Below are 456,708 nucleotides of genomic sequence, written 5' to 3'. Positions count from 1 at the left end.
CGGAGGGAATGGTGCGGAACACCGCACCGGCACCGCGGTTCTGGTTGAACGCGTTGACACGGAAGCGCGCCAGCGAGGGAATCTCGAAGGAGAAGTCGACCTCGAGGAATTCCTCGTAATCGCGGCGCTGCTTGTCCGACATGATGTCGTACACCAGGGCATGGACCTGCTTGTGGTCCAGTGCCGGGATGTTGATGCGGCGCACGTCGCCGTCGACGCGGATCATCGGCGGCAGGCCGGCGGACAGGTGCAGGTCCGAGGCCTTGTTCTTGACCGAGAACGCCAGAAGTTCAGCGATGTCCATACGCTGTGTTTCCCCGAGGTTGCGGATGGCTGGAAGGTGTTTCCCCTGCCGCGCAGTATAGCCCTCCGGCGTAAGAGGTCGATCCACCGCTGCCGATTGCAGGCAACGCGTCACAGCGGCTGCCGCGCCGGCCGCGCGACGACCGCCGTTGCCGGCGCGGCCGGTGCCCTGGCACCCCCGGGCCGCGGGTCTGGCTACACTGTCCGGCCGGGCGGCGCCTTGTGGCCGACGCCCGGGACACGCCACCCGATCGCTACGAGGCCTGCATGAGCGGCAATCACCCGACGTCTTCCCTTCCCGCCGGCATCGCCTTCGTCGGCGGCGGCAACATGGCCCGCAGCCTGATCGCGGGGGTGACCCGGGCCGGCATGCCGGCCGCCGCGATCGAGGTCGTGGAACCCCAGGACGCCCTGCGCCAGGCCCTGCAGCACGAGCACGGGGTGCGCACCGCCGCCGCCATCGCCTCGGCGGCACTGGACGCACAGGTGCTGGTGCTGGCGGTCAAGCCGCAGGTGATGGCCGCGGTCTGCGCCGAACTGGCGCCGCGGCTGCGCGCCGGCACCCTGGTCGTGTCGATCGCCGCCGGCGTCACCCTTGCCGCCCTGCGCGGCTGGCTGGGGGACGCCGCGGTACTGGTCCGCGCCATGCCCAATACCCCGGCGCTGCTGGGCGCCGGCATGACCGGGCTGTACGCCGGTGCCGAGGTCGGCAACGCCGAGCGCCAGCTCGCCCAGTCCATCCTCGCCGGTGCCGGGCAGATCCGCTGGATCGAACGCGAAGCCCTGATGGACGCGGTCACCGCGGTTTCCGGCAGCGGCCCGGCCTATGTCTTCGCCCTCGCCGAGGCGATGGAGGACGCCGCCCGCGCGCAGGGGCTGGCCGATGACGCCGCGCGGCAGATGGTGGTGCAGACCATCCTCGGCGCGGCACGCATGCTCGCCGAGGGCGGGCAGAGTCCCGGCGCCCTGCGCCAGGCCGTCACCTCGCCCAACGGCACCACCCAGGCCGCGCTGGAAACCCTGGCCGGCGGCGGTTTCCACGCCCTGGTGGGCGACGCGGTGGCCGCGGCGGCACGGCGCGGGCAGGAGCTGGCCGGCGCCGGCTGACACCAGCCGTCCACTGGCGGCACGGCCGCCGCGCATCACCGTGGACCGCTCGACCCACCAACACCGAAGCCCACCGGCGCGGATCCGCTCAGCGGTGGTCGGCGCCGTCGTGCATGCGCAGGTCCTGGCGCAGGATGCGGCGTACCTCGAGCACCGCTTCCGGGGTTTCCTGCACGCTGTGCCCGGACAGGATCACCTTCTCCGACAACGCCCCGTCCAGATGCGCGCTCCAGTACGGCACCAGGCCATCGTCGGACGCCTCCAGCGGCATGTCCGCCTTGCGCCGGGCAATGACCGAGTGGTACTTGAGCCCGGGCGCCATCGGCAGCGCGGACGAGGCGCTGATGAACGGATCGGTCGCCTTGAGGTTGTCGATGCTGTTGCCAATGCGCGGCGGCTTGGACGTGTCCGCGGACGGCTCGACGTCCTGCATGGCCAGGAACACGTCCTCGAACTTGCCCAGGATGGTCAGCGGCAGCCGCACCAGCTTGCCGATCAGGCGCCCCAGCCGGTTGCCGGCGATATCGGTGCCGCGATGCGGCGAGGCGATGAAGATCGCGCGCCCGACATCGGGCTGCGGCGAGAAGCGCGCCAGCGGGCCGAGCCGGGCCTCGACCCGGCGCAGGCGCTCGCCGCGCAGGTTGAAGCGCTCCACCGCGCCGTTCCACAGGGTGTCGCCCGATTCGCTGAGCATCAGCCGCGCGATCACCCCGCCCATGCTGTGGCCGATGAACACCATGTCGTGCGTCGCCGCCGCGGTGCGCCCCGGGTCGAAGTGGTCCAGGGTCCGGTTGAACGCGTTGCTGACGGTGTAGCGGTTCAGCGCGATCGGCGCGTTGGTCGGGTAGTACACCGACCAGATCTGGTAGTGCCGGCGCATTTCCGGATCGCCCATGATCTCGTTGGCGAGGTTGACCCAGGCCTCCGGGCTGCTGGCCAGGCCGTGCAGCATGAAGATGATGCGCCGGTCCGGGTCGTACGGCTGCATCAGGTAGATATGCGGCTCACGGATGCCCTCGCCGCGGCCGAACAGGGTGCGCAGCGACTCGGTGGCGAACCCCGACTGCGCCATCCACAGGCCGTAGGCGGCGGTGAAGTTGGCCGCCAGCGGCACCTCCTGGCCTTCCAGCCGGAGACTGGTGGTGGTGTCCGGCGACCATGCCTCCAGGCGGATCTCGCGCGTGGCCAGCACCTCGTCCAGGGTGCCGCCGCCAAAGCGCAGCAGCGCGGTGGCGTTGATCGCCGGCATCTCGCTGAACACCGGCGCCGCGACCGGGCCGGCGCCGTCCACCGGAACCGCCAGCGGCGGCGCTTCCATCACCACCACCAGCTCGGCGCCGAACCCATCGCGGCGATAGGTGCTGCGCAGGCCGGCAAAGCTCACCGAGGCGGCCGACACCAGCTGCCGCGGAACGCCATCGAGCTGCAGCCGGTCGAAATCGGAGCGGATCGTCCAGCGGTCCACCTGTACCGGGCTGCGGTAGTCGGCGCCCTCCAGCACGCGGGCGCGGGTGTGCTGGAACACCACGGCCGCGGTCTGCTCGGCGGCGTAGTTGTAGTAGTCGCGCACCTGCGTGAGCCGGTCCTCCAGGGCGCGCTCGGCCGGCGTACGCCCGCTGAAGAACAGGTAGGCATAGGCGTAACGCGCGGTCTCCAGCCAGGCATCGAGCGCGGCATCGGACAACGGATTCGCCTCACCCACCCGGGCCCGCGGCGTCAGCGCGAGCGCCTGCTGCATCCACAGTTCGGCCAGCGTGGACAGGCGCTGCTCGGCCTGCAGCCCGTCGGTGGTGGCCACGGTCTGCCGGCATGCGGGCAGGTCCCTGGCGCATTGCGCGGCGGTCAGCCCGATCACGCTCAGCGACTCCTGCGACAGCGCGCTCAGGCGTCCGCTGCTGAGGATGTCCTCGCGCTTGAGCATCGCGTAATCGGCCGGCGTGACCTGCTTGACCTTCACCATCGCGCAGCCGCTGGACAGCAGCAGCGCCGCGGCGAACAACGGAGCCAGCCAGTGGCGCATGCGCGCCTGCAGCCCATGCGTCATGGAACATGTTCCTCGGCAATGCCGGGGACGCCTTGGCGGATCCGGCGGGAAAAATCGGCCACGTCGCCCGCCTCGCGGGCGCGCTGGGTGATGCGGCCGCGCTCGCGCAGCGTGGCAAAGGGCACCCCCGGAACCAGCCCACCGACATCGTCGGCGTACTCGGCCAGGTAGCCGGAAAGCAGCAGCCGGTAGTCCAGCGGCAGCGTCGGCACGATCCGGCGCATCAGTTCGTACACGACGGTGGTGCAGTTGCTGGTCAGCGTGTTGTAGAACGCAGGCGCCCGCTCCAGCGCCTGCGCCTGCGCGACGTAGTCGCGCAGCAGCGCGCGCATCCCGTCCTGGTCCAGGCCGTGCAACCGGTAGAGATAGACCTCCTCGCCGCGCACGCTGGTGCGCACCTGCACGATGTCGCGTTCGTCGGCGGCCACCAGCACCGCCTCGAACCTGCGGAAGAAGCCGCCCAGCGCCGAGAACGATTCGCCGCGCTCCTTGCGGATCTCCAGCGAGAACACCACCTGCCGGCCGTCGGCGAAACCGAAGGAGACCAGCGTGTGCGCGATCGCCGGTCCCATCCAGTAGGACAGGATCAGGTCGACCGAACGCACCTGCGCCAGGTCGTACTCGCGCCGCTCCCAGTGGACGTCGTAGTCGTCCTCGCCGCGCCAGTGGAAATCGCGCACGTTGTCCAGCAGCAGGCGCCCGCCCTCGATGCGGGCATGCAGCGGCTGGGCGACGTCATCGGCCCATTGCCGGTCCTGGCGCGGCTGGATCGTCGCCCACCAGCCCAGCAGCAGCGCCAGTGCCGCGGCGAACACCGCGAGCGAACGCCAGCGCCGCCGGCACGCAAAGCACGCGCGCAGCGCCCACACCCCGGCAATGCACCAGGGCAGGATGACCACCCCGCGGGCCACGGTACCGCCGGGGAACTGGAACCACAGCGCCAGTGCGCCCCACGCGCCCACCGCCAGGCAGGCGAGCACCAGCCCGGACCGGCCCAATCCACGCAGAACCCGGCCCCGGGTCACCGCCCTAGCTGTCGCCAAGCACGCCCCCACGACCGTCCACCAGGCCTGTACGGCCGTCCCGCCTTCCACACCACCTGGCCGTACCTTCGCCCGCCGCCACGATCGCTCCATCCTGTTCCGTCCTCCGGCGGCGCAACGATAGCGTGCAGTCGGCGGAAAGCCGAGTGAAACCTGTACCTGCCAGGCGGGCCGCAAGCCGGTGCGCAGTGTGCCCGGGCCTGCGCAACATGGGCGGCCAGCGGTGGGCGGCACCGCGCCGGCACCGGCCCGGCGGCACACCGCCTGCGAGCATGGCAGGCCCCTGCCCAAGCACACCCGGGCAGTGCGGCCATGGCCGGCTGTAACCGGACTGCAACCGTGGCCGCGGCATGATCCCGCCCTTGCGTGCCGGGGGACGGTGCCGGGGAAGATCGCGTGTCGCTTTCAATTGAAGAGACGGGGGCAACGGATGCCCTGCTCGACGACAGCGGAAGGACGCGCTGGTTCGTACGCCACATCCTGCCGCACGAACCGGCGCTGCGTGCCTGGCTCGGGCGCCGGCACGGCGCCGGCTTCGACGTGGACGACATCATCCAGGAAAGCTACGCCCTGCTGGCCGAGCGCACGCGCCTGGACGACATCCTCAATCCGCGTGCCTATCTGTTCCAGGTCGCGCAGTCGCTGGTGATACGCAACCTGCGCCGCGCGCGGATCGTGCCGATCCAGGCGATGGAGGATTTCGGCCACGTCGAGTTCGCCGACGCCGCCGCGACCCCGGAAGAAAGCGCCATCGACCGCGATGAGCTGCGGCAGCTGGCGCAGGCCATCGCCGCCATGCCCGAGCAGACCCGCGAGGCGTTCGTGCTGCGCCGCGTGCACGACCTGCCGCAGCGGGAAATCGCCAGGCGCATGCGGCTGTCCGAAAGCACGGTTGAAAAGCACATCTCGCGTGGCATCCGCTGGCTGGGCGAATGGATCACCGCCAGCCTGGCCCGCACGCCCTCCCCCTCCACGCTGCAAACGGAAACGAGATCGACCCATGGACGGACGCGAAAGCAGCAGTGAGATCGCACGGGCCGCCGCGGCCTGGGTGGCACGGATGGATCGGGCACCGCTGTGCGCCGCCGATCAGGCACGGCTGCGCCACTGGCTGGCCGCCGACATCCGCCGCCGCGGTGCGTTGGTGCGGGCGCAGGCACTGTGGCTGAAGGCCGCCGCGGCCGGCAATGCGCTGCCACCGACACGGCTGCCGGAGCGAGCCAACGCCACCGTGCAGACCGCGCCACGCGCCCGCCACGGCAGCGCCCGCCGGCGCACGCTGCTGCGCTGGTCCGGTGCGGCAGCGGCCTCGTTGATGCTGGCGGCGCTGCTGTTCATCAGCGTTCCCGTGCCCACCGCCTACGCCACCGCCAAGGGCGAAATGCGCCGGGTGCCGCTGGTCGACGGCTCGACGCTCACGCTCAACACCCAGAGCCGGGTGCGCATCCACCAGGACGATGGCCACCTGCGGGTACAGGTGGTGCGCGGCGAAGTGTTCTTCGAGGCCGCGACCAATGCCACGCCATTACGGGTGGAAGTCGATGGCCGCCGCTTCGACGCGAACGCCGCCGCGTTCGCAGTGCGCCGGCTCGACGGCCAGCCCGCGCAGATCGTGGTGCAGAACGGCAGGCTCGATGCCGTGGACGGCAACGCGGGCGGCGCCGGCATCGGCGCCAACATGCGCCTGTCGATACCATCCGGGCGCGGCAGGGTCGCGCCCACCCCACTGTCCGCCACCGACCTGCAGCAGGAACTGGCATGGCGCGACGGCAAGATCGCCTTTCGCGGCGAGTCGCTCGCGCACGCGGCGCGCAGCTTCTCCCGCTACAGCGACATCCGGATCGTCATCGCCGACCCGGAGCTGGCCAGCGAACCCATCACCGGCCTGTTCGCCGCCAGCAACCCGGTCGGATTCGCGCGTGCCGCGGCCGCGGTGTTCGGCGCCCATGCAAGCCAGGGCGACGGCGTGGTCGTCGTCAGCCGGCAGCACTGAACCACGTCGGCGCGGCACGCCGTCCACGCACATGAATTTTTCGTGACAGATGGAGGAAGCACCCGGTGCCGCAGCTCTATGGAGGGACCCCGTCGGGCACCCCCACACCAAGAGCAGCGAGATGATCCAACCGAAGAAGCTCCTACTGGCCAGCGCCGTGGTATTCGCACTGGCCTCCGCATCGCAGGCGATGGCGCAGCAACGCAACTTCAACGTACCGGCGCAGCCGGCAGCGCACGCGATTCCCGAGTTCGCCAGCCAGGCCGGCGTGCAGATCGTGGCGCCCGCCGGTTCGCTGCAGGATGTCAGCACGCCGGCCATCCGTGGCGAGATGGATGCCCGCGACGCGCTGCGCAAACTGCTGCAGGGCACCGGGCTCGAGATCGGCTCGGACGACGGCAGCATCATCACCCTGCGCAGGAAGCAGGCCGCCGGTGGCATGCCGGCGCAGGGCACCGGCTACATCACCGGCAGCGTGTTCGACCCGGCCACCGGTGGCTTCCTGCGCAATGCTGCGGTGCGCATCGCCACCGCCGCCGGCAGCCGCACCGTGTACTCCGGCGAGCGCGGCGAATTCGCCCTGGCCGAGGTACCGGCCGGCGAGGTCACGATCAGCGTCAGCTATGCCGGCTTCGGCGACGCCGAGAAGACCGTGCGGCTGGACGGCGATGGCCGCCAACGGGTGGACATCGAGCTCTACAGCACGCTTGCCGGGCGTGGCGCGGACACCACCCTGGACACGCTGCAGGTGGTGGGCGCACGCGAAGGCGATGCACGCGCGATCATGGAACAGCGCGCGTCGATGAACATCACCAACACGCTGTCGGCCGACAGCTACGGCGAGATCATCGACGGCAACCCGGGTGAATTCCTGAAGAACATGCCGGGCGTGGATTTCGACGTCACCGCCGACGACGTGCCGCGCAACATCTCGCTGCACGGCCTGCCGCAGCAGTACACCGGAGTGACCATCAACGGCGTCAAGCTGGCTGGCGTCGATGCCAACGACGGCGCCGCGGCCTCGCGTACCTTCAGCTTCGAGCAGTCGGCCCTGACCGGCGTCGATTCGATCACCGTCTACACCACCAGCGGCGCCGACATGGACGCCAACGCCCCGGCCGGCACCATCGACATCCGCACCCGCAAGGCCTTCGACGGCAAGGGCCGGCGCATCACCGTCGACGTCAACGGCGCCACCCATTCGGCGCTGTGGGACGGATACCGCAGCGGCCCGCGCGAAGGCGGCTACGACCAGAAGTTCCTGCCCGGCTTCAAGGCCAGCTACGCCGATGTATTCCTCGATGGACGCCTCGGCGTGGCCGCGGGCATCAGCAACAGCACCAGCCTGGTCGAGCACGTGCAGACCACCGCCAACCGCAATTACGTTCCCACCGCGGCCAGCCCCGAACCTTACGCGGTCACTTCGATCGTCGGCACCAACTACGAACGCGAGTACAACCGCCGGGCCGCGTCGCTGGGCGTGGACTTCAAGGCCACCGACCAGTTGATCCTGTCGCTGATGGCGTCGGCCAGCCGCGGCGACATCGAGGCCGCGCAGCCCGCACCCACGTTCACCACCAACGCCCGCTCGCGCGGCGTGCAGGGCGACCCGGTGCTGGATTTCGTCACCCGCTCGGCCGCCACCGCCACCACCCTGAGCACGGCCAGCACCTACAACTACAAGTTCGGCCACAGCCGCAACGTGATCCCCAGCTTCGAGTGGAGCACCGAGAAGTTCCGGCTGGCCGGCAACCTGTTCTACTCCAACTCCGACAGCCAGTACGATTCGACCCGCAAGGGCCAGGTGCAGACCTTCAACCCGGTCACCTCGACCGGCAACTTCAGCGCATCGCGCAGCAGCCAGTACGAGCAGGACTGGAACATCGTCCAGACCAGCGGCCCGGACTGGAGTCTGCCGTCGAGCTATACCTTCAGCGGCCCGGCGACGGTCACCACCCGCAGCGGCAAGACCGCCGAGGCACGCAACACCGGCGGCAGCCTGGACCTGAGCATCTACCAGGACATCGGCCGCGTGCCGGTGACCTGGAAGACCGGCCTGAAGCTGTCCACCACCCGCTACGCCTACGAGAACACCTCGGCCGCGCACAAGTGGGTCTACACCGGGCCGATGGGCAAGGCCGAACTGCTCGAGTACATCCGCAGCGACAACGCGTTCACCTTCGGCCGCGGCGGCATGACCGTCACCACCTTGAATGGCGGCAGCCTGTACATGCCCAGCCTGACCCGGCTGTACCAGATGATGCAGGCCAACCCCGAGCAGTGGACCAACACGCTGACCGCGGCGAACTGGTACGACGCCCATGTCGCCAACTCACGCCGCCTGGACGAGCAGATCGGTTCGGCCTACCTCATGGCGACGGCCGACTTCAGCCAGCGCCTGAAGGGCCAGTTCGGCGTGCGCTGGGAACAGACCCGCAACACCGGCTACGAGTTCGATCCGCTCAGCGCGCAGGAGCTGGCGGCCGCAGGCCATGCGGTCGATCCCGCCAGCGGCCGCGCCACCACCATCGACGGGCTGAAGTACCAGTACCTCACCCGCGACCGGATCGAACGCCGCAGCCGCTACGACGACTTTTTCCCCAGCGTCTCGCTGAAGTACTCCTTCGACAATGGCCTGGACCTGATCGCCGGCTACAACCGCGCCATCCAGCGGCCCGACGTGGGCATGATCGCCGGCGTGTGGTCGGTGGCCGAGACCGAGGACGGGACCGTGGTGACGGCGCCGAACACCAGCCTGAAGCCCGAGTATTCGGACAACTTCGCGCTGCGCGCGGTGAAGTACTGGGAACCGGTCGGGCTGGTCGCGCTGAACTACTACCACAACCGCATCAGCAACGGCATCGTCGCCCGCAACCTGTCGGCCCAGGAATTCGGCTACACCGGCGACCTGTATGCCGACGCGATCTTCAGCACGTCGGCCAATCAGTCCGACCAGGCCATCAGCGTCGATGCCTGGCAGCTGGAATTCAACCATGCCATGGACTACCTGCCCGGCGTCCTGCGCGGCCTGACCGTGCGTGGCGCGTACATGTACGCCAACCCGTCCGAGCCGCTGCCGCGGGTGGCCTCGCAGGTCGCCCAGTTCGGCGTGGGCTGGAAGCACGGCCGGGTGCGGCTGAGCCTCAACAGCGTCTATTCCAACGAGAAAGACCGCGGCCAGACCGGCAACATCACCACGCCGGGCGGGACCATCACCCAGTCGCAGCCGTTCATTCCCTATGCCGAAGTCAACCTGTCGGGCAGCTACACCGTCATCCGCAAGACCCGCGACAACGTCATGGGGCTGGAGGCGTATTTCTCGGTGAACAACCTGCTCAGGCGCCACCGCGGCACCTGGTATCCGAACGACGAGATCTGGCCCGGCAGCGCCGGGCATCACAGCCAGATCGACATCTACAGCGGCCAGAAGGCATCGATCGGCATCCGCGCCCGCTTCTGAGCAGGCCGTCCACATCCATCCGGCGCGCGCACCGCAGGGTGCGCCGCCTCCTGCATATCGAGGATGACCATGCGCACGTTTCCCGAACTGAGCCGCCGCAGGTTCCTGCTCGGTGCCAGCTCGCTGGCCCTGTTCGCCGGGCTTGCCCCGGCACGCGGCGTACACGCCGCGCCGAAGCTCGACGGCTACCCCTTCACCCTCGGCGTCGCCTCGGGCGACCCGTGGCCCGATGGTTTCGTCATCTGGACCCGACTCGCGCCCAGGCCGCTGCACGAGCACGGCGGCATGCCGATGGTCGCGGTACCGGTGAAGTGGCAGGTGGCCGAGGACGCGCACTTCGCGCGCGTCGTACAGAGCGGCGAGTACCTGGCACGGCCCGAACTCGGCCACAGCGTGCACGTGGAAGTGGCCGGGCTGCAGCCCGCGCGGCCGTACTGGTACCGCTTCATGGTCGACGGCAGCGATGCCAGCACGACCGGCACCGCGCGCACCGCGCCGCGCGCCGGCGATGTCCCGGAACGCCTGCGCATCGCCGTGGCTGGTTGCCAGGCCTACTTCCATGGCTGGTTCGATGCCTACCGCCATCTCAGCGGGGAGCACGACCTCGACGCGCTGTTCCATTACGGCGACTACATCTACGAAGGCAGCGAGGCGGCATCGCGCAAGGCCGGGTACGCGATCCACGACGCGGCCGGCAACCCGGTCGAGCGCCTGCACCATGGCGACGAGCTGTACACGCTGGACGACTACCGGCGCCGCTACGCGCAGTACAAGAGCGACGCCGACCTGCAGGCCGCGCATGCCGCCGTTGCCTTCATCTGCTCGTTCGACGACCACGAGGTGGACAACGACTGGAACGGCATCTGGGACCAGGACCGCACCCCGCCGGAACTGTTCGCACTGCGCAGGCTGCACGCGATGCAGGCCTGGTACGAGAACTCGCCGGTGCGCCGCGCCCAGCTGCCGCGCGCGGACGGCGGCACCCGCTATTTCCGGCGCCTGGATTACGGCAACCTGCTGCGCATGCACGTGCTGGACACGCGCAGCCACCGCGGCAACCAGATCTGCCCCAACCCCAGGGCGCTGGCCAAATGCCGCTTCGAGCAGGGCCAGGACTCGAGCATCCTCGGCGCGGAACAGGAAGCCTGGCTGCATGCAGGCCTGGGCGGCGGCAGCCGCTGGAACCTCATCGCGCAGCAGGTATGGGTGATGCCGCTGCAGGGGCGCGACCCCGACGGCCGCCTGCACGGCGCGTATGAGGACAAGTGGGATGGCTTCCCGGATTCGCGGCGACGCCTGGTCCAGGGCATCCACGACCGCAGACTCGGCAACGTGGTCATCGCCACCGGCGATGCGCACATGAATGCCGTGGCCGAAGTGCCGCTGCGCGACGACGAACGCGACGGCCCCGCGGTGGCGACCGAGTTCCTCGCCACCTCGATCTCGTCCAATGGCGACGGCGCGGTCGATTCGCCGAGCGTGCGCCGCTTCGGCCAGGCCGACAACCCGTTCCTGAAGCTGATCGACAACCTGCGCGGTTACCACCTCCACGAGATCAGCGCCACGCAATGGCGCACCGACATCAAGGTGATGGACCAGGTCCAGCGCAAGGGAGGGCGGCTTTCCACCCGGGCCAGCTTCATCGTCGAACCGCACGTGCCGAAGCTGCACCGAGCATGACGGCCACGCCGGCATTTCCACGTCCATGTCCACATCGGCATTCCCGCGGCTGCCGATCGGCCGCGATGCACCCCACGAGCCCATGAACACACGCCTCCTGCTCCTCGCCTTGCCGGTGCTGGCCACCAGCGCCTTCGCACAGCCGCCGGAAATCGGCCAGCCGCTGCCGTCCTGGCGCGAAGGCGAACTGGACATCCACCACATCAACACCGGGCGCGGCGACGCCCTGTTCTTCATCCTTCCCGACGGCACCACCCTGCTGGAAGACGCCAGCGGCAAGACGCTGGAGGCTGCGCCGTTCTCGTTGCCGAGCCGCCCCGATGCCTCGCGCCCGCCGGGCGAATGGGTCGCGCGCTACGTACAGCGGGTGATGCCGCCCGGCCATGGCGGCATCGACTACGCGCTGCTCTCGCATTTCCATGGCGACCACATGGGCGCGATCACCGCCGACTCCCCGCTCGCCGCCAACGGCGCCTACCGGCTCAGCGGCATCACCCAGGTCATGGAGTCCGTGCCGATCGCCACGATCCTGGACCGCGGCTGGCCGCATTACGATTTCCCCACGCCGATCCGCAACGCCACGGTCGACAACTACCGCCGGTTCCTCGACTGGCAGATCCGGCACCGTGGCCTGAAGGTGGAGCGCTTCGCACCGGGCCGCAACGACCAGATCGCCCTGCTGCATGCGGCCGGCAACTACCCGGGCTTCGAGATCCGCAACCTGTACGGCAACGGCCAGGTCTGGACCGGCAAGGGCAACGGCACGCGCGAACTGTTCCCGCCGCTGCACACCCTGGGCAAGGACCAGCAGCCGATCGAGAACATCCTCAGCAACGCCTTCGTCATCCGCTATGGCAGGTTCGATTACTTCAGCGGCGGCGACCTCAGCGACGAGCGCGTCGCCCTGCCCGATGGCGACGGCGCCTGGCAACAGGTGGAACGGCCGGTGGCCGAAGCCGCCGGCCCGGTCGATGCGATGAAGGCCAACCACCACGGCAGCTGGGATGCCAACAGCGCCGCGTTCCTGGCGGCGCTGCGGCCACGCGTGATCGTGGTGACCGCGCGCGCCGAAGGCCACCCGGCGGTGAACACCTGGCACCGGCTCACCTCGAAGGCACTGTGGCCCGGCGAGCGCGACATCTTCGTCACCCACGTATCCGAGGCCACCGCGCGCACCACCTACGGCATCGAGCGGCAGGCGCGCAGCACCCAGGGCCACGTGGTGATCCGCACCGCCCCGGGCGGCGACAGCTACCGCGTATTCGTGCTCGATGACGGCGACGAGCGGATGCGGGTCAAGGCGGTGTCCGGCCCCTACGCGGCGCAGTGACGGCAACCGGTCGCATCGCGCAACCCGCGGCGCGTACCGGACGGCGGGCGGTCCAGACCGCAGGAGGCAAAACGCAAAAGACCGGCCTGGGGCCGGTCTTCATGCGTTGCAACGGTGTCTTGGTGGGCGGTGCAGGGTTCGAACCTGCGACCCTTGCCGTGTGAAGGCAATGCTCTACCGCTGAGCTAACCGCCCGTGTTGCGAGCCGCTCATTATAGGGGGAATCGCGAAGACGTCAACGGATCGATGCAACTTTTTTGCGGGCCCGGTCCGGCACCGCGACGGGCCCGCCAAGGGGCCCGCCTGCACGCGCATCCTGCGCCCTTTGGGGAGCCGGAGGCGCCCACGCCGCCTACATGGTGTGGGTCGGCTTGTCCGAACCGGCGGTGCCGGCCAGCAGGGTCTCGATGCGGCCGCGGATGGCCTCGCCATCGGCACCGTCGGCCAACTGCACGCCGATCCCGGCCTGGCGGTTGCCCTGCGCGCCCAGCGGCGTGACCCAGACCACCTTGCCGGCCACCGGCAGGCGCTCGCTGGAATCGGGCAGGGTCAGCAGCACGAACACTTCGTCGCCCACGAAATAGCGCTTGGGCGTGGGCACGAACACGCCGCCGTTCTTCACGAACGGCATGTAGGCGCTGTACAGCGCGGCCTTGTCCTTGACCGCCAGGGAAAGAATGCCCTGGCGCGCGTTCGTCGCACTCATCGATTGTTTCCTTTGGATGGCGGCGGGTTGGCCGCAGCCCAGCCCAGCAGCAGCTCCACCATCGCCAGATCGGCGCGCACCGTGGTGCGCAGCAGGTCGCGGGTGCGGTTGGCGGCATCGAACCAGGCGGCCAGCTTGTGCAATCGGCCCGGATCGGTCAAGCCGTCGGTGGCCCGGCGCAGGGCCAGGTCGGCGGCATGCCGCAGGCGCAGGTCGGCATGCTCGTCGCCGCTCCAGCGCTGGGCCAGCTCCACCGCGCCGACGCGTCCGCCGGCGAGCCTGTCCAGTTCCTCGGCCACCTGCCGGCGCAGCGCCATGCCCTCGCCCTGCAGCCAGCGGTCGGCCAGCCCGGGATGGCCGCGTGCGGCGTCGAGCGCTTCGCGCGCGGCGCCTTCGGCATGTCCCTGGCGCTGCAGCCAGGCCAGCGCCTCCTCGCGCGCCGGCAGCCGGAACTCCAGCCGCTGGCAACGGCTGCGGATGGTCTGCGGCAATCGCGCCGGGTCGGCGCTGACCAGCCACAGGTAGCGGCCCGGCGCGGGTTCCTCCAGCGTCTTGAGCAGCGCGTTGCAGGCGGCACGGTTGATCGCATCGGCCGGGTCGACGATCACCACCTGGGCCGCGCCGTACTGCGGCGTCAGCGCCAGCTTCTGCGAGATCTCGCGCACCTGTTCGATCACGATCTCGGTACGCAGCTTGTCGCCGGTCTTGTTGGGGATGAATGACACCACCTGCAGGTCCGGGTGGGTGCCGGCGGCGATCAGCTGCGCGTTGCGCGTGCGCCCGGCCGCATCCATGCCGGTATCCAGCACGTGGCGGGCCAGCGCCATCGCCACCGCGCGCTTGCCCATGCCGGCCGGCCCGCACAGCAGCAGGCCATGGCCGAGGCGGCCGGCATCCAGCGCCGCCACGGTCTGGTCATGGGCGCGCTGCTGCCAGGGGGCGAAAACGTCGCTCACTGCTGCGCCTCCGCCGCGCGGTTCCCGCGCAGCTGGCGCAGGTAGCGCGCCACGGCCGCGTTGTGTTCGGCGTAGGTCGCCGAGAACACGTGCGCACCGCTGCCGTCGCCGACCGCCACGAAGTACAGCGCGTCGCCCGGCGCCGGGCGCGCAGCCGCGGCCAGCGCATCCTTGCCGGGCATGGCGATCGGCGTGGGCGGCAGGCCGGCCCGGGTATAGGTGTTGTACGGCGTGTCGGTGGTCAGGTGGACCTTGCGGATGTTGCCGTCGTAGGCGCTGCCGATGCCGTAGATCACGGTCGGGTCGGTCTGCAGGCGCATGCCCATTTTCAGGCGGCGCGCGAACACCCCGGCGATCTGCGGCCGCTCGGCGGCCAGGCCGGTTTCCTTCTCCACGATCGAGGCCAGGATCAACAGTTCGTAGGGCGAAGCCAGCGGCAGGTCGTCGCTGCGCGCGGCCCAGGCCGCGGCCAGTTCCTTTTCCATCGCCGCATGGGCGCGCCCGAGCACGTCCAGGTCGCTGTCGCCGCGCTGGTAGACATAGGTTTCCGGCAGGAAACGGCCTTCCGGATGCTGGTCGGGGAAACCCAGGCGGCGCATCAGCTCGGCATCGTCCAGCGCATCGGTTTCGTGCAGCAGCGGCTCGGCCCGCCGCAGCGCGGCGCGCAGCTGGCGGATGTTCCAGCCCTCGACGATGGTCACGCGGTGCTGCAGCACCTTGCCCTGGCGCATGCGCAGCAGCAGTTCGCGCGGGGTGATCGCGTCATCCAGCGCGTACTCGCCCACCTTGAGCTTGCCGGCGGCGTCGAGCTGGCGTGCCAGCAGTTGCCACTGGTAATCGCGGCCTTCGCCGATGCCGGCCTGGCGCAGCTTGCCGAGCACGGCATTGAGTCCGTCGCCGCGGGCGACCACCACGCTGTCCTGGCTCGGCGTGAGCCGCACCTCGGCGAACTGCACCTGCCGGTAGTAGAACCAGCCGCCGATGCCGACGACGATGCCGGCCAGCGTCAGCAGCAGCAACAGCACCGTCAGCAGACAGCCGCGTTTGCCAAGCCCCATGGATTACCTCAAAGTCCGATCCTGCCGCGCAGGATACCGCGCGCCGCGTCACGGCCGCCAAGCAATCGCCCGGCGCGGCTGCCGGCGTTGATGGCCCGGCAGGCTGACCGCCATGGCGACGGCCGCGGCGCTACAGCGCGCGCAGCAGGCCGCGGGCCTTGGCGCGGGTCTCGTCCAGTTCGCGCGACGGGTCGGAATCGACCACGATGCCGGCGCCGGTGCGGAAACACACGGTATCGCCCTGCACCTCGGCGGTGCGGATCAGGATGTTCAGGTCCATGTCGCCATCGCGGTTGAGCCAGCCGAACGCGCCGGTGTAGGCGCCCCGCGCGGTCTGCTCCAGCTCGGCGATGATTTCCATGCAGCGCACCTTGGGGCAGCCGGTGATGGTGCCGCCAGGGAAGGTTGCGGCGATCACCTGCCCCGGGGTCACCTCGGGGCGCAGCCGCGCGCGCACGTTGCTGACGATGTGGTGCACGTGGGCGTAGCTTTCGACCGTCATCAGCTCGTCCACCTCGACGCTGCCCGGCGCCGCGATGCGGCCCAGGTCGTTGCGCTCCAGGTCGATCAGCATCACGTGCTCGGCGCGCTCCTTGGGGTGGCCGACCAGTTCGCGGATGCGCGCGGCATCGTCGTCGCCGTCGAAGCGCGGGCGGGTGCCGGCGATCGGCCGGGTCTGCACCACGTCGCCTTCGACCGACACCAGCCGCTCCGGCGAAGAACTGACCACCGCGCGCCCGGCCGCATCGAACAGCCCGGCGAATGGCGCCGGATTGGCCTGGCGCAGGCGCGCGTACAGCGCCGCCGGCGCCAGCGGTCGCGCGAAGCGCGCCTGCCAGCGGCGCGAGAGATTGACCTGGAACACATCGCCGGCATGCAGGTAGTCGATCACCCGGCGGACACCGTCGATGAACTGCGCGTCGGCGTCCTCGTCCAGCGCCAGCGGCGGCTGCCAGGCCGGCAGGTCCGGTAGTTGCCGCGCCGCGTGCAGGTCCTGCCGCAGCTGCTCGAACACGGCGTCGCGGCCGTCCTCGGCCAGCGCCATGCAGCGCCCGCTGTCGCGGTCGCGCAGCACCGCCGCCGGGCAGCGCAGGGCCAGCGCCGGGGGCAGTCCGTCGCTGCGCTGCGGCAGGCGCAGCACCGGCTCGACCTGCCCGGCCAGCTCGTAATCGAGCAGCAGCGCCCAGCCACCGCGGAACGGAACCCCCGCGGCAGCCGGGTCGCGCGCGGTGCGCAGCGCCTGCCAGTCGCGGTCCAGTGCGTCCAGGAAGCCGCCTTCGACCGGCGTACCGTCTTCGCGCCGCACCGTGCCATCGGCATCAAGCCGCAGTTGGCCGCCATCGGCGACCAGCAGCAGGTCCCAGCGCCCCTGGCGGCCGGCGGCGGTGGATTCGAGCAGCAGCGGGTAGCGCTGCGGGGCGAGCCGATGCAGCGCCAGCAGGTCGGTGTCGGCGTGCAGGGGGAAAAGATGCATCGATGGCCCGGAGATCAGGAGGGCGGTGCCTTCCGCCGACGGGAGAGGATTCCCTGCGGGGCGGGTGGACGCGGCCATGACCCCGTGCGCCCGCGTGCCGCCCCTCTCCCGGCGGGGAGAGGGTACAGCCGCTGGATCAGACGCGCTTGAACACCAGCGTGCCGTTGGTGCCGCCGAAGCCGAAGCCGTTGGACATCACCACGTCGACCTTGGCCTGGCGCGCGACGTTGGGCACGTAGTCCAGGTCGCAGCCTTCGCCCGGCTGGTCCAGGTTGATGGTCGGCGGGATCACGTTGTCGCGCAGCGCCAGCACCGAGAAGATGGCTTCCACGCCGCCGGCGGCGCCGAGCAGGTGGCCGGTCATCGACTTGGTGGAGCTGACCATCATCCGGTAGGCGTGGTCGCCGAAGGCGGTCTTCATCGCCATGGTCTCGCCCACGTCGCCCAGCGGCGTCGAGGTGCCGTGCGCGTTGAGGTAACCGACCTGCTCCGGGGTGACGCCGGCGTCCTTCATCGCCGCGACCATGCAGCGCGCGGCGCCTTCGCCGTTCTCGCTCGGTGCGGTCATGTGGTACGCGTCGGAGCTGGCGCCGAAACCGGCCAGCTCGCAGTAGATCTTCGCGCCGCGCGCCTTGGCGTGCTCGTATTCCTCGAGGATCAGGATGCCGGCGCCGTCGCCCAGCACGAAGCCGTCGCGGTCCTTGTCCCACGGCCGCGAGGCGCGGGTCGGGTCGTCGTTGCGGGTGGACATGGCCTTCATCGCGCAGAAGCCGCCCACGGCGGTCGGCGAGGAGCCGCGCTCGGCGCCGCCGACCACCATCACGTCCGCGTCGCCGTACTGGATCATGCGCATGGCGGTGCCGATGGAATGATTGGACGTGGCGCAGGCCGAAACCGCCGAGAACGACGGCCCCTTCAGGCCGGCGATGATGCTCAGCTGCCCCGGCAGCATGTTGATGATGGTCTTGGGCACGTAGAAGGGCGAGATCTTCCTGCCCTCGTGGAACTCGATGGTCTGTTCCTCGATGCCCAGCAGGCCGCCGATGCCGGCGCCGACGATGGCACCGACCCGCTCGGCGTTGGCTTCGGTGATCTCCAGGCCCGAATCGTGCAGGGCCATGAACGAGGCACCGAGGCCGTAATGGATGAACGGGTCCATCTTCTTGGCATCCTTGCCACTGACCCGGTATTTGCCGAACTGTTCGTTGTCGGCGGTGATGTCGAAATCCTTGACCTCACCTGCGATCTTGGTGGTGAAGCGTTCCAGGTAGGCGTCGGCGATATGGGTCAGCGGACCGATGCCGGAACGGCCTTCGATGATGCCCTGCCAGCTGCTGGCCAGATCATTGCCCAGGGGCGAGACCATGCCCAGGCCGGTAACGACGACACGACGCTTCATTGCGGTTTCTCCTGACCCGGTGCTCGATGCGGGTATGACGCGGGGGACGCGGATGCACATGGCCGTTCACGGCCGGATTACGGACTGCGTGGACCTGCCGCTGGCGCGGCTTCCACACCAACCGGACGGGGCCGCTGCGCGGCCGGCGCCCGAATGGGATGGGGCCGCTGTCGCGGCCCCATGGGCTTGCCGTGCGCGGCGTGCGGAACTGCCGCCGCGCATCAGCCGCCGGTCATCAGGCCTTGACGTGGGCCTTGATGTAATCGATGGCGGCCTGCACGGTGCTGATCTTCTCGGCTTCTTCGTCCGGGATCTCGCACTCGAACTCTTCTTCCAGCGCCATCACCAGTTCGACGGTGTCCAGCGAGTCAGCGCCCAGGTCATCGACGAACGATGCGCTGTTGGTGACTTCCTCTTCCTTGACGCCAAGCTGTTCGACGACGATTTTCTTGACGCGTTCTTCGATGGTGCTCATTGGATATCGCTCCAGATGGAGTAGTGGTTCAAAAGGCGCCATCGGAAGCGATGGCCGTGGGATAGTGTAGTGGAAAGCGCCGGGGCCTTGCATTCTGGGAAAATGCCCCGGCGATCAACCACTTGGGCGCGTTCCCTGCGCCTCACGCTTACGGCATGTACATGCCGCCGTTCACGTGGAGGGTTTCGCCGGTGATGTAGCTGGCCGACGGGCCGGCCAGGAATGCCACCGCGCGCGCGATGTCCGCCGGCTCGCCGAGGCGGCCGAGCGCGATCTGGCCGAGCATCGCGGTCTTGGCGTCCTCGGGCAGATCCTTGGTCATGTCGGTGTCGATGAAGCCCGGTGCCACGACATTCACGGTCACTCCGCGGCTGCCGATTTCCTTGGCCAGCGACTTGGAGAACGCGATGATGCCGGCCTTGGCCGCGGCGTAGTTGGCCTGGCCCGCGTTGCCGGTCACGCCGATCACCGAGGCGATGTTGATGATGCGGCCCTTGCGTGCCTTCATCATGCCGCGCATCACCGCCTTGGAAGTGCGGTACACGCTGGTCAGGTTGGTGTCGAGGATCGCCTGCCAGTCCTCGTCCTTCATGCGCATCAGCAGGTTGTCGCGGGTGATGCCGGCGTTGTTGACCAGGATGGTGATGGCACCGAATTCCTTGCCCACCGCGTCGATCAGCGCGTCGACCGCGCCGGGCTCGGTGACGTTCAGCGCGCGGCCGTGGCCGCCCTGCGCGGCCAGGCGTGCGCCGATGGCGGCGGCGCCGGATTCGGTGGTGGCGGTACCGATGACGGTCGCGCCCTGCGCGGCCAGTTCGTCGGCGATGGCCGCGCCGATGCCACGGCTGGCGCCGGTGACGAGCGCGATTTCACCCTGCAATGGCTTGCTCATGCGGTTTCCTCTTGGTGCGCCGCAGGCTGCGGCTGCAGGTCGGGGCCGGGCGCGGACGCCGGCGGCCGTATCGTAGGGGTCAGGCGGCCCACTCTTCCAGCGCGCCGGCGAAATCGGCCGGGGTGGCGAGCGAACGGCCATCGATGCTCTTGTCGATGCGCTTGACCAGGCCGGTCAGCACCTTGCCCGGGCCGCATTCGGCCACGCGGGTCACGCCGCGCGCGGCCAGCGCCTGCACGCAACCGGTCCACTGCACCGGCAGGTACAGCTGGCGCACCAGCGCGTCGCGGATGGCGTCCACGCCCTCATGGACCTGGGCGTCGACGTTCTGCACCACCGGCAGCGACGGCATGCGCCAGTCCAGCCCGGCCATGGCCGCGGCCAGCCGGTTGGCGGCCTCGCGCATCAGCGGCGTATGCGAAGGCACGCTCACGGCCAGCTTGACCGCCTTGCGCACGCCCTTGTCCGCCAGCAGCGCCAGCGCGCGGTCGACCGCCGCGGCGTCGCCGCCGATCACGATCTGGCCCGGGGAGTTGAAATTGGCCGGCACCACCACCTGGCTGCCGCTGGCCTGTTCGCAGATTTCCTGCACCAGCGCATCCTCGGCGCCGAGCACCGCGGCCATGGCGCCAACGCCTGTCGGCGCGGCCTCCTGCATCAGCTGGCCGCGCAGCCGCACCAGGTGTGCGCCATCGCGCAGCGACAGCGCGCCGGCCGCGACCAGCGCGGTGTACTCGCCCAGGCTGTGCCCGGCCAGCACGGCCGGCATGGCGCCGTTGTTCGCACCCCACAGCCGCCACACCGCGATGCCCGCGGCCAGCAGCGCCGGCTGGGTGTATTCGGTGCGGTTGAGCTGCTCTTCCGGGCCACCCTGCGACAGTGCCCACAGATCCACGCCGGCGCCCTCGGAGGCTTCGGCGAAGGTATCGCGGACCTGCGGGTGCAGTTCGGCCAGTTCGGCAAGCATGCCCAGCGACTGGGAACCCTGGCCGGGGAATACGAAAGCGAGTCGGGAGTCAGTCACGCGGTCATCTGCTGCATGAATCGAGGCGGCGCATCATAAGCGTGAATGCCCCCGCCCGTCTGTACTGGCGCGTATGCACGCCGGCACCGCCCGGCTCAGGTGAGCAGCGCCAGCAGGTCCAGTTCGCCGTCGGCAAGCCAGTCCAGACACAGCACCACCAGCGCGGCGCAGGCGAAGCTGGTGGCCGCATGCACGACGAGGATGGCATGGGCCAGCGCCCGCCCGGACCTGCCCGCGCGCCGCAGCACGCGGGCCAGCCGCCGCAGCCGGCCGGTGACTTCGTGGGCATGCTCGACCACCGGCCGGTCCGCCACCTGCATCGCGCCGGCCAGCATCGCCTTGAGCGCCTGCGGGCGGTCCTCGTAGTACCGGGCCACGCCGTAGCCGAACATCAACCAGTCGCGCGCCTGCGCCTGCTCCAGGTCCATGACCTCCAGCGGGTCTTCCTCGAAATCGATGAAGCCCACGCGGCTGCCGTCCCAGGTCATGTTGCGCGGCAGCGGCTGGCCGAAATAGGCGCCACCACGGTGGGCCTCGGCAATGGCATCGATGGCGGCCGCCACCAGGCGGTCGCGCGTGGCCGCGTCGGCTTCGCGCAGGCAGGAATTGAACGAGGCGCCGGTGTGCTCGAGCACCAGCGCGGCCTTGCCATGCCCGATCACCTCGGGAACATTGACGCCCTGCGCCTTGAGCTCGACCAGGCGGCGCGCCTCGACCTCGCGCGCCTGCGCGCCGCCGCGGTGCGGCGGCGGACGCAGCGCGTCGAGCCGGAAACGCCGGGCAACGAAATTCAGCAGCCCCAGGGCCAGCGCCCGGCTGCTTTCACCATAATGCTTGAGCCATGCGCGCTGCCCTTCGATGAGAATGGGTTCAGCCATGACGACACCTCCCGGAAACAGCGGCCCGTCGGGCCGCACCGGGAGCGTCGTGCTCCCGGCCAATCCGGCATATCAATAGCGCAGCAGCGCCGAACCCCAGGTGAAGCCGCCGCCGAAGGCTTCCAGCAGCAGCAGCTGGCCACGCTCGACCTTGCCGGAACGGATCGCGTGATCCAGCGCCAGCGGCACCGAGCCGGCCGAGGTGTTGCCATGCTTGTCCACGGTCACCACCACCTGGTCCATCGACATCTCCAGGCGCTTGGCCGTGGCTTCGATGATGCGCAGGTTGGCCTGGTGCGGGATCAGCCAGTCCAGGTCGGACTTGTCCAGGCCGTTGGCCTGCAGGGTTTCGTCAACCACCGAGTCCAGCGCCTTGACGGCGTACTTGAACACGTCGTTGCCCTTCATCGTCAGCTTGCCGGGCTTATCCAGGCCGGTCGACACGCCGGCCGGATGCCACAGCAGTTCCTTCTTGCTGCCATCGGCATGCAGGTGGGTGCTGAGGATGCCGGTTTCCTCGTCGGCCTTGAGCACGACGGCGCCGGCACCGTCGCCGAACAGCACGCAGGTGGTGCGGTCGTTCCAGTCGACGATGCGGGTCAGGGTTTCCGCGCCGATCACCAGCACATGCCGGGCATCGCCACTGCGGATGAATTTGTCGGCCACGCTCAGGGCGAACAGGAAGCCCGAACATGCCGCATTGACGTCGAACGCCGCCGCGCCGGCCGCGCCGAGGCGCGCCTGGATCAGGCAGGCGGTGGACGGGAAGATCAGGTCCGGCGTGGTGGTGCCCACGACGATCATGTCAAGCTGCGACGGCTCGATGCCGGCCGCTTCCAGCGCGCGCAGCGCGGCGTTGTAGCCGAGGTCGCCGGTGGTCTGTCCGTCGGCGGCGACGTGCCGCTCGCGGATACCGGTTCGCGACTGGATCCACTCGTCACTGGTGTCGACGATCTTAGTCAGATCCTCATTGGTCAACACCTTCTCGGGCAAATAACTACCGGTGCCCGCGATCCTCGAGTAGATCCGCTTGCTCATGCTGGTTCCTGTTGCGCGGGTCCGCCGTGCGGCGGGCCCGGAAGAAATCGGTGCGGGGGCCGCCACCTCGCGGTGGCGGCCCGACGCGGATCAATCTTCTTCGACGACCGAGGTCTTGGTCGTGATCACCTTCTTGCCGCGGTAGAAACCATCGGCGGTGATGTGGTGACGCAGGTGCACTTCGCCGGTGGTCGGGTCGGTGGACAGCTGCTTGGCGCTCAGCGAGTCGTGCGAACGGCGCTGGCCGCGGCGGGACGGGGTAACACGGGATTTCTGCACAGCCATGGGATTGCTCCAAACTCGGTTCGTTCGTTTCGTCGTTGCAGTGCGCGTGATGCAGGCATCCGGCACTGGTTTTGCTTTCGCCGCAGCCGCCGACGACAACCGGCTGCTATTGTTTCTTCAGCGCCGCCAATGCCGCGAACGGATTGGCCTTGCCCAGTTCCTCGCTGGTCGCGGAGAAGTCGCGTTCGACCGCCTCGCTTCCCGGCGCCACCGGTACCACCGGCACCGCCATCACCAGCTCGTCCTCCACCAGGTCCAGCGGCCGCAGGTTGCCGTCTTCCGGCACCAGCAGCGCTTCGTAATCCGGCGGAAGCGCCTGTTCCTCGTCCTCGTCGCGTACCAGGCCCAGCCGCTGCACCAGGTGCACCGGCAACAGGAAACGCTGCATGCTGCGCTGGCACACCAGCGGCAGCGCGGCATCGATGGTCAGTTCGACATAGGCGACCCGCAGGATCTCGTCGCGACCGAATTCCAGCGCATAACTGCACTCTCCTTCGGCATCGGCGACCAGTCCCTGCAGGCGTGCCAGTGCGGACAACGGCACCCGGCCTTCGAAGCGCCTGCGCGCTACGACCATCCGCCAAGCATCCAGCAATTCGGGCACGTTCGCGGACATAAGCTGCAGAATGTTAAGGACAGGCCTGCCGGCTGTCAAATCCATCGTGCCGGCATTGCCAGCGCGCCAGCCGCGCCGCAGACTCGGCGCCGCTTCCACGCCGGTATTGTCGCATGCCTGCCCTGATCCTCGCCTCCACTTCCCGCTACCGGGCCGAACTGCTGTCGCGGCTGCGGCTCCCGTTCAGCTGTGTCGCGCCGGCGGTGGACGAGACGCCGCTGCCGGCCGAACCGCCCCTGCAGCTGGCCACCCGGCTCGCGCGGGCGAAAGCCACCGCGGTGGCCGCCACCCACCCCGGCGCGTGGGTCATCGGCTCGGACCAGGTCGCGGAACTGGACGGTGCGCCCCTCGGCAAGCCGGGCACCCGCGAAGCCGCCCGGACGCAGCTGGCCGCGATGTCCGGCCGCCAGGTGCTGTTCCATACCGCGGTCTGCGTGAGTGATGGCGAACGCCACCTGCAGGCGGTCGACCTGACCCGGGTCGGCTTCCGCACCCTGCACGCGGACGAGATCGAACGCTATGTCGACGCGGAACAGCCGCTGGACTGCGCCGGCAGCTTCAAGTGCGAGGGGCTGGGCATCACCCTGTTCGAGGCCATCCACACCCAGGACCCGACCGCACTGGTCGGCCTGCCACTGATCGGCCTGTCAAGGCTGCTGCGCGAAGCCGGCCTGGCGCTGCCCTGAACCCGTTTCAGCGCGCCAGCCCGACCCGGCACCACTGGTACGGGTAACGGCCCTGGCCGATGCGGCTGTCCAGGGTCACGCACGATCCTTCGTCCAGGACCAGGCCGTAGCCGGCCAGCTGCTGCCGTGCCAGTTCACGCAACTGCGCCGAAGCCTCCGCCGGTTCGGGCGCCGTCCCGCGACGGGGTCCGAGGCGGCATTGCCCCGCATCCACCATTTCGACCTCCGCGCGCAACCCCCTCACCCTCCTGGCCAGCCAGTGCAGGCGGTCGCAGCCACGCCCCCGGGAAAGACCCAATACCCTCACCCAATGGTTCATGCGCGCCCAGCGTGCGTCGTCCTCGCCCATCGCGGCGGGAATCATCGCAAAACGCTGCTCGCGCTCCTCCACGATCGCGGCCAGGTACGCGCGGTAGCCGGGAGACTCGGGAAAGCTGGTTGCAACGCCTGCATAGCGGGCCTGACCCGGCAACCATGGCAGGCGCCATGCCTGTGGATCGCCACCGACCAGCAGCACCACGCTGCGCTCTGGCGCCGGCATCGGCGGCGCTTCCACCACGAAGCCCTGCCGCGCCCAGCGCTCGTGCCCCCATGTGTTCCAGCCCAGCAGCGAGGCCACCGCCACGATTCCGAGGACCCAGCCGCCCACCTTGGCCGCGCGTCCACCCGGCAGCAGGCGCTGGCACAGGAACCACAGCACCAGGGGCGCCAGCAGTTCCAGCACGACGAGGTAGCGATGGATGCTGAACAGGCCTTGCCAGAGCACGTAACCGATGCCGAAGAACACCAGGACCACCCGCATCGCCGGTGCGAATGCAGGCACCGCCACCGTCCTGCGCACGCTTTGGCGCAGCAGCAGCGCCAGCGCCGCCACATACAGCAATGGCCAGACCAGCTGCACCAGCCGGACCTCGCTGACACGCCGCGGGGCGGCCGCGAACTGCAGCGGCCAGGTCATGTGCTCCCACGCGTCGCGCGGCAGCCAGCGGACATCGGCCACCGATATCGGCGCGGCCAGCGGCCCCTGGAACAGCGCGTTGAACTGCGGGAACAGCGGGTTGCCGAATGCCTGCCAGACCCGCAGGTACCACCCGCCGGCCAGTGCCGCGGCCACCACGAGCGCAGCCAGGGTCAGCACGCCCACGCCGGCCAGCCGGCGCCACCATGGGCCGCCCGCGCACACAGCAGCCACCCCCAGCGCCACGGCGTAGATGGCGTTGGTCAGCTTGAGCGCCACGGCGATGCCGAGCAGCGTGCCCGCCACCGTCCAGGCCAGCAGTTCGGCACGGCGCACGCCCTCGGCCTGGCGTCGTTGCGCCAGCAGCACCATGTACAGCGCCGCGACCACGAACAACGCCGTGGTGTTGTCGGCCATGCTGCTGCCGAACTCGGACAGGAAGGCGCTCGTGCACAGGCCCGCCAGGGCCAGCAGCGGCGCCAGCCGGGCCCGTCGCGGCTGCCCGTGCAGCGCCAGCCAGGCGATGCCGGCCAGCGGCAGGAACACCAGCGCATGCAGCGCGCCAAGCGCGAACCCCGCAAGCGGCGCCGGCAACCGCGCCATCAGCAGGTAATGGAACACATCCAGCAACGGGCTGAAGTAGCTCTGCATCTGCGCCGGCGCCAGGTCCTGCAGCAGCCGGCCATGCAGCAACGCATAACCGTTGTAGAGGTGGTAGTTGCGCAGGTCCCAGTTGGCATCCTGTCCCAGCAGCAGCGAGACGATGCCGCCGACCAGCATGATCGCCGCGGTGGCGCGGAACACGTTGCCGGGCGTATCGAAGGCGAACCCGCGCTCCAGCAGCGCGGCGATGCGGCGCATGCGGGTGGTGGCCGGCACCGGGCTGGCCGCAAGGGCGGAACTCATGGGCCGCTCCCGCACGCCGGCGCCGAGGCCGGTACCGCCAGGTAGGCCATGTGCTTGGCTTCGATGCGACCACGGGTCACCGTGTCCAGGATCAGCCCGCAGGCCAGCAGCAGCAAACCCATCAGTGCCAGCGCCGCGCACAGGACAGCGGTCGGGAAGCGCGGCACCAGCCCGGTCTCCAGGTACGTCATCAACAGCGGCACCGCCAGCACCACCGAGAGCAGCATGCTGGCGATGCAGCCGATGGAGAAGAACAGCAGCGGCCGTTCGCTCTTGAACAGCTTGGCGATGGTGCCCAGGATCCGCCAGCCGTCGCGCCAGGTGCTCAGCTTGCTCTCCGAGCCGTGCGGACGCACGCCATAGGCGGTATCCATTTCGGCCACCGGCATCCGCAACTGCAGCGCATGCACGGCCAGTTCGGTCTCGATCTCGAAACCACGGGCATGGGCCGCGAACGAACGCACGTAGCGCCGCGAAAACACCCGGTAGCCGGACAGCATGTCGTCGAAGCTGTTGCCGAACAGCATGCCCGCGCAGCGGGTCAGCAGCACGTTGCCGAGGCGGTGGCCCGGGCGATACGCCGCCTTCTGCTGGTCGCGGCGCGCGCCCACCACCATGTCCAGGCCGTCGTCGAGCAGCCGCTGCACCAGCCGCGGCGCCGCCGCCGCTTCATAGGTATCGTCACCATCGACCAGCACGTAGATGTCGGCATCGATGTCAGCGAATCCCCGCCGCACCACGTTGCCCTTGCCCTGCAGCGGCACCTCGAGCACACGCGCTCCCGCCGCCCTGGCCGCCGCCGCGGTGCCATCGCGGGAGTTGTTGTCCAGCACGACGATGTCCGCCCCGGGCAGATGCCTGGCGAAATCACCGACCACTTTGGCGACGGTGGCCGCCTCGTTGTAACAGGGCACGAGGACGGCAATGCGGGTTCTATCCATGAATGTCGGTACCGGCGCCAGGCGGTGATCAGGCGGAATGCGGGAACGCGGCCGGGGAGGATACGTCAGTGCGCGACCTGGAATGGCTGCTCCCACCAGTCCTCGACGCTGCCGTCGGTACCGTGCAGGCGCAAGCCGAGCCAGTGGCGGCCGGGCGACAGCGCGCTGACGTCCAGGCGCGCGCGGAAACCGACGCGGGGATGATGGGGATCGGTGGATATCTCCCAGAAGCCGGTGACGTCGTTTTCCAGCCCGTAGTCGGCCCGTGCCGCGACCTGGCCATCGACCAGTATCTCCACCGCCGCCAGACCGACGCCATCCTTGAAGGCCCAGCCCGATACATCCACCCCATCGCGCAGCTGCGCGTCGGGCAGCGGCGCGTCGACCCACGCCATCGCCGGGGTGACGCAGGCACCGGACTGCCTTTCGGCGGGCAGCCGGAACAGCAGGAAGCGCTGGTAGCCGTGGTCGGTGGACACGACCCGCGGCGGCGGCAACGGCCCCACCAGGGCGCATACCTGGTGGTAGCGCGCCAGCAGGTCGCGGTAGCGCTGGTCGCCCGGCGCCAGCACCAGCAGCCGCGGGCCGCTGCGGGGTTCCTCCCCGATCAGCTTCCACAACGCCAGCTGCGCGGTACGCCCATGCTTGTCGTTAAGCGGATGCGGCAGCACGTGGATGGAGGGGTCGTTGCGCAGGAATCCCAGCTCCGCGCCGACCTTGAAGCTGCCGGCCACCACCCGGGTACCTTCCGGCATGGCTGCCAGTTCCTCGCGTACGGCCTCGGCCAGCGGCTCCCAGCCGGCGAAATTGCGCGGGTAGAACTTGTTGCCGGCAAGCTGCGCGCGCAGCGTGGGCGAAGCCGCCGTCAGGTAGTAACCGAATGCGCCGGCGGCCCCCAGCACCAGCAGCACCCACGCAAGCCGGCGCCAGAGACGCGGCCAGCGGCCGAGGACCAGCGGCACCACCACCAGCAGGGCGAAGTAACCCGGCAGCGGCCAGTGGAAACTGATGCGCTCGATGTCGGTGAAGAAGCCGAGCAGGAAGATGGCGAGCGTGGACACCCCGCCCAGGAGCGCGAAGTAGCGCCACTGCACGCGATGCGGACAGGTCGGCAGCGGACGGATGCCGGCCACGCACGCCTGCCATATCGCGATGCACAGCAACGGCGTCACCAGCAGCGGCTGGATCACCAGGAACCACAGTCCGCCGGCCTGGAACGACCAGGGGTGGCGCTCGACCAACTGGAACTTCAGGCCCGCGTCCTGGTTGTCCATGTTCCAGGACAGCAACGGCAACCAGGCGACGATACCGACCGTGAGCGCCATCCATACCCGCGCGTCACGCAGCGTGCGCCGGCCCTCCGGCAGCAGCAGGAGGGCGGCGAAGCCGACCGCGATCACGCCGATGAAGCGGTAGTGGCTCAACGCACCCAGCATCAGCCCCGAGGCCAGCATCAGCGCGCTGCCGGCGTCGACCTGGCGCAGCAGCCGGGCGCCGGCATCGAGGCACAGCAGGGCGGCGAAGGCCATGGGCACGTCCGGCACGGCGAGGATGCCCAGGGTTGCCGAGAGCGGCATCAGCAGCGTGAGCGAGCCGGCCTGCCAACCCACCCGTGCGCCGAACCAGCGCGTGGATATCCGCGCCACCATCCACGGCAGCAGCGCCCCCATCACCAGGAACGGCAGGCGTATGCCGAACGCGTGGTGGCCGGCCAGCTCCGCGCCGAGCCGGGTCATCCAGGCGGTCAGTCCCGGCAGATCCGAATACGCGGCCGCCAGGTGCCGGCCCTCCTGCCAGTAGAACGCCTCGTCGACGAACAATGGCAGGCGCGCCGCCACGATCGCCTTCAGCACCGTGACCGTCACCCAAAGTACGACGAACGCATTGCGCGCACGCTGACCCACCTGCATTGGCGCTTAAACTCCCTTCGACCCCTGATCCGAGACGACCATGGCTCCGATGCCGTCACCAAGAATGCTAACCGATGTCGCCTTCAAGGCCCTGCAGCAGGCGCAGGAGCAGGTCAACGCCCTGGTGCTAGGCAAGACCGCCGAGGTCAGGCTGGCGTTCGTGGCGCTGCTGTCCGGCGGCCATCTGCTGATCGAGGACCTGCCCGGGCTGGGCAAGACCACACTCGCCCATGCCATGGCATCCACGCTGGGGCTGCAGTTCCAGCGCGTGCAGTTCACCTCGGACCTGCTGCCCGCCGACGTGCTGGGCGTTTCCATCTACGAGGCGGAGAGCCGCGGCTTCCGTTTCCATCCGGGGCCGGTGTTCAGCAACGTGCTGCTGGCCGACGAGATCAACCGCGCGCCGCCGCGCACGCAGAGCGCGCTGCTGGAGGCCATGGCCGAGCAGCAGGTGACCATCGACGGCACCACGCATGCGCTGCCCGACCCGTTTTTCGTGATCGCCACGCAGAACCCGGTGGACATGTCCGGCACCTTCCCGCTGCCGGACTCGCAGCTGGATCGCTTCCTGCTGCGGCTCACCCTCGGCTACCCCGATGCCGGGGCCGAGCGCGCGCTGCTGGCCGGCGCCAGCCGCCGCGAGATGATCGCGCAGACGCTGCCGAGCCTTGCCGAACAGGACATCCGCGACCTGCGCGTGGCGGTCGAGCAGGTCCACGCCAGCGACGCGCTGGTCGACTACGTGCAGCGCCTGCTGGCACGCAGCCGACAGCAGCCCGGGGTGCGGGTGGGGCTGTCCCCGCGCGCCGGCATCGCCCTGCTGCGCGCGGCCCGGGCGCACGCACTGCTGGCCGGCAGGCAGCACGTACTGCCCGACGACGTGCAGGCGCTGTTCGTGGCCGTGGCCGGGCACCGGCTCGTCGCCGAGGCGGAAGCCTCCTCGGGCACGGCGCTGGCCGGCACCATCCTGCACGGCGTGCAGGTCGACTGAGATGCGTGCCTGGCTGCATGCCCGCCTGCAGGTGCTGCAGCGGCTCGCGCGCCCGCGCCGGCCCGAGCCGCTGCCGGTCACGCTCGACCGCCACCGCATCTATGTGCTGCCCACCGGCTTCGGCCTGTTCCTGGCCGCGCTGCTGGCGGTGATGCTGCTGGGCGCGCTGAACTACAACAACAATCCGGCATTGCTGCTGGCCCTGCTGCTCGCGGCCACGGCGCTGGCCAGCGCACTGCAGGCGCACCTGCAACTGGCCGGGCTGCGCATGGACGCGGTGTCGGCCGAGCCGGTGGCGGCCGGGCAGCCGCTACGGCTGCGCCTGGCGCTGGCCCGCGACGACCGCCGCCCGCGCCGCGGACTGCGGGTATCCAGTGGCGCCGCCTTCGCCTTCGCGGACCTTGCCGGCAGCGACCGCACGGAAGTCGACCTGTGCCTGCCCACCACCCGTCGTGGCTGGCTGGAGCTGCAGCGGATCCAGGTAGCCACTACCCAGCCGCTGGGACTGGTGCGCGCCTGGAGCTGGGTCTGGCCTGCACCGCCGGTGCTGGTCTACCCCGCTCCGGAACACCCTGCCGTGCCGCTGCCGGACACCGGCAGCGCCTCGACCCGCACCCGCCAGCACCCGCTCGGCGACGAGCTGCAGCAACTGCGCCCGTATCGCCAGGGCGATGCCCGCCGCAGCATCGCCTGGAAGCACTCCGCCCGCCGCGACACGCTGCTGGTACGCGAGTACGAGCGTCCGGCCGGCACCGAGCTGCTGCTGGACTGGCATGCGCTGGGGCCGCTGCCCTACGAACGCCGCATCGCCCGCCTGGCGCGCTGGGTGGACGACGCCGAGCGCGAAGGCCGCCGCTACCGCCTGCTGTTGCCAGGCCAGCCGCCGCTGGGGCCGGCCAGCGGCGACACCCACCGCCACCACTGCCTGCGGGCGCTGGCGCTGATGCCCGCACCATGAAAATACGACCGGACAGCCGCTTTTCACGGCGAAGCCGCCCGGAGGGTGGCGCACAGGGATGTGCGCCATGAGCGACCGCGCCCGTCTTCCGCCATTGAATCCGACCGCGCGCAACTGGGCGCTGCTGACGACCGCGCTGGCCTTGTTGCCGCTGCTGCTGCAGCTACCCGGCATGCTGGCCGCGGTCTTCGCCGCCACCGCGCTGCTGGTGGCGCTGCTGGCCTGGCGGCGCCCGGTACCGCTGCCGCTGCGTCTGCTGCTGGTCGCGACCATGCTGCTCGCGATCTACTGGCAGATGGGCGCGTCGCCAGGGCGCGATACCGGCTGCGCATTGCTGGCGGCAATGCTGGCGATCAAGTCCAGCGAGCTGCGCAGCCTGCGTGATGCGCGCAGCCTGCTCGGCTTCGCGCTGTTCGCGCCGTTCGCCGCCTTCCTGCTCGACCAGGGGCCCGGCACCCTGCTGTTGTCGCTGGCCGCGGTCATCTGCGCCCTGCTCGGCCTGCAGCACCTGGCCGACGCCGAGACCGGCGCCGCACCACAAACGGTCGCGCTGCAGCTGCGCACCATCGGCCGGCTGCTGCTGGTCGCGCTGCCGCTGGCGCTGTCCGCCTTCTGGCTGCTGCCGCGATTGCCGACACCGCTGTGGGGCATCCCCGAGCGCGCGATCGGCAAGCCCGGGCTGTCGGACACGATGGCGCCGGGGCAGTGGCTGGACCTGATGGCCGACGACAGCCCCGCACTGCGCGCGCAGTTCGCCGGTGCCGCGCCGCCGCCCGAACAGCGCTACTGGCGCGGCCCGGTGCTCACCCGCTTCGACGGGCGCACCTGGACGCGTCTGGAAAGCCAGCGCCGCCGCCCGCCGCCCGCGGTGACCGCCGGCCCGGTGCAGTGGGACTACCAGATCGAGTACGAGGCCACCGAGCGGCGCGAACTGGTGGCGCTGGACCTGCCGCTGGCCGCACCGGACCAAACCGGGCTGGATGCCGACTACACGCTGGTCAGCGCGCGCCCGCTGGCCACGCTCACCCGCTGGCGGCTCCGTTCCGCGCCACCGGCGCGCTTCCAGCCGGCGCTGCCGCCGGACCTGCGCGAAGCCACACTGCAACTACCGCGCGGCTTCAATCCGCGCACGCTGGCACTGGCCCGGCAGTGGCGCCGGGACGCCGGCGATGACGACGCGGCCATCGTCCGCCGCGCGATGCAATGGATCAGCCGCGACTTCAGCTACACCCTGAGCACGCCGCTGCCGGGCCGGCACGGCGCCGACGAGTTCCTGTTCGACTGGAAGGCCGGTTTCTGCGAGCACTTCAGCTCCGCCTTCGTGGTGCTGATGCGCGGCGCCGGCATCCCCGCACGGGTCGTCACCGGCTACGCCGGCGGCACCCGCAACCGCTACGGCGACTATTGGCTGGTACGGCGGATGGACGCCCACGCCTGGGCCGAGGTGTGGCTGCCGCAACGCGGCTGGACCCGCGTCGACCCGACCGCGGCGGTCGCACCGGAACGGATCCGCGACACCCTCGAAGACCGCCTGGCGCGGGGCGACAGCGCCGGCGGCGGGCTGGACATGGGCGCGCGCTGGCTGCAGCTCGCGCAGGCCGGCGACTGGTTGCGCCGCAACTGGAACGGCCTGGTCCTGTCCTTCGATGCACGCCGCCAGCAGCGGCTGCTCAGTCCGTTCGGCATCGAGCGCCTGGAACCGGCGCAACTGGTCGGGCTGCTCGCCGCCTTCGCACTCGTTGCCGTCATCGCCATGGCCTGGCTGCTGGCGCGCGGCGAGCGCGAGCGTGATCCGCTGCTGCGCGCCTGGCGCCGGCTCGACCGTCGCTACGCCCGCCTAGGCCTCGGCCGGCAGGCGCACGAAACCGCCGGCGACTGGGCCGCGCGCGTGGAGGCCCTCCGGCCCGGCAGCGGACTGGTACTGCTCAGCCAGCGTTTCAGCGATGCGCGCTACGCTGGCGCCTCGTCGGACCTCGCTTCATTATTGCGTGACCTGCACAGGCACCGTCCTCAACCCGGAGTACCCACCGGAGCACGAACATGAAGACCCGCATCCTCCTTGCCCTCGCCGCCAGCCTGACGCTGGCCGCCTGTGCCACCGCCCCCAAGCCGCTGCAGGGACAGTTCAGCACGGTGTCCCCGCGTGACAGCATCGCGCAGAAGCAGACCGGCACGCCGGTACGCTGGGGGGGCCGCATCATCGAGACCATTCCCGGCCAGGGCGAGACCTGCTTCCAGATGATCGCGCGCCCGCTCAACGGCAATGGCCGCCCGAGCACCACCTCCGCCGACGCCAGCGACGGCCGCTTCCTCGCCTGCCGCGCCGGCTTCTACGACCCGGCGGTGTTCGAGCCCGGCCGCGACGTGACCTTCATCGGCCGCATCGACGGCTACCAGACCACCAAGATCGGCGAATACGACTACCCACTGCCGAAGATCGCCGCCGACGTGGTGTACCTGTGGCCGGTGCAGCGCGAAGTCGAAGTGGTGCCGGCCTACCCGTACGGTCCGTGGGGACCGGCCTGGGGCCCCGGCTGGGGCTGGGGTTGGCGCGGCGGCTGGTGGTAAGCCCGGCGTCCGCAGCACACCGGAAACGCCGCCTTCGGGCGGCGTTTTCCGTTGCGGCCGCAGGACTCACTCCTGCCTGCGGAGCGTCCAGTCGCCCTGGCGGGCACCGGGCTGCAGCATCCAGCCCGGCGCCAGGTTCAGGACCCAGCCATCGCCCTCCCAGCCTGCGGTCGTCTGCCGCGCCCCGGTGTGGGCCACCGACAGCCGTTTCCAGTCGGTGGACAACAGCCCATCGCCGCGTACCTCCAGCACGCCCCAGGCGGCAGCGGCACGGATCACGCCGTACACCGAACCCTGCGGCGGCAACGGCGTCACCCGGTTCGGATCGAAACTGAAACTGGCACCGTTGACCGGCACGACCAGCACCGGGCCGTCGACCAGCCGCGTGCGCAGGGCAGCCACCACGCCGGCCTGGTGCCGGGCGCGGGCGCCCTCCCCGGCCTCCACCTCGGCCAGGCCATGACGTGCGCCCGCGCGCTGGAAGGCGGCATCGCCGGCTTCGGCCTGCACGCCCAGCGCGGCGGCAAGCAGCTGCGGCAGGCCGTCCTTCCGGTTCCAGCCGCTGCGCCAGCCCGGTGCGGCGCGATCCAGCAGGACACCGTAGGCCGGCCCGGTGTAGTAGGCGAAGGAGCGGGCATAGGCCGTCACCGCGTCGCCGCGGCGCAGGTGCGCGGCGAGCCGGGTTTCCAGCGCGTCGTCCTGCGCGAGGATGCGGCCGGTGTACTCGGCGATGCCTTCATGCCGCTCCATCGCATCCTCGGCGGCAGCCGCCTCCGGGTACCGCGCCTGCCGCCAGGCACGGAAGGTCATCGCGTCGGCGCTGGCCTGTCGCCGCTGCTCCGCGCTGGTTGCCTCCATCGCCGCCGCCAGGGCACGCAGCTCCAGCCGCAACGCGGTGCGTCCCTGCTCGGTCTCCAGCTGGTCCTGGTCGGCATGGGCCGCCGCCAGCCCGATCCCCGCCTGGATGCGGTGCCAGGCCTCGTGCATGAGCAGGATCGAGCGGGCCACCGGGTCTTCCGGCAGCGGCAGCATCAACATGGTCCAGGTGCGCCCGTTCCAGCCCACGGCGGTATTGGCGACCGGCACGCTGTCGGGCAAGCGGCCGCGGAACACCGGGCCGTCGCGTTCCAGTGCGGTATCGGTCCCGTCCATGCTGGCAACGAACTGGCGGCTGGCCGGATCGACCAGCAGCACCGGCCCGCACAGGCTCACCCCCCAGGCCCTGCCGTCATCGGCCGCGCACAACTGCTGCATGCGCTGGAAGACCGCGCCCGCCGCCGATGTATCCGGCAGCGCCTGCGCGAACGCCACCGATGGCAGCGCCAGCAGCAACAGGCCGATGCGGTTGCGGAGGCGACCGGACCCGGCCCGCATCGCCGGGCTCCGCGAATGCCGGCTCATGGCGCGCCGAAATGCCCCAGCGGCGCGCCGGCCAGCAGGTGCAGGTGGATATGGAACACCGTCTGCCCGGCGTTCTCGCGGCAGTTCATCACGATGCGGTAGCCATCCTGCGCGAACCCCTCGCGGCGCGCGTATGCGGCGGCGGCCAGCGCCAGCTTGCCGATCAGGTGCGCCTGCGCCGGCTGCAGGTCGTCCAGGGTGGGGATGACCTCGTTCTTGGGAATGAACAGCACATGCACCGGCGCCTGCGGGGCGATGTCCTTGAAGCCCAGCACGTCGTCATCTTCGTAGACGATGCTGGCGGGGATTTCGCGGCGGATGATCTTGCCGAAAATGGTATCGGTCATGCGACGGCTCACTGGCGTTGAACGGCCTACAGCTTACCGTCCCGCAGCGGCCTATTCGCTGATTTCGCTGCGGCTGCCGAAGGCGTGCGAGAGCGTGCCGCGGTCCACGTATTCCAGCTCGCCACCCAGCGGCAGGCCCTGCGCCAGCCGGCTCGGCCGCACCTTGTGGCGGCGCGCCAGCTGCGCCAGGTAATGCGCGGTGGCTTCGCCCTCGACGGTGGAATTGGTGGCGATGATCAGCTCGACCACTTCGCCCTGCGCCAGCCGTGCTTCCAGCTGGTCCAGCCCGAGTTCGCGCGGGCCGATGCCGTCCAGCGGCGACAGCCGGCCCTGCAGCACGTAGTACAGGCCGCGGTAGCTGGTGGCGTGCTCGATGGCCAGGCGGTCGGCCGGCGACTCCACCACGCACAGCATCTCCCGCTCGCGGCTGGCGCTGGCGCACAGCGGGCACACCTCGGTTTCGCTGAAATCGCGGCACTGCGCACAGTGCCCGATCCGCTCGATCGCATCGGCCAGCACCTGCGACAACCGCAGGCCGCCGTCGCGCGCGCGCTCGAGCACGTGGTAGGCCATGCGCTGGGCACTCTTCTGGCCGACGCCGGGCAGCACCCGGAAGGCCTCGATCAGTTGTTCCAGCAGCGGCAGGCTCATCGCATCGGGCTCATGGTCGAAACAAACGCGCGAAGCCCATGGGCTTCGCGACGTGGGGTTACGGGCAGCCGGGCGGAACCGGCGCACCGCGATCAGAACGGCATTTTCATGCCCGGCGGCAGCTTCATGCCGGCGGTGGCCGAGCCCATGCGGGCCTGCGATTCGGCATCGATCTTGTTGGAGGCGTCATTGAACGCCGCGGCGATCAGGTCCTCGACCATTTCCTGGTCGGACAGCACCGACGGATCGATGCGCACCTTGCGGCACTCCTTGGTGCCGGTGAGCGTCACGCTGACCATGCCGCCACCCGCACTGCCGGTGACTTCCAGCTTGGCCAGTTCTTCCTGGGCCTTCTGCAGGTTCTCCTGCATCTTCTGGGCCTGTTGCATCAGTTGGGCGATGTTGCCGCGCATGGTTTCCTACTCTTCAAAGGGACGGATGGAATCGGGCACGACCCGGGCACCCTGCGCAAGCAGGTGCTGCACCTGGGGGTCGGCCATGAAAACGGCTTCGGCCGCATTCTGTCGCTCGCCGCGCTGGCGGTCGGCGCGCTCGTGCAGGGTTTCGGCCTGGGCGTTGCCGGTCTCGATCACGATCTTCGGCGCACTGCCCAGCGCCTGCGCCAGGGTCTGCGCCAGCGCACCCAGCGAGCGCTCGGACTGCAGGTATTCGAAACCCGGCAGCAGCGCCAGCCGCAGCACGCCGTTGCGGTAACCGACGAAAGCGGCGTTGGCGGCCAGCTCGCGCGACGGCCCGGACAGGCCGCTGTCGGCAACCAGGTCCAGCCACTGTTCGGCGTTCTCCAGCGCACGCGGCGCGGCGCCGGCCGTGGTCGTGGCTGGCGGCGGCGGTGCAATGGCGATGCCTTCGGCGCGGAACGGCGATGGCGGCGCCTGGCGCGGTACCTGCGGCATGGCGTCGGCCGCCTCGTGGTGCGCCTGCGCCGCAGCGGTCTCCTCCATCCATGGCGGCAGGTCGTCGTCCTCGCGCGCCTGCACGGGTTCTGCTGCCGGCGCCGGGGAAAGCGGCGGCGCACCGGCCTGCGGCGCGCGCGCCGCCAGCGGCACGACGTCTTCGCGCTTCGGGGTCGCGTGGGCGGAAACGGGGTCGGCTACCGGCACAGCCGCCACCGGCTGCGCCGCCGGTGCAGCGACGGCAGCCGCGGTCACGGCAGGCGTGGAACCGCCAGCCGACGACGATACCGCGCCCGTTCCCGGACCTTCGCCTTCCGGCACCGCCGGCACCGCGCCCGCCGGGCGGAACGCCAGCATGCGCAGCACGGTCATCTCGAAACCGGCGCGCGGGCTGGGCGCCAGGTGCAGGTCGCGACGGCCGCCCAGCGCCATCTGGTACCACAGCTGCACCACTTCCGGGCGCAGGCGCGAGGCGAACGCCATCGCGTCGACACCGTCGCCGGGCGCCGCCGCGCCCGGCACCAGCTGCTGCACCTGGATGCGGTGCAGGGCCTCGGCCAGCGCGTCGAGCACGCCGCTCCAGTCGGGCGAGAAATCGGCCAGGGTGGCCACGACCTGCAGCAGGCGCGCGCCATCGCCCGACGCCAGCGCGTCGAGCATCGCCGTCACCTGGGTCCGGTCGACGGTGCCGAGCATGGCCCGCACCACGTCGTCGCGCAGCGCGCCGCCGGCATAGGCGATGGCCTGGTCCAGCAGCGACAGGCCATCGCGCAGCGAACCATCGGCGCCGCGCGCCAGCTGCGTGATCGCCCCGTCCTCGAACTCGATCTGCTCGGCGCCGAGGATGCGCGTCATCTGCCCGCGGATCTGCTCCTCGTCCAGCCGCTTGAGGTTGAACTGCAGGCAGCGCGACAGCACGGTGACCGGCAGCTTCTGCGGGTCGGTGGTGGCCAGCAGGAACTTCACGTGCTCCGGCGGTTCCTCCAGCGTCTTCAGCAGCGCGTTGAACGCCGCCTTGGACAGCATGTGCACTTCGTCGATCAGGTAGACCTTGTACTTGCCGCGCGACGGCATGTACTGCGCGTTCTCGATCACCTCGCGCACGTCGTCCACGCCGGTGTTGGAGGCGGCGTCGATCTCCAGCAGGTCGATGTAGCGGCCGGCGTCGATGTCCAGGCATGCCGGGCACTGGCCGCAGGGGTCGGCGCTGGTGCCATGCTCGCAGTTCAGCGACTTGGCGAAGATGCGGGCGATCGTGGTCTTGCCGACACCGCGGGTACCGGTGAACAGGAAGGCATGGTGGACGCGGCCGCTGTCCAGCGCATTGCTCAACGCGCGGACCACGTGTTCCTGGCCCACCAGCTCGGCGAAACGCTTCGGGCGCCACTTGCGGGCGAGGACGAGATAGGACATCAGGCAACCGTCTTCATCTGAACCCACATTGTGCCATGCCCCTGCCCCGCCGGCCCGCCCCGGGCAGGGAGGTGGCGGCAGCTCCTGGGTGGACGGCCCATGCCCCGGACCATGGCCTGCGACGCGCCGCCATCCATCACCTGCGCGGACCGGCAAGGACCGCGCGCCCGCGCGCGCCGGCGCCGGCAATCGAGCGCGGCCAGCCCCCGGCCCCCGGCAGCGACGCGCGCCGCCGGGCGGCACCGGGCAGAGGCGGCGGCGCGGCCGGCCACCGCGCGGATGCCCCATCGCATCGACGCAGGCACATTCGACTTGTGGCCACAGCGCCGGCCCTATAGAATCTGCGCCCCTGCAGCGCCTTCGGGAAGCGGCAGGTCACGGAGAGGTGTCCGAGTGGTTGAAGGAGCACGCCTGGAAAGTGTGTAAGCGTCTAAACCGCGCTTCGGGGGTTCGAATCCCCCTCTCTCCGCCAGTTATCCAATAGGTAGTGGCTCCGGCCAAGCAGTTCCGGAACTACCCTACTAAAATACCTACTACGCTCGATGTGCTGGGCTAAGTAAGCGAGAAGGCCACCCGAAGGGGTGGCCTTTTTGCTTATACGAGTGCGAGGTAACGTGCGGCTAAAGGTCCAGAAGCAGCGGGGTCAAAGTGATAGTTACCCATGTGCTCGGCAATTGCCCGGGGTGCGGATACGAACGCTTCGGGAACGTCATGGTGCTCCCGCAATTCGTCCTCCGTGGGTGTGGTCGGTGTGACTACTCGGTTCGCGTTCCTCTCCCAGTGACGCGGAAGCGAGTCGTGTACCTAGATCAGCCCTTTTTTAGCGGGGCTTTCCGCGGTGGAGATCCTCGCTTTGTCGAGTTGGCGGCAAAGATCCAAAGGCTTTCCGCCTATCAGCTTCTTACTTCACCAAGATCATTTGCGCACGAAGCCGAGGCCGTTCAGTGGGCGCGGGGCGCGGAACTTGTCGATTTCATAAAGCGAACGAGCAGGGGTCACCGGTTCAATACGGGCTATGAGGTCGAACAAACACAAATAATGCGAGGTTTCAAAGCATGGCTCGAAGGGGCGGGACCGGACTACGTTCCCGAGCAAAATGAAGCATTGCCTGCGGAAGTCCACAACTGGGACAACTACCTGTTCGTGGACATTCGCCGGTCACTCGGCGACGGCAACGAACTAAGGGAAAAGAAGGAACAATCAACCCGCGCTTTAGTTGCCATATTTGATGACTGGCGCCAATCGCAATCCATCTTTGAACAAGACGTGGCCGCGGAGTTGGCATCCATCGCCAAGGTCTATCGGGACTCTTATGCGAACTATGTAGCGCGGGTCGGTAGTGGAGACATCGAGGCCATGTTCACGGCTCCGATATTCTCGATGGTCATAGAGAGAATGCGTCACTATCTCCCAGAAAACATGGACGTTATGGAGCAACTCAGGAGATGTGCCGAATTCTTCACTACTCCAAACTTTGCTTCGTTACCGTATCAATACATCCATTCGCGAGCTTGCGCGCTCCTCAAACACAACGTCAAAAATGGAGCCTACGCAAATAGCGACCGGGCCACGGAGGCGGTCGGCGGATTTTTCTATGATCTAGACCATATCGCGCACTATGCGCCGTACTGCGACGCAATAGCGATGGATAGGCCAATGGCTGGAATGATGAGTGATCCGCGCATTGGCCTAGAGGATAGATTCGGGGTCAAAGTGTTCAGCCTATCGAATCTGGAGGAATTCCATACGTGGTTGAATGAGATCGAGGCCAGCATGACCGACGAACATCGGGAAGCCGTACACGCCGCATACCCTTAGCCCCCAAAAGGGGCTCCGCCTTTCGCAATATGCTTGCCAAGCCTACCGTTGATGATAGTAAATAGCGCATCGAACTTGGCAACACTATCGACTGGTAGAACCTTATCCGGCTCGGAGGCCATCTTCTTGAGGAACAGACGCGCTGGTCGCGTTTTGTGAAAAGGAATACCCAATTCCTCAAACGCCAACTCAACGCGCTTCGCGATACGTGGAATGCTCGGATTGAGCTTGAGCGTCTTACCTTTCAATTCGGCCCTATACGCCTCTCGCACGAGCCCCTCGAAGACGCCGGGATCAAGTAGGTCCTCAATGTCTGCCTCGCTCGGAGCCGGATCGAAAGCTTCCGCGACAAAGACCACGTTTTGCTCACGAACGAGCTTCGTCTTGAGCAAATCGTTCTTGGTCGCTTCGGATTCCTTTTCCAGGTCGAGCAGGACCAAGACGTTCAGCGATTCTGACGTGAGCAAGGCCACCATGTAGGAAACCTTTTGCGCGCCACCGGCAGGGGTCAGGGTCAGGTCCGGGCTAAGGGCCGTCTTCCCTATATCGGATAGATAGCTGCTGATCGCCGATAGGATCCAGAAATCGGTGACCCCCTCAACGACAAGATTGTTCGGCCCAACAAAGAGGCTTTGCGAGAGGTCATAGCCGAGCGCAGCCTGAAGCGGGAATAGCGTCTTCGCGTCTCCCGTCGGGTTATTGGTGACAGTCGTTCCGACTTTGTCCGCGATATTCACCGTGCGAACAGAGTCAAGGCGATGCGTCGGGACCATGAATGGCGAATGGGTCGAGTAGAGGATTTGGTTGTCGAAGTCATCCTCAAAATGCTTCAGCAGGTCGCCTTGCGACTTGGCATGGAGATATAGGCCCGGTTCGTCCAGAAGCAGAATCGCGTTCTCCACCTTGCCGCCATCGGTGTCCGCAGCAAAGGTGACATAGAAGGCGAAAAACCACTGGAACCCACGACTCCTGTCGTTGAGATTGACTTCAACGTCATACGTCGCTGTCGGATCAGAAATCAGGGTATCAAAGTGATTTCCATCGAGATTGAAGCGAATCTTCAGTTCGCGATCTTTCCAAAGTCGCTTAACCTCACCCGTGACGACGGCGCTGGCACGGTTCGCTAGTTGGTTTCGCTGTTCGGCGTCTCCTTTCTGCTGCAATTCCTGGAGCTTCTCTGGCTTGAGCCCAGCGACCTTGCAGAGCTTCTCAAAATTGCGGTCCGCGTCTGTAAGTTGGTTATGAGACTTGCGATGCAAGTAGGCACTCACTTCTTGATGACCGTCTAGCTCCGGGTAGTCATCCAAGTAGAAAAACTTTGGCATGGCCTTTACGGCCCAGTTCCGCGCCTTCTTCTGCGCTTCGTCGTCTTGAGTTATCGATTCAGCTAGTTCTTCCAGTTCGGTCAGATGCCCGTCCTGCGTGTCGCTAAGCTCAACATCGGCCGCAGCCAAGGCTTTCCGAGCAGCTTTCGCAGCTGCTACAAACTCCGCCGCCCACGAATCGCCATCCGCCGTTGCGGTTGCCTTCGCTTCAAAAGCATCTGCAGCAGCCTCAAGGCTATTCCCTTCCGCGCCTTTCGCGCGAATCGCAGCAGCCACCTTCTTTGCCTTGCTCTTGGTTGCCGCCGCATCAAATGCAATGGCACCTAGACCGGGGAACCTGACCCACCTGTTCTCACCCTTGTACCAACGACCGATTACAACCTTGGACACGCGAGTCGCGCGAGGGAGGATTTCAAGCAATTCCCCCTTTTCGTTGTCATCCAGCTCCCAAGTTGCCGTGACTACCTGCGTGTGGTCGTTACATTCCTCAAGACGCCTATCTCGTGGAAAGTTCTTGATGGGATCGAGCGCAGAAAACCCCTCAAGTGGATTCAGGCTATGGAGGCCTCGGAGCAAATTGGACTTTCCGCTTTCGTTCCGCCCCAAGAGAGCTGTGATGCGCGAAACATCGATATCACCGCTGTCCTTGATGGAGCGGAAATTCGTGACCCGAAAAGACTTGAGCTGCATGTACCCCCCCATCGGTGCCGTATCAATCAATAGTGGGGGCCTTCGTTCAGGTACACAAGACTAGGGGAAGATCCACCGCGGCTCCCCGCCCAGCAGGGACCGCGGCGCAAGCCGCCAGCCCTGCGAGGTCTGGATGCGCCCGGCCACGAGGCTATTCAGCGAATCGGGCTTCAAGCCGTACTCATCGCGCATTTCGAGCTTGGTCTGGGAGACGATCCGCCCGGACTCGATGTGCTGCCAGCGGTAGGTCCGTTCGTCTCGATGAAAGCCCCGGGCTCGGTCCCGGTAGGCGGGGTCCGCCCACCTGGCCTTCATCTGCGCGGATATGCACGCGCGGTGGTCGGGATCGGCCCATAAGCGGGCCATCGCCTCCCGCGTCGCGGTCGCCTGTCGCGAGGCAGCTTCCCCCGGCGCGGTCGCCCCGTCACCGTCGCCTACGGCGTCATTCCCGTCCGCACCGGGGGTCGCTGGATGGTCAGGGTGGCCCGGCGGCACGAGGCGGGCGCGATACGTCACCGCCGGGACACCCCGATTCGATCAGCGTCCGCGGCGAGTGGTCGCCGCGCGCTTCTTCATCTTGTTGGCCGTGGCGTTGCGCTCGGCCTGCTTCTTCTCGTGGATGGCCTTCGCCTTCCGGACGTTGGGGACCGCGCCTTTCATGCTTCGTCCTCCTCGCCCGACGCCTCGGCGATGGCCCGGGCGGCGAGCTGGTTGCTCAGGTTGGCGATGGGGTCGGCCTTGCCGCGGACGAACTCGTCATTGGCCGCGCGCGCGGTGCGCTCGGCCAGCAGGACGCCCTTGAGCTTGGCCGTGACCTCGGCGTGCTGCGCGCCCCACACCCTCTCGGCAAACGCCGCCACCGAGAACGGGCGGCGATCCGAAGGGCGGCGGTCTACCACGGTCGCGACCGCGGCGGCCAGAGGCATGTCCCCGGTGGCAATCGCGGTGATCGCGGCGGTTTCCAGCTCGACCGGGCCTGCGCCTTCGAGCTGGGTCTGGTACTGCGTGCGCCGGGCATCGCCCAAGGCGACGCGCCCGAGCATCTGCGCGGGCGACTGGCACAGGGTCAGGAGGAACGCGGCATCGGCGGCGACCTTCGCCAGCGGGCGCAGGAGTTCCTCGCGCTGCCCGCGGCTCGATTCCACGATGGTCAGGCGGAACTTGGCGATGCGCGAGGCGAGCTGCCGGCGCGCGAATTGCTTGGCGACGGCGCGATTGGCGGCGTCCGTCTCCCGGACAAGGTCGTCACCGTCGCGGCTGAAGCGGTCGCGGGCGTCGGTGACCTGCTGCTGGATGTTGGCGATGCGCGCACCGAAGGCGGTGGCGAGTTCGGCAGCGCGATTCGCGAGCCGGTCGATGTTTTCCACGGTCAGCGGAACATCGGTGGGGATGGTCTTGAAGTTGACGTTCGGCATGGGGGCTATTCCTCAGCGTGCGGCCCAGCCAGTGGGGCCGCTCGCTCCCGACCATATGGACCGGATTTGCCCCGCGCGAGTGTTATTTCTTGGGTCGGTTTACTTCTTCGGCTGGAAACGGCACGCAGCGCATGGAATTCGTGGACTCGTCCAATTTGCAGTCCATCCGCTCGAATTGTTGTTGAATCCGGCGGTTTCCGTGGCCGTTCGCGCGGAACCGCGCGGACTCCTCCACCTCGACCCGCACCGGCGGCTGCGCGCGCGGCGAGTAGGTTCCGACCTTCGCCCGCTCCAACGTCTCGCGAGCATTGAACAACTCGCGCTGCGCCGCCTGCGCGTTGCCGATCACGAGCGCCAGCATCAGGTACTTGTAAGAACGCTTCATCGCCATTTCTCCCATCAAACCCAAACAATCCGTTCCTCGCGGGGCATCCGCGGCTCGGGCGTGAACGCGCGCTGCGTCACGCGCCCGCTTGCCTCGCCTGCGATGCCGTAGCTGGTCGCGTCGAGCATGTGGTCATTTGCCGCGCTGTCGCAGTCGTCGGGCACGCGCGAATCGCGCGGCAGGCTCGGGACCGTCGCCAGCCACATGCGGCACCGCGAGGCAACAAAGAACTCGCCGTTCACCATGAGCTGCTTTAGATGCTCGAAACGTGGGACGCGCGCGCCCTTCTTGGCGGGCGAGACGCGGACCCCGGCCTCACGGAACAGGTCGGCGATAGACGCCTCCGCCCGGCCCATCTGCCGCGCTTCGGCGGCGGAGTCGATCACGCCCCGCGCGCGGACGCCGTTGCGCGCGGCCATCGCATGGAGCTGCGGTGCGAGTTGGCCCGGGGTCTGTCCGGTTCCGCGCGCGATGTTGCGCGAGTCGCAGGCGAACACCTCATCGAACACCACCCACGCGCCCCGCGGCATCACGCGATCATCCGGCAGGCGCACGGCATAGGCGAGCTGCCCAACAAGGACCGTTGCGCATGGCGCGGCGCTGCCCCAGTCGATGGAGAGCTTGAGCGAGGCGAAGCAATCCAGCGGCACGTCGTGATGGTCGATGACCATCTTGTCCGCGTTCCATATTCCTTGGAAGAAATCGCCGACCAGTGCGGACCAGTCGCCCAAGCGCATCGCGCGGTACAGGGCCGGGTCGGTGCGGGCCAAGACCTCAAAGTTCCGGCGGTATGCCTCGGGCAAGTACGGATTGTCATCCAGCCGCGACGGCGCATAGACCCACGTATTGCCCTCGAACTCGAACGGCACCCACGGCTCGCGACCCGTCACGTACCGCTCGGCCAGTGCACCGTGATTTTGGCCTCCAGGATTTCCGGCGAGCACGAGCCGGAGTGGCGTGCCGTTACCGCGAAGGCTCATGCCGAGCTGGTCGATGACCTCGATGGAGGGGCCTTCGCCTGCCTCATCGCACGCGATCAACGTGTAGGACATGCCCTGCGCCACGTCGGACAACGCCGATGCAGACTCAACGTGCGTGAGCTGGATCGTCGCCCCGTTCGGCAACCGGAACATCGCATCGTTCTGGTTGTACGCAATGTCGCGCCCGTAGGCAGAGCGCAGAAGCTGGCGCAGCTCCTCGGCAAACTGGCCCAAGGACTTCAACCGGCGGCGCGTCACGAGGACACGGGCGCGGTTCTTGTACTGGTCGCAGTGGCGCAGGATCAGGAACTGTACGGCCATCGACTTGCCGCCGCCGCGACCACCACCCAAGAACATGAAGTGATCTTCGGGCACGGTCAGGACCTGCGATTGAAACGGCGTCGGGCGAATCTCAACGCTCATGGGTCAGGACTCCCGGCTGCTGCTGGACCGCGATCACGCGCGCGTACTCATCGGGCGACATGGCAGCTTGGATGAAGATCGCGACCCGCGGCACGTCGGCGTTGCCGTCGCCGCGGCCAAGCTGGAACACCCGGTCGGCGAGGAACTCGGCGGCGCGCTCGCTGCCTTCGCCCATGCGCTGCTTCATGAAGGCGATGATGTCCCCGGCACCTTCGGCGCGGCCTTCCTCCAAGGCCAGCGCGAGCGGCGACAGCTCGCCCGCCTCGGTGTCCTCCTTGAGGGCCTTCCACTGCGGCACGGTCAGGCCCAGGGCGCGGCGGATGGTGTGTTCCCGGCATCCCTCCTGCGCGAGGAGGCGCGCGGCGTCGAGGGCCTTGGTCGTGAGGTCGGGAAAGGTCAGGCGCGACATGCTTCCAGCTCCCGCTTGATGCGATAGACGGCGGCGTTCCCCACGCAGGTCATGCGGGCGACGCGGTTGGCGGGTGTCCCTGCCTCTAGGAGTGCCGCTATGCGGTGTTCGACCCCGGGCGGTACCTTCGGCCTGCCGAGCTTCTTCCCTTGCCGCCGGGCACGTTCTAGGCCCAGTAGCGTGCGCTCCCGAATCAGCTCCCGCTCGAACTCGGCGAGCGAGCCCATCACGTTGAACATCAGCCGCCCGGCGGGCGTGGAGGTATCCATCGCGAGGTTGCGAACGAACAGCCCGACCCGCAGGGCTTCCAGCTCGGCGACCAGCGACACGAGGTGCGGCAGGCTACGGCCCAGCCTGTCCAGCGCCGTCACCGCGACCATGTCCACCTCGCGGCGCGTGGCGGCCTTGAGCATCGCGTCCAGCGCCGGGCGCTTGTCGCGACCCTTCGCGCCGCTGATGCCTTCGTCGGCAAACTCGGCGGCGATGGTGTGGCCGCTGGCCCGGGCCCACTCCCGCAGCGCGATCAACTGGTTTTCAACGGTCTGGTCCTTGTGGGTGGACACCCGGACGTACAGGGCTACACGCGCCATTCTCAATCTCCTGTGAGACGGCGAGACCATAGCTGGCCGGCACGCATCCGAAAAGGGCCGCGAACGGATAAAAATCCGGTGGGATCAGTGAGTTGGAAAATCGTGGGGTGCCGGAACTGGGTTTTCCGACCCGATTTCAGATTGGATGGATCTTGTATGTGAGCGACGGTGCGCTACTCGTCAGGCAGACGTTCGATGTTCGTGACCTCCACGAACCCATGTCCAAGAGGGACACGATGCCCAACAGTTAGTACGCCAATCTGAAGCGGCGAAGCACGCCGATACTCCGGCGGGTACTCCCGAGTTCGTGTCCAACCGGCCTTCGGTGTTTCCCTTGGCGGGTAGTTCTCAATCTCGATGACCTCGTCGTCCCGGTAGTTGCGGACAGTTCCATCGGCGAACGTCACTCGGATCATTACGGCTCTCCCGTATCAGTTGCCCGCATTCTGCCCGCCCAGGCAGTCGCGCGGGCAGCGGTCGCGGACACATCGAAGGGGAGGTCCGGGTTGGGGTCCGGGTTAGGTCCGGGTCGAAAACGTGGCCGAAACCCACGATTTACAGGGGAGGTCCGGGCGGTCTGGGTATTCGTAGAAAATTAACGCGGATACGAAGAAATCAGATAGCTCGGGGTACGTACTACGCGCGTAAAGAGAGTTTTTCGCGAAAACCCGGACCGCCCGGACCTACCCGCCGGAGCCCCACCCGTTGATGGGCAGAAGGGTCCGGGAAAGCTCAGACCCAACCCGGACCCCAACCGGGACCCCCTGCACGAAAGTAGCGGAGCGGTTCAGAACGGTGGTTTTTCGTCCGGCCTCGGCGAAGGCTTCTCCGCAGCTTCTTTCAGGCGCAGCCCGGCGAACACCATCAGGCGGTCGTCGCCGCGGCGGCTCTTTTTGCTACGAACCCGGGCGCTGGTTGCGCCGTAGAGCTGCGCAGAGAACGAGTTGAGCGCACCGGGCAAGGAGCCATTGCGAATGCACCAGTCTTTCCAGCGCTCGAACAACTCCGTTTTCGGCACTTCCGCATCAATGTCCAGCTCGCACTCCTCGCGCAGGAACGTCGCGACCGGCGCAGCCAATTCGATCAACTGCTGGATTGCGTCGCGAGAGGACGGTGGCAGCGCGAAGCGTCCGCGCTCGTGTAGCCGCCGCCAACCTTCGACAGCCCAGTTCAAGATGCCGGGCAGCTCGGCCAGCAGCTTGCCAGTCAGGTCCGGGTCCTCCTTGCCCAAGAAGCTCTGATCCATCAGCAGCGGCACGAAGCGATTGGCAAGCGCCGGGCTCGCATCCGAGAACCGCGGCATCAGGTTCGACAGCAGGAGGAAGCGGACAGCCAGCCGCCCATCCCACGCCGTCCGGTGTTTGCGCTTGACGGTCACGGTGTCCTCGCCACTGATACGCAGCAGGGATTCCGCGATGGCGGCGTGGTTTGCCTTACCGTCAAGGCGAACATCGCTCAGGATCGCGAGCTGCTTGCCCAAAAGGGATTCAAGGCCGAAGGTTTCGCCGAAGTCCGACAGGGACGGCGCGCAAATGTTCGGCGGTCCGACCAGCTCCGTTAGGACGCGCGCGATGGTGCCCTTGCCCGAGCGCGTCGGCCCGACCATCAGAAAAATCTTCTGCTGCGACGTGTCGGGGATCAGGACATAGCCAAACACCTCCTGCAGGAGCGCGACGGCTTCCGGTTCCTCCGGCCACAGGGTTTCGAGGAACCCCAGCCAGCGGTCCGGAGCCGGGGCGGCGACGTCATAGTCGAAGGCCAGCGCGTTCCGGGTGAAGAACCGCGGCGTGTGCTCCAGTAGCTCTCCGCTCGGCAGGTGCAGCAGGCCGTTGCGGCAGGCGACCAGCTCATGAGCGGGCGGTCCCTCGCCAACCAGCCAGCACGGCGGGTTGAACGAGTCCCGCGGGCGATGCGAGACGGCGCGCAGGGCATCGAGAACGTGGTTGACGGAGGTTGTGTCGGGCTGAAAATCCCCACCGAAAGCCAGCCCGGCCTCCTGCTGCTTCTCGCTAGGCGGCAACTTGGCCTGTTCGAGGAAGTGGTACACGTCGCGCCGGACCGTCCCATCTTCAAGTTCGGCGTAGGCCGCAGCAGCGTAGGCAAGCCAATCGCCGTTGTAGTGCAGGAAATATGGCTTCTCGCGCGCGATGAACTCACGCGCCGAGCGCAGCGGCGTTTTGGGGTGCAGCACCGGCGGCTCTTTGGCTACGTCCTCGTGCGCCCGCTCGATCTGACGCACCGCGTATCCCTTCCAATCCGGCTTCTCCCTGACACTCTTTGCAATCTCGTTCGGCCCAGTGATGACGCCAAAAATCATGTCGTCGGACACGTCGGCGCGCACCAGGTCGCAGCAGACCCGGAACAGGGCTTCAGACCGGGAGGTGTATTTGGTCGGGTCGATGGGGTCCGTCCCGGTCGCGATCAGGGCCAGCGTCGATTCCTTGATGGTCTTGCCGTTCGCCGTCGCCCACGCCGTAAGCTCATCGACGCCGACCCCTGTACCTTCGGCCACCGGCGGGGACACCCGTTGCCTACGCGCTGCGCGCGGTGGCGTAGCGGTCGCCTTCGCTGCCGGGGTGAACTGGTCGATGGAATAGATGGCGTCATCGTCCCACTCGACCAGCGTTGCCAGTGCAGGCACGCGACCCTGTTTGCGCTTCTTGGCGTTCGGGAGGTTGACGGTCCCGGGCAGGCGCATGATCCGGTCGCAGTTGTGGCAGTGATCCGCCTGAAAGACCTTCTCCAACTGGACGTTGTATGCCTCCAGTTCCTGCGCCTTCGCAACGTTGCCGTCGATGACCAGCCGGTCATCCGGCACGAGCTTGAAGAACCCCTGAAGCCCGCCGCCGCTCGAAATGATCACCGTTGGTTTTGGAGAGTAGTCCCGTAGAAGCCGCAGGATGCGGTCCTGTTCCTCGGCAATGTCCTCGCCTGCACGCGGGTCGATGTCCACGTGAAGCCAAGCGAGTGTGGCCACGTCCTCCTTGGACGCCTTGTTGTTCAGCGCGCGGCGGACTGGGTTTACATGGAAGTACTGGTTGGCGACGCCTTGCCGCTCCTCGATCCACTGGGCCGCTTCGACCCACTGCGTAGGCTCGAAAGATTCCGTCTCGATCTTGCCGTCAGGGACGATAGCGGTCAGGACCCAGACCTGTTCAGAACTCCACTTTTTCAAGAACTCGATGGCAGCGCGTGTGTCGTGTTCGATCTTTGGCTTCATCCGCGCGCCGCCTCCCTGCGGAGGTGGGCCTTATGGCTCAGGTAGCGGCCACGTCCGTACTGCTGGGCCATCTGCGGCCACATCGACAGCGGCGGCGCGGCCAGCTTCCCGGTCATCACGTCCGCGCACATCAGCACGCGGCGGCGATAGGCGGCGAACTCCTCACCACCGTCATCCTCATCGTTCAGGCGCGCGGCCAGCGCATCGACCTTCGAGGTCACATCAAAGACGAGGTGATCGTTACCTTCCGGAGTCGTTTCAGGCCCATAAGGGAACATATCAAACGGCGAGTAGCACAGCATGTGCGCTACATATGCAGCGTCATGGCGGCAGGGCTCGCGGGGCGCAGCCTTTAGCGCCTTCGGCATCTTGGTCATGGCGTTGCCCTCAGTTCTTGGTGATCTGAGAGTCACGCCAAGCCAGCAGCTCCATTTGATCGAACACGGTACAACGTGGTCCGATCTTGCGTGAGCGCGGGAAGTCAGGCCGCTCCTTATGGAAACGCCAGAGTGTGGAAACGGCGATGCCAAGGAACTCGGCAGCTTGGGTCGGGCGAAGGGATTTGCTTGGGTGAACGTGCATGGCAACGATCCGAGAAGTCGGGTAACTGGACCGGCACGTGGGCAGGAACGCCTACGCATCGGAGTCGAGTTGTTCTCCTTTTCTCAGATCAGCCGACTACCGCATTGCACGGCGTCTAGACAGTCCCTTGGACGCTTGTAGCGCGCCCGTCCTGCGATATCCGCCGCCGGGTTACCCGTAGCTGCGGATCGGTTGAAATCGTACTACCGGAGACGAATCAGGTCTAGCTATTCTTCTTTTAGATCAGTCGCTTACCTTACTTTTTAGGGGCGCAGAACCTGGCCCACTCCGCCATAAGTACCCGCCGCTTCTCGAAAAGATCACCACGCCGGTAAGCGGCTTCCACGGCGGATGCGATTCGGTGGGCCAAGGCCATCTCAACAACTTCATGCGCCGCATGAGTCTCCTCTGATGCCCAGTCACGGAAGGTCGAGCGGAACCCGTGCGCGGTGATGACCTTGCCCTGCTTCGGGTCGATGTAGCCCGCACCGCCACGCTTCACGCTGGCATCGTGCATATCGCCCAGCAGCTTCGTCAGTGTGTTGTCGGACAGCGGATTCCTGCCACGCTGCGGCGTGAACACGAGGTCCGTCCCCTCGATCCGCGGCAACGCCTTGAGCATCTTGATTGCCGCATCTGAGAGAGGCACCCGGTGTTCTTTCTTGCTGGACTTCATCCGCTCGGAAGGGACCGTCCAGACCTTCGCCTCCAGGTCGATTTCGTCCCAGCGCGCGCCACGCGCTTCGCCCGACCGGGCCGCGGTCAGGATCGCGAACTCAAGCGCCCGCGCACCCATGCCATTGCGCGAGCGAAGGTCCAGCATGAACGGCTGCATCTGGGCATAGGGCAGTGCCGGATGGTGCTGCACGTCCCGCACCTTCCCGGGCGCGGGCAGGACCTTGTCCAGATAGCCCTTCCAGCGCGCCGGGTTGTCGCCCTCGCGGAAGCCGCGGACCTTCGCCCAGTCCAGCACCGACTCCATGCGCTGGCGCACCCGGTTCGCCGTTTCGTTCTTCTCGGTCCAGATGGGCTCAAGGACGCGCAGGACGTGCGCCCGGTCGATATCGGCAACGCGGAGCGAGCCCAGCACCGGGAAGGCATAGGCTTCGAGCGAGCTGGTCCACTGGTCGGCGCTCTTGCCGCCCGACTTCCATTCCGCGGACTTGGACTCGATGAACTGGTGCGCGGCCTTCTCGAAGGTGATCTCAGCGAGCCGCGCCGCGAGCATGGCGCTCCGGGCCTCCCGCTTGGCGCTGATCGGGTCGATGTTCTTTGACAGCAATTCGCGCGCCTCGGCTGCTTTGCGCCGTGCTTCGGACAGCGACACGTCCGGATAGCCGCCCAGCCCAAGGTCGCGCCGCCACGGCTTGCCGGTTCCGGGTTTCACACCGGCGGTGTAGCGAAGCACCCAGCTCCGGGCTCCGGTCGCGGTGACTTGCAGCAGGAGGCCCGAGACAGACCCACCCACAGCGTAGTATCCGGGCTTCTTCAGGTTCCGCACCGCTACGTCTGTCAGCTCTTTTGCCCTGCGAGGCATGGCGCGCCCATCGACTATTAACCTACCACCTACCCTACTATGAATGAGCGATGTAGCGATAGGGGGCGAAACCACCCGAGACGAAAACTTCTTGCCGGATCATGCAGGTACAGCGACAATAGAGACGTAGCGACATGGAGCGAGACCACCCAAGCGCGGTCCCTCTCTCCGCCAGATTCATGCGTCCGGTCTTGATCCGGAACAGTGAACCCGGGCCGCGCGATGCGCGGCCCGCGTCTATGGTGGCCCCGTCGGCCCCTCGCGACGCTAGGTCGAAAATCCCGCCAGGGCCGGAAGGCAGCAACGGTATCGATCGACGCGGGCGCCGAGGTCAGCCGGCGGGGCCACCACCTTTTTGGGCGCCCGGCGCGCCCTTGCTCACGCCTGTGCATGTCTGAGCCCGCGCATGCCGCGCGGAGCAGGATTTCCATGCTGCCCGATGGCGGTTCATGCGAGCATGCGGCCGCCGGCGATGCCGGCAGGCAACCCGGTTCAGTCCTGGAACGGCAGCGCCCGCGGCGCGGTGGGTTCGGCCAGCGCCACGCATTGCCCCGGATCGGCCACGCGGTGGCCGCGCGCGCGCAGCGCCTGTCCATCGGCCGCACTGGCGTAGTGGTACAGCACCATGCGCGCCTGCAGCTCCTCCGGATACTCGCGCTCCAGGTCGTCCACGCCGGTATGCGAGGGGTTGCCGTGCAGGCCGCAGTCGTGGGCGACCAGTTCGCCGTCGTCCGCATGGCGGGCCAGCATCTCCGGGATCGGCCGGGTATCGCCGGTCCAGACCAGCGCGCCCTGCAGGCGCAGGCCCCAGGCCGTCTCCGGCCAATGGTGGCGCACCGGGAACGCTTCCAGGCGCATGCCCTCATGCCAGAACGCCTCGCCGACCACGACCAGCTGGAACGCGTCCCAGAAATTGGCGCCGCCTTCGGCCAGCACGTTCGGGTAATCGCCGACGCGCCGGTGCAGCAGCGGCACCACCGGCGCAGGCACGTACAGCCGCACCCGCCCGCGCCGTCCCGGATTGAAGTACGCATCGACGAACAGCCGTTCGAAACCGGCCACGTGGTCCAGGTGCACGTGGGTGACGAACAGCGCATCGGGCATCGCGCCATAGCGGGCCTGGTAGGCGGTCAGCCCTTCGCCGCCGCAGTCGATGGTCAGCCACGGCCGGCCATCGCGCTCGATCACCGCCATCGGCGAACCCAGTTCCACCGCCGAGGCGTTGCCGACGCCGAGGAAGCGCAGTGCCCACTCCATCACACGCCCCGGTTCCAGGCCAGGTCGTAGGCGCGGCGCAGGCGCGCGAAATCCTTCTCCACGTCTTCACGGCTGCGCTCGCCGCGCAGCTTCAGCAGCGACCGCAACAGGCGCTTGAGGTTGCGCTCGCGCCAGCGCGTGGCGGGAATGCGCAGCACGCCGCGGTCGAAGTCGATCAGCCAGCCATGGCCGCCGGCGTCGAACAGGATGTTGTGCGCGTTGAGGTCGGCGTGGTCCAGCCCCGCGCGGTGGAAGCGCGCGATCAGGCGTCCGGCTTCCTCCCATGGCGCGCCGCGCCCGGCCACCAGCGCGCGGTCGGCCAGCGAACGCACGCCATCGAGCCGCTCCATCAGGATCGCGGCGCGGTAGGTTGCGCCCTGGCGCATGTAGAACGCGGCCAGCGGCCGCGGCACCGGCAGCTTCAGTGCGATCAGCTTCCGCATCAGGCGGAACTCGGCGAAGCTGCGGGTACGGTCGGCGCCCTGCCACAGGTAACGATCGCGGCTGAGCCGGGCGGCGACTCCGCCGCGCAGGTAGTGGCGCAGCACGCAATGGCCGAACGGCGCATCCACGAACCACGCCCCGCCGCGCCCGCCCTCGCCCACCGGCCGCGCCCGGCCGCCCCAGTGCGCAGGCGAAAACAAGGTGGTTTCGGCTTGCCGCAGATGTTGGCGGTCGAACAGAATGGCGCCATAGCCGCGGCCTTCGCGGCAAGGCGTCAGCGCTTCAGTGGCGTCGAAAGCGACCATTCACCGCGAGTCTAACAACACCATGCCTTCAGCGTCCTCCCCAATGTGCCTCCTGCGCCTGTCCGCACTCGGGGATGTGACCCACGTGGTCCCGCTGGTGCGCACGCTGCAGCAGGCCCGGCCGGGCGTCGAGCTGCACTGGGTGATCGACAAGGCCGGGTACCGCCTGCTCGAGGGGCTGCCCGGCGTGGTGTTCCACGTCTACGACAAGAAGTCCGGGCTGGCCGGCATGCGCGCGCTGCGGCGCGAACTGCCCGCGGCCGGCTTCGCCGCGCTGCTGCAGATGCAGGTCGCCTTCCGCGCCAACGTGCTGTCGGCCTTCATCCCCGCCCGGCGCCGCATCGGCTACGACCGCTCGCGCTCCAAGGATCTGCATGGGCTGTTCATCAACGAGCGCATCCCCGACCGCCCCGGCATCCACGTGCTCGACGCCATCGGCAGCTTCTGCGAGCCGCTGGGACTGAAGCAGACCACGGTGAGCTGGGACCTGGCCACGCCGGCCGAGGCCCACGACTGGGCGCGCGCGCAATGGGACGACGACGGCCGCCCGGTGCTGATGATCTCGCCCTGCTCCAGCCACGCACGCCGCAACTGGCATGCCGACCGCTACGCGGCGGTTGCCGACCATGCCGCCGCCCGTGGCTGGAGGGTGGTGCTGTGCGGCGGCCGCAGCGAGCTGGAACGGCACACCACCGACGCGATCCTGGCCGCGATGCATGCGCCGGCACTGGACCTGGTCGGCCGCGACACGCTCAAGCAGCTGCCGGCCCTGCTGGCCCGCGCCAACCTGCTGATGACGCCCGATTCGGGGCCCATGCACATCGCCAACGCGGTCGGCACCAAGGTGCTGGGCCTGCATGCGGCCAGCAACCCCGAGCGCAGCGGCCCGTATTCGGACCGCCGTTACTGCGTGGACCGCTACGACGCCGCGGCGCGCCGCTTCCTGCGCAGGCCCGCCGCCGAATTGAAGTGGGGTACGAAGATCGAGTTCGACGGGGTGATGGAGCTGGTCACCGTGGACGACGCCATCGCCGCGTTCGAGCGCTACGTGGCCGACCACGCCGCCTGAGCCGGCCGGACCCGCAGCGGTTCAGCGCGCGCGGTAGTCCGCGTAGGACTTCTCTTCCACGTAGCCCGACCCCAGCGCCAGGTTGATCGCCTTCTTGATCCGCGCGCGCTCGTCATTCTGGAAGTACACGCTGCGCGCCAGCTCGACGAACCCCGCGTCGAACGCCTGCGCCTTGTCCTTGAGGCGGATGTCGTCCTCGATGTCCCACAGCCGCTCGTTGACCGCCTTCAGTTCCGCGCGCAGGCCATCGATCTCCCGGCTCGCCGCCGGATGCGCGTTCCAGGTGCGCTCCAGCGCGGCCAGTTCGTTGCGCACGTTCGCCAGCTTGGCCGCATCGCTCATGCGCTCGGACTTGATCTGCAGGATCGAGATCTTGTCGAGCAGTTCGCCGAAGGACACGGGCACCAGGATTTCGGACATGACGGACACCAGGGAAACGAGGCGATCAGTGTAGCGGCCGGCACGGCCGCACGTGGTGCCGGCCCGCGGTCCGGAAACGAAAACGGCCCCGTCGGGGGCCGTTTCCAGATCTGGCGGGAAGGGGGGGATTCGAACCCCCGATACGCTATTAACGTATGCCTGATTTCGAGTCAGGTACATTCAACCACTCTGCCACCTTCCCGGTGGTTCCCGGCGTACCGGGCTGCGAATGATACGAGGCCTTGGCAGCGCGGACAAGCGCTTTTTTCGCCGTGCAGCCGCCCGTGCCCCATCGCAGCCCGTCCCGCGCGCCGGCCTGCCGCCCGGCAGCCACGCCGCCGGCTCTTGCCGCGCACCGGCACGGACGCGATCATGAAACGCCTTTCCACCGGAAATGGCCCACCACGGGCGCCCATGATCGAATTCGGACACCTCAGCCACGTCGGCCTGCGCCGCCAGCTCAACGAGGACACCTATTACGGTGATGGCGAGCTGGGGCTATGGCTGGTCGCCGACGGCATGGGCGGCCATGCCTGCGGCGAAGTCGCCAGCGCGCTGGCGCGCGAGACCATCGTGCGCGAGGTACGCGGCGGCACCGCGCTGCCGCAGGCCATCCGCATCGCCGACGAGGAGATCATCCGCGCCTCGCGCCGACGCAACGACAGCCTGCCCATGGGCACCACCGTGGTCGCCGCGCGGGTGCAGGGCAACCGCTTCGAGGTGGCCTGGGTCGGCGACAGCCGCGCCTACCTGTGGCGCGACGGCAAGCTGGCCCAGCTGAGCCAGGACCACAGTTACGTGCAGGAACTGATCGCCCAGGGCTCGCTGACCGTCGAGCAGGCCCGCGCCCACCCGCACCGCAACGTCGTCACCCAGGCACTGGGCGTCACCGATCCGGCCCACCTCAACGTCGCCACCATGACCGGCGAACTGCGCCCGGGCATGCAGCTGCTGCTGTGCAGCGACGGGCTGACCGAGGAGGTGGACGACCGCAACCTGGCGCAGACCCTGGCCCAGGCCGACTGCAGCGCCCAGGAATGCGTGGACACGCTGGTGGCCGCCGCGCTGGACGGCGGCGGTTCGGACAACATCACCGCGCTGCTGGTGCGCTGCCACTGAGCACGGCCCGACGGGCGGCAGTCGTTGCCGCCGTCGGTTACGCGCCGGCCACTTCCTCCGGCCTGGCGCCATCCCACCAGGCATGGCCGGCCTTCTTGCGCAGGCGCTCCAGGCGCGCCTGGTGGGCCTGCAGTTCCGAGGCCGTGGCCACTACCCGCGGACGCGGCAGCAGGACCGCGGCATCGAAAGCCTGCACCGCGCCCGCCGCACCCATGACCTCGGACTCCGGCAGGCCGAAGCCGATCTCCTCCTGCCCCGAGGTCAGCGCGATGTAGACGTCGGCCAGGATCTGCGCATCGAGCAGGCCGCCGTGCAGGTGGCGGTGCGAATTGTCCACGCCCAGGCGCTTGCACAATGCGTCCAACGAGTTGCGCTGGCCGGGGAAGCGCTCGCGCGCCATCGCCAGGGTATCGGTCACCCGCACCCGCTCGGCAAGCGGCCCCCTGCCCAGCAACGCCATCTCGTTCTCGAGGAAGCCCATGTCGAACGCGGCGTTGTGGATGATCAGCTCGGCGCCATCGACGTAGGCCAGGAATTCGTCGACGACCTCCTCGAAGCGCGGCTTGTCCGCCAGGAATTCCAGGCTCAGGCCGGTCACCTCCTGGGCACCGGCCTCGAACTCGCAGTCGGGCTTGAGGTAACGATGGAAGTTGTTGCCGCTGGGCCGGCGCTCGAGCAGTTCGACGCAGCCGATTTCGACCACGCGGTTGCCTTTCTTCCACTCCAGGCCGGTGGTTTCGGTATCAAGGACGATCTGGCGCATGCTCAACCTCGGTTGCCGGCGGCGCCATCGCGCACGCGGATTGCTGCATCGCGGGCCAGCTGGTCCACGCGTTCATTGTCCGGGTCGCCGTTGTGGCCCTTCACCCAGCGCCACTCGATCTGGTGCCGCTGGGTGGCCGCGTGCAGGCGCTCCCACAGGTCGCGGTTCTTCACCGGGTCGCCGCCCGCGGTCTTCCAGTGGCGCCGCACCCAGCCGGGCATCCACTCGGTGATGCCCTGCCGCACGTACTGCGAATCGGTCTGCAGCATGATGGTGCACGGCTCGTTGAGCGCCTCCAACCCGGCGATGGCCGCCATCAGCTCCATGCGGTTGTTGGTGGTATGGGCCTCGCCACCGGACAGTTCGCGCTCGTGCGCCTTGTAGCGCAGCAGCGCTGCCCAGCCGCCCGGCCCCGGGTTGCCGAGGCAGGCGCCGTCGGTATGTATCTCGATTGATTTCATGTTGTTCCGTTGTATGGAGCGTCAGGTCGCCACCTGTCCGCCCCAGCCCACGGGGCGGGCGGCTTCGGGGCCGATGAAGGCCGCCGCACGCTTCTCGAATTCCAGTACGCAGACCGCGCGCAATGCCGGCAACGCCTTGCCGCCGGCAGGGCCGGCATCGCTCCACAGCGGCCCGAAATGACGCACCGAGCGTACCCGCAGCCCCTCGCGCTGCAGCCGCAACTGGCACCGCGTGGCCGATGGCGGCCGCGGCCCCTGCCATTGCCAGCGGGCACGGTAGGGACTGTAGCGGTTGAGCAGGGTCATCCACAGCCGGCCCCCGGGCATCAGTACCCGCGCGCACTCGGACAACAGCGGCTCCAGGTCCAGCGCGGCGACGTGCTGCAGGATGATCGCGTTGACCGCCTCCGAGGGCAGCGGCAGCGGCAGGGCACAGCACACGTCCCCGTCCCAGCCGCGTCCATCGGCCGCCCGGTGCAGCCGCACTCCGCGCCCGGCAGGCGCCTCGGCGGGCAGCCAGGTCGCGCAGGGAGACAGCCACAGCCAGGGCTGCGCGGGAAACCCGCCGACCTGATCGAGCAGGTGGCGCTGCTCCGCGGCCCGCATCGCCGCCGCTCCAGTCTTCTCAAACCAGGCCGAGACTGCAGCTTGACGGGGGAACGGGGCGGCAGGCATGGTCCAATTCTATGCGACTGACCGCCCTGCCTGCATTCCAGGACAACTACATCTGGGCGCTGCAGGCGCCGGATGGAAGCACCATGTTCGTCGATCCGGGCCAGGCGCAACCGGTGCTGGACGCGGCCACGCAGGGCATGCGGCCGGCCGCCGTGCTGCTTACCCACCACCACGACGACCACGTCGGCGGAGTCGCGGAACTGCGCGCACGCTGGCCCGACCTGGCGGTCTTCGCACCGGAAGATGAACGAATTCACCTGGAATGTGAAAGAGTGGGCGAAGGTGACCGGGTAGAATCGTCCGGTTTCACGTTCTCGGTGCTGTCCGTCCCCGGCCACACCCGGAGCCATATCGCCTTCCATGGCCACGGTCATCTGTTCTGTGGCGACACGTTGTTCAGCCTGGGCTGTGGACGCATGTTCGAAGGTACGCCCGCCCAGATGCTGGCCTCGCTACGGCGACTGGCGGCACTGCCGGCGCAGACGCGGGTCTGCTGCGGGCATGAATACACGCTGGGCAATGCCGTGTTCGCGCGGCATGTCGATCCCACCAACGCGGCATTGCATCGCCGCCAACAGGAAGCCATGGACATGCGCAGCCGCTCCCGCCCTACCGTTCCCTCGCTGCTGGCCAGCGAACTGGAATGCAATCCCTTCCTGCGCACGCATGCCGAACCCGTGCGCCAGGCCATTGCCGCGCGGCTGGGCCGCGCGCCACTGGACGAAGTGGAAGTGTTCGCCGAATTACGGCGCTGGAAAGACGGTTTCCGCGCGTGAGGCGGCGTGGCCTGTCCCTGGCGCTGGGGCTGCTGCTCGGCGCCGGTGCCGGCGTCACCGCCGGCGCGCAGTCGCTGCCGGCCAGTGCCGGCCTGACCCAGAACATCGCCTCGCTCGCGGCCCTGCCCGCCGACCCCGCGGCCCTGCCGGCGCCGCTCACCCGCAATGGCCACCAGATATTCGCCAGCTTCCGCGAGGGCCTGGCGATGGCGCAATGCGATGCGGACGCCACCAGCCCGCGCTGGCGCAGGCAGTTCGCGCACGCACCGTCACGGCTGGGCAATGTCGAGGATGACGCCCTGCCACTGTTCGGTTATGTGGTGGACGAACTGCGTGCGGCCGGCCTGCCCACCGAGTTCGCGTTGATTCCCTTCGTGGAAAGCGGCTACCGCCCGGGCGCGCGCAATGCCAGCGGCCCGGCCGGGCTGTGGCAGTTCATCGCCACCACCGCGCGCAATCACCGGGTACCGATGGAGAGCGGATATGACGGCCGGCTGTCGGCGGTCGATTCCACCCGCGCCGCGGTGCGCTACCTGAAAACGCTCTACGGCATGTTCGGCGGCGACTGGCAGTTGGCCGTCATGGCCTACAACGCGGGCGAGTACCGCATCCTGCAGGCGCTGCGCCGCGGTGGCATGAACGCGCAGAACGCGCGTCCGGCCGAGCTGCCGGGCCTGTCGCCGATCACCCATGCCTATGTCGAGAAGCTGCATGCCCTGGCATGCGTGCTCGAACAGGCGGAGAAGGAGCCGGAGCTGATGGCCGCCCTCGACCGCCCGGTACCGGTCCTGCGTGGTCATGCGCTGCCGGCCGGCACCACCCTGGCCGAGTGGTCGGCGCGCAATGCGCTGGACCCGGCGCGCGTGGCCCGGCTCAACCCCGCCGTCAACGGCAAGCGCGCCGGTGTCCGGGTGCTGGCACCGGCACTGCCGGACATGCTCCTGGGCAGCGAAAGCCAGATAGCGGCATCCACCACGCCAGCGGTGTCGCTGCCCGCCCCGGCCCGCGTCGATGTCGCGGGCACCGCCGTGGCCACCGCGAGCACCACCGGCACGGGACGTGGCCGCCATACGGTCCGCAGCGGCGAATCGGCCTGGACGATCGCACGCCGCTACGGCATTCCGGTCAAGACCCTGCTTTCCCGCAACAACCTTGACGCCAACGCGATCCTCAAGCCCGGCATGGTGCTGCGTTTCGAGGAAAGCCGCTGACCCTTCGGTGCGGTGGCGCGCCAGCGATGGCAAAAACGCGAAAGCCCGGCTGCGTGCCGGGCTTTCTGCTTCATGGGGCGTGCGGGACGTTCGCTGCAACGCCCCGGCCGCGCCCCGGGGTCAGAGCTGCGATTCCTGCACCTGCACCTTGAAGCGCTTGCGCAGGCCATCGACGAACGCCTTGGCCGCCGCCGCACCGTCGATCTGGCTCAGCTGCTGCTTCAGCATCGCCAGCTGCGGCTCCGGCACTTCCTTCAGGTCGCCCGGGGTGACCTTGGTCACCGCGAACACCGCATAGCGGCCGTCATCCATCTCCACCTTGCCGTAGCTCGGCTTGCCGTCGGTCGGCGGCACCACGCTGAACACCGCCCGATTGGCGGCGGCCGTCGGCACCGGCGCCGAACGCGGCAGGCCCGGCATCGGCAACAGCTGCAGCTTCTCGCCCTCGGCCAGCGCCTGCAGCGTCTGCCCGACCTGCAGCTTGGCCAGCAGCGCATCGGCCGCCTTCTTCGCTGCTTCCTCGGTACGGTGCGCACGCACCGCGGCGATCACCTGCTCGCGCGCCTGCGCCAGCGGGATGGCCTGTTCCGGCGTATGCGCGGTCACGCGGATCATCACGTTGTGGTTCGGGCCCAGTTCGATCGGGTCGCTGACCGTGCCGTCCTCCTTCAGCGCGTCGGAGAACGCCGCACGCAGCACCGCCGGGTTGGCGGCGATGCCGCTGGCGGTGGCGCGGGTGAACGGCCCCAGCGTCTGCACCGGCAGGCCCACTTCCTTGGCCGCCGAATCGAGCACGGTCGGATTCTTGTAGACCAGGTCCACCAGGCGCCCGCCCAGTTCGTTGAAGGCGCGCTCGGTATCGGCCTGCAGCTGCTCGGCCGCCAGCTGGTCGCGGACCTCCTCGAACGGACGTCCCTCGCCACCCTTGACCTCGCGCAGCTTCAGCACGTGGTAGCCGAACTCGGTCTTCACCGGGCCACTGATCTCGCCCGGCTGCATGGCGAACAGCGCGTCCTCGAACGGCTTCACCATCACCCCGTGCTCGACCCAGCCCAGGTCGCCGCCTTCGGCCTTGGAGCCCGGATCATCGGAATTGGCCTTGGCCAGCGCGGCGAAGTCGGCACCCGGCTGCCTCGCGTCGGCGGCCAGCTTGGCGGCCTTGGCTTCGGCGGCCTTCTGCGCGGCGGCGTCGCTGCCGGCGCTGATCAGGATGTGCGAGGCAAGGCGCTGCTCCGGCTTGACGAAGCGTGCCTTCTCTTCTTCATAGCGGCGGCGCAGGGCCGCCTCGTCCGCCGGCGTGGCCGCCGGCATGCGCGCCGCATCCAGCTCGACGTACTCGATGGACACGCTTTCCGGCTGCATGAAGTCGCGGGTATGGGTGTCGTACCACTGCTTGATCTGCGCGTCGTCCACCGCGGCGGTGTCGGCCTCCGGCGCCGGCAGCATGGCGAACTCCACGTCGCGCGTCTCGCCCAGCAGCTTCAGCAGGCGCTCGCTTTCGCCCTTGGTGGCAAAGCCCGACTGCGCCAGCGCGGTCGGGATGATCGACTGCTGCAGGCTGGTGCGGACCACCTGGTCGAACATCGCCGGGGTGCGCGGCGGCTGGCTCTGCGCCAGCACCAGGCGGTACTGCTCGGCATCGAACTTGCCGTCGCGCTGGAACGCCGGGATCGCGGCGATGTAATTGCGCACCGCTTCGTCGCCGATCACGATCCGCGCGTCCTCGGCGGCCAGCCGCACTACCTGCTCGTCGATCAGCTGGTCGAGCACGACCCGCTTGTTCTCGGTGGTCTCGAACTCGCGCGGATCGAAGCTGTCGCCCTGCTGCTGGCGGGCATCCATGCGCGCCTGTTCGAAGCGCGTGCGGAAATCCTCGACACTGATCTCATGGTGGTTCCACAGGAACGACATCGGCCACCACGACGGCGCCGAGCGCCACCACGACGGCGGTGCGGATACCTTGGCGACGTTCTGCGCACCGACACCACCCAGGTAGCTGTTGTCGATCACGAACAGGAACGGAATCATCAGCAGCCCCAGGATCACGGTCACGATCCAGCCCGAGGTCTTGTCGCGGAGTTTCTGCAGCATGGGAAAATCAAGGCCTGATTGGCGAGCCGGACAGTGTAACCCGCTTCCCGCCTGACTCCCAACCGGCGCCGGCTGCGCGTGCGCTCCCCGTCCACGCACGACGTCGTTGCCGTGGCGGCGGCCAGGGCAAGGGCAGATGGCGAAAAAAAAGCCCCGGGCTTTTGCCCGGGGCTTCGAATCAATGGCGGAGCGGACGGGACTCGAACCCGCGACCTCCGGCGTGACAGGCCAGCATTCTAACCAGCTGAACTACCGCTCCGCATATTGCAACCGCTACCGGTCGACTTCGCGACCGGGGTGCCACTGCATGCAGTGGCGGGTGGAACTGGCGGAGCGGACGGGACTCGAACCCGCGACCTCCGGCGTGACAGGCCAGCATTCTAACCAGCTGAACTACCGCTCCGCACTTGATTGTTTGCTTCCAGCACCACTCCAGGAAGAGTGGAGAGAAAGCAAGGCCCCCGATTGCTCAGGGGCCTTCTTGAAACTGGCGGAGCGGACGGGACTCGAACCCGCGACCTCCGGCGTGACAGGCCAGCATTCTAACCAGCTGAACTACCGCTCCACTTTCAATACTGCTCGACGGTGCTTCTTCGTGGTGGGTGCTGAGGGTTTCGAACCCCCGACCCTCTCCTTGTAAGGGAGACGCTCTACCACTGAGCTAAGCACCCCCGGTGAGCCGCTTAGTTTACAGCGTCCTTCAGGGCTTTACCAGCCTTGAAAGCGGGATTTTTCGAAGCGGCGATCTTGATGGTGTCGCCGGTCTTCGGGTTGCGACCGGTGCGCTCGGCACGCTCGCGGACCTGGAAGGTACCGAAACCCACCAGCGTCACGGCGTCGCCCTTCTTCAGCGCCTTGGTGATCTCGGCGACGACGGCATCGACCGCACGGCCGGCTTCGGCCTTGGAGAGGTCAGCAGCAGCGGCAACGCCGTCGATCAATTCGGTCTTGTTCATTATGTAATAACTCCCTATGCGGCAATCCGCGGAATAGATTGGATTGGTCGTCGCCATCACAGCGGCGGCGGCGGCCGTAAGATCCTGCAAACACGTCGCCCGCTCATCGAGCGGGCGCGTGAGTCGCACTTTTATACCAGCGCCCCCCTACCCACGCAAGCCGAAAAGCCAATAACGACGCGGGTTTCAAGGGATTTTGCGTTCATCATCAGTGCTTGACGCGCGCGGCCGGAGCTGCCTTTGCCCGCCCCCGCACCGCCACCCGCTGGCCGTTCTTGCGCACCTTCTTCGGCGCCAGCGGCGTCTCCAGCGCGATGTCCAGCACCTCATCGATCCACTTCACCGGAATGATGTCCAGGTCGCGGGTCACGTTGGCCGGGATGTCGGCCAGGTCCTTGCGGTTCTCCTCCGGGATGACCACCGTGCGGATGCCGCCGCGCAGCGCAGCCAGCAGCTTCTCCTTCAGGCCGCCGATGGCGGTGACGCGGCCGCGCAGGGTGATCTCGCCGGTCATGGCGACATCGGCCTTGACCGGGACCCGGGTCAGCGTCGACACCAGCGAGGTGACCATGGCGATGCCGGCACTGGGGCCATCCTTGGGGGTGGCGCCATCGGGCACGTGCAGGTGCACGTCATGCTTCTGCAGGAAGTCCACGTCGATGCCCAGCGCCTGGGCGCGTGCGCGCACCACCGACAGCGCCGCCGTCGCCGATTCCTTCATCACGTTGCCGAGCTGGCCGGTCAGCGTCACCGCGCCCTTGCCCGGGATCAGCGTCGATTCGATCTGCAGCAGGTCGCCGCCGACCTCGGTCCAGGCCAAGCCGGTGACCAGGCCGACTTCGTTCTCTTCCTCGGCACGGCCGAAGTCGAAGCGGCGCACGCCCAGGTACTTGTCCAGGTTGGCGGCGTCGACCACCACCAGCGCCCTGGGCTTCTTGGCGGACTTCCGGGCAGTCTTCCTGGCCGGCTGCGGGCCGGCGAGCGCGATCTCCTTGACCACCTTGCGGCAGATCTTGGCGATCTCGCGCTCGAGGTTGCGCACGCCGGACTCGCGCGTGTAGTAGCGCACGATGTCGCGGATCGCGTCCTCGTCGATGGCCAGTTCCTCCGGCTGCAGGCCGTTGGCCTTGAGCTGCTTGGGCACCAGGTAGCGGGTGGCGATGTTGAGCTTCTCGTCCTCGGTGTAGCCCGGGATGCGGATCACCTCCATGCGGTCCAGCAGCGGGCCAGGGATGTTGAGCGAGTTGGAGGTCGCCACGAACATCACTTCGGACAGGTCCAGGTCCACTTCCAGGTAGTGGTCGTTGAAGGCGTTGTTCTGCTCGGGGTCGAGCACTTCCAGCAGCGCCGACGACGGGTCGCCACGGAAATCCATCGACATCTTGTCGATCTCGTCGAGCACGAACAGCGGGTTCTTGCTGCCCACCTTGTTGAGGTTCTGCACGATGCGCCCGGGCATGGAGCCGACGTAGGTACGGCGGTGGCCGCGGATCTCGGCCTCGTCGCGCACGCCACCCAGGCTCATGCGCACGAACTTGCGGTTGGTGGCCTTGGCGATGGACTGGCCCAGCGAGGTCTTGCCCACGCCCGGCGGCCCGACCAGGCACAGGATCGGGCCCTTCATCTGCTTGACCCGCGACTGCACGGCCAGGTACTCGAGGATGCGGTCCTTGACCTTGTCCAGCCCGTAATGATCGGCGTCGAGCGTGTCCTGGGCGACCTTCAGGTCCTTGCGCACCTTGGTGCGCTTCTTCCACGGCACGCCCAGCAGCCACTCCAGGTAGTTGCGCACGACCGCGGCTTCGGCCGACATCGGCGACATCTGCTTGAGCTTGTTGAGTTCGTTCCTGGCCTTGGCCTCGACTGCCTTGGGCATGCCGGCCTCTGCGATCTTGCGCGCCAGCTCGTCCAGTTCGCCCGGCGCGTCGTCCAGATCGCCCAGCTCCTTCTGGATGGCCTTCATCTGCTCGTTGAGGTAGTACTCGCGCTGGCTCTTCTCCATCTGCGACTTGACCCGGCCGCGGATGCGCTTTTCCAGCTGCTGCACGTCGATCTCGCCATCGACCAGGCCCACCAGCATCTCCAGCCGGTCGCCGACCTGCAGCGTTTCCAGCAGCTTCTGCTTGTCGGCCAGGCGCACGCCGATATGCGCGGCGATGGTATCGGCCAGCCGCGACGGCTCCTCGATGCCGTTCAGGGTCTGCAGCAGCTCCGGCGGCAGCTTGCGGTTGGTCTTGACGTACTGCTCGAACAGCGACATCAGCGAACGCGCGATCGCATCGATCTCGCGCGACTCGCGCGATTCGTCCGATCCCAGTTCGGTGCCGGCGCCCTGCAGCGCGCCGTCCTGCTCGCGGATCCTGTCCACGGCCACGCGCGCCAGGCCCTCGACCAGCACCTTGATGGTGCCATCAGGCAGCTTCAGCAGCTGCAGCACCTGCGCCAGGGTACCGACGGTGTACAGGTCGGCGGCGGCCGGGTCGTCGGTCTCGGCCGACTTCTGCGCGACCAGCAGGATGCGCTTGTCCGCTTCCATCGCCCGTTCCAGCGCCTGCATGGACTTGTCGCGCCCGACGAACAGCGGGATGACCATGTGCGGGAACACCACCACGTCGCGCAGCGGCAGGACCGGCAGGTCGAGGACTTCGGTTTGGGTCTGGGCCATGGGGGGCTCCACTTGGATTCGGGGGTGGCCATGAAAAAAGCCGATGGCCCCGTTATGGGGCCATCGGCGGGGTGATGCAAGTGGCGTAGGAGGAGCACCTGAACCGGGCTTCATCCCACCCGGGCAGGATGTCCGAACTGCCTATTCAGTCACCGGATGCAGCCTTGGCCGGCGGCGTCTGGTAGATCACGTACGGCTCGGACTTGTGCTCGATGACCGACTCGTCCACCACCACCTTGCTCACGTTTTCCTGCGACGGCAGGTCGTACATGGTGTCCAGCAGCACCGACTCGACGATGGTGCGCAGGCCGCGCGCGCCGGTCTTGCGCTTGAGCGCCTTCTTGGCGATGGCCGACAGCGCGTCCGGACGGAACTCGAGCTCGACGTTCTCCATCTCGAACAGCTTCTTGAACTGCTTGGTGATGGCGTTCTTCGGTTCGGTCAGGATCCTGACCAGCGCCGTCTCGTCCAGCTCCTCCAGGGTCGCCACCACCGGCAGGCGGCCGACGAACTCCGGGATCAGGCCGAATTTGATCAGGTCCTCGGGCTCGACCTCGGCCAGCACCTTGCCCACTTCCTGCTTGCGCTCGCTGCTCTTGACCTTGGCACCGAAACCGATGCCGCCGGCCTCGCTGGAGCGCTGCTGGATGACCTTGTCCAGGCCGGCGAACGCACCGCCGCAGATGAACAGGATGTTCTTGGTGTCCACCTGCAGGAATTCCTGCTGCGGATGCTTGCGCCCGCCCTGCGGCGGCACGCTGGCCACGGTGCCTTCGATCAGCTTCAGCAGGGCCTGCTGCACGCCTTCGCCGGACACGTCGCGGGTGATCGACGGGTTCTCGCTCTTGCGCGAGATCTTGTCGATCTCGTCGATGTAGACGATGCCCTGCTGCGCCTTCTCGACGTCGTAGTCGCACTTCTGCAGCAGCTTCTGGATGATGTTCTCCACGTCCTCGCCGACATAGCCGGCTTCGGTCAGCGTGGTCGCATCGGCCATGGTGAACGGCACGTTGAGCAGCCGCGCCAGCGTCTCGGCCAGCAGCGTCTTGCCCGAACCGGTCGGGCCGACCAGCAGGATGTTGGACTTGGACAGCTCGACGTCGTCGCTCTTCTGACGGCTCTCGATGCGCTTGTAATGGTTGTACACGGCCACCGCCAGCGTGCGCTTGGCGCGGTTCTGGCCGATCACGTACTGGTCCAGGACCTCGAGGATCTCGCGCGGCTTGGGCAGCGAACTGCGTGCCGACTGCGCCTTTTCCTCAAGTTCCTCGCGGATGATGTCGTTGCACAGCTCCACGCATTCATCGCAGATGAACACGCTCGGACCCGCGATCAGCTTGCGTACTTCATGCTGACTCTTGCCGCAGAACGAGCAGTAAAGGATCTTGCCGCTGTCTCCGGAACGACCTTGCCGGTCTTCGCTCATGCTTCGCTTACCCAGTTGCTCCCCCCGTGAACAGGGGGTTCGATTTCGAGAATAGCACAGGGCCGGATGGACGCCAGTCCACTTCCGACCCTGCAGAAAACGCCGTGTTTTCGGCTACTTAGGCCGGTCACGCCGGCTGGATCGACTCGTCGGGACGCCGCTCCAGGACCTGGTCCACCAGGCCATAGGCCTGGGCATCGGCGGCGCTCTTGAAGTTGTCGCGCTCGGTGTCGCGCGCGATGGTCTCCAACGACTGGCCGGTGTGCTTGGCCAGCACCTCGTTCAGGCGCGCGCGCAGGGTCAGGATCTCGCGGGCGTGGATGTCGATGTCGGTGGCCTGGCCCTGGAAGCCACCCAGCGGCTGGTGGATCATCACCCGCGAATTGGGCAGCGCGAAGCGCTTGCCGGCCGCGCCCGCCGCCAGCAGCAGCGCGCCCATCGAGGCGGCCTGGCCGACGCAGATGGTGCTCACGTCCGGCTTGATGTACTGCATGGTGTCGTAGATCGCCATGCCGGCGGTGACCACGCCACCGGGCGAGTTGATGTAGATGCTGATGTCCTTTTCCGGGTTTTCCGCTTCCAGGAACAGCAGCTGCGCCACCACCAGGTTCGCCATGTGGTCGTCGATCGGGCCGACCAGGAAAATCAGGCGCTCCTTCAGCAGGCGCGAGTAGATGTCATAGGCGCGCTCGCCGCGGCTGGTCTGTTCGACCACCATTGGAACCAGGTTCAGGGCTTTGGCTCGGTTGTCCATTACGTGGGGCACCTAATCTTGACGGGGAAACATCACCCCGCGCCAGGGCGCGGGGCGGGTGGAGCGACCGCCTTACGGGCGGATCGCTTCCTGGAACGTCAGCACCTGCTCGGTGTGCTGGGCACGCTCGGCGATCCAGTCGATGACCTGCTCTTCCATCACGCGGTTCTGCAGGCCACTCATCAGCTGGGGATCGTTGCGGTACATCTCAATGACCTGCTCGGGCTCTTCGTAGGTCGAGGCGATCAGGCGCATGGTTTCGTTCAGGCGCTTGGGATCCAGGCGCAGGTCGTTGCGGCGTGCGACTTCGCCGACCAGCAGGCCGACCAGCACGCGCTTGGAGGCGGCGTCCTTGAAGCCCTCGTGGGCGTCGGCCGGCACCTGGCCCGGGTTGCCGCCCTGGCGGCGGATCGCGTCGACCTGCTGCGCCAGCATGGCACGGGCTTCGTTCTCGACCAGGCGCGGCGGCAGCTCGACCGAAGCATAGGCGGCGATCAGCTGCTCGCCCACTTCACGGCGCAGGCGGTTCATCAGCGCGCCCTTGAGCTCGCGCTCCAGGTTGGCGCGGATGTCGGCGCGGAACTGCGCCAGCTCGCCGTTCTTCACGCCGAAGCTCTTGATGAAGGCCGCATCGACCTCCGGCACCACCGGCTCGGACACCTCGGTGGCCTTGACCGTCACCTTGACGTTCTTGCCGGCCAGGGCCGGCACGCGCCAGTCGGCCGGGAACTCGACGTCCAGCGTCTTCTCTTCGCCCTTGGCCAGGCCGACCAGGCCCTGCTCGATCTGCTCGAACATCATGCCCTGGCCGATGATGATGGTGCCCTGCTCGGCGCCTTCGGCCGGCAGCCGCTCGTCACCGGCCTGCGACCAGGTTTCCAGCGCGACCAGGTCGCCTTCCTGCGCGCCACGCGCGACCGCCTTCCAGCTGCGGCGCTGCTGGCGCAGGTTCTCGATCATCTGGTCGATGTCGGCGTCGGTGACTTCGGCGCTGTGGCGCACCACGGTCAGCTTGGTCACGTCGACATCGCCGAAATCCGGCACCAGCTCGACGGTGGCGACGAAATCGAATTCGCCTTCGCCGGCCTTGTCGATGCGCGGATTGCCGGCGATGCGCAGCTCATGCTGGCGCAGCGCGGCGTCGAAGGTCTCGCGCAGCAGGCCGTCCATCGCCTCGGCGCGCACCTGCTGGCCGAAACGCTGCTCGACCACCTTGGCCGGCACCTTGCCCGGACGGAAGCCCTTGATGCGCACGGTGCGCGCGATCTCGCCGAGCCGGCCGTTGATGTGGCTCTGCAGGCGCTCCTCCGGCAGGGAGAAGGTCAGGCGGCGTTCCAGGTTGCCGGTGGATTCGATCGAAGCTTGCATGTGGACTCCTGCCACCGGTGGCGCCCTGGCCCCCGGCACGATGTGGAAGATGAACGGTTTCCGACGGACATGATTCCGCCGCAGCCCTGTAGTTTCGCCGATTCCGGCTGGCGCTTCCAGCCTGCCCCCGGACAGGTGCGCCCGGGGAACATCCGGCAGACACACGGATGGTGCGAAAGGGGGGACTCGAACCCCCACGCCTTGCGGCACTGGAACCTAAATCCAGGGCGTCTACCAATTCCGCCACTTTCGCGTCCGGCCGGCATTGTTGCAGACCTGTGGGCAAAAAAGCTGCCGGATGCGCCTTTTGCACCTGCAGGCGATCGCCCCCAGGGAGCGCCGACCGCGGGGACGGCAAGGCCACGGCATCGGGATGCACCGGCCACGCCCGGAAGCAGGCAAAGAAAAGGGCATCCGCCGTAGCGGATGCCCTTGTCTGGTGGGCTGTCAAGGATTCGAACCTTGGACCTATTGATTAAGAGTCAACTGCTCTACCAACTGAGCTAACAGCCCTGAAACATGGGTGCGCACTGCTGCCTGCGACACCGGATTCCTGCAGGAAAACGCAGGACCCTCACTCTAGAGGAAAACAGCCACCCGGCGTGCCAGGTGGCTGTCTTTGTTGGTGGGCCGTCAAGGATTCGAACCTTGGACCAATTGATTAAGAGTCAACTGCTCTACCAACTGAGCTAACGGCCCTGAAAATCAGGGGGCAAATGATACCTGCACCCTTCAGTTCCTTCAACCCCGGAATGCACATTCCGGCGTCTTTCTGTTCAATGGGGTGGCTGAGGGGATTCGAACCCCCGACCACTGGAATCACAATCCAGTACTCTAACCAACTGAGCTACAGCCACCACTGAAAACTACAACCCACCGCTTGCGCCGATTGGCGCGCCCGACAGGAATCGAACCTGTAACCGCCGGCTTAGAAGGCCGGTGCTCTATCCAGTTGAGCTACGGGCGCTCTGACCGGATCGTCGCACTCCAACACGCGCTGGTCGCATCGGATGGTCGGGGTAGAGGGATTCGAACCCCCGACATCCTGCTCCCAAAGCAGGCGCGCTACCAGACTGCGCTATACCCCGGCGGTGAATCTCCCGAGGTTCCCCCCGAAAGGTCGGCTATTGTCGGAACTGTGGAGCAGTCTGTCAACGGCGGATTTCATCGCGACGGCGGTTGGTTATGCCGCCGGCATCCACATCCGACCCGGGCGCCTCACGTGCGCAGCGGCAATCCAGCCCTATCCGACTCCACCTTCCTCGATCCCGGCAGCGGTGCGGTGGTCTCGCGCGGCGCCGGGGCAATGACCCTCAACGGCACCGTCAACAAGACCGGCCTGCTGTTGCTGCTGGCGGTACTCACCGCGGCCTTCGCCTGGAACCAGGCGCTGACCGATACCGGCGAGCGTGCCAGCGGCGCGCGCCTGTACCTGTGGGGCGGACTGATCGGCGGCTTCGTGCTGGCCATGGTCACCCTCTTCAAGAAGCGCTGGGCGCCGGTCAGCGCACCGCTCCATGCGCTGCTCGAAGGCCTGTTCCTGGGCACGATCCCGGCGCTCTACGAGGCGCATTTCGACGGCATCGTGTTCCAGGCGGTGCTGCTGACCTTCGGCACCCTGTCCGCACTGCTGTTCGCCTACCGCAGCGGGCTGATCAAGGCCACCGGGAACTTCAGGCTCGGCGTGGTGGCGGCGACCGGCGGCATCGCCCTGGTGTACCTGGCGACCCTGTTGCTGGGGCTGTTCAACATCAACATTCCCTTCATCCACGATTCGGGCCTGATCGGCATCGGCTTCAGCCTGTTCGTGGTGGTGATCGCCGCGCTGAACCTGGTGCTGGATTTCGACTTCATCGAGAGTGGCGTGGAAGCCGGGGCACCGAAGTACATGGAATGGTATGGAGCGTTCGGGCTGATGGTGACGCTGGTATGGCTGTACATCGAGTTCCTGCGCCGGCTGTCCAAGCTGCAGTCGCGCAACTGACCACAGGCCGGCGCCGGGCGGCACGCCGCCGCGCAGGCCTGGCCCGTCACCAGCGCGAACCGGAACCAGAAAGGGCGCCATCGGCGCCCTTTCTGCTTTCCTCGATGCCGCGCCGCGGTTACAGGCGGCTGGCGATGGCCCGGGCGAAGTCCATGGTGCCGCCGGTACCGCCGAGGTCGCCGGTCAGCGAATCCTTGGCTTCCATGGTGGCGACGATGGCCTTGCGCAGGCGCTCGGCGTTCTGCGGCTGGCCGACGTGGTCCAGCATCTGCGCGGCGCCCAGCAGCAGCGCGCACGGGTTGGCGATGCCCTTGCCGGCAATGTCCGGCGCGGTGCCGTGGACGGCTTCGAAAATAGCCGCGCTCTCGCCGATGTTGGCGCCCGGGGCCAGGCCCAGGCCGCCGACCAGGCCGGCGCACAGATCGGAGATGATGTCGCCGAACAGGTTGGTGGTGACGATCACGTCGAACTGCTCGGGGCGCATCACCAGCTGCATGCAGGCGTTGTCCACGATCATTTCCTGGAACTCGATTTCCGGGTACTTCGCGGCCACTTCGCGGGCGACGTTCAGGAACAGGCCCGAGGTCGACTTGATGATGTTGGCCTTGTGCACGGCGGTGACCTTCTTGCGGCCGGTGCTGCGGGCCAGCTCGAAGGCATAGCGCACGATGCGCTCGGAACCCTTGCGGGTGATGCGGGTGCCGGAGAACGCCGTCTCGCCGTCAGCCGAGACTTCCTGGCCTTCGGACAGGTAGGCGCCTTCGGTGTTCTCGCGCACGGTGATCAGGTCGACGTTCTCGTAGCGCGACTTGGTGTTCGGGAACGAGATCGCCGGACGCACGTTGGCGTACAGGTCGAACTGGCGGCGCAGGGCCACGTTGATCGAACTGAAGCCACCGCCGACCGGGGTGGTCAGCGGGCTCTTCAGCGCGACCTTGTTCTTCTTGATCGATTCCAGCGTGCTGGCCGGAATCAGCTCACCGTGCTTTTCCAGCGCGGCCAGGCCGGCATCGGCGAACTCGTAGGACAGCCCGGTGCCGAGCTTGTCGAGCACGAACAGGGTCGCGTCCATGATTTCCGGGCCGATGCCATCGCCGCGGATGACGGTGATTGTCTGCGTCATGATTTGGGTTCCGAACTGGGAGGGGGAGCGTGCGCCGGCCGGCTGCCCGGGATCAGGCGCATCCAAAAGTTTCAACTGTCAATTATGCCTGATCCGCCCGCCCCGCCCCAACTGGACCAAGGTCGCAGGTTCAGCCGTGGTCGTGCCCGGCCGGCGCCTCGGCGGCCCCGGACTCCAGCTGGTCCAGGAAGTCCACCGCGCGCCGCAGGTGCGGGATCACGATCGAGCCGCCGACCACCAGGCCCACCGAGAAGGTCTCGAAGAACTCCTCGCGGCTGACCCCGGCGTCCTTGCACTGGGCCACGTGGTAACTGATGCAGTCGTCGCAGCGCAGCACCAGCGAGGCCACCAGGCCCAGCAGCTCCTTGGTCTTCACGTCCAGCGCGCCGGCCTGGTAGGTCTGCGTGTCCAGCGCGAAGAAGCGCCGCACGACCTGGTTGGGTTCGGCCAGGATGCGCTGGTTCATGCGCTGGCGGAATTCGGTGAATTCGGCCACGCGGTCCTTGTCGGCGCCGCTCATGCGCCCTGCCCCGCGAACAGCGGCTCCAGCTTGCCGGCACGGTGCAGCGCCATCATGTCGTCGTAACCGCCCACATGGACCTCGCCGACGAAGATCTGCGGCACGCTGGTACGGCGGGTCAGCGCCATCATCTTTTCGCGCTCGGCCGGGTCCAGGTCGATGCGCACCTCGTTCCAGGTGCGGCCCTTGCTCTTGAGGAAATTCTTGGCCGCCACGCAGTAAGGACACACGGCGGTGGAGTAGATGGTGATCTCGGGGGTCTGGGTGCTCACGGGAAACTCCGCGCGGGGAATGGTGTCCCTATATGGTAGCGGTGCGCCGGATCACACCGCCCAACGCTGGAACACTGCGGGTTAACCTGTGCTTCACACCTGCGGCCCGCTTCCCCGTCATTCTCCGCCCAGCCTCACCGGAGCCCCACGCTTGCGAACCCTGCTGCTCGCCACCGCCGTCGCCCTGGCCCTGGCCCTGGCCACTCCCCTGTCCCGGGCCCAGGACAGCAAGCTGCCGGACATCGGCTCATCCGCCGGTGAACTGCTCACCCCGGCGCGGCAGGCCGAGTATGGCGGCATGATGCTGCGCGAACTGCGCAACTACGGCTACCTGGTGGACGATCCGCTGGTCGACGACTGGCTGCAGTCCATGGGTACCCGGCTCGGCTCCAACAGCGCCCAGCCGCAGCAGAAGTTCACCTTCTTCATGCTCAAGGACCGGCAGATCAACGCCTTCGCCACCCTCGGCGGCTACATCGGCATGAATGCCGGCCTGGTGCTGACCGCCGAGCGCGAGGACGAGGTCGCGGCGGTGCTGTCGCACGAAATCTCGCACGTCACCCAGCAGCACGTGCTGCGCAGCGTCGAGAAGGCGCAGCGCGACCAGATACCGATCCTGCTGGGCATGCTCGCGGCGGTGATCGCGGCGCAGCAGGCCGGTGGCAACTCCTCCGGCGACGCCACCATGGCGGCAATCAGCTCGGGCATGGGCCTGATGCAGCAGCTGCAGATCAACTTCACCCGTTCCAACGAATCGGAGGCCGACCGGCTCGGCATCCGTACGCTGGCGCGCAGCGGCTACGACGTCGATGCGATGGCCGGCTTCTTCGAGCGGATGTCGGCGGCCATGCGCGGCAACGAGGGCGGCTACTCGACGCCCGACTTCCTGCGCACCCATCCGGTGAACATCACCCGCATCAGCGAGGCCAAGGCCCGCGCCGAGCAGATCAAGAAGGACACGGTGCTGCTGACCACCACCACCCCCGGCGGCGTGCGCCAGGAGCGGGTGAACCCGGCCGACCCCATTCCCGATCCGGCCAGGGCCAGCGGCAACCCGCTGCTGCCCGGCTCGCTGCAGCTGTCGCTGCCGTCGATCGGCCTGCCGCGCGGCGCCAGCGGCCAGTTCGACTGGGCCCGCGAACGCCTGCGCGTGCTCAGCGCCCCGACGCCGTCCGAACTGGTGCGCGAATACGAGGACCTGCGCCGCAGCCAGAAGGATGGCCTGAGCGATCCGCAGCGCTATGGCGTGGCCATCGCCCAACTGCGCGACGGCACCGGCGCGCTGCAGCAGGCATTGCAGGAGCTGCAGCAACTGCAGTCCAAGCACCCCGACAACCTGTGGGTGAACCTGGCGCTGGGCGAAGCCGAGTCGCGCAACGGCCGCCACGCCGACGCCAACCGCCGCTTCGAGGCATTGCTGCAGAAGCTGCCGCAGAGCCGCCCGGTGGCGCTGACCTACGCCCAGGTACTCAACGAGCAGGGCGGCAGGGAGGCCGGCAAGCGCGCCCAGGCCATGTTGCGCCCGCTGCTGGCCCGCGCCGGCGACGACCCGGTGTTCCAGCGCACCTTCGCCCGCGCCTGCGAGCTGGCCGGCGACAACGCGCGCGCCAGCGAGGCCTATGCCGAGGCCGCCTACCTGAACGGGCGTCCGGAACAGGCCCTGCTGCAGTTCCAGGCGCTGCTCAAGCAGCCCGGCCTGGACTACGTGAGCCGCGCCCGGGTGGACGCGCGGATCGAGGCGATCATGCCGACCGTGCTGGAAATGCGCCGGCTGGGCATGCGCGACCCGGACATGCAGCGCCGCTGACCCCACGCGCTGCCGGCGGGAAGCCGGGGGGACGGCGCCGCCGGCGATGTCACAAACCGGTCATCAAACCGTAGTCTACTGGGCACATCCGGTCCGATGGGCTTCATGGTAGGCAAGACGTGCAGAAACGCATTCTTATCGTCGATGACGAACCGGCGATCCGCGACATGGTCGCGTTCGCACTGCGCAAGGGAGAATACGAGCCGGTGCACGCCGGCGACGCGCTGGAGGCACAGACCGCCATCGCCGACCGCGTGCCGGACATGATCCTGCTGGACTGGATGCTGCCGGGCACCAGCGGGCTGGAGCTGGCCCGCCGCTGGCGCAAGGAAGCGCTGACCCGCGACGTGCCGATCATCATGCTCACCGCACGGGGCGAGGAAAACGACCGCGTCGGCGGGCTCGAGGCCGGCGTGGACGACTACGTGGTCAAGCCGTTCTCGGCACGCGAACTGCTGGCGCGCATCCGCGCGGTCATGCGCCGCACCCGCGACGACGACGAGGACGGCAGCGTGGCGATCGGCCCGATCCGCATCGACGGCGCCGCGCACCGGGTATTCGCCGGCGATGCGCCGGTCTCGATCGGCCCCACCGAGTACCGCCTGCTGCATTTCTTCATGACCCATCCCGAGCGCGTCTACACCCGCTCGCAGTTGCTGGACCATGTGTGGGGCGGCAGCGTCTACGTGGAGGAGCGCACCATCGACGTGCACATCCGCCGCCTGCGCAAGACCCTGGAACCGTTCGGCGCCGAGAACATGGTGCAGACCGTGCGCGGCGCCGGCTACCGCTTCTCGGCCTCGGTCTGAGCACGGCGCCGCGGCCGGCGCCCGTGCTTCCTGCTATAACCGGTCACGGTTCCCAAGGTTCCACCCGCACCACCCGAGAGCGCAATGCCCCGCCAATTCCGATCCGCCTGGTTGAAGACGCTGGCCACCCTGGCCGCGCTGCTGTTGTCGGCCCTGCTGATCGGTGCCCTGCTCGGCCATCCGGCGCTGGTGCTGGCGCTGGCCGCGCTCGGGATCCTGGCCTGGCACTACTGGCGGCTGCGCCAGGTGCTGCTGCGCCTGACCGCGCGCCAGCGCTGGGAGACCGCCCGCGGCACCGGCGTGTGGAACGAGCTTGACCGCCTGCTGTACCGCAACCAGCAGGAAATGCGGGTGCGCAAGCGGCGCCTGATCGACATGCTGCGCAGCTACCGCGCCGCCGCCGCGGCGCTGCCCGACGCGGTGGTGGTGGTGGACCGCAACACCCAGCGCGTGCAGTGGTTCAACGAGGCCGCCACCGCGCTGCTGGGCCTGCAGCACCCGGCCGACATGGATGCGCCGCTGGTCGAGCGCCTGCAGCCGCTGCCGCTGGCGCACTGGCTGGCCGGCGGCCGCAACGCCGAGCCGATCCTCGATGCCAATTCGCCGGTCGATCCGGGCATCCGCCTGCACCTGCGCCTGATTCCGTATTCGGACCACCACTGGCTGCTGGTGGCGCGCGACGTGACCAAGCTGCTGCACCTGGAACAGGTGCGCCGCGACTTCGTCGCCAACGTCTCGCACGAACTGCGCACGCCGCTGACGGTGGTGCATGGCTACCTGGACATGATGGACCCGGAGGATTTCCCGGACACCGGGCCGATGCTGGCGGAGATGCGCAAGCAGTCCCAGCGCATGGCGCAGCTGGTCGAGGACCTGCTCACCCTGTCGCGGCTGGAATCGCAGCAGCAGACCGAGCTGGAAACCGTGGCGATGACCTCGATGCTCGCCTCGCTGCGGCGCGAAGCCGAGGCCCACAGCCAGGGCCGCCACACGATCACCATCGAGGACAGCGCCGGCGTCGACCTGGCCGGCTCCAACAAGGAGCTGCACAGCGCCTTCTCCAACCTGGTCACCAACGCGGTGCGCTACACCCCGGCCGGCGGCCGCATCACCCTGACGTTCGCCCGCGAGGGCGACGGCGCGGTGCTGGCGGTGACCGACACCGGCTACGGCATCCCGGCCAGCCACCTGCCGCGCCTGACCGAACGCTTCTACCGCGTGTCCAGCAGCCGTTCGCGCGAGAGCGGCGGCACCGGCCTGGGCCTGTCCATCGTCAAGCACATCCTCGGCCTGCACCAGGCGCGCCTGGACATCCGCAGCGAAGTCGGCCAGGGCAGCACCTTCGCCTGCCATTTCGACGCCGAACACGTCCGCCCGCGCACCGCCCTCCCCTCGCCACCGTCCACGGAAGACTCCCCGGCATGAACGCTCCCGTCCCGTCCCCCGTTGCCACGGCCCCCGGCAACGACCCGCTGCGCGACCCGGCGCTGTACATCAACCGCGAGCTGTCGCAGCTGGATTTCAATTTCCGCGTGCTGGCGCAGGCGATGGACGAGCAGGTGCCGCTGCTGGAGCGGCTGCGCTTCCTGTGCATCTCCTGCACCAACCTGGACGAGTTCTTCGAGATCCGCGCCGCGGCGGTGCGCCACGCGCAGGAATTCGGCCTGCCGCCGGCGCCGGACGGCATGAGCCCGCAGGAAATCCTGACCGCCATCCACGACCGCGCCGCCGAACTGGTGGAACAGCAGTACCGCTGCTGGAACGAAGTACTGCGCCCGGCGCTGCAGGACGCGGGCATCGGCATCCTCTCGCCGTCGACCTGGACCCCGCGCCAGCGGCGCTGGCTGCGCGCCTACTTCCGCAACGAGATCATGCCGGTGCTCTCGCCGCTGGGGCTGGACCCGTCGCATCCGTTCCCGAAGATCCTCAACAAGTCGCTGAACATCGTGGTCGTGCTCAAGGGCACCGACGCCTTCGGCCGCGCCGGCCACCTGGCGCTGGTGCGCGCGCCGCGTTCGCTGCCGCGCATCATCCAGTTGCCCAAGTCGCTGGGCGGCACCCAGAACTTCGTGCTGCTCTCGGCGGTGCTGTCCACCTTCGTCAACGAACTGTTCCCGGGCATGGACGTGCGCGGCGCCTACCAGTTCCGGGTCACCCGCAACTCCGAGCTGGTGGTGGACGAGGAGGAAGTGGAGAACCTGGCGCTGGCGCTGCGCGACGAACTGGTCGACCGCGGCTACCGCCCGGCGGTAAGGCTGGAGATCGCCCACGACTGCCCGCGCGCGATCGTGCAGACCCTGCTGCAGAACTTCGGCCTGTCCGAGAACGCGGCCTACCGCATCGACGGCTCGGTCAACCTCAACCGCGTCATCCAGGTCTACGACCTGGTGCAGCGGCCGGAGCTGAAGTACCCGCCGATGACGCCGCGCGTGCTCAAGACGTCCGAAGGCATCTTCGAGGCGGTGGCGCGCGGGGACGTGCTGCTGCACCACCCGTTCGACTCGTTCAGCACCGTGCTGGAGCTGATCCGCGAAGCGGCGGTGGACCCGAACGTGCTGGCGATCAAGCAGACGCTGTACCGCACCGGCAAGGATTCGGGGATCGTCGAGGCGCTGATCCTGGCCGCGCGCAACGGCAAGGACGTGACCGTGGTGGTCGAACTGCGCGCGCGCTTCGACGAAGAGGCCAACCTCGGCCTGGCAGATCGCCTGCAGGATGCCGGCGTGCAGGTGGTCTACGGCGTGGTCGGCTACAAGACCCACGCCAAGATGCTGCTGATCGTGCGCCGCGAGGGCCGCAAGCTGCGCCGCTACGTGCACCTGGGCACGGGCAATTACCACAGCGGCACCGCGCGCGCCTACACCGACCTGAGCCTGATCACCGCCGATCCGGACATCGGCAACGACGTGCACCAGCTGTTCCAGCAGTTGTCCGGGCTGGCCTCGAAGATGAAGATGGAATACCTGCTGCAGTCGCCGTTCACCCTGCATGCCGGCCTGCTGCAGCGGATCGAGCGCGAGACCCGGCTGGCGCTGGACGGCAAGCCGGGGCGGATCGTCGCCAAGATGAACGCGCTCAACGAACCGCAGGTGATCCGTACCCTGTACGCGGCGTCGCAGGCCGGCGTGCAGATCGACCTGATCGTGCGTGGTGCCTGCACCCTGCGCCCCGGGGTGGAGGGGGTCTCGGACAACATCCGGGTGCGCTCGATCGTCGGCCGCTTCCTGGAGCACAGCCGCGTCTACTGGTTCGGCAACAACGGCGCGCCGGAGCTGTACTGCGCCAGCGCCGACTGGCTGGAGCGCAACCTGCTGCGGCGCGTGGAGACCTGCTTCCCGATCCTGGACAGCGACCTGGCCCGGCGGATCTACCGCGAGGTGCTGCAGAACTACCTGGACGACAACCTCAACGCCTGGGAACTGCAGGCCGACGGCCGCTACCGCAAGTGCACGCCGCAGCCCGGGCAGCCGCCGCATTCGGCGCAGCAGGCGCTGCTGGAAGCGCTGTAACCGCGCGCCGCGGCCGCCGGAAGGGGCGGCGCCTGCAGGCCCGGACGCGCGTGCGCACGCGCACCGGGCCATGGCGCCGGCTTCCGGATCCGCGCCCAGGGTGACACGCGCCCCCGGCCATCCACTACCATTCCGCCATGCCCCAGTCCTCCCCGACCTTTCCCCCACTGCAGGACGGCGACCTGCTGGCCGCCATCGACCTGGGCTCCAACAGCTTCCACATGGTCATCGCCCGCTACCTGCTCGGCCAGCTGCGGGTGGTCGACCGCCTGCGCGAGACCGTGCGCATGGCCGACGGCCTGGACGGCAAGGGCGGGCTGTCGGCCGAGGCGCGGCAGCGCGCGCTCGAATGCCTGGCCCGTTTCGGCCAGCGCATCCGCAACATCCCGCCGTACCGGGTACGCGCGCTGGCCACCAACACCGTGCGCCAGCTGCGCTCGCCGCTGTCGTTCCTGATGCCCGCCGAAACCGCGCTGGGCCATGCCATCGAAGTGGTCAACGGCCGCGAGGAGGCGCGCCTGATCTACCTGGGCGTGGCCCATGCGCAGCCGCCCAGGTCGGGCCAGCGGCGGCTGGTGATCGACATCGGCGGCGGCTCCACCGAATTCATCATCGGCAGCGGCATGCAGCCGCTGGAGCGCGAGAGCCTGCAGGCCGGCTGCATCGCCAGCACCCGCCGCTTCTTTCCCGGCGGCAAGCTGAGCAAGAAGCGCTGGAAGGACGCGCTGACCGAGATCGGCGCCGAGTTCCAGCCATTTGCCGCCAAGTACCGGGCGCTGGGCTGGGACGAGGCGCTGGGCTCGTCCGGCACCCACAAGGCGATCAGCGAGATCTGCGCGGCGATGAAGCTGAGCAAGGGCGCGATCACCGCCCAGGCATTGCCGCAGCTGCGCGACGAGCTGCTGCGCGCCCGCCACATCAACGACATCAACCTGCCCACCCTGTCCAGCGAGCGGCGCCCGATCATCGCCGGCGGCGTGCTGGTGCTCGAGGCCGCGTTCCAGTCGCTGGGCCTGCAGAAACTGCTGGTCAGCAAGGCGGCGATGCGCGAGGGCATCCTGTACGACATCATGGGCCGCGCCAGCGACAACGACCCGCGCGACGAATCGGTGGCGGCGCTGACCCGCCGCTACGACATCGACGCCGCCCAGGCGCTGCGCGTGGAGGCGACCGCCCAGCGCCTGTTCGAGCAGGTCGCCGAGAGCTGGAAGCTGGACTCCGACGACGCGCGCATGCTCGGCTGGGCCGCGCGCCTGCACGAACTCGGGCTGATGATCGCCCACAGCGGCTACCACACCCACGGCAGCTACGTGATCGAGCACTCGGACATCGCCGGCTTCTCGCGCCAGGAGCAGCAGATGCTGGCGGCGCTGATCCGCACCCATCGCCGCGGCGTGCCCAGGACCGCCTTCGACGCCCTGCCCGACCGCCTGCTGCTGCCGGCCCGGCGTACCGCCGCGCTGCTGCGGCTGGCGGTGCTGCTGCACCGTTCGCACGAGGACGATCCGATCCCGACCCTGGACCTGAGCGTGGACGGCAACACCCTGTCGCTGGTGCTGGACAAGGTCTTCATCGACGCCCGTCCGCTGCTGCGTGCCGACCTGGTCGGCGAGGCCGAAGGCATGGCCGGGCTGGGCATCTCGTTCCGGCCGTTCGTCGCCTGACCCCCGGGGGCGCGCGGAGCCGCCCCCTTCCACGCTGTCGGGCTGTCACATCACTGGCACGCCGCTGACACCCGGCTGCCACGGCGCCAGGCGACCCTTTGCGACAAAAGGGAGGCCGCATGCGCTACGCCATCGTCACCGAGACCTATCCGCCGGAGGTCAACGGCGTCGCCCTCACCGTGCAGGGCCTGGAACGCGGCCTGCGCGCGCGCGGCAACGAGGTGGACGTGGTGCGTCCACACCAGCCGCAGGAACTGGCACAACCGCATGAGCTGCTGGTACGCGGGCTGGCGCTGCCACGTTATCCCGGCCTGCGCTTCGGGCTTCCGGCCCCGCGCCGGCTGGCGCGGCGCTGGCGCCTGCAGCGCCCCGATGCGGTCTACATCGCCACCGAGGGTCCATTGGGCTGGTCGGCGCTGCGCACCGCGCGCCGGCTCGGCATCCCGGTCGCCACCGGCCTGCATACCCGCTTCGACACCTATCTGCCCGACTACGGCGCAGCCTGGCTGCAGCCCGTGGCCCTGGGCTGGATGCGCCGCTTCCACAACCAGGGCGATGCCACGCTGGTACCCACCCGCGAGCTGCAGGACTTCCTGGAAGGCAACGGCTTCCACCACCCGCGGCTGCTGGCGCGTGCGGTGGACGCGTCGCAGTTCTCGCCGCGGGAGCGCGACCTGGCGCTGCGCCAGGAATGGGGGCTGGACGCGCGCGGGCTGGCGGTGATCCACGTCGGCCGCATCGCCGCGGAGAAGAACCTCGGGCTGGCGATCCGGGCATTCCGGCGGATCCAGCAGCTGCGCCCGGACGCACGCTTCGTCTGGGTCGGCGACGGGCCATTGCGCGAGCGCATCGCGCAGGACAACCCCGACTTCATCTTCTGCGGCATCCAGCGCGGCCAGGCGCTTGCCCGCCACTTCGCCAGCGGCGACGTGTTCCTGTTCCCGAGCCGCAGCGAGACCTTCGGCAACGTGACCCTGGAGGCCATGGCCAGCGGCGTGGCCACGGTCGCCTTCGACTACGGCGCCGCACGCGAACATCTGCAGAGCGGGTACAGCGGCGTGGCCGTGGACAACGACGAGAGCTTCATCAGCGCCGCGCTGAACCTGGCCGGCGACCCGGCCCTGCGCGCATCGCTCGGCGGCAACGCCAGCCTGGCGATGCAGCGGCTGCATCCGGACCACGTGGTCGCCGAATTCGAGGCACTGCTGCACGAACTGTCGCAACGGAGACGTGCCCATGCCCTTGCTGCCGCCTGACGGCCTGCTGGCCCGCGAAACCCGCTGGTGCCGGCGCGCCAACCACTACTGCCGCCGGCGCCGCATCCGCACCCTGTTCGCGGTCATCAGCCGCCTCGGCGATGGCGTGTTCTGGTACCTGCTGATGGCCGCGCTGGTACTGGTCGACGGCATGGACGGCCTGCGCGCGTCGGCGCACATGGCCGCCACCGGGGTGGTCGCGCTCACCCTCTACAAGGTCCTCAAGCGCTGGACCCGGCGCCCGCGCCCGTTCGCCGCCGACCTGCGCATCCGCGCCTGGGTGGCGCCGCTGGACGAGTACAGCTTCCCCTCCGGGCATACCCTGCACGCGGTGTCGTTCAGCGTGGTCGCGCTGGCCTACTACCCGTGGCTGGCGCCGGTGCTGCTGCCGTTCACCGCCGGGGTGGCGCTGTCGCGCGTCGTGCTCGGCCTGCACTACCCCAGCGACGTACTGGCCGCCACCGGCATCGCCCTGCTGCTGGGCAGCGCTTCGCTGCAGCTGATGCCGCTGCCGTTCTGAACGGCGGCGGCCAGCCAGCCGCCGTGCCCGCACGCAGCGGCGCCCACGTCGCCTCCGCGCGGCCAGCGGGAGCGCGCCGGCGTTGCCCTACAATGGCGGCCATGACCACGCTGTTCATTTCCGACCTGCACCTGGACCCCAGCCGTCCGGCCATCACCGCACTGTTCCTGGAATTCCTGCGCGGCCAGGCGCGGCAGGCCGAGGCGCTGTACATCCTCGGCGACCTGTTCGAGGCCTGGATCGGCGACGACACCCCATCGACCGCCGCCGATGCGGTCGCCGCCGCACTGCACGAACTGGCCGATGCCGGGGTGCCGGTGTTCTTCATCCGCGGCAACCGCGACTTCCTGGTCGGCGAGGACTACGCCCGGCGTGCCGGCATGCGCATCCTGCCCGACCCGTGCGTGGTGCCGCTGTACGGCAGGCCGGTGCTGCTGCAGCACGGCGACCTGCTGTGTACCGACGACACCGCCTACCAGGCATTCCGCGCGCAGACCCGCGACCCGACGTTCATCGCCCAGTTCCTGGCGCAGCCGCTGGAAGCACGCATCGCCTTCGCGCAGAAGGCACGCGCCGCCAGCCAGGCACGCCAGTCGGAGATGAAGCAAGGCGACCGCGCGCAGTTCGAGACCGTCACCGACGTGGCGCCGGACGAAGTCGCCGCCACGTTCCGCCGCTATGGCGTGGACACGATGATCCATGGCCACACCCATCGTCCGGCCGTGCACAGCGTGCAGGTGGACGATGCCACCTGTACCCGCATCGTGCTTGGCGACTGGTACGAGCAGGGCTCGGTGCTGCAGGTGGATGCCAGCGGCTACCGGCTGCAGGCACTGACCCCGTAGGTCCAGGCCAGGGCCGGCGGGCGCCGGAAAGCACTACCATCGACGCACCAATCTGATCAGGAGAGTGAGGATGGCACGCGCGGCAGTGTGGGCATGCACGATGATGGCGGCGGTTGCCGCGGCGGGAATGGGAACTGCGCACGCCGGCAATGCCGAGCAGCCGGTTCCGTTCAAGACCACCGCGACGGTGTGGCTGGACACGCAGGGCGTTCCGCAGAAGGTTGAAACCCCGGACCGGCTTCCCGCCGCGATCCGCGAAGCCATCGGCGCAAGGGTCAGGGAGTGGCGCTTCGAGCCCGCCATCCTCAATGGCGAAGCAAAGAGCGGCGTCACCCACCTGATGCTCGACGCCTGTGCCGCCGCGGGCGCATCGGGCGAGTTGAATCTGGCGGTGGGCTACGTCTATGGCGGCCCGGTCAACAACCAGGATCCCGCCGGCCTGGTGCCTCCACCCCGCTATCCCGTCGACGCGATCCGCGCGGACGTCCAGGGCACGTGGCTGGTGACCTACGAAGTACTGCCCGACGGCACCACCCAATGGGTGTCCGTCGATCCGCAGGGCGACACCCCGCTGAAGCGACTCGGCTATTTCGAACCGACGTTGCGCCAGTGGGTAAACCAGTTGCGCTACACGCCCGAAGAAGTGGATGGCCAGCCGATAAGCACGGTGGTCCGGGTCCCGGTCGACTTCAGCCTCCACTCCAGTACCCGACCCACGTCCCGGAAGGAAGCCGCCCGTACCACCATGGAATGCGTGGCGGCGACGCGGGCCGAGCCATCCAGGCGGACCGTCACCGATACGCGGTTCAAGCTGGTCAGCGGCGGCAGCTGAGCGGGCGCTGCAACGGCGCTGGCGGCTGCTGGCAGCCGGCGCCGTCGCTGCGGGCCCGCGTCATCGTCGAGGTGCCGCCGACGATGCGGCCGGCTTCGATTCTCCATCGAGCCTGCCCAGAGCCCCGGCAGCCCGCCTACCGGGGCGACGGAGGCGACGCCGGATCGAACGCGCATCCTTTGGCGGTCGTTTCCCCCAGCCGCCACGACACGCTGAACGGATACGCCATGTCAGACATGCCATCCGAACAGGGCGCGCGGCGCACGTCCAGGCGGAACGGCACGCCGCCGTCCTCGCCCGCCAGGTGCAGGCCATCGGCATCGATGCGGCGCGTGGCCTGCAGCCGGCGCGGCGCGTCCATCGTTTCCGGCGTGGTGTAGGCCAACGCCTCGCCCTCCACCTTCACGCTCCAGAACGGCTCGACGCCCGCGGCCTGCAGGCTGGCCGGGAACGCTGCCGGGTCCGTGTCTCCCCGCGTGGTGGCCGCTTCGTGCGCGGGCGCACCGGCGTCGGGGGCGGCCGGGCTGCAGGCCAGCAACAGGGTCATCGGCAACGCCAGCGACAGGGGGCGGAAGACAGGCATGCGCGGCTCCATGGGGGTGCGACAGGTAACCGGCATCGTCGCATGCGCCAGGTAAACGCAATGCGATCCGCGCGGCCGCGGAAGCCGGCCACGCGGTTGCGTCATCCCGCCCGCTCGACCAGGTCCGCAAGCTCGTCGGCGTCGAAACCGGCCAGCAGGCGCGCTTCGAGATTGAACGGCCCGTGCAGGTAACCGCCGGCGTATTCGTGCAGCAGCTGCTTGAACCGCGCGCGCGGTTCCACCCCGGCACGCTCGCAGTACCAGCGGTACCAGCGCGAGCCGGCGGCGACATGCGCCACTTCCTCGCGCAGGATCACTTCCAGCACGTCGGCGGTGGCGTCGTCGCCGAGCGAGCGCAGCCGGGTGATCATCGCCGGGGTCACGTCCAGCCCGCGCGCTTCCAGTACGCGCGGCACCAGCGCCATGCGCGCCAGCCCGTCATGCGCGGTTCTTTCGCACATTTCCCACAGGCCGTTGTGCGCGGGGAAGTCCGCGTAGTCGTGGCCGTGCGCCAACAGCCGCTCGCGCAGCAGCAGGAAGTGGCGCGCCTCGTCGTCGGCGCAGCTCACCCAGTCGGCATGGAAACTGCCCGGCAGGCCGCGGAAGCGGTAGACCGCATCCCATGCCAGGTCGATGGCGTTCAGTTCGATATGGGCGATGGCGTGAATGAAGGCGGCACGGCCTTCCACGCTGCCAAGGCCACGCCGCGGCAGGTCGCGCGGGTGCACCAGCACCAGGCGCGCGGGGCGGCCGGGCATGCGGATCGGCGCCGGCTCGGGTGCGTGCGCCGGCAGCTTCAGCGTGCCGGCGCGGAACACGCTGGCGCAGTGCCGGGTCAGCGCCACCTTGCGCAGCGGATCGGCCTCGGCCAGGCACAGCTGCGCGGCGTGCAGCAGGTCATCCACCGCCGGCATGCCGCCGGCTTGCGCGGCCCCCGCCTGCATGGCTCAGGCGCGGCGCTTGTTCTTGGCTTCGTCCGAGCGCAGCTGCTGGATGCGCTCGAAGTAACCCGGCTCGATGCCGGTGACGTAGTGGCCGTTGAAGCAGGACGAATCGAACGCCTTCAGCTCCGGATTGCCCTCGCGCACCGCCGCCTCCAGGTCCTCGAGGTCCTGGTACACCAGCCAGTCGCAGCCCAGGTGCTTCTCGATGTCCTCGACACTGCGCTCGTGCGCCACCAGTTCCTCGGCGGCCGGCATGTCGATGCCGTAGATGTTGGGGTGGCGCACCGGCGGCGCGGCGCTGGCCAGGTACACCTTGCGCGCGCCGGCGTCGCGCGCCATCTGCACGATCTGCTGGCTGGTGGTGCCGCGCACGATAGAGTCGTCCACCAGCAGCACCACGCGGTTGCGGAACTCCAGGTGGATCGGGTTGAGCTTGCGGCGCACCGACTTCACCCGCTCGCCCTGCCCCGGCATGATGAAGGTGCGGCCGACGTAGCGGTTCTTGACGAAGCCTTCGCGGTACTTCACGCCGAGCACGTTGGAAATTTCCAGCGCCGCGTCGCGCGAGGTGTCCGGGATCGGGATGATGGTGTCGATGTCGTGGTCGGGCCGCAGGCGCAGGATCTTCTCGCCCAGCTTCTGGCCCATGCGCATGCGCGCCTTGTGCACCGAGACGTTGTCGATCATCGAATCCGGGCGCGCGAAGTACACGTATTCGAAGATGCAGGGCGTCTGCTGGGTGGTGGTGGCGCAGACCTCGGCGAACAGTTCGCCGCGCTCGGTGATGACCACCGCCTCGCCCGGGGCGACGTCGCGCACGCGCTCGAACCCGAGCACGTCCAGCGCCACCGATTCGGAGGCCACGATGTACTCCTCGCCTTCGGCATGGCTGCGCTTGCCCAGCACCAGCGGGCGGATGCCGTGCGGGTCGCGGAAGGCCACCAGGCCCAGGCCCAGCACCACGCTGACCACCGCATAGCCGCCCTTGCAGCGGCGGTGCACGCCGGCCACGGCGCGGATCGCCGCCTCCGGGGTGAGCATGCGCTGCGCGTCCAGTTCGTAGGCGAACACGTTCAGCAGCACTTCGCTGTCCGAGTCGGTGTTGATGTTGCGGCGGTCGGCCTCGAACACCTGCTGGCGCAGCGCCTCGGTGTTGATCAGGTTGCCGTTGTGCGCCAGGGCGATGCCGTACGGCGAGTTGACGTAGAACGGCTGCGCCTCGTCGGTGCCTTCCGAGCCGGCGGTCGGGTAGCGCACGTGGGCGATGCCGATGCGGCCCCGCAGCAGTGCCATGCGCCGCTCGTCGAACACGTCGCGCACCAGCCCGTTGCCCTTTTCCACCCGCAACCGGGTGCCGTGCGCGGTGGCGATGCCGGCGGCATCCTGGCCGCGGTGCTGGAGGACGGTCAGGCCGTCATAGAGCTGCCCGGCGACGTTCTGGTTGCCGACGATTCCGACGATGCCACACATGTTGCGCGATCTCCGCTGGGCCGTGGCCCGGTTAACGTGAAGGGGGCCGTGCCTGGCCCGATGGCCCGGTCCGCGCCGGACCGGGGTGATCCGGGCGCACCTGCGCCGGATCGATATTGGAAGGCCACGCCTTCGCCGGGTCCTGGCGGCTGCCTCCGGTCGCGGCCGGCCGGGCGTCTTCCGCCCGTTCCGGCATCGCTTGCGGCAGTCCGCTGCCCGCTTCATGTTCGCTGAGTCCGGCATTATCGCCTGCCAGCACCGCCTTGCCCAAGTCCAGCAGCGGGTGCTCCGGCACGGCCGGCAGTTCCGGCAGCCGCGCGCGCAGCCAATCGGCCGGTGGGCGCAGCCACGACGCCACCTGAGAATGCCGCCACGGCTCGCCGTCGGCCACCGGGGTGAAGCCCAGCACCAGCACTGCCAGCACCGCCAGCAGCACGCCGCGCACGATGCCCAGGCCGAAACCGAACAGGCGGTCCGGTCCCTTCAGCAGCACGGTGGAATCGACCACCCCGCGCAGCAGCAGGCCGATGGCCGAAACGACCAGCAGTACGCCGAAGAAGGCAATGGCGTGGCCGGCGGCATATTGGCCCAGGGTCGGCGTCGCGCCGCCACTGAGCATCACGCTGGCGTCATGGCCGAATCGGAACGCGGCCCAGCCGGCCAGCAGCCAGCCGAGCACGCCGAACACGGTGGCCAGCAGGCCGCGCATCAGCCCGAACAGGGCCGATACCACGATCACCCCCAGCAGCAGCAGGTCGATCACCGGTTGGATCGCCCGCGCATCAGGCTGCTTGCCGCATCAGGGGTGCGGCCGGACCATGCCGGCGATGCCGACCTTGGCCGCGACCTGTGCCTTGAGCTGCTCGGCCTCGGCCCGATTGGCCACCGGGCCGACGCGGACGCGGTTGAGCACGCCGTTGTCGGTGCGCACCTGTTCGACGAAGGCGCTGAAGCCGGCCGCGCGCACCTTGTCGCGCAGCGCATTGGCGTCGGCCGGCTTGCCGAACGCCCCCAGCTGCACGGCGAAGCCGACGCTGCTGGCCGCCGGCGCGGGGGCGACCGCGGCCGGTGCAGGCTTGGACGCGACAGGCTTGGCGGGCTCCGGCTTCTGTGCGGCCGGCTTGGACGCGTCGCGGACGTCCTGGCGGGCCGCGGCCACCGGCCTGGCGGGCTCGGCGGGCAGTGCTTCGGTGCGCACCGCCGGGGCGGCCGCGGCCGCAGCCGGGGGCGTAGCCGGGGTGGCCGGGGCGGCGGCCTGCGCCGCGGGCTCCTTGTCGGCGTCGAGCACCACCACCTGCGCGTTCACGTCGCCGCGGACCTTGCCGGCCTCCAGCCGGACCAGCTCGGCCTGCGCGCGGTCGGCATACGGGCCGATGCGCACCCGCCAGGCCGGGCGTCCGTTGATGGTGTCCTGCTGGCGGAAGCCCGGCAGGTTGGATTTCTTCAGGTGGGCGATCACCGCATCGGCATCGGCTTCGGTGGCGTAGGCGCCGAAGTTCACCGCGTAGTTGCCGGCCGCCGCGCTCGGCGGCAGCGCACCGCTGCCGGCATCCGCCGCTGGCGAGGCGGCGTCGGCCACGGGCTGCACGGCCGGCATGCCGGTGGCGCTGCCGGAGGCCGGCGCGCTGGGCGCGACCAGCGGCAGCTCGCGGGTTTCGAACTGGCCGTCGGCAGGCGCGTCGGGCGCGCGCAGCGGGACGTCCTGCACGCCACTGTCCGGCGCTGGGCCTTTGACCAGCATGGGCAGGAAGATCACGGCCAGGGCCACCAGCACGATGGCGCCAATCAATCGCTGTTTCAGGGGAGTATCCACGGCAAGGCGTATGGGCGGCAGGGCGGAATGTCCGGCGATTATATGCGCGGCCGCCGCCGGCCACGGCCGCGCCAGCTGAACGGTGCTCGGCGCAGGTCAGCGCGCGGGTTGCGGCTTGCGCGCGGGCGCTGCTGCCGGATCCTGCAGCAGCGGCAATGCCTCGGCCACCGTGTGGAACGAGCCGAACACCAGCACCCGGTCGCCGCGGCGTGCCTGCTCCAGTGCCGCGGCCAGCGCCTGGCCGACGTCCGCGCAGGTCACGGCGCCAGCAGCGGCGGTACCGGCCAGCCGCTCGCGCAGCTGCCCGGCGTTCTGGCCGCGCGCGCCGTCGAGCCCGGCCAGGTACCAGCGGTCGATGCGCGCCTGCAGGGCCGCGACCACGCCGGCCGCGTCCTTGTCGGCCAGGGCCGCATACACCGCCAGCGTGCGTCCGCTGGCCGGACGTGCCTGCAGCGCGGCGCCGAGGGCGGCGGCGGCCTGCGGGTTGTGGCCGACATCGACCAGCACTTCCACGCCGTCGCGATCGAACCGCTGCAGGCGCCCGGCGACCTGCGCCGCGGCCACGCCGCGCGCCCAGGCCGTACGCGGCAGCGGACGGTCCAGCGCGCGCAGCGCGGCAATGGCGGCGGCCGCGTTCGCCCGCTGCACCGGCGCCCACAGCGCAGGCTGCGGCAACTCGATGCGGAAGGAGACGTCACGCCAGCGCCAGGTCTCGGCGTCGATCGGCTCGGCGAAGAAATCGCTGCCGAAGCGGATCGCGTTGGCGCCCAGCACGTAGGCGCGGCGCAGCACGCTGGACGGCGGGTCGATCTCGCCCAGGATCAGCGGCTTCCAGCCGCGGATGATGCCGGCCTTCTCGGTGCCGATGGCCTCGCGGTCGCTGCCCAGCCAATCGGCATGGTCGATGTCCACGGTGGTGATCACCGCCACGTCGGCATCGACGATGTTGACCGCATCCAGGCGCCCGCCCAGCCCCACTTCCAGCACCGCCAGGTCCAGGCCGGCGCGCGCGAACGCCCACAACGCACACAACGTGCCGTATTCGAAGTAGGTCAGCGCGGTGTCGCCACGAGCATCCTCCACGGCGTTGAAGCCCGCCACCAGGGTGGCGTCGTCGACGTCGGTGCCGTCGATGCGCACGCGCTCGTTGTAGGCCAGCAGGTGCGGCGAGGTATAGGCGCCCACCGCCCAGCCGGCGGCACGGGCGATGGCCTCGATGAAGGCCACCGTCGAGCCCTTGCCGTTGGTGCCGCCGACCACGATGCAGCGCTGCGCCGGACGCTCCAGGCCCATCCGCGCGGCCACCTCGCGCACCCGCTCCAGGCCCATGGCGATGGGCTGCGGGTGCTGTCGGTCGATATGGGCGAGCCACTGTTCGAGCGTGGCGGGACGTGCGGAGGACATGCGGGATTCTCGGTGGCACGCGCCGGCGCACGGCGCGGCGGCGCGGATGGGGCGCACATGATACAGCCGTGCCGCCCCGCGCCCGGACGCCGCGCCTAGGGCGTGGCCACTGCGACCACCTGTGGTCGCTGCCTGCCACGGCTGGCGCGCAGCGTGGCCAGCGACTGGCGGCAGGCATCGAGGTCGTTGCCACACAGCACGCTGGTGACCACGAACCGGTGGCGGCCATCGCTGACCCGCCGGTTGCGCACCATCATCGGGCCCTCGAGCTGGAACAGGCTCAGGCCTTCTTCGTCGTGCAGCCAGAAATCCGCCTGCGCGCCATAGCGGCGGAACAGCGCCAGCGGACCGATCGTGGCGACCGCCTCGGGAATCGACAGGAAGCCGATCGGGTACGGATCGGGGATGTAGCCCGGCAGCGTGCCGTCGGCATCCAGCACCGGCATCGGCACGTGTCCGCTGCGGCGCTCGTCGAAGAACGGGTCGCGCAGGCGCTGGCCGGCCTGCGCCGGGATCTCCTCGGGCAGCGGTTCGAACGCGAACGGCAGGCGGTAGCGCGGCTGGCCCCGGTATTCCGGCGGCACGGTCCAGGCACGGGCCGCCGCCAGCGCCGCCGCGTCCAGTACCGCCACGCCGGAGCCCTGCTCGACCCGTGCGGCCTCTACCCGTCCGCAGGCATCGGTGTCGATGATCACGTTGATCACATAGCCGAGCAGGCGCCACAGTTCCGCCGGCGGGTAGTGCGGCGCGCGGTTGGCCGCCGCTGAAAACGGCGGGCAGCCCCCGGCGGGCTGCGCCAGTGCCGGCAACGACCACAGCGTCAGCAGGGCCGCAGGCAGCCAGCGCGGCGGTAGCCGCAGGCGCGCCATTACAACGCCCGGTGCTTGGCCTCGCCGAAGAACGGGGTGTGGTGCGCGCAATCGTTCAGGCGCACCACTTCCAGGTGCTCCACGTCCGGCCCTTCGAGCAGGTTCAGCGTGGTCGGCGCCTGGCGGAAGGTCCACAGCTTGCCGATCGGCAGGCCCAGCACCTTGCACAGGATCACGCGGTTGACCGCGTCGTGCGCGACCACCAGCAGGGTGTCGTCCGCGCCCAGCCCCTCGGCCGCGCGCGCCAGCCCACGCCAGCTGCGGTCCAGCACCTGGCGCAGCGATTCGCCGCCGGGCATCAGCACCGTATCGGGTTCCTCGCGCCAGGCGCGCAGGCGCGCGGGATCCTTGTCGTTGATCTCGCTGGCCAGCAGGCCTTCCCATTCGCCGTGGGCGATTTCCTGCAGGTCCGCATCGGTCTGCAGCATCGAGGCGCGGGCACTGCCCAGCGCGGCACGCGCGGTGCTCTGCGCGCGCGAAAGCGGCGACGCCACCGCGCGGGCGATCTCGATCGACTGCAGGCGCTCGCCCAGTGCCCTGGCCTGTGCCTCGCCTACCGGCGACAGCGGGATGTCGATCTGGCCCTGGTAGCGGCCTTCGGCGTTCCACGGCGTTTCGCCGTGGCGGGCAAGCAGGATGCGCATGCAGTTGGGAGTCCGTGGCGGGGGGCAGGCATCATAGCCTGTCGCCGCCGTGCCGCAGGCGTCGGTTGCCCGCGTTACGAATCCCCGGCGAGCGCACGGCCGCGGCCCGGGCAGACGCCGGCCGGCGCGTTGCCGGCCATCGACAGGCGTTACCATGACGGCCCCGATCCGCTGCACGGTGTGACTCCCACATGAGGGCCAGCAGCTCCAACGCCCGCAAGGTGGCATGAGCAGCGCTTCGCTTTCCCCGCCGTCCGCTCCTCCGCGCTGGACCGAACGCCTGCAACCGTGGGCGGCCGCTTTGGTCAGCGCGCTGCTGCACCTGCTGGTGCTGCTGCTCCTGCTGCACTCCACGCCACCGGTGGTGACCACGCCGCAGGGTACCGCCGGCGGCGGCCGGGTCAAGGTCGATTTCGTCGGCGAGGCGCCGCCCTCCCCGACCCCTGCCCGCCAGCCGCCGGGACCGAAGCAGGAGGACGCGCGCAAGAAGCCCGCCAGGCCCACCGCCCGCCGCCAGGCCGACGCCCGCAAGCCGGTGCCGGAAGCCCGCTACATCGAACCCCCGGCCGAACCGGAACAACGGCAGGCCCGCAGCGAGGAGCCGCCCGCCCCCGAGCCGACGCAGGCCGCGGCCACCCAGCCGCCGGAAAGCGTGCAGCGCCGGCCGCAGACCTGGACCGGGCGCCCGCCGGGCTGGCAGCCGCGTGATACCGCCCCCGACGACGGACGCAGTTCCGGGCCGGTCAACCGCAACGGCTACCGCAACGACATGGCCGCCGGCGAGCCGGCCATGGAAGTGGGCGGTTACCAGATCGTCTACGACCTGCTGGGCGAAGCCCGGCTGCGCAGCTGGATGGAGCAGGGCGTGAAGGAGCTGTCCATTCCGCTGCCCGGGACTACCTACCTGATGGTCTGCCCGGCCGAAGTCGCGCTCAGGCGCGGCTCCAGCAAGTGCCGCCTGCTGCCTCCCGACGCGCCCGAACTGCAGTCCATCGGCGATGCGCGCCAGGTTGTCACGGTGATGTACGTGTACCGGCGCGGCGAACTGGTCTGGCGCGGGCCGGGTCCGTACCGCTGAGACAACCGCGTCCCGGCGCCACCGCACCGCAGCCCTCCCCACGTGGCGAACGCCGTGCACGCGCAGGGACCACCGCGGCGGCCGGGGAGCGTCCGGGTGGGTCGGCCGCAGCGCGCGGTGCGGATCATGCGCATGGCCGCGGCCGGCGCCACCGGCAACAACCCTGCGCTCCCCAGGCCTCGCCGCATGGGCGCGCCGCCAGCCGCGGGGACCATGAAAAAACCCCGGACGGTTTCCCGTCCGGGGTTTTCAGCGAAACCGGGCGCGGCTTACTTCGAGGCCGCTTCCAGTTCCTTCAGCAGCTGCGGCGCCGGCGCCACTTCCTGCATGATCCAGCGCATGTAGCGCTGGTCCACCGAGATCATGCGGGTCATCACCGGGTCGAACACCCAGTTGCTGGCCACCGATTCCCAGATGCCATCGAACGCCAGGCCGACCAGGCGGCCATGCGCGTCCAGCACCGGCGAGCCGGAGTTGCCGCCGGTGATGTCCAGGTCGGACAGGAAGTCCACCGGCACGCTGCCCAGGCGCTTGTCTTCCAGGCCGCCGTAGCGCTTGGCCTTGACCGCATCGAGCAGCGCCTTCGGCGAATCGAACGGATCGACGCCGGTTTCCTTGGCGGCGACGCCTTCGATGGTGGTGAACGGCTGCTGCACCTTGCCGTCCAGGCCGGTGTAGCCCTTCACGTTGCCGAAGGTGATGCGCAGGGACAGGTTGGCATCCGGATAGACGAACTCGCCCTTGCTCTTCTTGTAGTCGGCGATGGCCTGCAGGAACAGCGGACGCGCCACCAGTTCCTCGCCGCGCTTGACCTTGTTCTGGTGCTCGATCTGCAGCAGCGCCGGCATCACCGCCACCGCGTACTGGATGGCCGGGTCGGTGCTGGCCTCGAACGCGGCCTTGTCGGCGCTGAACCACTTCATGCGCTCGGCCAGGTCGCCCAGGCGCGAGCCGTCCAGCCGCGCCAGCGCGGCGTCCACGGCCGCCGCGTCGGTGCCGCCCAGCCAGCGGTCGAAGGCCGGCACGCGCTGGCCGGCGGGCAGGGCCACGTAGCGCTGCAGCCAGTACTGCTGGAACTGCCGGTCCATGGCCGGCACGTAGCGGCGGTCCATCTGCTTCAGGCCGCCCTCGATGGCCGGCAGGTCGCGTTCCTGGTAACCGTCCTCGCGCTGCGCATCGGGCTTGGCCTTCTCGATCGCCAGGCGGTACAGGCGCACCGCGGTGCCCAGGGTGCCGGTGCGGTTGAACATGCCCAGGGTGATGTCACGCTGCTGGGTGCTGCGCGCCTGGGTGCCGAGCGCCTGCAGCTGCGCGTAGGCATCGAGCGCCGGCTTGCCGGCGGCACCCTGCCCGCGCAGCCATTCCAGCACCGCGGCTTCTTCCTTCTGCTTGTGCGCCAGCACGTTGTTGCGCTTGAAGCCGTCCAGCTGGCCGTCGTAGTTCTTGCTGGTGTTGTTCCAGCCGGCCATGCTGGCGGCGTACTTCACCGCGATGTCCTTGTTGTCCTTGCTGGCGGCCTCGACCAGCGCGATCTGGTCCTTGTACGCCTTGGCGATGGTCGGGTAGGTCCAGTTGGCGGTGTTCTCGAACTCGCTGACCAGCGCATAGCGGTCGGTACGGCCCGGGTAGCCGGCCACCATCACGAAATCGCCCTCGCCCAGCGGCTGGTCGGCCAGCTTGAGCCAGTGCTTGGGCTGGTACGGCACGTTGTCGGCCGAGAACGCGGCCGGCTTGCCGTCCTTGCCCACATAGGCGCGGTAGAACGAGAAATCGCCGGTGTGGCGCGGCCACATCCAGTTGTCGACGTCGCCGCCGAACTTGCCGACGCTGCCCGGGGGCGCGTACGCCAGGCGCACGTCCTTGATCTCCAGGTTCTTGAACAGCCGGTAGGTGTTGCCGCCGGAGAAGCTGTACAGCGTGCAGCTGTAGCTGTCGTCGGCCTCGCAGTCGGCCACCAGCTTCTTCTCCAGCGCCTCCAGCGCCTCGGTGCGCTTGAGCGGGTCGTTGCCGGCGCCGGCGATGGCGGCCCTGGCCTGGGCGGTGACGTCGGTGATGTCGTCCAGCACGTAGATGCGCGCGTTGGGGCCGGCACTCAGCTCATCCTTGAAGGCGGCCGCGCTGAAGCCGTCCTTGATCAGGTTCTTCTCGGCGGTGGAGTTGAGCTGGATGGCGCCGTAGGCGCAGTGGTGGTTGGTCGCCACCAGGCCCTGCGGCGAGACGAAGCTGGCGGTGCAACCGCCCAGCGCCACCACCGCACCCATCGGGTCGCCGGTCAGGTTGCTCAGCTGCAGCGGGTCCAGCTTCAACCCGGCCTTCATCAGCGGCCCGGCGATCTGCGGCAGCTGCTGCGGCACCCACATGCCTTCGGCGGCGCTGGCCGCCTGCACCAGGCCGAGCCCGGCCACCACGGAAAAAGCGAGAAGATTCAGACGCATGAAGCGGACCCCGAAGATTGGAAACCCCGATTGTAGCGGGTGAAACCGTCGCCGTAGCGCCGCTTCCCGGTACGGGGGGCCACGCCCGCACGCATATAATCGGCACTCTTTCCCACTGCGGTTTCCCGGCAATGACACAGAACACGATGCGCGCGCTGGTCAAGCGCGAGGCCACCAAGGGCATCTGGATGGAAGAGGTGCCGGTGCCGGTGCCCGGCCCCAACGAAGTGCTGATCAAGCTCGAGAAGACCGCCATCTGCGGTACCGACCTGCACATCTACCTGTGGGACGAGTGGAGCCAGCGCACCATCAAGCCGGGCCTGACCATCGGCCACGAGTTCGTCGGCCGCATCGCCTCGATCGGCCCCGGCGTGACCGGCTACGAAATCGGCCAGCGCGTGTCGGCCGAAGGCCACATCGTCTGCGGCCACTGCCGCAACTGCCGCGGCGGCCGCCCGCACCTGTGCCCCAATACCGTGGGCATCGGGGTCAACGTCAATGGCGCCTTCGCCGAGTACATGGTGATGCCGGCCAGCAACCTGTGGCCGATCCCGGACCAGATCCCGTCCGAACTGGCCGCGTTCTTCGACCCCTACGGCAACGCCGCCCACTGCGCGCTGGAGTTCGACGTGATCGGCGAGGACGTGCTGATCACCGGCGCCGGCCCGATCGGCATCATCGCCGCCGGCATCTGCAAGCACATCGGCGCGCGCAACGTGGTGGTCACCGACGTCAACGACTTCCGCCTGAAACTGGCCGCCGACATGGGCGCCACCCGCGTGGTCAACGTCGCCAACCAGTCGCTGAAGGACGTGATGGCCGACCTGCACATGGAAGGCTTCGACGTGGGCCTGGAGATGAGCGGCAACCCGCGCGCGTTCAACGACATGCTCGACTGCATGTACCACGGTGGCAAGATCGCCATGCTCGGCATCATGCCCAAGGGCGCCGGCTGCGACTGGGACAAGATCATCTTCAAGGGCCTGACCGTGCAGGGCATCTACGGCCGCAAGATGTACGAGACCTGGTACAAGATGACCCAGCTGGTGCTGTCCGGCTTTCCGCTGGGCAAGGTGCTCACCCACCAGCTGCCGGTGGAGCGTTTCCAGGAAGGCTTCGAGCTGATGGAACAGGGCAAGGCCGGCAAGGTCGTGCTGAGCTGGAACTGAGGCCCGGCTGCCGGGCCCACCCGGTGTCCGCATGGGAAAGGCGCCGCAAGGCGCCTTTTTCATGCGGCGACAGGCGATGCGCCGGTGCAGAAACGTCGTGAACTTCGGCGCCAGGGTGCGGTCACACGACCGTTCCCGCACATGGAGCTATCGCATATGGACACGCTGTTCCTGTTGGCCGCCCTGCTCGTTTCTCCGGCACCGGATGCTTCCGGCGCGTGCCCGCCGGTTCCCTCGCTCCCTTCCCTCGTCTGCGAGGCCACTCCGCACGGCTGGTTTTACGCGGACTCCGCACAGGCGGCCAGGGAGGCCGCCGACGAGGGCGCCGCCACGGCCGCCGCCTTCCAGCGTTACCTGGGGCGCGCTGCTCCCGCCGGCGCCACCGTACTGAGCGCGCGCTTCCCGATGGAGCGGCAGGAGGTCTTCGCTTCGCAACATGCATTGCCCTACCTGCGTGCCTGGATTCCGGCCGAAGCCAAGGCGGCGATGATCGAAGAAAGCCTGCGCAGGAGCATGCCCCATCTGTCCGACGAACAGGTCGGCGCGATCGTGCAGCGTGCCCGCCAGAGCAGCGGCGACATTCTGCGCCATGAACTGGGTCACTCCGTGTACCGGGCCGTGTTCTGGCCACGGCACAATCCGGACGACGGCCACTATGCGACGCCCGCGCCCGACTGGCTGGACGAAGCCAGCGCCATCCTGATGGAGCCCGAAACCATGCTGGCCGACCGTCGTGCCCAGTTCCGCCAGTGGCTGCACGAAACGCCGGAGCAGGTCAGCCCGCCCAGCGTGTTCCTATCCCGCCTGCATCCTTTCGCCACCGCGGAACAACGTGCCCTGCTTGCCGAACGGAGCGGAGGCCAGGCCGCCAACGGCACCGTGGCGGCGGTTGTCTCCGGCGATGGCGCCAAGGCCCAGGCGGCCTTCTATCTGCAGAGCCTGGCGATGGCCGATTTCCTCATCGAATGCAGCGGCCGACAGGACCTGCTGGGTGAGATCAGCCAGGCCCTGGCCGACGGGATGGGTTTCGATGCCTGGCTTACGGCAAATGGTCTGCGCCACCAGTTGGGTGCCAACGTCAAGGAACTGGACAGGAACTGGTCGGCCTGGGTGAACGCACAGCGTGAAGCACCGACGCAATGAGAGGCAGCATCCCGAAATGATGAAGGCGCCCTGCGGCGCCTTCATCATTCCGGCATCGTGAGCGGCGCTCAGCGCGCGATCTTGACCGCCAGCACCACGCGGTTGTCGGCCAGCTTGCCGAAGTTGTCGCGGCCCTTGCCGTCGGTGCCGTAGTAGCCCAGGGAGACGTTGGCGATGCCGAAGCTGCGGCCTACGCCCACGCTCCAGTCGGTGTAGTCCTGGGCCACGTCGCTGTCGTTGAACACGCTGCGGCCGACGTTGGCGTTGAGGCTGAAGTCGTTCGGCAGGGCCCACTCGCCGCCGACGCCGTAGTACCAGCCGGTGGTGCTGCTGCCCCACACGTCGTTGGTGTAGCTGACGTTGACCTTCCAGTGTTCGGCGATGGTGGTGGTGGTGACCAGCTCGTTGTAGGCCATCTCGCTGGCACCCGGGTAGGTGTAGCGGTTGAGCATCAGGTCGACGTTGACCGCTTCGTTGACGTCGAAGCCGTAGCCGACGAAATAGTCCACCTCGACGTCGGGGCTGCCTTCGCCGAAGTCCACGCCCGAGGCGAAGCTGCCGACATACAGGCCGCTTGCCGTGGTCCAGGTGACGGTGCCCTGCACCGTCGGCTTCTCGTCGGTCTGCGAGGCGCCGCGGAACAGATAGTCGGAAACCGCGCCGACTTCCCAGCTCAGGGGCGCCGCGTCTTCGGCGCAGGCAGCGAAGGGAATGGACAGCAGGGCAGCACAGGCAACGGCTGCAAGGCGCTTGCAGGGAATCATGCAGGTCTCCGGGAGGTGGGGGTGGGCGCCGCCGCGGCGCGCGGTTCACGAATTTTTAACCAAAATGATCCGGCGCGCCAGCACTTCGTGGCGTCACCGTCCAAGCCGGCTCCCCGCTGCCCCCCCTAGCCCGTGGCAGCGGCGGCGAACACCCCATGGCGCCGCGCCGCCAGCGCAACGACCTGCCCGGCGACATAGGCCGGCGCGTCCGGCGGCAGCTCGACCTCCACGTCCACCGCGGCCCCGCGCAGCCGCGCCCGCAACCGCGCCCTGGCCCCGCTGCGCTGCACCGCCAGGACGGTCCCCGTCCAGTCGCCGGCATCGTCCACGCGCATGTCTTCCGGGCGCACATAGACGTCCAGCGGGACTTGGTCCGGCAGGCCCTCCGGCCGCGGCCAGCGGGCGCCCGCCACCTCCAGCACCTCGCCATCGGTCCGCGCCGGCAGGCGGTTGGCCTCGCCGACGAAGCCGTAGACGAAGGGCGACACCGGCCGGTCGTAGACCTCGCCCGGGCTGCCGACCTGTTCGATGCGGCCGCGGTTGAGGATCGCCACGCGGTCCGCCAGCTCCAGCGCTTCTTCCTGGTCGTGGGTGACGAATACCGTGGTCAGGCCGGTGCGGTCGTGCAGTTCGCGCAGCCAGCGGCGCAGGTCGCGGCGCACCTGCGCATCCAGCGCCCCGAACGGCTCGTCCAGCAGCAGCACGCGCGGCTCGATGGCCAGCGCGCGGGCCAGCGCCACGCGCTGGCGCTGGCCGCCGGACAGCTGCGTCGGATAGCGCCCGCCCAGGCCGTCGAGCTGCACCAGCGCCAGCAGCTCCTCGACGCGCGCGGCGATGCGCGCCCTCGGCCAGCGCCGCTCGCCGCGCCGCACCTCCAGGCCGAAGGCGATGTTGGCGCGCACGTCCATGTGCCGGAACAGCGCATAGTGCTGGAACACGAAGCCGGCGCGACGCGCCTGCACGCTCAGGCCGGTGGCGTCCTCGCCGTCGAACAGGATCCGGCCCTGTTCGGGATGTTCCAGCCCGGCCAGCGCGCGCAGCAGGGTGGTCTTGCCCGAGCCGGAAGGCCCGAGCAGCGCCAGCAGTTCGCCGCTGCGGATGTCCAGGCTGACGCCGTCGAGCGCGGGAAACGCGCCGAAGCGCTTGCCCAGTTGTTGGATGCGGATGTTCATGTCACCTCGGCCGATGCGCGGCGGCCAGCGATTGGCCGTGGCGCCATTCCAGGAAAGTCTTCAGCACCAGGGTCAGCAGCGCGGTGCCGGCCAGCAGCGACGCGCAGGCGAAGGCGGCGCTGTAGGCGTATTCGTTGTAGAGGATCTCCACGTGCAGCGGCAGCGTGTTGGTGCGCCCGCGGATATGCCCGGACACCACCGACACCGCGCCGAACTCGCCCATCGCCCGCGCACTGCACAGCAACACGCCATACAGCAGCCCCCAGCGGATGTTGGGCAGCGTCACCTTCCAGAACATCTGCCAGGCATTGGCGCCCAGGGTGAGCGCGGCCAGTTCCTCGTCGCTGCCCTGCTGCTCCATCAGCGGCATCAGTTCGCGGGCGATGAACGGGAAGGTGACGAAGGTGGTCGCCAGCACGATGCCCGGGATCGCGAACACGATGCGCGGCAACTGCAGCAGCACCTCGCCCGCCACCGGCAGGTGCAGGCGCACGCCGTCCTCGATCAACGGCCACAGCCAGCCATCGCGGCCGAACAACAGGATGAACACCAGCCCGGCGACCACCGGCGACACCGAGAACGGCAGGTCGATCAGCGTCACCAGCCAGCGCTTGCCGGGGAACCGGTGCTTGCTCACCACCCAGGCCGCGGCAACGCCGAACACCAGGTTGAGCGGAATCACGATGGCGGTGACCAGCAGGGTCAGGCGCACGGCCGACAGCGCATCCGCATCGCTCACCGCGCTCCACAGCGCCTGCACGCCGCCGCGCAGTGCCTCGGCGAACACCAGCAGCAGCGGCAACAGCAGGAACGACAGCAGGAACCCCAGTGCACCGAGCACCAGCAACGCCTGCACCCAGCCCGGTTCGGTGGTGACGCCACGCCGCGTCCTGGTACCGGCAGCGCGCACGGCCGGCACCGGCAGTTCCGACACCATCCCGTTCATCGCCGCTCCCTGCGCTGCAGGCGGGCCTGCAGCGTGTTGACCAGCAACAGTACCGCGAAGGACAGCAGCAGCATCGCCGCGGCGATGGCGGTGGCACCGGCGTAGTCGAACTCCTCCAGGCGGATGGTGATCAGCAGCGGCGCGATCTCGGTCGCGCCAGGCAGGTTGCCGGCGATGAAGATCACCGAGCCGTACTCGCCCACGCCGCGCGCGAACGCCAGCGCGAAGCCGGTCAGCATCGCCGGCCACAGCGCCGGCACGACCACCCGTGCGATGGCCTGGAAACGGCTGGCGCCCAGCGTCGCCGCCGCCTCCTCGAGTTCGCGCTCGGCTTCGGCCAGCACCGGCTGCACGATGCGCACCACGAACGGCAGGCCGACGAACACCAGCGCGACCACGATGCCCAGCGGCGTGTAGGCGACCTTCAGGCCGAGCGGCTCCAGCCAGCGCCCGACCCAGCCCTGGCCGCCATACAGCGCGGTGAGGGCGATGCCGGCCACCGCGGTGGGCAGCGCGAATGGCAGGTCGATCAATGCATCGAACAGGCGCCGGCCCGGGAAGCGGTAGCGCACGAACACCCACGCCACCCACGTGCCCATCAGCGTGTTGAACGCGGCCGCGGCGAAGGCGGTGCCGAAGCTCAGGCGCAGCGCGGCCAGCACGCGCGGTTCGCTCCATATCCGCCAGATGCCTTCCACGCCCAACCCGGCCGCGCGCAGGAACACGCCGGCCAGCGGGATCAGCACGATCAGGCCCAGCCAGAACAGGGTCACGCCCATGCCCAGGCCAAACCCGGGCAGGACCCGCGGATGGCGCCGCAGCGGCGGCAGTGCGGCAGCGTTCGCGGCCACCGCTTACTTGCCCGCCTGGATCTGGTCGAACAGGCCACCGTCGGCGAAGTGCTCGGCCTGTGCCTTTTCCCAGGAACCGAACGCCTGGCGGAGGGTGACGAGCTGCACCGGCGGGAACCGCGCGATGTCGGCCGGGTCGGCGTACTGCGGATTGCGCGGGCGATAGTAGTGGCGGGCGGCGATGCGCTGCCCTTCGGGCGAGTACAGGTACTGCAGGTAGGCCTGCGCCACTTCGCGGGTGCCATGCCGGTCGACATTGCGGTCCACAAGCGCCACCGACGGCTCGGCCAGGATCGACTGGCGCGGCACCACGATCTCGAACTTGTCCGGGCCCAGCTCTTCCTGCGCCAGGAACGCCTCGTTCTCCCAGGCCAGCAGCACGTCGCCGATGCCGCGCTGGACGAAGGTGGTGGTGGCGCCGCGCGCACCGGTATCCAGCACCGGCACGTTGCGGAACAGCGCGCGCATGTAGTTGAGGATGCGCGCGCGGTCGCCCTTGAAGATGTGCTCGGCGTAGGCCCAGGCGGCCAGGTAGTTCCAGCGCGCGCCGCCGGAGGTCTTGGGATTGGGTGTCACCACCGAGATGCCGGCGCGCAGCAGGTCCGGCCAGTCGCGGATCCCCTTGGGGTTGCCCTTGCGCACCAGGAACACGATGGTCGAGGTGTACGGCGCGCTGCTGTCGGGCAGGCGCGACTCCCAGTTGGCCGGCAGCAGCCGCGACTTCTGCGCGATCGCGTCAACGTCATAGGCCAGCGCCAGCGTCACCACGTCGGCCTCGATGCCATCGATCACCGCGCGCGCCTGCTTGCCCGAACCGCCATGCGAGGTCTCGATGCTGACGGTCTCGCCCCGGGTCTGCTTCCAGTGCCTTGCGAACGCGGCGTTGTATTCGCGGTAAAGCTCGCGGGTGGGGTCGTAGGAAACATTGAGCAGCTGCAGGTCGCGGGCGAAGGCCGTGCCGGCGCCCAGGGCCAGCACGAAGGCCAGCGTGGCCACGCCGATGCGCGGAAGGAAGAAGTGCTTCACGAAGGCTCTCCGTCAGAAGGAAACTTGCAGGCGCGAGAAAACGGCCTTTTCATCCGCCAGCCTGGTGCTGCCGGCAAAGGCGCCGAAGCGGCTCTGCAGGTAGTTGGTGGCCAGCTTCAGGTTCGGCGTCAGGTACCAGTTCGCGCCGACCGTCCACGAGCGGATGCGCGTGGCCGATGTGTCGGGATCGGCGTAGAACGGGAATGCCGCCGCGTCGACATCCAGCCCGCCATAGCGCGCGGTGAGTTCGAACGCGCCCAGCCCGCCATTGACGCCGAACGGGCGCGACGGCGTCACCCCGCGGTAGCCGGCGTCCTCGCCCGTCAGTACGTAGCTGGCCGTTGCCTGCCAGGCACTGTGCTGCAGTTGCCGGCGGCGTGCGTCGCGGGCCACCGCCTGGCGCGAGACGATGTACTCGGCCTGCAAGCCGAAGCCGTTGCGGTAGAACCACCCCTGCGGCGACCAGCGCAGGGTGTCGCCCGCAGCCAGCACCGGGCCGCGGTAATTGAAGAACGTCGCCTGCCCGGGCGAGCGGTAGCGCGGCAGGAAGTTGTTGCCGCTGCCATGCTTCCGGCCGGCGCTGGCCCCCAGGCCGATGCCCAGCCCTGCCCACGCGCCGTCACTGCCCTTGAACGGCTCCAGGAACACGCGGCCGGCGTACTCGAAATCGCCGTCCGGGTTGCCGGCCACCGCATCGCGGCCATCGACCGTGCCGTTGAACACGCCCACCGCGTAGCTGAAGCGGCCACTGGCCGCCTCGCCCTGCAGCTGTACGCCGAGGTCACGGTTGGGCGCAAGCTCGCTGGCCAGCGCCCGCTCGACATCCACCAGCGCCGCGGAGGACTGCAGGCGTTCCAGGCCGACCGGCGAGGTGAACTTGCCCACCCGCAGCGCATGGCCCGGGGAGACGCGCAGGTCGGCATAGGCATCGACGATGGTCGCGCCGTCGCCGGCGAACTCCGGGGTGAAGCGATAGGCGACCCGCTTGCCCAGCGAGCCCTCCAGCGTCGGCCGGGCGGTGCGCAGCAGAAAGCCGTCATTCGCGCTGCCGTCGCCGATGAACACGCGGGCATCGCCCTGCAGCAGGCCGCGCAGCTTCAGCTCGTAGTCGCCATCGCCGGACTTGAACGAAGCGCCTTTCTGGTCGATCGCGATCCTGGGTGCGAGCCTTGCGGCGGCCACGCGCTCGTCTTCCTGCAGTTCCAGGCGACGCTCGAGGATGCGCAGGCGCTGGTCCAGATCGGCCAGCCCGCCGCCTTGGGCCGGTGTTGCGTCCGCCACGCCGGCCAGCCGCTCCAGCCGCTCCAGGCGCTGCCGCAGCTGTTCCACGTCCGGTTGCTGCGCCTGCGCCGGCAGCGCCGCCGCACACGCCAGCACGGCCAGGCACAGCGGCGGCAGCCGGCGGCTCGGCAGGGTCGGCATGGGGCGTGGCGCGGGCATCGACGGCTCCTGGCGGGTGGTAGGCAGGCTGCCGATGCTGCGGGCGCACACGTCCACGGAGAAATGACTTCCAGCGCGGCGCATATAGCCATCGCACATGACGCCCGCCGCGCCCACCCCGCTGCCGCTAAAATCGGACTTCCTTCCCGCCGCAAGACCCTGCCATGACCGCTACCGCGAACACTTCCCCGCTCACCCGGCACTACGCCGAGGAACTGGACGCCATCCGCGCGCAGGGCCTGTTCAAGTCCGAACGCATCATCACCAGCCCGCAGTCGGCGCAGATCACCCTGGACGATGGCCGCAGCGTGCTGAATTTCTGCGCCAACAACTACCTGGGCCTGGCCGATCACCCGGAGCTGATCCAGGCCGCCAAGGACGCGCTGGACAGCCATGGCTTCGGCATGGCCTCGGTGCGTTTCATCTGCGGCACCCAGGACCTGCACAAGCAGCTGGAAAAGCAGATCGCCGATTTCTTCGGCAAGGACGACACCATCCTCTACGCCGCCTGCTTCGACGCCAACGGCGGGCTGTTCGAGCCGCTGCTGGGCGAGAACGACGCGATCATCTCCGACGCGCTCAACCACGCCTCGATCATCGACGGCGTGCGCCTGTGCAAGGCCAGGCGCTTCCGTTACGCCAACTGCGACATGGCCGACCTGGAGGCCCAGCTGCAGGCGGCCGATGCCGCCGGCTGCCGGACCAAGCTGATCACCACCGACGGCGTGTTCTCGATGGACGGCTTCATCGCCCCGCTGGACGAGATCACCGCGCTGGCGAAGAAGTACAACGCACTGGTGCACATCGACGAATGCCACGCCACCGGCTTCCTCGGTGCCACCGGCCGCGGCTCGGCCGAGGTCAAGGGCGTGCTGGACAGGATCGACATCATCACCGGCACCCTGGGCAAGGCCATGGGCGGCGCACTGGGCGGCTTCACCTGCGCCAGCGCCGAAGTGATCGAACTGCTGCGCCAGCGCTCGCGCCCGTACCTGTTCTCCAACTCGCTGCCGCCGCACGTGGTCGCCGCCGGCATCAAGGCCTTCGACATGCTCGACAAGGCCGACGACCTGCGCCGCAAGCTGGCCGAGAACACCGCCTACTTCCGCGAGAAGATGACCGCCGCCGGCTTCGACGTGAAGCCCGGCGTGCACCCGATCAGCCCGGTGATGCTGTACGACGCGCCGCTGGCGCAGAAGTTCGCCGAGCGCCTGCTGGAAGAAGGCATCTACGCGATCGGCTTCTTCTTCCCGGTGGTGCCCAAGGGCCAGGCGCGCATCCGCACGCAGATGAGCGCCGCGCACAGCCGCGAGCACCTGGACCGCGCCATCGACGCCTTCACCCGCATCGGCCGGGAACTGGGCGTCATCAAGGGCTGACCTCCGCCCGCAACGAAACGGGCGCCGCAAGGCGCCTGTTCTTGTTCATGCCCGCGGCCGCCAATGGCCGCACCCCGCCCTGCGGGACCCGCAGCTTTAGCGCTTGGGCTTGGGCTTGGGCGTGGACGCCGCCGATGCCTCGGGCTTGGCCGACGCCGTACCGCCACGGGCGACGCGGATGCCGTTGGCCTTCATCCATGCGTCGAACTGGTCGGCACTCATGTTCTTGCCTGCCTGCTGCATCAGGAAACGGTAGTTGCCCAGTGCGTCCTTCTCCGCCATCGGCGCTTCGACCGTCACCGTGACCGGCTTTTCGGCGGTCGCCGCCACCGGCTTGCCGGACGACGCACAACCGGCCAGGACCACGGCTGCCGCCGCACCCAATGACGACACCGCGATGCGGAAGAAAGCTGACATGGTGGCCCGACCTCACTGAGAACAGACGCACAGCCTAACGCTGCACTTCATGAAATCAAGCTATTCCCATGAAATACATGAAGAATTTCATGGATTTTCGGATGATTCGACTGAATGGGCGACCAGCCGTGCCAGTTCATCCTCGCCCAGCATGCGCCACTGCCCCTTGGCCAGTTCGCCGAGCTGGACCGGCCCGATCGCCACCCGCACCAGGCGCAGCACCTCGAATCCCACTACCTGCAGCAGGCGCCGGATGTGCCGGTTGCGGCCCTCGTCCAGCACGATCTCCAGCCATGCGGTGCGCTCGCTCTGGCGCAGCACCGCGACCGAATGCGCGGCCAGGTGTTCGCCGGCGTCCTCGACCCCGTCATGCATGCGCGCCAGCTGCGCCGCGTCGGGCACGCCGTCGATCTGCACGCGATAGGTCTTCAATGGCCCGGTCGCCGGGTCGGTCAGCCGCGCCGCCCACTCCGGGTCGTTGCTGAAGAACAGCAGGCCCTCGCTGGCCTTGTCCAGCCGCCCGACCGGCGCCAGCCACGGCATGCCCGCGCCTTCGAAACACCGGTAGACGGTATCCCGGCCCTGCTCGTCGCGGACGCTGGTGACCAGGCCCCGCGGCTTGTTCAGGGCCAGGTAGAGGCGTTGCGCCGCCACGAGGGGCTGGCCGTCCATGGTCACCCGCTGGCGCCCGGGGACCACCGGAAATTCCGGATCGCGCACCACGCGGCCGTCCACGCCGACCCGGCCGGCGAGCACGCGGCGCGCGGCCTCGGCGCGCGAGCACACGCCCGCCTTCGACAGCACGCGTGCCAGGCCATGCCGCGGCGCCGCCTGCGTCGCGCCGGCGCGCTTGGCACGGGGACCGGGGGACGCAGCAAAATGCCCGCCCTGTCTGGCAGGGCGGGCATCAGGGTAATTCCTGCGCGACATCCGGGCGGCTTGCGTTACTTGACCTCGGCCGCCGCCTTGGCTTCGGCCGCGCCCTCGGCAGCCGGCGTTGCCGCCGCCTTCACCACGCGCACGCCACGGGCCTTCATCCAGGCATCGAACTCGTCGGCGGTCATGCGCTTGCCGTTCTGGCTCATGTCGAACCGCCACGGCGTGTTGTCGTACTGCGTCTGCGGCTTGTAGGCCGCCGGGTCATTGGGATTGATCGCCGGGCGCGCCGGCATGGCGCTGGCGACGTTGTTGCAGCTTTCCACGCGCAGGCGCATCAGCACGCGCTCCAGCGACTGCTCGCCGCTGGCGTTGGGCGCCAGCACGCCCGACGGCATGCCCAGCTGGCCCGGACGGGAATACAGCTCCATGGCGACCGGCTCGATCACCGTGGCCGGCAACGGCGGCGGCACGATGCTGCTGGCCGAGCAATCGACGGCTGCGTGGGCGGCGGGAACGAGGACCAGGGCCATGGCGCCGGCCAGTGCGATACGCAGCATCGGTATTTCCATTCGTACAGGGAACGCCGCGAGTGTAGGCATGCCCCGCAGGGCTTTCAACCACCACGACCGGGTTCACGGAATGCGTGTTGCCGGGTTTTGCCGGTGAACGACGCGGCAGGTGCAGGCGTCTGCCTGGCGATTCGATGCTGCGCAAAAAACAAGGCCCGGCTTTCGCCGGGCCCTGTTTCGAATCAACCGATACGTCCGATCAGTTCTGGACGTTCAGCTCGGTGCGACGGTTCTTGGCGCGACCTTCCGGGTTGTCCGAACCATCCGGGTTGGTGTTCGGAGCAATCGGGCGGCTCTCGCCGTAGCCGATCGGGCCCACCAGACGCGAGGCGGCAACACCGTGGCCGGTCAGGTAGTCGTACACGGCCTTGGCGCGACGCTCGGACAGCTTCTGGTTGTAGGCGTCGGTACCCTTCGAGTCGGTGTGACCGGCGACTTCAACGCGCAGTTCCGGGTAACGCTTCAGGATCTCGCTGGCCTCGCTCAGGATCGCGACGGCATCCGGACGCAGGGTCGACTTGTCGAAGTCGAAGTTCACGCCCTTCAGGTCGATCGACACCGGCACCGGGCAGCCGTCCGGACCAACGATCTGGCCGGCCTGCGAGTTCGGGCACTTGTCGTCGCAGTTGTTGACGCCGTCACCGTCGTCGTCCAGGTCGGCGCAGCTCGGCGCAACCGGAGCCGGCGGCGGCGGAGCCACGGCGGCAACCGGGGCCGGACCCAGCGGGATCACGACGCCGACCGAAGCCAGCACGTCGCCGAACCAGTCATTGTCATGGCCGGCCAGGCGCGGGTTCACGCTCTGGTCGTCGAAATCGGCACGGTAGGCGACTTCGGCACGCACGGCGACGCGCTTGTCGAAGGTGGTCTGCAGACCGGCGCCGATCTTGGCGGCCAGGTTGCCGTCCTTGCGCTGGGCCGGCGAGTTCGTCGAGTTGATGACGTACTCTTCCTCGGCCTTCTGGTAGCCCAGGCCGAACAGCAGGTACGGGTTCCAGCCGCGACCGTCCTGGATGAAGTGGCGACGCAGGTCCAGCGAGGCGCCGTACTGCGACCAGTTCAGGTCCTGGTTCTTGTCGAAATTCGGGTTCTGGTAGTTCAGCTCACCGTCCAGCGACCAGTTCGGGCTGATGAACTTGCCCAGGCCCAGAGTGACGAACGGAGCGTCGTTGGTACCGCGGTCGTTGTCCTGGAAGTTGAAGCCGGCCGACCCGGTCAGATACCAGCGGTCGTCGAATTCCTGGGCCGACGCAGCCTGGGCAAATGCCAGACCGCCCAGCAGTGCGGCGGTAAGGATCTTCTTGTTCATGAATACAACTCCTTGTTTCGGGGGTATGAAACCGGTAATGGCATGTCCAGCACAGCGATTTCGTTCGTCGCGTCCGAAAGATGGCCGTTTCCGCACGCCAACGGAGTGCACATTATGCGCTGGGCCGTGAAGACCACGTTAACAGCTGCGTAACAAATGGCGGGTCCCCTGGACGTGGGCGACCGCTGGAACGCCACCCTATACAGCTTGATCAAGACGCACAAGATCCCCGCCCTGACTGACGTTCCGGGCCATGCCGGGCCCTGCGCCGGGAGCCGGCCGCGGGCGCCGGCTGGAGCGGCCCTGCCGTCCGATACCCCGACCCTTGCCTGAACAGTGGCTGGGTATCATGGCCGTCCACCCCTCACCGAACGGAACTTCTGCCATGAAAGCTGTGGGCCTGAGCCACTCCCTGCCGATCGAGGATCCCCGCGCGCTGGAAGACGTCGAACTGCCCCCGCCCGCCGCCCCGCAGGGGCAGGACCTGCTGGTGGGCGTGCAGGCCGTGTCGGTCAACCCGGTCGATACCAAGCTGCGGCGTTCGGGCAAGGGCGAACACACGCCGCCCCGCATCCTCGGTTTCGACGCCGCGGGCACCGTCCTGGCCGTCGGCCCCGAGGTGACCGCGTTCGAGGTGGGGGACGAGGTGTACTACGCCGGCGATGTCACCCGGCCGGGCTGCAACGCACAGATGCACCTGGTGGATGAACGACTGGCGGCGCGCAAGCCGAGCACGCTGGATTTCGCCGAAGCCGCGGCCCTGCCGCTGACCACGCTCACCGCCTGGGAGCTGCTGTTCCAGCGCATGCCCTACCAGCTCGATGGCCGCCGCAACAGCGGCCGGACCCTGCTGGTCATCGGCGGCGCGGGCGGCGTCGGCTCGATGGCGATCCAGCTCGGCCGCCATGCCGGATTCACCGTAGTGGCGACCGCATCGCGCGAGGAAAGCCGCGCCTGGTGCCGGCAACTGGGTGCCGCGCACGTCATCGACCATCGCCAGCCGCTGGCACCGCAACTGCAGGCGCTCGGCATCGACCAGGTGGACGCCGCGCTGAACCTGGCCGACACCGACCGCTACTGGCAGGTGCTGGGTGAACTGCTGGCGCCGCAGGGCCATGTCGGCCTGATCGTGGAGCCTGCCGGCGAGCTGCGCATCGGCGACCCGTACAAGGCCAAGTGCATCGGCATCCACTGGGAATTCATGTTCGCGCGGGCGCGCTTCCGCACCGCCGACATGATCGAACAGCACCGCATCCTCACCCGTGCCGCCAGCCTGATCGATGCCGGCGAACTGCGCACCACGGTGAGCGCGCGGCTGGGTCCGATCAACGCGGCCAACCTGCGCCAGGCGCACCGGCTGCTGGAATCGGGCAGCACCCTGGGCAAGCTGGTGCTCGAAGGCTGGGACTGAGACGGCAGGCGACCGGGGCACGGAACGTGACAGGCGCGCATCCCGGCCCTGCGCCCTCCGCAGGCGACCGGCAGACCGCCCGCCACACCGCCCCCTGACGCACCCGCTGGCGGCAGCACCTGCCAGGGCGGCGCCCAGCCCGTGGCCAACCTTCGGACGACCGGCCTGCAGCGACGGCGACACCGGCCCCGCCGGTGTGCCCGCACAGGGGATGGATCACCGCGCGGCCCCATGACACTGGCCCGCGGTCGCCGCGGGCCGCGGCCCTTGCCGCCGACCCGGTTTCGGGGCAGGCTGACATGCTCCGTACGCAAGCGTATCCATCATGACGCCAGCCACCGACACCGCCTACCCCCATCTGTTCGCACCGCTGGACCTGGGCTTCACCCGGCTCCGCAATCGCATCCTGATGGGCTCGATGCATACCGGCCTCGAGGACCACGTCCGCGACTTCCCGAAGCTGGCAGCCTATTTCGGCGAGCGCGCCGCCGGCGGTGCCGCACTGCTGGTCACCGGCGGCTTCTCGCCGAACATCGCCGGCTGGCTGGCGCCGTTCGGCAGCAAGCTGTCCTGGCCATGGGAAGTGGGCCGGCACCGGCAGGTCACCGCCGTCGTGCACAGCCACGGCGCCCACATCTGCCTGCAGCTGCTGCATGCCGGCCGCTACGCCTACCACCCCCTGCAGGTGGCGCCCTCCCGGCTCAAGGCGCCGATCAACCCGTTCACCCCGCGCGCACTGTCGGCACGGGGCGTGGAACGCCAGATCGGCAGCTACGCCCGTGCCGCGCGGCTGGCACGCGATGCCGGCTACGACGGCGTCGAGGTGATGGGTTCGGAAGGCTATCTGATCAACGAGTTCATCGCCCCGCGCACCAACACGCGTACCGATGCCTGGGGCGGCGACCCTGCCAGGCGCATGCGTTTCGCCGTGGAGATCGTGCGCCGCATCCGCGAGGCCTGCGGACCGGACTTCATCATCATCTACCGGCTGTCGCTGCTGGACCTGGTGGAGGACGGCAGCAACTGGGAAGAAATCCTGCAGCAGGCGCGGGCCATCGAAGCGGCCGGGGCGACCCTGATCAACTCCGGCATCGGCTGGCACGAGGCACGCGTGCCGACCATCGCCACCTCGGTGCCGCGTGCGGCCTTCACCGCGGTCACCGCCAAGCTGCGCCCGCACGTGGGGGTGCCGGTGATCGCGGTCAACCGGATCAACATGCCCGACGTCGCCGAGCGGGTGCTGGCCGACGGCCAGGCCGACATGGTCTCGCTGGCGCGGCCGCTGCTGGCCGACCCGCAGTGGCCGGCCAAGGCCCGCGCCGGCAGGCCCGAGACCATCAACACCTGCATCGCCTGCAACCAGGCCTGCCTGGACCACATTTTCGTCAACAAGCGCGCCAGTTGTCTGGTCAACCCGCGTGCCGCACACGAGACCGAGCTGGTCTACCGCCCCACGAGCGCGCCCAGGCGGGTGGCGGTGGTCGGTGCCGGCCCGGCCGGGCTGGCCTGCGCGACGGTCGCGGCCGAACGCGGCCACCACGTCACCCTGTTCGACGCGGCCAGCGAGATCGGCGGCCAGTTCAACGTCGCCAAGCGCATTCCCGGCAAGGAGGAGTTCCACGAGACCCTGCGCTACTTCCGCCACCGCCTGGCCGATACCGGCGTGGAACTGCGCCTGGGCGTGCGCGCCGATGCGCCGATGCTGGCCGGCTTCGACGACGTGGTGGTGGCCACCGGCATCTCGCCACGCAAGGTGGACTTCCCCGGGGCCGACCACCCGATGGTGGTCAGCTACCTGGACGTGCTGCAGGGCCGGGTCCGGGCCGCGGACAAGGTGGCCATCATCGGCGCCGGCGGCATCGGCTTCGACGTCGGCGAGTTCCTGGTGCAGGACGGCCCGTCGCCGTCGCTGGACCCGGCGCGCTGGATGGCCGAATGGGGCGTGGACCCGAGTTTCGAAAGCCGTGGTGCGCTGTCCGCGCCGCAGCCCGAGGCACCGGCGCGCGAGGTCTGGCTGCTGCAGCGCAGCCCCGGCAAGCCGGGCGCCCGCCTGGGCAAGACCACCGGCTGGATCCACCGCGCCACGCTCAAGGCCAAGGGAGTGCGGATGCTGGGTGGCGTGGAGTATCTGGGCGTGGACGACCGCGGACTTCGCATCCGCGTCGATGGCACCGAGCAGTTGCTGGAAGTCGGCACCGTGGTGGTCTGCGCCGGCCAGGAGCCGATGCGCGCCCTGGCCGATGCGCTGGCGGCGACGGGCGTGAACGCCCATGTCATCGGTGGTGCCGACGTAGCCGCCGAACTGGATGCCAAGCGCGCCATCGACCAGGGCAGCCGCCTGGCCGCCGCGCTCTAGGCATCCGCGTCGGCCCCGCCCCCCGGGCAGCAGGATTACAGTGTTCGCCCGGGGTGGAAACGTGCGCCGGCAGACACCTTGCCGGTCCGCTGCCCGCCGTTTTTCGTGACCGGCGACACATCCCATCCGATCGCCGGGCGACGCGCCGCAGCCACATCCACGTCGGATCCTGGACCTGCAACGAAGCTGAATGTCAAGAATGCGCATTCAGGATGAGTTTGGGATTGCCCCCCTACCTTGCGCCAACTTTCCGCTCACCCCCCAGTTCTGGTGAGCACGGCGCAGCCCCCACGATCGGTTGATCGGGGTCTGCCCACGGGGCGGCCCCGATGCCATGGCCGCCTCCCCATGACGCCAAGCCGCTGCCGTCCTGTCCCCTGCTGCACCGGGAACAGGCAGGTTGCCGCCCATACGGAGCAAGGAGACCTATGAAACTGGCCTGGATTCTCTGGCTGTCGCAGTTGTTGCCGCAGCCGGCCGCCGATTCGCTGTGCCTGAGTACCACCGTCTATCTGGAAGCCCGCGACCAGACCCTGCGCGGCCAGCAGGCCGTGGCCGAAGTCGCGCTGCGCCGCCTCGACAGCGGCCTGTGGGGCGACTCGATGTGCCAGGTGGTGACCGCACGCAAGCAGTTCGCGCCCACCCTGGTGGCGCCGGACACCCAGCTGCGCAACAACGATGCCTGGGCCGAGGCCGTGGACGTGGCCTTCGCCGCCGAACGCAACTGGGCCCTGCCGGCCGGCCAGCGCAAGGAGATCGTGCCTGGCGCCAGCCACTTCGCCGCGCATGCGATCGCCAGCCCGAGCTGGCGCAATGCCTACCAGGTCGCCACCATCGGCGGGCACACCTTCTACAAGGTGCAGTCGCTCAAGCCGCGCACGTCCTGACGCGGCGGCATCGCATGCCGGTCACGCCAGCGAACGCGCCGGCGACGATAATGCGGGGGTCCTTCCACCCCCGAGGTATCCGATGAAGCTCTACACCAAGCCCGGCGCCTGTTCGCTGGCCGACCATATCGCGCTGATCTGGTCCGGCCTGCCGTTCGAGGTCCAGATCGTCGACCATGCCACCATGAAGTCGCCGGCGTACATGGCCATGAACCCGGCCGGTGCGGTGCCGGTGCTCGAGGACGACGGCTGGGTCCTGACCCAGAACGCGGCCATCCTCCACTACATCTGCGACAAGGCGCCGGGTGCCCGCCTGGACGGCGGCAGCGACCCGCGCACCCGTGCCGAGGTCAACCGCTGGCTGTCTTTCGTCAACGCCGACCTGCACCCGCAGTACTACCCGATCTTCGGTTCGACCCGATACCTGGAGGACGAGGCGGTCATCGCCCGCACCCAGCAGAATTCGCGCGACAAACTCAAGGGCCTGTACCAGCGCCTCAACGACCGCCTGGCGCAGGTCGACTGGCTGGGGGGCACGCCGCGCCCGTCCATCGCCGATGCCTACACCTACGTGACCCTGCGCTGGGCACGTGGCCTCAAGATCGATCTGGCCGGCATGGACGCGCTGGACCGCTTCGAGCAGCGCATGCAGGCCGACCCGGCGGTACAGGCCGCGCTCAAGGCCGAAGGCCTGGGCTGAGTCCGCGCTCCAACGCCTGGAAACCGAAGGGCCGCCGGTGGCATGGCCGGCGGCCCTTCGCGTTCTGGTGCCGCTACGCGGCCCCCGGCTTCAACGCACCGACACCGGCATCACCAGCCGCGGCGCGTCGCGATAGAGCGCCGGGTACTGGCGCTTGAGCGCCTCGATCTTGGGCAGGTCGTAGAACCGGATGTACGCCGCGTCCGGATGCAGCGCGAGGTAATTCTGGTGGTAGTCCTCCGCCGGGTAGAAACGCCTGCCGCCCTCGACCCGCGTCACCACCGGCGCGGCGAACACGCCGCTGCGCTGCAGCTGGTCGATATAGGCCAGCGTGGCCGCGCGCTGCGCCGCGTCGTCGGCATGGACCGCCGACCGGTACTGGCTGCCGCGGTCCGGGCCCTGCCGGTCGCGCTGGGTGGGGTCGTGCACCACCGAGAAGAACACCTGCAGCAGCTGCGCAAGGCTGACCCGTGACGGGTCGTAGGTCACCTGCACGGCTTCGGCATGGCCGGTGCCGCCGCTGCTGACGCGCGGATAACGGGCATCGGCAGCGCTACCGCCGATGTAGCCGGACACGGCGCTGTCCACGCCCTTCACGTGCTGGAACACGCCCTGCACGCCCCAGAAACAGCCGCCGGCAAACACCACCTGCGCGCGGTGCACGCCGGGCTGGCGCAGGTCGGCCGCGCCCGTCGGCACGGGCACATCCACCGATGCCGGCGCCGCATGCACCGGGCGGCCGAGGCCGGACCCGGCCAGTACCAGCAGCCCGGCGACCAGGGCGGCGATGCCGCCGGCCACCCATTTTTCCATGCTCATCGTCATCGCCGGCCTCCGCGGCTCAACCAAAGGTGAAGGCATAGGCGCGCACGCCCGGGTCGAGGAACTCGATCTCGAAACTGCGTTCGCCGACTTCGCCGTCCTGGCGGATCAACTGGTAGAGCCGGTTCTCGTCCACCTGGCCATCGCCGCCGGCGCTCACGTCGTCGCCGGCCATCGCGCCTGGCGCATGCCCATCGATACGCACCCGGAAACGCACCGGCTGGCCGCTGGCCTGCGGCGCCAGCACCAGGTGCAGGTCGCGCGCATGGAAACGGAAGGCGATGCGGCCGCCGGCCTGCTGCAGCCGCGCGTCCTCCTCGCCCACCACCCAGCGCCCTGCCAGCGCCCACTGGTTGAGCCGCAGCACGGGCGGAACCGCATAGTCGAAGACGCTGCCCGCGCGCTGCCCGCCCGGCGATGCGAAGTTCTCCGCCCGCGCATGGCCGATGTAGGTTTCCGGCGAGCGCAGATTGCCCATGTCCGGCGCACGCTCGACGGCACCGCGCGCGATGGCCGCCGCCGATGTGTCGCCCGGCAACACGTTGCCCGCCTCGCGCAGCAGCCGGCGGATGATCCGCTCGGATTCCTCGTAATCGCCCTCGCCGAAATGATGGGCGCGGATGCGCCCCTGCGCGTCGATGAAGTAATGCGCGGGCCAGTAGCGGTTGTCGAAGCCGCGCCATATCGCGAAATCGTTGTCGAGCGCGACCGGCCAGCTGACGCCCAGGTCCTCAACCGCCCGCTGCACGTTGCGCACGTCGCGCTCGAACGCGAACTCCGGCGCGTGCACGCCGACAACCACCAGCCCGTGCCCGCGATAGCGCTCGTACCATTGGCGCACATGCGGCAGCGCGCGCAGGCAGTTGATGCACGAGTAGGTCCAGAAATCGACCAGCACCACCTTGCCGCGCAGCGCCTGCGCATCCAGTGGCGGACTGTTGAGCCAGCCGCTGGCGCCGGCCAGCGACGGCAGTTCGCCCTCGACCGGCAGCCCCGGCATCGCGGCCGGGTTGGCGGCCATCATCATCGAGCCGCGCGCCGCCGCGGGGTGCGCGGGCAGCGCGTCCAGCAGCCCCTGCTCGAGCCGCGCGGTGCTCACCGTCGACAGCCGCGTCAGCACGCCGGTATCCCAGCCCATGGCGATGGCCAGCACCGCCAACAGCGCGGCGATGCCCACGCCACGCCGGATCCACTCGCCCGCGCCCAGATGCCGTTTCAGCGCGGCCAGTACCCGGCCACCGACCCACAGTGCCAGCGCCAGCGACGTTGCCGCGCCCAGCGCGTAGGCCAACAGCAGGCCGCTGGTACCGGCATTGGCGCCCTGCAGCGCCGCACCGGTGAGGATCAAGCCCAGGATCGGCCCGGCGCAGGGCGCCCACAGCAACCCCGTCGCGATACCGATCAGCAGCGAACTGCCCATGCCCTGCCCTGCGCCGGCCGCCGCATCCAGCCGTCCTCCCAGGCGCTGCAGCGGCGACAGCAGGCGGTTGGCCAGTGCCGGCCACAACAGCGCCAGGGCGAACACCGCCATCACCCCGAGCGCGATCCAGCGTCCGGCCTGGTTGGCCTGCGCCACCCAGTGGCTGCCGACCGCCGCCAGGCTGGCGACCACCGCGAACATCAGCGCCATGCCGGCCAGCAGCGGCAGGCCGCTGCGCAGGAACGGCCGGTCCGAACGCGCGAACACGAACGGCAGCACCGGCAGGATGCACGGGCTGGCAATGGTGAGCGCGCCGCCGAGGTAGGCCAGCAGGAGCAGGAACATGCAGGAGTCCTTTATGCGGTCGATGAGGGGCGGCGCTCACGCCGCGATGAAATCCAGGGCCACGCCGTTGATGCAGTAGCGCAACCCGGTCGGGCGCGGGCCGTCGTCGAACACGTGGCCGAGGTGGCCACCGCAGCGGCGGCAATGCACTTCCACCCGCAACATGCCCAGGGTGCTGTCGCGCATCTCGCCGACCGCGCCGTGCAGCGGTGCCCAGAAGCTCGGCCAGCCGGTGCCGCTGTCGAACTTGGCGGCCGACGAAAACAGCGCCAGCGCACAGCCCGCGCAATGGAAAGTGCCGCGCCGGTGCTCGCCGTTGAGCGGGCTGCTGAAGGCGCGTTCGGTCCCGTGCCCGCGCAACACGTTGTACTGCGCCGGAGCCAGCAGCCGGCGCCACTGGTCGTCGTCGTGCTCGACCTCGAAGGTACCGCGCCTGGCCACGGGCGCCGGTGCGGCGCGACCGCAGGCACCCACCCCGGACAGGCCGGCCGCCGCCAATGCGCCGCCCAGGCCCAGCAGGGTGCGACGGGATAGGGGCATGGCCGGTCTCCGGGCAGGAACGATGGGGCCATGCTGCGCCCGCCGCGGTCAACGAATCCTCACGCGCAGTTAAATTTTCCGTGACACATCGGCGCCGGCTTCCACCGACAATGGGCGCCACCTCCCAGCCGGCGTACGTACCGATGAACCGCGCCAAGCGCGTCCTGATCGTCGAGGACGATGTCCACATCGCCAACCTGCTGCGCATGCACCTGCGCGACGAAGGCTACGACGTGACCCATGCGGCCACCGGCGACGACGGCCTGCGCCTGCTGGAAAGCGACGACTGGAGCGCGCTGGTGCTCGACCTGATGCTGCCCGGCGTCGACGGGCTGGAGATCTGCCGGCGCGCGCGCGCGATGACGCGCTACACGCCCATCATCATCACCAGCGCGCGCGCCAGTGAGGTGCATCGCATCCTCGGCCTGGAGCTGGGTGCGGACGACTACCTGGCCAAGCCGTTCTCGATGCTGGAACTGGTCGCGCGGATCAAGGCGCTGCTGCGCCGGGTCGAGGCGATGGCGCAGAACGCGCGCATCGACGCCGGCGCGATCGACGTGGCCGGCATCCGCATCGACCCGGTCGCGCGCACGGCCCAGGTCGATGGCGATGCCCTGGAGCTGACCCCGCGCGAGTTCGACCTGCTGCACTTCTTCGCCCGCCACCCGGACCAGGTGTACTCGCGCATGGAACTGCTCAACCAGGTGTGGGGCCACCGCCACGAGGGCTACGAACACACCGTCAACACCCACATCAACCGGCTGCGCAACAAGATCGAACGCGACCCGGCCACGCCACGGCGCATCCTCACCGTGTGGGGCCGTGGCTACAAGCTGGCGGGCGGCGGCAACGCGCCATGAACCGGCTGGCGCTATGGCAACGGCTGTCGCTGGTGTTCTGCGCGCTGCTGCTGGTGTGCTGCGGCGCGCTGGCGTGGATCCAGATGCGCAGCACGCGCCTGCACGAACAGGAAACCGTGCAGCGCCTGTCGCGCGGGCTGGCCGAACACATCGCGCGCAGCGGCGAGCTGATGGACGCGCGCGGCATGCGCGACGGCGAGGTGCGCGCGCTGTTCGGCAAGTTGATGGCGGTCAATCCCAGTGTCGAGGTCTACCTGCTCGACGACCAGGGCCGGATCCTCGGCCACGATGCGCCGGACGGCCATCTCAGGCGCGACCGCGTCGACCTGGCGCCGGTGCATGCGCTGCTGGGCGGCGCGCCGCTGCCCATCCTCGGCGACGACCCGCGCAGCAGCACCGGGCGCAAGGTGTTCAACGCCGCACCGCTGCGCGTGCAGGGGCGCCAGGTGGGCTACATCTACGTGGTCCTGGCCGGCGAGCAGCGCGAGGCATTGGCAGCGGACGTGGCGGCCAGCGCCAGCGTGCGCACCACGCTGTGGGCGCTGGCCATCGTCGCCGTCGTCGGCCTGCTCGCCGGGGTCATCGCCTTCCGCTGGATCACCCGGCCGCTGCGGCGGCTGGCCCGCGACATCCAGGCGTTCGACGTCGATGCCGCCCCTCCTGCGCTGCCGGCGCCAGCGATGCCACCGCGGCCCGGCGAACGCGACGAGCTGGCCATCCTGCAGCACAGCTTCGCGCACATGGCGCAGCGCATCGGCGAGCAATGGCAGCAGCTGCGCCAGCAGGACCTGCAGCGCCGCGAACTGGTGGCCAACATTTCCCACGACCTGCGTACGCCGCTGTCGTCGCTGCACGGTTACCTGGAAACCCTGGCGCTGAAGGACGCCACGCTCGACCCCGCCGAACGCCAGCGCTACCTGTCCATCGCCCTGGCACAGAGCACCAAGGTCGGCCGCCTGGCGCAGGCGCTGTTCGAACTGGCGCGGCTGGAACACGGCGGCGTGGTACTGCAGCCGGAAGCGTTCTCGTTGCCGGACCTGGTACAGGACGTGTTCCAGAAATTCGAACTGGCCGCGCAGGCGCGCCGGCAGGTGCTGGCCGCGGATATCCCGTCGGGCCTGCCGGCGGTCCACGCAGACCTCGGCCTGGTCGAGCGGGTGCTGACCAACCTGCTCGACAACGCCATCCGCCATACGCCCGAGGGCGGCCGGATCACGGTCACGCTGCGCGCGGTCGGCGACGATGTGCAGGTACGCGTCGCCGACAGCGGTCCGGGCATCGCCCCGGAGCAGCGCGCGCATCTGTTCAACGCACCATCCGCGCTCGCCAGCCGGCGCCCGGACAGCGGCGGGCTCGGGCTGTTGATCGTGCAGCGCATCCTGCAGCTTCACCAGCGCCGGATCGAACTGGCCGACAGTGCGTCCGGCGCGGTGTTCGTGTTCTCGCTGGCGGCGGCCGGCCGCCGCCCGCCACCGCTCCAGGACGGCGGCTGAATCCCGCCACGCCGGCGGATACGCTCAGCCGATCTCGCCGATCACGTTGCCGCGGCCGTCGCGCAGTTGGGTGGGCACCACTTCGACCTGCAGCTTGCCGCCGGGCAACCGGTACACGCCACGCTCGGCGCGGATGCCCGCGAGCATCGCCGCGATGCTCGCGTCGCACAGCACGCAGCGCGCGCTGTCCTCGTCCAGTTGCAGGTCGTCCGCCACGCCCGGCTCGAACCGCCATTGCCGTTCCCTGCCCAGCACCACCAGCGGCCGGTCGTGGTGCAGCCGCAACGGCAGCAGTTCCAGCACGCTCTCCACCTGTCCCGCACCCAGCACCAGGGTGGTGACCACGCCCTCGTCGGACCAGTCCAGCGTCTCCACGAACAACATGCCGGTACTGGAGCCTTCGCGGCGGCTGCCCGCCTCCACCTGTCCGGCCAGTGCCGCATCGGCCAGCAGCGAATCGCGTGCGAGCTCGGTGATCCACGACGGCATCGCCGGTGCCAGCGCCTCCAGCACGCCGGCCGTCGACCAGCGCCTGACCGCCGCCATCTCGTCGTCGGTCAGGCCCACCATCTGCAGGAAATCCAGGCGCCCGTTGGGGGTTTGGATCGCCGGCAACTGCGGATCGGCGACGAACGCCAGGTGGCGCAGCCGGGTACCGCTGTCCAGCGCGATCGGGCCGTTGGCATCGAGATGGTGCCCGGCCTCGAAAACGTTGCCGCTGCCGAACACGTAGCGGGCCACGTTCTGCAGCAGGTTCAACGGCCACGTCGGTGGCGTGCCGCTGCCATCCTCGCCGGCTTCGGCGGCGAGACGGAAGGTCAGCTCGAAGCCGAAGCCGCTCGCCTCCGGATCGTCGCTGTGCTTGTCGTACAGCTCGGAGAAACCATAGGTGACGTAATGCCAGTGGGGGCGCGGCAGCGGGCTCCAGTACACGCTGATGCCGTCCAGCGGATCGTCGCCGCCCAGCGTGTACGAGGCTGCCGTGCCGAAGTGCCGTGGCTCCTGCCCCGCGTGCACCGGGCGCAACGCCGCGTTGATGGCGTCCCAGCCCGCGGTGCCCGCCCCGCCACCGTTGTATTGATCCATGCCTGCCGCTCCCTCGGATACCAACCGCGCATGATAGTGCCGGCTACCGGACGGCCGCCGTGATGCCCCGGGGTGGCCGGGGCACCACGCCGGCAGGCGGGGCCGTCACGCCAGCACCAGGGCCCGGGTTTCCTCCAGCCAGCGGCTGGCGAATGCCGGGCTCTTGGCCTTGCCCAGCGCCGCGGCCACTTCCGGCCACAACTGTTCCAGCCCCACCGCGTTGCGGCTGCGCTCGATCTTGAGCTGGATCAGGTACCCCTTCAGGCCGAGGTGCCGGCGTACCGACTCGGCCATCCAGTCGCGCAGTTGCTGGTAGCGCAGCGGATCGTCGCCCAGCTGCATGGTGACCGGCACCGGCGGCGCGCGCTCCGCGTTGCCTCCCACCACCTCGATGAGTTCCAGCGCCAGCAACTGCTCCAGGACATCCTCCGGCGCCCGCAGCCCCTGCGCCATCTGCTGCAGTTCGCGGCTGTCGCGCTGCCCGTCCACCAGCAGCAGCACCGAGCGCAGCGCCGGCGCCAGGCGCAGGCCCCGGTCCTCGATTTCGCGACGGCCAGCCGCCGTCTTGGCATGGATCAACGCCATTCCCCCTCCCGCATTTGTGCATCGCAACCACGATGCGCGCGACCGGCACCCGGGGCCCCCGCCCCATCCTGCATGCCTGCACCCGCACCGCCCCCTGCGATCGCCGCGCCAGCGGCCTGCGCTATGTCCCCAGCACGCGGCGGATTTCCTCCAGTGCGCCCGGGTCGTCCAGCGTCGACAGGTCACCCGGGTCGCGCCGCTCCGCCAGGGCCTGCAGCGAACGCCGGAGCAGCTTACCCGAACGGGTCTTGGGAAGCGCGTTGACGATATGCACGTGCGCCGGGCGCGCCACCGCCCCGAGCGAGCCGGTGACCTGCTGCATCATCTCCGCCGCAAGTGCCGCGATCTCGTCGGAGGCGGCCGCCTGCTTGAGGGTGACGAACACCAGCGGCACCTGCCCCTTCAGCTCGTCGTGCATGCCGACCACCGCCGCCTCGGCCACGCGCGGGTGGCTGCTGACGGCCTCCTCGATCTCGCGCGTACCCAGCCGGTGGCCAGCCACGTTGATCACGTCATCGGTGCGGCCGAGGATGAAGGTGTAGCCGTCGGCGTCGCGGATGGCCCAGTCCAGCGAGCTGTACAGCAGCTCCTTGAAGTGGCCGAAATAGCTCTTCAGGAAACGCTCGTCGTCGTTCCACACCGTGCTCATGCAGCCCGGCGGCAGCGGCGGCTGGATCACCAGCACGCCCTTCTGCCCGGGCGCGACTTCCGCCCCGGTGCGCTCGTCGATGACCTTCATCCGGTAGCCGAGGTTGGGGAAGCCCGGCGAGCCGAACTTCACCGGCTTCATCTCCAGCCCCGGCAGCAGGGTCAACGCCGGCCAGCCGGTCTCGGTCTGCCAGTAGTTGTCGATCACCGGCTTGCGCAGCGCATCGCCGATCCACTGCGCGGTGGGCTCGTCCAGCGGCTCGCCGGCCAGGAACAGGTACTTCAGTCCGGACAGGTCGTGGCGATGGATGAAATCAACGTCGTGCTTCTTCAGCACGCGGATCGCGGTGGGCGAGGAGAACATCGTGCGCACCCCGTACTGCTCGCACAGCGCCCACCAGATGCCCGGATCCGGATTCGTCGGCAGGCCTTCGTAAAGCAGCGACGTGCAGCCGCCGATCAGCGGCCCGTACACGTTGTAGGAATGCCCCACCGCCCAGCCGACATCCGAGGTGGAGAACATCACCTGGCCCGGCGCGCAATCGAACACGGTGCGCATCGACTGCGCCATCGCCACCGCGTAGCCGCCGACATCGCGCTGCACGCCCTTCGGTTTTCCCGTGGTGCCCGAGGTATACAGCAGGTAGCTGGGCTCGTTGGACTCCAGCCATTCCACCGGCACCTGCGCATCGCCCACCTGTGCGCGCAGCGCGGCGTAATCCTCGTCGCGGCCGTCGATCCGGGGCATGGCCGCATCCAGGCCGCGCGAGACGATCAGCACCTTCGGCGGCGGCGAAGCGGCCTCGGCGCACGCCGCGTCGACCATGGGCTTGTAGGGGATCACCTTGCCGCCACGCATGCCCGCATCGGCGGCGATCAGCAGCTTCGGCCTGGCATCGTCGATGCGCAGCGCCAGGTTGTGCGCGGCGAAACCACCGAACACCACCGAATGCACCGCGCCGATGCGCGCGCACGCCAGCATCGCGAACACCGCCTCGGCCATGTTCGGCATGTAGATCACCACGCGATCACCGCGAGCGACGTCCAGCGCCTTGAGCACCGCGGCAAAAGCGTTCACCTCCCGATGCAGTTCGCGGTAGGTGATCTCGCGGGTGACCTGGGTCTCGGTGGAAATGGCGACCAGCGCGAGCTGGTCGGCACGTTCGGCCAGGTGCCGGTCCACCGCGTTGTAGCAGAGGTTGGTTTCGCCGCCGACGAACCAGCGCCGGAACGGCGGATTGGAGTAGTCCAGGATCTGCCGCGGCGGCGTGTGCCAATGGATCGCCCTGGCCTCCTCGGCCCAGAATGCCTCCGGCGCGTCGATGGAACGGCGGTAGGTCTGCTCGTACTGCATGTCACCCTCCGGAACCTGCTGGCCTGCGCCGAGCATAGTCCGGACCGGCGCGCCGCCTCCCTGCGACGATGGTCGTACGACCATCGTTGCAGGGCCGGCGCCGTGCTCAGAACGGGCTGGGTGAAACGAACGTCATCGTTTCCCCTCTCAGCGGGTGCACGAAGTCCAGCCGGCACGCATGCAGCTGTACGCGCGGCGCGGGCCGCGCGCCGTACAGACCGTCGCCGACGATCGGATGGCCGGCACTGGCCATGTGCAGCCGCAGCTGGTGGCTGCGCCCGGTCACCGGTTCCAGTTCCACCCGGGTCCACGCCTGCCCCGCATCGCGCGCCAGCACCCGCCAGCGGGTCAGCGCCGGCTTGCCCCGTTCAAGGTCCACCATCTGCCTGGGCCGGTTCGGCCAGTCGCAGATCAACGGCAACGCGATCTCGCCCGCCTCGCCCGCGACCTGCCCCTCCACCACCGCTTCGTAGCGCTTGTGCACCCGCCGCTGCTCGAACTGCATCGACAGGGCCGCCTGCACCTGCTTGCCGCGCGCGTACAGCATCAGCCCCGACGTCACCTGGTCCAGCCGGTGCACGGTCAGCACGTCCGGATACGACGCCTGCAGGCGTGCCACCAGGCAGTCCTGGTTCTCCGGCAGGCGCCCGGGTACCGAGAGCAGGCCGGCGGGCTTCTCCGCCACCAGCAGCGCCTCGTCGATGTAGTGCAGTCCGATCACCGTTTCCGCCTTTGCACGTCGCCACGGGGAAGGCGCCGGCCGCCCCGCGGGACACCGCGCCGCAGCGCTTCCAACAAAAAGGGGGAAGCCGAAGCTTCCCCCCGTCGACCCGGTCGCCCGGCCGCTGCGATCAGAGCAGGTCGGCCACGCCGGCGCGCTCTTCCTCGAGCTCGCCCAGGGTGATGTCGATGTACTTCTTGGAGAAGTCGTCGATCGGCAGGTCCTTGACGATGGTGTACTTGCCGTTCTCGGTGATCACCGGGAAGCCGAACACCACGCCCTCGGGAATGCCGTAGGAGCCGTCGGACGGCACGCCCATCGTCACCCACTTGCCGTTGCTGCCCAGCACCCAGTCATGCACGTGGTCGATGGCGGCATTGGCGGCCGAGGCCGCCGAGGACAGGCCACGTGCGGCGATGATGGCCGCGCCGCGCTTGCCGACGGTCGGGATGAAGGTGTTGGCGTTCCATTCCTGGTCGTTGATCAGCTCGGCCACCGAGGCGCCGCCGGTGGTGGCGAAGCGGTAGTCCGGGTACATGGTCGGGCTGTGGTTGCCCCACACCGTGAACTTCTCGAAGCTGTCCACGGCCTTGCCGGTCTTGGCCGACAGCTGGCTCAGGGCGCGGTTGTGGTCCAGGCGCAGCATGGCGGTGAAGTTCTTCGGATCCAGGTCCGGGGCCGACTTCATGGCGATGTAGGCGTTGGTGTTGGCCGGGTTGCCGACCACCAGCACCTTCACGTCGCGCTTGGCCACGGCATTGAGCGCCTTGCCCTGCACGGTGAAGATCTTGGCGTTCTCCAGCAGCAGATCCTTGCGCTCCATGCCCGGGCCGCGCGGGCGGGCGCCGACCAGCAGGGCCACGTCGACGTCCTTGAACGCCACCAGCGGGTCGGCAGTGGTGACCACGCCGGCCAGCAGCGGGAACGCGCAGTCCTCCAGTTCCATGACCACGCCCTTCAGCGCGGCCTGGGCCTTTTCATTGTCGATCTCGAGCAGCTGCAGGATGACCGGCTGGTCCTTGCCCAGCATTTCGCCGGAGGCGATGCGGAACAGCAGGGCGTAGCCGATATTGCCGGCAGCGCCGGTCACGGCGACACGTACGGGTGCTTTCATGGGGGTTTCCTCTGCTAAGAAAGGTGTCTCGGGACGGCCCCGGCCTCCGCGGCCGCGAAAGCGGGGCTGCAATCGGTGCACATCACGCGAACGGCCACCGTTGCCGGTGGCCGTGGACGGGGATCAGGCGGCGAGGATCTTGTTCCACTCGGCCACGCGCCCGGCCTGGGAGGCCAGCACGGCGTCGGCATCGCCCTCGATGGTGATCTTGTTGATCAGGTCGCCCTGCTTGACCGCGTCGACCACGTCCAGGCCTTCGACCACCTTGCCGAACACGGTGTGCTTGCCGTCCAGCCAGTCGGTCTTGATGTGGGTGATGAAGAACTGGCTGCCGTTGGTGTTGGGGCCGGCATTGGCCATGGACAGCACGCCGCGCTCGTGGCGCACGCCGTTGTTGGTCTCGTCCTCGAAGCGGTAGCCCGGGCCGCCGCGGCCGGAGCCTTCCGGGCAGCCGCCCTGGATCATGAAATCGGCGATCACGCGGTGGAAATTCAGGCCGTCGTAGAACCCGCGCTGGGCCAGGTTGACGAAATTGGCCACGGTCAGCGGTGCCTTGTCGGCGAACAGCTCGACCTTGATCAGGCCGCGGGAGGTGTCGAAATGGGCGGTCAGGGACATGGGAATCCTTGTGGGAGAAGACGTCTATCGCAGACCGCATAGGATACACCCGGCCCCGGCGGGCGACGTCCCCCGCCCTCACCGCGCCCGCCGCCGGCTGAACGCCCGTCCCGGCGGCCTTCACGCCCCCTTTTCGCGAATCGGCCTCATGCCCGTATAATGTTGGACTTCTTTTCCCCATTCACGGCACCGGCTGGCCGTCTTTCGCATGTCCATCGAAAACCTTCGCAACATCGCCATCGTCGCCCACGTCGACCATGGCAAGACCACCCTCGTCGACCAGTTGCTGAAGCAGTCTGGCACCCTGTCCGAGCGCACGGTGCTGGCAGAGCGCGTGATGGACAGCAACGACCAGGAAAAGGAACGCGGCATCACCATCCTGGCCAAGAACACCGCGATCAACTGGCGCGGCAACCGCATCAACATCGTCGACACCCCAGGGCACGCCGACTTCGGCGGCGAAGTGGAGCGCGTGCTGTCGATGGTCGACTCGGTGCTGCTGCTGGTCGACGCGATGGACGGCCCGATGCCGCAGACCCGCTTCGTCACCCAGAAGGCCTTCGCGATGGGCTTCAAGCCGATCGTCGTGGTCAACAAGGTCGACCGCCCGGGCGCGCGCCCGGAATGGGTGATCGACCAGGTGTTCGACCTGTTCGACAAGCTCGGCGCCACCAATGAGCAGCTGGACTTCCCGATCGTCTATGCCTCGGGCCTGAACGGCTACGCCGGCATGGAAGACACCGTGCGCGACGGCGACATGACCCCGCTGTACGAAGCGATCATGAAGTACGTGCCGGCGCCGGAAGTCGAGGCCGAAGGCCCGTTCCAGATGCGCATCAGCCAGCTGGACTACAACAACTTCGTCGGCGTGATCGGCATCGGCCGCATCCAGCGCGGCAAGGTCAAGAAGAACATGCCGGTCAGCATCGTCGACCGCGAAGGCAAGAAGCGCCAGGGCAAGATCCTGCAGGTGCTGGGCTTCATGGGCCTGGAGCGCATCGAGGTCGAGGAGGCCCAGGCCGGCGACATCGTGGCCATCTCCGGCATCCAGGAGCTGACCATCTCCGACACCGTCTGCGCGCTGGACACCCCGGAGGCTCTGCCGGCCCTGACCGTGGACGAGCCGACCATCTCGATGACCTTCCAGGTCAACAACTCGCCGTTCGCCGGCAACAAGGACCTGTCCGGCGGCAAGTTCCTGACCAGCCGCCAGCTCAAGGAGCGCCTGGAGCGCGAGACCGTGCACAACGTGGCGCTGAAGGTCGAGCAGCTGGAAGACGCCGACAAGTTCCTGGTCTCCGGCCGCGGCGAGCTGCACCTGTCGGTGCTGATCGAAACCATGCGCCGCGAAGGCTATGAACTGGCCGTGTCGCGCCCGGAAGTCATCATCAAGGAAATCGACGGCCAGCTGATGGAGCCGATCGAGCAGCTGGTGGTGGACATCGAAGAGCAGCACCAGGGCGGCGTGATGGAGAAGCTGGGCACCCGCAAGGCCCTGCTGGAGAACATGGAATCGGACGGCAAGGGCCGCGTGCGCCTGGACTTCAAGATTCCGGCGCGCGGCCTGATCGGCTTCCAGAACGAGTTCAAGACGCTGACCCAGGGTTCGGGCCTGCTGTTCCACGTGTTCGACCATTACGGCCCGAAGGAACAGGGCGCCATCGCCAAGCGCCTGAACGGCGTGATGATCGCCAATGCCGCCGGCGCCACGCCTGCCTACTCGCTGGGCCCGCTGCAGGAACGCGGCAAGCTGTTCGCCGCCGAAGGCGACAACGTGTACGAAGGCCAGCTGATCGGCATCCACTCCAAGGACAATGACCTGACGGTCAACGCGATCAAGACCAAGCCGCTGACCAACATGCGCGCTTCGGGCAAGGACGACGCGATCCAGCTGACCCCGGCCATCAAGTTCTCGCTGGAGCAGGCCTTGGACTTCATCGATGACGACGAGCTGGTGGAAATCACCCCGAAGGAAATCCGCCTTCGCAAGAAGTTCCTGACCGAGAGCGATCGCAAGCGCGCCTCCCGCGCCGGCTGATCGACTTGTCCGCGCGCAAGCCCTACAACCCGGATCCGCATGCGCATCCGGGACTTGCCGCCATCGCACTGCTGGAAGCGGTCAAGGCCGCATTGGCCTTTCTGGCCGCCGCGGGCCTGGAGTTCTCCGGGCCCGCCCCCCTCCGCACCTTCGTCAACACCCTGATCCGGCACGTCGGCGGCGACCCCGAACACGGCTCGTCCTCGACCCTGCTGGACATGATCACGCCCGACACCGTGCATGTCGGCGCCCTCGCGCTGGTCGCCTACGGCCTGCTCCGATCATTGGAAGCCTGGGGCCTGTGGCGTGCCCGCGCCTGGGCATCGTGGCTGGGCTGCATTTCCGCCGCGCTGTACCTGCCGCTGGACGTCTACGCCATCATCCGCCACCCCGGCTGGGCCTCGTGGCTGCTGCTGGCCGTCAACCTCGTCGTGGTCTGGGTACTGGCCCGGGACATCGGCAAGCGCCGGCCAGCGACCGCGCGCTGAGCCGCGGCACGCCGGAAATCCGCACCGCACCACCGGGCGCACGCGGCCGCCGCGGCGGGCCGGCCCACACCGGTTTGCCAACGCCAGTCCGGCCCGATAGCCTGCGCGGCATGCGCGCCCTCCACACCTGTTCCCGACTGCTCCTGTCCCTTCTGGCGACGGCGCTGTGCAGCGCCTGCAATGGCAGCGCCAGCGACACTCCGGCCGGCGAGCCGCCCTTCCCCTACCAGGAAGCGGGCATCGCCGAACTGCAGGCGCGGATGACCGCCGGCGAGCTCGACAGCGTCACCCTCACCGATGCCTACCTGCGGCGCATCGCGCAGCTCGACCGTGCCGGGCCCGCGCTGCGCTCGGTGATCGAGCTCAACCCGGCCGCGCGCCGCGAAGCGGCGCAGCGCGATGCCGAACGCCGTGCCGGGCGCATCCGCGGCCCGCTGCACGGCATGCCGGTCCTGCTCAAGGACAACATCGCCGCCACGCCCATGCACAACACCGCCGGCTCGCTGGCGCTGAAGACGTTCCGCCCGCGGCGCGACGCTTTCCTGGTGCAGCGCCTGCGCGACGCCGGCGCGGTGATCCTGGGCAAGACCAACCTGAGCGAGTGGGCCAATTTCCGCTCCTCCGGTTCGACATCCGGCTGGAGCGCGGTGGGCGGGCAGACCCGCAACCCGTACGCGCTGGACCACAATCCGTGCGGCTCCAGTTCCGGCAGCGCCGTGGCCATCTCCGCCAACCTGGCGGTGGCCGCCATCGGCACCGAAACCGACGGCAGCATCGTCTGCCCGGCCGCGGTCAACGGCATCGTCGGGCTCAAGCCCACCGTGGGCCTGGTCAGCCGCGACGGCATCATCCCGATCTCCTTCAGCCAGGACACCGCCGGACCGATGACCCGCAGCGTCGCCGATGCCGCGCTGCTGCTCGGGGCGATCGCCGGCCGCGACGAATCCGATCCCGCCACCGCTGGGATGCCCGGGCGGGCCGTATACGACTACGGCACCCGCCTGCGTCCCGACGCCCTGCGCGGCGCGCGCATCGGCGTGCTGCGCAACGCGCTCGCCGAGCGCGCGGAGATAAAGCCGGTACTCGACCAGGCGGTGGCGGCGATGCGCGCCGCCGGTGCCACCGTCGTGGAAACCACGCTGCCCGGCGAAGGCGCCTGGGAGAAGGACGAGCAGACGGTGCTGCTGTATGAATTCAAGAGCGGGCTGAACCGGTATTTCCAGCAGTGGCGGACGCCGGTGGACTCGCTCGCCACCCTGATCGCGTTCAACCAGGCCAACGCCTCGCAGGAACTGCACCTGTTCGGCCAGGAATTGCTGCTGGAGGCCGAACAGTCCGGCACGCTCAAGGACCCGGCCTATATCGCCGCGCGCGGCAACGCCCGCCGGCTTGCCGGCCCCGAAGGCATCGACGCCGCACTGCGTGCCGACCGCCTCGATGCGCTGGTGGCACCCACCACCGGTGCCGCCTGGCGCACCACGCCCGGCCAGGGTGACGCCTACCCAGGCGGCAGCTACGGCGCCGCCGCGGTCGCCGGCTACCCGAGCCTGAGCGTGCCCATGGGCCATGCCGGCGGCCTGCCGCTGGGGCTGCTGTTCATGGGCACCGCCTGGAGCGAGCCACGTTTGCTCGAACTGGGACACGCCTACGAACAACTGACCCGGGCGCGCAAGCCGCCGACCTTCGCGGATACCGCGCAGACCCGTTGATGGCCGCGGCGGCGATGCCGCCTACCCCGGCGCGCCATCCTCCGCGCCCGGTGAGCGGATGTCCGCGGGTCCGCCCCCGCGCGCCGGCTGCGGCACCCCGGCTGGATCCGCCATCTCCGCGCGCAGCCGCGGCAGCGCGGCCGGATGCTCGCGCATCAGGAAATCGATCATGCGCTCGCGCACGATGCAGCGCAGGTCGAAGGCATCGCCGGAGTTGCGCGCGCTCACCAGCAGCCGCACCTGGATGGCGTGCTCGCTCGCCTCGGTCACCTGGGTCACGCAGGCCCGTCCGTCCCACAACGGCGACTCCCCGCAGATGCGCTCCAGCTCGGCGCGTACCGCCGCAACCGGGGTACGGTAGTCCAGCCACAGGAATGCGGTCCCCAGCAGGTCGGCGCTGCGCCGGGTCCAGTTCTGGAACGGGTTCTCGATGAACCAGGACAACGGCACCACCATGCGCCGCTCATCCCAGATCCGCACCACCACGTAGGAACTGCCGATCTCCTCGATCCGCCCCCACTCGCCTTCCACGATCACCACGTCGTCCAGCCGGATCGGCTGCGTCAGTGCGATCTGCAGGCCGGCGATCAGGTTGCCGAACACCGGCCTGGCGGCGATGCCGGCCACCAGCCCGACGATGCCCGCCGAGGCCAGCAGGGTCTTGCCGACCTGCCGCGCCTGCGGGAACGCCAGCAAGACCGTCGCCACGCCGAACAGCACGATCACGCCCATCAGCACCCGGCTCAACACCCGGGTCTGGGTCTGGACGCGACGCGCGGCAAGATTGTCGGCCATCTCGATCGGGTGGTTGCGCAGGATCGCGCGCTCGCCGGCGGCCACCGCCCGTACCAGCAGCCAGGTCAGGCATGCCACCACGCCCACGTGCAGCAGGCGCTGCATCACCTGCAGCGCCTTCCCGTCCAGCGGCGTGGCTCCCAGCGCCATCTCCAGGAACAACAGCGGCAGGAAGAACGCCAGCGGCAGGCTCACCACGCGCACGATGCGCGCGCGCCGGTAGTCACGTCCCTTGGTGCGCCGGAACAGCCACAGCATCAGCGTCCAGACGACGAAGCCAGCAAGAATCGCCGCTCCCAGCGGCAATGCGTAGGTGCGAATGACGGTCCAGTCGGCCATCGATGCGCGTCCTCCTGGGGATACGAAAGGATGTGCCGCCCATGATGCGCCAGAAACCATGATCGCGATGTCATGCCGCAGGCCCGGCGCATGCCGCCGCCCTCACCCGTTGTCGCCACGCTGGCTGTCCCCCCGGTCGCGCGCAGCGACCGATACGCCGTGCCCGCCTCAGGACGCGTCGGGCCCCTGCTGCCGCTTGCGCACGATCGCCATCGCGATTTCCAGCGACTGCTCGTAGTTCAGCCGCGGGTCGACCGTCGAGCGGTACGCACGCTCCAGATCGCGGTCGGTCAGTTCGCGCGCGCCACCGGTGCACTCGGTCACGTCCTCGCCGGTCAGTTCCAGGTGCACGCCGCCCAGGCGCGTGCCGGCCGCCGCATGCAGGTCGAACGACGCCTCGACCTCGGCCAGGACGTTGTCGAAGCGACGGGTCTTGTAGCCGTTGCTGGTGCTCTCCGTGTTGCCGTGCATCGCATCGCAGACCCACAGCACGCGGCGGCCGTCACGCTTGACCGCATCCAGCAGCGGCGGCAGCCTGTCGGCGATCTGCGTCGCGCCCATGCGATGGATGAAGCTCAGGCGGCCCGGCTCGTCATCGGGATTGAGCACGTCGATCAGGCGCAGCAGCTGGTCCGGCTGCACCGACGGCCCCACCTTGATCGCGATCGGGTTGCGCACGCCGCGCAGGTACTCCACGTGCGCGCCCTCCAGCGCCGCGGTACGCATGCCGATCCACGGGTAGTGCGTACTCAGGTTGAACCAGCCGTGCTGGCGCGGCACCTGCCGGGTCAGCGCCTGCTCGTAGGGCAGCAGCAACGCCTCGTGCGACGTATAGAAATCGACCCGGTTGAGGTTGTGCACCCGTGCACCGGCCAGCGTCTCCATGAAGCGCACCGCATCGCCGATGGAGCCCACCATCTTCTGGTACTCGGCCGCCAGCGGCGAACACCCGACCCAGCTCATGTTCCAGTACTCGGGATGGTGCAGGTCGGCGAAGCCGCCATCGATCAGGGCACGCACGAAATTCATCGTCAGCGCCGAACGCGAATGGGCGACGATCATCCGCTGCGGATCGGGCATCCGCGCCGCCTCGGTGAACTCCGGCGCATTGATCACGTCGCCCCGGTAGCTGGGCAGGGTCACCCCGTCGCGGGTCTCGGTGTCGGCCGAACGCGGCTTGGCGTACTGGCCGGCAAAGCGTCCCACCCGGATCACCGGCTTGCGCAGTCCGTGCACCAGCACCAGGCTCATCTGCAGCAGGACCTTGAGCCGGTTGGAGATCGTGCCGGATTCGCAGTCGGCGAAATTCTCCGCACAGTCGCCGCCCTGCAGCAGGAAGCGTTCGCCTTCCTGCGCCTCGGCCAGTTGCTGCTTGAGTGCCAGGATCTCCCACGACGTCACCAGCGGCGGCAGCTGGCGCAGCTGCGCCAGCGCCGTCTCCAGCGCCTGCGGATCGGGATAGGTCGGCATCTGCAGCGCCGGGCGCCCACGCCAGCTGTCCGGCGCCCAGTGCGATGCAGTGGCGGCCGGGGACAAGGACGGGGACAGGTTCATGCGATTACCGTAGCGATAGCAGGGGGATACAGCGGAAAACCAAAGGGACTCAGAACAGGCGTGTCCGGCGCGCGCGCAGGCCGGCATACAGCGCCCACGCACCCAGCAGCGCGAACCACACCAGGCTCCACATCGGCATGCTCAGGCCGAGGAAGGTCCAGTCGATGTTGCCGCAGTCGCCGGTGCCGGTAAGCACGGTACGGAACACCTCGAACGGGCCCATGGTCTCGCTCAGGAAACTCAGCGGCGGGCCGCAGCTGCTGCCCAGGTCCTTCGGCAGCAACTGCACGTACACGTGGCGCCCGGCAATGCCGGCGCCCACGGCCGCGGCGATGAACGCCAGCCCCCCGTATACGCCGCGCCCAGTGCGGGTGGACGGCCCGTGCAGCGCGCCCAACAGGAACAGCAGGCCCACCGCGGCGAAGGCGATGCGCTGAAAAATGCACAGCGGACAGGGCTCCAGGCCCATCTCCAGCTGCATCCAGATGGCGAACGCAAGAAGACCCGCGCAGGCCAGGAAGCCCAGCAGGCACTGCGCGCGGAAGCCCCACCGCAAAGGATTCATCGTGTCGTTCCGGATCAATGATCCAACAAGCGTAACAGGCCGGCGGCCGCACGACAGCATCCACCACGCGGAACGTACCGCAGATGCTCGGCGCCATGCGGCTGCCGGAGCGCGCCATGCCATGCACTGCACTGCACCGCACATCGATCGCCTCCGGGCCGCGGCGAACGGTACCGGCCCCGACGCCGGCGCGTCCGGACAGTGCGCCCGCCCAGCTACGCGGCCAGAGAGTCCGGACTCCGGAAAAGCGAAAAGCCCGGGCGAGGCCGGGCTTTTCGTTTCAGGCTCGTTGCGGAAGGCGCGATTACTCGGCCACTTCCTCGGCAACGGCGGCCGGACGGTCCACCAGCTCGACGTAGGCCATCGGCGCGTTGTCGCCGGCACGGAAGCCGCACTTCAGCAGGCGCAGGTAGCCGCCCGGCCGGCTGGCGTAGCGCGGGCCCAGCACGGTGAACAGGTTGCCGACGGCTTCCTTGTCACGCAGGCGGGCGAAAGCCAGGCGGCGGTTGGCGACGGAGTCGACCTTGGCCAGGGTGATCAGCGGCTCGGCGACGCGGCGCAGTTCCTTGGCCTTCGGCAGGGTGGTCTTGATCAGCTCGTGCTTGAACAGCGAGGCGGCCATGTTCTTGAACATCGCTTCGCGGTGGGCGCTGGTGCGGTTGAACTTGCGGCCCGACTTCTGGTGGCGCATGGGTCTATTCCTTGGTCAATGATGGTTCGTTGGACTTCGTTGTCGCCTTCCTGGCGCTGCTGCTGTGGACTGCGGGTGGTCCTGGTCGCCCTGCTCCCTGGACGACCGGCACCGTGGCTTTCAAGCCATCGGCGCGGGTACTGCATGCTGCGTTCCCCGCATGGTCACCCATGCGGGGAAACAGGGTTTGCTCAGCCCAGCATGCCGTGGGCGGAGACGCCGGCCGGCGGCCAGTTCTCCAGCTTCATGCCGAGCGACAGGCCACGCTGGGCCAGCACTTCCTTGATCTCGGTCAGCGACTTCTTGCCGAGGTTCGGGGTCTTGAGCAGCTCCACTTCGGTCTTCTGGATCAGATCGCCGATGTAGTAGATGCTTTCGGCCTTCAGGCAGTTGGCCGAACGGACGGTCAGCTCCAGGTCGTCGATCGGGCGCAGCAGCACCGGATCCACGCCGTTGTTGGCCGGCTTGGCCGCACCGCGGTCGCGGTGGGTGAAGTCACCGAACACCGAGAGCTGATCGCTGAGGATGTCGGCCGCGGTGCGGACGGCTTCCTCGGCATCGATCGTGCCGTTGGTTTCGATATCGATGACCAGCTTGTCCAGGTCGGTACGCTGTTCGACGCGGGCCGCTTCCACGGCGTAGGCGACGCGGCGGACCGGCGAGAACGAGGCGTCCAGGACCAGGCGGCCGATGGCACGGGTTTCTTCGTCCGGACGACGACGCGAAGCCGCCGGCTGGTAGCCGAAGCCACGCTCGACCTTCAGGCGCATGTTGATCGCCGTGTCCTTGGTCAGGTTGCAGATGATCTGCTCGCCGTTGAGGACTTCGACGTTGTGGTCGACCTTGATGTCGGCGGCAGTCACCACACCCGGACCCTGCTTGGACAGGGAGATGGTGGCACTGTCACCGGAATGCATGCGGATGGCCACGTCCTTCAGGTTGAGCAGGACTTCGAGCACGTCCTCCTGCAGCCCTTCGACCGTGGTGTACTCATGCAGCACGCCGTCGATCTCGACTTCCGTGATGGCGAAGCCCGGGATGGACGACAGCAGCACGCGACGCAGGGCATTGCCCAGCGTATGCCCGTAACCCCGCTCCAAGGGCTCGATAACGACCTTGGCGCGGGTGTCGGTAAGGCGTTCGATCTGCGGACCGCGGGGACGCAGAACCTGGTTGGCGGTAACCGTCATGTTGCGGGTTCTCCTAGTGAACCCCCGGCCGTCGCCGGGGGTTCTCCAATGTGAATTACTTCGAGTACAGCTCGACGATCAGCGCTTCGTTGATGTCCGCCGGCAGGTCGGCGCGATCCGGCACGGCCTTGAACACGCCGCTGAACTTCTTCGAATCGACTTCCACCCACGACGGGCTCAGGTCATGCTGTTCGGCGATGGTCAGGGCTTCCTGGACACGCAGCTGCTTGGCAGCCTTTTCCGACAGGGCGATCGCGTCGCCGGCCTTGACCTGGTACGAGGCCAGGTTGACCGACTTGCCGTTCACGGTGACGCCGCGGTGCGAGACCAGCTGGCGCGCGGCCGGACGGGTCACGGCGAAGCCCATGCGGTAGACGACGTTGTCCAGGCGGGTTTCCAGCAGCTGCAGCAGGTTCTCGCCGGTGTTGCCCTTCTTGGTCGAGGCCTTCTTGTAGTAGTTGCGGAACTGGCGCTCCAGCAGGCCGTAGATGCGCTTGACCTTCTGCTTCTCGCGCAGCTGGGTGGCGTAGTCGGACAGCTTGCCCTTGCGGGCGGTGGCGCCGTGCTGGCCGGGCTTCTGCTCCAGCTTGCACTTGGAGTCCAGCGCACGGGCCGGGCTCTTCAGCGACAGGTCGGCGCCTTCGCGACGGGCGAGCTTACAGGTAGGACCGATATAACGAGCCATTTCTTATCGCTCCTTTAGACGCGACGCTTCTTCGGCGGACGGCACCCGTTGTGCGGGATCGGCGTCACGTCGATGATGTTGGTGATCTTGTAGCCGACGTTGTTCAGCGAACGCACGGCCGACTCACGGCCCGGACCCGGACCCTTGATGCGGACTTCCAGCGACTTCACGCCGTAGTCCAGCGCGGCCTTGCCGGCCTTCTCGGCGGCAACCTGCGCAGCGAACGGGGTCGACTTGCGCGAACCGCGGAAGCCGGCACCACCGGAGGTCGCCCAGGACAGTGCATTGCCCTGGCGGTCGGTGATGGTCACGATGGTGTTGTTGAAAGAAGCGTGGACGTGGGCGACGCCGTCGGTGATGACGCGCTTGATCTTCTTCTTGGTCTTAGCAGCAGCGGGCTTAGCCATTTTCTAGGTCCCTTACTTCTTAAGCGCCTTGCGCGGACCCTTGCGGGTGCGTGCGTTGGTCTTGGTGCGCTGACCACGCAGCGGCAGGCCGCGACGGTGACGCAGGCCGCGGTAGCAGCCCAGGTCCATCAGGCGCTTGATGGCGATGCCGACTTCACGACGCAGGTCGCCTTCGACGATGTACTTGCCCACTTCGAGGCGCAGACGGTCGATTTCCGGCTCCGACAGGTCGCGGATCTTGGTGGTCGAAGTAACGCCTGCGGCTTCGCAGACCTTCTTCGAGCGGGTACGGCCGATGCCGTAAATGCTTTGCAACCCGACCCAGACATGCTTCTGGGCTGGCAGGTTGACGCCTGCAATACGCGCCATGACGCGGTTCTCCAGCTGAGTGATGGCCGAATGCGCACCGCGTGGCGCGCCATTCCGGCAGGATGGATCAAAAAAGTGAACTAGCGATTCTAACAAGGTCCCGGTTTGCTTGGAAGCCCGTGGAACACAAGGTTCCATGAGCCCGGCGTGGGGAGTGTGCCCATGCTCCGGCGCCGGATGTGCCTGGCAGGGAGATTTCTCTCCAGGCCGCCCGCGCTACTCCCGCGCGGAACTACCACATCACACCCCCACCCGAGACCGCTGCGGGGGCCGCCCTTCTGTCTGGAAGGCCCGCCCGGGGAACCCAGGGCGGCCTTCTCGCTATTAAGCGGAAAGTATAACGGGGGAATCAGCCGCGTGCAAAACCACCGCGGTTGCCACCCTTCAGGTTGGCCTTCTTCAGCAGGCTCTCGTACTGGTGCGACATCAGGTGCGCCTGCACCTGGGCGATGAAGTCCATCACCACCACCACCACGATCAGCAGCGAGGTGCCACCGAAGTAGAACGAGGCATTGAGCTGGGTGCGCATCAGTTCCGGCAGCAGGCACACGATCACCAGGTACAGCGAGCCGGCCGCGGTCAGACGGGTCAGCACCGCGTCGATGTACTCGGCGGTGGCCTTGCCCGGACGGATACCCGGGATCAGCGCACCCGACTTCTTCAGGTTGTCGGCGGTTTCCTGCGAGTTGAACACCAGCGCGGTATAGAAGAACGCGAAACCGGTGATCAGCGCGGCGAACACGATCATGTGCAGCGGCTCGCCCGGACCCAGCGCGTTGGCCACCTTCTGCAGCCAGGTCGCGGAGCTGGCCTGGCCGGACCACATCGCCAGCGTTGCCGGGAAGGCCAGGATGCTGGAGGCGAAGATCGCCGGGATAACGCCCGCCATGTTCAGCTTCAGCGGCAGGAACGAGGTCTGGTTCATGTACGCATTGCGGCCACCCTGGCGCCGTGCGTAGTTGACCGTGATGCGACGCTGGCCGCGCTCGACGAACACCACGAAATAGGTGAACGCCAGCACCACGATGACGATCAGCAGCAGCGAGATGAAGCTCATGTTGCCGTCACGGTAGGCATCCAGCGTGTGGATGACCGCTGCCGGCAGGCCGGCGACGATGCCGGCGAAGATGATCAGCGAGACACCGTTGCCGATACCGCGCTCGGTGACCTGCTCGCCGACCCACATCAGGAAGATGGTGCCGGCAGTCAGCGCGACCACGGCGGTGAGCACGAAGCCCATGCCCGGCGCATAGACGACCGGCGCGCCGCCCGGCGACACCTGGTTCTGCAGCGCCAGGGCGATGCTGCCGCCCTGCACGATGGCCAGGAGCACCGCGCCGATGCGCGAATACTGGGTGATCTTGCGGCGGCCCGACTCGCCTTCCTTCTGCATCGCCTTGAGCGCGGGGAAGATGTGGACCGCCAGCTGCATCACGATCGATGCCGAGATGTACGGCATCACGTTCAACGCGAAGATGCTGAAACGGTGCAGGGCGCCGCCCGAGAACATGTTGAACATGTCCACGATACCGCCGCCCTGCGCCTGCATCAGCGCAAGCATGGCATCGGGATTGACGCCCGGCACCGGCACGTAGCAGCCGATGCGATAGACGAGCAATGCCCCGACTACGAACAGAAGACGCTGGCGAAGTTCAGTGAACTTGCCCATTCCGCCCGCGAGGTTACCGATGCCAGCTTGCGCCATGTTCCAGTTACTCCTGTACGCTGCCGCCGGCAGCTTCGATCGCGGCCTTGGCACCGGCCGTGGCGGCGACGCCCTTCAGGGTGAACGCCTTGGTCACTTCGCCCTTGACGACGATCTTGGCCTTCTTGGCGGTGCTCGGAACCAGCTTGGCGGCACGCAGGGCGGCGAAATCGATCTCGCCGGCCGGCAGCTTGTCCAGCTGGTACAGCAGCACTTCAGCGGTGTCCTTGGCGATCGGCGAACGGAAGCCGATCTTCGGCAGACGACGCTGCATGGGGGTCTGGCCGCCTTCGAAGCCAGCCTTGATCTTGCCGCCACCCTTGCGGGCGAACGAACCCTTGTGGCCGCGGCCGGCGGTCTTGCCCAGGCCCGAGCCGATACCGCGACCGACGCGGGTGCGCTCGGTGCGGGCGCCCGGAGCCGGGCTCAGTTCATTGAGACGCAGAGTCATGGTCGATTACTCCTCAACCTGGACGAGGTACTGAACCTTGTTGATCAGGCCGCGAACCTGCGGGCTGTCCTTCAGTTCACGCACATCGTTGAGCTTGTTCAGGCCCAGGGCACGCACCGACAGGCGGTGACGCGACTGGGTTCCACGCAGGCCGCGCACCAGGCGCACCTTCACGGTCTTGTTGGACTCATTAGCCATGGTTGAGTTCCTCCACCTTCTTGCCACGCTTGGCCGCGATGCGCGCCGGCGACTGCATGCCGGCCAGGCCCTTCACGGTGGCGCGGACCAGGTTGATCGGGTTGCGCGAACCGGTGGCCTTGGCCAGCACGTTCTTCACGCCAACCGCTTCCAGGACGGCGCGCATGGCACCGCCGGCGATCACGCCGGTACCTTCCGAGGCGGGCTGCATGAACACGCGGGCCGCACCGTGGCCGTCCTTGACCGGATGCCACAGGGTGCCGTTGTTCAGGTCGACGTTGACCAGGTTCTTGCGGGCCTGCTCCATCGACTTCTGGATGGCGACCGGCACTTCGCGCGCCTTGCCATAGCCGAAACCGACCTTGCCTTCGCCGTCGCCGACCACGGTCAGGGCGGTGAAGGTGAACTGGCGGCCACCCTTGACGGTCTTGCTGACGCGGTTGACCGCGACCAGCTTCTCGATCATGCCGTCGTCGATCTTCTCTTCGCGGTTGCGGTCGCGGTCGCGACCCCGCTGCTGACGTTCTTCTGCCATGTTGATTCCTTGGTTGTTGGGTATGTACGGCTCGGGGCCGCTTATGGTTGTGGAATGACGCGTTGTTCCGGTGGGCCGCTGCAGAAGAACGGCGCCGTCCGGCCTCGCTCAGGCCGGCGAGCGGGCGGGCAGGAGCCGACAAGGCCCCTGCCCCATTCCCTTAGAACTGCAGGCCGGCCTCGCGCGCGGCGTCCGCCAGGGCCTTGATGCGGCCGTGGTAGCGGTAGCCCGAACGATCGAAGGCGACCTTCTCGACGCCTGCGGCCTTGGCGCGCTCGGCAACGATGCGGCCCACCTTGGCGGCGGCGTCGGCGTTCTTGCCGTTCTTCAGGCCGTCCTTGACGTCGGCCTGGGTGGTGTTGGCGGCAGCCAGCACCTTCGAGCCGTCGGCGGTGAAGACCTGCGCGTACAGGTGCTGGCCGGTACGCAGCACCGACAGGCGCGGCACGCCCAGGGTGCGGATGTGCGAACGGGTCGACTTGGCGCGACGCAGGCGAGCGATGTTCTTGTTCATGATCTTTATCCTCGAAAGCTGAAAACCTAGGAATTAGGCCTTCTTGGCTTCCTTGCGAATGATGTTCTCACCGGCGTACTTCACACCCTTGCCCTTGTAGGGCTCCGGCGGACGGTAGCCACGGATCTTGGCGGCGACTTCGCCGACCACCTGCTTGTCCGCACCCTGCACGACGATTTCCGTCTGCGTCGGGGTGGCCAGGGTGATGCCTTCCGGCGCCACGAACACGACGGGGTGCGAGAAGCCCAGCGACAGGTTCAGGTCCTTGCCCTGCATGGCAGCGCGGTAACCCACGCCCACCAGCTCCAGCTTCTTCTCGAAGCCTTCGGACACGCCCTTGACCATGTTGGCCAGGATCGAACGCACGGTGCCGGTCAGCGCGTCGAAGGAGATGTCCTTCGGATTCAGCGTGACGACGCCATTGTCGATGGTGATTTCAACGCCAGCGGCCTTGTTCAGCGACAGGGTGCCCTTCGGGCCCTTCACGCTCACGGATTCCGGCTGGATGTTCAGTTCAACGCCCTTGGGCAGGTTGATCGGCTTCTTGGCTACGCGGGACATGTTCTACTCCTTCTCGCTTAGGCCACGAAGCACAGGACTTCACCGCCGACGCCCTGCTGGCGCGCCTGCGCATCAGTCATGATGCCCTTGGAGGTGGAAATGATGGCAATGCCCAGGCCGTTGAGGACCTTCGGCAGCTCGCTCTTGCCACGGTACTGGCGCAGGCCCGAACGCGAATAGCGCTTCAGGGTCGCGATGACCGGCTTGCCTTCGAAGTACTTCAGGACGATTTCCAGCTCGGACTTGTTGTTGTCCAGCTGGTTGACGCGCAGGTCGGTGATGTAACCCTCGTCCTTCAGGACCTGGGCAATCGCCACCTTGATCTTGGACGACGGCGCTTTCACCGTCTGCTTGCCAACCGCGGCCGCATTCTTGATGCGGACCAGCAGGTCGGCGATGGGATCAGTCATGCTCATGTGTATACCTTTGAGTGCACCGATATCCGCTTTCGCGAAAATCTCGAGTTTTCCCGGGATGGGCCGGGGCCCTTTTCCAACGTCACCCGCAATTTCGGCCGGGCAAGACGCGGGAGTATACGACAAAAAGTCCGACTTGCGTCGGACTTCCTGTCTTGCCGGCAGGTCGCCCTGCCGGCCCGCCGGCCGGACCTTGCGGCCCGGCACGGGGGTTTCTTACCAGCTGGCCTTGCGCAGGCCCGGCACGTCGCCACGCATGGTGGCTTCACGCAGCTTGTTGCGGCCCAGGCCGAACTTGCGGTACACGCCACGCGGGCGGCCCGACAGTTCGCAGCGGTTGCGCTGGCGGCTCGGCGACGAATCGCGCGGCAGCTTGGACAGCTTGGCCGCGGCTTCGATCTTCTCTTCGTAGCTCGCGTCCACCGAGGACACGATCTTCTTCAGAGCAGCACGCTTGTCGGCGTACTTCTTGGCCAGCTTTTCCCGCTTGATGTCGCGGTTGACCATGGAGGTCTTTGCCATTTCGGTTTCCTCGACGGATCAGTTACGGAACGGGAACTTGAACGCTGCCAGCAGCGCCTTCGCTTCCGCATCGGTCTTGGCGGTGGTGGTGATGGCGATATCCATGCCGCGGATCGCGTCGACGGCGTCGAAATCGATTTCCGGGAAGATGATCTGTTCCTTCACACCCATGTTGTAGTTGCCGCGACCGTCGAACGAACGACCCGACACGCCGCGGAAGTCACGCACGCGCGGCAGCGAGATGTTGATCAGTCGATCCAGGAATTCGAACATGGTGTTGCGGCGCAAGGTGACCTTGCAACCGATCGGCCAGCCGTCGCGGATCTTGAACGAGGCCACCGAGACGCGCGACTTGGTGACCACCGGCTTCTGGCCGGTGATCTTGGTCATGTCGGCCACGGCGTTCTCGAGCACCTTCTTGTTGGTCGCGGCTTCGCCGACGCCCATGTTGACGGTGATCTTGACCAGCTTCGGCACTTCCATCGGATTGGTGTAACCGAACTGCTTCATCAGCGCCGGCACCACTTCTTCCTTGTAGATTTTTTCGAGACGGGAAGTCATCAGCTCATTCCTCAGGCGTCAATCGCCTCACCGCTGGAGCGGAACACACGCAGTTTGCGTCCATCCTCCAGCACCTTGAAGCCAACGCGCTCGCCCTTGCCCGAAGCCGGGTTCAGGACATTGACGTTGGAGATATGGATCGAAGCTTCACGCTCGACCACGCCGCCGGCAACGCCTGCCTGCGGGTTCGGCTTGGTGTGGCGCTTGACGATGTTCACGTTGGCGACGACCACGCGGTCGCCGTCGACGCGGACGACTTCGCCCTGCTTGCCCTTGTCCTTGCCGGTGTTGACGACGACCTGGTCGCCCTTCTTGATACGGTTAGCCATGATTATCTCCTGTCGCTCACAGCACTTCGGGAGCGAGCGAGACGATCTTCATGAACTTCTCGGAACGAAGTTCACGGGTCACCGGCCCGAAGATACGGGTGCCGATCGGCTCCTGCTTGTTGTTCAGCAGGACCGCGGCGTTGCCGTCGAAACGGATCAGCGAACCGTCGGCGCGACGCACACCCTTGCGGGTACGCACCACGACGGCGTCGTACACTTCGCCCTTCTTGACCTTGCCGCGCGGAATCGCGTCCTTCACGGTGACCTTGATGATGTCGCCGATGTGGGCATAACGGCGCTTCGAGCCGCCCAACACCTTGATGCACATCACTTCCTTGGCACCGGAGTTGTCAGCGACGTCGAGGTAGCTCTGCATCTGAATCATGATTCAGGCTCCTTATTTCGCTGCGCGGGTGATGACTTCCACCACCCGCCAGTTCTTGGTCTTGGACAGCGGCGCAATCTCGGTCACACGCACGAAATCACCTTCGTTGCAGGTGTTCTCGGCGTCGTGAGCGTGCAGCTTGGTCGAGCGCTTGATGTACTTGCCGTACAGGGCGTGCTTGACCTGGCGCTCCACCAACACGGTGACCGTCTTGTCCATCTTGTTGCTGACCACACGGCCTTCGACCGTGCGCAGCGTCTTGCTTTCAGTATTTTCGCTCATCGCAGCCATCCTTACTTCGTGCTGCCGATCAGGTGCTTGACGCGAGCGATCTCGCGGCGCACCCGGCGGGTTTCGTGGGTCTTCGGCAGCTGGCCGGTGGCGGCCTGCATGCGGAGCGAGAACTGCTCCTTGCGCAGGTCGCCCAGGTGGGCCTTGAGTTCGTCAGCCGACTTCTCGCGGAGTTGTTTGATGTCCATCAGCGCACCGTCCGGGTCACGAAAGTGGTGGTGACCGAGAGCTTGGCCGACGCCAGGCGGAACGCCTCGCGTGCCACTTCCTCGGAAACACCCTCGATTTCATAGATCATGCGGCCCGGCTGGATCTGGGCGACCCAGTACTCCACGCCACCCTTACCGGCACCCATTCGGACTTCGATGGGCTTCTTGGTGATGGGCTTGTCCGGGAAAACGCGGATCCACATCTTGCCGCCACGCTTGACGTAACGGCTGATCGAACGACGGGCCGCTTCGATCTGGCGCGCGGTCAGCTGGCCGTGAGCGGTGGCCTTCAGGCCGTACTCACCGAAGCTGACGGCATTGGCGCTCCAGCTCAGGCCGTCGTTGCGGCCCTTGAACATCTTGCGGTATTTGGTTCGCTTGGGTTGCAACATTGCCGTTACCTCGCTTCACGAGCCGGGCGCGACGGACGGTCGGCACGGTCGCCACGATCGTTGCGATCGCTGCGCGGGCTGTCGTCCTGCTTTTCCTGGCCAACCTGGGAGAAATCGAAGACCTCGCCCTTGTAGATCCAGACCTTGATGCCGATGATGCCGTAGGTGGTGCTGGCCTCAGCGAAACCGTAGTCGATGTCGGCGCGCAGGGTGTGCAGCGGCACGCGGCCTTCGCGGTACCACTCCGAACGGGCGATTTCAGCGCCGTTCAAGCGGCCAGCCACGTTGACCTTGATGCCCAGGGCACCCAGGCGCATCGCGTTGCCGACCGCACGCTTCATCGCGCGGCGGAACATGATGCGACGCTCCAGCTGCTGCGCGATCGACTCGGCGACCAGCTGCGCGTCCAGCTCCGGCTTGCGCACTTCGGTGACGTTGATGTGCGCCGGGACGCCCATCACTTCGCTCACTTCCTTGCGCAGCTTCTCGATGTCCTCACCACGCTTGCCGATCACCACGCCCGGACGGGCGGTGTGGATCGTCACGCGCGCGGTCTTGGCCGGACGCTCGATCAGGATCTTGGAGATACCGGCCTGCGCCAGCTTCTTGCGAAGCATCTCGCGGACCTTCAGGTCGGCCGCCAGGTAGCTGGCGAACTCGGCCTTGTTGGCGTACCACTTGGAGTTCCAGTCCTTGGCGATGCCCAGGCGGATACCAATCGGATGAACTTTGTGACCCATCGTTATTTGCCCTCGCCCACGACCACGGTGATGTGGCTGGTGCGCTTGAGAATGCGCGTGCCGCGGCCCTTGGCGCGGGCCATGAAGCGCTTCAGGCTCGGACCTTCATCAACCATGATGGTCTTGACCTTCAGCTCATCGACGTCGGCGCCCTGGTTGTTCTCGGCGTTCGCGATGGCCGACTCCACCACCTTCTTGATGAGGGCGGCAGCCTTCTTGTCCGAGAACTTCAGCAGATTGACCGCACGCTCGGCCGGAAGGCCGCGCACCTGGTCAGCGACCAGACGGGCCTTCTGCGGGGAGATGCGCGCGGTGCGCAGGATTGCTTTCGCTTCCATCGTCATCTCTCCTTACTTGCCCGACTTCTTGTCAGCACCATGACCCTTGAAGGTCCGGGTGATGGCGAATTCGCCGAGCTTGTGGCCGACCATGTTCTCGTTGATGAGAACCGGTACGTGGTTCTTGCCGTTATGCACGGCGATGGTGACGCCTACCATTTCCGGCAGGATCATCGAACGGCGCGACCAGGTCTTGATCGGCTTCTTGCTGCCCGCAGCGGCCTCCACCTTCTTGACGAGGTGGTGATCGACGAACGGGCCCTTCTTGAGTGAACGTGCCATGGTCGATTAGCCCCTACGATCGCGGACGATGAACTGCTGGGTGCGCTTGTTATGGCGCGTCTTGTAGCCCTTGGTCGGGACACCCCACGGGGTGACCGGATGCGGGTTACCCTGGCCGGCCTTGGCCTCACCACCACCGTGCGGGTGGTCCACCGGGTTCATGGCGGCACCGCGGACGGTCGGGCGGACACCGCGCCAACGCTTGGCGCCGGCCTTGCCCAGCTTCTCCAGGTTGTGCTCGTCGTTGCCGACTTCGCCGATGGTGGCGCGGCACTCGACCGGCACCTTGCGCATTTCACCCGAGCGCAGGCGCAGGGTGGCGTAGATGCCTTCACGAGCCACCAGCTGCACCGAAGCACCGGCGGCGCGGGCGATCTGGGCGCCCTTGCCCGGCTTCAGCTCGATGCCGTGGATGGTGGTACCGACCGGGATGTTGCGCAGCGGCAGGGTGTTGCCGGTCTTGATCGGCGCATGCGCACCGGAGATGACCTGGTCACCCGCCTTCAGGCCCTTCGGGGCGATGATGTAGCGGCGCTCACCGTCGACGTAGCACAGCAGGGCGATGTGGGCGGTGCGGTTCGGATCGTATTCGATGCGTTCCACGCGCGCCGGAATGCCTTCCTTGTTGCGCTTGAAGTCGATGATGCGGTAGTGCTGCTTGTGGCCACCACCAACGTGACGGGTGGTGATGCGGCCGTGGTGGTTGCGACCACCGGACTTGCTCTGCGGCTCCACCAGCGCAGCGTGCGGCGCACCCTTGTGCAGATCGGGCGTGACCACGCGCAGGGCCGAGCGGCGGCCTGCGGAGGTGGGCTTGAATTTCATCAATGGCATGGGATGTACCTCAGGCCTTGGCCGTTACATCGATGGACTGGCCATCGGCCAGGCGCACGTACGCCTTGCGCCAATCGCCGCGGCGGCCAGCGCGGTTACGGAAGGACTTGCTCTTGCCCTTGACGTTGACCACGTTGACGGCCTCGACCTTGACGTCGAACAGCTGCTCGACCGCGGCCTTCACATCGGCCTTGGTTGCTTCGTTCGAGACTTCGAAGACGTACTGGTTGGAGAGTTCCTGCAGGCGCGCGGTCTTTTCGGAGACTCGCGGAGCGCGCAGCACGCTGAAGATTTTTTCGTTGCTGCTCATGCCAGCCACTCCTCGACCTTCTTGACCGCATCGGCGGTGATGACGACCGTGTCGGCACCGACCAGAGCGACCGGATCCAGACCCTGGACGTCACGCACCTGCACGTAGGGCAGGTTGCGGGCCGACAGGTACAGATGCTCGGAAGCCTCTTCGGTGACGATCAGCGGACGCTTGCCCACTTCCAGGCCAGCCAGCTTGCCGATCAGACCCTTGGTGCTGGTCGCTTCCACGTCGAAGGACTCGACGATGGTCAGGCGGCCCTGGCGGTTCAGCTCGGATAGGATGGCGCACATGGCGGCGCGGTACTGCTTGCGGTTGACCTTCTGCTCGAAGCTGCGCGGCTTGGCCGCGAAGGTGACGCCACCGCCGACGAAGATCGGAGCGGTCAGGGCACCGTGGCGAGCGCCACCACCCTTCTGCTTCTTCGACTTCTTGGTGGTGCCGGCCACTTCAGAGCGCGTCTTCTGTGCCTTGGTACCGGCGCGAGCGGCGTTGCGGTAGGCAACGACGACCTGGTGGACCAGATCTTCGCTGAAATCGCGACCGAACACGGCTTCGGAGACCGAGACCTTGTTGTTGCTACCCGTGATAACGAGTTCCATCGTCATCTCTCCTTATGCCTTGCTCGCCGGACGCACGATCACGTCGCCACCGGCAGCACCCGGAACGGCACCACGGACGGCAATCAGACCACGCTCGACGTCGACCTTGACCACTTCCAGGTTCTGCGTGCTCTGCTGCACGGCACCCATGTGGCCGGCCATCTTCTTGCCCGGGAAAACGCGACCCGGGGTCTGGCGCTGGCCCAACGAACCCGGCGCGCGATGCGACAGCGAGTTACCGTGGGTGGCGTCGCCCATGGTGAAGTTGTAGCGCTTGATGGTGCCCTGGAAGCCCTTGCCCTTGGTGACACCCTGGACGTCGACCTTCTGGCCAACGGCAAAGATGTCCGCCTTGACTTCGCCACCGACGGCGTAATCGCCGATCTGGGCGTCCTCGACGCGGAATTCCCACAGGCCACGGCCGGCTTCGACCTTGGCCTTGGCGAAGTGGCCGGCTTCCGGCTTGTTCACCAGGGCGGCGCGACGGGCGCCGACGGTCACCTGCACGGCGCTGTAGCCGTCGGTTTCGACGGTCTTGACCTGCGCGATGCGGTTCGGGGTGGCTTCGATCAGGGTCACCGGGATGGACTGGCCGTCCTCGGTGAAAACGCGGCTCATGCCGGCCTTGCGGCCCACGAAGCCCAACGAATACTTCTTCGTCATGGTCGCAGTCCTCAGGTCAGCTTGATCTGAACGTCGACGCCGGCAGCCAGTTCGAGCTTCATCAGCGCGTCCACGGTCTTGTCGTTGGGGTCGACGATGTCGAGCACGCGCTTGTGCGTGCGGGTTTCGTACTGGTCACGCGCGTCCTTGTCGACGTGCGGGGAAACCAGAACGGTGTAACGTTCGATCTTGGTAGGCAGCGGGATCGGGCCACGCACTTGCGCGCCGGTCCGCTTGGCCGTTTCAACGATCTCGCTGGCCGAGCGGTCGATCAAGCGATGATCGAACGCCTTCAGCCGAATCCGGATCTTTTGGTCCGCCATGACGGTGTTCCTATAGGTCTAAAGAGCGACAGGCCCGGCCTCTTGTGTACCGGACCCCATGAATGCGCGGCGATATCCACCAGGCCGCCGCGCGAATCCCTTCAAAACAGCAAGGCGGCCCGGTTACCCGGCCCGCCCCAGACACAAACAAACGCGCAGAAAGCGCCCCGATGCCCTGGAGCGACCCACGCGACCTGTCCTTAGTCTGGCGAATACGAAGCGCGTCCTGCCCTTCATTTCGCTGGTTGCGGGGCCCATGCAAGCATGAGTCCCGCGAGTGGTCGTGCATTCTGTCAGCATTCCCGGGGCTTTGCAAGTCCCGGGCACCGCCTGCCTCTTGCGCTTCAGCTGCCGGCCATGCTTGGCCGGCGGCGCCGGGGGCCATGCCGGCCCCGGCGCCTCATTCCGGGTCGGCCCCGGCCTGCAGCAGGCTGTTGAACAGCAGCTTGAACGAGCCGTGGGCCTGCGCACGGAAGGTGATGTCCGTGCCGAAGAAGGTCAGGCGCCCGGCGCCGACATCGGCCTCGGCGGCCAGCACCCCGCCCTGCAGGTATTCCTGGCCCCAGGCCCAGCCGCTGCGCAGCGGGGTGGCCGTATCGAAGCGCAACAGCGGGCGGATGTCGGTGCGGCCGGCCGGCAGGTCGAACACCGGCGCATTGTCCCAGCGGCCGTCGGAGAAGTACACATCCAGCCGCTGCGGCAGCCCCCAGGCAAGCGGCCGCGACTTGTCCACCGCGACCTGCAGCACGCTGCCGGGGATGTAGTACTCGCGCTGGCTCAGCGCCCGCGGCTGGCCGTCGGCACCGGTCGACTGCAGATGACTGCGCAGCGGCAGGCCCAACTGCAGCGCCAGTCCACTGGACGAGCCGGTTGCCACGACATGGCCACCGGCCTGCAGGAAACGGCGCAGCGCGGCGACCGCGGCCTCACCCTGCAGTTCGCCGAGCAGCGGGTGGAACTCGGCCGGAATCGTGGCCGGATCCGGCGAGGCCGGTACGCGCCCGGCCTTGCCCTCGACCGCCAGCTCCGCCGGCAGCGGCAGCGCGCCGCTGGGCAGGATCAACACGTCGAACCGGCTGCGCAGGTCGTCATCGAGGATCTGCCGCGGATACACCACTTCGTAATCGAAGCCGAAGCTGTCCAGGACCAGCCGGGTCCAACCGGACACCATGGAGCCGCCGTAGTGGTCCCACAGCGCGATCCGCGGCGCCTTCACCGGCACCCCGCCAGTGACGCGGCGGTCGGCGGCAAGCGCCCGCACGCCGGTCCCGCGCAGGGCGGCGGCCAGCGCTTCGGGCGCGGCCGCCGGCACGAAGAAGGCGCCATCGCGGTCCTGCAGGCGCCGCACCGGCACGCCCGCCTTCAGCAGGCGATTGACCGCGATCACGCTGTTGTTGGCACGCGCATCGAGCAGGTAGCCATTGGCCGAACCCGGCACCGGCACATCGGCCGGCACCTGCAGCTGCCCGGCCGGCAGCGCCTCGAACGGGCCGTCGAAGCCCTCCAGCACGCGGTCGAAGGCCACGCCCATCTGGAAGGCCAGCGTCCAGCCGGCCGAGTCGTAGGGCGCGATCGGCGGACCGCCCTCGTACTCGAAGTCATGTGGATGGTCCTGCGGCTCGAACATGTCCAGCACGTGCGGCCGGAAGGCCTGGTCGGCCCGGACCACGAACGAGCCGGCCGGGTACCTGCGGCCGGCCACCGCGAACGGCCGGCTGGCGCGTGATACCTCGACGCCCGCCAGCTGCAGCGCATTGACGAAGGCGGTCGCGGTCGGGAAGTCCGCCTGGTCGGCCGGAATGATGTAGCCGCGCGGGTCACGCTGATCCGGGCTGCGCAGCAGCGCCTGCACCTGGCCCGCGTCGAGCTCCGCGGCGGGCTTGCCGTCCTTGCCGGCGGCCGTGCGGGCCCTGGCCAACGCACTCGGGCGCGGGGTCCAGGTATCGCGGCTGCCGCGCTCGATGGAATTGCGGCCCATGCGGTAGATGTTCCACAGCAGTTGCTCGCGATTGCGCGAGGCATAGTCCAGCAACGCCCAGTTGGCGGTCAGGCTGTAGTCGATCGACTGGCGGAAGTGCCAGGTCTGTGCCGGCACCGGCGCCGGCAGGTTGCTGTCGGGCAGCTGCCGCTCCGGCAGGAACGGGATCTGCATCGGCGTCGGGTTGCCGGTGATCTCGGTCAGCACGCCGAGCATGTTGTGGAAGTAAGGCATGGTGCGCAGGCCGCCATTCCACCAGGTGGAATACACGCTGCCGCCCTTGGATACCGCACCGGGCTTGCCTTCCTGCAGGTAACGCAGGTTCATCGCCGACCCCAGCGCCTCCAGCCCGACCGGGATCATCGCGTCGATGTTGTAGTTGTAGGGGTCGCGATACGGCGGGATGACGATGACCGTGCCCTTGGGCGAGGTCTGGTGGTGGTTGTAGACGATCTGCGGGTACCAGCGCGTATACATGGCCAGGTTGAGGTTGCGCGTTTCCTGCAGCGCGGCCATGTAGAAATCGCGGTTGTTGTCGTGCCCGGCGTACTTCTGGTACAGGCGCGGCGGCTTGTCGAGCACGCGCCTGGCCGGCACCGGCTCGCGCATGTACCAGTCCGAGTACAGCTCCTGCCCGTCCGGGTTGGCATGGACCAGCAGGATGATGGTGTCGTCGAGGATGCGGCGGGTCTCGGCGTCGTCGCGGCTGGCCAGCTGCCACACGGTCTCGATCAGCTGGTGCGCGCCGACCGTTTCGTTGGCATGCAGGCCACCGTCGATCCACACCACCGCCTTGCCCTGCTCCGCCAGCCCGCGCGCGACCGCGGCGTCGTCGCGTGCTCGCGCCAGCCGCTCGGAGATGGCGCGGTACTCGTCGAGGCGCGCCAGGTTGGCCGGCGCGGAAGCGATCAGCATCAGCTGTGGGCGCCCTTCCGAAGTCCTGCCCAATTCCACCAGCCGGAAGCGGTCCGACGTGGCCGCGACCTTCCGGAAATAGGCTTCGGTCTGGGTGTAGTTGGCGAGCATGTAGTCGTCGCCGATGGTGAAGCCGAAGTGCTCCTTCGGTGCCGGCGCCGCTGCCTGCGCCACCGCCGCGAACGCCGCCAGCGCCACTGCAAGCGCCCGGCGCCGCCCCTGTCCCACTGCTCGCAACATCCGTCTTCTCCTCGCGTCTGTCCTGCCGGCGGCCGACGCCGCCACATGCGGCACCTTAGGTGCATCCATCGCCGGATTCACGTAGCGAAGGTCATGCCGGCCGTACCGGATTCCGGCGTGCCGTGCGCACCCCATGGATACAAGAGCGGGGAAGCAGGCGTTTTCCGCCATCGGCGAGGGCAAGGCGCGGCAGCCGATGTCGCCGCCGGGGCACGGGCCGACACCTGCCATGCACCCCGCACCCGCCCAGCCGGGCATGCGCCAACCCAACCAGCCACCCGGGCGCGGCCGCGGCTGCGGATGCCACGGCCCGGGCATGCGGCAGGTGCGCCTGCCGGCGCTGCCACGCGCCCGCTCCGGCAAGACCGCCGGCATCCGGCGGCGACAACGAAAAAGGGCGGCCCGGAGGCCGCCCTTGTCCGACGCTCCCCGCGAACGGGGAAAACGCGATTACTTGGTGATCTTGGCGACGACGCCGGCACCGACGGTGCGGCCGCCCTCGCGGATGGCGAAGCGCAGGCCTTCGTCCATCGCCACCGGGTTGATCAGCGTGACCGACATCTTCACATTGTCGCCCGGCATCACCATCTCGACGCCTTCCGGCAGCTGCACGGCGCCGGTGATGTCGGTGGTACGGAAGTAGAACTGCGGACGGTAGCCCTTGAAGAACGGGGTGTGACGGCCACCTTCGTCCTTGGACAGCACGTACACCTCGGCTTCGAACTCGGTGTGCGGGGTGATCGAACCCGGCTTGGCCAGCACCTGGCCGCGCTCCACGTCGTCACGCTTGGTGCCGCGCAGCAGCAGGCCCGCGTTGTCGCCCGCCTGGCCCTGGTCCAGCAGCTTGCGGAACATTTCCACGCCGGTCACGGTGGTCTTCTGGGTCGGACGGATGCCGACGATTTCGATTTCGTCACCCACCTTGATGATGCCGCGCTCGATACGGCCGGTCACCACGGTGCCGCGGCCCGAGATCGAGAACACGTCTTCCACCGGCATCAGGAACGGCTTGTCGATGTCGCGCTCCGGGGTCGGGATCCAGCTGTCCAGGGCATCGACCAGCTTCAGGATCGCCGGCACGCCGATGTCGCTCTGGTCGCCTTCCAGCGCCAGGCGGGCCGAACCGTGCACGATCGGGGTGTCATCGCCCGGGAAGTCGTACTTGCTCAGCAGCTCGCGCACTTCCATCTCGACCAGTTCCAGCAGCTCGGCGTCGTCCACCATGTCGGCCTTGTTCAGGAACACGACGATGTACGGCACGCCAACCTGGCGCGACAGCAGGATGTGCTCGCGGGTCTGCGGCATCGGGCCGTCAGCGGCCGAGCACACCAGGATCGCGCCGTCCATCTGCGCCGCACCGGTGATCATGTTCTTCACGTAGTCGGCGTGGCCCGGGCAGTCCACGTGGGCGTAGTGGCGGGTCGCGGATTCATACTCGACGTGCGCGGTCGAGATCGTGATGCCACGCGCCTTCTCTTCCGGCGCGGCGTCGATCGAGGAGTAGTCCTTGAACTCGCCACCGAAACGCTCGGCACCGATCTTGGTCAGCGCGGCGGTCAGCGTGGTCTTGCCATGGTCGACGTGGCCGATGGTGCCGACGTTGACGTGCGGCTTGGTACGCTCGAACTTACCCTTGGACATTTTGATATTCCTTGATTAGCTGAAAGTTGTGTGGAGAACCTGAGCCCCGCGGGCTCAGGCCTTCTTGATGACGGTTTCGGCGATGTTGTTCGGCGCCGGCTCGTAGTGGTCGAACTCCATCGAGAACGTGGCGCGACCCTGGGTCATCGAGCGCAGCTGGGTGGCGTAACCGAACATTTCGCCCAGCGGGATCATCGCATTGATGACAACGCCCGAAACGCTGGTGTCCGAACCCTGCAGCACGCCGCGGCGACGGCTCACGTCGCCCATCACGTCGCCCTGGTAGTCCTCCGGGGTCACGATCTCGACCTTCATGATCGGCTCCAGCAGCACCGGCTTGGCCTTGGCGAAGCCCTGCTTGAACGCCATCGAGGCAGCCAGCTTGAACGCCATTTCCGAGGAGTCGACGTCGTGGTACGAACCGAACACCAGCTTGACCTTCACGTCCACCACCGGGAAGCCGGCCAGCGGGCCGCTGGTGATGGTCTCGCGCAGGCCCTTTTCGACCGACGGGATGAATTCCTTCGGAATCACGCCACCGGTGATCTCGTTCAGGAACAGGAAGTCGTCCTTGATGTCGGCGCCGTGCTTCTCGCGGTCGGCGGCGGTGATCGGGGACATTTCGATCACGACGTGACCGTACTGGCCCTTACCACCGGACTGCTTGGCGTGCTTGTAGTCCGACTTCACGTCCGCGGCCTGGATGGTTTCGCGGTACGCGACCTGCGGCTTGCCGACGTTGGCTTCAACGTTGAACTCGCGCTTCAGGCGGTCGACGATGATGTCCAGGTGCAGCTCGCCCATGCCCGAGATGATCGTCTGGCCCGACTCTTCGTCGGTCTTGACGCGGAACGACGGGTCTTCCTGCGCCAGACGGCCCAGGGCCATGCCCATCTTTTCCTGGTCGGACTTGGTCTTCGGCTCGACCGCCATGGAGATCACCGGCTCCGGGAACGCCATGCGCTCCAGGACGATCGGGGCGTCGATGGCGCACAGGGTGTCACCGGTGGTGACGTCCTTCAGGCCCACCGCCGCGGCGATGTCGCCGGCCAGCACTTCCTTGATCTCTTCGCGGTTGTTGGAGTGCATCTGCAGCACGCGGCCGATGCGCTCCTTCTTGTTGCGCACCGAATTCAGCACCTGGTCGCCGGCGTTCAGCACGCCCGAGTAGACGCGGAAGAAGGTCAGCGAACCGACGAACGGGTCGGTCATGATCTTGAACGCCAGCGCCGAGAACGGGGCCTTGTCGCTGGATTCGCGCGACATTTCCTTGGTCTCGTCGTCGATGTCGGTGCCCTTGACCGACGGCACGTCGACCGGCGACGGCAGCAGCTTGATGACGCCGTCGAGCATGGCCTGCACGCCCTTGTTCTTGAACGCCGAGCCGCAGAACATCGGCACGATCTCGGTCGCCAGCGTACGGATACGCAGGGCGTTGTAGATCTCGTCCTCGGTCAGCTCCTCGCCGCCCAGGTACTTCTCCATCAGCTCTTCGCTGGCTTCGGCGGCCGACTCGACCATGAACGCGCGCGCTTCCTCGGCCTGGGCCTGCAGCTCGGCCGGGATGTCGCGGTACTCGAAGCTCATGCCCTGGGACTTCTCGTCCCACGCGATGGCCTTCATCTTCACCAGGTCGACCACGCCCTGGAAGTTGTCCTCGGCACCCACCGGGATCTGCATCGGCACCGGCACGGCGCCCAGGCGGGCCTTCAGCTGGTCACGGACCTTGAAGAAGTTGGCGCCGGTGCGGTCCATCTTGTTGACGAACGCGATGCGCGGCACGTGGTACTTGTTGGCCTGGCGCCACACGGTCTCGGACTGCGGCTGCACGCCACCGACGGCGCACAGCACGAACACCGCGCCGTCGAGCACGCGCAGCGAACGCTCGACTTCGATGGTGAAGTCGACGTGCCCGGGGGTATCGATGATGTTGAAGCGGTGCTCCGGCATGGACTTGTCCATGCCCTTCCAGAACGCGGTGGTGGCAGCGGACTGGATCGTGATGCCACGCTCCTGCTCCTGCTCCATCCAGTCCATGGTGGCGGCGCCATCGTGCACCTCACCCAGCTTGTGGCTCTTGCCGGTGTAGAACAGGATGCGCTCGGACGTGGTGGTCTTGCCGGCATCGATGTGGGCCATGATGCCGAAGTTGCGGTAACGCTCGATGGGAGTGGTGCGGGCCACGGGGAGCCTCTCAGATTTTTCGGATTTCGGAATGGCCGAACGCCGCCTTTCGGCGGCCTTCGGGTTGACGCGGCGATTCTGTCACCGCGAGGTGACACCCAGATGGTGTCACCGGCCTGTGTTCACAAGGCCGTCAAACTCACCAGCGGTAGTGCGCGAACGCCTTGTTCGCTTCCGCCATGCGGTGGGTTTCTTCACGCTTCTTGATGGCGCCGCCACGGTTTTCCGAGGCGTCCAGCAGCTCGGCGGCCAGCTTGCGCGGCATCGAGTTCTCGCCGCGCTTGCGGGCCGACTCGATCAGCCAGCGCATGGCCAGCGCCATCTTGCGCGAGGCGCGCACTTCGACCGGCACCTGGTAGGTGGCGCCGCCGACGCGGCGCGACTTCACTTCGACGGCCGGGGCCACGTTGTCCAGTGCCTTCTGCACCAGCTCGATGGCATTCGGATTCTTTTCGCCGATCACGTCCATGGCGCCGTACACGATCTTCTCGGCGACCGACTTCTTGCCGCTCTGCATGACCATGTTGATGAAGCGGGCGATGGTTTCGCTTCCGTGCTTCGGATCGGGCAGGACGGAACGCTGCGGAGTATTACCCTTACGCGACATAGTGCTCTCTCCTTAGGCCTTCGGACGCTTGGCGCCGTACTTGGAACGGGCCTGGCGACGCTTGGCGACGCCGGCGGCGTCGAGCGAGCCACGAACGGTGTGGTAACGCACACCCGGCAGGTCCTTGACGCGACCGCCGCGGATCAGGACCACGGAGTGCTCCTGCAGGTTGTGGCCTTCACCACCGATGTAGGAAATCACCTCTTCCTGGTTGGTCAGGCGGACCTTGGCAACCTTGCGCAGAGCCGAGTTCGGCTTCTTCGGGGTGGTGGTGTAGACACGGGTGCAGACGCCACGGCGCTGCGGGCACTTGTCGAGCGCCGGCGAGGCACTCTTGTAGGTGGTCGCTTGCCGCGGCTTGCGGACCAGCTGGTTGATCGTCGCCATCAGTAGGTTCTTCTGATTGGGGCCGCAAAAACGGCCAGATGCGGAAAATGGAAAGCAGGCCCGAAATTCAGGCCTGCCGAGACAGACGATTGTAGCAACCCGTCCAGAACGCAGTCAAACGCGCTCCTTCCAGGCCAGCCCTGATCCCGGGCCGTTACAGGGGGGCCTCCATGTACCCCGTTCAGGTTGAACCGCCGGCCGGTCCTGGCCGGCAGTTCTTCAAAGCGCCCGGCCAATGGCCGGACCTACCTCATTCCTCGCCGCCTGCAGCCTGTTCAGCTTCAGCCGGTGCAACCTCCGACTCGATCACCGCCGTACCGGCCAGGGTCTCGATCTCCGACTCGGTCAGGCCGGAGGCGCCGCGACGGCGCTTGGTGTGGTACGCAAGGCCGGTACCCGCCGGAATCAGGCGGCCGACGATGACGTTTTCCTTCAGGCCGCGCAGGTTGTCCGCGGTGCCGCGCACGGCCGCCTCGGTCAGCACGCGGGTGGTCTCCTGGAACGACGCGGCCGAGATGAACGACTCGGTCGCCAGCGAGGCCTTGGTGATGCCCAGCAGCACCGGCTCGAAACGCGCCGGCAGTTCGTTGCGGGTCGCCAGCTTGGCATTTTCCTCGATCACGCGCTGGCGCTCGGCCTGCTCGCCATTGAGGAACTTGCTGCTGCCCTGGTCGACGATCTCGACCTTGCGCAGCATCTGGCGCGAGATCACCTCGATGTGCTTGTCGTTGATCTTCACGCCCTGCAGGCGGTACACGTCCTGGATTTCCTTGACCAGGTAGCGCGCCAGCTCCTCCACGCCCTTCAGGCGCAGGATGTCCTGCGGGCTCGGCTCGCCGTCCACGATGGTTTCGCCGCGGCTGACGTGCTCGCCTTCGAACACGATGATCTGGCGGTACTTCGGAATCAGCTCCTCGTGCTCCGAACCATCGGTGTCCTTGATGATCAGGCGCTGCTTGCCCTTGGTGTCCTTGCCGAAGCTGATGATGCCCGAACGCTCGGCCAGGATCGCCGGATCCTTCGGCTTGCGCGCCTCGAACAGGTCGGCCACGCGCGGCAGACCACCGGTGATGTCGCGGGTCTTGGACGCTTCCTGCGGGATCTTGGCGACCACGTCGCCCACGCCCACCGGGGCGCCATCCTGCAGGTTGACGATCGAACGCGGCGGCAGCAGGTACTGCGCCGGCAGGTCGGTGCCCGGGATGGTCAGGTCGTTGCCCTTGCCATCGACGATGCGCACCAGCGGACGCAGATCCTTGGCCTGCGAACCACGGCGCTTGGGATCGGTGATCTCGCGCGAGGCCAGGCCGGTCAGCTCGTCGGTCTTCTCGATGACGGTGACGCCGTCGATGAAGTCGATGAAGCGGATGAAGCCGGCCACTTCCGACACGATCGGGTGGTTGTGCGGATCCCAGTTGGCCACGGTCTGGCCAGCCTTGATCTCGGCACCGTCCTTGACCGTGATGGTGGCACCGTACGGCAGCTTGTAGCGCTCGCGCTCGCGGCCGTGGGCGTCGAGCACCGACACTTCGCCCGAACGCGACACCGCCACCAGCGAACCATTGGCATGGTCGACGTGCTTGAGGTTGTTGAACTTCACCGAACCGGTGGTCTTGACCGTGATGTTGTCCACCGCCGCCGCACGCGACGCCGCGCCACCGATGTGGAACGTACGCATGGTCAGCTGGGTACCCGGCTCGCCGATCGACTGCGCGGCGATGACGCCGACCGCTTCGCCGATGTTGACCAGGTGGCCACGGGCCAGGTCGCGGCCGTAGCAGCGCGAGCACACGCCGAACGAGCTTTCGCAGGTGATGGTCGAGCGCACCTTGATCGACTGGACGCCGGCATCCTCGAGCTTCTGCACCCAGGCTTCGTCGAGCAGCGTGTTGCGGGTGACGATCGGATCCTCGTCGTTGCCCGGCAGGAACACGTCCTCGGCCACGACGCGGCCCAGCACGCGGTCCTTCAGCGGCTCGACCACGTCGCCGCCTTCCACGATCGGGGTCATGGTCAGGCCGTCGACGGTGCCGCAGTCGACTTCGGTGATCACCACGTCCTGCGCCACGTCGACCAGGCGACGGGTCAGGTAACCGGAGTTGGCGGTCTTCAGCGCGGTATCGGCCAGACCCTTACGGGCACCGTGGGTGGAGTTGAAGTACTCCTGCACGTTCAGGCCTTCGCGGAAGTTCGCCTTGATGGGCGTCTCGATGATCGAGCCGTCCGGGCGGGCCATCAGGCCACGCATGCCGGCCAGCTGGCGGATCTGCGCCTGGCTACCACGGGCGCCGGAGTCGGCCATGATGTACAGCGAGTTCATCGACTTCTGGTCGACCAGCTTGCCCTCGCCGTCCTCGACCTTCTCGGTACCGATGGTTTCCATCATCGCCTTGGCGATGCGCTCGTTGGTACGCGACCAGATGTCGACCACCTTGTTGTAGCGCTCGCCGGCGGTGACCAGGCCCGACTGGTACTGTTCCTGGATTTCCAGCACTTCCTGCTCGGCTTCGCCCAGGATGCCCTTCTTCTCGTCCGGGATGAGCATGTCGTCGATGCCGATCGACACGCCGGCGCGGGTCGCGTAGGCGTAGCCGGTGTACATCAGCTTGTCGGCGAACACCACGGTGTCCTTCAGGCCGAGCAGGCGGTAGCTCTGGTTGATCAGGCGCGAGATGTTCTTCTTGGTCATCTCGGTGTTGCACAGCTCGAACGGCAGGCCCTCGGGCATGATCTCGCTCAGCAGCGCACGGCCGACGGTGGTGTCCTGGATCGAGGTCTTGCTGACCTTGTTGCCCTGCTCGTCGCGCTCGACCTGGGTGATGCGCACCTTGACCTTGGCGTGCAGCTCGACCACGCGGTTGTCGTAGGCGCGCTTCACTTCGTTGGTGTTGGCGAACACCATGCCCTCGCCCTTCTTGTTGATCAGGGCGCGGCTGAGGTAGTACAGGCCCAACACCACGTCCTGCGACGGCACGATGATCGGCTCGCCGTTGGCCGGCGACAGGATGTTGTTGGTGGACATCATCAGCGCACGCGCTTCCAGCTGGGCTTCCAGCGAAAGCGGCACGTGCACGGCCATCTGGTCACCGTCGAAGTCGGCGTTGAACGCGGTGCAGACCAGCGGGTGCAGCTGGATGGCCTTGCCCTCGATCAGCAGCGGCTCGAACGCCTGGATGCCGAGGCGGTGCAGGGTCGGCGCGCGGTTCAGCAGCACCGGATGCTCGCGGATGACTTCTTCCAGGATGTCCCAGACCTCGCCTTCCTCGCGCTCGACCAGCTTCTTGGCGGCCTTGATGGTGGTGGCCAGGCCGCGACGCTGCAGCTTGGCGAACACGAACGGCTTGAACAGCTCCAGCGCCATCTTCTTCGGCAGGCCGCACTGGTGCAGCTTCAGGTACGGACCCACGGTGATGACCGAACGGCCCGAGTAGTCGACGCGCTTGCCCAGCAGGTTCTGGCGGAAGCGACCCTGCTTGCCCTTGATCATGTCGGCCAGCGACTTGAGCGGGCGCTTGTTGGTGCCGGTGATGGCACGGCCGCGGCGGCCGTTGTCCAACAGGGCGTCAACCGATTCCTGCAGCATGCGCTTTTCGTTGCGCACGATGATGTCCGGAGCGTTGAGCTCCAGCAGGCGGCGCAGGCGGTTGTTGCGGTTGATGACGCGGCGGTACAGGTCGTTCAGGTCGGAGGTCGCGAAGCGGCCGCCGTCCAGCGGCACCAGCGGGCGCAGGTCCGGCGGCAGCACCGGCAGCACGGTCATGACCATCCACTCCGGACGGTTGCCCGACTCCAGGAAGGCCTCGACCAGCTTGATGCGCTTGGTCAGGCGCTTGAGCTTGGTTTCCGAACCGGTGGAGGCGATCTCCTCCTTCAGCTTCACCATCTCGGCCTGCAGGTCGATGGTGCGCAGCAGTTCGTACACGGCCTCGGCGCCCATGGCGGCGTCGAAGTCGTCACCGTGCTCCTGGCGCGCCTGCAGGTACTGCTCTTCGGTCAGCAGCTGGCGGCGTTCCAGGGCGGTCAGGCCCGGCTCGGTCACCACGTACGCTTCGAAGTACAGCACGCGCTCGATGTCGCGCAGGGTCATGTCCAGCATCAGGCCGATGCGCGACGGCAGCGACTTGAGGAACCAGATGTGGGCGACCGGCGAAGCCAGGTCGATATGGCCCATGCGCTCGCGGCGCACCTTGGCCAGGGTCACTTCGGTGCCGCACTTCTCGCACACGACGCCGCGGTGCTTCATGCGCTTGTACTTGCCGCACAGGCACTCGTAGTCCTTCACCGGGCCGAAGATGGCGGCGCAGAACAGGCCGTCGCGTTCCGGCTTGAAGGTACGGTAATTGATGGTTTCCGGCTTCTTCACCTCGCCGAAGGACCAGGAGCGGATCAGGTCCGGCGAAGCCAGGCCGATCTTGATCGCGTCGAAGTCCAGCGTCTGGCGCTGCTGGTTGAAGAGATTGAGCAGGTCTTTCATGGTGTTCTCCGAAAGGAGGAATGCTGTGTCGATGGGCTGTCAGGTGGCTGCCGGCGGCGCCGCCGCATCGCTGCGGCGGCGCCTGCTCGATCAGTTGTCTTCCAGTTCCATGTTGATGGCCAGGGAGCGGATTTCCTTCACCAGCACGTTGAAGGATTCCGGCATGCCCGCGACCATCTCGTGCTCGCCGTCGACGATGTTCTTGTACATCTGGTTGCGGCCCTGCACGTCGTCGGACTTCACCGTCAGCATTTCCTGCAGGGTGTAGGCCGCGCCGTAGGCTTCCAGCGCCCAGACTTCCATCTCACCGAAGCGCTGGCCGCCGAACTGCGCCTTGCCGCCCAGCGGCTGCTGGGTGACGAGCGAGTACGGACCGGTCGAACGGGCGTGCATCTTGTCGTCGACCAGGTGGTTCAGCTTCAGGTAGTGCATGTAACCGACGGTGGTCTTGCGGTCGAACGCCTCGCCGGTGCGGCCGTCGTACAGCTGCATCTGCGTCTTGCTGGCGTTGAAGCCCAGCTGCTCGGTGTCCTTGTCGCCGTCCGGGTATGCCAGGTTCAGCATCTCGCGGATCTCGTCCTCGTGCGCACCGTCGAACACCGGGGTGGCCATCGGCACGCCGTCGGTCAGGTTGCGGGCCAGTGCCACCAGCTCCTCGTCGCTGAACTGCGACAGGTCGACGCGATCACCGGCCAGCTTGCTGTCGTGGTTGTAGATCTTGCCGAGGAACTCGCGCAGCTCGTTCACCGCACGCTGCTGCTCCAGCATCTTCTGGATGCGCCGGCCCAGGCCCTTGGCGGCCCAGCCCAGGTGCACTTCGAGGATCTGGCCGATGTTCATGCGCGACGGCACGCCCAGCGGGTTCAGACAGATGTCCACCGAGGTACCGTCGGCCATGTACGGCATGTCCTCGACCGGCACCACGTTGGAGACCACACCCTTGTTGCCGTGGCGACCAGCCATCTTGTCGCCCGGCTGGATGCGGCGCTTCACCGCCAGGAACACCTTGACCATCTTCAGCACGCCCGGGGCCAGATCGTCGCCCTGGGTGATCTTGCCGCGCTTGTCGGCGAAGCGGCGCTCGAACTCCTTCTCGTGCGCCTGGATCTGCTTCTGGGCGCGCTCGATCGCCTCGGAGGCGTCCTCGTCCTTCATGCGCAGGGTGAACCAGTCGGCCTTCTTCAGGCCATCCAGGAAGGCGTCGGTGATGGTGTCGCCCTTCTTCAGGCCGGCACCGCCGTTGGCCACCTTGCCCACGATCTGCGAGCGCAGGCGCGCGTAGATCGCCGCTTCCAGGATGCGGAACTGGTCGTCGAAGTCCTTCTTGACGCGCTTGATCTCGTTCTCTTCGATCTGGCGCGCGCGCTTGTCCTTCTCGATGCCGTCGCGGGTGAAGACCTGCACGTCGATGACGGTGCCGTCCATGCCCGGCGGCACGCGCAGCGAGCTGTCCTTAACGTCGGAAGCCTTCTCGCCGAAGATCGCGCGCAGCAGCTTCTCTTCCGGGGTCAGCTGGCTCTCGCCCTTCGGCGTGACCTTGCCCACCAGGATGTCGCCGGCGCGGACTTCCGCACCGATGTACACCACGCCGCTCTCGTCCAGGCGGTTCAGCGCCTGCTCGGAGACGTTCGGGATGTCGGCCGAGATTTCCTCCGGCCCCAGCTTGGTGTCGCGCGCGACGCAGGTCAGCTCTTCGATGTGGATCGTGGTGTAGCGATCCTCTTCCACCACGCGCTCGGAGAGCAGGATGGAGTCTTCGAAGTTGTAGCCGTTCCACGGCATGAACGCGATCAGCATGTTCTGGCCCAGGGCCAGCTCGCCGATGTCGGTCGACGGGCCGTCGGCCAGCACGTCGCCGCGGGCGATCACGTCGCCCACCTTCACCAGCGGACGCTGGTTGATGCAGGTGTTCTGGTTCGAACGGGTGTACTTGATCAGGTTGTAGATGTCGACGCCGGCGTCGGACGCGTCGGTGATCTCGTTCTCGTTGACCTTGACCACGATGCGGCCGGCGTCGATCTGCACGATATCGCCGCCACGACGGGCGTTAACGGTCACGCCCGAGTCGCGCGCCACCGCGCGCTCGATGCCGGTGCCCACCAGCGGCTTCTGCGCACGCAGGGTCGGAACGGCCTGGCGCTGCATGTTCGCGCCCATCAGTGCGCGGTTGGCGTCGTCGTGCTCCAGGAACGGCACCAGCGCCGCGGCGACCGACACGGTCTGCATCGGCGAGACGTCCATGAAGTGCACTTCCGCCGGCGGCTTCAGCAGCGACTCACCCTGGTAGCGGCACGGCACGAACTGCTCGGTGAGCATGTTCTTGGCGTCGGTCAGGGCGTTGGCCTGGGCGATGACGTACTCGTTCTCCTCGATCGCCGACAGGTACTCGACGTCGTCGGTGACCTTGCCGTCCACGACCTTGCGGTACGGGGTCTCGAGGAAACCGTACTGGTTGGTGCGGGCGAACACGGCCAGCGAGTTGATCAGGCCGATGTTCGGACCTTCCGGGGTTTCGATGGTGCAGACGCGGCCGTAATGGGTCGGGTGCACGTCGCGCACTTCGAAGCCGGCGCGCTCGCGGGTCAGGCCGCCCGGGCCCAGTGCCGAGACGCGGCGCTTGTGCGTCACTTCCGACAGCGGGTTGTTCTGGTCCATGAACTGCGACAGCTGCGAGGAGCCGAAGAATTCCTTGATGGCAGCGGCGACCGGCTTGGCGTTGATCAGCTCCTGCGGGGTCAGGCCCTCGGACTCGGCCATCGACAGGCGCTCCTTGACCGCGCGCTCGACGCGGACCAGGCCCACGCGGAACACGTTCTCGGCCATTTCGCCGACCGAACGCACGCGGCGGTTGCCCAGGTGGTCGATGTCGTCCACCACGCCACGGCCGTTGCGGATCTCGGTCAGGACCTTGATCACGTCCAGGATGTCGGAACCGTCGCCGTGGGTGGAGACCAGGCGCTTGGACTCTTCGTCGTTGCGCTCGCCGAAGTACTTGCTGTCATACAGCACGGCTTCGCCGGTGACTTCCTTGCGGCCGACACGGCGGTTGAACTTCATGCGGCCGACCGTGGACAGGTCGTAGCGCTCGAAGGTGAAGAACAGGTTGTGGAACAGGTTCTGCGCGGCGTCCTTGGTCGGCGGCTCGCCCGGGCGCATCATGCGGTAGATCTCGACCAGGGCCTCGAGCTGGGTCTTGGTCGGGTCGATGCGCAGGGTGTTGGACAGGTACGGGCCACGGTCCAGGTCGTTCACCCACAGGGTACCGACCGCGTCCACGCCGGCCTTGCGGAAGTTCTGCAGCTGCTCTTCGGTGATCTCGTCGTTGGCCTGGGCCAGCAGTTCGCCGGTGTTGGCGTCGACCACGTCATGCGACAGGATGCGGCCGACCAGGTAGTCGTCCGGCACGGCCAGCGCGGCGATGCCCGAGGCCTGCAGCTGCTTGACGTGACGCGCGGTGATGCGCTTGCCGGCTTCCACGATGACCTTGTCGCCATCGGCCAGGTCGAAGCCCAGGGTCTCGCCACGCAGGCGTTCGGCCACCAGCTCCAGCTGCACGCCCTCGCCTTCCGGCAGGATGTGGAAGGTGTTGATGTCGAAGAACTCGTTGAGCATTTCTTCGTTGTTGTAGCCGAGCGCGCGCAGCAGGATCGACACCGGCAGCTTGCGGCGGCGGTCGATACGGGTGAACAGCGCGTCCTTCGGGTCGAACTCGAAGTCCAGCCAGGAGCCGCGGTAAGGAATGATGCGGGCGCTGTACAGCAGCTTGCCCGAGCTGTGCGTCTTGCCGCGGTCGTGGTCGAAGAACACGCCCGGCGAACGGTGCAGCTGCGAGACGATGACGCGCTCGGTACCGTTGACGATGAAGGTGCCGTTGTCGGTCATCAGCGGGATTTCGCCGAGGTAGACCTCCTGCTCCTTCACGTACTTGATCGCCTTGGTGGACGATTCCTTGTCGTAGATGACCAGGCGCACGGTCACGCGCAGCGGGGCGCCGTAGCTCATGCCGCGCTGGCGGCACTCGCGTTCGTCGAACACCGGCTCGCCCAGCTTGTAGCCCACGTACTCCAGGGCGGCGTTGCCGCTGTAGCTGGAGATCGGGAACACCGACTTCAGCGCGGCGTGCAGGCCGTGGTCGGAGCGCTTGGCCGGGTCAGTGTTCTCCTGCAGGAACTCGCGGTAGGAGTCGACCTGGATGGCCAGCAGGAACGGCACCTCGAGGATCGAGCGCTGCTTGCCGAAATCCTTGCGGATGCGCTTTTTTTCGGTGTACGAATAGGACGTCATGGGATCTTCCACCTTGTTGTGCGGGCCGTGCGTCCACGACCCGGAAGGGAACTTTTAAATTGTCAGTTGGAAGTCGCTGGTATTGCCGGCACCAGCACGCCTTCTCCCGCTACTTCCAACTGCCAACTCGTCTGCCTGCCACCCTGCCCGCCGCGCGATGCGCTGGCCGGCCTGGCTTGGAACGCAGCCCGTGTTGGGCTTTTCACCGCACCGGGCACCGCCCGGCTCTACAACGACCAAAGGCCGGGGGCTTTAGGCCCCCAGCCCTGGCTGCATCGCCGTGAATCGATGGCGACGCAAGGGAACTGCTTACTTCAGCTCGACGGTGGCGCCGGCGGCTTCCAGTTCCTTCTTGAACTTCTCGGCGTCTTCCTTCGAAGCGCCTTCCTTCACGACGCCACCGGCCTCGGCCAGATCCTTCGCTTCCTTCAGGCCCAGGCCGGTGATGGCGCGGACGGCCTTGATCACTTCGACCTTCTTGGCGCCGGCATCCTTCAGGATGACGTTGAACTCGGTCTGCTCTTCCACGGCAGCGGCCGGGCCGGCAGCGGCGACGGCCATGACCGGGGCAGCGGCGGAAACGCCGAACTTGTCTTCGATGGCCTTGACCAGCTCCATCACTTCCATCAGGGACTTCTCGGCGATGGCGTCGACGATCTGTTCGTTGGTAAGGGACATTTTGATTACCTTTGGAAAATATTCTGGGTTGAGGTTCTATTCAGAACCACGGAAACGTCGAACTCAGGCGGTTTCAGCGGCCGGCTCGGCAGCTTCGACAGCCGCACCACCGTTCTGCTTCTCACCAACAGCCTTGACGGCGCGCGCGAACATGGTGACCGGCTCGGTCAGGACGCGGGCCAGCATGGCCAGGGCCTGATCACGGGTCGGCAGCGATGCCAGCACATCGACGTGGCTCGGCGGGTAGACTTCGCCACCCACTGCCACGATCTTCGCCTGCAGCTTGTCGTTGCCCTTGGCGGCATCCTTGATCAGGCGACCGGCGGCGCCGGGCTCCTCGAGCGAAAACGCATACAGCAGCGGACCGACCATCTGGTCCTTGGCGACTGCGAATTCGGTGCCTTCAACGGCGCGCGCGGCCAGCGTGTTCTTGACAACCTTCAAGAAAACGCCGGTTTCGCGGGCCTGCTTGCGCATCGCGGTCATCTGAGCGACCGTGGTGCCAGCATATTCGGCTGCGATCAAGGAGTGGGCCTTGGCGGCGACGTCTGCCAGTTCGGCGACTACTTCTTGCTTCTGGGACAGATTGAGAGCCATTGCACTCCTCCAATTGAACTCCGCTTACGGCTCCTGCCGTGTGCGGTCCTGTGCGGCATCCATCCTGGACGCCGGGAGCATCGGGGTGACGCTCCGGTGGTGGCCATTCCAGACCTGGAGTGTGCTGGCCCGGGGAATCCCAGACCTGCGTGAACCAGAAAAACTCCAGAAGGGCGGCACCATCTACGCAGGGTGATTCCGGGGAATCGATTAAGCGATCCCGCTATACCGGCGGCGACTCCTTGCCAGATCGAGCTTCCATGCCCGTCGCCGGTATGCGCTGACCGCGCCTGCGGTCTTTGACGGCTACCGGGCCGGACGAACCGGCTCGGCGCCTTCAAAATGACGGACGCGGCACAGGGTGCCGCATCCGCTTGAAACGATTACTTCAGGGTCAGCGACGACTGGTCGACGGTGACGCCCGGGCCCATCGTCGAGCTGACCGAAACCTTCTGCAGGTAGGTGCCCTTCGAGGTGGCCGGCTTGGCCTTGATCAGGTCCAGCAGCAGCGCCTGCAGGTTCGACTGCAGCGCGGCGTTGTCGAAGCTGGCCTTGCCGATGGTGCAGTGGATGATGCCGGCCTTGTCGGTGCGGTAACGGACCTGGCCCGACTTGGCGTTCTTCACGGCTTCACCCGGGTTCGGGGAAACGGTGCCGACCTTCGGGTTCGGCATCAGGCCGCGCGGGCCCAGCACGGTGCCCAGCTTGCCGACGACGCGCATGGCGTCCGGGGTCGCGATGACCACGTCGTAGTTCAGGTCGCCGGCCTGCATCTTCTCGGCCAGGTCGTCCATGCCGACGGCTTCGGCGCCGGCGGCCAGGGCTTCGTCAGCCTTGGCACCGGCCGGAGCGAACACGGCGACGCGCACCGACTTGCCGGTACCGGCCGGCAGCACGGTCGAACCGCGCACCTGCTGGTCGGACTTCTTCGCATCCACGCCCAGGCGCACGGCGACGTCGATCGACTCGACGAACTTGGCCTTGGTGGCGGTCTTCAGGATATTGATCGCGTCCTCGAAGGCGTAGCTCTTGCCCGGGACGACGGCGGCCTTGATGGCCTTCTCACGCTTGGTCTGTGCCATCTGATTAACCCTCCACCACCAGGCCCATGGAACGGGCCGAGCCCGCGATCGTACGCACGGCGGCGTCCAGGTCGGCAGCCGTCAGGTCCGGCTCCTTCGCCTTGCAGATTTCTTCAAGCTGCTTGCGGGTGACCTTGCCCACCTTGTCGGTGTTCGGGCGCTTGGAGCCCGAGGTGATGCCCGCCGCCTTCTTGAGCAGCACGGTGGCCGGGGTGCTCTTGGTGATGAAGGTGAAGGTACGGTCCGAATAGGCCGTGATGATCACCGGCACCGGGATACCCGGCTCCAGCTTCTGCGTGGCGGCATTGAACGCCTTGCAGAATTCCATGATGTTCAGGCCGCGCTGACCCAGCGCAGGACCGACCGGCGGCGAGGGGTTGGCCTGACCGGCCTTCACCTGCAGCTTGATGTAACCGACAACTTTCTTTGCCATTTGAGTGCTCTCCGGGTGCTAGCGCCTTGCGACAACAGGCTCCCCATCGGACCGGGAATCACGCGTCCCGGCATCGCGTTTTGAAATCTTGGAATCGCGGCAAAGGCCACCTCGCGGCGGCCTTTGGTTTCAGCCCCTTTCAGGGAGCCGGTAATTCTAGCAGTTTTTGCGCCGCCAACCTGAACAGGCTGGCGGCAGCACGTCAGACCGCCTTCTCGACCTGCCCGAACTCGAGCTCGACCGGGGTGGCGCGACCGAAGATCAGCACCGACACGCGCAGGCGGCTCTTCTCGTAGTTGACTTCCTCGACCACGCCGTTGAAGTCGTTGAACGGGCCATCGATGACGCGGACCATCTGGCCCGGCTCGAACAGCACCTTCGGACGCGGCTTCTCGACGCCTTCCTGGACGCGATCCAGGATGGCAGCGGCTTCGTCGTCACGGATCGGCAGCGGGCGATCGGCGGTGCCGCCGATGAAGCCCAGCACCTTCGGGGTTTCCTTGACCAGGTGCCAGCTCTCGTTGTCGATGCGCGGGATGCCCGCTTCTTCGTGGGTCTCGATCTGGACCAGCACGTAACCCGGGAAGAACTTGCGCTCGGAACGGCGCTTCTGGCCGGAGCGCATCTCCACCACTTCCTCGGTCGGAACCAGGACGTCGCCGAAACGCTCCTCCATGCCCTCGCGGGCGATGCGGTCACGCAGGGCCTGGGCAACCGACTTCTCGAAGCCCGAATAGGCGTGGACGACGTACCAACGTTTCACTGTTATCTCCTCAACGCCCCAGGAACCACTGGGTCAGCTTCTGGATCACGAAATCGAAGCCACCCAGCAGCAGGCTCAGCACGATCACGACCACGATCACCACCCAGGTCATGCGGATGGCTTCCTGGCGGGTCGGCCATACGACCTTGCGCAGCTCGAACCGGGATTCGGAAAGGAATTCGCGGACCTGGTGGCCCTTGGCGGTGAACATGAACAAGGCGCCGCCGGCAGCCAGGCCGACGACAACGGCCAGCGCACGCAGCTGACCCGACCATGCCCCCAGCTGCGCCGCACGCACCGGAGTGGAGAACCAGAACCAGACGAACAAGCCCGCCAGCACCAGCAGGGCGGCGCCAACGTACTTGACCATATCGCCACCGGAGGCGGCGCTCTTGGAATGCTCGATCTTGCTGTTCATCCGACTCTTGCTGCGGGCGCGACCAAGGTCACTGGATAGGTGGCAAGTGGCACGCCAGGAGGGACTCGAACCCCCAACCTGCGGTTTTGGAGACCGCTGCTCTGCCAATTGAGCTACTGGCGTATGACTTGGCTTGTTTCACGTCCCTTAGACGGCGAAGGCGGACCGAGGTTCCCGGCCCGCCATTCGCGTACCAGCGGCAGACTCAACTACCGCCGGGTACTGCAGGCTTACTTGGTGATCTTGGCGACGACGCCGGCACCGACGGTGCGGCCGCCCTCGCGGATCGCGAAGCGCAGGCCTTCGTCCATCGCCACCGGGTTGATCAGCGTGACCGACATCTTCACATTGTCGCCCGGCATCACCATCTCGACGCCTTCCGGCAGCTGCACGGCGCCGGTGATGTCGGTGGTACGGAAGTAGAACTGCGGACGGTAGCCCTTGAAGAACGGGGTGTGACGGCCACCTTCGTCCTTGGACAGCACGTACACCTCGGCTTCGAACTCGGTGTGCGGGGTGATCGAACCCGGCTTGGCCAGCACCTGGCCGCGCTCCACGTCGTCACGCTTGGTGCCGCGCAGCAGCAGGCCCGCGTTGTCGCCCGCCTGGCCCTGGTCCAGCAGCTTGCGGAACATTTCCACGCCGGTCACGGTGGTCTTCTGGGTCGGACGGATGCCGACGATTTCGATTTCGTCACCCACCTTGATGATGCCGCGCTCGATACGGCCGGTCACCACGGTGCCGCGGCCCGAGATCGAGAACACGTCTTCCACCGGCATCAGGAACGGCTTGTCGATGTCGCGCTCCGGGGTCGGGATCCAGCTGTCCAGGGCATCGACCAGCTTCAGGATCGCCGGCACGCCGATGTCGCTCTGGTCGCCTTCCAGCGCCAGGCGGGCCGAACCGTGCACGATCGGGGTGTCATCGCCCGGGAAGTCGTACTTGCTCAGCAGCTCGCGCACTTCCATCTCGACCAGCTCGAGCAGCTCGGCGTCGTCCACCATGTCGGCCTTGTTCAGGAACACGACGATGTACGGCACGCCGACCTGGCGCGACAGCAGGATGTGCTCGCGGGTCTGCGGCATCGGGCCGTCGGCGGCCGAGCACACCAGGATCGCGCCGTCCATCTGCGCCGCACCCGTGATCATGTTCTTCACGTAGTCGGCGTGGCCCGGGCAGTCAACGTGGGCGTAGTGGCGGGTCGCGGATTCATACTCGACGTGCGCGGTCGAGATCGTGATGCCACGCGCCTTCTCTTCCGGCGCGGCGTCGATCGAGGAGTAGTCCTTGAACTCGCCACCGAAACGCTCGGCACCGATCTTGGTCAGCGCGGCGGTCAGCGTGGTCTTGCCATGGTCGACGTGGCCGATGGTGCCGACGTTGACGTGCGGCTTGGTACGCTCGAACTTACCCTTGGACATGGCTGCTTCTTCTCGGTAACTGGTTGGTTATGGCGCTTTGAGCAAGATGGTGCTCACGAAAGGAATCGAACCTTCGACCTCCTCCTTACCAAGGAGGTGCTCTACCGACTGAGCTACGTGAGCGAGTTTTCCATTATGACATGTTTTCAATTTCGTTCAATGGAGCGGGAGACGGGAATCGAACCCGCACCATCAGCTTGGAAGGCTGAGGTTCTACCATTGAACTACTCCCGCACCGGGAAAACAGCCACAACATGAAACTGGTGGAGGGAGGTGGATTCGAACCACCGAAGGCGTAAGCCAGCAGATTTACAGTCTGCCCCCGTTGGCCGCTTGGGTATCCCTCCGCTCCACCCCTTTTTTGATGACCTTGGCCTAACCGGTCAGGGGTGGGAGAGCCCGCTATTCTGGTGATGGCACGCGATGCTGTCAACAGAAATTTTCACATTCCGCGAAATTTTCATTGCCGGCATCGGCACCCGCTCACTCGCCCGGCATCTTCAGCTTTTCGTCGGCGAAAATCGCCACGTGCGGCACGCCGTCGGCGCCGATCCAGCCGCGGTACATGCCCTCGGTGTTGAACGGCGTCGCCGCCTTGCCGTCGGCCGACAGCACGATGGCCCCGCCGTCGCCACCCATCGCCGGCAGGCGCTTGACGATGACCTCGTCGCCGGCCTGCGCCGGGGTCTCGCCGAGGTACTTCATGCGCGAGCAGATCTCATGGGCCGCGGCCAGGCGGATGTAGAACTCGCCCCAGCCGGTACCGGACACCGCGCAGTTGTCGCTGGCATAGGTGCCGGCTCCGATGATCGGGGAATCGCCCACCCGCCCGTAGCGCTTGTTGGTCATGCCGCCGGTGGAGGTGCCCGCCGCCAGCTTGCCCTGCGCATCGAGTGCCACCGCGCCGACGGTACCGAAGTGCTTGGCGGTCTCCAGGTCGGCGTGCGCCTGCCCGGCCGCCTCTTCCTTCAGCGCGCGCTGCAGCTGCTGCCAGCGCTTCTCGGTGCGGAAATACGACGGATCCACCTGCTCGATCTTCTGCTCGGCGGCGAACATCTCCGCCCCCTGCCCGATCATCATCACGTGCGGAGAGTGCTCCATCACCGCCCGTGCCAGCAGGATCGGGTTCTTGATGGTATGCACGCCCGCCACCGCGCCGGCACGCAGCGTGGCGCCATCCATCAGCGAGGCATCGAGCTCGTTCTTGCCGTCATGGGTGAACACCGCGCCACGCCCGGCGTTGAAGGTCGGGTCGTTTTCCAGCACGGTGATCGCAGCGGTCACCGCGTCCATTGCCGGCTTGCCGGCGGCGAGCGCCTCGTGGCCCTTGCGCAGCGCCGCCTCAAGCGCGGCGCGCGCGGCGCGCAGTTCTTCCGGATTGAGGTCCTGGCGCTCCACGCCGGCCCCGCCATGGATCACCAGCAGGGGGGAGGCAGGCGCGGCCACGGCCGCCACGGAAGACAACGACGCCAGGCCCAGCAACACCGCGGAAGTCAGCTTCATGTTTCTTCACTCAGGAAAGGTGCCCGATTCTAGGCACGCCTTCACTGCTCTGAACAGTCGCTGTCGGCACGGACCCACCCGTCGATGCCACGGAAAAGCAGAAAGGGGCCGAAGCCCCTTCCGCACCCACCCGCCAACGCAGCTGCCCGGATCAGTCCGGCTGCAGCTCGAGTTCGCCATCCACCACGTTGGCCACGGCGGTGAACGCCGGATTGTCGACCGTGAAACCGTCCAGGTGCAGGCGGCTGCCCGCACCGACCCCCGTCACCGGGATGGAGCTGAATTCCAGCGATTCGCCGCTGCTCAGGCGGTCGGCGGTGCGGTGCGGCATCACCAGCCACGCATAGCCGTCGTCGAGCGAGTAGACGCGGCCGCGGCCGTCGGCCTCGACGCACAGCGCGGTGTCCTCGTCCACGCCGATGCCGACGATGTCGTCCTGCCCCTTCTCCTGGGCGGCGCGGGCGACGAACACGATCAGCCTGCCCAGGCGCTCGCGCTTGGCGAAATGGGTGTCGGTGACCACGTTGGACAGATAGGGCATGGTCAGGAAGTCCTGGTCCATCGTGACCTTGCTGCCCATCGGGTCGCTCAGCGCGGCCGCCGAATTGACGCTGCCGCCGTCCAGCGCACCGTAGCTGTAGCCTCCCAGGATCGCCAGGCCGGCACTGGTGCCGCCGATCGGCTTGCCCGCGGCGACGTGTTCGTTGAGGGCCTGGTTGAGTTCGGTGCCCTTCCAGAAGCGGATGTAGCGGGACTGGTCGCCACCGGCGATGAAAATGGCATCGGCGCCGCGCACCACCCGCAGCACGGCCGGGTCATCGGCGGCCTTGCGGCTGTCGAACACCAGGGTCTGCACCGAGGTGACGCCGCCGATGTCGTAGTACAGCTCGTTCTGCAGGTTGTCGTCGCCGGAGGCGCGCAGGATCACCACGCGGCCGTTGCCTGCGCGCTCGACCCACCACTGGAAGGCTTCGGGAACCCAGTCACCGCCCCCCATCAGCATCATCGCCGCCTGGGTCTGGCCCGGGCGCGCGGCATCCAGGTCGCCCACTTCGTAATAGCGGTAGCCCGGATCGGACAGCCCCCTGCTCCCCGCGGCAACCGCACCGCCCGCCACGCCAAGCGCCGCCAGCACCAGGGCCAACCGCCCGAATCGGGACACCATCCGCCTCATACCGCCCTCCGGGACATCGTGTAATCGCTTCCATAGCGTAATGCCAGACTTTCCGGCAGTGGTCAAGCGTGTAAAAAAGGTGTTAGATGATCACGCCCCATTCACGTTTGCCCGGGGCTCCCGGCGCTTGCGCGGGCCGGCCAGACACTTTCCGGAACACTTTCAGCAGAGACCTGATTCATGCGCAAACACGCAATGGTGTGTTCGATCCAGTTGGCCCTGCTTGGCATGGCCGCCTCCGCAACGGCCTTGGCCCAGAGCACCGACAACGATCAAACCAAGCAACTGGATACCGTGCAGGTCACCGGTTCGCGCATCCCGCGCGCGCAGGTGGAAGGCCCCGCGCCGGTCACCGTGGTGACCGCCGAGCAGATCCAATCGGCCGGTTTCACCTCGGTCCCCGACGTCCTGCGCTCGCTCAGCCAGAACAGCGGCACCGTGCAGGGCCAGCAGAACACCACCGGCGCGCAGTCGACTCCCGGCGCACAGGCGGTCGACCTGCGCGGCCTGGGCCCCAACCACACCCTGGTGCTGATCAACGGCCGCCGCATCGCCGATTTCCCGCTGCCGCTCAACGGCAGGAGCAACTTCACCGACGTCGGCAACATCCCGCTGGGCATGATCGACCGCATCGAAGTCCTGACCGGCAGCGCATCGGCGGTCTACGGCTCGGACGCGATGGCCGGCGTGATCAACTTCATCCTCAAGAAGTCCACCGACGGCACCACCATCGACTACCGCTACGGCGACACCAGCCGCGGCGGTGGCGAATCGCACGACCTGACCCTGACGACCGGCTTCGAGCAGGGCAACTTCAGTGGCATCGTCGGCATGGAGCTGCTCAACAAGCGCCCGCTGTGGGGCACCCAGCGCAACGTGCAGGATTCCACCCTCGACGCCCCGACCGAACGCCGCCGCCTGCCGCGCCTGATCGCCCAGATCACCAACTGGGAAGACGACGTCAACATCGCGCCCGCCGATGGCTGCAAGGCGCTTTCGGGCCTGAACGACGGCACCACCCACCTGGCCGAGGACCGCTTCGGCGAGCCCTACTGCGGCAGTGAGCGCGCCATCGCGTACCGCACCATCCAGAACGAGCGCAAGGGCATCAACGCCTACGGCTCGTTCGAATACCGCTTCAACGACGAACTGTCCTGGTTCGCCGACATGCAGATGGGCCACCAGACGGTGCGCCTGCTGACCGGCAGCAACGGCAACGACGTCGTCAGCGACGTCATGGGCTGGGAATTCCACGACCCGGCGTCGACCAACAACTACCGCAACAAGGTGTTCTACAACGCCGCCACCGACAGCCGCGAGATCTGGTCGCGGCAGTTCTCGCCGGAAGAGATCGGCGGGCTGCGCAACCGCATGAACACCACCACCCAGAAGACGCTGGCGGTGACCACCGGCCTCAAGGGCATCTTCGCCGACGCGTGGAACTGGGAAGCGGCCTGGAACCACTCGCAGTACAAGGCCGACGTGGAGATGCCGCGGATCAACGCCGACGCCGCCAACCGCTTCTTCCTGGGCGAGCGGCTGGGCTACACCGACAGCGGCTACGCGATCTACAACCCGGATCCGACGCGCCTGTTCACCCCGCTGACGCCGGCCGAGTTCGCCTCCATCGCGGCCATGTCCACGTTCCGCCCGGTGGCCAAGAACGACAACGTCAGCTTCACCACCGACAACACCGCGCTGTTCTCGCTGCCGGCCGGCGACGTTGGCTTTGCCGGTGCGATCGAGTACGGCCGCCAGTCCTACCGCATCAACCCCGATCCGCTGGCCCTGACCGAGGATGCCTACACCGGTCCGCGCTACGGCGACGGCAGCGGCAGCCGCAACCATTGGAGCGCCGCGGGCGAACTGCGCATCCCGGTGCTGTCCACGCTGCAGGCCAGCCTGGCCGGCCGCTACGACCGCTACAGCTACGGCGGCAAGCACCCGGGCAAGTTCACCTACAGCGCGGGCCTGGAATGGCGCCCGCTCGACACCCTGCTGGTGCGCAGCTCCTATGGCACCGGCTTCCGCGCGCCGGACATGCACTACCTGTTCGCCGGCGACGACTACTACCGCACCCGCTACGCCACCGACTACTACCAGTGCCGCAGCGAGGAGCCGGGCTTCAGCGACGGTGACTGCTACGACGACGGCAGCTGGGACGTAAGCACCTTCGACGTCTACAAGGGCAACATCGAGCTGGGCGTGGAAACCAGCAAGTCGTTCTCGGCCGGCTTCGTCTGGTCGCCGCTGGACGGCCTCGACCTGGCGGTGGACTACTACCAGATCAAGGTCATGAACCAGGTCCAGGTGCAGGACCGCGAGCGCCTGCGCATCACCGAAGCCAACTGCCGCCTCGGCAAGACCGACACCGGCGTGGCCGTGGACGTCAACTCGCCGACCTGCCAGGACGCGCTTGCCCGCGTGATCCGCGATGCCGATGGCGACATCAGCAGCGTGCGCTTCGCGCCGATCAACATCGCCAAGGAGGAAACCTCCGGCATCGACGTCGCCGCCAGCTACCGGCTGCAGACCCGGGCCGGCGATTTCCGCGTCAACGGCAACTACACCTGGGTTAAGGACCACACCTTCCAGCGCTACCCGGGCGACGCGTCCGAGGACATGCTGCACTACAAGACCTTCAGCCCCGCGCTGCCGCGGGCCAAGGCGAACGTGGGCGTGAACTGGGACAAGGGGGCGTGGGGCGCCAGCCTGTTCGGCAACTATCTCGGCCGCGTCCCGAACTACGACGACGACGCCTGGACCCAGGCCACCTGGCGCTTCAACGCCGGTGCGCGCTACGACATCAGCGACCATCTGCGGGTGTCGCTGTCGGTCAACAACCTGTTCGACAAGATGCCGCCGAAGGACCCGACCTGGGCCAACTACCCGTACTACGACACCGCCTGGTTCGACAGCATGGGACGCAGCTACTTCGTGCAGGTCACCTGGAAGCTGGGCGGCAAGCCGCTGTAATACGCCCTCTTCCACGCAACAACGACAAGGCCCGCATCGCGGGCCTTGTCGTTTTCTGCGCCGGGACAACCGGCTCCGTCGATGCCGCCCTGGCCCTGCCGGGTTCTCCACAGCGCATGTGCGGAAGGCAGGGAAAAGCCTGTGGAAAACCCCGGCGCGCAGCGGCGCTGAAGGGGCGGCGCGCACTCTGGCGTATTTTTGTCCAGGGCGGCAGGCGCCGTGGCAACGCCCACCGCCGGCCGCATATGCGAAAGCCCCGCATTGCGGGGCCTTCGTGCTCCGGGTGATGCGCCGCGGATCAGACGTTGAAGCGGAAGTGCAGGACGTCGCCTTCCTTGACGATGTAGTCCTTGCCTTCCAGGCGCAGCCGGCCGGCTTCCTTGGCGCCCTGCTCGCCCTTGAGGTTGATGAAGTCGTCGTAGCCGATGGTCTCGGCACGGATGAAGCCGCGCTCGAAATCGGTATGGATCACGCCCGCGGCCTGCGGCGCGGTGGAACCGGCGCGCAGCTGCCAGGCGCGGACTTCCTTCACGCCCGCGGTGAAATAGGTCTGCAGGCCCAACAGCCTGTAGCCGGCGCGGATGACCCGGTTCAGGCCGGGCTCTTCCAGCCCCAGGTCCTTGAGGAACTCGTCGCGGTCGGCATCATCCAGCTGCGCCAGTTCTTCCTCGATCGCCGCGCACACCGGGACCACCTCGGCACCTTCGGCCTCGGCGCGGGCACGCACCGCATCCAGGTGCGGGTTGTTCTCGAAGCCGTCCTCGGCGACGTTGGCGATGTACATCAGCGGCTTGAGCGTGATCAGGAACATGTCGCGGACCAGCGCCTTCTCTTCCGCATCGAGCCCGGCCGAGCGCGCCGAGCAGCCCTGGTCGAGCACCGCGGCGAGCTTCTCGAGCACCGGCTTGCGCGCCAGCGCGTCCTTGTCGTTGGCCTTGGCCGCGCGGTTGGCGCGATCCAGCGCCTTCAGCACCGACTCCAGGTCGGCCAGCGCCAGCTCGGTATCGATGGTTTCGATGTCGGCGATCGGGTCGACCTTGTTGGCGACATGGATGACGTTGCCGTCCTCGAAGCAGCGCACGACATGGGCGATGGCGTCGGTCTCGCGGATGTGCGCCAGGAACTTGTTGCCCAGGCCCTCGCCCTTGGACGCACCGGCGACCAGGCCGGCGATGTCCACGAACTCCATGGTGGTCGGTATCACCCGCTCCGGCTTGACGATGGCCGCCAGCGCCTCGAGCCGCGGATCCGGCACCGGCACGATGCCGGTGTTCGGCTCGATCGTGCAGAACGGGAAATTGGCCGCGGCGATGCCCGCCTTGGTCAGCGCATTGAACAGGGTCGACTTGCCGACGTTGGGCAGGCCGACGATGCCGCATTTGATACCCATGCAACAAACTCCAGGATTCGGGATTCCGGCCTGCGCTCTCCACGGACACCGTCGTCCGCGAAAGCGCAGGCCGCAATCACGGCTTGCCGGTGTGCAGGCGCTTCATCGCCTCGTTGAAGTCGCCGGCGACCGCCAGCGGCAGCACGTCGATGGCGTCGTCGATGGCACGCGCGATCAGTACGTCGTCGTCCCTGGACGGACGACCCAGCACCCACGGCACCACGCGGTCCTTGTGGCCGGGATGGCCGATGCCGATGCGCAGGCGGTGGAACCTGCCATGCCCGAGCAGGCGGATGGTGTCGCGCAGGCCATTCTGGCCACCGTGGCCGCCATCGAACTTCAGGCGCGCCGTGCCCGGCGGCAGGTCCAGCTCGTCGTGCGCGAGCAGGGTCTGTTCCGGTTCGATTTTCCAGAACCGCTGCGCGGCGGTCACCGACTTACCGGACAGGTTCATGAAGGTGGCGGGCTTGAGCAGCCATACCGGCTGGCCGCCGATGTCGACCCTGGCCACTTCGCCGAACAGCTTGGCATCGAGCGCCCAGCGCGCGCCCGCCCGTTCGGCCAGGGCCTCAACGAAATGAAACCCGGCGTTGTGCCGGGTCCGGGCGTGTTCGGTTCCGGGATTGCCCAGACCGACGATCAAGCGCAAGCCAGTCATGCGTCCACCGTTGGCTGCGTCCGCCCGTTGCGGGCGGACGCAACCGGCCGATTACTCGGCGGCTTCCTCGGCAGCGCTCGGCGCCTTGGCGATGACCACGGCATCGTCGTGGTCCTTGCCCAGCTTCAGCGCCGGGATTTCCACGCCCGCCGGCAGCTTCAGCTGCGACAGGTAGATGATGTCGCCGGCGGTCAGGCTGGCCAGGTCGACTTCGATCGACTGCGGCAGGTCCTTCGGCAGGCAGGCGATGTGCACTTCCTTCAGTTCGTGGGTGACCAGCACGTCGGCGGTCTTGCCGGCCGGGGAGGTCTCCTCGTTGATGAAGTGCAGCGGCACGGTGGCGTTGAGGACTTCGTTCTCGTTCACGCGCTGGAAGTCCAGGTGCATGACCAGCTGCTTGTACGGGTGGCGCTGCATGTCGCGCAGCAGCACCTTGTAGATGCTGCCATCGAGGTTCAGGTCGATGATCGAGGAGTAGAACCACTCGTTCTGCTGGGCCAGCCAGATTTCGTTGTGGTTGAACTCGACCATCGCCGGCTCGCGGTCACCGCCATAGACGATGCCCGGCACCAGGCCGGCGTGACGCAGGCGGCGGCTCGCACCCTTGCCCTGCACGTCGCGACGGGCGACTTTGATTTCGTGGGACTTTGCCATTGTTGACTACTCTTGGTTGTTGCACCGCATGCGGTGCGTGATGAAGGCATCCCCGCGACCAGGGATGCCGCTGCCGGTCCCGGCACGGCGCCGGGAACCGGGATTCTTCAATCCACGTACATCGAGCTGACCGATTCGCCGAAGGCGATGCGGCGCATCGTCTCGGCCAGCATCTCGGCCACGCTGATCTGGCGGATCTTGGTGCAGACACGGGCCACGTCGGACAACGGGATGGTGTCGGTCACCACCAGCTCGTCGAGCTGGGAGTTGTTCAGGTTGTCCACCGCCGGGCCCGAGAGCACGGCGTGGGTGCAGTACGCGGCGACCTTGACCGCACCGCGCGCCTTCAGCGCAGCGGCGGCGGCGCACAGGGTGCCGGCGGTGTCGACGATGTCGTCGACCATCACGCAGGTCTTGCCCTCGACGTCACCGATGATGTTCATCACCGTGGCGACGTTGGCGCGCGGCCGGCGCTTGTCGATGATCGCCAGGTCGGCGTCGTCCAGGCGCTTGGCCACCGCACGGGCGCGCACCACGCCGCCCACGTCCGGGCTGACCACGATCAGGTTGTCGGTGCCGTAGGCGCGCCAGATGTCGGCCAGCAGCAGCGGCGAGGCGTACACGTTGTCCACGGGCATGTCGAAGAAGCCCTGGATCTGGTCGGCGTGCAGGTCGACCGTGAGGATCTGGTCGGTATGCACGGCCGAGAACATCTTGGCGGCGACCTTGGCGGTGATCGGCACGCGCGAGGAGCGCATGCGGCGATCCTGGCGGGCGTAGCCGAAGTACGGCACCACCGCGGTGACGGAGGCGGCGCTCGCGCGCTTGAGCGCGTCGATGATCACCAGCAGCTCCATCAGGTTCTCCGCGCTCGGCGCGCAGGTCGGCTGCACCACGAACACGTCCTGCTTGCGCACGTTCTCCTGGATCTCGACCTGCACTTCACCGTCGGAGAACTTGGAGACCAGGGCCTTGCCCGGCTGCACGCCCAGTTCCTTGCAGATGCTCTGCGCAAGGGGTTTGTTGGCATTGCCGGAAAAAACCAGCAGGTTCTGGGCGTCTTGCATGTGGGCTTTCTCGGGCGGCGGCGAAAGAGCGGAGCGGGGAAACATCCTGTGACGACAGCGTCCGGCATCCGCGGCCAGCGCTTTGCTTTCCCGCACTGGAACATGCGGGCTGCCACGGGAAAACCCGGGCAGTGGCAGGGGCGGTAGGATTCGAACCTACGAATGCCAGGATCAAAACCTGGTGCCTTGGGCCTCTTGGCGACGCCCCTGCATCAATCCTTCACTGCTTTGCTTCCAGTGCATCGAGCAATGGCGAGCGCGCTGCGCCCGCAACCACCCATGCCCGCAGCTGGCCCGGCAATTCCGCCATGGCGTGCTCGGCGGCAGCGCGCGTGGCGAATTCGACGAAACAACCGCTTCCCGACCCCGTGAGCCGTGCCCGGCCGACGCGCGAAAGCGCCTGGAACACCGCTTCGACGGCGGGTTCCCGGCATCGCAGCACCGGCTCGAACGCATTCCCGAGGACGGTCCCGGAAGCGAAGTCCGCTATTTTCGCGGGCGCGGCATCCCGCGTCAAATCCGGTGAACGGAACAGGTCGGCGGTGGGCACGTGCACGCCCGGATCGACCAGCAGATACCAGGCCGGCGGCAGGTCCAGTGGCTGCAGCAGTTCGCCGACGCCTTCGGCCCAGGCATTGCGCCCACGCACGAACACCGGCACGTCCGCGCCCAGGCCCAGGCCCAGCGCCGCCATCGCCTCCTCGCCCAGGCCGGTGCCCCACAGCGCGTTGAGCGCGACCAGCACGGTCGCCGCGTCGGACGAGCCACCGCCGAAGCCGCCACCGGCCGGGATACGCTTTTCGACGCTGATATCCACACCTTGCGCGCAATTGGTCGCACTTTTAAGGGAAATTGCAGCACGCACCACCAGATCATCGGCCTCGGCAACGCCGGGAACGGAGTGTCCCTCGCGGCGGACCTGGCCGTCGCCGCGCAGGCGCAGGCCGATGCGATCGCCCCAGTCCAGCAGGCGGAACACGGTCTGCAGTTCGTGGTAGCCATCCGGCCGCCGGCCGGTGATCCGCAGGAACAGGTTCAGCTTGGCCGGCGCCGGCCAGTACGACCAGCCGGCCGCGTCCACGACGGTGTTCATTGCCCGCCCATGCTCCATTCATCGACGATCAGCCGCACCTTGGCGTCGCCGTTGACCGCCTCGATGCGACGCGGCAGGGCCGGCCGCTGGGCGTCCTGCGGGTACCAGTCCAGATAATCGATCCGCCAGCCGTCCTGCTCCAGGACCCGCGGCAGCCCGGCGATGTCGTAGCCCTGGTAGGCCGGCGCGACCGCGTCCGCGGCGCGCATGCCACGCACCCAGGCGGCCAGCTGCGCCACCGGAATGTCCCAGCCGGTGGCCTGCAGCAGCAGCTCCGCGGCATCGGCGCCGCTGCGCGGACCACCCTCCAGCCCGTCAAGCCGCACCACCTGCCCGGCACCGCCGCTCAACTGCCAGCTCTGCCGCGTCACCGGCGCGGCCAGGCTGACCTGGTAGGCATCGCCGCGCTGCTGCCAGTCGATGCGCCCATTGCCGCCGTTACGCCCCTTGCTGATCGCGACCCGACCCTGGAACGACCATGCCGGCACGGTATCGAGCACGGCCAGCCGCGCCGTTTCGACGGCCGGCTCGGCGGTCGAATGCACCGGCGTGGACGGCGACGCCTGCCGCGTCGCCAGGGATCCGCACCCCGCCAGCACACCGGCCAGCAACAGCACCGCCATGCACCGCCACAGCATTTCCGTCATACGCCAAGCGCCTCGATCGCACGCTGCAGCGCGCGGTTGTCCGGTTCCAGTTTGCGCGCCTCGTCGAAGAAGCGGCGCGCCTCGTCCTTCTGGCCGAGCATCCACAGCACCTCGCCGACATGCGCGGCGATCTCCGGGTCCTTGTTCAGGCTCCACGCCCGCCGCAGTTGCACCAGCGCCTCCCGGGTGCGCCCCAGCCGGTACAGGACCCAGCCATAACTGTCGACGATGGCCGCGTTGTCAGGCTCGGCCACGCGCGCGCGGTCGATCAGCTCCAGCGCCTCCTGGTAGCGGGTGGTACGGTCGGCCAGGGTGTAGCCCAGCGCATTGAGCGCGGCCACGTTCTCCGGCTCGGCCACCAGGATCTTGCGCAGGTCGGCCTCGGCGCGCGGGATGTCGTCGCGCCGCTCCCAGGCCAGCGCACGCGCATACAACAGTGCGCCGTCGTCCGGATAGGCCGCCAGGCCGCGGGTGAGGATGCCGACCTCGGCATCGTTGCGCGCGTCGCGCTGCTGCAGCTCGGCTTCCAGCAGATAGGCATCGCGGCGCACGTCGTCGTCCACCGAGGCATCGGCCTGGATCGCATGGACCTCCTCGGCCGCCTGCGCCTTTTCACCCAGTTCGTGCAGCGCGTTGACCGCGCGCAGCCGCGCCTCGCTGCGCTGCGGGCCGCCGGGTACGCCGTGGTACCAGTCCACCGCTTCGCGGTAGCGCTTGAGGTATTCGGCGATCCGGCCCAGCAGCAGGCGCTGGTCCGGATCGGGCTTGCCGGCCCGGGCCGAGATGTCCTGGTACAGCGCCAGCAGCCCGGCGTCGTCCTTCTGCTTGGCCAGCAGCGAGGCGCGCATGCCCCAGGTCTGCACGTCCTGGGTGCCGACCGCGAGCATGCGTTCGGCCGCACCGGGCTCACCGAACGCGTCGTAGGCGAAGGCCAGCGCGTTGCGCAGTTCCTCGTCGCCGGCAGCCCTGGGCTCGATGCCCTTCAACAGGGCCAGCGCCTCGTCCTTCCTGCCGGCCTGGTTGAGCTGCGAGGCATGCAGCAGGGCCACCCGCGGTTCGTCGGGGAAGCGCCTGACCACCTCGCCGACCATGCGCCGCGCCAGCTCAGGGCGCTCCATCCGCAACGCCAGGCGGCCGAACTCCTGCCAGGCCTCCAGGTCGTTGGGGATCGCGTTGGCGTCGACCAGTTCGTCCAGCACCTTCGCCGGCACCGCCGGATCGCGGCCGCCGGTGGCCAGCGCCAGTACCGCGTAGCGCCAGGCCTGCGGCTCGCGCGAACGCAATACCGCCAGCAGTTCCCTGCGGGCCAGCCGGGCATCCCCCTGGCGCAGCGCCAGCGAGGCGCGGGTGCCGCGCACCGCCAGCGAGCCGGGGGCACGCTGCGCCCACAGCGCCAGCGCCTCGGCGGCGCGGGCCTCGTCGTCGGCGAGCATGGCGATGCGGGTGGCGCGCTCGGCCAGGCCGACGTCGCCGGCGTCTTCACGCGCGGCCTGCAGGTACCAGCGCGCCGCGTCGGCCAGCTTGCCCGCCTGCAGGGAAAACTCCCCCGCCAGCACCGGCGTCAGCGACGCGGCCTGGCCGGTGTCCGCCGGCGGCGGGGCCGCCAGCAGGGGGGCCGACGACAGGAGCAGCAGCGCAACGCTGCCTATACGGGTGAGCCGGGTTGGTCTGGAAATGGGCATCTGCGGCAATCGGGCCGTAAAATGGCGGCCATCAACAGCCAGCAGCTTATCGCAAGCAACTGAACAGAATGACCCTGTGGGTGCTCGGACTGAACCATCAGACCGCGCCGGTGGAACTGCGCGAACGCGCGGCCTTCGGCGGCGATGCGCTGTCGCGCGCGATGGACTCGCTGCGGCAGTCGCCGCAGCTGGCCGAAGCCGTGCTGCTGTCCACCTGCAACCGCACCGAACTGTATGCCGTGGCCGAGGACGGCCAGCACCTGTCGCGCTGGCTGGAAAGCCACGCCGGCGACCTGCAGGGCTATCTGTACGAGCACCGCGACGACGCCGCGGTGCGCCACCTGTTCCGCGTTGCCACCGGGCTGGACTCGATGGTGCTGGGCGAGCCGCAGATCCTGGGCCAGGTCAAGGACGCCTGGGCGCTGGCGCGCGACAACGGCGCCATCGGCCAGCACCTGGACCGGCTGTTCCAGCAGACGTTCTCGGTGGCCAAGCGCGCCCGTACCGATACCCGCGTCGGCGCCAACCCGATTTCGGTGGCCTCGACCGCGGTGCGGCTGGCGCAGGATTCGTTCGCGCGGCTGGAAGACTCGGCCGTGCTGCTGGTCGGTGCCGGCGAGACCATCGAACTGGCCGCCAAACACCTGGGCGAGTCCCGGGTGAAGCGGCTGCTGATCGCCAACCGCACCCTCGCCCACGCGCAGGACCTGGCCAGCCGCCACGGTGGCGTGGCGCTGCCGCTGACCGAACTGGAACGCCACCTGGCCGAGGCCGACGTGGTGTTTTCGGCCACCGCCGCGCGCGAACCGGTGATCCTGCAGCGGCAGGTCGCCGCCGCGCTGCGCGCGCGCCGGCACAAGCCGATGCTGCTGTTCGACCTGGCGGTGCCGCGCGACATCGAGCCAGGCGTGGGCGAACTGGCCGACGCCTACCTGTACACGGTGGACGACATGGAGCGCGCCGTGGAGGAAAACCGCCGCAGCCGCCGCGAAGCCGCCGCCGAGGCCGAGGCCATCATCGACCTGCAGGTCTCGCGCTACATGGAGAACCTGCGCGCCACCCACCTGCAGGCGCCGCTCAAGCAGCTGCGCGCGTTCGGCGAGGCCACCCGCGCCGAACTGCTGGACAAGGCGCGGCAGCAGCTGGCCCACGGCAAGTCCGCCGACGAGGTGCTCGAGCAGCTCGCCCACGGCCTGACCAACCGCCTGCTGCATCCCCCTACCGCCGCGCTGCGGCAGGCCGCGCTGGAAGGCGACGCCGACCTGACCCGCGCCGCCCAGCGCCTGTTCCCGGCCGCGCCCGGGTATCGACACCCCGTTGCGAGGACCGATGACGCCGACCCTGCGCCGTAAGCTGCTGGCCCTGGCCGAGCGCCGCGAAGAACTGGAACGCCTGCTTGCCGACCCGGACGTGGTCGCCGACAACACGCGCTTCCGCGATTTTTCCCGCGAGTTCGCCCAGCTCGAGCCGGTCGCCAGCGCACTGGCCGCCGAAACCCGCGCCCGCGAGGATCTCGCCGCGGCCGAGGCGATGCGCGCCGATCCCGAACTGCGCGAGCTGGCCGACGAGGAGATCGCCTCGGCGCAGGCGCGCCTGCAGGCGCTGGACGAGGAACTGGCGCTGCTGCTGGTGCCCAGGGACCCGCGCGACGAGGGCAACCTGTTCCTGGAAGTGCGCGCCGGCACCGGCGGCGACGAGGCGGCGATCTTCGCCGGCGACCTGTTCCGGATGTACGCCCGCTATGCCGAACGCCAGGGCTGGAAGGTCGAGATCGAATCGGACAACCCCGGCGAGCATGGCGGCTACAAGGAGGTCGTGGCGCGCGTGGTCGGCCGCGGCGCGTATTCCAGGCTGAAATTCGAGTCGGGCACCCATCGTGTGCAGCGCGTGCCGGCCACCGAGTCGCAGGGCCGCATCCACACCTCGGCCGCCACCGTGGCGATCATTCCCGAGGCCGACGACGTGGAAGACATCGCCATCAACCCGGCGGACCTGAAGGTGGACACGTTCCGCTCTTCCGGCGCCGGCGGCCAGCACGTCAACAAGACCGAATCGGCCATCCGCATCACCCACGTGCCCACCGGGGTGGTGGTCGAGTGCCAGACCGAGCGCAGCCAGCACGCCAACCGCGACAAGGCGATGAAGCGGCTCAAGGCGCAGCTGCTCGACGCCGAGCGCAGCCGCCAGGCGGCCGCGCAGGCCGAGTCGCGGCGCCTGCAGGTCGGCAGCGGCGACCGCAGCCAGCGCATCCGCACCTACAACTTCCCGCAAGGCCGGATCACCGACCACCGGGTCGAGGGCCTGACCCTGTACGACCTGCCGAACGTGATCGAAGGCGACCTGGACGCCCTGGTCGGCCGCCTGCTGCACGAGCACCAGGTGGATGAACTGGCGCGCCTGTCCGAAGGCACCTGAGCCGCGCGCGTCACCGCCGCGGGCCCGGCACCGCGGCAAATGCACGGTAACGCCCGCACAATCGGCACATCGCAAGAGGGTCCAGCCAGCGCATGAATGTCCCGTACGACGAACGCCAGCACCTGCGCACCGCGGTGCAGCGCCAGCCCGCCGACTTCATCGCCTGGGTGATGCTGGCCGACGCCGAGCTGGGCGCAGGCGACCTGGATGCCGGCGAACGGGCTGCGCAGCGGGCGCTGCAACTGCGCCGCGACCACCCTGAAGCACTGGCGCGGCTGGGACGTGCGCGCTGGATGCAGGGCCGCCACGAGGAGGCCGCCAACCTGCTGCGCCACGCCTCGCGACAGGTCCCCCGGCACCCCGGCATCGCGCTGTGGCTGGGCCATGCGCTGGAGGATGCCGGCCAGCCCGAGGCCGCCGCCGATGCCTATCGCCGTGCCCATGCGCTGCTTCCGGACGAAGCCTATGTGGCCGCGCAGCGCCTGAACTGGCAACGGCGGCTGTGCGACTGGCGCGGGCTGGAGGCGTTGTCGCAGCAGGTCCGCGGCGCGGTGGCGCAGGGCAACCCGGCGGTGGAGCCGTTCGCCTTCCTCAGCGAGGACGCCAGCGCCGCCGAGCAACTGGCCTGCGCACGCCAGCGCGCGCAGGTGATCGCCGCCTCGACCCCGCGGCTGCCGCCGCCGGGGCCGCGTCGGCAAGGGCCGCTGCGGGTCGGCTTCCTGTCCAACGGGTTCGGCGCCCATCCCACCGGGCTGCTGACGGTGGCGCTGTTCGAGCAGCTGCGCGCCAACGCCGGGCTGCAGGTGCATCTGTTCGCACTCAACGGCGACGACGGCAGCCGCATCCGTCAGCGCCTGCAGGCCGCGGCGCATGCGCTGCACGCGGTGGCGGGAATGCCGCACGCGGCCATCGCCCGGCGAATCCGCGAAACCGGCATCGACATCCTGTTCGACCTGCGCGGCTGGGGCGGTGGCGGCACCCCCGAGGTGCTGGCGATGCGGCCGGCGCCGCTGCAGGTCAACTGGCTGGCCTACCCCGGCACGTCGGGCGCGCCATGGATCGACTACGTGCTGGCCGATGCATTCGTGTTGCCGGCGGCGCTGGAACCGGCATTCAGCGAGACCGTGCTGCGGCTGCCACGCGCGTTCCAGCCCTCGGACAACACCCGCGTGGTCGAGGCGCCACCGGCGCGCGGCGAATGCGGCCTGCCCGGGTGCGACGGAAACGGCGGCGGCGTGGTGTTCTGCTGCTTCAACAACAGCTACAAGCTCAACCCGCGCAGCGTCGCGCGCATGCTCGAGGTGCTGCGTGGCGTGCCCGGCAGCGTGCTGTGGCTGCTGTCCGGGCCGGGCCTGGCCGACGAGCGCCTGCGCGAGGTCGCGCGTTCGCAGGGCATCGATCCGTCGCGCCTGGTGTTCATGCCCAAGCTGCCGCACCCGCAGTACCTGGCGCGCTACCGGCATGCCGACCTGTTCCTCGACACCCATCCCTACAACGCCCACACCACCGCCTCGGATGCGCTGTGGGCCGGTTGCCCGGTGCTGACCACGCCCGGCCGCAGCTTCGCCGCGCGCGTGGCCGGCAGCCTCAACCACCACCTCGGGCTGGACGAGATGAACGTCGCCGACGATGCGGCCTTCATCGCCACCGCGGTCCGGCTCGGCAACGACCCGGCCGCACGGGCCGCGCTGCGGGCGCGGCTGGCCAGCGCCCGCGACACGGCGGGCGTGTTCGACATGGCCGGCTTCGCCCGGGACTTCGCCGCCCTGGTGCAGGACCTGGCGGGCCGCCAGGCGCACGCCGGCCAGCACTAGCGCAGGCGCGTGACCCGTCGCCGGTAGTCGCCCACGTTGTCGCCGTCGATGCGGCGCTGCTGGGTGCCCTTCACCTCGCCGACCTTGCGGTCCGAGCCGGTCACCGGCTTGGCCACGATCTCGGTCTCGTGCTCGAAGCCATGCGACTTGTCGGTATTGCGGTAGTACCGGTACAGCGCCCAGTACAGCGCTGCCGCGCCGGCCGGGCCCGCGGCCAGCAACCAGAGTCCACTGTCTTCGCTCATGAGGCAGCCACCAGGAATGCGATTGCGAGGGCTTCGATGACCGTGCCGGCGGTGAGCGCGGCCAGCAGCAGTTTCCACTGCTGCACCGGCACGCTGCCCATGGTCTCGCCGGTGCGGCCGTTGACCGCGATGTAGTGCAGCATGCCGCCGTTGCTGCCGGGCTGGTGGTAGGAGTACAGCCACACCGGCAGGTACATCGACACCCAGCGGGTGCCGTGGACTTCCAGCTGCTCCTGCTCCCAGCGCACGCCGCGGTCGTAGCGCGATACCGAGCGATGCACCTGCGAGCGGGCGATCGACAGCAGCTGGTCCTCCAGCCGCGGGCGCAGCTTCTCGACGTCGAGATCGCGCTTTTCCGAGGTGTAGCCGGCCAGGTAGGAGGCATTCCACTTCAGCGCGTTCTTGGTGTCGAACGGCAGGATGGCGTTGATGATGTTGTTGGTGTTGGCGCGGGTGTCGAGGTTGCCGCGCCCGGCCGACGACTCCAGCGGCAGGTCGTCGACGGTGAACTCCACCTGCCGCTCCACCTGGTACACGTCGGCGTCGTAATAGGTCTGCCGGTTCTTTTCGTTGCCGCGGGTGTATTCGCGGGTCTTGATCTCGCCCCTGCCGGCCACCGCCGCGCTGGCATTGCCGTCGACGATCATGTACGGCAGGTAGACGCCGACCACGTTCTCCGGGGTGAACTGCTCCTTGAACGCCTTGAGCGCGAACAGGCGGCGCTTGTCCACGAACTGGCGGATGCGCGCGACCGCGTCGTCCTTCCTTATGTGGAACGGCAGCACCGCGTCGGGCACCGCGCCGTTGGCGACCTGCTCGTTGACCCCGAACACATGCCGGCACCAGTGGCAGCGCGCGGTCATGGTGCTTTCGGTGTTGACCGTGACCTCGGCGCCGCAGCCGCTGCACTTGAAGCTCATCAGGCTGGAGGTATCGGCATCGATGTCGCGCGCGCCGGAGGCGATGACCGTGCCGCGCAGCTGGTCGATGGCCTCGCCCAGCCCGAACGCCTCTTCCACCCGCGCGCCATGCCATTCGTGGCGGCAGTACAGGCACACCAGCACGTCGCTGCCGGCCCGCGGGCGGATGTCGGTGGCACCGCATTTCGGGCAGCGGTTGAGGCCGTCCTTCAGCTCGGTGGCCGAGGTGTCGAGGGCGACCGGGTCGGGCGCCTGGATCTCGTCGCGGATGGCCTCGGGCAGATCGGCGGTCTCCAGCGGGAAACTGCCGGGCGGGGGCGGGACATCGCGCGGCGAACCCGGCCCGTCCAGCACCGCCGCGGGCACGGGCGGCGGCGGTGGGGCGGATCCGGGCAGTGGCGGCGGGCCGTTTCGGGGATCGGACATGGAGGTCGTGCGTCCCGCTGGTTACAGGCCCAGCGCCTTGGCTTTCAGCGCGTCGTAGTCGGCCTGGGTGATCAGCCCCAGGTCCAGCATTTCCTTGGCCTTCTTCAGCTTGGCCACCGGGTCGTCCGCGGCCGCCGCCACCGGCTGCTGCATGCCGCCGACGCCGAACATGCCCGAGGCCATGCCCACGCCGACCAGGCCGGCCGCACCGCCGTTCTCGCCGGCGGACTGGATGCCCTGGGCGACACTGGCCTGCAGGTTGGAATTGCCGCGCGCGCCGGACAGCGCGTCGGCGCGCTGCACGGTCTTGAGCAGTTCGCGGGTGTTGGCGTCGTACTCGATCGAGACGATGGCGGTCTTGACGATGGCCAGGCCGCGATCGGACTTCCACTGGTAGGCCTGCTCGACCGCATCGGACAGGCTCCTGGCGAAGCCGACCGAGTCCTGCTGGATCCTGGTGATGCGGTTGCCCTTGGCCGGGTCGTTCGTGTACAGGCTGAACGCCGGGGCGAGCGAGCCGACCACTTCGTTGAACAGCTGGCTGGCGGCGGCGTTGTCCAGGTCGGTGAAATCGAACACCTGGCCGGGGCGCAGGTAGCTGGCCGGCACGAAGTTCTTCACGAACAGGATCGGGTCGACGATCTTCAGCGTGTACGTGCCGCGCGTGACCGCGCCGACCTGGGTGTTGAGGAAACCGTCGTCCCAGTAGATCTCGGACTGGGTGCCGAAGCGGTTGTCCGGCAGCTCCTTGAGCGAGACGAAGAACGCCGCCTGCTGCGCGCCCGGCTGGCCGCCGAACTTGAAGCGCTCCCAGCTCTGCCGGATGAAGGTGCTGACCAGGCCGTCGCCGGCGAAGATCGACTGCGAGTTCGGATCGTCCGAACGCCACTCGTAGCCACCCGGCTCGGCGACGAAACCGGTGATGGCGCCGTCCTGGAACAACAGCAGGCCGTAGCCCTCGGGCACGACGATCTTCGAGCCGTTGCTGATGATGTTGGACGAGGCGCTGGTGTTGGACCCGCGGCCGGCGTTGGTCCCGCGCGGTACCGCGGCGAACAGCGCCGCCGTGGCCGGCAGGCCGTCCGGCACCGTGAAGAAGTCCTTCCACTGGTCGGCGAGCACGCCGCCGATCGCACCCTTTGCTGCCTGGACAAGCCCCATCGCACCGCTCCTGATCCATTGCCGGGCACCGCGCCCGACGCTCAGGCAAAACTACATGAAAACCGCAGCCCGGGTAAAAGCCAGGCTGCGGCCGGGAAGGCGCCGGGCACTGCGCCGGCGGTCCGGCAACCCGCCGCTGCGGCGACGGCGCCGCGCGTGGCTGGTTCCCGGCTCCCCGGCTGCGCTAGGCTCGTGCTTCCGGACAGGGAAACCGCCATGGACAAGCTCAAGCGCAAACAGTACGAGCAGTTGCTGGAGCCCATGCAACTGGAACTGACCGCGATGGCGCGCTGGGTCCAGCACTCGGGCCAGCGCCTGCTGGTGCTGTTCGAGGGCCGCGATACGGCCGGCAAGGGCGGCGCCATCCAGGACATCGCCCGCCACCTGAATCCCCGCCAGTGCCGCGTCGTCGCCCTGCCCAAGCCGACCGACCGCGAGTGCACGCAGTGGTACTTCCAGCGCCATGTCGCGCACCTGCCGGCAGCCGGCGAGATCGTGCTGATGGACCGCAGCTGGTACAACCGCGCCGGCGTGGAAAAGGTGATGGGGTTCTGCACCGACGCCCAGTACCACGCGTTCCTGGCCCAGGCGCCGGTGTTCGAGCGGCTGCTGGTGGATGACGGCATCCTGCTGTTCAAGTACTGGCTGTGCGTGGACCAGGAGCAGCAGGAAAAGCGCTTCGCCGAGCGCCGCCAGAATCCGCTCAAGGGCTGGAAGCTGTCGCCGGTCGACCTCAGGTCACGCGTGGAATACGCCGCTTACACCCATGCGCGCGAGGCCATGCTGGAGGCGACCCACAGCCACCATGCACCGTGGACGCTGGTGGATTTCAACGACCAGAAGCGCGGCCGCCTGACCCTGATCCGCGACCTGCTCGACCGCCTGCCGGAAACTCGCCTGGACGAGGCGCTGATCGACCTGCCGCCCTTGCCGGACGCGCCGAAGAAGGAAAAGTACGGCATGGTGAAGCCAGTGCCGCCGTTCGCACCCGACTGAGCGCCCCCCGCGCGGAGCGGCGCCCTTGCCGATGGCCCCTCGCCAATGGACCGGGGCGGGCGCCGCCGCGATCAGCCCACCTTGCCGCCGGCCGCGACGATCGCCTGCTCGATCTTGCCGGCATCGACCGGGCCGAGGAACTGGTGGGCGACCTTGCCATCGGGCCCGATCAGGTAGGTCATCGGCAGGCCGCGCGGGGTGGCGAAGTCCTTCGGCGGGTCGTACGGGTCGAGGATGACGATCGGATAGGCCACGGGATGCTTTTCCAGGAAGGCACGCATGTCGTCCGGCTCGATGTCCTCGTAGGCCAGGCCGACCACCTCGACGTTGTCGCGCATGGCGTGCAGTGCCGACAGTTCCGGCATTTCCTGCAGGCATGGCCCGCACCAGGTCGCCCAGAAATTGACCACCACCCATTTCCCGCGATGGCCGGCCAGGTCGTAGTCCTCCCCGGCCACGGTCCTGGCCTGAAGCCGCGGCATGGCCGCGGTCTCCGCCACCACGCCCGGGTTGGCGCCGGCGGCAGGCGCCTCGGCCGGATTCGACGCAGGCACGGCCGCGGGCGGGGGCGGGGTCCCGGCCACGGTGGCGGGCGCGTCGGCATCGGGCGCGCTGCAGCCGGCCAGTGCCAGCACCAGCAGCGCGAAGGGCAGCAATCGGGGGGTCATCGTTCGTCTCCGGTAATGGCATAGATGTCGCCTACGCGGCGCTTGAGCAGCTCGCGCAGCGGCACGCGCAGTTCGTCCAGCGCGCGGCAGGCCGCCTGGCCCAGCGCGTCCTCGCGGAACGGCAGGTATTCCTCGGCGATCGGAATGCGCAGCTGCGAACTCTCGTACAGCTCGCGCAGGGTGATGCTGTCCAGGTCGCGCGCCAGCAGCCACTGCCCGCGTTCATCGCGCCGCAGCAGGTTGATCGCCTCCATCTGGCACAGCAGTTCCTGCAGCAGCGAATCGGTGAGCATCGGCTCCAGCGCCAGCAGTTCTTCTTCGTCCAGCCCGCGCCCCTGTTCGCGCGCCTCGCGGAAGCGACCGAGCAGGCGCAGCAGGCCATACAGCTCGCAGCCCTGCGGCAGTCGCAGCGCGACCGGCTGGTAGCGGAACGCGGCGATCGACGACGCCAGCGAGGCGCCGAGCAGCACCGACACCCATCCCAGGTAGATCCACAGCAGCAGGATCGGCACGAAGGCCACCGTGCCGTACAGCTTCTGGTAGGACTGGAAGCTGCCCAGGTACAGGCCCATGCCCCACTTGACCAGCTCCAGCATCACCACCGCCAGCAGGGCGCCGGGAATGGCGTGGCGCCACTTCACGGCGTGGTGCGGCACCACCCGGTAGACCAGCATCACGCAGGCGAATTCGATCAGCACCGGCGCCAGGCGCAGTGCCAGGTCGGCCAGCCAGCGGCCCTCGACGGTACCGAACAGGGGCAGCGCGAACACCTTGGCCGACACCGCCAGCGAAGCGGCGGCCAGCATCGCGCCCAGGGTCAGCACGGTCCAGTACACCAGGAAACGGGTCAGCCGCGGCCGCGCCGAGGCCACCCGCCAGATGCGGTTGAAGATCTGTTCGATGCTGTTGAGGGTGATCAGCAGCGACGCCACCAGCGCGATGAAGCCGGCCGCGGTGAGCTGGCCGACGCTGGCCGAGAACTGCCGCAGGTAGCCTTCCGCCGCGCGCGCGGCCGAGGGCACGAAGTTGGAGAACACGTAGTCGCTGAGCGCCTCGCTCCAGCGGTCGAACATCGGGAACGCCGACAGCACCCCGAACACCACGATCGCCAGCGGCACCAGCGCGAACACGGTGGTGTAGGCCAGCGCGCCCGCCGCCTCGAACAGGCGGTCGTCGAGGAAACGGTGCCACAGGAAACGGGCGAAACTGGCCCGGCGCCCGCTGTCACGGACCCGTTCCATCCATAGATTGAGCGAATCCAGGGGTTCCATCCGGCAAGGGTACCCGATGCAAAGCGCGGCCCGCATCGCCGATACTGCCGCCTCCCGTGTGATGAGTGGATGGTGCGATGGCGGAAATCCTGGTGCTGTACTACAGCCGCGGCGGCTCGGTGGCGCGGTTGGCGCGGCAGATCGCCCGCGGCATCGGCGAGGTGCCGGGCATGAGCGCGCGCCTGCGCACGGTGCCACCGGTCGCCGCGGTCACCCAGACCAGCGCCCCGCCGGTGCCCGAGGATGGCGCGCCCTATGTCGAGGTCGCCGACCTGGAGCAGTGCGACGGCATCGTGCTCGGCAGCCCGACCCGCTTCGGCAACATGGCCGCCCCGGTCAAGCATTTCCTCGACGGGCTCGGCGCGCAGTGGGTCAACGGCACCCTGTCCGGCAAGCCGGCGGCGGTGTTCACCTCCACCGCGTCGATGCATGGCGGGCAGGAATCGACCCTGCTGTCGATGCAGCTGCCGCTGCTGCACCACGGTTGCCTGATCGTCGGCATCCCGTTCACCGAACCGGCGCTGAGCCACACCACCGGCGGCGGCACGCCCTATGGCGCCAGCCACGTGGCCGGTGCCCAGGACGACCCCCAGCCCAGCGACGACGAAGCGCACCTGGCGCGCGTGCTGGGCCGGCGCGTGGCCGACATCGCGCGGAGGCTGGCGCGATGAGCACGGCGACGCGACGGCACCCGACCCTGCTGCTGGCGCTGATCGCGCTGGCCGCGCTCTACACCTGGTGGTTCCTGCACGACAAGCACTGGCTGGCCACGCAGCTGGTGTTCACCGGGCCGCCGCTGCTGCTGGCCATCGCCCTGCGCCTGGGCTGGCGGCTGGCGCCGTTCTGGTCGGGCGTATGCGCGCTGGGCTGGTTCAGCCATGGCGTGATGAGCGCCTGGAGCCACCCGGAAACCGCGCTGCTGGCCTGGGTGGAGATCGCGCTGTCGCTGCTGGTGATCGCCCTGGCGAGCCTGCCGGGCCTGCGCGCGCGCTTCGGCAGGAAGTCCACGTAACCGCTGGCGCTGCCCGGCGCATGCGCGGCACCGCCCGCGCCTGCGCTGCCGCGCACCGCCGTTTATCATTGCACCATCACCGTTTGGACCCAGCGCCATGATGGAAGAGCTCCTGATCGTCACCACCGGTGGCACGATCGACAAGATCTATTTCGACGACAAGTCCGACTACCAGATCGGCGACCCGCAGATCGGCATGATCCTGCGCGAACTGGGCGTGACCTTCCGCTTCAACGTGATCCCGATCCTGCGCAAGGATTCGCTGCACATCACCGACGAGGACCGCGAACTGATCCGCGCCACGATCGCCGCGCAGCCCACCCGCCACGTGCTGGTCACCCATGGCACTGATTCCATGGTGGCCACCGGCAAGGTGCTCAAGACCATCCCCGGCAAGACCATCGTGATGACCGGCGCGCTCAGCCCGGCACGCTTCCGCGGCTCGGACGCCGAGTTCAACATCGGCTGCGCGATCGGCGCGGTGCAGTCGCTGCCCGAGGGCGTCTACATCGCCATGAACGGCCGCGTGTGGAATCCGGACAAGGTGCGCAAGAACGTCGAGGCCAACCGCTTCGAGTCGCTCTGAGGTGGCCCGCGGCACCCGCGCCACCGCCGCGCTGGACAAGGCCGGGGTCGGCCACGGGCTGCATGCCTACGACTACGCCGCCGAGGTGGACAGCAAGGGCATGGCCGCCGCGCAGGCGCTGGGCATCGACCCGGCGCGGGTGTTCAAGACGCTGATGGCATGGGTGGACAAGCAGCCGGTGGTCGCGGTGATCCCGTGCGACCAGCGGCTGTCGCTGAAGAAGCTTGCCGCCGCCTGCGACGGCAAGCATGCGCAGATGATGGAAATCGCAGAGGCCGAGCGCCGCAGCGGCTACAGGGTCGGGGGCATCAGCCCGTTCGCGCAGCAGCGCCCGGCCAGCGTGCTGTTCGCCAGCGCGGCGCGGCAGCACGCACGCATCTGGATCAACGCCGGCCAGCGCGGCCTGCTGCTGGACATCGCCCCGGCCGACGCGCTGGGATTCCTGCAGGCGCGCTGCGCCGACCTGTGCGAGTAACCCTGCGCCGCGCGGGCGCCCCCACGGCGCCGACCGCGGCGTCACGGGTGCCGCATCGCGCGCGCCCATGGTGCCCCGCAAACGCAGAAGCCCCGCCGGAGCGGGGCTTCGTTGCGACCCACAGGCCAGGGGTCAGGCGTCCAGCCGCACCAGCCAGCCGTGGCGGTCCGGCAGGCGACCGTACTGGATGTCGGTCAGCTCCTTGCGCAGCGACATGGTGACCTCGCCGGCCGGCGCGTCCAGGTTGCCGACCGTGAAGCCTTCGCCCTTGAGTTGGCCGATCGGGGTGATGACCGCGGCGGTACCGCAGGCGAACACCTCGGTGATATCGCCCGACGCCACGCCCTGCTTCCACTCGTCGATGGACACCTTGCGCTCCTCCACGGTCATGCCACGGTCGCGCGCCAGCTGCAGGATCGATTCGCGGGTGATGCCTTCCAGGATCGAGCCCGACAGCGCCGGGGTGACCAGGGTGTTGCGCTTGCCGTAGACCAGGAACACGTTCATGCCGCCCAGTTCCTCCAGGTACTTGCCCTCGACCGGGTCGAGGAACAGCACCTGCGAGCAGCCCTGCGCCTGCGCCTGCTGCTGCGGCAGCAGCGACGCGGCATAGTTGCCGCCGCACTTGGCCGCGCCAGTGCCGCCCTTGGCCGCACGCGCGTAGTCGGTGGACAGCCAGATCGCGACCGGCGCCACGCCCTTGGCGAAGTACGGGCCGGCCGGGCTGGCGATCACGTAGTAGCTGGCCTTGTGCGCGCCGCGCACGCCGAGGAACGCCTCGTCGCCGATCATGAACGGACGGAAGTAGAGGCTGGCCTCGTCGGCGCCGGACACCCAGTCCTTGTCCACCGCGATCATCTGCTTCAGCGACTCGACGAAGATCTCCACCGGCAGCTCGGGCAGCGCCAGGCGCGCGGCCGAACGCTGCAGGCGGCGGCCGTTGGCCTCCGGGCGGAAGGTCCACACCGAGCCGTCGGCGTGGCGGTAGGCCTTGATGCCCTCGAAGATCTCCTGGCCGTAGTGCAGCACGGCGGCGGCCGGGTCCAGCGCGATCGGGCCATACGGCATCACCGCCGCGTCATGCCAGCCGGTGTCCTTGTCCCAGCGCACGGCCACCATGTGGTCGGTGAAGTGCAGGCCGAAACCCGGCTTCTCCAGGATCTTGGCGCGCTCGGCGGCGCTGCGCGGGTGGTCCGAACGGGTGACGTGGAAGCTCAGAGACTGGGACACCGGATGTTTCCTTCCAGATTGCGGGTTTTGAAGCCGGCCCGCACCCGGGCCAGCGCGTTGCACACCTTACAGCATGCCCGTTTCGAGCCGTGCCGCCTCGGACATCATGTGCTTGCCCCACGGCGGGTCGAACACCAGCTCGACGTCGGCGGCGGCCACGGTCGGGATCATTTCCAGCTTGCTGCGCACGTCGTCGACCAGGATCTCGCCCATGCCGCAGCCGGGCGCGGTCAGGGTCATGCGCACGTCCACTTCGCGCCGGCCATCGTCCAAGTGCTTGATGTCGACCTCGTAGATGAGTCCGAGATCGACGATGTTGAACGGGATTTCCGGGTCGAAGCAGGTACGCAGCTGCTCCCAGACCAGTTTTTCCACGTCCTCGTCGCCGGCGCCCTCGGGCAGCTCCAGCCCGGGCGGCGGCTCCTTGCCGATGGCGTCGCCGTCCTTGCCGGCGATGCGGAACAGGTTGCCTTCGACGAACACGGTATAGCTGCCACCCAGTGCCTGGGTGATATAGCCGTAGCTGCCGGCAGGCAGGGTCACGCTGTCGCCCTGGGGCACCATGACGGCCGGGCAATCGCGTTCGAAATGGACGGGTTCGCTGCTGCGGGAGTACATGTGGATCGATATGGGGACGCGGACGCTACCCGCAAGAAGGCCATTTTAGCCGACTGGGCGCGCCGGCCGCTGAAAGGCTATGCTGCTTGACCTTTTCGGGAATGCCCATGCCACCTGCCCCACCCCCGGCCAGCCGCCCCCAGCATTGGCTCTGGCCCCTGCTGTTGCTGCTGGGAAGCATCACCCTGGCCATCGCCTGGCTGATGGTCGCGCTGGCCACCGGCTCGCAGGCCGGCTGGATGGCGATCGCCGCGGCGGCGGAGGCGGCATGGATGCTGCGCCTGGGCACGCTGGCCGGTGGCAGGACCCGGATCGCCGTGGCGATGCTGGCCACGCTGCTGATCGCGCTGGCCGCCAACTGGGGCATCGCCGCGGCCTACATCGGCGGCCCGATGGGCCTGGCGCCGTGGGAATCGGCGCTGCGCCTGGGCCCGCACCTGGCCTGGACCCTGATCGGGCTGGCCAACGGCACCGCCGAGATCCTGTGGCTGCTGGCCGGGCTGGCGGTGGCGTGGTGGCTGGCGCGGTGACGCGCAGGGCGGGCGACGGCGCCCGCGTTGCGCTCAGTGCCCGCCGTCCAGCGCCTTCAGCTCGCTGACCAGCGCGCTCGCCGCCTCGGCACCGTCGCCATACAGCATGCGGGTGTTGTCGGCGTAGAACAGCGCGTTCTCGATGCCGGCGAAGCCGGTGCCCTTGCCGCGCTTGATGACGATGGTGTTCCTGGAATTGACCACGTCTAGGATCGGCATGCCGTAGATCGGGCTGGACGGGTCGGTCTTCGCCACCGGGTTGACCACGTCGTTGGCGCCGATCACCAGCGATACGTCGGTGGTGGCGAACTCGGGGTTGATGTCGTCCATGTCGGCGATCAGGTCGTAGGGCACGCCGGCCTCGGCCAGCAGCACGTTCATGTGCCCGGGCATGCGCCCGGCGACCGGGTGGATGGCGAACTTCACCTTCACCCCGCGCTCGATCAGCCGCTGCGCCAGCTCCCAGATCTTGTGCTGGGCCTGCGCCACGGCCATGCCGTAGCCGGGCACGATCACCACCCGCTCGGCGAAGGCCATCATCGCGGCCACGTCGGCGGCCTCGATCGGCTTCTGGCTGCCGCTGATTTCCGCCGCACCCTGCCCGCCGCCGCCGAAATTGGAGAACAGCACGCCGCTGATCGGCCGGTTCATCGCCTTGGCCATCAGCCGCGTCAGCAGGATGCCGGCCACGCCGACCATCATGCCGGCGATGATCAGCGCCTCGTTGCCCAGCACGTAGCCTTCGAACGACACCGCCAGGCCGGTGAAGGCGTTGTACAGCGAGATCACCACCGGCATGTCGGCGCCGCCGATGGGCAGGGTCATCAGCACGCCCAGCGCCAGCGCCGCCACGAAGAAGGCGATGATCGCCAGCGGCTGCAGGCTCAACGCCGCCCACACCCCCAGCGCCACCATCGCCACGGCCACCAGCAGGTTGAACACCTGCTGCCCGGGGAAGGTGACGCGCTTGTCCAGGCGCCCGTCGAGCTTGGCCCAGGCGATGACCGAACCGGACAGCGACACCGCGCCGATGGCCGAACCGATGACCGCCAGCGCCAGTACCGTGGTCGACGGCTGCCGCGCCGCGAGCGCGGCAATGGCTTCGGCGCTCCAGTGGCTGGTGTCGCGACCGGCAACGTCGGCAAAGCGCAGCAGTTCCACCGCACCGATGGCCGCGGCCGAGCCGCCGCCCATGCCGTTGTACAGCGCCACCATCTGCGGCATGTCGGTGATGGCGACCTTCTTTGCCGACACCCAGGCCAGGCCGGTGCCCAGCGCCAGCGCCACCAGGATCAGCGCGATGTTGTGCAGTCCCGGCAGGAAGAACGTGGCCACGGTGGCGATCAGCATGCCCGCGCCCGCCCAGTGGATGCCGCTGCGCGCGGTCCTGGGCGAGGCCATGCGCTGCAGGCCCAGCAGGAACAAGGTGGCGGCCACCAGGTAGCTCGCCTTCACCAGCAACGTCATGCTCATGCCGCTCCCTCCAGAACCGTGGTTTGCGCGATGCCGGCGTGGCGGTCGCGGCGATGGTGCTCGCGCATCTCGATCGCCGTCTTCAGCAGTCCGATCATGCCCATCCCGAACGCCACCAGGCCCAGCGACAACTGCGACAACGCCGCCGTGTCGGCCAGCGCCGCGCCCACCAGCCCCAGCACGATCGGCAGCAGTGCCTCGGCGGTCAGCAGCCAGAGCATCCAGCCGCCCTTGCGCGGGTCCTCCCAGACCCTGCGCGAGATCCGGTTCTGGGTCCGGGTCGGGTCCTGCAGCGAAGACATGCCGATGCCAACGCCGGCGTACAGCAGGGCGTTGTTGAAGGCATCGAGCAGGCCATCCATGCCCCTGAACAGGGGCAGCGCGGCATAGCCGAACGCGACCAGCAGGGCCGGATACTGCAGGTAGCTGAGCCACTGGAACAGCTGCCGCACCTCGATCCGCCGCGCCGCTGCCGGGGCTGCCGGTGCGCTCATTTGTCCTGCCCTTGCGGCTTCCTGGAGCTCTTGAACATCTCCAGCATGCGTTCGGTGACCACGTAGCCGCCGGCCGCGTTGCCCGCGCCCAGGGCGACGGCGATGAAGCCGATGGCCTTCTCCAGGGTGGTGTCGGCATGGCCCAGCACCACCATCGCCCCGATCAGCACGATGCCGTGGATGAAGTTGGAACCGGACATCAACGGCGTGTGCAGGATCACCGGCACCCGCGAGATGATCACGTGGCCGGCGATCGCCGCCAGCATGAAGATGTACAACGCCACGAACCCGTCGCTCATTGCTGCCCTCTCCGAGGCCGGAACTGCCCGTCCCGCATCATAACCATGCGATGAACGCCGGCGCGACCATTGGCCGTGTCAACCGATCCGGCGGCCGCGCGTTATCGCTGTCAGGACCTGCCGGAACGCTACCCTGTGCTGGTGACAAGCCCACCCCTGACGCCCGTTGCCGCCCCCGCCTCGCTGGACGCCTTCCTGGCTGGCGTCGGGCCGCGTGCGTTCCGCTTCGCCGAGGCCGGCCTGCGCCAGCGCGACGATGCGCTGGACGCGGTGCAGGACGCGATGGAGCGGATGCTCGGTTACCGCGAGCACCCGGCCGAGGAATGGACGCCGCTGTTCTGGAGCATCCTGCGCCGGCGCATCATCGACCTGCAGCGGCGGCGCGGCTTCCGGCTGAAGTTCTGGGCACCGGCGCAGGACGGGGACGGCCCGATCGACTGGGCCGACGACAGCCCCGGCCCGGCACAGCAGCACGAGCAGCGCGAGGAGTACGCGCGGCTGGTGCAGGCGTTGCGGCGGCTGCCGGCACGCCAGCGCGAGGCGTTCAGCCTGCGCGTGCTGCAGGAACTGGACGTGGCGACCACGGCACGGATCATGGGCTGCTCGGAAGGTTCGGTGAAAACCCACCTGTCGCGTGCGCGCGACGCATTGCAGAAACAACTGGAGGTCTCGCGGTGAACCGCCTGCCCACATCCCGGAACGACGACTTCGACCACTCGCTGCGGCAGCTGCAACAGCATGCCGAAGGCGCGGTTTCCCCGGCCACGCTGGCGCACCTGCGCCGGGCCCGCCAGCAGGCCACGGCCAGCGCCGGCGCCGGCGCCTCGCCATGGCGCCGCCGTGGCTGGTGGCTGGCCACCGCCTGCTCGGCAGTACTGGCGGTCACCGTGGCGGTGCAGTTCAACCGCACGCCACCGGTACTGCCGCCCGGCGTGGCGGCCGACGCCGCCGCCGACCTGTCCGACGACGCCCTGCTGTTCGACGAAAGCCCCGAGCTGTACCTGTGGCTGGGTTCGGACACCCTGGCGATGGAGTGAGAACCATGACGATCCGTCTTTCCCTGCTGTCACTGCCGCTGCTGCTGGCCTGCACCGCGCCGGCATACGCCCAGCAACCGCCCCTGCCCGAATGGGACCAGCTCACCCCGGCCCAGCGCGAAACCCTGATCGCACCGATGCGCGACCGCTGGAACGCCTCGCCCGGACACCGCCAGCGCATGTACGACCATGCCCGCAGCTGGCAGCAGATGAGCCCCGAGCAGCGCTCGCAGGCACGCCGCGGCATGCACCGCTTCCAGAACATGTCGCCGCAGCAGCAGCGCGAGGCCCGCGCCCTGTTCGCGAAGATGCGCACCATGGACAAGGCCCAGCGCCAGGAACTGCGCGAGCAGTGGCACCGGATGACACCGGAGCAGCGCCGGCAGTGGCTGGAGGCCAATCCGGCCGATTGAAGGGGGCGGCAAGCACCACGGCTGGTGCCCCCGCAGTTACCGGCGCGCTCCCATCCGGACAGGTTCGCGACATGCCATGGCGCTTGATAGGGCGCGCGGACAGGGCTGAGCGCAACAGCGCCCGGCACCGTGGAAATCCGCAGGGCAATGCCGGGCTTTCTCGTTCAGCCCAACCCGCGTGCCATCATTCATCTGACAAAGGCGGCAGCCGTGTCACCCCGGATACCGACTCGGCATGCAGCAGGACGCGGTTGTCCAGACAGCATTGCGGCGGCGCCTGGGGCCGCCACTCGAACACGCCCGAAACCGTGGCCGCCGCCCGCCGCGCCCGCAACAGGTCACGCGTGCCGAACAGCTCTTCCAGAATCATGGGGGGGCCTGCCAGCGTAATGATCCGCACATGCGGATCATCACAGTCATACAGATAGGCACCATGGTGCATGGCCGTCGCGACACAGGCCGGCACCTGCACATGCCTGCCCGCATATTTTTCCGGGCTTTCAGCCAGGTGCCGGCAGGCAACCCGTAACGGCTCGTCGGCGAAGGCAGGCCCACTACCCAGGCCGCTTGCCGCCAACCACGCGACGACCACCCCGGCATGCAACTTCACACCGGCGGGATCTCCCCCGCGGCCGGGCGCTCCGGCCACACCGTCTTCGCCAGCAGTTCGTCGTTCCAGTCGAACACCAGCGCGCCGTCCTTCAGGAACAGCGACACGAAGTTGAGCACGTTGCGCGCGTACATCTCGCTGGCGTGGATGGCACCCATGCTGGCCAGGTCGAGCGGGCCGGCCACGGTCACCCCGCCCACGTCGAGGGTTTCGCCCGGCCGCGTCGCCTCGCAGTTGCCGCCTGTCTCGGCGGCCAGGTCGACGATCACGCTGCCCGGGCGCATGCCCGCGACCATCGCCGCGGTCACGATCTTCGGCGCCGGGCGGCCGGGTACCGCGGCGGTGCAGATCACCACGTCCACGCCCTTCAGGTGCTCGGCCAGGCGCCGCTGCTGCTCGGCGCGCTCGGCGTCGGTGAGCTGGCGCGCATACCCGCCCTCGCCGGCGGCACTGACCCCCAGGTCGAGGAACCTGCCACCCAGCGACTCGATCTGTTCGCGGGTCTCCGGGCGCACGTCGAAGCCCTCCACCTGCGCGCCCAGGCGCTTGGCGGTGGCGATCGCCTGCAGGCCGGCCACGCCGGCGCCAACCACCAGCACCTTCGACGGGCGGATGGTGCCGGCAGCGGTGGTCAGCATCGGGAAGAAGCGTGGCGCCAGCTGCGCGGCGATCAGGGTGGCCTTGTAGCCGGCCATGCCGGCCTGCGAGCTGAGTACGTCCATGGCCTGCGCGCGGGTGGTGCGCGGCAGCCGCTCCAGCGGGAAGGTCACCAGTTGCCGCGCCTGCAGCGCGGCGGCGCGGGCCGCGTCCGCCTGCGGGTGCAGCGCGCCCACCAGCACCGCACCGGGCTTGAACCGCGCGACCAAGGCCGGCGGCGGCGCCTGCACGCACAGCACCAGGTCGGCAGCGTCCACGGCATCGTCGATCTGCGCGCCGGCATCGCGGTAGGCCTGGTCGGTGAACCCGGCCGCGAGGCCGGCACCGGCCTGCACCTGCACCCTGGCCCCGGCCGCCAGCAGCTTCTTCACCGTCTCCGGCGTGGCAGCCACGCGCCGCTCGCCCGCCGCGGCTTCCTTCAACACCCGTACCTCAACGGCCATGCCCGTCCCCGATGCGCAGTGGATTACGCCGGGGATCGTAGCAAAGCAGGTCGGTCCTCAGTGCACCGTGGACGTCTGCGGGTCGAGCCGGTCGATCACGCCCTGCATGGCGCTGTCGAACGCGCCGTCGTCGACGTGCGGGCGCAGGCGGCCGAGCCGCTCCATCACCACCAGCTCCTCCGGCGAGGCCACGCAGAAGCGGATGCCACGGCGGTTGACGAACAGCAGGCGCGAGGAAATCGGGCTGACCCAGGACAGCTTGCCGGCCTGCACCTTGCCGTCCTTGTCGATGAAATCCAGCCAGGTACCGATGTCCATGGCGCGGTAGCGGGCGGCATCGGCATGGTCGACGCTCTCCGGGCGCGCCTCGGCGCCCAGGTCCAGCGCCGCCGATTCCTGCGCCGGCGGCGTCGGCAGGCTGACCTGCGGCAGCTCCGGCAGCGCCCGTTCCAGCTCCGGGCGCGCCTCGGCGATGGCCTGCAGCGTGTCGTGCAGCGCGTCGATCGCGCCGACACTGCCCTCGCCATGCAGGCCGACGCTGGCGAACACCTTGCGCAGGCCCGGCTGGATGGACTGCAGCCACGGCTTGCCGACCACGTGCCGGCGCGCCTCGGCCACTTCCTCGAGCAACACGTCGGCCACTGCCAGCGCTTCGCCGACCGACTCGCCGTCGTCGCCTTCGCGCAGCAGGCTCATGGTCAGGTGGTGGTTCCAGGGCTGGCGCAGGAAGCCTTCGATCGCCGCCGGCAGCGGCGCGCCCTGCAGCCGCCGCTCCAGTTCGGCCAGGGCACGGCCGCGGGCCAGCTCCAGCTTCTCCTGGCCGCGCTGGGTCTCGGTCGCGCGGCGCTCGGCGATCTCGATGCGGCGCCGATGCTGGGCAAGGAACTCGCGGAACTCCTCTTCCAGGGTCAGGAAGATCGCCAGGTTCTCGTTGAACTCGGCGATCAGCCGGTCGATGATCTCCTCGACCTTGCCCATCAGCGCGCGCTCGGCCTGGCTTTCGCCGGCGTTGCCCTCGCAGGCCTCGGCCAGCGAGTTGAGCAGGCGCCGTGCCGGGTGGGTCTTCTGCACGAACATGCGCCGGTCCAGCAGCGCGACCTTGACGAAGGGCACCACCAGGCGGCCGATCAGTTCGCGCGAGCGGCCTTCCAGCTCGCGCTCGTCCAGCATCACGTCGAACAGCATGCCGACCAGGTCGATGGCGTCCTCGTCCTGCGGGTCCAGCCGCGCCTGCCCCGGATCGACGCCGAGGCGGGTGGCGCCGGAAATCACTTCGTTCTTGAGCCGTTGCGCCAGCGACTCGCTCTGGTCGCCCACCGCCGCGCGCAGGGTCGCCGTGGGCGTGGCCTGCAGCAGCGAGAGCACCGACATCATTTCGTGCTGGCTGAGCGGACGTTGCTGGCCGACCGCCACCTGCGCTGCGGCAGTGGCGTCCTCGCGCACGTGGCGGGTCTGCGCCAGCAGTTCGTGCAGCGCCTCCAGGATCATGTTCTGGCCGCTCGCCGACGGGTTGCCGTCATAGCCTCCCGGATTGCCGGCCTGCAGTTCGCTGCGGTGCCGGGCCCAGCGCTCGGTGAAGCGTCGCGCCCAGGCCGGGGCATGCTGCGGATCGGACAGGTCCTCGTCGTCGCCATGCGGCATGCCGGCATCGGCTTCTGCCGGCCGAGCCGGGCGCGGCGCGGCGGCAGGTCGCTGCGGTGGCGGCTGCGAGATGGCCGGCATCACCCCGGCCTGCGCCAGGCGCTCGTCGACATCGCGGTAGATGCGCCCCACCTGCACGGCGAACTCGCGTTCGCACAGCTTGATCAGCACCAGCCGCACCTCGGCGGCCAGGTCGCACACGCCGAACGCCTCGTGCACCGCCACGCCGATGTGTTCCGGGCCGATCGGGTTGAGGTCGATGTCGAGCCCGTCCACGCCGCTGATCCAGGCCAGGCGGCGATCCAGCCGTGCCAGCACAGGCTTCCATTCGCGCAATACCACCGCGGCGAAATTGCGCACCGCCAGGCGCGACTCCAGGTCGTGCTCGGATACCAGGCTCAGCCCGGTCTCGCCCTGCCCGGCCTGCGCCAGTGCGGCCTCGGCCGACAGCGGCGCGGCGGCCTCGAGCGCGGCCCACGCCTGTCGCAGGTGGGCGCCGAAGCGCGCGGTGATGTCGTCGCGGCGCCGGCGCAGTTCGCGCATGCCGTCGAGGAAGACCAGCTGCGATGCGCCCGCGGTCTCGGCACGGTCGAACAGGGCATCGTCGAACCCGGCCAGTACGCGCGCGAAGGTGGCCGACAACGGCGGCAGCGCGGCTTCGCGCGCCAGCGACAGCAGGTCCGGATTATGGCCGGGGCGCTCTGGAAGATGCGGCTGGGACATCATGCGCAGTGGCTCCGCACCTTCGCAGGCGCTGCTCCTGTAAGGATCGTATGGAAGAAAGCGGACAGCCCCCCGGTCTCCGCCCACGCATGGTAGGGGGAGAAGCTGAACAGGGCCAGTGATGCAGTCCGCACTTTGTACCTCGCCACCGGCAACCCGGCATGTCGCGCCATGCTAAGCGTACCGCTGTGAATTGGCGAGAAATCCGCCAGCGGGCGCCCGCGACGGAGTACTCAGATTCGTCCTGCCCGTGGCCGGAGGGGCGTCCGCACCCCGGCGTCTATAATCCATGGCCGTCTTTCCCGCGAATGTCCCATGTCCGATTCCTGCTTCCTGCAAGCGCTGGACCAGCGCCGCTCGGTCCCGTCCCTGCAACTGGCCGAGCCGGGCCCGGACGACGCAACCGTGCTGGCCATGCTGGCGGCCGCGGTGCGCGTTCCCGACCACGGCAAGCTGGTGCCGTTCCGCGTGCTCCGCCTGCGCGGCGATGCCCGCCACGCGCTGGGCGACTACCTGGCCCGGCGCAGCCGCGAGCGCACCCCGGACGCCTCGCCGGCGGCGGTCGAGAAGGACCGCCAGCGCTTTTCGCACGCGCCGCTGGTACTGACGGTGGTCGCGCGCCTGCAGGACAACCCCAAGGTGCCCGAGCAGGAACAGCTGCTGACCGCCGGCTGCGTGTGCTTCGCCCTGCTGCAGGCGGCGCAGGGCTTCGGCTTCGGCGCGCAGTGGCTGACCGCGTGGATGGCCTACGACGAAGGCGTGGCGCGCCACCTGGGGCTGGCCGCGAACGAACGCATCGTCGGCTTCATCCATGTCGGCACGCCCCGGATGCGGGCGCCGGAGCGCGCGCGGCCGGATCCGGCCAGCCTGCTGCAGGACTGGCAGCCGTGACCGGCATCCAGGCCAGGCAGCCGCTCTACCTGGTCGACGCCAGCCTGTACGTGTTCCGCGCCTGGCACTCGATGCCCGACAGCTTCCAGGACGCGCAGGGCTGGCCCACCAACGCCGTTCACGGCTTCACCCGCTTCCTGCTGGACCTGCTGGAGCGCGAGCGCCCGGCGCACATCGCCGTGGCCTTCGACGAGGCGCTGGACAGCTGCTTCCGGCACCGCCTGTATCCGGCCTACAAGGCCAACCGCGAGCCGGCGCCTGAAGCGCTGCGCCGCCAGTTCGCGCACTGCAAGGCGCTGTGCGCGGCGCTGGGGCTGGAAGTGCTGGCCGACCGCGACTACGAGGCCGACGACCTGATCGGCAGCGCGTTGCATGCCGGCCGCGACCATGCGCTGCGCGGGGTGATCGTCTCGGCGGACAAGGACCTGTCGCAACTGCTGCTCGAACATGACGAGCAGTGGGACTACGCGCGCAACCAGCGCTGGGGCGCGGGCGGGGTCAAGGCGCGCCACGGCGTGCATGCCCACCAGATCGCCGACTACCTGGCGCTGTGCGGCGACGCGGTGGACAACATCCCCGGCATCAGCGGCATCGGCGCCAAGTCGGCGGCGGTGCTGCTGGCCCACTTCGGCAGCCTCGACGCGCTGCTGGAGCGGATCGACGAGATCCCGTTCCTGCGCCTGCGCGGCGCCGCGCAGATGGCCACGCGCCTGCGCCAGCAGCGCGAACTGGCGCTGCTGTTCCGGCAACTGACCACCATCGCCGTGGATGCGCCGCTGGCCCCGGCCACGCCCGCCTTCACCCGCGCCGCGGCCGATGCCGACATGCTCGACGGCCTGTGCGGATCGCTGCGCTTCGGCCCGCTCACCCGGCGCCGGCTGCTGGCCGCCGCCGGCCTGGAAACCGCCTTCCCCTCCACCCACGAATCCGCATGAGCCAGAACACCGCAGCCCCCCGCGTCGTCTACGAAGGCCGCTACCAGCGCATGGTGGTGCGCGGCACCTGGGAATACAGCGAACGCACCCACGCCGGCGGCCTGGCCGCGATCATCATCGCCGTCACTCCGGACGACGAGGTGCTGTTCGTCGAACAGTTCCGGGTGCCCCTGCAGGCGCGCACGATCGAAATGCCGGCCGGGCTGGTCGGCGACATCACCGCCGGCGAATCGATCGAGGCCTCGGCGATCCGCGAACTGGAGGAGGAAACCGGCTGGACCGCCGACCACGCCGAGGTGCTGATGATCGGCCCGACCTCCTCCGGCGCCAGCAGCGAGAAGATCGCCTTCGTGCGCGCCACCGGCCTGCGCCGGGTCGGCGAGGGCGGCGGCGACGACAGCGAGGACATCACCGTGCACAGCATCGCGCGCGATCGCGCCGCGGCCTGGCTGGTGGAGAAGATGGGCCAGGGCTACGAACTGGACGCCAAGCTCTGGGCCGGGCTGTGGATGATCGAACACCACCTGGACGGCCGGCCACGATGAGCCGGCTCGACAACCCGGCCGAGCGCCTGGCCCCGCCGCTGCTGGGCCCGCAGGACCCGCCGCCGTTCACCGTGCACAACCCGTACGGCCGCTCGCCGTTCCTGCTGCTGGCCGACCACGCCGGGCAGCGGGTTCCGGCCGCACTGGACGACCTCGGCCTGGCGCCGGCGGAACTGGACCGGCACATCGGCTGGGACATCGGCATCGCCGGCACCACCCGCGCACTGGCGCGGCAACTGGACGCCTTCGCCATCGAGCAGACCTATTCGCGGCTGGTGATCGACTGCAACCGGCCGCTGGCCTCGCCGACGCTGATGCCGGAGACCAGCGACGGCACCGCCATTCCCGGCAATGCCGGGCTGGTCCGCGCACAACGGCAGCAACGCATCGCCGCCATACACGCGCCCTACCATGCGCGCATCGCGGCCGAACTGGACCGGCGCCACGATGCCGGCGTGCCGACGCTGCTGGTGATGATGCACAGCTTCACCCCGGTGATGGACGGCGCCGCGCGCCCCTGGCATGCCGGGGTGCTATACCACCGCGATGCGCGGTTCGCACAGGCGCTGCTGCAGGCGCTGCGCGAGGAGGGCGACCTGGTGGTCGGCGACAACCAGCCGTATTCGGTCAGCAGCACCAGCGACTACGCGGTGCCGGTGCATGGCGAAGCCCGCGGGCTGGTGCACGTGGAACTGGAGATCCGCCAGGACCTGATCGCCAATGCCGCCGGGCAACAGGCCTGGGCGGAGCGGCTGGCGCGGATCTTCACCGCCTTGCAGCCGCGGCTGCTGCAGCTCCGCTAGCGCCGGCCGCCACCGGCGCAACGCCGGCGCCTCCAGCCTCGAGCAGGGCCTGCAGGACGTCAGCGCAATGTCACGCCGACGGCTGCGCATGCGCGGCCCCACCCGAGGCATGCGCACACCCCGTCGTCATCGTGGCAGGCGGCAAGCACCCGGCAGCACCTGGGCGGGGTCGAGCAGCCCGGTCATGCGTCGCTGGCCACGCATCCGCGGGCCGCACGGGCTGGCGGCGCCACGCGCAGGCCCAGGGCGATGACCACGCCGAGCAGCGCGAACAACGCCGCGCCGTACTCGGCGCGCACCAGGCCGGCCAGCGCGCTTGGCGAACCGGCCGGGCCGGCACCGGCGTTGGCGACCATCACCAGCACCGCCAGGCCCAGCGCGCCACCGATCTGCTGCGCGGTCGCGGCCATGCCCGAGGCGACGCCCTGCTGCGCGGCCGGCACGCCCTGCCCGGCCACGATCCACATCGAAGTCCAGGTCATGCCCTGGCCGACGCTCAGCACCACCACCCCGGGCAGCAACGGCCAGAAGTGCGCGCCATGCGGCAGCATCGCCGCCACCCAGGCGATGCCCAGGGCGCCGGCCAGCTGCCCCACGACCAGTACCGTGCGCGCGCTCCAGCGCCGCAGCGTCCACTCGGCCAGCCGGATGCCGACCGTGCACACCGCGGTGGCCGGCAGGAAGGCCAGCCCGGCCTGCAGCGGACTCCAGCCATAGCCATCCTGGAAATACAGCGCCATGAAGTAGTACTGCACGCCATAGCTGCTCATGAAGGCGAAGGTCAGGCCCAGTGCCGCACGCAGGCCGGGCAGGCGCAGCAGCGCGAACTGCATCAGCGGATCGCGGCTGCGCCGTTCGATCCACACGAACACGACCAGCAGCAGCGCCGACAGCAGCAGGCAGCCCAGCGTGGCCGGCGCCGCCCAGCCCCATTCCGGCCCCTGCACCAGGGTGGCCACCAGCAGGCTGCCGCCCAGGGTCACGGCGATGCAGCCGGCAAGGTCGAACGAACGGCCCCGCGCACGCGGGCCATCGACCGGCAGCCAGGCGCCGGCGGCGACGGCACACGCCGTGGCCAGCGGCACGATCACCGCCAGCACCGCCGGCCAGCCGAAGGCCTGGGTCAGTACGCCGCCGAGCAGCGTGCCCAGCGCCAGACCGGCCGCGCTGGCCATGCTCCAGATCGCCAGCGCGCGGTTGCGCGCCGGGCCTTCGGCGTACAGCGTGTTGATCAGTGCCAGGGTGGCCGGGAACAGCAATGCGGCGCCGATGCCCTGCGCGGCGCGCGCCAGGATCAGCAGCGTGGCATCCGGCGCCAATGCGCCCAGCAGCGAGGCCAGGGCGAACAGCAGCATGCCCAGCCGGTAGAACCGGCGGCGCCCGATCAGGTCGGCGGCACGGCCGCCCAGCAGCAGGCTGCCACCGAAAGCCACCGTATAGGCACTGACCACCCACTGCAGCTGCTGCGCGTTGATCTGCAGCGCGCGGCCCATGTCATGCAGGGCGACGAAGATGATGGTGGCATCCAGGGCGATGATCAGCTGCGCGGTGGCCAGCAGGGCCAGCGCCCGGCGTGGGTATTTCAGGGAAGGCATCGGCGATGGCACGTCCAGGGGGGGAGCGCAGTCTCTTTGATGCAGCTCGATCAATAAACCCACGAATTACCATATCTGCGATGATCAGACGCATGAATGGATCCGCGATGGACCTCAATGCCGTGCGCATGCTGGTACAGGTGGCCGAAGCGCGCAGCTTCACCGTTGCGGCCGGCCAGCTTGGCCTGAGCCAACCCGGGCTCTCGCGCGCGATCAGCCGGCTGGAGGCCGCACTGGGAGTGAAGCTGCTGCAGCGGAACACGCGCAACGTGGCGCTGACTCCGGATGGCCGCCAGTTCGTCGAGCAGGTCGCCCCGCTGCTGTGCGGTTTGGAGGATGCCGAGCGGCAGCTGGCAGACCGCCCGTGCACGCCTTCGGGCACGCTGAAGATCAGCGCACCGTCGATGTTCGGGCGCAAAGTGCTGGTGCCGCTGCTGGCGCCCTTGCTGGAGCGGCATCCGCAGCTGCAGGTGGAAGCGGTGCTGAGCGACCGCCTGGTCGACCTGGTCGAGGAAGGTTTCGACGCCGCGCTGCGGACCGGCGTCATCGCCGACCAGCGCATCGTGGCCCGCCCGCTGCGGCCGCTGCGCTGGGTGACGGTGGCCAGCCCGGACTACCTTGCCCGGCACGGCAGGCCGGCCGATGTGCAGGCGCTGCGTGCACATGCCTGCCTGGCGGTGCGCAACCTGCGCAGCGGCCGGCTGGTGGACTGGCAGTTCCTGCAGGACGGGCAGCTGGGCGAGTTCACGCCGCCGGCGCGGATGGTGTTCGACAGCGGCGACCCGTTGGTGGAAGCGGCCATCGCCGGCATCGGCATCGTGCAGGTGATGGACTTCGCCGTGGCCGACGCCCTGGCCGATGGTCGCCTGCAGCGCGTGCTGCAGCCATTCGAGGGCCGCAGCCGCGAACTGTCGCTGATCTACCCGCCGTCGCGCCAGCGTTCGCCCAAGCTCCAGGCACTGGCCGAGGCCCTGCTGGCCGGGCGCTGGTAGTGCCGGCCGCCGGCCGGCACCGCCGGGCCACCGCCGCGGCGGTGGCGACTCCGATCAACCGGCGAAGCTGTCGGTGGCGCGCACCAGCGCGTCCACGTTCTCCGCCTCGAACGCCGAATGCCCCGAGGCCGGGGTGATGTGCAGCTGCGCTTTCGGCCAGGCCTTGTGCAGGTCCCAGGCGTTGGCCAGCGGGCACACCACGTCGTAGCGGCCATGCACGATCACCCCGGGGATGTCGGCGATGCGGTGCGCGTCGCGCAGCAGCTGGTCCTCGACCTCGAAGAAGCCGCCGTTGACGAAGTAGTGGTTCTCGATGCGGGCGAAGGCCAGCGCGAACTGCGGGTCTTCGTGGCTGTTGATGAAGTCGTCGTCCACGTGCAGGAAGCTGGTGGCGCCTTCCCACACGCTCCATGCCCTGGCCGCGGCCAGCCGGGTGGCTTCGTCATCGCTGGTCAGGCGACGGTGGAAGGCGGAGATCAGGTCGTGCCGCTCCACCGCCGGGATCGCGTTGACGTAGTGGTCCCAGGCGTCGGGGAACAGGCGGCTGGCGCCTTCCTGGTAGAACCATTCCAGCTCCCAGCGGCGCAGCATGAAGATGCCGCGCAGGACCAGCTCGGTCACGCGCTGCGGATGGGCCTGCGCATAGGCCAGCGCCAGGGTCGAACCCCAGCTGCCGCCGAACACCTGCCAGCGGTCGACCGCAAGGTGCCCGCGCAGCGTCTCGATGTCGGCCACCAGGTCCCAGGTGGTGTTGTCCACCAGGTCGGCGTGCGGCGTGGAACGGCCGGCGCCACGCTGGTCGAACAGGATGATCCGGTACTTCGCCGGATCGTGGAACTGGCGCATCTTCGCCGTGCAGCCACCGCCGGGCCCGCCATGCAGCATCACCACCGGCTTGCCGTCGGGGTTGCCGCACTGTTCGTAGTACAGCGTGTGGCGCTCGTCGACCTTGAGCGTACCGGTGTCGTAGGGCGTGATGGCGGGGTAAAGCGTGCGCATGCGCTGGCTCACTGGCTGGAAGAACGCCCGATTGTAGAGCGCCGCGCCCGCGCCCGGGTCGCAGCGGGCATGGCCCGCTACGCGGCACAGACCCGGTTGCGGCCCTCGCGCTTGGCGCGGTAGAGCTGGCGGTCGGCGGCGGCCAGCAACGTGCGCGGGGATTCCTGCCCGGGGCGGCACTCGGCCACGCCGATGCTGGCGGTGACCACCAGCCCCGGATCCACCTCGTCCATGCGTGTCCGGGCCAGCGCCAGCCGCAGTGCCTGCAGCCGCTGCAGCGCCTGCTCCAGGGTCAGGCCGCGCAGCACCGCCAGGAACTCTTCGCCGCCATGCCGCGACACGAACTGCTCGCCGTCCAGGTGCAGGCGCAGCAGCTCGGCCACTTCGCGCAGCACCCGGTCGCCGCCGTGGTGGCCGTGGCGGTCGTTGATCTGCTTGAAATGGTCGATGTCGATCAGCGCCACGCACAGGGGCTCACCGCGGTCGCCGGCGCGTTCCAGCGCCTGGCGCAGGTGGAGCTCGGCCGCACGCCGGTTGGGCAGGCCGGTCAGCACGTCGTGCGTGGCCTGGTGCTCCAGCCGCTGCAGCAGCCGGTCGCGCTCGGCGCCGGCCAGTTCCAGCGCGCGGTTCTTGTCGCTCAGCTCCTCGGTGCGCGCGGCGATCACCTCGCTGAGCCGGTGCTGGCTGCGCCGGTAGCTGGCGGTGCGCAGCCAGAACCCCAGCACCACGGCCGCCACCAGCGCCAGGCCGAGCAGCACCTGCGAGGACGTGCGCCTCCATAGCGGCGGCACGACCTCCAGTGCCATCTCCGCCCCCCCCACTTCCGGCTGCCGCGCCCAGTCCAGCGGCAGCGCCATGGCCTGTACTTCCAGCCGGTACTGGCCAGGTGGCAGGTTGGTGTAGACCGCCTCGGTGCCACTGCCCGCCTCCACCCAGCCGGCGTCGAAGCCACGCAGGCGGTAGCGGTAGCGCATCTTGTCAGGCGCACGGAAATTGAGCGCCGTGTAGGCCACCGCCACCCGCCGCGCGTCCGGCTCCAGCCGCAGCAACGCCGCCGGCGCCCGTGCGACGCCGTCCACCGAAACCGCCTCGAACACCACCGGCGATGCCTTGCCGTCGTAACGGCCGGCGATGCGCGGGTCGATCAGGCCCAGCCCGGCCGACGTCGGAAACGCCAGCGCACCATTGCTGGCACGCCACCCGGCGGGCATCGAGGCACCGTTGCCCTGGCTGCCGGGCATGCCGTCGCTGCGATCCATCACGTGCACGGCCAACTGCCGGCGGGTGCCGGCGTCGATCTGGTCCAGCTCCGCGCGGGCGACGCGGAACACGCCGATGTTGCTGGGCAGCCACAGGTTGCCGGCCTGGTCGTCGATGATCCGGAACAGCTTGTCGCGCGGCAGGCCATGGCGGTGGTCGTAGACCCGGAAGCTGCCGTTGCGCATGCGCAGCAGGCCGCGGTCGCTGGCGATCCACAGATCGCCGCCCGGGTCACGCAGGAAGTCGAACACGTATTGCGCGGGCACCTCGCCCTCCGCGCCCCAGGTACGCAATACGTCGTCGGGCCCGAGCGCGGCCATGCCCCCGGTGGTGCCGATCCACAGCGTGCCATCGGGGTCGCGGTACAGCGCCTGCACCACCGCGGCGGGCTGTTCCCTGCTGTCCAGGCGCAACCGCAGGCGCCCGTCGCGATAGTGGCTCAGGCCGTGGGTGCCGCCGATCCACAGGCCGCCGTCGGGGTCGGCCAACAGTGCCCGCACGATCGGCTCGCGCGGGCCACCGAGGCGGATCCGCTGTTTCACCCTGCCCTGCGCATCCAGCGCGAACACCCCCTGGTCGTAGGTACCCGCCCACAACGTGCCGTCGCGCCAGGCCAGCGCCAGCACCGAGGGGTCGCGGCCGCCTGCCGCGCCCAGCCGCACCCGCTGCATGCGCCGCTGGTGCCAGCGGTCCAGGCCATCGGCGTGTCCGATCCACAGCGCCCGGTCGTCGCTCTGCAGGACCACCCGGACATAGTCGCTGCCCAGCCCGTCCTTGCGGGTGAAGCCGACCGCGGCAACCTCCGCCACGCGGTGCAGGCCGTCGGTGCTGCCACTCCAGACCAGTCCCTCGCGGTCGACGAGCAGGGCCGCGCTTACCGGGCCGGCGATATCCAGGCGTTCGTCGCCATCGCCGGCGTGGCGCAGCAGCTCGCCGCTGGACAGGCTCATCCAGATCGCGCCGACACCGTCGCGCAGGACCGCCTCGACGCGGTCGCCCGGGTGCAGGTGCTCGACCCTGCCGTCGCGATCTTGCCAGTACACGCCATTGACGGTGGCCAGCAGCCAGCCACCGGCGCCATCGCCGGCAATGCCGCGCACCGCATGGGTACCCGCCCAGTCCGCCCAGGGCATGGCGCGCCCGTCCTGCAGCCGGTAGGCGCCAGCATCGGTGGCGACCAGCACGGCGCCGTCACCGCCATCGGCCAGCGCGTTGACCCGCACGCCGGGCAGGCCGGCATCGGCGCCGGCGTCGTGGATGCGACCGTGCACATCCATCCGCAGCAGGCGGTTGGCCGAGGCGATCCATAGTTCGCCGCCGGCGCCACGCAGCAGCGCGGTGACCGGCAGGCGGCGGGCGCCGGGCTCGCCCAGACGTTGCCAGCGCCCCCGGTAATGGCGGAACACGCCATCGGCCGCGGTACCGAACAGGACCCCGCCGTCGGGCTCGGCGAGAATGCTGAACACGCCCGACAACTCCGCGCCGGGGGTGTTCTGGCGGTCGAAAACGGTGAACCTGCGGCCGTTGAAACGGACCACGCCTTCCCAGGTCCCGGCCCAGATGAAACCGTCGCGGTCCTGCGCCAGCGCATGCACCAGGTTGTGCGGCAAGCCATCGTCCATGGTCCAGTCGCTGACCATGTAATGGCGTCCATCCGCGGCCCGCGCCGCCGGCAGCCAGGCAAGGCAGGCCAACACCAGCGCCATGCATCCATACCATGACGCCAGCCATGTGCTGCGCACGCATGGATCCCTGTGCCGGACGCTCTGGCTACTGCGGACCAACAGAACCGTCTCCCTTCGCGGTTTGGCGCGGCCGGCCACCCAGGCCGGCCGCGCCGTTCCAATCTACCACCGCAAAGTTACGGGTATCGGCCGTCAGGACGCGGCGGCTGCACCGTTCAGCTTGCCGCCTCGTCCGGCCGCACCCGGAACCAGGCCGCATACAGCGCCGGCAGGAACACCAGGGTCAGCACCGTGCCGACGATCAACCCGCCCATGATCGAGATCGCCATCGAGCCGTAGAACGCGCTGCGCGAGAGCGGGATCATCGCCAGCACCGCGGCCAGCGCGGTCAGCACGATCGGGCGGAAGCGGCGCACGGTGGCGTCGATGATCGCGTGCCAGCGGTCGTGCCCGGCATCGATGTCCTGCTGGATCTGGTCCACCAGGATCACCGAGTTGCGCATGATCATGCCCGCCAGCGCGATGGTGCCCAGCAGCGCCACGAAGCCGAACGGCACCCGGAAGATCAGCAGGAACAGGGTCGCGCCGATGATGCCCAGCGGCGCGGTGACCAGCACCATCGCCGCACGCGAGAAGCTGCGCAGCTGCAGCATCAGCAGGGTCACCACCACGATCAGGAACAGCGGCATGCCGGCCTTGATCGAGTTCTGCCCGCGCGCCGAATCCTCCACCGTGCCGCCGACTTCCAGCAGATAGCCGTCCGGCAAGGCGGCACGGATGCCGTCCAGGGTCGGCAGGATCTGCCCGGTGACCTCCGGCGGCAGCAGGCCGTCGGCGATGTCCGCGCGCACGGTGACCGTGGGCAGGCGGTTGCGGTGCCAGATGATGCCATCCTCGAACACGTACTCGAGCCGGGCCACCTGCGACAGCGGCACCGCGGTACCACTGGGCGTGGGAATGGCCAGGCTGGCGAGCATGTCGAGCCGCGCGCGCTCGTCGTCCGGGCCGCGCAGCAGCATGCCGATCTGGCGGTTGCCCTCGCGGTAGGTGCTCACCTGCATGCCCGACAGCGAGCTGCTCAGGAAGTGCGCGATCTGCGCGCTGCTAACGCCCAGCGCGCGGGCGCGCTCCTGGTCTACCACCAGCCGCACCACCTTGCTCGGCTCGGACCAGTTGAGGTTGACGTTGGCCACGTGCGGGTTCTGCCGCACCTTGTCGGCGACCTGGCGGGCGATGGCCTGCACCCGGTCGATGTGCTCGCCGGACACGCGGAACTGCACCGGGTAGCCCACCGGCGGCCCGTTCTCCAGCCGGGTCACGCGCAGCTGCACGTCGGTGAACCGCGGCACCACCTCCTTCAGCAGCCAGTCGCGCACCGCCTCGCGGGCATGGATGTCCTGTGCGAGCACCACGAACTGGGCGAAATTGGTCGCCGGCAGCTGCTGGTCCAGCGGCAGGTAGAAGCGCGGCGAACCGCTGCCCACGTAACCGACGTAGTTGGCGATGTCCTGGCGCTGCTTCAGCAGCGCCTCCAGCTTGTGCGCCTGCGCCTGGGTGGCGGCCAGCGACGCGCCTTCGGCCAGCTCGATGTCCACCATCAGCTCCGGCCGGGTCGAATCCGGGAAGAACTGCTGTGGCACGAAGCGGAACATCACCAGCGAGAACACGAACAGGCCGATGGTGGCGAAGATCACCAGCCAGCGGCGCCGCAGGCAGGCGTCGAGGAAACGCCGGAAGCGCTGGTAGAACGCGCTCTTGTACGGGTCGTGGTCGTGTTCCAGCTGCCTGGGCCGGATCAGGTGCGCGAGCGCCGGATTGCGGTCGGCCCAGCGCAGGCGCAGCGCATGCCAGCGTGCGCCCAGGCTGCCCGGGCGCGGCGGCTGCGGGTTGTGCAGGTCCGGCAGCATCTTGTCGCCCAGGTACGGGATGAACAGCACCGCGGCGATCCACGACACCACCAGGGCGATGGTCACCACTTGGAACAGCGAGCGGGTGTACTCGCCGGTACTGGAGGCGGCGGTGGCGATGGGCAGGAAGCCGGCGGCGGTGATCAGCGTGCCGGTCAGCATCGGGAACGCGGTCGACTCCCAGGCGAAGCTGGCCGCGCGCAGGCGGTCGTAGCCCTGCTCCATCTTGGTGGCCATCATTTCCACCGCGATGATCGCGTCGTCCACCAGCAGTCCCAGCGCCAGTACCAGCGCGCCCAGCGAGATCTTGTGCAGGCCGATGTCGAACTGGTGCATGACGAAGAAGGTCATCGCCAGTACCAGCGGGATCGACACCGCCACCACCAGCCCGGTGCGCCAGCCCAGCGAGAAGAAGCTCACCAGCAGCACGATCACCACCGCCTCGGTCAGCACCTTGACGAACTCGCCGACCGAATCCTTCACCGCGTGCGGCTGGTCGGAGACCTTGCGCAGCTCCATGCCCGCCGGCAGCGTCTCCTGCAGCCGCGCGAACTCGTCGTCCAGCGCCTTGCCGAGCTTGAGGATGTCGCCGCCGTTCTTCATCGCCACCGCGATGCCGATGGCGTCCTCGCCCATGAAACGCATCTTCGGCGACGCCGGGTCGGCGAAGCCGCGCCTGACCTGGGCGATGTCGCCCAGGCGCACGGTACGGTCGCCGGCGCGGATCGGGAACGCGGCGATGTCCTCGACCGAATCGAACTGCCCGGTCACCCGCATCTGCACGCGGTCGCTGCCGGTCTCGAACCAGCTGGCGGGGGTGACCGCGTTCTGGTCGGCCAGCGCCTGCTGCACCTGCTGCAGCGACACCCCCAGCGTGGCCAGCTTGGTGTTGGACAGCTCGATCCAGACCTTTTCGTCCTGCAGGCCGAGCAGGTCTACCTTGCCGACGTCGGCCACGCGCTGCAGCTCCAGCTGGATGCGGTCGGCGTAATCGCGCATCAGCGCGTAGTCGAAGCCCTTGCCGGTCAGCGCGTAGATGTTGCCGAAGGTGTCGCCGAATTCGTCGTTGAAGAACGGCCCGACCACCTCGGCCGGCAGCTGCGAGCGGATGTCGCCGACCTTCTTGCGCACCTGGTAGAACAGCTCGGGCACGTCCTTGGAGCGCATCGAGTCGCGCGCCATGAAGATCACCTGCGACTCCCCAGGCCGCGAGTACGACTGGATGAACTCGAACTGCCCGGTGTTCATCAGCGCCTTCTCGATCGGCTCGGTCACCTGCCGCGAGACCTGCTCGGCGGTGGCCCCCGGCCATGCCGCCTGCACCACCATCGCCTTGAACGTGAACGGCGGATCCTCGGACTGGCCGAGGTGCTTGTAGGACCACGCGCCGATGACCGCCAGCGCGATCATCATGAACAGCACCAGCGCGCGGTTGCCCAGTGCCCACTCGGAAAGATTGAAGCGGCGCACGCCTCAGTCCTCCTTCCGGGCCGGAGCGGGTGCGGCCAGGACCGGCTTGTTGGCCCGGTCCACCGCCGTCACCGGCTGGCCCTCGCGCAGCAGGTGGCCGCCGGCGGCGACCACCCAGTCACCGGCGGCCAGCCCGGACAACACCGGCACGCGTTCGGCACCGTAGGCACCCAGCGTCACCTGGCGCAGGTGCAGCGTGCCCTTGGCCGGATCCACCACCCACACCCCGGCCTGCTGCCGGGTCCGGCCCGGCTGCACCGCCGCCAGCGGCACGCTCAGCGCGCCACCCTTGCCGTGGGCCACGTAGACGCGTGCGCTCTGCCCCAGCTCGACCGCATCCAGCGCTTCGGCCGCCAGGCTCACGCGCGTGGCATAGGTGCGCGCCTGGGCATCGGCGGCCGGTGCGATCTCGCGGATGGTGCCGGGCCAGCGCTTGCCGGGCCGGTTCCACAATTCCACTTCCACTGCCTGGCCCACCGCGAATTCACGGATGCCGCTCTCCGGCAGGGCGATGGCGACCTCGCGGGCGCCGTCGGCGGCCAGCGTGTAGATGGCCTGGCCGGCGGCGACCACCTGCCCGGCCTCGGCCTGGCGGCTGGCGATCACCCCGTCGGCCGGCGCGCGCAGCTGCGCGTAGGCGGCCTGGTTGCGGGCCACGTCCAGGTTGGACCGGGCCGCATCGGCCTGGCCCTGCGCCGCCTTCAGCGCGGCGGTCTGCGCATCCAGCGCGGAGCGGCTGACCAGTTGCTGGGCGGCCAGCGCGGTGTAGCGCCGGTGTTCGTCGCGGGCGCGCACCAGGTCGGCCTCGGCGGCCGCGTACTGCGCCTGCGCCGCACGCGCCTGCAGCGCGTAATCGGCCACGTCCAGCTCGGCCAGCAGCTGGCCCTTGCGCACCCGCTCGCCGGCATTGACCTCGCGCCGCAGCAGGTTGCCGCCGACACGGAACGACAACACCGTTTCCTCGCGCGCCCGTATTTCGCCGGGGTATGCGGTGATGGCCTGGCCACTGTCCTGGGGGTGTACGACCAGAACCGGTACGGCATGTGCGGGAGCAGGCTCGGACTTGCCGCAGGCGGCCAACAGGGCCACCAGCAGGGAACCGCCAATCCATGGGGCAATGTTCATGGGTAAGGATCGCTGGAAGATGAAAGGGGGAGGGATGGCGGTTCATCGCCATTACTGAACGAGGCGGTATAGTATAAATATCGAACCAGCTGGTCTAGTATTGTCTGATGTCTTCGCATCATCCTTCCCACCCCACCGGCAAGCCGACCCCGCGCGGCGCCGGTCCCGGCCGCCCCAAGGACCTGGGCAAGCGTGCCGCGATCCTGGAAACGGCCAAGGAAATGTTCATCGAACAGGGTTTCAACGGCGTGAGCATGGACGGCATCGCCGCCGGCGCCGGCGTTTCCAAACTCACCGTCTACAGCCATTTCGGCGACAAGGAGACCCTGTTTTTCGAGGCGATCCAGGCCAAGTGCGTGGAGATGATGCCCGACGAGCTGTTCGTGACCGACAGCGAAGGCCCGCTGCGCGAGCAGCTGCGCGGGATCGGCCATGCGTTCTTCGCGCTGATCAGCAGCGACGAGGCCATCGCCACCCAGCGCATGATGATGACCCCGGAAACCGACGACCGGATCCGCGAGATGTTCTGGCAGGCCGGCCCCAAGCGCACCGAAAGCGCGTTGGCCGAATTCCTCGAGGCCCGCACGGCCCGCGGTGAGCTGGCGATCGACGACCCGCGCCTGGCCGCGCGCCAGTTCTTCTGCCTGATCAAGGGCGAACTGCACGCGCATATGATGTGCGGGCTGTGCGCGGCCCCGGAGCAGCCCGACGCCGAGGCCCACATCGCCACCACGGTCGACTTCTTCATCCGCGCCTATGCGCCCCGCCCCTAACCTGAACGAACCGGAGGTCGTGATGACTTCCGGCACTGCGGACCTGCCGCGGGCACGGCGATGCTTGCCCCGCACTGCCCGCGCCAACCGGTAAAATGGCCGGCCCACTGCGCCGGATTGACGAGACACCATGACGATCGATTACTCCCACGCCCGCGAAATGATGGTCGAACAGCAGGTACGTCCCTGGGACGTGCTGGACCTGCGCGTGCTGGACGTCCTGGCGCGGCTGCCGCGCGAAGCCTTCGTGGCCGAGTCGCACAAGGCGCTGGCCTATGCCGACATCGAACTGCCGCTGGGCCATGGGCAGAAGATGATGAAGCCGGTGGTCGAAGGCCGCATGCTGCAGGCGCTGGACCTGCAGCCGGGCGACGAAGTACTGGAGATCGGCACCGGCAGCGGCTTCATCAGCGCCTGCCTGGGCGAACTGGCCCGCGAGGTGCTGAGCCTTGAAATCCAGCCGGAGCTGGCCGAGCGCGCGCGCGCCAACCTGGATGCCGCCAAGCTCGGCTCCAACGTGCGCATCGAGGTCGCCGACGCGCTGCAGTGGCAGACCCAGCGCCACTTCGACGCCATCTGCATCACCGGTGCGGTGGATACCGTGCCGGCACACATCCTGAAGTGGCTGCGCCCCGGTGGCCGCCTGTTCGTCATCCAGGGCCGCTCGCCGGTGATGGAAGCGGCGCTGATCAAGGCCGACGGCAGCGTGCAGTCCCTGTTCGAAACCGATATCGACTATCTGCTGGGTGCCGCACCGGCCCCGCAGTTCCAACTCTGATCCGCTACATCCAAGGAAGCCGCAATGATCCGCCGATCCCTCGCCCTTGCGCTGGCTGTCGCCCTCTCGCCGCTGGCGGCCAATGCCGCCGACCTGATGCAGGTCTACGAAATGGCCCGCAACGGCGACCCGCAGCTGGCCTCCGCAGAGTCCAACCGGCTGTACACCAAGGAAGGCCAGGTGCAGGCCCGCGCGGCGCTGCTGCCGTCGCTGGGCGGCTCGGCGTCGCTGAACCGCACCCGCTCCTCGCTGGATGGCGTCAGCGGCTCGAGCACCTCCACCTCGCGCAAGTACGGCATCTCGGGTGAGCAGACCCTGTTCAACTGGACCCAGTTCGCCAACCTGCGGACCCAGCGCGAGATCAGCAAGGCAGCCGACTTCGACCTGGAATCGGCGAACGACGACCTGATCGTGCGCACCGCCACCACCTACTTCAACGTCCTGGTGGCGATCGAATCGCTCAGCGCCGCGCAGACCAACGAAGCGGCCGCCAAGAAGCAGTTCGACTACGCCGACAAGCGCCTGGAAGTCGGTCTGGCGCCGATCACCGACGTGCACGAAGCCCGCGCCCAGTACGACCAGGCGCGCGCCAACACCATCCTCGCCCGCAACACCCTGGCCGACGCCTACCAGGCGCTGAGCGAACTGACCGGGCAGCCGGTACAGGGCCTGCGCAGCCTGCCGGAGGACTTCCGTCCGGAACTGCCGGCCAACCGCGGCGACGTCGACAAGCTGGTGGCCGATGCGATCGCCCAGAACCCGGCGCTGAAGGCGCAGGAGCTGAAGGTCAACGCCGCCGAGTCCGGCGTCTCGGCCGCCCGCGGCGGCCACTACCCGACCCTGTCGCTGGGCGGCAGCTGGGGCAAGAGCGCCAATTGGGGCGACAGCGTCGGCGGCTCCTCGTTCGGCCCGGACGCGACCACCAACTCGATCGGCCTGACCCTGAACGTGCCGATCTTCTCCGGTGGCGCCACCCAGTCCTACGTGCGCCAGGCCCTGGCCCAGCGCGACATCGCCCAGGACGGCTACGAGCAGCAGAAGCGCGCGCTGGACCGCAACACCCGCAATGCCTACCAGGCCGTGGTGGCGGGCATCAGCGAGGTCGAGGCACGCCGCCTGGCCGTGGTGTCGGCGCAGAGCGCGTACGACGCCTCGCAGGTCGGCCTGGAAGTCGGTACCCGTACCGTGCTGGACGTGGTGCAGAACCAGCGCACCCTGTTCCAGGCCAAGCTGGACTATGCGCAGGCCCGCTACACCTTCCTGCTCAGCCGGCTGCAGCTCAGCCAGGCCATCGGCGCGCTGGACGTGGCCGAGGTGCAGGACATCAACCGCCTGTTGACCCAGGATGCCGAGGCGCAGCTGGCGGCGGGCAGCATGCAGTAAGTCCCGCCGCTTCACCGGCATGGACATGCGAAAGGCGGGCTTTGGCCCGCCTTTCGCGTATGCGCCATCACGTGGCGCGGAAGCCAGACGTCGCAGCTGCCCCCTACTCCGGTGCCGGCAGCCGCGGCCCGATCAGTTCCAGGGTCCGTTCCAGCGCACCGCGGCCGTTGGCCACCAGCTGCGCGCCGGCCTGGACCATCTGCCGGCGCGCCGGCGCATCCCCCAGCAGGCGCAGCAGTTCGTCGCCGAGCTGGGCGGCATCGCCGCGGATGCTCAGCGCCCCGGCTTCGCTCATCCGCCGCGAGATCTCGGCGAAGTTGTGCAGGTGCGGGCCGGTGATCACCGCCGTACCCATCGCCGCCGGCTCCAGCAGGTTGTGCCCGCCGATGGCCTGCAGGCTGCCGCCGACGAAGGCCACCTGCGCGCAGGCGAAGAACGGCATCAGCTCGCCCAGCGTGTTGAGCACGAACACCTGGGTGTCGGCGCCCGGCCACTGCTCGGCGCTGCGCGTGGCCACGCGCCAGCCCTGGGCCCGCACCGACGCCTCGACCTTGGCGAACCGCTCCGGGTGCCGCGGCGCCCACAGCAGCAGCGCATCGGGATACCGCTCCAGCACGCGCGCATGCAGGTCGATGACCGCCTGCTCTTCGCCTTCGTGGGTGCTGGCGGCGATCCAGGTCACGCGCCCGGCCGGCACATGCGCATGGAACGCGGCGAGCAGCGGCGCCGGATCCGGCGGGTGGATGTCGAACTTCAGGTTGCCCAGCGCGCAGACCTGCTCCTGGCGTGCGCCGAGCACGACGAAGCGGCGCGCATCCTCGCTCGACTGCGCGGCCACGCAGGTCACCGTGCGCAGCGCGCGCCCGACCAGCGGCCGCAGCAGGCGATAACCCTTCAGCGAGCGTGCCGACAGGCGCGCATTGAGGATGTAGACCGGGATCCGGCGATCGCGGCAGCCGAACAACAGGTTCGGCCACAACTCGGTTTCCAGGATCAACGCCAGGCTCGGGCGGAAATGATCGAGGAAACGCCCGGCGCTGCCCGGTACGTCGTAAGGCAGGTAGACGTGGTCCACCGCGTCGCCCCACAACGCGCGCACCCGCTGCGAACCGGTGGGGGTGATGGTGGTGATGACCCAGCGGATGTCCGGGCGCTGCCGGCGCAGCGCATCCACCACCGGCGCGGCGGCGTTGACCTCGCCCACCGAGACCGCGTGCAGCCACACGCAGGGCCTGCGCCCGCTTTCCGGATACGACGCATAGCGTTCGTCCCAGCGCTTGAAGTATTCGCGCACGCGGAAGCCGCGCCATACCAGGTGATAGACGGTGATGGGCAGCAGCAGGTACAGCAAGGCCGAGTACAGGCCCCGCAGCAGCAGTTCGACGGGATCCTTGCGCATCCGGCGAGGATACCTATGCGCGGCGAACTAGTGGATAGGAAACCGGCGGAGCTGCATGCGCGGCCATCGCCCCGGCCGCTTCCGGGTGCCCATCCGCGGGTTCCTCATTAGAATCCCCCCATGTCCGACACCCCCACCTCCGCCACCCGCCCGTCACTGTGGCAACCACGCCACTGGCCGACGTTCGCCTGGCTGGCGCTGGCCATGCTGGGCGCACGCCTGCCCTGGATGCTGCAGCGCGCGATCGGCCGCGGCATCGGCTGGCTGGCGCTGCACCTGGCCGGTACCCGCCGGCATGCCGCCGAGGTGAACATCCGCCTGTGCTTTCCCGAGCAGGACGAGGCCTGGCGGCGGCAACTGCTGCGCGACAGTTTCGATGCGCTCGGCGTGGGCATCTTCGAGTTCGCCCGCGCCTGGTGGGGCAGCATCGACGCGATCCGCCCGCGGGTGGAGATCCAGGGCCTTGAGCACCTGCAGGCACTGCAGGCGCAGGGCCGCGGCGTGTTGCTGGTGTCAGGACACTTCATGACCCTGGAGATGTGCGGGCGGCTGCTGTGCGACCACGTGCCGCTGGCCGGCATGTACCGGCGCTACCGCAACCCGGTGATGGAATGGGCGGTCAAGCACGGCCGCCTGCGCTACGCCAGCGCGATGTTCGCCAACGAGGACATCCGCGCCACCGTGCGCCACCTGAAGAAAGGCGGCCTGCTCTGGTACGCGCCCGACCAGGACATGCGCGGCAAGGATTCGGTGTTCGTGCCGTTCTTCGGGGTACCCGCTTCCACCATCACCGCCACCCACCAGTTCGCGCGGCTGACCGGCTGCGCCGTGGTGCCCTTCTTCCACCGTCGCGAAGGCGGGCGCTACCTGCTCACGATCGCGCCGCCGCTGCCGGACTTCCCCACCGAGGATGCGGTCGTCGACACCGCGCGCGTCAACGCCGCGATCGAGCAGATGGTGCGCGAAGCGCCGGCCCAGTACCTGTGGATCCACCGCCGCTTCAAGCGGCAGCCGCAAGGACGCAGCCGCTTCTATCAGCGCGATTGATCGCCGCCGGCCGGCGCCGGCGACGGATGGGCAAGCAGGGCGCCGGCGAACAGCGCGGCCAGCAGCAGGGTCGCGCCGCCCCAGAACGCCGAGTAGAACGCCAGGTGGGTATTGAACGGGAACACCGTCACCGCCAGCGCCAGCGTGGCCGGGCGCGCCCGTGCCCGTGCCTCCGCGTCCGCGTAACGCCACGCGCGCCACGCCATGGACGCGCCGGCCAGCCACAGCAGCAGACCCAGGATGCCGGTTTCGGACAGGATCTCGAGCACCAGCTGGTGGGCATGCAGCGCCGGCCCGGTGCCCCAGGCGGCGTACTGCCCGTGCGCCGGATCGCACTGCGGAAAGGCGTTGCGGAACTCGCGCGTGCCCACCCCGTTGAGCGGATGCGCGCGCACCATGCACGCAGCCGCGCTCCAGATCTGGCTGCGTCCGGACAGCGCCGCATCCACACCGGCCGCATCGCCGGTCAACGCCATCGCGGTGCGCGTCACCCGCTCGCGCACCTGCGGGGACAGCCCGGCCAGCAGCACCGCGCCGAGCACGCCGGACAGCAGCACCAGGGCCATGCCCTTCCGGCCCAGCAGGCGCCAGCCGGAGAACAGCATCACCAGGGCATAGGTGATCCAGGACGCACGCGAACCGGCGAGCACGATCACCACCCCGGTCGGCAGCGCCGCCAGCAGCCAGCCCCAGCGTCCCCAGCGCGCGGCGGCGGCGAACAACAGGAATGGCGTGAGGCTGGCCAGTACCTGCCCGAACTTGAGGTTGCACGGCCCGAACACGCCGCTGAGACGGTCCGCCTGCGCCGCTTCCCCGGCGCTGCACAGGCCGTGCCCGCTGACCAGCCATTTCACCTGGTCCATCGACCAGAACAGCGGGCTGCTGCCGGCCAGTGCCTGCGCCAGCGCATCGGCCACCCACAACGCGACGACCACGCCCAATCCGGTGAAGGTGGCCCGGCGCCGGGCGTCGTTCGCCACGGCGATGGCCACCAGCCACATGAAAGGCAGGTGGCGCAGCCCGGCCGCGACCCGGCCCCACGCACGGCCGGGATCGTCCGCGTCCACAGCCGAGACCAGCTGCGGCAGCCAATAGGCAAGGAACAGCGTGCTGGTCAGCGCCCACGCCGGCACGCTGAGCAGGCGGCGGCCGTCGCCGGTGAAGCGCTGCCACGCCAGGTAGCCCAGCATCACCATCGCACCCAGCGCCAGCAACGCCTCGGCGATGCCCGGCGCCGGCCACGCCGCGACGCAGGCGATCACCCAGGCCGGGGCCCATTTCAATGGAGGCGCCGGCGACGCCACGGGGGATTCAATCGACGAGTTCGCCATAAACGTCCAGCGTGGCACGCTGCATGGCCCGCAGGGTGAAAGGGATGCGCCGCGGCAGCGATGGCGGTTGCCGCAGCAGGTCCAGCGCACGCGCCACCAATGTCGCGGCATCGCCCGGCGGCACCGCGCCGGAGGGCTGCAGCTCGCCCAGCAGTTCGCCGACCCCACCGTGGTCCCAGCCCAGTACCGGGCGGCCCACCGCCAGCGCTTCAAGCACGGTGCGGCCGAACGCCTCGGGCTTGTCCGACAGCTGCAGGACCAGGTCGCTGGCCGCGTAGGCCTGCGCAATCCGGGTGGTGGGTTCGGTGATGGCGACCGCGTCGGCGACGCGAAGCGTGGCGGCCTGCTGCTCCAGTTCGCGCACGTATGCCTCGCGCCCCGGCTCGCGTGCGCCCGGCATCCACAGCCGTGCCGGCACATCGTGCCCGCGCAATGCCGCCAGCAGGTGCAGCGCATGCGCATGCCCCTTGAGGCGGGTGCCCCGACCGGGCAACAGCAACAGCGGCCCGGCGCCGGCCAGCGCCGGATGCAGCGCTTCGACCGCCAGCCGCGGCCGCCGGTCGGCCGGCGCCACGTGCGGGAACTGCGCCAGGTCCACGCCACGCGGGATCACCCGCAGGCGCTGCGGATCGGTGGCCGGGTAATGCGCGAGCAGGTAGTCGCGCACGCTGCGGGACACGCAGATCACCCGCTCGCCACTGGCCATGATGCCGCTGTAGCGACCCGGTGAATTGAGCCCATGCATGGTCGTGACCCAGTGTGGGCGCCGTTCCCGCGGCATGCCGCGCAGCGCGTGCCAGCCCAGCCAGGCCGGCAGCCGCGAACGCGCGTGCACGATATCGGCGCCGGTTTCGGCGAACAGCCTGCGCAGCGACACCACGTGGCGCAGGGTCAGCAGCGACTTGCGGCCGATGTCCAGCGCCAGGTGTTCGGCACCGCTGTCCAGCAGCTGCGGCACCAGACGGCCACCGGCCGAGACCACGATGGCGCGATGCCCGGCCTCCACCAGCGCCTGGGCGATCTCCAGCGTCGAGCGCTCGACGCCGCCGGAGTGCAGCGCCGGCAGCAGCTGCACCACGGTCAGGCGGCGCATGCAGGCGTTCAGTCGACCAGCACGAACACCGCGCCGCAGTACGGGCAGGCGGCTTCGCCGTTGGGCTCGTTCTCGATCGGCAGGTAAACCCGCGGATGCGAATTCCACAGCGCCATCTCCGGCGTCGGGCAGCTCAACGGCAGGTCGGCACGGTGCACGTTGTAGCGCTTCTCGGCGTTGGCGGGCGCGGCGGCGGTATGGCTCATGGCGTCATTCACACAGGAAAACCGGGACCGGGCAATTCTAGCAGCGCCGGCAGGACATGGACTTCGCCGGGCATGAGCCGGTGCCATGTCCGGCGACTCCTTCTGCGATGGCCCGCACCCGGCCGCCACCCCATGGCGCCCCGGCAGCCACCGCGCCCAGCGCTACGTCCGCCAGCTCGGGGCCTGCGCATGGAGGAGTTCCCTGACCGCTCCGCCGCGCTGACCGCGCACATCGCAGCGGTTCATGCCGCCTGCCGGCCACCTGGATCCGCGCGCTGTCTTCCGCCCTGCGGGTGGTCAATGGCCACATGCGCATCGAGGACGACGGCAGGCCGACGTCCCGGCTGGCCGCATGCTGGGGGATTCATCGCCAGCCGGCGCCTGCCGGGATCCTGGCACCCGGCAGTGATGCACCTGATGCCCGCCGGCGCCCCGGTACCGGCGGCACCGGCACACGCCTGGTTCTCAGACCAGGATGCCCAGCAACCCACCCACGCCGATGCCGACGACGGTACCGACAAAGAGACCGGCAAGGAACTGCATCCGCAGCGAATCGGAGACGCCGCGCCTGGCGTCATGGTCCGAGATCTTCTTGAACATGCCCCCATCTCCCGATATGAAAGAACACGGAGGGGCGCGCCAGGCGCGCACGAAGCAGGACCGCTCCCGCCTGCAACCTCCCTGTTCCCTCCGCATGGCATTCCACGCCGGCCGGGACGACGAGCCCATTTTCCCGTCTCCCGCAGGCCCTCCGGCCTGACATGGATTTCACCCGAGATACCCGTTTCCCGTAACTGTCAGAATTGACAGGTCGCGGCGTTCCCATGCGGCGCACACGGCGGCCGCCCGGCCAGCTCGATCCAGCAGGCGAAGGTCGGGTGGCCTTCGATCATCACCGGCGGCGCGGCCCGGTGGACATGGAAGCCGGTCCGCCGCAGCAACCGCTCCATCGCCAGCGGCGAGACACTGATGAGTCGCTTCCCGCCCCGGCGTTCCACGTAGTCGGCCGCCAGTTGCAGGATGTCCACCGCCAGCGCCGACGGGCGCTGCGTCGCTCCCCCGGTTCGCGCGCCGCGCAGGTCCATCACCGCGAAGCGCGACAGTTCCCACACCTCCTCCGAACAGGGCGGTGGCAGGCCGTTCATCAACTGCGGGAACATCTCGCCCAGCAGATAGGGGCCGGTAGTCGGCAACAGCCGCGCATAGCCGACGATGGCGTGATGGTCATCGCGGGCGATGACGTGCACGGTTTCGGGCCGGTCGAACCGGTCGCGCTCGATTCCCGGCGGCGTGTCCAGCTGCCAGCCGAGGGTTTCGATGAATACCCGGTAGCGGTAGCGGCCCAGTGCCCGATTGAGCAGCGGCGACAGGTCGCCTGCCCGGGCGAGGATGAATTCCATGAGCCGCTCCCCTGTTGCTGAAGGACGGGGAGGAGTCTTGCAATGCAGCAAATGCCTGATAACTGTCAGGATTGACAGGTCGGCAGTGTCCACGCGCAACGGCGCACGCGTCGCGGGCGACGGCTGCAGCGCGCCCGAACCACCGCCAGTCAGTGCGTCAGCGGAAGCCGATGGCGTCCAGCACCACCGGTTTCCATTCCAGCGTGTCGACCAGTTGCCTGAGGCAGCACGCGGTATGGTCCGGGCCGACGTCCCGGCCCTGTTCATCCACCAGCATCACGTTGCTGCGCGGCGTGTCCCGGCAGGCGGCGGAGACGGGCCGGGCCAGGGTATCGATATGCCAGTCCCAGCCGACCGAGACGGCCGGTACCGAGGTGGTGGCCCATTCGGTATACCCGCTGATGTCCGAGCAGGCCGCCCCCGCTGCAGCGGGGCCATGTTCCTCGTCCAGCCCCGATACCAGGTGCACGAGCCGGATCTGGCCAAGCGCCTGCCGCGATAGGCGGATGTAACCGTCTTCGTCTGTCATTATCATGCAGCCTATGGCAGTGCAGGCGATGGCGGTGCGCCGCGCCGGGCGATGGACTTGACCAATCTAGATGCACGTTGCGGGTACTGGAAGCTGTCAGTACTGACAGTGCCACCCGGCCGTGATCACGGTTTCATCGAGGGCGGAAATGGAGGCGTGGCGGGAAGACCAACTCAATGCGCTGCTGGCGCCCAATGGACAGGACGACCTGTTCGGGACGATCGCCGGGATGGTACGCGCCCTGGGTTTCGAACACTGCGCCTATGGCGTGCGCGCGCCGCTGCCGCTGGCGCAGCCGGAAATCGTGATGCTCAACGATTACCCGGAGATCTGGCAGAAGCGCTACCAGGACAACAACTACCTGCAGGTCGACCCCACCGTTCGCCAGGGCGCGGCGTCGCTCGATGCCTTCGCCTGGTCCAATGGCGACGATCCGCTGGACCCGGCTGCCGCCTTCTGGGAGGACGCGCGCCTGCATGACATCACCTGCGGCGTATCGCTGCCGGCGCTGGCGGCCAACAGCGTGCGCGGCATGCTGACCCTGACCCGTGGCGGTTCACGCCTGGACCCGCTGGAACTGCGCGCCAGGTGGCCGCAACTGCTGTGGCTGGGCCAGGTCGCCCACCATGGGCTGGCGCGGGAAATGCTTGCGCGCTGGCGCGCGACCTCTCGCGAGGCGCTGAGCGCGCGCGAGATCGAGATCCTGCGCTGGGTCGCCGAAGGCCATACCAACCGCCAGATCGCCGCCCGCTTCAACATCACCGAGCGCACGGTCAACTTCCACCTCAACAACGCCATGACCAAGCTCGACGTCGGCAACCGCACGGCCGCGGCGGTGCGCGCGGTGGTCCTGGGCATCATCGCCTGACCCGGCGCTGCGCCCGGCGGCAGCCGCGGGCACCGAATGGTGCGGATACGACAAGGCCGGCATGCGCCGGCCTTGTGGTGGGTTCCGGGGCGACCCGACTCAGGTGCCGCGCTCGGCTTCCATCTGCTTGCGGATCTGCGCATCGACCGCGGCGATGGCGGTCATGTTCAGCACGCGGCGCGAACTGGCGCTGCTGGTGAGGATGTGAACCGGCTTGGAGATGCCCATCAGGATCGGGCCGATCGCCACGCCGTCGGTGAACACCCGCACCAGGTTGTAGGCGATGTTGGCCGCCTCCAGGTTGGGCAGCACGAACAGGTTGGCGCGGCCCTTGAGCGTGCTGTTGGGCAGCAGCTTCTCGCGCAGCGCCTCGTCCCACGCGGTGTCGCCCTGCATCTCGCCGTCCACGTTCAACCGCGGGTTGCGCTTGAGCAGCTGCTCGCGCACCTGGCGCATCTTCAGCGCATCCTTGGAATCATGGCTGCCGAAGTTGGAGTGCGACAGCAGCGCCACCTTCGGCTCGATGCCGAACAGCTTCATGCGGTAGGCGGCCTGCAGCGTGGACTCGACGATCTGCTCCACGCTCGGGTCTTCCTGCACGTGGGTATCGACGAAGAAGAACACGCCCTGCGAGTTGATCACCCCGGTCATCGCCGAGGTCGAACTGACCCGCGGCTCCAGCGGGATCACGCTGCGCACGTAACCGAGCTTCTTGTGGAAACGGCCGACCACGCCGCTGAGCATGGCGTCTGCCTCGCCGCGCGCCACCATCACCGCGGCGATCAGGGTCGGGCGCGAGCGCAGCAGGTTCTTGGCCGCGGCCACGGTCACGCCACGACGGCCGGTGAGCCCGTGGTAGTACTGCCAGTAGTCGTTGAAGCGCGGATCGTCGTTGATGTTGGTGACTTCGAAATCCACGCCCGGCTTCATGCGCAGGCCCAGCCGCTCGATGCGCGATTCGATCACGTCCGGGCGGCCGATCAGGATCGGGAAGGCCACGCCTTCGTCGATCACGTTCTGCACCGCGCGCAGCACCACTTCCTCCTCGCCTTCGGCATAGACCACGCGCTGCTTGTCGGCGCGCGCCTGGTCGTAGACCGGCTTCATGAACAGGCTGGTGCGATAGACGAACTGCGCCAGCTTCTGCCGGTAGGCGGCCATGTCGGCGATCGGGCGCGTGGCCACGCCCGAGTCCATCGCCGCCTGTGCCACCGCCGAGGACAGCTCCACCAGCAGGCGGCGGTCGAACGGGCGCGGGATCAGGTAGTCGCGGCCGAAACTCGGGGTGTCGCCGCCGTAGGCCGCGCCGAGGTCGGACGCCTCCTTGCGGGCCAGCGCGGCGATGGCACGCACGCAGGCGACCTTCATTTCCTCGTTGATGCCGGTGGCGCCGACGTCGAGCGCGCCGCGGAACAGGTACGGAAAGCACAGCGCGTTGTTGACCTGGTTCGGGTAGTCCGAACGGCCGGTGCCGATGATCGCGTCCGGGCGCGCGGCGCGCGCCACTTCCGGCATGATCTCCGGGGTCGGGTTGGCCAGCGCGAAGATCACCGGGTCCGGCGCCATGGTCTTGACCATCTCGGCGGTGAGGATGCCCGGGGCCGACAGGCCCAGGAAGATGTCCGCACCCTCGACGATCTCGGCCAGGGTGCGCTTGTCGGTGTCGCGCGCATAGCGCGCCTTCTCCGGATCCAGCCCTTCGCGGCCGCTGTGGATCACGCCGTCGCGGTCGAACGCCAGCACGTTTTCCGGCTTGACGCCCAGCTCCACCAGCATGTTCACGCAGGAAATGCCGGCCGCGCCCATGCCGGTGGTGGCGACCTTGACCTCGCCGATCTTCTTGCCGGTGATGTCCAGCGCGTTGAGGATGGCCGCACCGACGATGATCGCGGTGCCGTGCTGGTCGTCATGGAACACCGGGATGTTCATGCGCTCGCGCAGCTTGCGCTCGACCACGAAGCACTCCGGCGCCTTGATGTCCTCCAGGTTGATGCCGCCGAAGGTCGGTTCCAGCGAGGCGATGATGTCGACCAGCTTGTCCGGGTCGTTCTCGTCGACCTCGATGTCGAACACGTCGATGCCGGCGAACTTCTGGAACAGCACGCCCTTGCCTTCCATCACCGGCTTGCCAGCCAGCGGGCCGATGTTGCCCAGGCCCAGCACCGCGGTGCCGTTGGAGATCACCGCGACCAGGTTGCCGCGTGCGGTCAGCTCGCTGGCCGCGGCCGGGTCGGCGACGATCGCTTCGCAGGCATAGGCCACGCCCGGCGAGTACGCCAGCGACAGGTCGCGCTGGGTGAGCATCGGCTTGGTGGCGGCGACCCGGATCTTCCCCGGCGGCGACATGCGGTGGTAGTCGAGGGCGGCCTGCTTGAAATCTTCTTTGGACATCGACGGGACTTGCTGTGGCTGAATGCCCGATTCTAGCGACTCGGCGACGACATGAACCGTTTCATCGGGGACTGCATTCAGGACGCGGCACCCGAATCGGCATGCTGCCCTGCAACATTTTACGAAAATATTTTTCATTGCGCCGGTTATCTGCTACATAGACCGCTCTCCAGCGGGGAAGATGGGGGCATCATCAACGTGATCCGGAATGGATAAAAAACAATTTCAAGCCATGCCAACCGTGCTCCGTGGCAAGGGCCTGGGCGCCGCCGACGCCGCGCTGTCGACGACCGACGCAGCCCGCCAGGGGTGGTCCATCCTGCGTGAGCAGGTCAGCCTGCCGGCCGCGGTCCTGCTGCGTTCGGCGCTGCTGCACAACCTGGAATGGATGCGCCGCTTCGTCGCCGCCTACGGCGTGCAGCTGGCGCCGCATGGCAAGACCACGATGAGCCCGGAGCTGTTCCGCCTGCAGCTCGATGCCGGCGCCTGGGGCATCACCGTGGCCACCGCGCCGCAGGCGCGGGAGGCCTGGCTGGCCGGCGCGCGCCGCATCCTGGTCGCCAACCAGCTGGTCGGCCCGGCCAACATGGCGATCATCGCCGAGCTGCTTGAGGCCGATGGCACCGAGGTGTTCTGCCTGGTCGATTCGGCCGCCAACGCCGACGCGCTGGGCCGCTGGTTCGACGCCCGCGGGCTGTGCCTGGACGTACTGCTGGAGATCGGCGTCAGCGGCGGCCGCACCGGCGTCCGCGACGACGCCCAGGCGCAGGCGGTGGTCGCGGCGGCCACACGCTGGCCACGGGCGCTGCGGCTGGCCGGCGTGGAAGTCTACGAGGGCGTGGTGGCCGACGAGGCCGGCGTGCGCGCGATCCTGCGCCGCAGCGTGGAGACCTTCCAGCGACTGCGCGCCGGCGCCGCGTTCGGCCGCGTGCCGGCGCTGCTGACCGGTGCCGGCTCGGCCTGGTTCGACGTGGTCGCCGAGGAGTTCGCCGCGTTGTCCGGTGACGCCACGGCCGAGATCGTGCTGCGCCCGGGCTGCTACCTCACCCATGACGTCGGCGCCTACCGCCAGGCCGCCAGCCGCATCCAGGCCGGCAACCCGGTCGCGCGACGGATGGGCACGAGCCTGCGCCCGGCGCTGCGGCTGTGGGCCTACGTGCAGTCACGACCGGAGCCGGAACGGGCCATCGTCGGGCTGGGCAAGCGCGATGCCGCGTTCGACGCAGGCTTCCCGGTGCCGGCGCTGCATTACCGGCCCGGCGATGCCATGCCCGGCGACGCCGCCGCGCACTGGCAGGTGACGGCGATGATGGACCAGCACGCCTTCCTGCAGGTGCGGGCCGAAGACGACCTGCGCGTGGGCGACATGCTGTGCTTCGACATCTCCCACCCGTGCCTGACCTTCGACAAGTGGCGCCACCTGCTGGTGGTCGACGACGACCACAACGTGGTCGATGCCGTCTCCACGCAGTTCTGAGCCGCCGCCGGACCCGCACGCATGAGTCATGGACACCTGCTGCTGATCTACGCCGTGCTGGCGATCGTCGCGTTGATCGTGCTGATCGCCCGCTACCGGCTCAATCCCTTCATCAGCGTCACCCTGGTCTCGGTGGGGCTGGCGCTGCTGGCCGGCATGCCCGCGCCGGAGATCCTGCCGGCCTACGAGCAGGGCGTCGGAAAGACCCTGGGCCACATCGCGCTGATCGTGGCGCTGGGCACCATGCTCGGCAAGATGATGGCCGAGTCCGGCGGCGCCGAACGCATCGCGCGCACGCTGATCGCGCGCTTCGGCACCGGCAACGTGCACTGGGCGATGATGCTGATCGCCTTCTGCATCGGCCTGCCGATCTTCTTCGAGGTCGGCTTCGTGCTGCTGATCCCGATCGTGCTCAACGTCGCCCGCCGCACCGGCGTGCCGCTGCTGCTGGTCGGGTTGCCGATGGTCGCGGGGTTGTCGGTGGTGCACGGACTGGTGCCGCCGCACCCGGCAGCGATGCTGGCCGTGCATGCCTATGGCGCGGACGTGGGCCGCACCGTGTTCTATGCGCTGCTGGTGGGGCTGCCGACCGCAGCGCTGGCCGGGCCGGTGTTCGCCAGGGTGGTCGCACCCCGGGTGGCGCTGCCGGCGCACAATCCGATGGAAGCCGCGCTGCTGGACGAGGGCCACGGCCGCATTCCCGACGAGCAGCTGCCGGGCTTCGGCATCACCATCGCCACCGTGCTGCTGCCGGTGGCGCTGATGCTGCTGGGCGGCTGGGCCGACCAGATCGCCACGCCCGGCTCGCCGCTCAACCACGGCCTGCGCTTCATCGGCCACTCGGTGGTGGCGCTGCTGCTGGCCACGCTGCTGAGCTTCGTCACCCTGGGGCTGATGCGCGGCTTCAACCGCGAGCAGATCCTGAAATTCTCGCAGGAGTGCCTGGCCCCGACCGCCGCCATCACCCTGCTGGTCGGCGCCGGCGGCGGCCTCAACGGCATCCTCGTGCACACCGGCGTGGCCAGCCAGATGATCGACCTGTCCCGCCAGTTCCAGCTGTCGCCGCTGCTGATGGGCTGGACCATGGCCGCGCTGATGCGCATCGCCACCGGCTCGGCGACGGTGGCCATGACCACCGCGTCGGGCATCGTCGCCCCGATCGCCGCCGCGCTGGGCTACCCGCACCCGGAACTGCTGGTGCTGGCCACCGGCGCCGGCTCGGTGGTGCTGTCGCATGTCAATGACGGCGGCTTCTGGCTGGTCAAGGAATACTTCAACATGTCCGTGGCCCAGACCTTCAAGACCTGGACCGTGCTGGAAACCCTCATCTCCGTCACCGCGCTGGCGCTGGTGGCGGCCCTTGCCGCCGTGCTCTGAACCGAAGAACCCACCATGTTCGACATCGTCTACGAACTGCGCCAACGGCTGCACGAATTCAGTCCGGTCGAGGCCCGCATCGCCAACACCATCCTCGCCGACGTCGATGCCGCCGCCCAGTACGGCGTGACCGAGCTGGCCGAGCGCGCCGAGGTCAGCGCTGCGGCGATCTCGCGCTTCGCCAAGACGCTGGGCTGCGAACACGTGCGCGAACTGCGCGCGCGCCTGGCTTCGGCCAGCGCGGTCGGCAAGCGCTTCCTCGAGCAGCAGAACGCACCACCGGTATCGGCGCTGTTCGCGCAGATCTGCGACGACATCCAGGCCAGCCTGCGCCACAACCTGGCCAACCTGCAGGAAGACGTGGTGCAGCAGCTGGCCGATGCGATCTGCCAGGCGCGGCGCATCCACGTGTTCGGCATCGGCGGCTGTTCCACCGTGTTCTCGCAGGAACTGCAGAACCGGCTGATGCGCTTCGGCCTGCCGATCACCGCCTGCAGCGACGCGGTGGTGATGAAGATGACCGCCGCCATCCTCGGCCCGCAGGACCTCGTGCTGGCGCTGTCGGTCAGCGGCATCACCCCGGAGGTGATCTCGGCGGTGGAGATCGCGCGCACCTATGGCGCGCGGGTCGGCGCCATCACCCGCGCCGGCACGCCGCTGGCCGGGCTGAGCGACTGGCTGCTGCCGATCAGCATCGAGGAGACCGATTTCGTGTTCAAGCCCTCCGCCTCGCGCTACGCGATGATGCTGGCGATCGACGTGCTGGCCACCACCACCGCGCTCAACGGCGCCAGCGAAAACCACGAACACCTGCGCCGCATCAAGCTGGCGCTGGACCGCTACCGGGGCGGCGACTCGCGCCTGCCGCTGGGCGACTGATCGATGCACGACGTACTGATCCGCAACGCGCTGGTGCTCGATGGCAACGACCGCCCCGGCCGCCATGGCGACGTCGCGGTACGTGACGGCCGCATCGTCGCGGTCGGCGCGGTGGATGGCGGCGCCCGCCAGGTGATCGATGCCGGCGGCCGCGCGCTGGCGCCGGGCTTCATCGACGTGCACACCCACGACGACCTGGAAGTGCTGCGCAACCCGGGCATGGCCAGCAAGCTGTCGCAGGGCGTGACCACGGTGGTGGTCGGCAACTGCGGCATCAGCGCCAGCCCGGTGCGCATCCGCGGCGAGGTGCCGGACCCGATGAACCTGCTCGGCGAGGCCGGCGATTTCCGCTATGCCGATTTCGCCAGCTACCGCCAGGCCGTGGAAGCGGCACGCCCGGCGGTGAACGTGGCCGCCCTGGTCGGGCATACCGCGCTGCGCCAGAACCACATGGACCGGCTTGACCGCGCCGCCACCGCCGGAGAGATCGAGGCGATGCGCGCGCAGCTGCGCGCCAGCCTGGCGCAGGGCGCACTGGGCCTGAGCAGCGGGCTGGCATATGGCTCGGCGTTCCATGCGCCATCCGCGGAAGTGGCGGAACTGGCCAGGGAACTACCGCACGGCGGGCTGTACGCCACCCACCTGCGCGATGAATTCGGCGGCATCCTGGCGGCGCTGGACGAGGCGTTCGACGCCGCACGCGCGCCGCAGGCCGCGGTGCGCGTCTCGCACCTGAAATGCGCGGGCATCGACAACTGGGGCCGCAGCCGCGAGGTACTGCACCGGCTGGACGCCGCCTCCGGCAGCCAGGACGTGGCCTGCGACTGCTACCCGTATGCCGCCAGCGCTTCCACCCTGGACCTGAAGCAGGTCACCGATGCCTACGACATCCTGGTCACCTGGTCCGAGCCGGAACCGGCGCAGGGCGGCCGCCTGCTGGCCGACATCGCCGCCGACTGGGGGGTGACGCTGCTGCAGGCCGCGGCGCGCCTGCAGCCGGCCGGCGCGGTCTACCACTGCATGGACGAGAACGACGTGCGCCGCATCCTCGCGCACCCGCTGACCATGATCGGCTCGGATGGCCTGCCGCGCGATCCGCGTCCGCATCCACGCCTGTGGGGCACCTTCCCGCGCGTGCTCGGCCATTACGCGCGCGACCAGGCGCTGTTTCCGCTGCACACCGCCGTGCACAAGATGACCGGGCTGCCGGCCTCGCGCTTCGCGCTGGGCGCGCGCGGCGGCATCCACCCCGGCGGCTGTGCCGACCTGGTGCTGTTCGACCCGGCGCGCGTGCGCGACACCGCCAGCTTCCACGATCCGGTGCGCGCGGCCGAGGGCATCGACGCGGTGTGGGTCAACGGACAGCTGGCCTACGACGGCAGCGAGGTGGTCTCACGCGCCGGGCGCTTCATCGCGCCGGGCGGCTGATCGCCCCGCGGCGCCGAACGCATGGCGCATCCGCGCAACCATCCAGGATCACTGCAACAAGGAGCATCCATGAGCGACATCAAGCGTTACGGCGCCGAGGGCGGCGTCGGCCAGGGCCGCCAGCACATGCCGTTCTCGCGCGCGGTCGAAGCCGACGGCTGGCTGTACGTCTCCGGCCAGGTACCGATGCGCGACGGCGAACTGGTCGGCGGCACCGTGACCGAGCAGGCGCACGTGGCCATCGGCAACGTGATGGCGATCCTCGCCGAGGCCGGCTACGGCCCCGAGCATGTGGTGCGCTGCGGCGTATGGCTGGACGACGCCCGCGATTTCTACGCCTTCAACAGCGTTTTCAAGCACTATTTCGGCGAGCACCCGCCGGCGCGCGCCTGCGTGGAGAACCGCATGGTCGTGGACTGCAAGGTGGAAGTGGACTGCGTCGCCTGGAAGCGCCCGCCGCGCTGAACCCGCGCCCGCCCGGCCCGGCTGCGCAACCGCCGGGCCGCACCATCGGCACCTGCCGCGCATAACGGGCGGCTATGGCGCCACGCGCTCTTGCGACTGGCGCTGGAGGCGGCTCCGCGGCTATTGTGCATGCCGCAGCCCCGCTCCACACATCGTGTTGCGGCGCAGCAGACCGGCCCGCTCGTCATGGAGATTCCCCATGCCTGCCTGCTTGCGCCCATGCCGGCCGCAGCCATCCCCGTCCGGCCCGACTGGCGGAAATACCGCCCTCGGGCATCGAACCTTCTGCCATCCGTCATGCGCACGGGCCGGCTCCGCCGGACTGCACGTGGCTCCGTCCCCTCCCCCGTGCCACGGAGCCCGGCCACACGCGGCAGTCCTTCCACGGCGGCGCCGGCCCTGCGCCGGACACCGCCCCAGATTCCTGCACTGGCAGGGCACGAGGTACTGATTCGATGATCCAACTTGATGCCGTACAGACGATCGCCTTCGGCGGCCTGACCCTGTTCGCCGGCTACGCGCTGTGCCGCGCGATCCCGGTGCTGCGCCGCTACAACCTGCCCGAACCGGTCGTCGGCGGCCTGCTGGTGGCGTTGCTGGTGTGGGCCGCGCATGCGCGCGACACCACCCTGTTCGAACTGGACACCAGCCTCAAGGTACCGCTGATGGTGGCCTTCTTCACCACCCTGGGCATCAACGCCAGCCTGCGCCTGCTGCGGGTCAGCGGGCGCCAGGTGATGATCTTCCTGGTGCTGGCCAGCCTGTTCGCGGTGCTGCAGAACCTGGTCGGCATCGGCGTGGCATGGATGTTCGACCTGCACCCGATGTTCGGCGTGCTCGCCGGCTCGGCCACGCTCACCGGCGGCCCGGCCACCGGCATGGCCTTCGCGCCGCTGTTCGAGGAAGCCGGGCTGCAGGGCGCCGAGACCCTGGCGATCACCGCGGCGATGGCCGGCATCATCTGCGGCGGCCTGATCGGCGGCCCGACCATCACCGTGCTGATGCGGCGGTTCGGCATACGCGGTCCAGCCGGCAACGGCGCCACGGCCGATGGCAGCGCGGTGGACGACGAAAGCGTGCACGTGCATTTCCCCAACGAATCGGCGCGCGAGTTCGACGCGCTCAAGAGCATCGTGGTGCTGCTGATGGCGATGTGGCTGGGCGCATGGGTCAGCCAGGGCTTCGATGGCCTGGGCCTGACCCTGCCCTCCTACATCGGCGCGATGCTGGTGGGCGCGGTGATCCGCAACATCGACGACTACACCGGACTGATCCGGCTGTCGGTGCCGACCACCGACCTGATCGGCAACATCTGCCTGGCACTGTTCCTGGCAGTGGCGCTGATGGACCTGAAACTGTGGGAACTGGCCGGCATGGGCCTGCCGCTGGTGGTCAACCTGGTCATCCAGGTGGCGCTGGTGGCGCTGTTCGCGATTCCGATCTTCTACGTGATGGGCCGCGACTATGACGCGGCGGTGATGGGTGGCGGCTTCATCGGCTTCATGCTCGGCACCACCGCCAACGCCATGGCGGTGATGCGGCGGCTGGTGCAGCGCTACGGCGTGGCGCCGCGCGCGTTCCTGGTGGCACCGCTGGTGGGCGCGTTCTTCATCGACTTCGTCAACGCGCTGATCATCACCGGCTTCCTCAACTTCTGGCCGCACTGACCGCAGCCGGACGTTGCCGCAGCACGATTCCGCAGGGCCGCCGCGATGGCGGCCCTGCTTTTTCGGGACTACTGCGCGGCTGCGCCGGCGCCCGGCCGGCGGGGATCGGCCGCGCCCTGGACACCGTCCCCGCCGACCAGCAGCGTCTGCGTGCTGCCGATGGTCTCGTCGCTTTCGATGCGGTGGCCCAGGCCACGCAGCAGGCGCAGCGTGTCGGGGCTGAAGCCCGGTTCGATCTGCAGCATGCCGGTGCCCATGTCCTGGTGGATGCGCGGGCGGTGAGTGGCCTCGGCGATGTTCATGCCGAAATCGACCACGTCCACGATCGTCTGCATCACCGTGCCGGGGATGGTGTTGCCGCCCGGGCTGCCGGTGACCAGCCACGCCTTGCCATCGCGCAGCACCAGCGTCGGCGACATGCTCGAGACCGGGCGGCGGCCGGGATGCAGCGCGTTGGCGACCACACGCCCCGGCTCCTTGCGCGCGGCAAGCTGCGCGCGCAGCGAGAAATTTCCGATGAGGTTGCCTAGCAGGAAGCCGGTGCCTTCGGCCATCACCCCGGCGCCGAAATCCGAGCCCAGGGTGAAGGTATTGCTGACCGCGTTGCCGTCGGCGTCGACCACCGAGAAATGCGTGGTCTGCGGGCTTTCATGGGGCAGCGGATCGCCCGCCGCCAGCGCGGTGGCATCGAGCGCCCGGTCCGGCGAGAACTGCCGCCAGCGCACGTCGGCATAGGCCTTGGACACCAGCCCGCCTACCGGCGCGGTGACGAACGCCGGGTCGCCGGCGTGGCGTGCGCGGTCGGCCCAGGCAAGCTTGATCGCCTCGGCCATCGCATGCAGCGCCGCGGCCGAACCGGCCCCGTGCGCGGCCAGGTCCTCGTGCTCGAGCAGGTTGAGCATTTCCAGCACGCTGGCGCCGCCGCCACTGGACGGCGGCATGCTCACCACCGGGTGCCCGCGGTAGGTGGTGCGCAGCGGTTCGCGTTCGATGGCGCGGTAGCCGGCCAGGTCGTCGCGGCCGATCAGCCCGCCATGGCGCTGCATGGCCGCCACCAGCCGCTGCGCGATCGGCCCGCGGTAGAACGCATCCTCGCCGTCGCGCGCGATCAGCCGCAGCGACCACGCCAGGTCGGCCTGGCGCAGGCGTTCGCCCGCGCGCAGCGCGCTGCCGTCGGCGTGCAGGAACACGCTGGCGCCGGCCGGGCTGCGCGCCAGCCGGTCGCGTCCCCAGTCCAGCGCGAACGCTTCGTCACGGCTGAGCACCACGCCGTTGTCGGCCAGTTCGATCGCCGGCTGCAGCAGCCGTGCCCACGGCAGGCGCCCGTGGCGGCGATGCGCCAGCGCCAGCCCGGCCACCGTGCCCGGCACCCCGGCGGCCTTCCACCCGGCGGTTTCACCGTCGATCCCGCCGTCGGCGCCGATGAAGCGCTCCAGCGTGGCCGCCGCCGGTGCCATCGAGCGGTAATCGATGGCGACGCTGCGGTTCTCGCCGGCCAGGTGCAGCAGCATGTAACCGTCGCCGCCGATATTGCCCGCGCGCGGCAACAGCACTGCCAGCGCGAATGCGGTGGCCACCGCCGCGTCCACCGCGTTGCCACCATCGCGCAGCACCTGCGCGCCGATCTCGCTGGCGCGCTGGTTCTGGCTGACCACCATGCCGCGGTCGCCGTGCTCGGGCTTCTGGATCGCCTGGTAGTTGAGCAGTTCGCGCGCGCCGGCCGGCGGCGCCAGGGCCAGCAGGGCACCCAACAGCAGCGCCATGCCACGGCCGGGAAGGGTTACGAAGGGTCGCAGGGTCATGCCAATCTCCGGTTTGCGGTTCGCGGGCGCATTGCCGGCCGTCCACCCGCGGCAGTGCCGATGGCGGCGGTCGCACTGGCCCATCCCGGAGCATGGCCGGCACCGGCGTGCCTGTCCCCCATCATTGATGGCCGACGGTATAGCTGGCGCGCATAGAAGCGCGCGGCAGCCGCCGCATGGCGGATGCCGGGCCGCGGCATGCCATAGCTGCCGGTTAACACCTGCACCGCGATTGTGATCCCCGCCATGGCGGGCCCGGCGGTAATCTGCCGGCCATGCAGACGCCCGCCCGCCACACGCCCTCCCCCACGGCCGGTGCGTCCGCCGTTGCGCTGCGCTGGCACCGCCTCGGCACGCCCCTGCTGCTGTGCCTGGTGCTTGCCGCGTGCGGCACCGCGCCGGACGCGCGTGCGCCGGCAACCGCCGCCCCTGCCGCACCGCCCTCGCCGGCCATCGTCGTCGCCGCGCACCCACTGGCCGCGCGCGCCGGCGCCGAGGTGCTCGAACGCGGCGGCAGCGCGATGGACGCAGCCATGGCGGTGCAGCTGATGCTGGGACTGGTGGAACCGCAGAGTTCGGGCATCGGCGGCGGCACGGTGCTGCTGGCCTACGACGCCGACAGCGGCCAGGTCAGCGGCTACATCGGCCGCGAACAGGCACCGGCCGCAGCCGCTGCCGGCTGGTTCGACGACGCCGACGGACACCCGCTGGCACGTGCCGACGCCATGCTCTCCGGGCGTGCCACCGGCGTACCCGGCACCATCGCCACCTTCGCCCTGGCGCTGCGCGAGCATGGCCGGCTGCCATGGGCGCGCCTGTTCGACGGCACCATCGCCACCGCCGAGCAGGGCTTCACCATCACCGAGCGGCTGCAGCGGCACATCCACGGCCAGTTCCCGCAGGCGGCGACGGACGACGTGCGGCGGTTGTTCGACGACGGCTACGGCGGACGCCTGCGCGCCGGCGACACGCTGCGCAATCCGGCCTACGCGGCGACGCTGCGCACGCTGGCCGCCGGCGGTGCGCAGGCGTTCTACCACGGTGCGCTGGCCCGGGCGATCGTCGCCCGCACCGCCGACGCGCCACGCCCGGGGGCCATGACCCTGGATGACCTGGCCGGCTACCGCGCCGAGAAAGTGGCCCCGCTGTGCCGTCCGCTGCGCGGCTACCGGCTGTGCTCGCTGCCGCCGCCGGCCAGTGGCGTCGGCGTGCTGCAGCTGATGGCGCTGCTGGACGGTACCGATATCGACCGTCGCGATGCGGGCGACCCGCAGGCGTGGCTGCTGTTCGCCGAGGCCAGCCGGCTGATGTACGCCGACCGCGACCACTACGTCGGCGATCCGCGCTTCGTCGACGTTCCGGTCGATGGCCTGCTGGCGGCCGACTACGTGGACGCGCGCCGCGCCCTGATCGGCAGCCGGGCCGCGCCGCGGCCGCCGCGCCCCGGGGTCCCGGCCGGTGCTCCGGTCATCGCCGCCGACGCCACCGACGAGCCCGGCGGCACCAGCCATTTCGTGGTCGTGGACGGCCACGGCAATGCCGTCTCGGTGACCACCACCGTGGAATCGTTCTTCGGCTCCGGGCGCATGGTCGGCGGCTTCTTCCTCAACAACCAGCTCACCGATTTCGCCTGGGACCGCACCGACGGCCGCCCCGGCATGGCCAATGCCATCGCCGCCGGCAAGCGCCCGCGCTCGTCGATGGCGCCGCTGCTGATGCTCGACGGCGACGGCCGCCTGACCGGCGCGCTGGGATCGCCCGGCGGCTCGGCCATTCCCGCCTACATCGGCAAGACCCTGGTCGGGCTGCTCTATTGGCGCCTGCCGCTGGACCAGGCCGTGGCGCTGCCCAACCTGGTCGCGCGCGGCGAACGTTTCGATGGCGAGGCCGGCCGCTTCCCGGCACCGGTGCGTACCGCGCTGCGCGAGCACGGCGTGGACATCCGCAGCGGTGCCGGCGAGGATTCCGGCCTGCATGGCGTGTTCCTGCGCGACGGGCGCTGGCAATGGGCCGCCGACCCACGCCGCGACGGCACCGCCGCCTTTCCTGCCCACCGGACCCCCGATGCATCCCGTTGAACCCCGCGGCGAACCCGCACGCGCCGATCTCGTCGTTCTCGGCGCCGGCGTCGTCGGCCTCGCCACCGCCTATGCCGCCGCACGCCGCGGCCTGTCCGTGCTGCTGCTGGACCGCGCCGACGGCCCGGTGCAGGGCACCTCGTTCGCCAACGGTGCGCAGCTGAGCTACGCCTACACAGACGCCATGGCCGGCCCGTCCACCTGGCGCCAGTTGCCGGCCATGCTGTTCGGACGCAACGGCCCGTTCCGCACGCGCTGGTCGGCCGACCCGGATTTCTGGCGCTGGGGCCTGGCGTTCCTGCGCCAGACCGGCAGCGCACGGCTGCGCGCCAACACCCTGGCGACGCTGCAGCTGGCGCTGGAGTCGCGCAGCGCGCTGCACGCGCTGCTGCAGCGCCACCCCATCGCTTTCGACCACGCCGTCTCGGGCAAGCTGCACGTCTACCACGACGCCGCGGCGCTGCATGGCGCGGCGTCGATGATCGCGCTCAAGCAGCCATTCGGGGTCGAGCAGCACCTGCTCGACGCGCGCCAGGCCATTGCCGCCGAACCGGCGCTGGCCGCGATGCCGGGCCTGGCCGGCGCGGTGCATTCGCCGCAGGAGGAAGCCGGCGATCCGTTCCGCTTCGGCGTCGGCCTGCTGCAGGTGCTGCAGCAGCAGTACGGCCTGCAGGCGCGCTTCGGCGTCGATATCCGGCGCGTGGTGCGGCAGGACGACGGCTGGTGCCTGCAGCCGCATGCCGGCGCGGCGCTGCAGGCGCGGCGGCTGGTGGTGTGCAACGGCATCGACGGCGCGGCGCTGCTGCGGCCGCTGGGCGTGCGCATGCCGCTGATGGCGATCAAGGGCTATTCGTTCACCGCGCCGTGTGGCCCGCGCGCGCCCACCGCGAGCATCACCGACACCTCGCGCAAACTGGTGTTCTGCCGCCTGGGCGAGCGCATGCGCGTGGCCGGGCTGGCCGACCTCAACCACTGGGATCCACGCCCTGACCCGGGGCGCATGGCGCAGCTGGTGGCGATGGCGCGGGCCTCGATGCCCGAGGCGGTGGACTACGCGCACATCGAAAGCGACTGGGCCGGCCTGCGCCCGGTCACCCCCTGGTCCTCGCCCGAGATCCGCGCCATCGGCGCCGGGCTGGTGTGCAACCTCGGCCACGGCATGCTCGGCTGGACCCTGGCGATGGGCAGTGGCGAGCGCGCGGTGGCGCTGGCGATGGCGCAGTGATGGCGGCGCCGCGAACGGTCGCCGGCAACGCCCGCATCGACTAGGATCGGGCCATGCGCCTGCGCCAGATTGAAGTCTTCCACGCGGTCTACACCACCGGCTCGATCAGTGCCGCGGCACGTTCGCTGCACGTCTCCCAGCCATCGGTCAGCAAGGTCCTGCACCACACCCAGTACCAGCTGGGTTTCGAGCTGTTCAAGCTGGTGCGCGGGCGGCTGGTCGCCACCGACGAGGCGCACGCGCTGTTCGTCGAGGTCAAGGACATCTACGACCGCCTGCTGTCGCTGCAGAAGGCGGTCACCCACATCCGCGACATCGGCGGCGGGCATATCCGCCTGGCGGTGGTGCCCTCGCTCGGCCAGCACGTGGTGCCGGCGGCGATCACCCAGTACCGGCGCCAGCACCCGGAAGTCACGTTCGACGTGCAGACCCTGCACCACGGCGACCTGTTCCAGGCGCTGTACGAGCGCGAATGCGACATCGCCATCGCCTACAACCCGCCGCAGCATCCGCGCATGCAGCGCCGCGTGCTCGGGCAGGGGCAGCTGATGCTGCTGTTCGACGCCGCGCAATGGCCCGACCCGCCGGCGGCGATCCCGCTGCGCTGGCTGCAGGACCGCGACATGGTCGGCCTGGCCAGCAGCGGCCCCATCGGCGACCTGTTCACCAACGAGCTCAAGCGCCAGGGCGTGAGCATGCGCGAGGTCGTGTCCAACCAGACCTATTCGCTGGCCGCGGCGCTGACCCGCTGCGGCGCCGGCATGAGCGTGCTGGACGAATTCACCGCCTGCGCCAATGCCGGCGGCAACCTGCTGGCGCGCCCGCTGGAACCGGAAATCGGCTTCCGCGTCGAGTGCGTGTACCTGGAGGACCGGCCGCCGTCCAAGGCCGCCACCGAGTTCGTACGGCAGTTCCAGCGCAGCCTGGCCGAAACCCGCGGCGTGCCGCCCGCAGCGTAGCCGCGCCCCTAGCGGGTGCGCGGGAACTTCGGGTTCAGCGCGCCCCAGACGCTGTACTGGTCGGCCAGGATGACCCCGGTCCAGGCCTCGATTTCGGCCTGGGTGATCTGCTCCCCGCCCTGGCGCCCGAACAGCACCACCTCGTCGCCGGCCTGCACGCCGGGGATGTCGGTGACGTCCACCATCGTGGTGTTCATGGTCACGCGGCCGAGCACCGGCGCGCGCCGGCCACGGACCAGCACGCTGCCCTTGTTGGAATAGGCGCGGCGGTAGCCGTCGGAATAACCGACCGGGAGATTGGCCAGCAGCGAATCGCGGCGCAGGGTGAAGGTGCGGTCGTAGCTCACCGTGTCGCCGGCGGGAAACGCCTGCACCGACGCGACCCGGGTCTTGAACGCGGCCACGTGCGCGAACGGCGGCTTCGGCGTGCCGCCGTATCCGTACAGCGCGCCGCCCGGGCGCACCATGTCCAGCCGCGATTCGGGAACATGCTGCAACGCGAACGAATTGGCCGCATGCAGCTGCACGTCGCCGCGCCGCAGCGCGGTGTTGGCGAACAGCCAGTCGGCCTGCTCGCGGAACGTGTCCACGCCGGCGCGCACGTCGGCCGGGTCCTCGCTGGGGAAGTGGGTCATCAACCCGACCACGCGCAGGCCTTCGGCCGCCACCAGTGCCACCGCGTCGTGCCGTCCCTGCCCGGTGGCCAGCTCCAGTCCGTTGCGGCCCATGCCGGCCGAATTCAGCGCCAGGTGTACCGGCAGCGCGCGCCGGCGGCGCCGTGCCAGCGCGGCCAGCGTCTGCGCCACGGCCAGGTTGCCCACCAGTTCTTCAACCCGGTACGGCCACGCGGCCTCCACCTCGCCCAGCGTCGCCGCGCGCACCCGCAGTACCCGCCCGCGATAGCCGCAGGCACGCACCATGCGCGCCTCCTCGGTGCTGGCGATGCCGACGCAGCCGACGCCCGCGGCGACCAGGCGCGGGATCACCCGGTCGATGCCGGTGCCGTAGGCATCGGCCTTGAGCACCGCGCACAGCTGCGCGTCGCCGGCCAGGGCGCGCACGCGCCGCAGGTTGGCGTCGAACACGTCCAGGTCGATCTCCAGCCAGGCGTTGGCCGCGGCCAGGCGCGCCGTGCCCGGCACGCCCAGCAGCGGCGCGGCGCGCGCGTCGAGCGAGGCGGCCAGTGCCGTGCCCAGGGCCGCGGTGATGAAGCCGCGGCGGCCGCTGGAGGCGATGTCCGTATCCGTCATGGTGGGTCCCGATGCCGCCGGTTGCCCGGCGGCGTTGTTGGCAGGATCAGTTGAAGCGGTACTCGACCTGCAGGTTGAACGAACGCCCGCGCGGATCGGCCACGCGCGGCTCCCAGGCCGCGCCGGAGGCGAAATCGACCTGGTGCGCGGTGAACGGCGGATCGGTGTCGAGCAGGTTGCGCACCGCCAGGGTCAGCCGGGTGTTCTCCATCCCGGTCCAGGTCAGGCTGTAGTTGTAGGTGATGTAGTCATCGACGTCCGGGTTCCAGTTGGCCGGCGTGTAGAAGCCGCCCTCGACACTGACCGGCTCCTCGTCCTTGTAGCCGGAGCGATAGACCTGGGTGAGCAGGTGCGCCCAGTCGCCGCGGGCCCAGCCGACGCCCAGCGTGTGCTTCCACTTCAGCGGCAGGTTGTAGAAGCGCACGTACTCGCCGACCTTGTTGTCGCCATACGGCTCGTTGGCCAGCGACTTTTCCTTGAAGGTGTCGATGTAGCTGCCGTTGAGGTTGACGTGCCAGCGCCCGCCGGCCAGGTCGCCGCTCAGGTTGGCGTCCAGCTCCACGCCGCGGGTCAGGGTGCCGCCGGAGTTGATGTAGCGCTGGTCGATCGCGGTGACCTTGCCGCTGCCGTCGCGGATCCAGTTCTCGGCGAACAGCGCGTAGTTGGCGGTCAGCGTCGCCAGGTTGGGCACGCGGATGGTATTGGTGCGCTCGATCTCCCACCAGTCCAGGCTCAGGTTGAAGTTGTCGGTCGGCGAGAACACGAAGCCGATGCTCCTCTGCGAGGATTCTTCCGGCTGCAGGTCGGTCTTGCCGCCGGTGATGATCACCGGCTGGATCAGGTCGCACCCCGGTATCGACGAGTTGACCGAGCCGCCTGGGCAGCTGGCCGGGTCGACCAGGTCGCGGCCGAAGTAGTCCAGGCGGTTGACGCCGGCGAACAGCTTGGTGAACTCGGGCACCTTGAAGCCGGTGCTGTAGGCGCCGCGGAACGCCAGCGATTCGATCGGCTGCCACTTGAACGAATACTTCGGGTTGGTGGTGCCGCCGAAGGTGTCGTAGCGGTCGTGGCGCACCGCCACGGTGACGTCGAGGGTGTCGATGATCGGCAGGTACATCTCGGCATACACCGCGTTGACGTCGCGACGCACCTTGGGCAGGTCGCTGGTCTCGTCGAACGGCGCCTGGTAGATGGTGGTGTAGTTCAACGGCACGCCGTCGAGCACCTGCACGCCGCCGAACTCGAACTCCTCACGGCGCGCCTCGACGCCGGTGGCCAGCTGCGCCTCGCTGCCCCACAGGCTGAAGCCGAGCCCGCCGCTGAAGCTGGCGTCGGCCGTGGTGACGGTGGATTCACCGCCGTACAGGTGCACGCCGCTGGCCGAGGCGCTCTGCAGCGCGGCCATGGCCGCCTCGCTCTGCTGCTGCCCCGGCATCAGGAACGGGTTGAGCAGGCCGCTGCCGAGCGCGGCGCGCAGGCCGCTGGAGAAGTAGTAGCCGCCGCGCAGGACCGATTCGGCCTTGTTCGAGGCGCGCGACAGGCCGATGTCGTAGTCCCAGCTGCCGATACTGCCCTCCAGGCCGGCCAGCAGGCGGTAGGACTTGGTGGTGGTCTCGATCTGGCGCGGCCCGCAGGCCATGCAGCGCCAGCGGTAGGGAATGGGGTTGCCGTAGGTGAGGTTGGCGGTGCCGAAGTACGCGGCCAGCGCGTTGTACACCTTGTCGTAGGTGTCCTTGGTGTTGGGGTTGAGCGGATACCAGGTGCCGGGGCCCATCACCGAGGTGAGCGATGCGCTGGAGGTGAGCTGCAGCGGCTCGTACTCGCGCTCTGACTTCACCCGCGAACCCATCGCCTCGGCGTAGAAGCGGTGGTTGTCGCCGATGCGGATGGTGGCGCGGCCCAGGAACTGCAGGCTGTCCTGCGGCTGCTGCAGCGCCTGCGCGGCCGGATAGTCCCAGGCGCAGGCGTACTTGGAGCTGCCGCTGTCCCACAGCCGGTAGTCGTAGGGCCCCATCGCCGGGCCGCCGTTCTCGCAGCCGGCGCCGCCGGGCAGGTTGAGGATGTTGACGTAGTTCTGCTTGCTGCCGCCGTCGGGGTCGATGAGCGAGCCGTTGATGATGCCGCCGCTGGCGTTGGTCACGGTGGCGAACGGGGTGCCGCGCGTGTCCGGCGACACCCCGCGGTCGGGCTGGAAGCTGTTGGCGAAGTCGCGCTGGTAGCTGCGCAGGAACTCGCTGCGCCGCCAGTTGATCGTGCCCCACACGTTCCAGCGGTCGGCATCCAGATCGCCGGTGCCGCCCAGCAGGCTGTAGTTGTAGATGTTGCCGCCGCCGTGCTGGGTCACGTCGAAACCGGCGTTGACGGCGATGCCCTGGTAGTCGGTGCGGGTGATGAAGTTGATCACGCCGCCGATGGCGTCGGTGCCGTACATGGCCGAGGCGCCATCGCGCAGCACTTCCACCCGGTCGATCGCCGCGAACGGGATCGAGTTCAGGTCCACCGCCTGCCCGCGCAGGCCATGGGTGGCGACACGGCGGCCATTGAGCAGTACCAGCGTGGCGTCGCTGCCCTGCCCGCGCAGGTTGGCGCCGGACACGCCGGCGGTGCCGCGCAGTTCGCCCAGGTCCATGTCCACCGACGCCGAGACCATGCCGTCGGCGCCATTGCCGGCGATGTTGAGGAAGGACAGCAGCTGCTCGGCCGAGGTGATGCCCTGCGCCTCGATCTCGGCCTTCTGCACGATGGTGACCGGCAGCGCGGCCTCCACGTCCACGCGCTTGATGCGCGAGCCGGTGACGTTGACCTTGTCCAGGGTGGTGGCCGCCGGGGCGGCTTCCTGCGCCATGGCCGGCACGGCCATGGCCGCCAGCAGCGCAATGCACAGGAGGTTGAATCGGGGGTCTGGCTGGCTACGCATGATTTCTCCAGGGGGAACGACGGGGGACGGACAACCCAGCAGGTACAGCGGCGGAGCGGGCAGCGCGGTCAGGGCCGCGCCGCTGGAATCTCGTCGAGGAACAGTGCGCCGATCGCCTGCGCGGTCGCATACGGCGTCGGGTCGTTGCGGTTGCTCAGCAGCACCACGGTGAGGTGCTGCTGCGGCCAGCGCACCAGGGTGTTGCGGAACCCGATGCTTTCGCCGTTGTGCCATTGCCGGCCCTCGGCGATACGCCAGCCGAAGCCATACCAGGTCGCTTCCGGCGCGGTGTCCACCGGGACCTGGCGGCCGAGCGCCAGCGCGCGCGTGGCGTCATCGAACAGGCGGCCGTCGTACCAGGCCGCATCCCAGCGCGCCAGGTCGTCGATGCTCGAATAGATGCCGCCATCGCCGAGCACGGCGCTGTAGATGTTCTGGTCGGTGCGCTCCCAGCCCTGCGCGGCCTGGCTGTAGCCCCAGGCGCGATGCGGCACGTCGCGGCCGCCGGCGACGTAGGCCAGGCTGTCGCGCATGCCCAGCGGGGCGAAGATGCGGGCGTGCAGGAACGCGGGGAAATCCATCCCCGAGGCGCGCTCGACCACCAGCGCCAGCAGCGCATAGCCGCTGTTGCTGTAGCGGTAGGTGGTGCCGGGCGGGAAGTACAGCCGGTTCTCGCGTTCCAGCAGCGCCAGCACGCCCGCGTCGCGGATCTGCCCCTGCCAGGACGTACCCATCAGGTCCTCGTAATCGAGTACGCCGGAGGTGTGCGCCAGCAGCTGGCGCAGGCTGATGGCATCGGCCACGGCCGGCAGCGAAGGCAGCCAGCGCTTGACCGGGTCGTCGATGGACAGCGCGCCGTCCTGCGCCAGCAGCAGGATGGCCGCGGCGGTGAACTGCTTGCTCACCGAGGCAAGCCGGTAGTTGGTGTCGGTGCCGGCGGCGATGCCGCGCTCCAGGTCGGCGCGCCCGTAGCCGCGCCGGACCAGCGCCCTGCCGTCCTTGAGCACCAGCAGCGAGGCACCGGGAACGTCGCCGTCATAGGGCTGCATCAGGCGGTCGATCGCGGCCTGGCGGTCGTCGGCATCGGCCGCGCTTGCCAGCAACGGCAGCGCCAGCATCAGCAGCAGTGCCGGTCGCCACATGACAGCGATCGACCGCAGGCAAAAACGGTTGCGCATGCGTCCCCCGGACGAAGAAGGCAGGAATGATGGGATGCCACCGATGGCGGGCCAGCGGGCCGGCGGACCGGAACCCCGGCATGCCTGCCTTGCGCCTCCCTGCGTCTGCGCCGGTTCCCCCGGTCCGGCCTCCCCGCCGCACCGCCCGTCGCGTCTTCACCTTGGCGCGTGGCGGCCCGCAGCGTCAACGCCGCCCGCAGCCGCCGCAGATGGCCTGCGCCCACGCCCGCAGGCGCTGCCGCAGGCCTGCTTGCCGGCCGCCCGGGCGCGCGCCTGGCCCGGCAAAAACACCTGTCGAATCCACGGCTTGGCGATGGCCACCGGCGCTCGCACGATGGCACCGGCCAGCACCGCGCCATGCCCGTGCGCAGCCCCGGCCCATAGCCTGCGGCTGTGGGTCACGCAACCAATGCGAGGGCCAGGCCGTTGCATTGGCAACCAATACCTGCGCCCCCGCGCTACTCGCCGATGCGGTCCATGCGGATGCGGTTGGCGAACAGCGAGAACGCCAGGGTGCCGGCCAGCCGGTTGGCGCGCTGCAGCCACGGCGGCAGCCAGCGCGGCGGCGCCAGCACCCCGCTCTCGAACAACGGCGCCAGCGCCTGCGCGTCGCCCAGCGTCATCTTGCCGGCGAACAGCCAGTGGCAGTAACGCAGCTTCTCGTCGCGCAGCATCTGCCGGAAGAACGTATGCACCGACACCAGCCCGCACAGGTACACGGTGTCCTTGGTGAAGGCGCCACCACCGCACACCGGCACCCCGCGGAACACCCGCTGGGCCGAGGCGAAGCTCTCCTCCGCGGCCTGCCCGGCGTCGCGGAAATAGCGGAACACCTCGATGAAATCGGCACCGCCGCGCGCCATCGCGATCGCCTCGATGCGCAGGCTGATGCGCTTGAGCCGCTGGATGTCGATGCTGCCGGTGATCTGCTCGGCGAACGTCGCCAGCCCCTCCTGGGTGGCGGTGACGCGCGGCGACGACAGCGCCAGGCTCGGCAGCAGCGCCTGCCGGCGTCCGTTGAGCGCGGTCAGCGAATGCACCAGCGCTTCGTGGTGGAACAGCTGCGCGCGGTCATAGACGCTGAAACAGGCACCGCTGCGCAGGCGGATCTGGGTGGCGCCGGCCGCCGCCTTGGCGATCAGGTCCGGGTCCAGCACCACGTTGATCACGCGCGACTCGAAAAAGCCGTCCAGGTCGTTCTGCAGCTGCAGTTGCAGCGCGGTGGCCGACACCGGCACCTGTTCCTCGGGCGCCAGCAGCTCGTGGTCCAGCTCGTTGGCGATCTGGATGAAATGCCGCGCCGCCTCGCGCACCGTCGGCCCGTGGCCGGGCATGGGCTGTTCCGGGGTACCGAACAACTGCGCCGACAGCGCATCCACTTCGCGCGTGCCCAGCGCTTCCAGCAGGCGCGCGGCCAGGTCCCAGCTGGCGACCGAATCACGCAGGTAGCGGCCCAGCGGGTGCGCCGGATCGGCGGCCGTGGCGATCACCGCCAGTTCGCGCCGCGCCGCGCTGAAATCGTGCCGCGGGTAGGTCACCTGCGGCAGCTGCGGCGCACCGCGGGCCACACTGTCCAGGAACGGCGCCCGCGTCGACGCCGGCCAGCTGGCCAAGGTCAACAGGCGGATGCCACGTACCGCCGCGACCAGCCGCGCATCGAGCGCGGCGTGGTGGGCGATGGCCGGATCGGAAGGGGCGCTGGACAGGTTCATGCGCACACCATAGCAACCCATCGCCGGCTGGTTGCGCCCACCGGTTTGCGACCTCTACAGTCGGCAGACGCTTACCGGAGGAATGGATGCTTTCCCCGAAACGGCAAGGCTGCCGCTCCCTGCTTCGTCTGTTGCTTCCCGTCTGCCTGGCGGCGCTCGCCGGCTGCCATTCGGTGCCCTATGCGCGCGATGGCGTGCTTCCGGCGCGCATCGACGTGGCCGACGGATCGGCGCAACGCACCGCACTGAATGCACGTACCTATGATGCGGCCATCGGCCACGCCCGGCGGCTTTTTTACCGCGATACTGCCAACTTCACGCCCCTCGCACGCAGACGGCGCGCCAGCGTGATCGCCAGGCCCGACGAAAGCAGTTTCTATAGCGCACTGAACGAGGTACTGGGCACCCTCGATGACGCGCACAGCCATGCAATGGGGCCTGGCGAACGCGCGATCAGCGAGCAGATCATGCGCGACAGCGGCAAGGAATCCGGAAACGGCTACGGCCTCATCAAAGCAGTGTCCGGGAAAGGCAAATCCGTCCTCGCGGTTGTTCCCGGCAGTGCCGCGTCCGAGGCCGGGATATTGCCGGGCTGGCAGTTGCTGAGCATCGACGGACGGTCCCTTTGGATGCACCAGGAACGCGAGCGGCAACCGGCCCGTTTCCTGTTCATGGACCGGGAAGGCAGGCGGCACGAACATGACCTCATCCCCGTTCCTTCGCCAGCCGTGCGTATGCGGGAAAGCCGCTACTTGCCGGGCGGGCTGCTTTACCTGCATTGGAAATCCTTCGACGACGACAGCCTGCAATGGCTGCACGCCGCATTCGCAGCCGCACATGGTGAGGACACGATGAAAGGGATGGTGATCGACCTGAGAGGGAATGCAGGCGGTCTGGCACGCGTCGGCGCGGAGGTCTACGCCATGCTGGATGGCAAAGGCGTTTTCGCCTGGCTGAAGTCCCGGCAGGGACAGGATGCAGTAGGCCCGGCGTCGCCGCCATTGCGATATGGCGGCGCGCTGCTGGTACTGGTGGATGCCGCGTCGGCAAGTACCGCGGAGTTGCTTGCCGCCCGCCTGCAGGAGACCGGACGCGCGGTGCTGATCGGTGAAACCACCGCGGGGGCCGTGGTTGCCTCGCGCGGAATCAACCTGCCCGACGGTGGCTTGCTTTCCCTCGGCATGCGGGAAATCCGCACAGGGGACGGCCGGCTGCTGGAAGGCACAGGGGTCACGCCCGATCTTCCCGCACCCTGGACTCCGGAAGCTATCAGGGAAGGCCGGGATCCCGCCTGGGAAGTGGTCACGATGTTCGTCGAAGAACTGGCTAAATCAAACGCTGGCAAGGGAAAAATCGAAGACGCCGATGAAAATCCAGCGGCGGACGACAAAGACATCTGATCCCACTCCGGGCCTGCTTCCGTTACCAGTCCCCACTGGCCGGCAATCCCGTATTACCGCCATCTGCACTCGCCCGACATGCCCGGCATTGGCCGGGCGGTGCCTCACCGCCGCTTCGGTTTCCCCGCCGGCCGCCACTGCGCGCCGCGGCCGCTGCTCCTGCGCTCGGTGGCCTGCTCGGCCTGGCGCTGCGCCAGCTTGGCTGCGGCCGCGGCCACTTCCTCGCGCAGCTTGAGGTAGTTGAGCAGCCGGCTTTCGTCGATCTCGCCGCGTTCGATCGCCTCGCGCACCGCGCAGCCGGGCTCGTGCTGGTGCGAACAGTCGCGGAAGCGGCACTGCGTGGTCAGCGCCTCGATGTCGGCGAAGCCGCCCTCGGCCAGGGTTTCCTCGCCGGTGGGCTTGAGCTCACGCATGCCCGGCGTATCGATCAGGCAGGCGCCGCCGGGCAGCGGCAGCAGGGCGCGGTGGGTGGTGGTGTGGCGGCCGCGCGAATCGCTGTCGCGCACGGCGCCGGTCTTCATCCGGTCCTCGCCCAGCAGCGTGTTGGTGAGCGTGGACTTGCCGGCGCCGGAGGAGCCGACCAGCACCACGGTGCGGCCCGGCCCCAGCCACGGCGCCAGCGCGGCAACGCTGGCCGGGTCCTTGCCGTTGATCGCCAGCAGCGGGATGTCCTGCGCGGCCAGGTTTTCCAGCACCGCCAGCGCGTCGGCGCCGTACTCGGTCTGGTCGGCCTTGGTCAGCACCACCACCGGCGCCGCGCCACCGCTGCCGGCCAGCATCAGGTAGCGCTCGATCCGGCGCGGATTGAAGTCCGCGTCCAGCCCGCAGACGATGAACACCGTATCGATGTTGGCGGCGATCACCTGCTGGTGGTAGTGCTCGCCGGCCGCGCCGCGCTTGATCGAGGTCCGCCGCGGCAGCAGCGCGACGATGCGCGCCTCCTCCAGCAGCACCCAGTCGCCGACCGCCGCGCGCTCGTGGCTGGGAAAGCGCGGCCGCTGCCACTCCGGCAGCGACTCGGCCTTGAGCGCGGCGTCGGGCGCATCGGCCACCACGTAGCCGGAACGGTGCTGCTCGATCACCCGCGCCGGGCGCGCCAGCGGATGTGCGGCGAAGGCGGCCTGCCATGCCGGGGCTTCGGGCGGGCCCGGCCAGGGCCAGCCGATGGGGCGCAGCGCGCCGAAATCGATGGTGTCGGTCATCGGCCAATTCTAAGCGGCACCGCGGCGCCGGCCGGCCCCGCCAGTGGATTTCGGTTCCGCCCGGAACCATCGCCCCGCATCGCAGCAATTCCGCTACCATGCGGTTTCCCGCCCATGATGGCCCCACGCATGTCAAGCCCTGCCAAGCCGCTGCCCACCCGCGAACGCCTGTCCGAAGTGCGCTACGAGATCCGTGGCGAACTGGCCCGGCGAGCCCGCGAGCTGGAGGCCCAGGGCCGCAAGCTGATCAAGCTCAACATCGGCAACCCGGGCAACTTCGGCTTCCGCGCGCCCGAGCACCTGCAGCGTGCCATCGCCGACGACATGGGCCGCACCGACCCCTATACCCACCAGCAGGGGCTGCCGGTGGCGCGCGAGGCCATCGCCGCGGCATATGCGCGGCGCGGCGCGCCCGATGCCCACGCCGACCGCGTGTTCCTCGGCAATGGCGTGTCCGAACTGATCGACCTGTCGCTGCGCGCGCTGCTCAACCCCGGCGATGAAGTGCTGGTGCCCTCGCCCGATTACCCGCTGTGGTCGGCGGCCACCATCCTCAACGACGGCCGCCCGGTGTATTACCGCTGCCGGCCGGAGAACGGCTTCCAGCCCGACCCGGTGGAGATCGAGACGCTGGTGTCCTCGCGGACCCGCGCCATCGTGCTGATCAACCCGAACAATCCCAGCGGCGCCAGCTACCCGCGCGAGCTGCTGGAGAAGATCGTCGCCGTGGCCCGCAGGCACAACCTGCTGCTGCTGGTGGACGAGATCTACGACCAGATCCTCTACGACGGCGCGCAGTTCCAGCCGGTCGCGCCGCTGGCCGGCGACCACCCGTGCCTGACCTTCAGCGGCCTGAGCAAGGTGCACCGCGCCTGCGGCTGGCGCGTGGGCTGGATGCTGCTGTCCGGCGACGCCGCGCGGCTGGGCGAGTTCCGTGCCGCGCTCGACCTGCTCAGCGCGCTGCGGCTGTGCGCCAACGTGCCCGGCCAGTACGCCATCGAGGCGGCGGTCAACGGCCCGGACACCATCTCCGCGCTGTGCGCGCCCGGTGGCCGCCTGTACGAAACCCGCCGCGCGGTGATCGAGGCCTGCGACGCCAGCGAGCACCTGCAGCTGGTGGCGCCGGCCGGTGCGCTGTACGCCTTCCCGGCCGTGGTGGGCCCGGCCGCGCAGGGGTTCGACGACCACGAGTTCGCGCTGGAACTGATGAACGAGGAAGGCGTGCTGGTGGTGCCCGGCTCGAGCTTCAACGTGCCTTACCGCCACCACTTCCGGGTGACCCTGCTGCCCGAGGCCGGGGTCATGCGCGAAGTGTTCGGCCGCATCGACCGGGTGCTGGCGCGCCGCGCCGAGCGGATCACCAAGGTGGTGCCGCTGAAGACGCGCAGCGCGGTGGCCTGAGTCACGGCGATGGGCAGCAGCGAACCGGCCATGGCCAGCAGCGCGCGCTACCTGGCGCTGGGCGATTCCTACACCATCGGCGAAGGCGTGCCCGCCGAGGGTACCTGGCCGTTCCAGCTGGCCGCGGCGCTGCGTGCGCGCGGCATCGCGCTGGCCGATCCGCAGGTCATCGCCACCACCGGCTGGACCACCGACGAACTGGCCGCCGCCATCGACGCGGCCGCGCCACGCGGGCCGTACGCGCTGGCGAGCCTGCTGATCGGCGTCAACAACCAGTACCGCGGGCGGCCGCTCGCCGAGTACCGCCAGCAGTTCGAACAACTGCTGCAACGGGCGCTCGCGCTGGCCGCCGAGGATCCGCGGCGGGTGCTGGTGCTGTCCATTCCCGACTGGGGGGTGACTCCGTACGCGGCCGCGCATGGCCGCGACACCGCCGTCGTCGCGCGCGAGATAGACGACTTCAATGCCGCCGCCCGCGCCTGCTGCGGCGACTATGGCGTGGCCTTCGTCGACATCACCCCGGCCAGCCGCGCGCACGGCGCCGAGGCGGCGATGCTGGTGGACGACGGCCTGCACCCTTCCGCGGCGATGTACCGGCTGTGGATGGAACAGGCGCTGCCGGTGGCGGCGGACCTGCTGACCGACCCGACCGCCGCGTGAGCAGGCCGTCCGGGACCGCGGCCATGGCGGCCCACGATGCCCGGGCCATCGCCCGCGCGTTCGCCCCGCGCCATCCACTGGGCAACCGCTGGGACTACTGCTACGTGCTGTCCAAGCTGCGCAGCGACCCGCTCTATCCCGGCGTGCTCGAGGCGCTGCGCGGCAGCCAGGCGCCACTGCTGGACATGGGCTGCGGGCTGGGCCTGCTGGCGCATGCGCTGCGCCACGACGGCCAACGGCAGCCCTACCGCGGGGTGGACAACGATGCCGCCAAGATCCGCCGCGCCGACGGCGTCGCCCACCGCGCCGGCCTGGCCGCCAGCCGTTTCGAGGTGATGGACCTGGCCACCACCCTGCCCGAGCACCGCGGCAGCGTGGCCATCCTCGACGTCCTCCAGTACCTGCCGGCCGAGGCGCAATCGGCGCTGCTGCGGCGCGCGGCGGCCATGCTCGATGGCGATGGCCGGCTGGTGCTGCGCATGGCCCTGGCCGACGACAGCCGCCGCGGCCGCATCTCGCGCATCGGCGACCGCGCCGCCAACTGGATCGGCTGGATGCAGTTCCGCCCGCGCCACTACCCCGACGCCGCCAGCCTGCGCACGCTGCTCGAGCAGGCCGGCCTGCGGGTCAGCCTCGCCCCGCTGTACGGCAACACGCCATTCAACAACTGGCTGCTGGTCGCTCACCGCGCCTGAACCACGGCGGCGCCGTTTGCGCGGATAATCGTGGCATTGCGCCGCCCGTCCCGGGCCGGCACCCTGACGAGAGTCCCGTGAGAAGAACCTACCGCCTCGATATCGAAGGCAAGCATCCCGACCGCCTGCTGGAAGCCAGCAAGCACGACATCCGCAAGTACATCAAGCGCGAGCGCGGCAAGGCCCTGCCGGCCGGCGCCGACTTCTGGGATTTCGACAGCAAGGCCGGGGTCGACGAGGCCAGCGCGCAGGCCGTGCCGTTCCCCGAGCTGATCCGCGCGGTGGATGCGCTGGTGGCCGCCGGCAACCGCCAGTTCTACGTGGAAGTGCTGCGCAAGCCCGGCAAGCGCACGCCGCGCCCGGCCGCGGCCGCCGACGTGCCGGCGGAAAGCGACTTCAAGGATTGAGCGCGCCTTCCGGTGCCGGGCCATGCCCGGCGCCGGGCGCGGTTCAACCGGCCGGCGTGCCCGCCGCCGCGGCGCGCAGCCGGTCCTTCCGGCTCGGCCGGCGCCCCTTGATGCCGCCTTTGCCGTCGCCTGCCGGCGCTGCGGCCGGCACCGCCCCGGTCGGCTCGAAACCCGACACCACCTCCGGCTCCAGGCGCAGGCCATGGCGCCTGCAGATCAACCGCCAGTGCGCCAGCGCCGCGGCCTCGACCAGGCTCACCGCCAGTCCGGGGCTGCCGGCACGGCCGGTGCGGCCGATGCGGTGCAGGTAATCGGCCGGCGAACGCGGCAACGCATGGTTCACCACCACCGGCAGGCCGGCGATGTCGATGCCGCGCGCGGCCACGTCGGTCGCCACCAGCACCTGCAGCTGGCCCTCCTTGAACGCCTGCAGGGTGCGCACGCGGCGGCCCTGCGACAGGTCGCCATGCAGCGCCTGCGCGGCGATGCCCTGCCCGCGCAGCGCGCCGGCCAGGCGGTCGCCCTCGCGGATGCTGGCGACGAACACCAGCACCTGCCGCCAGCGCGGATCGCCCAGCAGCGACAGCAGCAGCTCGACGCGGCGCTCGCCATCGACCCGCAGCGCGCGCTGCTCGATCTGCGCGGGCGCCTGCGCATCGACCTGCAGGCGCGCGGGCGCGCGCAGGCCGGCCGCCGCCAATGCCTCGATCTGGTCGGGGAAGGTGGCCGAGAACAGCGCCGTCTGCCGCTGCGCGGGCAGTCCGGCAAGGATCCGCCGCACCTCGTCGCCGAAGCCCAGTTCCAGCAGCCGGTCGGCCTCGTCCAGCACCAGCAGCTGCACCTGGCGCAGCGACAGCGCGTTGTGCGCCAGCAGATCGAGCAGGCGCCCGGGCGTGGCCACCACCACGTCGGCCCCACCGCGCAGCGCCATCATCTGCGGATTGATCGACACCCCGCCCACCGCGCACACCACCCGCGGTTGCCGCGGCAGCTCCCGGCCGAGCGTGGCGAACACGTCGGCCACCTGCAGCGCCAGCTCGCGCGTGGGCACCAGTACCAGCTGCCGCAGCTCCCGCGGCCTGCGCGGCGTGGCCATGGCGAACCGCTGCAGCGCCGGCAGCACGTAGGCGGCGGTCTTGCCCGAACCGGTCGGGGCCAGCGCCACCACGTCCCGGCCCTGAAGCAGCACCGGCACCGCCTGCTGCTGGATCGGCGTGGGGGCGCCGTAGCCGGCCTGCCGCAGCGCGCGTGCCAGCGCGGGCAGTACGTAGGGAGACAGGCCGAGTCGGGAAAAAGGCATGCTGTGGTTCCAGGCGCCGCCGGCGTGGCGGGCGGCGAGTCTAAGCGGTTTCCGGCGGCAGGCGCGCCTGCAGCCCGCGGGCCTGCAGGTGCCGCAGCACCGATTCCATGATGGCGACATTGTGGCCGTGCGCCGCACCTTCATGCAGCAGCACCACCGCGCCCGGTACCAGGTCGCGGGCGATGCGCGCCACCACCGTGTCCGGCTGGCAGTGCACGCCGTCGAAGCCGCGCGCGCTCCAGCCGACCCGCGCCAGGCCATGCCGGCGCAGCGCCGCGGCGACGAACGGGTTGGTCATGCCGACCACCGAGCGGTACCAGCGTGGCGGCGTCCCGGCGATCTCCGTCAACACCTGCTGGCAACGGCCGATCTCGGCGGCCATCCGCCGTGGCCCGAGGCGCCAGAACCAGGCCTGCGGATGCGAATGGCTGTGGTTGCCCAGCCCGTGGCCGCGGCGCAGCACCTCGCGCACCAGCTCCGGCCGCGCCGCCGCGCGCTGCCCGACCATGAAGAAGGTGGCGCGGGCGTCGTGGCGGTCGAGCAGGTCGAGGATCGCCAGGGTGTCGTCGGACGGGCCGTCGTCGATAGTCAGCCATACCGCCGGGCCCGGCAGCGACGACAGTACCGGCGCGTAGAAGCGGCTGTTGGGCAGGAACACCGGCACCACGAACAGCGCATGGCTGGCCAGCAGCAGTGTCAGGCCGGTCGCCCAGCCCAGCCCTACCCAGGCCAGCGCCACCAGCGCCTGCGACAGCAGCAGCCAGCCGACCCAGCGCCAGGGATGGCGCGGCGTGCGATGCAGGGTTCCCGTGGCGGTCATGTCCCATGATGCCATGGGGCGTAGAATCGGCTCTGTCTTCGACCAACCTCACGAGTTCATGATGTCCCTGGATCCCGCCGTGCGCGAACGCATCGAATCCCTCCTCGGCGCCAACCGCGTCGTCCTGTTCATGAAGGGCCAGCCGTCCATGCCGCAGTGCGGCTTCTCGGCCAAGGCCGTCGGCGCGCTGCAGGACCTCGGCGTGGATTTCGCCCACGTCAACGTGCTGGCCGACGGGGAAATCCGCGAAGGCATCAAGGCCTATGGCGACTGGCCGACCATCCCGCAGCTGTACGTGGACGGCGAACTGGTCGGTGGCAGCGACATCATCCTGCAGATGGCCAACAGCGGCGAACTCAGCACGCTGCTCGGGGTGGCGCCGCCGGACCGCACCCCGCCCTCGATCACCATCACCCCGGCTGCGGTGGAAATGCTCAAGGGCGCGCTGGCCGACGCCCCGGGCGCCGCGCTGCAGCTGAGCATCGACGCGCGCTTCCAGCCGAACTTCCAGCTGGTGCCGCTGGACGCCAACGCCATCGCCGCCGAATCCAACGGCCTGCGCGTGCAGTTCGACGCGGCCAGCGCGCGTCGCGCCAACGGCATCACCATCGACTGGGTGGACGACATCCGCGGCCAGGGCCTGGCCATCGACAACCCCAACGCGCCCCGGCCGGTGCAGGAACTGGACGTGCGCGGCGCCGACGACCAGCTGCGTGCCGGCACCCTGACCGTGGTGGACGTGCGCCCGGCCGACGAACGCGCCATCGCCGCGATCAACGCCCCGTTCGAGACCTTCGACGGCGACAACCGCGCCCGCCTCGAGGCGCTGCCCAAGGACACCGCGCTGGCCTTCCTGTGCCACCGCGGCGGACGCAGCGCGCAGGCGGCCGAGCAGTTCCGCGCGCTGGGCTTCACCCGCGTCTACAACGTCACCGGCGGCATCGATGCCTGGGCGCAGGACGTGGACAACAGCGTGCCGCGCTACTGACCGGGCAGCCCGCACCGCAACCGCATGGACAGGACACCGGCCCCAGGCCGGTGTCTTCGTCTGGGCAGCCGCCAAGCGTACGCGGCGGCACGTTGCCGCGCCGGCCCGCCGCCGTCAGCCGGCGAAACCGCCCTCGGCCAGGAAATGCAGCTCCTCCGGCGTGGGAATCCGGCCCAGCACGGCGTTGCGGTGCGGGAACCGGCCGAAGCGGCGGATGATGTCGCGGTGCAGCTCGGCGAAACGCAGGTACTCCAGGTCGCCGAGCACCTCGAACATCGCCACCGAGCGCTCCTGGTCCTGCGGGTCTTCCGAGTGTTCGAACGGCAGGTAGATGAAGGCGCGCAGCTGCGGCGTCAGTTCGCGGTCCAGTCCTTCCTCGATGGTGCGCATGGCGTAGTGCCGCGCCAGTCCATCGGTCGCGAAGGAGTGGGCGGTGCCGCGGAAGCAGTTGCGCGGAAACTGGTCAAGCAGGATCTGCAGCGCCAGCGCGCCATCGGCGCTGTGCAGCCACTCCTCGCAGCCGCGGCGCGCGGCCAGGTAGTGCAGGTCCAGGAAGCGCCGGCGGAACTCCTCGTCGAAGGCGTCGTCGCGCGCGAACCACCGCCGCGGCCCCGCCGAACGCCAGAAATCCACCACTGTCTGTACTGCTTCCATCACTCCAGTCCCTGATCGTTCGGCCGCCCGGGGGCGACGCCGGCCCGCGACCGTGCAGCTTAAGCGGCCGGCACCTGTCTGGATACCACCGCGGCCGCGGCGCCCGATCGCGCCTGCAACCCCGCCAGTCCATGCACTTGGCAAATCCCGGGGCCACGGCTAGCGTGCGGGCACCTTCCACGCCGCCTATGGAGAACCCATGCGACACCGACTGCTGGCCGGGCTCGGCCTGGCGCTGGCCTGCGCGCATCCCGCGCCCGCCGACGCCACCTCGCGCTTCGTGCAGGATCCCTACCCCAGCACCTATCGCCCGCTGCCCGCCGCACCGGTGCTGATCAGCCATGCCACCGTGCTCGACGGCACCGGGCGCCGCCTGGACGACGCCGACGTGCTGCTGGCCGACGGCCGCGTGGTCGCGGTCGGCAACGCACTGCAGGCACCGGCCGACGCGGTGCGCGTGGATGGCCGCGGCAAGTGGGTCACGCCGGGCATCATCGACGTGCATTCGCACCTGGGCGTGTACCCCAGCCCGGGCGTGCAGGCGCATGGCGACGGCAACGAGATGACCGCGCCGGTGACCGCCAACGTCTGGGCCGAGCATTCGGTGTGGCCGCAGGACCCGGGCTTCGCCGCGGCACTGGCCGGCGGCGTGACCGCGATGCAGGTGCTGCCCGGCTCGGCCAATCTGGTCGGCGGCCGCGGGGTGACGCTGAAGAACCTGCCGGCCACCACCTACCAGGCGATGAAATTCCCCGACGCGCCGTGGGGCCTGAAGATGGCCTGCGGCGAGAACCCCAAGCGCGTATACGGCGGCAAGGGCACCGCCCCGGCCACGCGCATGGGCAACGTCGCCGGCTACCGCGCGGCCTTCATCGACGCCAGCGAGTACATCGCCAAGAACAGCGCCGCGCCGGTCAAGCGCAAGCGCCGCTTCGGCGGCGGCGACAACGGCGACAGTTCCGGCGACAGCGGCGGCAAGCGCGACCTCAAGCTGGACACGCTCGCCGGCGCCATCCAGGGCGACATCCGCGTGCATATCCACTGCTACCGCGCCGATGAGATGGCGACCATGCTCGACCTGGCCAAGGAGTTCGGCTTCAAGGTCGCCGCCTTCCACCACGGCGTGGAGGCCTACAAGCTCGCCGACCGGCTCGCCGCCGAAGGCGTGTGCGGCGCGCTGTGGGCCGACTGGTGGGGCTTCAAGATGGAAGCCTTCGACGGCATCCAGGAGAACATCGCGCTGGTCGACCGCCCGGCCAACAGCTGCGCCATCGTCCATTCCGATTCCCCCGAAGGCATCCAGCGGTTGAACCAGGAAGCGGCCAAGGTCATCGCCAGCGCACGCCGCGCCGGCATGGGCGAGATCGCGCCGGAACACGCCATCCGCTGGCTCACTGCCAATGCGGCACGCGCACTGGGCATCGAACAGCGCACCGGTACCCTGGAGCCGGGCAAGATGGCCGACGTGGTGGTATGGAACGGCAACCCCTTCAGCTCCTACGCGCTGGCCGAGAAGGTCTACGTCGATGGTTTCCAGGCCTACGACCGCGGCAACCGCGCGCAGCAGCCACTGAGTGATTTCATGCTCGGCCAGGAGGTGCGGCCATGAGCGCGTCCATCGTGTTCCTGCGCCGCCTGGCGCTGCTGGCCGCGGCGCTGCCGGGCATCGCCTGCGCCCAGGACGTACTGGTCCGCAACGCCACCGTGCACACCGCCACCGCGCGCGGCACGCTCACTGCCAACGACGTGCTGGTGCAGGGCGGGGTGATCCGCGCCATCGGCCCGGCGCTGGCCGCGCCGGCCGGCGTCGAAGTGATCGATGCCGGCGGTCGCCCGCTGACCCCGGCGCTGTTCGGCGGCATCACCGACATCGGCGTGGAGGAAGTCTCCGGCGAGGCCGCGACCGTGGACAGCGCGGTGAAGCTGGAAGACCAGCCGCAACGCCCCGAGTTCGACGTCACCCTGGCCTACAACCCCGACTCGGTGCTGGTGCCGGTGGCGCGCGTGGAAGGCATCGGCTTCACCGCGCTGGGCGCCAACAGCGGCGGCGGTTTCATCGCCGGCCAGGGCGGCGTGCTGCGCCTGGACGGCAGCACCGATCCCATCGGCCCGCGCATGCTGTTCGTGCGCATGGGCGCGGCCGGCTCGGAACTGTCCGGCAGCTCGCGCGCCGCGCAATGGATGCTGCTCGACCAGATGGTGGCCGAGGCCCGCGGCCGCATCGCCGCCGACTCGCCGCATGCCTTGCTGACCCCGGCCGGGCGCGCGGTACTGGCGCGCTACCTGGGCGGCAGCGGGCGCATCGTGGTGCGCGTGGACCGTGCCGCCGACATCCGCCAGCTGCTGCGCTGGGCCGGGCGCGAGCAGGTGCGCGTGGCCATCGCCGGCGGCGCCGAGGCCTGGCGCCTGGCACCGCAGCTGGCCGCAGCCGGCGTGCCGGTGTTCGTCGACGCACTGTCCAACCTGCCGGCCAGCTTCGACCAGATCGGCGCGACCCTGGAGAACGCCGCGCGCCTGCACGCGGCCGGCGTGCCGGTGGCCTTCAGCCAGGACGGCGACGCATCGCACAACGCACGCAAGATCCGCCAGCTGGCCGGCAACGCGGTCGCCCACGGCCTGCCCTGGGATGCGGCGCTGGCCGGGCTGACCCGGGTGCCGGCACAGGCGTTCGGGGTGGCCGACCGCATCGGCAGCATCGCGGTGGGCCAGCAGGCCGACCTGGTGCTGTGGGAAGGCGACCCGCTGGACGTGGGCCACTATGCCGAGCGCATGTGGCTGGGTGGACGCGCGGTACCGATGCGCTCGCGCCAGACCGAGCTGCGCGACCGCTACCTGCGCGGCAGCGCGACCCCGCCGGCCTACCGCCGCTGATGTCCCACCCGCTCCCGGCGCCATGGCCGGGAGCGGGCAGCGCCCGCCGCGGGGCGCGCCACCTGCCGCGGCGACGGTTTTGGGTTAGTGTGACCGCAGCCACACCAACGTACCGGGGGGTTCGACCATGCGCATCGGGATCGTCGTGGATTCGGCCTGCGACCTGCCGGCCGACTTCATCCGCGAACACAAGCTGGTGCTGCTGCCGATCACCGTGCGCATCGGCGAAGCGGTACTGGCCGACCACCGCGAGGAGGACGCCACGCTGAACTTCCTCGACACCCACGTCGCCGAACGCGGCGCCGAGGCCGAGACCATCCCGTTCAGCGTCAACCAGATCCGCGACCTGTTCCTGCAGCACCTGGTGATCGACTACGACCACGTGTTCTGCCTGACCATCACCAAGACCCGCAGCCCGATCCACGACAATGCGCTGCAGGCCAGTTTCGCCATCCTCAACGAGTACCGGCCGATCCGCCAGGCCGCCGGGCACAACTCGCCGTTCGCCCTGCGCGTGCTCGACAGCCAGAACCTGTTCGCCGCGCAGGCGGTGACCGCGGTTGAGGCGGTACGGCTGCGCGATGCCGGCGTCGGCGTGGCGCAGATGCGCGAGCAGCTGGAACAGCTGGCCGGCAACGTGCACGGCTACATGATCACCCGCGACCTGTACTACATGCGTGCGCGCGCCCGCCACAAAGGCGACCGCAGCGTCGGCCTGTTCACCGCCGCGCTGGGCAGCGCGCTGGACATCAAGCCGGTGCTGCACGGCTACCGCGGCGAGACCGCGCCGGTGGCCAAGATCAAGGGCTTCGACAACGCGGTGCAGCGGCTGTTCGACTTCGTCGGCCAGCGCGTGGCGAACGGCCTGCTGACCCCGGTGATCTGCATGAGCTACGGCGGCCCGCTCGACGAACTGCGCGCCCTGCCCGGCTACGCCACCCTGCGCGAGACCTGCCAGGCGCACGGCGTGACCCTGCTCGAAACGGTGATGAGCCTGACCGGCATGGTCAACGTCGGCAAAGGCGCGGTGACGGTCGGCTTCGCCGACCAGCCGCACGCGTTCGACAGCTGATCCGCGCCGGCGTGTACGCGGGCACCACACCCGCTGCGCCACACTCCCCACCCACCCAAGGAGACCCCGCATGCCCGTGCACTATTCGATTTCGTTGCCCGATCCCTCCGCCGCGCGCGGCAGCGATCCGCGCCTGTCGTTCACCGCCAACGGCGCCGACACGTTCGCCGAGCAGCTGCAGGACGCCCTGCGCACGCCGGCCCTGTTCGAACGCTGGCGCGCCACCCAGGAGGATCCCGACGATGTCGACCCGAGCTGGGGCGTGACCGACCCCGGGGCGACGGTAAGCGGCAGGCAATCGGACCTGCGCATCGACCTGGTCGCCATCACCCGCATTCCCGGCGACGTCCTCAAGCAGCGCCTGCGCTGGCTGGCCGGCAGCCACTGGGAACTGCGCGACGTCCGCTGAGTGGCCACCCCGGTCCTGCTTTCCTGGAGCGGCGGCAAGGATGCCGCCTGGGCGCTGCACGCCCTGCGCCAGCGCCAGGACGTCGAAGTCGTCGCACTGCTGAGCACCCTCACCGAAGGCTACGAGCGTGCGTCGATGCAGGGCGTGCGCGAGGAAGTGCTGCGCCTGCAGGCACATGCCGCCGGCCTGCCGCTGCTGCGCGCCTGGATCCCGCAGGACTGCGACAATGCCGGCTACCTGCAGCGCATGGGCCAGGCGCTCGAAGCCGCCCGCCTGCGCTGGCCGGCACTGCGCACCCTGGCCTTCGGCGACCTGCTGCTGGAGGACATCCGCCACTGGCGCCAGCAGCAGTACGCCGCGCTGGACTGGGACTGCCTGTTCCCGCTGTTCGGTCGCGATACCGCCACCCTGGCGCGGCAGATGATCGACGGTGGCCTGCGCGCGCGGCTGTGCTGCGTGGATACACGGGTACTGGACGCGGCGTTCGCCGGCCGCGCCTTCGACCACGCCCTGCTCGACGCGCTGCCGGCCGGCATCGATGCCTGCGGCGAGAACGGCGAGTTCCACACCTGCGTCAGCGCCGGCCCGATGTTCGGCGCGCCGCTGCGCTTACGGCAGGGCGACACCGTATTGCGCGATGCGCGCTACGCCTACACCGACTTCGCGGTGGATGAGGGACCGTCATGATCCCGGCCACCGCCACGATGCTGCACATCCACCGCCGCTGATCCGGCCGCATCCCCGCCAGCCTGACCGGGATCTCGGCGCAGGCACCCGTGTAGCGGATCACCGGCTTTACCCGGGTGCCCTGGCTCCTGGTGGAGATCCGGGGGTGTCCCACCTGCGCGGGTCGTTGCGGCCGGCACGAGGGTTCCCTGCGTCCCTCTGGACCGTGCCTGCCTGTACGAAAGGGCCAATTCCGCCGCCTGCTTGGTGATCATGCCCATCCAGGGCGGCGTCCACACGACCTATGGACACGGGGCGGTAGCACCGCTCGCCTAAGGCCTGCACCCGGCGGCGGCCCGGGACACGCGCCTGACCACGCGCAGCCGGGCGTGCAGACCGTGGCCGGATCGACCTGGACATGCGCCGGTCAACCCGCGCTGGCTGCCGTTGCCGGCCCCCGGCCGGCGTCTTCCCATACCTCCACGCGGTTGCGGCCGGCGCGCTTGGCCGCGTACAGCGCCACGTCCGCGCCAGCCAGCAATGCCTCCGGCGACTGCAGCAACGGCGCCCCCGTGCCCGCCACGCCAACGCTGATGGTCACCATCTGCGGCAGCACGTCGCCCGGGATGGCCTGTATCGCGGCGCGCAGGCGTTCGCCCAGTTCACGCGCGCTGTCCGGATGCGTGGCCGGTGCCACCACCGCGAACTCCTCGCCACCGTAACGGGCCACCAGGTCGCCACCACGCGCCGCGGTCGCCTGCAGGACCGCCGCCACCTGCTGCAGGCAACGATCTCCCGCCGGGTGCCCATGGCGGTCGTTGAACCACTTGAAATGGTCGATGTCGATCAGCAGCAGCGACAGCGCACTGCCCTGCCGGCAGGCGCGGTTCCATTCGGCCTGCAGCACCGCGTCGAACTGCCGGCGGTTGGCGACGCCGGTAAGCCCGTCCAGGCGCGACAACGCGTCCAGCGCCGCCTGCCGCTCCAGCAGCCCGATCTGCAGCAGCATGCTGCGCAGTCCGAAGCCCATGATCGCTGCCACGAAGCCGGCCAGTGCCCAGTAGCGCGCGTGGTCCACGACCAGGGTGGCCACCACCAGCAGCAGCAACGGCAGGATCATCGGCCCGCCCGCCTGCACCGCATGCCGCAACCCGCTGCGTTCGACGGCCGGCATCGATTCGTGCGCGCGCGGCGCCAGCACCGCCAGCAGCAGGAAGGGCAGATCGATCAACAGGTCGGCGTACTGGCCGAACGGGCTGTACTCGGAAAAATGGTTGATGTAGCCGGCCACCAGCAGATAGGCCAGCGCGTAGATCGCCAACACGCGGAAGAACGCGCGACGGTCCGGCAGGTCCATGCTGGCCCAGCGCAGCAATGCGAACGCCGCGATGCAGGCATTCTGGATATCGAACAACAGGCGCACGCTGTTCATGCCGGCCTCGCCGGCATTGGCGTGGAACCGGGTATGCAGGAAGAACAGCACGCCCAGCAGGGCCGCCAGCAGGGCATCGATCAGGCTGATCGCCCAGCGCTCGCGACGTGCGCGTGCCAGCACGAACACCAGCGGCACGCCGTAGACCACGTACAGCAGCAGGCTGATCTGTGGCGTCCCCGTGGCATCACCGCCCCGCAGCGTATCGACCATGTTCATGGCCATGCCACCGGCCCACAGCAGCATGGCCAGCGCAGTCGCCCGCCAGCCCAGCGCCACCCGCCGCTGCCGTGCCTGCCGCAGGCAGGCCGCAGCGGCCAGCAGCGGCGCGGCGATGAGGAAGCAGAACGAGGCGACGCTGGCCGACCCCGGCAGCAACACCAGAGCCAGGCCATGGCACAACACGAACAGGACCGCCACCATCACCGGCATGTGTCGCCCCCTTGTCGGCGCCGATGGCCGGACGATAGCAAGCGGTGATGTGCAAGGCGCGACAATGCCGGCGCGCGCCCCCGGACCCGCGGCCGATCAGGCCAGCGCGCGGGCGTGGTGGGCGATGTGCTCGCCGATGAAGCTGGCGATGAAGTAGTAGCTGTGGTCGTAACCGGGCTGCATCCGCAGCTGAAGCGGATGGCCGGCGGCCGCGCAGGCATCGCGCAGCAGCTGCGGGCGCAGCTGCGGCTCGAGGAATTCGTCGGCGTCGCCCTGGTCGACCAGCAGCGGCAGGCGCTCGCCGGCTCCGGCCACCAGCGCGGTGGCGTCGTACTGCAGCCAGGCATCGCGGTCCTGGCCGAGATAGGCGGCAAACGCCTTCTCGCCCCACGGCACCTGCGACGGCGCCACGATCGGCGAGAACGCCGACACGCTGCGGTAGCGGCCCGGATTGCGCAGCGCGATCACCAGCGCGCCGTGCCCCCCCATCGAATGGCCGCTGATCGCGCGCGTATCGCTGGCCGGGAACTGCGCCTCGACCAGCGCCGGCAGTTCGCCCACGACGTAGTCGTACATGCGGTAGTGCGGCGCCCACGGCGCCTGCGTGGCGTTGAGGTAGAACCCCGCGCCCTTGCCCAGGTCGTAGCCTTCGGCATCGGCCACGTCGTCGCCGCGCGGGCTGGTGTCGGGCGCCACGAGGATGATGCCGTGCTCGGCGGCGTAGCGCTGCGCGCCGGCCTTGGTGATGAAGTTCTGCTCGGTGCAGGTCAGCCCGGACAGCCAGTACAGCACCGGCAGCCGGGCCCCGTCCTGCGCCTGCGGCGGCAGGTAGACGCCCAGCGTCATGTCGCAGCCCAGCACCTGGGAGCGGTGCCGGTACACATCCTGCCAGCCGCCGAAACAGGCGCGGTGTTCGATTCGTTGCATGGTTCTCTCCAGTGACGCGGACACATGGCCGGGGCACGCACCCCGGCCGGCCGTCAGAAGTGGACGACGCTGCGGATCGACTTGCCTTCGTGCATCAGATCGAAGGCATCGTTGATCTGCTCCAGGCCCATGGTGTGGGTGACGAACGGCGCCAGCTCGATATCGCCCTTCATCGCGTCCTCGACCATGCCCGGCAGCTGGCTGCGGCCCTTCACCCCGCCGAAGGCGGTGCCCATCCACCTGCGCCCGGTGACCAGCTGGAACGGGCGGGTGGAAATCTCCTGGCCGGCACCGGCCACGCCGATGATCACGCTCTGGCCCCAGCCGCGGTGCGCGCACTCCAGCGCCGCGCGCATCACGTTGACGTTGCCGATGCATTCGAAGCTGTGGTCCACGCCCCAGCCGGTCATCTCCACGATCACCTGCTGGATCGGCGCATCGTGCTCCTTCGGGTTGACGCAGTCGGTGGCACCGAACTGCCGGGCCAGCTCGAACTTCGAGGGATTGGTGTCGATGGCGATGATGCGCCCGGCCTTGGCCTGGCGTGCGCCCTGGATCACCGCCAGGCCGATGCCGCCGAGGCCGAACACGGCCACGCTGTCACCTTCGGCCACCTTGGCGGTGTTGTGCACGGCGCCGATGCCGGTGGTGACGCCACAGCCCAGCAGGCACACGTGCTCCGGGTTGGCCTCCGGGTTGACCTTGGCCAGCGACACTTCGGCCACCACGGTGTACTCGGAGAAGGTCGAGCAGCCCATGTAGTGGTAGATCGGCTCGCCGTTGTAGGAGAAGCGGCTGGTGCCGTCCGGCATCACGCCCTTGCCCTGGGTGGCGCGCACGGCGGTGCACAGGTTGGTCTTGCCGCTCTGGCAGAACAGGCACTGGCCGCACTCGGCGGTGTACAGCGGGATGACGTGGTCGCCCGGCTTCACCGAGGTCACGCCCTCGCCGACCTCGACCACGATGCCGGCGCCTTCATGGCCGAGCACGCACGGGAACAGGCCTTCCGGGTCATCGCCGGACAGGGTGAATGCATCGGTATGGCAGACGCCGGTGTGGGTGATCCGGACCAGCACTTCGCCCTGCTTCGGCGGGGCGACGTCGATCTCGACGATCTGCAGCGGCTGGCCGGGGCCGAAAGCGACGGCGGCGCGTGACTTCATGGTTGTCTCCTATAGCGGTTGTTCGGGTTTGGCGGATTCGAAGCGGGCTGGCGGGAGCGATGCGGTGCTTCGATCCGTGGCGGGCGGCTGCCAGCGGACGGGGGCAAAGGCGCGGCCATCGCGACCGGCATCGCGCCTACTTCAGGTAGGAACGGATCAGGCCGGACATTTCGGCCACGCGCGCGGCACGCTGCGCCGGTGACTGCGCCGGCTGGCCGAACTCCTCGCGCAGGTGCGCTTCCATCACTTCGGACATCAGCCCGTTGACGGCACCGCGGATGGCCGCGATCTGCTGCAGCACCGGCCCGCAGTCGGCGCCGGCCTCCAGCGCGCGCTCCAGTGCATCGCATTGGCCGCGGATGCGCCGCACCCGCGCCAGCACCTTCTTTTTTTCCTCGGGTGAATGCGGCACGCGCCCGCTCCTATCCTGTACTGGGGGACAGTATATTGGACGAGCGCCCGGCCGTCAGCGCTCCTGCGCCCGGACCGGCCTGGCCTGCGGCTGACCTGCGGAGCAGGTCCAGCGGGACTGCTCGGAACGGGACCGATGCCGTCCCTGGCGCGCGGAGGGCGCGGACGGGGGCTTCGGGCGCCAGCGCGCAGAGGGAGAGGATGCAGCCGCATGGACGGGGTGCATCAGGCCATCGAATCCGCCGCCGGATGCGCTCGTCCGCAGCGCCCGATCCACGCCTGCCCGCCAGGTGGTGCCGGCGTGAATGAGCGGCCCCGGGTGCTGCATCCGCGTCGGGGGGGCGGAACGTCCGGGGGCACCGGACAGGACCCGGGGCGGCAATGCGCTCTGGAGTTCCGCGCCGGCGATGACACCTGCGTGCCTGGGTCCGCATGGCTCCGGGCGGCGGCCCCTGCGCCCGGATGGACCGCGGACGGTGGCCGTTTCCAGGGCCGGCCCGACCCCGCCGCAGGGCCGGCAATTCAAATTGAGATATGCGTCACATATCATTCCGCCCACCCGAAATCAGGTGATGCCATCAGGCCGTTTTTCCCGGTTAGAAAGTAGGCCGGTCGCGTTCCCAGCAAGCGTTCTCAAAATCACCAACGGATACCACGCTGATGCCTTCCAACGGCAGCCACACCCCGATTCGCGTCCCCCGCTTCCACCCCCTGCACTGCACTGTACTGGCCGCCGCATTGGCGTCCGTCCTCAGCCCCTGCGCGTTCGCGCAGGATGCCGCGCCCACCACGACGGTCGCCACCGTGCATGTCGCCCGCATCGCGGTCGAAGGCGTCGGCGAACACCCGTCCAGCGGCATCGGCCGCGCGGCCATCGATGCAGTCGCCAACCAGGCCCTGCGCGATATCAGCCCCACGCTGCCGGCGGCGCTGAACTTCGAGCAGATCAAACAGATCACCGCACGCATCACCCAGGCCTACCGCGACGCCGGCTTCCTGGTCTCGGTGGCCTACGTGCCGCCGCAGCAGATCGACGACAGCCAGACGCTGACCCTGAAGGTGATGGAAGGCCGGGTTGGCCGGGTGCTGGTGCAAGGCAGCCGGCGCTATCGCGACGACCAGCTCGGCGCCAGCAGCCTGGGCCTGATCGGCCGCCCGCTGCGCCAGACCGAGCTGGAGCGCGCCCTTCTCTACGCGCGCGACCTGCCCGGGGTGTCAGTCACCTCGGTGCTGCAGCCGGGCCAGAACGAAGGCGAGACCGACATCATCCTGGTCGCCCGGGACAGTGATCGTCCCTACGAAATCACCGCCGGCATGAGCAACCACGGCACCGACAGCACCGGCCGGTATCGTGCCGAGCTGGGCGTGAGTGCCTTCAATGCGCTGGGCATGGGCGACGTGCTCGCCGCCAGCGTCGGCTACGGGCTGGACCCGGCCGACAGCTGGCAGGCAGCGTTGTCACTGAGTGCGCCCCTGGCAAAGGTCGATGGACTGAGCGCCATTGCCGGCGTCAGCCGCAGCGAGATCGAGCTCAACTCCGGGCCGTTCGCCGCCATCGGCATCAAGGGCCCGACCACGCTCTACTACGCAGGCAGCGACTGGAAGTTCATCCAGCGCCCGGACCTGCAGGTCCAGGCTTCGATGCGCTGGGTGCATGAGGAATCCAGGCTTGAAGGGCTGGACATCGAACTCTCACGCCACACCTTCGACGTGATCGATGCGGGCGTGAGCCTGCGCCACACCGATCGCCGCTGGCGTGGCATGAACCTGGCGCAGCTGTCGGTGCGCAAATCCATCAACGATGACTCGCCGCCCTTCAACTGGCTGTATGCCGCGCACGAGTCCTACTTCTGGGTGGGCCGGCTGTCGCTGGCGCGCCTGCAGGCGCTGCCCGGCAACCAGCGCCTGCTGCTGCGCGGCAGTGCCCAGTTCACCGATGACGCCCTCACCCCGGTGGAGCAGTTCAGCATCGGCGGGCCGACCAGCGTGCGCGCCTATCCGCTGTCAACGGCACTGGGTGACCGTGGCGTGCAGGCGACCTTCGAGTACCAGGTCAGCGCACCGGGCTTTGCCGACACGCCGTCGCCGTTCAATGGCCGCCGCTGGGGCGACCTGGTCGAGCTGAACCTGTTCTACGACTGGGGCCGCACTTCCCCGGCACCGGACAACCGCCGTATCGGCTTCCAGCCCACGACGCTGGAAGGCGCCGGCGTTGCCATCGGCCTGCGGCTGCCATGGAAGCCGGACCTGCGGCTGGACGTGTGCGGCGCCAGGCCTGCTGGCAGCCATCGCGCCGCCGATGGACGCAGCACCCAGTACTGGGCGCGCATCAGCACCACTTTCTGAGGACACCGGCCATGAACCGCATCTATCGTCTTGTGTTCAACCACGCCCTGGGCCAGGTCCAGGTGGCCTCCGAGCTCGGCGCCTCGCCCCGCGCGAAGACCGGGGCCACGCGCCACCTGCCGGCAGGCGTGCGCCTGACCCCGCTGGCGCTGGGCCTGCTGCTGTCCGTCGGCAGCCTCGGCGTGATGGCCCAGTCACTGCCGGGCGGCGGCAGCATCGTTTCCGGCAGTGGCCAGATCGGCGCACCCGACGGCAACCAGCTGGTCATCAACCAGGCCAGCGACAAACTGGCGATCAACTGGCAGAGCTTCAACATCGGTGCCGGGCAGAAGGTCACCTTCAACCAGCCCGGCGCGAACGCGATCGCGCTCAACCGCGTACTCGGCGTCGACGGCTCCCTGATCATGGGCCAGCTGGACGCCAATGGCCGGGTCTTCCTGGTCAATCCCAACGGCGTACTGTTCGGCGCCAGCGCCCAGGTGAACGTCGGCGGTCTGGTCGCCTCCACCCTGGGCATCAGCGACGCCGACTTCGCCGCCGGCAACTACCGCTTCAAGGGTGACGGCCGCAATGCGGCGGTGATCAACCACGGCTCGCTCAACACCAGCGCAGGCGGCGCCATTGCCCTGCTCGGCGGCAGGGTCAGCAACCACGGCGTGATCGTCGCCAACCAGGGCAGCGTGGCGCTGGCCGCCGGCGATGCCATGACCCTGGACTTCGCCGGCAACGGCCTGCTCAACCTGCGGGTCGATGAGGCCATGGTCGATGCCCTGGTGGAGAACCACCAGTTGATCAAGGCCGATGGCGGCCAGGTGCTGCTCACCGCCCACGCCGGCGATGCCCTGCTCAAGACCGTGGTCAACAATACCGGGGTGATCGAAGCCCGCACGGTGGGCGAGAAGGACGGCAGGATCCTGCTGATGGGCGACTTCGATGGCGGCGTGGTGAACGTCGCCGGCACCCTCGATGCCAGTGCCCCGGACGGCGGTGATGGCGGCTTCATCGAGACCAGCGGCGCCCACGTGAAGATCGCCGACGACGTCAGGATCACCACCCTGGCGCCCAACGGCAAGACCGGCGAGTGGCTGATCGACCCGTACAACGTGACCATTTCCAACGGCACAAGCTCCGGCATGGGCGGTTTCAACGGCAACGCCAACGACAGCGTGCTCAACGTCACCACCCTCAGCAACGCCCTGGCCAGCACCGGGGTGACGGTGACCACCGGCGTCGGCGGCAGCCAGGCCGGCAACATCACCGTGGACGCGCCCATCAGCTGGAGCGCCAACACCGTGCTGTCGCTCAACGCCGCCGGCAGCATCATCATCAACAAGGACATCACCGCCACCGGCAACAACGCCGGGCTGTCGCTGTCCTACAGCGGCAGCTACAGCCTGAACAAGGGCGCCCGCGTGACCCTGTCCGGCAGCAATGCCAGCCTCAGCCTGGCGGGCACCGGCTACGTCCTGATCCATGACATCGGTGCGTTGCAGAACATCACCAGCACCGGCTTCTACGCCCTGGGCAACGACATCGACGCCAGCGCCACCGCCAGCTGGAACGGCGGTGCCGGCTTCAACCCGCTGGACGGGGCGAGCACCAACTTCGCCGGCCTTGGCCACAGCATCGACAAGCTGACCATCAACCGCGGGCTGGAGAACGACGTCGGGCTGTTCCGCACCGTGAGCGGCAACGTTCGTGACCTGACCCTGTCCAATGCCCGCATCACCGGCCAGATGAACGTCGGCGGCATCGCCGCCACCCTCGGCGGCACCCTCAGCAACGTTCACATGACCGGCAGCGTGTCCGGCTCCAGCGCCTTCGTCGGCGGCCTGGCCGGCACGGTCAACAACGGCATCATCCGCTACTCGTCCTCTGCCGCCGACGTGACCGGCCTGACCGTGGTGGGTGGGCTGGCGGGCAGCGTGCAGAGCATTGCCATGGCCGACTCCTATGCCACCGGCTCGGTCACCGCCACGGTCAGCAACACCAGCGCGTTTGCGGGCGGGCTGCTGGGCGAGGTGATCTCCAGCGCGACGCTGACCAACACCTACGCCAGCGGCAAGGTCACCGGCTACACCACCACCGGCGGCCTGATCGGTGGCGGCTACCTGCCGACCATCATCGTCAACAACAGCTACTGGGACATCAACAGCACCGGCCAGTCCAGCTCGCTGGGCGGCGGCACCGGGCTGTCCAGCGGAGTGCGCAACCAGTCGACCTACACCGGCTTCGACTTCACCAACATGTGGGTGATGTTCGAAGGCGATACCCGGCCGATGCTGCGCAACGAATACTCCACGACCATCTTCACCCCCCACGCCCTGCAACTGATGGGGCTGGACCTTAATGCCAATTACCGGCTGGGCACCGACCTGAGCCTGTCCAGCGCCATGGCCGCCAGTGGCGGCTACTACGGCGAGGTATGGGGTGCGTCGGGCTTCCGCCCGGTCGGCAGCAACGCACAGCAGTTCACCGGCAGCTTCAACGGACAGGGCCACAGCATCAGCGGCCTGGTCATCAACCGCGCGGCCACCGACTATGTCGGCCTGTTCGGCTACACCTCCGGCGCGACCCTGGCCAACGTCAGGCTGGTGGGCGGCAACGTCACCGGCAGAGACAACGTCGGTGCCCTGGTCGGCTACATGCAGGGCGGCACCCTCGGCAACGCGTCGGCCAGCACCACGGTCAGCGGCACCAGCACCAGCGAAGCCAACACCGGCGGGCTGGTGGGCACCAACGACGGCGGCGCCATCGCCGATGCCTCCGCCACCGGCAATGTCACCGGGGCCGGCTACCAGGTCGGTGGCCTGGTCGGCTTCAACGTCAACGGCGGCAGCATCACCCGCTCCCATGCCACCGGCAACGTCACCGGCACCAACACGACCGCCAACCTCGGCTATGTCGGTGGCCTGGTGGGCGCCAACGGCTACAGCGGCGATGGCGGTTCCATCAGCCAGTCCTACGCCACCGGCACGGTGAGGGCGTCGTCGGGGCCGGTCGGCGGCTTCGTCGGCCACAACGAAGGCAGCATCACCGACTCCTACGCCACCGGCGCGGTGATCGGCCAGGGCTCTGCGAGCAACATCGGCGGCTTCGCCGGGGTCAACTTCATCAACGGCACCATCAGCAACAGCTACTCTACCGGCTACGTCGCCGGCGGCACCCAGCTGGGCGGCTTCGTCGGCTACAACAACGGCACCAATGGCGCCATCAGCAACGCCTACTGGAACACCCAGACCAGTGGCCAGTCGCTGGCCGCAGCCGGTGGCCTGGTAAACGGGATCACCGGGCGTACCACCGCACAGCTCCAGGGGGGCTTGCCGGCCGGTTTCTCCGCGTCCATCTGGGGCACCGGCGCCAACCTCTACCCGTATTTCGGCTGGCGCTACGGCACCACGCCCATCGCCATCAGCGGCAAGGCCTTCGGCAATGCCGGTGCCGCCGCCCTGGCGGGCGCGACGCTGACCGCCGTGTCCGGCGGCGTGGCCATCGGCAGCGCCAGCAGCGGGGCGGACGGCTACTACTACATCCTCGGCGATGCCAGCAGCCTGGACGCCAATGGCGCCATCGCCTACCTGGACGGCAACGTCGACACCGGCGCCGGCTTCGGCGACGTGATCGGCGCCAACGGCATCCAGGGGCTGGACGTCTACAGCGCCGCCATGCGTCTGTTCACCGGCCAGGGCAGCCTCTCGGCGACCCGCAGCCGCTACCTGGCCGCGCGCGGCAGCTATGCCGACAGCGACCTCGCCTTCCTCTCGTACGGCGACTTCGCGAACCTCACCAGCAGCGGCTACGGCCTCTACCTGGCGGCCAGCGCCGCCAGCTACAGCCTGGACACCAACCTCGGCTCCGGCGGCCTGCTCAGCCTCGACAGCGGCGGCACCTTCGGCATCAGCGGCACCCGCCAGTTGTCGGCAGGCGGCAACCTCAGCGTCGCCGACCGCCTGCTCTGGGGCGACAACGCCGGGCTGACCCTCGCCACCAGCAACGGCGGCAACGTCGTGCTGGGCGATGGCATCGATGCGGCCAACGGCAGCCTGGCCCTGTCCGCTGCCGGCACCATAACCAGCAACGGGGGCGTCAACCTCGGCGTGCTGGATCTCACCGGCGGCACCTGGCGCCAGCTGGCGGCCAGCCTGCCCGGCTTCAACGTCACCGACTTCCGCCTCGGCGCCGGCGCCACCTTCGTGCGCGCGCTGGGTGGCGATGGCAGCACCGCCACGCCGTACCGCATCACCGATGTCTACGGCCTGCAGGGCCTGGCGTCGACCAGCCTGGCGGGCAGCCGCTTCGTCCTGGCCAACGACATCAACGCCTCCAGCAGCGCGCTGTGGAACAGCGGCACCGGCTTCCTCTCCATCGGCAGCCTGGCCACCCCCTTCAGCGGCCGGCTCGACGGACAGGGACATCGCATCAGCGGCCTGGTCATCAACCGTCCGGGCAGTACCTACAGCGGCCTGTTCGGCTACAACGCCGGCTACGTCGGCAACCTCAACCTGGTGGGCGGCAGCGTGGCCGGCGGCAGCTACAGCGGCGCCGTGGTGGGCTACAACGCCGCCGGCGGGGTTATCGAGCGGGTCAGCAGCGACACCACCGTCACCGGCACGGGCAATGTCGGCGCCCTGGTCGGCAGCAACGCCGGAACCCTCAGCGAGTCGCTGGCCACGGGCAGCGCCGGCGGCGGCCTCAATGGTGGCGGCCTGGCCGGCAGCAACGCCAGCACCGGCGTCATCCGCGACAGCTACGCCACCGGCAGCGCCCAGGGCAGCGCCACCGCGGGCGGCCTGGTCGGGTTCAACGACGGCAGCCTGCTGCGTGTCTATGCCACCGGCACGGCCAGTTCCAGCGTGGGCGCGGTCGGCGGCCTGGTGGGCAGCAATGTCGGCACCGCCACCGGCAGCTTCTGGAACACCAGCAGCAGCGGCCTGGCCCAGGGCGTCGGCGCCGGCAACGGCAGCGGCATCTCCGGGTTGACCAGCGCCCAGCTCACCAGCCTGGCGCCCTTCGTGGCGGCCGGCTGGAGCATCGACGACGCCGGTGGCACCGGCGCCACCTGGCGCATGTACGAGGGCCACAGCGCGCCGCTGCTGCGCAGCTTCATGACCACGCTCAGCGTCAATGCCGGCAACGTCAGCAAGACCTACGACGGCAGCGCCAGCAGCAGCGTCGGCGCCCTGGTGTTCCCCATCGGCTACGACCCCGCGCTGGTGTCCGGCAGCGCCGTCTACACCGCCAGCAGCGCCAACGCCGGCACCTACACCGGCGCCAACCTGCGTGCCAGCGGGCTCTATTCCAGCCAGTTCGGCTATGACATCGAGCTGCTCGCCGGCACCCTGACCATCGGCAAGGCCGGCCTGACCATCGCCGCCAACAACGGCAGCAAGACCTACGGCCAGGCGGGCGGTGTCAATGGCTTCAGCGCCAGCGGCCTGGTCAACGGCGACACGGTGTCCTCGGTCCAGCTGGCCTCGGCCGGCACCGCGGCCACCGCCAACGTCGGCAACTACACCATCACCGCCAGCAATGCCGCGGGCAACGGCCTGTCCAACTACGACATCACCTACGTCAACGGTACCCTGACCATCGGCAAGGCCGGGCTGACCATCACCGCCAACAACGGCAACAAGACCTACGGCCAGGCAGGCGGTACCAACGGCTTTACCGCCAGCGGCCTGGTCAACGGCGACACCGTGTCTTCGGTCCAGCTGGCCTCGGCCGGCACCGCGGCCACCGCCAACGTCGGCAACTACACCATCACCGCCAGCAATGCCGACGGCAGCGGCCTGTCCAACTACGACATCAGCTACGTCAACGGCACCCTGAGCATCGGCAAGGCCGGGCTGACCATCACCGCCAACAACGGCAGCAAGGCCTATGGCCAGACCGGCGGCATCAACGGCTTCACCGCCAGCGGCCTGGTCAACGGCGACACGGTGTCCTCGGTCGAGCTGGCCTCGGCCGGCACCGCGGCCACCGCCAGCGTCGGCAACTACACCATCACCGCGAGCAACGCCGACGGCAGCGGCCTGTCCAACTACGACATCACCTATGTCAACGGCACCCTGACCATCGGCAAGGCCGGGCTGACCATCACCGCCAACAACGGCAGCAAGACCTATGGCCAGACCGGCGGCATCAACGGCTTCACCGTCAGCGGCCTGGCCGACGGCGACACGGTGTCCTCGGTCCAGCTGGCCTCGGCCGGCACCGTGGCCACCGCCAACGTTGGTGACTACACCATCACCGCGAGCAATGCCGATGGCAGCGGCCTGTCCAACTACGACATCACCTACGTCAACGGCACCCTGAGCATCGGCAAGGCCGGCCTGATCATCACCGCCAACAACGCCAGCAAGACCATTGGCCAGCGCTCACCGCTCAACGGCTACACGGCGCAGGGCCTGGTCAACGATGACACCATCGACGCGGTCAGGCTGTTCAGCGACGGCAGTGGCGTGAACGCCCAACCTGGCAGCTACGCCATCCTCGCCAGCGATGCGCAGGGTGCACGGCTGGGCAACTACGACATCACCTATCGCGAAGGAACGCTGGAGGTCACGGGCATATCCGTCGCGCAGAACCTGCAGGTTGGCCGCGAAGTGGCGGCCAATCTGCGCACACCCGCAACCCGCCAACCCACCCGCTCGTCCGACGCGGCGTTGTACCGCTTGACCGGCTCGGCCATCGCACCGGCCAGCGACGCCTGTACTTCCCTGGAGGAGATCCGCTGCCCCATTCGTCAGCCCGAATGACTGCCGGGCGGTGAATGGAAAAGGCGCATCTCCCGATGCGCCTTTTCCTTGTCAGGCGCACCATCGCCACCGCTCCACAGTTGAAACACGCTGGTCAGCGAGACCGGCTCGAACTGCAATGAGCAACCCGCAGGCGGGCCGGCCTTGCAGCGGGTGCGGGGGGCCGGAGCCTAAGCGCCGGCGATCAGCAATCGACTGCGCGGCCTGCTGGTCGAGTCCGGCGTATTGCCTGCCGGGGTGTCCAGCCCAGCGGCGCAGGCTCGGCACGCCTTTTCAGCGTCCGCTTGTCGGCGATGCCCTGTTGTGCGACCCGTGTGCAGACTGGCAGCGGATGCACGGGCACCTGCCGGACCGGGACCAGGCGATCAGTGCACATGCGATATGCGGTTGGCTCGCCTGCCCGATCCGCATGGAACACCCTGGCCTGAGCGTCACCCGCATCCAGGGCATCGGGCTGTTTGCCGCACCAGGTGGATTCCAGCGCATCTGCCTGGTGCACGCCTGCAACACACGCGGGTTCACGGGTATGCGATCCATGCCTCCCGGCTCGGCACGGTCCATGCCTCGCCCCACGCGCGGGCGCCCACGCCCGGGGACGAGGACGGGGACGGATTCAGCCGCCGCAACCGCCGCAGCACTCGGATGGCACCCGCTCCAGCTGCGCGGCATTGATCACCAACCCGCCCCGGCCCAGCGCCGGCAGCAGGGTGGGCTCGTCGAGCAGGGTGGAGATGCGCAGCACCCGGCTCAGCGGCTCGATATCCAGCAGCACGGAAGGGTCGGCGTCCTGCAGCGCGTCTTCCAGCACCCGCAGGTCCGGCGCCGGGCCGGACAATGAAATCCTGAATTGCGTCATCGACATACTCCCGGGGCGTTACACGCGACCGGCGGCCCGCCCCGCGGCCGTCCCGGCGGCGGGCGACCGACCGTGCCCGCCCGCCGAATACTGCGTGTCCGCGACGCTGGCCGCCCTGACCGGGGTCAAGCCGCGACGCGACCGCCGCCGGTACCGCTCACTGCGGCGACAGCAGCGCGTCGTCCAGCGCAGCGGCGCGCTGCCAGGCCGGGCGCGCGCGCAGGCGCTCACCGTAGCCGGCGAACGCCTCCCGCTCGGGCAGGGTCTTGAACATCGTGCCCCACAGCACCTGGCTGCCCAGGTAGACGTCGGCGGCGCTGAAACGCTCGCCCAGCAGCCAGGGCGCGGCGCCTGCAGCAGCCTTCTCCAGCGTATCGGCCATCTGCTCGAAACTGCCATAACCGACCGTGCCCGCCTTGTCCGGCGGCGCCAGCAGGCCGAACGCCTTGGCGCTGACCGCGGCCTCCACCGGCCCGGCGGCGAAGAACAGCCGGCGGAAATAACTGCCGCGCAGCGGGTCGTCCTGTGCAGGCGCCAACCCGGCCCGCGGGAACGCATCGGCCAGGTAGCTGCAGATGGCCGCGGCCTCGGTCACCGCCACCACGCGGTGGACGATGGCCGGCACCTTGCCCATCGGGTTGATCGCCAGGTAGGCCGGCGACTTCATGCTCTCGCCGTAACCCAGCACTTCGGTGCGGTACGGTTGCCCGACCTCCTCCAGCATCCAGCGCACGATGCGGCCGCGCGATTGCGGGTGGGTGTAGAAGACGATCTCGTCCGTCGTGTCGCCCATGCGCCTGCCTCGGTCAAGGAAGCCGGCAGTCTAGCAACGCGCCAGAGTGCCGGATCAGTAGGCGAACTCGCGGAACACCGGGTCGACGCTGCCGTTCCATGCCCCATGGAACAGGTCCAGCTTGCGTTCGGCGGCGGTCTTGCCCGAGTCCACGATCTCCTGCAGCACGTCGAGGAAACGGGTCTCGTCCTGGCCGTCGCCGTTGAGCGCGGCGCGGCGGCGCAGGCCCTCGCGCGAGATCTCCAGCGCGCGCCGCGCCAGGTCGCGCACGCTGCCCCCGCGGAACGGCAGGTGCAGCGCCAGCCGCGGCACGCCGTCGCGCAGCGCATGGCGCTCGGCCAGGCTGAAATCCTTGACCAGGTCCCAGGCCGCATCCAGCGCGGCATCGTCGTACAGCAGGCCCACCCAGAACGCCGGCAACGCGCAGATCCGGCTCCACGGGCCGCTGTCGGCGCCGCGCATTTCCAGGTACTTCTTCAGCCGCACCTCGGGGAAGGCGGTGGTCATGTGGTCGGACCAGTCGCGCAGCGTCGGCAGCGCGCCCGGGAGTACGTCCAGCTGCCCCTTGAGGAAGCGACGGAACGACTTGCCGCTGGCGTCGTGGTAGACGCCGTCGCGGTAGGAGAAGTACATCGGCACGTCGAGCAGGTAGTCGACGTAGCGCTCGTAGCCGAAGCCGTCCTCGAACACGAAGTCGAGCATGCCGGTGCGGTCGGCATCGGTGTCGGTCCAGATGTGCGAACGGTAGCTGAGGTAGCCGTTCGGCGCGCCTTCGGTGAACGGCGAATCGGCGAACAGCGCGGTGGCGATCGGCTGCAGCGCGAGCGACACCCGGAACTTCTTCACCATGTCCGCCTCGGAGGCGTAGTCCAGGTTGACCTGGACCGTGCTGGTGCGGGTCATCATGTCCAGGCCGAGCGAGCCGACCCGGGGCATGTACTCGCGCATGATGCGGTAGCGGCCCTTGGGCATCCACGGCATGTCAGCGCGCGTCCACTTGGGCTGGAAGCCCATGCCCAGGAAGCCGAGCTGCAGTTCGCCGGCCACCTGCGCCACCTCGTTGAGGTGGGTGCCGGTTTCCACGCAGGTCTGGTGGATGCTCTCCAGCGCGCCGCCGGACAACTCGAGCTGGCCGGCCGGCTCCAGCGTCACCGAGGCGCCGTCGCGCAGCAGCGCGATGGTGTTGCCCGGCCCCTGATCGACACGTTCCTGCACCGGCTCCCAGCCGAAACGGGTCAGCCCGGTCAGCAGCGCCTGGATGCCGCGCTCGCCCTCGAACGTCGGCGGGCGCAGGTCGTCCAGGCGGAACCCGAACTTCTCGTGCTCGGTGCCGATGCGCCACTGCGGGCGCGGCTTCTCGCCGGAAGCGATCACCTCCACCAGCTGCGAGCGGTCGGTAATGGGCGTATCGGCAACGTGGCTGGGGCTCGACAAGGGCTGGCTCGCAGTATTCTGGCTGGGCGGGAAATGGGGGCCTTCCCCCGGCATCACAAGAACCGGCCCGCAGTCCGTCGCGCTCGTCCCCGCGCCCCGTCCAGCGCCGGCAAGGCGCGCATCCACGCACGCTGCGCCTGCTCGGCTCCGCCACGGGCCACCGGCCCTCGCCCGCGATGGATCGCGAACAGCTCCCGAGCGCGCACTATATCGCGGCCCCCAGCGGCGGCATGTCGCGGTGACGGTTTTCAGCATCCCACCGGCGGCGACTTGACCGGCCCCGCCAGCGCGGCTGCGAGTCGTTTTCACCAACGGTCCACGTGCCGTCCTACACTGCGGCCATGAAACCGACCCGGCACATCGAAACCCATCGCTCCGAACGTGTCGGCTGGCTGCGCGCCGCCGTGCTCGGGGCCAACGACGGCATCGTCTCGGTCGCCGGCCTGGTGGTCGGCATCGCCGCCAGCGGCGCGTCAGCCTCCACCATCCTGGCCACCGGCGTCGCCGGCACCGTGGCCGGCGCCATGTCGATGGCCGCCGGCGAGTACGTCTCGGTGCAGTCGCAGGCCGATACCGAGCAGGCCGACCTGGCGCTGGAACGCCGCGAGCTGCGCGAAGACCCGCATACCGAACTGGAAGAACTGGCCGGCATCTACCGGCGGCGCGGGCTGACGCCCGAACTGGCGCACGAGGTGGCCGTGCAGCTCACCGCGCACGACGCGCTCGGCGCGCACGCGCGCGACGAGCTGGGCATCACCGAGGAACTGCGCGCGCGGCCGCTGCAGGCGGCGCTGGCCTCGGCGGGCGCGTTCGTCGTCGGTGCGATCCTGCCGGTGCTGACCGCGCTGCTTGCGCCCTACGCCTACGTTGCGCAGATCACCACCGTTTCCACCCTGCTCGGCCTGTGCATCACCGGCGCGATGGCCGCCCATGCCGGCGGTGCGTCGCGCCTGCGCGGCGCACTGCGGGTGGTGTTCTGGGGTGCGCTGGCGATGGGCGCGGCGGCGGTCATCGGCAACCTGTTCGACACCCACCTCGCCGGTTGATGGCGCCCTTGGCGGCGGCCCCCCACGCGCTGCTGGAACGGCTGGCGACACTGGCCGACTGCCAGAACGCCGGCGACTATGCCTGCATCACCGCGCGCCGCGAACACGGCGCGTCCTCGGTCGAGATCCCGCGGCCGCAGTTCGCCATCCTGCTGCAGGGACGCAAGCACGTCCGTACCGCGCAGCAGGTGCTGGAGTTCGGCCCCGGCGACCTGTTCCTGATCACCCGCCGCTGCCGGATCGACGTGGTCAACGTGCCCGACCCCGACAGCGGCCTGTATCTCAGCGCCATCGTGCCGCTGTGCGACGAAGTGCTGTCCGCCACGCGCAGCCTGTGGAGCGGGCCGCTGCCGGACGCCGGCGACCCGCTGGCGCGGCTGTCGCTGGCCGCGCATGGCACCGAGCTGCTGCAATGGCGCCAGGCACTGGAGCACGGCGACTACACCTCGGCGCGGCTGGCGCTGGCCACGATGACCGTGGCGTTCTGCGCGTCCGGCCACGGCAGCCTGCTGGTCGCGCCGGAACCCGGCCTGGGCGAGCGCATCCGCGACCTGGTTGCCGCCCAGCCCGGACGCAGCTGGCAGTCGCGCGATTTCGAACAGCACCTGGGCATCAGCGGTGCCACCCTGCGCCGGCGCCTGGCCAGCGAACGGCTCGGCCTGCGCGAACTCATCGGCGATGCCCGGCTGGCGCAGGCGATGCAGCTGCTCTACACCACCCGCCTGCCGCTGAAGACGGTGGCCGCGCGCGTCGGCTACCGCTCGCTGTCCAGCTTCAGCCGGCGCTTCTGCGAACGCTACGGGATGGACCCGTCCGCCATCGGCAACCACTGACGGCGCGGCAGCGGTGAGCGGATCGCGCCGCATTCCGAGCGCATCGCAGGCATGGCCGGCGGCAACATGGCGGCTCCGCGGCAATGCCGCCCCTGACGGAACCGCCCATGCCCCGCGCTGCCCTTCGCCCCCTCGCCCTGGCCCTGCTGCTGGCCACCGCCGGCGCCCACGCCGGCACCACGCATGTCCCGCGCACACAGGTCCCCGGCGTGTATCACCAGCAGATCGGCGACGTGCGCGTAACCGCGCTGTTCGACGGCACCGTGGCCCTGCCGCGGCAGGCGCTCACCGGCATCGCCCCGGGCGTGGTCACCCGCCTGCTCGAGCACGGCTACGTGCCCGAGGACGGCAAGGGCCTGCAGACCGCGGTCAACGCCTACCTGGTACAGCGCGGTGGCCACCTGGCGCTGGTCGATACCGGGGCCGCGCAGTGCTTCGGCCCCGGCCTGGGCCAGGTACTGGCCAACCTGCGCGCCGCCGGCTATGACCCGGCCGAGGTCGACGACGTGCTGCTGACCCACGCCCACCCGGACCACCTGTGCGGGCTGCTCGACGCCGACGGCAAGCCGGCGTTCGCCAACGCCACGGTGTGGTTGTCGCAGGCCGATGCCGGCTACTGGCTGGACCCGGCCAGCGAAGCCGGCGCGCCGCAAGCACTGCGTTTCGCCTTCCCGATGGCGCGCAGCGCGGTGGCGCCGTATGCCGCGGCCGGGCGCCTGCGACCTTTCGTCGCAGGCGATGCCCTGCCCGCCGGCATTACCGCGCTGGACAGCCACGGCCACACCCCGGGCCATGTCTCCTGGCGGATCGACGGCGGCGACGGCCAGCAACTGCTGGTCTGGGGCGACATCGTGCACTTCCACGCGGCCCAGTTCGCACGGCCCGATGCCAGCTACGAAGCCGACAGCGACCGCACGGCTGCCATTGCCAGTCGCCGCCGGCTGATGGCCGAGGCCGCGGCGGGCGGATGGTGGGTGGCCGGCGCGCACCTGCCGTTCCCCGGCCTGGGGCACGTGCGCCGGGAGGGCACGGCATTCGCCTGGGTGCCGGGCGAGTTCTCGCCGCTGTGACACGCGCGCGCTGCGCGCTGGCGGCCCACGGTCCGCGCCGCAGACCGCGGGCCCCCTGACTCAGGGGGCTGTGCCCCCGCCACGTTCCAGCCTGGCCGGGCGATGGAACGGCAGGCACCGGGCGGGTGCGTGACGCGTGGCACGTGGTGCATGGGAACGGGCTGGAGTGCCCGCCTGGTGCCGGCGTTACAGGCCCAGCCAGCCGCCGATCACTGCGCGGGCCTCGTCCACGCCCTGTTTCGACTCGCCGGAGAAGGTCTGCACGCTGACCAGGTCGCCGAACGCGGCGGCCAGGTCCTTGCGCACCTTCTGCAGGGTCTGCCCCTGCTGGCCGCGGCCGAGCTTGTCGGCCTTGGTCAGCAGCGCATGCGCCGGCAGCCCGCGCTGCACCGCATAGGCCAGCATCTGCCGGTCGTAGTCCTTGAGCGGGTGGCGGATGTCCATCACCACCACCAGCCCCTTGAGCGCGTCGCGGGTGCGGAAGTAGTTGTCGATGAAGGCCTGCCAGTGCGCCTGCAGTTCCTGCGGGACCTTGGCGTAGCCGTAGCCGGGCAGGTCGACCAGGTGCGCCTCGGGCGTGACCTGGAAGTACACCAGTTGCTGGGTGCGGCCCGGCGTCTTGGAGACGCGGGCCAGCGCGTTCTGGCGGGTCAGCGCGTTGAGCGCGCTGGACTTGCCGGCGTTGGAGCGCCCGGCGAATGCCACCTCGGCCCCTTCGTCCGGCGGCAATTGCCGGGCATTGTGGGCCGAAAGCAGATAACGGGCGCGTTCTAGGAGCTGTGACATGCGCATAGGATCGCACGCCGGGGGCTCCGCTGGCGCCCGTGCGTTGACCCTGCCATGAATCGGCGTGGATAATCCGGTCGATGCCGGCGCAGACCTGCCCGGCCCGTTCCACACGGAGCTTCTGCATGCGCCACGCTCGTGTCCTAGCCGTTTCTGCCCTTGTCATCCCGCTGATCGCCGTCGTCGCGTTCGCACAGAGTTCGGTCACGCCCGTGCCCGACAACGCGCCGGTGCAGACCGCACCGCTGGAGATCGACCTCAGCAAGACCCTGCCCGGCGACGCCGAGGCCGGCGAAGGCAAGGCACAGGCCTGCGCTGCCTGCCATGGCGCCGACGGCAACTCCGCCGTGGAGATGTATCCGCGGCTGGCCGGCCAGAGCGAGCGCTACATCGCCCGCCAGCTGGCCCTGATCGCCGGCGGCCAGCGCACCGAAGGCGCGGTCGCCGCCATGCTGCCGTTCGTGCAGGGCATGACCGCGCAGGACATGCGTGACATCGGCGCCTTCTTCGCCCGCCAGAAGTCCGGCGCCGGCGTGGCCGACGACACCGCCATCGCCGACGGCCCGTATGCCGGCATGAAGTTCTACGAAATCGGCCAGAAGCTGTACCGCAATGGCGATGCCAGCCGCGAGATCCCGGCGTGCATGGCCTGCCACGGCCCGACCGGCGCCGGCAATCCCGGCCCGGCCTACCCACACATCGGCGGCCAGCACGCCATGTATGTCACCCAGCGCCTGCAGCACTACCAGGCGGGCCAGACCCAGGAAACCGATCCGTCGCAGTTCCGGATCATGGCCCAGGTGGCCGGCAAGCTCACCGAGCAGGAAATCCAGGCGCTGGCCAGCTACGTGCAGGGCCTGCATGCGCGCGCCGACGACGTGGCCGTGGCCGCGGCCCGTTGAGCACCTGACGGTACCGGTCGCCACGGCGACGGGCCGCCTTGTTCCCGGATACGCCGACCCCTGCGGTCGGCGTCTCTTTTTCCAGCTGGAGACTCTCGATGACGTACTTCCTTCGCCTGTTCCCTCTGCTGCTGGCCCTGCTGCTGCCGCTGACCGCCTGTGCCGCCGACGGCACCACGCCGGTGGAAGGCCGGGACTATGAGCTGATCGCCGAGCCCGGCCCGTTCGCGCCGCTGGCCGGCAAGATCGAGGTGGTCGAGGTGTTCGGCTACCCCTGCATCCACTGCGCCCACTTCGAGCCCCTGCTTGAGGCCTGGGTCGCCAGGCTGCCGGCCGACGTCCGCTTCACCGCGGTGCCCGCTGCCTTCGGCGGCCATTGGGACGCCTATGCACGCGCCTTCTACGCCGCCGAGCAGACCGGTGTGCTCAAGCGCAGCCACGCCGATGTGTTCAAGGCCCTGCACGAGCGGGGCAGCCTGCCGATGCAGAACGTGTCGCCGGATGAACTGGCGACCTTCTATGCCGCCTACGGGGTACAGCCGCAGCGCTACACCGATGCGCTGCGCAGCGAGCAGACCGATGCCAGGGTGAAGGCCGCGCGCGCCTTTGCCATGCGCGTACGGGTGCCCGGTACGCCGGCGCTGGTCGTCAACGGCAAGTATCTGGTCAAGGGCCGCAGCTTCGAGGACCAGCTGCGCATCGCCGGCGCCCTGGTGGAGCGCGAGCGCGCGGCCGCCCGGCGCCGCTGAGCCCGCGACGGAACCTTCCGCGAACCGGTTCAGCCGCTGCCGCGGATAATGTCATCATGCGCCCCGCGGTCGCCGCTGGCGGCCTGACGACCCGACGAATCCCTGCTGGAGATCCACCCATGAAGATCCGTTTCGTACTGGCCCTGGCGGCCCTGCTCCCGTTGATGGTGGCCTGCAAGGCCCAGGACGGCTCCGCCGACGCCGTCGCGCCGGCCGCCGAGCAGCCGGCTGCCGCCCCCGCCCCGGCCGCCGAAGCCGCAGCCGAAGGCACCGCCACGCCGGCAGCATCCGGCGAGCAGGCCGCCGCCGCGCAGAACGCGGAGAACACCCCGGTACCGGCGCAGGCGCGCCTGGTCGGCCCCGAGCCGGTGGCCGGCACCGATTACCTGGTGATCGACGGCGGCCAGCCGATCCAGCCGGCAACCGGCAAGATCGAAGTGGCCGAGGTCTTCGGCTACGTCTGCCCGGCCTGCGCGCGCTTCCAGCCGCTGATCGGGCCGTGGAAGGCGGGCCTGCCGTCGGACGTCAACTTCGTCTACGTGCCTGCCATGTTCGGCAGCATGTGGGATGACTACGGCCGCGCCTTCTATGCCGCAGAGGCGCTGGGCGTGCAGGAGAAGACCCACGACGCGCTGTACTCGGCCATCCACGTCGAGCAGTCGCTCAAGGGCGAGCTGGGCCGCGATTCGGTCGAGGACATCGCCAACTTCTACGCCAAGTTCGGCGTCAACCCGAAGACCTTCGCCGACACCATGGGCAGCTTCTCGGTGGTGGCCAAGACCAATCGCGCCAAGCAGTTCGCCCAGCGCAGCAAGATCACCGGCACGCCGTCGCTGATCGTCAACGGCAAGTACCTGGTCAAGGGCAAGAGCTACGAGGACATGCTGCGCATCGCCGACCACCTGATCGCACGCGAACGCGCCGCCAACGCCAAGTAATGTATCAAGGGCCTCGTCGACACGAGGCCCTTGTTCCACCGCCGTGAAATCCCCCACCCACACCCTGCGCCTGCTCACGGCCAACATCCAGGCCGGCTCCAGCACGCGCCGCTACAGCGACTACGTGACCCGCAGCTGGTCGCACGCGCTGCCGTCGGGCAGCAAGCGCTCCAGCCTGGACGCGATCGCCAAGCTCGCCAGTGGCCGCGACATCGTCGGCCTGCAGGAGGCCGATCCCGGCAGCCTGCGCTCGGGCTTCACCAACCAGACCCACTACCTGGCCCAGCGCGCCGGCTTCAACTACTGGAGCCACCAGCCCAACCGGCGCATGGGCGGCGTCGCCTCCAGCGCCAATGGCCTGCTCAGCCGGCTGGAGCCGGTGGAAGTGCAGGATCACGCCCTGCCCGGCCGCATCGGTGGCCGCGGCGTGCTGCTGGCCCGCTTCGGCGACGGCCGCGAGGGGCTGGCGGTCGCCGTCGCGCACCTGTCGCTGGGGGTGGGTTCGCGCCTGTCGCAGCTGGATTTCATCGCCGACCTGATGTCCGACTACCCCAACGCGGTGCTGATGGGCGATTTCAACTGCAAGGCCGAGCGCCCGGAAATGCAGGTGCTGTACCGCAAGACGCGGTTGCAGCCGCCCGGCTGCCTGGTGCCCACCTTCCCCAGCTGGCGCCCGGACCGGGCCATCGACCACATCCTGGTCAGCGACAGCCTGCGCACGCTCGAGACCGGCGCCGTCGCCGCGGCCCATTCGGACCATCTGGCGGTGGAGATGCAGGTCGAGGTACCGGGCAACAGCCTGCGCTGATCCGGCCGCACCCGGCCATGCCTCCGGCGCGGCCTGGCCCGGCACGCCGGGCCGTACTGTTGATCTCACGTCACCACGGCTGCCGCGGGCGGCGGCCGGCGCCGTGCGGTCGCCGCGCTGCCCACCGAAGCCAGCACCGTGCAGCCGATCGCCAGCCACTGCAGGCCGGACAGCTGTTCGTGCAGCAGCAGCAGGGCCCACAACGCGGCCACCGCCGGCTCCATGCTGATCAGGATGCCGAAGGTCTCCTTCGGCAGGCGCTTGAGCGCCATCATCTCCAGCGACATGGGGATCGCGCTGGACACCACCGCCACCAGCAGCCCGGCCAGCAGGATCGACGGCTGCAGCAGTGCCGTGCCGGCATGGGCCACGCCTACCGGCACCACCACCAGCGCCGCGACCGCCACGCCCAGCGATACCGAGTGCCCGGCATGCAGGTGCCCGGCACGCTTGCCGAACACGATGTACAGCGCCCAGCAGGCCGCGGCACCCAGCGCATACAGCACGCCGGCCACGTCCAGCGCCGGTCCGCCGCTCAACGGCAGCAACAGCAACAGCCCGGCCAGCGCGCAGCCGACCCACAGGAAATCGATCGGTCGCCGCGAGGAGAACATCGCCACCGCCAGCGGTCCGATGAACTCGATGGCCACCGCGATGCCGAACGGAATCGTACGCAGCGCCATGTAGAACAGCAGGTTCATCACCCCCAGCGCCAGCCCGTAGCGCAGGATCGCGACGCCGTCGACGCGGCTGGTATGCCAGCGCCAGGGCCGCCACAACAGCAGCAGGAACAGCGCCGAGAAGCCCACGCGCAGCGCGCTGGTGCCCTGGGCGCCGATCAGCGGGAACAGGTGTTTGGCATAGGACGTGCCGATGGCCAGCGAAGTCACCGAGCCGAGCACCGCCAGCGCCGGCAACAGTGGCGCGAATCGGGAAGTCTGCATGGGCGTAGTGTAGTGCGCCTGCGCCCGGCGGCGCCGCGCCGCGGGCCGCCCATCACCACGGGCGGCCCGGCAAACCCCTCATCGCAGGAAGGCGATGCGTTCCATCCGTGCGTTGTCGGCCGCCGCCAGCACCTTGGCCATCGTGTCGTACTCGGCATCGGGGCTGGCATCGATGCGCAGTTCCGGCAGGTTGCCGGCATGCAGTCGCGCCTGCTCCTGCAGCCGCGACTGCAGCGCGGCGATCGGCAGCGCCTGGCCATTCCAGGTGAGCTGGTTGGCCGCATCCACCCGCAACTCGATCGGCGGTGGCGGATCCACGCGCGGCACCTGGCGGGTAGTGGACTGCGGCAGGTCCACCGGAATCGGCCAGGACACCAGCGGCGCGGTGACGATGAAGATGATCAGCAACACCAGCATCACGTCCACCAGCGGCGTGACGTTGATATCGGCGATCGGCCCGGAACTTCCAGCTGCACTGAATGCCATGCTCCGCTCCTTCGGCGAGGCGGCACGCCTCGCAATCGACACTACGCCGCCCGCACCCGCGGTCAGCAGACTGCTGGAGACCGGCGTTCAGCCACCGTTGCGGCTCACGGGCTGGCCGCGGGCCACGTTCATGCACGAGCCGGGATCGCCGCGGCGCTGTTGACGAGCGCCCGGCTATGCTTTGCCGATGAAACGGAATATCTGCCTGCTGCCTTTCGCCGCGTCCCTGCTGCTGGCCTGTACCGGCACCGGCGCACAGACCCTCGACGCCCAGCGCGCCGCCATGCGCGTGGCCATCGACAACGCCGAACGCGGCCAGTTCGATGCCGCCGCGACCGCGGGCCTGCGCAACCACCCGCTGTACGGCTGGCTCGAGTACAGCGCGCTGCGTCGTGGCATCGACACCGTGGACACGCCGCAGGCGCTGGACTTCCTCAAGCGCTACCAGGGCCAGGCCGTGGCCGATGCGTTCCGCGCCGCGTGGCTGCCGGCGCTGGCGCGGCGCCAGGACTGGCCGACCCTGCTCGCCAACTGGCGGCCCAGCAACGACCCCGGCCTGCAGTGCGCCGAGCTCAACGCACGCCTGGCCACCGGCAAGGCCGATGCCGGCTGGATCCGCGATGCGCAGGCGTTGTGGCGCAGCAGCGGCAAGTCCCTGCCCGATGCGTGCGACCCGGTGTTCGCCGGCCTCGCCGAGCGCGGCGGGCTGACACCGGCGCTGCGCTGGGAACGCATCGATGCGGCCGCCGACGCACAGCAGCCCGGGGTGATGCGCGCGGCCGCACGCGGCCTGCCCGCCGCCGAGCTGGCACAGGCCAACGACTACGCCGCCTTCGTCGACAAGCCCGACGCACGCGCCCTGAACTGGCCCAGGACCGAGCGCAGCCGCCGCATCGCCACCGATGGCCTGGCCAGGCTGGCGCGGACCGACCCCGATGCCGCCGAACGGCAGCTGCCGCAGTACGCGCAGGCACTGGCGCTGGATGCCGGGCAACAGGCGCAGGTGCGCTACCAGATCGCGCTGTGGACGGTGGCCTCGTACCTGCCGGACTCGGCGCGGCGATTGGCCGCGGTACCGGAATCGGCGTACGACGAACGCCTGCACGAATGGCGCGCGCGCGAAGCGATGGCGCGCGGCGACTGGCCCTCGGCGCTGGCCGCGATCCGCGCGATGCCCGCGGGCCAGCGTGGAGACTCGCGCTGGCGCTGGTTCGAGGCGCGGCTGCTGGAAAAGACCGGCAGGGCCGCGGAGGCGGCGCCGCTGTACCGCGCCGTCGCCACCGAACCGACCTTCCACGGCTTCCTCGCCGCGGACAAGCTGCGCCAGCCCTATGCACTGTGCCCGTGGAACCCCGGCAGCGACGCGCAGACGCGTGCGGCGGTGGCCCGCGACCCCGCACTGGTGCGGGCGCTGGAGCTGTTCCGCATCGACCGCGCCACCTGGGCCGCGCGCGAATGGGCCGACGCGCTGTCGCGGTTCGACGATACCCGGCGCCGGCTCGCCGTCGAAGTGGCGGGTGAAGCGGGCTGGTTCGACCGCGCCGTGTTCGCCCTCAAGGGGCCGCAGGAGATGCGCCTGTACGCGCTGCGCTTCCCGCTGTACCACGACGACACCATCCGCCGCGAAGCGGCGCGCAACGCGCTGGACCCGGCGTGGGTCGCCGCCGAGATCCGCGCCGAGAGCACCTTCAACCCCAACGCGCGCTCGCCGGCCAACGCCCTCGGATTGATGCAGGTGCTGCCCGCCACCGGCGCCAGCGTCGCCAGGCGGATCGGGCTGAGCGGCTACGGCGGCGCGGCCAGCCTCTATGATCCGGACACCAACATCGCCATCGGCACCGCCTACCTGCGGCAGCTGCTGGACACCTACGGCGGCCTGCCCTACGTCACCATCGCCGCCTACAACGCCGGGCCCACGCCGACGGCGCGCTGGCAGTCGCAGCGGCCCGGTTTCGACCCCGACTTCTGGATCGAGACCATCAGCTACAAGGAGACGCGCGAGTACGTCGCACGCGTGCTTGCGTTCAGCGTGATCTACGACTGGCGCCTCAACGGCAAGGCGGTGCCGCTGGGCGACCGCATCGCCGGCCGCAACGTCCCGGCCTCGCGCGGCTTCGCCTGCCCGGCAGTGAAGGACGGCGCATGAAGACCTACCTGGTCGGCGGCGCGGTCCGCGACCGGCTGCTGGGGCTGGATGCGGGCGACCGCGACTGGGTGGTGGTCGGCGCCACCCAGCAGGAGATGGAGGCACGTGGCTTCAAGGCCGTCGGCCGCGACTTCCCGGTGTTCCTGCACCCGCATACCGGCGAGGAACACGCGCTGGCGCGCACCGAGCGCAAGAGCGGGCGCGGCTACCGCGGCTTCGTCGTCGACGCCGATCCGTCGGTGACGCTGGAACAGGACCTGCAACGCCGCGACTTCACCATCAATGCCATCGCCTGCGACGAGGACAGCGGCGCGCTGGTCGATCCCTGGGGCGGCGCGCGTGACATCCAGGCGCGGGTGCTGCGCCACGTCGGCCCGGCCTTCGTCGAGGATCCGCTGCGGGTACTGCGCGCGGCACGGTTCATGGCGCGCTTCGCACCGCTGGGGTTCACCCTCGCCCCGGAAACCGCCGTGCTGATGCGGGAGATCGCCGCCAGCGGCGAACTGGACGCGCTGGTACCCGAACGCATCTGGCAGGAACTGCGCAAGGCGCTGCGCGCAGCGCGCCCTTCGGCGTTCCTGCGCACCCTGCACGATACCGGCGCGCTGGCACCGATCCTGCCGGAAGTGGCCGCGCTGTACGGCATCCCGCAGCGCATCGAGTTCCACCCGGAAGTCGACACCGGGGTGCATCAGGAAATGGTCAGCGACATGGCCGCGCGGCTGGCGCCGGGCGACGACCTGGTCGGCTTCGCCGCGCTCACCCACGATCTCGGCAAGGCGCTCACCCCGGCAGACCAGCTGCCGCGCCATGTCATGCACGAACAGCGCGGGCTGAAGCCGCTGGCGGCGCTGTGCGACCGGCTGCGGATTCCCGCCGACCACCGCCAGCTGGCCGCGGCGGTGTGCCGGGAGCACCTCAACGTGCACCGCATCGACGAGCTGCGCGACGCCACCGTGCTGGAACTGCTCCAGCGCTGCGACGGCTTCCGTCGCCCGGAACGCATCGCGCAGATGGCGCTGGCCTGCGAATGCGACAAGCGCGGCCGGCTCGGCTTCGAGGACAGCGACTATCCCCAGCGTGCCACCCTGCTGCGCCTGCACGCCGCGGCGCTGGCGATCAACGCACGCGACCTCGCCGCCGAAGGCCTGAGCGGCCCGGCCGTGGGCGAAGCCTTGAAGCGGGCCCGGATCAACGCCATCGGCGCAGCCCGCTGAGGCGATGGAGGAGAAAAGCCGGGGTCAGAGTGCATTCTTCAAGGGAACTGGGCCCCGGCCCCGGTTTCTTGTTCCCGTCGATGCGCCCGCTAGATCTTCAGGTAGATCCGGCGCCGGTCCAGCCACCACACCGGCAGCCACCAGACGGCGACGAAGGCGATGGCCATCGCCAGCGAGGCGGCTTCGGCCCCGGCCAGCGGGGTGATCCAGCGGTCGAACACATTGCCGTACAGCCAACCCCAGCCGCCGGTGCCCAGCAGCGCCAGCACCGTCACCCCGGAGCCGGCGTAGGCGGTGATCGCGTTGACGCCGAAGCGCCGCCCCAGCGGCGGCCACTGCATGCGGTCGATGAGCATGTGCGCCAGCCACAGCGCCGCCAGCGCCCAGCCAGCGGTCCACAGCACGTAGGACGGGGTCCAGAGGTTCTTGTTGAGCGGCTGCCAGGTCGACCAGAGTGCCCCCAGCACCAACAGCACGATGGCCGCGGGCAGCAGGCGCGCCGGGTGACCGTCGCGCAGCAGGGCGCCGGCACGCAGGCCGATCAGGGTCGAGGCCAGCGCGCCGAGCGTCGAAAGCAGTCCTTCGGGATCATGCCCCAGGCCGGTGGCGGTGTCGTACCGGTAAGCCATGTCGCCGAACAGCATGGTGTCCACGCGACTGGGCAGGTTGTGCCACGGCTCGAGGGTGCCACCGGCCGCCAACAGCGCCGCGTAGCCGAACAGCAACAGCAGCAGGCAGGTCCACTGCGTGGCCGCGCGCGACCAGATCGCCAGCACGCCGACGGCGGCGAAACACACGCCGATGCGTTGCAGCACCCCCAGCGGACGGTAATGCGCCAGATCCAGCCACCACCACGCCAGCAGGTGCAGCAGCAGGCCCAGGCCGACGATGCGCGCCGCCCGCACCAGCACGGTGCGGGTCAGCGCGGCGCGGTCGGCGCCCTGCTCGACCCGGGGCACCACGCCCAGCGCGATCGACACGCCGACAATCACCAGGAAGAACGGAAAAACCAGGTCGGTGGGCGTGCACCCATGCCATTGCGCATGTTCCAGTGGCGCATACACATGGCTCCAGGTGCCCGGGTTGTTGACCAGCAGCATGGCCGCGACAGTGATGCCGCGCAGGGCATCGACCGATGCAAAGCGGGTGGGTGTCTGGCTGGATGGGGAACTGGTCATCGAGGGTGTCCCGTGCGATCAGGTGTCGGAAACTGATGGCGATGCGTTGAAAAGCGATTGACCGGCACTTCGGTCTGTTGAAAACAACTGCCGCCTTTGCCGGAACCACACGCAGAGGCCTGTTGCTGTTGCTGTTGCTGTTGCTGTTGCTGTTGCTCGCGATTCTGAATTGCCGGGTTCCCTTCCGCAGTGACGGAGCCGCCGGACAAGACCCCGCAAGGGCCGACGTGCAGGGATGCACGTCGTTTTTCGACGGGACAGGGATGTCGCGTCGAAAAATCCCGGCCGCGGAGTGGACCCACGGCATGTCGGTGCCGTGGGCGCGAAGGCAGGGCGTGCTTTGCCTTGGCTACCTTCTCTTTGCACGAGCAAAGAGAAGTAACCCGCTCACCGAAGCGGGAGCGAAAGCCGTTGCCGTTGCCGTTGCCCAGCGCCGATCAAAACGGGGCTTCGTACGATCAAACGCTACGAGGCTCCGCCCGTCCCCTCCCGCTCCGCGCTCCACGCCAGCGGCGCGGGCGCTCGAAGGGAGAGGAGCTCCCTTACTCCCGCTGCCCCGCGATCCACGTCGCCTGCACCTGCAGGGCGTCATCCAACAACACGAAATCCGCCTGGTAACCCGCCGCGATGTGCCCATAGCGGTCGTCCACGCGCAGGAACTGCGCCGGGTAGGTCGAGGCCATGCGCGCGGCTTCGGCCAGGGGCAGCCCGAGCAGGTCGACGGTATTGCGCACGGCGCTGGCCATGTCCAGCGCCGAACCGGCCAGCGAGCCGGCGGCATTGCGCACCACGCCGTCCACGGCGGTGATCACCTCGCCATACAGCGCGAACGAAGGATCGTCGGCGCCCACCATCGGCATCGCGTCGGTCACCAGCAGCACCTTGCCGCGCGGCTTGGCCGCCAGCGCCACGCGCAGGCTGGCCGGGTGCACGTGCACGCCATCGACGATCACCCCGCACCAGCTGTACGGATCCTCCAGCGCGGCGCCGACCACGCCGGGCTCGCGCCCCTGCAGCGGCGTCATCGCGTTGTACAGGTGGGTGAAGCCGCTGATTCCCGCATCCAGGCCGGCGCGGGTCTGTTCGTAGCTGGCCGCGGTATGGCCGGCGCAGACGATGGCGCCGTTGCCGACCATCGCCCTGATGGTCTCCACCGGAACCCGCTCGGGCGCCAGCGTGATCACGGTGACACCGTTGTCCAGCGAGGTCGCCATCGCCACCTCGTCCGGCCCCGGCACGCGGAACTTGGCGGCGTCGTGGGTGCCCTTGCGTGCCGGCGCGATGTACGGGCCTTCCAGGTGGATGCCGAGGATGCCGGGCACGCCTTCGGCGATGGCCTGGCGCACCGCGGCGATGGCCTGGGCCATCACTGCCGCATCGTCGCTGATCAGGGTCGGCATCATGCCGGTGGTGCCGAAGCGCCGATGTCCGCGCATCATCGTGCGCAGCGACGCCACGTCCGGGGCATTGTTGAGCAATGCGCCACCGCCGCCGTTGACCTGCACGTCGATGAAGCCCGGCAGCAGCCAGCCGCCGCCAAGATCGTGCTGCGGCACGCCCGCAGGCAGCGACGCCTCGGGCAGCACCGCGGCCACCTTGCCGTCCTGCACCAGCACCGCATGGCCGGAGTGGAAGTCGTCGTTGCCCAGGACACGGGCGTTGGTCAATGCGTAGCGGGTCATCTTCTGGTTTCCGGATACCCTCCCGCGTCCGGGGGCGGGAAGGATGAACAACGGCCGCGTCCCTGCCCATGCCGGGGCGGCGGGGGAATGCCCGGACCGCGCCTGGCCGGATCAGGTGCCTGGCTCGCCGGACGCATCGCCCGGCCGGTCGCGCAGGCCGGGGAGTGGCGGTCAGACGGTTTCGGTCACCTTGTTCAGGTGCGGCGGCAGGTCTGGATTATGGCCCCTGCGCAGCGCCAGGGCGTTGATCGCACGGTAGAAGCTCTGCACCGTCAGCAGCGGCGCGCACAGCGGGTGCGGGGCCACCGCCACCGGCAGGTTGCCGCCCTCGCCCGCCAGCCAGACACGCGCGCCGCGCGCGGCGAATTCGTCGGCCAGGGCGCGGGTTCCGGCGCCGGTCTCGTCCGGCTGGGCGAAGGCCAGCACCGGGAAATCCTTGCCCACCAGCGCCATCGGCCCGTGCTTGACCTCGGCCGAGCTGTAGCCCTCGGCGTGCAGGCCGCAGGTTTCCTTGAACTTGAGCGCGGCTTCCTGTGCCGCGGCCAGCCCGGGACCACGACCGACGACGAACAGATTGTGCGCATCGACCAGGCCTTCAGTGAGCGCGGTCCAGTCGCACTGCCAGGCCTGGGTCAGGGCCGCCGGCAGGGCGTCGAGCGCGGCGATCAGGGTCGGGTCGTCGCGCCAGTACGCGCACAGCTGCAGGATCGCGGCCAGCGACGCCAGGTAGCTCTTGGTCGCGGCCACGCTGCGCTCGGCGCCCGCGCCGAGCGGGATCACCGTATCGGCCAGCTGCGCCAGCGGCGAATCCTCGACGTTGACCAGCGCCACCACGCGCGCACCGGCGGCCTTGGCCGCCTCGGCGTTGCGCAGCAGGTCCGGACTCTTGCCGGACTGCGAGATCACCAGGTACAGCGCCCCCTGCAGCTTCTGCCTGGCTTCGTACACCGAGCCCACCGAAGGCGAGGCCGAAGCGGTCACCAGCCCCAGCCGCGTCTCGAACAGGTACTTGGCATAGGTGGCGGCATGATCGGAGCTGCCGCGCGCGCAGGTGACCACGAACGGCGGCGGGTTCTCGCGCAGGTCCGCGGCCAGTGCACGCACGCGCTCCTGGTTGCGGTCGAACTGGGCGGCGATCACCGAGGCGCTGGAAGCGGCCTCGTTGAACATCAGGGTTTCGGTCTCGCTGGGCAACATGGTTCTACTCGGAAAGATCGGGGGAAGGGGTAGGCGGCCGCAACGGCTGCTGGCGCAACGGCGCGGTCGAGCCGCGCACCACCAGCTGCGGCACGAAGCCCTGGTTCTGCAGCTGCAGCGGGTTGTCCTCGTAGGCGTCGGTGCGCAGCTGGCTGATCAGCAGCCGCGCGGCATGCCGGGCGATGTCGCCGGTGGCCTGCTTGGCGGTGGTCAGTGCCGGCCACGACTGGCGCGAGAACGGGCTGTCCTCGAAACCGGCGATCGACAGGTCGTAGGGCACGTTCAGCCCTGCCGAGTTGGCCGCCGCCAGCACGCCGGCGGCGATTTCGTCGTTGGAGCCGAAGATCGCCGTGGGCGGCTCGCGCAGCGCCAGCAGCCGGCGCGCGCCGCGGAAGCCATCGTCGAAGGTGTAGTCGCCGGGAATCACCAGGTGCTTGTCCAGCGGGATGCCGTAGTCCTTCAGCGCCGCCTCGTAGCCGGCATAGCGCTCGCCGCTGGAACGGTGCTCCGGCCCGCCCCACAGGAAGCCGATGCGCTGGTGGCCGAGCTGGATCAGGTGTTCGGTGATCTCGTAGGCGGCATCGCGGTCGTCCACGAACACGCAGGCGCCGTCGGCCGGGTCCTCGGTGGCGGCGATGATCCGCACCGTCTTGATCCCGCGCGCGTTGAGCGCGGCCACCAGCTCCGGGCGCTCGGACATCGGCGCGGTCAGCACCAGCCCGGCCAGGCGCGAACGCTGCACCCAGTCGGCCAGCTCCTCGGCCAGCATCGGCGAGGTCGAGTCGCAGGGATGGATCTGCAGGCCGAAGCCGGTCTCGCGGCAGGCCGACAGCACCCCGTTCTGCACGCCGATGATGTGGTACGGGTTCGGATTGTCGTAGACCAGCCCGATCACGAACGTGGTGTTGCTGCGCAGGTTGCGCGCCGACGGATCCGGCTCGTAGTCCAGCTCGGCGACCGCGCGCAGCACCCGCGCGCGGGTGGCCTGCATCACCGATGGTTCGTTGTTGATGACCCGCGACACGGTCTTGAGCGAGACCTTCGCCCGCTCGGCGACGTCCTTGATGGTGGGCCTGCGCATGACGGTTTCCTGCCTGGACTGACTGGCCGCCATGATGCTCGATTCAGCCGCCATGCGCGCGGCCCGCACGCTGCCCGCTGACAGCGAAATAGAGGATGTACAGGTAGCACGGCACCATCAGCGCCGCGAACACCAGCTGGAAGTCGAAGTGCTGCTTGAGCACCGCGAACGCCTGCGGAATGATCGCGCCACCGGCGATGCCCATCACCAGCAATGCCGAGCCGGTCTGGGTGAAACGGCCCAGGCCGCGGATCGCCAGCGGGAAGATCGCCGGCCACATCATCGCGTTGGCGAAGCCCAGCGCGGCCACGAAGCCCACCGAGACGTAGCCGTGGGTGACGTAGGCGCCCAGCGAGAACACCACCCCGAGCACCGCCGAAACCGCCAGCCAGCGTTCCTGCGAGATGAAGCGCGGGATCAGCACCAGGCCGACCAGGTAGCCGACCAGCATCGCCGTCAGCGTGTAGGAGGTGAACAGCTTGGTCTGGTCCAGCGGCAGGTCGAAGCCATGGCCGTAGGTACCGATGGCATCGCCAGCCATCACCTCGGCGCCGACGTAGACGAACAGGCACAGCACGCCCAGCCACAGGTGCGGGAACTGGAAGATGCTGCGCTTCTCCTGGGCGCCATCGGCGGCCACGGCATTGGCCTCGGCCGCGCGCACTTCCGGCAGCGGCGAGAACAGCACGCCCACCGCCACCAGCAGCAGCACCCCGGCGATGACCATGTAGGGGGTATGGATCTTGGCGGCGAAATCGCTGAGCAGCTGTGCCTTGGTCGCCGCGTCGGCGACCTTCACCTGGGCGTCGAGGTCACCGATGCCGTGCAGCACCAGCGAGCCGATCACGATCGGCGCCAGGATGCCGGCGACCTTGTTGCAGATGCCCATCAGCGCGATGCGCTGGGCCGCACCCTCGATCGGGCCGAGGATCGAGATGTACGGGTTGACCGCCGTCTGCAGCAGCGCCATGCCGCCGCCGATCACGAACAGCCCGCCCAGCGCACCGGCGAACCAGCGCTGGGTCGCGAACTGGCCGAACAGCATCGCGCCCACCGCCATCACCGCCAGGCTCAACGCCAGGCCCTTCTTCATGCCGGTGCGGTTGAGGATCAGCGACGCCGGCAGGGCCAGGAAGAAATAGGACAGGTAGAACACCATCAGCACCAGGAACGCCGACACCTCGCTGACCTCGAAGGCCAGCTTGACGAAGGTGATCAGCGGCCCGTTGATCCAGGTACAGAATCCGAGGATGAAGAACAGACCGCCGACGATGGCGATCGAGGACGCCATGCCGGTGCGCGGCGTGGAGGCGGGAACGGCGGACATTGGCAAGGCTCCTGCAGCTGCGAGAGGGACGGCTCACGCCGACCGGTGGTAACTGGGAACAACGTTGTCACATTTATGGTTGGGTGCCGCCGCATTTGTCAACAACGCGTGCACACGCGACCCGCCGGCGGGCCTACTGCCAGGGTGCGGCAAGGCCATGACGATCAACATGCCCGCCCGGAAAAAACGCAGGATTTGCCGCGCGCGTGCTTTCGATTGCAACCTTTCGGGCAGAGCGGTCGGTGCGCAAAACGGTGCTGCGGCGCAACATCGAAAGTTTCAACTATTCGTTGACATCGTTGTCAGAACGATTACAGACTCGGCTCCCGATGGCGCCTGACGGGCGCTCCCCCAACGCCATAGGGAAACCGAGTGACCGCTGCCGCCCCCACACTGCAGACCTTTCCGCTCGACAGTGCGTCGCGGCCGTTCATGGCCGCCGACGTGGGCGGCACGCATGTCCGCGTCGGCCTGATCCGCGCCGGCGGCAGCGACGGCGGGACGATCGAGATCCTGTCCTACCGCAAGTACCGCTGCGGCGACCACCCCAGCCTGAGCGCGATCCTGTCCGACTTCGGCAGCCATCATCCGCAGGTGGCGCACTGCGTCATCGCCACCGCCGGCTACCCGCTGGCCGATGGCAGCGTGATCTCCGCCAACCTGCCCTGGCCGCTGTCGGCCAGCCGCATCCGCGACGACCTCGGCTTCCAGGCCGTGCACCTGGTCAACGATTTCGAAGCCGTCGCCCACGCCGCCGCCCACATCGACGGCAGCCAGGTGCTGCAGCTCACCGGCCCGGCGCAGGCGCCGCGCGGCCCCACCCTCGTCGTCGGTCCCGGCACCGGCCTCGGTGCCGCGCTCTGGATCCCCGTCGGCGAGCGCTCGGTCGTGCTCGCCACCGAGGCCGGACAGGCCGCGCTGGCCGCCGGCAATGAACTGGAAATGGCCGTGCTGCAGCAGATGCTGCGCAACCGCAGCCACGTCTCCATCGAGCACGGCGCGCTGTCCGGGCCCGGCCTGCTCAACCTCTACAACGCACTGTGCGCGGTGCGCGGCGCCACGCCCGTGCACGTCACCCCCGATGCCGTCAGCGCCGCCGCCTGCGACGGCAGCGACCCGCTCGCGGTCCAGACCCTGGAACTGTTCTGCGGAATCCTCGGTTCCACCATCGGCGACATGGCCCTGCTCTACGGCGTGCAGGGCGGCATCTACCTGGCCGGCGGCATCCTGCCAAAGCTCGGCCCGTTCCTCATCGGCAGCACCTTCGTCGAGCGTTTCCTCAACAAGGGACCCATGGCAAAGGCGCTGCAGCGCATTCCCGTGAAACTGGTCGAGCACGGGCAACTGGGCGTCATCGGCGCTGCCAGTTGGTATCTGGAAAAGTTGGCCACGCAAGCCTCGCAGCATAAGCAACAGATGCAATAGCAAGACCAGAAGTAAAGCGGCACGCCCGTGCCTTTCATTCCGATGTTGAGGAGAGACAACATGCACCGCAAGACCCTGCTTTCGGCAGCCATCGCCGGCTGCCTTGCCTTCAGCGCCCAGGCGCAGGAAGCGCAGCCCAAGGCGACCGACCTGGACACCGTCACCGTCACCGGCATCCGCGGCTCGATGGAAAAGTCGCTGGACACCAAGCGTGAAGCCAATGCACGCGTCGAGGTCGTCACCGCGGAAGATGTCGGCAAGCTGCCGGCGCACAACGTCGCCGACACCCTGCAGCGCCTGCCGGGCGTGAACATCAGCTCGTCCAGCGCCGATGAAGGCGGCTTCGACGAAGCCGACCGCGTCAGCCTGCGCGGCACCAGCCCGAGCCTGACCCAGACCCTGATCAACGGCCACAGCGTCGGCTCGGCCGACTGGTTCGTGCTCAGCCAGGGCAGCAACGTCGGCCGCAGCGTCAGCTACACCCTGCTGCCGTCGGAACTGGTGCGCTCGGTGGAAGTGAACAAGTCCTCGCAGGCCAAGCTGCAGGACGGCGGCACCACCGGCACGGTCAACATCATCACCCGCAAGCCGCTTGAATTCGCCAAGCAGATCACCGCCGAAGCCTCGATCGGCGCGGTGCGCTCGGACCAGGCCAAGTCCAACGACCCGCAGCTCGCCGGCCTGTTCAACTACAAGAACGAGGACAGCACCTTCGGCGTTATGGTGCAGGCGTTCAGCCAGAAGCGCGAACTGCGCCGCGAAGCGCAGGAGCTGCCCTCGGGCTTCTTCCAGATCACCGGCAGGGACGGCAACGGCAACCTCACCGAAGTGGGCCTCAACAATCCGGACCTGATCGGCGCGTACGCGCCGGCCCTGCTCGGCTCGACCCTGTTCGAGCAGACCCGCGAGCGCAAGGGCGGCCTGCTCTCGCTGCAGTTCAAGCCGGCGGACAACCTGACCCTGGGCGTCGAAGGCTTCAGCTCGAAGATGGATGCCAACAACTACAACCGCAATTTCATGTTGTGGGGCGGCAACTTCGCCAATACCGAATCGCCCAAGCCCGGCTATGTGGTCAAGGACGGCGTGCTGACCAATGCCACGTATGCGGGCAAGCCCGGCACCAACTATGCCGTGTACGACATGATCTATCGCGAGGCGACGGCCAAGAGCAACTACCTCACGCTCGACGCCGACTGGCAGGTCAACGACCGGCTCGGCGCCAAGTTCCAGGCCGGTTCCACCAAGGGTGAAGGTTCTACCCCGCGCCAGTTCATCGCCGAGGTGACCCTGGCGGCCGACGCAGGCGCGAGCTGGGCCACCCACGGCATCGGCTCGCCGGTCGACTGGACCCTGGGGGGCGGCACCGACCCGAGCGACGTGACCAGCTTCGGCACCTGGGGCAACCAGCAGGTCACCGCACTGGACAAGGAGAAATGGTTCACCGCCGATTTCAACCAGTACTTCGACAACGGCACCCTGAACTCGATCGATTTCGGCCTGCGCTACGCCGACCACAAGCGCGAGGCGCTGTCCCCGGAAGGCGCCTCGCCGGGTGACATCTGGAGCACGCTCAAGAACGGCGCGACCGCCTCGTATCCGGGCGGCTTCGCCAGCAGCATCGGCGGCAGCTTCCCGCGCAACCTGTGGTACTTCACGCCGGCGGCGCTGAAGGAAGCCATCCTCAAGAACTCCACCTGGCTGTCCGGCAATGACGGCCCCACCGGCCGCCACAACTACGGCGGCGAGTGGAAGGTGGCGGAGAAGAACTTCGCCGGCTACGTGCAGGCCAACTTCTCGGGCGATCGCTGGAGCGGCAACGTCGGCCTGCGCTATGTCAACATCGACCAGGACATCGACACCTACCAGGCCGTCAGCAACCCGGCCAATGCCGACGTCAGCAGCCTGTTCGGCGCATGGAAGGCGCTGTCCTTCAACAACAAGCACAGCCGCGTGCTGCCGAGCGCGAACCTGAAGTTCGACATGGCCGACGACCTGGTGTTCCGTTTCGCCGCCTCGCAGACCCAGACCCTGCCCGACTACTCGGCACTGGGCGCCGCGTCGAGCGGCTCGGACCTGAGCCGCACCGGCAGCGGCGGCAACCCGAAGCTCAACCCGGTGGTCTCGACCAACTTCGATGCCAACCTCGAGTGGTACTTCATGCCGCGCGGCCTGCTTTCGATCGGCGCCTACTCGATGAACCTGAAGGACTACGTCGCCTTCGGCACCGAGAAGCAGATGCTGTTCAGCGAGCTGACCAACAAGCTGGAGGAATACCAGGTCGCGGTTCCGGTCAACTCCAATGGCAAGGTGACCGGCGTCGAACTCGCCTACGAACAGCCGATCGGCGACAACTTCGGCGTCAACGCCAACTACACCTATGCCGACGGCAGCACCTCTCACACCTGGGCCGACGGCAGCAACAACCTGCTCGGCACGTCGAAGAACACCTACAACGTCGGCGGCTACTTCGAGAACGACACCTTCGGCGCGCGGGTGAGCTACACCTACCGTTCGGCGTTCCTGATCGGCCTGAAGGGCGCCAATCCCTACTACCAGGACGATTTCGGCACCCTGTCGCTGTCGCTGAGCTACAAGGCCACCGACTGGATGAGCGTCAGCTTCGATGCGCTGAACCTCAACAACCCGTCGCTGAAGTACTACCAGAGCGCGAGCATTCCGAGCGCGTTCTACAGCAATGGCCGCCAGTACTACCTGAACTTCCGCTTCAAGTACTGATCCATCCCGGCACGCTGCATCGCCGGACAGCATGACGCGCCGGGCCTGGATCATTCCGGGCCCGGCGTTTTTTTTGAGTACCCTCCAGAAAACACAGGAGCTCCGCCCGATGACGAAGTCCCTCCGCATGCGCCACCGCACGACCTGGCTCGGCAGCTGCCTGCTGCTCGGCAGCATCGCCCTGCAGGCCCATGCCGCCGGCAGCGCCCCCATGCCATCGCTGATCCCGCAGCCGGCCCGCTACCAGGCGGGCGGCGGCGGGGACTTCGTGCTGGAAGCCGGCGCCCGCGCCGGCGGCAGCGATGATGCGGCGCGCCGCGCCGCCGGCCAGTTCGTGGAGTTGCTGGCACGCAACGGCGGCCCGACCCTGGCCGTGGCCGACGACGCCGGCCAGGCGCAGGTCCGCTTCCGCCTGGATCCCTCCGCGACCAACACCGCCGAGGGCTATGCGCTGAAGGTCTCCCGCAGCGGCATCGAGATCAGCGCCGGCGACGACGTGGGCCTGTTCTACGGGGCGGTCACCGCCGCGCAGCTGCTCACCGGCGACGTCCCGGGCCGCGTCGCGGCCGCCACCATCGACGACACCCCGCGCTTCCGCTGGCGCGGGCTGATGCTGGATTCGGCACGCCATTTCCAGAGCATGGACGAGATCAGGAAGCTGCTCGACGCCATGGCCCAGCACAAGCTCAACACCTTCCACTGGCACCTGACCGACGACCAGGGCTGGCGCATGCAGATCAAGCGCTACCCGAAGCTGACCGAGGTCGGCAGCTGCCGGGTGCCGCTGGGCGATGCCGGCCGCGACCCGGCCACCGGCGAGCCGCGCCGCTACTGCGGCTACTACACGCAGGAACAGATCCGCGAGATCGTCGCCTATGCCGCACAGCGGCACATCCAGGTGATCCCGGAGATCGACGTGCCCGGGCACGCCACCGCCGCCATCGCGGCCTACCCGGCGCTGGGCACCACCGGCAAGCCGCTGGTCATCGACAACCAGTGGGGCGTGTTCCCCAACCTGTTCAACACCGATGAAGCCACCCTGCGGTTCCTGGAGAACGTGCTGCTGGAAGTGATCGACATGTTCCCGGCGCGCTACGTGCACATCGGCGGCGACGAGGCGGTCAAGGACCAGTGGATCGCCTCGCCGCGCGTGCAGGCGCACATGCGCGCGATCGGCGCGAAGAACGAAATGGAGATGCAGAGCCACCTCATCAAGCGCCTGGAGAAGTTCCTCGAGCAGCACGACCGGCGCCTGATCGGCTGGGACGAGATCCTCGAAGGCGGCTTGCCGCCGGAGGCCACGGTAATGTCCTGGCGCGGTACCGAGGGTGGCCTGAGGGCCGCCAGCGAGGGCCACGACGTGGTGATGACCCCGGTCACCCACATGTACATGGACTACCTGCAGACGTCCTCGCCGAACGAGCCGCCGGGCCGGCCGACCACCATCGAGCTACGCAAGGCCTATGAATTCGAGCCGGTGCCCGCCGGACTGGCCGCCGACAAGCGCCAGCACATCCTCGGCCTGCAGGCCAACATGTTCACCGAGCACACCCGCAGCGACCGCATCCTCGAGCACAACCTGTTCCCGCGCCTGGCCGCGGTTGCCGAGACCGGCTGGAGCCCGGCCGACAAGCGCGACTTCGCCGGCTTCCTGCAGCGGCTGCCGCGCCAGCTGCAGCGCTACCGGGCGATGGGCATCGACTATGCGCAGACCCCGTTCCAGGTGGACATGCACGACAGCGGCGACCGCGCCGCCGGCACCGCCCGGGTCACCCTCGACAACCCGCTCGGCTACGCGGTGCACTACACCCTGGACGGCAGCGAGGTCGGCCCCACCTCGCCGCGCTACACGCAGCCGCTGCAGGTCGGGCTGCCGACCGAGATCCGCGCCGCGGCGTTCTTCCAGGACCGCCCACTGGCAGCCGCCAGCCGCTTCGCCGTCACCGCCGATTCGCTGCTCACCCGCGACGACACCCGGCTCGACCTCTGCCCCGGCGACGGCAAGCTGCTGCTGCGCCTGGAAGACGACGGCCCGGCCGATGGCGAACGCGCGATCTTCAACGTCAACATCTTCAGCCCGTGCTGGCTGTGGCGGGACGCGGACCTGGCCGGGGTGAGCGCGGTGAAGGTCCGTGCCGGCCGCATCCCGTACAACTTCCAGCTCGCCCATGACGAGCCCAGCCGGCGCTTCGCCCCCTCCCGCACCGCGCATGGCGAACTGGAGATCCTGGCCGACTGCAAGGGCACGCCGCTGGTCTCGCTGCCGCTGCCCGCCGCACCGGGCGCCGACGGCTTCGTCGAACTGCAGGCGCCGCTGCGCACCTCCTCGCCACGCGCCGACCTGTGCATCCGTTTCACCGGCGACACCCGGCCCGAGCTGTGGACGCTGGACTGGATAAAACTGGAAAACACGCGCTGAGCACGCACCAGGGGCCACCGGAAACGGTGGCCCCCGTCTTTGTGGGGACCGCCCGGGACAGGTGGCGCCCGGCACGCCGGAGGCCGGCCCGGGTCCAGGCCATGCGCCGTGGAAAGAGGATGCGAAAAAATTTCACAGAATTCAGACGCCCGCCTCCTCATCCACTCTATTTTTACGCATCGTTTCGATTGAAATAATTTTATCCATTGCAATCATTGACTTATTTTGGATTTTGGCCAGTCAAACTATCTGAAAATTTTTTGCAAAGCAGCTTGACATCGTTGTCAGCCAACACCGAAACTCCGGATGCCGCAGCTCCCCATGGATCTGCAGACACTCCGGGGGAACCGCGTGGTCGCCAGCTTCAGTCCAACCCAGCACCTGCCCATCGCCGCGCCGGCCGTGCCGCTGATCGCCGCCGATGTCGGTGGCACCCATGTGCGGGTGGGGCTGGTCCGCGCCACGCCGGACCAGGGCATCGACGTCATCGCCTACCGCCGTTACCGCTGCGCCGACCACGCCGGGCTGGGACCGATACTCGCCGACTTCCATGCCCATGCCCCGGGCGCGCGCGAATGCGTCATCGCCAGTGCCGGCTATGCACTGGCCGATGGCAGCGTGATCTCCGCCAACCTGCCCTGGCCGCTGTCGGCGAGCCGCATCCGCGACGACCTCGGCTTCCAGGCCGTGCACCTGGTCAACGATTTCGAAGCCGTCGCCCACGCCGCCGCCCACATCGACGGCAGCCAGGTGCTGCAGCTCACCGGCCCGGCGCAGGCACCACGCGGCCCCACCCTCGTCGTCGGCCCCGGCACCGGCCTGGGCGCCGCGCTCTGGATCCCCGTCGGCGAGCGTTCGGTCGTGCTCGCCACCGAGGCCGGACAGGCCGCGCTGGCCGCCGGCAATGAACTGGAAATGGCCGTCCTGCAGCAGATGCTGCGCAACCGCAGCCACGTCTCCATCGAGCACGGCGCGCTGTCCGGGCCCGGCCTGCTCAACCTCTACAACGCACTGTGCGCCGTGCGCGGCGCCACGCCCGTGCACGCCACCCCCGATGCCGTCAGCGCCGCCGCCTGCGACGGCAGCGACCCGCTCGCCGTACAGACCCTGGAACTGTTCTGCGGAATCCTCGGTTCCACCATCGGCGACATGGCCCTGCTCTACGGCGTGCAGGGCGGCATCTACCTGGCCGGCGGCATCCTGCCAAAGCTCGGCCCGTTCCTCATCGGCAGCACCTTCGTCGAGCGTTTCCTCAACAAGGGACCCATGGCAAAGGCGCTGCAGCGCATTCCCGTGAAACTGGTCGAGCACGGGCAACTGGGCGTCATCGGCGCTGCCAGTTGGTATCTGCAGCACCGCAGCACCTGACCACGCTCCCACCCACGCAGCAACCCATACCGCCGCACGGGCAGCCGCCCGCGCACCGGCACCCCCCAGCACCCGCGGTTCAACCCACAAACACGCCAATGATGAGGAGAGACATCATGAGGTACCGCAAGTCCGTACTGTCCGCCGCCATCGTCACCTGCCTGAGCTTTTCCGCGCATGCGCAGGAGGCGGGCAAGGAGGCGACCGACCTCGACCGCGTCGTGGTCACCGGCATCCGCGCCAGCCTGCAGCAATCGCTGGAGACCAAGCGCAATGCCGACGCCATCGTCGACGTCATCACCGCCGAGGACGTCGGCAAGTTCCCGGCCACCAACGTGGCCGAGGCGATGACCATCATCCCCGGCGTGACCATCGACCGGGCCTACGGCCAGGGCGAGAAGGTGTCGATCCTGGGCACCGATCCGGCTTTGAACCGCACCCTGCTCAACGGCCAGTCCATCGCCTCCGGCGACTGGAACATGTCCGACTTCCCGACCCGTACCTTCAACTACTCGCTGCTGGCGCCCGAGCTGGTCGGCAAGGTGGAAGTGTTCAAGTCGCCGGAAGCGCGCATCGACGAGGGCTCGATCGGCGGCACCGTGATCGTCTCGACCCGCAAGCCGCTGGACATGCCGGAGAAGGTCAGCCTGTCCGGCCGCGTCAGCTACGGCCGCAACGACCGCGTCGAGAAGACCGATCCCAATGCCTCGGCCGCATTCGCGTGGAAGAACGACGCCGGCAGCTTCGGTGTGATCGTCTCGGCGCAGGCCTCCAACGAGAGCATCCGCCGCGATGGCATCGAGTCCTACGGCATCGTGCGGGCCAAGGACTACATCGCCGGCGTCGGCGGCGCACCGGGCTCGGTCACCAACCTGCCGCCGGACTGGTCCAAGCCGCCGGTCAACGGGGTGCAGCCGACGCTGCCGGCCACCTGCACCGGAACCTGCGCCGAAACGCTGTATGCCAACCCGAACGCGGTCGGCCCCAACTCCACCAGCGCGCATTTCTTCGAGCAGGAACGCGAGCGCAAGACCTACTCGCTGGCGCTGCAGTTCAAGCCGGTCGAGCAGATGAACATCGAGTTGAACGCGCTGAAGATCGACGCCAACTTCGACCACATGGCGCAGTCGATGTTCACCCACCAGGGCAACACCTGGAACAGCCTGAAGACGCTGAGCGACATCACCGTCAAGGACGGCCTGATCACCAGTGCCAGCCACAAGAACGGACTGGTGGTGTTCGACCTGCAGAACCGCCGCGCCAACGTCGAGTCGTCGACCTACGACGTCAAGCTCGACTGGAACGACGAGCGCTGGTTCGCATCCACCCATATCGGCCGCACCAAGGCCGACGGCGGCCCGAAGCAGGTGTTCGGCGAGTTCCTGGCGCGCACCGACTACACCTGGTCCATCGCCGGTGCCCCCGGCAATCCGGGCAGCGTGACCTTCACCGGCAACAACCCGTTCCTCAACCCCGACCAGTTCCAGATGGACGGCGGCTGGGGCGGCGACCCGTCCAAGCCGGGCTGGAACACCGGCTGGGGCGGCAACCTGGTGGAGAAGCCGACCGTGGACAAGGAAACCTACGGCCAGGTCGATTTCGGCATCAAGCTCGATTCGCCGGTCTATCTGCTCCGCTTCGGCTACAAGCAGCGCAAGCACGAGACCCGCCAGATCCAGCAGGGTATCGGCCTGGCGGCCGTGGCGACCTATGGCGATGCCAAGGCGTCGCAGTTCGATCCGCGCGAGCTGCCGGGCAACTATCTCAGTGGCCTCAGCGGTTACGGCGACCTGGGCAAGCGCTTCACCATCGACGGCTGGAAGCTGGCCGACTACATCAGCAGCGGCAAGTGGCTGGCGCCGTGGCAGACCATGCCGGTCGTGTCGCCGTTCAGCGCCGAGGAGTTCGCCCGCAACAACTGGTCGATCAACGAGGACATCGGCGCGGCGTACGTGCAGGCCGACTTCAGCTTCGACAAGCTGCGCGGCAACGTCGGCGTGCGCTACGTGCGTACCGACCTGGAGTCGGGCAGCTACGAATGCAACACCGGCCTGGCCGGGTGCACCAAGCCGGAATGGTCGGCCGAGAAGCTGGCCGCCTCGTACGACCCGGTGGTGAAGAAGAACAAGTACAACAACGTGCTTCCGAACCTGAACCTGGTTTACGACGCCACCGAATCGCTGGTGCTGCGCGCATCCGTCGCCAAGACCATCGCCCGCCCCAACTACACGGACATCTCGTCCTACCTGTGGCTGTCCGACACCGCGCTGACCGGCGGCGGCGGCAACCCGAACCTCAAGCCCTACCAATCCACCAACGTCGACTTCTCCGCCGAGTGGTACTTCGCCGAGAACGCCATCGTCGCCGGCTCCATCTTCTACCGCGACGTGGCCGACTACATCCTCACCGAGTCCACCCCCGAGACGCACTGGAACCAGAACCAGAACAAGAACGACACCTACCTGGTGGACCGCCCGCGCAATGCCGGCGACGCCCGGATCAAGGGTTATTCGCTGGCCTGGCAGCAGAACTTCGGCCTTGGTTTCGGCATCGTCGCCAACTACACCTACTCCGACGGCGAAGCCACCGGCGGCCGCCCGCTGCCGTTCAACTCGAAGAACCAGTTCAACATCAGCCCGTTCTTCGAGAACGACACCTGGACCGCCCGCGTCACCTACGGCTGGCGCGACAAGTACTTCACCAACGTCAGCGCCGGCCGCCAGCTGTGGACGATGGACTATGCCTCGCTGGATGCGTCCATCGCCTTCCGGATCAACGAGAACCTGTCCGTCGGCCTGGAAGGCATGAACCTGCTGGACGAGCAGTACCACTCCTACTCGGGCGTGGAACAGCTCACCCGCGGCGCCTACCTGAGCGGCCGCCGCTACATGGCCTCGCTGCGCTTCGCCTTCTAAAGGCGGGGCACCGGCGCGGAATCCCGATTGCGTTCTTTCTCCTCCAACGGGCCTGGAGCTTTTCCAGGCCCTTTTTTTTACAGTGGCGACCAACCGCCCGCGTCCCGCGCCCCGGCGCCCGGACACAGGCGCCCACCGCCATGCATCCGCCCAGCTCCAGGGAGTCACGATGATCCGAAACAGAACCGCCGCCACGCTGCTGACGGCCACCCTGCTCGCGGCGCTTTCCATGGCCGCCGGCTGCACGCCCGCATCTTCCACTGCACCGCTCCCGACGGCGGCGGCCGCCGAGGTCAAGGGAGTGCCGTTGATTCCATTGCCGGCCATGGTGCGGCCGGCCGAGGGCCGTTTCGTGGTCGATGCGACCACGCCCCTGCGCGCCCAGGGCGATGCCGCCGGCCGGGTGGCCGCGCACTTCACCGAACTGCTGGGCAGGACCACGCCGCTGCGGCTGGCCAGCGGCAAGGGCGAAGGCAACGGCATCGATTTCCGCATCGTTCCCGCGCAGGCCGGCGCATCGCCGGAGGCTTACACGCTGCACATCGACAATGACGGCATCCGCGTCGAAGCCGGCGACGAGCATGGACTGTTCAATGGCGCGATGACGCTGTGGCAACTGCTTGCCGGGCCGCAGGCGGTGGCGGTGGCGCTGCCGGCGATGCGGATCGAGGACACGCCGCGTTTCGCCTGGCGCGGGCTGATGCTCGACTCGGCGCGGCATTTCTGGAGCGTGGAGCAGATCAAGGCCCTGCTCGACACGATGGCCACGCACAAGCTCAACACCTTCCACTGGCATCTCACCGACGACCAGGGCTGGCGCATCGAGATCAAGCGCTACCCCCGGCTCACCGAGGTCGGCGGCTGCCGCGTGCCGCAGGGCGACGCCGGGCGCAACGCCGACGGCACCCCCAACCGGTACTGCGGCCATTACACGCAGGAGCAGATACGCGACGTGGTGGCCTACGCCGCGGCCCGCCATATCACCATCGTTCCGGAAATCGACGTACCCGGCCACGCCCAGGCGGCGGTGGCGGCCTATCCGGAGCACGGCGTGGTCGATGGCCCCACCGAGCCGTCGCACAACTGGGGCGTGAATCCCTACCTGTTCAACCCGCGCGAGGAGACGCTGCAGTTCCTCGAAGGCGTCCTGGCCGAAGTGATCGACCTGTTCCCCGGCCCGTACGTGCACATCGGCGGCGACGAGGCGGTGAAGTACCAGTGGCAGGCATCGCCCGCGGTGCAGGCGCATATCCGCAAGCTCGGGCTGAAGGACGAAGAAGCGCTGCAGTCGCACATGCTCAAGCGCCTGGAGACGTTCCTGGAAGCGCGCGACCGCAAGCTGATCGGCTGGGACGAGATCATCGAGGGCGGGCTGCCGCCCCAGGCCACGGTGATGTCCTGGCGTGGCATCGAGGGCGGCATCGAAGCGGCGACCCACGGCCACGACGTGGTGATGTCGCCCGGCAACACGCTGTACCTGGACTTCCTGCAGACCAACCTGCCGGACGAACCGCCGGGCCGGCCGAAGTTCACCTCGATGCAGAAGATCTACGCATTCGATCCCATACCCGGGCAGCTGCAGCCCGAGCAGCGCCGGCACGTGATCGGGGTGCAGGCCAACATGTGGACCGAACACACCCGGACCTGGGAACGCCTGCAGCACAACCTGTTCCCGCGCATGGCGGCGCTGGCGGAGATCGCGTGGACGCCGCTGCAGCGCAAGGACTACGACGGCTTCCTCGCGCGCCTGCCGGTGCAGCTGCAACGCTACCGGGCGCTGGGCATCGCCTACGGGCAGACCGCATTGTCGGTGGCGATGCAGCGCCAGGACGACCGCGCCGGCAACCGGGTGCGGGTCGAGCTGTCCAACCCCCTGGGCTACGGCGACATCCGCTATACCACCGACGGCAGCGTACCGACGGCACGATCGCCCGCCTACACCGCACCGCTGGACCTGGCGGTGCCGACCGAGCTGCACGCCGCCGCCTTCTTCGAGGGCAAGCCGCTGGCCGACCGGGCAAGCCGGTGGACGCTGGATGCGGCCGCACTGCTCAGCCGCACCGACAAGACCCTGGCGCAGTGCCCGCAGGGCGGCCGCCTGCTGTTGCGGCTGGAGGACGACAACCCCACCGATGGCCCGCGCGAGACCTTCGACGTGAGCATCTTCAACCCGTGCTGGCTGTGGGAAGGCGCGCAGCTGCAGGACGTGGCCTCGATCCAGGTACGCGCCGGCCGCATTCCCTACAACTTCGGCCTGCTGCGCGAAGAAGAGGCCAGGCGCGGCTTCCGCAAGGCGGTGGCGGCGCACGGCGAGTTCGAGGTCCGCGATGGCTGCGAAGGCCCGGTGCTGGCCTCCGTGCCGCTGCCGCAGGCACCGGACGCCGATGGCTTCATCACCCTGGACGCGCCGCTGCGCTCGGCGATCGGCGGCAGCGCCGACCTGTGCATGACCTTCAGCGGCGACACCCGGCCGCGGATGTGGGTGTTGCAGCAGGTGACGCTGCGGACCCGGGATTAGGCGCGGCCAGCGCCTCCGGGCATCCCGCAGGGGGCGTCGGGGAGCATCCCCGCCGCCCTCACGGGTACAGCAGATAGCGCGTGCGCAGCGCCTCGAACCGCCGCAGTTCCGGCTGCCAGCGCGTCTGCATCGCATCGAGCGGATCGCCCCGCCCGATCGCCTCGCGCAGCCAGGCATTGCCGGCCAGCTTGTCGAAGAAGCCGGGCGTCGCGCCCGGTGCATCGGACTGGAAGCGGAACGCATCCGGATACAGGTCGTGCAGGGTCTTGACCACCGCCAGCCCGGTACGGAACGGCACGAAAGCCTCGCGGTCGGTGACGTGGATCTGCACCCCGCCGCAGGCCTTGCCGGCGTGCTTGGAGAAGCTCGGGGTGAACGCGGTCGGGCGGAAGCGCACGCCCGGCAGGTCGAGCGCGTTGAGCGCATCGGCCAGTTGCCGCGCATCGACGAAGGGCGCACCGAGGGTCTCGAACGGCCGCGTGGTGCCGCGGCCCTCGGACACGTTGGTACCTTCCAGCAGCGCCGTGCCCAGGTAGACCAGCGCGGTATCGCGCGTGGGCATGTTCGGCGACGGCGGTACCCACGGCATCGCCCCGCCCGGCTCGGCATCGCCGCGCTGCCAGCCGCGCATCGGCACCACGCTGAGATCGGCGCCGATGCCGAACCCGGCATTGAACAACCGCGCCAGTTCGCCGATGGTCATGCCGTGGCGCACCGGAATGGGGAACATGCCCACGAACGAGGCCTGCGCCGGCTCCAGCACCGGGCCTTCCACCTTCAGCCCGCCGACCGGATTGGGCCGGTCCAGCACCCACACCGGGATGCCGTCGCGCCGCGCCGCGCGCAGCACGTTGGCCAGCGTGTACGGGTAGGTGTAGAAACGCGCCCCCACATCCTGGATGTCGAACAGCAGCAGGTCGATGCCGCGCAGCATCTCCGGGGTCGGTTCGCGGTGCTCGCCGTAGAGGCTGTACACCGGCAATCCGGTGGCCGCATCGCGCGATGAATCCACGTGCCCACCGGCCTGCACGTCGCCGCGCACGCCATGCTCGGGGCCGAACAGCGCCACCAGCTGGACGTCGGTACGCGCGGCCAGCAGGTCGATGTCGCTGCGCAGCGCGCGGTCGACGCCGGTCATGTTGGTGACCAGGCCGATGCGCTTGCCCTTCAGCGCATCGGCGCGCTCGCGCAGCAGCACCTCGATGCCGGGCTCGGGTCCATCGCCAACCGCCGCGATGGCCTGCACCGGCACCGTCGCCGCCAGCAACAGCCCGCACAGGAAAAGGTTTCTCATGTATCCATGCATGCGCGTATCCGGAGCAGGGGCGGCGATGGGCAACGATAGCCGATCGTCGGATAATCCGGCCTGGCCCTTGCGCAACCGGAATCCATGATGCGTCGATCCGCGTGGCTGTCCCTCTGCCTGCTGGTGCTGTGCCAGCCGGTCCGCGCCGGCGGCGACGCCATCGTTCCCTCGCTCATTCCACAACCGGCCTCGATGCGGGTCGATGCCGGTGCCGCGGCCTTCTCCGTGGACGCCAGCACCGTCGTGCAGGCCGAGGGCGACGCCGCGATGCGGGTTGCGGGCCAGCTCAACGCGTTCCTCGCAAAGGCCGGACGCACGCCCTTGTCCATCGCCGCGCGCGGCCAAGGCACGCACGGCATCCGCCTGGCTGTCGAACCGGGCAGCGGCATCCCGGCGGAAGGCTATGCGCTCAGCGTCGGCGACGACGGCATCACGATCCGCGCCAGCAGCGAGGCCGGCCTGTTCCATGGCGCGGTGACCCTGTGGCAGCTGCTCACCCAGAGCGCCGCCGCGCGCGTGACGCTGCCGGCCATGCGCATCGACGATGCGCCGCGCTTCCCGTGGCGCGGCTACATGCTCGATTCGGCCCGGCATTTCCAGACCCCGGCGCAGGTCAGGCAGTTGCTCGACACGATGGCGCTGCACAAGCTCAACGTGTTCCATTGGCACCTGACCGACGACCAGGGCTGGCGCATCGAGATCAAGCGCCATCCACGCCTGGCGCAGGTCGGTGGCTGCCGGGTTCCCGCCGGCGATGCCGGCGTCGATCCGGCCAGCGGCACGCCGGTGCGTTACTGCGGCTGGTATACGCAGGACGATATCCGCGACATCGTCGCCCATGCCGCCGCACTGCACATCACCGTGGTGCCGGAGATCGACATGCCCGGCCATGCCACCGCCGCCATCGCCGCCTACCCGGCGCTCGGTACCGAGGGCCGGCAGATCCCGGTTTCCGCGCACCGCGGCATCCACGCCAACCTGTTCAACGTGGACGATGCCACGTTCGACTTCCTCGATGGCGTGTTCGCCGAAGTGGCGCAGCTGTTCCCCGGCCCCTACATCCACGTCGGCGGCGACGAGGCCATCAAGGCGCAGTGGCAGGCGTCGCCACGCGTGCAGGCGCGGATGCGCGAGCTCGGGCTGGCCGACGAGGATGCGTTGCAGAGCTGGTTCATCCATCGCCTGGAAGCGCAGGTCCACGGCCACGGCAAGCGTCTGATCGGCTGGGATGAGATCCTCGACGGCGGCCTGGCGCCCGACGCCACGGTGATGTCCTGGCGTGGCATCGACGGCGGCCTCGCCGCCGCGCGGCAGGGCCACGACGTGGTGATGTCGCCCAACGCCGACCTGTACCTGGATTACCTGCAGACCGATTCGCCGGACGAGCCCGGCGGCCGCCCGCGGCCGAAGCTGATCCCGATGGAGCGGTTCTACCGCTTCGAACCGGTGCCCGAAGCGCTGGATGCGGACCGGCACCACCACATCCTCGGCCTGCAGGCCAACATGTGGACCACCGACGACGTGCGGTTTTCCGCGGTCGAGCACAACACCTTCCCGCGCCTGCTGGCAGTGGCCGAGACCGGTTGGACGCCAAAGGCCGGCAAGGACTACGCCAGCTTCCTGCAGCGGCTGCCGGCCTGGACCCGGCGCTACCAGGCGCTGGGCGTCGGCTATGCGCGCACGCCGTTCGGCGTGCTGCTGGACGATGCGCCCGCCGCTGCCGGCAGGGCAACGCTGCAGCTGTCCAATCCGCTCGGCTACCCGGTGCGCTACACGCTCGACGGCAGCGAGCCGACGGCGCGGTCGCCGCTGTACGCCGGCCCCATCGAGGCCGGGCTGCCGCTGCAGCTGCGCACCGCCGCCTTCGCCGGCGACAACGCGCTGCAGCCCGCGCAGCGTTTCGAGGTGACTGCCGCCAGCCTGCGCAGCCGCGGCAACGCGCAGCTGCAGCCGTGCATCGCCCAAGGCCCGGTGCTGCGCATGCAGGACGACACCGTGCAGGCCGACGGCCGGCGCGCCCTGTTCAACGTCGCCTTCATGCAGCCGTGCTGGCGCTGGGAACAGGCGCCCATGGCCGGCGCGGAAAGCATCGAAGTACGCGCCGGCCGCCTGCCCTACATCATCGACCAGAGCGAGGAAGAGAACGCCCGCCGCCGCTTCCTGCCCGCACGCAGCGCGCATGGCGAACTGGACATCCGCGCCGGCTCCTGCGACGGCGAGCGCATAGCCACCGCACCGCTGCCCGCACGCCCCGACGCCGACGGCTTCATCACCCTGCACGCGCCACTGCTGCACCACACCGACAAAACCGAAGCGCTGTGCATCCGCTTCAGCGGCGACTTCCGCCCGGATATGTGGGTGCTGGACCGGGTGACGCTGCGCTAGCGGCGCGCATGGGTACCGGCGCGCCGCTGCAGGGGCCGCCCGGACGCGCCGGCAGCGCGCGGGTTACACCCAGATATCGTTCGGTGCGGTGTAGGCGCCGCCGGCGTCGCCGGTGTTGACCACCCCGCGCGGCTCCACCAGCATGATGCTGCACTCGCTGGACGCCACAGGGCGGTGCTCCACGCCCTTGGGCACCACGTACATTTCGCCGGCGGCAAGCGCGACGGACCGGTCCCTGAACTCGAGCACCATCTCACCGGCCAGCACGATGAACACCTCATCGGTGTCCGCATGCGAATGCCAGACGAACTCACCGAGCACCTTGGCGAGCTTGAACTGGTAGTCGTTCATCTCCGCGATGACCCGGGGCGACCAATGCTCCGAGAACCGGGCCAGCTTTTCCTGCAGGTTGATGGCGGTATCCGACATGTGCTTTCAAAGCCTGGGTTGAGTTGTGCCGCAAAGCGAGGGTCGCAGGGACGAACCAAGATCTATCGCGACCGCTCGGAGACCACGGGAGCATGGGCACTGAGTACATGAGTGACCGCGTTCTCCGCGTACACGATATGGTGCTGCAAGCTCCCAGGCCCAATATCGCGCGCGAATTCCAGCTGCTCCCCCATTTCCTTCATGTAGGCGCTGGAAGACTCCCGGAACAAGAAGGACCCCACCTTCTCGGCCCCTTCCGAGACCTCATCGAACATCTCTGGCACGGTCTTGAATGCACCGACCTCCCCGAAATGCACTGAAAAGCGGGGCGACTCAGGTTTGACTACAAGGGGAAGGCCGATAAATTCATCCTGCTCACCACGCACGAGTTGCGCGAGATGAAGGACGAGCAATTCCCCGTCGTGCTCTAATTTTTCGAGCCAGTAATAGCTATACATGCTTCCCCATGCCTTAGTTGGACCGCGCCGTGACGCCGCATCGGCCTGAAGTGTTCGTCGTACGCCCGTTGGTAGACGCGGCCAGCAGGCGCTGATGCGGCGATGATCCTGATACCGAAAGAGATCGCGCAAGATCTGCACGGTTACAGCGATCGGCACTCCGCACTCCGTGAAAGACGCGCGCTCGGAAGATGGAGGGCGAAGAACTTCTCCCCCGCCCCTGATGTGCATCACTGGTGCGCAGGCGTGCCGTGTTGCCCTGCATGGACGGTATCACCCTGGCCGTACGCTCTCAACGCAGGTGGCGGACTCCGGAAAGCGGGGACATTTCCGGCAGAAGCCGGCCAGCACCTTCCCGAAACAACACGTGGAGGCAGCGGCAGCAGCGAAGTCGCCTTCCTGCCACCTCGAACTGCCGGCAACCCTCAGGAAGCGCCGTCTACTTGCTCCTGCGCATGGAGGCGCGCTTTTACTGCTTCCGCTCGGCGTCGCGACGCGGCTGCAGCCGCAGCAGCAGGTCGCGCAGCGGGGTGAACGCCGTTGCCAGTCCCACCGCTACGCCGACGGTGTTGGCCAGCGCGTCGAACGGGTCGGCACTGCGGGTAGCGGTCAGCGCGCCCTGCGCGAACTCGATGCACACGCCCATCGCGATCAGCGCCAGGCCCACGGCCGCCAGCGCGCGGCCGCGGCGGAACAGCTGCACCGCGCTGGCCGCAAGCAGGAAATAGGCGATGAGGTGTTCGGCCTTGTCGCCGTTCTCGGGCAGCGGCGGCAACGGCGGCGGCGGGAGCAGGCACACCGCGACCACGCCCAGCACCGCCAGCACCCACAGCCCGATCCAGAACGGCAGGTGGCGCAGCGGCTTGAACAGCGGGCCGCTCACAGGCGCCAGGTCAGGTCGCCCATCGCGAACGCCGCCGACAGGTCGACGTCGCGACTGAAGCCCATCACCTGGAAGCGCTCGCCCATTTCGGTGGGCAGGGTCAGGCGCTTGAACTGTTCGCGCAGGCGCACGCGCCCGACCTCGTCGGTGCGCTCATCGGCGTCCTCGAGCAGGGCGGTGATGCCGTTGCCGAACAGGAAGCCGGCCTGGTGGCAGTAGCCGGCCAGGTCGAAGCCGGCGCCGGTGCCGGCCTCGGCCAGCGCGGTGAAATCCACCGAGGCGGTGATGTCCTGCAGGCCCGGCCAGCGGTAGACGTCGTTGTGCACGCGGTGGCGGTAGAACGCACGCACGGTGCCGTCGCGGCGGTCGTCCTGGTAGAACTCGGCGCGGGTGTAGCCGTAGTCGACGAACAGCATGGCGCCGCGGCGCAGGCCGCCGGCGACCGCCTGGATCCAGTACGGCAGCTGCGGCAGCAGTTCCGAGCGGTAACCGTCGGCGAACGGGCGCTCCAGGTAGCGCTCCACGTGGCGCACCGCGGCCGACAGCAGCATGTCCGCCGGCTGCGCACCGCGTACGAAGCGGCCCTCGCCGTCGAGCTCGACGGTCTCCTCGTAGACCTCGCCCTGGTCGATGAGGAAGCGCGGCGTGGGCAGCGCGTCGATCACCTCGTTGGCGAACAGCACGCCGTCCCATTCGTCCTCGAACGGGCGGTCCAGCCATTCCACGCGGGCGAAGACCGCCGGGTCGAGCGCGTCCTGCAGGCGCTGGTGCTGGCGCTGGCGCAGGTCGGCGCTGGGTTCGAGGATGGCGTAGCGCGCCGGCAGGGCGTCCAGTTCGGCCAGGCGCCCGAGCGCGGCCTCGGCGAACGCGCCGCTGCCACCGCCCAGTTCCAGCACGCGCGCCTGTGCACCGAGCCCGCGCAATGCCGGAGCCAGCGCGTTGGCGGTGGCCGCGGCGAACAGGGTGCCCATTTCCGGTGCGGTGACGAAGTCACCGGCAGCACCGAACTTGCTGGCGCCGGCGCTGTAGTAGCCCCAGCCCGGCGCATACAGCACCAGCTCCATGAACCGCGAGAACGGCATCGCGCCGCCCTGGGCGAGGATCTCCGCGCGCAGGTGCGCGGCCAGCTGCTCGCTGTGGGCCAGCGCGTCGGATTCGGGCAGGGGCAGGTCGGAATGCATGGCACGGCGGTTTGCGGAGACAATGCACAGGATAGCCGAGCGAGGAAAACGCAGATGACGGATCCGCAACGGGTGGCTTTGGTGACGGGCAGCGCGCGCCGTATCGGCGCGGTCATCGCCCGCCACCTGCACGCCCATGGTTACCGGCTGGCGCTGCACGCGCACCAGTCGGGTGAGGAGCTGCAGGCGCTGGCCTTCGACCTGGAGAGCGAGCGCCCGGGCAGCGTGCTGGCGGTACAGGCCGACCTGCGCGACCCGCAGGCGCTGCCGGAGCTGGTCGAGGAGGTGGTGGCGCATTTCGGCCGGCTCGACGCGCTGGTCAACAATGCCTCCAATTTCTTCCCCACGCCGTTCGGCCAGGTCCAGGTCGAGCAGTGGAACGAGCTGTTCGCGGTCAACGCACGCGCGCCGTTCTTCCTGGCCCAGGCCGCCGCCGGGCACCTGCGCCGGCAGCGCGGGGCCATCGTCAATCTGACCGATCTGCACGCCAGCCAGCCGCTGCGCGACCACCCGGCCTATTCAGCGGCCAAGGCCGCGCTGGAAATGACCACGCGCTCGCTGGCGCTGGAACTGGCCCCGCACGTACGGGTGAACGCGGTGGCGCCCGGCGCGATCCTGTGGCCGGAACAGGGCAAGAGCGAGGCGGCCAAGCACAAGCTGATGGAGCGCACGCCACTGGCGCGTACCGGCACGCCGCACGAGATCGCCGCGGCGGTGCGCTGGCTGCTGGACGATGCCGGCTACATCACCGGGCAGACGCTACGGCTCGATGGCGGGCGTACGCTGACCTAGCCGCGCGGCGTGCCGGTTACAGCGCGACCGTGTCGAACGCGTGGCCGTGCTGCGGGTGCGCCTGCCACATCTGCCGCAGGCTGAGGCCACGGACCGGGTCGATGAAATCCGGGGCGATGTCGGCCAGCGGCTTGAGCACGAAGGCATGCTTGAGCTCGGGACGGGGGATGCGCAGGTGCCCGGGGCCTTCCACCACCAGGTCGCCGTAGTACACCACGTCGATGTCGAGGGTACGGTCGCTGAAACGCGGCCCGCTGCGGTCGCGGCCGTGCGCATCCTCGACCGCATGCAGCCAGTCGTCCAGTTCCACCAGCGGCAGGCCGGTATCGAGCATCACCGCGTTGTTGAGGAAATCAGGGCCGTCGAAGCCCACCGCAGGCGTGCGGTAGGCCGGGGAGACGGTGATCTGCCCGAAACGCTCGCGCAGCGCCTGCACCGCCGCCTGCAGGTGATGTTGCGGGCGCACGTTGCTGCCCAGGCTGAGTAGGACGGTCGTCATCGGGGGAGGCGCGGCGTGCCGCCGCGCGGTCGCAATCGGGACGCACATGATAGGGCCTGGGCCGGGCGACCAGTACCCGGCAACCCGGCGCCAGAACCTTCCGCGCGCGTTGCCGGCGCCTCAGCCGGTGCCCAGCGCGTCGGCCACGACGCGGAATACGCGCTGCATCTCCAGCGGGCGCGGCAGCACGTGCACGCTGATTCCCGCGGGCACCATGCCATCGGCAAACGCTTCGTTGCGGTTCTCCTCCAGCACGATGGCCGGGCCGCGGTATCCCATGCCGTGCATCTCGGTGAGCAGCTGCCCGGCGGACAGCAGCGGGATGCCACTGTCGACCAGCACCGCATCCGGCATGCCGGCCTCCTGCAGGTGGCGCATCGCCGCTGCGCCGTCCGCGGCCAGCCGCAGCCGGTACCCCTGGCTGGCCAGTGCGTTGCCCAGCAGCGACAGGCGCGTGGCTTCGTCGTCCACCACCAGTATCCGCTGGCCGCGACCGGCCGGGACCACCGGCCTGTCGCCGACTTCCGGTTCCGCCACCGCGCCATGCAACGGCAGCAGCAGGTTGAAGCAGGTACCCTCGCCCAGGCGGCTGGACACCGAGATCGTGCCGTCCAGGCTCTCGACGATGCGCTTGCACGACACCAGCCCCAGCCCGGTGCCGCTGGCCTTGGTGGTGAAGAACGGGCTGAACAACCGCTCCAGGGTCGTCTCGTCCATGCCGATGCCCTGGTCCTGCACGCGGATGCACAGGCGCTCGCCATCGGTGGTGGCCACGCGTTCGGCCACCAGGCTCAGGCGGCCGCCATCGGGCATGGCCTGGATCGCGTTGAGCGCCAGGTTGAGCAGCACCTGCTGCAGTTCGGTGTAGTTGCCCTCCACCGCCATGCGCTCGTCGCGCACGTCCAGGTGCAGGTCGATGTTGCCCGGCAGGCTGCTCTTGAGCAGCATCCCCACCGCCTGGAACAGCCGCTGCAGCACGATGCGCTCGCTGGGCAGGCGCGAACCGCGCACGAACGACAGCATCGACTCGACCATCTCGTGGCCGCGCCGCCCGCATTCGGCGATGACGTCGGCCAGCCGCACCACCTTGGGGTCGTCGCTGCGGTCGCGGATCAGGTCCGGCACGATCAGCAGTGGCTGCAGGATGTTGCGCAGGTCGTGGCTGAGCCCGGCCGCCAGCAGGGCCAGGCTTTCCAGCCGCTGCGCGCGCATTAGTTCATCCTCGACCCGCAACCGCTCCATCTCGCGCCGCGCCTCGCGGACGGCACGCGCCACCGCCGATGGCAGCCGCGCCGGCTGGTGCTTGATGATGTAGTCGTTGGCGCCTTCGTGCAGCGCCTGTACCGCGGTCTCCTCGCCCATCGTCCCGGAGACGAAGATGAAGGGCACCTGCGGGTGTGTCTCGCGCAGGATGCGCAGCGCCTGGTAGCCGGAGAAGCCCGGCATGCTCAGGTCCGAGAGCACGATGTCCGGCGCCCACCGCGCCAGCAGCGCGCGCATCTCGGCGTCGCTGTCGACCCGCTCGAAGCTGCATTCCAGCCCGGCTTCGAGCATCTGGTCGCACAGCAGCTCGGCGTCCTCGGCCGAGTCCTCGACCAGGAGGATGCGCAATGGACCCAACGGCGTCCCTTTGTTGGGCATCTGCGCTTACTCCAGCTCCGGGGCCTGGTTGATGACCGCCCAGAAGGTGCCGAGCGTCTTGACCGCGTTGAAGAACTGGTCGACGTCCACCGGCTTGACCACGTAGGCGTTGACGCCCAGGTCCCAGCTGCGCGCCAGGTCGCTTTCCTCGCGCGAGGACGACAGTATCACCACCGGCAGGCGCTTCAGTTCGTCCTCGGCGCGGATGCGCTGCAGCACCTCCAGCCCGTCCATGCGCGGCATCTTGATGTCCAGCAGCAGCACCGCCGGCAGGCCTTCCTCGCGGTTGGCGTACGCCCCGCGGCGCATCAGGAAATCCAGCGTCTCCACGCCGTCCTCCACGTGCACGATGGGATTGGCCAGGCGCGCGTCGCGCAGCGCGTCGATCGCCATTTCGGCGTCGGCCGGGCTGTCTTCGGCAATGAGGATGGTACGCAGGGGACTCATTCGGGTGGACCTCAGCTGTGCGCGTCGGGCGCAGGGGGTGGAAGGATGAAATGGAAGGTGGCGCCCTGGTCGACCTGGGCCTCGGCCCAGATCCGTCCGCCGTGGCGGGTAAGCACGCGGCGCACGCTGGCCAGGCCGATGCCCGTGCCGGGATAGTCGCTGGCCTTGTGCAGGCGCTGGAACACGCCGAACAGCTTGCCGGCGTACTGCATGTCGAAACCGGTACCGTTGTCGCGCACCGTGAACTGGTGCCCACCGTCGGGCAGCTGCTGCGCGGATATTTCGATCAGCGCGTGTTCGCGGCCGGCAGTGTACTTGACCGCGTTGCCGAGCAGGTTCAGCCACACCTGGCGCATCATGTTCTCGTCGGCCACCAGGACCGGCAGCGGGCCGATGTTCCACTGCACGTCGCGTACCGTTCCGTCGGCGCCGGCCTCGGCGCGCAGGTTGGAATCCAGCAGCGCGCGCGTGTCGGCGACCAGCGACTGCATGTCCACTGGCTGCAGGCGCATCGCGCCGCGGCCCAGCCGCGAATAGACCAGCAGGTCGTCGATCAGCGCCGCCATGCGCCGCGCCGAGTCGCCGATCACCTGCAGGTAGTGGCGCGAGCGCTCGTCCGCGTCCTCGCCCAGGTGCCGTGCCAGCTTGTCGGAGAACCCGGCCACGTGCCGCAGCGGCGCGCGCAGGTCATGCGAGACCGAATAGCTGAACGCCTCCAGCTCGCGGTTGACCTCGGCCATCTGCTCGATCTTGCCTTCCAGCTGCCGGTTCAGCTCCTCGACGCGCAGCTGCACGGCGCGCTGCAGGGTGACGTCGCTGACCGTCATCAACACCACTTCATCGTCGCTGTCCGGCAGCGGCATGCGCCGGGCATTGACCAGCATGATCCGCACCAGGCCATCGACACCGCGCTGTTCGTGCTCGTAGTCCCACAGCTCGCGGCCGCGCAGCAGCACGTCGGCCAGGCGCTGGTGGATGATCGGGTCGGCCCAGGCGCCCTCGCCGACCGACTGCAGCGGCTGGCCGTTGGCATCGCGGCCCTGCACGCCGTAGAGCTCGGCGAAGGCGGCGTTGTGCAGCACGATGCGCTGCTCGGCATTGAGCAGCACGATCGGCTCGCGCACCGTCTGCAGCACCGCCCCGGCGCGGGCGCTGGCCTGCAGCAGGCGCTGTTCGGCGCGGTTGCGGCGGCCGATCTGCCGCTTGAGCAGCCACAGCACCAGCCCCAGCAGCAGCAGCTGCGCGGCCAGCGTGCTCCAGGTGACCAGGGTGGACAGGCGCTGCTGCCGCTGCGCCGCCGCCACGCGCTTGGTCAGCAGCTGCTCTTCGTGATGCTGCAGTTCCACGACGATGTCGCGGATCGGATAGCTGAAGGTCATCTCTTCGATCAGCTGGCGCTGGCGCGGCGAATCGACGCTGTCGGCGATCTGTTTGGCCAGCGCCATGCGCCGTTCCAGCATGGAGGTGATGCGGCCGATGCGCACCAGCTGCTCCGGGCTGTCGCTGACCAGGTTCGACAGTTCGCCCAGCGTCTGCCCGATGTAGTCGGCGCGCCGCAGGCGTTGCCGCAGCGCGTCGGATTCCACGCCCTTGGACATGGTCAGCGCGGCCGACTCCACATCGCGGATATCGGCCTGCAGCACGTACAGGCGTGCGCTCACCGCCTGGGTATGCGCCACCCAGTTGGCGGCATTGACGCTGTCGCGCGAGAGCTGCAACAGCAACAACGAAGGCACCACGACGATCAGCAGCGCGGCCAGTGCCAGGCCGGCGAAGCGCCAGCGGTCCCAGCCCTCGTCGGTGAATCGATAAGCCATCCTCATTCCTTAGCCTGTGGCCGGTACCAAAACCGGGATGAGCGTGAACGGTTTCCCAGGTACGCCAGGCCGTTGGCAGGCAGTGCCAAGGGAGCGGCTCCCCTGGGACTGGAGCCGGCCGAGTGCATGCGAACCGGTGCGCAAGCATTGCATGATTCGCGGCCGGAGTGAACGCGGCGCAGGGCGCCCGCCGTCACGGATACGGCGTTGTCCCGGCAACCTGCAATGCCTGCGCCTCCACGCCGCGCACGCCCCATACCCGAGTGGCCAGTTCAACCACACGGTCGCGGGTGATCGGGCTGTCGACCGATCCTTCCAGGGTGACCACGCCTGCGGCAGTAGCGACGCGCACGTCGGCATGGCCGTCACGCTGCAGTGGCACCAGCGCGGCACGGATGCGGGTGGTGATCCAGGCGTCGCCCGGCTGCTCCGGAGCCGCTGCCTGCGGCGGCTCCGGCGGTGCCTGGGCGTGCAGTGGCAGCGCCACCACGCCGCACAGGCATCCGCCCAGCAGGATCCATGCATGCCAGGGATTCTTCATCGTCCCGCCCCTCCCCATTCATTCACCATCGTTGGCCGCCTTCACCGCATGCCCACCGAAGCCGCTGCGCATCTGCGCCAGCATCCGGTCGGCGAAGGAGTTGGCTTCGCGCGAGCGCAGGCGCTCCAGCAACGAGAGCGTGATCACCGGCGCCGACACGTCCAGTTCGATCGCCTCGCTGACCGTCCAGCGGCCCTCGCCGGAATCCTGCACATAGGGCGCGATGCCTTCCAGCCGCGGGTTGTCCCGCAGCGCGTCGGTGGCCAGGTCCAGCAACCATGAACGCACCACGCTGCCGTGCCGCCACACCTCGGCCACCTGGGCCAGGTCGAGCGCGAACGCCTGCTTCTTCTGCATCAGCGCGAAACCCTCGGCATAGGCCTGCATCATTCCGTACTCGATGCCGTTGTGGACCATCTTGCAGAAATGCCCGGCGCCGACCGGCCCCACGTGCGCCCAGCCGCGATCCGCCGCCGGCGCCAGCACCTGCAGCGCCGGCTTCAGGCGCGCCATCGCGCCCGGCTCGCCGCCCAGCATCAGGCAGTAGCCTTCCTTCAGGCCCCAGACGCCGCCGCTGGTGCCGCAGTCGATGAACGCCACCTGCGCCTGGTGGCAGCGCTGCGCGTGCCGCAACGAATCCCGGTACCAGGAATTGCCGCCGTCCACGACCAGGTCGCCGGGCGCCAGCAGTGGCAGCAACTGTTCCAGCAGCGGCTCGACCGCCGCCGCCGGCACCATCAGCCACACCGCGCGCGGCGCAGGCATCGCCTGCACCAGTGCCTCCAGCGAGGCCGCCGTGGCCACGCCGGCGCTGGCCATGCGCTCGCGTGCCGCCTGCCCGGGATCGAAGCCGGTCACGCGGATGCCCCCGCGGTGCAGGCGCTGCGCCATGTTGGCGCCCATGCGCCCCAGCCCGATCATGCCCAGTTCCATGTTCCACCTCGTTCGTCGATGTAAGCGGTTGCCCCCGCGCAATCGCGCAGCTGCGCCTGCAGCCAGCGGCGGAACAGCGTGGTGTGCAGATTGTGCAGGGCCAGGTCGATGGCGTACGGCGTGCGCGGATTGCGGTCGAGCAGGCGCGCGATGTGGTAGCCCAGCGGGCGGATGCCCCTGGGGTGCACGTAGAGCATCAGCCCGGCATAGACCGGGTCGGCGAGCAGCGCGTCCATCTGCGCCAGCAACGGGCGCTGCGCCAGCGGCAGCGCCTCGCGCAGCGCCGGGTCGCGTTCGTGCAGCAGCCGCTCGAAGTAGCGCCCGCCGGTGGCCGGCATCTGCCGCGACAGCTCCCACAGGCGCCGGTTGAGCGCGTCGTAGTGGGCGAAGCCGCCGTGCCGCGCCAGCGCATCGGCGGCCTGTGCGCTGACGTCGGTGATGATGAAGTTCTCGGCCTGGTTGTTGATGTCGTCCAGGTACTGCCGGTCGAATACGTGCTCGATGAAGCCGGGCACGCCCATGAACGCCTGCCGTCCCAGGCGCGCGCTGCGCACCGCCTTGCCGTCGGAGAAGAACTCGCCGGCCTGGCTGCCCAGCAGGATGCTGGGGGTGTCGTGCAGGGTGAGGAAGGTGCCGATCGACAACTCGCCCGGCGTGAACTCGCGGTCGAAGCCGGCATCGCCGTACAGCTCGCGCTGCGTGGCCAGCTGCGCGACCTGGCGACCGACGCCGCATTCCGAACGCACCCGCCCGCTGTAGAACGCCTCCAGCGCGACCGAATTTGAGGCGACCGGCCGGTAGCCGCGGCCGAAGCTGCGGAAGCGCTGCCAGCCCTGTGAACGCGCGCCGCGTGCGCCGAACCCGATCCACCCCAGCTGCAGCGCGGAGAAGCGGTAGCCGCGATTGTCCTGCAGGCGCGTGGCGGCGCGGCGCGCGGCCTCGCCCAGTTCGAACGCGTAGGCACACAGGGTCGCGGGGTGCTCGAGCAGCTCGCGCTGCAGGCGCTCGCGCGGGACGCCTGCGTAGCCGCGCGGCACCTGCACCTGCAGGTCGCCGTGCCGTCGCGCATCGTCCAGCGAGGCACGGCGGCAGGGCTCGCCCCCGTGCACCAGCGGCGCGGGCACGTCGCTTTCGCGTATCTGCCAGCCCAGCCGTTGCAGCAGCGGGAGCACGCAGGCGGCGCCATCGGCAGCCGCCACCGTCGGTGCCAGGCCCAGCAGCGCCAGCGCGCATCCACTCAACCAGGCCGGGATGCGACGGGCACGCCTCACCGCGCGGCGTCCCCTGGAGCCGCCGGGGCCAGGTACTGCTGCAGGCGCTCGAAGAAATGACGGTAGAACACCGGGTCCTGCACCGTGCTGCTGGCCACCCGCACCAGCGAATCGTCGTTGCCGCCGAACGGCAGCGATACCGAACCCAGCGCGCCGACCCCGACGCTGGCCGACGTCGGCGATTTCTTCAGCGCGTAGCGGTCCTGCACGGCGCTGGCGAACACCTGCGCGCGGCCATTGCCGTGCGCCGCGCAGGACACCCGCAGCACCAGCTGCTCGTGCAGTTCTTCCCTGGGCTGGAAATTCTTGTTGGCCTCGACGCTGTCGGTACCGGCGCGGGTGATCGCGTAGCCCTGCCCCAGCAGCGCACGGCGCGCCGCTTCGCAGGCCTGCGCCGGGGACGCGTCGATGTCGCGGGTATAGGTATCGCCGGAGTCGAACGACTCGCGCAGCAGCGGGGTGTCGGCGGCCCGGCCGCCACAGCCGCCCAGGACGGCGCAGCAGGCCAGGGCCAGCAGTACGCGTGAACGATGCCTGTGCATGGCGCCTCCACATACCGGAAGGCCATCAGCATAACGCCGCCAGCGTGCAGGCACGCTGACGGCGCATTGAACGCGCGGACGCTGTCGGCCCGCGCTCAGTCGGCCCAGCGGCCGGGGCCGCTGGACTGCGGCAGCACCTGCGCCGACAGCGGCCGGTCCTTCTCCAGCAGGTTCACCGCATCGGCCAGGATCGACGCCGATTCCTTGAGCAGCGGATCGGGGCGCTTCTCGGCGGCCTTCTCGCGCGCGGCATCCTTGACGATGTCGCGCTCGTTGCCGGTCAGGCCGTCGTCGCTGCCGTCGTCGGCCAGCGGATCCAGCGGCAGGCCCAGTTCCTTGCGTACTTCCTGGCGCTGCTTGCGCTGGGCGTCCTGCTTGTCGCGTTCGGCGCGGCGCTCGGCCTCATTGAGCGATACGTACTTCTTCGCCGCCTCGCTGCGGAACTGCTGCACGTCCTCTTCCCACCACCTGAACTCGCGGTCGCCGCGGATGCGCGCGGCATGGCGCGTCTCCAGCTTCGGCAGGATCGGCGCGAAGTTGCCGTACTGGGTGTGCGGCACCGCGGCGATGCGGGTCCAGGGCAGCGCGTTGTCGTAGGTGCTCTCGCCGAACTCGCTGGCATCGACGCTGGCCGGGAATGCCAGGTCGGGCACCACGCCCTTGTGCTGGGTGGACGAGCCGCTGACGCGGAAGAACTGGGCGATGGTCAGCTTGACCTGGCCGAAGCGTTCCTTCTCGCTGGCCGGCCAGCGGTCCAGCGGCACCACGTTCTGCACGGTGCCCTTGCCGAAGGTGGTCTCGCCGATCACCAGGCCACGGCCATAGTCCTGGATGGCGCCGGCGAAGATCTCCGAGGCCGAGGCCGAACCGCGGTTGATCAGTACCGCCAGCGGCCCGTCCCATGCCACGGCCGGGTTGCGGTCGCTGTTGACGGTGACCCGGCCGCCGGATTCGCGCACCTGCACCACCGGCCCCTGTTCGATGAACAGGCCGGTCAGTTCGATCGCCTCGTCCAGCGAACCGCCGCCGTTGTTGCGCAGGTCCAGCACCACGCCGTCGAGCTTGTCGGCCTTGAAGCCGGCCAGCAGGCGCGCCACGTCGCGGGTGGCCGAGGCATAGTCGGTGGCGTTGCGGCGGCGGCCCTCGAAATCCTGGTAGAAGGTCGGCAGCTTGACGATGCCGATGCGGCGCGCAGGCTCGCCGGCGGCGCCGGGAATGGACATGGTCTCGCCCTTGGCGGCCTGCTCGGCCAGGCGCACCTTCTGCCGGGTCAGGGTCACCATGCGGTGCTTGCCGTCCAGGCCTTCGGCGGCGGGGATGAACTCCAGCCGCACCTGGGTGTCCTTGGCGCCGCGGATCTTGGCCACCACGTCGTCGATGCGCCAGCCGATCACGTCCTCGACCGGGCCCGAGCGGCCCTGGCCGACACCGACGATGCGGTCGCCCGGCTTGAGGGTGCCGTCCACCGAGGCGGGGCCGCCGGCGATGATCTCGCGGATCACCACCACGTCGTCCTGGCGCTGCAGCTGCGCGCCGATGCCTTCCAGCGACAGCGACATGGCCTGGTTGAAGTTCTCGGCCGTGCGCGGGGTGAAGTAATCGGTGTGCGGATCGACCGCGCGGGTGTAGGCGTTCATGAAGAAGGAGAACACGTCCTCCCCCTTCACCTCGTTGACCGACTTGAGCAGCGTGGCGTAACGCTTGTCCAGGGTCTTGCGGATGTCGGCGGCCGGCTTGCCGGCCAGCCGCAGCCGCAGCCAGTCGTTCTTCACCGACTTGCGCCACAGTTCGTCCAGCTCGGCGCTGGTCGCCCACGGCACGTCCTTGCGGTCGTAGTCGAAGCGCTCGTTGGTGGTGAAATCCGGCTCCTGCCGCAGCAGCCGCCGCGCATGGGCCACGCGTTCGCCGACGCGCTGGCGGTAGACCGCGAACACCTCGAACGCCGGGTCGAGTTCGCCGCTGCGGATCGCGTTGCCGGTCCGTTCGGCCAGCGGCGCGAAGCGCTCCACGTCGTCCCGGGTGAAGAACTGCTTGCCACTGTCCAGCGACTCCAGGTAGCGCTTGAACACATCCTGCGAGGTCGCCGCGTCCAGCGGGCGCGGGCGGTAGGCGTAGCGGCTGTCGGACAGCAGCCCGTAGACCAGCTTGGAGGTGGTCGCCTGGTCGACCGTCGCGGTGGACGGCAGCGCCGAGGTGTCGGCGCGCGCCAGCAGCGCGGCCGGCGCGGTCAGCGCGAAAGCCAGCAGGAAAGCGGGTACTCGGTAGTTCATCAAAATACTCGTGGCACCGGGCGGTGGAATGAGACTGCGGATGACTCGGACAACGGGACAGTGCCGGAAGTTGCAGCGCTTGTCATCCGGACCGCCCACAGCCTAGCGGCCCGACCGTAGCGCAACGTGAACCGTGCCGGAGCCCCGCCGGGCCGGCCAGCCCGGCGACGGGCGCGGTGGTCATTCCAGCCGGGGCAACCGGGGTGCCTGGCGATCGCCCGGCTGCCGGGGCGAGGCTCGCGGGCCAGGGCAGCCGGGGCGGTAGAACGGGAAAAGCAGGCCCGGGCCACGCTGCCGGGCATAACGCTGTGCACCGTGGCGGCGGCACTGCGCCGCGCCACCCTGCAGGCGGCGCGGACACGGGCTCGCGGGGTGCGGCGAAGGCGCGTCAGCCGACCCCGGCGCCGGCGGCCTGGCGGTCGGCGTGGTAGGACGAGCGCACCATCGGCCCGGACGCCACGTGGTGGAAACCCAGCGCGTAGCCGTAGTCCTCCAGCGCCTTGTACTCGTCCGGCGTCCAGTAGCGCAGCACCGGGTGGTGGTGCGGGGTCGGCTGCAGGTACTGGCCGATGGTGACCATTTCCACGTCGTGCGCGCGTAGGTCGCGCAGCGTGGCCTGCACCTGCTCCAGGGTTTCGCCCAGGCCGAGCATGATGCCGGACTTGGTGGGCACGCCCGGATGCTGCGCCTTGAACTTCTGCAGCAGGGTCAGCGACCACTGGTAGTCCGCGCCCGGGCGCACGTTGCGGTACAGGTCCGGCACGGTCTCGATGTTGTGGTTGAACACGTCCGGCGGATTGGCCGCAAGGATCTCCAGCGCGCGCTCCATGCGTCCCTTGCCACGGAAGTCCGGGGTCAGGATCTCGATCCGGGTACCCGGACTGAACTCGCGGATGGCGCTGATGCAATCGACGAAATGGCCGGCGCCGCCATCGCGCAGGTCGTCGCGGTCCACGCTGGTGACCACCACGTACTTCAGGCCCATGTCCTTGACCGTCTGCGCCAGGTGCAGCGGCTCGGCGGCGTCCGGCGGCTTGGGCCGGCCGTGGGCGACGTCGCAGAACGAGCAGCGGCGGGTGCAGACCTCGCCGAGGATCATGAACGTGGCGGTGCCGTGGCCGAAGCACTCGTGGATGTTCGGGCAGCTGGCCTCCTCGCACACCGTCACCAGCCGGTTCTCGCGCAGCTTGGCCTTGAGCTGCTGGACGGCGTTGCCGGACGGGATGCGCACGCGGATCCACGACGGCTTGCGCAGCACCGGGGCATCGGCGAACTGCACCGGCGAACGGTTGATCTTGTCGCCACCGAGCTGTTTGGCGCCGGCCTGCAGCGGCGCGGACGGGGTGTCGCCCTGCAGGACCTGCAGGGGGATGGAGCGGCTGGTGGATTCGTTCATGGCGTTCCGGCGGCGTCAGGGCCGCATGGTCAGGTCGGGCAGTCCGGGATCGTCGCGCAGGTCCAGCCCGAACTGCCGGGCCAGATGGGACAGCAGCACCGGCTTGACCGCCGCGATGCCCGAAGGACCGCCCAAGTCTAGCACCGAGGTCACCTGCATCCCGGCGTAACCGCAGGGATTGATGCGATGGAAGGGCTCCAGGTCAAGGCTGACGTTGAAAGCCAGCCCGTGGAAACTGCAGCCGCGGCGCACGCGGATGCCGAGCGCGGCGATCTTGGCGCCGCCGACATACACCCCCGGCGCGCCCTCCAGGCGTTCGGCGACGATGTTCCACTCGTCCAGGGTATCGATGATCGCCTGCTCGATGCGGCACACGTAGTCGCGCACGCCGATGCCCAGCCGGCGCAGGTCCAGCAGCGGATAGACCACGATCTGGCCGGGGCCGTGGTAGGTCACCTGGCCGCCGCGGTCCACGTGCAGCACCGGGATGTCGCCCGGCGCCAGCACGTGCTCGTCCTTGCCGGCCTGGCCCAGGGTGAACACCGGATCGTGCTCGACCACCCACAGCTCGTCGGTGGTGGCGTCGTCGCGGGCGTCGGTGAAACGCTGCATCGCGTGCCAGACCGGTGCATAGGCCTGGCGGCCGAGGTCGCGCAGCGTCGCCGCGCGGACCTTGCCAGCGCCCACCGCCGCGGCCGCGCAGGCGCCTACAGCGTCCACTTCACTTCCGGATGGTTGCGCAGGGCCGCGTGCGCGGCGTCGTACTGCTCGCGGCTGTCGGCCTTGAAGGCGATGCGCACGGACACGTACTTGCCGTTGGACGAGTGCTTCCAGCTGATGCGCTCGCTGAGCACATCCAGACCGGCCTGCAGCAGCAGCTGCGGCAGTTCATGCTCCAGCCCGATGTTGGCAGCGCCCATGGCGCTCAACTCGAAGGTGCCGGGAAACTGGAAGCCGTGTTCGGGGTTGTCGGACTTGATTTCCATGCCCGCCATTATCGGGGCGCGCGCCGGCAAACCCAAGGTCCGGGAACGCGGAAGGGCCGCTGCGGGCGGCCCTTCCATGGAAAGCTGCGTTGTCGCCGCGCGGCCGGCGCCGGGCGGACGCCGGCACCGGTGCGGGCGCGCCGCCCTTACTTGGACAGCTCCAGCAGGGTCGAGGAGACCCAGCCCTTGTTGCCCAGTTCATCCTCGACTTCCCACATCACGCCTTCCTTGTTGCCGGTCGGGTACAGCATCATGCCCGCGTCCAGCGAACGCACCGGCGCGCCGGTGCCCTTGGCGTTGGCCAGCAGGCGCCCCGGACGGGTCACCGTCACCGCCTGCTGGGCGTTGGCCGCCGAGGCGTTCTCCGGCAGGCCGCCGAGCTGGGCGACGATGTCGGTGTAGGCCTGCAGGTAGGCCATGGTGATGACCTGGCCGATTTCGGTGTTGGCGTAGCCACCGACGCCGGCGGCACCGAAGCCGCTGCCGCCGAACAGGCCGCCGCCGGCGCCGAAGCCGATGTCGCTCTTGCGCGCCGAGCCCTCGGAGATCGCCACCTGCTCGGAGGAGCGCACGTCGGTCACGGTCAGCACCACGTCGGCGGTCTTGCTGCGGAAATTCAGGCCACCGACGATCGCGCCGGCCTTGCCGCCGATCAGGCCGCCCAGCAGGCCGCCGATGGCATTGCCGCCGGCGTCGCTGTTCTGCGACACCAGGTCGGGGATCATCACGTAGTCGGCAGCCTTGATCTGGCCCTTGCCGACGTTGGAACGGCCGCGCAGGTCGCCGCTGGCGGCCAGCTCACGCTCGAACTGGCCGGCGGCCATGCCGGCGCCGCGGTCCACCAGGGTGAAGCAGCGCGAGCGGCTGACGAACACCTTGATCAGCCGCGATGGCGCCGGCAGCTGCTGGCCGGTCCACCAGTTGGTGGCGTCTTCCGGCTCGATCACCGAAATCGTGCCGATCGGACGCTGGCACACCGGAATCTGGGCGGCAGCCTGCTTGCGCTGCTCCTGGGCCTGGGTCCCGGTGTTCTTGAACGACGCCTGCGCCGGCTGGCTGGACACGACCGCGGCGACACCGACGGTCAGGGCAGCCGCCATCAGCGGCGAAAAGACATTACGCATAGTGTTGTATTCCCCGTTAACCTGCGCCGCGTGGCGGGCGCGTTCCTTTGGTCTGAAAACCCAGCGACTAGGGTCCTGGTCCTTGCAGGCAGCCAGTATGGCAAGCGCGGAGTGGTCGGCGGCGATGCTACCGCAGGGCCATGACGGTTTCCAACCTGCGCCCGTCACGGTTCGCGGCGCCAGCCGGCGGCGCTGCAACAATGTGATCCGCGGCCGCCACTGCGCCTGAACGGGCCGCGCCGGTAAGCTGCGCGCACTCCCACGACCCGGATCCGAGTGCATGGACACCCGCCTCCGGCTGCCCCTGGCGCTGGCACTGGCGCTCGCCGGCAGCCCCGCATGCGCCGCGGCCGCGCAGCCCGATACCTGCAGCGGCAGCGCCCTGCGCGACCACCCGCCCGCGGTCAATTTCCGCGTGGACAACGACCTGTTCGGCGGCGCCCACCAGGACCAGGGCTATACCAACGGCGCGATGCTGACCCTGGTCTCGCCGAACCTGGCCGACTACACCGACGACCCCTGCCTGCCGGCGCCGGCGCGCTGGATCAACCGCCACCTGGAACGGCTGCAGCCGGGCGGTTTCGAGCAGCAGAACATGATCTTCAGCGTCGGCCAGGGGTTGTTCACCCCGACCGACAGCACCCGCACCGACCTGATCGGCGACGACCGTCCCTATGCCGGGGTGCTGCTGGTCAACTTCGGCTACAACGCGCGCACCGGCGACCGCCTGCGCACCACCCAGCTGGCAGTGGGCATGGTCGGTCCGTCGGCGCAGGGCAAGCAGGTACAGGACGCCGTGCACGGCGTGCTGGACGACGAGAAGTTCATGGGCTGGAAGAACCAGCTGCACGACGAGCCGGTGCTGCGGCTGCTGCATGAACGGATGCGGCGCTGGCCGGCGAACAACGACGCCGGCTGGGGCTGGGACGCGATCAGCCACTGGGGTGGCGCCCTCGGCAACCTGGCGACCTACGGCAACGCCGGCGGTGAAGTCCGCTTCGGTTGGCAGTTGCCCGACGATTTCGGCAGCTCGCCGCTGCGCCCGGCCGGCGAGAACACCGCGCCGACCCGCGGCGGCCGGCTGTCCGGCTGGTCGGGGCACCTGTTCGCGACCGCCGATGCGCGCTGGGTGCTGCGCGACATCACCCTGGACGGCAACACCTTCCGCGGCAGCCACCGCGTGGACAGGCGCGCACTGGTCGGCGACATCGGCTATGGCGTGGCGCTCACCCGCGGCAAGTGGAAGTTCGCGCTGGCCCGCTACCACCGCAGCCGCGAATTCGAGGGACAGAAGCAGCGCCCGGTGTTCGGCAGCTTCACCATCAGCCGCACGCTGTGATCACGCAGGCCGGCAGCGGCCGCCAGCGCCCATTGAAAAAGCCGGCTTGCGCCGGCTTTTTTCATGGGCAGATCAGGACTTCCACCACATCATGAAGGCGTCCCACAGGCGCTTGAAGAAGCCCCCTTCTTCCACCGCCTGCACCGCCACCAGCGGCGACTCGGCGACCACCTTGCCATCCAGCGTCACCTTCACCGTGCCGATCTGCTGGCCGGCGGCGATCGGCGCGACGAGCTGCTTGGGCACGTCCATGCTGGGCTTGAGGTCGGCGTAGCGGCCGCGCGGCACGCTGACCAGCAGCGGCTGCGCCACGCCCAGCTGCACCTCGTCGGCGGCACCCTTCCACACGTGCTGGGTGGTCACGGCCTTGCCGGTCTCGTACAGGCGGTGGGTCTCGAAGAAACGGAAGCCCCAGTTCAGCAGGGCCAGGCTGTCGTCGGCACGCTGCTTCTCCGACGCCCCGCCCATCAGCACCGCGATCAGGCGCTGGTCGCCGCGCTGGGCCGAGCTCAGCAGGCAGTAGCCGGCCGCCGAGGTATGCCCGGTCTTGATGCCGTCCACGCTCGCGTCGCGCCACAGCAGCAGGTTGCGGTTGGGCTGGGTGATGTTGCCTACGGTGAATTCCTTGATCTTGTTGTAGGCATAGGTTTCCGGGTAATCGCGCACGAAGGCGCGGCCCAGCAGCGCCAGGTCGTAGGCGCTGGACTGGTGGCCCTCGGCGGTCAGGCCGTGGGCGTTGACGAAGTGCGAGTCCTTCATGCCGATCTTGGCGGCATAGTTGTTCATCAACGCGGCAAAGGCCTCCTGGCTGCCGGCGGCGTGCTCGGCCAGGGCGATGGCGGCGTCGTTGCCCGACTGGATCGCCATGCCCTTTTCCATGTCCTCCAGGCGCGCGGTCTGGTTGACCGGGAACCCGCTGTAGCTGCCATCGGTACCGGCGCCGCCCTCGCGCCAGGCGCGCTCGCTCATCATCACCTGGTCGTCGGGCTTGATCTTGCCGTTGCGGGTCTCGGCGGCCAGCACGTAGGAGGTCATCACCTTGGTGATGCTGGCCGGCGGCAGCGGCATGTGGATGTTCTCGCCGGCCAGCACCTGCCCGGAGGCGTAGTCCATCAGCACCCACGCGGTGGAGGTGGACGGCGCCGGTGCGGGCGGGATCGCCACCTGGGCGGAGGCAGGGGCGGCGGCCGGAGCCGGGGCCGGAGTGGGCGTCTGGGCGGAGGCCAGGCCGATGGCGAACGTCGTGGCCATGGCGGCGGCGGCAAAGCGGAATTTCATCGGAAAGCGGTTCCTGTCGGGACAAGGAATGGAAAAACAGGCGGTCATTGTAGGGCGTGGCGGCGGCATCGCACCGGCATCAGCGCCCAATCGGCGTGGCTTCCATGCCGTATCGCGGTCAATCGCGGACGATCTGTGGCCTGCCGAAACCCAGACCGGCGATGCGGCCGGCAAGTTCCGCCGCCTTGGCCACGTCGTCGGCCGGCACGCGCAGGCGCCACAGCGTGCGTCCGCCGCTGACCACGTCGCTGAGCGTGGCACCGGCGATGCCGGCCGCACTCAGTTGCCCCAGCGCGCGGGAGGCGTTGTCGCGACTGGAAAAGCTCGCCACCTGCAGCAGGATCGCGCCCAGCGCGCGGGCCGCGGCATCGGGTGCCGGGGCGGCGGCCACCGGCGCGACGGCGCCGGGCAGCGTCGCCGGCGCCGGCGACGGACCAGGGGCAGCCGGCAATGCCTGCACGGCCACCGCCTGTGCCGCCGGACCGGCGGCGTGGACTTCGGCCGGCCGCGGCGTCCGCGCCGTACCGGGCGTGGCCGGCAACGCCTGCACCAGCTGGTCCATGCGACTGGGCGGCGGCGCGGCGGCGGTACCTGCCGCCGGTGTGGCGGCGCGCCCGCGTGCCGGGCGACGCGTCTCCCGCGAGGCCAGCAGGTTGTCGCTGCCCGGGGTCAACCCGCGCACCTCCACCCGGCCGGTGCCACGCTGGGTGATGCCCAGCCGCACCGCAGCGGCATAGCTCAGGTCGATCACGCGGCCGTCGTGGAACGGGCCACGGTCGTTGACCCGCACGATCACCGATTCGCCGTTGTCCAGATTGGTGACACGGGCGAAGCTCGGCAGCGGCAGCGTCTTGTGCGCGGCGGTGAACTGGTACATGTCATAGACCTCGCGGTTGGAGGTCAGGCGCCCATGGAACTTGGCGCCGTAGTAAGAGGCGGTGCCCTGTTCGACGTAATCGTCGACCCGCTCCATCACCCGGTATTCCTTGCCCAGCACCACGTACGGCGAGCGGTTGCCGACGGCCGAGCGCGGCTCGTCGCTGACCAGCGGCTCGGGGATGCAGGCCACGTCAGGCACATAGTCGGGGGTGGTGTCCTTGACGCCCGGTCGATACAGGCCGCCGGCACGGTAGTTGCCGCGCGTGGCCGGGTCCTCCTGCGCCTTGGCATAGGGCGAGCCCTCGGGGCAGTGCGACGGACGCCCGCCCTGGCCCTGCACCACGCTGCCGGACGAAGCACCATGGCCGGCGGACCGGGACTTCGGTGGCGCGCTGCTGCAGGCAGCCAGCCCGAGAACGATCAACGCAGGGACCAGCCACTTGCTGTTCATGCCGGAGGCAACTCCTGTCCGGCGATGGCCTGGGACAGCTGGAACACGGCCATCGCATACATCTTGGAAAGGTTGTAGCGGGTGATCGCGTAGTAGTTCTGGAAGCCCAGCCAGTACTGCTTGCCGTCACTGCCTTCCAGCGTGATCGGGGTGGCGGTTGCGCCGGCCGCGCGCACCGGTACGACCGCGTGGTAGCCGCGCGCGGCCAGCGCCTCGATGCCCAGGGTCGGCGTCCAGTCCACGGGGTTGAGTTCCTCGCGGCCCGCATCGAGTGTGGCCGGCACCGCGACGGTGCCACCGCGCACCCAGCCGCCCTTCTTCACGAAGTAATTGGCGATGGACGCGAACACGTCGTCATGGCTGTTGAACAGGTCGCGGCGGCCATCGCCGTCGCCATCCACGGCATAGTCCAGGTAGCTGGACGGCATGAACTGGCCCATACCCATGGCGCCGGCATAGCTGCCCTTGAGCGCGGTGATATCCAGCTTCTCCTGCGCGGCCAGTTCGAACAGCTTGGCCAGTTCGTCGCGGAAGAACAGTTCGCGGCGCACCTCGCGCTCGAGCTTTTCCGGGTCGCCGCTGCGCGGGTACTTGAAGGCCAGCGTGTACAGCGCATCGAGCACGCGGTGGCTGCCGGTGTTGGCGCCATAGCTGGTCTCCACACCGATGATCGCCACGATCACCTCGGCCGGCACGCCGCTGCGCTCCTGCACGCGCTGCAGGGCGTCGCGGTGCGTGGCCAGGAACCTGCGTCCGCCATCGATGCGCGCCTGGCTGATGAACATCGGCCGGTACTCGTTCCACGGCTTGACCCGTTCGGCCGGGCGCGCCATGGCGGCGATGATCGGTTCGCGGATCTGCGCCTGTGCCAGCACCGACTCGATGTAGGCCGGGTCCAGGCGATAGCGGGCGGCGGTATCGCGCACGAAATTGGCGCGCGCGGTCTCGAACGGCACCGGGGTGAGGTCCACCGGCGGCAGATCGGGCTTGCGCTCGGGGGCGGCTTCGGCCGGCGTACCGCCCGTGCCTATCGGTTTGCCCGTCGGGTGAGGAGCGGGAGCAGGCGCCTGGGGCTGGGTCGCGCAGGCGACCATGCCCAGGGTGAGACAGCAGACCAGAACACGTCGAATCATCAGCCGAGATTAACAGGTCATTGATGAATTTCCATCAATAACACCATGAATCGCAAAGAGATTGAAGTGCCAGGAATGGCCGCGCGGGAAAACACGCCCCCGCGCTGCAACGGCCTAAAAACTGAATGCGCAGCGTCCGCAAGCGCCCCGCGCCGGGGCCGGAAAAAATCTGGGCACCGGCTGCACCCCCATCCCCGCGGGTACAGCCGGTGCCCGGACCGGATTGAGACACAAGCCGGGCGTCTCCCCACGCCCGGCCTGCGGATCCCGGCCTAGCCGTCCAGCAGGTCTGCAGGCCAGCCGCCACGGCGCGACGCGTCCTGTGGCGGGCGCCATTGTGACGCTTTTGTGAAACCCGGTGTTTGATCCTGATCAACCTCCCCGGAATGGAGGTCGCGCCTGCCGCCGGCTCAGCCGTGGCCGCCATGCACCGGGTTGTAGCTGCGCGCGGCCATCACCAGGCCGAACCCGGCCAACAGCGACACCGCGGCGGTGCCGCCATAGCTGATCAGCGGCATCGGCACGCCCACCACCGGCAGCAGGCCCGAAATCATGCCGCCGTTGACCAGCGCGTACACGAAGAAGGACAGGCCCACGGCGCCGGCAACCAGGCGCGAATAGCCATCGCGCGACTGCGCCGCGATCCACAGGCAGCGGCCGATGATGAAGATGTACAGCGCGATCACGAACGCCACGCCCAGCCAGCCGAATTCCTCGCTCAGCACCGAGAACGCGAAGTCGGTGGTCTGCTCGGGAATGAAGTTCAGGTGCGACTGCGAGCCCAGCCCCCAGCCCTTGCCGGTCAGCCCACCCGAGCCGATGGCGATCTTGGACTGGATGATGTTCCAGCCCGCGCCCAGCGGGTCGTTGTCCGGATCGCGGAAGGTCAGGATGCGATCCTGCTGGTAGGGCCGCAGGAACGAGAACCACGAGATCGGCGCGAACAGGACCACCGCCAGGGCGCTGCCGCCGACCGTGCCGGCGGTGATGAACCACCACCATGGCATCCCCGCCAGGTACAGCACGAACACGCCGCTGGCGGCGATCAGCATGGCGGTGCCCAGGTCCGGCTGCAGCATCACCAGTGCGGTGGGCACGCCGATGATCACGCAAGCGACCAGCACCACCGGTATCCGCGGCGGCAACGGCATCCGGTGCAGGTACCACGCCACCATCATCGGCATGCTCACCTTGAGCAGTTCGGCCGGCTGCAGGTAAAACAGTTTCAGGTCCAGCCACTGGCGGCCGTACTTGCCGGTGCCCAGCACGAACACCGCCAGCAACGGCAGCATCGACAACGCATAGATCATCGGCGTCCAGGCCCGGATGCGCAGCACCGGTACCCGCGCGATCGCCCACATCGCCACCAGGCCCACCGCGAAACGTGCGCCCTGGGCCATCACCAGGCCGCTGCCCCCGGCGCTGTCCAGCACCGCCAGGCCCATGCCCATCAGCGCGCACAGCGCCAGCAGCAACGGCCAGTCCAGGCCGCGGGTAAGGCGCTGCGCCATTTCCAGCAGCCAGCGCAGGAAGTCCCTCATCGGCGTTCCTCCTGTACCGGTTCCGGCGACGATGCCGGCGACGGCGACGGTACCGGTGTCGGGAGCGGCTCGCCCGGCGGCGCTGCCGCGGGAGCGGACACGGCGGAACCGGCGTTGGCCGCACCTTCGACCACGCCACCGGCATCGGCAGCCTGCTGCACCTCGGGCATCACCCCGAGCAGCCACGCATCGAACACCTTGCGCGCGATCGGCGCCGCCGCCGCGCCGCCGTAGCCACCGCCCTCGACCGCGACCGCGATGGCGATCCGTGGATCCTCGGCCGGGGCGAAACCGATGAACAGCGCGCGGTGGCGCAGGTGCATCGGCAGGTTCTTCGGATTCACCGCGGCGGTGCCCTTGCGGCTGACCACCTGCGCGGTACCGGTCTTGCCGGCCATCAGGTATGGCGCGCCGGCCGCCACCCGCCAGCCGCTGCCACCGGGCTGCATGGTGCCCATCATGCCTTCGCGCACGGCCTGCAGATTGGCCGGGTTGGGACTGATCGGCCTGGACTCGGGCTGCGGCAGCGGCGCCCAGTCGTGGTCGAAGCCCACCTTCTGCTCGACCACCAGGTGCGGCCTGCGCAACTGCCCGGAGGCCAATCCGCCGACCCCGCGCACCAGCTGCAGCGGGGTCACTTTCCACAGGCCCTGGCCGATGCTGGCGTTGACCATGTCGCCCGGATACCAGCGCTCATTGCGCAGCCGGGCCTTGGCCGCCGGCGACGGCAGGATGCCGCCGATCTCGCCGGCCAGATCGATGCCGGTGGGCTGGCCGAAGCCGTAGCGGCCGCCCATGTACTGGTCGTAACGCTCCACGCCCATGTCGGTACCGAGCTGGTAGTAGTACGTGTTCACCGACTGCGAGATCGACTTGCGCAGGTCGGTCCAGCCATGGCCGCCGCGATTGGCGTCGCCCCAGCCGCGGCTCACGCCCGGCAGGTAGAACATGCCGCGCGAGAGGATCTTGTCCTCGGGCCGGCGCAGCCCGCTGTCCAGCCCGGCCAGGCCGAGGAACGGCTTGACCGTGGAGCCCGGCGCCACGCCGCCCAGCACCAGGCGGTTGAACTGCGGCCGCGAGGGGTTCTCGTTGAGGCGCTTGAAATCGGCGTGCGAAATACCGTTGACGAACAGGTTGGGGTCGTACGACGGCAGGCTGACCATGGCCAGGATCTCGCCGGTACGCGGGTCGATCGCCACCGCCGACCCTTCCTGCTCGCCGAACGCGGTCACCATCGCCTGCTGCAGGTCGACGTCGATCGACAGGCGCAGGTCCGCGCCCGACTGCGCCGGCACGCGGCCAAGCGTGCGGATCGCCCGGCCCTGCACGTTGGTCTCCACCCGCTCGTAGCCGACCTTGCCGCGCAGCTGGTCCTCGTAATAACGCTCCAGCCCGGACTTGCCGATATGGGTCAGCGCCGCATTGCCCTCGCCCAGCTCCTGCAGGTCCTTGTCGTCGACCCGGCCGACGTAGCCGATGACATGCGCGAGCAGGTCGCCGTAGGGGTAGCGACGGGTCAGGTAGGGTTCCAGCTCCACGCCCGGGTAGCGCCAGCGGTCCACCGCGAAGCGCGCCATCTCCTCGTCGCTGACGCGCAGTTTCAGCGTCACCGGGATGAAGCTGCGCCGGGCCTTGCGCGACTGGTTGAAACGCTCGATGTCCTCGTCGCTCAGCGAGAAGATCGCCCGCAGCCCGTCCAGGGTGGCGGCCATGTCCTGGACCTTGTTGGGGGTCACGTCCAGGCGGAACGCCGGCACGTTCTCCGCCAGCAGGCGGCCCTTGCGGTCATAGATCAAGCCTCGCCCTGGCACCACCGGCCGCGCCTTGATGCGGTTGGCTTCCGAGCGGGTGGCGTAGACGTCGTGGTCGAGCACCTGCAGCTTGAAGTACCAGCCGGCAAGCACGCCGAGCCCCAGCAGCACGCCGAGGAAGCCGACCGCCGCACGGCGCCGGAACTGCTCGGCCTCGGCCTGCGGGTTCTTGTGCTGGCGCCGCCCGTACATGGCTCAGTGCCCGCGCTTGCCCAGCCGCGCGGCGTCCAGCAGCACGTAGATCGGCAGCCACAGCAGCATGCCCGGCAGCGGCGCCCACCAGTAGCTCCACGGCAGCAGCGGCTCGGCGGTGAACAGGCGCACGGCGGCGCTGATGATGCGGTCGTTGAGCAGCAGCCCGCCGATCGCCAGCGCCTGCTGCGACAACGGGAAGAAGCGGATGCGGGCACGGAAGCGCTGCAGGATGAAGGCGAACACCACCAGCCGCAGCGCCTGCTCGCCGAGGATCCCGCCGTACAGCAGGTCGGCCAGCAGGCCGATGCAGAAGGCGAAGCCCAGCCCGACCCGCTCGGGGGTTTCGATCACCCAGTAGCCCAGCACCAGCGCCAGCCAGTACGGGCGGATCGGCTGCAGCAGGTCCGGCAGCGGCACCAGCCCCAGCAACAGGGCCAGGGCGATGCTGGCCGGCAATACCCAGCCGCGGCTGCGCAGGCGGCTCATCGGCGGTCTCCTGCCGGCGCCGCCGGCACGTCGGTGGCCGGGGACGCGGTGGCGGCCGGTGTGGGTACGGGCGCCGGCGGGGTTGCCGGTGCGGTGGCCGCATCGGCCGGCGTCGCTGGCGCAATGCCCCGCGGCGCCTCGTTGCCCGGCGCCGGACGCGGACCCGGCGCGGTGTCGCCGGCCGGCGGCTCCAGGCCGGTGGTCACCGGCATGCGCGGGATCTGCGGCACCGAGCGCAACAGCAGCACGTCGCGGCCACGGTCCAGCTTGGCCGCCGGCTCCAGCTCGCCGACCAGGAAGGCATGGGTATCGTCCGGCCGCAGCTGCAGGATCCGGCCCACCGGGAAGCCGGCCGGGAAGCGTCCACCGAGCCCGGAGGTGACGATCTCGTCGCCCACTTCCACCCCGGCGCTGAGCGGGATGTCGCGCAGTTCGACGCGGTCGCCGCGGCCGTAGGCGATCAGGCGCACGCCGTTGCGCGCCACCGTCACCGGCACCGCATGGTCGGGGTCGGTCAGCAGCAGCACGGTCGAATGCAGCGGCGTCACCGCGATCACCTGCCCCATCAGCCCGCCGGCATCGATCACCGCCTGGCCGATGCGCACGCCTTCGCGGCTGCCGGCATCCAGCACCAGGCGCTGCTTCACCGGGTCCAGGTCGATATCCAGGATCGGCGCCAGCTGCACGTCCAGTCCGCTGCGCTCGGCCACGTTCAGCAGCTCGCGCAGCTGGGCATTGTCCAGCGCCGCGGTCTGCAGGCGGGTCAGGCGCGCGTTGGCCAGCAGCAGCTGGTTGCGCAGCTCACGGTTCTCGGCGACCAGCTGGTTGTGGCTGGCGGCGTTGTCGCGTACCGAAGCGCCCAGGCGCCCGGGCAGGCCCGCCAGCGCCCACACCGGCTGCACCGCCACGGCGGCCTGCGTGCGCAGGCGCGACAGCCAGCCGCCCTGGTCGTCCAGCACGATCAGGGTGATCGCCAGGGCCAGGTAGGCCAGCAGCCGCAGGGTGCTGCTGGCGTCGCCCTGTCGGGAGGCTACGGGTGGACCGGCATAGGGCGGCACGACGGACTTCAGCTGGAAAAATACGGGAGAAGGATGCGACGACGCCCCGGCGGTGCGATGCCCGGCGCCTGCGCGCCACGGGCACCGCGCCGCAGAGGCGCGGGCGCGGTAGCGGGCCGGTGCGGCTTATTCCGGCGCAAAGAACTCGTTGCCGTGCATGTCGACCAGCTCCAGCGCGCGGCCACCGCCACGCGCCACGCAGGTCAGCGGGTCGTCGGCCACCTGCACGTGCAGGCCGGTTTCCTCGGAGATCAACCGGTCCAGGTCGCGCAGCAGGGCACCACCGCCGGTCAGCACGATGCCGCGCTCGGCGACGTCGGCGCACAGTTCCGGCGGGGTCTGCTCCAGTGCCAGCTTGACCGCCGAGACGATCCCCGACAGCGGCTCGTGCAGGGCCTCGAGCACCTCGTTGGAGCTGATCTTGATCATCTTCGGCACGCCCTCGGCGAGGTTGCGGCCGGAGATTTCCATCTCCTGCACCTCGGCCTGCGGGTAGGCGCAGCCCAGTTCCACCTTGATGCGCTCGGCGGTGGCTTCGCCGATCAGCATGCCGTGGTTGCGGCGCACGTAGTTGGTGATCGACTCGTCGAAGCGGTCGCCGCCGATGCGGACCGAGGCTGAATAGACGATGCCGTTGAGCGAGATCACCGCCACCTCGGTGGTGCCGCCGCCGATGTCGATGACCATCGAGCCGCGCGCCTCGGTGACCGGCATGCCGGCGCCGATGGCCGCCGCCATCGGCTCCTCGATCAGGTACACGTCGCGGGCGCCGGCCTCCTCGGCCGATTCCTTGATGGCGCGGCGCTCGACCTGGGTCGAACCGGCCGGCACGCACACCAGCACGCGCGGGCTCGGGCGCAGCACGCGCGACTTGTGCACCTTCTTGATGAAGTGCTTGAGCATCGCCTCGGTGTAGGTGAAGTCGGCGATGACGCCGTCCTTCATCGGGCGGATGGTGGTGATGTGCCCCGGGGTACGGCCGAGCATCTGCTTGGCCTCGGCGCCGACTGCGGCCACCGAGCGGGTACCGCCGATGGCGCGGTCCTGGCGCACGGCCACGACCGACGGCTCGTTCAGCACGATCCCCTGCCCGCGCACGTAGATGAGGGTGTTGGCCGTGCCCAGGTCGATGGACAGGTCATTGGAGAACATGCCGCGGAGCTTCTTGAACATCTGGGGAGTGATCCTGAGGGCGCGCGCCCACGCCGGATGGCGAAAAAATGGGCAGAAAACGAGGTTGGCTAGCCTATCAACCCACCCCGGCACGGGCAAGGAAAATCCATGCCCGCAGGGGGTTTTGAGGCCCTTGCCCGGGCGCCCCGGCGACACGTGGTTCTGGTCGCGCGCCGCCGCAGCCGGTACCCTTATGCACTTTGGCGCGCGCCCGCGCCACCCCGCCTGCGCCCGCATGGCGGCGGCACCCCATTACCCGTATAGGCCCGTTCGCGATGTCCGCTCTGATCTGTGGTTCCCTTGCCTTCGACACCATCATGGTGTTCCCGGACCAGTTCAAGAACCACATCCTGCCGGACAAGGTGCACATCCTGAACGTGTCCTTCCTGGTGCCGCGCATGCGCCGCGAATTCGGCGGCTGCGCCGGCAACATCGCCTACAACCTGCACCTGCTCGGCGGCGACCCGATCCCGATGGGCACGGTGGGCTCGGACTTCGGCCCGTACCGCGAGCACTTCGACGCGCTGGGCATCGACCTGACCCGGGTGCGGGTGATCGAGGAGCTGTTCACCCCGCAGGCGTTCATCACCACCGACCACGACAACAACCAGATCACCGCCTTCCACCCGGGCGCGATGATGCGGTCCTACGAGAACCACGTGAAGGACGTGCCGGGCGTGACCCTGGGCCTGGTCGGCCCCGACGGCCGCGAGGGCATGATCCAGAACGCCATCGAGTTCAAGGAGATGGGCGTGCCGTTCATCTTCGACCCGGGCCAGGCCATGCCGCTGTTCAACGGCCCGGAGCTGCGCACCTTCATCGAACAGGCCGACTACGTGGTGGTCAACGACTACGAGTCCAACCTGCTGCAGGAGCGCACCGGCTGGAACGAGAAGGAGATCGTCGGCCGGGTCAAGGCCTACATCACCACCCGCGGCCCCAAGGGCGCGGTGATCCACACCCCGGAAAAGAGCTACGACATCCCGCCGGCGCACGAACGCCGCGTGGTCGACCCGACCGGCTGCGGCGACGCGTTCCGCGCAGGCCTGATCTTCGGCATCCAGAAGGGCTACGACTGGCTGACCATCGGCCGCATGGGCAACCTGATGGGCGCGCTGAAGGTCGAACACCCGGGCACCCAGAACCAGCGCTTCGACTTCGACGAGTTCAACGAGCAGTTCAAGCAGCAGTTCGGCTACGCGCTCTGATCCTGCGCGCCCGGGACACATGCAGACGGCGCCGCAGGGCGCCGTTTTCGTTTGCGTCTGCGGACCGCGCCACGGCCCATTAGCGCGGCGCGTAGCGCGCCGCCTCGCGCTCCAGCCAAGCCGGCAGCTCGCGCCGGCGCACGCCGTCGTCCCTGGCGCGCTGCAGGCAATCGAGCATGTAGCGCCGCTTGTCCTCGTCATCGCCGGCCAGCGACAGCGCCAGGTCACGGTCCATCCAGCGCCGGAACAGCAGGTACAGCACCACGTGCAGGGCGATGGCCAGCACGCTGACCACGATCACGATCACCAGATCCATCACCGCACCTCCGTCGTTGCCGGCGCCACCATCGACCCGCGCACCCGCGCCAGTTCCTGGCCCAGGGTGAGTTCCCGCGACCCGCGCCGCAGATTGCCGGCACGCAGCACGCTGCCGCCGGCCAGATAGAGCAGGTAATGCTCCCCGGGCCGCAGCGCGACATTGCCGAATTCCGCCGACGGCAGGCAGCCGATGGCATCGAGCCGGTTCGCCGGCGCCACCTGCAGCGCCGCATCCCCTGCCCCCTTGATCCACTGGCGCACATGCACCCGGGCATCGTCCGGTGCGACCGCCACGACGTCGGCGATCACGATGGCGTCGGCCCGGGTGGCAAGCATGGCGGCCAACGCCTGTTGCCGTTGCAGGTCCCCGGCCACGAGCCGGCGCTGCGCGTCGGCGGGCAGGCTGCCGCAGGCGAGCGCCGGCGGCGGGGGCAGCCACAGCAGCGCGACCAGCGCGCATGGCCAGTACGCGCGCGGCGCAGCGCGGCGCCGCGGCATGGAGCCGGCGTGCCTGTCCATGCCGCTCAATCCCAGCCCGCGGGCATCTGGCTGCCATCCAGCCCGCCGGTCTCGAAGACCGCGGTGCGGGTGCCGCCGGCCTTCACCGGGAACTCGATGCGCACCACCCGGGCCTTGCCCGCCAGCCGCCACAGGCCACGGTTGTCGGTGATGAACATGGCGATGGCCTCGTCGGTGTCGGGGCGGTACGCGGCCATCCGCCGCGGCGCCTGGTCGTCCACCGTCACCGTGACCTGGCAGCTGGCATAGCACGCCTTGGCGAAATCGCCGGTCTGCAGCACCAGGTAGGCGTGGCGCTTCCATTCCGGATGATCGCGGAACACCAGCTGCACCACCTTGGGGCCGGTGCCGTCGACATCGACCCGCTCCTTGCCCTGGATCATCGCCGAGCGCTGCACGCCCTTGCTGCCGACGGCCACCTGGTTGTAGCTCCACAGGCCCTGCATGCGGCGCAGTTCGCGCGCAGCCTCGGCCTTTTCCTTGACCTCGGCGAAGCCCGGCTCGATGCGGCTGGCGGCAGCCGATCCGGGAAACTGGTCGAGCAGCGCGGCGCCGTGGACACGCGCCTTCTCCCACTCGCTGGCGGTCACCGCCGCGTCGTAGAGCCTGGCGATGCCGTCGGCATCGGCCTCGCGCCGGGCACGTTCCTGGGCGGCGGCGGCCTCCTGCTGCTGGCGCTCGGCCTCCGGGTTGCTGCAGGCGGCCAGGGCGAGGACGCACAGGGCGCCAAGGATCAGGGGTTTCATCGAGCGACTCCGCGTGGACAGGCGCGGCGATGCCGCGCGATGGCGTCCACTTTAAACACCCGCGTGGTGCTCCGTCATTCCCGCGCCGCCCACCCCCAATGCCGCGGGTGGCACCGGCGCGTGCATGCCAGCCACTCCCGCATCTCCGGCGTGGCCAGCGCCACGCCACGCCGTACTCGACGCCGGCAGCGGGTTTGCCGCTCCAATCGTCCCCGCCCTGCGACCCATGCACCGGCAGCCCATCCCGTTACGTTTGACACTGCGGCAGCGGCATACCCCTTCGTAGACTCCGCCAACATGCCCCCGGGCGCCTCACGGGCACACGACACGTGCGTACCCCACTGAAATGGTCCTCGCTGTTGTTGTCCGCATTCCCGTTCGGCGCCCTCGCCGCCGACCAATGGATCCTGACGACCGATCTGTGGGGCAACACCGCCCAACAGACCTTGAACCTGGACGTGCAGGGCGCGCGTGTCAGCGGAACACTGGGCGGGGACCCGATAACCGGCCGCCTGGAGGGTGCGCAGCTGCAGTTCACCGCGACCGACAGCGACGGCCAGCCCCATCACTACAACGGCCGCATCGAGGGAAACCACATGCAGGGCCGCAGCGACGAGCCCGATACCAACAACCGCAGCGCGCGTGCGGCGCACTCCTTCAGTGCGTGGCGGGTACCGACGCGGGCGGACGCTGGGCCACGCCTGCACGCGTTCACGCCAACCGATTATTCCAACACGTTCGATGCCGATCGTGCTGCGGTACTGGTGATCTGGCCGGGCGATTCGGTGCAGACCCGCACCCTGGATTCCGGTGGCGTCGACGAGAACGGCATCACCCGCGCATTGTTCGGCAACCCACAGGTCGGCCCCTTCTTCGTAGCCGGGGCTGAACCGGGCGATACGCTGGCGATCACACTCCAATCGCTCGGACTCAACCGCGATTACGCCGACAGCCTCGACGGCATCGTCGGGCGTTTGAAGACCCCTCGCATCGCCACGGAAACATCCAAGCTGGGCAACCCGGTTCGCTGGGAACTGGATCGCGTGCGCGGCGTGGCGCGGCCGCAAGGCGCCAGCGGCGGGTTGAGAAACTTCGAAATCCCGGTCAAGCCGATGCTCGGCGGTCTCGCCGTCGCACCCGGTTTCGGCTACCCCCCCTTTTCCACCGGCGACACCGGCGACTTCGGCGGCAACATGGATTTCAACGCCGTGGTCCAGGGAAACACGGTTTACCTGCAAGTGCAGCAACCCGGGGCGCTGCTCTATCTGGGCGATGGGCATGCCCTGCAGGGCGATGGCGAAACCAGCCAATGGGCGCTGGAAACCTCGCTGGATGTGGTGCTGAAGGTTGAGCTGATCAAGAACCACCCCATTGCCACTCCGCGGGTGGAATCACCTACCCAGATCATGACGCTGGGGCAGGCCGGCTCCAGCGACGATGCGCTGCGCCTGGCGACATCGGGGATGCTGCAGTGGCTGCGCCAGGCCTACGGCCTGGATATGTCGCAGGCCACCCAGGTACTCGGGGTGGCAGCGCAGTACAGCGTGGTCAATCTTGCTGGCCGCAGCGTTGGCGTAGCGGCGAAGATCGACAAATCGGTGCTGAAGAGTCTGCCGGTTGCCGCGGGAAAAGCGGGCGACTGACCGGCCGTGGCCGGGGTCGAGCCCCGGCATGCGCAACGCCCGGCAAGCACCGCGCATTGGGCGCGCCATCCAAAGGCGCCCGCGTGCTGCTACGTGCCCGTCCCCTGCCCGGCCAACGGCCTGTCCCGGGTGCGCCGCACGGGTCCGGGCGGCACGCCCCTTGGCATTCGCGGGGATGGAAACACGGACGGCGAGCCGAAGCTCGCCGTCCGGGTGAAGCGCGATCGGGCTGATTACTGCTTCGGCGCTGCGTCCGGCTTCGGCGCGGCCTCGGCCTTGGCGATCATGTCGGCCACCGACGCGGTGGTGATCGGGTGATAGCCCGGCTTGGCCTTGGCGAATACCTCCTTGGCGAAGGCCAGGCCTTCCGGGGTCTTCAGCAGCTCGGCGTAGATCGGCAGGATCAGCTTGCGGCGACCGACCTTCTGGATGAACTCGCCGGCGGCCGGCTGGGCCTGGGTGTAGCCGCTGCGGATGGCCAGCGGATACCAGCGCATGGCGATCTCGCCGTTCGGGGTGCCGGTGAAGTGGTAGCCCTTGTCCAGCTGTTCGAGCTTGGCCACCGGCACGGTCTTGCCCAGGCCGTCGATGAAGCGCACCCATTCCTGGGTGGTCCACTGGCTGGTCACCTGGTTGCTCGGCAGCTGCTCGCTGCCCAACCAGGCGATGCGCGCGGTGTCGACCACGGCAAAGCCGCGCGAACGGGCCTTCGGCGCGAACGACGGGATGCCCGGCTCCTCCAGCCACGCGTGCAGTTCGGCATCGCTTACCGCGGTCGGGTTCTTCGGCAGCAGGTTCTTCTTCAGGTACTCGACGAACTGGTCGGTGTTGGCGCTCTGGAAGGCATGGTCATCGAACCAGCCGCGCAGGAACGGATCGAACACCTCGCGGCCGAAGCGCTGCTCCAGGAACTGCAGGAACCACGCGCCCTTGACGTAGGCCACCTGGCTCAGCGCGTCGTCCGGGTCACGCTCGTTCAGCGGCGGCAGCGCCAGCGCCTGGTCGGCCGGGCTCATGTCCTTCACTTCGTTGAGCAGGTCGGTCTGGTCGATCTCGCGCTCCATCTCGGCCGCCTCCTGGCCGTACAGCGCTTCGGTGATGCGCGCCTGCACGTAGGTGGTGAAGCCTTCGTTGAGCCAGATGTCCTTCCAGCTGGCGTTGGTCACCAGGTTGCCCGACCAGCTGTGCGCCAGCTCATGGGCGACCAGCGAGACCAGCGACTTGTCGCCGACGATCACGGTCGGGGTGGCGAAGGTCAGGCGCGGGTTCTCCATGCCGCCGAACGGGAACGACGGCGGCAGCACCAGCATGTCGTAGCGGCCCCAGCGGTATTCGCCGTACAGCTTCTCGGCGGCACCGATCATCTTCTCGGTGTCCTCGAACTCCTTGGCCGCCTTGTTGACCATGGCCGGCTCGGCCCACACGCCCGAACGCGACGAGATCGGCTCGAACACCAGGTCGCCGGCGGCGATGGCCAGCAGGTAGGACGGGATCGGCTGCGGCATCTTGAAGGTGTAGTCGCCGTCGCGGGCGGCCTTGGGGTCGTTGTCGGCGCTCATCAGCACCATCACGTCCGGGCGGCTGGCCACGTGCGCGCTGTAGGTGAAGCGCACGCTCGGGGTGTCCTGCAGCGGCACCCACGAGCGCGCGTGGATGGCCTGCGACTGGCTGAACATGAAGGGCAGCTTCTTGCCCTCGGTCATCGACGGTTCCAGCCACTGCAGGCCCGAGGCGGTCGGTGCGGTGTGGTAGGTGATGCGCACGCTGGCCGGCTGCTCCGGGGCCTGGATGGTCAGCTTGCTGCCGAACACCTTGTCCGCCGGCGCCAGCTCGAACTGCAGCGCGGTGGCGGCGCCATCGGCAGCCAGCGCCTCGACCTTGGCGATGGTCAGTTCGCGGGTGTCCAGCACCAGCTGCCTGGCGGCCTTGTCCTTCCACTCCAGCGCATAGGTGGCGGTGCCGCCGATCTGCTTCTGCTCGAAGTCGACCTTCAGGTCCAGCGCCAGGTCCTTGATGACGACCTTGTCCGGCTCGGCGTAGGAGCTTTCATCGTGGCTGCGGCTGACGGTGTTCACGGCGGCGGCGGGCTTCTCGGCGACGGGGGCGGCGACGGGGGCGGCGGGGTCCTTGGCGCAGCCGGCGGCGAGCGCGACGGCCAGGGGCAGCATCAGGAAGGGTGAACGCATGGGATTACCTTTGCAGCGAAGGAGTGGGTGCAGCAGGCGAGGCGCGGAAGAAGGCGGGAACGCGGACCCGGGCAGCGCCCGTCCCCGGTACCCGGCCCCTCCCCCATGCCTAGATCTTGTAGCCGGAGTGGATGGCGACGATGCCGCCGCTGAGGTTCTTGTAATGGCAGCGGGCGAAGCCGGCCTCGGCCATCATCGCCTTGAGCTCTTCCTGCGGCGGATGCTTGCGGATGCTCTCGGCCAGGTACTGGTAGCTGTCGCCGTCGCCGCGCGCGAACAGCTTGCCGAGCCGCGGCAGCACCTTGAACGAATGGAAGTCGTAGATCGGCTTGAACCAGTCGGCGGTGACCTCGGAGAACTCCAGCACGCGGGCCTGGCCGCCGACCTTTAGCACGCGGTACATCTCGCGCAGCGCGGCGTCCTTGTCGGTGACGTTGCGCAGGCCGAAGGAAATGGTCACCAGGTCGAAGCTCTGGTCCGGGAACGGCAGCGCCTCGGCGTTGAGCTGCACCCACTCGAAGCCGGACACGTGGCCGCGGTTGGTCAGGCGGTCGCGGCCCACCGACAGCATGCCGGCGTTGATGTCGCCCAGCACCACGCTGCCTTCGGCGCCCAGCCGCTCCTTGAGCAGCACGGCGATGTCGCCGGTGCCGCCGGCCAGGTCGAGCACGCGGTCGCCCGGCTTCACCTGGGCGGTGGCCACGAAGTAACGCTTCCACAACCGATGGATGCCCAGGCTCATCAGGTCGTTCATCAGGTCGTAGTTGTCGGCCACCGACGTGAACACCTGGCCGACAAGCTTCTGCTTGTCCTTGGCCGGCACGTCGCGGAAGCCGAAGTGGGTGGTGCCGCTCTTGTAGGGGGATTCGCTCATGCGCCCGATTATCGCACTCCCGCGGCGGCGGCGTGCCGGGGCCCGGGAACGGGCCGTTATCATGGCCGGCCACCCGACGGATGCCCGCCCCCATGATCGCCACGCCCGACTACCGCGCCCTGCTCGACACCGCCATCGCCGAGGCCCGCCAGGGCCTGGCCGAGGGCGGCATCCCGATCGGCGCGGCGCTGTACCACAACGACGGCCGCCTGCTCGGCTGCGGCCACAACCGCCGGGTGCAGGAGGGCGACCCCTCCATCCACGGCGAAACCGACGCCTTCCGCAAGGCCGGCCGCCAGCGCGGCTACCGCGACACCATCATGGTCACCACCCTGGCCCCGTGCTGGTACTGCTCCGGGCTGGTGCGCCAGTTCAACATCGGCACCGTCGTGGTCGGCGAATCGGTCACCTTCGCCGGCGGCATCGACTGGCTGCGCGAGAACGGGGTCAGGGTCATCGACCTGAACGATGCCGGCTGCATCGAGATGATGCGCGGCTTCATCGCCGGCAATCCGGAAGTCTGGAACGAGGACATCGGCGAATAGGCCCGGCGCGCCGCCACCGGATGTGACGCGCTCCACATCCGCGCGATTCCGCCATCGCGCCGCCACCCCGGTGTCATCGGCACCGGCTATGCTCGGTCGTGCAGGGGGCACTGCCATCAAGGTGACGCGATGCAATTTTCGCCCGTACACGGACGCCATCGGGACTCGCTGCGCCAGGCCGGAGAACGCCTGCGCGCCCACTACGCCCGCCATCGCCGCTCCGCCGCCTTTTGGGACGCCTACCAGCAGATCCAGAACGAGCTGGCCGAGGCCTTCCCCGAACACCGCGCCGAACTGTGCAACCGCATGGCCGCCTTCGCCCAGCGCCTGGGTGCGGTGGAAGAGGCGCAGCTGGTGGATGCGGCGGTCCGCCCGGGCTGACCGCCAGGGCGCATGACGACGACGCCGGGGCATGCCCCGGCGTCGCCATGCCGGCGGGGCGGCCGGCGCCACGCCGGCCCCCGCGGCACAGGGGTCACGCCTGCGGCGGTTCCCCGTTCGCGGCCAGACGGCGGCGATTGAACAGGCGCTGCACCACCACGAAGAACAGCGGGATGAAGAACAGGCCGAGCACCGTGCCGGCGATCATGCCGCCCAGCACGCCGGTGCCGATGGCGCGCTGCGCACCGGAACCGGCGCCCGAGGCGATGGCCAGCGGCAGCACGCCCAGGCCGAACGCCAGCGAGGTCATCACGATCGGGCGCAGGCGGTCGCGTACCGCATGCATCGTCGCCTCGATCACGCCCGCGCCCTTCTCCAGGTGCTCCTTGGCGAACTCGACGATCAGGATCGCGTTCTTCGAGGTCAGGCCCACTGTGGTCAGCATCGCCACCTGGAAGTAGACGTCGCGTTCCATGCCGCGGAAGGTGTTGGCCAGCACCGCGCCGAGGATGCCCAGCGGCGCCACCAGCAGCACCGCGGTCGGCACGCTCCAGCTTTCGTACAGCGCGGCCAGGCACAGGAACACGATCAGCAGCGACAGGGTGTACAGCAGCGGCGTCTGCGAACCGGCCTCGCGCTCCTGGTAGGACACCGCGGTCCATTCGATGCTGAACCCCGGCGGCAACTGGCTGGCCAGCTTCTCCACCTCGGCCATGGCGTCGCCCGAGGCCACGCCCGGCGCCGCCTCGCCCTGGATCTCCAGCGCCGAAACGCCGTTGTAGCGCTCCAGGCGCGGCGAACCGTAGTCCCAGCGCTGGCTGGCGAAGGCCGAGAACGGCACCATCTGCCCGGCGCTGTTCTTCACCGTCCACAGGTTGAAGTCCTCCGGGTTCATGCGGAACCCGTCGTCGGCCTGCATGTACACGCGCTTGACCCGGCCGCGGTCGATGAAGTCATCGACGTAGCTCGAGCCCCATGCGGTGGCCAGGGTGCTGTTGATCGCATCCAGCGACAGCCCGTGCGCGCCGGCCTTGGCCACGTCGATGTCCAGCCGCAGCTGCGGGGTATCGTCCAGGCCGTTGGGACGGACATTGGCCAGCTTGTCGCTGTTGCCGGCCATGCCCAGCAGCTGGTTGCGCGCGTTGACCAGCGCATCGTGGCCCTGCCCGGTGTTGTCCTTCAGGAAGAAGGTGTAGCCCGAGGCGGTGCCCAGCTCCGGCATCGCCGGCGGCGGGAAGGCGAAGATGAACGCGTCCTTGATCTGCCCCAGCGCGGCCATCGCGCGCCCGGTGATCGGGCCCACGCCCTGGTCGGGGGTGCGCTCGTGCCAGTCCTTGAGCTTGACGAAGGCCATGCCCGAGTTCTGGCCCATGCCGGAGAAGCTGAAGCCCTGCACCGAGAACACCGATTCCACGGCGTCCTTCTCGTTCTGCAGGAAGTGGTCCTCCAGCTTGTAGATCGACTCCAGGGTGCGCTCCTGGGTGGCGCCCACCGGGGCCTGCACCAGCGCCATCAGGATGCCCTGGTCCTCGTTGGGCAGGAACGAGCTGGGCAGGCGCATGAACAGCACGCCCATGGCCACCGCCAGCGCCGCGAACACCGCCATGAAGCGCCAAGGCCGCGCCAGGATGCCGCGCACGCCGCGCTGGTAGGTGCTGCTGGTGCGGTCGAAGCCGTTGTTGAAGCCATTGAAGAAGCGCCCGGCCAGGCCGCGGTGGGCGACGTGGTGCTCGCCCTTCTTCAACGGCTTGAGCATGGTCGCGCACAGCGCCGGGGTCAGCACGATCGCCACCAGCACCGACAGCGCCATCGCCGAGACGATGGTCGCCGAGAACTGGCGGTAGATCACGCCGGTGGAGCCGCTCATGAACGCCATCGGCACGAACACCGCCGACAGCACCAGGCCGATGCCGACCAGTGCGCCGGTGATCTGGCCCATCGACTTGCGCGTGGCCTCCAGCGGCGACAGCCCTTCCTCGGACATGATGCGCTCGACGTTCTCCACCACCACGATGGCGTCGTCCACCAGCAGGCCGATCGCCAGCACCATGGCGAACATGGTCAGCATGTTGATCGAGAAGCCCAGCGCGGCCAGCACGCCGAAGGTACCCAGCAGCACCACCGGCACCGCGATCGTCGGGATCAGCGTGGCGCGGAAGTTCTGCAGGAACAGGTACATCACCAGGAACACCAGCACGATCGCCTCGAGCAGGGTCTTGACCACGCCCTTGATCGACACCTTCACGAACGGCGTGGTGTCGTACGGGATCACCGCCTTGAGCCCGTGCGGGTAGTTGGCCGCCAGCTCGTCCAGGGTCTTGCGCACGCCCTCGGCGGTGGCCAGCGCGTTGGCGCCGGTGGCCAGGGTGACGGCCAGGCCCGAGGCCGGCTTGCCGTTGTACCGGGTGACGAAGTCATAGGTTTCCGCGCCCAGCTCCACGCGCGCCACGTCGCCCAGCTTCAGCGTCGAGCCATCGGCCTCGGTGCGCAGCACGATGTCGCGGAACTGCTGCGGGGTCTGCAGCCGGTCCTGCGCGTTGATGGTGGCGTTGAGCTGCTGGCCCTTCACCGCCGGCGCACCGCCCAGCTGGCCCACGGCCACCTGCGCGTTCTGCGCGCGCACCGCCGCGGTCACCTCGTCCACCGAGACCCGGTAGGTCTGCAGCTTGTTCGGATCCAGCCAGATGCGCATGGCGTACTTGCCGCCGAACACCTGGATCGAGCCCACGCCCGGCACGCGGCTGAGCGGGTCGATCACGTTGGAACCGACGTAGTCGGAGATGTCGTGCTCGTCCATGCTGCCGTCCTCGGACACGAAGCCGATGACGTTGAGGAAGCCCGAGCTGGACTTGGCGACGTTGATGCCCTGGCGCTGCACCTCCTGCGGCAGCAGCGGCATGGCCAGCTGCAGCTTGTTCTGCACCTGCACCTGGGCGATGTCCGGGTTGGTGCCGCTCTCGAAGGTCAGGGTGATGCTCGCCTGGCCGTTGGAAGAGCTGTTGGACGAGAAGTAGATCAACCCGTCCAGGCCCTTCATGTTCTGCTCGATGATCTGCGTCACCGAGTCCTCGACCACCTTGGCCGAGGCACCCGGGTAGTTGGCCGAGATCGATACCGCCGGCGGTGCGACCTCCGGGTACATCGAAATCGGCAGCTTGAGCATCGCCAGCGCGCCGGCGAGCATGATGATGATGGCGATGACCCACGCGAAGATGGGCCGGTCGATGAAGAAGCGAGCCATATGCGTCTCCGCTTACTGCTTGGCGGCCGGCGCGGACGGCGCGGCGGGCTTGGCGGGCGCGGCGCCCTTCTCGGTGGCCTGCACCGGCATGCCCGGGGCGATCTTCTGCAGGCCCTCGACGATGACCTTGTCGCCGGCCTTCAGGCCGTCCTCGACCAGCCACGCATCGCCGATGGCGCGGCTGACGGTGACCGCGCGCTGCGCGACCTTGCCCTCGGCGTCGACCACCATCGCGCTGGTGTTGCCGCGGGGATCGCGGGCAATGCCCTGCATCGGCACCAGCAGCGCGTCCTGGCGCACGCCGCTGCCCAGCACCGCGCGCACGAACATGCCCGGCATCAGCACCTGGTCGGGGTTGTCCACCCGCACGCGCAGGCCATAGCTGCCGGTGCTGGGGTCGACGCTGACCTCGGAGAACTCCAGCGTGCCCTTGTGCGCGTAGGTGCTGCCGTCTTCGAGCACGATGTCCACCGGCAGCTCGGAAGCGCCCTGCAGGCGCCCGGCAGCCAGCTCGCGGCGCAGCTGCAGCAGCTCGGCCGAGGACTGGCTGACGTCGATGTAGATCGGGTCCAGCTGGTTGATCGTGGCCAGCGCTTCGGCCTGGCCGGCGCTGACCAGCGCGCCCTGGGTGACGCTGGACTTGCCGATCTGGCCGCTGATCGGCGCGGTGATGCGGGCATAGCCCAGGGTCACGTTGGCCGCGTCCAGCGCGGCGCGGGCGGCGCCGACGTCGGCCTCGGCCTGCTTCCAGGCGGCCTGCGCGTTCTCGTCGTCCTGCACGCTGATGACCCTGCTCTTGACCAGTTCGCTGCTGCGGCGCGCGGCCAGGCGCGCGGCGTTGGCGCTGGCCTCGGCCCGTGCCAGCTGGGCGCGGGCGCTGTTGGCCTGGGCGCGGTAGGCGGCGTCGTCGAGCTGGTACAGCGGCTGGCCCTGCTTGACCACGCTGCCTTCGGTGAACAGGCGCCTGGCGACGATGCCGCTGACCTGCGGGCGCACCTCGGCGACCTGGTAGCCGGTGGCACGGCCGGCCAGTTCACGGGTCAGGGTGAGCGGCCCGGCCTTCAGGGTGACGACGGTGACCTGGCCGGGACCACCGCCCTGCTGCGGCGGCTGCCCGCCACAGGCGGCCAGTGCGGCGGCAACCAGCAGCGACAGGAGGGCGGGACGGAGAATCGATCGATTCATGGCGGGGAGACTCGGCAGTAGGTAAGGAAGCCACCCGACCGGGACGAACCTGCGCACGCGGCCGTGATCGGACGACGGGAAAAGAGCGCGGAAGAATACATACATGCACGTCTGTTTGTAAATTGGTAGAATTCAGACATGTTTCATGTCAGCTGTGAGCAACGGCAGTGCGATGGCGCGTAAGAGCAAAGAGGACGCGCAGGCGACCCGCGAGGGCATCCTCGACGCGGCGATCGCCTGTTTCCACGAACATGGGGTGGTCGGTACCACGCTGGCGATGATCGCCACCCGCGCCGGCTATACCCGCGGCGCGGTGTACTGGCACTTCAAGAACAAGACCGAAGTGCTGGAGGCGATGATCGAGCGCGACCGCATGCCGTTCGTGCAGCGCCTGCAGCGCACCTACGCGCCGCAGCGGCAGACCCCGATCCTGGACCTGCGCGAGGTCATCCGCGTCTCGCTCGCCGAGCTGGTCGGCGACCCGCGCCAGCGCAGCCTCATGGAGATCCTGCTGCGCAGCGAGCAGTCCAGCGAAAGCCTGAGCGTCCAGGCGATGCAGCGCCAGAACTCGCAGGAGGAGCTGGACATGGTCACCCGCACCCTGGAACGCGCGCGCGAACTGGGGCAACTGCGCCCGGGCGTCGATCCCGCCGCCGCCAGCCGCATGCTGCACATCAGCCTGACCGGCGCGCTGTACAACGCCATGGCGCAGCCGGAGCAGTACGACCTGGAACGCGACGGGCTGATGGTGATGGACGTGGTGCTGCAGGCCTACGTCCGCGACGGGGTGTTCCAGCCGGGCGTGTTCCCGGCCCAGGCCGACAGCGCCGGCTGGGACGCCTGATCCCGCGCCACCGGCACCAACGACAACGGCGCCCTCGGGCGCCGTTGTCGCAATTGCGGCCTGATTACAGGATGTAGCGGCTCAGGTCCGGGTCCTGCACCAGTTCGCCCAGATGCCTGTCGACGTAAGCGGTGTCGATGGCGAGGGTCTCGCCGTCGCGGTCCGGCGCCTCGTAGCTGAGCGTGTCCAGCAGCCGTTCCAGCACCGTGTGCAGGCGACGGGCACCGATGTTCTCCTGGCGCTCGTTGACCTGGAAGGCGATCTCGGCCAGGCGCTCGATGGCGTCGCCGGTGAAGCTCACCTTGACGCCCTCGGTGGCCAGCAGCGCCTCGTACTGCTTGGTCAGCGCCGCCTTCGGCTCGGTGAGGATGCGCACGAAGTCGTTCTTGCTCAGCGCACCCAGCTCCACGCGGATCGGGAAACGGCCCTGCAGTTCCGGGATCAGGTCGCTGGGCTTGGCCAGGTGGAACGCGCCGGAGGCGATGAACAGGATGTGGTCGGTCTTGACCGTGCCGTACTTGGTGGACACGTTGGAGCCTTCCACCAGCGGTAGCAGGTCGCGCTGCACGCCTTCGCGCGAGACGTCGCCACCGGACGCGTTCGAATCACCGCGCTTGGCGACCTTGTCGATCTCGTCGATGAACACGATGCCGTGCTGCTCGCAGGCCTCGATGGCCGCGCTGCGGATATCGTCCTCGTTGACCAGCTTGCCGGCCTCCTCTTCCACCAGCAGCGGGCGCGCGGCCTTGATGGTCAGGGTGCGCTTGTTCGACTTGGCGTTGCCGAGGTTGGCGAACATCGAACGCAGCTGCTGGCCCATTTCCTCCATGCCCGGCGGGGTCATGATGTCCATGCTGACGCTGGCGGACATCTCCAGTTCGATCTCGCGCTCGTCCAGCTCGCCGTTGCGCAGCATGCGCCGGAACTTGATGCGGGTCTCGCTGTCGGATGCCGACGGCTCGTTGCGCGCGGCCTCCGGATCGAAGCCGATGCCGACGCTGCGGCGCGGCAGCAGCGCGTCGAGGATGCGGTCCTCGGCCTTTTCCTCGGCCTGGGTGCGCACCCGCACCTTGGCCTGCTCGCGGTACAGCTTGACCGCCGTGTCGGCCAGGTCGCGGATGATCTGCTCAACGTCCTTGCCGACGTAGCCGACCTCGGTGAAGCGCGTGGCCTCGACCTTCACGAACGGCGCATTGGCCAGCGTGGCCAGGCGCCGGGCGATCTCGGTCTTGCCGACGCCGGTGGGGCCGATCATCAGGATGTTCTTGGGCATCACCTCGTTGCGCAGCTCGGCCGGCAGCTGCATGCGGCGCCAGCGGTTGCGCAGGGCGATGGCGACCGCGCGCTTGGCGTCGTGCTGGCCGACGATGTGGCGGTCAAGCTCCTGCACGATCTCGCGCGGGGTCATGGTGGCGGAGGACACTTCGATCTTGTGGTTCATGGCTTTACCTGGGAAACGATGGCGCCGGGGGTGGCGGGAGTCGCGGGCTGCACGGAACGCGGGAACCGATGAGAGCGGGGATGCCGCGCATCGGCCCCACCGGCTTCACGGGTGCATGCGGCACGTGCCTCAGAGTTCTTCGACCACCACGTTGGTATTGGTATAGATGCAGATGCCGCCGGCGATGCTGATCGCCTCGGTGGCCACCGCGCGCGCGTCCATCTGGGTATGCGCCAGCAGCGCGCGCGCCGCGCTCAGGGCGTAGGAGCCGCCGGAGCCGATGGCGATGATGCCGTCTTCCGGTTCGATCACGTCGCCGGTACCGCTGATGATCAGCGAGGTTTCCCTGTCGGCCACGGCCAGCAGCGCCTCGAGCTTGCCCAGACGGCGCTCGGTGCGCCAGTCCTTGGCCAGTTCCACCGCCGCACGGGTCAGCTGGCCGTGCTTTTCCAGCTTGGCTTCGAACAGCTCGAACAGGGTGAAGGCATCGGCGGCGGCACCGGCGAAGCCGGCCAGCACCTGGCCGTCGCGGCCGAGCCGGCGCACCTTGCGCGCATTGCCTTTCATCACCGTGTGGCCCAGCGTGACCTGGCCATCGCCGGCGATCGCCACGTGCTCGCCGCGGCGCACGCAGCAGATGGTGGTGGCATGGAAAACATTCGGGTTCTGGCTGGGATCCATTGGAGCCTCCGGGGTGTCCCGGCAACAATGGGGGCAGCAGCGGGCGGTTCAAGCATCCGCGCCCGGGCAGCCACTGCTTGATTCAGGTCAAGCAGCGCCCGCGGCGGCGGGACGATCATGGCGACGTGGCCCGGCCACCCGAGGAACACCGTGATCCCCTACCCGCTGCTGCTCATCGCCCACCTGTTCGCCGCATTGATGTTCGTCGGCGCGGTGTTCTTCGAGGTGCTGATCCTCGGCAGCGCCCTGTCCCGGGTGTCGGCGGCGACCCGGCAGCGCATCGAGGCGGCCATCGCCCGCCGCGCGCGCCGGGTGATGCCCTGGGTACTGGCGGTGCTGTACGCCAGCGGCCTGGGCATGGCCTGGCATTACCGCGTGGCGCTGGCGCAGCCGCTGGCCAGCAGCTTCGCGCTGATGCTCACGCTGAAGATCGCGCTGGCGCTGAGCGTGCTCGGCCATTTCGCCGTGGCGATGGCCACGCGCGGCCACGGCGAGCGCATCACGCGCCGCTTCCGGCGCATCCACCTCAGCGTGTTCTGCCACATGCTCGGCATCGTGCTGCTGGCCAAGGCGATGTTCTATCTCACCTGAGCGCGCGCCCGGCATGGCACAGGTAGCAGCCATGGCGGGCGCTGTGCAGGTGCGCATACGCGATGCCCGGGTCGTCCAGCTGGCTGCCCAGCCACGCCCCCACCTGCACGCCCTCCATCACCTCGGCGGCCACCAGGCAGTCGGCGTGGTCGTAGGCGCGCACCGACACCAGCCGTTGCGCGACATACGGTGGCACCTCGTTGGCCGCCAACCGCGCCGGCATCGCGCCGCGGCGGATGAACACCGGCCCGCAGGCGCGGTACGGCGAAGCCGCGGGCTGGTGCCAGTACGGCACCAGAAGCAGTTCCTCGCCGACCGCGGCGTCACGCAGGCTGACGCGACAGGGGAAGCCGCGCGCGCTGTCGGCGATGCGGCGCACGGCATAGCGCGCCGCCAGCCCGGCGTCATCGAGATCGAACAGGGGCTGCAGCGATGCGGGATCGATGCCGGAAAGCACGAAGGCGGCCATGGCGGTCAACGGGAAGCGGGACAGGCACGCAGGATGCCGCCGCGATGGCGCGCCGGCCGGCCATATCCAGACCCGGCATTGCGTCCGTGCGCGGCCCCGCCGCTCAGTCCGACGGTGAGCTGCGCCGCTTGGCGCGCGGATGCGCCGCGTCGTAGACCTTGGCCAGGTGCTGGAAATCCAGGTGGGTGTAGATCTGGGTGGTGGCGATGTCGGCGTGGCCAAGCAGTTCCTGCACGCCCCGCAGGTCGCCGGACGACTCCAGGATGTGGCTGGCGAAGCTGTGCCGCAGCATGTGCGGATGCACGTGCTTGAACAGCCCCTGGCGCTGCGCCAGCTGCTTGATCCGGATCTGCACCGCGCGCTGGCTGATCGCACCGCCGCCGCGGCCGGGGAACACCGGGCCGTCGTTGGCCCCGCCACTGTCCTTGCGCCACGCCAGCAGTGCCGCCATCGCGTGCGAGCCGACCGGCACGGTGCGCTCGCGGTTGCCCTTGCCGTGCACCAGCACCATCGCGCTGGCCAGGTCGATATCGCGCCAGCGCAGCGCGCACAGCTCGCTCAGGCGCAGGCCCGAGGAATAGAACAGCTCCAGCAGCGCGCGGTCGCGCAGGCCCAGCGGCGCGTCGGTGGGCAGCTCGACCAGGCGCACCGCCTCGTCGGCATCGAGCACCTGTGGCAGCTTGCGCGGCGCCTTGGGCGCGCGCAGCCCGGCCGCCGGGCTGCTGCCGATCGTCCCGCGCTTGAGCAGCCAGGCGTAGAAGCTGCGGATCGCCGACAGTCGCCGCTGCAGGCTGCGCGGCGACAGGCCGCGGCGGTGCCCGGCGGCGATGAATGCGCGCAGCTGGTCGGTTGCCAGCGCCTGCGGCTCGCCGGCCCCCTGCGCATCGCACCACTGCGCCAGCGCCGCCAGATCGCGCCGATACGCATCGAGCGTGTGCGCGGACATGCGCCGCTCGACCTGCAGGTAGGACAGGAAGGCTTCGACGGCGTCCATCGCCGCGGCCACCTCAGCCGGCGCGGAAGCGCTGCAGCGCCACCACCAGCGATTCGCCCATCATGCGCAGGAACAGCGTGCCCATGCCGGGATAGAAACGGTTGGAGTCGTGGCTGCCGACGGCGATCATGCCGACGCCCGGCAGCGGCAGCAGCGCGGTGGACATCACCTCGCCGACCCGCTCGCCATACAGCACGTCGTTCTTCTCCGGCTGCAGGCGGCCGCAGATCGGCTCGCCATCCTGCAGGCAGTCGTGGAACGGTGCCAGCCGCGCATCACCGGCGGCGATGACCTGCAGCCACGGCGCCTGCTCCAGTTCCGCCACCGGCTGCAGGCTGACGATGCGCACCAGGTCGCCGGCGAAGTCTTCTTCCAGCGACGCGGCCATCGCGCGCAGGGTGTCGGCGGCGGTTCCCTGGCGCATCAGCGCCAGGGTCAACTGGTGGGTGCGGACCGCCAGGCGCTCGTTGACCTGCGCATTGGTGCCCAGCTCGACCAGCCGCCGCGACAGCTCGCGGTTCTTGTCGCGCAGCACTTCCAGCTGGTAGCTGGCCAGCGACGCGGTCGGGCCGTCGTCGCGCGGCACCACGAGCGTCAATGCCAGGTCGGGGAACTGCTTGAGGAAGGTCGGATGGCGCCGCAGCCAGGCCGCGACTTCGTGGGCGCCGATTTTCTCCAGGGTCTCGTTCATCCCATCCACTCTCCATCGAATACGAAGGCCGCCGGGCCGGACATCACGATCTGCGCATCGTCGGCCGGCCACTGGATGCGCAGGTCGCCGCCTGGCAGCGACATCACCGCATCGCGCGCCAGCCGGCCGCGCTGCATCAGCACCACCGCCGCCGCGCAGGCGCCACTGCCACAGGCCAGGGTCTCGCCGACGCCGCGCTCGAACACCCGCAGGCGCACGTGGCCGGGGCCCAGCACCTGGGCGAAACCGACGTTCACCGACTCAGGGAACGACGCATGCTGCTGCAGCAGCGGACCGATCCGCTCCACCGGTGCCGCGTCGATCAGGCCCACCTCCAGCACCGCGTGCGGGTTGCCCATCGACACCGCGCCGAAGCGCACGTTCTCGCCCTGCAGCGGCACCACGTATTCCTCGCGCGCGCGCGGGAAGCCGATCAGCGGAATCCGCGCCGGCTCGAACTCGGGTCGGCCCATCGCCACCGCGTAATGCCCGGCGTCCAGGCGCCGCACGACATGCGTGCGCAGCGGACTGTCGATCAGGAATTCATCCCCCTGCGCCGCGCCGTCGCGTACCAGCCAGGCGCCCACGCAGCGCGCGCCGTTGCCGCACTGCTGGGAGGTGGAGCCATCGGAGTTCCAGATCCGGTACGAGGCCACCGAGCCGGCGGCACGCGGCGGTTCGATGGTCAGGATCTGGTCACAGCCGACGCCACGGTGGCGGTCGGCCAGGCGCGCGGCAAGGCCGGCGTCGGGCGGCGGTGCGCCATCGCGCAGGTCCAGCACCACGAAATCGTTGCCGGCGCCATGCATCTTGGTGAAACGCAGGCGCGGCATGGCCGGCCTATTCATGGTCGTGGCCGTCGGCCTTCGCTTCCTGTGCGGGGCCGTCGGCCTGGGGTTGCGTGGCGGGTTTCACTTCCTGCTCTTCCACCGGCACCGGCTTCTGCGGCATCACCAGCGGCCCCTTGTTGCCGCAGGCGGTGAGGACCAGCAGCGCACAGGCGGCTGCAACGAGCATCGGAAGGCGGGACGTCTTGTTCATGGCCCGAGTATATCCACTCGCGGGTAAATGCAGCCGCGCCAGCGCACGCGCCGCCTCATCCCGGTGGCGGCAGCGGGCGCAGCCACAGCCAGGTGCAGACGCAGGCCATGCTGCCGATCGAAAACCACTTCACCCAGGCCAGCGGGACGCACCACAGCATGACCAGCGCGCACACCAGCATGGTGAGGGTGGCCATCCACTTGCCCCGGCGGCTGACCGCGCCATGCGCCTGCCAGTCGGCGATGGCCTTGCCGAAGCGCGGATGCGACAGCAGCCAGCGGTGCAGCCGGTCGGAGCCATGCGAGGCGGCCCAGGCCGCGATCAGCACGAACACCGTGGTCGGCAACCCCGGCACGAAGATGCCGACGATGCCCACCCCGAGGCTGGCATAGGCCAGCAGCCACCACGCCCAGCGCAGGCGCGCCGGGCGTCGTCCGGGCGGTATGGGCGGCTCCGGCACGGGCACCGCTGCCGTCAGTGCGCCACGTCCAGCTGCGACAGCACGAACGCGTAGGACTCGGCCAGTTCGTGGTAGCGCTGGAAGCGGCCGGACTTGCCGCCATGGCCGGCTTCCATGTTGGTGCGGAACACGATGGGATGGGTGCCGGTGTTGACGTCGCGCAGGCGCGCCACCCACTTGGCCGGCTCCCAGTACTGCACCTGCGAATCCCACAGGCCGGTGCCCACGAACAGCGCCGGGTAGGCCTGCGCCCGCACGTTGTCGTAGGGCGAGTAGCCGAGCATGTAGTCGTAGTACGGCTTCTGCTCGGGGTTGCCCCACTCGTCGTACTCGTTGGTGGTCAGCGGGATGCTGGCGTCGAGCATGGTGGTGACCACGTCCACGAACGGCACCTGCGCCACCATCACCCGGTAGTCGCCCGGCGCCTGGTTGGCGACCGCGCCCATCAGCAGGCCGCCGGCGCTGCCACCGGACGCGGCCACCCGGTCCTTCGCCGCGTAGCCCTGCGCCACCAGCGCGCGGGTGACGTCGACGAAATCGTTGAAGGTGTTCTGCTTGTGCAGCAGCTTGCCGTCCTCGTACCAGTGGCGGCCCATTTCCTCGCCGCCGCGGATATGGGCGATGGCATAGACCACGCCGCGGTCCAGCAGGCTGACCACGCTCTGGTTGAAATACGGATCCATCGACATGCCGTAGCTGCCGTAGGCGTACTGGTACAGCGCGGCGCTGCCGTCCTTGCTGAAGCCCTTCCTGTAGACCAGCGACACCGGTACCCGGGCACCGTCGCGCGCGGTCACCCAGACGCGCTCGGTCTGGTACAGCGACGGGTCATAGCCGATCACCGGCTGCTGCTTGAGCTGGCGCCGCTCGCCGGTCTTCACGTTCAGTTCGTAGGTGGTGGCCGGCGTGGTCAGCGAGGTGTAGCTGTAGCGCAGCCAGTCGGTGTCCGGCTCGGCGTTGACCGACAGGCCCATCGAATACGCCGGCTCATCGGCCTTGACCAGCTCGCTGCGGCCGTCGGCGAACAACAGACGCACGCGTTCCAGCGCCTCGGCGCGTTCGGCGATGGCGGTATAGCCGTCGAACAGCTCGAAGCCTTCCACCAGCACCTGCGGATCGTGCTTCACCCAGTCCTGCCACTGCGCGCGCGAGGTGGCACCGTCCGGCGCGGTGACCAGCTTGAAGTTCTTCGCGCCGTCGGCATTGGTACGGATCACCCAGCGGCCGTCGAAATGGTCGGCGTCGTATTCCACGTCGCGCGCCCGCGGCGCCAGCACGGTGAAGGCCGCCGGGTCGTTGGCCGGCGCGTAGCGCAGCTCCGAGGACACGGTGCTGTCCACACCGATGGTGATGTAACGGTCGTCGCGGGTACGGCCCACGCCCATGTAGAAGCTGTCGTCGTCTTCCTCGTAGACCAGCGCGTCGCTGCTGGCCGGGGTGCCCAGCACGTGCTTCCTGACCCGCACCGTGAGCAGCGTTTCCGGGTCGTTCTCGACGTAGAACAGGGTACGGTTGTCGTCGGCCCACACCACGTTCGGCGACACCCCCTGGATCACGTCCGGCAGCAGCTGCCCGGTGGTGAGGTCCTTGAAGCGGATCACGTACTGGCGGCGGCCGACGTCATCCTCGGCCCAGGCCAGCAGGCGGTTGTCCTGGCTCACTTCCATGTCGTCGACGGCGAAGTAGCCCTTGCCCTCGGCCATGGCGTTCAGGTCCAGCAGCACCTCTTCCGGCGCCTGCATGTCGCCCTTGCGGCGGGCGTGGACCGGGTAGTCCTTGCCGGTCTCGTAGCGGGTGTAATACCAGTAGCCGCGCTCGCGGTACGGCACACTGGCGTCGTCCTGCTTGATGCGGCCGACGATCTCGGCGTAGAGCGCGTCCTGCAGCGGCTTGAGCGGCGCCATCAGCGCATCGGTGTAGGCATTCTCGGCGTTGAGGTAGGCCAGCATCGCCGGGTCCTTGCGCTCATCGTCGCGCAGCCAGTAGTACGCGTCCTCGCGCACCGCGCCGAACGGCGCCTTGACCTGGTGGGGGCGCTTTTCGGCATCGGGTGGAACGGGCGGGGAAGCGGTGGCGGTATTCATCATCAGGCTTGCGACCAACAGGCAGAGGGCGGGTTTCACGGTACGGGCTCCATGGACGGGCACGTTGCCGCCCGGGCGATGGCCGACAGTGTGCCATGGACCTTGCCGCAGGCACCGCGCGCCGCGCCGCGGCCTATGATGGCGGCGATGAACACCGCCGCCCCCACCCCGTCCGGCTACAGCCGGCGCAGCCACGAGATCGCCCCGTTCCACGTCATGTCCCTGCTGGCCCGCGCCAATGCGCTGGAGCAGGCCGGCTTCGACGTGATCCACCTGGAGATCGGCGAACCCGATTTCACCACCGCCGGACCAATCATCCGCGCCGGCCAGGCCGCGCTCGCCGCCGGCCATACCCGCTACACCGCCGCGCGCGGCCTGCCGGCGCTGCGCGAGGCCATCGCCGGCTTCTACCGCGGCCGCTACGGCCTGGAGATCGACCCGGAACGGATCCTGGTGACCCCGGGCGGATCGGGCGCGCTGCTGCTGGCCTCCAGCCTGCTGGTCGACCCGGGCCGGCACTGGCTGCTGGCCGACCCGGGCTATCCGTGCAACCGCCATTTCCTGCGCCTGGTCGAGGGCGCCGCGCAGCTGGTACCGGTCGGCCCGGACAGCGGCTACCAGCTGACCCCGGCGCTGGTCGAGCGGCACTGGAACGATGACAGCGTCGGCGCACTGGTCGCCTCGCCGGCCAATCCCACCGGCACCACGCTCGATGCCGCGCAACTGGCGGCACTGTCGGCCACGCTGAAGGCGCGCGGCGGGCACCTGGTGGTGGACGAGATCTACCACGGCCTGACCTACGGTTTCGACGCCCCCAGCGTGCTGCAGGTGGACGACGATGCGTTCGTGCTGAACAGCTTCTCCAAGTATTTCGGCATGACCGGCTGGCGCCTGGGCTGGCTGGTCGCGCCACCGGCGGCGGTGCCCGAGCTCGAGAAGCTGGCGCAGAACCTGTACATCAGCGCGCCGTCGATGGCCCAGCACGCGGCGCTGGCCTGCTTCGAGCCGGAAACCATCGCCATCTTCGAGCAGCGCCGCGAACAGTTCCGCCAGCGCCGCGACTACCTGCTGCCGGCGCTGCGCAGCCTCGGCTTCCGCATCGACGTGGAGCCGCAGGGCGCGTTCTACCTGTACTGCGACGTCAGTGGGCTCACCGACGACGCACAGGCGTTCTGCGCGCACTTCCTGGAGACCGAGCACGTGGCGTTCACCCCGGGGCTGGACTTCGGCCACCACCGCGCCCACCAGCACGTGCGCATCGCCTATACCCAGGACGTGGCGCGACTGCAGGAAGCGGTGACGCGGATCCGGCGCGGGCTGGAAAGCTGGCGCGGGGCATAGCCGCGCCGCACACACCACGGGCGCAGGCCGCGCCGCCAGTGGAAGCCCCGGAAACGACGACGCCACCGTTGCGGTGGCGTCGTCGTTTCATCCAGGCACGAAGCGGTTCATCCGCAGCGGATCATTTCCCGCCCAGCTGCTCCCACAGGAAGCTGTAGGCCAGCGCCGACATGTGCGCGGCCTGCGCATTGTTGGCCGCGCCGCCGTGGCCACCTTCGATGTTCTCGTAGTAGGTCACGTTCTTGCCGGCGTCGATCATCCTGGCCGCCATCTTGCGGGCATGGCCCGGGTGCACGCGGTCGTCGCGGGTGGAGGTGGTGAACAGCACCGGCGGGTAGTCCTTCGCCGGGTCGAACAGGTGGTACGGCGAGAAGGTCTTGATGAATTCCCAGTCCGCGGTGTCCGGGTTGCCGTACTCGGCCATCCACGAGGCGCCGGCCAGCAGGTGGCTGTAACGCTTCATGTCCAGCAGCGGCACCTGCACCACCACCGCACCAAACAGCTCCGGATACTGGGTGAGCATGTTGCCGGTGAGCAGGCCGCCGTTGCTGCCGCCCTGCACGCCCAGGTGCCTGGCGCTGGTGATCCTGCGGCTGACCAGGTCCTGCGCCACCGCCGCCATGTCCTCATAGGCCTTGTGACGGTTCTGCTTCAGCGCCGCCTGGTGCCAACGCGGGCCGTACTCGCCGCCGCCGCGGATGTTGGCCACGACATACACGCCGCCCTTGTCCAGCCATGCGCGGCCCATGCCACCAGAATAGGACGGGGTCAGCGAGATCTCGAAACCGCCGTAGCCGTACAGCAGGGTCGGGTTGGAGCCGTCCAGCTTCATGTCCTTGCCGTGTACCACGAAGTACGGCACGCGGGTGCCGTCCTTGCTGGTGGCGAAGTGCTGTTCGATCACCTTGCCGCTGGCGTCGAAGAACGCCGGCATGGTCTTGAGCACTTCCGGCTGCTGGCCGATCTGCGCCAGCGACAGCGTAGTCGGGGTCAGGTAATCGGTGACGGTCATCCACACCGCGTCGCTTTCATCCGGATCGACGGCGCCGACCCCGATGGTGCCGAAGGCCGGGGCGCCGACGAAATCGCTGCTGGTCCAGCCGTCCTTGCCGTGGGTCAGCACCTTCAGGCGGTTCTTGACGTCATCGAGCACGTTGAGCACGACATGGTTGCGGGTCCATGCCGCGCCGGCCAGCGAGGTGGTGTCGGTCGGTGCGAACAGCACGTCGAACTCGCGCTTGCCGGCCATGAAGTCGTCGAACTTCGTCGCCAGCAGCGAGCCGGCGGCGTAGGTCTTGCCACCCACGGTCCACGGCTCGCGCAGTTCCAGCGTCAGCCACTCGCGGCGCACGCCCTTCTCGGCCGAATTGGGCGCGTCGACCTTGGTCAGCGCGCCGCCGGCACCGATCAGGAACAGCTCGTTGTTGTAGAAGGCGATGGTGCGGCTGACGAAGTCACGCTCGAAGCCCGGGGTGTCGTCATGCATCGCCGCGATGTACATGTCCTGCGGCGTACCCTCGTACACCGGGGTGGCCGCCGACATCGGCGTGCCGCGCTTCCAGCGCTTGACCACGCGCGGATAGCCGGAAGTGGTCATCGTGCCGTCGCCGAAATCGGTGTAGACGAACACGTTGTCCTGGTCGATCCAGCCCAACCCGCCCTTGGCCTCCGGACGGAAGAAGCCGTCCTTGATCCATTCCTTCCTGGCAACGTCGAACTCGCGGGTGACGTCGGCGTCGGCACCGCCGCGCGACAGCGCGATCAGGCAGCGCGTGTACTGCGGGCGCAGGCAGTTGGCGCCATGCCACACCCAGTTCTCGCCCTCGGCCTTGTTCAGCGCGTCCAGGTCCAGCACGGTTTCCCACAGCGGTTCGGCCTTGCGGTACTCAACCAGCGTGGTGCGGCGCCAGACGCCGCGCTCGTGCTGCTTGTCCTTCCAGAAGTTGTAGTAGTAATCGCCGATCTTCTCGACGCCGGGGATCTTGGCGTCCGAATCCAGCACCGCGCGGATGCCGGCCTCCATCTCCTTGAACTGCGGGCTCTGCGCCAGCCGTGCCTCGGCCTTGGCGTTCTGTTCCTTTACCCATGCCAGTGGCTTGTCGCCGGTGACGTCCTCCAGCCAGGCGTACGTGTCCTTGCCTTCATCGGCGGCCATGACGGCTCCGGACAGGCTGGCGGAAATCAGGCCCGCGGCGAGGCAGGCGGAAGTGAGTCGGGACATGATGGCTCCATGCGGTCATAAGCCGCGCACGCTAGCACAGCCGCCCTGCCGCGTTCCCCTGTCGAAGGTCAGGCCGCCCGCACCGCGCCGACACGACGCGCCCGGCGCAGGCGCCGCGCCTGCGGCCGCTGCCGGCCGCCCGCATGCTGGCGCCGGTTGCGCCAGGCCGCGGGCAGGCGGAACCGGTACAGCGCCCACCACGCACTCAACGGCATGCCCAGCAGCCACAACGGCAGCCAGCCGATCCAGGCGTTGCTGCCGCGCATGGCCGGCCACACCAGTACCAGGGCCAGCCCCGCAAGCGCGGCCTGTCTGACGCAGCGCAGCACGCGCGGATCGGGATGTTCGACGGCAGTGCGGCGGGACGACTCGGTCATGACACGCTCCGGTAACGGGTTGGGGCACATGCTGCCGGGCATCCATCTCAGAGGTTGCGACCGGGCATTGACGCATCCATCGCCGCCCATCGAACATGCTTGTGTCACCCACCATGGCGCTCCACTCCGCAATGCGACCCATTCCCGCGTTCCTGTCCGCTTTGTTGCTGAGCCTGACCCTGCCGCTGGCGCCGGCCCTCGCACAGGACGCCACCGCGGCCGCCCCCCAGGCCGAGGGCATCGCCGAAGGCCCGATCGACCTGCAGCGCTTCATGGGGCGCTGGTACGTGATCGGACGGGTGCCGAATTTCGTCGAGCGCGGCCATGTCGCCAGCGTCAACACCTACACCCTGCGCGGTGGCGACCGGGTGTCGATCCGCTACCAGTTCCGCGACGGCTTCAATGCGCCTGAAGAAGAGCTCGACCTGCGCGCGCGCGTGGACGAGGACAGCGGCAACCGCCGCTGGCGCACCTGGTTCTACAAGGTGGTGCCCACCCACACCCGCGTGCTGGAAGTGGCGCCGGATTATTCCTGGGCGCTGATCGGCTACCCGGGCCGCGAAATGGCGTGGATCTTCGCGCGCGAGCCGGACATGGACGCCACGCTGTACCGGCAGCTGGCATTGCGCCTGCGCGACCGCTACGAGGTCAACACCGACAAGCTCAAGCGCGTGCCGCAGCACCCGGCGCAGGTCGGCAAGCTCGGCTTCGAGGTCCCCAACCGCGACTGAGCGGCCCCGCCGAAGCCGGCGGGTTTGACCTGCGTCAATGGCCGCGCGCCTGCCGCGGCCTAGCATGGGTGTCCTTCGACCGGGACAACGCCATGACCGATGCTCCTGCCCGTCCTTCCGCTCCCCGGCCTGCGCGGCGACGATGAACGCGCGGCGGCAACGGCCGGCAGCACGCCGGCATTCCCGCAACCGGCGGGTGGCGGCATGAGCCGCTCGCGGCCGCTGGTGTATTCGTGTTCGGGCTGCTCCAGCGCGGCGCAGATGGCCAACCACCTGGCACTGCGGCTGGACCGTGCCGGCCAGGCGGAGATGTCCTGCATCGCCGGGGTCGGGGGCGGCGTTGCCGGGCTGGTACGCACCGCGCGCAGCCGGCGCCCCATCCTCGCCCTGGACGGCTGCGTGCTGCATTGCGTTTCCGCCTGCCTGGCGAACGCGGGCGTGGTCGCCGACACCCACCTCGTCCTGTCCGATTACGGGGTGAAGAAGCTCAAGCATGCCGATTTCGATGCCACCGAGGCCGAAGCGGTCTACGCCACGCAGGTGCTGCCGGCCGTGCAGGCGCTCAACCAGGAAAAAACGCATGGCTGAACAGGCACGCGGGCTGGCACCGGTGCGGCTGGCCATCGACGGCGTGGATGACGGGCTGGTGCTGCTGCTGGCCACGCGCAAGCGGCTGGCACGGCTGGCCGGGCGCATCAAGGCCCATGCGGGCGTCCAGGGCCGCGATGGCGCGCGCGAACAGCGCGTGCGCCACCGGGCCGAGCGCCTGGCCTCGGTGCTGGGGGTGCCGCCGGAGACCGCCAGCGGCGTGCTGGCACTGGCCATCGGCGACGCCTGCCGCACGCAAGGGCTTGAACCTGATCTGGATCAAGGAGCAATCGCGGGCAATGCCCCGATCATCGCCCCCATGATGCACACCCATGACGCTTACCCGCCGACACCGGCGCAGACCCTGCTGCGGCTGCTGCCGCCGCCCCGCCGCATCGCCCCGCTGCTGCGGGTGATGCCGCCGCCGGTGCACAAGCGCCTGCTGGAACGGGCGATGGCCCGGGTACTGGCCGCGCCGCTGCGCGACGGCACGCTGGATTTCATGGCCGGCCGCCGGCTGGGCATCGAGGTCAGCGACCTTGGCCTGCGTTGGGTGGTGGAGCTGCAGGGCCAGCGCCTGGCAGCGGTCGACGCCGCTGCCGAAGCCACCGTGCGCGGCAGCGCCACCGACCTGCTGCTGCTGGCCGGGCGGCTGGAAGACGCCGACACCCTGTTCTTCCAGCGGCGACTGGTGCTCACCGGCGACGTCGAGCTGGGCCTGACCGCACGCAACCTGCTGGACCGGCTGCCGTGGGAAAGCGTGCCGCTGGGGTTGCGCATCGCGCTCAACCGCGGCGCACGCCTGGCCCGCGCGGCACGCAGCGCGCACCAGGCGCGGGCCTGAGCAGCGGCGCGCCTCCGATGCCCGCGCCGGCACCGCGCGGGAGCCCTCCCTCCCACCCCGGTACCGCATGAACGCCTCCACCACGCCCGCCTGGCACCCCGAGCTCGAAGTGCGCTACGCACCGCTGGTCGACACCCTGGAACGGCTGATCCCGTGCCTGGAGGTGCCGCTGCACCTGCCCTGGATCGACGCCATCGGCGAACTCAAGCGCCAGCGTGGCGCGGTGATCATGGCGCACAGCTACCAGTCGCCCGAGATCTTCCACGGCGTGGCCGACGTCACCGGCGATTCGCTGGCGCTGGCGCAGGCGGCGGCCGACTGCGACAGCGAGCTGATCGTGCTGTGCGGCGTCCACTTCATGGCCGAAAGCGCCAAGATCCTGGCCCCGGGCAAGACCGTGCTGATCCCCGACCCGGACGCCGGCTGCTCGCTGGCCGCCTCGATCACCGCCGACGACGTGCGCGCCCTGCGCGCGCAGCATCCGGGTATACCGGTGGTGAGCTACGTCAACACCAGCGCGGCGGTGAAGGCCGAATCCGACGCCTGCTGCACCTCGGCCAACGCGGCGCAGGTGGTCGAAGCCATTGCCGCCGAGTTCGGCACCGGCAAGGTGATCTTCCTGCCCGACCGCTACCTCGGCGCCTGGGTCGCACAGCAGACCGGTGTCGAACTGGTGCTGTGGAACGGCCAGTGCGAGGTGCACGAGAAGTTCACCGCGATCGAAGCCCGGCACACCCGCGAGCGCTTCGACGCGAAGATCGTGGCGCACCCGGAATGCCCGCCGGACGTGCTGGCCGAAGCCGATTTCGTCGGCTCGACCAGCGCGATGGGGCGCTGGCTGGCGCAGGAAAAGCCGGCACGGGTGGCGATGATCACCGAGTGCTCGATGGCCGACAACCTGCGCAACCAGTTCCCGCAGGTGGAGTTCATCAAGCCCTGCAACCTGTGCCCGCACATGAAGCGGATCACCCTGCCCAACATCCATGCCTGCCTGCGCGAGCTGCGCCACGAGGTCACGGTGCCGGACGACATCGCCCGGCGCGCGCGCACGGCACTGCAGCGCATGTTGGCGGTGGGCCGTCGCGACGCGGTGTGAACGCGCCCATCCTCATCGTCGGCGGGGGCATCGCCGGGCTGGCGACGGCGCTGGCCGCCGCGCCAACGCCGGTACTGCTGCTCACCCGTGCGCGTGAAGGCAGTGATGTGGCCAGCACGCTGGCGCAGGGCGGCATCGCCGCGCCGGTCGGCGATGGCGACACCGCACAGGCCCATGCGCACGACACCTGCGTGGCCGGCAGCCAGCACAACGACCCTGCCGCGGTCGAGCGGCTGACCGGCGACGCGGTGGCCGCGGTCGAATGGCTGCAGCACCAGGGCGTCGCCTTCGACCGCGACCCCGGGGGTGCGCTGCAGCTCGGCCGCGAGGGTGGCCATGACCGCGCGCGCATTGTCCATGCAGGCGGCGATGCCACCGGCGCGAAAGTGATGCAGGCCCTGGTCACGGCCGCGCGCCGCGCGCCGCACATCCATCGCTGCGCGGGCCTGGATGTCACCGGCCTGCTGCTGCGCGATGGCCACGCCTGTGGCGTCCATGCGCTCGATGCCTTTGGCCATGCCGAGCGGATCCACGGGTGCGCGGTGGTGCTCGCCACCGGCGGCATCGGCGGGCTGTTCGCCCGGACCAGCAACCCGGCCGATGCCGACGGCAACGGGCTGGCGCTGGCCCTGGCCGCGGGCGCCGCGCTGCGCGACCTGGAGTTCGTGCAGTTCCATCCCACCGCGCTTGCCGTGCCCGGGCTGCACAGCCTGCCGCTGGTCACCGAGGCGCTGCGCGGCGCCGGCGCGCGGCTGCTCGACGCCGAAGGCCGGCCATTGATGGACGGCGTGCATCCGCTGGCCGATCTGGCGCCGCGCGATGTCGTCGCGCGGCAGGTCTGGCAGGCCTGCCGCGAGGGCGGCGCATGGCTGGATGCGCGCGGCATCGGCACGACCTTTCCCGCGCGCTTCCCCACGGTGTTCGCAGCCTGCATGCAGCACGACATCGACCCGCGTCTGCAGCCGATCCCGGTGACGCCGGCCGCGCATTTCCACATGGGCGGCATCGCCGTCGATACCGATGGCCGCAGCTCGCTGCCCGGCCTGTACGCGGTGGGCGAAGCAGCCTGCAACGGCGTGCACGGGGCCAACCGCCTGGCCAGCAACTCCCTGCTGGAAGGCGTGGTCTTCGGCCGCAGGCTGGGGACGCTGCTGGGTGCACTGCCGGGCACCGGCGCGAGGCACGGAGGATGCACGCTGGTGCGGCGCGGCCCATCGCTCGATGCCATACGCATTGCCGGCCTGCGCGAAACGATGATGCAGGCCATGGGGCCGGTGCGCAGCGGCAAGGCCCTGCAGGCCGCCCTGCTCAAGTACCAGGCAGCGGACGGGTGGCAGGGCGGACTGGCGCGCACGCTGCTGGCGGCGGCGCTGCGCCGCACGCAGAGCCTGGGCGCGCATTTCCTGGCCGACTGAACCCGTCGCGGCATGCCGGCTGCCCATGGCTGGCGGCAGCGGGACCGAACCAACGCATGCAGTGGCGGCCGGTTTGGCTGACGCGACCATTGCGCCCCCGCATTCCAGATCCGCGCGCGCGCTCATGGCCGGAGCACTGCCCATTCAGGCCGACAGGCGCTGCCTGTGGGCCGCATTTCCGCACCGCGGTGCGGCAACGCGACGGCGGGTTCCGCTCAGGCCTGCATGCGCATGCCCGGCTCGCCGTGCCAGTAGCCGTTGCGCTGGCCCAGCCGCGGCGGCACCGTCGCACTGGTGCGTGCCTCGTCGAAATGCCGCACCACCGCTTCCATGCCTTCGGCCTGCGGATACAGGCGCAGGATGTCCACGCCCAGCGTGCGCAGCTCCGGCAGCTCGGGCCCAAGGTCGGTGGTTTCCTCGCCCTGCACCGAGATGCCGTTGATGCGCAGGAACGGGCGGCCCTCGCGGGTGGCCAGCGGCATGCCGTCGGGATGGTCGATGCAGCGGAAGCCGCACTGGTCCTTGGGCACGTCCAGCGCGCGCGCGGTGAAGCAGCGCGCCGAGTACGACAGCGGCAACCGGCCCCAGGCGGTCACTTCCAGTTCCGGCATCGCGCCGCCGGCGGCGACGAAGGCCTGCTTGAGTTCGCCGATCAGCGTGCGCCCCTGCTCGACGCCGGGCACCCAGCGACGCATGCCGTCCTCGGCCAGCATCGCCAGTGCGCGATGGTTGTAAACGTTGAGCGAAGGCCCGGCCACGAACGGCCGGCCCTTCTCCCGGCACAACTGCACCGCGGACAGGTCGTTGGCCTCTATCCAGAAGCCGCCGTGCGACACCTGGCGGTCAAGCACGCCCAGTTCCGACTCGGCCTCGATCAGCGCCAGCGTCGACAGCACGATCTGCTTGCCGGAAGCGGCCAGCTCCTCGGCGAGCGCCAGCCAGTCGGCAGTGCGCAGTTCGCGGCGTTTGCTGCACACGGTCTCGCCCAGGTAGACCACGTCCAGCGGCCAGTGGATCGCCTCGCGATAGAACGCCAGCGTGCGCTCGCGCGGCCAGAAGTACTGCAGCGGGCCAAGGCTGATCTTCATCGTCGCTCCTTCAATGCCAGGCGCGGTGGTACGGGCCGAGCGTGGTCTGGTGGCCTTCGGCGTGGCGCGCCAGTTCGGCCTGCCACTCGGGCCGTGCCTGCCAGTGCGCGGGATCGGCGGCGAGCTGGTCGATGGCCCTGCGCCAGGTGCGCGTGACCGAACCGACGTAGGCCACGCCACGCTGGCGGCCCTCGATCTTCAGTGCGGCCACGCCGATCTGCTTGAGCCGCGGAAGCAGCTCCATGGTGTTGAGGCTGGTCGGCTCTTCCAGTGCATGGAAAACCTCGTCGCCGACCTCGAAGCGGCCCTTGCACACGGTCGGGTAGCCGGCCGGCTCGTCCGGCTTGAACGCGTCGATCAGCACGTCGTTGAGGCGCACGCTGCGGCTGCCGTCGGTGTGCTCGTCCCAGCGCACGAATTTGGCCGGGGAACACACGCCATGGCGGTTCGGCGAGGCACCGGTAACGTAGCTGGACAGCTGGCAGCGGCCTTCGACCATGATGCACAGGCTGCCGAAGGCGAACACCTCCAGTGCGACCGGCGACCTTTCGCACAGGCGTTCGACCTGCTGGATGGACAACACCCGCGGCAATACCGCGCGGCTGATGCCGAAGCGCTCGTACGCATAGCGCAGCGCCGGCGCGGTGGTGGCCGAGCCCTGCACCGACAGATGGCGCGGCAGCCGCGGGTGCGTGCGCATGGCGTAATCGAGCACCGCCATCTCCGCGGCGATGATGGCGTCGGCGCCAAGCGCGGCGGCCTTGTCCACGGCCGCGTACCAGTCGCCCAGGCGCGCGCTTTCGGGATAGGTGTTCAATGCCAGGTAGACGGATGCGCCGTGCGCATGCGCATAGCGGATGCCGGCACGCAGTTCGTCGTCCGAGAAGTTCAGGCCGGGGAATGCACGTGCGTTGGTCTGGTCGCGGAAGCCCGCGTACACCGCGTTGGCCCCGGCATCCACCGCCGCCTGCAGGGCCGGCAGGTTGCCGGCGGGACATACCAGTTGCATGCGGAGGCTCCGGCCGGGGGAGCCGGCATGATCCTGCGGGCAGCCACATGCGTCCTTGACGTGGGTCAAGCGCCGCGCCCGCACGCCGTTGACGTGGATCATGGGCACCGGCGCGCCTGCATGTGATGCTGCGGCACGGATGGGCATCGGCCCATCGTTCCGGAGAACACCATGCGACGCACGACCCTGCTTTGCGCCCCGCTGCTCATCCTCGCGGGCGCGCTTTCCTCCGCGACCGCCGCCGCGCAGTCCGCCCACGAGGGGCATGCCGCGCATGCGCCGACCACCGCGACGGCGACGGCACCCGCGCAGCGCTGGACCAGCGACGCGCCGCTGCGCGAGGGCATGCGTTCCATCCGCGTGGCGGTGCAGGCGCTGGAGCATTACGAGCACGGCCACATGGGCATCGCCCAGGCGAGCAGCACGGTGGCGCTGATCGATACCGCGGTCAACGACATCTTCGCCAACTGCAGGCTCGAGCCCGAAGCCGACGTGGCACTGCATGGCCTGCTGGCACGGTTCCTGGCCGGTGCCGAGGCGGTGCGCACGTCGCAGCAGGTGCCAGTGGCGGAGATCGCCGCCATGCGCGCGGCGCTGGCACGCTACCCGCAGCTTTTCGACGACCCGGCATGGGATGCCGCCACCGACTGATCAGTGCGCGATCACCGCGCGCCACAGCGCGTCGACGCGGCGCTCCACCTCCGGGTCGGGCTGGATCGGCCGGCTCCAGGTGCGGGAGGTTTCCGCCGGCCATTTGTGGGTGGCATCCAGTCCCAGCTTGGACCCCAGGTTCGGGGTCGGGCTGGAGAAGTCCAGGTAATCGATGGGCGTGTTCTCCACCAGCATGCTGTCGCGCGCCGGGTCCACCCGCGTCGAGATAGCCCAGATCACCTGCGACCAGTCGCGCACGTCGATGTCGTCGTCGGTGACGATCACGAACTTGGTGTAGGTGAACTGGCGCAGGTAGGACCAGATGCCCATCATGATCCGCCGCGCGTGGCCCGCGTACTGCTTGCGGATGCTCACCACGGCGATCCGGTACGAGCATGCTTCCGGTGGCAGGTAGAAATCCACGATCTCGGGGAACACCTTGCGCAGGATCGGCACGAACACGTCGTTCAGCGCCATCGACAGCACCGAGGGCTCGTCGTACGGGGCGCGCCCCATGTAGCTGCCGTGGTAGATCGCGCCGGTGCGCATGCGCATGCGTTCGACGGTGAGCACCGGGAAGGTGTCCTGCGCGTTGTAGTAGCCGGTGTGGTCGCCGAACGGACCTTCCAGCGCGGTGTCGCCGGGGTGGATGAAGCCCTCCAGCAGGATCTCCGCGCCGGCCGGCGCGTCCAGCCCGGTCAGGGCGCTGCGCCACAGCCGGGTGCGCGATGCCCGCAGCAGCCCCGCGAACTCGTATTCGGACAGCGTGTCGGGTACCGGCGCCACCGCGGCCAGCAGGGTCGCCGGGTCGGCGCCGATCGCCACCAGCACCGGGAACGGCCTGCCCGGGTGCGCGGCCTGCCAGTCGGCGAAGTCCAGCGCGCCACCGCGGTGCGGCAGCCAGCGCATGATCACCCGGTTGCGGCCGATCACCTGCTGGCGGTAGATGGCCACGTTCTGCCGTGGCTGGCGGGTGCCGCGGGTGACCACCAGGCCGAAGGTGATCAGCTTGCCCGCGTCCTGCGGCCAGCAGCGCTGCACCGGCAGCACGCCCAGATCGACGTCCTCGCCGCTGCGCACGTCCGCGTCGAACGCGGCCTCGTCCACCCGGCGCGGCGCCACGTGCGCCAGCTGCGCCAGTTCCGGCCAGTGCGCCAGCGCCTGGCGCAGGTTGCCGGGCCAGCGCGGCTCCTTGACCGCGGCCAGCAGTTCGCCGAGTTCGCGCAGCGAGGCCAGCGGGCGCCCGGCCAGGGCCAGCTCGATCCGGCGGCTGTGCCCGAACAGGTTGCCCAGCAGCGGGTGCGCCGAGCCGGTTGCCGGCATCAGCAGCGCCGGCCCCTGCGCCCGCAGCGCGCGCAGGCACAGCGCGGTGCTTTCCAGTTCCGGATCCACCGGCACGGCGAGTTCGCGCAGCTGGCCGCAGGCACCCAGGTGCTGCAGGAAACCGCGCAGATCGTGGAAGGCCATGCGGCGGCTCCGGGCCATCGGGGACACCGATTCTGGCGACGCGGCCGGCATCGCCCCATGACCTGGGTCAAGCGCGCCGGCTTTGCGGCGCGGGCCGGGTCAGTCGTAGTTGCTCAGCGCCAGCGACAGCAACGCCTTGGCCTGCTCGCGCAGCGACTGCGGCTCGACGATCTCCGCGTCCGAGCCGTAATGCAGCACGTCCATCAGCAGTTCCCGCGACACGCTGTACGGCACCTTCAGCTCATAGCGGCCGTCGGCCAGGAAGCGGCCCTGCTGCCTGGAGTGCCAGTGCTCGTCGGCCACCCAGCGCGCCGCCTTGGCGCTGAACACGATGGTCGCCCAGCCCTTGGGCGCGCCGGAGAAGATGCCGTAGCCGGCGCCCAGCTGCGCGTCCAGTTCGCTGTCATCGATGTCGCGCGCGGCCTGGTCGATCACCCGCGCCTTGTGGATGCGGTCCACAGCGAAGCTGCGCAGCGCCTCGCGACCATGGTCCCAGGCATCCAGGTACCAGTTGTCGCGGTAATGGGTGATGCGCTGCGGCGAGACCGTGCGCCGGGTGACCTCGTCGGTGGAACGCGCCCGGTAATCGAAGGACAGCTGGCGGCGCTCGAGCACGCCCGAAGCCACCGTGCGGAAGCTGGCCTCGTCGAGCTTGCGGCCGCGATGCGGGATCACCCGCACCCGCTCCACCGGCCACGTCGACGCACCGGCCTGGGCCGCCAGCAGGCTTTCGATGCGCTGCTGCAGCGGTGCCAGCACCGAGGACAGCACGCCGCCGCCGGTGCGTGCCAGCAGGTGCTGGGACGCCAGCAGCGCATGCAGCTCCTCCGAGCTCAGCCACAGCCCGGGCAGCTCGAAACGGTCGCTTTCCCCGCTCTGGTAGCGGAAACCCGCCTCGCCGTCGCCCTCCACCGGCGCCATCAGGGCGTCGCGCAGGAAGGCCAGGTCGCGGTAGACCGTGGCCCGTGAACAGCCCAGTTCCTCCTGCAGGCGCGCCACCGTGATCGGGTAGCGCGCGGACTTGAGCAGGCGATGCAGTGCGTTGATGCGTTCATAGCGGTCCATGGCCCGATTATGTCCGACTCGGAGGTGAATGGCGCGCGGCGGGCATGGCGCCAGGCTTAACCGTGGGCCAAGCGCCGCCCGGCGGGCGCAGCGGGCGCGGCGGGGTCATCCGGTATCATGAAAACGGTTCCCGTTCCCGCCTTCTCCCTGGAGACTTCCCGATGTCCCTGCGTGTTTCCCTGCTCCTGCCGCTGCTGTTGTGCGCCCCGATGGCGTGGGCGGACGATGCTTCCGACCCTGCCGCGATGACCTCGCCCTGGAGCGGCAGCGGCGGCGAGCTCGGGTTCGCCTCGGCGCGTGGCAACAGCTCCACCGAAAGCCTCAATGGCCGCCTCAAGCTGCGCTACACCGACGACGACTGGGTGCACAGCATGGACCTGTTCGGCCTGCGCTCCAGCGCCGAGTACAAGCAGACCGACGACAACGGCAACACCTACCGCGAGCGCCAGACCACCGCCAACCGCTATACCGCGGGCGCCGGCAGCGCCCTGCAGCTGGGCGAACACCGCCAGCTGACCGCCACGGTGCGCTACGAAAGCGATGATTTCGCGACCTACGACCGCCAGGGCAGCTTCGGTCTCGGCTACGGCACCCGGTTGATCGACGGCGAGCGCCTGGTGCTGGACACCCAGATCGGCCCCGGCGTGCGCCGCTCGCACAACTCCGAGACCGACGAGAACCGCACCGGGCTGATCGGCCGCGGCCTGTTCGACCTGAAGTTCGGCCTCACCGACAACACCGACCTGGTAAATACCCTGCTGGTCGAATCCGGCTCGTACAACACCTTCGCGCAGAACGATTTCGGCGTCTCGGTGGCGATGAACCGCCATTTCGCGCTCAAGGCCGGCTGGCAGGCCCGCTACAACAGCGACGTGGCCGAGGACAAGCGCAAGACCGACACCCTGGCCACGATGAACGTGGTCTACAGCTTCAAGTAAGCGAGCACGACGCGGGGCTGGCCCGGGCCGGCGGCTGACCGCCGGCAGCGGGCCGCCGTTCCCGCCGACGCCGCGGTCTCAGCGCAGCAGTTCGCCGGCGCCGCCGTCCAGCAGCTGGCGCGCGACATCCCGGCCCAGCGATTCCGGATCATTGCCCGGGCTCTGGGCCTGCGCGCGCACCGCGCGCCCGTCGGCGACACCGCCGACCAGCCCCTGCAGCCACAGGTCCTCGCCGCGCCATTGCGCCAGCCCGGCCACCGGCACGTGGCAGCTTCCGTCCAGCGCGCGGTTCATCGCCCGCTCGGCCTCCACGCAGGCGCGGGTGCCGGCATGGTCCAGCACCGCCAGCAGCGCGATCACGTCGGCCGCATCGGCGCGGCATTCCACCGCCACCGCTGCCTGCGCCGGCGCCGGCAGCCACTGCGGTGCGCGCAGGCGGTCGCGGATCCGCGTACCCAGCTCCAGGCGCTCGAGCCCGGCGCAGGCCAGGATGATGGCGTCGTAATCGCCGGCGTCGAGCTTGGCCAGGCGGGTATTGACGTTGCCGCGCAGGTCGCGCGCCTGCAGGTCCGGGCGCAGCGCGCGCAACTGCGCCTGGCGGCGCAACGACGAGGTGCCCACCACTGCGCCGTGCGGCAGCGCGTCCAGGGTGGCATGGCGGTTGGAAACGAAGGCATCGGCCGGATCGGCGCGTTCCAGGATCGCCGGCAGCGCGAACGGCGCATCCAGTTCCATCGGCACGTCCTTGAGCGAGTGCACCGCGCAGTCGGCCTCCCCGCGCAGCATCGCCAGTTCCAGCTCCTTGAGGAACAGGCCCTTGCCACCGATGGCGGCCAGCGAGCGGTCCAGGACCTCGTCGCCGCGCGTGCTCATCGGCACCAGTTCGACCGACAGGCCCGGGTGCGCCTGGCGCAGGCGGGCGGCGACGTGTTCGCTCTGCCACAGGGCGAGCGGGCTCTTGCGGGTGGCGATGCGCAGCATGTTCATGGCGCCATTATCGGCGCAGGACTCACGTGCCGGCCAGTTCCGCCTTCAACGCCGCCACGCAGCGGCGGCTGACCTCCAGCGGCTGCGCCACCCCGCGCAGCACCGCCTGCACCTGCCCGGCCGCGGTCCGCCGCAGCTCCTGCAGGCGTTCACGCGAGACCAGGCAATTGCGGTGGATACGCACGAAGCGGGTGCCGAACTCCTCCTCCAGCGAGCGCAGCGATTCCTCGATCAGGTCCTCGCCGTGCACATGGTGGACCACCACGTACTTCTCCTCGGCCTGCAGGTAGAACACGTCCTCCAGCGGGATCACCCGCAGGTTGCCGCGCAGCCGCGCGCACAGCACCCGGCGTCCGCCCGCGGCGGGAGCCGCCCCCCCGACCCGTCCGGCCAGGAAGGTACGGGCCCGCTCCAGCGCGGCCGCCAGCCGTTCGGCACGCACCGGCTTCATCAGGTAATCGATGGCCGCCGCCTCGAACGCCGACAGCGCATGCGACTCGTAGGCGGTGCAGAACACCACCGCCGGGCGCGGTTCGAGCCGCGCCAGGTGCCGCGCCACGTCCAGGCCGTCGATGCCCGGCATGGCGATGTCCAGCAGCACCACGTCCGGCTGCGCGCGCGCGCAGGCTTCGAGCGTCGCCTGGCCGTCGCCGGCCTCGGCCACCACCGCCACGTCACCGTGCGCGGACAACAGCATGCGCAGGCGTTCGCGCGCCAGCGGCTCGTCATCGGCAATGAGTACCTTCATCGCCACTCCCCTGCCCTGCATTGCTCCCCGGATGACGCATGTTAGCCAACCCCGGCACGCTCCGGCAGCCACCACCCGCCCCGCCAGCCACGGATTCAGCCCGCTGCGAAGCGCGCCTGCAGCCAGTCGCCAAGGGCCTGGATTTCCTCGGCGCAGACCTGGTGCGCCATCGCATAGCGGTGCCATTCCACCTCGAATCCCAGTTGCCGGAGCACCTGCAGGCTGTGCTCGGCGACCTGTACCGGGATCACCGGGTCACCGCTGCCATGGGCCATGAATACCGGCTGCGCGGTGGCGCCTGCTGCCAGCTGCGCGGCGGCGGCATCCACTTCCGGCAGGTAGGTGGACAGCGCGACCAGCCCGGCCAGCGGCGACTGCTGCCGCAGGCCGGTGGACAGGGTGATGGCGCCGCCCTGCGAAAAGCCGGCCAGCAGGATGCGTTCGCGCGGCGTGCCACGGGCCTGTTCGCGGGCGATCAACGCCTCCACCTGGGCCACGGATTCGGCCACGCCGCTGGCGTCGGCACGGCTGCGGAAGTCCAGGCTGACGATGTCGTACCACGCGCGCATCGGCATGCCGTTGTTGATGCTGACCGGACGCTTGGGCGCATGCGGGAACACGAAGCGGATCGCCGGCCAGTGCGGCCGTACCAGCTCCGGCACGATCGGCGCGAAGTCATGGCCATCGGCACCCAGCCCGTGCAGCCAGATCACCGACCATTCCGGCGCCGCGCCGGTTTCCTGTTCCACTGTTTCCAGCATTGCATGCGACTCCAAGGGACCGGGTTGCATTATGCCTGCGCAGGCGGGAGGCCAAGCCATTGCGGTTGCGGTTGCGGTTGCGGTTGCGGTTGCGGTTGCGGTTGCTCCCAGCTTTTGACTCCCTCTGGCCGTAGAGCGAGCCGAGCACCGCAGCGGGCCGATGGGTGAAGAGGCGCGCGTGTCTGAGCGAAGCGAGTTGTGCGCCGCCCCCTCGGCACGCGAGGCGCGCAGGGGACCGATGCGGCGCAGCCGCATCGGCTTGCGGCCCGGCCCGTGCTTTCTCTTGGTTACTTCTCTTTGCACGAGCAAAGAGAAGTAACTCGCTCCTGCGAAGCAGGGGCGAAAGCTCTGCTTTCAAGCCTTTCCCTTGGCCTTGCCCGTTTTTGGCTAGCAGGTTCTCCTCCTGCACCTCCTCTTGCTTCTGAACCTCAAGGAATCGAGGCCGACAAAAGCAGGATCAAAGGCTTTCGCTCCCCTTCGAGGAGCGAGCCACCTTTCTTTGCTCGTGCAAGAAAACGTGGCCCAAAGAGGCGCTTTTCAACAGCCGAATGGCGAGTCAACACGCCCCTGCCTCCGCGCCCTCCGTACCTGCGGCACTCCGGGTCCACTCCGCCGCCGGGATTTTTCGACGAGACATCCCTGTCTCATCGAAAAACGGCGTGCCCGCCCGCTTCGCTGCCGAGTCCGGGGCAGGCGCCGTGCGGCGCCCGCCCGTCCGGCGGGGCGAAGCAGTGCTTCGCCTATTTCCGCCGAACCCATGCACGCCGCCCTTCGGGTTACTCCCGCCGGCTCCGTCGCTACAGAAGGGGACCCGGAAATCAAAAGCGCAGAAGCAAAAGCACGAGCAACCGCGAAGGCGAAGGCGAAGGCGAAGGCATCTTCAACCCTCGAACCGTTTCACACCCGATCCGTTCTGCAGCCGAAACCAGGAGCCGGTCGTCAGTAGAACGGGGACCGCCGTGCTACTCCACGGAAAGCGGCGTCTGCATCGCCGCCGCACGCAGTTCCGCCGCACGCACCAGCACCGGCGGCGGTGCACTCTCCTCGGGAATGGACAGCAACCGGTGCCGGCGCAGCCAGTCGCCGATCTTGCGCGAGGAGGTCAGCCCTACCACCGGCACAGCCAGCACCATGCCGATCACTACCGGCGCCATCCACGCCGCCAGCGACGGCGACACGGCGTAGGCCATCGCCCCCATCACCAGGCCGAACACGCTCAGCCCGCCGTAGCTGCGCAGCAAGGCGATCCATGACACCCGGCCGTCGTCGCGCTGCTGCGCGTCCCAACCCGAGTCCTTGCCGGCCAGCACCTCGGCCACGCCGCGCGACTGTACGTACATCACCACCGGCGCCATCAGGGCCGCAAGCAGCGTTTCCAGCAGCATCGAGACGAATGCGCGCAGCGCGCCGCCGCAGCCCTGCCGCTCGCTGCGCGCGCTGAGCATGGCCACGTAGCCCATCGCCTTGGGCGCCAGCAGCACGCCCATGGTGACCGCAAACACCCACAGCACGCCCTGCTGGTCCAGCCCGCGCCAGTAGTGCGCCGGCGACAACCGCAGGTGCAGCTCCTCGGCCAGGTCGATGCCACCATGGATCAGCGGGATCGCCATGCCGATCAGCATCAGCATCGCCCACATCGGTGCGGTGAAGTAATGGCCGATGCCGACCAGCATGTGCACCCGGCTGATCCAGTGCAGGCCGGCGGCGGTGACCACCTTGGAGTGCTGCAGGTTGCCCTGGCACCAGCGGCGGTCGCGGATGAGCAGGTCGGTCAGCGTCGGCGGCCCTTCCTCGTAGCTGCCCTGGAGGTAGGGCACCATGTGCGCCGCCCAGCCGCCACGGCGCATCAGCGCGGCCTCGACGAAATCGTGGCTGAGCACGTGCCCGCCGAACGGCTTGCGCCCGGGCAGCTCCGGCAACCCGGCCTGTTCGGCGAAGGCGCGGGTACGGATCACCGCATTGTGGCCCCAGTAGTTGCTCTCGGCGCCGTGCCACCAGGCCACGCCGTAGGCCATCACCGGGCCATAGACGCGGCCACCGAACTGCTGCATGCGCGCGAACGCGGTACGCCCGCCGACCACCGCCGGCAGCGACTGGATCAGGCCGACGCCGGGGTGTTTTTCCATGGCCGAGGCCAGACGCACGATCACTTCGCCGGTCATCAGGCTGTCCGCGTCCAGGATCAGCATCTGCGGATAGGCGCCGCCGAAGCGGCGTACCCAGTCGGCGATGTTGCCGGCCTTGCGCCCGGCGTTGTCGGCGCGGCGCCGGTAGAACAGCCGGCCACGGCCGCCGGTGGCCTCGACCAGGCGCGCGAACACCTGCTCCTCGGCGCGGCCGATGGCATCGCGGGTGGTATCGCTGAGCACGAAGAAATCGAAGCGGTCGAGCTGGCCGGTGGCCGCCACCGATTCGTAGATGGCCTGCAGCCCGGCCATCATCCGCCGTGGATCCTCGTTGTAGGTGGGCATCAGCAGCGCGGTGCGGCTGTGCAGCGTGGGCAGCGGCGCGTCCGGGTGGATGCCCAGCTTGCGCCGTCCGCGCAGCAGCGCCTGCAGGCCGGCCAGGCTGCTGACGAAGGAAAATGCGATCCAGGCGAACAACAGCACGAACAGGGCCAGCAGGCAGGCTTCGAGCACGTTGATGCCGCCGTTGGCCAGGACCCGCGCCATCATCCACGTCGCCACCGCGGTCATTGCCGCGGTGCTGCCGAACACGTACAGGCGGCGCAGCACGATGTTCGGCGGCGACGTGTCCTGCCGCCGCCCGTGCAGGCGCCCCTCGCGCAGCGACTGCACGGGCATGGGCAGCGGGCTTTCCGGCGGCAGTACGGCGATGCCGGCATCGCGCGCGGCAACGGGTGTACCGGTCATGGAATCCACCGCGTGCCGGGCCGCGCCGGGCAACAGGCAGGCGCCGCCGCGGGCAGGCGGTCGGAAACGGCGGCAACAGGGGGTGCGTGGTGCACGGGGCTCTCCGGGGGCAGACAGGCGCCAAAGCTAGAAGATCGAACCTAAACAGGCTGCGAACATGCCCGGTGCCCGCGGCCGGTCGCGCCTGCCGGGACACTGGGCCCGGTGCCTGGCCCGCGGGCCCGGCATCATCGTAGTGGCCGCCGCGCCCCTGGGCCACACCGTCGCGGGTCGACCGCGCCCTGCGCCCGGCTCAGCGCAGCGGCGACAGCAGCCCGCGACGCCGGAACCACCACTCCAGCGGCACCGTGACCAGCGGCGGCACCGCCGCCAGCAAGGCCAGCAGCAGCGCCCAGGACGGCCAGCGCTGGCGCACCCCGACGTACACGCTGGCGACCACGTAGAACAGGAACGCCAGCCCGTGCAGGCGCCCGAACAGCCATACGCCCAGCTCGGTCGTCTGCGTGCCGTACTTGAGCAGCATGCCGACCAGCAACCCGGCCCAGGTCACGCCCTCGACCAGGGCGGCGACGGCGAACAGCTTTCCAGCGGCGGACATCGGGTTTGCAGGCATCGGCACGTCGTCATCGAACGGAAGGACGCGGATTGTAGGCGATGCGCCGATGGCAGCGGCTGGAGGGTGCGCCGGAGTGGCGTGGCGGCGGGCCGGTGGCGCATTGGCCTAGAATCCCCGATGGCGGTGGTGAAGGCAGGCGCTGCGTCCCCACACCACCGCGCCCCGTTCCCGTCGCCGGCGATGCCTCGATCGATGCCTTTCCCTTCCCTGCACCAGGCGCTTCACCAGCTGCTGCGACAGGCGTTCCGCGCCCTTCCGATCTCCGACGCCCGCCGCGACAGGTGGCGCAACCGCCTGCTGGAGCGTTTTGGCGGGCTGTTGCCGCCGCCGCCACGCGGGCATGCGCCGGAAGCGGGAGCCTCACCACGCATCATCCGGCCCATGCACCGCGCCGATGAGCCGGCGATCGGCCATGTGCCCTACTCCAGGGCGGCCCTGCCCAGCCCGCTGCCGGCCACGCTGGTGGCGTTCTACCTGCCGCAGTTCCATGCGTTCGCCGAGAACGACGCCTGGTGGGGCAAAGGGTTCACCGAGTGGCGCAACGTCACCCGGGCGCTGCCGCAGTTCGAAGGCCATGCGCAGCCGCGGCTGCCGGCGGACCTGGGCTTCTACGACCTGCGCAACCCGCAGGTGATGCGCGACCAGGCGCGCCTGGCCGCGGAGTACGGCATTGGCGCGTTCTGCTTCTACTACTACTGGTTCAGCGGCCGCACCCTGATGGAGGATCCGCTGCGGCAATGGCTGGCCGACGACGACATCGACCTGCCGTTCTGCCTGTGCTGGGCCAACGAGAACTGGACCCGGCGCTGGGACGGGCGCGACGGCGAGATCCTGATCGGACAGCAGCACAGCGCCGCGGACGACCTGGCCTTCATCGCCCACGTCGCCCCCTACCTGCGCGACCGCCGCGCGCTGAAGGTCGACGGCCGGCCGATGCTGCTGGTCTACCGCCCGCACCTGCTGCCCGACCCGCGCGCCACCGCGCAGCGCTGGCGCCAGTGGTGCCGCGACAACGGCATCGGCGAGCTGCACCTGGCCTATGTGCAGGGCTTCGAACGCCCCGATCCGCGCGAGATCGGCTTCGACGCAGCGGTCGAGTTCCCGCCGAACATGAGCAACCCACGCTCACTGGCCGCCGAACAGTGGCTGATCAACCCGGACTTCGCCGGCGACGTGCGCGACTGGCGCGAGCTCGCACGCGAGGCGGCGGCACGGCCGCTGCCCGCCTATACGCTGTATCCCGGGGTGAACCCCGGCTGGGACAACGAGCCGCGGCGCCCGGGCGCGGGACGCATCTTCGTGCATGCCTCGCCGCGCGGTTACCGCGACTGGCTGCGCACGACCGTACACGAGCGCCTGGCCACGGTGCCCACCGAGCGGCGCCTGGTGTTCGTCAACGCGTGGAACGAATGGGCCGAAGGGGCGGTGCTGGAACCCGATGCGCGGCTGGGCCACGCCTGGCTGGAGGCCACGCGACAGGCGCTGGCGCCATGTGCCGCCCCGCGGGCCGGCACCCGCCCATGCGCGGTCATCCATGCCTGGTACCCGGACGTCTTCGACGCGTTGCTGCAGGCCCTGCAATCCAGTGGCCTGAGCTGGCGCGTCGTGGCCACCACGCCGCCGGAGCGGAAGGACGAGATCGAACGCATCGCGCGCGCGCGCGGCATGCAGGTGGAGGTGCACGCCTTCGCCAACCGCGGCCGCGACATCCTGCCGTTCCTGCACGTCGCCGGGCGCCTGCTCGACGAGGGCGAGGACGTGGTGCTCAAGCTGCATACCAAGCGCTCCACGCATCGCCAGGACGGCGAGCAGTGGCGCAACGAGCTGATCGGGCGCCTGCTGGCGCCGGACAGGGCGGCGGCCATCGTGCGTGCGTTCGGCGAGCAGCCCGGCCTCGGGCTGGTCGCACCGGAAGGCCATGTGCAGCCACTGCATTTCTACTGGGGCGCCAACCAGGACAACGTGCGCGCCCTGCTCGGCCGCCTGGGCATTGCGCAGCCTGACCTCGAGCGCGACACGTTCATTGCCGGCAGCATGTTCTGGGTACGCCTGCCGGCACTGCGCCCGCTGCTAGACGGTCATCTGCAGCCATCGCAGTTCGAGGCCGAGGCCGCGCAGGTGGACGGCACGCTGGCGCACGCGATCGAGCGGATCTTCACCCTGGCCGCGCGCGATGCGGGCTTCAGCCAGGCCACGGCCGCCGAACTGCTCGGCCTGCCCGTGGATGCGGCGGCGCCCTACGCCTACGCCCGCCGCCACTGAGCAGGCGGGGCCACGTGGTGGCCCCGCGGCATGTTTCAGGCGTGCGCGAACGGCACGCCGGTGCGGGCCTTCAGCTCTTCCATGTCCACCCCGGGGGCGGCTTCGACCAAGGCGAGCCCGGCATCGGTGACGTCGAACACTGCCAGGTCGGTGATGATGCGGTCGACCACGCCCACGCCGGTCAGCGGCAGCGTGCATTCGGGCAGGATCTTGTGCTCACCGTTCTTGGCGGTGTGCTCCATCAGCACCACCACGCGCTGCACGCCGGCCACCAGGTCCATCGCGCCGCCCATGCCCTTGACCATCTTGCCGGGCACCATCCAGTTGGCCAGGTCGCCCTTGGCGGTGACCTGCATGGCGCCGAGGATGGCCAGGTCGATATGGCCGCCGCGGATCATCGCGAACGAATCGTGGCTGCCGAAGTAGCTGGCGCCGGCGCGGGCCGTCACGGTCTGCTTGCCGGCGTTGATCAGGTCGGCGTCGACTTCGGCTTCGGTCGGGAACGGGCCGATGCCCAGCAGGCCGTTCTCCGACTGCAGCCACACGTCCATGCCCTCGGGGATGTGGTTGGCCACCAGCGTCGGCAGGCCGATGCCCAGGTTCACGTACGCGCCGTCGGTCAGTTCGCGCGCGGCGCGCTGCGCCATCTCGTCACGGGTCCAGGCCATTTCAGTTCTCCTCCTGACGCACGGTGCGCTGTTCGATGCGCTTCTCCGGCGTGGCGTTCAACACGATGCGGTCGACGTAGATGCCCGGCAGGTGCACCTGGTCCGGGTCGATCGCGCCCACCGGCACGATCTCCTCCACTTCGACCACGCAGACCCTGCCGGCCATGGCGCAGGCCGGATTGAAGTTGCGCGCGGTCTTGCGGAACACCAGGTTGCCGGCCGCGTCGGCCTTCCACGCCTTGACCAGCGAGACATCGGCCTTGAGCGCGGTCTCCATCACGTAGTGCTTGCCGTCGAACTCGCGGGTTTCCTTGCCCTCGGCCACCACGGTGCCGTAGCCGGTGGCGGTGAAGAACGCCGGGATGCCCGCGCCGCCGGCGCGCAGGCGCTCGGCCAGGGTGCCCTGCGGGTTGAACTCCAGCTCGAGCTCACCGGCCAGGAACTGCCGCTCGAACTCCTTGTTCTCGCCCACGTAGGACGAAATCATCTTGCGGATCTGGCGGGTTTCCAGCAACTGGCCGAGGCCGAAGCCGTCGACGCCGGCGTTGTTGGAGATCACGGTCAGGCCGGTCACGCCGGAATCGCGCAGCGCCGCGATCAGCGCCTCGGGAATTCCGCACAGGCCGAAGCCACCGACCGCCAGGGTCTGGCCGTCGGCGACCACGCCGTCCAGCGCCAGGGCCGCGCTGGCCACCACTTTGCCGCGCCGCCCGTCCAGGGTTGAAGGATCGCTCATCGCATCATGCCCACAGTCATAAGGATGGCGGCATTCTAGCCCCAGTCCAGCGGCGGCCCTCTTGGACCTTCGTCCAGCCGCGAACGGCCCGCTAACCGCCAAGCGACTAAACTGGGCGCCTTTCCACGCTTCGACAGGTTGCCCGCATGCCATTACCCGCGTTCAAGGCCTACGACATCCGCGGCCGCGTGCCCGAGGAACTCAACGAGGACCTCGCGCGCAGGATCGGCAAGGCCTTGTCGGCCCGGCTCGAAGACGGTCCGGTGGTGCTGGGCCACGACGTGCGCCTGACCAGCCAGGGCCTGCAGGACGCGCTGGCCGCCGGACTGCGCGGCGAGGGCCGCGAGGTGATCGACATCGGCCTGTGCGGCACCGAGGAGGTCTATTTCCAGACCGACCACCTGGGCGCGGCCGGCGGGGTGATGGTCACTGCCAGCCACAACCCGATGGACTACAACGGCATGAAGCTGGTCAAGGCGCAGGCGCGGCCGATCAGCTCGGATACCGGCCTGTTCGCCATTTCCGACGCGGTGGCAGCCGATGCCGCACCGGCGCAGGTGCCGCGCGCCGGGCAGGTGCAGCGGCACGACAAGAGCGCCTACATCGCGCACCTGCTGTCCTATGTGGACGTGGCCACGCTGCGGCCGCTGAAGCTGGTGGTCAATGCCGGCAACGGCGGCGCCGGCGCCATCATCGACCTGCTTGCCCCGCACCTGCCGCTGGAGTTCGTGCGCATCTGCCACGAACCCGATGGCAGCTTCCCCAACGGCATCCCCAATCCGCTGCTGCCGGAGAACCGTGCCGCCACCGCCGACGCGGTGCGCGCGCATGGCGCCGATTTCGGCATTGCCTGGGACGGCGACTTCGACCGCTGCTTCTTCTTCGACCACAACGGCCGCTTCATCGAGGGTTACTACCTGGTCGGCCTGCTCGCCAAGGCGATCCTGGCGCGCAATCCCGGCGGCAAGGTCGTGCACGATCCGCGCCTGGTCTGGAACACCGTGGAAATGGTGGAAGCCGCCGGCGGCGTGCCGGTGCTGTGCAAGAGCGGCCACGCCTTCATCAAGGAGAAGATGCGCGCGGAGAACGCCGTCTATGGCGGCGAAATGAGTGCGCACCACTATTTCCGCGCGTTCGCCTATGCCGATTCGGGCATGATTCCATGGCTGCTGATCGCGCAACTGGTTTCCACCAGCGGCCAGTCGCTGGCCGAACTGGTCGAGGACCGCATGGCCGCCTATCCCTGCAGTGGCGAGATCAACTTCAAGGTGGCCGACGCCAAGGCCGCGGTCGAGCGGGTGATGCGCCACTTCGCCCCGCTGGCGCCGGCGCTGGACCACACCGATGGCGTCAGCGCCGATTTCGGCGACTGGCGCTTCAACCTGCGCAGTTCCAACACCGAGCCGCTGCTGCGGCTCAATGTCGAGACGCGCGGCGATGCGGCGCTGCTGCAGGCGCGCACCGACGAAATCTCCACCCTGCTTTCGGCCTGAGGCTCCCGCATGAGCAACATCACGCCCGTCATCCTGTCCGGCGGCTCCGGCACCCGCCTGTGGCCGCTCTCGCGCGAGACCTATCCCAAGCAGTTCCTGGCGCTGACCGGAACGCAGACCATGCTGCAGTCGACCTGGCACCGGGTCGCGGCCGTCGCCGCGCACGGTCCGCTGGTGATCGCCAACGAGGCGCACCGCTTCGTGGCCGCCGAACAGCTGCAACAGGCAGGCGCGGAGCCGCAGGCGATCATCCTCGAACCGATGGGGCGCAACACCGCGCCGGCCATCGCGGTGGCCGCGCTGGAAGCCACCCGCCAGGGCGACGACCCGCTGCTGCTGGTGTTGCCCTCGGACCACGTGGTCGCCGACGAGGCGGCCTTCCATGCCGCCGTGCGCCTGGCATCGGCGGCCGCCGACGCCGGCAAGCTGGTGACGTTCGGCATCGTCCCGACCGGCCCGGAAACCGGCTACGGCTACATCAAGGCAGCGCCGGGCAGTGGCGCCCGCCCGGTCGAGCGCTTCGTCGAGAAGCCCGACCTGGACACCGCTACCGCGTATGTCGCCAGCGGCCAGTACCTGTGGAACAGCGGCATGTTCCTGTTCCGTGCATCGCGCTACCTGGAGGAACTTGCCCGCTTCAACCCGGCCATGCTCGAACGCAGCCGCAGCGCCTGGGAGAACGCCCGCCGCGATGCCGATTTCACCCGGCTCGACGCCGAAGCGTTCGCGGCGGTGCCGTCGGACTCGATCGATTATGCGGTGATGGAAAAGACCGCCGACGCGGTGGTGGTGGCGCTGGACGCGGGCTGGAGCGATGTCGGCTCGTGGACCGCGCTGCGCGACGTCACCCTGCGCGATGGCGAGGGCAATGCCCACCACGGCGACGTGATCGCCATCGACTGCCGCAACACCTACGCCTACGGCGAACGGCTGGTGGCGCTGGTCGGGCTGGATGACGTGATCGTGGTGGCGACCGATGACGCGGTGCTGGTCGGCCGGGCCGACCGCATGCAGGAGGTCAAGGACGTGGTCGCGCGGCTGAAGGCCGAGGGCCGCAGCGAGGCCGCCTGGCACCGCAAGGTCTACCGCCCGTGGGGCGCCTACGACTCCATCGACAACGGCGAGCGTTTCCAGGTCAAGCGCATCACGGTCAAGCCCGGCGGCACGCTGAGCCTGCAGATGCACCACCACCGCGCCGAGCACTGGGTGGTTGTCAGCGGTACCGCCGAAGTCACCCGTGGCGACGAGGTGCTGCTGCTCAGCGAGAACCAGAGCACCTACATCCCGCTGGGGGTGACGCACCGGCTGCGCAACCCCGGCAAACTGCCGCTGGAACTGATCGAGGTGCAGTCCGGCAGCTATCTCGGCGAGGACGACATCGTGCGCTTCGAAGATACCTACGGGCGCAGCTGAAGCGCCCTGGCGCAGACAGGAAGCCTGGCCACTGGCCGGGCTTCCTGTCTGTACTCGACGCGACCCAGGTCAGGTCGCAGCGATTTCCGCCATCACCCGCTTCAGGCCATCCTGCCAGGCCGGCAGTACGATGCCGAAGTCCTGCTGCAGCCGTCGGTTGTCCAGCACCGACCACGCCGGACGCCTGGCCGGCGTCGGATAGTCCGAACTGGCGATGGCATCCACCACCGGCGTCTTCGCCAGCACCCCGGCAGCCTGCGCCTCGGCGAAGATCGCCTCGGCGAAACCATGCCAGCTGGTCTGCCCCGATGCGGTCAGGTGCCAGGTGCCGGACAGGCCACCCGGGTGCCGCAGCGCCTGCGCGGTGACGTCGGCGATCAGCCCCGCCGGGGTCGGCGTGCCGATCTGGTCGGCGACCACGCGCAGTTGGTCGCGCTCGGCGCCCAGGCGCAGCATGGTGCGCAGGAAATTGCCGCCATGCGCGGCATACACCCACGCGGTGCGGAAGATCAGGTGGCGTCCGCCGGCGGCGCGCACCGCGTCCTCGCCGTCGCGCTTGCTGGTGCCGTAAACGCCCAGCGGCGCGGTCGGCGCGTCCTCGCGGTAAGGCGTGCCGCCCTGCCCGTCGAACACGTAGTCGGTGGAATAGTGCACCAGCGGCACGCCCTGGGCGGCGCACCAGCGCGCGAGCACGCCCGGGGCCTGCGCATTGGCGCGGAACGCAGCCTCCGGCTCCTGCTCGGCACGGTCCACCGCGGTATGGGCCGCGGCATTGACCACGACCGCCGGCTGCAGGCGGTCCAGCAGCGCCGGCAGGCTGTCGGGGCGGTCGAAATCGGCCACCTCGCAGGCACTGCCGTCGGCCAGCGTGCCGCTGCGGGTGGTGGCGACCACCGTGCCCAGCGGCGCCAGCGCGCGCAGCAACTCCCGGCCGACCTGGCCGTTGCCCCCGAACACCAGCACCGTCATGGCATGTACACCGGCAGCCGCTCCTCGGCGATCTCCGCCAGGAACGGCGCGCTCTCGTCCTTGGCCGACAGCGTCGGCGCGCTGATCGGCCAGTCGACGGCGATGTCGGCATCGTTCCAGCGCACGCCGGCATCGGCTTCCTTGACGTAGACATCGGTGCACAGATAGCTGAACACCGCCCGCTCGGAGAGCACCGCGAAACCGTGCGCGAAGCCTTCGGGGATCCAGAACTGGCGGTGGTTCCCGGCGCTGAGCAGCACCGCTTCCCAGCGCCCGAAGGTCGGCGAGCCGCGGCGGATGTCCACCGCCACGTCATAGACCTCGCCCTCGAGCACGCTGACCAGCTTGCCCTGCGGCCGCGGCCACTGGTAATGCAGGCCCCGCAGCACGCCCTTGACCGAGGTGGAGACGTTGCTCTGCACGAACTTCGTCGGCAGCCCGTGCGCGGCGAAGCGCTCGGCGTTCCAGGTCTCGAAGAACATGCCGCGGGCGTCGCCGAACACCGCCGGCTCGATCACCACGCAGCCAGGCAGCGAGGTTTCGATGACCTTCATGGCACCACCCCGCGCTGCAGCAGTTTCTGCAGGTACTGGCCATAGCCGTTCTTGAGCAGCGGCGCGGCCAGCGCTTCCAGTTCGGCCGCGCCGATCCAGCCCTGCCCGTAGGCGATTTCCTCGGGACAGCAGACCTGCAGGCCCTGGCGGGTCTGGATGGTCTCGATGAAGTTGGACGCCTCCAGCAGCGACTGGTGGGTACCGGTGTCGAGCCAGGCGTAACCACGCCCCAGCTGCTCCAGGTACAGCGCACCGGCGTCCAGGTAACACTTGTTCAGGTCGGTGATCTCCAGCTCGCCGCGCGGCGAGGGCCTGAGCCCGGCGGCATGGTCGCTGGCATTGCCGTCATAGAAATACAGCCCGGTGACCGCGTAGTTGGAGCGCGGGTTCTCCGGCTTCTCGACCAGCCCGACGACCTTGCCGTCCTTGTCGAACTCGGCCACGCCGTAGCGCTCCGGGTCATTGACCCAGTAGCCGAACACGGTGGCACCGGTATCGCGCGCGTCGGCGCTGCGCAGCAGCTGGCGCAGGCCATGGCCGTGGAAGATGTTGTCGCCCAGCACCAGGCAGCTCGGCTTGCCGGCGACGAAATCGCGGCCGATCAGGTAGGCCTGCGCCAGCCCGTCGGGGCTCGGCTGCACCGCGTAGCGGATGTCCATGCCCCACTGCGAGCCATCGCCCAGCAACGCCTGGAACAGCGCCTGCTCATGCGGCGTGTTGATGATCAGCACCTCGCGGATGCCGGCCATCATCAATACGCTGAGCGGGTAGTAGATCATCGGCTTGTCGTACACCGGCAACAGCTGCTTGCTGACGCCCTTGGTGATCGGATACAGCCGCGTGCCGGAACCGCCGGCGAGGATGATGCCTTTGCGTTGGGTCATGTCGTCTCCGGTGTCAGGCAGCGGTGCCGATGCGCTGCAGGCGATAGCTGCCGTCGAGCACGCCGTTGACCCACGCCTGGTTGTCCAGGTACCAGTCCACGGTGAAAGCGATGCCCTGCTCGAAGGTGTAGGCCGGCTCCCAGCCCAGCTCGTCCTTCAGCTTGGACGCATCGATCGCATAGCGGCGGTCGTGGCCCGGGCGGTCGGCCACGTAGGTGATCTGGCTGCTGCGCGGCTTGCCGTCCTCGCGCGGGCGGCGGGCATCGAGCAGTGCGCAGATAGCCTGCACCACCTCGATGTTCTGCTTCTCCGAGTTGCCGCCGACGTTGTAGGTCTCGCCGATCCTGCCCTTGGCCAGCACCGTGCGGATCGCTTCGCAGTGGTCGGTGACGAACAGCCAGTCGCGCACCTGCCTGCCATCGCCGTACACCGGCAGCGGCTCGCCGGCCAGCGCCTTGGCGATCACCAGCGGGATGAGCTTTTCGGGGAAGTGGTACGGACCGTAGTTGTTGGAGCAGTTGGTGGTCAGCACCGGCAGCCCGTAAGTGTGGTGGAACGCACGCACCAGGTGGTCCGAGGCGGCCTTGGACGCCGAATACGGCGAGTTCGGCGCATACGGCGTGGTCTCGGTGAACTTGCCGGTCTCGCCCAGCGTGCCGTAGACCTCGTCGGTGGACACGTGCAGGAACCTGAACGCCTCGCCCTGTGCGGTCGGCAGCGCCTTCCAGTAGTCGCGCACCGCTTCGAGCAGGCCCAGGGTACCGACCACGTTGGTCTGGATGAAGGCGCCGGGGCCATCGATCGAGCGGTCGACATGGCTCTCGGCGGCGAAGTTCAGCACCGCGTCGGGCCGGTGCTCGGCCAGCAGGCGCTCGACCAGGACACGGTCACCGATGTCGCCCTGGACGAAAACATGGGCCGGGTTGCCTTCCAGGCTCGCCAGTGTGCGCAGGTTGCCTGCATAGGTCAGGGCATCGAGGTTGACGACCTTGATGCCGCGGGCGACCGCCTCCAGCACGAAGTTGCCGCCGATGAAGCCGGCACCGCCGGTCACTAGCCAGGTGGGCACTATTCTTGTCTCCTGTGACGTCCATTTGCCCGGATCTCCGCGATCCGAAGCTTGTTCCAGGCGGCACAGGATACAGGCTGCCCCGCCCCCACTACCTTGCCGCCACCGAAACGTGCGGTACCGGTCACGCCAGCAGCGGACAGGGACGGGTCGACGACGTCCCGGCCCGCGCAACTGTCCATACGCATTCGCACGGCAATCCCCCACCCGCTAGAATCGGGCCTTCATCTGTCCGGCACTGGCGCCGGCCCCCTGCAACCGAAGGATCCCGCAGCACATGAAAATCCTCGTCGCGTACAAGCGCGTGGTGGACTACAACGTCCGCATTCAGGTCAAGCCGGATGGTTCCGGCGTGGTCACCGACGGCGTCAAGCTCTCGCCCAACCCGTTCGACGAAATCGCACTGGAAGAAGCCCTGCGCCTGCGCGACAAGGGCATCGCCAGCGAAGTGGTGGTCGCCACCATCGCCCCGGCCGACGCCCAGGCGCACCTGCGCAACGGCCTGGCCATGGGCGCCAACCGCGCCATCCACGTGGTCACCGACCAGGCCATCCAGCCGCTGACCGCCGCCCGCACCCTGCTCAAGCTGGTGGAAAAGGAACAGCCGGACCTGGTCATCCTCGGCAAGCAGGCCATCGACGACGATGCCAACCAGACCGGGCAGATGCTGGCCACGCTGTGGGCACGCCCGCAGGCCACGTTCGCCTCCAGGGTCGAGATCGCCGACGGCAAGGCCACGGTCACCCGCGAAGTGGACGCCGGCCTGGAGACGCTGGAAGTGGAACTGCCGGCGGTGATCACCACCGACCTGCGCCTGAACGAACCGCGCTTCATCAAGCTGCCGGACATCATGAAGGCCAAGGCCAAGCCGCTGGAAACCCTGCAGCTGGCCGACCTGGGGGTCGAAGCCGCCGACACCTTCAAGACCACCCACTACGCCGCGCCGGCCAAGCGCAGCAAGGGCGTGATGGTGAAAGACGCCGCCGAACTGGTGGCCGCACTCAGGCAGAAGGGGCTCTTGTGATCACCCCTGATCACGAGCCCGGCCATACATGGCCGGACTTTCCAATGCCGAAGCCTTGCGCCCCATTTGAAGGAAGTTCCGATGTCTAAAATTCTCGTAATCGCCGAACACCTGGACGGCAAGCTCAACAGCGCCGTGGCCAAGACGGTCTCGGCCGCGGCCGCCATCGGTGGCGACATCGACGTGCTGGTGCTGGCCGCCGATCCGGCCGCCATCGCCGCCGAAGCCGCGCAGATCGCCGGTGTCGGCAAGGTGCTGACCATCGCCAACCCGGCCAACCAGCACGCCGTGGCCCAGGTCCAGGCCCCGCAGATCGCCAAGGCCGCCGCCGGCTACAGCCACGTGTTCGGCCCGTCCACCACCACCGGCAAGGACCTGATGCCGGCGGTTGCCGCGCTGCTGGGCGTGAACCAGGTCTCCGACCTGATGGCCGTCGACGGCACGCACACCTTCAAGCGCCCGATCTACGCCGGCAACGCCATCATCACCGTCGAGGTGCCGGCCGACCAGGTGGTGGTGGCCACCGTGCGTGCCGCCTCCTGGCCGGAAGCGGCAAGGGGCAACAGCGCCCCGGTCGAAGCCATCAGCGTCGATGTCGCGCTGCCCGCGCACACCCGTTTCGTCGGCCTTGCCGCCGGCAAGAGCGACCGCCCGGACCTGCAGAGCGCCAAGCGCGTGGTGTCCGGCGGCCGCGGCGTCGGTTCGGAAGAGAACTTCAAGGTGATCTACCAGCTGGCCGACAAGCTCGGTGCCGCGGTCGGCGCCTCGCGCGCCGCGGTCGACGCCGGCTACGTGCCCAGCGACATGCAGGTCGGCCAGACCGGCAAGATCATCGCACCCGAGCTGTACATCGCCGTGGGCATTTCCGGTGCCATCCAGCACCTGACCGGCATCAAGGACGCCGGCACCATCGTGGCCATCAACAAGGACGGCGACGCGCCGATCTTCGAAGTGGCCGACATCGGCCTGGTCGGCGACCTGTTCGCCATCCTGCCCGAGCTGGAAGCGGCGCTCTGACGCCGCGCGTGGCGGCAGCCGCAACCGGTTGCCGCCACCATCATGCCGCCCGCCTGCGCGGGCGCCTATACTTTCGCGTCGCTGGGTCCGTCTGCGCACGGACGAGGGCATCGCGCCCCCAGGTCCGACCTTATTGATCGATGGCGCCGAGGCCTTACATTCCATGACCGCTGCTCCAGTCCCCCTCACGCTGCCAATCGAACTGTCGGTGGTCGTTCCCGTCTATGGCTGCGTGGGCTGCCTGGAGGAACTGGCCGACCAGGTGGAGGCCGCGGTGGCGGGCATGGATATCGCGTTCGAGATGATCCTGGTCGACGACGCCAGCCCGGACGGGGCCTGGGGCCGCATCCAGGAACTGGCGGCCACCCGGGCATGGCTCACCGGCCTGCGGCTGTCACGCAACTTCGGCCAGCATTCGGCCATCTCCGCCGGCATCGAGCATGCATCCGGGCGCTGGACCGTGGTGATGGACTGCGACCTGCAGGATGTGCCGGCGGAAATCCCGCGGCTGTACCGCAAGGCGCTGGAAGAGAACTACGAGGTCGTCTTCGCCCAGCGCGTGGAACGCCAGGACACGCCGCTCAAGCGGCTGTCGTCGTGGGGCTTCTTCGCTACCCTGGGCTGGCTTACCGGCGTGCCGCAGGATCCGTCCACCGCCAATTTCGGCATTTTCCACCGCAAGGTCATCGACGCGGTCTGCGCGATGCCCGAACGCGACCGTTCGTTCCCGTTGATGGTGAAGTGGGCCGGCTTCCGCACCGCCAAGCTGCCCGTGCGCCACCAGCAGCGCGCGCAGGGCGAGTCGTCCTACACCCTGCGCCGGCTACTGCGACTGGCCATGAACATCGCGCTGGGCTACTCCGAGAAGCCGCTGCGCATGGTGGCCGGCACCGGCATATTCTGCGCGCTGGTCGCCTTCGTGATGGTCGCCATCAGCGTGCTGCGCTGGTGGGACGGCGACATCCAGGTGGCGGGATATACCTCCATCATCGCCGCCATCTGGCTGATTGGCGGCCTGATGATGTTCTCCATGGGCGTGGTCGGGCTGTACGTCGGCCAGGTGTTCCGCAACGTGCAGCGGCGCCCCTACTACATCGTCGCCGACACCACCGCGGAGGCCCCCCATGGCTGAGCTTTCGCTCCAGCGCGAGGGCGCGACGCTGCTGGCGCGACTCACCCCATGGGACGAGCGCGCGCTGGGCTTCGCCACCGCCGAGATCACCGGCTTCGAGGCACACAGCGCCGACAGCGCGTCGCACCTGCTGGTGGAGGCCGAACGATGGGCCCATGGGCTGGGCGTGCGCTACCTGTTCGGCCGCGTCGACGGCAATGCGCACCTGCTGCGTGGCGCGCTGCTGGCAGGTGGCTTCCAGTTCGTTGAGACCTCGCTGACCGTTTCGCGCAGCGGCATGGGCAACCTGCCGCCGGTTCCACGCGGCATGCTGCCGACGTTGCGCCCCGCCGTCGCCAGCGACATCGCGCTGCTGCGCGGCATCGCCCACGATGACTTCGGCCACGGCCGCTTCCTCGAGGATCCGGCGATCGATCCGGCGCACGCGCGGAAGCGCACCGCCAACTGGATCGAGGACCTGGTCAACGGCGGCCTTGCCTACACCGCCGAGTCGCGTGGTCGCGTCATCGGCTTCCATGCCGAGCGCGTGTACGCCGATGCGCACCGAGCCGAGCTCCTGCTCACGGGCGCGGCAGCGCCGTATGCGATGCTGGCGATGCCGTTGTGGGTAACCGCGCTCGAATCGCTGGCCGCACGCGACATCCAGCGCTGCACCACGCTGGTATCGGCTGCCAACACCGGCATCATCAACCTGTATGCGCGGCTTGGCTTCCAGTTCAACACTTCCCTCACTGGTTTCCGGAAATTCCTATGAACAACCCCTCCCACGAAGACCAGGTCGTCGCCGTTTTCGCCCGCGTGCTGGGCATCGACGCCGCCCAGGTCACCGACGAGCTGCGCTACAACACCATCCAGCAGTGGGATTCGATTGCCCACATGTCGGTGGTTGCGGCGCTGGAAGAAGCCTTCGGCGTGATGATCGACATGGATGACGTGATCGACATGAGCTCGGTAGGAAAGGCGCGCGAGATCCTGCGCAAGCACGGCGCCGCGCTCTGACGATGGGAACCGCCGACGCTCCCGTCATCCTGGTCACCGGTGCCTCGCGCGGCATAGGCAAGGCCATCTGCGAACTGCTCGCCACCCAGGGCGCGCAGCTGGTGATGGCGGCGCGCGACGGCGAAGCGCTGCAGGTGCTGGCGACGGAACTGTCCGCACACGGCGCGCCTGAGCCGATGGTCGCGGTGATCGACCTGGCCGACGCGGATGCGTTGGCGGGGCTGTTCAAGCAGGTGTTCAATCGCTTCGGCCGCCTCGACGGCCTGGTCAACAATGCCGGCGTCCTGCACGAAGGCCTGCTCGGGATGATCCGCGCCGAGGACATCGACCGCGTGCTCGCGATCAACGTGAAGGCGCCACTGATGGCGATGCAGTACGCGGCGCGTCTGATGTCACGCACGCAGCGCGGCAGCATCGTCAACCTGGTGTCGATCATGGGCGTCAACGGCGCCGCGGGCCTGAGCCTCTATGCCGCCAGCAAGGCCGCCCTGGTCGGGGCGACGCGTTCGGCCGCCAAGGAACTGGCCGCCAAGGGGATCCGCGTCAATGCGGTCTCGCCCGGGTTCATCGACACCGACATGACCCGCGCCATGCCCGAAGCCGCCCATGCCAGGCGCGTGGCGTCGATCGGCATGGGACGCGCCGGCACGCCGCGGGAAGTTGCCGAACTGGTCGCGTTCCTGCTCGGCGGGCAGTCGACCTACGTCACCGGCCAGGTCATCGGCATCGACGGGCAGATGGTGGTCTGAGTGCGGTTCTGGCAGTTGCCCCATGGAGAGCGCACGGCCCTGATCGAGGGGACCCGCACGCTCAGCTACCGCGAACTGGCCGGACTGGCCGATGACCTGGCCGGCCTGCTCCCGGGCGGCCGTGGCATGGGCATCCTGGCGATGCCCAGCACGATCGAGGCCGTGGCGCTGTACCTGGGTGCGCTGCGCAGCGCACGCCAGGTACCGCTGCTGGTGCAGGCCGATACCGACCCGGAGCTGCTCGCGGCCCTGGTCGACTGCTACACCCCCGAGTGGCTCGCATTGCCCGGCCCGGCACCACGGGGATACACCACCGTGCACGGCGGCGGGCGCCTGAGCATCCACGTCCGCGACGCCGTCACCGGCGCCGCGCCGCACCCGGAACTGGCCGTACTGCTCAGCACGTCCGGCAGCACCGGCTCGTCGAAGCTGGTGCGGCTGTCCGCGCAGGGGCTGGCCAGCAACGCCGCGTCAATCGTCGCCTACCTGGGCCTGACCGCCGACGACCGTGCCATCACCACCCTGCCGCTGGCCTACTCTTTCGGCATGTCGATCCTCAACAGCCACCTCGCATGCGGTGGCTGCGTGGTGCTCAGCGAGGACAGCCTGATGACGCGCGAGTTCTGGGAAGCCGCGCGCGGCAACGCCGTCACTTCGCTTTCGGGCGTCCCGGCCACCTACGAGATCCTGCGGCGCATGGGACTGGCGCGACTGCAACTGCCGGGCCTGCGCATGCTGACCCAGGCCGGCGGGCGCCTGCGCGACGAACTGGTACGGCATTTCGCCGAATCGGCACGCGACCACGGCCTTCAGTTCTTCGTGATGTACGGCCAGACCGAGGCATCCCCGCGGATCAGCTACGTGCCACCGGAACGCCTGCTGGACAAGATCGGCAGCATCGGCATTCCGGTCCCCGGCGGCCGCATGCATGTCGATGGCGACAGCGGCGAGCTGGTGTACGAAGGCCCCAACGTGATGATGGGCTACGCCACCTCGCGCGGCGAACTGGCTGCTGCCGACCAACAGCACGGCGTGCTGCGCACCGGCGACCTGGCCCGTGTCGATGCCGACGGCTTCCACTACATCACCGGCCGCGCCAAGCGCTTCCTGAAGATGTCCGGCAACCGCGTCAACCTGGACGAGGTTGAAGCGATGCTGTCGGCGGCGCTGGGCCGGCAGATCGCCTGCTCGGGCAGCGACGACGACCTGGTGGTGTTCAGCCATGGCGGCGAGGCCGCGCCGCCGGATGAGGTGCGACGCCTGGTACAGGCGCGCTACAAGCTGTTCGGCGGGCTGGTGCGCTGCATCCACCTGGAGGCCTTGCCGCTGCTGTCCAACGGCAAGATCGATTATCCGTCGCTCCGGCAGCTGGCCGGGGAAGGAGCCGGAAAGTGAACATGGCACCCGCGACGCCGCTGGCCGCGGCCGCACTGGACGTCGATGTCTTCGGCCTGGACCGCCAGGCCAAGCGCGAGTGGCTGCTGCATGGGCTGCAGTCGCTCACCCGCCACCATCATGCGCATTGCGCACCCTACGCGGCGATGCTCGACGCGCTCTGGCAGGGTGGCGCGGCCGACAGCCTGGAGGCGCTGCCGTGGCTGCCCGTGCGCCTGTTCAAGCAGCTGGAGCTCAAGAGCGTCGCCGATGACCAGGTGCTGCGCACGCTGGTTTCCAGCGGCACGACCGGCGCGGCGGTATCGCGCATCTTCCTCGATGCTGACACCGCGCGCGCGCAGACCCGTGCCTTGGCACGGATCTTCTCGCACTTCGCCGGCAACCGCCGAATGCGCATGCTGGTGGTCGACGACGACAGTTTCCTGCGCGACCGCAGCCGCTTCAACGCGCGCGCGGCCGGCATCCTGGGCTTCTCCAACTTCGGCCGCGATCATCTCTATCTGCTCGACGAGCAGTTGCAGCCCGACTGGGTTGCCCTGGCGCAATGGCTGTCCAGGGCGCCGGAGGAACCGGTGCTGCTGTTCGGGTTCACCTTCATCGTCTGGCAATCCTTCGTGCAGGCGGCGCGGCGCGACGGGGTCGAACTGCGTTTCCCGGCCGGCAGCATGCTGGTGCACGGCGGTGGCTGGAAGAAGATGGACGAGCAGAAGGTCGACAACGCCGCCTACAAGGCCGCGCTGTCCACCACATTCGGCATTGATCGGGTGCACAACTACTACGGCATGGTCGAGCAGGTCGGGTCGATCTTCTTCGAATGCGAGCACGGGCACCTGCACGCACCGGCCTATGCGGACGTCATCGTCCGCGACCTGAAGGATCTTGCCCCGGTCGCCGACGGTACCGTCGGCGCGATACAGGTACTGAGCCTGCTGCCCGGCAGCTATCCGGGGCACAGCCTGCTCACCGAGGACCTGGGCGTGATCCATGGCGAGGACGACTGCCGGTGCGGGCGCCCGGGCAAGCATTTCGGCGTGCTCGGCCGCATCAGGAACGTCGAAGTACGTGGCTGCAGCGACACAAGGACGGTACCGAACGCATGACCCGCATCCTGTTTTCCGTCGACGGCACCGCACCGCTCGATGCGCAGCTGACGCGCATCGCCGCGCTGGCGCCACTGCCGCCGTTCAGTGCGCAGGCACGGGCCTTCGTGACCGACTTCGCGCGCCGGGTGTTCGCCCTGCCGGTACTGCGTGACCATCCCGAGCTTGCCACCCTGGCCCACTGGTTCCGGCCGGCCGCGCAGGAACACCTTTCGCGCCGCCTGCAATCGCCGGCCAACGAACACCTGCTCGCGCGCGGGCTGGTGTTCCACCTTGCGCCGGCCAACGTCGATGTCCTGTTCGCCTACGCCTGGCTGATGTCGGTGCTTGCCGGCAACCGCAACGTCGCGCGCCTGTCGCAGAAGCCCAGCGCCCAGCGCGAGGCGCTCGTCTCGATCCTGCACGCGATGCAGGCCGAAGGCCTGCACGACGACGTCCTGCAGCGCAGCGTGCTGCTGACCTATCCGCACGACGACGCGACAACCACGTTGCTGTCGCGCCAGTGCCACGCGCGCATCATCTGGGGCGGCGACGCGACCGTGGCCAAGATCCGCTCGCTGCCGCTGGCACCGCTGGCGCTGGAACTGGCCTTCCCCGACCGGTTCGGGGTGGCGGCCATCGATGCGGCCACGCTCGCGGCCAGCGACGACGCCGAGCTGGGCCAGCTCGCGCACCGCTTCATCAACGACGTGCTCTGGTTCGGCCAGCAGGCCTGCTCCTCGCCGCGTACGTTGTACTGGGTCGGCACGGCGGACACGGTGGAAGCCGCGCGCGCGCGCTTCTGGGCGGCCGTGCGTGCGCAGTCCGGGCAGGTCGCCGATGAGCCCGCCGCACTGATGGCCCGGGTCACCGACGCGCACCTGATGGCGGCGCTGGCGCCGGGCCTGCATGCCGGCAGCGCCCTGGGCAGCTACCCCCTGACCCTGGATGCCGGGCGTGCCGACGGGCGGCTGCGCGAACTGCAGAGCGGGCATGGGCTGGTGGTGGATGTCCGGCTCGGTTCGCTCGTCGAGCTCGCACCGCAGCTGGACGACCGCGACCAGACCCTGGTCCAGCACGGCTTCTCCCGCGAGGCGCTGGTCGCCCTGCTGGACCAGCTTGGCAACCGCGCGCTGGACCGCATCGTGCCGTTCGGCCGCGCATTGGATTTCCATCCGGTCTGGGATGGCACCGACCTGCTGGACGTGCTCACCCGCAAGATCACCCTGCCTGGAAACTGACCCGATGAGCTATGTATTCATCGCCCTGACCATCCTGTTGACCGTCTACGGCCAACTGATCCTGAAATGGCAGGTCGGCGTGCATGGGCACCTGCTGGCGGCCCCGCTGCAGCCACTCAACCTGGTGCAGCTGCTGCTCAAGCCATGGGTGATTTCCGCCTTCGCCGCGGCGTTCGGCGCTTCGTTGTGCTGGATGGCGGCGATCAGCAAGATGCCGATCAGCCGCGCCTATCCGTACATGGCGATCAACTTCTTCCTGGTCGCGCTGCTGGCCGTGGCGCTCTTCCATGAGCAGCTGGACGGCTACAAGATCGCCGGCACGCTGATCATCATGCTCGGCGTGGTCGTGCTTTCGCGATCGGTCGCCTGAACCACCTCAACGCATCCCGCGAGGCCACCCTTGATTCCCTTCAACAAGCCTTTCATGACCGGCCGCGAGCTGTGGCACATCGCCCAGGCGCATGCCAATGGCCACCTGTCCGGCGACGGCCAGTTCACCAAGCGCAGCCATGCATGGCTGGAGCAGCGCACCGGAGCGCAGCGTGCGCTGCTCACCCACAGCTGCACCGCGGCGCTGGAAATGGCGGCCCTGCTGCTCGACCTGCAGCCCGGTGATGAAGTGATCATGCCGTCCTACACCTTCGTGTCCACCGCCAACGCCTTCGTGCTGCGCGGTGCGGTGCCGGTGTTCGTGGACGTGCGCGAGGACACCCTGAACCTGGACGAGCGCCTGGTCGAGGCCGCGATCACCCCGCGCACCCGCGCCATCTGCGTGGTCCACTACGCCGGCGTGGCCTGCGAGATGGATACGCTGATGGACATCGCCGCCCGCCACGGGCTGGCGGTCGTGGAGGATGCGGCACAGGCCATCATGTCCACCTACAAGGGACGTCCGCTGGGCACCATCGGCGAACTGGGTGCGCTGAGTTTCCACGAGACCAAGAACATCATCTCCGGCGAAGGCGGCGCTCTGCTGTGCCGCGACGCGCGCTTCGGCGAGCGCGCCGAGATCCTGCGCGAGAAGGGCACCAACCGCAGCCGCTTCTTCCGCGGCCAGGTCGACAAGTACACCTGGGTGGATGTCGGTTCGTCGTTCCTGCCTGGCGAGATCACCGCCGCATTCCTGTGCGCCCAGATCGAGGAGGCCGACCAGATCACCGCCCGGCGCCTGGCCATCTGGGAGCGCTACCACCAGTGGGCCGCGCCGCACGAGAAGGCCGGCCGCCTGCGCCGCCCGGTCGTCCCCGGCGACTGCGAGCACAACGCGCACATGTACTACATGCTGTTGCCCGATCTCGAGACGCGGACCCGCTTCATCGCGGAAATGAAGGCCCGGGGGGTGCAGACGGTGTTCCACTACATTCCCCTGCACTCGGCGCCGGCCGGCCTGCAGACCGCGCGTACCCATGGCCAGCTGCACAATACCGACGCGCTCAGCGAGCGCCTGGTGCGGATGCCGCTGTGGATCGGGGTGGAAGAACACCTCGATGCGATATTCGCCGCCGCCGACGACGTGCTGGCATGAACCCGGCGTCGCTGCCGGTCCCCGGTTCGTTCAGGGCCTACCTGCAGTCCGTGCCCGCGCGACTGTCCGCGTCGACGCCGCGCCAGCGGCTGCAGGGTGCCCTGCTGCTCGCTTCGGGCCTGCTGCTGCTGTTGCTGCTGGCCGTTCCCTACGACCGGCAGGCGCTGGTGATCACCGTGGAAAGCGCGGAGCCCGGCCAGTTGCAGGTGTACTTCGACAGGGGCAGCGGCCTGTCCGAGTCGCTCTCCGCTACCCAGGCATACGCGGCCGGCGAGACCGAACTCCGCTACAGATTGCCTCGCGGCAACATCCGCAGCCTGCGCCTGGACCCCAGCCCCGGCGCCGCGCCACTGGTGTTGGCACGCATAGCGAGCACCGGCGGCGCGCAGGATGGCGTGCGCATACTGGCTGATCCCGGGCAGCTGGCAGGCACGCAGATCGTCCGTGACGGGACCGACGAACACGGCCATGCGCGTTTCCTGGTCGCCGAGGATGCCAACGACCCCCAGCTTGCACTTGCGCTGGACGCGCCCCTGCCCAGCAATACCGGCATTCCCCCGGTCCTGTGGAGGGCATTGTGGTGGGGATTCTGGCTCTGCCTGCTGGGCGTGGTCACCCTGCAGTTCCTCCGGCTTTCCAGGCCCATGCTGGTGCTGGCACTGCTCGCCCTCGGCCTGTGCTCGGCCATGGCGATGTTCTCGCCTACCGATGGCCGCTCGCTGCATCCGGACGAACGCCTGCATGAAGCCGACGCCCGCTACTTCCAGCGCCACTGGACGCCGCCGAGGATGGACGCGCCCGACCTGGCCCCCAGCTTCACCACCAGCCCCTACGGCGTGACCTATCTGTCAGAGTGGAACGTGGTGTATCTGTTCGCCGGCAAGGCATCGCGCCTGTTCCGCGAGCTGGGCATGAACGAGAAGCTGTCCTTCCGCGCTTTCAACGTCGCCGTGTTCGCGCTCATGCTCGTCGGCCTGGTCGCAACCGGCGCACCGCGGGGCAGCTATATCCCGCTGCTGATAACGCCCCAGCTCTGGTATGTTTTTTCCTACTTCAACGGCGACGCCCTGCCCTTCGCACTGGGCATTGTGGCCTGCGTGGTCGCGCTGATGCCGGATGGCCCACTGCAGCGCTTCCTGCAGCGGCGGGGCCCGTTCGACACCGCGACACTCGGGCACCTGCTGCTGTTCTGCACCTGCTTCGGGCTGCTGCTGCTATCCAAGAAGAACTACTGGCCGGTTGCCGCCTTCATCGCGCTGTCGATGTCGGTAGTGGCCCTTCGCCTGCGCGCCGGCGTCGTGCTGGCACTGGTCACGCTCCTGTTGCTGGGCGTGGCGGCCAATGGTGCCGGCGCCGCGCTCGCGGCGGCCGTGGGCCAGGGCGGGCTTGGCCTGGCGGGTGTGCTGGCCGCAGGGGCGCTGGGCTATTGCCTGTATTCGGCGTGGACGCTGCTGCGCGAGCCCGACAGCCGGCGCGGTATCGGCCGGATCGCCATCGTGCTCACGCTGGCGGCAGCCGTGGCGCTGCCGTGGATCAGCATGGACGCCTACAAGCATCGGGGCGGACCGGGCAAATCGGCACTGGTCGAGCAGCAGCGCGAACGTTACGCCGCACCGGCATTCAAGCCGTCGGTGGCCAAGGACATGTCCGAACTGTATCCCGGGCTGCGCCTGCAGCAGAAGGGCGTGACCCCCGGCGGACTGCTGGAGGCCCCGAGGACGTGGCATACCACGTCCTTCCGCAGCTTCTTCGGCGTTTACGGGTACATGGAGTACTACGATGCCGACATCGTCTACAGGGCCATGGGATGGGGCGTGTGCGCGCTGCTGCTGCTGGCACTGGGCCTTGGCCTGGCAACGCGTACGCTGAGCATCGCCGAGGTCGTCGCCAGCGCGGGCTGCGCCGCCGCACTGGTACTTGCCTCGTTCCTGCACAGCTGGGTGTACGACTTCCAGCCACAGGGGCGTTATGTGCTGGGCATCCTGGTGATGATGGTGCCGTTCTTCCTGCGGACCGGGGAGTCGCCGCTCGCCCGGCGGCTTTTCACCACCGCCGCGCTGGTTCTTTTCCTGTTGTCGGCGGCCTCGTTCACCCGCATCGCATTGCCGCACCTGACCTGACACCGGGGTGCCACCACGCCCCGTCTCGCGGGCCGAGCAGTGGACACTGCCGGCGTACCAGCCGGAAAGCCGGCCGGGAGGCGGGAGCCGAACGACCCCGCCTCCGCTCCCGTCAGGACTCCAGTGCGAACGGCTGGGTCAGGGAAAGATTGGGGTTGTAGGCAGGGTCATGCAGCAGTGCCTTGCCCCATCGCTCCTGCATGAACGCCACCTCGGACATGAATCTGGCCTGCTTCACCGGGTTGTCCTCGAGTCCGCGTGATGCCGATTCATGGTGGTACAGCTCGGCAAACGGCGTCCACACGTTGCGGTAGCCCTTCTCGCGGATGCGCAGGCACAGGTCGACGTCGTTGAAGGCCACGCGCAGGCGTTCGTCCAATCCACCGGCTTCCTCGTAGACCGAGCGGCGCACCAGCAGGCATGCGGCCGTCACCGCCGACAATTCCTGGGCAAGCAGCATGCGTCCGAAATAACCTTCGCTGCCGCGCGGATGGCGGCTGCCGACATGACCTGCCACGCCACACAGCCCTACCAGCACGCCGGCATGCTGGATGGTCTCGTCCGGGTAGTAGAGCATCGCGCCCACCGCGCCCACGTCCGGCCGCATCGCGTGCGACACCATCTCCTCCATCCAGTCGGGGGAGATCACCTCGATGTCATTGTTGACCAGGCCGATGACTTCACCCCGCGCCTGGGCCACGGCGAAGTTGTTGATCGCCGAATAGTTGAACTCACCCGGATACGGCAGGACCCGTACGTCCGGCATCGCGGAGATGCGATCGAAATAATCGAGCGTCTCCTGCTCGACCGAGCCGTTGTCGACCACCAGGATCTCGTAGTCCGGGTAGCTGCTGCGTTCGAGGATGCTGTCCACGCACAGGCGCAGCAGGTCCACGCGATCGCGGGTGGGGATGACCAGGCTCACCTTCGGCGCCGGCACCGGCACGGGCCGCTTCACCCGCATCATGCTGGCCGGAAGAATGCTCACCTCGCCCGCCTGGCCGGTCCGCTGCAGATGTTCCTCGACCGCGCGACGGCCAGCCACCACCGCATAGTTCTTTTCGCCCGCGGCCAGTGCGGTCGATCCCTGGATCGCCCGCCAGTGGTACAGGACGCGCGGTATGTGCACGATCTGCCCGGGTGCGATGCGCTCCACGCAACGCAGCGCCAGGTCCCAGTCCTGCGAGCCTTCCAGCCCCTTGCGGAACCCACCCAGCTCCCGCACCAGCGGCAACGAATAGACGCCAAGGTGCGAGATGCAGTTCTGCCCCAGGAACAGGTCGTAGTTCCAATCGGGCTTGAAATAGGGATCGAAGCGGTTGCCGTCTTCGTCGATCTTGTCCTCGTCGCTGTAGATCAGCATGGCATCCGGCACGCGGCAGGCCGTCTCGGCGACCAGCAGCAGGGCATCCGGGTGCAGTTCGTCGTCATGGTCCAGCAGCACCATGTAATCGCCCGTGGCTACCTCCAGCGCCGAATTGGAGGACACCGAGATATGTCCGTTTTCCTGGCGGTAGACCACCTTGATCCGCGGGTCGCGGCGCTGGTACTCCTCCAGCACGCTGCGCACGTGCGGCGACGGCGACGCGTCATCGCAGATGCACAGTTCCCAATCGGGATAGTGCTGTGCCACCACGCTGTCCAGCGCCCGGCGCAGCCAGCGTTCGGGCGCCTGGTAGACAGGCATCACCACCGACAACCGCGGCTTGCGCGGCAACGCGGCAACGCGCGCGGCAGCGTCGGCCGCGGACAGCACGGGCTCGTTGCGCAGCAGCCAACGCCGGTAGTCGCTGGGTACCGGTGGGGTCAGACCGCGATAGTCCTCCACCCCCTGGCGGAACATTCCGCCGGGCCCGGCAACCACTGCGCGGCGCAGCGTGGTACCCGCAAGGCCGGCCGCAGCCATGAAGCCGCCGCCGCGGGCACGCCATAGCGCGTGCATGATCCGCATCCACGCACGCGACCGGCTCACCGGTTCGAGCCGGACCTGGATATCGAAGCAGGCGTCGTCATCGGACGGATCCAGGCGCAGGGCCTGCAGCCCGGACCCGAGGTAGACGACCGTCTCGCTGCGGCCTGCCGCATCGTACTGGAGCAGGTCGATCCTGGCGGCAGCCTGCATCCCGGTCCCGCAATCAAGGTACAGGCAGGGATTCTCCAACCGCCCTTCGTATACACGGGAATCGATCGTCAGCACATGCCAACCGGGCGTACACCCGGTGTCCGGCCCGGCGCCCATCCTGAGCAGGAACTGGGGGTCGCAGCGGGTACCACGCCACCCCCGTGGCTCGCAGGGTGATACGTTGGCCAGCGGTTCAAGCCGTGCCTTCCAGCCATCCTCGCGCTGGTTGCTGCGCCGCTTGTGTGCCTGCCATTTCCGGCCCAGGCGGTACAACACCGGCCTGTCGGAGCGCTGCTTCAGTTCCTGCACCATGCCCGACAGTACGTGTACCTGTCCGGCCAGCGCCGCCAGCTGCTGCTCCTGGGTGGAGCGCGCATGCTCGACCACGGTCCTGTGCTCGGCCTGCACCTGGGTGAGGTGCTTGTGCGTCTGCTGCATGAAGCCGTGCTGCGCGACCTGCGCCTGCGCCAATGCGTCACGCAGGGTATCCAGCCTGGCGACCTGTTCGCCGTGCCGTGCGCTGAGGTTGCGTTCGGCCAGCACGCTGGCGGTGAGGCGCCGGAAATGCAATTCGATGCGCATGGCATCGCCCCGGCAGTGCCTCGCGGCGTCGGCGATGTCCAGCTCCAGCCAAGGATCGTCGCCCGCCGCGACCCACGCGACCAGTCCCGGGTCGGCGGTGGCAAGGCGGTACTCATGCATCACCTTCACCCGGCCCGCGAGGTCCGCGACGGGCCGGCCATCGAACGAAAGCGCCAACAGCTCGTAGGCACCGGCGCGGCCATCGGGATCGAAGCGCAGGCGCTCCGGCGCGCGATCGACCGCGATGTCGATCGCCAGCACGCAGGTTCCGTCCGGCGCGATGCGCGCCTGCCCCTCGGCCGCGTACTCCTCCGAGTACCCTTCCATGGCCGTGCGCAGGTACACCTTCGGCGCGACCGTAGGCGTCATGTCCAGTGGCGGCGAATTCCAGGCGCTGGCCAGTTCGAGACCGCGACTCCACTCGGGTACATGGCGCGCGTGGTCCTGGTCCAGTGCGGAGAGCACGGCCTCCATCGCCGCTGCATAGCCGCGACGCCCGGCCTCGAAACGCTCACGCAGCGCATCCATGGCCGCCGGCAACTTCTCCGGCAGGGCATCGGCGGCCGCCTGGAAGCAGTCGTAAGCAGCTACCACCACGGGATCAAGCGCGGATACATCGGCGGCACGATGATTGCGCAGCTGCGCATCGAGGAAGCCTTCCACTGCCGCGGCATGCCCTTCCCCACCCGGCAACACACGCTCGCCAAAGGCATGCCTGCAGCGCTCGAGCTGCCCTCGCCAGTCGGTTATCAGCGCCTCGTAGGTCATGAACACGCGGTTCGAGCCGCGTGTGGCCAGCTCGGCCTCGAGCTGGTAGGCCAGCGACAGCAGCCCGGCGCGATACTCGGACATGCCGTCGCGACGCCGCAGCGACGCCGCCACCTCCACCGGATGGCGCGCGATGAAGGCGAAATGCGCGTCGATGCCCAGTTCCTCGAACAGGGCCTGCCACAGGGGAACGAAACGGCACAGGCGTGGATCCTTGATCACCACCGTATCGCCATTGGCCACCAGCTCCGACAACAGCGCCGCCAGTCCCCGGCGCGCCTGCACAGTGGCTGGATGCCGCATCCAGCTCTCGGGCAGGGGCCTGGGATCGGCCCAATCCATGTCGAACGCAGCCAGCAGGCGGTCGTGTGCCTGGACGATGCGCACGTGCTCGAAGTAGCCCTTCGGGTTCGCATCGGCGGTGGCCGGCATCAATTCGTCGCCGAGGTTCAAGCCGAGCTGGCTGAAGGTTCCGGCCAGAGCCGAGGTGCCACTGCGATGCATGCCGAGCACGACAATCACATGGGGCGGACTGGTTTTTTCAGCGGACTTCACCTGTACCCCGGTAACTTGGGAAAGTGCGCGCATTGTAGTCGAACCCCTTCCGCTCCCCGCTGAGTGGATGTGTCGCGCCTATTGCCAGTGCAGCCCATGCCGCGCCTGTTCGGCCAGCTGTCGGCGCCACCACCAGCGCACCACCTTCCAGCGCCAGCTTCCGGCAGGCCAGCGTTCGTACTGGCCGGAGAAGACCGTCCCATAGCCCTGCTCGTGAGCGGGGGCCTCCAGTCCGAGGAACCGGCAGACCGCGTCGACGGTCGCTGCAGGGTCCTCGCGCAGTTGCTCGTTGCGCAGCAACAGGATCTGCTCACGGGGAAAAGCGGCGTACAACGCATCCAGCTGCCGTGCGTAGTCTCCACGCAGGCGGTAGCTGTGATGACGCAGCGGCGACCCGGTGGAGAAATCATCCTCATGTCCACGCAGGCGCCAGCGCTCGGCCAGCAACGCCAGCCACAGCGGCCAATGCTCGTCACCACGCGAGCGTTCCATGTGGTACTGCGACAGGGCACGCTCGACCGGGTGGCGCAGCAGGATGATCCAGCGCATCTGCGGGTTGTAGCGGGCAATACGGCCGATCAGCCGCTCATGCATCAGATAGATCGGCGTAGCGTCACCGTGCAGCTTCGCACCGCAGGCTTCTGCCGGCTCGCCGAAATGCGCCGCAAAGCGCGCGTCGACCTGTTCCGGACTCCACCCGTCGTCGAAGTCCGGCGCATCGAACACGTGCGCCTCCTTGTACGCCGGCAGCGCCACGCCGGGGTGCCGCTGCAGGAACGCGGCAAGTGCCGTGGTCCCGCCCTTCTGCACCCCGCCCACCACAAAACGCACCCTGGGTGCGCTCATTCCTCCACCGCCACGTCCATCGGTACCGGGAACAGGCCGGTGAAACGCTCCTGGCTGTCATCGAGCACCTCGAAGGAGGGGGCACCTTCCTGGCGCGCCAGTACCGTGTGCTCGTGTACATGCGCCGAATCCAGCACCCGCATGCGCACGCGGTAGATGCCGCGTTGCAGCGTCGCCTCCATCTTCACCGACAGGGCGATGTCGCGCACGCTCTCGACCTTAGGCAGGCGGATGCGCCGCCCGCACAACTGGGTGCTGCGCTCGTCCATCAGGTCGAATATCAGCAGCGGGTTGGCAATGTCGGGACGCAGGCGCAGCGTCAACGTGAAATGCAGCGGCTCGCCATAGCCGACCGTCGCATGCTCGACGCCATTCACCGAGGCCGCGGTGACGCGCACGTCATCGAAGCCGAACCCATCCTCCAGGCGCTTGAGCCGGCTCTGCTCCTGATACCCAAGCCGCTTCAGGTTGGCATCGTGGATGCGGCGGGTGTACTCGATGATGACGTCCTCGGGGACTCCCTCCATCACCATCTGTCCATGGTCCATCAGGATCGCGCGCCGGCAGAAGGCCCTGACCATCGCCGGATCATGGCTGACGAACAGCAGGGTCGTGCCGGTCGCCAGGATCTCGCTGATCTTTGCCATCGCCTTGGCCTGGAACGCCGCATCGCCGACGGCAAGGGCCTCGTCCACGATCAGGATGTCCGGATCGGTATGCACCTGCACCGCGAAGGCCAGGCGCAGGGCCATGCCGGAACTGTAGGTCTTGACCGGCTCATCGATGAACTCGCCGATGTCGGCGAACTCGACGATGCTGCCCATGCGTTCGCGCACCTGCGCCGGGCTCAGGCCCAGGATGGCGGCATTGACGCGCACGTTCTCACGGCCGGTCAGCTCTGGATTGAAGCCGGACCCGAGCTCCAGCAAGGCCGCGACCCGGCCATTGACGCGCACGTTGCCCGCGGTCGGCTCGAGTACGCCCGCCACGATCTGCAGCAGGGTGCTCTTGCCGCTGCCGTTATGGCCGATGATGCCCAGGGCTTCGCCGCGCCCCAACGAAAAACTGACCGTCTGCAGCGCCTGGTGGTAGTGCACGCGCCGCTGCGCGCTTCGAAGCAACCACGCCGACAGCGATGGCATGCCGCGCAGCAGCACCGACAACCGGTGCAGTAACGGCACCCATAGGCGGCTGCCCGGCGTGGCCCATAGTCGATAGGTCTTGCTGATCCCACACACCTGCAGGGCGGGAACATCTGGATCAATGGTCATGGTGCAGCCGACGGAAAATCGCTGCATAGCATAGCCCCGGGTAGGCACCATGCCCATACAAGCCCGTGGCCACCCCGCCTGGCATGCGTCCCCCCCACTGCGGACGACTGTGAAGCAACCCCCTGCATCTTTCGGCGGCTGCCCGGCCAAGAGGCCGACATGCGGACAAAAAAAGCGGGCGGCTTTCGCCGCCCGCCCTACTGCTTCTCAGGCTTTCGCCGTAATCGGATCGATTACGGGTTCAGCTTGGTCGCCGGGGTGTTCCACTCGCTACCGTTCCACTTCTCAGCGGTCAGGTCGGTCACGGTGCCGGTGTTGACGTTGCGGTTCAGGGCCGAAGCCTTGAAGTTGGTGCACTGAGCGGTCACGCGGACGTACCACTTGCCGGTGCCGTCGCCGAAGCCGCCGGTCAGGCCCTTGCCAGCGTTGCCGCCTTCCAGGTCTTCACCGTACAGCTGCACCGACTTGTGGGCGCCCAGGGTGATCTTGGCGCTGTCGCTGTGCAGGCCAGCGTCGTCCTTCGCGTCGATCTCAACAGCGCACGAGGTGGCGTTGTTGTTGGTCAGGCGCAGCATGGACTGAGCGGTGGCGTTGCCGCCCGGGTTCACGTTCTGGAAGATCAGCGTGGTGCCGTTGAAGTCGATGGCGCCGAACTGGGCCGGATCCAGGACCGGGTTCACGCGCTGGGTCGACAGGTTGTAGTCAACGGTGACTTCACCGGTGATCTGGTCAACCTTGGCCAGCTCGTAGCTGCCGTCGGCCATGGCGCAGACGTGCAGGGTCGACGGCGACGGGCTGGCGGCGGTCACGTTGGCCAGCAGCGGCGAGGAAGCCGGCAGGGTCACGGTGATGCTGCCGTCAGCAGCCGGAGACGACGTACCAACCGGAGCCGAGCAGGTCGGGCTGGTCGAGAACTTGATGTTGTCGTCATAGGCAGCCAGGCCGTTCAGCTTGATCTTGAACTCAGCGGTGCTGACCACGTTGTACTCCGGGTTCGGAGCAACGGCGCTGTAGTTGTTGACGTAGCCGGTGCCGCCACCGACCAGAGCGCCTTCGGCGATGTCGATGGTGATGCCGCCCAGGTGGAAGTAATCGGAACCCGGGGTCGCACCGTTGTTACCGCTGCCGCCGACCTGACCATTGGCCGCAAACCAGGTCTTCGGATCCGGGGTGCTGCCAACGTCGATCTTCTTGGTGGTTTCGGACGAGGCAACGGCCTCGGTCACCAGGCCCCACTTGGAGCGGGCGATGACAGCCTTGGACGCCAGGATCTGCTGGCCGACCGAGTTCTGCACGGTGATTTCGGCACCGACGCTGTTGCCGTCAAACAGGCCCTGCACCAGGTTGGTGATCTGCACGCTGTTCAGCTCGATCGCGTAGCCGTTCAGCGTGTCGGCGCCATTGCCCGGAGCGGTGAAGGTGAAGTTCAGTTCCTGGCCGGAAGCCGAGTAGTACGGGGTGCCCACCAGAGCAGCGCCGATGATGGCGCCGGTACCGCCCAGCTCGTCACCGATCTTGAAGTTCTCGACCAGCGTCTTGGCATCGGCAGTCGCGTCGAACTTGGCACCGTTGGTCAGGGTGACCTTGACGGTCACGTTGTTGCCAGCAACGGTGGCGATGCGGGCAGCATCGTCGGTGGTCGCGGCCAGCGTCAGCTGGGACGGGGTGTTGATGGTGGTGCCGTTGTTGACGATCAGGTCCTTGGCGAACCAGATCTGCTTGCCGGTCGGGTAGGCCAGCGAAGCAGCCGACGCCAGCGCCGGGAGTGCCAGGGCACCCACCACGGCTGCGGTCAGCAGGCTCTTGTTGAACTTCTTCATGTGAATCAACTCCGTTGAGTTTTTTTAGTTAACTAAAAATGAAACTTCCTAGGTACTGCAGTAGCTGTTACCGGTCGCCTGACCTACCCCGGTACCGTCGGGCCAGCCCGTTGGCATACCGGTCGCTGCTGGGCGGATGTGGAAAAAGATTCCTTCCCCATAGTCCCCATGGAGCAAGCTACCGGGGAACGTTAACCAAGCCTTACTTGGCCGTCAAGCCTGCGACCCGGCCATAGCACATGCGCGGGCCCGGGTCCCACTCATTGTGGGATGCCGCGCGCATTCAGTGGTCAACTGTAGCAACTGGCGCCCGCAGTCAGGGAATGCCATGCCGGTGCGCGGGTTAATCCAGCTGAATTGCCTTGTCACTGCCGCCGCTCCATGGCATGCGACCCAGTGGCCCGGGCGACCCCGGTGGCCTGCGCTTGGGGAGGTAGCCCGCTTCAGACGGCGATGTCGTTGGCGCTGGTGATGGCCAGGATGATGCCGATCATGATCACGCCGATGGCGCCGCCGATCAGCAGGATGGCCACCGGTTCCAGCAGGGCCAGGAACTGTTTCATGCGGGTGCGGCCGGAGTCCTCGCACAGCCGCGCCAGCGACTGCAGCATGGACGGCAGCTCGCCGGAACGCTCGCCGACCCGGATCAGGTTGTAACCGGTGGCGGTCAGCGTCTGCTGCTCTTCCAGGGCATCGGCCAGCGGGATGCCATTGCGCACGTTGCGCGATACCTCGTCCAGGCGCGCCCGGCGACCGGGGGCGATCACACTGGCCCGGGCCAGGCCCAGCGCATCCATCAGCGGCACCCGGTTGGTCAGGAGCGTGGACAGCACCCGCGCCCAAGTCGCGGTTTCCGACTCGACCCGCCAGGCCCCCAGCACCGGCAGCCGTTCCAGCGCCTCGAACCAGCGGGCACGGGTATCGGGATTGCGCAGCCGCACGATCAACCATGCGACCAGGGCGGCCACCAGCAACAGCACCGCCGGGAACCACTGGCGCAGGAACATGCCGGTATTGAGCACCGCCGCGGCAAGCCATGGCAGGTCGTCCGCGCGCTTGAGCAGCGTGGCGAACTTGGGAACGACGAAGGTGAACATCATCACCACCGCGCCCAGTCCGGCGCAGACCAGCACCGCAGGGTAGGTCAATGCCTGGCGGATTTCGCCACGCACCGTCTGGTCGTATTCCATCTGCTCGACCACATCGTGCAGGGCGCGCCCCAGCAGGCCCGATTTTTCGCCGCTCCGGACCACCGTGGCCACGTAGCGGGGAAGTGGCAGCCCCGCGGCCTCGAGCGCCGTGGAAAAGGCCTGGCCCTGGCGCAGGCCCGCTGCGATCCCCTCGAAGGCAGCCAGCAATTGTGGGTGCCGGACCGAGCGCACCTGGGCCGCCACCGCCTCGGCCAGGCCGACACCGGCCCCGAGAAGGGTGGCAAGCTCGTGGAAGGCCAGGATCAGGTCGCGCTGCCGCAAGGGCGAGGCACGTCCCCGGACCTTGCGCCCGGCGCCCGCCTCAACCGTCCGCACCGCGACGACGGACAGCCCGCGCCGCTCCAGCTGGCGCGCGGCCTCGCGCTCGGACTGGGCCGAGACCACCCCCTCCAGCGCAGCGCCTTCGGCATTGAAGGCCTTGTATCGGTACTGGGCCATGGGGTCAGACCGCCGTCACGCGGAGCACTTCTTCCACCGAGGTCACGCCCTGCCAGGCTTTCAGCAGGCCGTCCTCGCGCAGGAAACGGCAGCCGCGGGCGCGGGCCATGGCCTTGAGCTCGGCGTGGCTGGCACCAGCCACCACCGCCTGCTGCATTTCCTCGTCCACCGGGATCAGTTCGTAGATACCCACGCGGCCGCGATAGCCGGAATGCTGGCAGCGCTCGCAGCCCACCGCCTCGCGCCATTGCGCGGGCGCGTCGCCCAGCACCCGGGTGGCCCACTGCGCGGCTTCGGCCGCGATGGCCGGCAGCACGTGGGCGGCCGGCCGTGCACAGTGCGGGCACAGCCGCCGCACGAGGCGCTGGGCCTGCAGCCCCTTGACCGGGGTGGCCACCAGGAACGGCTCCACCCCCATGTCGATCAGGCGGGTGAAGGCGCCGATCGCGTCGTTGGTGTGCACCGTGGACAGCACCAGGTGGCCGGTGAGCGCCGACTGGATGGCAATCTCCGCTGTTTCGCGGTCGCGGATCTCGCCCACCATGATCACGTCCGGGTCCTGGCGCAGGATCGAGCGCAGCGCGCTGGCGAACGTGAGCCCGATGTCGGCATGGGTCTGGATCTGGGTGATGCGCGGCAGCTGGAACTCGACCGGATCTTCGACGGTGATGATCTTCTTCATGCCGTCGTCGGCGGCGGCCAGCGTGGCATACAGGGTCGTGGACTTGCCCGAACCGGTGGGCCCGGTGACCAGCAGGATGCCGTGGGCCTCCCGGCTCCAGGCGCCCAGCAGGGCCAGATGGTCCGGGGCCATGCCCAGCCGCTCCAGCCCCAGGTCCTTGCGCTCCTTTGGCAACAGGCGCAGCACGATGGATTCGCCATGCACCCCGGGCAACGCCGAGGCGCGCACATCCATGGCCTGGCCACTGGCACGCACGCTCAGGCGGCCATCCTGCGGCAACCGGCGCTCGGCGATGTCCATGCCGGAGATCAGCTTCAGGCGCGAAGCGACCGCGTTGAAACGCTCACGCGGCAACTGCAGCCGTGCATACAGCACGCCGTCGATGCGAAAGCGCACGACGAACTGGTGCTCGTCAGGTTCCAGATGGATGTCGGAGGCCCGCTGCTCCACCGCCTGCGCCAGCAGGCTGTTGACCAGCTCGACCACCGGCGCCTCCTCGGCCAGCTCGCGCAGGTGGCGGACGTCATCGCCGCCGTACCCCGATGACAGCAGCCCGCGCCCGAGCTTGTCCAGGGTTCCTTCCATCAACTGGGTGGCCGCCAGCACCCGCTGCACGTCCTGTGCCGGGTACAGGTACGCCAGCGTTTCCTGCAGCACCGGATCCAGCGGGTCACGGCTGGCACACCAGACGACGCCTTCGGGGTCCTGCCAGATCAGCACCCCCTGGTCCTGCATCCAGTCCACCGATACCGGCTCCTCGCCGGGAACGACCCATGCCTCGACCTCGGGCAGGGTCACGTCGCGCCCTGCCAGAGGCAGGCCCAACTGCTCGGACAGCGCCGCGAGCAGCTGTTCTTCGGACAGCGCGCCGATGCGTACCAGCAGGCTGCCCAGGCGCCCCCCCATGGTGCCCTGCAGCTCCAGGGCCCGCTCCAGGTCGGACGGCCCGATGACGCCACGGGCGACAAGGATCTGGCCCAGCAGGGGAGAAGCGGCCTCGGCTTCAGGGGAAACAGGCAGCGGACTGGCAGCGGTCATGGGCGCACGAACAAGAAGGAAGGAGGGAGCGGCGAAGCATCACAACACATCGGCGAAGCCCGGACGAAGCGCCTTGAACAGCGCCCCGCCGAGCGCCAGCACCACCAGGGCCGCAACGGAATAACCGGCAGTGGCCCCCAGGTCCGGCCACTGCCCGTGCAGGATGACGCCGCGCAGCGCTTCAGCGGGCCAGCTGATGGGGTTGACCGCCACCGCGCCGGCGAGCATCGGCGGCACCATGCTGCGCGGGTAGAGCACCGCGCCGGTGAACAACGCGACCGTGACCAGCACCGACACCACCTGGGCCAGATCGCGCAGGTAGGCACCGAGCGCCGCGAACGCCAGCGCGATGCCGTACAGCATGACCAGGTAGGGCACCAGCACGAGCGGCAGAGCCAGTACCTGCCAGCCCGGTCCCGACCCCCACAGCGCATTGACGCCCCAGACCAGCAGCAGGCCGAGGAGCATGTGGAACAGGGCCGCGCCGAGGGGCACGGCGACCAGCACCGGCAGCGGGAATACGATCTTGCGGACGAAATTGCTGTTCCGCAGCAGAAGCGAAGGCGCCTGCCCGACGGCCTCGGCCAGCAACCCATGCACGAGCAGGCCGACGAACAGGTTCAGCGCAAAGCCCAGGTGATCATTCTCGGCCATACCCGGCCAGCGGGCGCGGAACACCGCGCCGAATACAAATCCGTACACGGCCAGCATGGTCAGCGGCATCAGGAACGGCCACGCCCGCCCAAGCAGGGTGCCCCGGTAGCGGACCGCCAGCTCCTGGGCCACCAGGGTCCGCCACAGGGCGATGTACCCGGCGCCGCGGGAAAGGAAATGGGAACTCATGAACAAAACAGGCGAAACACCAGCAGTTGGCGGACGGCACGTAGATTAACAGCCATCACAAGCGGTATTGCCTCCCTGCATGCCCCGCAGACCCCCTGAACGACCCTACCCGACCGGCACCATCGCCCGGGGTCGGCGGTTGCCGGCCATCGCCGGCAAGCCGTAGACTGCTGGCCGCCTTTCGATTTGCCTGCATGGTCCGCGATGATCTCCCCACGCTCCCGTTCCAGCCGCTCCCTGCGCCGCAACTCCATCCAGGGCTTCACTCTGCTGGAGATGATCGTGGTGCTGGTCATCATCGGGCTGATCATGGGGCTTGTCGGCCCACGCCTGTTCAGCCAGGCCGACAAGGCCAAGGTCCAGACCGCCGAGACGCAGGCCAAGATGCTCAAGGGCGCACTTGAGACCATGCGCCTGGACATCGGCCGCTTCCCCTCGCAGGAAGAGGGCCTGAAACTGCTGGTGCAGGCCCCGGGCGACAGCAAGCTGGCACAGCGCTGGAAAGGCCCGTACCTGGAAGATGGCCTGCCCGATGACCCGTGGGGCAACGCCTACCAGTACTCGCCGCAGCCGTCCGGCACCCGCGCATTCACCCTGTACTCGTTCGGCGCCGACGGCAAGAATGGCGGCAGCGGCTACGACGCCGATATCGGGCAGTTGCCCCAGCAGCAATGAGCCGCGCCCAAGCGGGCTATACCCTGCTTGAAATGATCGTCGTCATGGCCATTCTTGCAATGGCCACCGCTGTTGCAGCCCCCCCGAGCTACCGCATGGTGCGCTCGTGGCAGGAAGCCACCCAGGTCGATGACGTCCTGCAGCAGCTTGAGCGCCTTCCCAGTCGCGTCCGTGCCACCGGCAGCTCCCTGAACGTCGAAGGCAAGGAGGCCATCCCACTGGTCACGCTGCCCGACGGCTGGGCGCTGCGCGCGAAAACCCCTCTGCAGGTACAGGCCAACGGCGCATGTGCCGACGGCGAGGCGACGCTTGTCACCGCGCACCAGACGATCGACCTGCGCATACATGCCCCCTTCTGCCGCATACAGCGGCCCGGCCCATGAACCCCCGTTACCGGCCCCGCCACAGGCAGCACGGCTTCTCGTTGCTGGAAGCGATCGTGGCCCTGACGATCATGGCGACGTGCCTGCTCGCGCTCTACGCCTGGCTGTCCACCAGCACGTTCGCGCTGGGCCGTGTTGGCGCGAATTCACGGGCGCTGCAGGATGCCCGCGCGGCGATGGCGGCGCTGGAGACAGTCAATCCGATGATGGAGCCCGACGGCAAGCGGGACCTGCCGCCGTTGGAAATCCGCTGGAAGGCACGTCCGCTGACCGAGCGCCGCGTGGGCATGAGTCCGGCCGGGGGGGCAACGCCGTTCGACTTCCGCCTTTACGAGCTCGACGTCGAGATATTGCGCAACGGACAGCCGGTACGCGATTTCAGCCTGCGCAAGACCGGCTGGGAAATCGCCCGCCCCAGGTCGATCGACGATGAATGACCGCCCGCACCTGCGCCAGCGTGGCCTCACCCTGCTGGAAATGATGGTGGTCCTGCTGATCGCGGGCATGGCCATCGCCCTGGGCTTCCAGTCATTGGGGCAATGGCGGCGCGCCAATGCCGCCATCGCCGGCATCAGCGGCGCCACACAGCAGGCCACGCTCACCGAAAGCTGGGTGGAAAGCTCGTTGCGCAGCCTGTACCCGGTGAAGGAAGAGGCGTTCGAGGGGACCTCGCAACGCCTTGCGGGTATCGCCACGCAAGCGATCCAGTCGCACCAGGGCGGGGCAGTGGCGGTGGAGTGGTCGATCCAGGAGGATGGCGCGCTGCGCAGCCTGAAACTGATCGAAGCCGGCAAGGAGCTCGACCTGCCGTTGCCGGGAGTCGCGAAGGCGGCCTTCGGCTACATGGACAAAGAGGGGCGCATGTACGAGCAGTGGCCGCCCAAGCTCGGCCTGCACGACCACCTGCCGGCGATGATCGTGCTCGAGCAGGAAATGGACGACGGCAGCCAGCGCCTGTGGGCGGCCGCGGTCGCCGGCGCCCACAACCCCTATGTCAACCCGTTCGAGGCCGAGTTTGACTGACCATCGCCCGAAGACCGACGCCGGCTTCGTGCTGGTGATCGTGCTGACACTGCTGGTGGTCCTGGCGCTGCTCGCCGCCGCGACCGCAACCTCCGCCGAGCGCGCCATCCAGGCCGCGCAGGCCGACGCCGACCGGTTCGAGAGCGAACTGGCCATGGCCGGAACCCGGGAGACCCTGCTGTACCTGCTGGCAACGCAACGGCAGACCGTGGCCGGCCTTACCGTCAATGATTCGGACAGCGCCGCCGCGCCCGTCCCGCCCGATGATCCGGATGGCTTCATGGCCCTGCCGGTCGGCAACGAGATCCGGCTCGATGGAACCGTTTACCAGGGCCTGGGCAACACGCGCTTCTCGCTGCAGGACGACCGCGGCCTGCTCAGCGTGAACTGGGCAGCTCCGGTGATGCGGCAAGCCTTCTACCGCGCGCTGGGAGTACCCGCCGACCAATGGGACGGGCTGGACGCCAAGCGGCTGGACTACCAGGACCAGGACGACCTGCATCGCCTCAACGGCGCGGAAAAGGGCCACTACGAACGCGCAGGGCTCCCTCCGCCGACCAATCGCACCCTGGCAACACCGCTGGAACTGCGGCGCATCCTGGATTGGGACAAGCTGCTGGCCACCATGGACGACGCGCAACTGCTTTCCATGTTCACCATGACCCGCGGCGTGGACCTGAACGTCAACACGGCCCCCCTGCAGGTACTGGAACTGGCGCCAGGCCTGACTGCCGAGAACGCCAAACGCATGGTGGAACTGCGCCGCACCACCCCGTTCGTGTCGCTGTGGCAGGTACAGCAGACCTTCGGGATCGGCATGGGGACGGGGTTCGAGGACGGGCTGACCCTCTTTGCAAAGCCCTCCGGCAACCTTATCCTATGGGATCGACATTCCGGCGCTCGCCAGCTCCTGCATTGGACGCTAACGCCTATGGAGCCCAACGGCCCCCCATGGCGTATTGATTACGAGGTCATCCTTCCACGTGGCAACGAATCCGATCAGGCCGTGGTTGGCTCGCCTTCGACACCGCTTTTCTCCGCGCCGGATACGCCTGGGAAACAAGGGTAATGTGCCGCTGAACGGTGGTGGCAGCGATACCACGGTTTTTCTCGTCGGACGCGAGCTCTGCCTCTTCATGACCCTGGACGCCAGCAAGGCCCCGGGCAAGCAGCGCAAGGAGTTCGCCGCGCTCGCGGTGCGCCGGGCCGCGCCGTTCCCCGACCCTGATTTCGATATTGCCTGGTCGCCGGACGGCAGCGCCGCACTCTGGTACTGGTCGCGCGCCCGGGTGAACGCACTCGCCGCGGCAGAGCCTGGCAGGCGCAAGCGGTTCGTGGCCGAGGCGTTGTATGCCGGCTCCCCGCTGGAACAGGGCGTCGAGCTGCTGCAACTCGATGACGGGGTCGAGGCACGCGCATGGAAGGCCGGGCGGCTTTGCGCCAGCCGATGGTGGCAGGGCCTGCCGTCGGCAGGGCAATGGCGCGACTTCGTGCGCGGCACCGGGCAGGCGCTGGACCCTGCCCTGCCCCTCCCCGAGCCGCTGGCGGTCACGCTGGCCGACACGCCATGGAACCGGCAGGCAACCGGAACCGACAAACTGCAGCTGTCCGGACTCGAGCAATACCTGCCGAAGGCTGCCTTCGTGCTGGTCGCGATCTTCCTGCTGGTTACGGGCGCCCAACTTGGCGGCATCGTGCGCGCACAGGTGGACATATGGCGGGCACAGTCCACGGCGAGCGATCTCGATGCGCCGCTCCAGCGCATCCTCGATGCCCGCGACGCAGCCGACCAGGCAGTCGCCGAGATCGACAGCATGCTCTCGCTTCATGGACTGCGCCCGAGCACATCGCTGATGGCCGAGCTGGTCCGGCTGCTGCCGGGCAAGGAGTGGCAGGTCAGGAAGTGGAACCAGCCGACCCCTGATACGCTTGAGGTGAACGTGATCGCGCCCGGGAGCAATCCCGAGACGCTGGTTTCTTCGCTGGAAGACTCCCCGATGTTCAAGGGCGTCACCGCAGAGCTGGGACGCAACAATGAACTGACGATCAAGGCAACGATCACCGCTGCCTCGACCGCCGGAAACGACACGCCATGAAGGCATTCGAAAGCCAACTGCAGAGTCTCAAACGCCAGGTCGAGGCCGCACCCTGGCTGAAATGGGCCGGGCTGGCCATCGTCCTGCTGCTCGCATTGTTCTGCCTGCAGGCGCTGGATGCGGTGCGGGTGGAGCGGCAGAAGGCCGCCATGGATGCCGAGCTGGACCTGCGCCGGATCATGTCGCTCAAGGGCCAGGACGTCTGGTTCGAGCGCGAAAAGAGCGCATTGGAACTGCGCGACACGCTGCGGGCGCAGTTGCCGGAGGTGGCCACCCCGGGCATGGCCCAGGCCTCCCTGCAGAACTGGCTGCGCGGGCTTACTTCGGGGTTCGGCAACGAGCAGAACGCCAACATCCGGATCAACCGCTCCGGAACCGTGGAGACCGTGCCCGGCGTACTGAGGGTCAACGCATCGTTGAACGTCGCCGCCTCGCCGCGGCAATCGCTCAACCTGCTGCGCCAGATCGAAAGCTCCAGCAATCTGGTCACCCTGGAAACGCTCACCCTGCAGAGCGACGACAGCAACACCCTGCACCTGACCCTGAACGCCTATTACCGGATCGCCGAAGGGGCAGCGCCATGATCGCCCGCCGCCATTGGCCCTACCTGTATCTGGCCGCCGCCCTGCTGGCCGGCGCATCGATCGGTGCGGCGTGGCCGCCCCCGCCGCTGCCCAAGGCCAACGAGCAGGGCAATACCTGGAGCCTGCCGGCAACGGCGGATATCGCCCGCCATGTACCCCAGGACCTGGCCGTGGTCACCAGTGGCATGCGCTGGAAAGGCGACGTCGGCGGAACGCCCGGCGAACGCGCGGCCTGGCGCCTGGCGGGCACCGTCGATGAGGCCACCCCGGCAATCCTGGTGATGACGCCCGACAGCCCCGACAAGGTGAAGCGCGTCGAACTGGGGCAGGCGCTGCCCGACGGCAGCGTGCTGCACAAGGTGGACGGCGACAGGGCCATGACCAAGCGCGATGCCTGCATCGTCACGTATCAACTGTTCCAGAGCGAGGCCGTGGACATGTCCGACGGCTGCGAGGAACCGGAAGCACCCGATCAAGGAATCCGTAAATGATGTCCCATCGCCGCCCCCTGATTGGCCTTGCCGCATTCGGCGTAACGCTGCTGGCCGGTTGCGCCACGCCGCCGCCGGTGCGGGTGACCACCGGACTGGACGTGCCCCCCAAGGAATCGGTCAGTGCCGAACATGAAATCGGCCCCCATGTCGAACGTCAGCAGGCACTGACCCAGACCGACACGCCGCGCATCGGCGACCTCGGCCCGGCGACCGCAGGGACGCAGATCCGCGACACGCTGCCCGCCATGAGCAGCACGCCGGTAAGCGTCAATGTGCAGAACGTGCCGGTGCCGGTGTTCGCCAACGAGGTGTTCGGCAACCTCCTGGGTCTCAACATGACGATGACCCCGGATGTTTCCAAACTGCAGGACCTGGTAACGCTCCGTACCGAAGCCAGGCAGAAGCCCGAGGATCTGTTCGTACTGACCCGCCAGTTGCTGGCCGAGTACGGCGTTTCCGTGACGGTGGAGGGCAAGCTGGTCAAGCTCGCCACCGGCGCCACCGGCAGTTCGATCGCCCCCCCGCTCATCATCAGCGGTCGCGCCTCTCCACAGGTCCCCGCATCGCACCGCCCGGTGTTCCAGCTGATCGAGCTGGAAGTGGTGCGCAGTGGCGACGCGGTACGCTGGCTGGGCACGCTGTTCGGCCAGGACATCAAGGTGCTGGACGAAGCCGGCCGCAACTCGATCATCGTCAGCGGCAAGCCGGCGCAGGTGCAGCAGGCGGTGGAGGCGCTGCGCGTGTTCGACCGCCCGCTCATGCGCGGGCGCGTGAGCACGCGCCTGGAGCCCGCCTTCATGAGCGCCGAGCAGCTGACCGACCGGCTGGTGGACGTGATGAACGTCCAGGGGTACGGCGCGAACCGCTCGATCGGCTCGCCCTCCAGCGTGATCGTGCTGCCGATCACCGCGGTCAATTCGGTGCTGGTCTTCGCCAACACCCAGGAAGCGCTGGACTACGCGGTTTCGTGGGCACGCGAACTGGACAAACCCAGCAGGCAGGCCGGTACCCAGTCGCTGTTCTACTACCAGGTCAAGAACACCAAAGCCGCCGACCTGGCCAAAATCCTGGGCACGGGCAGCAGTGCCACGCCCGCACCAGTCGAACCACCGGCCGCTGGCGCGACCGGACAGCCTGCCGCGGCAGCGCGCGGGCATGCCCAGAGCACGGGCTCGCTGCAGGTGGATGAACCGCGCAACGCCCTTATCTTCCAGGGCGAGCCGGCGCAGTGGGAACGGATGCTGACCCTGGTGCGGCAGATGGACAAGGCTCCGCGCCAGGTGATGATCGAGGTGACGATCGCCGAAATCACCTTGAGCAACACGACCGACGTGGGCTTCAACTGGTTTGCCACCCACGGTTTCGGGCGGTTCGACGGAAGCATCTGGTCCGGCACCGGATCGGGCGGAAGCGGCGCGCCGTCGGTGGGCACCGGCCTGACCTGGCTGCTGGACGTAGCCGGCCAGAACCGGGTCATGCTCAAAGCGATGGCGCAGGACAGCCGGGTCAACATCCTGTCCACCCCGCGCCTGCTGGTGAAGAGCGGCAGCGAGGCATCGATGGATGTCGGCGACGAGATTCCGACCGTCTCCATGACCACGACGTCCAACCAGAGTTCCGAGGGCACCAGCAACCTGCTCCAGTCCATCCAGTACCGCAAGACCGGTGTCCTGCTGAAGATCAAGCCGACGGTCTATTCGGACAACCGCGTCGACATCGACCTCACCCAGGAAGTGAGCAAGGCCAGCGACGAAGCCCCCTCGCAGTCCACCGCGGCCTCGGCGGCTTCGCCCACGATCCGGAACCGGGTGATCAACACGTCGTTGACGCTCAAGGACGGCCAGACGGTCGTCATGGGCGGACTGATGAGCAGCGACGACAGCGACGGCAACACCGGCGTGCCCCTGGTCAAGGACATCCCGCTGCTTGGCAACCTGTTCAAGAGCAGGAAGAAGGTGACGGAAAAGAAGGAACTGGTGCTGGTCATCGTTCCCTACATCGTCGAGAACGACGACCAGGCCACGGCGGTGAGCCAGGCCATCATCGATCGCCTGCAATACCTGGACCTGGAGCAGGCTCCCAGGACCCCGTCGCCAGCTCCCGCTGCGCCCCCCGCTCCCGCTGTATTGCCACCGCCCCAGAACACCACTTCCCCACAACCCACGGCATCCCAGCCATGAACAAGAAGACTTTCACAGCCGCCCTTATCGCAGCCCTGGTGGTGACCGGCTGCGCCCGTCGCGAGGAAGAGCCGGAAACCCCGGCAACCGAAACCCCCGCCCCGACCTCGGAAGCCGAAGCCGAAAAGCTGGTCCCCAAGGCCACCATCGCCCCGGTGAACGTGCAGGTCACCCTGAGCCCGCAGGCCGAAGCCGCGCTCAAGGCCAAATCAGAGAAAGTACTGGTGGTGGCGACCTACTCGGGTGATCCGAGCGCCTCCGAGCAGGCCCAGAAAATGGCGGATGCGTCCGGCATGATCAAGCTCGGCGAGAACAAGCAGACCCTGGATGGCGCCGGCTCGATTACCTTCAAGGACGACGTGATCGACAAGTCGCGCCTGGAATTCATCGTCGGCGAGGTACAGCTGACCGTCAACGTCACGTCCTCCAAGACGTCGACGCCGGACAATCTTCTCGCCTGCCCGTTCTACTGGAAGACGTTGGCCGAAGCCAGCCAGGAGAAGGTGCTGATCACCTGCAAGGCATTGAGCGAAGTCCAGCAGTAATCCGTGGCCGAAGTGCCACCCGGACATGAAAAGGGGCTCCTGCGAGCCCCTTTTCCTTTTCCAGCAACACGGTGGATGCCTAGGCCGCGAGGGCGTTCTCCAGATCCGCGCGCAGGTCGCCCACATCCTCCACGCCGACGCTCAGGCGCACCAGCGCGTCGCTGATGCCCAGTTGCTGGCGGCGGACCGGCGGAATCGAGGCATGGGTCATCACCGCCGGGTGGTTGACCAGGCTTTCCACGCCACCGAGGGATTCGGCCAGGGTGAACAGCTGCGTGCGTTCGCAGAAGCGCCTGGCGGCCTCGAAGCCGCCCTTGAGCACGATGGACACGATGCCGCCGTAGCCGCTCATTTGCCGGCTCGCGAGCGCGTGCTGCGGATGCGACTGCAACCCCGGGTAGATCACCTTTTCGATGGCCGGATGCGCCTGCAGCCAGTGCGCCAGCTCCAGTGCGTTGGCACAGTGCGCCTTCATCCGCAGCGGCAGGGTCTTCAGCCCGCGCAGCGCCAGGAAGCTGTCGAACGGGCCCTGCACGCCGCCGACCGAGTTCTGCAGGAAGGCCATCTGCTCGGCCAGTTCGGCGTTGTCGCCGACGACCACCATGCCGCCGACCATGTCCGAATGGCCGTTGAGGTACTTGGTCGCCGAGTGCACGACGAGGTCCGCACCCAGCTCCAGCGGGCGCTGCAGCATCGGCGAGGCGAAGGTGTTGTCCACCACCACGACCAGCCCATGGCGCCTGGCGATGGCCGCGACCGCGGCGATATCGACGATCTTCAGCATCGGATTGGTGGGGGTCTCGATCCACACCATCTTCGTCTTCGGCGTGATCGCCGCCTCCAGCGCGGCCGGACTGGTCAGGTCGACGAAGCTGAAGTCCAGCCCCGCGGTACGCCGGCGCACGCGCTCGAACAGGCGGAAGCTGCCGCCGTAGATGTCGTCCATGGCCACCACGTGGCTGCCGGCGTCGAGCAGCTCGATCACCGTCGAGGTCGCGGCCATGCCCGAGGCGAACGCGTAGCCGCGGCTGCCGCCCTCCAGCGCGGCCACGCAGCGCTCGTAGGCGAAGCGGGTGGGATTGTGGGTGCGCGAGTACTCGAAGCCCTGGTGCACGCCCGGGCTGGACTGCGCATAGGTGGACGTCGCGTAGATCGGCGGCATCACCGCGCCGGTGCTCGGGTCCGGCGACTGGCCGCCGTGGATGGCCAGGGTGGCAAGCGACAGGCTGCGCTCGCCGCCATCGTCGCGTGGATGCTGATCCGTCATGGTGCTTTCCGGCTTGTGAGGGGTGGAATTCTACGGGGACGAGCTGAACCAGCCGTTCCGGCCGCGGCGGTCACTGCACCCGCCGCCGCAGGTAGTTCAGCAGGTCGATGCGGGTGATCAGGCCGAGGAAATCGGCGCCGTCCATGATGATGGCGACCTGGCCGCGGTCGAATACCGGCAGCAGCGCCTCGATCGGCGACTTCACGTCCAGGCGGTCGAGCTTGCTGACCATGGCGATGGCCACCGGGTCGCGGAACCGCGCCTCGTCGCCGTAGACATGCAACAGCACGTCGCTCTCGTCGATGATGCCGACCAGGCGGTCGCCATCCATCACCGGCAGCTGCGAGACGTCGTACAGCTTCATGCGCTGGTAGGCGGTGGTCAGCAGGTCGTTGGGGCCGACCACCACGGTGTCGCGCTGGCTGTACGGGCGCAGGATCAGGTCGCGCAGGTCACCGTAGCGCGGACGCTCGAGGAAGCCGTTGTCCAGCATCCAGTAGTCGTTGTACATCTTCGACAGGTACTTGTTGCCGGTATCGCACACCAGCACCAGCACCTTCTTCGGGGTGGTCTGCTCGCGGCAGTACTTCAACGCCGCCGCCAGCAGGGTGCCGGTGGAGGAACCGCCGAGGATGCCTTCCTTGCCCAGCAGCTCGCGCGCGGTGTGGAAGCTCTCCGCATCGGTGATGGCATAGGCCTTGCCGACCCGGCTGAAATCGGAGATCGACGGCAGGAAATCCTCGCCGATGCCCTCCACCAGCCACGAACCCGACTTCTCGTTGAGCGTGCCTTCGTTGATGTACTCGGCCAGGATCGAACCGACCGGGTCGGCCAGCACCAGCTCGGTCTTCGGCGACAGCCGGGCGAAGGCGCGCGACAGCCCGGTCATGGTGCCGGAGCTGCCGCAGCCGAACACGATGGCGTCCAGGTCGCCGTCCATCTGCTCGAGGATCTCCGGGCCGGTGCCGAACTCATGCGCGGCCGGGTTGTCCGGGTTGCCGAACTGGTTGACGAAATAGGCGCCCGGGGTGCGCTCGGCGATGGTCTTGGCCAGGTCCTGGTAGTACTCGGGGTGGCCCTTGGCCACGTCCGAGCGGGTCAGCACCACCTCGGCGCCCATCGCCTTGAGGTTGAAGATCTTCTCCCGGCTCATCTTGTCCGGAACCACCAGGATCAGCTTGTAGCCCTTCTGCTGGGCGACCAGCGCCAGGCCCAGCCCGGTGTTGCCGGCGGTACCTTCCACCAGCGTCGCGCCGGGCTTGAGGTCGCCACGCTTCTCCGCCGCCTCGATCATCGACAGGCCGATGCGGTCCTTGATCGAACCGCCCGGGTTGGCGCTTTCGAGCTTGAGATAGAGCTCGCAGACGCCAGTATCCAGGCGCTGGGCCTTGACGATCGGCGTGCGCCCGATGAGTTCGAGTACGGAGGAGTGGATTGCCATCGATATGCTTGGGATCGCGCCGCGCGGCGGCCGGAGCCCGATTATCCGATGGATATGCGCGAAAGTCAGGCGACGATCGGTTCTTGGATCATCGCCAGCGCGCCTTTGCGCAAGCGGCGCGGGCAATGGCGACCGACGAGGAGGCCGCCATTGCCCGCGACGGAAAGACTTCAGCGTGGGGAAGGTTCAGTTGAGCCGGTCTTCATAGATCCGCAGCAGTTTCTGCTTGGCCAGCAGCTTTTCGCGTTTCATCTGCCCCAGGGTCACATCGTCGATGGGAAGTACTCCCAGTTCCGCATCCATGCATTTCTTGTTCAGCTTCTGGTGCTGCTGATAGAGCTGCTTGAACTCGGGGTTGACCTTGATCAACGCGTCGATCTCACTCTGCGGCTGCCCTTCGAACATGACTACCTCCTACATGCGGAAACACGAACGCCCCGGCCTTGCGGCACGGGGCGCTCTGGGATGGAGGTCCGGACGGAGCACGGCCGAACCCCCGGCTGCGTTCCGGCTCACTGCCCGGAAGCTGTCTGGTACTGGTTCGCGCCACGGTTGCACTGGCCCGGTCCTCCGCTGTACGGACGACGAAAATGTCGCCCGGACGATTGACCCTACGCCTGAAAAATAGTTCCGGCAAGCGCACCGCAGGGAGTCTGAAAAGGTTCAGCAACGGCCGCACATTCAGTGTTCACGACACCGCCGCGCGGCACGCCAGCGCATGCGCCCAGGCAACACAAGCAGTAGTGCCGGAGCCGGCCGGCACCCCACCCGGTGGGTGCCGGCAGCGCCGGCACGGCATCACGGTGCGACGACCACCTCGGCCGAACGGGCCCGGGTGGCGGCGGCCTTCTTGCCGCTGACCTGGATGCGGTTGGCGCCGACGCCGGCCGCCACCAGGGCATCCTTCAACGCCTGCGCGCGGCGCTGGCCGACACCGCTGGCGCTGTCGTACCCCTCGATGGTCACCCGCCCCTTCTTGCCGATGTTCAGGTACTCGGCCAATGCCTTGAGCTGGTCGCGCGCGGCAGCCGACGGGGTCGCCTGGCCCGCCGCGAAGGCGTCGCCGGCCAGGGTGAACACCTCGCCGCGGTTGTCGAACCTGGACGCGGGCAGCTTCTTGCCGGAAACCAGTTCGGCCTCCTCGCGGGCCAGCCTGGCGGCGTTCTGCTGGGCCGAGCTCACCCGCGCGGCCTGCTTGCCGGCGACGCTGGTCAGCGCCGCCTCGGCGTCCTGCCGGGCCAGCGTCTCGGCCTCGGCGGCCTGGCGCAGGCGTTCGGCTTCCTCGGCCTGGATCTGCGCCTGCACGCGCAGCCGCTCGGCCTCCTGGCGGGCGCGCGCGGCCTCGCGGCGGCTGGCCTCGACCAGCAGTTCGCTGCGGGTGCGTTCGAGCTGGTCGACTTCGCGGCGGGCGGCTTCGGCGCGGGCACTGGCCTCGGCGATCGCCACCCGGCGCTCGGCCAGGTAACGCGCCTGGTCCAGTTCCTTGCGCCTGGCCTTGGCCAGCACGGCGATCGCCTGCTGTGCCTGCAATCGTTCCAGTGCCGCCAGGTCGGTGGTACGCGCGTCGGCCTGCAGGGTGACCAGGCGCTGGTTCAACATCGCCACCGCCGGGTCTTCGGCGGCGGTGGCGAGCAGCGGCACGGCCAGCAGGCCGGCCACGAGCAGGATGCGGATGCCCATCAGCGTCCCTCCCCGGTCGCCAGCTGGCGTTGCAGGCGCTCCACTTCGGCCCTGCGCTGGGCCAGCATGGCCAGCGCCACGGCCTCCTCGCTCTGGGCCCGTGCAAGGTCGGCGTCGACCGCCGCACGCTGTGCCAGCAGTGGCGCCTGCTTGCGCTCGCGGCGGTCGCCGGCCGCGCGCTGGGCCTGCTCCAGCTGCTGCCGGGCCAGGGCGATGGTGTCCGGCGCGTACTGGTCGGCATCGGCACGGTCGGCGCGTTCGACCGCCTGCTGGGCGGCAAGCAGGTCGGCCGCGGCCGGGTCCTGCGCCATCGCGCTGGCACAGAGCGCAGATGCGCACGCGGTCACATACAGGAAACGTCGTAAGTGTGCGAAGCTAGGTTTCATTGGGGAGCCGTCGCGGAAAGTTGAGCACGGCCATTGTCGTCAAGGCTGCCACGTGCTTGCAACGCCGGGTGGCTCCTGCTTGGGGAACCTTCCATGGATATCGGCTATTTCCTGAAGCTGATGACCGAAAAAAACGCGTCGGACATGTTCCTGACGACGGGTGCGCCGGTCCACATCAAGATCGAAGGAAAGCTGTACCCCCTGGGCAATACCGGCCTGCCGCCGGGCATGGTCAAGAAGATCGCCTACTCGCTGATGGACGAAGGCCAGGTGCCGCAGTTCGAGCGCGACCTGGAGCTGAACATGGCCATCGCGCTGGCCGACGTGGGCCGGTTCCGCGTGAACGTGTTCAAGCAGCGCGGCGAAGTGGGCATGGTCATCCGCGCGATCAAGAACCGGATTCCCTCGATCGAGGAACTGAAGCTGCCGGACGTGCTCAAGGACGTGATCATGACCCCGCGTGGGCTGGTGCTGGTGGTCGGCTCCACCGGCTCGGGCAAGTCCACGTCGCTGGCGTCGATGATCGACCACCGCAACGCCACCACCACCGGGCACATCCTCACCATCGAGGACCCGATCGAATTCCTGCACCGGCACAAGCAGTCCATCGTCAACCAGCGCGAAGTCGGGCTCGATACCCATGCCTTCCACAACGCACTGAAGAACGCGATGCGCGAGGCGCCGGACGTGATCCTGATCGGCGAAATCCTCGACGCCGAGACCATGGAAGCGGCCATCGCCTTCGCCGAGACCGGCCACCTGTGCCTGGCCACGCTGCACTCCAACAACGCCGACCAGACCATCGAGCGCATCCTCAACTTCTTCCCCGAGAGCGCGCACCGCAACGTGCTGATGAACCTGTCGCTGAACCTGCGCGCGGTGATCAGCCAGCGCCTAGTCAAGGGCACCGACGGCCGCCGCCGGCCCGCGACCGAGGTGCTGATCAACACGCCGATGATCCGCGACCTGCTGCGCCGCGGGCAGGTGCACGAGATCAAGCAGGCCATGGAACAGTCGCTGGAGGAGGGCATGCACAGTTTCGACCAGTGCCTGTTCCGGCTGGCCAAGGAGGGCGTGATCGAGCAGGAGGAGGCGCTGCGCGCGGCCGATTCGCGCGACGGCCTGGCGCTCAAGTTCCGGCTGTCCGAAGGCGCCAGCGGCGAGCACGACCCCTACGCGGATTTCTCCGCGGCGGCGGCACCGGCGTCGATCACCCACGGGTTCTGAGGCGCGCCACCGCCGTGATGGCGCACCACGAAGCCCCGCTGCGGCGGGGCTTTTGCGTGGCTCCCCGGCTGCGGCGCGGGAAGGTCAGGCCGCGTCCGGCTGGTTCTCCGGCCGCGCGCGGTCGAATGCCGGCAGCGCCAGACAGGCGGCTTCGATCCGCCGCAGGGTCGGAAAGGCGTCCAGATCCAGGTTGAAGCGACGCGCGTTGTACAGCTGCGGCACCAGGCAGCAATCGGCCAGCCCGGGCGCGTCGCCATGGCAGAAGCGGCCGGTCTGCGCCGAGCCCGCCAGCGCCGTCTCCAGCGCCGAAAAGCCCATGCGCATCCAGTGCAGGATCCAATCGTCGCGCTCGGACTGCGGCACGTGCCATTCCTGGTCGAAGAACTGCAGCACGCGCAGGTTGTTGAGCGGATGGATGTCGCAGGCCACCAGTTGCGCCAGCGCGCGCACCCGCGCGCGGTCGCCGGCAGCGGCCGGCAGCAGCGCCGGTTGCGGGCGGGTTTCCTCCAGGTACTCGAGGATCGCCAGCGACTGCGTCAGCACGCGTTCGCCATCGCACAGCGTCGGCACCAGTTCCTGCGGATTGAGCGCGGCATACGCCGGGGCGTGCTGCTGGCCGCCGTCGCGCACCAGGTGCACCGGCACGATGGCGTAGTCCAGCCCTTTCAGGTTCAGGCCGATGCGTACGCGGTAGGCGGCGCTGGAGCGCCAGTAGCTGTAGAGCGTCAATGCCTGTTGCATGTCCATGTCCTTTTGCCTGCAGGCCACCATACCCGCCGGTGACGGAAGCGTCCGTGCCGCCGGTCGGTCCATCGCGCCGCCGGCCGGGAATGCCCCCGGCCGGTCGGCGGGTACCCGCGCGCACCGGTGAAGGTGCGCGCCGCCCTCAGGGCCGCGCGGCCTGCTCGATGCGCTGTTCGATGGCGCCGAAAATGCTGTTGCCGGCGCGGTCGAACATTTCGATCCGCACCACGTCGCCGAAGCTCATGAACGGCGTGGACGGCTTGCCGTCGCGCAGGGTTTCCACGGTACGGCGCTCGGCGAAGCAGGACGCACCCAGCGCGGTGTCCTCGTTGGCGATGGTGCCCGAACCGACGATGGCGCCGGCCGACAGCGGACGGGTCTTGGCCGCATGCGCGACCAGCTGGGCGAAATCGAACTGCATGTCCACGCCCGCTTCCGGCGCGCCGAACCATTCGCCGTTGATGTGGGTCACCAGCGGCAGGTGCACCTTGCTGCCCTGCCAGGCCTCGCCCAGTTCATCCGGGGTGACGAATACCGGGCTCAGCGCCGAACGCGGCTTGGACTGCAGGAAGCCGAAGCCCTTGGCCAGTTCGGCCGGGATCAGGTTGCGCAGGCTGACGTCGTTGACCAGGCCGACCAGCTGGATGTGGCCGGCGGCCTGCTCCGGCGTCACCGCCATCGGCACGTCGTCGGTGATCACCACGATCTCGGCTTCCAGGTCGATTCCGTAGTCCTCGCTGACCACCTTGACCGCGTCGCGCGGGCCATAGAAGCCGGCGCTGGTGGCCTGGTACATCAGCGGATCGGTGTAGAAGCTCTCCGGGACCTCGGCGCCGCGTGCCTTGCGTACCCGTGCCACGTGCGGCAGGTAGGCGCTGCCATCGACGAACTCGTACGCGCGCGGCAGCGGTGCGGCCAGCGCCTGCATGTCCAGGTCGAACACGCCATCGGCATCGCCGTGGTTGAGCGACTCGGACAGCGCGTTCAGCCGCGGCGCGACGTTGGACCAGTCCTCCAGCGCCTGCTGCAGGGTGGCGGCGATGCCGGTGGCGCGCACGGCACGGGCCAGGTCACGCGAGACCACGATCAGGGTGCCGTCGCGGCCACCTTCCTTCAGGGAACCAAGCTTCATCGGAGCGTCCAGTCCAGGGGCGGGAAACAAGTTTCGATTGTAACGAATAGTCCGGCGGCGACCAGCGCCACGCGGGCACTGCCGGGAATCCACCCGGCTGCCGCGCCACCGGGTGCTGCGCGGCAACCAGCGACGGCACCGCGCCCTGCCGGGCCGATCGGGAACCCGCGCCCCCGACCGTACCTGAACAGGGATTTTTGTGCCGTTCCCGAACATCCCTTAGACTATCGCGGTCTGCCAGCGGCCGTCCGTTTCCCTTCCGGGATCGCCGGCGGCGCAGGACCGCAGGCCTCGTCGCCCGGTCCGCCCGCCCGCCCCCATTCCGACGCCATTCGTCTCGCATTCCGGCCAGCGCGCCTTGCGCTGGTCGCACCCATGATCTCGCAGCGCGGTTTTACGGGAACGCTCCGAGCCGACCGGTCGCCATGACCGGCAGCGCAGACCCATCCGGGCCGGCGCGTCCCCATATTGCGGAGTTTCCATGTCGTTCGAAGATCTGGGCCTTGCGCCCTTCCTGCTGCGCGCGCTCGCCGAGCAGGGTTACGAAAACCCCACCCCGATCCAGCAGCAGGCCATCCCGCTGGTGCTGGAAGGCCACGACCTGCTGGCCGGCGCACAGACCGGCACCGGCAAGACCGCCGCGTTCGGCCTGCCGCTGCTGCAGCACCTGGCCACCTCGGCGCAGGAAGTGCGCAACGGCCCGCGCCGGCCGCGTGCGCTGATCCTGACCCCCACCCGCGAACTGGCCACCCAGGTGCATGACAGCCTGCGCGGCTACAGCAAGTACCTGCGCATCCCCAGCACCTGCATCTACGGCGGCGTCGGCATGGGCAACCAGCTCGACATCCTGCGCCGTGGCGTGGACCTGCTGGTGGCCTGCCCGGGCCGCCTGATCGACCACCTGGAGCGCCGCAGCATCGACCTGTCCGGCATCGAGGTGCTGGTGCTGGACGAAGCCGACCGCATGCTCGACATGGGCTTCCTGCCCTCGATCAAGCGCATCCTGGCCAAGCTGCCCAAGCAGAACCGGCAGACCCTGCTGTTCTCGGCCACCTTCGCCGACCCGATCAAACAGCTGGCGCTGGAGTTCATGCGCAACCCGCGCGAGGTGATGGTGACCCCGCGCAACACCGTGGCCGAGACCATCGCCCACCGCGTGCACCCGGTCGACGCCGGGCGCAAGCGCGAACTGCTGCTGCACCTGCTGGCGCAGGACTCGCGCGAGCAGACCCTGGTGTTCGCCAAGACCAAGCATGGCAGCGACAAGCTGGCCACGTTCCTGGACAAGTCCGGCATCAAGACCGCGGCGATCCACGGCAACAAGAGCCAGAGCCAGCGCCTGCGCGCACTGGGCGACTTCAAGGCCGGCCGCGTCACCGTGCTGGTGGCCACCGACATCGCCGCGCGTGGCATCGACATCAACGAGCTGCCCAAGGTCATCAACTACGACCTGCCGATGGTGGCCGAGGATTACGTGCACCGCATCGGCCGTACCGGCCGCAACGGCGCCAGCGGCCAGGCGGTTTCGCTGGTGGCGCAGGAAGATGCCAAGTACCTGCGCCAGATCGTGCGCCTGCTGGACCGCGACATGGACATCCGCGACGTGCCGGGCTTCGAGCCGCACACGCCGATCCGCTGGGGCAACAGTGCCCCGGGCAAGGCCGAGCAGCCCGGCGGCGAACGTCCGCCGCGCCGCGGCAATGGCGGCCGCCCCGGTGGCCACCGCGACGCCGCGCCGGGCCAGCGCCGTGGCGGGGCGGGTGCGCCGTCCGGCGCCCCGCGTGGCGAGAACAACGGCCAGCGCCGCGAAGGCCAGCCGGCCGGCGCCGCACGCCGCCGCCGTGGCGGCCGTGGTCGCGGCAAGGCGCCGCAGCCCAACAGCGCGGTCTGACCGACCCGACTGGACCCGTAGCGAACGGCCGCATTGCGGCCGTTCGCCGTTGACCCCGCCTGCGCCCGCCGGACACCCGGCCCACGCCCACCGGCTACTACAATCGCGTCATGGACATCTTCAAAGACTTCACCCTCGAGGCCGCCCACCGGCTGCCCAACGTTCCCGCCGGCCACAAGTGCGCGCGCCTGCACGGGCACTCGTTCCGCGTGCGCCTGGAAGTCAGCGGCGAACCCGGCGCCGAGTCCGGCTGGGTGATGGACTTCGGCGACATCAAGGCCGCCTTCCAGCCGCTCTACGAGCAGCTCGACCACCATTACCTCAACGACATCCCCGGGCTGGAAAACCCCACCAGCGAGCGCCTGGCGATCTGGATCTGGGACCGGCTCCAGCCGGTCCTGCCGCAGCTCAGCGCGGTGACCGTGCACGAGACCTGCACCTCCGGCTGCCGCTACCGCGGCATCTGAGCTGAACGATTCCCCGGCGGCCGCAGGCACCGGACTTCCGCGCCGCCATGGCGAACGTTATGCTGCGTCGCAACAAACGACGGAGCAACGGCATGTCCGCCCGGTTCGACGACGGTTTCAGCGGCTACACCCGGCAGTTCGCGGCACTGGCCCATCGCGCCAACCGGCTGGCACTGGAAAACGCGGAGAGCGCGTTCGGCGTGCAGCTGCGTACCTTCGAGCGCAATGCCAACGCCACCGCCGGCTTCTTCGGCGAGCTGGTCCATCCCGACCCGGCGGCCGACCTGCCATCGCTGCTGCCCAAGGGCCTGCGGGTAGCCCGGGAAAACCTGCAGCGGCTGGCCTCGGCCGGGCAGGAGATCGCCGGGCTCGGGCTGCAGACCGGACAGGCGCTGGCCGAACTGGCACGGCAGCCCTTCCAGGCCGGCAACGGCAAGCACCAAGGCACCAAGACCCGCTGACTCCCCCTCAACAGCGCGCGGATCCCCCTCCCCGCGCCCTGTCCGGACCCGGCAACGAGCTCTCTCCCGTTGCCGGGTCTTTCTTTTTTTTGCTTTCCGGATCCGGGCCTGGAAACCGATCGGTTATCGGCTTTGTGCCGATGACGACCGTCATGGGGCCGGGTACGCGAGTCCGGCTATCGCTCTTCTGATCCGGGGTTCACGCAAATCCCGCCCCGGACATGACCGCCGACGAGTGCATGTTCAAGGCGGAAGTGCAGGCTCAGCCGGCGCATTGCCTTATGCCATGCAGCCGATCCGTATCGGCACGCCTGACCCGAGCAGGCGTTCGCCGTTGCCCCCATGCGCAGCCTGCCAGCATGCAGTTCCAACAGCATCGTTACCCTTGCCCCGTCCACACAGTGATCCTCCTCGAGCCTCCGCAGAGCACAGGCCCGGCGGAGTAAAAGGCCAACGGACCGTGTACTGCATCGCCCCGCATACGCCCATGCACGCGCTCACCGTGGTCGTGCGGCGTGGCGAACACGTGCAGAGGGATGTCGCCGCACTCCATGACTTCCCGGAGTGGCTTCGGTAGAAGCCCGCCATCTCGACAAGCCGACTCATGGAGTTCGACGAACACGAACAGCCCAGGGTGCCGTGCATGCTGCTGACCAACAGCCAGCAACGGGAGTGCGTCGACAGGCCGAACATCGGCAAGCACGCCGTGAACGGTCTGTACAATCGATCCTCCTGCGCCTGCGCTGGCACGAACGGCCTCCCGACAACGCGCCCGCCACGTGCCTCGGAAGTCCATGGGTTCAAGACAGGCGCGTATCGCAGGCGCATCGAGTCGGGGATGCCATACGCTGCAAGCCGCTGGCCCGGCTCAAGGCAACTTCAGGCATCCGATGATGAATGCCGAGATGCCTACCGTCTGGTTCGACTGAATTTCATCCCGGGAGTGAGATTGGACATTCGCTGGTTTTCCAACAAAGAAGCCCTGATCGAACATGAGAATTCACTCAAGGCGCAGTATGGCCTGCGCCTTGAGTCCGAGCTCAGGCGGCAGCAGGAATGCGATGGCTACTGCACCTACTGCAACACGGCCGTGCGCTTCCAGGTGGGTACGGGGGCAACTTTCGATGGCCGGCCAAACCTTCGGGAAGGCATGAGGTGCAGCAACTGCAAACTTTCGGCAAGACAGCGGCTGGTGCAGCTCGCCTTTTCGTCCAGTTCCAGTTCGGGCTGGACAGATGCACGAGGCGCGATCCTGGAGCGTCATACCCGACTTTACAGGACGCTTTGTAGCGCATCACCCAAAATCATCGGCTCGGAGTTCCTTGGCCCGAATGTCGGCAAGGGCAGTCATCGCATCAGATTCGGGCGCGCATTCATACCGAAGGTTTCCAGAAACGAATCGATCCTGGATTTTTCTTACCACGATCGATCACTGGATTTCCTGATCCATACCGACGTCCTTGAGCATGTCGAGCATACCCACAGGGCATTGGTCGAGTGTCACCGCGTTCTGCGGCCGGGAGCCCCCCTGATTTTCACCGTCCCGTTCTTCACCGCGCTTGACAGCACGCTGGTGAGAGGAACAACCGACGCAGCAGGAAGACTGGTCGAGCTGATGCCGGGCGAGTATCACGACGATGGCGTCGGCAAACGCGGGATATATACGTTCTACAACTTTGGCTGGCCTCTTTTTTCGATGCTGCAGGCCATTTTTCCCCGGGCCGAAATCGGCATTGCCTACGGCAAGCGCGAAGGATTCCTGTTCTGCGACAGCGAGGATGACTGGTGGAACATGGCGCCACTGATCTTCAGGTGTTACCGGTAGTTCAAGCCACGCCGGTCTCCCCGTGGGCTCTTTCCCGCATCAGGTACCGCTGGAACGGGAAAGCCGGCTGAGGTGGGCGGCATTGCACATTTCCTGGCCGCGTCCAGTGGGCGGCCCCTATGCATTGCACCTCTTGCCCGTGTGTGCGGGCAGGAGTTGCTTCTGCCCGACGTCCCACACCGGGTTCCGGGCAGGCTTCCTCCCCTGCCACCTCACCGCGCGCCATCAAGCGCGATGGCGTGCCCCGGGCGGTCATAGCGCAACGGGCGCTGCCGCTCCCAGCGGACACCATCGCGGGGGCGCAACGGTTAGACTTCGCCCCATGTTCAGTTCCACAACGCTCACCGGCAGCAAGCCGGAACAGTACGCCCAGTTGCTGGCACAGGCACGCGCCCTGGTCCACGGCGAGAGCGACCGCATCGCCAATGCCGCCAACCTGTCGGCACTGGTGTACCACGCGCTGCCGCAACTCAACTGGGTGGGTTTCTATTTCTTCGATGGCACAGAGCTGGTGGTCGGCCCGTTCCAGGGCTTGCCGGCCTGCGTGCGCATCCCGCTGCACAAGGGCGTGTGCGGGGCAGCCGCCAGCACCCGCCAGACCCAGCGCGTGGACGACGTGGATGCCTTCCCCGGCCACATCGCCTGCGACTCGGCCTCGCGCTCGGAACTGGTGGTGCCGCTGGTCCATGGCGGCGCGCTGGTCGGCGTGTTCGACCTCGACAGCCCGGTCACCTCGCGCTTCGACGCCGACGACCAGGCGGGGCTGGAGGCCATCGCCGGGGTGTTCGTCGAGGCGCTGGCATGAGTGCGCTCAAGCTGCGCAACATCGGCCCCAAGAGCGCGGCGTGGCTGCGCCAGGTCGGGTTGCGCAGCGCCGAGGACCTGGCCGCGGTGGGCGCCGTCGGTGCCTTCGTCAAGGTGCGCCGCGCCGGCTTCAAGCCCAGCCTCAACCTGCTCTACTCGCTGGAAGGCGCGCTGGTCGGCTGCCACTGGCAGGAAGTACCCGACGCGCGCCGCCAGCAACTGGTCTCCGAATACGAAGCCGCGGCCGGCGGGCTGCCTGCCGCGCGCGCCGGGCAGATGGCCGGGCCGGTCCGCGAGACCCGCATGCAGCCGCATGCGGACCTCGACGACGGCGGCGACGAGACCGGCGAGATCCGTTTCGGCGAGGACTGAAGCCGGCGGCCGGGCCGCTACGGCAGTACCCGTTCGACCCCGCCCAGCAGCACCAGTGCCAGCAGCAGCAGGCTTTCGGTGACCTCGACGCTGGCGCCCAGGCAGTCGCCGGAAATACCGCCCAGCCGGCGCCGCCACCAGGCCGCGATCAGCGCCACCAGCGGCAGCGCAAGCAGCAGCGGCCAGGCCACGAAGGCGGTGACCACTGCCAGCAGCAGCGCCCACACCCACATCGAGCGCAGGCTCAGCTGCCATGAAAAGCGTTCGGCCATGCCCGCGCCGTGCAGCGACGGCAACAACCGGCTCCACCACAGCGTGCCCCAGCGCGCCCACGCCGGCACCAGCACGATGCCGTACCACAGCGGGCTGGCCGACAGCTCGGCCAGCAGCACGAACTTGAGCAGCAGCTGCATCACCAGGGTGACCACGCCGAACACGCCCATGTGCGGGTCCTTGAGCACTTCAAGGAAACGCTGCGGGTCGCGGTGCGCGGCGCCGAAGGCATCGGCGACATCACCCAGCCCGTCCAGGTGCAGCGCGCCGGTCACCCACACCCACGCCAGCAGCGTGAGCACGCCGGCCAGCCAGGGCCGGTCGCCGAGCAGGTACAACGGCGCGGCCAGCAGCACGCCGATGATCACACCGACCAGCGGGTAGTACACCGCCGCACGGCTGAGGTCGTCGTCGCGGAAGTCCTTGACCTGCGGCGTCGGCAGCCGGGTCAGGAACTGGATGGCCAGGACCAGGCGGCGCACGCTCACGGCTGGCACAACTCCAGCAGCTCGCCCCACACCTGTCCGTCCTGCGCGCGCTCCACGCGCAGGCGCACGCGGGTGCCGTAATCGATGCGCATCGCCCACAGGGCCGCCAGCGGGATGCCACACACGCGCGACACCACCAGCCGCAGCACGCCGGCATGACTGACCACCAGCACCGGTCCGTCATGCTCGTCCTCGTCCAGCAGCCGCTGCAGCTGGGCATCGACGCGCTGCTGGAACTGCTGCCAGCTTTCGCCGTTGGGCGGCACCACGGCATGCGGCGCGTCGTAGAGCCCGGCCAGCAGTTCGGCGGGGATCTCGTCGTAATGGCGCCCGTCCCAGTCACCGAAATCCAGTTCGGCCCAGTCCGGGTGGATTTCGCAGAACAATTCGCGGCCGGCGAGCAGCGCAGTGGCCGTATCCAGCGCACGGCGCCGCGGCGAGGCGATCACCCGGCTCCACTGGCCATCACCGTGGCGCTGCAGCAGCGCGTCCACCGCGCCGTCGAGCAGGGGCGGATCGCTGCGGCCGTCCAGGTGGCCCTGGCGGCCGGTGGAGGCATGGCGCATCAGGTCCAGGATCATGGCGCGGCGCTCCGGTCGGCAACCGCGGCTTCGGCGAACGTCGCCATGCCGTTGTGCAGCGCGCAGGCCAGGCGCAGCAGCGGCAGCGCCAGCGCCGCGCCGGAACCTTCGCCCAGGCGCAGGTCCAGCTGCAGCAGCGGGTCGGCCTGCAGCTGCTCCAGTACCCGAGCGTGGCCACGCTCGGCGGAGCGGTGCGAGAACAGCAGCCACGGCCGCAGCGAAGGATTGATGCGCACCGCCGCCAACGCCGCGGCGGAGACGATGAAGCCGTCGACCAGCACCGGCACGCCACGCTGGGCGGCGGCGATCATGGCCGCGGCCAGTGCCGCGATCTCGAGCCCACCGACGCGGCACAGGGCCTCGCGGCCCGGGTCGCCGGCCGCGGTAATCGCGGCACCGTGCAGCGCCAGTGCCCGTGCGATCACGGCCTGCTTGTGGGCGATGCGCGCCGCATCCAGGCCGGTGCCGGCCCCCACCAGTTCCGCCAGCGGCAACGGCCCCAGCACCGCCGCCAGCGCGCTGGCCGAGGTGGTGTTGCCGATGCCCATCTCGCCAAGCAGCAGCAGGTCGGCGCCATCGTCGCAGGCCGCGGACACCGCGCGCCGGCCGGCGGCAAACACCGCATCCAGGTCGGCCGCGGCCATGGCCGGACCGGCGGTGAAATCGTCGGTGCCGCGACGCGGCTTGTCACAGGTCACGCCGCTGACCGGCGCATCGGCCAGGCTGCCCACGTCCCAGACATGCAGCGGCACGCCCAGTTCGCGCGCCAGCACGGCAATGGCGGCGCCACCGGTGGCGAAGTTGCGCAGCATCTGCACCGTCACTTCCGCCGGATACGCCGACACGCCCTGTGCGGCGATGCCATGGTCGCCGGCGAACACCAGCACCGGTACCCGCGTGGCCTGCGGCTGCTCGCGCCCCTGCAGGGCGGCCAGTTCGATGGCGAGGGTTTCCAGGCGCCCCAGCGCCCCCTCGGGTTTGGTCAGTTGCCGCTGGCGGGCGATGGCATGCTGCCGGTGCGCCTGCGAAGGCGCGGGGCAGGCCCGGGTGAACCATGCGTCTGTCACGTGTGTTCCGATACCGCGTTGCAATCGCGCATTGTAGGGCGCATGGCGCCTGCACGATGTGCCGTGGCGGGCGCCGCCGCCTGCCCCGCACCGGTCTCCCCCGGCAGCGCGGCGGGTGATGGCATAGAATGCCCGCACTTTCGGGTGACCGGCCGGACTCGCTCTGGCCGGTTGAAACGGGAAGCCGGTGCCGCGCCTGCCAGGAACATCCTGGCCCGCGCCAGTCCGGCGCTGCCCCCGCAACGGTAAGCAGGACAAGGACAGGCATACCGCCACTGTGCATCCATCGCACGGGAAGGCGCCTGGCCGGAAGCGTCGATGCGCGCTTCGCCTGCGAGCCCGGAGACCGGCCCGGAAGCCGACTGGTTGCGATGCGGAGGGCATGGCGGCGGCAGTGGCGCCGTGCGCGCACTCCGTCGTTTCCCTTCTCCTGGCAGCCTCCACCGTCCATCCGCGCGGGAGCGCGCGGATCCAGGAGTTCAGATGAAACTGCCATACCACACCCTTTCCCTCGCCCTTGCGCTGGCGCTGCCGGGCATTGCCAGCGCCGAGCAGGCGCCCACCGAACTCGACGACGTGGTGGTCACCGCCACCCGTACGCCGGTTTCCATCGCCGACAGCGTGGTGCCGGTGCAGGTGATCGACCGCGAGCAGATCGACCGCAGCCAGGCCGGCTCGCTGATGGACCTGCTGCGTGGCCGCGCCGGCCTGGACTTCGTCAACCAGGGCGGCCCCGGCAAGATCACCTCGCTGTTCATGCGCGGCAGCGCCTCCAGCCAGGTACTGGTGCTGGTCGACGGCGTTCGCATCGGCGCCGCCTCCAGCGGCATGCCGGCGCTGCAGGACCTGCCGATCGACCAGATCGAGCGCGTGGAGATCGTGCGCGGGCCGCGTTCGAGCCTGTACGGCTCCGAGGCGATCGGCGGCGTCATCCAGATTTTCACCCGCGCCGCCGGCCAGGGCCTGCAGCAGAACCTGGCACTGACCGCCGGCAGCCACAACCTGCGCCAGGCCAGCGCCGGGTTCAGCAACCGCGGCGAACGCGGCTGGTTGTCGGCGCAAGGCGCCTGGCAGAAGACCGACGGCATCAACGCGTGCAACGGGTCGGCCACGCTGTTCCAGGGCTGCTATGTCGACGAGCCCGACCGCGACGGCTACCGCAACACCTCGCTCAACGTGCGCGGCGGCTACGCGCTGGGCGAAACCCTTAGCGTGGAAGGCCACATGCTCGACGCCGCCAGCCGCAACCAGTACGACGGCAGCATCTATGGCGGCAACGAGGCCGACAACCAGCAGCGGGTATACGGCGGCAAGCTGCGCTGGACCCCGGGCGACGCGTTCGGCCTGTCCGTCCAGGTGGGCCGCAACGACGACCAGGCCGACAGCTATTACGTCCAGGCCGGCAAGCGCAGCTTCGTTTCCACCTTCGACACGCGCCGCGACACCGCCAGCGTGCAGGGCGACTTCCTGTTCGCCGAGGGCCAGCAGCTGAGCGTCGGCGGCGACTGGCAGAAGGACCAGGTGACCAGCACCACCGCCTATTCGATCGACAACCGCGACAACACCGGCGTGTTCGCCGAGTACCAGGGCCGCTTCGGCGCGCACTCGCTGCAGGCCAGCGTGCGCAACGACGACAACGAGCAGTTCGGCAACCACACCACCGGCAGCCTCGGCTACGGCCTGGCGCTCGGCCACGGCCTGCGCCTCACCGCCAGCGCCGGCACCGGCTTCAAGGCACCGACCTTCAACGACCTGTACTTCCCGTGGTCGAGCAACCCGGCATTGAAGCCGGAGGAATCCACCAGCGTGAACGTCGGCATCGCGCAGTACGGCGAGGGCTGGAACTGGACCTTCAACGCCTACGAAAGCCGCATCGACCAGTTGATTGCGCTGGACAGCACCTACACTCCGTACAACATCGCCAAGGCGCGCATCCGCGGTGCCGAGCTGACCGGCTTCGCATCGCTGGCCGGGTTCGACATCAACGCCCAGGCCAGCTTCACCGATCCGCGCGACCACACCCGCGGCGCGGCCAGCTACGACAACTGGCTGCCACGCCGTGCCCGCAGCAGCGGCCGCCTCGACGTGGACCGTGGCTTCGGGCCGCTGCGCGTGGGCGTGACCGCCACCGCCACCGGGCACCGTTTCGACAACGCCGCCAACAGCCTGCGCCTGGCCGGCTACGGCACGGTGGACCTGCGCGTGGAGTATGCCATCAACGAGGCATGGAGCCTGCAGGCCCGGGCGGCCAACGTGTTCGATCGCGAGTACGAAACCGTGGCCTGGTACAACCAGCCCGGTCGCGAGTACCAGTTGACGCTGCGCTACCGCTCGCGCTGAAGCCGCCACCACGGCCGCTCCGACGACGCTCCGGCCTCATGCCGGGGCGTCGTTCCATGACCACGAGGGCCATGCCGGCATCATCCACGCCGGACGTCCGGCAGTGGACCGGGCGGCGCCTGGCACCATGCCCGCTCGCCGCACAGGCCGGCGAATCGTCGCTCAGACGCCTGCGAGCAGTTCCCGCATATCATCGATCACCGCGACCGCACCGGCCGCATCCAGGTCGAGATCGCGCGGGTAGCCGTAGCGCACCAGGGCGATGGGCATGCCGGCGGCGTTGGCCGCCTCCAGGTCGGTGGCCGAGTCACCGACCATCAGGCACTGCGCCGGCGCGCGGCCGAGCAGCCGCGCCGCATGCAGTACCGGCTCGGGCGACGGCTTGCGCTGCGGCAGCGTGTCGCCACCGACGATGTGCGCGAAGTATCCGGCGATGCCCAGATGCGCGAGCAGCGGCGGTACCAGTGCCGATGGCTTGTTGGTGCAGATCGCCATCGGCAGCCCACGCGCCTGCAGCTGCTGCAGGGCGTCGGCCACGCCGTCGTACAGGCGCGGGCTGCGCAGCAGGCAGTCATGGTAGTGGCGCATGAACAGCGGCATCACCTCCTCCGGCGTGCGCTCGCTGCCGGCGTGCGCCAGCGCGATGGCGACCAGGCGGCGCACGCCTTCGCCGATCCAGCTGCGGACCGTCGCCTCGGACACGCGCGACAGTGACAGCTCCTCCAGCGAGCGGTTGATCGCCTCGGCGATGTCCTCGGCGCTGTCCACCAGCGTACCGTCCAGATCGAATACCAGCGCTGCAATGCCCACGCACCCACTCCATGACAGTGAACCGTCGATTGTACCGGGGTGCGGAAACCCGTCAGTCCACGGCCGCATCGCGGAAAAGGTCGCCCTGCACCACCGTATCCTCGCGGTCGCGGAACCCGGACAGGCCCACGCCCACCAGCCGGTAGCGCGTGTCCGGCGGCAGCTGCACGCGCTGGCACAGCGCCAGCGCGATGTCGCGCAGTTCCTCCTCCGAGGCCGGCGGCGCATCCGGCGTGAGGCTGCGGGTGAGGATCCGGAACTGGGCGGTCTTGAGCTTGAGCACCACGGTATGGCCGATACGTTCGGTGCGCCCGGTCGCGCGCCACGTCCGCGCCGCCAGCTGGGCGATCAGTTCGTCGAACTCGCCCAGCCGCAGGTCCTCGGCGAACGTGTCCTCCGAGGAGATCGACTGCACCGGCTGGTCGGGCTCCACCGGGCGCTCGTCGATGCCGCGCGCGCGCCGGTACAGGCGTTGCCCGAACGTGCCGAACAGCGCTTCGAGCTGCTCCAGCGGCAGCCCGCGCAGATCGCCGACGGTAGCGATGCCCAGCGCCGCCAGGCGTCCTTCCATGACCTTGCCCACGCCGGGCACGCGGCTGACCGGCAGCGGCGTCAGGAACTGCTCCACCCGCGCCGGCGGCACCACGAACTGGCCATCGGGCTTGCGCCAGTCAGAAGCGATCTTGGCCAGGAACTTGTTCGGCGCGATGCCGGCCGAGGCGGTGAGCGAGGTTACCTCGCGGATCTGCGCGCGGATGGTGCGTGCGATCTCGGTGGCGATGCCGTCGCAGGTCGGCGATCCGCTCACGTCCAGGTAGGCCTCGTCCAGCGACAGCGGCTCGACCAGCGGGGTATGCTGCAGGAATATCTCGCGGATCTGCCGCGACACGGCCTTGTAGCGGGCGAAATCCGGCGGCACGAACACCGCGTCCGGACACAGCCGCTCGGCGCGCACCGCGGGCATCGCCGAGCGCACGCCGAACCTGCGCGCCTCGTAGGAGGCCGCGCATACCACCGACCGGGCACCGCGCCAGGCCACCACCACCGGCCGACCCCGCAACGCCGGATCGTCCCGCTGCTCGACAGACGCGTAGAACGCGTCCATGTCGATGTGGATGATCTTGCGCATGGCGAGCAACACGACCGCGGAACGAAGGACCGCCATCATAGCGCCGCGCTCCATACGCACCGGTACGATCTACGACGAACGTGCCGCCTTTTCCCCGCAACACTACGGATGCGTACGGATAAAACTGTTGATTGAAAGCCCGCGCATCATGCATGCTCGGGCGTTAACCCACGTTTTCGTGCTCCGGATTACCGCTTCGATGAACCGTCTCAATGCGTTCTCGCGCGAACAGCTGCTGGCCAGTGCCCGCGGCGAGCTGTTCGGGCCCAACAAGGGCCGCCTGCCCAACGACCCGATGCTGATGTTCGACCGCATCACCGACATCCGCGACGACGGGGGGCCCCACGGCAAGGGCCTGGTGCGCGCCGAGCTCGATATCCGCCCCGACCTGTGGTTCTTCGGCTGCCACTTCATCGGCGACCCGGTGATGCCCGGCTGCCTCGGCCTGGATGCGATGTGGCAGCTGACCGGCTTCTTCCTGACCTGGCTGGGCGCCGAGGGACGCGGACGCGCCCTGGGCTGCGGTGAGGTCAAGTTCACCGGCCAGGTGCTGCCCAGCGCCAGGCTGGTGCAATATGAAATCGACATTTCGCGCGTGATCAACCGCAAGCTGGTCATGGCCCAGGCCGACGCCCGCATGCTGGTCGACGGGCGCGAGATCTATACCGCCAAGGACCTGCGCGTGGGCCTGTTCACTTCCACCGAGAGCTTCTGATGCGTCGTGTCGTCATCACCGGCATGGGGATCAACTCCTGCCTTGGCAACGATCTGGATACCGTTTCCAGTGCCCTGCGCGAAAGCCGTCCCGGCATCGTCGCCCTGCCCGACCATGCCGAAGCCGGCCTGCGCAGCCAGATCGGCGGCCGCGTCGACATCGACCTAGACGCGCAGATCGACCGCAAGCTCAAGCGTTTCATGAGCGACGCGGCGGCCTACAGCTACATCGCCCTGCGCGATGCCATCGCCGACGCCGGCCTGGACCAGACCCAGGTCAGCAATGTCCGTACCGGCCTGATCGCCGGCTCCGGCGGCGGCTCCAGCCAGTGGCAGGTGGAAGCCGCCGACCTGCTGCGCAACCGCGGCGTGCGCAAGGTCGGCCCGTACATGGTGCCGCGCACGATGTGCTCGACGGTCTCGGCCAACCTGGCCACCGCCTTCAGCATCAAGGGACTGAGCTACTCGCTGTCCGCTGCCTGCGCCACCTCGGCGCACTGCATCGGCGCGGCCGCCGACCTGATCCGCCACGGCGCCCAGGACATCGTGTTCGCCGGCGGCGGCGAGGACCTGCACTGGTCGATGAGCGTGATGTTCGATGCCATGGGCGCGCTGTCCACCGGCTTCAACGACACCCCGGCATCCGCGTCGCGCCCCTATGACGCCAACCGCGACGGCTTCGTCATCGCCGGCGGCGCCGGCATGCTGGTACTGGAAGACTACGACCACGCCATCGCGCGCGGCGCACACATCCATGCCGAGCTGATCGGGTACGGCGTGACGTCCGATGGTGCCGACATGGTCGCCCCGTCCGGCGAAGGCGCGGTGCGCTGCATGCACATGGCGCTGGCCGGCATCGACCGCCCGATCGATTACCTCAATACCCACGGCACCTCCACCCCGCTGGGCGACATCACCGAGCTGGGTGCGGTGCGCGAGGTCTTCGGCGAGCGGGTGGTGCCGCCGATCTCCTCGACCAAGGCGCTGTCCGGCCACTCGCTCGGCGCGGCCAGCGTGCACGAGGCGATCTTCTGCCTGCTGATGATGCGTGACGGCTTCATGGCCGGCTCAGCGAACATCGAGACGCTGGATCCGCGCGCGGAGGGCTTCCCGATACTCCACCAGACGCAGGAAGCACGCCTTGAGACGGTGATGTCGAACAGCTTTGGTTTTGGTGGTACGAACGCGACGCTGGTGTTCGGCCGGTTGTAAGGCCGGGGCATCAAGGGGTTCAAGCAACGGCGCCTTTTGGCGCCGTTGTCGTATGCGCGGTGGTCGCGGATCTACGTGAGGCAGCCCGTGCTGCACGCGTTCGCGTGCGAGGCTCCGTTCCGGCACAGCCGCCGGGCCCGCCAGGCCCGTGGCCTTTCTCTGTGTCGCGCGCCTGCAGGGCGATTATCACTGGGCAATACCCGCAGCCACGCTGATTTGAGGACGTGGAAAACGCCAACGGCGCCTTTTGGCGCCGTTCTGGTTTATGCGACATCCGGGTTCTGGATGCGGGAAAAAAGCAAACCCCCGCTGCGTTAGCAGCGGGGGTTTGGGGATAAAGCCCCTGGCGATGACCTACTCTCGCATGGCTTGAGCCACACTACCATCGGCGCAGCTGCGTTTCACTTCCGAGTTCGGGATGGGATCGGGTGGTTCCACAGCGCTAATTTCACCAGGGAGAGGGTTGGAGGGTCGCTATCCATTGGAGCAGGATAAAGCGCCAGCCTCTCGTAGGTCTTGTGACGTAGCGTGCACTTGGGTCTATCGACATGTCATGTCGGCCAAGGCAACTTGAGGTTATATGGTCAAGCCACACGGATCATTAGTATCAGTTAGCTCAACGCGTTGCCGCGCTTACACACCTGACCTATCAACCACGTAGTCTACATGGTTCCTTCAGGGGGCTTGTGCCCCGGGAAGTCTCATCTTGAGGCGCGCTTCCCGCTTAGATGCTTTCAGCGGTTATCGCTTCCGAACATAGCTACCCGGCAATGCCACTGGCGTGACAACCGGAACACCAGAGGTTCGTCCACTCCGGTCCTCTCGTACTAGGAGCAGCCCCTCTCAAACTTCCAACGCCCATGGCAGATAGGGACCGAACTGTCTCACGACGTTCTGAACCCAGCTCGCGTACCACTTTAAATGGCGAACAGCCATACCCTTGGGACCGACTACAGCCCCAGGATGTGATGAGCCGACATCGAG

General features: G+C 68.9%; 407 protein-coding genes, 18 tRNA genes, 2 rRNA genes, 1 other RNA gene, 1 pseudogene and 1 riboswitch (2 of these 430 only partly in view). Of the genes and pseudogenes, 153 read left to right on the top strand and 276 right to left on the bottom strand.

Annotated features, from left to right (window positions below; genetic code table 11):
* Window positions 1-304, bottom strand: the 5' end (the start) of a protein-coding gene (locus QQA12_RS04525; protein WP_104938226.1) for a type IV pilus twitching motility protein PilT. 734 nt of this gene lie to the left of the window's left edge; 304 of the gene's 1,038 nt are visible here — the first part of the coding sequence; its start codon is at window positions 302-304; the stop codon falls past the left edge of the window.
* A gap of 266 nt (window positions 305-570) precedes the next feature.
* Between QQA12_RS04525 and proC the strand changes: the two genes are divergently transcribed.
* The gene (proC, locus tag QQA12_RS04520) at window positions 571-1,410 is read left to right on the top strand and encodes a pyrroline-5-carboxylate reductase (RefSeq protein ID WP_226050203.1); all 840 of its coding nucleotides are present in this window, start codon (window positions 571-573) and stop codon (window positions 1,408-1,410) included.
* Window positions 1,411-1,498: 88 nt separating this feature from the next.
* Here proC and QQA12_RS04515 read toward each other — a convergent pair whose 3' ends face one another.
* A complete protein-coding gene (locus QQA12_RS04515) occupies window positions 1,499-3,454 on the bottom strand; it encodes an alpha/beta fold hydrolase (RefSeq protein ID WP_054663708.1) in 1,956 nt (651 codons plus the stop codon).
* A complete protein-coding gene (locus QQA12_RS04510; protein WP_233324909.1) occupies window positions 3,451-4,437 on the bottom strand; it encodes a DUF4105 domain-containing protein in 987 nt (328 codons plus the stop codon). Before QQA12_RS04510 ends, QQA12_RS04515 begins: the two co-directional genes overlap by 4 nt.
* Window positions 4,438-4,893: 456 nt before the next feature.
* On the opposite strand from QQA12_RS04510, the gene QQA12_RS04505 reads away from it, so the two are divergent.
* From QQA12_RS04505 to QQA12_RS04485, 5 genes are all read left to right on the top strand, one after another.
* Window positions 4,894-5,523 (top strand): RNA polymerase sigma factor, encoded by a 630-nt coding sequence (locus QQA12_RS04505; protein WP_226050205.1) that lies wholly within the window; start codon window positions 4,894-4,896, stop codon window positions 5,521-5,523.
* Window positions 5,498-6,490 carry a FecR domain-containing protein gene (locus tag QQA12_RS04500; protein WP_226050206.1) on the top strand — a complete coding sequence of 331 codons (993 nt, stop codon included), beginning with the start codon at window positions 5,498-5,500 and terminating at the stop codon, window positions 6,488-6,490. The genes QQA12_RS04505 and QQA12_RS04500 overlap by 26 nt, the downstream gene beginning before the upstream one ends.
* A 121-nt stretch (window positions 6,491-6,611) precedes the next feature.
* Complete coding sequence (locus QQA12_RS04495; RefSeq protein ID WP_226050207.1) at window positions 6,612-9,950, top strand: TonB-dependent receptor; 3,339 nt, start codon at window positions 6,612-6,614, stop codon at window positions 9,948-9,950.
* A 69-nt stretch (window positions 9,951-10,019) separates the two neighbouring features.
* Window positions 10,020-11,630 carry an alkaline phosphatase D family protein gene (locus QQA12_RS04490; protein WP_226050208.1) on the top strand — a complete coding sequence of 537 codons (1,611 nt, stop codon included), beginning with the start codon at window positions 10,020-10,022 and terminating at the stop codon, window positions 11,628-11,630.
* An 82-nt stretch (window positions 11,631-11,712) separates the two neighbouring features.
* A complete protein-coding gene (locus tag QQA12_RS04485; RefSeq protein WP_226050209.1) occupies window positions 11,713-12,960 on the top strand; it encodes a hypothetical protein in 1,248 nt (415 codons plus the stop codon).
* A gap of 120 nt (window positions 12,961-13,080) precedes the next feature.
* Here the strand turns inward: QQA12_RS04485 and QQA12_RS04480 are convergent.
* The 13 genes from QQA12_RS04480 to QQA12_RS04420 all read right to left on the bottom strand — a co-directional run bounded on the left by QQA12_RS04480 (window position 13,081) and on the right by QQA12_RS04420 (window position 23,761).
* Window positions 13,081-13,155 (bottom strand) — tRNA-Val (locus QQA12_RS04480).
* 157 nt (window positions 13,156-13,312) lie between these two features.
* Complete coding sequence (locus QQA12_RS04475; RefSeq protein ID WP_054663692.1) at window positions 13,313-13,666, bottom strand: PilZ domain-containing protein; 354 nt, start codon at window positions 13,664-13,666, stop codon at window positions 13,313-13,315.
* Window positions 13,663-14,622 (bottom strand): DNA polymerase III subunit delta', encoded by a 960-nt coding sequence (locus tag QQA12_RS04470; protein WP_226050210.1) that lies wholly within the window; start codon window positions 14,620-14,622, stop codon window positions 13,663-13,665. Before QQA12_RS04470 ends, QQA12_RS04475 begins: the two co-directional genes overlap by 4 nt.
* Window positions 14,619-15,680, bottom strand: coding sequence for an endolytic transglycosylase MltG (mltG, locus tag QQA12_RS04465; RefSeq protein WP_056931878.1), 1,062 nt, complete (start codon window positions 15,678-15,680; stop codon window positions 14,619-14,621). The genes QQA12_RS04470 and mltG overlap by 4 nt, the downstream gene beginning before the upstream one ends.
* Before the next feature lie 130 nt (window positions 15,681-15,810).
* Window positions 15,811-17,154, bottom strand: a complete 1,344-nt coding sequence (locus QQA12_RS04460; RefSeq protein WP_226050211.1) for an aminodeoxychorismate synthase component I — start codon at window positions 17,152-17,154, stop codon at window positions 15,811-15,813.
* Window positions 17,155-17,290: 136 nt separating this feature from the next.
* Window positions 17,291-18,553 carry a beta-ketoacyl-ACP synthase II gene (fabF, locus tag QQA12_RS04455; RefSeq protein ID WP_226050212.1) on the bottom strand — a complete coding sequence of 421 codons (1,263 nt, stop codon included), beginning with the start codon at window positions 18,551-18,553 and terminating at the stop codon, window positions 17,291-17,293.
* A 235-nt stretch (window positions 18,554-18,788) separates the two neighbouring features.
* On the bottom strand, window positions 18,789-19,028 hold the full coding sequence (gene acpP, locus QQA12_RS04450; protein ID WP_005415509.1) for an acyl carrier protein: 240 nt from the start codon (window positions 19,026-19,028) through the stop codon (window positions 18,789-18,791).
* Between the two features lie 148 nt (window positions 19,029-19,176).
* On the bottom strand, window positions 19,177-19,920 hold the full coding sequence (fabG, locus tag QQA12_RS04445) for a 3-oxoacyl-ACP reductase FabG (RefSeq protein ID WP_054663678.1): 744 nt from the start codon (window positions 19,918-19,920) through the stop codon (window positions 19,177-19,179).
* A 79-nt stretch (window positions 19,921-19,999) separates the two neighbouring features.
* Window positions 20,000-20,944, bottom strand: a complete 945-nt coding sequence (gene fabD / locus QQA12_RS04440; RefSeq protein WP_226050213.1) for an ACP S-malonyltransferase — start codon at window positions 20,942-20,944, stop codon at window positions 20,000-20,002.
* 95 nt (window positions 20,945-21,039) lie between these two features.
* Window positions 21,040-21,822 (bottom strand): hypothetical protein, encoded by a 783-nt coding sequence (locus tag QQA12_RS04435; protein ID WP_056931882.1) that lies wholly within the window; start codon window positions 21,820-21,822, stop codon window positions 21,040-21,042.
* Window positions 21,823-21,894: 72 nt separating this feature from the next.
* Complete coding sequence (locus tag QQA12_RS04430; RefSeq protein ID WP_054663669.1) at window positions 21,895-22,860, bottom strand: beta-ketoacyl-ACP synthase III; 966 nt, start codon at window positions 22,858-22,860, stop codon at window positions 21,895-21,897.
* A gap of 90 nt (window positions 22,861-22,950) precedes the next feature.
* The gene (gene rpmF, locus QQA12_RS04425; protein WP_054663666.1) at window positions 22,951-23,145 is read right to left on the bottom strand and encodes a 50S ribosomal protein L32; all 195 of its coding nucleotides are present in this window, start codon (window positions 23,143-23,145) and stop codon (window positions 22,951-22,953) included.
* Window positions 23,146-23,251: 106 nt separating this feature from the next.
* A complete protein-coding gene (locus QQA12_RS04420; protein WP_054663663.1) occupies window positions 23,252-23,761 on the bottom strand; it encodes a YceD family protein in 510 nt (169 codons plus the stop codon).
* A gap of 113 nt (window positions 23,762-23,874) precedes the next feature.
* On the opposite strand from QQA12_RS04420, the gene QQA12_RS04415 reads away from it, so the two are divergent.
* The gene (locus QQA12_RS04415; RefSeq protein ID WP_054663660.1) at window positions 23,875-24,447 is read left to right on the top strand and encodes a Maf family nucleotide pyrophosphatase; all 573 of its coding nucleotides are present in this window, start codon (window positions 23,875-23,877) and stop codon (window positions 24,445-24,447) included.
* 7 nt (window positions 24,448-24,454) lie between these two features.
* Here the strand turns inward: QQA12_RS04415 and QQA12_RS04410 are convergent, their stop codons facing one another.
* The 3 genes from QQA12_RS04410 to QQA12_RS04400 form a co-directional block, all read right to left on the bottom strand.
* The gene (locus QQA12_RS04410) at window positions 24,455-26,311 is read right to left on the bottom strand and encodes a hypothetical protein (RefSeq protein ID WP_226050214.1); all 1,857 of its coding nucleotides are present in this window, start codon (window positions 26,309-26,311) and stop codon (window positions 24,455-24,457) included.
* Window positions 26,308-27,252 (bottom strand): glycosyltransferase family 2 protein, encoded by a 945-nt coding sequence (locus QQA12_RS04405; RefSeq protein WP_226050215.1) that lies wholly within the window; start codon window positions 27,250-27,252, stop codon window positions 26,308-26,310. The genes QQA12_RS04410 and QQA12_RS04405 overlap by 4 nt, the downstream gene beginning before the upstream one ends.
* 65 nt (window positions 27,253-27,317) lie before the next feature.
* Window positions 27,318-29,162 (bottom strand): glycosyltransferase family 39 protein, encoded by a 1,845-nt coding sequence (locus QQA12_RS04400; RefSeq protein WP_226050216.1) that lies wholly within the window; start codon window positions 29,160-29,162, stop codon window positions 27,318-27,320.
* A 64-nt stretch (window positions 29,163-29,226) separates the two neighbouring features.
* Between QQA12_RS04400 and QQA12_RS04395 the strand changes: the two genes are divergently transcribed.
* From QQA12_RS04395 to QQA12_RS04380, 4 genes are all read left to right on the top strand, one after another.
* Entirely contained in the window at window positions 29,227-30,153 is a 927-nt protein-coding gene (locus tag QQA12_RS04395; protein ID WP_082393863.1) for an AAA family ATPase, read from the top strand.
* Between the two features lies 1 nt (window position 30,154).
* On the top strand, window positions 30,155-31,111 hold the full coding sequence (locus QQA12_RS04390; RefSeq protein ID WP_226050217.1) for a DUF58 domain-containing protein: 957 nt from the start codon (window positions 30,155-30,157) through the stop codon (window positions 31,109-31,111).
* Between the two features lie 67 nt (window positions 31,112-31,178).
* Window positions 31,179-33,155, top strand: coding sequence for a DUF3488 and transglutaminase-like domain-containing protein (locus QQA12_RS04385; RefSeq protein WP_226050218.1), 1,977 nt, complete (start codon window positions 31,179-31,181; stop codon window positions 33,153-33,155).
* Window positions 33,152-33,679 (top strand): Slp family lipoprotein, encoded by a 528-nt coding sequence (locus QQA12_RS04380; protein WP_056931885.1) that lies wholly within the window; start codon window positions 33,152-33,154, stop codon window positions 33,677-33,679. Before QQA12_RS04385 ends, QQA12_RS04380 begins: the two co-directional genes overlap by 4 nt.
* Window positions 33,680-33,745: 66 nt before the next feature.
* Here QQA12_RS04380 and QQA12_RS04375 read toward each other — a convergent pair whose 3' ends face one another.
* The 5 genes from QQA12_RS04375 to dnaX all read right to left on the bottom strand — a co-directional run bounded on the left by QQA12_RS04375 (window position 33,746) and on the right by dnaX (window position 38,405).
* Window positions 33,746-35,053 (bottom strand): hypothetical protein, encoded by a 1,308-nt coding sequence (locus tag QQA12_RS04375; protein WP_226050219.1) that lies wholly within the window; start codon window positions 35,051-35,053, stop codon window positions 33,746-33,748.
* 23 nt (window positions 35,054-35,076) lie between these two features.
* Window positions 35,077-35,427 (bottom strand): histidine triad nucleotide-binding protein, encoded by a 351-nt coding sequence (locus QQA12_RS04370; RefSeq protein ID WP_226050220.1) that lies wholly within the window; start codon window positions 35,425-35,427, stop codon window positions 35,077-35,079.
* A gap of 51 nt (window positions 35,428-35,478) precedes the next feature.
* Window positions 35,479-36,078, bottom strand: a complete 600-nt coding sequence (gene recR / locus QQA12_RS04365; RefSeq protein WP_056931887.1) for a recombination mediator RecR — start codon at window positions 36,076-36,078, stop codon at window positions 35,479-35,481.
* Between the two features lie 92 nt (window positions 36,079-36,170).
* A complete protein-coding gene (locus QQA12_RS04360; RefSeq protein ID WP_054663634.1) occupies window positions 36,171-36,491 on the bottom strand; it encodes a YbaB/EbfC family nucleoid-associated protein in 321 nt (106 codons plus the stop codon).
* A 6-nt stretch (window positions 36,492-36,497) separates the two neighbouring features.
* Window positions 36,498-38,405 (bottom strand): DNA polymerase III subunit gamma/tau, encoded by a 1,908-nt coding sequence (gene dnaX / locus QQA12_RS04355; protein ID WP_226050221.1) that lies wholly within the window; start codon window positions 38,403-38,405, stop codon window positions 36,498-36,500.
* Between the two features lie 379 nt (window positions 38,406-38,784).
* On the opposite strand from dnaX, the gene QQA12_RS04350 reads away from it, so the two are divergent.
* A tRNA-Ser gene (locus QQA12_RS04350) sits at window positions 38,785-38,877 on the top strand.
* A 326-nt stretch (window positions 38,878-39,203) separates the two neighbouring features.
* Window positions 39,204-40,223 carry a hypothetical protein gene (locus QQA12_RS04345; RefSeq protein WP_226050222.1) on the top strand — a complete coding sequence of 340 codons (1,020 nt, stop codon included), beginning with the start codon at window positions 39,204-39,206 and terminating at the stop codon, window positions 40,221-40,223.
* Here the strand turns inward: QQA12_RS04345 and QQA12_RS04340 are convergent.
* The 10 genes from QQA12_RS04340 to QQA12_RS04295 all read right to left on the bottom strand — a co-directional run bounded on the left by QQA12_RS04340 (window position 40,220) and on the right by QQA12_RS04295 (window position 51,779).
* A complete protein-coding gene (locus QQA12_RS04340) occupies window positions 40,220-42,238 on the bottom strand; it encodes an AAA family ATPase (RefSeq protein ID WP_226050223.1) in 2,019 nt (672 codons plus the stop codon). The two genes, QQA12_RS04345 and QQA12_RS04340, sit on opposite strands and share 4 nt — an antisense overlap.
* A gap of 537 nt (window positions 42,239-42,775) precedes the next feature.
* Window positions 42,776-42,898 (bottom strand): hypothetical protein, encoded by a 123-nt coding sequence (locus QQA12_RS04335; RefSeq protein ID WP_267914013.1) that lies wholly within the window; start codon window positions 42,896-42,898, stop codon window positions 42,776-42,778.
* The gene (locus QQA12_RS04330) at window positions 42,895-43,653 is read right to left on the bottom strand and encodes a hypothetical protein (protein WP_226050224.1); all 759 of its coding nucleotides are present in this window, start codon (window positions 43,651-43,653) and stop codon (window positions 42,895-42,897) included. Before QQA12_RS04330 ends, QQA12_RS04335 begins: the two co-directional genes overlap by 4 nt.
* Before the next feature lie 82 nt (window positions 43,654-43,735).
* Window positions 43,736-44,038, bottom strand: a complete 303-nt coding sequence (locus tag QQA12_RS04325; RefSeq protein ID WP_226050225.1) for a hypothetical protein — start codon at window positions 44,036-44,038, stop codon at window positions 43,736-43,738.
* Window positions 44,039-44,052: 14 nt separating this feature from the next.
* On the bottom strand, window positions 44,053-45,441 hold the full coding sequence (locus QQA12_RS04320; RefSeq protein WP_226050226.1) for a phage terminase large subunit: 1,389 nt from the start codon (window positions 45,439-45,441) through the stop codon (window positions 44,053-44,055).
* A complete protein-coding gene (locus QQA12_RS04315) occupies window positions 45,431-45,850 on the bottom strand; it encodes a hypothetical protein (protein ID WP_226050227.1) in 420 nt (139 codons plus the stop codon). Before QQA12_RS04315 ends, QQA12_RS04320 begins: the two co-directional genes overlap by 11 nt.
* On the bottom strand, window positions 45,838-46,440 hold the full coding sequence (locus QQA12_RS04310) for a recombinase family protein (RefSeq protein WP_057504978.1): 603 nt from the start codon (window positions 46,438-46,440) through the stop codon (window positions 45,838-45,840). Before QQA12_RS04310 ends, QQA12_RS04315 begins: the two co-directional genes overlap by 13 nt.
* Before the next feature lie 787 nt (window positions 46,441-47,227).
* Entirely contained in the window at window positions 47,228-49,660 is a 2,433-nt protein-coding gene (locus QQA12_RS04305) for a phage/plasmid primase, P4 family (protein WP_226050228.1), read from the bottom strand.
* Window positions 49,657-50,037 carry a hypothetical protein gene (locus QQA12_RS04300; RefSeq protein ID WP_226050229.1) on the bottom strand — a complete coding sequence of 127 codons (381 nt, stop codon included), beginning with the start codon at window positions 50,035-50,037 and terminating at the stop codon, window positions 49,657-49,659. The genes QQA12_RS04305 and QQA12_RS04300 overlap by 4 nt, the downstream gene beginning before the upstream one ends.
* A gap of 461 nt (window positions 50,038-50,498) precedes the next feature.
* Complete coding sequence (locus QQA12_RS04295) at window positions 50,499-51,779, bottom strand: integrase arm-type DNA-binding domain-containing protein (protein WP_226050231.1); 1,281 nt, start codon at window positions 51,777-51,779, stop codon at window positions 50,499-50,501.
* 248 nt (window positions 51,780-52,027) lie between these two features.
* Between QQA12_RS04295 and ffs the strand changes: the two genes are divergently transcribed.
* Window positions 52,028-52,124: signal recognition particle sRNA small type (ffs, locus tag QQA12_RS04290), an RNA gene on the top strand.
* 147 nt (window positions 52,125-52,271) lie between these two features.
* Here the strand turns inward: ffs and QQA12_RS04285 are convergent.
* The gene (locus tag QQA12_RS04285) at window positions 52,272-53,036 is read right to left on the bottom strand and encodes an MBL fold metallo-hydrolase (protein ID WP_226050232.1); all 765 of its coding nucleotides are present in this window, start codon (window positions 53,034-53,036) and stop codon (window positions 52,272-52,274) included.
* The gene (locus QQA12_RS04280) at window positions 53,036-53,785 is read right to left on the bottom strand and encodes a 3-deoxy-D-manno-octulosonic acid kinase (RefSeq protein WP_054663539.1); all 750 of its coding nucleotides are present in this window, start codon (window positions 53,783-53,785) and stop codon (window positions 53,036-53,038) included. Before QQA12_RS04280 ends, QQA12_RS04285 begins: the two co-directional genes overlap by 1 nt.
* A 22-nt stretch (window positions 53,786-53,807) precedes the next feature.
* On the opposite strand from QQA12_RS04280, the gene QQA12_RS04275 reads away from it, so the two are divergent.
* Window positions 53,808-54,854 (top strand): glycosyltransferase family 9 protein, encoded by a 1,047-nt coding sequence (locus QQA12_RS04275; protein ID WP_226050233.1) that lies wholly within the window; start codon window positions 53,808-53,810, stop codon window positions 54,852-54,854.
* A gap of 21 nt (window positions 54,855-54,875) precedes the next feature.
* Here the strand turns inward: QQA12_RS04275 and QQA12_RS04270 are convergent, their stop codons facing one another.
* Together QQA12_RS04270 and QQA12_RS04265 are read right to left on the bottom strand one after the other, a co-directional pair.
* Complete coding sequence (locus QQA12_RS04270; RefSeq protein ID WP_054663533.1) at window positions 54,876-55,274, bottom strand: DUF6165 family protein; 399 nt, start codon at window positions 55,272-55,274, stop codon at window positions 54,876-54,878.
* A gap of 111 nt (window positions 55,275-55,385) precedes the next feature.
* A tRNA-Ser gene (locus QQA12_RS04265) sits at window positions 55,386-55,476 on the bottom strand.
* A gap of 212 nt (window positions 55,477-55,688) precedes the next feature.
* On the opposite strand from QQA12_RS04265, the gene QQA12_RS04260 reads away from it, so the two are divergent.
* Window positions 55,689-56,393 (top strand): protein phosphatase 2C domain-containing protein, encoded by a 705-nt coding sequence (locus QQA12_RS04260; protein WP_054663530.1) that lies wholly within the window; start codon window positions 55,689-55,691, stop codon window positions 56,391-56,393.
* A gap of 37 nt (window positions 56,394-56,430) precedes the next feature.
* Here QQA12_RS04260 and dnaQ read toward each other — a convergent pair whose 3' ends face one another.
* From dnaQ to QQA12_RS04245, 3 genes are read right to left on the bottom strand one after another with little or no spacing between them, the layout of a single operon-like run.
* Complete coding sequence (gene dnaQ / locus QQA12_RS04255; RefSeq protein ID WP_054663527.1) at window positions 56,431-57,156, bottom strand: DNA polymerase III subunit epsilon; 726 nt, start codon at window positions 57,154-57,156, stop codon at window positions 56,431-56,433.
* Window positions 57,157-57,158: 2 nt separating this feature from the next.
* Complete coding sequence (gene rnhA, locus QQA12_RS04250) at window positions 57,159-57,617, bottom strand: ribonuclease HI (RefSeq protein WP_054663524.1); 459 nt, start codon at window positions 57,615-57,617, stop codon at window positions 57,159-57,161.
* A gap of 21 nt (window positions 57,618-57,638) precedes the next feature.
* Window positions 57,639-58,223 (bottom strand): class I SAM-dependent methyltransferase, encoded by a 585-nt coding sequence (locus QQA12_RS04245; protein WP_226050234.1) that lies wholly within the window; start codon window positions 58,221-58,223, stop codon window positions 57,639-57,641.
* Window positions 58,224-58,303: 80 nt separating this feature from the next.
* Between QQA12_RS04245 and gloB the strand changes: the two genes are divergently transcribed.
* Complete coding sequence (gene gloB, locus QQA12_RS04240; RefSeq protein ID WP_226050235.1) at window positions 58,304-59,068, top strand: hydroxyacylglutathione hydrolase; 765 nt, start codon at window positions 58,304-58,306, stop codon at window positions 59,066-59,068.
* Window positions 59,065-60,279, top strand: a complete 1,215-nt coding sequence (locus QQA12_RS04235) for a lytic transglycosylase domain-containing protein (RefSeq protein WP_226050236.1) — start codon at window positions 59,065-59,067, stop codon at window positions 60,277-60,279. Before gloB ends, QQA12_RS04235 begins: the two co-directional genes overlap by 4 nt.
* A gap of 120 nt (window positions 60,280-60,399) precedes the next feature.
* On the opposite strand, the gene QQA12_RS04230 is transcribed toward QQA12_RS04235, so the two are convergent.
* The 16 genes from QQA12_RS04230 to QQA12_RS04155 all read right to left on the bottom strand — a co-directional run bounded on the left by QQA12_RS04230 (window position 60,400) and on the right by QQA12_RS04155 (window position 70,627).
* Window positions 60,400-62,370, bottom strand: coding sequence for a peptidyl-prolyl cis-trans isomerase (locus QQA12_RS04230; protein ID WP_226050237.1), 1,971 nt, complete (start codon window positions 62,368-62,370; stop codon window positions 60,400-60,402).
* A 182-nt stretch (window positions 62,371-62,552) separates the two neighbouring features.
* Window positions 62,553-62,629, bottom strand: a tRNA-Asp gene (locus QQA12_RS04225).
* Window positions 62,630-62,696: 67 nt separating this feature from the next.
* Window positions 62,697-62,773: transfer RNA gene (locus tag QQA12_RS04220), tRNA-Asp, on the bottom strand.
* A gap of 85 nt (window positions 62,774-62,858) precedes the next feature.
* Window positions 62,859-62,935, bottom strand: a tRNA-Asp gene (locus tag QQA12_RS04215).
* 31 nt (window positions 62,936-62,966) lie between these two features.
* Window positions 62,967-63,041, bottom strand: a tRNA-Val gene (locus QQA12_RS04210).
* A gap of 12 nt (window positions 63,042-63,053) precedes the next feature.
* Window positions 63,054-63,326, bottom strand: a complete 273-nt coding sequence (locus tag QQA12_RS04205; protein WP_054663508.1) for an HU family DNA-binding protein — start codon at window positions 63,324-63,326, stop codon at window positions 63,054-63,056.
* 208 nt (window positions 63,327-63,534) lie between these two features.
* Window positions 63,535-65,991: an endopeptidase La gene (gene lon / locus QQA12_RS04200; RefSeq protein ID WP_226050238.1), complete on the bottom strand. Its 2,457-nt coding sequence runs from the start codon at window positions 65,989-65,991 to the stop codon at window positions 63,535-63,537.
* Between the two features lie 145 nt (window positions 65,992-66,136).
* Window positions 66,137-67,417, bottom strand: coding sequence for an ATP-dependent Clp protease ATP-binding subunit ClpX (gene clpX / locus QQA12_RS04195; RefSeq protein ID WP_054663502.1), 1,281 nt, complete (start codon window positions 67,415-67,417; stop codon window positions 66,137-66,139).
* Window positions 67,418-67,544: 127 nt separating this feature from the next.
* Complete coding sequence (gene clpP, locus QQA12_RS04190; RefSeq protein WP_054663499.1) at window positions 67,545-68,171, bottom strand: ATP-dependent Clp endopeptidase proteolytic subunit ClpP; 627 nt, start codon at window positions 68,169-68,171, stop codon at window positions 67,545-67,547.
* Between the two features lie 72 nt (window positions 68,172-68,243).
* Complete coding sequence (gene tig / locus QQA12_RS04185; protein ID WP_226050239.1) at window positions 68,244-69,539, bottom strand: trigger factor; 1,296 nt, start codon at window positions 69,537-69,539, stop codon at window positions 68,244-68,246.
* Between the two features lie 168 nt (window positions 69,540-69,707).
* Window positions 69,708-69,792, bottom strand: a tRNA-Leu gene (locus QQA12_RS04180).
* Window positions 69,793-69,976: 184 nt separating this feature from the next.
* Window positions 69,977-70,052 (bottom strand) — tRNA-Lys (locus tag QQA12_RS04175).
* Window positions 70,053-70,162: 110 nt separating this feature from the next.
* A tRNA-Lys gene (locus tag QQA12_RS04170) sits at window positions 70,163-70,238 on the bottom strand.
* An 81-nt stretch (window positions 70,239-70,319) separates the two neighbouring features.
* A tRNA-His gene (locus QQA12_RS04165) sits at window positions 70,320-70,396 on the bottom strand.
* Window positions 70,397-70,429: 33 nt separating this feature from the next.
* Window positions 70,430-70,506: transfer RNA gene (locus QQA12_RS04160), tRNA-Arg, on the bottom strand.
* A gap of 44 nt (window positions 70,507-70,550) precedes the next feature.
* Window positions 70,551-70,627 (bottom strand) — tRNA-Pro (locus QQA12_RS04155).
* A gap of 134 nt (window positions 70,628-70,761) precedes the next feature.
* On the opposite strand from QQA12_RS04155, the gene QQA12_RS04150 reads away from it, so the two are divergent.
* Window positions 70,762-71,523 carry a Bax inhibitor-1/YccA family protein gene (locus tag QQA12_RS04150; RefSeq protein ID WP_226050240.1) on the top strand — a complete coding sequence of 254 codons (762 nt, stop codon included), beginning with the start codon at window positions 70,762-70,764 and terminating at the stop codon, window positions 71,521-71,523.
* A 118-nt stretch (window positions 71,524-71,641) separates the two neighbouring features.
* Here the strand turns inward: QQA12_RS04150 and QQA12_RS04145 are convergent, their stop codons facing one another.
* The 3 genes from QQA12_RS04145 to grxC all read right to left on the bottom strand — a co-directional run bounded on the left by QQA12_RS04145 (window position 71,642) and on the right by grxC (window position 73,438).
* A complete protein-coding gene (locus tag QQA12_RS04145) occupies window positions 71,642-72,646 on the bottom strand; it encodes an isocitrate dehydrogenase (RefSeq protein WP_054668603.1) in 1,005 nt (334 codons plus the stop codon).
* A gap of 130 nt (window positions 72,647-72,776) precedes the next feature.
* Window positions 72,777-73,166, bottom strand: coding sequence for a carboxymuconolactone decarboxylase family protein (locus QQA12_RS04140; protein WP_054663491.1), 390 nt, complete (start codon window positions 73,164-73,166; stop codon window positions 72,777-72,779).
* Window positions 73,163-73,438 (bottom strand): glutaredoxin 3, encoded by a 276-nt coding sequence (gene grxC, locus QQA12_RS04135; protein ID WP_054663488.1) that lies wholly within the window; start codon window positions 73,436-73,438, stop codon window positions 73,163-73,165. The genes QQA12_RS04140 and grxC overlap by 4 nt, the downstream gene beginning before the upstream one ends.
* Before the next feature lie 151 nt (window positions 73,439-73,589).
* On the opposite strand from grxC, the gene QQA12_RS04130 reads away from it, so the two are divergent.
* From QQA12_RS04130 to QQA12_RS04090, 9 genes are all read left to right on the top strand, one after another.
* On the top strand, window positions 73,590-75,245 hold the full coding sequence (locus QQA12_RS04130; protein ID WP_226050241.1) for a M48 family metalloprotease: 1,656 nt from the start codon (window positions 73,590-73,592) through the stop codon (window positions 75,243-75,245).
* Between the two features lie 119 nt (window positions 75,246-75,364).
* Window positions 75,365-76,054, top strand: coding sequence for a phosphate regulon transcriptional regulator PhoB (gene phoB / locus QQA12_RS04125; protein ID WP_054663482.1), 690 nt, complete (start codon window positions 75,365-75,367; stop codon window positions 76,052-76,054).
* Window positions 76,055-76,138: 84 nt separating this feature from the next.
* A complete protein-coding gene (gene phoR / locus QQA12_RS04120; RefSeq protein WP_054663479.1) occupies window positions 76,139-77,479 on the top strand; it encodes a phosphate regulon sensor histidine kinase PhoR in 1,341 nt (446 codons plus the stop codon).
* Window positions 77,476-79,563 carry a polyphosphate kinase 1 gene (gene ppk1, locus QQA12_RS04115; protein WP_226050242.1) on the top strand — a complete coding sequence of 696 codons (2,088 nt, stop codon included), beginning with the start codon at window positions 77,476-77,478 and terminating at the stop codon, window positions 79,561-79,563. Before phoR ends, ppk1 begins: the two co-directional genes overlap by 4 nt.
* 137 nt (window positions 79,564-79,700) lie before the next feature.
* Window positions 79,701-81,227 (top strand): exopolyphosphatase, encoded by a 1,527-nt coding sequence (gene ppx, locus QQA12_RS04110; protein WP_226050243.1) that lies wholly within the window; start codon window positions 79,701-79,703, stop codon window positions 81,225-81,227.
* Window positions 81,228-81,346: 119 nt separating this feature from the next.
* A complete protein-coding gene (locus QQA12_RS04105) occupies window positions 81,347-82,483 on the top strand; it encodes a glycosyltransferase family 1 protein (RefSeq protein WP_054663470.1) in 1,137 nt (378 codons plus the stop codon).
* On the top strand, window positions 82,464-83,003 hold the full coding sequence (locus QQA12_RS04100) for a phosphatase PAP2 family protein (protein WP_056931917.1): 540 nt from the start codon (window positions 82,464-82,466) through the stop codon (window positions 83,001-83,003). Before QQA12_RS04105 ends, QQA12_RS04100 begins: the two co-directional genes overlap by 20 nt.
* 101 nt (window positions 83,004-83,104) lie before the next feature.
* Window positions 83,105-83,848, top strand: a complete 744-nt coding sequence (gene lpxH, locus QQA12_RS04095) for a UDP-2,3-diacylglucosamine diphosphatase (RefSeq protein WP_226050244.1) — start codon at window positions 83,105-83,107, stop codon at window positions 83,846-83,848.
* 70 nt (window positions 83,849-83,918) lie between these two features.
* Entirely contained in the window at window positions 83,919-84,680 is a 762-nt protein-coding gene (locus QQA12_RS04090; RefSeq protein ID WP_226050245.1) for an energy transducer TonB, read from the top strand.
* Window positions 84,681-84,816: 136 nt separating this feature from the next.
* On the opposite strand, the gene QQA12_RS04085 is transcribed toward QQA12_RS04090, so the two are convergent.
* The 8 genes from QQA12_RS04085 to QQA12_RS04050 form a co-directional block, all read right to left on the bottom strand.
* Window positions 84,817-85,263, bottom strand: coding sequence for a hypothetical protein (locus tag QQA12_RS04085; protein ID WP_226050246.1), 447 nt, complete (start codon window positions 85,261-85,263; stop codon window positions 84,817-84,819).
* A gap of 101 nt (window positions 85,264-85,364) precedes the next feature.
* Entirely contained in the window at window positions 85,365-86,177 is an 813-nt protein-coding gene (locus QQA12_RS04080) for a ferritin-like domain-containing protein (RefSeq protein ID WP_289211196.1), read from the bottom strand.
* A gap of 33 nt (window positions 86,178-86,210) precedes the next feature.
* Complete coding sequence (gene purF / locus QQA12_RS04075; protein ID WP_054663460.1) at window positions 86,211-87,677, bottom strand: amidophosphoribosyltransferase; 1,467 nt, start codon at window positions 87,675-87,677, stop codon at window positions 86,211-86,213.
* A 31-nt stretch (window positions 87,678-87,708) separates the two neighbouring features.
* Entirely contained in the window at window positions 87,709-88,440 is a 732-nt protein-coding gene (locus QQA12_RS04070; RefSeq protein ID WP_226050248.1) for a CvpA family protein, read from the bottom strand.
* A gap of 36 nt (window positions 88,441-88,476) precedes the next feature.
* Entirely contained in the window at window positions 88,477-89,490 is a 1,014-nt protein-coding gene (locus QQA12_RS04065) for an SPOR domain-containing protein (RefSeq protein WP_226050249.1), read from the bottom strand.
* A 96-nt stretch (window positions 89,491-89,586) separates the two neighbouring features.
* A complete protein-coding gene (gene folC / locus QQA12_RS04060; protein WP_226050250.1) occupies window positions 89,587-90,894 on the bottom strand; it encodes a bifunctional tetrahydrofolate synthase/dihydrofolate synthase in 1,308 nt (435 codons plus the stop codon).
* 95 nt (window positions 90,895-90,989) lie between these two features.
* Complete coding sequence (locus QQA12_RS04055; protein ID WP_226050251.1) at window positions 90,990-91,763, bottom strand: TonB family protein; 774 nt, start codon at window positions 91,761-91,763, stop codon at window positions 90,990-90,992.
* Window positions 91,763-92,407: a histidine phosphatase family protein gene (locus QQA12_RS04050; protein WP_054663450.1), complete on the bottom strand. Its 645-nt coding sequence runs from the start codon at window positions 92,405-92,407 to the stop codon at window positions 91,763-91,765. The genes QQA12_RS04055 and QQA12_RS04050 overlap by 1 nt, the downstream gene beginning before the upstream one ends.
* A 226-nt stretch (window positions 92,408-92,633) precedes the next feature.
* Between QQA12_RS04050 and QQA12_RS04045 the strand changes: the two genes are divergently transcribed.
* A complete protein-coding gene (locus tag QQA12_RS04045) occupies window positions 92,634-93,485 on the top strand; it encodes a type II toxin-antitoxin system RelE/ParE family toxin (RefSeq protein ID WP_226050252.1) in 852 nt (283 codons plus the stop codon).
* A gap of 269 nt (window positions 93,486-93,754) precedes the next feature.
* On the opposite strand, the gene QQA12_RS04040 is transcribed toward QQA12_RS04045, so the two are convergent.
* Window positions 93,755-95,920, bottom strand: coding sequence for a S46 family peptidase (locus QQA12_RS04040; protein WP_226050253.1), 2,166 nt, complete (start codon window positions 95,918-95,920; stop codon window positions 93,755-93,757).
* 131 nt (window positions 95,921-96,051) lie between these two features.
* Here QQA12_RS04040 and tdh point away from each other — a divergent pair, with 131 nt between their 5' ends.
* Complete coding sequence (gene tdh, locus QQA12_RS04035; protein ID WP_054663447.1) at window positions 96,052-97,089, top strand: L-threonine 3-dehydrogenase; 1,038 nt, start codon at window positions 96,052-96,054, stop codon at window positions 97,087-97,089.
* Window positions 97,090-97,245: 156 nt separating this feature from the next.
* A complete protein-coding gene (locus tag QQA12_RS04030; RefSeq protein WP_226050254.1) occupies window positions 97,246-98,232 on the top strand; it encodes a hypothetical protein in 987 nt (328 codons plus the stop codon).
* A gap of 68 nt (window positions 98,233-98,300) precedes the next feature.
* Here QQA12_RS04030 and QQA12_RS04025 read toward each other — a convergent pair whose 3' ends face one another.
* From QQA12_RS04025 to QQA12_RS04000, 6 genes are all read right to left on the bottom strand, one after another.
* Window positions 98,301-98,996 (bottom strand): TorF family putative porin, encoded by a 696-nt coding sequence (locus QQA12_RS04025; RefSeq protein WP_182336366.1) that lies wholly within the window; start codon window positions 98,994-98,996, stop codon window positions 98,301-98,303.
* A 125-nt stretch (window positions 98,997-99,121) separates the two neighbouring features.
* The gene (locus QQA12_RS04020) at window positions 99,122-100,168 is read right to left on the bottom strand and encodes a sulfate ABC transporter ATP-binding protein (RefSeq protein WP_054663438.1); all 1,047 of its coding nucleotides are present in this window, start codon (window positions 100,166-100,168) and stop codon (window positions 99,122-99,124) included.
* A 1-nt stretch (window position 100,169) separates the two neighbouring features.
* The gene (gene cysW / locus QQA12_RS04015; RefSeq protein ID WP_056931928.1) at window positions 100,170-101,114 is read right to left on the bottom strand and encodes a sulfate ABC transporter permease subunit CysW; all 945 of its coding nucleotides are present in this window, start codon (window positions 101,112-101,114) and stop codon (window positions 100,170-100,172) included.
* Complete coding sequence (gene cysT, locus QQA12_RS04010) at window positions 101,111-101,893, bottom strand: sulfate ABC transporter permease subunit CysT (RefSeq protein ID WP_232522683.1); 783 nt, start codon at window positions 101,891-101,893, stop codon at window positions 101,111-101,113. Before cysT ends, cysW begins: the two co-directional genes overlap by 4 nt.
* Before the next feature lie 75 nt (window positions 101,894-101,968).
* On the bottom strand, window positions 101,969-102,967 hold the full coding sequence (locus tag QQA12_RS04005) for a sulfate ABC transporter substrate-binding protein (RefSeq protein WP_289211200.1): 999 nt from the start codon (window positions 102,965-102,967) through the stop codon (window positions 101,969-101,971).
* Between the two features lie 36 nt (window positions 102,968-103,003).
* Window positions 103,004-104,431 (bottom strand): porin, encoded by a 1,428-nt coding sequence (locus QQA12_RS04000; protein ID WP_233324856.1) that lies wholly within the window; start codon window positions 104,429-104,431, stop codon window positions 103,004-103,006.
* A gap of 164 nt (window positions 104,432-104,595) precedes the next feature.
* Between QQA12_RS04000 and kbl the strand changes: the two genes are divergently transcribed.
* Window positions 104,596-105,810, top strand: a complete 1,215-nt coding sequence (kbl, locus tag QQA12_RS03995) for a glycine C-acetyltransferase (protein WP_226050257.1) — start codon at window positions 104,596-104,598, stop codon at window positions 105,808-105,810.
* A 96-nt stretch (window positions 105,811-105,906) separates the two neighbouring features.
* Here the strand turns inward: kbl and QQA12_RS03990 are convergent, their stop codons facing one another.
* The 4 genes from QQA12_RS03990 to QQA12_RS03975 all read right to left on the bottom strand — a co-directional run bounded on the left by QQA12_RS03990 (window position 105,907) and on the right by QQA12_RS03975 (window position 108,984).
* The gene (locus QQA12_RS03990) at window positions 105,907-106,227 is read right to left on the bottom strand and encodes a hypothetical protein (RefSeq protein ID WP_152985028.1); all 321 of its coding nucleotides are present in this window, start codon (window positions 106,225-106,227) and stop codon (window positions 105,907-105,909) included.
* A gap of 87 nt (window positions 106,228-106,314) precedes the next feature.
* Window positions 106,315-107,157: a pseudouridine synthase gene (locus tag QQA12_RS03985; protein ID WP_054663425.1), complete on the bottom strand. Its 843-nt coding sequence runs from the start codon at window positions 107,155-107,157 to the stop codon at window positions 106,315-106,317.
* A 14-nt stretch (window positions 107,158-107,171) separates the two neighbouring features.
* The gene (locus QQA12_RS03980; RefSeq protein WP_056932018.1) at window positions 107,172-107,663 is read right to left on the bottom strand and encodes a hypothetical protein; all 492 of its coding nucleotides are present in this window, start codon (window positions 107,661-107,663) and stop codon (window positions 107,172-107,174) included.
* Window positions 107,664-107,874: 211 nt separating this feature from the next.
* Window positions 107,875-108,984 carry an OmpA family protein gene (locus QQA12_RS03975; protein ID WP_226050258.1) on the bottom strand — a complete coding sequence of 370 codons (1,110 nt, stop codon included), beginning with the start codon at window positions 108,982-108,984 and terminating at the stop codon, window positions 107,875-107,877.
* A gap of 385 nt (window positions 108,985-109,369) precedes the next feature.
* Here QQA12_RS03975 and QQA12_RS03970 point away from each other — a divergent pair, with 385 nt between their 5' ends.
* From QQA12_RS03970 to QQA12_RS03955, 4 genes are all read left to right on the top strand, one after another.
* The gene (locus tag QQA12_RS03970; RefSeq protein WP_226050259.1) at window positions 109,370-110,395 is read left to right on the top strand and encodes a zinc-binding alcohol dehydrogenase family protein; all 1,026 of its coding nucleotides are present in this window, start codon (window positions 109,370-109,372) and stop codon (window positions 110,393-110,395) included.
* A 325-nt stretch (window positions 110,396-110,720) separates the two neighbouring features.
* Window positions 110,721-112,751 (top strand): NADPH-dependent 2,4-dienoyl-CoA reductase, encoded by a 2,031-nt coding sequence (locus QQA12_RS03965; RefSeq protein ID WP_226050260.1) that lies wholly within the window; start codon window positions 110,721-110,723, stop codon window positions 112,749-112,751.
* Window positions 112,752-113,179: 428 nt separating this feature from the next.
* Window positions 113,180-113,638, top strand: coding sequence for a cell wall hydrolase (locus QQA12_RS03960; protein WP_054663411.1), 459 nt, complete (start codon window positions 113,180-113,182; stop codon window positions 113,636-113,638).
* Window positions 113,639-113,720: 82 nt separating this feature from the next.
* Window positions 113,721-114,338, top strand: a complete 618-nt coding sequence (locus QQA12_RS03955) for a glutathione S-transferase N-terminal domain-containing protein (RefSeq protein WP_226050261.1) — start codon at window positions 113,721-113,723, stop codon at window positions 114,336-114,338.
* A gap of 90 nt (window positions 114,339-114,428) precedes the next feature.
* Here QQA12_RS03955 and msrA read toward each other — a convergent pair whose 3' ends face one another.
* From msrA to msrB, 3 genes are read right to left on the bottom strand one after another with little or no spacing between them, the layout of a single operon-like run.
* Entirely contained in the window at window positions 114,429-115,163 is a 735-nt protein-coding gene (gene msrA / locus QQA12_RS03950; RefSeq protein ID WP_056931935.1) for a peptide-methionine (S)-S-oxide reductase MsrA, read from the bottom strand.
* A 16-nt stretch (window positions 115,164-115,179) separates the two neighbouring features.
* Window positions 115,180-116,925: a cytochrome c biogenesis protein CcdA gene (locus QQA12_RS03945; protein ID WP_226050262.1), complete on the bottom strand. Its 1,746-nt coding sequence runs from the start codon at window positions 116,923-116,925 to the stop codon at window positions 115,180-115,182.
* Window positions 116,926-116,961: 36 nt separating this feature from the next.
* Window positions 116,962-117,465 carry a peptide-methionine (R)-S-oxide reductase MsrB gene (msrB, locus tag QQA12_RS03940; RefSeq protein WP_056931937.1) on the bottom strand — a complete coding sequence of 168 codons (504 nt, stop codon included), beginning with the start codon at window positions 117,463-117,465 and terminating at the stop codon, window positions 116,962-116,964.
* Between the two features lie 143 nt (window positions 117,466-117,608).
* Between msrB and QQA12_RS03935 the strand changes: the two genes are divergently transcribed.
* The gene (locus tag QQA12_RS03935) at window positions 117,609-118,325 is read left to right on the top strand and encodes a response regulator transcription factor (RefSeq protein ID WP_054663396.1); all 717 of its coding nucleotides are present in this window, start codon (window positions 117,609-117,611) and stop codon (window positions 118,323-118,325) included.
* A complete protein-coding gene (locus tag QQA12_RS03930; protein WP_226050263.1) occupies window positions 118,322-119,818 on the top strand; it encodes a HAMP domain-containing sensor histidine kinase in 1,497 nt (498 codons plus the stop codon). Before QQA12_RS03935 ends, QQA12_RS03930 begins: the two co-directional genes overlap by 4 nt.
* 24 nt (window positions 119,819-119,842) lie before the next feature.
* Here QQA12_RS03930 and QQA12_RS03925 read toward each other — a convergent pair whose 3' ends face one another.
* The 6 genes from QQA12_RS03925 to QQA12_RS03900 all read right to left on the bottom strand — a co-directional run bounded on the left by QQA12_RS03925 (window position 119,843) and on the right by QQA12_RS03900 (window position 125,944).
* Window positions 119,843-120,904, bottom strand: a complete 1,062-nt coding sequence (locus tag QQA12_RS03925; RefSeq protein ID WP_056931939.1) for a suppressor of fused domain protein — start codon at window positions 120,902-120,904, stop codon at window positions 119,843-119,845.
* Between the two features lie 105 nt (window positions 120,905-121,009).
* Window positions 121,010-121,489, bottom strand: coding sequence for a hypothetical protein (locus QQA12_RS03920; protein ID WP_054663387.1), 480 nt, complete (start codon window positions 121,487-121,489; stop codon window positions 121,010-121,012).
* 121 nt (window positions 121,490-121,610) lie between these two features.
* Window positions 121,611-123,491 (bottom strand): propionate--CoA ligase, encoded by a 1,881-nt coding sequence (prpE, locus tag QQA12_RS03915; protein ID WP_226050264.1) that lies wholly within the window; start codon window positions 123,489-123,491, stop codon window positions 121,611-121,613.
* 106 nt (window positions 123,492-123,597) lie between these two features.
* On the bottom strand, window positions 123,598-124,212 hold the full coding sequence (locus QQA12_RS03910) for an RluA family pseudouridine synthase (protein WP_226050265.1): 615 nt from the start codon (window positions 124,210-124,212) through the stop codon (window positions 123,598-123,600).
* 130 nt (window positions 124,213-124,342) lie between these two features.
* Window positions 124,343-125,326: a malate dehydrogenase gene (locus QQA12_RS03905; RefSeq protein WP_054663379.1), complete on the bottom strand. Its 984-nt coding sequence runs from the start codon at window positions 125,324-125,326 to the stop codon at window positions 124,343-124,345.
* A 123-nt stretch (window positions 125,327-125,449) separates the two neighbouring features.
* Window positions 125,450-125,944: a peptidylprolyl isomerase gene (locus QQA12_RS03900; protein WP_226050266.1), complete on the bottom strand. Its 495-nt coding sequence runs from the start codon at window positions 125,942-125,944 to the stop codon at window positions 125,450-125,452.
* A gap of 208 nt (window positions 125,945-126,152) precedes the next feature.
* Between QQA12_RS03900 and typA the strand changes: the two genes are divergently transcribed.
* The 3 genes from typA (at window position 126,153) to QQA12_RS03885 (ending at window position 130,179) form a co-directional block, all read left to right on the top strand.
* Entirely contained in the window at window positions 126,153-127,982 is a 1,830-nt protein-coding gene (gene typA, locus QQA12_RS03895) for a translational GTPase TypA (protein ID WP_226050267.1), read from the top strand.
* 5 nt (window positions 127,983-127,987) lie between these two features.
* Entirely contained in the window at window positions 127,988-128,470 is a 483-nt protein-coding gene (locus tag QQA12_RS03890) for a DUF2127 domain-containing protein (RefSeq protein WP_182336334.1), read from the top strand.
* Between the two features lie 110 nt (window positions 128,471-128,580).
* Window positions 128,581-130,179, top strand: a complete 1,599-nt coding sequence (locus tag QQA12_RS03885; protein WP_054663371.1) for an amidase — start codon at window positions 128,581-128,583, stop codon at window positions 130,177-130,179.
* 21 nt (window positions 130,180-130,200) lie between these two features.
* On the opposite strand, the gene QQA12_RS03880 is transcribed toward QQA12_RS03885, so the two are convergent.
* The 50 genes from QQA12_RS03880 to QQA12_RS03635 form a co-directional block, all read right to left on the bottom strand.
* Window positions 130,201-131,313 (bottom strand): mechanosensitive ion channel family protein, encoded by a 1,113-nt coding sequence (locus QQA12_RS03880; RefSeq protein WP_226050268.1) that lies wholly within the window; start codon window positions 131,311-131,313, stop codon window positions 130,201-130,203.
* A 168-nt stretch (window positions 131,314-131,481) separates the two neighbouring features.
* Window positions 131,482-132,867, bottom strand: a complete 1,386-nt coding sequence (locus tag QQA12_RS03875) for a 3-deoxy-7-phosphoheptulonate synthase class II (RefSeq protein ID WP_056931944.1) — start codon at window positions 132,865-132,867, stop codon at window positions 131,482-131,484.
* Window positions 132,868-132,916: 49 nt separating this feature from the next.
* Window positions 132,917-133,432 carry a disulfide bond formation protein B gene (locus QQA12_RS03870; RefSeq protein WP_054663363.1) on the bottom strand — a complete coding sequence of 172 codons (516 nt, stop codon included), beginning with the start codon at window positions 133,430-133,432 and terminating at the stop codon, window positions 132,917-132,919.
* Window positions 133,433-133,736: 304 nt separating this feature from the next.
* Window positions 133,737-134,123 (bottom strand): 50S ribosomal protein L17, encoded by a 387-nt coding sequence (gene rplQ, locus QQA12_RS03865; RefSeq protein WP_054663360.1) that lies wholly within the window; start codon window positions 134,121-134,123, stop codon window positions 133,737-133,739.
* Window positions 134,124-134,314: 191 nt separating this feature from the next.
* The gene (rpoA, locus tag QQA12_RS03860) at window positions 134,315-135,313 is read right to left on the bottom strand and encodes a DNA-directed RNA polymerase subunit alpha (RefSeq protein WP_054663357.1); all 999 of its coding nucleotides are present in this window, start codon (window positions 135,311-135,313) and stop codon (window positions 134,315-134,317) included.
* Between the two features lie 55 nt (window positions 135,314-135,368).
* A complete protein-coding gene (gene rpsD, locus QQA12_RS03855; RefSeq protein WP_054663355.1) occupies window positions 135,369-135,998 on the bottom strand; it encodes a 30S ribosomal protein S4 in 630 nt (209 codons plus the stop codon).
* Window positions 135,999-136,012: 14 nt separating this feature from the next.
* Window positions 136,013-136,405 carry a 30S ribosomal protein S11 gene (rpsK, locus tag QQA12_RS03850; RefSeq protein WP_054663352.1) on the bottom strand — a complete coding sequence of 131 codons (393 nt, stop codon included), beginning with the start codon at window positions 136,403-136,405 and terminating at the stop codon, window positions 136,013-136,015.
* A gap of 12 nt (window positions 136,406-136,417) precedes the next feature.
* Entirely contained in the window at window positions 136,418-136,774 is a 357-nt protein-coding gene (rpsM, locus tag QQA12_RS03845; protein ID WP_054663350.1) for a 30S ribosomal protein S13, read from the bottom strand.
* 349 nt (window positions 136,775-137,123) lie between these two features.
* Window positions 137,124-138,479 carry a preprotein translocase subunit SecY gene (secY, locus tag QQA12_RS03840; RefSeq protein WP_054663347.1) on the bottom strand — a complete coding sequence of 452 codons (1,356 nt, stop codon included), beginning with the start codon at window positions 138,477-138,479 and terminating at the stop codon, window positions 137,124-137,126.
* Between the two features lie 7 nt (window positions 138,480-138,486).
* A complete protein-coding gene (gene rplO, locus QQA12_RS03835; RefSeq protein ID WP_054663344.1) occupies window positions 138,487-138,930 on the bottom strand; it encodes a 50S ribosomal protein L15 in 444 nt (147 codons plus the stop codon).
* A gap of 6 nt (window positions 138,931-138,936) precedes the next feature.
* Window positions 138,937-139,128, bottom strand: coding sequence for a 50S ribosomal protein L30 (rpmD, locus tag QQA12_RS03830; RefSeq protein ID WP_005408214.1), 192 nt, complete (start codon window positions 139,126-139,128; stop codon window positions 138,937-138,939).
* Window positions 139,121-139,663, bottom strand: coding sequence for a 30S ribosomal protein S5 (rpsE, locus tag QQA12_RS03825; RefSeq protein ID WP_054663341.1), 543 nt, complete (start codon window positions 139,661-139,663; stop codon window positions 139,121-139,123). Before rpsE ends, rpmD begins: the two co-directional genes overlap by 8 nt.
* Before the next feature lie 160 nt (window positions 139,664-139,823).
* Complete coding sequence (gene rplR, locus QQA12_RS03820) at window positions 139,824-140,177, bottom strand: 50S ribosomal protein L18 (protein WP_054663339.1); 354 nt, start codon at window positions 140,175-140,177, stop codon at window positions 139,824-139,826.
* Window positions 140,178-140,210: 33 nt separating this feature from the next.
* Window positions 140,211-140,738 (bottom strand): 50S ribosomal protein L6, encoded by a 528-nt coding sequence (rplF, locus tag QQA12_RS03815; protein ID WP_054663337.1) that lies wholly within the window; start codon window positions 140,736-140,738, stop codon window positions 140,211-140,213.
* Between the two features lie 17 nt (window positions 140,739-140,755).
* Window positions 140,756-141,154: a 30S ribosomal protein S8 gene (gene rpsH, locus QQA12_RS03810; RefSeq protein ID WP_054663335.1), complete on the bottom strand. Its 399-nt coding sequence runs from the start codon at window positions 141,152-141,154 to the stop codon at window positions 140,756-140,758.
* A 216-nt stretch (window positions 141,155-141,370) separates the two neighbouring features.
* Window positions 141,371-141,676, bottom strand: a complete 306-nt coding sequence (gene rpsN, locus QQA12_RS03805; RefSeq protein WP_054663332.1) for a 30S ribosomal protein S14 — start codon at window positions 141,674-141,676, stop codon at window positions 141,371-141,373.
* Window positions 141,677-141,694: 18 nt separating this feature from the next.
* On the bottom strand, window positions 141,695-142,237 hold the full coding sequence (gene rplE / locus QQA12_RS03800; RefSeq protein WP_054663329.1) for a 50S ribosomal protein L5: 543 nt from the start codon (window positions 142,235-142,237) through the stop codon (window positions 141,695-141,697).
* A gap of 11 nt (window positions 142,238-142,248) precedes the next feature.
* On the bottom strand, window positions 142,249-142,566 hold the full coding sequence (gene rplX / locus QQA12_RS03795; protein ID WP_054663326.1) for a 50S ribosomal protein L24: 318 nt from the start codon (window positions 142,564-142,566) through the stop codon (window positions 142,249-142,251).
* A 16-nt stretch (window positions 142,567-142,582) separates the two neighbouring features.
* A complete protein-coding gene (rplN, locus tag QQA12_RS03790; protein ID WP_003479595.1) occupies window positions 142,583-142,951 on the bottom strand; it encodes a 50S ribosomal protein L14 in 369 nt (122 codons plus the stop codon).
* A 12-nt stretch (window positions 142,952-142,963) separates the two neighbouring features.
* Entirely contained in the window at window positions 142,964-143,233 is a 270-nt protein-coding gene (gene rpsQ, locus QQA12_RS03785; protein WP_054663323.1) for a 30S ribosomal protein S17, read from the bottom strand.
* A gap of 11 nt (window positions 143,234-143,244) precedes the next feature.
* Window positions 143,245-143,430 (bottom strand): 50S ribosomal protein L29, encoded by a 186-nt coding sequence (gene rpmC / locus QQA12_RS03780; RefSeq protein WP_054663321.1) that lies wholly within the window; start codon window positions 143,428-143,430, stop codon window positions 143,245-143,247.
* Window positions 143,430-143,843: a 50S ribosomal protein L16 gene (rplP, locus tag QQA12_RS03775; protein WP_054663318.1), complete on the bottom strand. Its 414-nt coding sequence runs from the start codon at window positions 143,841-143,843 to the stop codon at window positions 143,430-143,432. Before rplP ends, rpmC begins: the two co-directional genes overlap by 1 nt.
* A gap of 5 nt (window positions 143,844-143,848) precedes the next feature.
* On the bottom strand, window positions 143,849-144,583 hold the full coding sequence (rpsC, locus tag QQA12_RS03770; RefSeq protein ID WP_054663315.1) for a 30S ribosomal protein S3: 735 nt from the start codon (window positions 144,581-144,583) through the stop codon (window positions 143,849-143,851).
* Between the two features lie 2 nt (window positions 144,584-144,585).
* Window positions 144,586-144,921: a 50S ribosomal protein L22 gene (gene rplV, locus QQA12_RS03765; protein WP_054668596.1), complete on the bottom strand. Its 336-nt coding sequence runs from the start codon at window positions 144,919-144,921 to the stop codon at window positions 144,586-144,588.
* 12 nt (window positions 144,922-144,933) lie between these two features.
* Window positions 144,934-145,203 carry a 30S ribosomal protein S19 gene (gene rpsS, locus QQA12_RS03760; RefSeq protein ID WP_054663313.1) on the bottom strand — a complete coding sequence of 90 codons (270 nt, stop codon included), beginning with the start codon at window positions 145,201-145,203 and terminating at the stop codon, window positions 144,934-144,936.
* Window positions 145,204-145,209: 6 nt separating this feature from the next.
* On the bottom strand, window positions 145,210-146,037 hold the full coding sequence (rplB, locus tag QQA12_RS03755) for a 50S ribosomal protein L2 (RefSeq protein WP_054663310.1): 828 nt from the start codon (window positions 146,035-146,037) through the stop codon (window positions 145,210-145,212).
* A 10-nt stretch (window positions 146,038-146,047) separates the two neighbouring features.
* Complete coding sequence (gene rplW, locus QQA12_RS03750; RefSeq protein ID WP_054663307.1) at window positions 146,048-146,347, bottom strand: 50S ribosomal protein L23; 300 nt, start codon at window positions 146,345-146,347, stop codon at window positions 146,048-146,050.
* Window positions 146,344-146,949: a 50S ribosomal protein L4 gene (rplD, locus tag QQA12_RS03745; RefSeq protein WP_054668595.1), complete on the bottom strand. Its 606-nt coding sequence runs from the start codon at window positions 146,947-146,949 to the stop codon at window positions 146,344-146,346. Before rplD ends, rplW begins: the two co-directional genes overlap by 4 nt.
* 12 nt (window positions 146,950-146,961) lie before the next feature.
* Entirely contained in the window at window positions 146,962-147,612 is a 651-nt protein-coding gene (gene rplC / locus QQA12_RS03740; RefSeq protein ID WP_054663304.1) for a 50S ribosomal protein L3, read from the bottom strand.
* An 11-nt stretch (window positions 147,613-147,623) separates the two neighbouring features.
* Complete coding sequence (gene rpsJ, locus QQA12_RS03735; protein ID WP_005408208.1) at window positions 147,624-147,935, bottom strand: 30S ribosomal protein S10; 312 nt, start codon at window positions 147,933-147,935, stop codon at window positions 147,624-147,626.
* 400 nt (window positions 147,936-148,335) lie between these two features.
* Entirely contained in the window at window positions 148,336-151,068 is a 2,733-nt protein-coding gene (locus tag QQA12_RS03730; RefSeq protein ID WP_226050269.1) for a M14 metallopeptidase family protein, read from the bottom strand.
* A 450-nt stretch (window positions 151,069-151,518) separates the two neighbouring features.
* Window positions 151,519-152,709: an elongation factor Tu gene (gene tuf / locus QQA12_RS03725; protein ID WP_056931948.1), complete on the bottom strand. Its 1,191-nt coding sequence runs from the start codon at window positions 152,707-152,709 to the stop codon at window positions 151,519-151,521.
* Between the two features lie 54 nt (window positions 152,710-152,763).
* Window positions 152,764-154,893 (bottom strand): elongation factor G, encoded by a 2,130-nt coding sequence (gene fusA / locus QQA12_RS03720; RefSeq protein WP_056931949.1) that lies wholly within the window; start codon window positions 154,891-154,893, stop codon window positions 152,764-152,766.
* 139 nt (window positions 154,894-155,032) lie between these two features.
* Window positions 155,033-155,500 carry a 30S ribosomal protein S7 gene (gene rpsG / locus QQA12_RS03715; protein WP_104938134.1) on the bottom strand — a complete coding sequence of 156 codons (468 nt, stop codon included), beginning with the start codon at window positions 155,498-155,500 and terminating at the stop codon, window positions 155,033-155,035.
* A gap of 12 nt (window positions 155,501-155,512) precedes the next feature.
* Window positions 155,513-155,887, bottom strand: coding sequence for a 30S ribosomal protein S12 (gene rpsL, locus QQA12_RS03710; protein WP_004145320.1), 375 nt, complete (start codon window positions 155,885-155,887; stop codon window positions 155,513-155,515).
* A 250-nt stretch (window positions 155,888-156,137) separates the two neighbouring features.
* Window positions 156,138-160,361, bottom strand: coding sequence for a DNA-directed RNA polymerase subunit beta' (gene rpoC / locus QQA12_RS03705; RefSeq protein ID WP_054663294.1), 4,224 nt, complete (start codon window positions 160,359-160,361; stop codon window positions 156,138-156,140).
* A 90-nt stretch (window positions 160,362-160,451) separates the two neighbouring features.
* A complete protein-coding gene (rpoB, locus tag QQA12_RS03700) occupies window positions 160,452-164,645 on the bottom strand; it encodes a DNA-directed RNA polymerase subunit beta (protein ID WP_056932020.1) in 4,194 nt (1,397 codons plus the stop codon).
* Between the two features lie 309 nt (window positions 164,646-164,954).
* Window positions 164,955-165,323 carry a 50S ribosomal protein L7/L12 gene (rplL, locus tag QQA12_RS03695; protein WP_054663288.1) on the bottom strand — a complete coding sequence of 123 codons (369 nt, stop codon included), beginning with the start codon at window positions 165,321-165,323 and terminating at the stop codon, window positions 164,955-164,957.
* A gap of 63 nt (window positions 165,324-165,386) precedes the next feature.
* Window positions 165,387-165,920 carry a 50S ribosomal protein L10 gene (gene rplJ / locus QQA12_RS03690; RefSeq protein ID WP_054663285.1) on the bottom strand — a complete coding sequence of 178 codons (534 nt, stop codon included), beginning with the start codon at window positions 165,918-165,920 and terminating at the stop codon, window positions 165,387-165,389.
* Between the two features lie 383 nt (window positions 165,921-166,303).
* Window positions 166,304-167,002 (bottom strand): 50S ribosomal protein L1, encoded by a 699-nt coding sequence (gene rplA / locus QQA12_RS03685; protein ID WP_054663283.1) that lies wholly within the window; start codon window positions 167,000-167,002, stop codon window positions 166,304-166,306.
* Between the two features lie 4 nt (window positions 167,003-167,006).
* Complete coding sequence (gene rplK / locus QQA12_RS03680) at window positions 167,007-167,435, bottom strand: 50S ribosomal protein L11 (protein WP_054663281.1); 429 nt, start codon at window positions 167,433-167,435, stop codon at window positions 167,007-167,009.
* A gap of 202 nt (window positions 167,436-167,637) precedes the next feature.
* Window positions 167,638-168,198 carry a transcription termination/antitermination protein NusG gene (gene nusG / locus QQA12_RS03675; protein WP_056931950.1) on the bottom strand — a complete coding sequence of 187 codons (561 nt, stop codon included), beginning with the start codon at window positions 168,196-168,198 and terminating at the stop codon, window positions 167,638-167,640.
* Window positions 168,199-168,208: 10 nt separating this feature from the next.
* Window positions 168,209-168,616, bottom strand: coding sequence for a preprotein translocase subunit SecE (secE, locus tag QQA12_RS03670; protein ID WP_054663276.1), 408 nt, complete (start codon window positions 168,614-168,616; stop codon window positions 168,209-168,211).
* 47 nt (window positions 168,617-168,663) lie between these two features.
* Window positions 168,664-168,739: transfer RNA gene (locus QQA12_RS03665), tRNA-Trp, on the bottom strand.
* Window positions 168,740-168,846: 107 nt separating this feature from the next.
* Window positions 168,847-170,037 (bottom strand): elongation factor Tu, encoded by a 1,191-nt coding sequence (gene tuf, locus QQA12_RS03660; protein ID WP_056931948.1) that lies wholly within the window; start codon window positions 170,035-170,037, stop codon window positions 168,847-168,849.
* Window positions 170,038-170,084: 47 nt separating this feature from the next.
* A tRNA-Thr gene (locus tag QQA12_RS03655) sits at window positions 170,085-170,160 on the bottom strand.
* A 37-nt stretch (window positions 170,161-170,197) separates the two neighbouring features.
* A tRNA-Gly gene (locus QQA12_RS03650) sits at window positions 170,198-170,271 on the bottom strand.
* Between the two features lie 27 nt (window positions 170,272-170,298).
* A tRNA-Tyr gene (locus QQA12_RS03645) sits at window positions 170,299-170,384 on the bottom strand.
* A gap of 136 nt (window positions 170,385-170,520) precedes the next feature.
* Window positions 170,521-171,540, bottom strand: coding sequence for an isoaspartyl peptidase/L-asparaginase (locus QQA12_RS03640; RefSeq protein ID WP_056931951.1), 1,020 nt, complete (start codon window positions 171,538-171,540; stop codon window positions 170,521-170,523).
* A gap of 151 nt (window positions 171,541-171,691) precedes the next feature.
* On the bottom strand, window positions 171,692-172,705 hold the full coding sequence (locus QQA12_RS03635) for a cyanophycinase (RefSeq protein ID WP_226050620.1): 1,014 nt from the start codon (window positions 172,703-172,705) through the stop codon (window positions 171,692-171,694).
* Between the two features lie 189 nt (window positions 172,706-172,894).
* Between QQA12_RS03635 and QQA12_RS03630 the strand changes: the two genes are divergently transcribed.
* A complete protein-coding gene (locus QQA12_RS03630; RefSeq protein WP_226050621.1) occupies window positions 172,895-175,690 on the top strand; it encodes a TonB-dependent receptor in 2,796 nt (931 codons plus the stop codon).
* A gap of 298 nt (window positions 175,691-175,988) precedes the next feature.
* On the opposite strand, the gene ychF is transcribed toward QQA12_RS03630, so the two are convergent.
* The 8 genes from ychF to QQA12_RS03590 form a co-directional block, all read right to left on the bottom strand.
* Entirely contained in the window at window positions 175,989-177,080 is a 1,092-nt protein-coding gene (ychF, locus tag QQA12_RS03625; RefSeq protein ID WP_226050622.1) for a redox-regulated ATPase YchF, read from the bottom strand.
* A 76-nt stretch (window positions 177,081-177,156) separates the two neighbouring features.
* Complete coding sequence (gene pth / locus QQA12_RS03620; protein WP_054663259.1) at window positions 177,157-177,738, bottom strand: aminoacyl-tRNA hydrolase; 582 nt, start codon at window positions 177,736-177,738, stop codon at window positions 177,157-177,159.
* 51 nt (window positions 177,739-177,789) lie between these two features.
* Window positions 177,790-178,392, bottom strand: a complete 603-nt coding sequence (locus QQA12_RS03615; RefSeq protein WP_054663257.1) for a 50S ribosomal protein L25/general stress protein Ctc — start codon at window positions 178,390-178,392, stop codon at window positions 177,790-177,792.
* Window positions 178,393-178,499: 107 nt separating this feature from the next.
* Entirely contained in the window at window positions 178,500-179,459 is a 960-nt protein-coding gene (locus QQA12_RS03610) for a ribose-phosphate diphosphokinase (protein WP_056931954.1), read from the bottom strand.
* A gap of 132 nt (window positions 179,460-179,591) precedes the next feature.
* Window positions 179,592-179,668, bottom strand: a tRNA-Gln gene (locus QQA12_RS03605).
* Between the two features lie 11 nt (window positions 179,669-179,679).
* On the bottom strand, window positions 179,680-180,552 hold the full coding sequence (ispE, locus tag QQA12_RS03600) for a 4-(cytidine 5'-diphospho)-2-C-methyl-D-erythritol kinase (protein ID WP_056931955.1): 873 nt from the start codon (window positions 180,550-180,552) through the stop codon (window positions 179,680-179,682).
* Window positions 180,549-181,199, bottom strand: a complete 651-nt coding sequence (gene lolB, locus QQA12_RS03595; RefSeq protein ID WP_226050623.1) for a lipoprotein insertase outer membrane protein LolB — start codon at window positions 181,197-181,199, stop codon at window positions 180,549-180,551. The genes ispE and lolB overlap by 4 nt, the downstream gene beginning before the upstream one ends.
* On the bottom strand, window positions 181,196-182,881 hold the full coding sequence (locus tag QQA12_RS03590; protein WP_226050624.1) for a tetratricopeptide repeat protein: 1,686 nt from the start codon (window positions 182,879-182,881) through the stop codon (window positions 181,196-181,198). Before QQA12_RS03590 ends, lolB begins: the two co-directional genes overlap by 4 nt.
* Before the next feature lie 68 nt (window positions 182,882-182,949).
* On the opposite strand from QQA12_RS03590, the gene hemA reads away from it, so the two are divergent.
* The 3 genes from hemA (at window position 182,950) to QQA12_RS03575 (ending at window position 187,110) form a co-directional block, all read left to right on the top strand.
* Window positions 182,950-184,233 carry a glutamyl-tRNA reductase gene (gene hemA, locus QQA12_RS03585; RefSeq protein WP_226050625.1) on the top strand — a complete coding sequence of 428 codons (1,284 nt, stop codon included), beginning with the start codon at window positions 182,950-182,952 and terminating at the stop codon, window positions 184,231-184,233.
* Window positions 184,211-185,296: a peptide chain release factor 1 gene (prfA, locus tag QQA12_RS03580; RefSeq protein WP_226050626.1), complete on the top strand. Its 1,086-nt coding sequence runs from the start codon at window positions 184,211-184,213 to the stop codon at window positions 185,294-185,296. Before hemA ends, prfA begins: the two co-directional genes overlap by 23 nt.
* A gap of 92 nt (window positions 185,297-185,388) precedes the next feature.
* A complete protein-coding gene (locus tag QQA12_RS03575) occupies window positions 185,389-187,110 on the top strand; it encodes a tetratricopeptide repeat protein (protein ID WP_226050627.1) in 1,722 nt (573 codons plus the stop codon).
* On the opposite strand, the gene QQA12_RS03570 is transcribed toward QQA12_RS03575, so the two are convergent.
* From QQA12_RS03570 to QQA12_RS03560, 3 genes are read right to left on the bottom strand one after another with little or no spacing between them, the layout of a single operon-like run.
* Entirely contained in the window at window positions 187,107-187,355 is a 249-nt protein-coding gene (locus QQA12_RS03570) for a hypothetical protein (protein WP_054663234.1), read from the bottom strand. The two genes, QQA12_RS03575 and QQA12_RS03570, sit on opposite strands and share 4 nt — an antisense overlap.
* On the bottom strand, window positions 187,352-188,701 hold the full coding sequence (locus tag QQA12_RS03565) for a hypothetical protein (RefSeq protein ID WP_056931960.1): 1,350 nt from the start codon (window positions 188,699-188,701) through the stop codon (window positions 187,352-187,354). Before QQA12_RS03565 ends, QQA12_RS03570 begins: the two co-directional genes overlap by 4 nt.
* Before the next feature lie 21 nt (window positions 188,702-188,722).
* On the bottom strand, window positions 188,723-189,862 hold the full coding sequence (locus tag QQA12_RS03560) for an SPFH domain-containing protein (RefSeq protein ID WP_056931961.1): 1,140 nt from the start codon (window positions 189,860-189,862) through the stop codon (window positions 188,723-188,725).
* A gap of 216 nt (window positions 189,863-190,078) precedes the next feature.
* Here QQA12_RS03560 and ppk2 point away from each other — a divergent pair, with 216 nt between their 5' ends.
* Window positions 190,079-190,858: a polyphosphate kinase 2 gene (ppk2, locus tag QQA12_RS03555; RefSeq protein WP_056931962.1), complete on the top strand. Its 780-nt coding sequence runs from the start codon at window positions 190,079-190,081 to the stop codon at window positions 190,856-190,858.
* Between the two features lie 71 nt (window positions 190,859-190,929).
* Here ppk2 and QQA12_RS03550 read toward each other — a convergent pair whose 3' ends face one another.
* Window positions 190,930-191,526, bottom strand: coding sequence for a TlpA disulfide reductase family protein (locus QQA12_RS03550; RefSeq protein WP_054663222.1), 597 nt, complete (start codon window positions 191,524-191,526; stop codon window positions 190,930-190,932).
* Window positions 191,523-192,797, bottom strand: a complete 1,275-nt coding sequence (locus QQA12_RS03545) for a YihY family inner membrane protein (RefSeq protein ID WP_054663219.1) — start codon at window positions 192,795-192,797, stop codon at window positions 191,523-191,525. Before QQA12_RS03545 ends, QQA12_RS03550 begins: the two co-directional genes overlap by 4 nt.
* Before the next feature lie 77 nt (window positions 192,798-192,874).
* Between QQA12_RS03545 and wrbA the strand changes: the two genes are divergently transcribed.
* From wrbA to ybaK, 4 genes are all read left to right on the top strand, one after another.
* On the top strand, window positions 192,875-193,468 hold the full coding sequence (gene wrbA / locus QQA12_RS03540) for an NAD(P)H:quinone oxidoreductase (RefSeq protein ID WP_054663217.1): 594 nt from the start codon (window positions 192,875-192,877) through the stop codon (window positions 193,466-193,468).
* Window positions 193,465-193,809 (top strand): DUF2069 domain-containing protein, encoded by a 345-nt coding sequence (locus QQA12_RS03535; RefSeq protein WP_056931965.1) that lies wholly within the window; start codon window positions 193,465-193,467, stop codon window positions 193,807-193,809. Before wrbA ends, QQA12_RS03535 begins: the two co-directional genes overlap by 4 nt.
* 100 nt (window positions 193,810-193,909) lie before the next feature.
* Complete coding sequence (locus QQA12_RS03530) at window positions 193,910-194,395, top strand: asparaginase domain-containing protein (protein ID WP_054668594.1); 486 nt, start codon at window positions 193,910-193,912, stop codon at window positions 194,393-194,395.
* A gap of 1 nt (window position 194,396) precedes the next feature.
* A complete protein-coding gene (gene ybaK / locus QQA12_RS03525) occupies window positions 194,397-194,870 on the top strand; it encodes a Cys-tRNA(Pro) deacylase (protein WP_226050628.1) in 474 nt (157 codons plus the stop codon).
* Window positions 194,871-195,002: 132 nt separating this feature from the next.
* Here ybaK and QQA12_RS03520 read toward each other — a convergent pair whose 3' ends face one another.
* The gene (locus QQA12_RS03520; RefSeq protein WP_226050629.1) at window positions 195,003-196,100 is read right to left on the bottom strand and encodes a branched-chain amino acid aminotransferase; all 1,098 of its coding nucleotides are present in this window, start codon (window positions 196,098-196,100) and stop codon (window positions 195,003-195,005) included.
* 66 nt (window positions 196,101-196,166) lie between these two features.
* Window positions 196,167-196,718: a putative Fe-S cluster assembly protein SufT gene (sufT, locus tag QQA12_RS03515; protein WP_056931967.1), complete on the bottom strand. Its 552-nt coding sequence runs from the start codon at window positions 196,716-196,718 to the stop codon at window positions 196,167-196,169.
* A gap of 107 nt (window positions 196,719-196,825) precedes the next feature.
* Between sufT and QQA12_RS03510 the strand changes: the two genes are divergently transcribed.
* Window positions 196,826-197,248, top strand: coding sequence for a hypothetical protein (locus tag QQA12_RS03510; protein WP_056931968.1), 423 nt, complete (start codon window positions 196,826-196,828; stop codon window positions 197,246-197,248).
* Window positions 197,249-197,281: 33 nt separating this feature from the next.
* Here QQA12_RS03510 and QQA12_RS03505 read toward each other — a convergent pair whose 3' ends face one another.
* The 3 genes from QQA12_RS03505 to QQA12_RS03495 are packed head-to-tail and all read right to left on the bottom strand — an operon-like array spanning window position 197,282 to window position 199,514.
* Window positions 197,282-198,721 (bottom strand): NAD(P)(+) transhydrogenase (Re/Si-specific) subunit beta, encoded by a 1,440-nt coding sequence (locus tag QQA12_RS03505; RefSeq protein ID WP_226050630.1) that lies wholly within the window; start codon window positions 198,719-198,721, stop codon window positions 197,282-197,284.
* The gene (locus QQA12_RS03500; protein ID WP_226050631.1) at window positions 198,718-199,215 is read right to left on the bottom strand and encodes a hypothetical protein; all 498 of its coding nucleotides are present in this window, start codon (window positions 199,213-199,215) and stop codon (window positions 198,718-198,720) included. Before QQA12_RS03500 ends, QQA12_RS03505 begins: the two co-directional genes overlap by 4 nt.
* Window positions 199,212-199,514 carry an NAD(P) transhydrogenase subunit alpha gene (locus QQA12_RS03495; protein ID WP_054663202.1) on the bottom strand — a complete coding sequence of 101 codons (303 nt, stop codon included), beginning with the start codon at window positions 199,512-199,514 and terminating at the stop codon, window positions 199,212-199,214. Before QQA12_RS03495 ends, QQA12_RS03500 begins: the two co-directional genes overlap by 4 nt.
* Before the next feature lie 135 nt (window positions 199,515-199,649).
* Here QQA12_RS03495 and QQA12_RS03490 point away from each other — a divergent pair, with 135 nt between their 5' ends.
* The 3 genes from QQA12_RS03490 to QQA12_RS03480 are packed head-to-tail and all read left to right on the top strand — an operon-like array spanning window position 199,650 to window position 200,964.
* Window positions 199,650-200,192 carry an RNA polymerase sigma factor gene (locus QQA12_RS03490; RefSeq protein ID WP_054668592.1) on the top strand — a complete coding sequence of 181 codons (543 nt, stop codon included), beginning with the start codon at window positions 199,650-199,652 and terminating at the stop codon, window positions 200,190-200,192.
* A gap of 5 nt (window positions 200,193-200,197) precedes the next feature.
* The gene (locus QQA12_RS03485) at window positions 200,198-200,551 is read left to right on the top strand and encodes a hypothetical protein (RefSeq protein WP_226050745.1); all 354 of its coding nucleotides are present in this window, start codon (window positions 200,198-200,200) and stop codon (window positions 200,549-200,551) included.
* Window positions 200,552-200,556: 5 nt separating this feature from the next.
* The gene (locus QQA12_RS03480; RefSeq protein WP_054663196.1) at window positions 200,557-200,964 is read left to right on the top strand and encodes a DUF3106 domain-containing protein; all 408 of its coding nucleotides are present in this window, start codon (window positions 200,557-200,559) and stop codon (window positions 200,962-200,964) included.
* A 184-nt stretch (window positions 200,965-201,148) separates the two neighbouring features.
* On the opposite strand, the gene QQA12_RS03475 is transcribed toward QQA12_RS03480, so the two are convergent.
* From QQA12_RS03475 to QQA12_RS03465, 3 genes are read right to left on the bottom strand one after another with little or no spacing between them, the layout of a single operon-like run.
* Window positions 201,149-201,574 (bottom strand): hypothetical protein, encoded by a 426-nt coding sequence (locus QQA12_RS03475; protein ID WP_226050632.1) that lies wholly within the window; start codon window positions 201,572-201,574, stop codon window positions 201,149-201,151.
* A complete protein-coding gene (locus tag QQA12_RS03470; protein ID WP_226050633.1) occupies window positions 201,571-202,674 on the bottom strand; it encodes an NAD(P) transhydrogenase subunit alpha in 1,104 nt (367 codons plus the stop codon). The genes QQA12_RS03475 and QQA12_RS03470 overlap by 4 nt, the downstream gene beginning before the upstream one ends.
* A 57-nt stretch (window positions 202,675-202,731) precedes the next feature.
* Window positions 202,732-205,041 (bottom strand): DUF1631 domain-containing protein, encoded by a 2,310-nt coding sequence (locus QQA12_RS03465; protein WP_226050634.1) that lies wholly within the window; start codon window positions 205,039-205,041, stop codon window positions 202,732-202,734.
* Between the two features lie 312 nt (window positions 205,042-205,353).
* Between QQA12_RS03465 and QQA12_RS03460 the strand changes: the two genes are divergently transcribed.
* The 4 genes from QQA12_RS03460 to QQA12_RS03445 are packed head-to-tail and all read left to right on the top strand — an operon-like array spanning window position 205,354 to window position 208,212.
* The gene (locus QQA12_RS03460; protein WP_056931974.1) at window positions 205,354-205,929 is read left to right on the top strand and encodes a nitroreductase; all 576 of its coding nucleotides are present in this window, start codon (window positions 205,354-205,356) and stop codon (window positions 205,927-205,929) included.
* Window positions 205,917-206,864, top strand: a complete 948-nt coding sequence (locus QQA12_RS03455) for a 5'-3' exonuclease H3TH domain-containing protein (RefSeq protein ID WP_226050746.1) — start codon at window positions 205,917-205,919, stop codon at window positions 206,862-206,864. Before QQA12_RS03460 ends, QQA12_RS03455 begins: the two co-directional genes overlap by 13 nt.
* On the top strand, window positions 206,861-207,409 hold the full coding sequence (locus QQA12_RS03450; protein WP_054663184.1) for an NUDIX hydrolase: 549 nt from the start codon (window positions 206,861-206,863) through the stop codon (window positions 207,407-207,409). The genes QQA12_RS03455 and QQA12_RS03450 overlap by 4 nt, the downstream gene beginning before the upstream one ends.
* Window positions 207,406-208,212: an N-formylglutamate amidohydrolase gene (locus tag QQA12_RS03445; protein ID WP_226050635.1), complete on the top strand. Its 807-nt coding sequence runs from the start codon at window positions 207,406-207,408 to the stop codon at window positions 208,210-208,212. Before QQA12_RS03450 ends, QQA12_RS03445 begins: the two co-directional genes overlap by 4 nt.
* 182 nt (window positions 208,213-208,394) lie before the next feature.
* On the opposite strand, the gene QQA12_RS03440 is transcribed toward QQA12_RS03445, so the two are convergent.
* Window positions 208,395-209,807: an MFS transporter gene (locus tag QQA12_RS03440; RefSeq protein ID WP_226050636.1), complete on the bottom strand. Its 1,413-nt coding sequence runs from the start codon at window positions 209,805-209,807 to the stop codon at window positions 208,395-208,397.
* 107 nt (window positions 209,808-209,914) lie between these two features.
* Here QQA12_RS03440 and QQA12_RS03435 point away from each other — a divergent pair, with 107 nt between their 5' ends.
* A complete protein-coding gene (locus QQA12_RS03435; RefSeq protein WP_226050747.1) occupies window positions 209,915-210,799 on the top strand; it encodes a LysR family transcriptional regulator in 885 nt (294 codons plus the stop codon).
* Between the two features lie 54 nt (window positions 210,800-210,853).
* Here QQA12_RS03435 and pip read toward each other — a convergent pair whose 3' ends face one another.
* From pip to QQA12_RS03415, 4 genes are all read right to left on the bottom strand, one after another.
* Window positions 210,854-211,798 (bottom strand): prolyl aminopeptidase, encoded by a 945-nt coding sequence (gene pip / locus QQA12_RS03430; protein WP_226050637.1) that lies wholly within the window; start codon window positions 211,796-211,798, stop codon window positions 210,854-210,856.
* 77 nt (window positions 211,799-211,875) lie between these two features.
* Window positions 211,876-214,764, bottom strand: a complete 2,889-nt coding sequence (locus QQA12_RS03425; protein ID WP_226050638.1) for a ligand-binding sensor domain-containing diguanylate cyclase — start codon at window positions 214,762-214,764, stop codon at window positions 211,876-211,878.
* Between the two features lie 194 nt (window positions 214,765-214,958).
* Window positions 214,959-218,120 carry an efflux RND transporter permease subunit gene (locus QQA12_RS03420; RefSeq protein WP_054663166.1) on the bottom strand — a complete coding sequence of 1,054 codons (3,162 nt, stop codon included), beginning with the start codon at window positions 218,118-218,120 and terminating at the stop codon, window positions 214,959-214,961.
* A 3-nt stretch (window positions 218,121-218,123) separates the two neighbouring features.
* Window positions 218,124-219,245 (bottom strand): efflux RND transporter periplasmic adaptor subunit, encoded by a 1,122-nt coding sequence (locus QQA12_RS03415; RefSeq protein ID WP_054663163.1) that lies wholly within the window; start codon window positions 219,243-219,245, stop codon window positions 218,124-218,126.
* Window positions 219,246-219,352: 107 nt separating this feature from the next.
* Between QQA12_RS03415 and QQA12_RS03410 the strand changes: the two genes are divergently transcribed.
* The 3 genes from QQA12_RS03410 (at window position 219,353) to QQA12_RS03400 (ending at window position 222,179) form a co-directional block, all read left to right on the top strand.
* Window positions 219,353-220,018 (top strand): TetR/AcrR family transcriptional regulator, encoded by a 666-nt coding sequence (locus QQA12_RS03410; protein ID WP_054663159.1) that lies wholly within the window; start codon window positions 219,353-219,355, stop codon window positions 220,016-220,018.
* Between the two features lie 130 nt (window positions 220,019-220,148).
* Entirely contained in the window at window positions 220,149-220,796 is a 648-nt protein-coding gene (locus QQA12_RS03405; RefSeq protein WP_054663156.1) for a protein-L-isoaspartate O-methyltransferase, read from the top strand.
* A gap of 24 nt (window positions 220,797-220,820) precedes the next feature.
* A complete protein-coding gene (locus QQA12_RS03400; RefSeq protein WP_056931981.1) occupies window positions 220,821-222,179 on the top strand; it encodes a TolC family outer membrane protein in 1,359 nt (452 codons plus the stop codon).
* 103 nt (window positions 222,180-222,282) lie between these two features.
* On the opposite strand, the gene waaA is transcribed toward QQA12_RS03400, so the two are convergent.
* Window positions 222,283-223,578 (bottom strand): lipid IV(A) 3-deoxy-D-manno-octulosonic acid transferase, encoded by a 1,296-nt coding sequence (gene waaA / locus QQA12_RS03395; protein ID WP_226050639.1) that lies wholly within the window; start codon window positions 223,576-223,578, stop codon window positions 222,283-222,285.
* Window positions 223,579-223,698: 120 nt separating this feature from the next.
* Here waaA and QQA12_RS03390 point away from each other — a divergent pair, with 120 nt between their 5' ends.
* Window positions 223,699-224,625 carry an LpxL/LpxP family Kdo(2)-lipid IV(A) lauroyl/palmitoleoyl acyltransferase gene (locus QQA12_RS03390; RefSeq protein ID WP_226050640.1) on the top strand — a complete coding sequence of 309 codons (927 nt, stop codon included), beginning with the start codon at window positions 223,699-223,701 and terminating at the stop codon, window positions 224,623-224,625.
* Here the strand turns inward: QQA12_RS03390 and QQA12_RS03385 are convergent.
* From QQA12_RS03385 to QQA12_RS03360, 6 genes are all read right to left on the bottom strand, one after another.
* Window positions 224,613-225,956, bottom strand: a complete 1,344-nt coding sequence (locus QQA12_RS03385; RefSeq protein WP_226050641.1) for an O-antigen ligase family protein — start codon at window positions 225,954-225,956, stop codon at window positions 224,613-224,615. The two genes, QQA12_RS03390 and QQA12_RS03385, sit on opposite strands and share 13 nt — an antisense overlap.
* Entirely contained in the window at window positions 225,937-227,049 is a 1,113-nt protein-coding gene (locus QQA12_RS03380) for a glycosyltransferase (protein WP_226050642.1), read from the bottom strand. Before QQA12_RS03380 ends, QQA12_RS03385 begins: the two co-directional genes overlap by 20 nt.
* An 8-nt stretch (window positions 227,050-227,057) precedes the next feature.
* Entirely contained in the window at window positions 227,058-227,255 is a 198-nt protein-coding gene (locus tag QQA12_RS03375) for a zinc-finger domain-containing protein (RefSeq protein WP_054663138.1), read from the bottom strand.
* A gap of 465 nt (window positions 227,256-227,720) precedes the next feature.
* Entirely contained in the window at window positions 227,721-227,855 is a 135-nt protein-coding gene (locus tag QQA12_RS03370) for a hypothetical protein (protein ID WP_256363884.1), read from the bottom strand.
* A gap of 197 nt (window positions 227,856-228,052) precedes the next feature.
* Window positions 228,053-228,655 carry an acyl-homoserine-lactone synthase gene (locus QQA12_RS03365; RefSeq protein WP_226050643.1) on the bottom strand — a complete coding sequence of 201 codons (603 nt, stop codon included), beginning with the start codon at window positions 228,653-228,655 and terminating at the stop codon, window positions 228,053-228,055.
* A gap of 157 nt (window positions 228,656-228,812) precedes the next feature.
* On the bottom strand, window positions 228,813-229,184 hold the full coding sequence (locus tag QQA12_RS03360; RefSeq protein ID WP_226050644.1) for a DUF4902 domain-containing protein: 372 nt from the start codon (window positions 229,182-229,184) through the stop codon (window positions 228,813-228,815).
* A gap of 148 nt (window positions 229,185-229,332) precedes the next feature.
* Between QQA12_RS03360 and QQA12_RS03355 the strand changes: the two genes are divergently transcribed.
* The gene (locus tag QQA12_RS03355) at window positions 229,333-230,052 is read left to right on the top strand and encodes a LuxR family transcriptional regulator (protein WP_226050645.1); all 720 of its coding nucleotides are present in this window, start codon (window positions 229,333-229,335) and stop codon (window positions 230,050-230,052) included.
* 99 nt (window positions 230,053-230,151) lie between these two features.
* Here QQA12_RS03355 and QQA12_RS03350 read toward each other — a convergent pair whose 3' ends face one another.
* Entirely contained in the window at window positions 230,152-232,443 is a 2,292-nt protein-coding gene (locus QQA12_RS03350; RefSeq protein ID WP_054663125.1) for an NADP-dependent malic enzyme, read from the bottom strand.
* A 232-nt stretch (window positions 232,444-232,675) separates the two neighbouring features.
* Here QQA12_RS03350 and QQA12_RS03345 point away from each other — a divergent pair, with 232 nt between their 5' ends.
* From QQA12_RS03345 to gltS, 6 genes are all read left to right on the top strand, one after another.
* Entirely contained in the window at window positions 232,676-233,920 is a 1,245-nt protein-coding gene (locus QQA12_RS03345; protein ID WP_226050646.1) for an amino acid deaminase, read from the top strand.
* Window positions 233,921-233,941: 21 nt separating this feature from the next.
* Window positions 233,942-235,297: a gluconate:H+ symporter gene (locus tag QQA12_RS03340; RefSeq protein ID WP_226050647.1), complete on the top strand. Its 1,356-nt coding sequence runs from the start codon at window positions 233,942-233,944 to the stop codon at window positions 235,295-235,297.
* A 15-nt stretch (window positions 235,298-235,312) separates the two neighbouring features.
* Window positions 235,313-236,176 (top strand): MurR/RpiR family transcriptional regulator, encoded by an 864-nt coding sequence (locus QQA12_RS03335; RefSeq protein WP_182336279.1) that lies wholly within the window; start codon window positions 235,313-235,315, stop codon window positions 236,174-236,176.
* Between the two features lie 3 nt (window positions 236,177-236,179).
* Window positions 236,180-237,604: a D-aminoacylase gene (locus tag QQA12_RS03330; RefSeq protein ID WP_226050648.1), complete on the top strand. Its 1,425-nt coding sequence runs from the start codon at window positions 236,180-236,182 to the stop codon at window positions 237,602-237,604.
* Between the two features lie 69 nt (window positions 237,605-237,673).
* Entirely contained in the window at window positions 237,674-238,069 is a 396-nt protein-coding gene (locus QQA12_RS03325) for a RidA family protein (RefSeq protein ID WP_054663108.1), read from the top strand.
* A 455-nt stretch (window positions 238,070-238,524) separates the two neighbouring features.
* Entirely contained in the window at window positions 238,525-239,736 is a 1,212-nt protein-coding gene (gltS, locus tag QQA12_RS03320; protein WP_054663105.1) for a sodium/glutamate symporter, read from the top strand.
* A gap of 68 nt (window positions 239,737-239,804) precedes the next feature.
* Here the strand turns inward: gltS and ggt are convergent, their stop codons facing one another.
* Window positions 239,805-241,538: a gamma-glutamyltransferase gene (gene ggt, locus QQA12_RS03315; protein WP_226050649.1), complete on the bottom strand. Its 1,734-nt coding sequence runs from the start codon at window positions 241,536-241,538 to the stop codon at window positions 239,805-239,807.
* A 275-nt stretch (window positions 241,539-241,813) separates the two neighbouring features.
* Between ggt and QQA12_RS03310 the strand changes: the two genes are divergently transcribed.
* From QQA12_RS03310 to QQA12_RS03300, 3 genes are read left to right on the top strand one after another with little or no spacing between them, the layout of a single operon-like run.
* Window positions 241,814-243,616 (top strand): gamma-glutamyltransferase family protein, encoded by a 1,803-nt coding sequence (locus QQA12_RS03310; protein ID WP_226050650.1) that lies wholly within the window; start codon window positions 241,814-241,816, stop codon window positions 243,614-243,616.
* On the top strand, window positions 243,603-244,841 hold the full coding sequence (locus tag QQA12_RS03305) for an FAD-dependent oxidoreductase (protein WP_056931992.1): 1,239 nt from the start codon (window positions 243,603-243,605) through the stop codon (window positions 244,839-244,841). The genes QQA12_RS03310 and QQA12_RS03305 overlap by 14 nt, the downstream gene beginning before the upstream one ends.
* Before the next feature lie 53 nt (window positions 244,842-244,894).
* Entirely contained in the window at window positions 244,895-245,800 is a 906-nt protein-coding gene (locus tag QQA12_RS03300; protein ID WP_056931993.1) for a LysR family transcriptional regulator, read from the top strand.
* Between the two features lie 8 nt (window positions 245,801-245,808).
* On the opposite strand, the gene alr is transcribed toward QQA12_RS03300, so the two are convergent.
* The 4 genes from alr to QQA12_RS03280 all read right to left on the bottom strand — a co-directional run bounded on the left by alr (window position 245,809) and on the right by QQA12_RS03280 (window position 252,857).
* Window positions 245,809-247,050, bottom strand: a complete 1,242-nt coding sequence (gene alr / locus QQA12_RS03295; RefSeq protein WP_226050651.1) for an alanine racemase — start codon at window positions 247,048-247,050, stop codon at window positions 245,809-245,811.
* A 46-nt stretch (window positions 247,051-247,096) separates the two neighbouring features.
* A complete protein-coding gene (locus QQA12_RS03290) occupies window positions 247,097-249,967 on the bottom strand; it encodes a TonB-dependent receptor (protein WP_082595058.1) in 2,871 nt (956 codons plus the stop codon).
* Between the two features lie 68 nt (window positions 249,968-250,035).
* Window positions 250,036-251,109 carry a serine hydrolase domain-containing protein gene (locus QQA12_RS03285; RefSeq protein ID WP_226050652.1) on the bottom strand — a complete coding sequence of 358 codons (1,074 nt, stop codon included), beginning with the start codon at window positions 251,107-251,109 and terminating at the stop codon, window positions 250,036-250,038.
* A gap of 494 nt (window positions 251,110-251,603) precedes the next feature.
* Window positions 251,604-252,857 (bottom strand): flavohemoglobin expression-modulating QEGLA motif protein, encoded by a 1,254-nt coding sequence (locus QQA12_RS03280; RefSeq protein ID WP_226050653.1) that lies wholly within the window; start codon window positions 252,855-252,857, stop codon window positions 251,604-251,606.
* 86 nt (window positions 252,858-252,943) lie between these two features.
* On the opposite strand from QQA12_RS03280, the gene QQA12_RS03275 reads away from it, so the two are divergent.
* On the top strand, window positions 252,944-254,257 hold the full coding sequence (locus tag QQA12_RS03275; protein ID WP_226050654.1) for a S41 family peptidase: 1,314 nt from the start codon (window positions 252,944-252,946) through the stop codon (window positions 254,255-254,257).
* Between the two features lie 104 nt (window positions 254,258-254,361).
* On the opposite strand, the gene rsgA is transcribed toward QQA12_RS03275, so the two are convergent.
* A complete protein-coding gene (rsgA, locus tag QQA12_RS03270) occupies window positions 254,362-255,459 on the bottom strand; it encodes a ribosome small subunit-dependent GTPase A (protein ID WP_226050655.1) in 1,098 nt (365 codons plus the stop codon).
* Window positions 255,460-255,588: 129 nt separating this feature from the next.
* Between rsgA and QQA12_RS03265 the strand changes: the two genes are divergently transcribed.
* From QQA12_RS03265 to QQA12_RS03250, 4 genes are all read left to right on the top strand, one after another.
* Window positions 255,589-256,860, top strand: a complete 1,272-nt coding sequence (locus tag QQA12_RS03265; RefSeq protein WP_054668585.1) for a pyridoxal phosphate-dependent aminotransferase — start codon at window positions 255,589-255,591, stop codon at window positions 256,858-256,860.
* A gap of 30 nt (window positions 256,861-256,890) precedes the next feature.
* Entirely contained in the window at window positions 256,891-257,520 is a 630-nt protein-coding gene (locus tag QQA12_RS03260; protein WP_152985037.1) for an SGNH/GDSL hydrolase family protein, read from the top strand.
* Window positions 257,521-257,543: 23 nt separating this feature from the next.
* Window positions 257,544-258,215: a class I SAM-dependent methyltransferase gene (locus QQA12_RS03255; RefSeq protein ID WP_054663077.1), complete on the top strand. Its 672-nt coding sequence runs from the start codon at window positions 257,544-257,546 to the stop codon at window positions 258,213-258,215.
* Between the two features lie 77 nt (window positions 258,216-258,292).
* Window positions 258,293-258,622 carry a DUF6172 family protein gene (locus QQA12_RS03250; RefSeq protein WP_226050656.1) on the top strand — a complete coding sequence of 110 codons (330 nt, stop codon included), beginning with the start codon at window positions 258,293-258,295 and terminating at the stop codon, window positions 258,620-258,622.
* A gap of 43 nt (window positions 258,623-258,665) precedes the next feature.
* Here QQA12_RS03250 and QQA12_RS03245 read toward each other — a convergent pair whose 3' ends face one another.
* Window positions 258,666-259,922 carry a DEAD/DEAH box helicase gene (locus QQA12_RS03245; RefSeq protein ID WP_226050657.1) on the bottom strand — a complete coding sequence of 419 codons (1,257 nt, stop codon included), beginning with the start codon at window positions 259,920-259,922 and terminating at the stop codon, window positions 258,666-258,668.
* Window positions 259,923-259,962: 40 nt separating this feature from the next.
* Window positions 259,963-260,757 carry a polysaccharide deacetylase family protein gene (locus QQA12_RS03240; protein WP_226050658.1) on the bottom strand — a complete coding sequence of 265 codons (795 nt, stop codon included), beginning with the start codon at window positions 260,755-260,757 and terminating at the stop codon, window positions 259,963-259,965.
* 46 nt (window positions 260,758-260,803) lie between these two features.
* Here QQA12_RS03240 and grxD point away from each other — a divergent pair, with 46 nt between their 5' ends.
* Complete coding sequence (grxD, locus tag QQA12_RS03235; protein ID WP_054668584.1) at window positions 260,804-261,730, top strand: Grx4 family monothiol glutaredoxin; 927 nt, start codon at window positions 260,804-260,806, stop codon at window positions 261,728-261,730.
* Window positions 261,731-261,844: 114 nt separating this feature from the next.
* Here the strand turns inward: grxD and QQA12_RS03230 are convergent, their stop codons facing one another.
* Window positions 261,845-262,384, bottom strand: coding sequence for a DUF924 family protein (locus QQA12_RS03230; RefSeq protein WP_056931999.1), 540 nt, complete (start codon window positions 262,382-262,384; stop codon window positions 261,845-261,847).
* Window positions 262,385-262,583: 199 nt separating this feature from the next.
* Between QQA12_RS03230 and QQA12_RS03225 the strand changes: the two genes are divergently transcribed.
* The 5 genes from QQA12_RS03225 (at window position 262,584) to QQA12_RS03205 (ending at window position 267,423) form a co-directional block, all read left to right on the top strand.
* Entirely contained in the window at window positions 262,584-263,993 is a 1,410-nt protein-coding gene (locus QQA12_RS03225) for an amidohydrolase (RefSeq protein WP_056932000.1), read from the top strand.
* Window positions 263,990-265,255, top strand: a complete 1,266-nt coding sequence (locus QQA12_RS03220) for an amidohydrolase family protein (protein ID WP_226050659.1) — start codon at window positions 263,990-263,992, stop codon at window positions 265,253-265,255. The genes QQA12_RS03225 and QQA12_RS03220 overlap by 4 nt, the downstream gene beginning before the upstream one ends.
* A gap of 127 nt (window positions 265,256-265,382) precedes the next feature.
* Window positions 265,383-266,327, top strand: a complete 945-nt coding sequence (locus QQA12_RS03215; RefSeq protein ID WP_226050660.1) for a DegV family protein — start codon at window positions 265,383-265,385, stop codon at window positions 266,325-266,327.
* 70 nt (window positions 266,328-266,397) lie between these two features.
* Complete coding sequence (locus QQA12_RS03210) at window positions 266,398-266,736, top strand: hypothetical protein (RefSeq protein WP_054663054.1); 339 nt, start codon at window positions 266,398-266,400, stop codon at window positions 266,734-266,736.
* Window positions 266,737-267,423 carry an adenine nucleotide alpha hydrolase gene (locus tag QQA12_RS03205; RefSeq protein ID WP_226050661.1) on the top strand — a complete coding sequence of 229 codons (687 nt, stop codon included), beginning with the start codon at window positions 266,737-266,739 and terminating at the stop codon, window positions 267,421-267,423.
* 406 nt (window positions 267,424-267,829) lie between these two features.
* Here the strand turns inward: QQA12_RS03205 and QQA12_RS03200 are convergent, their stop codons facing one another.
* From QQA12_RS03200 to QQA12_RS03185, 4 genes are all read right to left on the bottom strand, one after another.
* Complete coding sequence (locus tag QQA12_RS03200) at window positions 267,830-269,266, bottom strand: GGDEF domain-containing protein (RefSeq protein WP_226050662.1); 1,437 nt, start codon at window positions 269,264-269,266, stop codon at window positions 267,830-267,832.
* Between the two features lie 96 nt (window positions 269,267-269,362).
* A complete protein-coding gene (gene fghA / locus QQA12_RS03195) occupies window positions 269,363-270,193 on the bottom strand; it encodes an S-formylglutathione hydrolase (protein ID WP_226050663.1) in 831 nt (276 codons plus the stop codon).
* Window positions 270,194-270,246: 53 nt separating this feature from the next.
* Window positions 270,247-271,356 (bottom strand): S-(hydroxymethyl)glutathione dehydrogenase/class III alcohol dehydrogenase, encoded by a 1,110-nt coding sequence (locus QQA12_RS03190; protein ID WP_226050664.1) that lies wholly within the window; start codon window positions 271,354-271,356, stop codon window positions 270,247-270,249.
* Window positions 271,357-271,492: 136 nt separating this feature from the next.
* Window positions 271,493-271,768 (bottom strand): metal/formaldehyde-sensitive transcriptional repressor, encoded by a 276-nt coding sequence (locus QQA12_RS03185; protein WP_054663039.1) that lies wholly within the window; start codon window positions 271,766-271,768, stop codon window positions 271,493-271,495.
* A gap of 737 nt (window positions 271,769-272,505) precedes the next feature.
* Here QQA12_RS03185 and QQA12_RS03180 point away from each other — a divergent pair.
* Both QQA12_RS03180 and QQA12_RS03175 read left to right on the top strand, forming a co-directional pair.
* Window positions 272,506-274,113 (top strand): ShlB/FhaC/HecB family hemolysin secretion/activation protein, encoded by a 1,608-nt coding sequence (locus tag QQA12_RS03180; protein WP_226050665.1) that lies wholly within the window; start codon window positions 272,506-272,508, stop codon window positions 274,111-274,113.
* Window positions 274,114-274,124: 11 nt separating this feature from the next.
* Entirely contained in the window at window positions 274,125-280,871 is a 6,747-nt protein-coding gene (locus QQA12_RS03175) for an MBG domain-containing protein (RefSeq protein ID WP_226050666.1), read from the top strand.
* Window positions 280,872-281,484: 613 nt separating this feature from the next.
* Here QQA12_RS03175 and QQA12_RS03170 read toward each other — a convergent pair.
* The 3 genes from QQA12_RS03170 to QQA12_RS03160 form a co-directional block, all read right to left on the bottom strand.
* A complete protein-coding gene (locus tag QQA12_RS03170) occupies window positions 281,485-281,727 on the bottom strand; it encodes a hypothetical protein (RefSeq protein ID WP_226050667.1) in 243 nt (80 codons plus the stop codon).
* A gap of 157 nt (window positions 281,728-281,884) precedes the next feature.
* Entirely contained in the window at window positions 281,885-282,520 is a 636-nt protein-coding gene (locus QQA12_RS03165; RefSeq protein ID WP_226050668.1) for a glutathione S-transferase family protein, read from the bottom strand.
* 54 nt (window positions 282,521-282,574) lie between these two features.
* On the bottom strand, window positions 282,575-284,008 hold the full coding sequence (locus QQA12_RS03160; protein WP_325167388.1) for a glutamate--cysteine ligase: 1,434 nt from the start codon (window positions 284,006-284,008) through the stop codon (window positions 282,575-282,577).
* 287 nt (window positions 284,009-284,295) lie between these two features.
* On the opposite strand from QQA12_RS03160, the gene QQA12_RS03155 reads away from it, so the two are divergent.
* The 3 genes from QQA12_RS03155 to QQA12_RS03145 all read left to right on the top strand — a co-directional run bounded on the left by QQA12_RS03155 (window position 284,296) and on the right by QQA12_RS03145 (window position 286,903).
* A complete protein-coding gene (locus tag QQA12_RS03155; protein ID WP_054663021.1) occupies window positions 284,296-285,000 on the top strand; it encodes a VIT family protein in 705 nt (234 codons plus the stop codon).
* An 8-nt stretch (window positions 285,001-285,008) separates the two neighbouring features.
* The gene (locus tag QQA12_RS03150; protein ID WP_313036488.1) at window positions 285,009-285,833 is read left to right on the top strand and encodes a helix-turn-helix transcriptional regulator; all 825 of its coding nucleotides are present in this window, start codon (window positions 285,009-285,011) and stop codon (window positions 285,831-285,833) included.
* Window positions 285,834-285,940: 107 nt separating this feature from the next.
* On the top strand, window positions 285,941-286,903 hold the full coding sequence (locus QQA12_RS03145; protein ID WP_226050670.1) for an MBL fold metallo-hydrolase: 963 nt from the start codon (window positions 285,941-285,943) through the stop codon (window positions 286,901-286,903).
* 186 nt (window positions 286,904-287,089) lie between these two features.
* Here the strand turns inward: QQA12_RS03145 and yihA are convergent, their stop codons facing one another.
* Window positions 287,090-287,689, bottom strand: a complete 600-nt coding sequence (gene yihA / locus QQA12_RS03140) for a ribosome biogenesis GTP-binding protein YihA/YsxC (RefSeq protein WP_226050671.1) — start codon at window positions 287,687-287,689, stop codon at window positions 287,090-287,092.
* A gap of 125 nt (window positions 287,690-287,814) precedes the next feature.
* On the opposite strand from yihA, the gene QQA12_RS03135 reads away from it, so the two are divergent.
* From QQA12_RS03135 to QQA12_RS03120, 4 genes are all read left to right on the top strand, one after another.
* Entirely contained in the window at window positions 287,815-288,591 is a 777-nt protein-coding gene (locus QQA12_RS03135) for a c-type cytochrome (protein WP_054663008.1), read from the top strand.
* Window positions 288,592-288,689: 98 nt separating this feature from the next.
* Complete coding sequence (locus tag QQA12_RS03130) at window positions 288,690-289,340, top strand: thiol:disulfide interchange protein DsbA/DsbL (protein ID WP_226050672.1); 651 nt, start codon at window positions 288,690-288,692, stop codon at window positions 289,338-289,340.
* A gap of 119 nt (window positions 289,341-289,459) precedes the next feature.
* Window positions 289,460-290,278 (top strand): thiol:disulfide interchange protein DsbA/DsbL, encoded by an 819-nt coding sequence (locus tag QQA12_RS03125; protein ID WP_054663002.1) that lies wholly within the window; start codon window positions 289,460-289,462, stop codon window positions 290,276-290,278.
* A 70-nt stretch (window positions 290,279-290,348) separates the two neighbouring features.
* Complete coding sequence (locus tag QQA12_RS03120) at window positions 290,349-291,086, top strand: endonuclease/exonuclease/phosphatase family protein (RefSeq protein ID WP_182212923.1); 738 nt, start codon at window positions 290,349-290,351, stop codon at window positions 291,084-291,086.
* 65 nt (window positions 291,087-291,151) lie between these two features.
* Here the strand turns inward: QQA12_RS03120 and QQA12_RS03115 are convergent, their stop codons facing one another.
* Both QQA12_RS03115 and QQA12_RS03110 read right to left on the bottom strand, forming a co-directional pair.
* A complete protein-coding gene (locus QQA12_RS03115) occupies window positions 291,152-292,030 on the bottom strand; it encodes an EamA family transporter (RefSeq protein ID WP_054662996.1) in 879 nt (292 codons plus the stop codon).
* 78 nt (window positions 292,031-292,108) lie between these two features.
* Window positions 292,109-292,516, bottom strand: a complete 408-nt coding sequence (locus QQA12_RS03110) for a biopolymer transporter ExbD (RefSeq protein WP_226050673.1) — start codon at window positions 292,514-292,516, stop codon at window positions 292,109-292,111.
* Window positions 292,517-292,703: 187 nt separating this feature from the next.
* Here QQA12_RS03110 and QQA12_RS03105 point away from each other — a divergent pair, with 187 nt between their 5' ends.
* Window positions 292,704-294,662 carry a transglycosylase SLT domain-containing protein gene (locus tag QQA12_RS03105; protein ID WP_226050674.1) on the top strand — a complete coding sequence of 653 codons (1,959 nt, stop codon included), beginning with the start codon at window positions 292,704-292,706 and terminating at the stop codon, window positions 294,660-294,662.
* A complete protein-coding gene (locus tag QQA12_RS03100; RefSeq protein WP_226050675.1) occupies window positions 294,659-295,879 on the top strand; it encodes a multifunctional CCA addition/repair protein in 1,221 nt (406 codons plus the stop codon). Before QQA12_RS03105 ends, QQA12_RS03100 begins: the two co-directional genes overlap by 4 nt.
* 89 nt (window positions 295,880-295,968) lie before the next feature.
* Here the strand turns inward: QQA12_RS03100 and QQA12_RS03095 are convergent, their stop codons facing one another.
* The 5 genes from QQA12_RS03095 to QQA12_RS03075 form a co-directional block, all read right to left on the bottom strand.
* Complete coding sequence (locus tag QQA12_RS03095; protein ID WP_226050676.1) at window positions 295,969-297,057, bottom strand: heparan-alpha-glucosaminide N-acetyltransferase domain-containing protein; 1,089 nt, start codon at window positions 297,055-297,057, stop codon at window positions 295,969-295,971.
* 542 nt (window positions 297,058-297,599) lie between these two features.
* Window positions 297,600-298,739 carry an N-acetylglucosamine-6-phosphate deacetylase gene (gene nagA, locus QQA12_RS03090; RefSeq protein WP_054662978.1) on the bottom strand — a complete coding sequence of 380 codons (1,140 nt, stop codon included), beginning with the start codon at window positions 298,737-298,739 and terminating at the stop codon, window positions 297,600-297,602.
* A gap of 171 nt (window positions 298,740-298,910) precedes the next feature.
* Entirely contained in the window at window positions 298,911-299,936 is a 1,026-nt protein-coding gene (locus tag QQA12_RS03085) for an SIS domain-containing protein (RefSeq protein ID WP_054662975.1), read from the bottom strand.
* 4 nt (window positions 299,937-299,940) lie between these two features.
* Complete coding sequence (locus QQA12_RS03080; protein ID WP_056931820.1) at window positions 299,941-301,017, bottom strand: LacI family DNA-binding transcriptional regulator; 1,077 nt, start codon at window positions 301,015-301,017, stop codon at window positions 299,941-299,943.
* Window positions 301,018-301,060: 43 nt separating this feature from the next.
* Complete coding sequence (locus QQA12_RS03075) at window positions 301,061-302,344, bottom strand: sugar MFS transporter (protein WP_054662972.1); 1,284 nt, start codon at window positions 302,342-302,344, stop codon at window positions 301,061-301,063.
* 432 nt (window positions 302,345-302,776) lie between these two features.
* Here QQA12_RS03075 and QQA12_RS03070 point away from each other — a divergent pair, with 432 nt between their 5' ends.
* The 6 genes from QQA12_RS03070 (at window position 302,777) to QQA12_RS03045 (ending at window position 315,725) form a co-directional block, all read left to right on the top strand.
* Entirely contained in the window at window positions 302,777-303,769 is a 993-nt protein-coding gene (locus tag QQA12_RS03070) for a glucokinase family protein (protein ID WP_226050748.1), read from the top strand.
* 60 nt (window positions 303,770-303,829) lie between these two features.
* Window positions 303,830-306,505, top strand: a complete 2,676-nt coding sequence (locus tag QQA12_RS03065; protein WP_226050677.1) for a TonB-dependent receptor — start codon at window positions 303,830-303,832, stop codon at window positions 306,503-306,505.
* 109 nt (window positions 306,506-306,614) lie between these two features.
* The gene (locus tag QQA12_RS03060; RefSeq protein ID WP_226050678.1) at window positions 306,615-308,924 is read left to right on the top strand and encodes a family 20 glycosylhydrolase; all 2,310 of its coding nucleotides are present in this window, start codon (window positions 306,615-306,617) and stop codon (window positions 308,922-308,924) included.
* 321 nt (window positions 308,925-309,245) lie between these two features.
* Window positions 309,246-310,292, top strand: a complete 1,047-nt coding sequence (locus QQA12_RS03055; RefSeq protein ID WP_226050679.1) for a glucokinase family protein — start codon at window positions 309,246-309,248, stop codon at window positions 310,290-310,292.
* A gap of 116 nt (window positions 310,293-310,408) precedes the next feature.
* Window positions 310,409-313,207 (top strand): TonB-dependent receptor, encoded by a 2,799-nt coding sequence (locus QQA12_RS03050; protein WP_226050680.1) that lies wholly within the window; start codon window positions 310,409-310,411, stop codon window positions 313,205-313,207.
* A 169-nt stretch (window positions 313,208-313,376) separates the two neighbouring features.
* Entirely contained in the window at window positions 313,377-315,725 is a 2,349-nt protein-coding gene (locus QQA12_RS03045) for a family 20 glycosylhydrolase (RefSeq protein ID WP_226050681.1), read from the top strand.
* A 58-nt stretch (window positions 315,726-315,783) separates the two neighbouring features.
* On the opposite strand, the gene QQA12_RS03040 is transcribed toward QQA12_RS03045, so the two are convergent.
* Window positions 315,784-317,019 (bottom strand): DUF1343 domain-containing protein, encoded by a 1,236-nt coding sequence (locus QQA12_RS03040; RefSeq protein ID WP_226050682.1) that lies wholly within the window; start codon window positions 317,017-317,019, stop codon window positions 315,784-315,786.
* Between the two features lie 99 nt (window positions 317,020-317,118).
* Between QQA12_RS03040 and QQA12_RS03035 the strand changes: the two genes are divergently transcribed.
* Window positions 317,119-319,416, top strand: coding sequence for a family 20 glycosylhydrolase (locus tag QQA12_RS03035; protein WP_226050683.1), 2,298 nt, complete (start codon window positions 317,119-317,121; stop codon window positions 319,414-319,416).
* 63 nt (window positions 319,417-319,479) lie between these two features.
* Here the strand turns inward: QQA12_RS03035 and QQA12_RS03030 are convergent, their stop codons facing one another.
* From QQA12_RS03030 to QQA12_RS03015, 4 genes are all read right to left on the bottom strand, one after another.
* Window positions 319,480-319,845 carry a cupin domain-containing protein gene (locus QQA12_RS03030; RefSeq protein WP_226050684.1) on the bottom strand — a complete coding sequence of 122 codons (366 nt, stop codon included), beginning with the start codon at window positions 319,843-319,845 and terminating at the stop codon, window positions 319,480-319,482.
* 62 nt (window positions 319,846-319,907) lie between these two features.
* Window positions 319,908-320,462: a hypothetical protein gene (locus tag QQA12_RS03025; RefSeq protein WP_226050685.1), complete on the bottom strand. Its 555-nt coding sequence runs from the start codon at window positions 320,460-320,462 to the stop codon at window positions 319,908-319,910.
* A 310-nt stretch (window positions 320,463-320,772) separates the two neighbouring features.
* A complete protein-coding gene (locus tag QQA12_RS03020; protein ID WP_226050686.1) occupies window positions 320,773-321,186 on the bottom strand; it encodes a VanZ family protein in 414 nt (137 codons plus the stop codon).
* Window positions 321,183-322,367, bottom strand: coding sequence for an SAM-dependent methyltransferase (locus tag QQA12_RS03015; RefSeq protein ID WP_226050687.1), 1,185 nt, complete (start codon window positions 322,365-322,367; stop codon window positions 321,183-321,185). Before QQA12_RS03015 ends, QQA12_RS03020 begins: the two co-directional genes overlap by 4 nt.
* Before the next feature lie 54 nt (window positions 322,368-322,421).
* Between QQA12_RS03015 and QQA12_RS03010 the strand changes: the two genes are divergently transcribed.
* Entirely contained in the window at window positions 322,422-323,159 is a 738-nt protein-coding gene (locus tag QQA12_RS03010; RefSeq protein ID WP_226050688.1) for a pteridine reductase, read from the top strand.
* Between the two features lie 16 nt (window positions 323,160-323,175).
* On the opposite strand, the gene folK is transcribed toward QQA12_RS03010, so the two are convergent.
* The 13 genes from folK to QQA12_RS02945 all read right to left on the bottom strand — a co-directional run bounded on the left by folK (window position 323,176) and on the right by QQA12_RS02945 (window position 336,626).
* On the bottom strand, window positions 323,176-323,658 hold the full coding sequence (gene folK, locus QQA12_RS03005) for a 2-amino-4-hydroxy-6-hydroxymethyldihydropteridine diphosphokinase (protein ID WP_054662944.1): 483 nt from the start codon (window positions 323,656-323,658) through the stop codon (window positions 323,176-323,178).
* A 120-nt stretch (window positions 323,659-323,778) separates the two neighbouring features.
* A complete protein-coding gene (locus QQA12_RS03000) occupies window positions 323,779-325,299 on the bottom strand; it encodes a response regulator (protein WP_226050689.1) in 1,521 nt (506 codons plus the stop codon).
* Window positions 325,300-325,305: 6 nt separating this feature from the next.
* On the bottom strand, window positions 325,306-325,746 hold the full coding sequence (locus QQA12_RS02995; protein ID WP_054662938.1) for a response regulator: 441 nt from the start codon (window positions 325,744-325,746) through the stop codon (window positions 325,306-325,308).
* Window positions 325,747-325,757: 11 nt separating this feature from the next.
* Window positions 325,758-327,563 carry an ATP-binding protein gene (locus QQA12_RS02990; RefSeq protein ID WP_054662935.1) on the bottom strand — a complete coding sequence of 602 codons (1,806 nt, stop codon included), beginning with the start codon at window positions 327,561-327,563 and terminating at the stop codon, window positions 325,758-325,760.
* A gap of 193 nt (window positions 327,564-327,756) precedes the next feature.
* The gene (locus QQA12_RS02985; protein ID WP_054662932.1) at window positions 327,757-328,104 is read right to left on the bottom strand and encodes a BON domain-containing protein; all 348 of its coding nucleotides are present in this window, start codon (window positions 328,102-328,104) and stop codon (window positions 327,757-327,759) included.
* A gap of 18 nt (window positions 328,105-328,122) precedes the next feature.
* Complete coding sequence (gene gnd / locus QQA12_RS02980) at window positions 328,123-329,037, bottom strand: phosphogluconate dehydrogenase (NAD(+)-dependent, decarboxylating) (protein ID WP_056931796.1); 915 nt, start codon at window positions 329,035-329,037, stop codon at window positions 328,123-328,125.
* Window positions 329,022-330,278: a hypothetical protein gene (locus QQA12_RS02975; protein WP_226050749.1), complete on the bottom strand. Its 1,257-nt coding sequence runs from the start codon at window positions 330,276-330,278 to the stop codon at window positions 329,022-329,024. The genes gnd and QQA12_RS02975 overlap by 16 nt, the downstream gene beginning before the upstream one ends.
* Window positions 330,279-330,304: 26 nt before the next feature.
* Window positions 330,305-330,850 carry a DUF2242 domain-containing protein gene (locus tag QQA12_RS02970; RefSeq protein ID WP_226050690.1) on the bottom strand — a complete coding sequence of 182 codons (546 nt, stop codon included), beginning with the start codon at window positions 330,848-330,850 and terminating at the stop codon, window positions 330,305-330,307.
* A 95-nt stretch (window positions 330,851-330,945) separates the two neighbouring features.
* On the bottom strand, window positions 330,946-333,120 hold the full coding sequence (locus QQA12_RS02965; protein WP_226050691.1) for a carboxy terminal-processing peptidase: 2,175 nt from the start codon (window positions 333,118-333,120) through the stop codon (window positions 330,946-330,948).
* 388 nt (window positions 333,121-333,508) lie between these two features.
* Complete coding sequence (lipA, locus tag QQA12_RS02960) at window positions 333,509-334,516, bottom strand: lipoyl synthase (protein WP_054662920.1); 1,008 nt, start codon at window positions 334,514-334,516, stop codon at window positions 333,509-333,511.
* Window positions 334,517-334,531: 15 nt separating this feature from the next.
* Window positions 334,532-335,236: a lipoyl(octanoyl) transferase LipB gene (gene lipB / locus QQA12_RS02955; protein ID WP_056931793.1), complete on the bottom strand. Its 705-nt coding sequence runs from the start codon at window positions 335,234-335,236 to the stop codon at window positions 334,532-334,534.
* Window positions 335,224-335,502: a DUF493 family protein gene (locus tag QQA12_RS02950; RefSeq protein ID WP_054668581.1), complete on the bottom strand. Its 279-nt coding sequence runs from the start codon at window positions 335,500-335,502 to the stop codon at window positions 335,224-335,226. Before QQA12_RS02950 ends, lipB begins: the two co-directional genes overlap by 13 nt.
* Window positions 335,503-335,648: 146 nt before the next feature.
* On the bottom strand, window positions 335,649-336,626 hold the full coding sequence (locus QQA12_RS02945) for a CsgG/HfaB family protein (protein WP_225546681.1): 978 nt from the start codon (window positions 336,624-336,626) through the stop codon (window positions 335,649-335,651).
* 280 nt (window positions 336,627-336,906) lie between these two features.
* Between QQA12_RS02945 and QQA12_RS02940 the strand changes: the two genes are divergently transcribed.
* Window positions 336,907-337,965, top strand: coding sequence for a lipid A deacylase LpxR family protein (locus QQA12_RS02940; protein WP_056931792.1), 1,059 nt, complete (start codon window positions 336,907-336,909; stop codon window positions 337,963-337,965).
* Window positions 337,966-338,037: 72 nt separating this feature from the next.
* Here the strand turns inward: QQA12_RS02940 and QQA12_RS02935 are convergent, their stop codons facing one another.
* From QQA12_RS02935 to QQA12_RS02900, 8 genes and pseudogenes are all read right to left on the bottom strand, one after another.
* The gene (locus tag QQA12_RS02935) at window positions 338,038-339,243 is read right to left on the bottom strand and encodes a D-alanyl-D-alanine carboxypeptidase family protein (protein ID WP_054662908.1); all 1,206 of its coding nucleotides are present in this window, start codon (window positions 339,241-339,243) and stop codon (window positions 338,038-338,040) included.
* Window positions 339,244-339,361: 118 nt separating this feature from the next.
* Window positions 339,362-340,573: a septal ring lytic transglycosylase RlpA family protein gene (locus QQA12_RS02930; protein ID WP_226050692.1), complete on the bottom strand. Its 1,212-nt coding sequence runs from the start codon at window positions 340,571-340,573 to the stop codon at window positions 339,362-339,364.
* Window positions 340,570-341,706 carry a lytic murein transglycosylase B gene (mltB, locus tag QQA12_RS02925; RefSeq protein ID WP_054662902.1) on the bottom strand — a complete coding sequence of 379 codons (1,137 nt, stop codon included), beginning with the start codon at window positions 341,704-341,706 and terminating at the stop codon, window positions 340,570-340,572. The genes QQA12_RS02930 and mltB overlap by 4 nt, the downstream gene beginning before the upstream one ends.
* A gap of 410 nt (window positions 341,707-342,116) precedes the next feature.
* Window positions 342,117-343,247, bottom strand: coding sequence for a rod shape-determining protein RodA (rodA, locus tag QQA12_RS02920; protein ID WP_226050693.1), 1,131 nt, complete (start codon window positions 343,245-343,247; stop codon window positions 342,117-342,119).
* A 164-nt stretch (window positions 343,248-343,411) separates the two neighbouring features.
* Window positions 343,412-345,250: pseudogene (mrdA, locus tag QQA12_RS02915) on the bottom strand (penicillin-binding protein 2); the annotation flags it as partial.
* A 3-nt stretch (window positions 345,251-345,253) separates the two neighbouring features.
* Window positions 345,254-345,739 (bottom strand): rod shape-determining protein MreD, encoded by a 486-nt coding sequence (mreD, locus tag QQA12_RS02910; RefSeq protein ID WP_054662893.1) that lies wholly within the window; start codon window positions 345,737-345,739, stop codon window positions 345,254-345,256.
* Entirely contained in the window at window positions 345,736-346,797 is a 1,062-nt protein-coding gene (mreC, locus tag QQA12_RS02905) for a rod shape-determining protein MreC (protein WP_226050695.1), read from the bottom strand. The genes mreD and mreC overlap by 4 nt, the downstream gene beginning before the upstream one ends.
* 126 nt (window positions 346,798-346,923) lie before the next feature.
* Window positions 346,924-347,970 (bottom strand): rod shape-determining protein, encoded by a 1,047-nt coding sequence (locus QQA12_RS02900; protein ID WP_054662886.1) that lies wholly within the window; start codon window positions 347,968-347,970, stop codon window positions 346,924-346,926.
* Between the two features lie 275 nt (window positions 347,971-348,245).
* On the opposite strand from QQA12_RS02900, the gene QQA12_RS02895 reads away from it, so the two are divergent.
* Entirely contained in the window at window positions 348,246-349,178 is a 933-nt protein-coding gene (locus tag QQA12_RS02895) for a carbohydrate kinase family protein (protein ID WP_054662883.1), read from the top strand.
* 79 nt (window positions 349,179-349,257) lie between these two features.
* On the opposite strand, the gene QQA12_RS02890 is transcribed toward QQA12_RS02895, so the two are convergent.
* The 3 genes from QQA12_RS02890 to QQA12_RS02880 are packed head-to-tail and all read right to left on the bottom strand — an operon-like array spanning window position 349,258 to window position 350,761.
* Entirely contained in the window at window positions 349,258-349,494 is a 237-nt protein-coding gene (locus tag QQA12_RS02890; protein ID WP_054662880.1) for a hypothetical protein, read from the bottom strand.
* Window positions 349,494-350,015, bottom strand: a complete 522-nt coding sequence (locus tag QQA12_RS02885; RefSeq protein ID WP_226050696.1) for a hypothetical protein — start codon at window positions 350,013-350,015, stop codon at window positions 349,494-349,496. The genes QQA12_RS02890 and QQA12_RS02885 overlap by 1 nt, the downstream gene beginning before the upstream one ends.
* Before the next feature lie 5 nt (window positions 350,016-350,020).
* A complete protein-coding gene (locus QQA12_RS02880; RefSeq protein ID WP_056931785.1) occupies window positions 350,021-350,761 on the bottom strand; it encodes a hypothetical protein in 741 nt (246 codons plus the stop codon).
* A gap of 329 nt (window positions 350,762-351,090) precedes the next feature.
* Here QQA12_RS02880 and QQA12_RS02875 point away from each other — a divergent pair, with 329 nt between their 5' ends.
* Window positions 351,091-352,404, top strand: a complete 1,314-nt coding sequence (locus QQA12_RS02875) for an acetamidase/formamidase family protein (RefSeq protein ID WP_226050697.1) — start codon at window positions 351,091-351,093, stop codon at window positions 352,402-352,404.
* Window positions 352,405-352,637: 233 nt separating this feature from the next.
* Here QQA12_RS02875 and QQA12_RS02870 read toward each other — a convergent pair whose 3' ends face one another.
* Window positions 352,638-354,590 carry a M1 family metallopeptidase gene (locus tag QQA12_RS02870; protein WP_226050698.1) on the bottom strand — a complete coding sequence of 651 codons (1,953 nt, stop codon included), beginning with the start codon at window positions 354,588-354,590 and terminating at the stop codon, window positions 352,638-352,640.
* A 109-nt stretch (window positions 354,591-354,699) separates the two neighbouring features.
* A complete protein-coding gene (gene ubiE, locus QQA12_RS02865) occupies window positions 354,700-355,464 on the bottom strand; it encodes a bifunctional demethylmenaquinone methyltransferase/2-methoxy-6-polyprenyl-1,4-benzoquinol methylase UbiE (RefSeq protein ID WP_054662867.1) in 765 nt (254 codons plus the stop codon).
* A 92-nt stretch (window positions 355,465-355,556) separates the two neighbouring features.
* On the opposite strand from ubiE, the gene QQA12_RS02860 reads away from it, so the two are divergent.
* Together QQA12_RS02860 and QQA12_RS02855 are read left to right on the top strand one after the other, a co-directional pair.
* Window positions 355,557-356,009 (top strand): nucleoside deaminase, encoded by a 453-nt coding sequence (locus tag QQA12_RS02860; protein WP_054662863.1) that lies wholly within the window; start codon window positions 355,557-355,559, stop codon window positions 356,007-356,009.
* Between the two features lie 129 nt (window positions 356,010-356,138).
* Window positions 356,139-356,390: a hypothetical protein gene (locus QQA12_RS02855; RefSeq protein ID WP_054662860.1), complete on the top strand. Its 252-nt coding sequence runs from the start codon at window positions 356,139-356,141 to the stop codon at window positions 356,388-356,390.
* A gap of 94 nt (window positions 356,391-356,484) precedes the next feature.
* Here the strand turns inward: QQA12_RS02855 and smeE are convergent, their stop codons facing one another.
* Entirely contained in the window at window positions 356,485-359,631 is a 3,147-nt protein-coding gene (smeE, locus tag QQA12_RS02850) for a multidrug efflux RND transporter permease subunit SmeE (RefSeq protein ID WP_054662856.1), read from the bottom strand.
* A gap of 12 nt (window positions 359,632-359,643) precedes the next feature.
* Window positions 359,644-360,816, bottom strand: coding sequence for an efflux RND transporter periplasmic adaptor subunit (locus tag QQA12_RS02845; RefSeq protein WP_226050699.1), 1,173 nt, complete (start codon window positions 360,814-360,816; stop codon window positions 359,644-359,646).
* A 172-nt stretch (window positions 360,817-360,988) separates the two neighbouring features.
* On the opposite strand from QQA12_RS02845, the gene QQA12_RS02840 reads away from it, so the two are divergent.
* Window positions 360,989-361,660 carry a TetR family transcriptional regulator gene (locus QQA12_RS02840; RefSeq protein ID WP_226050700.1) on the top strand — a complete coding sequence of 224 codons (672 nt, stop codon included), beginning with the start codon at window positions 360,989-360,991 and terminating at the stop codon, window positions 361,658-361,660.
* A 64-nt stretch (window positions 361,661-361,724) separates the two neighbouring features.
* Here the strand turns inward: QQA12_RS02840 and hslU are convergent, their stop codons facing one another.
* Window positions 361,725-363,101, bottom strand: coding sequence for an ATP-dependent protease ATPase subunit HslU (gene hslU, locus QQA12_RS02835; RefSeq protein ID WP_054662850.1), 1,377 nt, complete (start codon window positions 363,099-363,101; stop codon window positions 361,725-361,727).
* Window positions 363,102-363,230: 129 nt separating this feature from the next.
* On the bottom strand, window positions 363,231-363,782 hold the full coding sequence (gene hslV, locus QQA12_RS02830; protein ID WP_054662847.1) for an ATP-dependent protease subunit HslV: 552 nt from the start codon (window positions 363,780-363,782) through the stop codon (window positions 363,231-363,233).
* 117 nt (window positions 363,783-363,899) lie between these two features.
* On the opposite strand from hslV, the gene QQA12_RS02825 reads away from it, so the two are divergent.
* A complete protein-coding gene (locus QQA12_RS02825) occupies window positions 363,900-364,373 on the top strand; it encodes a hypothetical protein (protein ID WP_200909204.1) in 474 nt (157 codons plus the stop codon).
* On the opposite strand, the gene QQA12_RS02820 is transcribed toward QQA12_RS02825, so the two are convergent.
* The 7 genes from QQA12_RS02820 to QQA12_RS02790 form a co-directional block, all read right to left on the bottom strand.
* Window positions 364,366-364,842 carry a DUF1203 domain-containing protein gene (locus QQA12_RS02820; RefSeq protein ID WP_226050701.1) on the bottom strand — a complete coding sequence of 159 codons (477 nt, stop codon included), beginning with the start codon at window positions 364,840-364,842 and terminating at the stop codon, window positions 364,366-364,368. The two genes, QQA12_RS02825 and QQA12_RS02820, sit on opposite strands and share 8 nt — an antisense overlap.
* 103 nt (window positions 364,843-364,945) lie before the next feature.
* Complete coding sequence (xerC, locus tag QQA12_RS02815) at window positions 364,946-365,836, bottom strand: tyrosine recombinase XerC (protein WP_082394270.1); 891 nt, start codon at window positions 365,834-365,836, stop codon at window positions 364,946-364,948.
* 13 nt (window positions 365,837-365,849) lie between these two features.
* Window positions 365,850-366,527 (bottom strand): DUF484 family protein, encoded by a 678-nt coding sequence (locus tag QQA12_RS02810; protein ID WP_226050702.1) that lies wholly within the window; start codon window positions 366,525-366,527, stop codon window positions 365,850-365,852.
* Entirely contained in the window at window positions 366,524-367,375 is an 852-nt protein-coding gene (dapF, locus tag QQA12_RS02805) for a diaminopimelate epimerase (RefSeq protein WP_054662838.1), read from the bottom strand. The genes QQA12_RS02810 and dapF overlap by 4 nt, the downstream gene beginning before the upstream one ends.
* Complete coding sequence (locus QQA12_RS02800) at window positions 367,368-367,568, bottom strand: lipoprotein (protein ID WP_054662835.1); 201 nt, start codon at window positions 367,566-367,568, stop codon at window positions 367,368-367,370. Before QQA12_RS02800 ends, dapF begins: the two co-directional genes overlap by 8 nt.
* 55 nt (window positions 367,569-367,623) lie before the next feature.
* Window positions 367,624-368,028, bottom strand: coding sequence for a YbaN family protein (locus QQA12_RS02795; protein WP_226050703.1), 405 nt, complete (start codon window positions 368,026-368,028; stop codon window positions 367,624-367,626).
* Between the two features lie 14 nt (window positions 368,029-368,042).
* Entirely contained in the window at window positions 368,043-370,151 is a 2,109-nt protein-coding gene (locus QQA12_RS02790) for a S9 family peptidase (protein ID WP_226050704.1), read from the bottom strand.
* 108 nt (window positions 370,152-370,259) lie between these two features.
* Here QQA12_RS02790 and QQA12_RS02785 point away from each other — a divergent pair, with 108 nt between their 5' ends.
* Window positions 370,260-371,453, top strand: coding sequence for a pyridoxal phosphate-dependent aminotransferase (locus QQA12_RS02785; protein ID WP_226050750.1), 1,194 nt, complete (start codon window positions 370,260-370,262; stop codon window positions 371,451-371,453).
* Between the two features lie 121 nt (window positions 371,454-371,574).
* Here the strand turns inward: QQA12_RS02785 and QQA12_RS02780 are convergent, their stop codons facing one another.
* Both QQA12_RS02780 and QQA12_RS02775 read right to left on the bottom strand, forming a co-directional pair.
* Window positions 371,575-373,674 carry a prolyl oligopeptidase family serine peptidase gene (locus tag QQA12_RS02780; protein WP_226050705.1) on the bottom strand — a complete coding sequence of 700 codons (2,100 nt, stop codon included), beginning with the start codon at window positions 373,672-373,674 and terminating at the stop codon, window positions 371,575-371,577.
* Between the two features lie 68 nt (window positions 373,675-373,742).
* A complete protein-coding gene (locus QQA12_RS02775) occupies window positions 373,743-374,051 on the bottom strand; it encodes a hypothetical protein (protein WP_054662827.1) in 309 nt (102 codons plus the stop codon).
* 131 nt (window positions 374,052-374,182) lie between these two features.
* Here QQA12_RS02775 and QQA12_RS02770 point away from each other — a divergent pair, with 131 nt between their 5' ends.
* The 5 genes from QQA12_RS02770 to QQA12_RS02750 all read left to right on the top strand — a co-directional run bounded on the left by QQA12_RS02770 (window position 374,183) and on the right by QQA12_RS02750 (window position 378,725).
* Window positions 374,183-374,782: a lipocalin family protein gene (locus tag QQA12_RS02770; RefSeq protein WP_056930901.1), complete on the top strand. Its 600-nt coding sequence runs from the start codon at window positions 374,183-374,185 to the stop codon at window positions 374,780-374,782.
* Window positions 374,783-374,881: 99 nt separating this feature from the next.
* On the top strand, window positions 374,882-375,370 hold the full coding sequence (locus QQA12_RS02765; RefSeq protein ID WP_269150100.1) for a putative zinc-binding protein: 489 nt from the start codon (window positions 374,882-374,884) through the stop codon (window positions 375,368-375,370).
* Window positions 375,363-376,214 carry an SCP2 sterol-binding domain-containing protein gene (locus QQA12_RS02760; RefSeq protein WP_054662820.1) on the top strand — a complete coding sequence of 284 codons (852 nt, stop codon included), beginning with the start codon at window positions 375,363-375,365 and terminating at the stop codon, window positions 376,212-376,214. Before QQA12_RS02765 ends, QQA12_RS02760 begins: the two co-directional genes overlap by 8 nt.
* A gap of 67 nt (window positions 376,215-376,281) precedes the next feature.
* A complete protein-coding gene (nadA, locus tag QQA12_RS02755; protein ID WP_054662817.1) occupies window positions 376,282-377,310 on the top strand; it encodes a quinolinate synthase NadA in 1,029 nt (342 codons plus the stop codon).
* Window positions 377,307-378,725, top strand: a complete 1,419-nt coding sequence (locus QQA12_RS02750) for an FAD-binding protein (RefSeq protein ID WP_226050706.1) — start codon at window positions 377,307-377,309, stop codon at window positions 378,723-378,725. Before nadA ends, QQA12_RS02750 begins: the two co-directional genes overlap by 4 nt.
* A 215-nt stretch (window positions 378,726-378,940) precedes the next feature.
* On the opposite strand, the gene QQA12_RS02745 is transcribed toward QQA12_RS02750, so the two are convergent.
* Window positions 378,941-379,813 carry a U32 family peptidase gene (locus tag QQA12_RS02745; protein ID WP_056930898.1) on the bottom strand — a complete coding sequence of 291 codons (873 nt, stop codon included), beginning with the start codon at window positions 379,811-379,813 and terminating at the stop codon, window positions 378,941-378,943.
* 10 nt (window positions 379,814-379,823) lie between these two features.
* On the bottom strand, window positions 379,824-380,822 hold the full coding sequence (locus QQA12_RS02740) for a peptidase U32 family protein (RefSeq protein ID WP_226050707.1): 999 nt from the start codon (window positions 380,820-380,822) through the stop codon (window positions 379,824-379,826).
* 171 nt (window positions 380,823-380,993) lie between these two features.
* Here QQA12_RS02740 and QQA12_RS02735 point away from each other — a divergent pair, with 171 nt between their 5' ends.
* The gene (locus QQA12_RS02735; protein ID WP_226050708.1) at window positions 380,994-381,473 is read left to right on the top strand and encodes a DnrO protein; all 480 of its coding nucleotides are present in this window, start codon (window positions 380,994-380,996) and stop codon (window positions 381,471-381,473) included.
* Here QQA12_RS02735 and QQA12_RS02730 read toward each other — a convergent pair whose 3' ends face one another.
* The gene (locus QQA12_RS02730) at window positions 381,474-382,940 is read right to left on the bottom strand and encodes a UbiD family decarboxylase (protein ID WP_054668574.1); all 1,467 of its coding nucleotides are present in this window, start codon (window positions 382,938-382,940) and stop codon (window positions 381,474-381,476) included.
* 99 nt (window positions 382,941-383,039) lie between these two features.
* Window positions 383,040-384,005, bottom strand: coding sequence for a YafY family protein (locus tag QQA12_RS02725; RefSeq protein ID WP_054662802.1), 966 nt, complete (start codon window positions 384,003-384,005; stop codon window positions 383,040-383,042).
* Window positions 384,006-384,214: 209 nt separating this feature from the next.
* On the opposite strand from QQA12_RS02725, the gene QQA12_RS02720 reads away from it, so the two are divergent.
* The gene (locus tag QQA12_RS02720) at window positions 384,215-384,943 is read left to right on the top strand and encodes a DUF481 domain-containing protein (protein ID WP_225546723.1); all 729 of its coding nucleotides are present in this window, start codon (window positions 384,215-384,217) and stop codon (window positions 384,941-384,943) included.
* 78 nt (window positions 384,944-385,021) lie between these two features.
* On the opposite strand, the gene hemC is transcribed toward QQA12_RS02720, so the two are convergent.
* From hemC to QQA12_RS02695, 5 genes are all read right to left on the bottom strand, one after another.
* Window positions 385,022-385,930 (bottom strand): hydroxymethylbilane synthase, encoded by a 909-nt coding sequence (hemC, locus tag QQA12_RS02715; protein WP_226050709.1) that lies wholly within the window; start codon window positions 385,928-385,930, stop codon window positions 385,022-385,024.
* 22 nt (window positions 385,931-385,952) lie between these two features.
* Entirely contained in the window at window positions 385,953-386,678 is a 726-nt protein-coding gene (locus QQA12_RS02710; protein ID WP_226050710.1) for a LytTR family DNA-binding domain-containing protein, read from the bottom strand.
* 95 nt (window positions 386,679-386,773) lie between these two features.
* Entirely contained in the window at window positions 386,774-387,439 is a 666-nt protein-coding gene (locus QQA12_RS02705) for an alpha/beta hydrolase (RefSeq protein ID WP_226050711.1), read from the bottom strand.
* Window positions 387,440-388,401: 962 nt separating this feature from the next.
* On the bottom strand, window positions 388,402-390,312 hold the full coding sequence (gene mdoH, locus QQA12_RS02700) for a glucans biosynthesis glucosyltransferase MdoH (RefSeq protein WP_226050712.1): 1,911 nt from the start codon (window positions 390,310-390,312) through the stop codon (window positions 388,402-388,404).
* Window positions 390,313-390,604: 292 nt separating this feature from the next.
* Window positions 390,605-390,910, bottom strand: a complete 306-nt coding sequence (locus QQA12_RS02695; RefSeq protein ID WP_054662787.1) for a DUF3817 domain-containing protein — start codon at window positions 390,908-390,910, stop codon at window positions 390,605-390,607.
* Between the two features lie 210 nt (window positions 390,911-391,120).
* On the opposite strand from QQA12_RS02695, the gene QQA12_RS02690 reads away from it, so the two are divergent.
* The gene (locus QQA12_RS02690; protein WP_226050713.1) at window positions 391,121-393,190 is read left to right on the top strand and encodes a glycoside hydrolase family 99-like domain-containing protein; all 2,070 of its coding nucleotides are present in this window, start codon (window positions 391,121-391,123) and stop codon (window positions 393,188-393,190) included.
* Window positions 393,191-393,225: 35 nt separating this feature from the next.
* Here QQA12_RS02690 and QQA12_RS02685 read toward each other — a convergent pair whose 3' ends face one another.
* Together QQA12_RS02685 and QQA12_RS02680 are read right to left on the bottom strand one after the other, a co-directional pair.
* The gene (locus tag QQA12_RS02685) at window positions 393,226-393,858 is read right to left on the bottom strand and encodes a CoA transferase subunit B (protein ID WP_056930892.1); all 633 of its coding nucleotides are present in this window, start codon (window positions 393,856-393,858) and stop codon (window positions 393,226-393,228) included.
* Window position 393,859: 1 nt separating this feature from the next.
* Window positions 393,860-394,594 (bottom strand): CoA transferase subunit A, encoded by a 735-nt coding sequence (locus QQA12_RS02680; RefSeq protein ID WP_054662778.1) that lies wholly within the window; start codon window positions 394,592-394,594, stop codon window positions 393,860-393,862.
* Between the two features lie 146 nt (window positions 394,595-394,740).
* On the opposite strand from QQA12_RS02680, the gene QQA12_RS02675 reads away from it, so the two are divergent.
* Complete coding sequence (locus QQA12_RS02675; protein WP_226050714.1) at window positions 394,741-396,087, top strand: phosphomannomutase; 1,347 nt, start codon at window positions 394,741-394,743, stop codon at window positions 396,085-396,087.
* Between the two features lie 9 nt (window positions 396,088-396,096).
* Window positions 396,097-397,500, top strand: coding sequence for a mannose-1-phosphate guanylyltransferase/mannose-6-phosphate isomerase (locus tag QQA12_RS02670; RefSeq protein ID WP_226050715.1), 1,404 nt, complete (start codon window positions 396,097-396,099; stop codon window positions 397,498-397,500).
* Window positions 397,501-397,569: 69 nt separating this feature from the next.
* On the opposite strand, the gene rfbD is transcribed toward QQA12_RS02670, so the two are convergent.
* The 4 genes from rfbD to rfbB are packed head-to-tail and all read right to left on the bottom strand — an operon-like array spanning window position 397,570 to window position 400,976.
* On the bottom strand, window positions 397,570-398,469 hold the full coding sequence (rfbD, locus tag QQA12_RS02665) for a dTDP-4-dehydrorhamnose reductase (protein WP_226050716.1): 900 nt from the start codon (window positions 398,467-398,469) through the stop codon (window positions 397,570-397,572).
* The gene (gene rfbC, locus QQA12_RS02660; protein WP_226050717.1) at window positions 398,466-399,023 is read right to left on the bottom strand and encodes a dTDP-4-dehydrorhamnose 3,5-epimerase; all 558 of its coding nucleotides are present in this window, start codon (window positions 399,021-399,023) and stop codon (window positions 398,466-398,468) included. The genes rfbD and rfbC overlap by 4 nt, the downstream gene beginning before the upstream one ends.
* A complete protein-coding gene (rfbA, locus tag QQA12_RS02655) occupies window positions 399,020-399,907 on the bottom strand; it encodes a glucose-1-phosphate thymidylyltransferase RfbA (RefSeq protein ID WP_054662763.1) in 888 nt (295 codons plus the stop codon). The genes rfbC and rfbA overlap by 4 nt, the downstream gene beginning before the upstream one ends.
* A gap of 13 nt (window positions 399,908-399,920) precedes the next feature.
* Window positions 399,921-400,976, bottom strand: a complete 1,056-nt coding sequence (rfbB, locus tag QQA12_RS02650) for a dTDP-glucose 4,6-dehydratase (RefSeq protein WP_226050718.1) — start codon at window positions 400,974-400,976, stop codon at window positions 399,921-399,923.
* 277 nt (window positions 400,977-401,253) lie between these two features.
* On the opposite strand from rfbB, the gene QQA12_RS02645 reads away from it, so the two are divergent.
* The 12 genes from QQA12_RS02645 to QQA12_RS02590 all read left to right on the top strand — a co-directional run bounded on the left by QQA12_RS02645 (window position 401,254) and on the right by QQA12_RS02590 (window position 413,257).
* Entirely contained in the window at window positions 401,254-402,000 is a 747-nt protein-coding gene (locus tag QQA12_RS02645; protein ID WP_056930886.1) for an electron transfer flavoprotein subunit beta/FixA family protein, read from the top strand.
* Between the two features lie 81 nt (window positions 402,001-402,081).
* Window positions 402,082-403,017 carry an electron transfer flavoprotein subunit alpha/FixB family protein gene (locus QQA12_RS02640; protein ID WP_226050719.1) on the top strand — a complete coding sequence of 312 codons (936 nt, stop codon included), beginning with the start codon at window positions 402,082-402,084 and terminating at the stop codon, window positions 403,015-403,017.
* A 163-nt stretch (window positions 403,018-403,180) separates the two neighbouring features.
* Window positions 403,181-404,149 carry a glycosyltransferase family 2 protein gene (locus QQA12_RS02635; RefSeq protein WP_056930884.1) on the top strand — a complete coding sequence of 323 codons (969 nt, stop codon included), beginning with the start codon at window positions 403,181-403,183 and terminating at the stop codon, window positions 404,147-404,149.
* Window positions 404,142-404,903, top strand: coding sequence for a hypothetical protein (locus tag QQA12_RS02630; protein WP_226050720.1), 762 nt, complete (start codon window positions 404,142-404,144; stop codon window positions 404,901-404,903). Before QQA12_RS02635 ends, QQA12_RS02630 begins: the two co-directional genes overlap by 8 nt.
* On the top strand, window positions 404,900-405,148 hold the full coding sequence (locus QQA12_RS02625; protein ID WP_226050721.1) for an acyl carrier protein: 249 nt from the start codon (window positions 404,900-404,902) through the stop codon (window positions 405,146-405,148). The genes QQA12_RS02630 and QQA12_RS02625 overlap by 4 nt, the downstream gene beginning before the upstream one ends.
* 2 nt (window positions 405,149-405,150) lie before the next feature.
* The gene (locus tag QQA12_RS02620) at window positions 405,151-405,897 is read left to right on the top strand and encodes an SDR family NAD(P)-dependent oxidoreductase (RefSeq protein ID WP_226050722.1); all 747 of its coding nucleotides are present in this window, start codon (window positions 405,151-405,153) and stop codon (window positions 405,895-405,897) included.
* Complete coding sequence (locus tag QQA12_RS02615; protein WP_233324869.1) at window positions 405,898-407,292, top strand: AMP-binding protein; 1,395 nt, start codon at window positions 405,898-405,900, stop codon at window positions 407,290-407,292.
* A 2-nt stretch (window positions 407,293-407,294) separates the two neighbouring features.
* On the top strand, window positions 407,295-408,392 hold the full coding sequence (locus QQA12_RS02610) for an acyl-protein synthetase (RefSeq protein WP_226050751.1): 1,098 nt from the start codon (window positions 407,295-407,297) through the stop codon (window positions 408,390-408,392).
* Window positions 408,389-409,612 carry an acyl-CoA reductase gene (locus QQA12_RS02605; protein ID WP_226050724.1) on the top strand — a complete coding sequence of 408 codons (1,224 nt, stop codon included), beginning with the start codon at window positions 408,389-408,391 and terminating at the stop codon, window positions 409,610-409,612. Before QQA12_RS02610 ends, QQA12_RS02605 begins: the two co-directional genes overlap by 4 nt.
* A gap of 4 nt (window positions 409,613-409,616) precedes the next feature.
* Complete coding sequence (locus tag QQA12_RS02600) at window positions 409,617-409,982, top strand: EamA family transporter (RefSeq protein ID WP_226050725.1); 366 nt, start codon at window positions 409,617-409,619, stop codon at window positions 409,980-409,982.
* Between the two features lie 54 nt (window positions 409,983-410,036).
* Window positions 410,037-411,137, top strand: coding sequence for a dTDP-4-amino-4,6-dideoxygalactose transaminase (rffA, locus tag QQA12_RS02595; RefSeq protein WP_233324870.1), 1,101 nt, complete (start codon window positions 410,037-410,039; stop codon window positions 411,135-411,137).
* Window positions 411,134-413,257 (top strand): hypothetical protein, encoded by a 2,124-nt coding sequence (locus QQA12_RS02590; protein WP_226050727.1) that lies wholly within the window; start codon window positions 411,134-411,136, stop codon window positions 413,255-413,257. Before rffA ends, QQA12_RS02590 begins: the two co-directional genes overlap by 4 nt.
* A 112-nt stretch (window positions 413,258-413,369) precedes the next feature.
* Here the strand turns inward: QQA12_RS02590 and QQA12_RS02585 are convergent, their stop codons facing one another.
* The 7 genes from QQA12_RS02585 to QQA12_RS02555 form a co-directional block, all read right to left on the bottom strand.
* Window positions 413,370-417,233, bottom strand: a complete 3,864-nt coding sequence (locus QQA12_RS02585) for a glycosyltransferase (protein WP_226050752.1) — start codon at window positions 417,231-417,233, stop codon at window positions 413,370-413,372.
* Between the two features lie 129 nt (window positions 417,234-417,362).
* Window positions 417,363-418,130 carry a sulfotransferase gene (locus QQA12_RS02580; RefSeq protein WP_226050728.1) on the bottom strand — a complete coding sequence of 256 codons (768 nt, stop codon included), beginning with the start codon at window positions 418,128-418,130 and terminating at the stop codon, window positions 417,363-417,365.
* Window positions 418,127-419,401 (bottom strand): ABC transporter ATP-binding protein, encoded by a 1,275-nt coding sequence (locus tag QQA12_RS02575; protein WP_226050729.1) that lies wholly within the window; start codon window positions 419,399-419,401, stop codon window positions 418,127-418,129. The genes QQA12_RS02580 and QQA12_RS02575 overlap by 4 nt, the downstream gene beginning before the upstream one ends.
* 233 nt (window positions 419,402-419,634) lie before the next feature.
* On the bottom strand, window positions 419,635-421,221 hold the full coding sequence (locus QQA12_RS02570; RefSeq protein WP_226050730.1) for a hypothetical protein: 1,587 nt from the start codon (window positions 421,219-421,221) through the stop codon (window positions 419,635-419,637).
* 443 nt (window positions 421,222-421,664) lie between these two features.
* On the bottom strand, window positions 421,665-422,870 hold the full coding sequence (locus tag QQA12_RS02565) for a type II secretion system F family protein (RefSeq protein WP_226050731.1): 1,206 nt from the start codon (window positions 422,868-422,870) through the stop codon (window positions 421,665-421,667).
* Window positions 422,871-422,874: 4 nt separating this feature from the next.
* Window positions 422,875-424,590 (bottom strand): type II/IV secretion system protein, encoded by a 1,716-nt coding sequence (locus tag QQA12_RS02560; protein WP_226050732.1) that lies wholly within the window; start codon window positions 424,588-424,590, stop codon window positions 422,875-422,877.
* A 39-nt stretch (window positions 424,591-424,629) separates the two neighbouring features.
* Window positions 424,630-425,376, bottom strand: coding sequence for an ABC transporter permease (locus QQA12_RS02555; protein WP_182212557.1), 747 nt, complete (start codon window positions 425,374-425,376; stop codon window positions 424,630-424,632).
* Window positions 425,377-425,637: 261 nt separating this feature from the next.
* On the opposite strand from QQA12_RS02555, the gene gspG reads away from it, so the two are divergent.
* Genes gspG through QQA12_RS02505 form a run of 10 tightly spaced genes read left to right on the top strand, consistent with a single transcriptional unit; the run spans window position 425,638 to window position 433,413 of the window.
* Window positions 425,638-426,108 (top strand): type II secretion system major pseudopilin GspG, encoded by a 471-nt coding sequence (gene gspG / locus QQA12_RS02550; protein WP_182212558.1) that lies wholly within the window; start codon window positions 425,638-425,640, stop codon window positions 426,106-426,108.
* A complete protein-coding gene (locus QQA12_RS02545) occupies window positions 426,105-426,491 on the top strand; it encodes a type II secretion system protein (protein ID WP_226050734.1) in 387 nt (128 codons plus the stop codon). The genes gspG and QQA12_RS02545 overlap by 4 nt, the downstream gene beginning before the upstream one ends.
* Complete coding sequence (locus tag QQA12_RS02540) at window positions 426,488-426,928, top strand: prepilin-type N-terminal cleavage/methylation domain-containing protein (protein WP_182212560.1); 441 nt, start codon at window positions 426,488-426,490, stop codon at window positions 426,926-426,928. The genes QQA12_RS02545 and QQA12_RS02540 overlap by 4 nt, the downstream gene beginning before the upstream one ends.
* Window positions 426,921-427,514 (top strand): prepilin-type N-terminal cleavage/methylation domain-containing protein, encoded by a 594-nt coding sequence (locus tag QQA12_RS02535; RefSeq protein ID WP_182212561.1) that lies wholly within the window; start codon window positions 426,921-426,923, stop codon window positions 427,512-427,514. Before QQA12_RS02540 ends, QQA12_RS02535 begins: the two co-directional genes overlap by 8 nt.
* On the top strand, window positions 427,507-428,583 hold the full coding sequence (locus QQA12_RS02530) for a type II secretion system protein GspK (protein ID WP_182212562.1): 1,077 nt from the start codon (window positions 427,507-427,509) through the stop codon (window positions 428,581-428,583). The genes QQA12_RS02535 and QQA12_RS02530 overlap by 8 nt, the downstream gene beginning before the upstream one ends.
* Before the next feature lies 1 nt (window position 428,584).
* Window positions 428,585-429,610, top strand: coding sequence for a hypothetical protein (locus QQA12_RS02525; protein ID WP_182212563.1), 1,026 nt, complete (start codon window positions 428,585-428,587; stop codon window positions 429,608-429,610).
* Window positions 429,607-430,194, top strand: coding sequence for a hypothetical protein (locus QQA12_RS02520; RefSeq protein ID WP_182212564.1), 588 nt, complete (start codon window positions 429,607-429,609; stop codon window positions 430,192-430,194). Before QQA12_RS02525 ends, QQA12_RS02520 begins: the two co-directional genes overlap by 4 nt.
* Entirely contained in the window at window positions 430,191-430,685 is a 495-nt protein-coding gene (locus QQA12_RS02515; RefSeq protein ID WP_182212565.1) for a hypothetical protein, read from the top strand. The genes QQA12_RS02520 and QQA12_RS02515 overlap by 4 nt, the downstream gene beginning before the upstream one ends.
* Window positions 430,685-432,868, top strand: coding sequence for a secretin N-terminal domain-containing protein (locus tag QQA12_RS02510; protein WP_233324871.1), 2,184 nt, complete (start codon window positions 430,685-430,687; stop codon window positions 432,866-432,868). Before QQA12_RS02515 ends, QQA12_RS02510 begins: the two co-directional genes overlap by 1 nt.
* The gene (locus QQA12_RS02505; protein WP_226050736.1) at window positions 432,865-433,413 is read left to right on the top strand and encodes a hypothetical protein; all 549 of its coding nucleotides are present in this window, start codon (window positions 432,865-432,867) and stop codon (window positions 433,411-433,413) included. The genes QQA12_RS02510 and QQA12_RS02505 overlap by 4 nt, the downstream gene beginning before the upstream one ends.
* A 79-nt stretch (window positions 433,414-433,492) precedes the next feature.
* Here QQA12_RS02505 and QQA12_RS02500 read toward each other — a convergent pair whose 3' ends face one another.
* The 5 genes from QQA12_RS02500 to QQA12_RS02480 form a co-directional block, all read right to left on the bottom strand.
* Complete coding sequence (locus QQA12_RS02500) at window positions 433,493-434,680, bottom strand: cystathionine gamma-synthase (RefSeq protein WP_226050737.1); 1,188 nt, start codon at window positions 434,678-434,680, stop codon at window positions 433,493-433,495.
* Window positions 434,681-434,750: 70 nt separating this feature from the next.
* Window positions 434,751-436,121 (bottom strand): pyridoxal-phosphate dependent enzyme, encoded by a 1,371-nt coding sequence (locus QQA12_RS02495; RefSeq protein ID WP_056930866.1) that lies wholly within the window; start codon window positions 436,119-436,121, stop codon window positions 434,751-434,753.
* Window positions 436,122-436,307: 186 nt separating this feature from the next.
* Complete coding sequence (locus tag QQA12_RS02490) at window positions 436,308-436,526, bottom strand: YdcH family protein (protein WP_056930865.1); 219 nt, start codon at window positions 436,524-436,526, stop codon at window positions 436,308-436,310.
* 393 nt (window positions 436,527-436,919) lie between these two features.
* Entirely contained in the window at window positions 436,920-437,801 is an 882-nt protein-coding gene (locus QQA12_RS02485) for an OmpA family protein (protein WP_226050738.1), read from the bottom strand.
* Entirely contained in the window at window positions 437,801-438,187 is a 387-nt protein-coding gene (locus QQA12_RS02480) for a DUF4398 domain-containing protein (RefSeq protein WP_182212571.1), read from the bottom strand. Before QQA12_RS02480 ends, QQA12_RS02485 begins: the two co-directional genes overlap by 1 nt.
* A 93-nt stretch (window positions 438,188-438,280) precedes the next feature.
* On the opposite strand from QQA12_RS02480, the gene QQA12_RS02475 reads away from it, so the two are divergent.
* The gene (locus tag QQA12_RS02475; protein WP_056930862.1) at window positions 438,281-439,414 is read left to right on the top strand and encodes a PilT/PilU family type 4a pilus ATPase; all 1,134 of its coding nucleotides are present in this window, start codon (window positions 438,281-438,283) and stop codon (window positions 439,412-439,414) included.
* Window positions 439,415-439,498: 84 nt separating this feature from the next.
* Here QQA12_RS02475 and maiA read toward each other — a convergent pair whose 3' ends face one another.
* Complete coding sequence (gene maiA, locus QQA12_RS02470; RefSeq protein ID WP_056930910.1) at window positions 439,499-440,155, bottom strand: maleylacetoacetate isomerase; 657 nt, start codon at window positions 440,153-440,155, stop codon at window positions 439,499-439,501.
* Window positions 440,156-440,300: 145 nt separating this feature from the next.
* Window positions 440,301-441,290 (bottom strand): fumarylacetoacetate hydrolase family protein, encoded by a 990-nt coding sequence (locus QQA12_RS02465; protein ID WP_054662656.1) that lies wholly within the window; start codon window positions 441,288-441,290, stop codon window positions 440,301-440,303.
* A 481-nt stretch (window positions 441,291-441,771) separates the two neighbouring features.
* On the opposite strand from QQA12_RS02465, the gene QQA12_RS02460 reads away from it, so the two are divergent.
* The 6 genes from QQA12_RS02460 (at window position 441,772) to QQA12_RS02435 (ending at window position 447,110) form a co-directional block, all read left to right on the top strand.
* Entirely contained in the window at window positions 441,772-443,181 is a 1,410-nt protein-coding gene (locus QQA12_RS02460) for a DEAD/DEAH box helicase (protein ID WP_054662653.1), read from the top strand.
* A 110-nt stretch (window positions 443,182-443,291) separates the two neighbouring features.
* The gene (gene queD / locus QQA12_RS02455; RefSeq protein WP_054662649.1) at window positions 443,292-443,648 is read left to right on the top strand and encodes a 6-carboxytetrahydropterin synthase QueD; all 357 of its coding nucleotides are present in this window, start codon (window positions 443,292-443,294) and stop codon (window positions 443,646-443,648) included.
* 92 nt (window positions 443,649-443,740) lie between these two features.
* Window positions 443,741-444,109, top strand: coding sequence for a phasin family protein (locus QQA12_RS02450; protein WP_182212573.1), 369 nt, complete (start codon window positions 443,741-443,743; stop codon window positions 444,107-444,109).
* 643 nt (window positions 444,110-444,752) lie between these two features.
* Entirely contained in the window at window positions 444,753-445,934 is a 1,182-nt protein-coding gene (locus QQA12_RS02445; RefSeq protein WP_226050739.1) for a methyltransferase domain-containing protein, read from the top strand.
* A 322-nt stretch (window positions 445,935-446,256) separates the two neighbouring features.
* A complete protein-coding gene (locus tag QQA12_RS02440) occupies window positions 446,257-446,739 on the top strand; it encodes a GAF domain-containing protein (protein ID WP_054662639.1) in 483 nt (160 codons plus the stop codon).
* On the top strand, window positions 446,736-447,110 hold the full coding sequence (locus QQA12_RS02435) for a TfoX/Sxy family protein (protein WP_054662636.1): 375 nt from the start codon (window positions 446,736-446,738) through the stop codon (window positions 447,108-447,110). Before QQA12_RS02440 ends, QQA12_RS02435 begins: the two co-directional genes overlap by 4 nt.
* Window positions 447,111-447,127: 17 nt before the next feature.
* Here the strand turns inward: QQA12_RS02435 and cobS are convergent, their stop codons facing one another.
* Genes cobS through cobT form a run of 3 tightly spaced genes read right to left on the bottom strand, consistent with a single transcriptional unit; the run spans window position 447,128 to window position 449,519 of the window.
* Entirely contained in the window at window positions 447,128-447,871 is a 744-nt protein-coding gene (gene cobS / locus QQA12_RS02430) for an adenosylcobinamide-GDP ribazoletransferase (RefSeq protein ID WP_226050740.1), read from the bottom strand.
* A complete protein-coding gene (locus tag QQA12_RS02425) occupies window positions 447,868-448,452 on the bottom strand; it encodes a histidine phosphatase family protein (RefSeq protein ID WP_056930858.1) in 585 nt (194 codons plus the stop codon). Before QQA12_RS02425 ends, cobS begins: the two co-directional genes overlap by 4 nt.
* Window positions 448,449-449,519 carry a nicotinate-nucleotide--dimethylbenzimidazole phosphoribosyltransferase gene (gene cobT / locus QQA12_RS02420; RefSeq protein ID WP_226050741.1) on the bottom strand — a complete coding sequence of 357 codons (1,071 nt, stop codon included), beginning with the start codon at window positions 449,517-449,519 and terminating at the stop codon, window positions 448,449-448,451. Before cobT ends, QQA12_RS02425 begins: the two co-directional genes overlap by 4 nt.
* Window positions 449,520-449,644: 125 nt before the next feature.
* A riboswitch (cobalamin riboswitch) is annotated at window positions 449,645-449,889 on the top strand.
* Window positions 449,890-450,002: 113 nt separating this feature from the next.
* Here cobT and btuB point away from each other — a divergent pair.
* Complete coding sequence (btuB, locus tag QQA12_RS02415; protein ID WP_226050742.1) at window positions 450,003-451,859, top strand: TonB-dependent vitamin B12 receptor; 1,857 nt, start codon at window positions 450,003-450,005, stop codon at window positions 451,857-451,859.
* Window positions 451,860-452,021: 162 nt separating this feature from the next.
* On the opposite strand, the gene gph is transcribed toward btuB, so the two are convergent.
* Both gph and dinB read right to left on the bottom strand, forming a co-directional pair.
* The gene (gene gph / locus QQA12_RS02410) at window positions 452,022-452,669 is read right to left on the bottom strand and encodes a phosphoglycolate phosphatase (protein WP_226050743.1); all 648 of its coding nucleotides are present in this window, start codon (window positions 452,667-452,669) and stop codon (window positions 452,022-452,024) included.
* Window positions 452,670-452,721: 52 nt separating this feature from the next.
* Window positions 452,722-453,807: a DNA polymerase IV gene (gene dinB / locus QQA12_RS02405; protein ID WP_152984915.1), complete on the bottom strand. Its 1,086-nt coding sequence runs from the start codon at window positions 453,805-453,807 to the stop codon at window positions 452,722-452,724.
* 190 nt (window positions 453,808-453,997) lie between these two features.
* On the opposite strand from dinB, the gene fabA reads away from it, so the two are divergent.
* A complete protein-coding gene (fabA, locus tag QQA12_RS02400; RefSeq protein ID WP_054662614.1) occupies window positions 453,998-454,513 on the top strand; it encodes a 3-hydroxyacyl-[acyl-carrier-protein] dehydratase FabA in 516 nt (171 codons plus the stop codon).
* Window positions 454,513-455,724, top strand: coding sequence for a beta-ketoacyl-ACP synthase I (gene fabB / locus QQA12_RS02395; RefSeq protein WP_226050744.1), 1,212 nt, complete (start codon window positions 454,513-454,515; stop codon window positions 455,722-455,724). Before fabA ends, fabB begins: the two co-directional genes overlap by 1 nt.
* Before the next feature lie 341 nt (window positions 455,725-456,065).
* Here the strand turns inward: fabB and rrf are convergent.
* A 5S ribosomal RNA gene (rrf, locus tag QQA12_RS02390) occupies window positions 456,066-456,180 on the bottom strand.
* Between the two features lie 124 nt (window positions 456,181-456,304).
* A 23S ribosomal RNA gene (locus tag QQA12_RS02385) occupies window positions 456,305-456,708 on the bottom strand; it runs 2,474 nt beyond the window's last position.

The organism is Stenotrophomonas sp. 17(2023), assembly GCF_030345315.1.
In the GTDB taxonomy this organism is placed as follows: domain Bacteria; phylum Pseudomonadota; class Gammaproteobacteria; order Xanthomonadales; family Xanthomonadaceae; genus Stenotrophomonas; species Stenotrophomonas acidaminiphila.
This window is presented reverse-complemented; position numbering and strand designations above follow the sequence as displayed.

Coding starts and splice junctions, on each gene's coding strand:
- proC (WP_226050203.1), top strand. CDS start 571: ATGAGCGGCAATCACCCGACGTCTTCCCTTCCCGCCGGCATCGCCTTC.
- QQA12_RS04515 (WP_054663708.1), bottom strand. CDS start 3,454: ATGACGCATGGGCTGCAGGCGCGCATGCGCCACTGGCTGGCTCCGTTG.
- QQA12_RS04500 (WP_226050206.1), top strand. CDS start 5,498: ATGGACGGACGCGAAAGCAGCAGTGAGATCGCACGGGCCGCCGCGGCC.
- QQA12_RS04495 (WP_226050207.1), top strand. CDS start 6,612: ATGATCCAACCGAAGAAGCTCCTACTGGCCAGCGCCGTGGTATTCGCA.
- QQA12_RS04490 (WP_226050208.1), top strand. CDS start 10,020: ATGCGCACGTTTCCCGAACTGAGCCGCCGCAGGTTCCTGCTCGGTGCC.
- QQA12_RS04485 (WP_226050209.1), top strand. CDS start 11,713: ATGAACACACGCCTCCTGCTCCTCGCCTTGCCGGTGCTGGCCACCAGC.
- QQA12_RS04475 (WP_054663692.1), bottom strand. CDS start 13,666: ATGAGTGCGACGAACGCGCGCCAGGGCATTCTTTCCCTGGCGGTCAAG.
- mltG (WP_056931878.1), bottom strand. CDS start 15,680: ATGGGGCTTGGCAAACGCGGCTGTCTGCTGACGGTGCTGTTGCTGCTG.
- QQA12_RS04460 (WP_226050211.1), bottom strand. CDS start 17,154: ATGCATCTTTTCCCCCTGCACGCCGACACCGACCTGCTGGCGCTGCAT.
- fabF (WP_226050212.1), bottom strand. CDS start 18,553: ATGAAGCGTCGTGTCGTCGTTACCGGCCTGGGCATGGTCTCGCCCCTG.
- acpP (WP_005415509.1), bottom strand. CDS start 19,028: ATGAGCACCATCGAAGAACGCGTCAAGAAAATCGTCGTCGAACAGCTT.
- fabG (WP_054663678.1), bottom strand. CDS start 19,920: ATGAGCAAGCCATTGCAGGGTGAAATCGCGCTCGTCACCGGCGCCAGC.
- QQA12_RS04435 (WP_056931882.1), bottom strand. CDS start 21,822: ATGGCTGAACCCATTCTCATCGAAGGGCAGCGCGCATGGCTCAAGCAT.
- QQA12_RS04430 (WP_054663669.1), bottom strand. CDS start 22,860: ATGAGCAAGCGGATCTACTCGAGGATCGCGGGCACCGGTAGTTATTTG.
- rpmF (WP_054663666.1), bottom strand. CDS start 23,145: ATGGCTGTGCAGAAATCCCGTGTTACCCCGTCCCGCCGCGGCCAGCGC.
- QQA12_RS04420 (WP_054663663.1), bottom strand. CDS start 23,761: ATGTCCGCGAACGTGCCCGAATTGCTGGATGCTTGGCGGATGGTCGTA.
- QQA12_RS04415 (WP_054663660.1), top strand. CDS start 23,875: ATGCCTGCCCTGATCCTCGCCTCCACTTCCCGCTACCGGGCCGAACTG.
- QQA12_RS04410 (WP_226050214.1), bottom strand. CDS start 26,311: ATGAGTTCCGCCCTTGCGGCCAGCCCGGTGCCGGCCACCACCCGCATG.
- QQA12_RS04405 (WP_226050215.1), bottom strand. CDS start 27,252: ATGGATAGAACCCGCATTGCCGTCCTCGTGCCCTGTTACAACGAGGCG.
- QQA12_RS04400 (WP_226050216.1), bottom strand. CDS start 29,162: ATGCAGGTGGGTCAGCGTGCGCGCAATGCGTTCGTCGTACTTTGGGTG.
- QQA12_RS04395 (WP_082393863.1), top strand. CDS start 29,227: ATGCTAACCGATGTCGCCTTCAAGGCCCTGCAGCAGGCGCAGGAGCAG.
- QQA12_RS04390 (WP_226050217.1), top strand. CDS start 30,155: ATGCGTGCCTGGCTGCATGCCCGCCTGCAGGTGCTGCAGCGGCTCGCG.
- QQA12_RS04385 (WP_226050218.1), top strand. CDS start 31,179: ATGAGCGACCGCGCCCGTCTTCCGCCATTGAATCCGACCGCGCGCAAC.
- QQA12_RS04380 (WP_056931885.1), top strand. CDS start 33,152: ATGAAGACCCGCATCCTCCTTGCCCTCGCCGCCAGCCTGACGCTGGCC.
- QQA12_RS04375 (WP_226050219.1), bottom strand. CDS start 35,053: ATGCGGGCCGGGTCCGGTCGCCTCCGCAACCGCATCGGCCTGTTGCTG.
- QQA12_RS04370 (WP_226050220.1), bottom strand. CDS start 35,427: ATGACCGATACCATTTTCGGCAAGATCATCCGCCGCGAAATCCCCGCC.
- recR (WP_056931887.1), bottom strand. CDS start 36,078: ATGAGCCTGCCGCTGCTGGAACAACTGATCGAGGCCTTCCGGGTGCTG.
- QQA12_RS04360 (WP_054663634.1), bottom strand. CDS start 36,491: ATGCGCGGCAACATCGCCCAACTGATGCAACAGGCCCAGAAGATGCAG.
- dnaX (WP_226050221.1), bottom strand. CDS start 38,405: ATGTCCTATCTCGTCCTCGCCCGCAAGTGGCGCCCGAAGCGTTTCGCC.
- QQA12_RS04340 (WP_226050223.1), bottom strand. CDS start 42,238: ATGCAGCTCAAGTCTTTTCGGGTCACGAATTTCCGCTCCATCAAGGAC.
- QQA12_RS04335 (WP_267914013.1), bottom strand. CDS start 42,898: ATGAAAGGCGCGGTCCCCAACGTCCGGAAGGCGAAGGCCATCCACGAG.
- QQA12_RS04330 (WP_226050224.1), bottom strand. CDS start 43,653: ATGCCGAACGTCAACTTCAAGACCATCCCCACCGATGTTCCGCTGACC.
- QQA12_RS04325 (WP_226050225.1), bottom strand. CDS start 44,038: ATGAAGCGTTCTTACAAGTACCTGATGCTGGCGCTCGTGATCGGCAAC.
- QQA12_RS04320 (WP_226050226.1), bottom strand. CDS start 45,441: ATGAGCGTTGAGATTCGCCCGACGCCGTTTCAATCGCAGGTCCTGACC.
- QQA12_RS04315 (WP_226050227.1), bottom strand. CDS start 45,850: ATGTCGCGCCTGACCTTTCCCGACCTCACGACCAAGGCCCTCGACGCC.
- QQA12_RS04310 (WP_057504978.1), bottom strand. CDS start 46,440: ATGGCGCGTGTAGCCCTGTACGTCCGGGTGTCCACCCACAAGGACCAG.
- QQA12_RS04305 (WP_226050228.1), bottom strand. CDS start 49,660: ATGAAGCCAAAGATCGAACACGACACACGCGCTGCCATCGAGTTCTTG.
- QQA12_RS04300 (WP_226050229.1), bottom strand. CDS start 50,037: ATGACCAAGATGCCGAAGGCGCTAAAGGCTGCGCCCCGCGAGCCCTGC.
- QQA12_RS04295 (WP_226050231.1), bottom strand. CDS start 51,779: ATGCCTCGCAGGGCAAAAGAGCTGACAGACGTAGCGGTGCGGAACCTG.
- QQA12_RS04285 (WP_226050232.1), bottom strand. CDS start 53,036: ATGGAGTGGGCACTGCGCTTCCTCGGCGTCGGCAACGCCTCGGCGGTG.
- QQA12_RS04280 (WP_054663539.1), bottom strand. CDS start 53,785: ATGGTCGCTTTCGACGCCACTGAAGCGCTGACGCCTTGCCGCGAAGGC.
- QQA12_RS04275 (WP_226050233.1), top strand. CDS start 53,808: ATGCCTTCAGCGTCCTCCCCAATGTGCCTCCTGCGCCTGTCCGCACTC.
- QQA12_RS04270 (WP_054663533.1), bottom strand. CDS start 55,274: ATGTCCGAAATCCTGGTGCCCGTGTCCTTCGGCGAACTGCTCGACAAG.
- QQA12_RS04260 (WP_054663530.1), top strand. CDS start 55,689: ATGATCGAATTCGGACACCTCAGCCACGTCGGCCTGCGCCGCCAGCTC.
- dnaQ (WP_054663527.1), bottom strand. CDS start 57,156: ATGCGCCAGATCGTCCTTGATACCGAAACCACCGGCCTGGAGTGGAAG.
- rnhA (WP_054663524.1), bottom strand. CDS start 57,617: ATGAAATCAATCGAGATACATACCGACGGCGCCTGCCTCGGCAACCCG.
- QQA12_RS04245 (WP_226050234.1), bottom strand. CDS start 58,223: ATGCGGGCCGCGGAGCAGCGCCACCTGCTCGATCAGGTCGGCGGGTTT.
- gloB (WP_226050235.1), top strand. CDS start 58,304: ATGCGACTGACCGCCCTGCCTGCATTCCAGGACAACTACATCTGGGCG.
- QQA12_RS04230 (WP_226050237.1), bottom strand. CDS start 62,370: ATGCTGCAGAAACTCCGCGACAAGACCTCGGGCTGGATCGTGACCGTG.
- QQA12_RS04205 (WP_054663508.1), bottom strand. CDS start 63,326: ATGAACAAGACCGAATTGATCGACGGCGTTGCCGCTGCTGCTGACCTC.
- lon (WP_226050238.1), bottom strand. CDS start 65,991: ATGGCCCAGACCCAAACCGAAGTCCTCGACCTGCCGGTCCTGCCGCTG.
- clpX (WP_054663502.1), bottom strand. CDS start 67,417: ATGAGCGAAGACCGGCAAGGTCGTTCCGGAGACAGCGGCAAGATCCTT.
- clpP (WP_054663499.1), bottom strand. CDS start 68,171: ATGGACAACCGAGCCAAAGCCCTGAACCTGGTTCCAATGGTGGTCGAA.
- tig (WP_226050239.1), bottom strand. CDS start 69,539: ATGCAAGCTTCGATCGAATCCACCGGCAACCTGGAACGCCGCCTGACC.
- QQA12_RS04145 (WP_054668603.1), bottom strand. CDS start 72,646: ATGACGCAGACAATCACCGTCATCCGCGGCGATGGCATCGGCCCGGAA.
- QQA12_RS04140 (WP_054663491.1), bottom strand. CDS start 73,166: ATGAGCGGCGCCGACAAGGACCGCGTGGCCGAATTCACCGAATTCCGC.
- phoR (WP_054663479.1), top strand. CDS start 76,139: ATGCCCCGCCAATTCCGATCCGCCTGGTTGAAGACGCTGGCCACCCTG.
- ppk1 (WP_226050242.1), top strand. CDS start 77,476: ATGAACGCTCCCGTCCCGTCCCCCGTTGCCACGGCCCCCGGCAACGAC.
- ppx (WP_226050243.1), top strand. CDS start 79,701: ATGCCCCAGTCCTCCCCGACCTTTCCCCCACTGCAGGACGGCGACCTG.
- QQA12_RS04105 (WP_054663470.1), top strand. CDS start 81,347: ATGCGCTACGCCATCGTCACCGAGACCTATCCGCCGGAGGTCAACGGC.
- QQA12_RS04100 (WP_056931917.1), top strand. CDS start 82,464: ATGCCCTTGCTGCCGCCTGACGGCCTGCTGGCCCGCGAAACCCGCTGG.
- lpxH (WP_226050244.1), top strand. CDS start 83,105: ATGACCACGCTGTTCATTTCCGACCTGCACCTGGACCCCAGCCGTCCG.
- QQA12_RS04090 (WP_226050245.1), top strand. CDS start 83,919: ATGGCACGCGCGGCAGTGTGGGCATGCACGATGATGGCGGCGGTTGCC.
- QQA12_RS04085 (WP_226050246.1), bottom strand. CDS start 85,263: ATGCCTGTCTTCCGCCCCCTGTCGCTGGCGTTGCCGATGACCCTGTTG.
- QQA12_RS04080 (WP_289211196.1), bottom strand. CDS start 86,177: ATGCCGGCGGTGGATGACCTGCTGCACGCCGCGCAGCTGTGCCTGGCC.
- purF (WP_054663460.1), bottom strand. CDS start 87,677: ATGTGTGGCATCGTCGGAATCGTCGGCAACCAGAACGTCGCCGGGCAG.
- folC (WP_226050250.1), bottom strand. CDS start 90,894: ATGTCCTCCGCACGTCCCGCCACGCTCGAACAGTGGCTCGCCCATATC.
- QQA12_RS04055 (WP_226050251.1), bottom strand. CDS start 91,763: ATGGCGCGCCTGCGGCTACCGCCGCGCTGGCTGCCTGCGGCCCTGCTG.
- QQA12_RS04050 (WP_054663450.1), bottom strand. CDS start 92,407: ATGCGCATCCTGCTTGCCCGCCACGGCGAAACGCCGTGGAACGCCGAA.
- QQA12_RS04045 (WP_226050252.1), top strand. CDS start 92,634: ATGAGCAGCGCTTCGCTTTCCCCGCCGTCCGCTCCTCCGCGCTGGACC.
- QQA12_RS04040 (WP_226050253.1), bottom strand. CDS start 95,920: ATGCGTCTGAATCTTCTCGCTTTTTCCGTGGTGGCCGGGCTCGGCCTG.
- tdh (WP_054663447.1), top strand. CDS start 96,052: ATGACACAGAACACGATGCGCGCGCTGGTCAAGCGCGAGGCCACCAAG.
- QQA12_RS04030 (WP_226050254.1), top strand. CDS start 97,246: ATGGACACGCTGTTCCTGTTGGCCGCCCTGCTCGTTTCTCCGGCACCG.
- QQA12_RS04025 (WP_182336366.1), bottom strand. CDS start 98,996: ATGATTCCCTGCAAGCGCCTTGCAGCCGTTGCCTGTGCTGCCCTGCTG.
- QQA12_RS04020 (WP_054663438.1), bottom strand. CDS start 100,168: ATGAACATCCGCATCCAACAACTGGGCAAGCGCTTCGGCGCGTTTCCC.
- cysW (WP_056931928.1), bottom strand. CDS start 101,114: ATGAACGGGATGGTGTCGGAACTGCCGGTGCCGGCCGTGCGCGCTGCC.
- cysT (WP_232522683.1), bottom strand. CDS start 101,893: ATGGGCGTGACCCTGTTCTGGCTGGGCCTGATCGTGCTGATCCCGCTG.
- QQA12_RS04000 (WP_233324856.1), bottom strand. CDS start 104,431: ATGCCCGCGCCACGCCCCATGCCGACCCTGCCGAGCCGCCGGCTGCCG.
- kbl (WP_226050257.1), top strand. CDS start 104,596: ATGACCGCTACCGCGAACACTTCCCCGCTCACCCGGCACTACGCCGAG.
- QQA12_RS03990 (WP_152985028.1), bottom strand. CDS start 106,227: ATGTCAGCTTTCTTCCGCATCGCGGTGTCGTCATTGGGTGCGGCGGCA.
- QQA12_RS03985 (WP_054663425.1), bottom strand. CDS start 107,157: ATGTCGCGCAGGAATTACCCTGATGCCCGCCCTGCCAGACAGGGCGGG.
- QQA12_RS03980 (WP_056932018.1), bottom strand. CDS start 107,663: ATGCTGCGTATCGCACTGGCCGGCGCCATGGCCCTGGTCCTCGTTCCC.
- QQA12_RS03975 (WP_226050258.1), bottom strand. CDS start 108,984: ATGAACAAGAAGATCCTTACCGCCGCACTGCTGGGCGGTCTGGCATTT.
- QQA12_RS03970 (WP_226050259.1), top strand. CDS start 109,370: ATGAAAGCTGTGGGCCTGAGCCACTCCCTGCCGATCGAGGATCCCCGC.
- QQA12_RS03965 (WP_226050260.1), top strand. CDS start 110,721: ATGACGCCAGCCACCGACACCGCCTACCCCCATCTGTTCGCACCGCTG.
- QQA12_RS03960 (WP_054663411.1), top strand. CDS start 113,180: ATGAAACTGGCCTGGATTCTCTGGCTGTCGCAGTTGTTGCCGCAGCCG.
- QQA12_RS03955 (WP_226050261.1), top strand. CDS start 113,721: ATGAAGCTCTACACCAAGCCCGGCGCCTGTTCGCTGGCCGACCATATC.
- msrA (WP_056931935.1), bottom strand. CDS start 115,163: ATGACGATGAGCATGGAAAAATGGGTGGCCGGCGGCATCGCCGCCCTG.
- QQA12_RS03945 (WP_226050262.1), bottom strand. CDS start 116,925: ATGTTCCTGCTCCTGCTGGCCTACCTCGGCGGCGCGCTCACCATTGCC.
- msrB (WP_056931937.1), bottom strand. CDS start 117,465: ATGCCCCTATCCCGTCGCACCCTGCTGGGCCTGGGCGGCGCATTGGCG.
- QQA12_RS03935 (WP_054663396.1), top strand. CDS start 117,609: ATGAACCGCGCCAAGCGCGTCCTGATCGTCGAGGACGATGTCCACATC.
- QQA12_RS03930 (WP_226050263.1), top strand. CDS start 118,322: ATGAACCGGCTGGCGCTATGGCAACGGCTGTCGCTGGTGTTCTGCGCG.
- QQA12_RS03925 (WP_056931939.1), bottom strand. CDS start 120,904: ATGGATCAATACAACGGTGGCGGGGCGGGCACCGCGGGCTGGGACGCC.
- QQA12_RS03920 (WP_054663387.1), bottom strand. CDS start 121,489: ATGGCGTTGATCCATGCCAAGACGGCGGCTGGCCGTCGCGAAATCGAG.
- prpE (WP_226050264.1), bottom strand. CDS start 123,491: ATGCAGTACGAGCAGACCTACCGCCGTTCCATCGACGCGCCGGAGGCA.
- QQA12_RS03905 (WP_054663379.1), bottom strand. CDS start 125,326: ATGAAAGCACCCGTACGTGTCGCCGTGACCGGCGCTGCCGGCAATATC.
- QQA12_RS03900 (WP_226050266.1), bottom strand. CDS start 125,944: ATGTCCCTGACCGCCCATTTCGACACCTCCCGCGGCCTGATCAAGGTC.
- typA (WP_226050267.1), top strand. CDS start 126,153: ATGTCCATCGAAAACCTTCGCAACATCGCCATCGTCGCCCACGTCGAC.
- QQA12_RS03885 (WP_054663371.1), top strand. CDS start 128,581: ATGCGCGCCCTCCACACCTGTTCCCGACTGCTCCTGTCCCTTCTGGCG.
- QQA12_RS03880 (WP_226050268.1), bottom strand. CDS start 131,313: ATGGCCGACTGGACCGTCATTCGCACCTACGCATTGCCGCTGGGAGCG.
- QQA12_RS03875 (WP_056931944.1), bottom strand. CDS start 132,867: ATGAACCTGTCCCCGTCCTTGTCCCCGGCCGCCACTGCATCGCACTGG.
- QQA12_RS03870 (WP_054663363.1), bottom strand. CDS start 133,432: ATGAATCCTTTGCGGTGGGGCTTCCGCGCGCAGTGCCTGCTGGGCTTC.
- rplQ (WP_054663360.1), bottom strand. CDS start 134,123: ATGCGCCACCAGAAGTCGGGCCGCAAGTTCAACCGCACCAGCGCCCAC.
- rpoA (WP_054663357.1), bottom strand. CDS start 135,313: ATGACGGTTACCGCCAACCAGGTTCTGCGTCCCCGCGGTCCGCAGATC.
- rpsD (WP_054663355.1), bottom strand. CDS start 135,998: ATGGCTCGTTATATCGGTCCTACCTGTAAGCTCGCCCGTCGCGAAGGC.
- rpsK (WP_054663352.1), bottom strand. CDS start 136,405: ATGGCTAAGCCCGCTGCTGCTAAGACCAAGAAGAAGATCAAGCGCGTC.
- rpsM (WP_054663350.1), bottom strand. CDS start 136,774: ATGGCGCGTATTGCAGGCGTCAACCTGCCAGCCCAGAAGCATGTCTGG.
- secY (WP_054663347.1), bottom strand. CDS start 138,479: ATGGCGCAAGCTGGCATCGGTAACCTCGCGGGCGGAATGGGCAAGTTC.
- rplO (WP_054663344.1), bottom strand. CDS start 138,930: ATGACTCTGCGTCTCAATGAACTGAGCCCGGCTCCGGGCGCCCGCACC.
- rpmD (WP_005408214.1), bottom strand. CDS start 139,128: ATGGCTAATGAGTCCAACAAGACCGTGAAGGTGCGCCTGGTGCGCGGC.
- rpsE (WP_054663341.1), bottom strand. CDS start 139,663: ATGGCAGAAGAACGTCAGCAGCGGGGTCGCGACCGCGACCGCAACCGC.
- rplR (WP_054663339.1), bottom strand. CDS start 140,177: ATGAACAAGAACATCGCTCGCCTGCGTCGCGCCAAGTCGACCCGTTCG.
- rplF (WP_054663337.1), bottom strand. CDS start 140,738: ATGTCCCGCGTAGCCAAGAAGCCGATCAACCTGCCCAAGGGCGTTGAA.
- rpsH (WP_054663335.1), bottom strand. CDS start 141,154: ATGAGCATGACTGATCCCATCGCCGACCTGCTGGTCCGCATCAAGAAT.
- rpsN (WP_054663332.1), bottom strand. CDS start 141,676: ATGGCAAAGACCTCCATGGTCAACCGCGACATCAAGCGGGAAAAGCTG.
- rplE (WP_054663329.1), bottom strand. CDS start 142,237: ATGACTTCCCGTCTCGAAAAAATCTACAAGGAAGAAGTGGTGCCGGCG.
- rplX (WP_054663326.1), bottom strand. CDS start 142,566: ATGGCTAACCGTATCAAGAAGGGCGACCAGGTCGTCGTCAACACCGGC.
- rplN (WP_003479595.1), bottom strand. CDS start 142,951: ATGATTCAGATGCAGAGCTACCTCGACGTCGCTGACAACTCCGGTGCC.
- rpsQ (WP_054663323.1), bottom strand. CDS start 143,233: ATGAGCGAAAATACTGAAAGCAAGACGCTGCGCACGGTCGAAGGCCGT.
- rpmC (WP_054663321.1), bottom strand. CDS start 143,430: ATGGACATCAAACAACTCCGCGAGAAGTCGGCTGACGAACTCAAGGCC.
- rplP (WP_054663318.1), bottom strand. CDS start 143,843: ATGTTGCAACCCAAGCGAACCAAATACCGCAAGATGTTCAAGGGCCGC.
- rpsC (WP_054663315.1), bottom strand. CDS start 144,583: ATGGGTCACAAAGTTCATCCGATTGGTATCCGCCTGGGCATCGCCAAG.
- rplV (WP_054668596.1), bottom strand. CDS start 144,921: ATGGAAGCGAAAGCAATCCTGCGCACCGCGCGCATCTCCCCGCAGAAG.
- rpsS (WP_054663313.1), bottom strand. CDS start 145,203: ATGGCACGTTCACTCAAGAAGGGCCCGTTCGTCGATCACCACCTCGTC.
- rplB (WP_054663310.1), bottom strand. CDS start 146,037: ATGCCATTGATGAAATTCAAGCCCACCTCCGCAGGCCGCCGCTCGGCC.
- rplW (WP_054663307.1), bottom strand. CDS start 146,347: ATGAGCAGCAACGAAAAAATCTTCAGCGTGCTGCGCGCTCCGCGAGTC.
- rplD (WP_054668595.1), bottom strand. CDS start 146,949: ATGGAACTCGTTATCACGGGTAGCAACAACAAGGTCTCGGTCTCCGAA.
- rplC (WP_054663304.1), bottom strand. CDS start 147,612: ATGACGAAGAAGTATTCGTTGGGCTTCGTGGGCCGCAAGGCCGGCATG.
- rpsJ (WP_005408208.1), bottom strand. CDS start 147,935: ATGGCGGACCAAAAGATCCGGATTCGGCTGAAGGCGTTCGATCATCGC.
- QQA12_RS03730 (WP_226050269.1), bottom strand. CDS start 151,068: ATGTTGCGAGCAGTGGGACAGGGGCGGCGCCGGGCGCTTGCAGTGGCG.
- tuf (WP_056931948.1), bottom strand. CDS start 152,709: ATGTCCAAGGGTAAGTTCGAGCGTACCAAGCCGCACGTCAACGTCGGC.
- rpsG (WP_104938134.1), bottom strand. CDS start 155,500: ATGTCGCGTAAGGGTAATACTCCGCAGCGTTCCGTCCTGCCCGATCCG.
- rpsL (WP_004145320.1), bottom strand. CDS start 155,887: ATGGCGACGATCAACCAGCTGGTCCGCAAGCCGCGGCAAGCGACCACC.
- rpoC (WP_054663294.1), bottom strand. CDS start 160,361: ATGAAAGACCTGCTCAATCTCTTCAACCAGCAGCGCCAGACGCTGGAC.
- rpoB (WP_056932020.1), bottom strand. CDS start 164,645: ATGACGTCCTATTCGTACACCGAAAAAAAGCGCATCCGCAAGGATTTC.
- rplL (WP_054663288.1), bottom strand. CDS start 165,323: ATGTCCCTTACCAACGAACAGATCGTCGACGCCATCGCCGAGAAGTCC.
- rplJ (WP_054663285.1), bottom strand. CDS start 165,920: ATGGCTCTCAATCTGTCCCAGAAGCAAGAAGTAGTCGCCGAACTGGCA.
- rplA (WP_054663283.1), bottom strand. CDS start 167,002: ATGGCACAGACCAAGCGTGAGAAGGCCATCAAGGCCGCCGTCGTCCCG.
- rplK (WP_054663281.1), bottom strand. CDS start 167,435: ATGGCAAAGAAAGTTGTCGGTTACATCAAGCTGCAGGTGAAGGCCGGT.
- secE (WP_054663276.1), bottom strand. CDS start 168,616: ATGAACAGCAAGATCGAGCATTCCAAGAGCGCCGCCTCCGGTGGCGAT.
- tuf (WP_056931948.1), bottom strand. CDS start 170,037: ATGTCCAAGGGTAAGTTCGAGCGTACCAAGCCGCACGTCAACGTCGGC.
- QQA12_RS03640 (WP_056931951.1), bottom strand. CDS start 171,540: ATGAAGCTGACTTCCGCGGTGTTGCTGGGCCTGGCGTCGTTGTCTTCC.
- QQA12_RS03635 (WP_226050620.1), bottom strand. CDS start 172,705: ATGGTGTCCCGATTCGGGCGGTTGGCCCTGGTGCTGGCGGCGCTTGGC.
- QQA12_RS03630 (WP_226050621.1), top strand. CDS start 172,895: ATGCGCAAACACGCAATGGTGTGTTCGATCCAGTTGGCCCTGCTTGGC.
- ychF (WP_226050622.1), bottom strand. CDS start 177,080: ATGGGTATCAAATGCGGCATCGTCGGCCTGCCCAACGTCGGCAAGTCG.
- pth (WP_054663259.1), bottom strand. CDS start 177,738: ATGACTGGCTTGCGCTTGATCGTCGGTCTGGGCAATCCCGGAACCGAA.
- QQA12_RS03615 (WP_054663257.1), bottom strand. CDS start 178,392: ATGGCAAAGTCCCACGAAATCAAAGTCGCCCGTCGCGACGTGCAGGGC.
- QQA12_RS03610 (WP_056931954.1), bottom strand. CDS start 179,459: ATGCAAGACGCCCAGAACCTGCTGGTTTTTTCCGGCAATGCCAACAAA.
- ispE (WP_056931955.1), bottom strand. CDS start 180,552: ATGAACACCGTCGTGGACGCGGCCGGCTGGTCGTACTGGCCGGCGCCG.
- lolB (WP_226050623.1), bottom strand. CDS start 181,199: ATGACGGAAATGCTGTGGCGGTGCATGGCGGTGCTGTTGCTGGCCGGT.
- QQA12_RS03590 (WP_226050624.1), bottom strand. CDS start 182,881: ATGCCCATTTCCAGACCAACCCGGCTCACCCGTATAGGCAGCGTTGCG.
- hemA (WP_226050625.1), top strand. CDS start 182,950: ATGACCCTGTGGGTGCTCGGACTGAACCATCAGACCGCGCCGGTGGAA.
- prfA (WP_226050626.1), top strand. CDS start 184,211: ATGACGCCGACCCTGCGCCGTAAGCTGCTGGCCCTGGCCGAGCGCCGC.
- QQA12_RS03575 (WP_226050627.1), top strand. CDS start 185,389: ATGAATGTCCCGTACGACGAACGCCAGCACCTGCGCACCGCGGTGCAG.
- QQA12_RS03570 (WP_054663234.1), bottom strand. CDS start 187,355: ATGAGCGAAGACAGTGGACTCTGGTTGCTGGCCGCGGGCCCGGCCGGC.
- QQA12_RS03565 (WP_056931960.1), bottom strand. CDS start 188,701: ATGTCCGATCCCCGAAACGGCCCGCCGCCACTGCCCGGATCCGCCCCA.
- QQA12_RS03560 (WP_056931961.1), bottom strand. CDS start 189,862: ATGGGGCTTGTCCAGGCAGCAAAGGGTGCGATCGGCGGCGTGCTCGCC.
- ppk2 (WP_056931962.1), top strand. CDS start 190,079: ATGGACAAGCTCAAGCGCAAACAGTACGAGCAGTTGCTGGAGCCCATG.
- QQA12_RS03550 (WP_054663222.1), bottom strand. CDS start 191,526: ATGACCCCCCGATTGCTGCCCTTCGCGCTGCTGGTGCTGGCACTGGCC.
- QQA12_RS03545 (WP_054663219.1), bottom strand. CDS start 192,797: ATGGAACCCCTGGATTCGCTCAATCTATGGATGGAACGGGTCCGTGAC.
- wrbA (WP_054663217.1), top strand. CDS start 192,875: ATGGCGGAAATCCTGGTGCTGTACTACAGCCGCGGCGGCTCGGTGGCG.
- QQA12_RS03535 (WP_056931965.1), top strand. CDS start 193,465: ATGAGCACGGCGACGCGACGGCACCCGACCCTGCTGCTGGCGCTGATC.
- QQA12_RS03530 (WP_054668594.1), top strand. CDS start 193,910: ATGGAAGAGCTCCTGATCGTCACCACCGGTGGCACGATCGACAAGATC.
- sufT (WP_056931967.1), bottom strand. CDS start 196,718: ATGTACTCCCGCAGCAGCGAACCCGTCCATTTCGAACGCGATTGCCCG.
- QQA12_RS03510 (WP_056931968.1), top strand. CDS start 196,826: ATGCCACCTGCCCCACCCCCGGCCAGCCGCCCCCAGCATTGGCTCTGG.
- QQA12_RS03505 (WP_226050630.1), bottom strand. CDS start 198,721: ATGAGCATGACGTTGCTGGTGAAGGCGAGCTACCTGGTGGCCGCCACC.
- QQA12_RS03500 (WP_226050631.1), bottom strand. CDS start 199,215: ATGAGCGCACCGGCAGCCCCGGCAGCGGCGCGGCGGATCGAGGTGCGG.
- QQA12_RS03495 (WP_054663202.1), bottom strand. CDS start 199,514: ATGAGCGACGGGTTCGTGGCGTTGTACATCTTCATGCTGGCGGCGATC.
- QQA12_RS03480 (WP_054663196.1), top strand. CDS start 200,557: ATGACGATCCGTCTTTCCCTGCTGTCACTGCCGCTGCTGCTGGCCTGC.
- QQA12_RS03470 (WP_226050633.1), bottom strand. CDS start 202,674: ATGGCCGTTGAGGTACGGGTGTTGAAGGAAGCCGCGGCGGGCGAGCGG.
- QQA12_RS03465 (WP_226050634.1), bottom strand. CDS start 205,041: ATGATGTCCCAGCCGCATCTTCCAGAGCGCCCCGGCCATAATCCGGAC.
- QQA12_RS03460 (WP_056931974.1), top strand. CDS start 205,354: ATGTCCGATTCCTGCTTCCTGCAAGCGCTGGACCAGCGCCGCTCGGTC.
- QQA12_RS03450 (WP_054663184.1), top strand. CDS start 206,861: ATGAGCCAGAACACCGCAGCCCCCCGCGTCGTCTACGAAGGCCGCTAC.
- QQA12_RS03445 (WP_226050635.1), top strand. CDS start 207,406: ATGAGCCGGCTCGACAACCCGGCCGAGCGCCTGGCCCCGCCGCTGCTG.
- QQA12_RS03440 (WP_226050636.1), bottom strand. CDS start 209,807: ATGCCTTCCCTGAAATACCCACGCCGGGCGCTGGCCCTGCTGGCCACC.
- QQA12_RS03435 (WP_226050747.1), top strand. CDS start 209,915: ATGGACCTCAATGCCGTGCGCATGCTGGTACAGGTGGCCGAAGCGCGC.
- pip (WP_226050637.1), bottom strand. CDS start 211,798: ATGCGCACGCTTTACCCCGCCATCACGCCCTACGACACCGGTACGCTC.
- QQA12_RS03425 (WP_226050638.1), bottom strand. CDS start 214,764: ATGGCGCTGGTGTTGGCCTGCCTTGCCTGGCTGCCGGCGGCGCGGGCC.
- QQA12_RS03415 (WP_054663163.1), bottom strand. CDS start 219,245: ATGAACATTGCCCCATGGATTGGCGGTTCCCTGCTGGTGGCCCTGTTG.
- QQA12_RS03410 (WP_054663159.1), top strand. CDS start 219,353: ATGTCTTCGCATCATCCTTCCCACCCCACCGGCAAGCCGACCCCGCGC.
- QQA12_RS03405 (WP_054663156.1), top strand. CDS start 220,149: ATGACGATCGATTACTCCCACGCCCGCGAAATGATGGTCGAACAGCAG.
- QQA12_RS03400 (WP_056931981.1), top strand. CDS start 220,821: ATGATCCGCCGATCCCTCGCCCTTGCGCTGGCTGTCGCCCTCTCGCCG.
- waaA (WP_226050639.1), bottom strand. CDS start 223,578: ATGCGCAAGGATCCCGTCGAACTGCTGCTGCGGGGCCTGTACTCGGCC.
- QQA12_RS03390 (WP_226050640.1), top strand. CDS start 223,699: ATGTCCGACACCCCCACCTCCGCCACCCGCCCGTCACTGTGGCAACCA.
- QQA12_RS03385 (WP_226050641.1), bottom strand. CDS start 225,956: ATGGCGAACTCGTCGATTGAATCCCCCGTGGCGTCGCCGGCGCCTCCA.
- QQA12_RS03380 (WP_226050642.1), bottom strand. CDS start 227,049: ATGCGCCGCCTGACCGTGGTGCAGCTGCTGCCGGCGCTGCACTCCGGC.
- QQA12_RS03375 (WP_054663138.1), bottom strand. CDS start 227,255: ATGAGCCATACCGCCGCCGCGCCCGCCAACGCCGAGAAGCGCTACAAC.
- QQA12_RS03370 (WP_256363884.1), bottom strand. CDS start 227,855: ATGTTCAAGAAGATCTCGGACCATGACGCCAGGCGCGGCGTCTCCGAT.
- QQA12_RS03365 (WP_226050643.1), bottom strand. CDS start 228,655: ATGGAATTCATCCTCGCCCGGGCAGGCGACCTGTCGCCGCTGCTCAAT.
- QQA12_RS03360 (WP_226050644.1), bottom strand. CDS start 229,184: ATGACAGACGAAGACGGTTACATCCGCCTATCGCGGCAGGCGCTTGGC.
- QQA12_RS03355 (WP_226050645.1), top strand. CDS start 229,333: ATGGAGGCGTGGCGGGAAGACCAACTCAATGCGCTGCTGGCGCCCAAT.
- QQA12_RS03350 (WP_054663125.1), bottom strand. CDS start 232,443: ATGTCCAAAGAAGATTTCAAGCAGGCCGCCCTCGACTACCACCGCATG.
- QQA12_RS03345 (WP_226050646.1), top strand. CDS start 232,676: ATGCCAACCGTGCTCCGTGGCAAGGGCCTGGGCGCCGCCGACGCCGCG.
- QQA12_RS03340 (WP_226050647.1), top strand. CDS start 233,942: ATGAGTCATGGACACCTGCTGCTGATCTACGCCGTGCTGGCGATCGTC.
- QQA12_RS03335 (WP_182336279.1), top strand. CDS start 235,313: ATGTTCGACATCGTCTACGAACTGCGCCAACGGCTGCACGAATTCAGT.
- QQA12_RS03330 (WP_226050648.1), top strand. CDS start 236,180: ATGCACGACGTACTGATCCGCAACGCGCTGGTGCTCGATGGCAACGAC.
- QQA12_RS03325 (WP_054663108.1), top strand. CDS start 237,674: ATGAGCGACATCAAGCGTTACGGCGCCGAGGGCGGCGTCGGCCAGGGC.
- gltS (WP_054663105.1), top strand. CDS start 238,525: ATGATCCAACTTGATGCCGTACAGACGATCGCCTTCGGCGGCCTGACC.
- ggt (WP_226050649.1), bottom strand. CDS start 241,538: ATGACCCTGCGACCCTTCGTAACCCTTCCCGGCCGTGGCATGGCGCTG.
- QQA12_RS03310 (WP_226050650.1), top strand. CDS start 241,814: ATGCAGACGCCCGCCCGCCACACGCCCTCCCCCACGGCCGGTGCGTCC.
- QQA12_RS03305 (WP_056931992.1), top strand. CDS start 243,603: ATGCATCCCGTTGAACCCCGCGGCGAACCCGCACGCGCCGATCTCGTC.
- QQA12_RS03300 (WP_056931993.1), top strand. CDS start 244,895: ATGCGCCTGCGCCAGATTGAAGTCTTCCACGCGGTCTACACCACCGGC.
- alr (WP_226050651.1), bottom strand. CDS start 247,050: ATGACGGATACGGACATCGCCTCCAGCGGCCGCCGCGGCTTCATCACC.
- QQA12_RS03290 (WP_082595058.1), bottom strand. CDS start 249,967: ATGCGTAGCCAGCCAGACCCCCGATTCAACCTCCTGTGCATTGCGCTG.
- QQA12_RS03285 (WP_226050652.1), bottom strand. CDS start 251,109: ATGTGGCGACCGGCACTGCTGCTGATGCTGGCGCTGCCGTTGCTGGCA.
- QQA12_RS03280 (WP_226050653.1), bottom strand. CDS start 252,857: ATGAACCTGTCCAGCGCCCCTTCCGATCCGGCCATCGCCCACCACGCC.
- QQA12_RS03275 (WP_226050654.1), top strand. CDS start 252,944: ATGCTTTCCCCGAAACGGCAAGGCTGCCGCTCCCTGCTTCGTCTGTTG.
- rsgA (WP_226050655.1), bottom strand. CDS start 255,459: ATGACCGACACCATCGATTTCGGCGCGCTGCGCCCCATCGGCTGGCCC.
- QQA12_RS03265 (WP_054668585.1), top strand. CDS start 255,589: ATGTCAAGCCCTGCCAAGCCGCTGCCCACCCGCGAACGCCTGTCCGAA.
- QQA12_RS03260 (WP_152985037.1), top strand. CDS start 256,891: ATGGCCAGCAGCGCGCGCTACCTGGCGCTGGGCGATTCCTACACCATC.
- QQA12_RS03255 (WP_054663077.1), top strand. CDS start 257,544: ATGGCGGCCCACGATGCCCGGGCCATCGCCCGCGCGTTCGCCCCGCGC.
- QQA12_RS03245 (WP_226050657.1), bottom strand. CDS start 259,922: ATGCCTTTTTCCCGACTCGGCCTGTCTCCCTACGTACTGCCCGCGCTG.
- QQA12_RS03240 (WP_226050658.1), bottom strand. CDS start 260,757: ATGGCATCATGGGACATGACCGCCACGGGAACCCTGCATCGCACGCCG.
- grxD (WP_054668584.1), top strand. CDS start 260,804: ATGTCCCTGGATCCCGCCGTGCGCGAACGCATCGAATCCCTCCTCGGC.
- QQA12_RS03230 (WP_056931999.1), bottom strand. CDS start 262,384: ATGGAAGCAGTACAGACAGTGGTGGATTTCTGGCGTTCGGCGGGGCCG.
- QQA12_RS03225 (WP_056932000.1), top strand. CDS start 262,584: ATGCGACACCGACTGCTGGCCGGGCTCGGCCTGGCGCTGGCCTGCGCG.
- QQA12_RS03220 (WP_226050659.1), top strand. CDS start 263,990: ATGAGCGCGTCCATCGTGTTCCTGCGCCGCCTGGCGCTGCTGGCCGCG.
- QQA12_RS03215 (WP_226050660.1), top strand. CDS start 265,383: ATGCGCATCGGGATCGTCGTGGATTCGGCCTGCGACCTGCCGGCCGAC.
- QQA12_RS03210 (WP_054663054.1), top strand. CDS start 266,398: ATGCCCGTGCACTATTCGATTTCGTTGCCCGATCCCTCCGCCGCGCGC.
- QQA12_RS03200 (WP_226050662.1), bottom strand. CDS start 269,266: ATGCCGGTGATGGTGGCGGTCCTGTTCGTGTTGTGCCATGGCCTGGCT.
- fghA (WP_226050663.1), bottom strand. CDS start 270,193: ATGCAACGAATCGAACACCGCGCCTGTTTCGGCGGCTGGCAGGATGTG.
- QQA12_RS03190 (WP_226050664.1), bottom strand. CDS start 271,356: ATGAAGTCACGCGCCGCCGTCGCTTTCGGCCCCGGCCAGCCGCTGCAG.
- QQA12_RS03175 (WP_226050666.1), top strand. CDS start 274,125: ATGAACCGCATCTATCGTCTTGTGTTCAACCACGCCCTGGGCCAGGTC.
- QQA12_RS03170 (WP_226050667.1), bottom strand. CDS start 281,727: ATGACGCAATTCAGGATTTCATTGTCCGGCCCGGCGCCGGACCTGCGG.
- QQA12_RS03165 (WP_226050668.1), bottom strand. CDS start 282,520: ATGGGCGACACGACGGACGAGATCGTCTTCTACACCCACCCGCAATCG.
- QQA12_RS03160 (WP_325167388.1), bottom strand. CDS start 284,008: ATGCCGGGGGAAGGCCCCCATTTCCCGCCCAGCCAGAATACTGCGAGC.
- QQA12_RS03155 (WP_054663021.1), top strand. CDS start 284,296: ATGAAACCGACCCGGCACATCGAAACCCATCGCTCCGAACGTGTCGGC.
- QQA12_RS03145 (WP_226050670.1), top strand. CDS start 285,941: ATGCCCCGCGCTGCCCTTCGCCCCCTCGCCCTGGCCCTGCTGCTGGCC.
- yihA (WP_226050671.1), bottom strand. CDS start 287,689: ATGTCACAGCTCCTAGAACGCGCCCGTTATCTGCTTTCGGCCCACAAT.
- QQA12_RS03135 (WP_054663008.1), top strand. CDS start 287,815: ATGCGCCACGCTCGTGTCCTAGCCGTTTCTGCCCTTGTCATCCCGCTG.
- QQA12_RS03130 (WP_226050672.1), top strand. CDS start 288,690: ATGACGTACTTCCTTCGCCTGTTCCCTCTGCTGCTGGCCCTGCTGCTG.
- QQA12_RS03125 (WP_054663002.1), top strand. CDS start 289,460: ATGAAGATCCGTTTCGTACTGGCCCTGGCGGCCCTGCTCCCGTTGATG.
- QQA12_RS03115 (WP_054662996.1), bottom strand. CDS start 292,030: ATGCAGACTTCCCGATTCGCGCCACTGTTGCCGGCGCTGGCGGTGCTC.
- QQA12_RS03110 (WP_226050673.1), bottom strand. CDS start 292,516: ATGGCATTCAGTGCAGCTGGAAGTTCCGGGCCGATCGCCGATATCAAC.
- QQA12_RS03105 (WP_226050674.1), top strand. CDS start 292,704: ATGAAACGGAATATCTGCCTGCTGCCTTTCGCCGCGTCCCTGCTGCTG.
- QQA12_RS03100 (WP_226050675.1), top strand. CDS start 294,659: ATGAAGACCTACCTGGTCGGCGGCGCGGTCCGCGACCGGCTGCTGGGG.
- QQA12_RS03095 (WP_226050676.1), bottom strand. CDS start 297,057: ATGACCAGTTCCCCATCCAGCCAGACACCCACCCGCTTTGCATCGGTC.
- nagA (WP_054662978.1), bottom strand. CDS start 298,739: ATGACCCGCTACGCATTGACCAACGCCCGTGTCCTGGGCAACGACGAC.
- QQA12_RS03085 (WP_054662975.1), bottom strand. CDS start 299,936: ATGTTGCCCAGCGAGACCGAAACCCTGATGTTCAACGAGGCCGCTTCC.
- QQA12_RS03080 (WP_056931820.1), bottom strand. CDS start 301,017: ATGCGCAGGCCCACCATCAAGGACGTCGCCGAGCGGGCGAAGGTCTCG.
- QQA12_RS03075 (WP_054662972.1), bottom strand. CDS start 302,344: ATGTCCGCCGTTCCCGCCTCCACGCCGCGCACCGGCATGGCGTCCTCG.
- QQA12_RS03070 (WP_226050748.1), top strand. CDS start 302,777: ATGGCCGCCGACGTGGGCGGCACGCATGTCCGCGTCGGCCTGATCCGC.
- QQA12_RS03065 (WP_226050677.1), top strand. CDS start 303,830: ATGCACCGCAAGACCCTGCTTTCGGCAGCCATCGCCGGCTGCCTTGCC.
- QQA12_RS03060 (WP_226050678.1), top strand. CDS start 306,615: ATGACGAAGTCCCTCCGCATGCGCCACCGCACGACCTGGCTCGGCAGC.
- QQA12_RS03055 (WP_226050679.1), top strand. CDS start 309,246: ATGGATCTGCAGACACTCCGGGGGAACCGCGTGGTCGCCAGCTTCAGT.
- QQA12_RS03050 (WP_226050680.1), top strand. CDS start 310,409: ATGAGGTACCGCAAGTCCGTACTGTCCGCCGCCATCGTCACCTGCCTG.
- QQA12_RS03045 (WP_226050681.1), top strand. CDS start 313,377: ATGATCCGAAACAGAACCGCCGCCACGCTGCTGACGGCCACCCTGCTC.
- QQA12_RS03040 (WP_226050682.1), bottom strand. CDS start 317,019: ATGAGAAACCTTTTCCTGTGCGGGCTGTTGCTGGCGGCGACGGTGCCG.
- QQA12_RS03035 (WP_226050683.1), top strand. CDS start 317,119: ATGCGTCGATCCGCGTGGCTGTCCCTCTGCCTGCTGGTGCTGTGCCAG.
- QQA12_RS03030 (WP_226050684.1), bottom strand. CDS start 319,845: ATGTCGGATACCGCCATCAACCTGCAGGAAAAGCTGGCCCGGTTCTCG.
- QQA12_RS03015 (WP_226050687.1), bottom strand. CDS start 322,367: ATGCATTCCGACCTGCCCCTGCCCGAATCCGACGCGCTGGCCCACAGC.
- QQA12_RS03010 (WP_226050688.1), top strand. CDS start 322,422: ATGACGGATCCGCAACGGGTGGCTTTGGTGACGGGCAGCGCGCGCCGT.
- folK (WP_054662944.1), bottom strand. CDS start 323,658: ATGACGACCGTCCTACTCAGCCTGGGCAGCAACGTGCGCCCGCAACAT.
- QQA12_RS03000 (WP_226050689.1), bottom strand. CDS start 325,299: ATGCCCAACAAAGGGACGCCGTTGGGTCCATTGCGCATCCTCCTGGTC.
- QQA12_RS02995 (WP_054662938.1), bottom strand. CDS start 325,746: ATGAGTCCCCTGCGTACCATCCTCATTGCCGAAGACAGCCCGGCCGAC.
- QQA12_RS02990 (WP_054662935.1), bottom strand. CDS start 327,563: ATGGCTTATCGATTCACCGACGAGGGCTGGGACCGCTGGCGCTTCGCC.
- QQA12_RS02985 (WP_054662932.1), bottom strand. CDS start 328,104: ATGAAGAATCCCTGGCATGCATGGATCCTGCTGGGCGGATGCCTGTGC.
- gnd (WP_056931796.1), bottom strand. CDS start 329,037: ATGGAACTGGGCATGATCGGGCTGGGGCGCATGGGCGCCAACATGGCG.
- QQA12_RS02970 (WP_226050690.1), bottom strand. CDS start 330,850: ATGCACAGGCATCGTTCACGCGTACTGCTGGCCCTGGCCTGCTGCGCC.
- QQA12_RS02965 (WP_226050691.1), bottom strand. CDS start 333,120: ATGAACTACCGAGTACCCGCTTTCCTGCTGGCTTTCGCGCTGACCGCG.
- lipA (WP_054662920.1), bottom strand. CDS start 334,516: ATGAACGAATCCACCAGCCGCTCCATCCCCCTGCAGGTCCTGCAGGGC.
- QQA12_RS02950 (WP_054668581.1), bottom strand. CDS start 335,502: ATGGAAATCAAGTCCGACAACCCCGAACACGGCTTCCAGTTTCCCGGC.
- QQA12_RS02945 (WP_225546681.1), bottom strand. CDS start 336,626: ATGCGTAATGTCTTTTCGCCGCTGATGGCGGCTGCCCTGACCGTCGGT.
- QQA12_RS02940 (WP_056931792.1), top strand. CDS start 336,907: ATGGACACCCGCCTCCGGCTGCCCCTGGCGCTGGCACTGGCGCTCGCC.
- QQA12_RS02935 (WP_054662908.1), bottom strand. CDS start 339,243: ATGAAATTCCGCTTTGCCGCCGCCGCCATGGCCACGACGTTCGCCATC.
- QQA12_RS02930 (WP_226050692.1), bottom strand. CDS start 340,573: ATGAACAGCAAGTGGCTGGTCCCTGCGTTGATCGTTCTCGGGCTGGCT.
- mltB (WP_054662902.1), bottom strand. CDS start 341,706: ATGATTCGACGTGTTCTGGTCTGCTGTCTCACCCTGGGCATGGTCGCC.
- rodA (WP_226050693.1), bottom strand. CDS start 343,247: ATGAGGGACTTCCTGCGCTGGCTGCTGGAAATGGCGCAGCGCCTTACC.
- mreD (WP_054662893.1), bottom strand. CDS start 345,739: ATGAGCCGCCTGCGCAGCCGCGGCTGGGTATTGCCGGCCAGCATCGCC.
- QQA12_RS02900 (WP_054662886.1), bottom strand. CDS start 347,970: ATGTTCAAGAAGCTCCGCGGCATGTTCTCCAATGACCTGTCCATCGAC.
- QQA12_RS02895 (WP_054662883.1), top strand. CDS start 348,246: ATGTCCGCTCTGATCTGTGGTTCCCTTGCCTTCGACACCATCATGGTG.
- QQA12_RS02890 (WP_054662880.1), bottom strand. CDS start 349,494: ATGGATCTGGTGATCGTGATCGTGGTCAGCGTGCTGGCCATCGCCCTG.
- QQA12_RS02885 (WP_226050696.1), bottom strand. CDS start 350,015: ATGGACAGGCACGCCGGCTCCATGCCGCGGCGCCGCGCTGCGCCGCGC.
- QQA12_RS02880 (WP_056931785.1), bottom strand. CDS start 350,761: ATGAAACCCCTGATCCTTGGCGCCCTGTGCGTCCTCGCCCTGGCCGCC.
- QQA12_RS02870 (WP_226050698.1), bottom strand. CDS start 354,590: ATGCGTTCACCCTTCCTGATGCTGCCCCTGGCCGTCGCGCTCGCCGCC.
- ubiE (WP_054662867.1), bottom strand. CDS start 355,464: ATGAGCGAATCCCCCTACAAGAGCGGCACCACCCACTTCGGCTTCCGC.
- QQA12_RS02860 (WP_054662863.1), top strand. CDS start 355,557: ATGATCGCCACGCCCGACTACCGCGCCCTGCTCGACACCGCCATCGCC.
- QQA12_RS02855 (WP_054662860.1), top strand. CDS start 356,139: ATGCAATTTTCGCCCGTACACGGACGCCATCGGGACTCGCTGCGCCAG.
- smeE (WP_054662856.1), bottom strand. CDS start 359,631: ATGGCTCGCTTCTTCATCGACCGGCCCATCTTCGCGTGGGTCATCGCC.
- QQA12_RS02845 (WP_226050699.1), bottom strand. CDS start 360,816: ATGAATCGATCGATTCTCCGTCCCGCCCTCCTGTCGCTGCTGGTTGCC.
- QQA12_RS02840 (WP_226050700.1), top strand. CDS start 360,989: ATGGCGCGTAAGAGCAAAGAGGACGCGCAGGCGACCCGCGAGGGCATC.
- hslU (WP_054662850.1), bottom strand. CDS start 363,101: ATGAACCACAAGATCGAAGTGTCCTCCGCCACCATGACCCCGCGCGAG.
- hslV (WP_054662847.1), bottom strand. CDS start 363,782: ATGGATCCCAGCCAGAACCCGAATGTTTTCCATGCCACCACCATCTGC.
- QQA12_RS02825 (WP_200909204.1), top strand. CDS start 363,900: ATGGCGACGTGGCCCGGCCACCCGAGGAACACCGTGATCCCCTACCCG.
- QQA12_RS02820 (WP_226050701.1), bottom strand. CDS start 364,842: ATGGCCGCCTTCGTGCTTTCCGGCATCGATCCCGCATCGCTGCAGCCC.
- xerC (WP_082394270.1), bottom strand. CDS start 365,836: ATGGACGCCGTCGAAGCCTTCCTGTCCTACCTGCAGGTCGAGCGGCGC.
- QQA12_RS02810 (WP_226050702.1), bottom strand. CDS start 366,527: ATGAACGAGACCCTGGAGAAAATCGGCGCCCACGAAGTCGCGGCCTGG.
- dapF (WP_054662838.1), bottom strand. CDS start 367,375: ATGAATAGGCCGGCCATGCCGCGCCTGCGTTTCACCAAGATGCATGGC.
- QQA12_RS02800 (WP_054662835.1), bottom strand. CDS start 367,568: ATGAACAAGACGTCCCGCCTTCCGATGCTCGTTGCAGCCGCCTGTGCG.
- QQA12_RS02785 (WP_226050750.1), top strand. CDS start 370,260: ATGAACACCGCCGCCCCCACCCCGTCCGGCTACAGCCGGCGCAGCCAC.
- QQA12_RS02780 (WP_226050705.1), bottom strand. CDS start 373,674: ATGTCCCGACTCACTTCCGCCTGCCTCGCCGCGGGCCTGATTTCCGCC.
- QQA12_RS02775 (WP_054662827.1), bottom strand. CDS start 374,051: ATGACCGAGTCGTCCCGCCGCACTGCCGTCGAACATCCCGATCCGCGC.
- QQA12_RS02770 (WP_056930901.1), top strand. CDS start 374,183: ATGCGACCCATTCCCGCGTTCCTGTCCGCTTTGTTGCTGAGCCTGACC.
- QQA12_RS02765 (WP_269150100.1), top strand. CDS start 374,882: ATGCTCCTGCCCGTCCTTCCGCTCCCCGGCCTGCGCGGCGACGATGAA.
- QQA12_RS02760 (WP_054662820.1), top strand. CDS start 375,363: ATGGCTGAACAGGCACGCGGGCTGGCACCGGTGCGGCTGGCCATCGAC.
- nadA (WP_054662817.1), top strand. CDS start 376,282: ATGAACGCCTCCACCACGCCCGCCTGGCACCCCGAGCTCGAAGTGCGC.
- QQA12_RS02745 (WP_056930898.1), bottom strand. CDS start 379,813: ATGAAGATCAGCCTTGGCCCGCTGCAGTACTTCTGGCCGCGCGAGCGC.
- QQA12_RS02740 (WP_226050707.1), bottom strand. CDS start 380,822: ATGCAACTGGTATGTCCCGCCGGCAACCTGCCGGCCCTGCAGGCGGCG.
- QQA12_RS02735 (WP_226050708.1), top strand. CDS start 380,994: ATGCGACGCACGACCCTGCTTTGCGCCCCGCTGCTCATCCTCGCGGGC.
- QQA12_RS02730 (WP_054668574.1), bottom strand. CDS start 382,940: ATGGCCTTCCACGATCTGCGCGGTTTCCTGCAGCACCTGGGTGCCTGC.
- QQA12_RS02725 (WP_054662802.1), bottom strand. CDS start 384,005: ATGGACCGCTATGAACGCATCAACGCACTGCATCGCCTGCTCAAGTCC.
- QQA12_RS02720 (WP_225546723.1), top strand. CDS start 384,215: ATGGCGTGGGCGGACGATGCTTCCGACCCTGCCGCGATGACCTCGCCC.
- hemC (WP_226050709.1), bottom strand. CDS start 385,930: ATGAACATGCTGCGCATCGCCACCCGCAAGAGCCCGCTCGCCCTGTGG.
- QQA12_RS02710 (WP_226050710.1), bottom strand. CDS start 386,678: ATGAAGGTACTCATTGCCGATGACGAGCCGCTGGCGCGCGAACGCCTG.
- QQA12_RS02705 (WP_226050711.1), bottom strand. CDS start 387,439: ATGCTGGAAACAGTGGAACAGGAAACCGGCGCGGCGCCGGAATGGTCG.
- mdoH (WP_226050712.1), bottom strand. CDS start 390,312: ATGACCGGTACACCCGTTGCCGCGCGCGATGCCGGCATCGCCGTACTG.
- QQA12_RS02695 (WP_054662787.1), bottom strand. CDS start 390,910: ATGTCCGCCGCTGGAAAGCTGTTCGCCGTCGCCGCCCTGGTCGAGGGC.
- QQA12_RS02690 (WP_226050713.1), top strand. CDS start 391,121: ATGCCTTTCCCTTCCCTGCACCAGGCGCTTCACCAGCTGCTGCGACAG.
- QQA12_RS02685 (WP_056930892.1), bottom strand. CDS start 393,858: ATGGCCTGGACCCGTGACGAGATGGCGCAGCGCGCCGCGCGCGAACTG.
- QQA12_RS02680 (WP_054662778.1), bottom strand. CDS start 394,594: ATGAGCGATCCTTCAACCCTGGACGGGCGGCGCGGCAAAGTGGTGGCC.
- QQA12_RS02675 (WP_226050714.1), top strand. CDS start 394,741: ATGCCATTACCCGCGTTCAAGGCCTACGACATCCGCGGCCGCGTGCCC.
- QQA12_RS02670 (WP_226050715.1), top strand. CDS start 396,097: ATGAGCAACATCACGCCCGTCATCCTGTCCGGCGGCTCCGGCACCCGC.
- rfbD (WP_226050716.1), bottom strand. CDS start 398,469: ATGACGGTGCTGGTGTTCGGGGGCAACGGCCAGGTCGGCCGGGAGTTG.
- rfbC (WP_226050717.1), bottom strand. CDS start 399,023: ATGAAGGTCATCGAAACCTCGCTGCCTGGCTGCGTGGTGATCGAGCCG.
- rfbA (WP_054662763.1), bottom strand. CDS start 399,907: ATGACCCAACGCAAAGGCATCATCCTCGCCGGCGGTTCCGGCACGCGG.
- QQA12_RS02645 (WP_056930886.1), top strand. CDS start 401,254: ATGAAAATCCTCGTCGCGTACAAGCGCGTGGTGGACTACAACGTCCGC.
- QQA12_RS02640 (WP_226050719.1), top strand. CDS start 402,082: ATGTCTAAAATTCTCGTAATCGCCGAACACCTGGACGGCAAGCTCAAC.
- QQA12_RS02635 (WP_056930884.1), top strand. CDS start 403,181: ATGACCGCTGCTCCAGTCCCCCTCACGCTGCCAATCGAACTGTCGGTG.
- QQA12_RS02630 (WP_226050720.1), top strand. CDS start 404,142: ATGGCTGAGCTTTCGCTCCAGCGCGAGGGCGCGACGCTGCTGGCGCGA.
- QQA12_RS02625 (WP_226050721.1), top strand. CDS start 404,900: ATGAACAACCCCTCCCACGAAGACCAGGTCGTCGCCGTTTTCGCCCGC.
- QQA12_RS02620 (WP_226050722.1), top strand. CDS start 405,151: ATGGGAACCGCCGACGCTCCCGTCATCCTGGTCACCGGTGCCTCGCGC.
- QQA12_RS02610 (WP_226050751.1), top strand. CDS start 407,295: ATGGCACCCGCGACGCCGCTGGCCGCGGCCGCACTGGACGTCGATGTC.
- QQA12_RS02605 (WP_226050724.1), top strand. CDS start 408,389: ATGACCCGCATCCTGTTTTCCGTCGACGGCACCGCACCGCTCGATGCG.
- QQA12_RS02600 (WP_226050725.1), top strand. CDS start 409,617: ATGAGCTATGTATTCATCGCCCTGACCATCCTGTTGACCGTCTACGGC.
- rffA (WP_233324870.1), top strand. CDS start 410,037: ATGACCGGCCGCGAGCTGTGGCACATCGCCCAGGCGCATGCCAATGGC.
- QQA12_RS02590 (WP_226050727.1), top strand. CDS start 411,134: ATGAACCCGGCGTCGCTGCCGGTCCCCGGTTCGTTCAGGGCCTACCTG.
- QQA12_RS02585 (WP_226050752.1), bottom strand. CDS start 417,233: ATGCATCGCAGTGGCACCTCGGCTCTGGCCGGAACCTTCAGCCAGCTC.
- QQA12_RS02580 (WP_226050728.1), bottom strand. CDS start 418,130: ATGAGCGCACCCAGGGTGCGTTTTGTGGTGGGCGGGGTGCAGAAGGGC.
- QQA12_RS02575 (WP_226050729.1), bottom strand. CDS start 419,401: ATGACCATTGATCCAGATGTTCCCGCCCTGCAGGTGTGTGGGATCAGC.
- QQA12_RS02570 (WP_226050730.1), bottom strand. CDS start 421,221: ATGAAGAAGTTCAACAAGAGCCTGCTGACCGCAGCCGTGGTGGGTGCC.
- QQA12_RS02565 (WP_226050731.1), bottom strand. CDS start 422,870: ATGGCCCAGTACCGATACAAGGCCTTCAATGCCGAAGGCGCTGCGCTG.
- QQA12_RS02560 (WP_226050732.1), bottom strand. CDS start 424,590: ATGACCGCTGCCAGTCCGCTGCCTGTTTCCCCTGAAGCCGAGGCCGCT.
- gspG (WP_182212558.1), top strand. CDS start 425,638: ATGATCTCCCCACGCTCCCGTTCCAGCCGCTCCCTGCGCCGCAACTCC.
- QQA12_RS02545 (WP_226050734.1), top strand. CDS start 426,105: ATGAGCCGCGCCCAAGCGGGCTATACCCTGCTTGAAATGATCGTCGTC.
- QQA12_RS02540 (WP_182212560.1), top strand. CDS start 426,488: ATGAACCCCCGTTACCGGCCCCGCCACAGGCAGCACGGCTTCTCGTTG.
- QQA12_RS02535 (WP_182212561.1), top strand. CDS start 426,921: ATGAATGACCGCCCGCACCTGCGCCAGCGTGGCCTCACCCTGCTGGAA.
- QQA12_RS02520 (WP_182212564.1), top strand. CDS start 429,607: ATGAAGGCATTCGAAAGCCAACTGCAGAGTCTCAAACGCCAGGTCGAG.
- QQA12_RS02515 (WP_182212565.1), top strand. CDS start 430,191: ATGATCGCCCGCCGCCATTGGCCCTACCTGTATCTGGCCGCCGCCCTG.
- QQA12_RS02510 (WP_233324871.1), top strand. CDS start 430,685: ATGTCCCATCGCCGCCCCCTGATTGGCCTTGCCGCATTCGGCGTAACG.
- QQA12_RS02505 (WP_226050736.1), top strand. CDS start 432,865: ATGAACAAGAAGACTTTCACAGCCGCCCTTATCGCAGCCCTGGTGGTG.
- QQA12_RS02500 (WP_226050737.1), bottom strand. CDS start 434,680: ATGACGGATCAGCATCCACGCGACGATGGCGGCGAGCGCAGCCTGTCG.
- QQA12_RS02495 (WP_056930866.1), bottom strand. CDS start 436,121: ATGGCAATCCACTCCTCCGTACTCGAACTCATCGGGCGCACGCCGATC.
- QQA12_RS02490 (WP_056930865.1), bottom strand. CDS start 436,526: ATGTTCGAAGGGCAGCCGCAGAGTGAGATCGACGCGTTGATCAAGGTC.
- QQA12_RS02485 (WP_226050738.1), bottom strand. CDS start 437,801: ATGGGCATCCGCATCCTGCTCGTGGCCGGCCTGCTGGCCGTGCCGCTG.
- QQA12_RS02480 (WP_182212571.1), bottom strand. CDS start 438,187: ATGAAACCTAGCTTCGCACACTTACGACGTTTCCTGTATGTGACCGCG.
- QQA12_RS02475 (WP_056930862.1), top strand. CDS start 438,281: ATGGATATCGGCTATTTCCTGAAGCTGATGACCGAAAAAAACGCGTCG.
- maiA (WP_056930910.1), bottom strand. CDS start 440,155: ATGCAACAGGCATTGACGCTCTACAGCTACTGGCGCTCCAGCGCCGCC.
- QQA12_RS02465 (WP_054662656.1), bottom strand. CDS start 441,290: ATGAAGCTTGGTTCCCTGAAGGAAGGTGGCCGCGACGGCACCCTGATC.
- QQA12_RS02460 (WP_054662653.1), top strand. CDS start 441,772: ATGTCGTTCGAAGATCTGGGCCTTGCGCCCTTCCTGCTGCGCGCGCTC.
- queD (WP_054662649.1), top strand. CDS start 443,292: ATGGACATCTTCAAAGACTTCACCCTCGAGGCCGCCCACCGGCTGCCC.
- QQA12_RS02450 (WP_182212573.1), top strand. CDS start 443,741: ATGTCCGCCCGGTTCGACGACGGTTTCAGCGGCTACACCCGGCAGTTC.
- QQA12_RS02445 (WP_226050739.1), top strand. CDS start 444,753: ATGCTGCTGACCAACAGCCAGCAACGGGAGTGCGTCGACAGGCCGAAC.
- QQA12_RS02440 (WP_054662639.1), top strand. CDS start 446,257: ATGTTCAGTTCCACAACGCTCACCGGCAGCAAGCCGGAACAGTACGCC.
- QQA12_RS02435 (WP_054662636.1), top strand. CDS start 446,736: ATGAGTGCGCTCAAGCTGCGCAACATCGGCCCCAAGAGCGCGGCGTGG.
- QQA12_RS02425 (WP_056930858.1), bottom strand. CDS start 448,452: ATGATCCTGGACCTGATGCGCCATGCCTCCACCGGCCGCCAGGGCCAC.
- btuB (WP_226050742.1), top strand. CDS start 450,003: ATGAAACTGCCATACCACACCCTTTCCCTCGCCCTTGCGCTGGCGCTG.
- fabA (WP_054662614.1), top strand. CDS start 453,998: ATGAACCGTCTCAATGCGTTCTCGCGCGAACAGCTGCTGGCCAGTGCC.
- fabB (WP_226050744.1), top strand. CDS start 454,513: ATGCGTCGTGTCGTCATCACCGGCATGGGGATCAACTCCTGCCTTGGC.